Source organism: Streptomyces sp. NBC_01334 (assembly GCF_035983595.1).
Lineage (GTDB): Bacteria > Actinomycetota > Actinomycetes > Streptomycetales > Streptomycetaceae > Streptomyces > Streptomyces coriariae.
Genome location: NZ_CP130718.1, coordinates 114,514 through 570,902 on the forward strand (window position 1 = coordinate 114,514; position 456,389 = coordinate 570,902).

Genomic DNA, 456,389 nt, shown 5'->3' on the forward strand with positions numbered 1-456,389 from the left:
GCTGCAACAGCGTCGGCCATGCGCGGTACGGCCCTGCCCTGCAAAAGCTTCAGCACCTCCGCGACGGTGGTGGACTCACCGGCCCACAAGGGGAGTTCACGCAGCAGCAGGGCACTTTGCACCAGCAGCTCGGCAGCCGCCTCCTCGTCGAGCACGTCACGGTCGTGGACCGCCGTCAGGACCAGGCCGCCGGCGTTGTCGTGGTGGGCGAGCAGCCCGATGGGCAGCACCGAGCGGGCGGGTACGGTGCCCGAGAACTCGGCCCGTATCCCCTGCGCGGCGAGTTCGCCCTCCAGGTCTTCCACCGGATGCGGCGGGTCCTCGAAGACGATGACGGTGTCGGCGGGGTCGGTGCCCGTACCGTGCCGGCCCCGGGCACGGATCCGGTCGGCGGGGACCCATTCGTAGGCGGCCATGTCCAGGGCGTGGTCGCGCAGCCGCCGCATCAGGTCCGCGAGCGTGCCCGCCGGGTCCACCCCGACGGTTATGGGCAGCGCGTTGCGCAGCGGTCCCGGCATCCGGGCCACGCCGTCGAGCGGTATCGCGCGCCCCGGAGCGCTCACCGCGAAGCAGACCGGGGCCGGGCCGGTGGCGTCGGAGGCGCGGTGGATGAGTATCGCCCAGACGGCCTGCAGTGCGCTGCTCTCCGCGGTGCCCCACAGGCCGGCCCAGCGCGCGAGGCGGATGGTTTCTGCGGGGTCCAGGCGCAGCCGGGCGCGGCCGACGCCGGTCAGCCGTGTGGCCTTGCCGGCGGGGCGGCCCGGTCGGGACGCCGCGGTGTCGGGCGGCGCGGAGCGCGCCCGGAACACCCGTACGGGCTCCAGGTCCTGGGCCGCGATCCAGTCGGTGTAGTCGCGCAGGTCGGGGCGGCGCTCGCCACCGGGCAGGGTGCCTCCGGCGAGGTAGGCCCGGTAGAACTCGCGCAGCAGGATGTGTGCGCTCCAGGTGTCCAGGAGCGCCCGGTGGTAGGTGAGCACGATCCGGGTGGGTGAGGCGCCGTCGGGTGCGGTGTGCTCCGTCTCCAGCAGGGTCAGGCGCAGTGCTCCGGGGCAGCGCAGGTCGAAGCCGCGCAGCCGGTCGCGTTCCAGGAGGGGCGACCAGTCGTCGCCGCGGTGGATGCGGCGGGTGATGTCGGGAGTGACCCGGCTGTGCACCATGAGCTGCGGTTCGGGGCCGCCGGTGAACGCGGTGCGCAGCACCGCTTCGCAGTCGAAGACGGACTGCCAGGCGGCGGTGAAGCGTTCCGGGTCGAGCGGGCCGTGCCAGACCCAGACGAGCTGCTCGACGTGGCGGCCGGTGCCGGGCCGCGCGTCGCCGCCGGTGAACAGCGCCGACTGCTGGGGGGTGGGCGTGAAGAGGGACGGGATGGGGGCGGTGCAGGCGTCGGCCAGCTGCGTCAGCAGGTCCCGCAGCAGGTCCGTGAGGGCGGCCACGGAGGTGTCGGTGATGCCTTCGGTGAGGTCGTGGACCGGGTCGAGGCCGATGTGCAGCCTGCCGCCGGTGATCTGGGCGTGCGCCTCGATGGGGTGCACGGGCCGGGCCGGCCGGTGCTGTGCGCTGCCGCGCACGGGGCGGACGGAGCCCGGCAGCAGCTCGCCCGGAGCGTGCAGGTGCAGGCAGGCCTGGGCGGGCGCCAGTTCGCGCAGGGCATCGCGCAGCAGCGGGTCGGGGCTCCACTCCCGGCAGGCCCCGAAACCCGCGCCGCCCGTGGCGTGGCCTGCGGCGGCGGCCAGGGGGCCGGCCAGCGCGGCCAGTTGGCCGAGGGGGTCGAGGCCGGGTTCCAGGGTGAGGTGGACCGGGTGCAGGTCGGTGAGCCGGCCCACGTGACGTTGTAGGCCCTGGTGGCCGGGCCTGGGGTCGCTGCGGACGTCGAGGCTGATGTCGTCGACGTCCTGCCAGCGGGCCAGGGCCAGGGCGAACACGCCGGTCAGGATCTGCCCGGCGGTCAACGCGAGCCGCTGGGCCAGGCCCTGGGTGATCCGCTCGGTCACGTCCTCGTCCAGAACGAAGCGCCGAGCGCAGTCCTGGGCGCGGTCCTGGGCGCAGTCCTGGGCGCGGTCGTGACCGCAGTCCTGGGCGGAGCCGGTGGGCCGGATCGTGCCGGGTGCGGTGTCCTGGGCGTCGGCGGAGACGGTGGCGGCCCTGTCGCCGGGCCGGGTCACCCGTGCGGAGGGGCGGGAGCTGAGCGCCCGGGACCTGCGCTCGGCGACAGCGGTCCAGTGGCGGACCTCGTCCGGGTCGCGGGCCAGCTCCCGCAGTCCGGTGACCCAGTCGGCCAGGCCGTCCGGGGCACGCCGCGGCCGCGCCGCGACTGCGGGCGCGGCCGTGCCGAGGGCGGCGGACAGGTCCTCGAGCAGGATCTGCCAGGACGCGGCGTCCACGGCGAGTTCATGGACCACCACGGCGAGCCGGTCGGCACGCGGCCCTGCCGGACGGCGGTCCCTGGCGAGCAGGGCCCGCAGCTGGACGCCCAGGTGGGCATCGAGAGTGCGGCCGACCGAGGCGACAGCCGCGGCGAAGCCGGCCTCGTCGCTGAACTCCCCCTCCACCAAAGGATCGTGACCGCCCGCGGCCACAGGCACCGGCACGGTCCTGGCGGCCCCGGCCTCGAACCCGTCCGCAGCCCCGGTCCCGGCCCCGTGTCCGTCCGCGGCCCCGGCTCCGATCTCGGTCCCGTGCCCGTCCGCAGCTCCGGTCCCGGCCCTGTCCGCAGTCCCGCCGGTGGTCGCGGCCTGCCCGGTCAGCCGGTCGCCCGCGGGGTCGAGGCGGGAGCGCAGCTGGGGGTGGGCGGCCAGGACCGCGTGCAGCGCCTCGCGTACCGCGGCCGCGTCCGGCGGAGCAGCCGGTTCGATGAACACCGCCTCGTAGCCGTGTCCGGCGGCGGGTGCGAGGACCGCGTACTGGGCGGGGGCGAGCGGGCGGTCGGCGGCGCGCGGCTCGGTGAGCAGGTCGGCGATGCGGCCCACCACGGACGCGGCGGCCGCCCCCTGCGTCGCCGTGAACCGGAGCGTGTGATGGTCGGGGCCGTGCCGCAGCAGCCGGTGCCGGGGCACGGTCCCGGCCGGCTCACCGGCGGTGAGCTCGCCCAGGACGTGTTCCAGGGCGGCGGGGTCGAGGGGCCCGCGCAGCTCGAGGTCCCACGGGGCCGCGTACGGGGCGGGCCCGGGGGCGACGACCACGGAGATCGCCTCGCGCGAGGAGCGGGAAACAGTCATGCCTGTCCGGGGGGTGCCGCTGGCGCCGGCGCGTTCCCCTCTCTCCTTTCTCTGGGCGCTGTACGGGCTGCGAGGTGGCGCTCGCCCGGTCCTGGTGGGGACCTGGGCGCCGTGCCGGTGGCCGGCCTGCCGGAGCCGGCCCTAGAGCGTGACGGACGGTGCGTGCCCGGCGGGATACGGGCAGCGGGTGGGGAGGCGGAGCGGGCGCAGCGCGGGGTGTGCCGGGGCCGTGGCGTACGGGTGGTGCTGCATGGCGCCTCCTGGTCCGCGGGAGTCCACAACGGTCGGGTTGACCAGGCTAGTTGCGGTAGGCACCCGAAGTCCGTTTTCCCGAGCGGGTGTGCAGCGGTGCCCGAGCGGTGCCCGAGCCCGCGCGATGGCCGCGTGGGCGCGGCCAGGGCGCAGGGCGCGGCAGCCGGTGTCCCGCCCCCGCCGCGCCCCCGCCGCGCACCCGCGCATCGGCTCACCGGCGCATCCGCCTGGCCTGCGGGCGGGGGCGGTGCGGTGGCCGTGCGGGCGGGGGCGGTGTCACAGCATGCGCACGGCGCTTTCCGCGTGCCGCTTGGCATGGGCGAGCAGGGCCCGGCTGTCCCGGCCGAGTTCCTCGCGCACATGCCGGCGCGCCTGTCCCAGGCCCGCGTGCTCGCCCAGCACGGCGGTGATGTTCTCCTCGCGCAGCACGACGCTGTGCTGGGCGATGACGGTCACCCCGGACTCGTCGGGGACGACGGACCATTCGCCGGTGTGCGCCTCCAGCAGGGTGTGGGGCGCGGTCTGCTTGTGGACGATGCGTCCCGCGTGCGGGAAGCAGATCCGTACCGAGTCCGAGGTGTGCGAGCCGTACTCGGTCAGGGTCTGCATGCTCAGGCGCTGCACGCCGGGCGCGTCCTCGGTGAGGTCGGCCCGGGTGACGTGCGGTACCAGGTCGGGCCAGTCCCCGGCCCGGTAGAGGAAGTCGTAGACCAGCTCGGCCGGGCCGTTGACGCGCACCGAGTCCTCGAAGGACAGGACCAGGTCGTCCAGGCGCGTCCACCGTTCGGCGAAGCTCTTGAGCTCGGCGAGCTGAGTGCGGCTGCTCGCGTCGGCGACCCGCCATGCCCACGCCCCGACTTCGGGCAGGTCGCCGGCGACGCTGAAGTCGTACAGCAGCTCGAGCTCGGTGCGGTGCGGGCCCCGCGAGCGTGCGTGGAAGGTGCCGCACATCGAGTTCAGCGGGGCCGCGGGCAGTTCCTGGCGGAACTCGATGCGGCGCTGCACCGGGTCAAGGTGGCGCCAGGAGGTCCACGACTTCAGCTGCCCGTCCAGGAGGGACCACATCCGCAGGCGCTCTCGTTCGCCGTCGCTCTCCAGGCGCTCCACATGGACGCTCGGGGAGAAGCAGAGCGGCAGTTTCGCCGCATCGGCCAGTACGGCGTAGACCACGCCGGCGGGCGCGGCCACGTGCACCGTGTGCGTCGCTCTGTCGACACGCTCACCAGACATCCGAACACCTCTCTTCACATTGCGCCGACGGGGACGGGGACGGAACACGTACAGGTTTCAGACGGCCGGACGAGAACCGCTGGATCATGAGCGGACCGGCGTCCGGCCGAAGCGCCGCCCACGGTCGCCGCCGGCCGGCGTGCGGCACGCGGGGGGCGAGGCGGTGTGCGCCCGCGCGGGCGGGCGGGCGGGTCACGCGGATCAGCCGACGGGCGCGGGCTGCTGGGCCAGGCGGCGGGTGACGCGGCAGACGCGGCCCAGGAGCCGGGGCAGTTCGCGGCCGCCGCACACGAAGAAGTGACGGCCGGGGACGGTGCGGGTCCAGGCGGGCCCCGCGGTCCACTGCCGCCAGCCGTCGGCGACCGTGGGCGGCGCCAGCGGGTTGTCCTGCGAGGCGACGACGAGGAGCGGGGTGGTCACAGGGCCCGCGCAGGAGGGCCTGCGGGCCGCCTCGTCCAGGGCCCGGGTGAGCTCCAGTTCGGCGCGCAGCACCGGCAGCATGGCCCGCAGGAGGATCCCCTCGTCGCTGCTGGGCGGCACGGCGCCCTGGCCGCCCAGCACGTGCAGCAGTTCGGCGTCCGTCGCCCCGCGCACGTCGGGCAGCCCGGCGTACACCTGCGGCGGCGAGTGGGCGCCGACGGCGAGGAGCGCGGGGCCGGGCAGGCCGGCCTCGTGCAGGGCGCGGGTGACGGCCAGGGCGACCATCGCGCCCAGACCGTGCCCGTACAGGACGTAGGGGCCGGGGGGCGCATCGGTGAACAGGGGCAGCACGTCGGCGAGGAGCGCCTCATGGGTGCTCACCCGGGGTTCGGAGCGCCGCCGGTCGCCGCCGGGCAGGGAGACCGGGACCACCTCGACCCCGGGTCCGGCGCTCGCCGCCCAGCGCTCGAAGAGCGACTCGCCCCCGATGGAGTGCGCGAAACAGTGGAGCCGCACTGGCTGTTCGTCCGACATGGCACCCTCCTGTACCTGTGCCCCTGGCCGCACGGGGTGGGATCCAACAGTGGCCGCACCGCCTCAAGTGCTGCTTGAAAGCGGGCTGAGACCGGCCCGCGGGGGGACGGGGCGGCAGGGCCTGGGGGTGTCGCACCCCCTCTTTTCTCGGGGGCGCCTTGAGGAACGGTGGATTCCGCCTCGAGCGGTCTTGTGCCGCACGGCGGGCCGGCCGGCGCGGGCGGCCGCCGCGCACGCCAACTCCGCCCGCTGTACGGGGTGTTCGGGCGGGCGGGGCCAGGTCCGCCGCGGCGGCCTGCACGGCCGCCGCGGCGACGCAGGTCACCGTGATCCCGGCTTCATTGCAGGGCGCGAAGTGGGTAGTCTCAGACCCGGACACATAAGTTACCGCTTAGTAGATTCGCTTTCGCAGGTTCGTAGCTTCGCTCTCGCAGGTTCGAGGAGCCCGCCCATGCAACTCGCCGCGATCATCGTTTCGCTGGCACTCATCACCGTCGGCACCGCGCTGTTCGCCCGCGCCGTCGGCGAGTTATTCCGCTACGTCAGGCTGGGCCAGCCGGTGCCCGCCGGAACCCGGACGGACAACCCCTACGCGCGCAGCGTGACGGTGGTGAAGGAGTTCCTCGGCCACACGCGGATGAACCGGTGGGGCGTCATCGGGGTGGCGCACTGGTGCGTGGCCATCGGCTTCTACACCCTGCTCGTGACGCTGGTGAACGCCACCGGCCAGCTGTTCCGGGCGGACTGGGTGCTTCCCGTCCTCGGGCACTGGCTGCCCTACGAGCTCTTCGTCGAGGTGATCGGCACACTCACGGTGGCCGGCATCGCCGTGCTCATCGTGATCCGGCAGCTGAACCTGCCCTCGCGCCCCGGCCGCAAGTCCCGCTTCGCCGGCTCCAAGTCCGGTCAGGCGTACTTCATCGAGTCCGTCATCATCACCATCGGCCTCGCGATCATGACCTTGCGCGGCCTGGAGGGCGCCCTCGCGGGCGTCGAGCACTGGGAACCGGCGTACCTGGTCTCCTATGTGCTGGTCGCCGCCTTCTCGGGGCTGGACGACGCCACGCTGGAGAACCTGGTCTACCTGGTCGCGATGATCAAAATCAGTGTCTCGTTCATCTGGATGATCGTCATCTCGCTGAACACGAACATGGGTGTGGCCTGGCACCGTTTCCTGGCGTTCCCGAACATCTGGTTCAAGCGCAACGCCGGCGGCGCCACCGCGCTGGGCGCCCTGCTGCCGATGACGTCGGGCGGCAAACCGATCGACTTCGCCGACCCCGGCGACGACGACGTCTTCGGCGTCTCCCAGGTCGAGCAGTTCTCCTGGAAGGGCCTGCTGGACTTCTCCACCTGCACCGAGTGCGGCCGCTGCCAGTCCCAGTGCCCCGCCTGGAACACCGGCAAGCCCCTCTCCCCCAAGCTCCTGATCATGTCGCTGCGCGACCACGCCCACGCCAAGGCCCCCTACCTCCTCGCCGGCGGCGGCAAGACCATGGAGGGCGAGGAGAAGGCATCGGCCGAGCAGCTGGCGGGCGTGCCCGCCGCCGCGCTCGCCGAGGCCGAACGCCCGCTGATCGGCACCGCCGAAGAAGGCGGTGTCATCGACCCGGACGTGCTGTGGTCGTGCACCACCTGCGGCGCCTGCGTCGAGCAGTGCCCCGTCGACATCGAGCACGTCGACCACATCGTCGACATGCGCCGCTACCAGGTGATGATCGAGTCCGCGTTCCCGTCCGAGGCGGGCACCATGCTCAAGAACCTGGAGAAGAAGGGCAACCCCTGGGGCCTGGCGAAGAAGCAGCGCCTGGAGTGGCTCAAGGAGGTCGACTTCGACATCCCCGTCGTCGGCCGCGACATCGAGGACCTCTCCGAGGTCGAGTACCTGTACTGGGTCGGCTGCGCCGGCGCCCTCGAGGACCGCGCGAAGAAGACCACCAAGGCCTTCGCCGAACTCCTGCACATCGCGGGCGTCAAGTTCGCGATCATGGGCGGCGACGAGAAGTGCACCGGCGACTCCGCCCGCCGCCTCGGCAACGAGCCCCTCTTCCAGGAACTCGGCATGGACAACGTCATGTCCCTCAACGCCGCGTTCGGCGAGGAGACGGACGACGACGGCAACGTCACGGCCGAGTCGAAGAAGCCGAAGTCGGCGAAGAAGATCGTCGCGACCTGCCCGCACTGCCTCAACACCCTCGGCAACGAATACCCGCAGCTCGGCGGCGACTACGAGGTCATCCACCACACCCAGCTGCTCCAGCACCTCATCGACGAGGGCAAACTCATCCCCGTCACCCCGGTCGAGGGCCTCATCACCTACCACGACCCCTGCTACCTGGGCCGCCACAACAAGATCTACACGCCCCCGCGCGAGATCATCGCGAGCGTCCCCGGCCTGCGCAACGAGGAGATGCACCGCCACAAGGAACGCGGCTTCTGCTGCGGCGCCGGCGGCGCACGGATGTGGATGGAGGAACGGATCGGCAAGCGCATCAACAACGAGCGCGTCGACGAAGCCCTCTCCCTCAACCCCGACATCGTCTCCACCGCCTGCCCGTTCTGCCTCGTCATGCTCACCGACTCCGTCAACGGCAAGAAGAACGAAGGCAAGGCCAAGGAGACCGTCCAGGTCGTCGACGTCTCCCAACTCCTCCTGGAGTCGGTCAAGACCCCGGTGGATCCGGCGGGTCCGCCCCGGACCGACGAGACGGCGGCACAGCCCGAGCACGTCCGGTAGCCGTCCGGCGCCGCCGGACACCGCCGGACGCTGCCGCCGGGACGACGCGCGGCAGCGCCACTCACCGCTCTCACCGCTCCCCCGGCGGCCGGGACCGGGCCCGGTAGCGGCTGAACGCCTCACGAGCGTCCGCGACGCACGTCCCGTGAGGCCTCAGGCCGCCCGGCTCGTCCTGTGCCGGCCGGGCGTGCCGGGCGATCTCCGCGGGGTCCGGGCGCACGGGACGGCGCACCACCACCCCGGGCACAGCGAGCCGGCAGGAACTGACCACGCCCGCAAACGGGAACGTGAGCACCAGCCACGGGTGTTGCTGGACGCCGCGTTCCTCCGACAGCTCCCGCGCGCCCGCACCCCCTCCTCCCCCGTACGGCTCGCCGGCCTCCGCGGCCCCGCCCGGCACCTCATCCCGCTCGTCGACGCGGTCGACCCGCTCACTCGTGGCACCCGCCCCGGCAGGACGCACCGTCAACCCGACGCCGGGCGCCCCGGCCGGCCGGCGGCCTGTCCCTTGGGACCGTTGTGCGGCCGCCGGTCCCCGCGTCTGGCCGGAATCAGCGCGTCCGGGTCGGCCCGGCTCTTTTCATGAATCATGGACCAGAGGGTGATTGATTCCCCGGGACGGTGCCGGGGAAATCACTCACGGCCGGGTACGGGAACACGGTGTCCGCACCGTCCGGGAAACCCCGCGGCGGTCGCACCGGCAAACCCGCCGCCGATGACCATGGCGTCGAAAAGCCAGGAAACCCGAAGACGGACCGGACGCCACGAGAGGCCTTATCCGGTTCCGTTTCTGCCGTACTCGCGAGTCGCGTGAAGATTCTTTCCGTTCCCGCAAAGCGTATGCGCAGAAAAGAATGCGGGTACCGGCGGGAATGGTGTCATCGCCCACATGGCCCGGCAAGACATCCGCAATGACCTTCAGGGATTTCTGCCGGATTCCCGGCTCCCGCTCCACGAAAGGCGTCGCAAAGGAGCGGTAATGACACGGCACGTCAGCCTGCGGGCCGAGCCGGGCCGGCGGGCCGGAGAGGCGGCGGGCCGGAGAGCCTGCGGGCCGGCGGGCCGGCGGGCCGGCGGGCCGGCGGGCCGGCGGTTGATCCGGCGGGCCGAAAGGCGGCGGGAGGCCGGGAGTCGACCGCTGGGCCGGAGAGGCGGCGGGCCCGCAGACGGCGCGCCGCACCGGTGCGTGGCGCAGGACCGCGTCGGGCCGGTGGCAGGGGCGGCGGCCGGGAGCCTTCGTCTCGCACCGCGCGAGCACCCGCCCGGCGCGGCCGCCGGCCGGCAGTCCGCGGTCCGCGGTCCGGGTCCGGGGTCCGGGGAGGGTGGTCTTCCCCGTCTGTCGTCACCTTGCCCGCCCGCGCCGCGGGCCGGCGCTCCCGTCCGCTGCCGGCCCGCCGCGTGCGCGCGGGGCGGGCCGGCCCCGTGAACGCACGCGGCGGGCCGTGCTGTCCGGCTCACCGGCCGGCATGCTCAGTCACAGCACCGAAGCGCTTCGGGAGCGAAGGTTTCCGCACAGCTTCTGAGTACGACTCGAGCCCCCGCTCCGGCCGGTCTCAGGCGGCATAGAGATCGAAGGTCGAGGTGCGCCGCAGTCCGGCGGCGACATCCAGCTGCGGGTCGACGGCCAGCATGGCCTGGTGCAGCCGCTGTACCTGCGGCGAGGGCTCGACGCCCAGCTCCTCGATCAGGCGGATGCGCAGCTTGCGGAAGATGGACAGGGCCGACGCCTGCCGCCCCGACCGGTACATCGCCACCATGGCCTGCGAGTGCAGTCCTTCGTGCTGCGGGTAGCGCGCCGTCAGCTCGGCCAGTTCGGCGATGAGTTCGGAGTGCCGGCCGAGCCGCAGATCGGCGTCGATGCGCCGCTCGACGGTGCCCAGGCGGCTCTCCTCCAGGCGCATGACCTCGATCCCGAGGATCGGCCCGACCCGTACGTCGACCAGCGCGGGGCCGCGCCACAGGTCCAGCGCCTGCCGGAAACGGTCGGCCGATCTCTCGTCGTCGCCTGCCTCGAAAGCCGCCCGTCCTTCCGTGACCATGCTTTCGTACTCGTGCACATCGACACTCTCGGGCGGTATCTGCAGCAGATAGCCGCCGTGCCGGGTGGCGAGCACCTCCTTGGCCGCGCCGGGGGCGTCGGGCCCCATCGCGGTGCCCAGACGCCGGCGCAGCTGGAGGATGTAGGTCTGCAAAGTGGTGAGTGCGCTCTGCGGCGGCTCCGTTCCCCAGATTTCCTCCATGAGCATGGGGACCGGCATCACCCGTCCGGGATAGAGGGCGAGCAGAGAAAGAATCTGCCGCGGCTTACCGGCCGTCGGGACAATCGACCCCCCGTTGACCTCGGCACTCAACGGACCCAGAACCTGAATCTTCACTGCGTTCCTCCGTACCTCGTCGAGTTCCTCTCGTGGCTGAATCTCATCGCCGTAAGCACACTAGCGGGAATCACGCCACGCCCGGCTTTCCTCGACCGGAGTTCGAGAGCGTTTCAACTCGATACCGGGGCCCTTAAATCGATCCACTCGAGAAGGGATGAACGGCTGCTGGAGCGGCTCAAGAATGAACGAACGGCGGCTGGAGCGAAGTGCGTCCGGCGTAACACAGAAGACTCTTTCCGGTCACCGTCGAAGCGAATTCCGTTTGTGGAGGAAAACGGAATTCACGGTACCGGCCGGCGGGTGAGCGGCTCCGGGAGGACAACACGCAGGACGGCATGCGCGGTGCGTGCGGCACGGCGGCCGCGCGGCCGCGTACGCCGCCGCGGACAGGCCCGTGTCCCGCGCGCGGCCGGGGCGGTCGCCGGCTCCGGTCAGAGGGCGCGACGGGTGGAGCGGGACCGTTCCGGGCGGGCTGCGGGAGAGCCGCGAAGCCGCTGACCCGCCGTCAATGCGCCCAGGGCGGCGCAGCGGCGGGGATGCGCCTGCCGAGACGCTCCGCGCGGCCGTCGTCCACGTCCTGGCGGAGCGGATGCGCCTGGCGCCGGCTGCCGCTTCGCTTCGCTTCGGGTGCCGGAGCCGGCGGGCCGCGCCGGTTCCTGATCCGGTCCGGGGGCCGCCGGTGGCCCGGGGCCGCCTGCACGAAGCCGTGCCGCACCGCCTCGACGGCATCGGCGGTGCCGAGGACCCGCGTCGCCCCGGCACCGCCGATGCCGGGGCCGGAAGAAGAAGAGGGGTGGGCACCCAGGCCGGAGCCTTGTGGGCCGGGGCAGACCGCCGGGCTGCCGGGGGTGCGCATCGCTCCGGGCGCGGACGGACCGCCCCTCCTCGCCGGGATCCCGGCCGGCACTCCCCCGCGGCAGCCAGGGGCGAAGGACCCTGACCGGGGGTCACCGGACGAGCCGCGGCCCCCGAGCGGGCGGTGCGTCACGTCCCGGCGTCTTCACGCGGACAGGCCTGCGGCCGCGCCGCCCGGCGCGGACGGCCCCGAACGGGCGGGAGCGCCGCGGCGGCCGGGACAGCTCCGGCGGGCGAGACGGCCGAGCGGGCCCCGGAGGGGGAAGCGGGCGGGGGGAAGCGGGCCGGGGTGCGCACCGCCCGTGAAGGCGTCGGATGCGGTGCACGCTCAAGGGGTGGTGGTGCCGGGCCGTCGAGCGGGCGGTGTCCTGGCTGCGGGCCGGCGGCGCGGGTGAGCGGGAGGGCGCCGGCGGTGAGCAGGACCGCCTTGGATCATCCGCACCCAGGCGGTGCCTTTCGTGCCGCCGGTCGTCACATGGCCGGTCGTCAGCAGGCCGGCCGGTGCGACGGTGCGCGCCGGCCCCCGTATGTACGGCCGCGTGTGCCCGGGTCCTCGCCGCGGGCGGTCCCCGTGATCCACTGCCCGTCCCGGCGATCGCCTGGCCGTCCCGGCGAATGGTCTGGCCGTCCCGGCGAATGGGCTGGCCGTTCCCGGAGTTGCCGCCGTGCGCTGCCGCTGCGGGCGGTGGGTGCGCCTCACCGCGCGGGACACGGTCCGGGGGCGGCGTGGCGGGCTGTCCGGGTGGGGGTCTTTCGTGCCTGCCGCTTTCCAGGGCTCCGGCGGGCCGGGTGTCAGCGGGCGGCGCGGGAGCCCTGGAAGGCGGTGCGGTGGCTCAACTGGTGGGGACGAGGCGTTCCTTGGCGGTGCCGGCGGCCACCGGCGCGGGCTCGGGGCTGGCCGTGAGGATGGAGCGCTGCATGCGCTGCAGCCCCGCGGACGGCTCCAGGCCGAGGTCGCGTACGAGTGTGGCGCGCAGCCGCTGGTAGACCTCCAGGGCCTCGCCCCGCCGTCCCGAGCGGTACAGGGCGAGCATGAACTGGCCGTGCAGGCTCTCGTGGGTGCGGTAGCGGTTGACCAGGACGGTCAGCTCGGCCAGCAGTTCGCGGTGGCGTCCCAGCCGCAGGTCGGCCTCGATGCGCTGGTCGAGTGCGCACAGCCGGTTCTCCTCCAGTCGCTTGATCTCCATGTCCAGCTGCTCGCCGGTCTGGACGTCCGCGAAGGCGGTGCCGGTCCACAGGGCGAGTGCCTCGCGCAGCTGCCGTGCGGCGCCGGGGAAGTCACCGGCGTCCATGGCCCGGTATCCCATGCCCGACAGGCGCTCGAAGGTGCGGACGTCGCTCGCGCCGCCGCCGCTCGCCAGCAGGTAGCCGCTGGGCATGGTGACCAGTACTTCCTTGGCGGTGCGCCGCGCGCACGTGCCGTCGGCGGCCTGCGGCCCGCCGTGCCCGTCCCTGTCCAGGGCCACGGCGATGAGTTCGCGCAGCTGCAGGACGTAGGTCTGCAGGGTGGTGCGGGCGCTGCGCGGCGGGGTGGTGCCCCAGAGCTCCTCGATCAGGTCGGAGACGGACACCACCCGGTCGGCGTGCAGCGCCAGCAGGGCCAGGACCTGGCGGGGCTTGGGGGCCGTCGGCGTGATGGAGACCCCGTTCTCCTGTACGGCCAATGCGCCGAGTATCTCGATGTCCACTCGATCTCCCCTGTTTTATGCCCGAGTGCTCCGGTCGGTGGGTGGCCGTCGACGGGTGTCTGTGCGGCCGTCGACAGGTGCCAGTCCGGCGCCTTGCCAAGGCTAAGAACAGCACGCACGGTCTGTCAATATCAAACCGCACATCCTGTATTTTCTTCTCCCGGTCGAAGCGCATACAGTCCCAGACTGGGTCAAATACCCCGCCCGGGGCGGAACTTACGGGTCCGGGAGGCCCGTTCCGGGGCCGCGCCGGAGCCCCCGGGGAGAGGAAACAGGGATCCGCACTCCCGCGGCGGGCCGCTGGACAGACCGCTTGGTCTGTTATCGGTCGGGGCTGACCTGCGCGGACCGCTCCTGCGCGGGCCGCTCGCGCGGGGGGAGCACGGCCGGGCGCTGCGAGCCGGCGCACACCAGGGCGTCCAGGTCGCGGTGGTCGGCCAGCCGCGGCAGCAGCACCTCCCAGAAGCCGGTGATGGTCTGCCGCGACAGCCAGGAGGCGTCCTGGCCGCCGAGCACCCCGAAGCCCGCGGTGGCGGCGATGATGACGCGGGCGCCGTCCGCGCCGGAGACGCCTTGGGCCAGGGCGCCGCTGTGCTCGGCCCGGCGCAGTACGTCCTCCACCCAGTGCTGCCACTGGGTGCGCGGGGAGGGTTCTCCCCGGCGTGCGGTGTCGCCGGCGAGTTCGAAGCCGCCGCGCACGACGGTGTCGCGGGCGAGGCTGCCCATCAGCTCGTGGGTGGCGTCCACCACCGACTGCAGGCTGGAGCCGCCCTGGCGGGCCTGCGCCGCCTCGGTGATGCGGCGCACGGCCTCGGCGGCCTCGGCCTCGACGGCTTCGGCGAGCATGTGCTTGTTGGCGAAGTGGAAGTGCAGCGCGCCGTTGCTGACCCCGGCGCGCCGGCTGATGGTGGACAGCGACGCGGTGACGAATCCCTCCTCGGCGAACACCGTGGCCGCGGCCTGGATCAGTGCCTGCCGGGTGCGGGCCGCTCGCTGCTGTTTGACCATGTGCGCTTCTCCTGAGAAACGGGAGGCCGAAGGGCCGGCACCGCACCGGCGTCGGCGGCTCCCACGAACGTCGTGCTATTGCGGGGGGTTGCCGTGCTTGCGCGAGGGAAGGTCGGCGTGTTTGCTGCGCAGCATGGCCAGGGAGCGGATGAGGACCCCGCGGGTCGCGGCGGGGTCGATGACGTCGTCGACCAGGCCGCGTTCGGCCGCGTAGTAGGGGTGCATGAGCTCGGAGCGGTACTCCTTGACCATCTTCTGGCGCATGGCCTCGGGGTCCTCGGCCTCGGCGATCTGGCGGCGGAAGATGACGTTGGCGGCGCCTTCGGCGCCCATCACGGCGATCTCGTTCGTCGGCCAGGCCAGCGTCAGGTCGGCGCCGATGGACTGGGAGTCCATGACGATGTAGGCGCCGCCGTAGGCCTTGCGCAGGATCAGCGAGATCCGCGGCACGGTGGCGTTGCAGTAGGCGTAGAGCAGCTTCGCACCGTGCCGGATGATGCCGCCGTGCTCCTGGTCGACGCCGGGCAGGAAGCCGGGGACGTCCAGCAGGGTGATGATCGGGATGTTGAAGGCGTCGCACATCTGCACGAAGCGTGCGGCCTTCTCCGAGGCCCCGATGTCCAGGACACCGGCAAGGCTCTGGGGCTGGTTGGCGACGATGGCGACGGGCCGGCCGTCCAGGCGGGCCAGGGCGCAGATGATGTTGCGGGCCCAGCGCTCGTGGACCAGGAGGTACTCGCCGTCGTCGACGATCTCCCCGATGACCTCGCTCATGTCGTAGGGCCGGTTGCCGTCCGCGGGGACCAGGTCGAGGAGGCGCTCGGCGCGCCGGTCGGCCGGGTCGGCGCAGGGCTCCGCGGGCGGGGCCTCCCGGTTGTTCTGCGGGAGCAGGGACAGCAGGTAGCGCACCTCGGCGAGGCAGGTCTCCTCGTCGTCGTAGGCGAAGTGGCACACGCCGGAGGTCTCGGCGTGCACGTCGGCGCCGCCCAGGCCGTTCTGGGTGATCTCCTCGCCGGTGACGGCCCGCACGACGTCGGGGCCGGTGATGAACATCTGTGAGGTGTCGCGGACCATGAAGACGAAGTCGGTCAGGGCGGGGCTGTAGGCGGCGCCGCCCGCGCAGGGGCCCAGGATGACGGAGATCTGCGGGATGACGCCGGAGGCGCGGGTGTTGCGCTGGAAGATGCCGCCGTAGCCGGCGAGCGCGGAGACGCCCTCCTGGATACGGGCGCCGGCGCCGTCGTTGAGCGAGACCAGCGGGGCTCCGGTAGCGATGGCCATGTCCATGATCTTGTGGATCTTCGCGGCGTGGGCCTCGCCCAGCGCGCCGCCGAAGATGCGGAAGTCGTGCGCGTACACGAAGACGGTACGTCCGTCGACCGTGCCCCAGCCGGTGATCACACCGTCCGTGTACGGCTTCTTCACCTCGAGCCCGAAACCGGTCGCCCGGTGCCGGCGCAGCTGCTCGACCTCCTGGAAGGAGCCCGGGTCCAGGAGCAGTTCGATCCGCTCGCGGGCGGTCAGCTTGCCCTTGGCGTGCTGGGCCGCGGTCGCCCGCTCACCGGGCCCGGCCAGCGCCTGCTCACGGATGCTGTGCAGTTCCGCCACGCGCCCGCGTATATCGGTGGGCCCCGGTTCGATCGGTGCCAGGGCAGTCGTCATCGCCATGTCAGGTGCCTTCCTGGGGCAAGGCCGAGGAGGTCCCGCCCCGGGTCCGTCGAGCATCTTAACAAACCGCCTGAGCGGTTTCTGTCGGTGGGAGGGAATCCGCCAGGGATTCCCCCGCCCGTCAGCGCCAGCTGTCGGGTGCCGTGTAGGCGCCCGGTCCGCGCGACCAGCGCATCCGGGCGGCCGGCGCCTGGCCGGCCGTCTGCCGTGCGTCTGCCTGCAGGGCGAGCAGCACCGCGACCACGGCGGCCAGTTCCGCCTCGTCGGGCCGGCCTCGCTCCACCCTGATCAGGGCTTCTTCCGTCCCCATCCGAGCGGTCCCCCTTTCTCGGGCCTGCAGACACCGTCGGTCAGGCCACTCAAGAACGGCTTTGAGATCGCTCGAGATGCGGGACAGGGGGCGTCCTGCGCGCAGCGGTCCGCGGCCGGGCCCGCGCACCGCGGTGACCCCGCAGGACCCGGGGGTCACGGGCGGTCACCGCGGCCGCCGGGTGATCATCCATACATTTGGGAATACATCACTCCATTTTTCACGGGACTGGAGTGCCGCGTTCCTTCTAGAAATTAAACCGGGTGGTATGTATCTTCGCTGTCCTGAGGGATCTGCCACTCATATTCAAGCCAAGGCACTCAGGGGGACCCATGTCTGCGAGCACGTTCCGTCTGAACGGCGCGGTATCCGGCGCGGTACGCAACCAGAACGGCCCAACGCCCCTGGCAGGAACCGGCGCCCTCCTCTTCCGGTCCCTGACCACCACCGTCCCGAAGGAACTCGTCCACCGCGCGAGCGTCGCCGAGGTCATGCTGACCGACTGGGCGCGCGTGGACGACGAGCGCTTCACCGTCTCCGCCCAGTGGCCGCGCGGGCACAGCTTCTTCGCCGCCGTGGACGGCTGCCACGACCCGCTGATCGCAGCCGAAACGATCCGGCAGGCCGGATCGCTCCTGGCCCACGCGGAGTTCGGCGTCCCCCTCGACCACCACTTCCTCATGTGGGACCTCGCGATCGCCGTCGAGCCCGCGCACCTGTGCGTCGGCAACGCGCCCGCCTCGGTCGAACTGGAGATCTCCTGCAGCGACATCAAGCGCCGCCGCGGCGAACTGGCCGGCCTCCACTACGACGCGGTGATCCGCCGCGGCGGCCACATCGCCGCCACCGGAGGCGCCACCTTCACCTGCACCTCCGCCAAGGTCTACGAACGCCTGCGCGGCGAGCGCGCCGCCAGCATGCAGCGCCCGCTGCCGCTGACCGCCCCGGCCGCGCCCCAGAACGTCGGCCGCGTCTCCCCCATGGACGTCGTGCTGTCCCCCATCGGACAGCCCGACCGCTGGCAGCTGCGGGCCGACACCGCCCACCCCATCCTCTTCGACCACCCCGTCGACCACGTGCCCGGAATGGTGCTGCTGGAAGCCGCCCGCCAGGCCACCGCGGCCGTCCTGGGCCACAGCACGCTCCCGCTCGACATCACCAGCGAATTCACCAAGTACGCGGAACTGGACGCCCCCTGCCTCATCGAGGCCCGCCGCCTGACCCGCACCCCCGCCCAGCGCGGACCCGCCGTCCTCGTCACCGCCCACCAGCACGGAACACCCGTCTTCCGCTCCACCGTGACAGCAGCACCGCTCACGATTTGAACCACCGGACCCCGGCCCGGCCCGCAGGACACAGACCGTAGGCCACGGGGGGCGTAGGCCACGGGGGGCGTAGGCCACGGGGGGCGTAGGCCACGGGGCGCGGGGCCGTAGGGCGCGGAGGCGCAAGGCCCACGCCGCAGGACGCGGGACGCGGGACGCGGGACACGGGGCGCGGGGCGCGGGCCCCGACCGCAGGGCGCGGGCCGCAGGACGCGGGGCCCCGACCACTAGGACACGGACCGCAGGACGCGGGGCCCGACCACAAGAACACGGACCGCAGGACGCGGGCTGCAGGACGCGGGGCCCCGACCGCAGGGCGCGGGCCGGCGGGCGGCGCGGCCCTGACGCCGTGCCGCGGCCGTCCCCGCCCGCTGCGCCCGCCAGGCCCGCCCGCCGGGCGCAGCGGGCGGGGGCAAGCAGGCGGGGCAGCGGGCGGGGGCCCTGTGGTGGCCGGCCCGTACCCGGGCCGGCCACCGACCGGCCCTCACCGCATCCGCGGCCGTCCCCCGCCCCCGCTCTGCCGGTGCCCGCCCCGAGAGGGACAGCCGCGTCGGCCCATGACCGTGACGGCGGCGCCGCTCACGGCCATGAGACCCCCGGCCGCAAGAGCGCCGGCCGGCGCGGCCCTGCCACCGCGCCGGACCCCCACCCGCTGCGCGCCGCCTCCCCCGCACGCTGCGCGCCGCCCTCCCCCGCACGGGCGCGCAGCGGGCACCGGCGGCCGGCCCTGCGCCGGCCCGCCCCCTGCATGCTCACGCTGCTCGACGAGTTCGAACGCCAGGGTGTCCGGCCGGCCGCGACGGGGCCGCGCCGCAGCGGGGATCGCCCGGCAGGCGGCAAGAAGGCCGTACCGCCCCTCGAGGCCGAAGACCACAACGGGCGGCAGTCCCGACCACGTTCACCGCCTCCGTCTGCACCTGCGCCTCCGCCTGCGTCCGCGCCTCCGCCTGGGTCTGCGTCCGCGCCTCCGCCTGGGTCTGCGTCTGCGTCTGCGTCCGCGCCTGCACCTGCGCCTCCGCCTGGGTCTGCGTCCGCGCCTGCGTCTGCGCCGAGGACGGCGTCACCTGGACCGCCCTCGCCGAGGGCCCGGTCCCGGCTTCGGTGACGCATGGGCAGCTGCTCCACCATCATGACGAGCGCCACGCCCGCGAGTTCTCTCCCCCGGTGCGGTCCTTCCTCGCCCGCCTGCCCGGCGCGGACCCGGCGACCGTCGCCCTCTGCGCCGTCGTCCTCGTGTTCCGGGGCGCGGGGCGCGCGGCGGGGGGCGCGCGGCGGGGGGCGCGCGGCGGGGGGCCGGCCCTACGGGGCCGCGTCCGTCCCGCCCGCCCCGGCTCCCGATGCCCGGGGCCCGGCCTCCGGCGTCCGCGGGCCGGCCGCAGCGGTGACCGCGCCGAAGGACGCGACATGCGCTGCGGCCCACTGCCGGAAGGTCCGCGCCGGACGGCCCGTCAGCCTGCTGACGGTGTCCTGCACCCCCGCCTTGGCACCCGCCTTCAGCCGCTGCGCACTGTCCAGCAGCGCCTCGACCACCGCCGGCGGGAAACGCCCGGCCAGAGCGGCGCGCGCCTGCCCGGGGCTCAGCTCCTCGAACCGCAGCTCCACACCCAGCAGAGCACCGAGCTGCCGCGTCTGCTCGACGGCACTGAGCGCCTGCGGCCCCGTCAGGGTGTAGGCGCGCCCGGCATGCCCCTCCTCGGTCAGCACCCGCACCGCCGCCCGCGCCACGTCCGCCGGATCCACACAGGCATGAGCCGCCTCCCCGTACAGGGCACGCACCACACCCTCACCGCGCACCGAGCCCGCCCAGGACAGGGAATTGGACATGAACGCCCGCGGACGCAGCAGGGTCCACTCCATACCCGAAGCCCGCAGCAGCTCCTCACTCTCACGCTGCCACCGGGTGATCAGGTCACCGGCCCCCTCGTCCAGGACGGCCGCCGCCGACAGTTTCACCACCCGCCGCACACCCGCCGCCCGCGCCGCGGCCACGAACACCTCATCGTCAGCGCCCGCGACCCGGGCCGTGACCAGGAACGCCGTACGCACCCCCCGCAGAGCCCGCGCCAGCGAACCCGGATCCCCGTAGTCCCCGGCCACCCTCTCCACCCCCGCCGCCACCCCCCTCACCTTCGCCGGATCCCTGGCCATGACCCGCACCCCCGCCCCGGCCGGCAGCCGCCCCACCACTTCCCGCCCCACCGTCCCCGTGGCCCCCGTCACCAAAATCACCGCACACCCCTCCCCGCCCGCCCCCGCCGTCCCACGACCCGCCCACCCCTGCCCTGACGCCGGCACGACCTGCTCACCACTGCTCCGACACCCTTCCGCCCCGGCAGATCCGGGACAACTCATTGAACGTCGTACAGCCGCAAGGGGTGCGTGAACCCCAACCGCCTGTAAGATACAAACTGGGCGGTTTTTTTAATGGGTCTCCGGGCTCATCGAAACAGAAGGAGACCGAACGTGGTGAAGCAGGACAGGGCGATCCGGACCCGGCAGACCATCCTCGCGGCAGCAGCCAAGGTCTTCGAGGAACACGGCTACCAGGCCGCGACGATCAGCGAGATCCTCACCACCGCCGGGGTGACCAAGGGCGCGCTCTACTTCCACTTCCCCTCCAAGGAACACCTCGCCGAGGGAGTCCTGCACGAACAGGACCAGCTGCTGCCCATCCCCGACCGCGCCTGCAAGATCCAGCAGTTCGTCGACACGGTCATGCTGCACGCCCACCGCCTGCAGACCGACGCCATGGTCCGCGCCGGCGTACGCCTCTCCCTCGACCAGCAGGCACTCGGCCTCGACCGCAGCGGACCCTTCCTGCGCTGGTCGCAGATCTCCCGCGACCTCCTCGAAAAAGCCCAGGCCCAGAGCGAACTCCTCCCCCACGTCAACGCGGTCGAGACCGCCGACGTCATGGTCGGATCCTTCGCCGGCGTCCAGGCCATGTCCCAGGCCGTCTGCGACCACCAGGACCTCCCCCAGCGGGTCAACGCCCTCCTGCGCCACGTCCTGCCCAGCGTCGTGATGCCCTCCGTCCTGGCCTCCGTCGACCTCACCGGCGCCCGCGGCGCCGCCGTCGACGCCGAACTGCGCGCCGCCCGCCCCGCCCAGCAGCCCCCCGCCGCCCAGCCCGCCCCCGTCAGCTGACCGCACCAGCAGACGCACCCCCCGCACCAGCCGGCACACCCCCCGCCCCGGCCGGCCCCCGCCGGCCTCCTCACCCGGGCCCGCCCCCTCACCCCGGGCCGGCCCCCGCCTGCCGGCCACACCGGCCGGCACACCCCCGCCCGCCCCGGCGCACCGCAGCACCCTCCCAGCACACCGGCCGGGCCCTCCCGGCCGGACACCCACACGGCACAGCCGTCCGGCCGCACCAGCAGCGCCGCACCCCCGCCCCCGGCGCCACCCGGCCCGCCCCCCGTCACCGGGCCGCACCCGCCGGCACACCCCCCGGCCACCCGCACCGGCACACCCGAAGACACCCCCAGCACACCGCCCGGGCCCCCCTCACCCCACCACACCGGCCGGCACACCCCCCACCTTCACCGGCGCACCGAAATACTCCTCCAGCGCACCGGCCGGCCCCTCCCGGCCGGACGCCCAGGCGATATAACCGTCCGGACGCACCAGCAGCGCATCACACTCCAGCCCCGCCACCGCCTCGCACTGCACCACCCGCACCAGCCCCGCCCACCCCCGCGCCTCCTCCCCGAACCCGCCGCCCGCACCCCGCTCACCGAACAGCAGCAGCACCGGCCCGCCCCCGCCCAGCAACGCGATCACATCCGTACGCCCCTCACGCGTCACCAGCGCCACATTGGGCAAGAACCTGCCCTCCCAGAACACCGGATGCCGCCCCCGCGCCGGCAGCACCGTGTCCTGCGCACTCACCATCGACGCCAGCAGCCCCGCCTCCCCGCCCCCCGCCAGCAACTCACCGAACAACGCCCGCAACGGCTCCAGCTCCGGCCCGGGCCGCATCAGCGCCAACTGCGCCCGCGTATGGTCGATCACCCGCTGCGCAGCCGGCCGCCGCTCCTGGTCATACGTGTCCAGCAGCCCCGCACCCGCCCACCCCCGCACCGCGAACGCCAGCTTCCACCCCAGATCCACCGCATCCAGCAACCCCGTGCTCAACCCCTGCCCCCCGATGGGGAAATGCACATGCGCCGCATCCCCCACCAGAAAAACCCGCCCCCGGCGATAACAACCGGCCAGCCGCGAAAAATCACTGAACCGGCTCAGCCACCGCCCCTCCCCCATCGCCACCTCACGCCCCACGATCCACGACACCTCACGCCGCAACTCCTCCAACGTCGGCGCCACCCGCCACCCCACACACGGCCCCGCACAATTCACCGTCCGCAACCGCACCCACCCCCCCGCCACCTCCTTCACCACAACCCACCCCCGCTCCGTCCGATGCCACCCCGCCACCAAAGACCCCCCCACCCCCAACCGCACATCACCCGCCAACGCCGACACCGTCGCCGGATACACCCCCGACTCAAAACCCCCCTGCTCCCGCACCACACTGCGCGCCCCGTCCGCCCCCACCACAAACAACCCCCGACACACCACCGACCCGAACGCACCCCGCGCCGTCACCACCACCCCACCACGCCACTGCCGCACCCCCACCACCCGACACCCCCGCAACACCCGCACCCCCAACCCCCGCGCCCGCCCCTCAAAATGAGCCTCCAACACCTCCTGCCCACACTTCAACACCGGCTCCGGCTCCACACCCGGCGCCGAAACAACCAACCCCGGAATCCCCGCAAAATGAAACACCACCCCACCACCCACACCCACACCAAAACCACCACCCGCACCCGAAACACCAGCCAGACCCGAACCAAAACCTGAGCCACCACCCGAACCCACACCCACACCCGAAACACCACCCGAACCACGACCAACACCCGAACCAACACGAGGACCCGAACCACGACCCACGCCACAGACACCGCCAGACCCAGCACCACAACCCGGGCCAGCACCACAACCCCGGCCAGGACCACAACCCGGACCAGAAACACCACTCACCCCAGGACCACACCCCCCGCCAAAAGCACCGCCCCCCTCAGAGCCCCGGCCCGAACCCGAGCCCGAACCCGAGCCCGAACCCGAGCCCGAACCAGGACCCGAACCAGGACCCGAACCAGGACCCGAACCAGGACCCGAACCGGGACCCGAACCGGGACCGGAGCCGGGGAAACGACGGCCCCCCGCACCCACCAGCCCACCCAGATGACCACGCCGCACCAGACACTGCACCGCACGCGCATGCACCGTCGTCGCCCTCGGCCGCCCCGACACCACCACCTCCGACTCCACCACCACCACCCGCACCCCCCACCCCGCCAACTCACACGCCACCACCAACCCCACCGGCCCACCCCCCACCACCACCACATCCGCCTCCACCACACCCGACACACCCGACACACCCGCAGTACCCGACACACCCGCAGTACCCGACATCACCGGCTCCCCCCGCCAACAACCCAACACGGACAACACCAACAAAAGCCCCGGCCCCCACACAGACCCGGACCCTCCCCTACCAGAACAACTCCCACCCCCCACAAGCCAGTTGACACACCCAACCCGGCCACACACCAGCCGACCAGAAATATACCGGTTATGCGGTTCTTCGCAAGAGACACACAACCCCACCACCAACCAAACACCACCAACCCACCACCCACACCCCCCACCAAACCCACCCCCACCCCCACCCCCACCACCACCGGCAGAAACCTCGACCGCAAAGACAGAAGCACCAGCCGCCCTTCGCAACCGCCGTGCAAGCCGAGGCGATATGCGCGCAGCAGCCGAACCAATCGCGCAACAGCCATTCACGACAGGCCGTGCCCCACCGGGCCCCTGAGCCCGGCAGGCACAGCAGCCGCACACCCCCACCCCGACCCGCCACACACCCATCACACGGGCACCACCCCCGCTCCGGCCGGCAACCAGGTCAGCGCAGGAAGCGGCGTTCCACACCCCCCTTTGGGCGCCGGCCCCCAGCCCCTTCCCGCCGTCCCGGACACCGCCGCTGCGCGGGCGGGAACTGCCGCGGAGCGAGCCGCCGTCCAGCCACCGCCTGCCGTCGCCGAAATCCTGGAGCCGGCCGCCCAGAGGCGCCCCCTCGGTCCAGGACCGGAGCGACCCGCCTGACATCACTGCAGCCCGAAATCGACGTAGTCGATGTCCGTGAACTCGACCGTGAGATCTCCGGCGCGGCGGCCGACGTCTTTGAAGTACACCTCCTGCAGTCCTTCCGCGGCGATCCGCTCCAGCTCGCTCTCGAACGCGCCCAGTTCGCGGGCAGAGAAGAGCCGGCCCGCGTACTCGGCAGGCGGGGACTGGGTGAGACGGCGCACGCGTCCGTCATCGGTGGTGCCGGGCGCGGCGGTGAATACGGAACGTGGCATCCTTCGGCCGTGCGACTTACTGATCGAACAGGCGGCATCGTTCTGCGGGCGCTCCGTTACCAGTTTCCAGTGGCCAGTGGTGACCGCTGGGACGACAACTGGCTCGTCATTGGGGCCGAAGTCACCACTCCGGCGGCCAACTGGTCGTTCACGGACTCGTGTCTACTGGTTGACGAAGCGCGCGAGTTGTCCGCATGGCTGCGTGCTGTCGCAGCCGGGAGGCGGCCGGACGCGAACCCGGACCCGGAAGGGCACCTCGTCCCGGACCTTTCGTTCCTCGAACCGGTCCTCGCCTTCAGCCAGGTTGGGTGGCACGACGGCACGGGAGTACTGCGGGTTCACCTCTCGCTTGAGGCCGCGCCTCCGCAGCGGCACGATGAGGACCTGGATCTCCATCAATACGTAATCGAGGTCGCGACAGACCGGGCCGAGTTGATGCGGGCAGCGGAGGAATGGGACGAGCGCCTTGCGCAGTTTCCCCTGCGCTGAGGCTGCAAGCTCATCCTGTGCGTCGAGGTTGGTTCCGTTCTTGTGGGGAGTGGGGCGGCTGTAGGACTGGCCTGTGGCGAGGACCCGGCCGACGTCGTGACGAGTGGCCGGGTGGCGGTTCTTCGACCCTGCCGGACGGCCGGGTCCGGGGCCGGACGGTTTCGGTGCACCGGCTGGTGAGCCGGTCTTCGCGTGCAGGTTTCTGAACCCTCTGCGGACACGAGCCGGGTGAGTTCGTTCGGTTCGGTCGGCTTTCCCAGGGTCGCCGGAGGTCGGTGGTGAGACGACGGGCGAGCCGGAGTTGGGTGTGGGCGGCGACTGGGGCGGGCTGGACTAGGGTCTGTCGTTTGGATCACCGTGGCGGAGGGAGCCGAGAAGGCAGCCGATGGGCCAGCGGTTGATCAGGGTGTGGGCTGCCGTGGAACAATCCGTGGGGGGGAACGCGCGAGGGGGGTCGTGATGCGGCGGGGACATCGGGCGTTGCTTTGTGCGCTCATGGTGATTTTTGCGTCCACTGCGTCTGGGTGCTTCGCTCGTTACGAGGCGTGTCCCGGGGAGGGCGGCCGACCCGATGAGCTGGGGGTTGACAACCTCGTGGGCACCTATCGGAACCCGTTGGGAAGTTCTGTGACCCTGCGGGGCGATGGTTCCTTCACGACGGTGGCGTGGCCTGCTGGCCTCGACGAGGCAACTGGACCCGTGGACCGGAGACGAGGCAGTGGACGGTGGGAACTCAGCGACGGCAGTCGCAATGATTTCGACGTTGCGCTCTCCTTCTACGAGATCAACGACTATGAGGTCGGCCCGGGCAGTTACGGATCCGGTTTCGACATCAGCGGCACCCGTGAGGATCTGCGGCTGTATGCGTGGGTCGGTGACCCTGATGACTGCGCCAACATGAGCACTTTCAGTAGTGAGCCGCCCGCTTGATCCTGCTGATCAGTCAGTTCCCAGTCGGGTTCAGAGTCTGGAAAGGTTGGCGGTGATACTCGCCCACGATCAACCAGCTCTTTTGTGGTCAGGCGTGTCCACCAGCAAAGCGTCTGGGGTAGCCGTGCTTGGCCGTGGTTCACCGGGCGGACCAGAGGAAGATGCCCGCGATGTGGAGTCCGGCCAGGTAGATGGTGGCTGTCTTCTCGTAGCGGGTTGCGATGGCGCGCCATTGCTTCAGGCGGTTGATGCACCGCTCGGTGGAGTCCACCGAGACGGCCCAGTTCAGGTCATCGTCCGCGTCTGCTTGGGCCACCAAAGCGGTGAAGACCCGCTCCAGGTGCCGTCGACGGCCCACATCCGCAGCCGGTTGTAGACACCTCCCCAGTTGCCGTATTTCTCCGGCAGGTGGACCCACTGGGTGCCGGTCTGGAACTTGAAGGCGATCGCATCAATCACTTCGCGGTGGTCACGCCACCGGCCACCCCGTTTCGGCGTCCGGTCCGGGAGTAACAGCTCGATTCGCGCCCACTGCGCATCAGCCAACGGCGCACCCGGACCAAACGATCAGATGATCCAAACGAAGCGCCCTAGTTCCCGACCGCTCCCGCACGACCGGGACCGGCCCCGATCCTTCGATCGGGGCCGGTCCCGGTGCGTCAACCGGCGACGGCGGTCAGGGTGCCGGGCACGTAGGATCCACCCTGGTTGTTGAGGATCACGCCGAGCCGGTTGGTCGCGTTGATCATGGCGACGAGGGAGACGAGAGCGATGGCCTGCTCCTCGTCGTAGTGCTTGCGCACCCGGGCCCAGGTCTCGTCAGTGACCCCTGCATATCCGTCGATGATGCGGGTGCCCTCCTCGGTGAGGGCCAGCGCGGCCCGCTCGGCGTCGGTGAACACGGTGGAGTGCCGCCAGGTGGCGACGAGGCTGAGCCGGGCCGCGTCCTCGCCGGCCGCGGCGGCGTCCTTGCTGTGGATGTCGACACAGAAGCCGCAGCCGTTGATCTGGCTGGCTCGCAGCTGCACCAACTCCTGGGTGGATTTGGGCAGCGGCGACTCCTGGATGACCTGGCTGACGGCGTAGATCCGCTTGCCGACCTTCGTGCCGAGCTCGGTGTCGAACAGGTTCATACGGGTTTCCATCGGGGCTTCCTCACTCATGGAATCGTGTGACTGATGCCCATGAGGCGCCGGTCGCCGCGCTCCTGTGACACGGGGCGGATGTGACGTGGGCCACGGGGCGCGGCTGTCACGGAACCGGGGTCAGCGGCGTCCCGTGTACGACACGCACCACAGGTAGCGAGACAGAAGTCGGGAACTGACGATGGTGGACAGGGATGCCGGTACCGATGCGGGGGCGGCCACGACCATGGCCACGGCCACGGATAGCTTCATTGCCCATCGCAATCTGCTGTTCACGGTGGCCTACGAGATGCTGGGCTCGGCGGCCGACGCCGAGGACGTCCTCCAGGAGACGTGGCTGCGCTGGTCGGGCGTCGAGCACACCACAGTCCGCGACCCGCGCGCCTTCCTGGTCCGCATCACCACCCGCCAGTCCCTGACCCGCCTTCGCGCACTCCGCCGCCGCAAGGAGTCCTACGTCGGCCCGTGGCTGCCCGAGCCGCTGCTCATCGCGCCCGACGTGGCCGAGGACGTCGAGCTCGCGGACAGCGTCTCCATGGCGATGCTCCTCGTACTGGAGACCCTCGCGCCGACCGAGCGTGCCGTGTTCGTGCTGCGGGACGTCTTCGACCTGGACTACGACGAGATCGCGCAGGCAGTCGACAAGACCCCGCCCGCCGTCCGCCAGATCGCGCACCGCGCCCGCGCCCACGTCGCCGCGCGCCGCCCTCGCGAGACGGTCTCCCCGTCCCAGACCCGCGACGCGCTCGCCGCCTTCCAACAGGCGGTGGAAACAGGCGACTTGACCGGACTCCTCAACATGATCGCCCCGGACGTCGTCCTCCTGACGGATGGCGGCGGAGTCGTCCGGGCCGCCGTGGAACCGGTGGTGGGCGTGGCCGACGTGACCGAGGTCCTGGCCAGGCTCAGCGGCGCCCGGCTGCAACCGACCCTGGTCAACGGCCACCCGGCCCTGATCATCCGCCGCGACGGCCGGATCGACACAATCGTGGCCCTCCGTCTGGACGCCGGCCTCATCACCGGCCTTTACGCCGTTCGCAATCCCGAGAAGCTGTCACGCATGAACCGCAAGACGGCGATAGGCCGCTGACGCCGGGACCGCCGCCTGGGCCAGCGCCGCAACGGGCGTGTCACCGCGGGAACCGGAGGTCCGGTCCGTCGGTTCGCGCAGGGGAACAGCTGTCCCGTAAGTGATCTTGATGTGCGATGGTCTTGGACTGTGGCTGGTGTAATCACGGCGTCAGAGCCGTCTTGGATAGCCCCGTTCACCGGGCTGAGCCCACGCGCCTTCGGCAAGTTGGTGACTCAACTGCGCCGCGAGGGCGCCGGCGCGCCGGACCGTGGCCGGCCTTGGAAGCTCCCGCTTCAGGCCCGGGTGCTGTTGGTGGCCGCGTACTGGCGCACCAACCTGGCGCTGAGGCAACTGGCGCCCCTGTTCGGGGTGTCGAAGTCGGCGGCCGACCGGGTCATCGACCACCTCGGACCGAAGCTCGCGCTCCCGCCGCGGCGCCGCTTCCGCAAGGACGCCGTGCTGATCGTGGACGGCACCCTGGTGCCGACCCGCGATCACACCGTGGCTGAGCAGTCGAAGAACTATCGGCACTCGACCAACCATCAGGTGGTCGTCGACGCCGACACCCGGCCGATGGTCGTGCTCGGGGCCGGCCACTGCCGGGCAACCGCAATGACTGCCGGGCCTGGGTCGAGTCCGGCGCGAAGGACGCCGTCGGAAAGACCGTAACGAACGCCGACGGCGGCTACCGCGGAACGGGACTGGTCATCCCTCACCGCCGTCGCAGCGCGGACGAAGAACTCCCCGACGGGAACCAGGCGCACAACAAGAGCCACAGGCAGGTCCGGGCCCGCGTTGAGCACGTCCTTGCCGCATGAAGACCTGGAAGATCTTGCGCGACTGAACGGGCCGTCGGCCAGGAGCTGGGTCAGTCCCAGATGTCGGGCCTGGGTGATGTCGGCGCAGCTGCCCGGCCGGACCGGGCTGCAGAACAGCACGCGCCCGTCCGCGCTTGTGAGGACCATGGTCTTCACCGCGTTCTGCTTGGTCTTGCCGGAGACGAACGTGTCCCGGTCTTTGCGGCCTGCGGCCGGGCGCCGCACTCGGATCTCCGTGCCGTCGATGATCCCGGTCCGACCATCGCCGCCCAGGTACTCGACGACCTCGGCGAGAGTACGCAGCCGGACATCCGGTGTGACGGTACATCCCCGCTGCGCGAGCAGGGGCCGCACCTCGCCGATGGCGCGGGTGACGGTGGAGCGGTCCACGCCGAACCAGCAGGCCAGCACGTCATGAGTGGTGCCATGTCGCAGACTCACTAACGTGGCCAGCAGCCGGTCGACGAAGACGAACCTGTGCTTCGCCCCAGCCCCTACGGCCCGCCGCCGCTGCCGAGCCGTCAGGCGTGCTTGATGCTGTTCGTGCCACAACGGCCCTACCTCGGCGACGAGTTCCGGGATCACTCTCGACGACAGCCCGGCAACCCGATACTCCGACATGACGGGCTCCCGCGCCCCAGCCCCCATCATGACCAGTTCAACGACCTACCGGGCATCGAGCCACGGCCTATCGTGCACGAGGTCGTTAGCCCCGTAACACCAACCCCTGGACCAGCAGGACCGACTCTCACCAACACCGACGCGAAGCCTAGAGATCGCAGCCGCCTCGATGGAGCGTGAGCGGAGTCAAATCCGGCGCAGCGTCAGCCGAGGCGGCCGGAGGCCGCGCAGCGAGGGCGAGAGCGCAGCGGACGCCTGGTGCCCCCGCCGCGTGCGGGCGGCATCCGGCGGCGCGCCCCGCCCTCGAGGGGCCTTTCTGCTGCGCCCTGTGGCGCGCTGCTGCGCCCGGCGGTCGCCGGGGTGCCCGAGGAACGCGCGAGGCGGCCGGCGAAGGCCCCCGCGCCGGTCGGCATTCCCGGGCGCGGACCGGCATTGTCGTGGTGTCCCCGGCCCGCGCCCGGGGACACCACCCGGGCTTTCTCCTCCGTATCCCAGGTCACATCAGCCATTACTGGGCCCGGCCCGGCCATGTTGCGGCAGACGGCTGCCCGCCGGTCGTAACGGGTGCCGACACTGGGAAGGCGACTGAGGGCCACATACGCGGTAGCGCACGGCAGACGGGGGGCCGATGGCGTTCACGGAGTTCGACACGGCGGAGTTACCGGCGGAGTACCGGTTCGACTGGTGGCGCGAGGTGGTCGCCCGGGGGGTGGCGCCGACCCGGATCACCACCGACCACGCCGCAGACTTCGCGGGCAGCGCGGGGTTGCTGGACCTGGGGCGGCTCCAGTTCACCACGATGTCCTTCCCCGGGCTCCGGTCGGAGCGGACCGCCGGGCTCATACGCCGCGCCGACCCGGAGACGTACGAGCTGGCGCTGATCCTGGCCGGAGCGATGCGGGTGGGCCAGGGGCGCAACGAGACCCGGCTGTTCGCGGGCGACTTCGCGATGTGGACGTCGTCGCGCCCCTACAGCGGCCAGGCCGAGAGCGGGCCCGCGATCGGGGACTCGCGGGCGATCATCCTGCACCTGCCGCGCGCGCTGGTGCCGCTGCCCGCGGCGAAGGTCGACCGGCTGCTCGCCGTCGGCATCCCGGCCAGGTCAGGGACGGGCCGGGTACTGGCCCAGTTCCTCGGCTCCGTGGTCCAGGAGGCGCCCGTGCTGGACGCGACCGAACGGGAGCGGCTCGGCGGGACGAGCCTCGACCTGGCGACGGGGTTCCTCGCCCACCACCTCGACGCCCAGGAGTACCTGCCGCCGGAGGCGCGGCACGAGATGCTGCTGGCCCGGGTCGACAGGTTCGTCCTGGACAACCTGTCGGACACCCGGCTCACCCCCCGTGCCATCGCCGCGCAGCACCACATCTCCGTACGGCTCCTGCACCAGCTCTTCCGTGGCCGTGACGACACCGTGGCGGCCACCATCCGCCGCCTGCGGCTCGAACGCTGCCGCGCGGACCTCGCCGACCCCCGGCTGCGTGCTCTGCCCGTGCAGGACATCGGCGCGCGGTGGGGCCTGGTCAACGCCGCCACGTTCAGCCGTCTGTTCCGCACCACCTACGGGGTGACGCCCGGTGAGTACCAGCGCGCGGAACTCGGCCGGCCCGCGTGATGCGGACTGCGCCGCCTGTAAAAGAACGCTGCGCTTCCTGCTAATGACTCGATCCGTCGCACACACCAAGGTTGTGGTCAACGTGGAACGCGACCTCAACCAGGGAGCAACACAGTGACGGTGCAAGGAAAAGCGAGATTCAGCGCGGCCGGAAGGATCGTCGTCGCGTTGATGGCGACGTTCTTCGCATTCGTGGCCACGACCGGTGTGGCCGACGCTTCCGCCGACCGTGACCGGCCTGACTTCTCGGCGCAGGCACGAGGGCTGGGACTGACCAGTTCCCAGGCCGAGACCCTCCAGGCCAGGGCCGATGGATATCTGGCGAAAACGGGCGGCACCCAGGTCGCCGTCAACAAGATCGAGTTGCAGGCCGGAGCAGTCCTGCTCCTCGTCCTGCCCGGGGAGAAGTACGCGCGCGATCTCGCCGGGAAACCCGGTGCACGGACCGCCGCCACCTACTGCCCGTACGACTGGATGTGCGCGTACGAGGGGACGAACTACACGGGCGACCAGATCGATATGTACTACTGCAATCTTTACTATGGCATTCCTTGGTCCGGCGACGGTTCCTGGCACAACAACCAGTCGGCGGGGACACGGGCGGAGTTCTTCGACACCAACGGCAATCTCGGCTGGACCTCGCCCGGCGCAGAGAGCTGGGACGCTGTGGCCCCCTGGGGGTGGGTCGGCTCGATCAGCCCCTGCTAGATGAATGAGTCCAAGGAATGGCCTGCGGACATAGGGCGAGGGCATCCAATGTCAGTGTGTGAAGACAGACCTGGACACCCTCGCGACAGCACTCTGTTCCCGGATCGACGACGAGTTGGAGGCTTCGCCATGGTTGGCCCCGTGGCGTCCCACCATCGGGATCATGCCCAGGCTCAGTGACGCCGAACTGGTCACGCTCGCGGTGATGTCAGCGTTGCTCGGTTACACCTCCGAGCGCGCTGGCTTCGCCGTGTTGACCGGGACTTCGGCCGCCGGTGCTGTCACGTTGTTGGGCGTGTGCCTGGTCGAAGGCATGCCGCGGCGTGGTCGAGTCGGTGTCGGGTGCTGGTTCTGGCCGCACTCGATGCCCGTCTCGGCGGCTATCGCGACGGCGAACGCAGCCTCGCCTACCAACTGGCCGGCTCCACCGGTTCCGGTGACTTGGTCATCGCCGACCGCGGCTTCTGGTCGGTTGAGTTCGCCCACAACTTCACCGCGACGGGCGCAGACCTGCTGGTCAGGCTCCAGCCCAACCACCTCGGCCCCGGCGGCCCCACCGGTCCCGCACACCGGAAGGTGTCCGGCAGGAGCTGTGGGCCTACCTCGCCCGTCCACCACGCGATCCGCCGGTTCGCCCACACTGCGGCCCTCGTCGGTCCCGCCGTCGACCCAGACCGCGTCTCCTACCTCGAGTGCGTCCGAATCATCCACCGAAGCGTTCCATCCCAGCCCGGATCCACCACGGCCAAGCTCACCCGCTTTATCACCGAGGCCGGGCAGGAGGCACGCAGCCGCTTGCTCCCGACCCGCCGGAGCCGGAACTGACTGCCCACGAGCGATCAAGAAGCCCAACCGGTGGCCCGTGCTGCGGACCCGCGCCAAACGAGGGTCGGTCGAACCGGGCCGCTGGGCCCTCAACCAGACCAAGAAGCCCAAGAGCACTCGACGGGCGGGCAGACCCGTACTCAAGCCCTCCCCAACCCCGTCACACGCCAGAACGCCGGAAGGGCAACCTCGCTGCCGAGGTCAGCGAGGACAGGCGTGCCCCTCCGCCCGGTGCCCCATCCACACCGCCACGTCGCAGACCCGCAGCGCACTCACCGTCTCCGGCACCCCCGCGATCTGGCGCAGCTCCAGCAGTTGGCGGTGCAAAGCAGCGTCGTCGTCACGCAGCGCGGTGTGGAGGGCGAGCCAGAATGACGGCGGCCGGCCGACGGCGCAGCGGACGACGCGGTCGTAGACGGGGAGCAGCTGCGGGCGCTTGCGGGCCAGGAGCTTGCCCGCGATCACCCATCCGACATCGGGCTGGTCGCGCAGGAGATGCCAGGCCTGGTCCGCCGGCGAGCCGTCGGCCACGACATCAGCGTCGGCGTCGACCATGTTGATGTCCCTGGGTATGGCGTGCAGCAGGCCGGACAGCCGCACGCCGAGAGGGCCCTCCAGAATGTCCAGCGCGACAGGCGCCGGAACGGTGACCGACAGGGTCTGCACCGCGACCAGGTCCTCCGCCGTGAACCGGTCGGTGACCTCCGGCCGGTCTCCCCCACCCGCCAGATGCTCGAACCGACTGCCGGTGAACGGCACCCCGCCGGGCGGCATGCCTATGCCGAAGTAGCGCCGCAGGTCACCGACAACACGCTCTGCACTCAGCAGCACGCGCAACCGCTGCCCCAACGGCGACAACGACGTTCCAGTGGAAGAGATCACACAGATCCATCTTCTATAAGGCGAGCAGTGCCCTGCATCGCCCACCGCCCATCTCCGGCCGGAGGAGCGTGGCAGCTCTGCACCTGGTGCAGGGCGTGGAGCCCAGCTCGCTCAGCGGAACGGACCGTCGGTCGCGAAGGCGTGGGCTGCAAAGCGCTTGCCCATTCGACGGTATGCGACGGCGGTGGGGTGAAGGCCGTCGGCCAGGTCATCCACCTCGTCCGGGCCGAGCAGCTCGCGTCCGTCGAGATAGTGGAGGTGGGGATCGGACACCTGTCGTGCCGCAGCGATCCGGGCCAGCTCGGCACGGACCACCGCCAGCGACAATGCCCCGCCGACCACATCGGCCGGGTCGCCCAGGGCAGCGAGCCTCCCGTCCGGGCCGGTCGCGGTCGGACCGGGGGCCTCCTCCAGGGCCGGACAGCTCACCGGAGAGATCAACAGCAGCGGGGTGTCCGAGTGCCCATCCCGGATCGTGTCCAGGAATCCGTGTACCGCCGGGCCGAATGTCCGCAGCCGGAAGGCGGACAGGCTCACGATGTTGATGCCCACCTTGAGGCTGATCAGGTCGGCGGGCGTATCGCGGATCGTCCGGGCGACATAGGGATCCAACAGCGCGTTGCCCGCCTGGCTGAGGTTGATCACCTCCACCCCTCCGAGCACAGCTGCCACCACCGGCCAGGTCCCGGTCGGGCCGTCAGCCTCGATGCAGTGGCTGATGGAACTGCCGTGGTGCACCCAGCGGCGCCGCCCGTCCGGCAGCGGTGCCAGCACGTCGCCGTCAGCGCGCAGTGCCACCAGTTCCGTCGGGGTCTGCTGTGGCAGCCACAACTCGACGTCCTTCATGCCGGCCGGCAGCCCGGCGAACCGTACGGTCCCTGCCTCGCCCGGGAGAAGTCGCTGTACGGCCCCGGGGCCCGCCATCCGCAGCACGTTGCCCACCGGCGCCTGCTGACGCCTGGCCAAGGCGCCGTCCACCAGCAACTCCATCATCCCGGTCGGGCGAGGGTGGGGGTCGGAGTCGAGCTGACCGGTGGAGGTGAGTACCTCGAACTCCAATACGCGCGCAACGGTGCGGAACACCAGCCGCACTCCCGAGGGCATCACGGTCACCCCGTAGACCGACGGGTCCTGGTACTGCTCCTTGGTCCACGCGGGCAACCGGCGCGGCATCACCCCTGCCTGTGTGGTCTCCAGGTCCAGCGCGCCCCGCAACTCCACCGGCCCGCCCACCAGCGGAACCGCCCGCAGCGCCACCGTCACCGCTCCCGTCCCAGGTCAATGTGGTCCGGAGATGACATCAACCCGGTGCCTTCGTGGCTCATCGACGCCCGCCGAACTCCCAGTCGTGGACCTCGATGTCCGCGTACCGGTCCGCAGTCAGGACGGCTCGTGCCGTGTCCGGATCCGGGGCTCTGAGCAGCACCGCCGTACCCAGCCAGGTGTCGCCGTCGTCGGACAGCAGCGGCCCGTACGCAACCAGCTCGTCCCGGTCGAGCGGCAGCGCAAGGTCGGCGGCCGGGCCCTCGCCGAGACCGAGCACCAGGTACCGGTTGCCACCGGTCGGGCCGCCGGGGAAATCCCACATGGTGCGCCCCAGCACGTTGCGCCACCGGCGCAGCAGCACGTCCCGGTACGCGCCGGCCTGGTAGTTGGGCTCGTCGAAGGCGAACGCGCGGGCGGCCGCGGGATCGGGCAGGTCGACGATGTGCACGCTGCCGGTGGGTGTTTCGCCATCATCGGCGAAGGCCGGGCCGCGAGCGATCAGCTCCTTCGCGTACCGGTCCATGTAGGACCAGTGCTCCTCCAGTAACTCCTCGCGTAACGCGAGGGAGCCGGGCCGATCACGGTGGTAGCAGAAGAACTCCATGACCACAGACCCTTCCCCATCAAGGGCACCATCTCAAATGGCTTTTGGCGACGATGACCCCGCGCTCCAAACGAGAGGCAGCGTTGGCGGGGAAGACAAAGTCCGGGCGCATCCCGTGCATACAGCTGGACTACCGGGACCATCGCGACCGGCTCCGCCCCTACGGGCGCGTCGAGCGGCTTGTAGTGGTCCGGTTCGGCGCGCATCGGCCAGAGCTCGTCGGCCGGCCACAGCAACGGCCCGCCGACGGAACTGTCCCCCGGGCCCGGCTGCCCGGCCCGGGGCAGAGGAGGGTGACCGCGCGCGCCGTACCGATCAGCTCGGGAAAGACGGCCTCGACATCGAAGGGAAGCGGAGCCGGCGGCCGGGGCCAGGGCGGTGCGGGTGTGGGCGGTCAACTGCGCCCACGCGCGGAAATTGCCGTGCGCGGCGTGCTGGTCGGCGAAGGTGATGTCGTCGGGATCGGCGTCGGCCCGCACCGGGTGGAACAGGGGAATGGCCTCGAGGACCTCGCTGGGGGTGAGGCGGGTGAAGTGCTGCCAGATGAAGATGCGGGAGGAGAGCATCGGTTCGCGGCGCAACACGGTGTGACAGCCCTCCCCGCCGACGAAGATGATCGCAAGCTGAGTGGCTGGTTCGTCCCACAGATAACGGAAGTACTCGAACGCCCCCCCGTTAACTGTTTCTAACAAAGCCGTTGGACGTGGCGGTGGGTGATCAGGCAGACGGCGAGTCCGAGGAAGGGTTCGTGGATGTCGTCGCGTCGTTCCCAGCGGATGCGCAGGCGGCGGAAGCCGTGGAGCCAGCGATCGTACGCTCGACGACCTAGCGGAAGATGCCCAGGCCGGTGCCGTGTGGTTGGCCTCGCTTCGCGATCACGGGGCGGATCCCGCGCTGCCAGAGCAGGCGCCGGTACTTGTCGTGGTCGTAGCCGCGGTCGGCCAGCAGCGCGTCGGGCCGTCGGCGCGGTCTGACGACCCGGCCCGCGACGGCCGGGATCTTGTCGAGCAGAGGCAGGAGCTGGGTGACGTCGTTGCGGTTCCCGCCGGTCAGCGACACCGCGAGCGGGACGCCCTGCCCGTCGACGATGAGGTGGTGCTTGCCGCCCGGACGTGCGCGGTCGACCGGGCTGGGTCCGCTTCTGGGCCCCGCCGGGCTGCGCGGACGTGCGAGGAGTCGATCACCGCCCTCGACCAGTCCAGCTGGTTCTTCGACCGCAGCTTCTCCAGCAACAGCACATGCAGCCGGTCCCAGACGCCGGCCTCGTTCCAGGCCGCCAGGCGCCGCCAGCACGTCATCCCCGAGCCGAAGCCCAGCTCCTGGGCAGGTACTCCCATTGGATCCCGGTGTGCAGGACGAACAGAATCCCGCACAGAGCCTGGCGGTCCGGCACCCGAGGTCTGCCCTCGACCAGCTTCGGACGCGGCTCGGGCAGCAACGGCTCTATGAGTGACCAGAGTTCATCCGACATGATCCACGGTCGCGACTGGCGTTTTCCCACGACCAGAGCAACGAGCACACAAGCCAACAGTCACATGATCAACAGCTTTTGTTAGAGCCAGTAGGACGCCACGCCAATCGCAGGAGCTACGCCGTGATGACATCCCGAGCAGACACCGGCCGGCCCGTTCCCCTCGCTCCCGGGCGGCTGCCGCTGCTGGGGCACGCCCCTCACCTCGCCCGCAGGCCGCTGTCCTTCCTGCGTGCAGATCACCTGTGGGCTTGATCCGCTTTGCCGGACATTCGAGATCAGGGGTTCCGCCCCCGGAAGGATGCCAAGTACCAGACGCACGGTGGCCGCGGCGCTCACGGTCTGGGCCGCACGGAGCCTGCGGCGCATACCGGGGTCGCCGCCGCTGACCTCTCCCGGCCAACTCCGGTGCACCGCGCAGGAATGGTCTTGCAGATCAGGTTTCGTGTGGAGTTTTCGTGGCGAAATACTTCAACCATGGGCTTATCACCGATTGCCGGTCATCCTGCTGTCGCTGTCTTCCGAGAGCCCCGAGGCGGGCGGCCCGTCCCGGTGCTGGGCCCACGGGTGGAAGCTGAGGCGAAGCGGGCCGCGCGCGTGCTGGCCGCGGTGTCGACCCACGCCGGACCTGTCGAGCGCACCCTCGCGCTGCGGCAGGCTGCCACGGTCGCCGGTGAGTTGGCGGCCGCGCTGTCGGATCTGGCTCCGGCCTTGGTCGGTGAGGGACTGCCGGCCGAGTCGACCAGTCAGTCATTCTTCCGGGTCCGTGAGGGGGAGCTGTCGGATCAACAGGCTGCCCTGCACGGTGTCCTGGTCATCAACCGCGGTCTGGAAGATCTGTGTGATGCTCCGCTGTCGGGTTCCGACCTGGCGCTGGAGGTGACCGGGATGCGGCAGTCGGTGCTCGATCTCACCGGCGCAGCGCCGGGCACAGACCCTGATTCTGTCTCGCCGGCTGCCGTCCCCGAGGCCGGTGCGGGATCGTCGTTGGAGAGTATGTGGAGTGCTCGCTGGCTCATCGGTCACCAGGTCCATGTCCTGTTCAACATTTGCGCTGCGGTCGCCGTGGCCGACGCCACCCGCTCGCTGCGGCTCGGCGACGGCGATGCCGCACTGCTGCGGCTGGCAGATGCGACGGTGTATGTGCGGGGCTTCCCAGCGGCCATGACCCACGCCAGTACGATCCCCGCCGACTACTACATGGCAGCGATACGCCGCACCATGGCGCCTCCGTCGGTGGACGTCCCGTTGAGCGGGCGCCAACATCGCGGATACAAGCTGTTCCGGGCGGCGATGAAGGACCTGCTGTCCGTGGTTCCCGACACCTACGAGCACTTGGCAGCCCGCGCCCCGGAGCTGGCCGAGGCACGGGGTGCTCTCCTGGAAGCCGACATCGTGGATGCAGAACGGCACGTCACCCTCGCGTACTCGATGGTGCATCTGCGTCGTTCCATCGCTCAGAAACGCGAAGGACCCGACAACGCCGTCGCCGAACTACGGCTCATGCGCCATCGCCGTGCGGCCCAGTACGCCTCGCTGATCCGATTCGGGGACCACTACATCGCCGACGCCGTGGCCGGCCTGCGCCACTCGTGAGTCCGCGCTTCCGCCGCCCACGCCCCAGGCAGGAGACCCCGATGCCCGAGACGACGCCCGACACCACCCAAAACACCGTCCTCGCCACAGACCGGGAACTGGATCCGGCCGATGCCGCCGCGTGCGAGCGGCTGGCCCGCACCCTGTGCACCCGCGGGCACGACCAGGTCGACAGCCCCGAGTAGGGTGGCCCAGGCCCGGGACGCCTGGGAGGAGCTTCCGCTACGGCTGCGCCTCGAGGTGCGCCGGTTTCGAAGGCATTCCGGCCCGAACGGCACCTTGGTGATCGGCGGCCTACCGGTCGATCAGGCGGCCCTGCCCACAACACCGACCGTACCCGGCTCGGTCCAGCGCCAGGCCACCATCTCGGCGGCGGTGCTCACCATGGTGGCCTGCGGGCTCGGCGAGCCTCTCGCCTACCTGGGGGAGAAGACCGGCGCCCTCGTGCAGGACGTCGTGCCCGTGCCCGGGCAGGAGACCTTCCACGGCAACGCCGGATCGGCGCCGCTGTCATTCCACACCGAGAACGGCTTCCACCCCCACCCACCCGACTATGTGATCTTCCTGTGCCTGCGTGCCGACCACGACCAGATCGCCGGCATGCGCATCGCCGGCATCCGCCAGACACTACCGCTCCTCACCCCAGCCAACCGCCAGGCCCTGTTCGCATCGGAGTTCATCACCACGCCACCACCCTCCTTCAGCCCCGACGCTGCCCCGACCGAGTCCGACGTCAAGCCCCGACCGGTGCTGTGGGGAGCAGCCGAGGACCCCGACATACGTATGGCTCAACTCGTCACACGCCCGCTCACCCCTCAGGCCGCAGCGGCGCTGACCGAATTCGGCCGCGCCTGCGAGGCGACCGCCCGCACTCTGCGCCTGACACCCGGCGACCTGGTCGTCATCGACAACCGCGTCACCGTCCACGGCCGCACCGCCTTCCACCCTCGATACGATGGAGCAGACCGCTGGCTGCAACGCACGTACGTCACCGCCGACCTGCGTCGCTCCCGCGACCACCGCCCTCACGACGGCCACATTCTCGCCCGCTGATCAGCGATATCCTCACCGTCGCCGGGTCGCCGAGGAGAACGACCCTCCGCCCGCACACACCAACAGGACCGCCATGAGAGGACGCTGGCATCCTCCTGTGACTCAGCGGACTCCCAAGTCCTCAGGGGGTCGTTCGATGGCGTGGGAGCGGAGTTGCTGAGCGAGGCCGCCGTCGAAGAGGTGGGTTGCGCCGTTCGCGAAGTCGAAGACCGGTGTCGCCAGCACCGCGACGGCGTGGACCACCTCGGCGAGGGTCGCGCAGCGCTGTAGGGCGACGTCGCGGACGAGGGCGTCGAGGTTTACCCCGTCGGCAGAGGTGTTCGAGGAGTCGTCGATGGGGCCGATCGCGATGGCGGCCCGCGTCGACATGTGGAGCGGGCCGTACTCCAGGGCGAAACTGCGGGTGAGGCTTTCGGCGGCGGCTTTGGCCGCGTCGTAGCCGGCCTTGTAGCGGCGTGCCCCTGGTGCCGCCGACCGAACCAGGACCAGCATGGCGCCCGGCGCGCGGTGGGCTGACACGGTTTCCGCGACCCTACGCAGGACCGCGTAGGTGGTCACCAGGTTGTCCTCGATCGCCGCGCGGAGGGCCGGGGGTCACGGTGCCGTACGGGTCATGAATCCTCCGCCGTGTGATGGCAGTGCACTCGACGTGTTCGTGATGAATGTTCACAGGTGAGGAGGCAGGCAGCGCCCCGGATCCGAGAAGTGGCCGGATCCCGCCGTCGCTTCTCGACTGCGCTGCCCCAATCCATGCGCCGCTGCAGCCAGTCCGGAGAGCCGACAGGTACGCCGTCCACCTCGACAGTTCGCCGATCGGCCCATGTGCCGGTCTGGGCGGGCGCGGATGGTATGGGAGGGTTTGGCTCAGGGTAGGGCGGAACCATGCCCAACATCCCCCCGGCCGGAGTGGCGCTGCGAAGGTTGCTGAGGGTCGTCTACCAGACGGCGGAGCTGGCGACAGAGGTGGCGTCCACCCTTCGGAGCCGCCCGAACGACACCCCGACCCGCACCGCGCCGACACCTCTCGGCGTCGATGCACTGGCGTTCGGGCCTGCGGAGTTCGAGGCCGTGGCCCTCCATCTGGAGCCGCTCGACCAGCTGATCGCGTCCGTCTCCCCGAGTGCCGACGGGATGCGGTGGCGCTACCTGGACGAAGCCGTCCTGTTCCGCTGCGAGAGGCAAGTACCCACGCCGTTCGACGAGTTCACCACAGGCCTCGACATCAGTCAGGTTATCGGTCTGACCAGCGGCTACCTTGCCGGCTGTACGGATGTCCAGGCACGTGATGAGGCCGGAAGGCCGATTCGCCAGCTCGAGCGGAGCATCAACCGGGCTCAGCCCGCCTACCTCGCGCTGTGCGGCGCCGACGTACTCGACGTCTGCAAGCTGGAGACCATCGACTACGGCCCGGACGAGCAGCTGCTGCGCTGGCGGCAGGTCCACAGCGAGAACGCCTCCGCGCTTCAGGACGACGGCTCGGTGTCCATCGCCCGGACCGCGGGCGGCACCAGAGTAACCATCTGCGCCTATCAGCAGTTCGCCCTCCCACCGTTGTGGCGGGCGATCACCCCCACGCTGTGGCCCGCGGTCCGGCGCGCTCTGGTGGAGGACGCCTACCGCAGGTCCTTCCACACCACCCTGAATACCATCGCGGCACACGGGCAGGGCAGCACGGGGCCGGTCGCGGAGACGGCCGGCGCCGACTCCTCGCTCCGGGACGCCGTCGCCCGGGTGGCCGAGCCGTTGAACCTGTTGGCCGGGTTGGCCCCGTGGAAGCCGACGCAGCCCGAGTACACCGACAGTTCCGGCTTCCGTCACTTCAGGCCCGAGAGGCAGCCCCGTTGACCCCGCTTGCCACCCAGCCGCACGAGTACCCGTACGCGTTCCACATCGCCCTCGACGGCAACGGCCTCAACGGCCTGGAAGGCCGGGCGGGCGTCTGCGTCTTCCGCTACGACCCCGCCACCGGCCGGTACGCGTACAAGATCGAGTACTACGACGGCATCGCCGGCGGTCATGCCGTCAGCGTCAGCCCGGACCACGCGCTCGGGTTCCTCGGCAACACCGGCCAGCACCTGCTCTTCTACGACACCACGGCCCTCGCCGAGACCGACCGCCTGTCCACCCTGCGGATCGAGCCCACCGACTCGTCCGTCAAAGGCACCACGCACATCGCCTGGCTGGGAAACCGGGACATCGCCGGTGCGATCGGCGAGCACCTGTGGCGGTTCGACATCGACCAGCTCGGCCGTCCCGAGCGCCTGGGCCCGCACGGCCTGAAGCTGCCCCACGCCATGAAGACCACGGCCTCCGGCCGATACCTCGTCTACGGCGGCATGGACCACCCCGGCCGCGGCGAGGCCCGCGAGGTCGGCATCTTCGACCTGCACACGGGCACGGCCCGCCGCGTCGACCTACCGACCACCTGCTGGCATGTGGCCGTTCATCCCCGCGAGGACCGCTTCTACGCCCTCTCCTTCCGTGTCCTTCCCCAGGAAGGACACGACTGGCACGAGTGGGCCATGGCCTACCTCAAGGAGTACGTCTTCGAGATCGACGCGGAAGACGGACGGGTCCTGCGCCACTGGACGGCGCCGCGTGAGACCCCGGCGCACATCAACTCGGACGTCTGCGTCTCCGATCGCGAACTGATCTACTGCAACGGCGGCAGCGGCACCATCGTCATGATCGACCTGGACGATTTCTCCACCCACCGGATCATCGACGAGCGCCCCGGCCTGCCCGAGCAACTGCTCGCCGGCCGTCAGGCACTGCACCAGGTGACCGATGCCTTCACCCGCGGCTCGCCGGCCGTGAGCAGCAGGCACTTCCTCGCAGCGCTGCGGGTCTCGCGCGGAACGCTGCTCGATTCGGTGTACGCCTGTCAGCTCTCCGCCGACCAGAGTCTGCTGTTCACCGCCAACCGGGGACTCAATACCGTCACCGTCTACGACTATCCGGCCAACACTGTCCGGCAGCGGGTGCGCATGCCGCAGCTGCAGCAGTATGTCGACGGCCTCCCTTGGAGACACGATCCGCGTCTTGGCTTCCACCACAGCACGCTGATCTCTCCTGCGTGAACGCGCATTCATGTCTGGAAGTGCGTTCCGGCCGGCCGATGGCAAGCCTGTCCTCAACGGCGCCGTTGATGCGGCGACACCTCGATGTACGCGGTCGTGCACAACATCTGTGCGTACGCCGGGCGCTGAGCGTCCATCCGCAGCGGCCGCGGTCCAAGAGGGGAACGCACAGATAGTCGGTGACGGGCGAACTCGCTCGTGCCGCAGGTCAGGACGCGGCCAACGGCGGCGTCGTAGACCGGGAAGTGAGAGGCGAGCAGGTCTCGTTGGGCATGACTGGGGCCACGGTGGCCACGCGCGGCACGCGTCCGCCCTCGACGATGTCGACCGCGCACAGGGGCGCGAGCGTGGGTGCGCAAGAGGTGGCAGGGAATCTGATGCCGGTCATCGATGCGTGGCATGAGCAAGGCCGATCGCCCCGCTCGCTCGATGGCGGATGCAGTCAACGCGTCAGACGGAAGTGAACGATGGTGGCGTCATCGGTTGACTTGATGTCGGGGTAGTGGAACCGCAGCCTGTCTTGCAGTTCGGCGAGATCACGAAACCCGTCGGCGATAGCGTCCGCCTCGGTCAACTCAGCAACGCTCTTGGAAGTGATCTGGGTGACCACACCGGACAGCACTACCTCGTCATCCAACTCGAACACCATGTTCACCGGGCCCGTCTCCACTGGGTCGCGGAACCGCACCGTGGTCGTCTTCCGCCCAGTGCGTACAGCCTCGAGATAGGTGCGATGGAAATGCAGGGCCTGCATCGCGGCCGAGCACAGCGCTCCGTCGGACGCTGCGGACTGCTCCCCCCAGACATATGCATGAGGCAGGAGATCGGTGATCGCGACACTGCGAATGCCACCAGCTGCCGGCACGAGGACGCGGATACCTGGGTGGTAGTCCAGCAGGACCTGCCGGTCCCGGCCACACGGCGCGAGCACGCCGCGCCCCGTGTCACCGACGGCAACAATCGCCGTTAGGTCACGTGCTCCCGCAGCACGCGCATGCCCGAGCGCCACCAACTCCGCGCAAGGTCCGCCAGTGAAGTGATAGAGGTTGATACCACCGAACATCCGGCCCTGTGCGTCTCGCACGGCTGCTCCGACGGTGTGCACCTCACCATCACCGTTGGTCTCAACGACGCGCTGGGCGAACTCGACCAGCTCCAGATCTTCTTCCGTCGGCAGATTCATCGTGCTGTCCATCCAACAGACACTACTCATACACGTCCCCAAGCAATGTAACTCGGTGAACGTTCGCGGTCAGAGCACCAGTCGGTGGTGCGGTCGGGCTCATGGTCGGGTGTGACCACCAGGCCGACGCCCTGTACACAGCACCCCGGCGATGGAGAACGGTTCAGGCACCACTCCACTGGTGCGCGCGGCCGCCGCGCCACTCGATCCACCGGTCGGCGTCGGCCCGCGTCTTGGCCGCGTAGGCGCGTACTGCGTCGGCGGCCGCGGGCTCCAGCTGCTGACGGGCGGCGCCGGCGTAGTTCGGCTGTTCGCTCACCAGGGCCTCCACTGGCATGCCAGGTCGTCTTGAACACCACGGTATCGCCGGGCGGGCTCGGCGGGGACTGCTCCAGCGGAAGTCGCCCTCGCAAGACGCTCGGTCGGGCAACGCCAGCTGATCGTCTGCACGAGCTGACGGCTTCTCCGTCGTATTACTTGGGGTCCGCGCTCTCCCAGGGGTAGACGAAGAGGCCAGGCCGGGCGCCCCATGCATGGAGCACAGTGATCAGTTCGGACTCGTCCGTGGCGTCAGCGGACCCGATGAGGACTGCTCCGATGTCGTAGTCGAAGCCGTCGATGCGATCGCGGTCGTACTCCCAGTGCCCAAGGCGGAAGCTGCGTTCAGCGTCGCTGCGCACCCATCCATCGCCCTGTGCTTGGACGTCGGGCTCGCTCCTGTTGGGGCGGACGTCCACAAATGCCCGGCGGCCCGGCCTCGACGCTGGGACTGCCGTCGGCGCGGCATGCGAGATCCCGAACTCGTCGTCGGTGACGGCGCGATGGGCCTCTGGCGGGCCCTCGCGGAGGTGTTTCCGCAGGCCAGGCATCAAAGATGTTGGGTTCACAACACCCGCAACGTGATCAACGCCCTGCCGAAGTCGGCCCAGCCCGGCGCGAAGAAGGCCCTCCAGGAGATCTACAACGCCGAGGACCGCGACCACGCGGAGAAGGCCGTCCGTGACTTCGAGGGCGTCTACGGCGCGAAGTGGCCGAAGGCGGCTAAGAAGATCATCGGCGAGGTTGACGAACTCCTCGCGTTCTACGACTTCCCTGCTGAGCACTGGGTGCATCTGCGCACGACAAATCCGATCGAGAGCACTTTCAGCACCGTGAAACTCCGGACCAAGGTCACCCGCGGGGCCGGCAGCGCGGTCGCGGCCCTGGCCATGGTGTTCAAGCTGGCCGAGGCCGCCCAGGCCCGCTGGCGCGCGATCACCGCACCCCACCTCGTCGCTCTTGTCCGCAACGGCGCCCGCTTCAAGAACGGTCACCTCGTCGAACGCCCTGAGGCCACCGCAGCCTGATCACCCTTCACGCACGACAAGCACGGGATCATGAGGCAGGCTGCCGGAATGAGATCTCGAACCAGTGGTATGTGGTGGGGAACTGCGATCGAGGCGCCGGACCCCAGCGGCCTGGCGAAGTTTTACGCCGAACTCCTCGGTTGGCACATCGGGCACGAGGAGCCGGGCACGGCCATCGTCGCCGCCTCCCCGCAAGGGCCATTCTTCGTGTTCCAGCAGGCGGACGCCTATCGGGCTCCGGTGTGGCCTCCGATCGAGGGCGAACAGCGCCCGATGATGCACTTCGACTTCCAGGTCGGCGATCTGGATTCGGCGGTCGCCGAGGCGGTGGTCCTGGGCGCCACGTTGGCGGAGATCCAGCCGCAGGAGAGCGTCCGGGTGCTCTTCGACCCGGCGGGACACCCCTTCTGCCTGTGCCTGGACGAGGGATGACCGGCTGGATCGCACGTCACTCGATCCACAACTCTTGACAATGACTCCCTGTACGGGTGTCTCAGACCCAAGGTGTCTCAGGCGGCGCACCTCCGTAGACGAGACGCGTTCGCCGCCGATGGTTCGGGGAGCCGAGGAAGGAGATAGGGTCGTGCGGCCGTTGTCTGGTCCCAACGATGTGTAGGCAGTCCCCGCTCCTCTGTAGGCGAGTGCGCCCGCGTTCCAGTTTTCTGTAGGCAGGTTTCGAGTCCGTCGGCCTTGTGTCGGTGGCTGAGGGCTCCTACGGTTGGGCCGTCAGTCGGCGGCATTCCGGAGGCCTGGAGTCCTGCCCCAGCTATGTGTAGGGAGTCCCACGCTTTTGTGGGTGAGTGGCCCGCGTTCCGGTGAGGTGTAGGCGGGATCTGCATCTGATGGCACGAATTATGCTGAGGCCCCGCCTCATCAGCTCAGGGAGCTTCGTGCCGCCGTCCTTCGCTCATCAGATAACCAAGTACAACCCCGCCGACCGTGACGAGCGCGGGCACTACACGGGTGCTGAGGACACGGTGAGCGACCACGGGCCGGTCGAGGCGGCCTACTTGCAAGCGATCGCCGCCTTCGCATGGGAAGCGGGCATCGACACACTGGAGATCCGTGAACCCGCGGTCACCGGCTTCGTCAACTTCGGCCTGGAAGAACCGATTGACGGCCATGGCCTCGCCGGCCTGTTCCCGCCGGACCTGACCGGCTACTACGACGGCGCCGAAGTTTCACTGTCTGTAGCGTTGGATCTGGTGCGGACGATGCTTCGCAACGAGGGTGCTTGGTGCCGGTTGGAGCGAGAGGACACGTTCACCATCCACGTCGGATGGGACCAGTACGTGTATGTCAGCAGCGACCGACCCTGCGACGCAGCGGTCGCCCAGACACGTGAACTCGGCCTGTTTGCACAACCGATCAGCGCCTCCCCCTACGCGGCTGATCTTGAGGAACCTGAAGTGACCGAGGCTGCCGACGAGGACTTCTGGGAACGAGTCCGCGTCGAACTCGCGTCGCAACAGACGCTGCTCCTGGAAGAGGCCTACGTCCGTAACGCGGCCCGTTGGCACCGCCTCACCGCGAGCAATCTCGACCCGGTACGCGCTGGGCTCGGTCCTCGCGCGCTCCTGACGATCTGGCCGGACCTCAACCCTGATGTTGACGAGGTCCTTGCTGCGCTGCCCGCGGACGCCTCCATGGACTTCGTCTGGGAGGCACCAAACGGAACGATCCGCCACGTCACCGTCGACGAAACCGATCACCAGCAGCTCGCCTCCCTGGTCGCGGGCGCGAAAGCAGCCTGCTCCTTGCCCCTGATTCTCGACGAGCGCCACCCGCTGTTCCATGCTGCCTTGCCGGATAGCGACGGCGTGCTGCGTGCCAGGTGGTGACTAGGCCACCGCTGGCGCCGTGAGCGACTCATCGTCCTGCCTACGGCCGAGTGGGACATTGGCCGCTCTCGTGTCCCGCTCAACTCTAGGCACCGCAGGTCAAGGTCCTCGCCCTGCCCACACTTATCGGGTGTCGGCGTACACGTCGAAGTACCCAGGTAGGTAACGGCAAAAGTACTCACTGCATCGCCCGCGACGCCTGTCCCTGGCCCTGCCTTCGTGGCTGAGGTGGCGGTTCCGGCTGTCCTACGACTCTGGTGGGACCGCCGGACCGGGCAGGTCGAGAACGCGAGCGAGAGCAGTTGTGACGGGAGCACAGTAGTCAGGCAAGTGCCCGGATGCCCAGTCGGCTGCCAGCGCGAGGAAGTCAGCCAAGTCGCGCTCGGCGCCAGCGAGTAGGTGGTGGAGCTCGGTGATGGGCAGTGTGATCACCGGACTGTCGCGCTGCTCTGCGTTGACAGTGAGTCTGACGATGCCGCCGAAGCGCTCCGCAAGCGGTGACACGGGATCGTGGCCGAATCCAAGCGGGTTGCCGTCGTCGGCGAACCGATGCCAGTCGCGCCAGCTCTCCAGCCCGTCACAGCAGCCAGGCAGGAAGGTGACGCTCGTGGAGGTGTCGATGACTCGCAGACCGCCCGGCGCGACGATGTCGTCCTCAAGCGTGAGCAGTCCGCGCAAGTAAGAGCCGAGAGCGTTGGCTGGCCGTGGTATGTGATCGTCATCCGAGTCGACCTCGTTGTAGTCGGCGATGCGCATCACGACCGCCCCTACTTCGGCGGGTGAGAGCTCACCGCTGAGGCGCAGGAAGCTGAACGGCTCGAAGTCAGCGACAGGCCAAAGATCGAAGCCGTCAGGTGCGTGCATCTCCAGGACGGGCTGCATCGTGATCACTCTGGGAAGTGTTCCGTACCCGCCGCCCGTATCGCCTCCCGATTACGCCGAGCTTCCTCGTCGCGGCCGACCGGGCTGAGCACCTTCGGCTTAACTGCCCTGCGCAAAAAGAGGTGTACGCCGACATCTGGGACAGGACAGCCGTCGGCGCGGCGCAGATAACCTGCGCGAATGGAGCGGATGCAGCGGGTCGCCGGCGCGGTCGTCGGCTCAGCGGTGGGTGACGCTCTGGGCGCCCCCTTCGAGTTCGGCCCCCAGGGAGCTTTCTCCGCGCGGTTTCCCGCGCCTGGTGCCGGCGGCGAGATGTGCGGAGGCGGTGGCTGGGACCCCGGCGAGGCCACTGACGACGCACAGATGGCCGTCCTGGTCGCGGAGTCGCTGCTGGAGCGGGGCGGACTGGATCTGCCGGACGTCTTCGCCCGCTTCCAGCAGTGGGCAGCATCGGAACCGAAGGACATCGGCTTGCAGACCGAAGACGTCCTGACCAACGGCATGCCCTGGGACCTCGCCGCCGCGATCCACTTCCAGGTCAACCGACGAGCAGCGGGAAACGGCTCCTTGATGCGGGCATCGACCTCCGCGGTCCACTTCGCGGCCGCCGGCCAAGAAGCCACCACGGACGCGGCCCGCCGCATCGCTGCCCTCACCCACGGGGACCGCGCGGCCTGGGAAGGCACCGCGATCTTCCACGAACTCATCCGCGTCACACTCGAGGACACCGACCCCCTCACCGCGCTCCCGGACATCCTGGCGCTCGTCCACCCCGACCACCGCGGCCGCTACGCCACCGTCCTCGCGCCCGACTGGCACCCCGATCAGGCGACCGAGTTCAACGGTGCCGTCTGGCCCTGCCTGGGCTCCGCCGTCTGGGCCCTGCGCACCACGACCGGCTTCGAAGACGCGATACGCGCGGCGATCGACCTCGGCGGTGACACGGACACCGTCGCCGCGGTGACCGGCAGCCTCGCGGGGGCGTACCACGGGCTGGACGCAAATCTACTCAACCTTGCACACCGCCTCGGAGGCTGAACCGGGTGCTGTTCCGCACTCTCCACGAACTCCTGCCCTCAGCCGCAGTCACTTGACCAGTGGCTCCGCAAGGAGGACGACTCGATCTGCTTCGACATCGAATCCGAGCACCGGATGACCATGGGCACCCTCCGGGTGCATCAGCACCGGCTTACCCAACCGCCGCCCGATCTCCCGCAAGAAGCCGCAGAACAGTTCAAGTCGCTCCTGCCCCTGCAACTCGCGCAGATCAACGTCGAAATCGATCTCCTCGTCTGAGTAGAAGCGGAAGATCGCCAGCACATCAGCTCTCAGCCAGACACGCAGGCTCGGGCACTCAGTATCCGCTGGTTGAGACAGTGCAGCCTCCGCCCGGGGCAGGGGAAGCACCCTCTCTCCTTCGGAGTATTGGCACTTCCAGCCCTTCTCCACGACGAGATCCAGTACCTCCTGCCAGTTATTCCTCGAGGCGTCAGGGACACTCACGTCCGGTAGCGATCCCATCAGGTCCGGATCGAAGAAGCACTTCACGTCATCCCACAGGAGATCAGCCACACCGTCATACTGCCCGGCACCCGGCCTCAAGCCAGCCCTATTTTCCCTGATCAAGGGCATAGAAGCCCTCGCAGGAAGTAGAGGCGCGGCAGTCATTCCGGTGGCAGCATTCGAGGCGTCACGGGGAGGGAGGCCACGGAGCCGCCGCGGTGGAGGGCTTCGCGCAGGGTGGCATTCTCCGCTTCGAGTTCGGCGTTACGCGGGCTCAGAGCCTGGATGTGGTTGGCGTAGGCGGCGATGGCTACGCGCGCCTCCCGTTGCTCGACCGCGTGTTGCGAACGCAGCGTCCGGTCGGCCTTCTTGAGGCGGGCGATGTCCGCCGTCAGGGTGTCCGTCTGCGGGCGGGGCGCGTCCGGTGTCCGGAGCAGTCCGGTGATGATCTTCGCCAGGGGTGAGCGGTAGTGGGTGGCGCGCGAGATGCCGGCTTCCGTGCACAGCGTGGAGACAGACAGAGCGCCGCTGGTGTGTTCGGGGCTGCCGGTCACGATCCGCTCGAAGGCGTGCACGACAGCCTGGTCGGTGCCCGGCCGCACGGGAATGCCGGCGTGTTCCACAGATCGCGATCACGGCACTGCCCCCGTATTCGCTGAGACTCGCCAGATGAGCGCGCCCTCGCCTCCTAGACGAGTGGGTCCGAATCCCGCCTGAGCCGCGGTGCGTGTGCGTCGTCACGATCGTTCAGTTTACGGAACGTTCTGTTTGTGGAACGCTAGTCGCGTCACGACAATGCATCACCGGCGCGGTAGGGGCGGAAAGCTATGGAACTGGCCCAGGAGGTGGGCGAGCGGCTGCGCCGTCTGCGCCAGGACGGCGGCCTGTCGCTGTCGGAACTGGCCCGCCGCTCCGGCGTCGGCAAGGGCACGCTCTCGGAACTGGAGACCGGCCAGCGCAATCCGACCCTGGAGACTCTATACGCGCTGACCACGGCCCTCGAGGCGCCGCTGAGCACGGTCGTCGGCCCCGCCCCGGTGCAGGGCGCGGCGGTGCACGCGGTGCTGACGGACCGCGTGCAGGACGTGGCTGCGGTGTCGGAGGTGTATCGCATCCGCATTCAGAGCGGCGCGGTGCAGCGCTCGGCCGCTCATGTGCCGGGCACGGAGGAGCACTTGCTGGTCTTCAGCGGCACGGCGCGGGTTGGTCCCGCCTCCGCCCCGTTCGAGGTGGGCCCGGGCGGCCACGCCCGGTGGGCGGCGGATGTACCGCACCAGTACGAGGCGGTGGGGAGGGATGTGGAGGGGCTGTTGGTGGTGCGCTACCCGGTGGAATGAGACGCCTACGCCGCACCGCCCTGCGCCAGGCCACGACCACCGCCGATCGGCCGTGGGATCCCCCGCTGCGGCAGGAGGCAGACAGTATTCAGCCGGTTGGCCCGGGTCTGATGGTCGCTCTGACAAGGGCAGGAACAGCCGGGCCTGCCGGTGCCACTGGGTGGGATTTCATGCAAAGCCAGCTACGTCATCGAGAGACGGGATGATCCCAGTACATGCCTGTACGTATAGCGCGCCCAGACGAACTACCTGCCCTCGTCCAGCACTCCGACCAGCCCGAGCGCAATGCCGGGACGGCCGCCTACCTCACCGACCTACTTGCCAAGAAGTGCACCCGGCCGGAGTGGTGCCTGGTCGCGGAGGACGAGGCCGGTCGGCTCACCGCGGCCACCGCGCTATGGACTTTCCCCGGGAACGACGTCCCGATGGCCCTGGTGCTCCTTGAGACACCGTGGGACGAACCCGGCCTGGCCACCGGCCAGGCGCTGCTGGCCGAGGCCGTCGCCCTGGCCGACTCGCTCGGCGCCACGGAGCTGGAGCACGTCACCGACTCGCCGACGCAGCCGCCGCAGTACCAGGCGGAGCCGGAACGGCGCGCCGAGCTTCTCCGTCTGGCGGGCTTCGAGCGGGCCCGTGACGGTCGCCGCTTCCGCCGCCGCTCCGGGGTAGAACTCACTTCGCATGATGACCGATTGACCTGGCGTTCCCTGCCCAGTCTGGGACGTGAGCCGTTCATCGCTCTCCTCGCCGAGGCGCTGCCGACCAGCGCCGACGCCCAACTCGCCGCCAAGGTCGCCCGGCATGGCGCTCGGCGTGCCGCGGAGAGCCTCTTCGCGGACATGGAGGAGTTCTTGTACGAGCCCTCGTGGTGGGAACTCGGCTACGCTCCGGACGGCAGGCCGGCTGCACTCAGCCTCCCCGCCCGAAACCCCTCGACCGCGGTGATCGGCCTGGTGGCTGTGTCTCCCGCCTGCCGCGGCAACGGCTACGCGACGGCGGTGGTGGCCCGTGGCACGCGGCTGCTGGTCGAAGCGGGCGCCGAGGAGATCCGCGGCGACTGCGACGCGGCCAACACCGCCATGATCTTGGCTTTCGAACGGGCAGGCTACGAGAACTTCGCCGACCGCCAGGAGTTCACCCGCCGGTTGTGAGCGCGGGCCGCTCCCGCGCCATAACGAATGCTGAGCGGCCCCTCCCCACCTCGGTTGGTGAGGCTAGTGCGGTAACCGCGTAGGTTCGCCGGGCCGGTGTCGTGGCGGTTGGATGTGCCGCGACATTGGTTTCGAAAGGAGCGGCCATGCCGCACACGACACAACAGCCCGCATCCGAGCCGGTTGGCAAGCCTGACTATCTGACCGATAGGCAGTGGGCTGGCCTCACCCTCCGCGTCCTCATGGGCGTTGTTGAGGGCTGCGAGAGGGCCGAGCTCAAGGGCGCGTGGGCCTCGGATTTGGGGGTCGCTGCGGTGAAGGGGTTGCGAGCGCGACTGGACGAGTTGGTGGAGGAGGGCGCGTCGGATGGATGAGCTGGTGCGGTGGCTGGAAGTCAGCTCGAACGGACAGGCTCGGCCACCCCGCCTCCAGCCGTTGAACCGGACGTCGCCCCGTAACCGCCACAAGCACCAACCCGGTGAACCTCCGCGGTCAGAGCACTAGCCGGTCAGGCGGCAGATCTGCCAGCCACGGCCGTCACGGACCAGCGCCCCGCGCTCCTCCAGGTGATAGGCCACCGACGCCGGGCTGCGCAGCCCGATCTCCCGCGCCAGCTGCCGCACGAACAGTGCCTCACCGCGGTCCTGGATGGAATGGCGGATCGCGCGCAGGATCTCCTCCTCCCGCGCCGTCAGATGCTGCGGCCGCCGGCTCACCGCTGCCGCTCCAGCGCACGGCCCCGGCACCGCAACTCCTCCCGGCCGGCCCGTCCCTGCGTCCAGTACGGGTGCCACCACAGACGTACGGACAGCCGGAGCAGACAGCGACGCAGCGCCGTGACATTGCGGGCCCGGGGAGCGGTAGGTGGCGTTCCAGGCCTGCTGTGCCCGCACCAGATCAGCATCAGCGCCTTCCGCTGCTCGGGCGCGTTCGGGGTCGTGGCCTTCATCGATGGTCCCCAGTGCTGCGGCAGCCGACACCCGAACCTCACAGGGCAGACCGTCGTATGCGGCAAGCCGGTGGGCGACGGTATGGCGGCCCTGTTGTTTTTCCTCATGCACTCCGTCAGAGACGAGAGGAGGACGGCGGCCTCGTGCAGCGCGATGCCCAACAGGACCGCGTCCGCAGTCCCTTCTGCGTGTCGGGTGCGGGCGGAGGGGCGGGTTACTTGCCGATGGCGTCGAGCGCGGCGACCGCGTCGACGGGCAGGACCAGGCCGGCGGCGGCGATGTTGTCCTGCAGGTGCGCCAACGAGGAGGTACCCGGGATGAGGACCATGGAGGGCGAGCGCTGCATCAGCCACGCCAGGGCGACCTGCTGCACGGAGGCCCCCAGGCGCTCGGCGACGGTGGCGAGTTCCTGTGACTGCAGAGGGCTGAAGCCGCCGAGGGGGAAGAACGCAGCGTAGGCGATGTTCTCGGCGGCGCAGCGGTCCACCAGGGCGTCGTCGGCGCGGTTGGCCAGGTTGTAGAGATTCTGCACGGTGACGACGGGGGCGATGGCCTGTGCCTCGGTGAGTTGCATGTCGGACACGCCGCTCAGGCCGAGGTGGCGGATCAGTCCCTGTTCGCGCAGTTCGGCCAGGGCGCCGAACTGCTCGGCGAGCGGATCGGTGGAGCCGGCTTCGAGTGCGGCGGTGCGCAGGTTGACCACGTCCAGGGTTTCCAGGCCGAGGTGGCGGAGGTTGTCGTGGACCTGTGCCTTGAGGTCGGCGGGGGCGAGGGAGGGGATCCAGGCGCCCTTGTCGTCGCGGCGGGCTCCGACCTTGGTGACGATGTGCAGGTCGTCCGGGTAGGGGTGCAGGGCTTCCTTGATGAGTTCGTTGACGACGGCGGGGCCGTAGAAGTCGCTGGTGTCGATGTGGGTGAGGCCTGCGTCGACGGCCGCGCGCAGTACGGCGATGGCCTGGTCCTTGTCCTTCGGCGGGCCGAAGACGCCGGGGCCTGCCAGTTGCATCGCGCCGTATCCCATGCGGGTGATGGTGAGGTTCTCTGCTGGGGCGAGGGTCTGGAGGGTGGCGGGGATGGTCACGGGTTTGTCCTTCCGGAGTGCCGTCCAGCCGTATGTATCTAACTGGATAGATACAAGGTAGTCCCGGCGACGAAGTAAGTCAAAAGTTAGTTACATCGCCTAGAATGGCCGCATGGACACGAACGAAGCCGTTTCGCGCTCCCCCAGGCCGAGGAACTCCGCCGCGACCAAGGAACTACTGCTGACAGCGGCCACCGCAGAGTTCGCGGAGTTCGGTCTGGCCGGCGCCCGGATCGACCGGATCGCGGAGCGAGCCGGCGCCAACAAGCGCCTGCTCTACGTCTACTTCGGAGACAAGGACCAGCTGTTCGAGGCCGCCCTGCATCAGCAGATCGGCAAGCTGGCCCAGGAAACGCCGTTGGTAGACGGCGACCTGGTCGCCTACGCCGCGGCACGGTTCGACTTCATGCTCGCCCACCCCGAGACCGCACGCCTGGCGGCCTGGCTCCGCTTCGAGCGCCACGGCCACTCCACCCAGACCGAGATCGACAGCTACCGCAGCAAGGTCGACGCCATCGCCGCCGCCCAGCGCGAGGGCCGCGTCAACGACAGCATTCCCGCCGTCGACCTGTTCGCGATGGTGTTGCGCCTCACCGAAAGCTGGCTGGACGCGCCCCCGGCCCTGGCCGCCGTCACTGGAACCGACCCCCGCTCCGCCCACCGGCTCGCCGAGCACCGTGCCGCCCTCCTGGAAGCAACACGCCGCATCACCGCTCCCCGCACCGGTGATCGACCAGACGACGCGGACGCGTGACGAAGGGCGGGCGGTCGCAGCAGCGGAGATCCATCTCGCCATAGCCCCAGCCGCGGCCGTCGCGCACCAGGACGCCGCGCTCCTCAAGGCTCTTCCAGTCGTAGACAACGCAGATAGGCCTGTTCAGCCCGACCTCCCGCGCCAGCTCCCGCACCGACAGCGCCTCACCCCGGCCCGGATCGAATGCCGGATACGGGCGAGGATCTCCTCCTCCCGTCCCGTCAGATACTCCGGACGCCGGTTCACCGCCAGCGCCCCAGCGCACCACCCCGACTCCGCAGTTCCACGCGCGCCGCCGAGGCCGCCGCCACAGGCGCGGCACTGGGCTCCTCTGAGCTATTGACCAGGCGCTCCGTGCAGTAACGCGCCTGTCGGCTGCTCCGCCCCCAGCCACAGCCCCCCGCCGACCCTGGCGGGGGGCATCTTTTTGTCCGGCTACCCCGATGCTCATCCCGTACAGCGGCTGATACGACGACGAGGAGCCGGAGCACGAGCCCGTCGACGTCTCCTTCGGGAGCGGCCGGGACCGCGCCTCTGATCTGGGAGGCGACAAGCAGGTACTCGAGGAACGCGGCCAGGACGAACCGCGGGTGTGCCGGCCGATCCCCGGGCCGGGTCGGGTCACCGACTCGCTTCAAGAGGCCAGACAAGCGACTCGCTAGACCCGGAGTAGAGCGTCACACCCGCCCCAATAACCAAAGTGAGGCCGCTTCAAGAGCTCCAGCTATCGAATGCGGGCCGCAGCTCTAATCGACTGTCCCTCAACACCCCCTCGCCGCCTCGCCAGGGGGCTTTTTCGTGGCTGGTCCTGTCCAGAGCCAGGCGAGGCCCGCGAAGAGGTGGAGGCCCCTTGCGGCGCTAACCCGCCGATCCCCCACCGTCAGCCCCGCCCCGCCCTGTCCGGGACGGGAGGCCCTTTTTCCGGCGACAACGACTTCTACGGCACCCCGTACAGACACCAACCACCCATAGGAGGACCCAATGTCCAACGACCCGCAGCGTGACCGCCACACCGTCGCTCTCGCCCTCATGGGCACGACGCTCGCCGGATTCATCGCCGTGGCGTACCCCGTCCTGATCCCGGCCATGGGCGTCGCGCTCGCCGCCTTCATGGCCGTGGCGCTCTTCCTGAAGCTGTGAAGGTCACAGAGCTCGTACAGCCCCTGTTGCGCTCACCGCGTTCGTGCGCTGCGGGTGATCGATCCGGAGGGCGCGTACTGGCGGCGCGGCATCGAGGCGGCGGCCCGGTGGCGGCGCGAGACCGGCAGCGCGGAGCTGCGGGTGCCGTACACGTACGTGACGCCGGAGGACTGGCCCGCGGTTGGCGGGCATCCCCCTGCGAGTCTTCATCGCCGGTACTACGTGGCCGGGACGCTGGAAGCCTCCCGCGTGAGCGAGATGGACAACCTCGGCATGGTGTGGTCGGTCCAGGCGTCGGCGTGGGACGCCGGCCTCGCCGTAGCCCGCTCGTACGCCGACGAGCACGGTCACCTCCTGCCCGCTGCCTCCGTGGTCTGGGACGACTTCCCCCTCGGAGTGTGGGCCAAGAACCAACGGGCAGCGGCCCGAAAGGCGGCGGAGAACGCCGAACGGCGCGAGGCAGGACGGTTGGAGTAGAACCCGCAGCCGAGGACGAGCCAGCGGCAGGCGCGCCCCGCTCGCAAGACGCACGGTGGGCCGCGAGCATGGCCGCCGTCCGCCAGTTCCACGCCCGCGAAGGCCACCTCCGGCCAGCACGCAAACACATCGAAGCCGTCGACGGCGAGCCGTTCAAACTCGGAGCGTTCCTCGAGAACACCCGCCGCCGAGCCGCAAACTCAGCCCCGAACGACGCACACAACTCGCCGGCCTCGGACTCGACTGGGGGGCGCGGAAGCGTAGCCCAGGCAGCGGTCCGACGCCGAGAGACCGGAGAGTTCAGACGATCTATCGCTCTGCCTTGCTCTCGGTGTCAGCCGTAGCCCGTCGCTTCTTCCCGCTCCGAACGGCGGCGGTTGTGGCAGCTGCCACAGCCGCCGTGATGAGCTGGGCAGGAAGTTCCGTGAGCAATCCGTGGAAAGCGAGATCAACGGCGCGCTGAAGGGCGATCATTGGCTGGGCTCCTGAGTGGCTAAGGCCAAATGGCCAGGAAGTTTGTTTGACGCCTTCACGCTCCTGGGGCGGACGGGGCTTGGTCTACTTGTTCGGGCCCCGGTCTGGACAAGCCCGGACAAGGACAGGTTGTTCGCTGAACAGGGGAACCGTGTGGCCAGTGGGGGGAGACGGACTCGTCCGTGGGGGCGCTTAAGGGGACCGTCCGATGAGGCCAACGCTGTCGCTCGGCTGTTGCGACAATGGCTGGATCGAGCGGACATGCGCATGGACGACGTTTTGGAGCGACTGACGCCTGACCACTTCGCTGACGGACGCGTTCCTAGTCGATCGACAATGTCTGATCGTTTGGCGGGTATCGGGTTGCAGCGAGATTTTGTCGAGGCCGTGGCCGATGTCTGCTCGCGAAGCGTTACTGACAGGGATCGGCTGCTCGAGCAGGCAGAGGCTGCCAGACAGGGCGTGGTCAGGGCAGCAAGCAGCGTAGGGGCTACGAGTCCCGCTGTTGAAGCGGAAATTATGATCATGCAGCAGAGGTCGATTGCCGTTTCCGACAAGCTGGTGCGCGCGATGGAGCGTGCGGCACAGCTGGAACGCGAGCGCAACGACGCCAACCAGATGGTGCTGGTGCTGCTGGCCATGGTGGACAAGCTTCACCGCGACATCGACGTGCTGGCCCGGGAACGGGATCGTCCGCATACTTTCCGGCCCAAGCACAGCGAATCAGAGCTGGTGCATGAGCGTCTGGCCCGGAGTGAGGAGCAGCGAGTCACGGCGGAGACGGAACTGAAGCGCGCTCGTGCAGAGCGTCAGAAAGCTGATCAACTAGCCGAAGAGGCAGCCGAGCAAGTACGTCTGCTAACGGAGGAACTCGAGCGCCTCCGCGGTGAGGTTCCTATCTCAGACGCGGACGGCTCTGCCCAGTTGCCGGCTGCCATGACATCCGACTTGCAGGACGCCATGAACGACGCAGCCGACGATATTGACCTAGCGCTCGTCAAAGCCGCCCGTCACCTCGACGACAGCGCCGACCGTCTCGACCAGCTGGCCAGCGAACTTCACCTGGACAACCAGTTGGACAACCCCCCTGCCTCGGACGATACGCCGGACTACCTCTCGGACAACTTTCTGAGGTATCTCACTGACGACGTCGCGCTGACACCGGAGCAGGTCGTGGCCGCCGTGCAGTCGCTGCCGGACGACGGCAGAGACCAGACCGACGTGGACGACCTTCTGCTTCGGGCTAGTGAAGGGTTGGCCACTGCGGAGTCAATTCAGACGGCAGCCCTCTTAGAGGCGGGCGGATTGGCCGGTCCTGCAACCCAAATTATCCTATATGCGGTAATACGCATGCCGGCTAACGACATGCCCACGTTGGTCGGCGGACTGCGTGACCTCGACCGTGGTGCTGATCTCTACCAAAGTCTGAAACTGCTGGCGCGGTCCTGGCCAGCGGCGACAATCGTCGACGCTGTGGGGTTTCTGCGCGATGCGGAGCTGCACTCCGCCGCGTACCAGTTCCTCAGCGCTGTAGGGCGAGACTGTCCCCCGGCGCAAGTGCAGAAGATTCTGTCAGCGATGGGCAAGCGGGATGTTCGATGGATCCTGGATGCAGCCTGCCGCGACCGCTCCCTCGACGAGCTGCCGCCGCTGGCAGAAGCACTCCGGCCCATTCGGCGTCCCGACGCCGAAACCATCGAGCGCGCACATCGCCAACGCAAAAGATCCGAAACTGACTCAGACGCTGCCCTTGATCCACACCCACGACCAGCACGTCTGCTGGACGGTGAAGGTGAAGATGGGCCCGCTGAAGGCCAGAACGTGAGCCTTGTGCGCCCTTACGGGATCGCCGGCGGAGACGCGGCACAGCCTCGCTACGCCCTTCCGCTCAGCACTATCGTCCGTACAACAGCCAACGACTCACAACTCAGAAAACTCCTGCCTGAGCAGCAACGCATCTGCTACCTCTGCCGCGAGCCGCACGACATCAACCAAGTCGCCGAGCGACTCTCCCATCCCATTGGGGTCGCCAGGATGCTGGTAGCAGATCTCGTAGAAGATGGGTTTCTGGCCGTTCAGCCCAATGGAGCGAGCGCACGGCTCAGCCGTGGCGACAGCATCGCCCTGCCTGCAAAGGTATCCGAGGGCACGCTCGTCATTGGCCTGGGTTGGGAAGCCCCCGGCGGCAACGGTCTCGGATTCGACCTCGATGCGTCAGCGATTGGAGCGAAGAACGGCAAAGTCTACTCAGACCTACACTTTGTCTTCTTCAACAATCTGCGGACACCCGAAGGCTCGATCAGCCATACCGGCGAAGATGCAGGAGTAGAGGGCGACCAAGAGACGATCCTCGTTCATTTCGCCGAAATGCCGGCCGACATCGACAAGATTGTCTTCGCTCTCTCCATCTATGAGGGTAAAGGACGAAACCAAAATATCGGTCAGGTTCGCAATGCATACATCCGCATCGCCTCTTACGGATGGGAGATCGCTCGCTACGAATTCTCCGAAGAGACGGCCACCGAGACGGCCATGGTTTTCGGAGAGCTCTATCGCTACCAAGGAGAGTGGAAATTCCGCGCCGTGGGTCAAGGCTACGCGTCAGGCTTGCCAGGTATCGCAATCGACTTCGGCGTCAACGTCTGACCATCAAGGAATGCACGGCGGCAGCGGAACGGAAGCGGGAGGACACGCACGACGAACTGTTTCTCAGGGCTTCTTGCTGCTGGTGCTGTTGTGCCAGGGCGTTGTCGTACTCGTCCTGGTCAACCGCTCGGGCCGCCTCGACTGCGCGAAGTTGGACCTGCAGTTGCTGAACACGGAACTGCCGCTCGTGCAGCATGTCGGCGGCCATCTGTTCGCGAGCCTGGGATTGTCTGGCGTCCTCGTCGGCCTGCTCCAGGAGTATGTGGAGTTGCTGGGCCTTGCCCTTGGCTGCTCCGGAGGACGTGACGGCTTTGCGGTGCAGGCGGGCAGGTGGGTCGCCGCCTCCTGTGTCACTGTCTCCGCGCGTCCCTGAGCTGCGTGCGACAACAGGCCCTCGATGAAGGACCACGGCGGGGTATGCAATCCGTTGAGGTAGCGGGAGACGGTCGACACGTCACAGTGGCAGCGCAGTGCGTAGCGGCGCATCGAGAGTTCTAACGAGCCGAACAGCATCCGCAGCTCCTCCGCGAGCTCACGGGCCTCGTCCGGTAGATCGTCAGGAAGCCGTTGCCATCCGATACCGCCCATGCCGCCCCCTCAAATGCCCCGCGGCACGTCCTTGAGGCCGCACCCCTGTCAGGCAATTCCAGTACGCCGGGGATCCTCACGCAGCGCTTTAGGCAAAATCACCCCACCCCGCCACTGCTTCCAACAAGGTTCGCGCCCTAACGACCTCGTGCACGGTTGGCTGTGGTCGGGCGCGCATGAGTGTTGCTGAAGCTCTTCGGGAGCCAGCGGGATGGCCCGGAGAGTGCTCTGGGGCTATCTACCGGCTTTTCGAAGCTGGGGCGCGGAGGCGGCTGCCGACGCGCAACACACCTCCAACCGCCCCGATCCCCCGACCGCGCACCCACCCACCCGTCCCTTCCACCGGCTGGCGGGGGGGTAACCCCACCTTCAAGCAGGTGGTTGGCGGTATCCCGGTCCGGACCTTGATCGAAAATACTGGGTCCAGATCAGGTCGTCCCCCACCAGTGACGGGATTTTTTCTTGTACGAGCACGGATACGCAGCCAACGGGTCACGTACGTCCACGAGGGGTGGCCGCAGCCGGGGGGAGCACAGGCTGCGGGTCGCTGTCGTCGGGGCGGTCGCCACGGTCGTGATGAGCGCCGGTCTCACCCTGCCGGCGTCGGCTGTCGGCAGGGCGGACGCTTCCGCGACACGAGGCGGGCACGCGGCCACCCGGGCGGCCCTGGACTCGGTCGTCCAGGACGGGGCGCCCGGGGGCATCGTGCTCGTCGAGCAGGGGCGCGACATCTGGGCGGGAGTTGCGGGCACTGCGGATCTGGCAACCGGCCGCAAGCCGCAGGCCGATGACCGCTTCCGGGTCGGTTCGATCACCAAGACGTTCGTGGCCACGTCGATGCTCCAGTTGGAGGAGGAGGGGAAGCTGAGCCTGGACGACACGGTGGACCATTGGCTGCCGGGCCTGGTGCAGGGCAACGGGCACGACGGCGGCGAGATCACGCTACGGCAGATCCTCAACCACACCAGCGGCATCTACAGCTACACCGATGACGAGGAATTCAAGCGCAAGGAGTTCGGCACCGACTTCTTCAAGTACCGCTACGCCACCTGGACGCCCTCCCAGATCGTCCGACTCGCCATGGCACACCGGCCGGCCTTTGCCCCCGGCGACGACTGGAGCTATTCCGACACCAACTACGTCATCGCCTCCATGGTGATCCAGAAGGCTACCGGCCACTCCTACGCCTACGAGATCGAGCAGCGCATCCTGCGCCCCCTGCACCTGGATTCCACCAGTCTGCCGGGCACCCGCGCCCGCGTCCCCGGACCCAGCGGACGCGCCTACTCGAAGCTGACCGGGGAGCTTGCCGGGCCGGGAGAGCCGAACAGCGCGATCTACGACGTCACCGAACTCAACCCCTCATTCGCGGGCGCCGCAGGAGAGATGATCTCCAGCAATCAAGACCTCAACCGGTTCTACCGGGCCCTGTTCTCCGGTCGGCTCCTGGAGGAGCCTCAACTGAAGGAGATGATGACGACCGTCTCGATCAAGAACATGCCCACCTTCTCCTACGGCCTGGGACTGATGAGGATGACGTTGTCGTGCGGTACCGAGATATGGGGGCACAACGGCGGCATTCAGGGCTCCATCTCGCAGACCATGGCGACGGCAGACGGAGATCACGTGCTGTCGCTGAACTTCAACGGCGACTGGAACATCCACGAACAGCGTCTCGTCGACGCCGAATTCTGCGGTGTCTGAACTTGACTCGGGGATCTTGAAGGCGTCGAGGTCAGATGCCAAGGCGTCGCCAGGAGGTGGGCCGAGGGATCTCGTGCTGGTCGATGTCCCTCTGAAAGGCAGTCGGATGACGGTGCGGGGCTCCCCAGTAGCCGATCTTGAGGTGCGCGCGTCGGACGGGATGCCCAGCTGGGCTTCGGTGCAGGCCGGATGACCTTGTTACGTAGAGTCATGGCATTGCCTGATCCTCAGTTCAGCACTCCGCGTGTGCTGGGCGTGGACGACTTCACGATCCGTCGTGGCCAGACCTACTCCACGGTCTTGACCAGCGTCGAAGACCATCGCGTGGTCGATGTGCTCGCGACCCGTGAAGCCGAGCCGCTGGCCGGCTGGCTGATCCGCCACCCCGGCGTGGAGATCATCTGCCGGGACCGGCGGGCGCCTACCCCGAGGGTGCCCGGCGCGGTTGCAGGTCGCCGACCGGTTCCACCTGTGGCAGGGCCTCGGCCAAGCCGTGGACAGCTCGTCCGTTGAGCTGCCTTTTGATCTTCTTTACGCGGTTGACGGCGCCCTCGATGCTGCCGGAGCTCCAGTGGAGAGTGAGTCCGGCTGTCACGTGATCCTGCTGCAGTACCCCCGCAACACAAGGACGGCACCCAAGCTCAACCCTCCCGCTATCCGTCCGCCTTGAAGATGGTCATCGGCAACCTCCTGACCAGGGCGGACGGTGCTCGTCGAGCACGATCTACCCTCCTTTAATCGCTCGGGCTCCGAGCAAATGCCGTGCAAGGATCTCACCCATGATGACCAAGCCCACTCTGGCGGAACACCGCTCCCCGTGGGTCGTGTTCACCTCCCCGGCCGACCCATGGCTGGCGTCGGAAACGGCCGCGCTCGTGCAGCGAAACGGTCTGGTCCTGCGGCTGGACGGCCGGGAAAATGCGGGATCTGACGTCCGTCTTCCGCACCTTCGCCCGGGAGCTGTCGCTCCTCGGCTACTTCGGCCACAACTGGGACGCACTCGTCGACTGCCTCCACGACTGGCACGGTCCCGGCCACGGGAACCAGGACCTCGCGATTCTGATCGAGCACGCGGATGACCTGCTGAAGACGGACTTCCTCGGGCTGTTTGTATCGGTTCTCGCCCAGGCAGCCTGGAACTCCAACCTGCGCCTGGACGGCGACGGCGAGCTTGATGAATGGCGGCAGCGCATAGCCCAGCACTTCGTCTTCCTCCTGGACCACACCGCACCCGTTGCCTTCACGGAGAAGGTGGCCGGGGCATGGACGTGGCGGTGGCGCTCGCGGACGGCCGGCCCGCTCTCATTCGCAGACAAAGAGATCCTCAGCGGCATGACCATCAAGGCCATCAAACTGCTCCGAGACCACCTCGGCTGCTCGATCCACGAGGCCCTGGGCATCCTCCAGTCCCGCTCTGAGCACCTGCACGGCGAACATTCGCACGGCTGAATGACGGGCCGCGCCAGCCAAGCAACTGGATTCGCTGAGTAGACGCCTCGATTGGACGAGATAGGACACCATCGTCCTCGAACACCGCGATGACTCTCCGCGACGACTCCCCAAGATCTGTGCCAGAACCGAGTTATGAAGTCAGTTGTTCACGGGTGCGGGAGGCACCTGCGCGGTGTCCTGTTCGATGTTCACGGCAGGTGACAGCACCCGGTCCGAGAAGTTCTGTCCGGCCTATTGGAGGCTCCATCGGTGCGGGTGTCCGGGCTCGGTGGGGCAGGCGAAGATGTTCAGCAGGCCGTCTCGGCCGATCGTGAGCTGCGTGGGGCACCGGTCCCGTAGGCGCTCGGCGAGGGCCCATTCCTCTTGGGGCATCCAGCTGCCGTTGGCGCCGCTCCACTCCCAGCTGTCGAGGGTCAACAGCAGGATCATCGGTGCGGCGCAGGCTTCGCAGTTCATCGGGTGGGGGTCGGTCGTGTGCCAGGAGGGGAATCCACCCACGCGGCAGCCCTGGGGAATCGACAGGTCATGGTGGTAGGTGACCGGCTCGTCGTCCAGGCCGCGTCGTTCCGCTCTGCGCTCCTCCGCGTCCTCCCAGGAGTCGATCTTTCGCCACAGCCTGGCCGGCAGTGAGTCGGCGTACGGGTAGGTGACGACCTGTTCCGGGTGCAGCACGCATGGCTCGGCGACCGCGCCCTTGAAGCCGACCAGCGCCGGCTGCGGCGGAGTGTCCAGCGGCACGGCGACCTGGTCGGAGTGGCGCCAGCGCACGTGCGGGGCCAAGCCGTAGCGGCTGGGACCATGGGCCTCGAACGGACACCAGAAGACCTGGAGCAGGTCACATGTGTCCGGGCCGGGCGGGAGATCTGGCACGTCCCGCCGGTACAGCTGGACCAGGCCGATCAGCGGCATCGGATCGGTGTCGGCGATCTCCCGCTCGCGGTGCCTGCGACCGAGCTCCTCGAGAAGGACCCGTTCCTCGTCGGTGGGCCGGCCACGGGCCCAGACATCCGCGAGCACCTGGCGCTCACGCCGAATGTCCGCGATGCGGTACCCGCTACTGCGCTTGTGCGGCTCGGTGCAGACCGGCCACGGTTCGTCGGCCGGCCACAGCAAAGGGCCGCCGACCGAGCTGACCGACGCGTCCGGACGTCCCGGCCGCGGGTGCAACCGGGTCGTCGTACCGCGCAACGCGCCCAGCTTCGGGAAGAGCGCCTCGACGTTCACCGGGCGGGGCGGCGTAGTTCGACTCATGGATGGAGACGTTAAGGCACCCCACCGGTCACGCTTACAGGTGCCCGTGTTGTCCGAACCCGTGAGTATTTCGATTCGGGAGAGTCGGCCAGGTGCCTCCCGATCCGGTGAATAAATGCTGTCCGATCTCGCGAGCAGAGCCAGCCTCTACTGGTAGGCCTGGTTCAGCGCCCAGATCGCCCAGCAGATCACGGCCAGCGACAGCACAACCGCCGTCGTGCCGAGTGCGACTCCCGCCCGCGCCCGGGAGGGAGTCGCCTCCTCCTGGCACCGCGCCCTGTGCAGCGCGACAAGGCCGCAGACGACCGCACCGATCCCCGCGGGCACGATGAAGTACACGGGAAAGAAGCGGACCCCGTTCGGGACCCAGGCAGGCAGAAACGGGCACATCAACATGGCGACGGCGGCAGTGCCCAGCACAAACGATGTCGTGCCCCTGTGCTTACGTGCCGTCAGCTGTTCGCTCGACCCGACTGTCTGCTCAACGGAACTCATGCTCCGGATGCTAGGCAGCGGGCACCGTGCTCCGCTTGGGCGCGAGTACCTAGATCGTTCTGAGTAGTCCGCAGTCGACGATGCTCGGTCAGCATCTGGCGCACCGACATGCGGAGGGCGGGGTTGAGGCTCTGTTCCATGTGGCCGACCGCCCGCAGCATCGCCGGCGTCGGCGTCGGTCGGGGCGTGATCGCGGGCGGCTACCCGATCCAGACGACATCCAGGACGGACAGGCGCCGGGTGAGGCGGTTGATCACGTAGACGACGGACAGCTGTCCGATGGAGGCGGCGCGGACGTCCTCGCCTTCGGGGTCCCCGGCGTTCCACTGGGGCCAGCCCCACGGGGAACGCACGGCGATGTCCAGGATGTCGCGGACCATCTCCTTGGCGGGCGCGGGAAGCTCGGTGAGCACCTTTGCGGCCTGCGGGGACAGGCGCACCGTCCACGGCTGACCGTTCACCGGCGGGTGCCGAGGACGTCGTCCAGGTCCACGAAGCCGGACTCGTCGCGGCCGGAGTCCATGTAGGCGTCGACGGCCGGGGCCGCGGCGACCCGCAGCTGCCAGGTCCGCACGACGTCGTGCAGCGGGGTGAGGCTGTAGCTGTGGCGGGAGTCCTCCAGGGCCTTGGCCCAGTCCCGCTCGAAGGCCGGCACCCAGGTGTCGGCGCGGCGGTCGGCGCGCAGCTGTACGAGCAGCTGGGCGGCGGCGTCCGGGGCCGGCGGGGCGGGGGCTTGTTCGGGCTGCGCGCTCATCGGCACCTCCTGGCAGGTCCTCCCGCCACGGTACGCGCGACGCGAAGCCGCGGAAGCGGGGATGGGCAGATCGCTTTCCGTCGGCGTCATCAGTAGTCCAGGTCGAGGTAGTCGATGTCGTTGATCTCGACGTCGCTGAGGCCCTGTGCGCGCGTGCCGCCGTCCTGGAAGTAGATGTCCTTGAAGCCTTCGGCGATGATCGCGCGCATCTCCTGGTCGCCGGCTCCCTGGTCGCGGGCGTCGAAGAGGCGCTGTGCGTAGGGCGGGGGGAGGTGGACGGTGAGGCGGCGGAAGCGGCCGTCGTCGGTCGTGCCGACGGGTGCGGTGTAGCCGAAGCGGGCCTGTGTCTCCACTGTGACGCCGGTGGCGGTGGCTGCCTGCCGGCGGCGGCGCTTGCGGACCCGGGGCTGCCAGCGTTGCCGCACCGCCTCGTCGACCTTCGACGTAATGTCCGGGGGCGGGTGCTTGCGGGCGCCGCGCCGGTAGCGGTTGAGGCCACAGGGGAACGGACCGAAGCCGCGCGGGAGCATCTCGCCAGCTCGGAAACGGGTCTCGAACCTGAGCGCAGCGGATTCCGTTTCCAGCGCAGAGGCTCCGCCCCGATAGTCGGGGCGGAGCCTCTTTGGCCGTCAGCGAGCTGGTCGACCGGCTCGTCGCCGCCGGCCAGTGGAAGCCGAGCGACCCCGAAGTCCTGGTCGTGCTGGACGCCGGATACGACGCACCCCGCATCGCCCACCTGCTGACCGATCTGCCCGTCGAGATCCTCGGCAGACTCCGCTCCGACCGAGTCATGCGCCGGCCGACACCGCCGCGGGTCTACGACCCCAAGGGCGGCCGACCACCCAAGCACGGAGGCGAGTTCGTCTTCGGTGACCCCTCCACGTGGGGTATTGAGCAGGCCGTGACGGCCACCGACACCCGCCTTTACGGCAAGGCGACCGCGCAGGCATGGGACGCCTGCACCCGCGGCTCACCCGCCGGGCGGCCTGGATCGACTATGACGGTCCGCTACCCATCATCGAAGGCACCGTCATCCGCCTCACCGTGCAGAAGCTACCCAGCGGCGGGGTGAACAAGCCGGTCTGGCTGTGGTGGTCGGGCGCCGCCGCCACCAAGGCCGATGTCGACCGCTGCTGGCAGTCCTTCCTCCGCCGCTTCGACCTTGAGCACACTTTCCGCCTGTTCAAGCAGACACTTGGGTGGACCAAGCCCCGTCTCCGCAGCTCGGAGGCTGCCGACCGGTGGACGTGGCTGGTGATTGCCGCCTATGCCCAGCTCCGGCTCGCGCGGCCGCTGGCCACCGAACTCCGGCGGCCCTGGGAGAAACCGGCTCCGCCGAACAGGCTCACGCCCGCCCGGGTCCGCAGAGGGTTCAGGAACCTGTGCAGGAAGACCGGCTCCCCGGCGAGTGCACCGAAACTGTCTCGTCCGGGGCCTGGCCGGCCGCCGGGTTCGAAGAACCGCCGCCCAGCCACCCGTCATGACGTGGGCAGAGTCCTGGCCACCGGCGAGGCATACAGCCGCCCCGCCCACCACAAGAAGGGCACCAAACCCCGGCGCACCGAGGAGCGGCAAACTTGACGGCCTGGGCCATGTGCAGCGGGCACGAGGCCGAAGAATTTCACGGGGTACGTCGGTGGATCTCAGCTCAGTGATCATCGCTGTCGCAGGCGTCGCAGGAACCCTGGGAGGGTCGCTACTCACCCAGCGCGGCTCCGAACGAGCCAAGCGCCTGGAGATAGAGCTCGTTCGAGACCATGAGGAGGTCCGCGAGGCCCGTTCGCTGCGACGCACCTGCTATGTGGAACTCAACCGGGATGCTCGGCAGTTCACCACCGCACTCAACCGCCACCTGCACGTCATGAGGGAACGCGGCGTGGCGGAGGGCGACAGCGACGCACTCGAGGAAGCGAAGAACGCGCACCGCGATCGATACTCCGAAGCACAGATGATCGCCCCCGAACAGGTACTCAGGCGAGCGAGTGTCGTCAACCAAGCCCTGAACAAGGTCTACGGCCAGGTCAAGCGCCTCGAACGCGGTGCCCCCGAACCAGGCGAAACGATGGAGACCGCGGCCCAGGCGCAGTACGAGGTCTGGGAGATGCTCCGAACTATGAGAACCGCTATGCGCTACGACCTCGGTGTGTCGCATGAAGATTGAGAGCTAGCGCAGCTGATGGCGCTCAGCTCCGTGCGAGTTCTCTTGTCTGCCTCGACCAGCCACAACTGATCGAGGCAGAGGTTAAAACGCAAGCTAAGAGGGTGTTTCCTCCTAATGTTTAGTCCCTTTATGTCACGATTTGGTGGGTTCTAGGTGCCCCGCCATGTAGGGGTGGATTCGTGAGTGAGGCGACGAGTCATGAGGTTGATCATCGCGACGTAGATCATGGCTTCGGAGCGGTGGAGTTTGGCTTCGTAGGCGCGGGCGAGGCGGCGGTGATTCATCAGCCAACCGAGCGTGCGCTCGACGGTCCAACGGCGAGGCAGGACGGCAAATCCCCTGGTGGAGGGGGCGCGTCGGACGATGTGCATGTCGATGCCGAGGGTTGCGGCGTGCTCAACGAGGTGCCGGCGGTAGCCGCCGTCGACCCAGGTCTTGCGGACGGCGGGGTGCTTGGCGGCGACCTTCTCGATAGGGGCCTGGCCGGCGATCGAGTCCTGCACGCCGGCCGCGGTGACCAGAACCTCGAGGAGCAGGCCGACCGTGTCGATCACGATGCTCCGCTTGCGGCCCACGATCTTCTTGCCGGCGTCGATGCCCTGGCCGGCCGCGGGGACGTTGGTAGAGGTCTTGATGCTCTGGGAGTCAATGACGCACGCACTCGGTTCCTCCTCCCGGCCTTCCTTCCAGCGCACTTGACGCCTCAGCAGGCTGTTGAGCTGGTCGAATACGCCTTCCACCTGCCATCGGGCGAAGTAGGCGTAGACGGTGTTCCAGTGCGGGTAGTCGTGCGAGAGGTAGCGCCAGGGGATCCCGGTGCGGTTCACGTAGAGGACTGCGTCCAGGAGACTGCGCAGGTCATGGTTGGGCGGTCAGCCGATGTCCAGCCCGCGGCCGCGGCGTTCGGCCCGCCATGCGGTCAGGACTGGCTCGACCAACTCCCAGCGGGCATCGGACAGATCACTCGGATAGCGACGACGCTCAGCCATGATTCTGGAGTACAGGCCAGCTGCCGGCCTGGCCCAGGAGCGTGCACCAGGCGCGCGAGGCGAACGGTGTACGACGGCGCATCCCGGGATGAAACAGGAGGAGTGCGGGCGAGACCACGGGGTCATCACCCCTCAGGACCCGCCAGCACCTCCAGGATCACTGGCCTCATCACAGCCAGACCACATACCAGTTAAGAACGCACTAAAAGTGATGTAAACGCCCTCTAACTGATTGTTTCAGAATGAGCCGCTGGCTGACCGCCCACCGTCGTCCTCTGCCGTCGTAGCCGCGAGCGTCGCTTTGGCGCGCTTCTCAAGAGGCGGGCCTGTGCCCCTGTCGACCGCTACCGAGTTCCGGTGCACACGAGGGACGCACCCTAGTGTCGGCCAGTACCCCGCCTTCGGCGTTCCCGCAGACTCACCGCCCAGGCGGCCAGGACCAGGACGAGGCTCGAACCCGCGACGATCCGGTCCGCCGGGGTGCCGAACATCTGCTCCGACGCGGAGACAATCCCCGCCACTCCGGCGGCGAGAAGCAGCATCGGCAGCCAGCGCCACCAGGCTGGCAGCACGTCCATACGCCAGACAGACCAGCTCATCCAGGCAGTGACGAGCACGATGCACCAGGCCAAGCCACTCATTAGAGCTCCATCAACTGCAGGCACCCGAACTTCGTTTGATCGGCGCGAGGATCTTGCTCCCTGCGGGTGGGCGAAGGCAAGGGCTCACTGCCGGGAGATTCCGGAGCACTTCCTTCGGGGCGGTGTGTGCAGACTAGTGCTGTGACCGGGAACGTTCGCCGGGTTGGTGGTTGGGGCGGTTGGATGGGCGGTGACGTCGGTTCCGACCGCTGGAGGTGTGGTGGCTGAGCCTGTGCGGGTGCGCAGACTGACCGATCAGGAAGGGCAGAAGCTGCAGCAGATCGTGCGCCGGGGAAGTACCAACTCGGTGCGCTACCGGCGGGCGATGATGTTGCTGGCGTCCGCCGGCGGAAACCGCGTCCCGGTGATCGCACAGCTGGTCCAGGCCGACGAGGACACCGTCCGGGATGTGATCCACCGGTTCAACGAGATCGGCCTGGCCTGCCTGGACCCTCGATGGGCGGGAGGCCGTCCCCGCCTGCTCACCCCTGACGACGAGGACTCGTCGTCCAGATGGCCACCACCCGCCCCAGCAAGCTCGGTCAGCCCTTCACCCGCTGGTCGATCCGCAAACTCGCCGCCTACCTGCGCCGTGTGCACGGGCGTGTCATCCGCATCGGCCGGGAAGCCTTACGGTGCCTGCTGTCGCGCCGCGGCATCACCTTCCAGCGCACCAAGACCTGGAAGGAGTCCCCAGATCCCGACCGCGACGCCAAGCTCTTACCTGAGTGAGCCTTCCCGCATCGTTCCAGGTCAAGGTCTGGTTGCCCGAAGCGACGGTGTTGCGGGACCGTTACGAGCGCAAGGCTGAACACTTCCTGGCCTTCACCGCTATCGCCTGCACCCTCATTTGCCACCGCCGACTCGCCACATGAGACGACGTCTTCAACCCCTCGCCACGTGAGGCGCTGACTGACCGCGGCGACGCTCCTCGGAAGGCATCGAGTCCCATTCGGTGTTCGCGCCGTCGCGCCTCACCATGAACAACGGACGCGATCGCAGGACCTGCCCGACGAGTTGCCCCCGCATGACCACCCCGGGATCATCCGGTCCCGCATAGCCCTCGGGCGTGTAGCGAAAGTGCCCGTCCACTGCCTCGGCATGCGCGATTGCGTCGCCCTCCAGTTCCGACAGGTCCCTTCCGACCAGCGAGACTCCGTCGTACCCCACCTGGGGACCGTGGACGGCATCGGCTGCGATGCAGAACAACCCCACAGCCCGGCTCACGTAAGCCGTGACGGCCAGCGGAAAAGGGGCTGCCCCGCGACGGACCTCGATCTTCCAAGTCGGCGAGAAGATCGCGTGATCCCGTGCGCAATCGCTGACCTGCGTCTGGCCGAGAACCTGAGCCGCCTCGACCACTTCCTCGACGGCCATGCCGAACCGGAGTGGTCCGACGCCGACAGCCGGTGCATAGGACCACTCGTCCCGATCGGCGACTCCGGAATCGGCTTCGGTCCTGAACGTCATAGGCGCCCCCCCTGGAGTCAGCTGAAATCTTGCCGCCGCCCATCATGTCAATCACCGACCAGCGCCCCGCCGGGAACATCACCAACAGAGTCCCGGCATTGCCCCTAAGCGGACTCTGTACGGTCCCCTCTCGTCCCGCCATGACCGCCGGTCTCGTCGGCGTCGCCCTGCACCTGTGCGGGTGAGCGCTCCGGCGCCTGCGCGCTCTGTGCCGTGGCGAGCGGGACCAGATGCTGTGCGGCGCTGTCCAGCAGTCCGAGGTCGGCCTTGGTGTGCGCGATGGCGGCGTCGATCAGGACGGCGACCAGCGGCTCGTCGGCGTGGGCGCGGCGCTGCTGCGCCAGGCCCGCGAGCTCGGACAGGTACGTCTGCCGCTGCGAATCGATCAGCGTGGTCAGGGCCTGCGGGCCCAGCGCGACAGCGCCGAGGAGCTTCAGGAACAGCTCGTCGCGGAAGCCGCCGACGCGCACCCAGGCGGTGGTCGCCCACGAGCGCAGCTCGGCCTCGCCCGCCTCGGTGAGCGTGTAGAGGTTCTTGTCGGGCCGGTCGGTCTGCGTGACCTGCGAGCGCGAGACATAGCCGTCACGGACCAGCCGTTCGAGGATCTGGTAGAGGTGACCGATGTTCAGGCCACCCCACTGCGGACCGACGGCCTCCTCGAACCGGGCCTTGAGTTCGTATCCGTGATTCGGTCGCCGGGTCAGCAGTGCGAGCACGGCGTGGTGGAGCGGCATATACGTCCCTTCTACATTGTGACAACATACCCCTGAATTGCCACAATGTATGTGGCGCAATGTACGAGGGCGAGGCTGCATCAATGGCTGTGAGCGTGGCGTTGCGCGGGGTGAGCCGCCGGTATCCCGGGCTGACCGCTCTGGACGAGGTCGACCTGGAGGTCGCGGCCGGCGAGGTGGTGATGCTGACCGGGCCGTCCGGCGCCGGCAAATCCACCGTCCTGCATGTGACGGGCGGCATGGACCAGCCCGACGAGGGGCACGTCGAGATCGACGGCACACAGCTGGCGCCCCGGGACCTGGACCGTCACCGGCGGCGTATCGGCTTCGTCTTCCAGCGCTTCCACCTGCTGTCCGCGCTGACCGTGCTGGACAACGTGCTCGCCCCCGTCCTGCCGCGCAGAGTGGACTTCGACCGGCGTGCGCGCGGCATGGAACTGCTCGAAGCTGTCGGCCTGGACCAGCGGGCCGACGCCCTGCCCTCGCAGTTGTCGGGCGGCCAGCAGCAACGCGTCGCCGTCGCACGCGCGTTGATCAACCGGCCGGGACTGTTACTGGCCGACGAGCCCACGGGCAACCTGGACAGCGTCATCGGGCGGGAGATCATCGACCTGCTGATGTCGCTGCGCGAGCGCTACGGGATGACGATGCTGATCGCATCCCACGATGCGGAAGTCGCCGCCAACGGCGACCGGGTGGTGCGTCTGCAGGACGGCAGGATCACCTCGGACCAGCGGATCACACCGTCCGGCGACGTGCTGGACCGGCTGGGGGGCCTGCGCCCGTGATAGCGATGATCCTCGATCAGCTCCGGCGGCGGCGCGGGCGCGCGCTGGCCCTGGCCGCCGGAATCCTGGTGGCGGCGACCAGTTTCACCTTGCTGACCGCGACGGTGAGCACTAGCCAGGCGACCACCGTGGGCACGGTACGGAAGAACGCACGGTCCGCGTACGACGTCCTGGTACGCCCGCCCGACTCGCAGACGGACGTGGAGCGGCAGAGCGGTCTGGTCTCGCCGAACTTCCTGTCCGGCACGTTCGGTGGCATCACGATGGACCAGTACCGGCGCATCGACGGCATGGCCGGGGTCGACGTGGCCGCGCCGGTCGCCAACATCGGCTACCTCATGGTGGCGAGCACCGTCACCGTGGACGTGTCCCGCTTCTTGGACGGCGAGGCGTCCCGGCAGATCCTGCGCATCAGCCCGACGCTCACCTCCGGACTGGGCACCTACCGCACCTCCGACGAGTACGTCTACCTCACCCGCTCCCCTCTGACGTCGGCGTCGGAGTCGGACGGCCTCTTCGAGTCCGACACCCTGGAAACGGGTGAGGCCGACAAGAGCACCCAGCGGTATCGGATCAAGGGGAAGTACGACGTCTGCTTCTACCTCAACTGGGACAAGTCAGAGCAGACCGAGTTCAGCCTGAATCTGCCGTTGAAGCCGAACATCATCGCCGAGGACCTCAGGGACAAGTCGCCGTTCGACCCGGACCTGAGTTCGCGGATGAACTGCCAGTCCGGCCAGGACAAGGCCACCATCGACGTTCCGGTCAGCTACCCCGTGCTGCTGTCCGCCATCGACCCGGTGGCCGAGGACCGGCTGGTGGGCCTGGGCGACACCATCGCCTCGGGCCGGATGCTCACCGAGCAGGACAAGCCGTGGACGGTGTCGTCCGCCAAGAGCGTCCACGGACAGCACGACTCCTACATCCCGGCGCTGCTCAGCGACAACCCGCTGACCACCGGCACGCTCGACGCCACCGTAGAGCGGCTGGACGTCGGCGACCCGGCGGAGCTGCCCTCGAAACTGGGCAACCCGACAGCGAGCAGCTTCGTCCGAGGCCTGCGCGGCACCACGGTGGGCAGGACCCGCGTCGACCTGAGCCAGGGCTACCGGAAGGCACTGACCGAAAACTCGTTCGACACCGGGACCTACTGGACGGTCGGCCCGGTCACCTACCGCCGGACCTCCGACGGCGACCTCGCCGCGCAGCCGAAGCCGCCGCAGAAGCCCAGCCTGTGGATCACCAACTTCGACCAACAACCGTTCACCAACGTCCCCGAGGAGAACCACCAGGGCACCCAGTACCGGAAGGTGACCAGTCACGCCGCCACGAACTGCATCGGGCTGGGTACCTGCGACGGCGTGGACTCCGGACGCCTGCCCAATCCCTTCATCCACCTGGTCGGCCGCTACGACACCGGCGAACTGCCCGGCTTCTCACCCCTGTCCGACACCCCGTTGGAGACCTACCAGGCGCCGCAGGTCACCGGCGCGGACAGCGCGACCCGAGCGAAGCTCTACGGCAAGCCGCTGCAGCCCGACCGCAACCTGGGCGGCTACGTCAGCCCGCCGCCCACCATGCTGACGACGATGGACTCCATCACCGCGCTCACCAAGAGCCGCCGGGTCCCGAGCCTCCAGGACAAGGCGCCGGTCAGCGCGATCAGGATCCGGGTGGCCGGAGTGACCGGCGTCGACACCGCCTCCCGGGCTCGGGTCAACGCCGTGGCCGGGGCGATCCGGGCCGCCTACCCCCGGCTCCAGGTCGACGTTACCGTCGGCAGCTCGCCCGCGCCGCAGACGGTGACGCTGAGTGCCTCGGCACAGGTGACGGAGCGCTGGGTCGCCAAGGGCGTGGCACTGCGCATTCTCAAGGCGGTGGACACCAAGAGCGCGGTGCTCTTCGTGATGGTCCTCGTCGTGTGCGCGCTCTTCCTCGGCCAGGCTGCGCTGGCCTCGGTGCGCTCACGTCGCATCGAGATCGGCACGCTGCGCTGCCTGGGCTGGAGCGGTGGCGAAGTGCTCCGCCTGGTCCTCGGCGAACTGGCGGTGATCGGCCTCGCCGCCGGAGCCGCGGGCACGGTACTCGCATACGTGCTGGGCCGGGTGCTGGGCCAGTCCGAAGCCGGCTCCAAGTCACTCCTCGTGCTCCCGGTGGCGCTCCTCCTGGCCACGGCGGCGGGACTGATCCCCGCCTGGCTCGCCACCCGGCTGGGACCGATGGAAGCCGTCCGACCCCCGGTGACGGCGGCCCTCCGCGCACGCCCGGTGCGTTCGGTGGCCGGACTGGCCATGCTCAACCTGCTGCGGGTGCGGGGCCGCACGCTGCTGGGTGCGGCAGGACTGGCGCTGGGAGTGGCCGCCTTCACGGTGCTGCTCGCCCTGACGCTGGCCTTCCGGGGCGAGGTGGCCGGGTCGCTGCTCGGCAGCGCCGTGGTGGCGCAGGCACGCGAGGCCGACTACCTCAGCGTCGCCTTGTCCTTGCTGCTGGGCGCCGCCGGCGCCATCGACGTCCTGGTCATCTCGCAGCGCGAACGCGCCGCCGATCTCGCGGTGCTGCGGGCGACCGGCTGGACCAACCGCCAGCTGGCGAAGCTGACCCTCTACGAGGGAATCGGACTGGCTCTGCTGGGCGGCCTGTCCGGTGCGGTGGCCGGCCTGGCCGGGGTGCTGACCCTCGGCCGGGGCGTACTGCACGGACACCTGTTCACGGTCGTCGGCGCCGCGCTGCTGGCCACGCTCGCGGCGACCGCCCTGGTGGTGGCGGCTCTGACGGTGCCGATCCGGGGGCTGTCCCGGATCGCCCCCGCCCACCTGCTCGCCGCCGACTGAGCCGACCGCCGCCACCGCCGGCGGCTTCGCACAGCGGAAGACCCCGGCCGTGTTCACGGGCCGGGGTCTCAGCAGTCGACGGACGTCCGCGGTCGCGCCCCTCCCCCGTCAGCTTCGTCTCCGCTCACATCGCCGGATGCGGGGGCCTGAACTGTCAGCGGCCTCGGCTCCTCCGAGACCCCCGATGGGACTCGGAGTGCGGTCGCGTAGGGCCCCGTTCTGTGGCTCAGGGTTGCCGATCCGCCTGATAGTTCGCGCAATGGGTGGATTGACGACGGCACGGCGTCGGGACGGCGGCCGTCTGAGAGGATGCGGCCATGTCCGGCCAGTGGAGCGACGTGGTGGTGTTTCGGCTCTTCGAGGACGAGGACCCGCACGCGGGGCGGGACCTCGAGGCGTCGTCTGCCGCGGAGCCGCCCCCGAAGTCAGGTGCTGAAGACCTCCAGCCTGGGCGGGTTGCCTGCCGGGACTGCCGCGCTGCGTACGCCCCGGGCAACCCGGACGAGGTGAAGTTGCACACCGAGTCCGTGAACTGCGGGCAGTCGTGCCGGTGCGTCGGGCGTCCACGTTGCTACACGTGCCACGGCTCGCTCTGCTGCTGCGCCGCGCACTGAGCAGCGGCCACCGTCAGGGCCAACCAGTGTCGTACTGCTTGCCGGACCGCGCTGCCTCACCGTGCGGCGGGCGTCGGTCTAATTCTGCAGAGACCCGAACGTCTCACCGCCCTGGCCCGTCGGCCTCGACGAGGCGACGGGGGCGGCCCCACGGTTAGTCCGCCACTGGCAGCCCTGCAGAGGCAGCCTCACAGCCCCTATGAGCGGGGTCCTGGCTGTAGCTGTCCGACCAGGTGGAAGACATCCCGAGCCGCGTAGCGTTTGAGGTATCGGACGATTTCGCGCCGGGTGTTGCCCTCCTTGATCCGGCGCTCGTAATAGTCCGGAGTGCGCGGGTCGACCCGTCGGCGGGTGAACACGATGCGGTGGAGCGCGGCATTGGTCTGACGGTCGCCACCACGGTTGAGGCGACGGAACTGGGGTGTTGGCGGTGACGGGGCTGCTGAATCTGCGACCGCCCCGGGTGGTCGGCTGAGACGCGGGTGCTCGGCCGAGAGCTGAGCGGGACCGACCGCGCCCCGGTACGGCAGCAGGGGCCCGGACCGCGACGCGCGGTCCGGGCCCCTGCCCATGCGGTGCCGCCCTGCGGCGACGGTGCGTCAGCTCTGTGTGGTGTCGTCGCTCGTCTGCCCGGCTCCCTCGGCTGCGCCTGCCTTCTCGCGCATCTTGCGCACCAGCTCCGCCTTCTGGTCGGCTGCACCCTGGCGGTCGAGGTTGCGGTGCGGACCGTTGTGCTGCCGTTCGGCGCGGGACAGCTTCTTGCGCTGGCCGCCGCCCATGCCCACGGGGTTGTTGATGTTCTTGCTCACGGGTTCTCCCGGTAGTGGTGTGAAGTGATCTACGGATTCATCGGTGGGGGACGGGCGGCGACGTCGAAGGACGTCAGCAGGGGCCCATCACGCTCTCACTCGTAAATCGGCGTCTGGAAGAACATGACAAAGACGTTACCCGGTTCCTTCGGCCCCGCACACCAAGCCCTGGCCTCAGAAACCGGGTGCACGATGGAGGGGACTGGGTGCCAGGTCGCCAGCCAAACCTTCGAGCGCGGCGCCCGAGGCGAGGTGGACCTCCTCGACGTGGTCGCCACGGTCCAGGTCGAAGTCACCCGGCAAGCGAGGAAACGGGCAGCTTCGTCCTGTTCGCGGACGGCAGCGATCAACGACTCCATGCGCCGCAGCTCACGGGTTGACAAGGATCGTTGGGAATCAGTCACATGAGCCGAAGCTCAGTAATTGTCACCGGCGGAGCCGGATGAGTGAGCGAACGAAGCAGCCTCCACAGCTTTTCTGTCACTTCGCCAGTGACTGTGGTCGGGCGACGAGGCCGTGACAACTATCGTGCGTCGGCTCATCACTGTGCCGAAGCACGGTAGTTGGCACCAGGGAGGTCGACTGAGCTGCGGCCCTCCCAGCGTTGAGGCACTGTAGTCGTCACCGAAACGACACGCTGCTTGTCACCAACGACAGAACCGGCAGCGTTGTTGTCACCGGCCTCGCTGCTCCTTCGACGCGCTGGGATGAGTCCGGGTCAGGCCGTTCGTTCTCCTCCGGCGCTGGGCCGATCTGAGGCAGGGCTCCTGGCTGAGGCGATGTCGTCGCGAAGCAGGCTGTAGCGCACGACGTCCCGCCACTGCCCGTCCCGGAACACAGTGCTGCGCAGCACGCCCTCGCGGGTGAAGCCGGACTTCTCCAGTGCGCGCTGCTCAGCGATGTTCCCCATCTCGGTGTCCGCCTCGAGTCTGACCACCGGTGTGTGCGCGAACAGGTACCGCGTCAGCAGCCGCTGGGCCTGCGTGCCGAGACCCCGGCCCCGGGCTTCTGACAGCAGCTGGGCTCCGATGTTCCAGCAGTAGGAGCTCCTCGAGGTCACGACCTTCCGCCACGCCACGAAGCCGAGCCGGTCTGCGCCGGTTGCCACCATCAGCTGACCGCCCTCATCGCTCAGCAGGCCGTCCTGCGCCCAGCGCCGCCGCCAGCGCCCCGGATCTGACCAGCCCAGCCACTGGAAGGGCCCGGTCGCCTCCGGATCTGTCAAGAACCGCTCAAGCACCGGAAGATCATCCTCGGCCACTGGACGCAGTATCACGGCATCGTCGCTCATCGAGTCACTCTAGGACGTGCCGACGATCTTGGTGACACCAATCCTGCTGATGTGCCAACTATCGGGCTTCGGCACAATCACAGATGGGCAGATCACCTTCTGTCCGGCGTCATCAGTAGTCCAGGTCTACCAGGACGGCGTCGCCGCCCTTGATGTGACGGGCCGGGTTGAGGCCCTGCTCCATCAGGTCGACCGCCCACAGCATCGTCTGGACGCCCTCCAGCTTCGCCAGCCCCGGCGTGGGGCCGAGGCGGAACCCGCCGGGCTGCGGCTTGCCCGAGGCCGCATACGGCAGGAAGTCCAGCAGGCTCTCCCCCGGCGAGGGGTAGACGACGCAGTCGGACACCAAGGCGCGGGTGAACATGCACCGCAAGCTCTCCGACATGGCGGCGTTCGACTCGTTCGGCGAGAGGCCGATCACGGCGGTGACGTAGGCGTGGGCGGCCGACGGATATCCCGAAGCCTGTCGCGATCCGGGTGAGGGTCGTGGCGCCGTAGGTACACCGGAGCGACGAGCGCGCGCTGGTGCGGCGGGAGCTTGCACCGCCGGCCGCCCTCACGGGTGACGATGAGCATGGTGACCCACTCGACCAGGGCGTGAGGGAGGTCGAGTGCGGCAGGACAGGGACCCAACAGGGCTCCTGTGCCGATGGGTTGAGACGTCGAACACCTCCCCTAACGGCACGGGAGCCTTGTGCGTTGCGATCCTCACCTCGATCTCGCCAGCCTCACCCGATCAGTGGCCTCGTTGAAAACGCTCAATGAAGAGAACGACTTACCTGGGCTTCAGGGCTGGGCACCGGTCGCCGACAGCAGTTGAGGGGCATAGCAGTCACACGCCAGGACGGTCGCTGGTGCGGCTTTCCGGGCCGGCACCTCGATCAGTGCCGTCATGCTGCTGACTTCCCTCACACTGCGCCATTCACGGCTTCCGCCGCCGAGCAGCACGTCGGCGTCTGTGCCCTTCTCGAAGCGGACCGTGCCGCTCGCACCGACACCTGAGACGCGGTGTTCGCGGACGTACGTGCAGGCGACGAGGGAGCTTCCGGTGGACAGGCGAAACACGGGAAGATCCGCGCCGGTCGTTGTGTAGTTCATGGTGCGTTCGAGGGCCTCGTTCGCCCAGCCGTTTGATTCGAGGTTCGGGTGTCGCGCCAGATCGGAGTGGATTCGCTGGTCAGCCGTCGGCTTGTGAGGTCGATCATCGCGACGTGGGCCATGGCTTCGGATCGGTGGTCCTGGGGAGCGGGCCCGTCGGGTCGATGTGGGTGTCGATCCAGCGGACGACGCTCTCCATGAAGGAGTCGAGCCCGGGCGTCACCTGCGCGGCCGTCTCTCCGGAGGCGAGCCGGCGCAGGACCCCGGCGAGTGTGCCCAGCTCACCGCCGCCACGGGCCGCCAACGCATCCAGGGCCTGGGGAAGTTCGGCCGCCGCCCCCGCGTCGCCGTTCGCGGCGGCCACCACCTTGGAGAGGAGGTGCCGTATCGACTGGAGAACCCACAACCTGGGCGGGATGCCGACGTCGGTCATCGGCATGTCGAGCAACCGGAAGACGATCACATGGTGGAGGAGTTCGAGGTTGTCGTCGGGCACGTCGGCCCTGTTCTCGAGCGCGCCACGCATGATGCGGACCAGCGGGCTCCACTCCGGAAATTCTCGGAGGTCGTCCAACGCGAGGTGGGCCTGCCGGCGGGCGGTGTTGTCGCCGGCGATCGCGGCATCGACCGCTGACAGCACTGGGTCCCAGGCGGCGAGATGAGGGGCGAAGCGGAGATTGAGCCGACGCCAGGCACGCCGCAGGAGGTCATCCAGCGTTCGCTGCGGCAAGAGGGGGTCCTCTGTGGTGAAGAGGCCGGGAAGGCTCTGTTCGAGGGGGATGCCGATGTGCTCGTACGCGGCCCGGTGCACGTCCGGCCAGTCGAGGGGGCAGGCCAGGACATGTCCCCTGTACAGATTCTCGGCCAGCTGGTCCGCCACTGAATCGGAGGCGGAGACACCGCCGTGCACGCACTCGATGACGGCTCCGACCAGGTGATTGCACAACGCTTGCAAGGGCTCTTCGGTGGCGATGTGGAAGTTGCCCAGGTTGAGGTGACCGATGGTGAGACCATGGAGATCACCCGCTTCGGTGGAGTGGCGGAGGGCTTCTCGCTGCAGGCGGACAGCCACCTCGACGTGGCCCTGCAGGTGCTCGAGACCAGCCTGCGAACCCATGACCATCCCCAGCAGCCTCGGATCGTCCCCTTGTTCGGCTGCCCGGCGCACCCGCAGAAGCAGCTCTCGGGCGTCGTCGAAGCGGCGCAGCGCCATCAGTGGGGCGTGGCTGTGGAATTCGACGCGGACGGATTCGGCTCTGACCGCCATCCTCTGGCCCAGCAGGTCGAGGAGTTCGTTGTTGAGGTCGAGCGCCCGCTGCCATTCACGCAGGCCCAACGCGGCATGGAAGCCGGTCTCGAGGGCGGACTCGATCAATCGCCGCATCTCCCGGTCACGGGGGGAGCTGCCAGCCGTGGGCGTCAGGACCGACTGCCCGCGCAGGCGCGTCAGATCGCCCAGCACCCGGTGGAAGTCTCCCTGCTCGTAGGCTTCTTGCAGCTCATCCAGCCAGGTCTCGGACGCCGTCTGCGGCTGCGGAGTGCTCGGGGCCGGCTCTCCCGGGGTGCCGGCCGGGTTGTGGTCGTTTTCTGCCGGGGCGGGCGGGGCCCCTGACACCTGGGCGATCCACTGCCGGCAGAAGGAACGGACGGGAGCGGCGTCCGCTTCCTCGGCCGCCTGGCGCAGCCAAGGCAGCACGCTGCGTACCGTCTCCGGGGACGCGTCCCGGGAGAAGAGCACTTCGAGGAGCTGGTGGACCTGACTCCAGGTGCCTTGTCGCGCTGCGTACGGGACGGCGTGGCGAGCAGCCGCAGCCTCCATGATTGTCAGTTCGCGGTCCGGGTAGTTCAGGGCTTCCGCGCTCATCATGCGCATCCAGAGTTCGGCGAGGCATCCGGAGACGGTCCGTGCAAACTCCGGTTCGGCCATGGCGCGCACGGCCTCTGCCACGGTGGGATGAATGCGGATGCAGAGAACGCCCTCGTCCTCCTCGTGGACACCGATGACGAGACCGGGGTAGATCTCTACCGCGGCCTGACCCGTCATCGTGAAGGCGGTTCCGGGGCTGTCTGCGGAGCCCGGAACGGGCGGAACCTCGACCTCGAAAGTGTTCTGTTCCGTCGCGCGTTCGACGGTCAGCAGCGCCCGTGCCTCGAGACTGCGCACCAGGCTTTGCCAGGGTGGTGCGGTGCCCGGCCGGTCGAGGTGCTGCCACAGCTTCGGCCAGGCATCGCGGAGAACCCAAGGGATGCGGTCGTTCTCCTCCAGGTCGCACAGCAGAGCCCCCAGCAGCTGCTCGGGTTCCGGCAGTTGCCTGGTCGCCGTGCGGGTCCAGTGGGTGATGGCGAGGTGGTCGTCATTCAGTTCGGCGTGACGGAAGCCGCCGGGCGGGCCTGCGTCGAGGAGGACGTCGCGGGAAGCGTCCAGCAGCAGTCCTGGGTGGCCCCCACACGCTCGAAGGAGGCTGCGAATGGTCTCTCGGGACCCCGATCCCGCGCGGAAGAGCGCCGACATGTCCGGCAGCGACCTGGCCAGGAGCGCGGCTTCGCGGGTCGAAAGCGGCACGACAGGCAGACGCGTCACCCGGTCGTCCAGCCCGGGGACGGCACACGAAGTCGTCATGACCAGCCTGGACAGACCGGAGTGGCCGGTCACCGCGTCGACGAGCCTGCCCCATCGGTGGTCCCGCCACCGCCCCTGTTCGGTGAGCAGTGGGGTCCCATTGTCCAGTACGACGAGGACGCGGTTGTTGGTCAGGAAAATCGACAGCAGACGCAAGGACCTGGCGAGCAGGTCCGGGTCGTCCAGGGTGCGCGGGGCGTCGAAGTTGGCGATCGGTGTGAGGCCAGCATCCTCGAGCTGCTCCCGGAACTCGCGGGCGAAGCGTTGCAGGGCGGTGCCCACGTGCTCGTCGTCACGCACCTCGTGCCATACGACCGCCGCGAACCTGTCGGCGTGGGTGTGCGCGAGTTCGAGTGCGCAAGCGCTCTTGCCCACCCGCGGCATGCCGTGGAGCATCACTCCTGACGCACCGCTGCGGGGCGCGAGTGCCTTGCTCGCGGCGGTCAGCAGTCCGGCACGGCCCACGAACTCCGCCGGCGGAGAGGGCAGGAAGGCCTGCTGTCTGGAGCGGTCCGCGCCGAGTGGCGGACCGGTGAGGGCGGGGGCAGTCAGCCTCCGGTCCACGCCTTGACGCCCGAAGAGGATCGGCGTCATCTCCGCCAGTGTCGGCCTTCCGGACTGCTCATGCCATTCCGACAGGGCGAAGGCCAGTGCCTGCGGCGGTGATTGAGCGGCATCGCCGATCAGGCGGTTGTAGACGCGGTGGGACAGTTCGATCGCGAACCGGTCGTCGACCGGGTAGCGCATGCCGAGCACCCAGCAGCCCAGTTGTGCGGCCAGTGCCGCCGCCAGCGAGGGCGACGGTGATGTCCGGTCCGACCGGGACCCGGTGTTCCTGTGGACCGGTCGGAGTTCGTCCACGCACGCGGCGAAAGCGTCGGATTCCGAGGCGCCCGACGAGCACGAGGAGACCATGGCGAACTTCACCCGAGTGGCCAGGGGGCCGAGGAGAATCCGCAGGTCCTCGTTGGTGACCAGGTCCGGTGACCCGTCCTCCCGTTCCAGCAGGAGGCCGGTCGTCGTTCCATGGGCGGAGACATGGAGGATGTCCCAGCCCTGTCCGTCGTTGACGACGTCCCGCAACCGCCTTCGTGTCACGCCGTACTGAAGGATCCGCAGGTCGATCGCCTTCCTGTGCACGGCACTCACCTCCTGGAAGAGGTTCATCAGCGCGACCCTCTCCCGACGGAGGTTGAGCGGGCTCGCGGCGTCGGGAAGGCTGAACAGGCCGAGTACCCGCAGTGCCTGTCCGGCTTCCGCCCGCGGCCGCGCCGGTGTCTGGAGGTCGAGATCGACGACGAAGCGGATGTCTCGTGAGGCGAGGGTGCGACTGTCGGCGACGGCCAACTCCCATGGCCAGAGGGCAAGGTGACGTGTCTGCGCCGAGGTGATGAGCCGTACGGTGACCGGGACCGACTGGGCGATGAGCACCTGCCCCACGGCCCCCAGGCCGTACGCGTACGCCCAACGCCCGATCTGGGTCAGGATCTCGCTCTCACCGTCGGCAGAGATGTCCGGCACGCCCGACCACTGCAAATGGCCGTACAGATCCTGCAACGCATCGGACTCCCAGCAGGGTTCGGGTATGACCACCTGGTGATCGGCGAGGAACTCACCTTCCCGGCTGAGCACCCAGCTCCAGGACCTCGGCCCGTCGAAGTCTTCCACGCGGAGCTGCAACTCCAGCACCTGGCCGCCCCCTTGCCCCCGCACGTACGCGTAGCGAACAAGGGATCACTTTATGTGATCGACCGACGCCGCGGAGAGAACCCCGATGAAAGTCTTCCTGGTGCTGTGGACCCGCACCGTGACCCGAAGGTCAGCACGACCACGGCGGTCGCCGCCCCCGAGCAGGTGGCCCAGCGAGTCCGCGGCCAGCCGGTCCAGGTGTGCGCAGCGGGCCGAGCAGCACGGACACCACCAGCGACCCGGCCAGGCCGGCCGCCGCACCGGCAGCCCGGTCGCGGTGCCGCTCCTACCACCAGCGGGCCAGCACCATCACCACCGGCGCCTGGAGCGGGCCCGTGCCCTGGTCCAGCAGGGCCGGTGCGGCGTACGCCAGGCCGCACACGGCGGGCACAGCCCAGCGTCGGCCGGGCGCCCTCCGGCCAGGTCACGGGTTTCAGGTGCGCACCACGAAGTAGAGCCAGCCGCCCCACGTGCTCACGTTGCCGAGGTCCTTCGTGGAGCGCTCGTACTTGGAGCGGACGCGGAACTTCTGGTTGAGCGCGTTGGTGAGGCTGAGCTGTGCCTTCGCGCTGCTCGTCGACGACAGGGCGTAGCAGCCCGACGTGGTGAGCGTGTGCCAGGCGGCGCTGTAGTACCGCTGGACCTGGTAGCGCTCGCACTGGCCGGCTTTGTTGGGCGTCACGGTCGCGGTCACCGTGGGCTTCACCGTCTTGTGGAAGACGCGGTAGGTGATCCCGCTGTACGTGGTGCTCGTGTAGTAGCCGCCGAGCGCCGTCGCGATCTTCACGTAGCCGTTGACGGCGCGGGCGGCCGTCGCGGGGGCGTAGCGGTGGTCGCCCGCGAAGGACGCGGTGAAGGTGGTGTTGCGGGTGACCTTGTAGGTGGTCCTCAGGTTGCCGTAGGCGTCCACGGTGCCCGTCGTGACCAGGGTCTTCGCCCCGCCGTAGGGCGTGGCGTAGATCGACACCGTGCGGCCGTTGTATGTGGTGCCCAGGTGCGCGGTGACGGTGGCCGTCGCGCCGTACGCGTACGAGGGCGCGCTGCTGGTGACGGTCAGGGCGGTCGCCGCGCGGGACACCTGGACGGTGGCGATCGCGGTGGCCGCCCTGTGGGAGGAGTCACCGGGGTAAGTGACCGTGTAGGTGTTGGCGCCGCCGATGTCGGGGGTGTCCTTCACCGTGATGGTGCCGTCGGCGGCCACCGGCGTGGTCCAGGTCACCGGGGTGCTGTGGGCGGCGTCCTTGCGGGAGACGGTGACCGTCCGGCCGGCGGCGTACGGGCCGTCACCGAGCTTGCCGCCGAAGGACAGGGCCGCCCCTCGGACGGCGGTCGCCGGGGCGCCCAGCGTCAGCGCCGGGGCGTACGGGGCGACCACGAGGCTCATGCCGCTCTCGGACGGCTGGTGGGTGGCGTCCCCGGCGTACGTGAAGACGTACATGAACGGGCCGGCGCCGCCCGGGGCGTCGGTGACGGTGAACCGGAGGGTGGTCGGGTCCACGGGTACGGATCCCAGCGGCACGGTCTGCTGGGTGCTCTCGTCGCGCCGGGCCACCTGGACGGTGGTGCCCTGCGGGAAGGTGCCCAGGCCCAGCTGGGCCATGAGGCGGCCGGTGAGGACGACCGAGCCGGGGTTCGCCGAGGTGATGTCGGTGCCCACGACATCGGTCGGCAGCTTCGCCACGTTCACGATCAGTGAGGCCGCCGCGGGGCGGTGGGTGGCGTCACCGGCGTACGCCACCTGGTAGGTGTATGTGCCCTCGTCCTGCCGGAGGTCGGTGAACGTGAACGTGCCGTCCGCGCCGAGTGTGGTGTCGGGCAGGGCGGTGCCGTCGCGGGTGACCTTCAGCGCGGCGCCGGCCGGCAGGAGGCCGCGGGTGCTCAGCGAGCCACTGACCGTGTACCGCTCGGTCGGCACCGCGTACTGCGGGTGCCGCAGGGCGAGTTCGCTGTCCGTCAGCTTCGGGGCGCCCAGCACGTTCAGGCTGTAGGCGCCCGAGGAGTCCTTGGTGACGGCGTAGAGGGTCGTGCCGTCGGCGCCCCACTCCAGGCCGTCCGGGCTGACCGTGCCGGACGGCAAGGTGAGGTGGTTCTCGGCGAGGGTGTTCGTGCCGGCGTAGAGGTAGACGCCGGAAGTGCCGGCGACGGCGACCGTGCCGTCGGTGTCGACGACCACCGAGCCGGGCGCGGAACCGGAGCCGCCGGTGAAGTACGCGGCGGGGTCTGCGGCCGCGAGGTCCGTGCTGCGGTACGACCGCAGGGCGAGCTGCTGCGGGGCGGCCAGCAGCACCCGCGTGCCGTCGCCGGTGACGGCGAGCCCGGTTGCCGTGCCACCGGAGACCAGGGTGTCCGCCTTGACCGACGCCGTGCCCGAAGCGACGCCGAAGGTCGCCACGTGACTGAGGTTGCCCTGCGGTTCCTCGGCCGCGAGCACGCCGCCGCCGGTGGCGAGCAGTGGTGCGGTCGTCCACTGCGACAGGGCAGGCTGCGGGATCGCTGCCGGCGCGGGCGCGGACGGGTCGACCGAGCCGATGCCGCCTTTGCCGTCGGCCGTGTAGCCGTACCAGACGCGGCCGCCCGCCACCGCGACGGAGACCGGGGAGCTGCCCGCGCCGGTGGACCAGCGGGCGGTCTCGGTGAGCGTCGCGGTGTCGATCGCGGCGATCGCGCCGCCGTCCGCCAGCGCCGCGTACAGCGTGCCGCCGTCGGGCGACAGCGCCAGACCCGTGGCGCCCTGCTCCCCCGCAACGGTGGTGATCGGGGTGCCGGACAGATCGGTCACCACGATGCCGGTCGAGCCGACGCCCTGGCTGACGAAGACGTGCTGGTGGGCGGGGTCGACCACCAGGTGCGCGTAACCGGACAGCGGCAGCGCGGCCGTGTCGTCGGCGTACACCGCGGAGCCGGCCAGTCCTACGGTGGCGGTGGTCAGACCGGCCACGAGCGAGAGGGTCGCGACCAGGGAGACCTGTCTGAGGTGCATGAGGCTCCTGTGAGAAAAAGTGAACAAGCAGCGGGACGATAACCTGCCGACCCGGCACGCCCGGAAGCAGGGGCCCACTTCGGGCGGGCAGTCCGCGGCGGCTTCCGCCGGGGCGCCAGTGCCGCGGTGGCTTCCGCCGAGCCCCGACCCGCCGGTGCCGCCCCCGGCCAGGGCTCACGAACGGCCGTCGGGGCAGGCGCGACCGCTGACCCGGACGCCTTCGCTCTTGGACACCCCGTGTCACCGGGGCTCGCGTTCTCGTACCTGCCGACACCGGCACTTTCAGGAAGTCCGCATGCCCGCCGGACACCGGGCGAGATCAGGTCCCAGCTGCCGCTGCGGGACACAGTTGCAGGCTGCGTTGGGGCCGATCGACACACGCGTTCTCAAGCGCACTGTCAACGATCCGTTCGCTCCACAACACCTGCCCTGGTGGCAACGGCGCATCGAGGTTTGACTCCCGACGCAACACCGGGGCGAGGCCAGAGATCACTCCTACAGCCACCTGCCATGCGGGCACGGACAATTCGACGTCGTCACCTGTCCGGGGCGCCGGCACACCTGAGGTTGCCCGGCCAAACAACCAGGACCCACAGGCGTCTTCGGTGGACAGCCCCGTAGTCGACGACAGGCACCTGCACCGCGTCAGGAATTCTGGACGACGCCTATGAACCGCTCGACCTCGCTTCGCAGGTCCGGCGAGAGGTCGGAGAGGCCACCGACTATGAGGGTCAGCTGCCTTGCAGGATCCGGATAAGCGCTCCAGACCGCCGAGTTCCTGGTCAGGACTGCGCGCAGCAGGTCGCCCTCGCCCATGTGGCCTTCGGCCAGCGGGTTGTCACGAAGCACTTCCACCGCGAGCGGAAGAAGCACCGCCAGCCCGATGTCCTGCCGGATCAGCAGGCGCAGGTCCTCGACGGTCAGAGTCCCGACCGGCCGGCTCCGCAGGGCATGCACCCTCGAAATGAGTCGGGTGGCGTCAGATGGGGGCGCCTGCCAGCGGTCACGTTCAAGGTCCTCGAGGGACCGACTACGGTCGATGGATACGGTCACCAGGTGATTCTCGCGCAACCGCGGTCTCAGGTCGTCCGAGACCGGACACCCTGTTCTCCGGCCGGCCAACACCGGACACACGGAGCAGCTCCGAAGCGCTCCTGGATGCTGTTGCTCGCGCCGAAACCGGTTCAGCACCTTCCCAGACACCGTGACGGGCCAGTCTGGCTGCCCGGTCGGCAGGAGCCAGGGACTTGGTCAGCGACAGTCGTTGAGCCAGTCGCCCGGGATCAGGTCACGAACGCGGTCGAGGTCTGCCGCCGTCCGGCCGCGGGCCAGGATGGCCGCACCAGCTTCTTCGCGCAGAAGGACGTCCTGGCCCAGGAACCACCGGGAGCCGTGCTCCTCGCCGGTGGGATACGCGGGGAACGGCAACCGGACGGCGGTCTCCTCCAGTTGCTCGACGCTGTCGTCATCCGCGTCGAGGAAGTCACACCGCTCTTCATCCGCCTGCGCCTGCACAGACTCGGACAGAACGATCTCGACGAAGGAGAGGGACAAGTGCTCCAGCCAGGGCTCCCACCGCTCGGCGCTCTTGTCGGCCAGGTCAGGCCGTATGAACACGGCAGGATCGTCGTCCTGGAGGCTGTTCAGGAGAATTCCCCACGACGCGGCTCCCTGGTTCTCGTGCCGGAAGACCAGGGCTTCCCTGGCCTCATCCACGTACAGCTCAGCCGGGTCCAGCAGCACGTCGTGGTTACTGGTCAGATCTTGACGGCGACCGAACAGCAGATAGGCCTCGCGCAGCGCCGTCGGCAGCTGGACACCCAGCCTCTGCTCCGCCGCGAGCAGATCGGCCTCCGCCCACCCGTCACCGTCCTCCAGGCCGCCAACCCAGTGGGCAGCAAAGCCCTGAATGAAGTTCCACGCACCACTGCGGCCGTCGACGCCCCTGGCGAGAGACGCGGCAAGATCGAACCCTTGTGTCATGCCAGGACGATATCCGTGCCGCTCGTCAGCTCTTCACACCCCGACACACCGACCACGCGTTCTCGGAACTCGGTTCTGGCGCAGATCTTGGGGAACGGTCGCGGAGGGTTACCTCGATGTTCGATTCCGAGGAGACTGGCTCGCGTGAGACGGCGTACGCCTCGTCGGCTGACAGCCGGAAGCGACGCTCCCTCAGATGTATGCCGGTCGCTGCTGTGGTCGGCTGACCATGCTGCCGAAGGCCACCCTGAGTTCCGGTCAGCCGCAGGATCACTCGGAGCCCGTCGGCCGGCGAGCCGAGCGAAAGAAGGCAGCACACTCCCTGGTCCACGAGCTCCTGGCCCAACGCCACTCACGCCGGGTGGTCCCCGTCGTGTGACGCGGCGCTAGTCGTCGTCCGGCTCGGTCGGCAGGGTGGGCCGGGGGCCTTCGTCGGGCACAACCACCAGGCGTACAGCCATGTGCCGTGAGTCGGGTGGGTGGTCACCGGGCTCGGTCAGATACTTGCGCAGCAGCGTCTGGTACTCCTCGACGAACGTGGCGACCTGTTCCTTCGTCATCCGCAGCCCTGAGCGATGGATCTGGTTCCAGCCTGCGGAGGAGTCGTACCCGGCGTATGCGCTCACGACCAGGTTCAGGTCCTGGGTCATCTTGAGCGCGCCGATCTTCACCGCGGCCTCGCGTTCGTCAGCCGCCAACTCCAGGCCCGGTGGCGTGAAGATGTCCGTCATGAGCGACTTCCACCAGCGTTCCCGGCCTGCGGACCGTTCCTCGATCTCAGCAATCAGCTTGAGGTCGGCGAGTTTGCGCAGGTGGTAGCTGGTGGTGCCGGTGCTTTCGCCGAGCGCTTTGGCGACGCTCGTGGAGTTCGCTTCGCCGTGCTCTCCGAGGTAGCTCAGGATGTCTCGGCGCACCGGGTTGGACAGGGCCTTGTAGAAGGCTTTGAGGTCCGGGCCGGTGAGCACTCTCTTCTCGGGGCGCTCGACCATGCCGACCAGCGTACTGCAGAGACTCTCTGCAGTTGTCGCAGAGATTGTTTGCAGAATATCTCTGCAATCGCTACGTTGGTTCGAGAGGGCACCAGCGGGTGCCGAGACGCTGGGGGTTGAGATGCGGGAAGACCTGGTCGGGAGGGTGTTATTGGCCGCGGGGGTGGCGCTGGTGCCGTGGACGACGCTGCCGGACCCCTATCCTGCGCAGCATTGGCGGGTCGCCTGGGTCGGCTTCGATGCGTTGGAGATCGCCGGTCTGCTGACGTCGGCGGTGCTGGTGCGGCGTAGTGACCACCGGGCGCCGCTGGCATCGATCGCGACGGCCGTGTTGTTACTGGTCGACGCGTGGTTCGACGTCATGACGGCCGGGCGCGACGTGGTCTTCTCATTGACGCCGGCCTGCGCACTGGAGCTGCCCTTGGCGATATTGGGCGCCGTCGTCGCGCTCGGGCCGCCAAGGGTGGCTTCCGTTCAGGCAGCGGTGGTGCAACGGGTGGCCGTCCATGTCTGACTGGCTGGATGCCCGGCTGCGGGACGAGATCGACGACCAGGTCGCGGAAGCCTTCGACGCCTACCTGGCCGACCGGCTGGCCGAACCGGGTCCACTGCGCGCGTCACTGGCATTGGGGCGCAACGCCGGGGTAGTGCTGGGCACCGTCGGGTTGGGCGCCCTCGCCACAGCGGTGGCGTCGACCGGAGGCGCCGTCGTCTGCTGGATCTGGGGGGCGATCGCGGTGATCGATCTCGCCTGGTTGCTGACCGCGCGCCGTCGTTGACGGTCCGTGGACCAAGCTCTCGCGGCCCGCCGATCGCACTCGGCCCATTGGGTCCGGTCACCGAGCAAGCCAGAGCTGAGAGCGAAGATGTACGCCGACACACGGACGCTCCCCCGTCACAAGCCCACCAGCAGACGGTTGGGTCGTTGCCGGACGAGCCGTTCGAGACGGGCCGACTCTTCACCCTGCGGGTCGACCGCTAGAGCCGAAACAGCGTCCGCACCAACTGCTACTCGGTGCCAGTGCGGCTGATAGGCAAGATCATCCGCGCGATGTTGCACGCCTCTGAGCGACTGGTACGAGGAAATGTACGAGCGACAGCGCAAGGCGCACTCCTCACGACGCATCCGGGTCGAGCACGGTATCGCCCACCTGAAGGACTGGCGGATCCTGGCTCGTCACCTCAGCCGCCGCGATCACAGGAGTCACACGGTCCAGGCCGCCGCCGGCCTTCCCTCACATCAGCAGACCGCGGACCTGAACCCGGCACGTCGGATGTGGAACCAAGCCCCGCCGAAACCCTCGCCGTCTCACCGCACACCGTGCACGAGCTCGTTAGCCGGGGACAACTTGTCCGCGGTTAGAACTGCCCTTCATCCGGTTCCCGGTTCGCGTCAAGATTGTCCTGTCGAACAGAGGAGGTCGGACGATGGACCGGGCGTTGCTGGCGGATTTTCTCCGAGCGCGTCGTGAGGCGTTGCAGCCGGAGGATGTCGGGCTTCCCCGCGGGCAGCGGCGCCGCACCGGCGGGCTGCGGCGCGAGGAGGTGGCGGCGCTGGCCGGGATGTCGGCCGACTACTACAGCCGGATCGAGCAGCAGCGAGGCCCGGCGCCGTCGGAGCGGATGCTGGTCGCGCTCGCCCGGGCACTGCGTTTCAACCAGAGCGAGCGTGACCACCTCTTCATCCTGGGCGGGATCCCGGCGCCGCGGCGGATCCTGCGGGACGATTACATCGGTCCCACGATGATGCGGATCGTCGCCGGCCTCTCGGACGTGCCCGCCATCGTGCTGTCACGGCTCGGCGAGGCGTTGCTGCAGACTCGCCCGGCGGTCGCACTGCTCGGTGACTACACCCAGTACTCGGACATGTCCCGTTACCTGGTCTACCGCTGGTTCACCGGCGATCCGCGGGTCCGTGGCCTGTACCCCGTCGAGGACCATCCGATACGAGGCAGGGTCTTTGCCGCGGAGATCCGGGACGCGTACACGGCGGATCCCACAGGGAGGGCCGGCGAGATCGTCGCGGCGCTGCTGCAGGTCAGTTCCGAGTTCGCGAACATCTGGCGGTTGCACGAGGTGGGCGTGACCCATCATCACGACCTCAAGCGCTACCTGCACCCCGAGTTGGGGGAGCTGGAGCTGTACGCCGAGATGCTGTTGGATCCGGAGCAGTGTCAGACGCTGCTGGTGTTCACCGCCGTGCCCGGTTCCCCGAGCCACGGCAAGCTTCAGCTCCTGACCGCCCTCTAGCGGCTGTCGTCCCCTCACACACCTGAAGGCACTGTCTCGAAGCCGAGGCGTGCCCGGGTCTCACAATGCTTCAGATTTGAATCATCTTTCCTGTCACGAAAGGTCGCATCTGCCATGAAAGCAGTACGTTTCCATGAGTACGGCACTCCGGACGTCTTGCGTTACGAGGACGTGGAACAGCCGGTCCCCGCGGCCGGGGAGGTCCGGATCCGGGTGGCCGCGACGTCGTTCAACCCGGTCGACGGCAACATCCGCGCGGGCTTCATGCAGGGCCCCATCCCGGTGACCCTGCCGCACACCCCCGGCATCGACGTCGCGGGCACGGTCGACGCGCTGGGCGAGGACGCGGACAGGGTCCGGGCGGGTGACCAGGTTGTCGGCTTCCTGCCGATGGCCGGCGCCGGCGCGGCGGCGGAGTACGTACTCGCACCGGTCGGCCTGCTGACGGCGGCGCCTGCGAGCATCCCGCTGGCCGATGCGGGCGGGCTGCCACTGGTCGGGCTCACCGCCTGGCAGGCCCTCTTCGACCACGCCAAGCTCACTGCCGGCCAGCGGGTGCTGATCAACGGTGCGGGCGGTGCGGTCGGCGGCTACGCAGTCCAACTGGCCAAGCACGCCGGCGCACACGTGATCGCCACGGCCGGGCCGCGCAGCAGCGAACGCGTCAGGACCGCGGGTGCCGATGAGGTGTTCGGCCACGGAGTCCCCGAACTGTCCGCGCTGGTCGACGTCGTGCTCAACCTCGCGCCGGTCGATCCGATGCAATTGGCCGCGCTGACCTCCGTGGTCCGCGACGGAGGCATCGTGGTGAACACGACGGTGTGGATGCCCGCGCCTTCCGACGAGGAACGCGGCGTGCGCGGCGTCAACCTCTTCGTCAACAGCGACGCCGCGCAGCTGGCGAGGCTGGTGTCGCTGGTCGACTCCGGAGCGCTGCACGTCGACATCGCTCGACGGGTGCCGCTGGCCGAGCTGCCGGCGCTGCACACGGAGGCCGCGGAAGGCGCGCTCTCCGGCAAGGTCCTCGTCCTTCCCTCCGCCGCCTCTCTCACCTAGGCGACCTTCTCCGGCACGGCGATCGCGTCGCGTCTCGCTACAAGCGGTCGAGCCATCGCGGGGGGCTGCGGTCTGCCAGACCTGGCAGACCGCAGCCCCAGCAATTCATGCCGGCCACAGCCGAATCTTGCCGGGGCTCCGCCGCTCCTACGCAGCACACCAGCTCAGACCCATGAGCCAAACAGACAGGACAGCCATGTCACTCGGTTTCGACCCCGAGTTCGCCCAGGCTTTCGCCCCCATGGCCGAGGCCATGGCGCACGCCACACCCCCGGCGGTCGGCGACGTGCCCGCACGCCGCGCCATATGGGAGCCGATCATCTGGGCCGCCTCGGCGGCCCAGCCGATCCCGACCGACGTCACGACCGCCGAGCACCACGCAACCGCCGACGACGGCACACAGATCACCATGCGCTGGTACGCCAAGACCGGCGCCGCAGCGGGGCCGGCGGTGCTGTTCTTCCACGGCGGCGGCTACATCTTCGGCCACATCGACCTGTTCGACGGACCGGTCTCGCGCTACGTCTCCGCCAGCGGGGTGCCCATGCTGTCGGTCGAATACCGCCGGGCCCCCGAGCATCCGTTCCCCACGCCGCTCGAGGACGCCTACACCGCCCTGCGCTGGCTGCACGAACACGCCGACGAACTAGGCGTCGACCGGGGCCGGATCGCAGTGATGGGCGACAGCGCCGGGGGCGGCCTGGCGGCGGCTCTGTCGATCCTCACCCGGGAGGGCCGCGGTCCGGCAATCGCCCGGCAGATCCTGCTCATGCCGATGCTCGACGACCGCACCACCACGCCCGACCCACACATCGAGCCGTACCTGCTGTGGTCCTACGACGACAGCCGCACCGCGTGGCCGGCACTGCTCGGCGACGCGGCGGGCAGGCCGGACGTGCCCGCCACGGCAGCTCCCGCCCGGCTCGAGGACGCGACCGGGCTGCCCCCGGCCTACATCGAGGTCGGCCAGCTCGATGCCTTCCGCGACGAGGACCTCGCCTACGCGACCAAGCTCAGCCGGGCCGGCGTCCCTGTGGAGTTCCACCTGCACCCCGGTGTCCCGCACGAATTCGACTCCATCGCCTTCACCACCGACGTTGCTCGCCGCGCCATGGCCGACCGCGTCCGCGTCCTCGCCTCCCTCTGACCCTTACCGCTCATCTGACAGCTCTGAATAGCAGAAAGCGACATCCCGTGACTCTTTGGACCCCCTTCACCGTCGGGGCCATGGAACTGCCGCACCGGCTGGCCATGGCACCCATGACCCGCGACCGCTCCCTGGCGGACGGCGCACCCAGCGAGCTCAACGTCGAGTACTACCGGCAGCGGGCCTCGATGGCCCTGATCATCACCGAAGGCACCCAGCCCTCCGACGACGGCCAGGGCTACCTGCTGACCCCGGGCATCTACACCGATGCCCACATCGCCTGCTGGCGCAAGGTCACCGACGCCGTGCACGCCGAGGGCGGCCGCATCGTAGTCCAGCTCATGCACACCGGCCGTATCTCCCACCCGGACAACACCCCGCACCACCGCACGCCCGTCGCCCCTTCGGCCATACAGCCCAAGGGCGTCATGTTCACCACCGTCGGCCCCCGGGAGATGCCCGTCCCGCGGGCCCTCGCCGCCGACGAGATCACCGGTGTCGTCGACGAGTTCCGCCACGCGGCGGCGGCGGCCGTCGCTGCCGGGTTCGACGGCGTCGAGATCCACGGCGCCAACGGCTACCTCCTCCACCAGTTCCTCTCGGCCAATGCCAACAACCGCACCGACCAGTACGGCGGCTCCGTCACCAACCGCATCCGCTTCACCGCCGAAGTGACATCTGCGGTCGCCTCCGAGATCGGCGCCGACCGGACCGGCCTGCGCATCTCCCCCGGCAACCCCTACAACGACATCACCGAGCACGACACCCACGACGTCTACCCGGCACTGCTCGACACCGTCGGCCCGCTCGGCCTCGCCTACCTGCACGTCATCCAGGGGCCGGACGCAGAACTCCTCCAGCGGATGCGCCAGCAGTGGTCCACCGCACTGGTCGTCAACCGCGCCGGCACCCCGCTCGACACCCGCTTCGCCGATCTCGACTCCGGTCTGGCCGACGTCGTCACGGTCGGCGCCACAGCACTGGCCAACCCCGACCTGCCCCACCGCATCCGCACCGGTGCGCCCCTCAACGAGCCCGACCCGGCCACCTTCTACGGCGGCGACCACCGCGGCTACACCGACTACCCGGCCCTCACCACCACCGCTGCGAGCTGAACCATGACCACTCTCCTCATCAAGCCCGACGACAAGACCGTCACCATCACCGTCCAGCAGCGAACCCTCAGGACACCCCAGGACGCCTTCCGCATCCTGGCCCCCATCGACCTTCCCACCGTTTTCCGCCCGGTCTTCCCGTTTCCCGGGATCAGCGGGGTGACAAACCAGACCGAGGCCTGGGACCACGCGGGCCCCCGAAGGAACCCGCAGTTCGACGACGGCTCCCAGGCCGACGAAGAACTCACCGAATACACGCCCGGTTCCAGCTTCGCCTACCAGCTGACCGACTTCACCAACATCCTCTCCCTCCTCGCGGCCGGAGTTCGGGGCGAGTTCAACGTCAACCCCGACGGCGACGGCGCACTCATCCGCTGGACCTACGAGTTCAAGCCGCTGCCCGGCCGACGCTGGATCCTCGCCGGCCCCTTCGCCCCGCTCTGGCGCCGCTACATGGCCGCCGCCCTCGACCGGTGCGTCCACGTCATCGAAACGGAGAAGAGCAGCGAGCCGGTGCCACCCCGGGTCAGCTGACGGCCCGAAGCAGCACGACATCAGCATCCCCACCGGCGGCATCGCGGCCCCCCGCTACACCAGCAGCTTCCACGCGTTCAGCACCCAGCAGAGCAAGGGGGTCACGTGGGAGCAAGAGGGTCACCGGTGCTGACCTGAGCAGCCTGGCAGCGAAAGCCATCGACTGGCCTGGCGTGAGCGTCCAACGGGAAATCCCCAACGGCGTGGTGACCTCTGCTCCCGGCACATCAGCGACGTCTTCCACCGGCCCAGCTGACCACCCCCCATAGAGCCGCTCCCCCGGCCCCCGGCCCCGCGTCTGTGCGGGACCGGGGGCCGGTCCAAGACCCTGCCTTCACTTCCTCGGTGCCGGGCGCGTGCTGATTGTGCTGGCCCCGCCAGTGTCCCGCTAGCTGAGCGCCGTCCCGTAAATGATCTACGGCCAGCTGGTTGACCAGTGCTCGTCTGTCATCCGGTGAGCGCGAGGTCGTGCAGGCGGGCGACGCCAAGCATGGCGTGGTGGACGCCGTCGCCCTTGAGACGGCAGTCGCGGAGCATCTTTCAGCCCTACAGCGTCGGCGCCGACACCTACGGGCTCTTCCTCGGTAACGAGGTCTGTCCGTTGGCTTGCCCGGCCCACTGCGACCCGGCTGCTGTCTGGCCGTGAACCAGAACTGACCTCGGGACCGCTGGCGTACCCGGCGGACGAGCATGCCAGCCAACACCCGTAGATCATTTACGGGACGGCGCTCAGCGGGTCTGGCGGCTCCTCGTGAGAGCCTGGGTGGCATGGGAAAGCGTCGACCGATCGGGCCGTCATGAGGTTTGTGGCAGGGATCCAGGTCGGTGATCTGTGCTCGGGGACAGTCGTGGCGGTCAGCAGGTCTGAGGTATCAGTGGCCCTGGACGGTTCTGCCTCCTACCCGCTCGGGGCTGTGGGGGCGTTGGACGGTTCATGGCGCCGGCGTTTCGCCGATGTGGCGGCGGTCGGTCAGCGGATCACCGCCGAGGTGATCGCCGTAGACCTGCACGCGGGTCGGGTGTGGCTGTCGATGGCGGCTACCGAGCACCCGGAACTCTGGGCGTTCCTCAAGCGGCTTCGTCGTGGTGAGATCCTGACCGGCACGGTGGCGGCGATCGAGCGGTTCGGCGTGTTTGTGGCACTGGACGAGGGCCCTGACCATCCGGTCTTTCCCGGCGTCGGCTCCATCACGTATCCAGAGCTGTCCTGGCGGCGTTTCGAGGCGGCGTCGGAGGTGGTCGAGATCGGGCAGAGTGTGTCGTGCGAGTTCTTGCAGTTCGACACGACGAACGGAGAAGCCCGGCTGTCCTTGCGGGCGACGCAACCCGATCCCTTCCCGGCGTTCGCCGACCGCATCGCGGTGGGCCAGGCATTGCGTGGACGGGTGACCAGGCTGGTCCCGTTCGGCGTCTTCGTCCGGGTCGCGGATGGAGTCGAGGGCCTGGTGCGACTGTCCGAGCTCGGTTCGGTGCCCGTGGCGGCTCCGGAAGACGTCGCACAGATCGGTGACGAGTTCTCGGTCGTCGTCACGGACGTCGACCGGGAGCGACGCAGGCTGACCCTGTCTGGGCGGCGCGCCTGAGGGCCGCTTCGGAGTCACCGCCCCGTCCACGGGGACCATCGACTGGCAGGTCACCAGCGCGGGCGGCGGACAAGCGGGGCAGCGCACCGCAACCCGGCAGATCCAGATCCTGCTCCCTCTTGGCTCCGTACACGGGCGGGTTCTGGCTCCGGTTCTGTGGAGTAGTCACGGTGAGAGACAAGCCGCTGCCGAATCGGGTGCGCTCGGAGCTGGGGTGAGGTGAGCTCCAGAGCTCGGTTGTCCTGGCCGGCAGCCATGTGGTCGAGCCATCGTTCATACCAGGCGAGAAAGTCCCGGGCCGAGGAGACGTTCGGACCCCAGAAGCCCTCGGCATTGCCGATGAGCATGCGCCCGGCTAGAGGGCCGGTGATGCCTATGAGGACAAGATCGCTGCAGCCGCGTTCGATGACGTGCAGGAACAGGTCACCGCGGCGGGTGGGACGATAGGCTCGGCTGAATCCTCGCAAGCCGGTGCCGGCGTCTCTGGAGTTCATCGTGAAGAGCGTGCAGTCCTCCAACGGGATCAGTCCGTAGTACGGAGACGCACCACTGCCGCCCATGTTGGTGAGGAAGTCGCGATAGGGCTGCGGGAGTTCCACGTCATGCTCGGCCTGAAAAGCGTCTGCCTGACCTTTGGCGAGGCATGGACCAAGACGAAATTCGTGCCGCTCCTCCCCGAAGGAGTGGCTTCGCTCGGGCGCGTAGGGGATGCGTGCCAGCTTGCGTCGCAACCGCGGGAGGCGGGAGTCCATGCGAGTTCTTCTCTCGTGTCGCCCGCAATCTATCGCACGGCACCAGAGTTCGTCCTGTGAGCAGACCTCGCTTCTTCAGCAGCTGGAGGCCGGCCCGGCCGAACGTGTGACGCTTGAGCATCTTGATCCGATTGTTCTGGCCTTCGACGATGCCATAACTCCAGGACAGAGTGAGGCCGGTGAGGATCGTCATCGTCCTCTCCGGCCTCCACTCGGTCCGGGAGGAGTGACGGCTCCGCGGACCTCCCGGACGGGAGCGGCCTCAAGGCTGATGCCCGACAGCCAAGCACATCCCACGAGGCGGTCCGGGGACGCAGGCCTACGGCCCCTTCAGGTCGGCACGACGGGATGGCGCCGCCAATACGGCCTCCACAACCTCGCGGTGCACACACCACGCCGCCCCGTCCTCGCTGGCTGATCCAACGGCAGGCCTGCCAGCTGCGGCCGTCTCGGACCAGTGCCCCACGCTCCTCCATGTTCGCCAACGGCTGGGCCACCAATGCCGCGCTGCGCAGCCCGAGCTCCCGCGCCAGCTCCCGCACCGACAACGCCTGACCCCGGTCCCGGATCGAGTGGCGGCTGGCACGCAGGACCTCCTCCTCCCACGCCGTCAGCTTTCGCTGGGGACGCTCGGGTCGGCCGTATTGAGGTCCCGGGTCGTCTCTTGTGTCATCTGCGCCAGAAGAGGTGGTGCGTCACACCGCTCGGGCTCGGCACGACCTCCATGTGGAACCGGTCCAGCAGCTGATCGGGCGAGTCCCACAGGCGGAGCCCGGATCCGAGCTTCACCGGTGCGACGGCCACATGGAGGGTGTCGACAAGATCGGCGTCGAGGAACTCCCGGATGGTGCTGACGCCGCCGCCGAGCCGGACGTCCATACCCTGCGCGGCTTCCTGCGCCTGCGCGAGGACGGTGGCGGGGTCGCCGTCCACGAAATGGAAGGTGGTGTCGCCGAGTGTGAAGGACGGACGCTTGTGGTGGGTCAGGACGAACACCGGCGTGTGGAAGGGCGGCTCGTCCCCCCACCAACCGCGCCATTCGTGGTCGTGCCACGGGCCGCGCTGGGGTCCGAACTTGTTGCGGCCCATGATCTCGGCGCCGATATTGTGGCTGAAGTCCCGGGTGAAGTAGTCGTCCAGGCCCCGGCTTCCTCCGGGCTCGGCGCGATTGGGCCAGCTCGCCGTGGCGCCGGCCCAGGCGAAGAGCTTTCCCGGATCGATGTGGTGGCCGAAAGGCCGCTCCAGGCTCTGGTCCTCGCCGGCGGCGACACCATCGCTGGAGATCGTGAAGTTCTGCACTCGCAGCAGCTGATCCATGAGTTCCCTCCTCAGGTCCTGTCGCATCCTCATAGGGCGATGCGTCCTCCGTCAGGATGTCGAACGGGACGGGGCCGGATCGACAGCGGCACTCACTTTCTTCCACAGCGTGCCCCGCGCGACCGTTGCCGGGGGTCGCCGGCCCGCTGGTACCGCGCATGCGCCCAGTACGGCGATCCGGGAGGCAGTCGCTGCGGTGTCGAGGTCGACGGCAGGCCTGAACCACATCACCCGCATCCGGCAGGCCGCCGCCCCTCCCCCGCCGCCGGATCCCTCGGCACAGACACCACAGTCAGAGAGCCGCCCACTCCCCCTCCATGACGCCTGTTCTGTGACAGCAAGACAGCAAGACCTTGAGCGGCTGCCACCAGACTGAGCCCCCGATACACCGCCGTGCACGGGGGCTCAGGAGCGCGCCGCCTTCCCGTATCCCTCGTGCAGGCGGCCGCTCGGGCGGCCCTCGTCTCCGAGCCCCGCCCCCAGGTAATCCGGAACTGCTCAACGGCCGGATTGGTGATCCTCTCCAACCGCGCCACCAAGGAATCCGGCAGCCGCCCACCACTCGGTCGGCGGACCCTCGGTGATCCCCTTGCTGAGCGCTGCTGTCCCACTGCGACGGCGGGGCCCGCCGCGCCTCCCGGACCCCCACGGGAGACCCACTCGGCTGCCCGGGTGCAGCTGGTGCGGGCCACGGGCGCCCCTCGTAGGCTCGTGCAGGGTCTCGCCGCCGATGGCATGGATCTTCTGTATCTGCGGCTGAGCCACCGAGCACGAGGACTACATGTGAGCTCAGATCGCGACCGATGAGTTTCCCGCGCCGCGCCGGTCTGTACGCGTGAGACCGACTCACGGAAGGCTGGCGCCATGCGGAAACTGATCTACGGCATGAACCTGACCCTGGACGGCTACATCGCCGCTCCCGCCGACGACATCGGCTGGAGCGTGCCGAGCGACGAGCTCTTCCAGTTCTGGTCCGACCAGTTGCAGGCGACCGACCTGTCGCTGTACGGGCGCAAGCTGTGGCAGACGATGAGCTCCTACTGGCCGACCGGCGACCAGCAGCCCAACGCCACCCCGGCGGAGATCGAGTTCGCGCGCCGCTGGCGGGACATGTCGAAGGTGGTGTTCTCCTCGACGATCGACAAGGTCGACTGGAACAGCCGCCTGGTCACCGGCGACGCGGTCGCCGAGATCACCCGGCTCAAGGCCGAGGACGGCGGCCCGATGGACATCTGCGGCGCGACGCTCGCCGGGGCGGCCATGCGGGCCGGGCTGATTGACGAGTACGTGCTGGCCACCGCGCCGGTCCTGGTGGGCGGCGGCACGCCGTTCTTCACCGCGCTGGACAACTGGGTGAACCTGAACCTGGTGGAGACGCGGATGTTTCCCTGCGGCGTGATCCTGACCAGGTACGAGACGAGGCACTGAGCGCCCGCCCGGGAGTCACGGGCCATATGCTCCGCGGGTGCCCCCCGGGTGACCCGGACTACCGCCCGAGCCACCCAAACGGGTGAAGCCCCTGAGCTGCAAGGCTCATGGCAGTGGCTTTCGAGCGGCTCCAGCACAGGCTGACCGGCGAGGCGGCGCAGCGGTGGCGGCTGCCGCGCGATGGCCCGCGCACTTCGTGGTCTTCGGCGTTCTGCGGCTGGCCGGCTCCGACACCACGGCCTGGTCCTGCTGGCGACGCGGGACCGCCCTCGAGGAAACCTTCACCGACCTGCGGCTGCGAGCCTCTGGACGCTGACCCGTCCACGAGCGACCCCGGCACCACCCCTCGAGTGGCTGGACTGGCAGCCGTCGGCGTGGAAGGGCTGTGCTTCAAACGACTCACCGAGGTCCTACCTCCCCACCACCAGGACGTGGCGCGAGTACAAAGTCCGCGCCACACACGACGCCATCGTCGGCGCCGTCTCCGGACCGCTCAGTACACCGTCATCCCTCCTGCTCGGAGCCCGGGCCGGTGGTGGAAGTCAGCGCCGACATCGCCCGCGACAGTGTCAGCCGCTTCCGCCACCCCGTACGGCTGTTGCGCCTACGCGACGACGTGACACCTGAACGACCGCTGACAGGAACGGCGGCAGGTGGGTGCGTCAGCGAGCGTCAGCACCTTCACCGCCGCTCGGGCACCTTCGAGGTCCTGGCCCTCAACGATGGCCTTCAGCGCCGTGGCAGCCGACACCCGAACCTCACAAGGCCCGGACCAGAAGGCCAGTACGGCGGCCGCGTTGCAGGCCGGCGTGGTCCATGAGCGGGTAGGCGGCGGTGCCTAGGTCTTCGTCGGGTGCGGAGGCTTATGGCAGGCGGAGGGGTTTTGCTCCGGCGGCGAAGTCGAGTTGCAGGGTGAGTCCGTGGGCGGCGACCCGGTCCCGGCTGCGCAGCGTGGTGGCGAGTTCGGCCATGAGGCTCCGCGCGCCATGCGAGAAGATGATCTCTTGCTCGGGGTCTGCTTTCGATATTCGTTCCAGTAGTCAGGGTCTTGAGGGAACTCGCTGGGGGCGAGCGGCGAAGGAGAGGTGAAAGCCCAAGCCTTCGAAGCTTGTTCCCTTGAACGAGAGGAGCCCCGATGACCGTCGAGCCAGGCGTCCGCGCGGGGGCGGAGAGTGATGCCTCGGTGATTGCGCGGTCCCGGGATGAGCCCGAGGCATTCGCCGTGCTCTTCGACCGGTACGCGGATGCGGTACACCGTTATCTGGCCCGCAGGCTCGGTGGCGAGCCGGCCGAAGACCTCGTGGCAGAGACCTTCACCACCGCCTTCCAGCAGCGGCACCGGTACGACCCTTCGCGGGCCACGGGTGATGGCGCCCGGCCCTGGCTGTTCGGCATAGCGACCAACCTGGTCGGTCGGCACCGGCGGGCCGAGGCCCGCCGCTTCAAAGCTCTGGCCCGCATCCCGGCGACGGCCGATCACGAGGAGCCGCTGGCCGACCGTGCTGCGGCCCGGGTGGGGGCGCAAGCCGTGGGCCGCGAGCTGGCAGCGGCACTGGCTGCACTGTCCGCGCGGCACCGGGACGTGCTGCTGCTGGTGGCGTGGGGCGGCCTCGGCTACGAGGAGGTGGCCCAGGCCCTCGGTGTCCCCATCGGCACGGTGAGATCACGGCTGTACAGGGCCCGCGGCAAGCTGCGTGAAGCGTTGGGCGGATCCGATCCGACGACACTGCGAGAGGTACCCGGCCATGACTGACGAACTCGAACTCCTGCGAGACTGGGACGCGGACGCGGCCCCGCTCACCGAATCGGCCCGAGCCAGGGCCCGCCACCGACTGCTCAACACGATGGCGCGCGCGCAGCGGCACCCCGACGCTGCCCCCGGCCGCCGCCACGTACTGCGCATCGCGGCAGCCGGGGCGGTTGCTTTGGCGGTGACGGGAACAGCGGTTTTGATCACTGAGGGCGGCGCCGACGAGGGCGATCGCGCCGACCGCACCGACCGCGTATCGGGCACGGCGACCCCGCGGATGAGCAACGTCAGCGCCGTGACAGTACTGAACGGGGCGGCGGTGTACACGGGCAGGCACGAGAGGACCGTGGCTCCCCGCGACGACCAGTTCATCTACTCGAAGCGAATCATCAAGGAGACCGAGCGCAAGACCGGTGCGGTCAAGACCTACGAGGACGTGAACTGGGACTCGGTGGACGGCTCCAAGCGCTCCCTGACCATGGAACTCGGCCGGGTGATCTGGGAAGAGCCCATGAAGAAGGGCGAGAGTGTGTGGCCGCCTCGGGAATGGAGCAAGCTGAAGAAGCTGCCCACCGACCCGCGACAGCTCATCCCGCGCATCGGCCTCGGAACCTCCAGCATGCCGATCAGCGAGTTCACCGCACAAGAATGGTTCGACGCCTACTTCATGCTCGGTGAGCTCCTGAAGTGGCCGGTGCTGCCCCAGGGACTGCGCCCCGCCGCGTACAAAGCGCTGGCCCTGGTGCCAGGGGTCAAGGCGATTCCGGGGGTGAAGGACTCCGCCGGGCGCACGGGCGTGGGGATCTCCTACCCCGAGAGTCCGTTCGCCAAGGGCAAGTACCTCATCTTCGACCCGGAATCCTACGAGTTCCTGGGCTTCCGGGACGAGCGGACTTCGGCGTCCGGCGACAAGACGTACATCCAGGTATCGCACGTGGTGGACTGGGCGATCGTCGACCAACTGAGGCAGCGCCCTTAGCCTTGCCATTTCGTTCGGATGCGGCCGTTGTCGATACGGAAGCGCGAGAGTGCCTTCCTGCCCGGGACTCCAGGCAGGAAGGCACTTTCGCGGAGCGGCGTAGTCCCAAGGGCCATACCGCTTCCACCGACCTGGGATGGTCCGATCGCCAGCACGACCGGCCACCGGGCCGACCGTTACACCACCTGGTCCCCGCAGCAGCCGGTCGCCATCGCGACGCGGCACGCCCGGGCTTCGAGCCCGGCACCGGGTGGTCGTACTCCAACACCAACTACATCCTCGCCGGAATGATCATCGAGAAGGTCACGGGCCACGGCCCGGTGCAGCCGACGCCACAGGCCGGCCTCGGTCCATACCGTGAAGCGGCGACGCGCGGTGGCGGGCGACGTGCCGACCGTCGGCGGCCGATGCCGCCAGGCACCACCGCTGGTCAGCGCGTACACCACTGCCGTGAACACAGCCCGCTCGGCACACGGAACGGTCCCACCACCTTGCGGACGAGCAGCGAACGACGGCAGCAACATGGCGGCCGGCTCACAGAGTTCATCAGGAACCAGCCGCTTCGTCAGATCAGAACCTACGACCGGCAGCATGCCGCACGAACATCACGTCATGTGAGACACCCTCTAAGAACTTCTAACGAAATACCGACCGGGGCCAGTTCGCGACTCGTGCATGATGATCGGGCACGTTGAGGGTTCGGGAGGGCGCGTGGATGAGGGCGAGGGGGTGGACCTGATCTGCCTGATCGACGCGGACAGCAGCGTCCGGGTACGCATCCTGGGGCGGAACAGGCCCGGGGACACGCCGTACAACGACTACCTTGATGCCGAGCTCGTCATCATGAGCACCTTCGCCGGCGGGCGCCTTGGTCTGTGCTTGTCACCCGAAGCCATCGACGACTGGTCAACGGCCTTGGACGAGCTCTCCGACAGGCAGGGCATCTGCTGGACGGCCACGGGCGACACCGAGATCCGGATTGAGATCGACGGGCAATTCTCGGTGCTCCGTCCCATCGTCACTGTGGACGACAGTGGCGAGTCCGGGGTTTCGGTCCGTGTCGTCCTGGATCCGGGGGACGGCCGGGTTCGGCAGACGTGGCCGAACGAGGTGGTGACGACGCCTCGGTCAAGGAACTACTGGCAGTGAGTGCAGGCGTCGCCAGCAGATGAGTGCGCATCCGAGGGTGAGTAAGGCTTCGTGGATGTCGTCGCGTATCTCCCAGCGGATCCGTAAGCGGCGGAACCAGTGCAGGTGGGCGAAGGCGCGTTCCACGACCCAGCGTTGGGTGCCCAGACCGGAGCCGTGTTCGGTGCCACGGCGGGCGATCAGTGGCTTCACACCGAGGTCCCAGACCAAGCGGCGGTACTTGTCGTGGTCGTAGCCGCGGTCCGCGAGGACCACGTCCGGGCGGCGCCGGGGCCGGCCGCGCTTGCCCCGCACCGGCGGTACCGCTTGAAGCAGCGGGATCAGCTGGGTGACGTCGTTGCGGCTGCCGCCGGTCAGGGTGGCGGCGAGCGGGATCCCGGTGGCGTCGGTGATCAGGTGATGTTTGCTGCCGGTTCTGCCCCGGTCGACAGGGCTTCGTCCAGTCTTGGCTCCCCCTTTAACGCCCGGATGTGGGAGCCGTCGACGGCCACCCGGGAGAAGTCCAGGGCGTTCGCGCTGCGGAGTTTCGCAAAGAGAACCTCGTGCAGCCGGGACCACACGCCGGCCTCGGTCCACTCGGCCAGGCGCCGCCAGCAGGTCATGCCCGACCCGAAGCCGAGTTCCTGCGGCACATGTTCCCAGGAGATCTCGGTGTGCAGCACGAACAGGATGCTCGGAGTGATCCAACCACCTCGAAGATCATTTCGTTAGGAGTTCTAAGCCCTGACTGGCGCGGCCGCCCTGGCGGCCTGCTCGATCTTCGCGCAGTAGGCTGCACGAGCTTCCTCATCGATCTGCATCTCGTGTTCGGCGCGCACCCCGGTCCGGCCGTCGAGGCCCTCGCGCAGGATATCGGCGTGCCCGGTATGCCGGATGGACTCGCCGAGGACATGGACCATGACGGCGAACAGGTTCGTGTTGGGACAAGGCTCCGGCCACCACGGCACGTGGCCGGGGGCGTCGAGGGGAAGCTCGTTGATCGTCGCGTCCGAGTGTTCCCACGTGCGCCGGTAGAACCCGATGATGTGATCGCGGGTCTCGTCCTCGGTCGCCCACAGATCGCTGCCGTTGTAGTCCTGCCACCGGGGCAGCGGCTCCGGGGAAGGGCGGTCGAAGACCTCGCCGAAGTACCTGGCCTCGACGGTGGCCACGTGTTTGACCAGGCCGAGGAGGTTGGTCCCGGTCGCTGTCAAAGGCCGGCGAGCGTCGTACTCGGACAAGCCGTCGAGTTTCCAGAGCAGCGCCTTGCGGTCCCGCCGCAGTCTCCCGTGCAGGTTGCCTTTCGCGAATTCATCGATCATGCGGCATGAGCCTGCCATGGGCTGCTCGTGGCCTCAAGATCCCGTACGTGGTCCGCAACGACTGGCAGAGCCCGAGGCCTGGCCATGGCCGCCGCCCTGACCTGCTACAAGAAGTTCGCGAAACTTGCCACGTGAGACACCCTCTGAACCCCTGATCCCTACTGCGGCTGGTCCGGGGCGCCCTCCTGGTCCGAGTGCCGCTGCATGGCCTCGCCCAGCTCCTGGCCCACCGGCTCCAGCAGCGACTGCCCCAACGCCCAGCCGATCAGCGCCTCGGCGACCGTATGCAGATTGTTGTTGGTGTGCTGGGGGACCTCGCGCAGCACCTCGAACCCGGCGGGCCGGCGGAATCCGGTGGACCGCGACGAGGACACCGATTGCCTGGTCGACCACCGCGTGGGAGCCGACCGTCTGCGGCAGCCAACGACCTGGTGCGCGATCGGGGTCGGCCGTCCGTAGTGGAGGATGGCCCTATGCATGCTCTCTTCGACAGTCCCGGGCTCCGTCGCGTCTCGCTGGGCGAGTACCCCTTGTGGGACGAGGCTCTTGCGCTCCTCAACCGGGACCTGGCAGTGACTCTTCCTGAGCAGGGGCCCCTGCAACTGGTGGCCCAGCCTTCCTACGAGGCGGGCGAGCCGGAGTATGTCTACGTCGCGCTGGCCAATGGCGAGTGGCACGGCGGTCACTTGTACCCAAAGGTGGCCGAAGACCTTGCTCATGCCTTGGCGATCGTCGCCGACGCCGCGCAGGATACCGTCGCTGAGCGTCTGTGGCAGGCGTGGCCCCTGTGCGTCGAACACAACCTGGGCATGCATGCGCGCGAGGTGGACGGGCAGCTCTCCTGGTGGTGCGCCGGAGAGCGGCTGCGTCTCGGGCCGGCCCACATCCGTGCGGCCGTGGGCGCGCTAGACACCTCCTCAGCCGCCGGCATCACCGCAACCGCAAGCGATGGAGTGTAGATCGACGTCATGTTGCGCGGCAGTCGCAGCGGGTGCGCCGTGACGTAATGGGGGCCGTGCGGGTCGGGTGTTCATATGGCGCAATACCTTGGCCGCACGGCCTTGTCCCATCCCGTCTCCACCGGACTTCAGCACCGTCGACTCGGCGCGCTGATCGGCGAGTTGGCTCATGCGTGGATGGCATCCGAGGAGGGTCGACTGCACGCAGGGGTCGCGGCCGTCTGAGGGCAGTCGGAGCCGGCCCGAACCATCAGTCGGTGTTCACCGACCGGCTCATCGCCACCCTGATCGTCCTGCGGTTCCAGCTCGCTCATGCAGCTCTGGCTGTTCTCTACGGCGTGGACCGCTCAACGATCACCCGGGCCGTCCATGAGATCCGTCCACTGCCGGCTGCCCGGGGGTTCGCTGTGCCAGGACACCTGGACCTGCGGCTTCGCACCTTGGGCCGTTCCCCGACCAGGTCCAGGCCCCACCCCTGAAGCCGAAAAAGGGCGCCCCGCCCGAAACTCTCGCAGCGTGGGATGCCGCCCGCCACCAGCAGTCATCAGAACGAATCTGCGTCGAGCACGCCAACGCCGAACACAAGCAGTGGCGGACACTCCAGCGGTACCTCGGACGCCGCGAGTACTTCGACGACAGCTACTCGGCTGCGGCAGCCCTGGTCTCCGACCGCACCGCCGAGAGGTGATCACCCACCAGACAACCCGCCAGGCCAACACGCTCCGACCTCAATCGCGCACGACGTCGAAAGCGTTCTCCTGCTCCAGACGGGCCACCGCAGCGTTACGCGGGCCGTAGGGCAGTGGCCGCGGTACGCAGGAGAAGGTCGTCATCACCAGGCTCCATACAGAGGCGGACGTTTCCACTACGCCTGCCCCCGACCGCCACCGCACGACACCTCAAGGACGGTAGGAAGATCACAAAGAAGATCACAGAAGAGCGGGCTCTTCGCCGTCGAACCGGCGAAGACCCCGAGAGGCCGTCGTCCCAGCCCCTCCCCCACCGAGTCGCCCGCACCACCGCCCTCACACCCGTTTCCGCGCCATCGGCGGCCGTGCGCCCAGGGCCGCTCCGGGCGCGAGCGGCCCCGATTCGCACGAGTGTGCCCGGCCGAGTGAGCTGACCGCCCTCGCGTCGCTCCCACCCTCGCTGCGGGGTGACGTGAGAGAAGGCGCGATCGGTGTGAAACTGGGCAAGGAAGGGGTGATCGCCGTGTCGGAGCCACCAGACGCATCCGCCGGTCCCGGCACCGCCCTCGACGAGAACCAGCTGGAAGAGTTGATGCTCGAGGCGCAGACTGCCCTGCCAGTCGAACTGCCCGCCTTGGCGAACCGGTGCGCCTCGTCGCTCGGCCTGGACACCGCGTTGATCTACCTCGTCGACCTGCAACAACAGCTGCTCATCCCACTCGACGAGGCTTTGGAACCGCTGCCGGTGGATTGCTCGTCGGCAGGCTGGGCGTACCGCACGGTTTCCCCGCGGGTGGCCGAGGCCGACGACGGCTTGATCCTCTGGATGCCTCTGGTCGATGGTGCGGAGCGCCTGGGCGTGCTGGCGATTCGGACCGCCTCGCTCGACGGGGTGCGGATGCGCCGCAGCCGGATGCTGGCCCATCTGTTCGCCATGCTGATCACCTCCAAGCGCGCCTACAGCGACTGGCTCGCCGCCCGCACCCGCACTGCTTCCATGCAGTTGCCTGCCGAAATGCTGCGGGCCTTCCTGCCGCCCCGCACCATCGGCAGTAGCAGGTGCGTATCGACCGCGGTCCTGGAACCGGCGTACGACATTGCCGGCGACGCCTTCGACCACTCGGTGGCCAAGAACATCCTGCACACCATGATCCTCGACGCCATGGGGCACGATCTCACCGCCGGCCTGACCACCTCGGTCGCCATGGCGGCAGCGCGCAACGCCCGCCGGGCCGGCGCCGACCTGGCCAACGTTGTCAACTCCGTCGACCAGGCGCTCACCCAGTGGCTGCCCGACCACTTCAGCACCGGCGTCCTGTGTCGGCTCGACGCCGAAACCGGCAGGCTGCGCTGGGTCAATTGCGGTCACCCCCCACCGCTGCTGATCCGTGCCGAGCGGGTGCTCGCCCAGGCGCTGGACAGCCCCCCGCAACCGCCGATCGGCCTGGCCGGTCACCTGGCCCCGGGAGCCCGGCAAGTCCACGAGACGACCCTGGAACCGGGCGACTGCGTCCTGCTCTACACCGACGGTGTCGTGGAGGCGCGCGACGCGGACGGTGCGGAGTTCGGCCTCGACCGGTTCACCGACTTCATCATCCGCTCCTCCGCCGCCGGACAGCGCCCAGCCGAGGTGCTGCGGCTGCTCATCCACGCCATCCTCGACTACCAGCGCAACCAACTGCGGGACGATGCGACCATCCTGCTCTTCGAATGGCGCCCGCAGCACCAATGACGCACCTCACTGTGCTCGTGCTCCGTCTTTGCTCGTATCGGATACCCGGTCAGCAGCTTCTCCTCCTGGTGCAGGCAGGCGGCGGCTCCGCCGTCGCCTGCCGCCCTCGGGGGCTGCGGGTTCGGTCTCGGTGCCGGCGCCGACGATGTCGTTGATCGTGCGACAGGACCGGTCACCCACCGTTGCGACCTTGACGCAGGCGGCCTCCAGCCGCTCGTCGCCGTACTTCATTGCGCAGACGATCGCCCTTGGGCGCGGAACCGGCAGAGAACCTCTTCCTGTCCGGGTCCGTCTCCGCGGCGATCCTCCGCTCTGCCGCCATGGTGCCGGGCAGGACTCTCAGCGCCCCGGTCAGCCGGAGGCCGGCCGGCGCAAAATCCTGGCGGAGCTGGTCGCTGAGGACGCCCTGCTCAGGCCGGAGAGAGCCGCACCGGCTGCGAAACGACGCCGCAGGGCAACCCGGGTAGCGGGCTGGGCCTCAGAACGGGGGATCGTCGTGCCAGGGGCCGTCCGGCAGATTGGCTGGTTCGGGTGCTCGCTCCTCGGACCGATCAAGCCTCAAAGGCGCGGTCGGGTGCTCCATCGCTGCCACGGCTGCCCCGGGCCGCCGACAGAAACGCTTTAGCAAGGCAGGGAGGTAGCCCGACCTGCGAAGGAATATGCGTGCATATGGAGTTTGTGCGCCTCCTTTCAGCCACCCTTCTCACGTTGTGTAATTGCGTGCATGCGCACAGTGACTGCCTGGCTAGGCTCTTTGCAGCGGACCGTCAGGCCTCTCCTTCGGGATGACGCGTGGTTCCGCCTTCCCGTTTTGCCGTGATCAAAGGGCTGGAGCGCTGTGACAGCACGCGTGGAAGACGTTCGGACTCTTCTCGACCAGGCGGCGGGTGGGGCGGTCGAGATCCCGGCGTCCGTGTTCGCCGACCCCGACGCCGCAGCGCTCGTCTTCCCAGGCGGCACCGTGCGGATCGGCGGCGCGGTCTGCGATTCGCGGGCCCTGTGGGTCGGCGGGCAGGCCGCGATCACCGCGTCCTCGGCGCCGGTGGACATCGCTTTCACCGTCGACGGCGAGTGGGTGACCGGAACGGTGGCCGCGGTCGATCTCGGAGCGGGCCGCAGTCTGGTCCTGGTCGACGGAGCTCCGGAAGGGACGGCGCTGCCCGCCGGTGCCTGGGCGCTGACGGACGGCAAGGCGCTGCGACTGGCCCGGCGCGCGCCCGCGCCACCGACCGACCCCGAACGCCTGGACGGCCTGGGCCGCGCCTTGCCCGCCAGGCAGCACCGCGACGGCGCCACCCGCGACCTCACACCCCGCGCCCTGGTCACCGAGCACGGCATCCTCACCCCCCGTCCCGGGCCGCGCCGCCGCAAGGGCCTGCGCGTCCTCGACTCCCCGGCGGTGCGCGGCTGGTCCCCGATCGGCACCCCGGGCGGCGAGAACGGCCTGAGCGTCGACTACTACAACCCGCCGCTGCGCATCGCCGGCGCGCTGACCGCGCTCCCGGCCGCCCCGCCCTACAAGACGGTGGTCGGCGGGGTGCTGCTGGTGGACACCGGCGCGTTCAACGGCTCCGCGATGGGCGCCTACGTCATCCCCGACGGCAGCGGCGCCGATCCGTCGCTGTTCGCCTACGGCTCCCTCGGCAGCCAGACCGGTTTCGGGCCGCCGCTGTTCCAGGTGCGCGGCATCTCCGCCGGATTCGGCTGGAACAGCCGCGTACGGGTACCGGCGGCCGACGCGCTGGGCAGCTTCCCGTTCCTGGTCGCGCTCGACAACCCGGGCGAGATCGGCGCCGACGACGACGAGGTCGACCCGCTCAAGGTCCTCGGCGAGCTGATCGGCGGCTCCAACCCGTGGGTGCGCCCGCAGGAGGGCGACCTCTGGTTCGCCGCCGGCCTGGCCTTCGACTGCTTCGAGACCTTCCGCGGCCACGCCATGGCGCTGGTACAGACCGGCTCCGACCTGACGATCAGCCTGCTCGGCGTGGCCGGCATGCAGCTGCCCACCAAGAGCGACAAGAAGATCGCCCGGGTGGAGATCGGAATCGAGGCGACCCTGCGCCCGACGGCCGGGGAGCTGAGCATCGGCGCGGCGTTCACCGAGAAGACGTTCCTCATCGACCCGAACTGCAAGCTGCGCGGCGGCGTCGGCATGAAGTTCTGGTTCGGCGACCACGCCAACGCCGGTGACTTCGCGTTCATGCTCGGCGCGATCCCCGCGGGCCGGGAACTGCCCGCCCGCTACCCCAAGCAGCAGCCCGCCGGTCTGACCTGGGGCGTCGGCTCCACCGTCAACATCACCGGCAACGCCTACGCCGCGTTCACCCCCAAGTCCCTGATGGCCGGCGGCTCGCTGGACGTCGTCTTCCAGTCCGGCATGCTGCGCGCCTGGCTCACCGCCCGGGTGGACGCCCTGCTGGAGTGGAACCCCTTCTACTTCGACGTCGGCATGGGCATCCGGGTCGGGGTCTCCGCCACCATCAAGGTCTGGTTCGTCAAGATCAGGATCTCGATCGAGGTCGGCGTCAGCGTCCGGGTCTGGGGACCGGCGGTCGGTGGCGAGGCCACCGTCCACCTGTGGTTCATCTCCTTCACCATCGGCTTCGGCGCCGGTCGCCGCAACCAGGTGCCCGCGCTGGACTGGGGCGGCTTCCAGGGCATGCTCCCGCCGCCCGAGAACATGGTCCGCACCACCCCGGTCGCCGGATACACCGGCGAAGGCGCCCCGCCCACCCGAGGCGCGGTCAAACCGTGGCTGGTCAGCAACGGCGGCTTCACCTTCACCGCCGACACCCAGGCACCTGTCAGCAAGGTCTTCCTCGACCAGAACAGCACGACCCCGGTCTCCACCGACACCCCGGTGGACATCCTGCCCATGCACCTGCGGGACAAGGGCAGCGAGCTGCGGATCTGGCTCACCTACAACGGCGAGCCCGCCACCCTTACCTCCTGGGGCCGCGCGGCTCTGCGCGGAAACGTGCCCAACGGCCTGTGGGGCGAGCAGGCCGACGCACCGAACGACGGGATCATCCCCGACCGGATCCTCGGGATGCGGCTGACGTCCCCGCCGGTCGACCACGGCACCTCCACCGGGTTCCTCGACGAGAAGGCCATCTCCTTCGACCCGATCAACCCTGACGGAAACCTGCCCCTGACCACGGCTGAGTCCGCGACCGGCCCGAAGCCGACGCGGCCCGGCCGGGTGATCGCCGCGATCCAGGACGGCATCGACACCACCGCAACCCGCACCAACCGCACCGCCCTGGCCCAGGCCCTGACCGGTCTCGGCACGGACCTCGGGTCGCTCGACTCCAACCTCAGCGGCTATGCGAACGCGGCGGGCACCGCCTTCACCGCCGAGCCGATGCTGGTGGCCGCCGGCTGACCCGACCCGCTGCCCGGACCGCCCTCACCCTCGTCGTGCGGGCGGCCTGCGCCGCCGCGCGCCCACCCGCAGCGCCCGACCGACTCTCCGCCCGCCGCGTCCTGTCGAAAGGCACGCCCATGACCACCACCTCCGAACCCGCCCGGCCACGCACCAGCACACCGGCAGCCGAACACCGCACCCGGTTCTTCGACCACCGCATCCCCTCCCTGTACGCCGGCCGCTACCTCATCGACAACCGGCAGACCCTCAAGGACCTCGGCGGAGCGGACCGCGTCATCGACGCCACCCCGCAGCCCTTCGACGTCGTCCAGCCCCGCTTCAGCTTCGACCCGACCGGCATCAACGCGCAGTTCCCCGTACCCGACGCCGTCGGCACCTACAGCCAGACACTCACCCACATCAACCTCGACGCCCCCGGCCTGCCCTGGAACCGCCCCCTGGGCCCCGGCCAGCCGGGCGCCGTCCCGTGGATGGCCCTGCTGCTGTTCCGCGAGGACGAACTCCCCGGGGACCCGGACGCGGTGGGCCTGGTCGAGGCCGGCACCGTACGCGAACTCCTGAACGGTGCACACGGTGCGGGCAAGCCGCCCGCCCTGCCGCCGGAGAGCCTGCGCCCCGACGAGTACGACGAGCAGTGCGCCACGCTCCTGGTGCCCGCGGCGCTGTTCGACGCGGTCAAGCCGCTGCCCGCCGAAATGGGCTACCTCGCGCACCTGCGCGAGGGCGGACGCCCCGACGCCACCCTCGCCGGCGACGACCCGGAGCCGGACGAGGGCGAACTCAACGCCGTCCTGGTCGCCAACCGTTTCCCCGCTGCCACCGGCGGCCGACACGTCGCCCACCTGGTCTCCCTCGAAGGCCACGACCAGTACCTCACCACCCCCGCGCCGGCCGAAGGGGTGCGCCTGGTCTCCCTCACCTCCTGGTCCTTCACCACCGAACCCGACTCCGGCGTCGGCTTCGGTGACCTCGCCCAGCACCTGGCCACCACCGACGGCAAAGCGGCGCGCCCCGCCGACGAACTGCGTCTGCGCGTGCCCGTCCAGGCACCCGCCGATCCCAGCGCCCCGCAGGCCGAGGCGCTGGACCGCATGCGGGCCGGCGCCGTCGCCCTGCCCCAGCGCCTGGAGAGCGGCGAGCGCACCCTTGCCTTCTACCGCGGCCCCCTCACCGCCCAACCCGCACAGGAGCTTCCCGACCCCTGCGCCGGTCCCGAAGGCCGCCTGGACTCGGCCGGCGAGGCGCTGATCTACCTGGAGCGGTACGGCGTCTTCGACACCGCCTACGCCGCCGCGTTCACCACCGGGCGCACCCTGGCCCTGGCCGACGCCGAGTTCCGCACCGCCCTGCTGGAGTTCCGCTCCGCCGCCCGCTCCGCCGCCCGCCGCCTCGCCTCCCACCCCGACCTGGCCTCCCGCGCCGCGACCGCGCTGACCGCCCGCCAGCTCACCGCCCCCCTGGCCTACGAGGCGTTCGACCGCCTCCTGACCGCCAGTACCAGTGCCGGCGATGGCGCAGGCGGACGTGGCGGCAAGGCCCGTCTCATCCAGGCCCTCGACCAGGCCGGACCGCAGCTGCGCGCCGGCCGCCGCCGCACGGCCGGCCGAACCCGCCGCACCGCCGGCGACGTCCGTGCCGTCCTCGCCCAGCCCGGCGTAGCAGGCCTGCTCACCCAGGCAGCCGACGCCGAGTTCGCGAAGGTCACCGGCTGGCTGAACGCGCTGCGCCGCCTGGAGATGCTGGGCCTGTCGCACCTGGTCCCCGACAGCAGGGCGCTGCCGACGGAGAGCATCCGCTTCGCCTATGTGGACCCCGCCTGGGTGCGGGCGGCTGTGGACGGCGCACTGAGCGTGGGTGTGGGGCACGCGCTGGATGCCGACCTCAACGCCCTCGCGACCGGCGGCGGAGCGGTCCCGAAGTGCGCGGTGTTCCTGAACTCCAGCCTGGTCCCGAACTGGCCGAACACCATCGTCACCGCCTACGCCGGCGCCGACGTCGTCGAACCCGTGCGCGACGCGGTCTTCGGCACGGAGACCCGCCTGCTGCTGTTCCCGGAGGTGATCGACCGCTTCGAGCTGGCCGAGCCGCCGCGCGGCCTGTGCTTCGGCATCGGTGACGTCGGCACGATCGAGCTGCGAGCGATCGCCGGCGACCGGATCGGCCACCCCATGGGCGAGTTCCCGCAGCCGGCCGGCTTCGCCCGCTTCCTGCGCCCCGGCGGCCAGGACGTCCTCAACGTCGACGGCGCCGGCGACGCGCTGCTGCCCGCGCTGTCGCAGGCACACGGGGAACCGCGGATCTCCTCAGCCCAGTTCGCCCTGCAGATGATCAATGCCCCGCAGGCGCAGACATTCTCCCGGCCCTGAGCCCCGCCAAGCACCCGCGCTGACGAAAGGATCCCGGGCCATGTCCGTGGACAACACCCTCATCGTGCCGGTCGAGGTCGCGGCCCTGGCCGTCAACCGGACCACCCGCGACACCGGCACCCCGCACGTCTTCCACCGATGGATCACCAACTTCAAGAACATCGGCGAGGGCGTCCCCCCGGAGCCGGCCCCGTTCTCCAGCCCCGAGGAGTGGACCGGCCGCGAGGACCGCCTAGGCGTCTACCTCCAGTGGGAGCTGCCCGCCGCCCTCACCCGCGGCCGCCACGACGAGGAGGAAGGCGTCGGCGACTTCCCCCTGGTGCCCAACCGGTGGCTCGTGGTGCGCCACACCGACAGCACCCGCACGCTCAAGGCGTGGATCATCGAGAGCGACTACCTCGACGCGACGGACGGCTCCGTCTCCTTCCAGGACCCCGACAGCACCGAGCCGTCCGCCACGAAGATCGGCAAGTGCCACGAGCTCACCGGCCGCTGGCAGGAGTCGGCCGATCGGCGCGCGCCGTTCCTCACCGCGATCGGCCCCGGCCTGCTGACGTTCTCCGTCTTCCAGCCCTACAACACCAACGTCTTCTCCATGCACGACAGCCTCCTCGACGTGCCCGAGGGCGAACTGCCCGAGCAAGAGCGGCTCAGCTACCTCGTGGCCGGCTGGTACTCCGACCCGGCCAGTGACATCCTCGCCGGCACCGACGACCTCGCCGCCCTGCTGGAACGCCTGCAGTGGACACCGCCCGTCGGCTCCGGCAGCGGCATCCGCACCTCCGTCTACTCCGGCACAAGCCTCGGCGTGGACTGGAACCTCAACGGCTCCGTCCCCGACTCGCCCTGCCCGGCCCCGAGTGACGTCACCCCGATCGTGTCCAACAGCATCGCCGAAGCCGTCGCCGAACTCGGCGCCCAGGCCGACGGCCAGGACGGCCTCTCGGCCGACGAGGCCGACCTGTTCCGGGCCTTCCTCCTCGGCGGCATCGACGCCCTGGAGGAACGCGACCGGCCCGAGGCCGACATCCTCACCGACCGCCGCGCCCACGACACCGCCTTCGGGCCCGTGCCCGGCGGCTACCGGTGGTTCGTCGGCGAACGCGGCGAGGAGACCGGCCGCAGCGTCTCCGCCTCGGCCCGCGCGGCCGAAGCCGAGACCGTCGCCGACCTCAACCGGCGCCAGGCCGAGCACGACGCCACCGAGGCCGACCTCGACACGGCCCGCGAACGCCTCTACCACCTGTGGTGGCTCACCCGGCTGGAGCGCCAGTCCGACGGCTTCACCGCCCGCATCGACGACGAGCTCGACCCCGGCAACCCCGACGGCGCCGCGGGACACGTCGTCGCCCTCGCCCGCCGCCTAGCCGAGCAACGCGCCGAACTGCCCTGGGGCAAGACCGAGGCCGAGCTCGCAGCGCGCATCGACACCCTGCACCCGTCCTTCGGCGCCCGCGCCGCCCGCCGGCTCATCCGCGTGCCCGCCCAGGACTACGAGTACAGCGCCGACCCGGTCCTCACCCTGGAGGGCGCCAACCTCCACGCCCCCCTCGCCCGCGACACCGCCCTGCCCTGCCGCACGCCCGAACGCAGCGTCACGGCCGCCTCCGGCATCACCACCGCCGACGTCGCCGCCACCGCGGCCCAGATCGACCTCACCGGCCAGCAGCCGGCCTGCTTCCCCGCCCTGCTCGCCGAGTTCCTCATCCTCGACCGTGCCCTGCGCGGCGGCGCGATCCGGGACGTCACCGGCACCCTGCCCGAGTACGGCACCGCACCGTGGGCAATGCCCTGGCAGCCCCTGTACCTGCTGTGGAAGGCCGAGTACTTCCCCCTGCCGCTGCGCGACGGCGACACCGCCCACTGGGACTTCGTCGACGGCTCCCGCTACCAGTACAACGGCACCGCGGAAACCGGCACCCCCCTGATCGTCTCCGGCCGCCAGACCCTCGCCCCCTCCGCCGGCCACATCATCGACGGCACCCTGCAGACCTACGGCCGCCTGCGGGACCAGCTGCCCGCCAACGCCCTGCGGAGCGTCCGCTCCCAGGCCCGTGAGGCGAACTACCTCTCCCAGAGTCTCGACGGCTTCGGCGCCGCCATCGCCCAGCGCCAGCCCGCCGCCGGTCTCCAGCCCACCGGCGACCTCACCCAGCTCATCGGCAACGGCGACTACCCCCCACCCAACCCCGGCCCCCTCAAGGCCAGCGACTGGGACCCCGACCCCGTCTCCACCTTCCAGGACCTGCGCGCCGGCCAGCTCGCCTTCCTCGACCTCGCCGTTGTCGACCGCTTCGGGCGCTCCGTCAACCTCATCACCAACCCCGCGCACTTCCACCCCGAAATGCCCGACACCATGCGCGCCGCGCACCCCGTCAGCGAGTACGACAGCGACCGCTTGGTCGAACTAGGTCCCCGCCTCCTCCAGCCGGCCCGCATGCGCTTCGACTTCCTCGCCGCCACCAACGACGACGACACCGACCTCACCCCCGGCGCCAACCCTGTCTGCGCGTGGCTCCTGCACAACCGCCTCGACAAGTCCCTTGTCGTTCACGCCCCCGACGGCGCCGCGCTCGGCGAACTGCGCACCACCGTCAACCGTGACAGCGAGCGGGAGGTCACCTGGTCGGCCCTGCCCGGTTCCGACGTCGAGCGGTTCGAACAGCTGGAAGCCCTGGCCCCGCATGCCTACCGCCTCCTCGACGCGGTCAGGACCCGCGGCGAGCAGACCTTCGACGCCTTCCGCGCCACCGTCGACCGTGCCCTGCAAAGCATCGACCCCGACGGGCCCGCCGACCCCGGCCTCGGCTTCCTCCTCGGCCGCCCCCTCGCCCTGGTCCGCACCCGCCTCACCCTGGACCTGCGCGGCCCCCTGCGCACCGACGTCAGCTGGCAGAACCTGTTCGAGCCGTCCCCCTCCGAGCTTCCCGCCTACCCCTGGGCGATCCGCCTCGGCGAGGCCCAGCAGAGCGACGACGGCCTCGTCGGCTACGTCCTCGACGACGACTACGACCACTTCGAAACCGTCGTCGACCCGGCCGCCGGCGCCGACGACTACCTGCGGCCCATCGGCGAAACCCCCAGCCTCGAACTGGACTTCGGCACCCACAACACCGCGGTCGCCACCGTGCTGCTGGACCCGCGCACGGCGGTCCACGCCACCACCGACATCCTCGCCACCAAGCGCGTCTTCGTCCCCCAGGAGTTCACCGACCAGGCGATCAGCCGGATGACGGTCCACTTCCGCACCGGCCCGCTGCTGGCCGCCACCACCCGCCTGAGCGGCGAGGGCCAGGTGGAGGAAACCGTCCTCATGCCGACCCCGGCCGGCGTCCTCGGCACCTGGACCTGGACCGAACCCCGCGGCGACGACTGGCAGAACCTGCCGATCCTCAGCCAGGACCAGTACGACCTGCCGCTCGCCGAACCCGAGATCCGCTCCGGCTTCCTGTCCCTCGACAACGCCGTCGCCCACAGCCGCACCGGCCACTGACAACACCACTCCGGCGCCGCTCCACCAGAGCGGCGCCGCCCCGGATCCCGAAGGAGCGCTACATGAGCGTGGTCGTGCAGACCCAGAGCACGCAGACCACTGCGGCCGCCGACGAGCCGTTGTTGTCGTACACCGTCTCCACCACCCCCAGCCCGCTGAAGGCCTCCCCGGAGAACCCGCAGGTCCCCGAGGAGCCCGGCGAGATCGTCATCTCCGTGGCCCGGCAGAGCGGCACCCCGGCCGACGTCGAATGGATCAAGGTGAAGATCCCGGCCGGCACGATGGCCCCCGACCTCGCCACCGACCTCGCGAAGATCAGCCCCAGGATCAGCCTCGACGGCTGGACCGTACGCCTGGACGCGACCGCCAAGGAGTTCGTCTTCGAGCCTGCCGCCAGCCACGCGCCCATCGGCCCGGACACCGGCCTCACCCTCCAGCTGTCCGACATCCCCATGAGCCGCAAGGTCGGCACCGCACCGGTCACCGTCACCGAACGCTCCCGCACCGGAAGCAGCGCGTTCCAGAACCGGCCCACCGTCTTCAACCTCGGCAAGTTCCCCGCCGACTTCTACCTGCGCAACTTCCTGTGCGAACCCTCCATCATCCCCAACGGCGGCGACGTCCACCTCACCTGGGAACGCTCCGCCAACGCCACCTACGAACTCCTCTACGGCGACGTCAACCGCGACGTCACCAACCGCACCAGCCTCCCCCTCGGGGGCATCAAATCCGACACCACCTTCTACCTCCGCGCCACCACCGGCGACCCCACCAACCCCGTCATCCGCATCCTCTCCGCCCAGGTCACCGTCACCCGGCCCGACCTCGACGTCGGCAACCTCACCGTGCACGGCAGCCTGAACGCCCTCGGAAGCGCTACCCGGCTCTATCGCTACGGCTACGACGGCGCCGGGCATCAATTCTTTGACAAGACCGAGGTCGGATGGACAGCGCACGCCTCCGCAGGGTTCGCGATCGTCCACATCAGCGGCGCCACCGGCAGTGAATTCCGATTCCTGCTCAGCTCGGAAACGGTGCAGATGGCGGGTGACATGCAGAGGCCCGGCGGTGGCTACAGCGGACATTCGGCCACCCTCCCTGTGAAATACGGCGAGAAGTTCAGCTTCCGCATGCTCATGCAAGGAAGCCCCTCTCCCTACAGCACCGAGGTGTACTGGGTGCCACTCGGCCTGGCCACGACGCCACCCACACAGGACTACATCAAGCACGAATGAGCCTCAGCCGGCATGCGGGAAATGCTGATCCGCTGATCGGAAGGGTTGACGGAGTTTCAGGTTCGCTTGCCCAGCCGTCACCTGGCCGGCGTAATGCCTCTCCTCGCACTCGAAGGGGCTGAGGTACCGATAGCAGCGCTGCACGGGTGCCGAACTCGCCGCCGCGCAGAGCGGGGATCCCATGCTCCCGCCGGACGTCGCGCGAATGGGCGGGCCGGACACGAATCGATACGCGCCCTAGTCCTCCTGCCGTAGATCGCTGGTGCGACGTCCGACCGACCGCGCCTACGGGTGCGTGTCCGTGATCGCGATGACCTTGTCGAGGCGGTCCAGAGCAGCCTGCATGTCGTCGATCTTGGCCTGGATGCGGTCCCGCTCGGCGCGCAGCATGGCTCGTTGCTCGACGTCGGTGTGCCCGGCGTCCCAGCACGGAAGGAGTTCCGTGATCCTTCGGCTGGTCAGGCCAGCGGCGAACATCTGCTGGAAGAAACGGACCAGGGAGACGGCATCCTGCCGGTAGAGGCGCTGGCCGGATGGGCTGCGCTCCGCGATGAGCAGCCCCTGCTGCTCGTAGTAGCGCACGGCTCGTACCGAGACGCCGGCACCCCGCGCCACCTCGCCGATGCGGATCAGCCGCTCGGCCGCGGCCTCTGTGACGGTCATGGTGATTCCTCTCATCCCGGCCCTGATGACCAGCACTTGCCTCTGACGTTAACGTCAGGTTCTAGCGTACCGGGCATGGACATCAACAACTCAGTTGCCCTTGTCACCGGAGCCAACCGCGGCCTGGGCCGCGCCTTCGCCCAGCGCCTGCTCGAACGGGGCGCCCGCAAGGTCTACGCGACGGCTCGCCGACCCGAGACCGTGGACCTGCCCGGGGTCGACGTGCTGCCCCTCGACATCGCCGATCCCGCATCCGTGAGGGCCGCAGCCGAGGCCGCCGCGGACGTCTCGCTGCTCATCAACAACGCGGGGATCCAGACGGGGACCGACCTGGTGAACGGTTCGCTGGACGCGGTACGCCACGAGCTGGAGACCAACATGTTCGGCCACTTGGGAATGATCCGGGAGTTCGCGCCGGCGCTCGCCAGGAACGGCGGGGGCGCGATCGTCAACGTCCTCTCCGCCATGTCATGGTTCGGGGGCAAGGGCGCCAATGCCTACCACCTGGCCAAGGCCGCCGCCTGGGCCATGACCAACGGCGTCCGCCTGGAACTCGCCGAGCAGGGCACGCTCGTGACAGCGGTGCACCTCGGCCTGGCCGACACCGACATGGCCGCGGGCTGGCCCGTGGCCAAGATCGCGCCGTCGGACCTGGCCGACGCGGCGCTCGACGGTGTCGAGGCGGGCTCCGCCGAGGTCCTCGCCGACCAGTGGAGTCGGGACGTCAAGTCCCGGCTGGCGCTGACGCCGGAAGAGCTCAACGACGCGATGGACCGCGCCCTGGCGGCGCTAACGGTGGCATGAGGGGCCCCTCGGGCCGCACTGACTTCGGTCGGTTGCTTCTGAGCTCAGGCAATTAGTACTCCATCCGCAGTTGTGCATCTTCATGTTGTGGCCTCGCGTCCGCGGTAGTGGCAGTCGCGGGCGCGGGCCTGGTGTCGACGACGCCATAGGGACCAGTGCAGGCGATGGTCGCGTTGGTCGTTCGGGGATGCGGCGGGCCGGGCGAAGAGTCGCTGTATTTCGATGCAGGTGAGGGCGATGAGTCCGGTGGGGGCGGGGTGTTCGTAGTGCTCGCCTGCGCGGATGACGGCCAGGAAGGCGTGGGCGAGCATCGCGAGGGTCATCCAGCGCAGCCAGAGGGTGTGGCGGCGGACCTGGTGCTCATCCAGGCCGGCGAGGCCCTTGCCGGCCTGGAAGGTCTCCTCGATCTTCCAGCGGGTTCCGGCGACGCGGACCAGGGCGGGCAGCGCTCCTGGCCGTGGGCTGAAACAGCGGTAGTAGGCCACCTCGCCGGTGGTGCGGTTGGAGCGGATCAGTAGCTGGCAGGGCAGGTGCCCGCCGAGTGGGTGGGGATCAGGTCGACGGCGGCCCAGTCGTATGGGCGCGGGCCTTTTGCGCCGGCGCCCGCGGACAGTTGCTGCCAGCCGCGTCGGGGCACCTTGCGCATCAGCACGTCGACACGGAACTTGCCGCCAGGGGTGCGTACTTCGGTGCGGCAGGAGACGGCCATGACGTATCCCGTCCCGTGCGTGGCGATCACCGACGGCAGGGCCGGGTTGCCACCGTGGACCTCGTCGCCGGTGACCCAGCCGGCCGTGCCGCCGACCCAGAACCTCTCAAGCATCGCGGCGGCGAGCTGCGCTTTGGTGGCGAAACGCACCTCGTCGGGGTTCAGGCCCGCCCTGCGGCACCGCTCGGGATGGTCGGTCCATGCTCTGGGCAGGCACAACTCACGGTCAACGGCGGCGTGTCCACGCGGCGTGTATGGACAGGATAGACCGCGACCTGGGAGTCGATCTGATGGTGTTCGAGGTCCTGGAAGCCGCCGGCACCGAACTCACCGCATTCGAGGGCGTCGTGGTGAAAGGCGCCGAGCAGACCCACCACATGGGCAAACGCGCCTGGGTGAAGGTACGAGCACGCACCACGGCCGAAGCGGTGATCGGCGCAGCCACCCGGGCGACGACGTCACCGAGCACCCTGCTGCTGGGCCGATCCGACACCTCCGGCCGACTCCGGTTGATCGCCCGCACCACCCCGCTTCCCACCGCCGCCCGGCGCAACCTGGGAACCCGGCTGCGCCCCGCCGACGCCGACCACCCGTGGCACGGACGCCGCTTCAGCGCCGGCTGGGGCAGCCGCGGCGAGCTGGAGTTCGACCCCGTCCACCCCGAGGTCGTGGTGGAGTTCCTGGCGGACACCGCCGTCGACGACGACCGCTACCGGCCACCCCGTGCGCTTCCTGCGGATTCGGGACAATGTGCATCCGATGCGAGTGCCGAGGTTCGGAGAACCGGACTAACCGCCAGCGGGGTAGGGCCTGTCGGGCGGGCCATCCTGTCGCTGACAGTTCTGGTCGGAGGAGCCGTACCGGCCCGCGTCGCTGCCGCAGTTACGGCCCGGACGCTACCGATGGGTGGATTCAAGCAGCAGTTCGCTCAGGTCTGTCGGCATGGTGATCATGCAGTCGTGCCCGGTCGGCAGTTCCCGTATCCGTGCCGGAGAGCCGTTGGGCTGGATCGCGGGGACGGGCCGCCGCACGATGCCTTCCGGCTCTGCGCCGACGCAGTGGATGTGCGTGCGCGGAATGGAGTCCACGGCAGGGTTGTCCAGCCGGACCGGTTGCCGTAGGCAGCGCACTGGCTGGTCGGAGAGCGTCGCACGCAGCCATGCGACATCCGCCGGGTCGGTGACTCCGAACAGGCCGAGGGGCGCAGGCATCTCAGGCAGCGGCGGGATGCGCCAGCCGTTGTCGGACCTGGCGGCCAGGTCGATCAGGTTCTGGGTCATGGGCTGCACGTCGACGGCGGTCTCGCCGTGCTCCGGGACCATCGCGTCGAGGTACACCAGGTGCGCGATTCGTTCCGGTACCTCGTTGGCCACGGACGAGACGACCAGCCCCGCGTAGCTGTGCCCCACGAGCACCACCTCGGTCAGGTTCTCCTCGTGGATCAGCTTGACGACGTCTGCGACGTGCGTGTCGAGCCCCACCTCGGGACCGAGCAGGTGTGCCTTGTCGCCGTAGCCGGTCAGTGAGGGCGCGAACACGCGGTGTCCGGCCGATTCGAGCAGCGGGACCACCCGCTCCCAGCACTGGCCGCTGTGCCAGGCACCGTGCACCAGCAGAAAAGTTGACATAAAGGGAATTTCTTCCTCTTCGGAACATGGAGGCTCGGGAGCAATACGGTTCCTGTCTGTGCCTCGGTACTCTTCGGGAACCGAGATCATCGTGCTGCACCTGCCGCACTCCGATCAATAGGGCACATTTCGGTGCCCCGGTTCTCTGGAGGTAACCATGAGCGGCACAGTGGGCGGCGAGTCGCGGCCGCCACGTCCGGAGGACCCGTGCCAGGCCCGTGAAGTGCTCGGCATCGTCGGCGACAAGTGGTCGCTGCTGATCGTGCGCAACCTCAGCCAGGGGCCGCGCCGCTTCACCGAACTCAAGCGGGCCGTCGACGGGATCAGCCAGCGTATGCTCACCGTCACCCTGCGCGGCCTGGAACGCGATGGGATCCTCACACGAACCGTCCGCAACGTCATGCCCCCGCACGTCAGTTACGAACTCACTCCGATGGGCAGGACCCTCCGCGAAGCCACCGCACCCCTGTTGGAGTGGAGCATCACGCACTTGACGCACATCGACGCCGCCCGCGCCGCGTACGACGCCCGCCCCGACACCTCGCCCGCCTGACCCTCGCCCCGGCTGTTCTCGCCCATCGGCAGGTACGGCTCGATACGCCTCCCCTGGTCATCGCTGAACGGTCGGGGTCTGCTGGAGAGCGGCGTGCGGGGAAGGGGCCGGGTCTCGGTTTCCTGCTGGGCGGTCCTACGACGGCCGGTGTGGCAGTCCACGGCCAGACGGCCGCCCGCCGGGGCGAGGAGGAGGGCGAGTTCGTTCACGACTACTCCACCAGGAGCGGGGCCGCCGGGTCGCCCACGTGCAGGGTCTCCGCGGCGCTGGCCAGGAACATGCCGGGCCGGTAAGTGAGGCGGTCGTGGTCGACGGGCAGATCGAACAGGCCGCGCACCATCTGGACGCCGAGACCGGCGCCGACGAACCTCTGGAAACAGGCGCAGGCTCAGCGGGTCTGGCGGAGCAGCGCGAGCGCGTACAGGGCGTTGCTCTCCGGGCAGTGGTCCCGATGGATGCAGCGGGCGCACGTCGTGATGTGGATGTCGTGCACGCGTCGGGCCTCACGCTTCGCGCACGAGCGGCAGCCGCGCGGCTCCCACCGTTTCAGCACCCGGTCGATGACGCTCAGCCGCGGTCCCAGATCCATCGAGGCCGCGCCGCCGCACCACACGCAGCGCTTCCCGTCGATCCGCACGGAAGCCGGCCCGGCCGCCTTGGGTACGGGCAGCATCTCGGCCGCGTCGACGAAGTCGGAGTCCATGACTGGCCGGCGAGGGGGACGAGGTCGTACGCCTGACGGCAGGAGCAGCAGGCGAAGAGGCGGGCGCCGCTGGTACCCCGAACGGGGCGAGCCGTGTTGGAGTACACCTCGTGCCACGCGCACCAGGCGATACCGATCGTCTGAGGGATGGTGGGGGGATTCACGATCTGCGTCGACTCCCACCAGTCGGCCAAGCCCCCGGGCCGTATGCAGCGGCCGCGGTGACGGCGATCTGGACAGCGGACAGCTGTGGAGGTCTTCGGGCACCGCGTACCTGCTGCCCGTCAACATCAAGGCTCTGGTGCTGCGTTCGCTGGCAGGAGAGGGACCGCCCTGGCCCGGCAGGTCCTCTCGGCCGTCAATGAGATGACCCCGCCGCAGCGCGTCGCGACCGAAGAGGTGATCGGACAAGCCCTCGCCGAGTCCGACCATCCGCCCGACCTCAAGACACAGGTCGTCGGAGAACTCTGGCTTCGAGATCTCGAGCTCACCAAGCTGCACGGCGGCCCCGCAGGACATGCGGCTCCCATGCCCGATGACGCTTGAAGCGACCGAGGTGAGGAAGTTCCGGGCCAAAGTCCCACCGGTCCCGATCCTCAACAGATCAGGGTCCGCGCAGCGATTGCTGCGCGGACCCTGATCCTGTGCCCGCCCGGCACGAGAGCAGGTGCCTTCGTCCGGGTGGGCGGCAGAGCCTGCACGGGCAGCGGCCACCGGCCGCGGTGGGCGCTCCTCAGCCAGGTCTGCGAGGTCAGGCCAGGTTGATGTTCTCGGCCTGCGGACCCTTCTGGCCCTGGGTGACGTCGAACGTCACGGCCTGGCCCTCCTGCAGCTCACGAAAGCCGGTCGAGTTGATCGCGGAGTAGTGCGCGAAGACATCCGGGCCGCCGCCGTCCTGGGCGATGAAGCCAAAGCCCTTCTCCGCGTTGAACCACTTCACAGTTCCCGTTGCCATGTCTTATGCCTTCCAGTCGATGAACGCCTCCCACTTCATGTGGCAGGCGGAGGTGATCGCCCTGGTCCCTGCGGCACAGCACAGCAAAACACCCACACCAGAGGCGCGGGCAAGAGGGAATTCCGAACCACGACAGCTGACGCAGACGCTACACGCCCACACACCGTGTCACCAGAGGAAACGATCACGCCGCGCACCGAGACCGTGCGTGCGGTGCCCGCCGACGCTGACGGGCACGCCCACCTCATGCTGCTGCCGTTGGGGTCGCCGAGGCGGTGGCGCGGCGGTATTCGGCGTTGATGCGCTGGGCTTCCTCGAGTTGGTCTTCGAGGATGATGACGCGGCAGGCGGCCTCGATGGGGTGCCGTGGTCGACGAGTTCCCGGGCGCGAGCGGCCATCCGCAACTGATAGCGGGAGTAGCGGCGGTGGCCGCCTGCTGAGCGGAGCGGGGTGATGAGGCGTGCTTCGCCGATGGCGCGGAGGAAGCCGTGCGTGGTGCCGAGCATCTCGGCGGTCCGGCCCATGGTGTAGGCGGGATGGTCGTCGCCGGGACGGCCGAACGTGTCGTCCGCCGTCATTGCACCTCTCTGCGCTGACGGATTCCGCTCGCTCGGGCGAGTTCGCCGCCGTCTTCGACGCCCCTGCGAAGGAGGACGGGCCGCCCACGCACCTGTACTTCCATATCGCCCGGATCCTGCAGGGCACGGTGGGGATCCGGAGACGGGCCGGATGTACCGGGTTGCGATCGAGGACGTCAGCGCCTGGACCGTGGGTAACTTCAGGTATTCCGACCGCTGAGTGACAGCGACGGGAACCGGCTGTACGCAGTGTGGGCCCGACCGGCGTAACGGTCGGGCCCACACTGCTGGTCAGGCGTCGGCTCGCGCCTGCTTACCCGGTCAGGCCGTCACGGGGGCGCCGAGCATCGCGGAGGCGTGCTGCAGCGAGCCCAGGATGCCCGTAGGCGCGGCCTTGGGAAGGGCGCGGCAGGTGAAGCCGAGCTGCGTCATGGCCCGGAGGACTTCGGCGGCGCTGAAGTCACGGCGGTCCTGGCGGGTGATGACCTGGCCGACCTGTTTGACGGGATAGTGACGACGGCCGATGGTCACGGATTCGCCGGTGACCGATTCGGGCTTGATGCCCTTCATCGATTCCAGCACGCCGCCCTTGGTGAGCTCGAAGGGGAAGCGGGCGATGACGCAGCGCATGTGGCCTCACAGGGAGAAGAAGGGGAGAACGGTCCGACCAGGGGTGAGGCGTTTCAGCGGGAGAGGGCGAGGATGCCCAGGGCGCTGCCTTGCTCGTCGACCACCGGCAGGACACCGAGCCGACGGGTGCGCATCGCGTGCTCGGCTTCGGCCATCGTGGTCACGGGTGAGGTGAACGAACCGTGGTCGCCGAGGATGTCGCGCAGGCGGACACGGTCCGTGTAGTCCGAGCTGTCGCGGACGGCGGCGAGTTCGGTCTGGGTGACCAGGCCCGTGCACTGGCCGTCCAGGTCGCAGACGACCAGTCGGCCCGTGTGGGCGGCGGCCATGACGGCCAGCGCCACCTCGACGCTCATGTCGTCACAGACCTGCGGTCCGGCCGCGTCCATGACCTCCGCCACCGTCCTGTGTACGAGGTTGACGTCCGCCGGCAAGGGCTGCGTCTGAACCAACGTCAAAAGATGCCTCCTGCAGAGATGGGCGAGCTTCCTGATCACGAGGGTTCTAGGCCGCCGTGCCGAAGACGGACTGGCGTACGGGAGCGCGCCGGCTCGCCGAAGCGGGGCGGCGCCGGCCGCGCGAGGTGGAGCTGCGCTTGGGGCGCTCGACCACCGGTGCGGTGATGACGACCGGGATGCCGGACGGGGCCTGGGCACCGGTGATCCGACTCAGGGCCTCGTCACCCGAGCGGATCTGGGTGGTCTGCGGCCGGATCCCGGCGTCCGACATGAGCCGGACCATGCCACGTCGCTGGTTCGGTGTGACGAGGGTGACGACGCTGCCGGACTCCCCGGCGCGGGCGGTACGGCCGCCGCGGTGGAGGTAGTCCTTGTGGTCGGTCGGCGGATCGACGTTGACGACCAGGTCGAGGTTGTCCACGTGGATGCCGCGCGCCGCGACATTGGTCGCCACCAGCACGGTGACGTGCCCCGTCTTGAACTGCGCCAGTGTGCGGGTGCGCTGCGGCTGCGACTTGCCGCCGTGCAGCGCGGCGGCTCGTACCCCGCTGTTGAGCAGGTCCTGGGTCAGCCGGTCGACGGCGTGCTTGGTGTCCAGGAACATGATCACGCGGCCGTCGCGGGCGGCGATCTCGGTCGTGGCGGCGTGCTTGTCGGCGCCGTGGACGTGCAGGACGTGGTGCTCCATCGTCGTGACCGCGCCGGCCGACGGGTCTACGGAGTGCACGACGGGGTCGGTCAGATAGCGGCGCACCAGCAGGTCGACGTTACGGTCCAGGGTGGCGGAGAACAGCATCCGCTGCCCCTCGGGGCGCACCTGGTCGAGCAGCGCGGTGACCTGCGGCATGAAACCCATGTCAGCCATCTGGTCGGCCTCGTCCAACACCGTGATGCCCACGTGGCTCAGCCGGCAGTCGCCACGGTCGATGAGGTCCTTGAGCCGTCCGGGCGTCGCGACGACGACCTCGGCCCCGCCGCGCAGCGCGCCGGCCTGTCGGCCGATCGACATCCCGCCCACCACGGTGGCCAGCCGCAGCTTGACGGAACGGGCGTACGGCGTCAGCGCGTCGGTCACCTGCTGCGCCAGCTCACGCGTCGGTACGAGGATCAATCCCAGCGGCTGGCGGGGCTCAGCACGCTGTCCAGCGGTGCGGGCGAGCAGGGCGAGGCCGAAGGCGAGGGTCTTGCCGGAACCGGTGCGCCCGCGGCCCAGGACGTCACGTCCCGCCAGGGAGTTCGGCAGCGTCGCTCCCTGGATCGGGAACGGCGCGGTCACCCCCTGCTTGCCGAGTTCGGCCAGCAGCTGCTCGGGCATGTCGAGATCGGCGAACGCCTCGACGGCGGGCAGCGCGGGGGTGACCGTCCTGGGCAGCGCGAACTCGCCCTGCACTGCGGCGGGCCGACGGCCGTAACCGCCGGAACGGCGCGGTGCCTGCGAGCCGAAGCGGCTGGCGCCCTTTCCGGCGTCGGCACTGCTATTACGGGAGCGGGCGGAGCGGTCGGTCGTAAGCGTGCGGTTCATGCGGAACCTTCCTCGATGTGGCACATATCAAGGAATTCCCGCAGCGGTGAGCGGCATGGAGAATTACAAGTATGGACCGATGGCGAAATAGGGCAGACCCGACCGGCGGAAATCTCCGGGGTCGCAGATCCTTGAAGCGTGTGACGCGATGGGGACCTTGAGATCCGGGCGTCGATTGCGGCGCAGCTCTTCGGGATGCGCCTACCCCTGACGGAGGAACCGCGCGTCGCGCGACCGGGATTCCTCGCGTCGCCCCGCGGGTGAAACCGCTGCGGGAGATGCGTGCAGCTGGGGCCCGCACCCCGAAGGATGCGGGCCCCAGCTACAAGATGCGCGTCAGCGTCAGGCCGGAACGATGTTCTCGGCCGTCGGGCCCTTCTGGCCCTGGGCGATGTCGAAGTTCACCTTCTGGCCTTCGAGCAGCTCGCGGAAGCCCTGCGCGGCAATGTTCGAGTAGTGGGCGAACACGTCAGCGCCGCCACCGTCCTGCTCGATGAAGCCGAAGCCCTTTTCTGCGTTGAACCACTTCACGGTACCAGCAGCCATGTCATATCTCCTTTGGGGCAGTACATCGGAATCCGCACTGCGCGAACGCCGTGTCGCCGCGATGATTACCCCGCCCGGAAAATGACCGGAAATACAAAAGCGCTCCCACCGGCAGAAGCCGAGTGGGGGCACTTGAAGTTTTGGGAACCACAACTGCAACTGAGATCGACAGTAGCACGCCGGAACGGCCTGCGCACGTTACATAATGCGACTCAGTTTATCGCGGCAAAAACTCTCACTACACGGTCCGTCAAACTCTCACCTCACGGGAACAGATATTGATTCACTCGGCGTGCAGTATTTCGGGAAGGGCGGGCAGGCCCCCTCATGGACCAGGTCGCCGAGACCGTGCGGGAAGCGGGGTCTCCGAGGAGACGCTGCCGAACGCGAGCGACCGGCTCCGCGCCGGCGAGCTCCTGCGTGGTCGGCGGTGACGTGTTGGGCCAGTGAGGTTTTCCCACTGAAGATCACTTCCAGTGGCAGTTGAGAGCGAGGGCTTGAGACCGCCGTGGAGTTTCCGGGCGGACGGGTCGAGAATCTCCTTGAGATCCCCAAGGACCAGCTGGGCAAGGCGGTCGAAGCGCGCCTCGGCGATGCCCGGTTCGTCCTCGACGAGCGGATGGCCGGCCCAATATCCTGCGCGAAGTACGGACTGGAGGTTCCGGTCGGCGGCGGAGGCCCACCACTAATGATCACCGGAGTCACCAGGGAGCCCGCAGCGTGACCGGCACCACGGAGGCCCGGAGCGGGTCGGCTGCAGTCGACAATGCAGCACGAAGTGTCACGCGCCCGTTCTACGTATACGCGGTGCTCGCCAACACGCTGTTCCAGCGCGGCGTATTCGTCCTCTTCCTTCAGCAGCGAGGCTTCTCCGCCGGGCAAGTGGCCCTACTGCAGACACTGCTCTACCTGGTCAGCGGACTTGCGGAGTTGCCGACGGGAGTCATCGCCGACCGAATCGGCAGGCGTGCCAGCATCGTGATCGGCCAGCTGCTGACAGCTGGATGTCTGCTCGGCCAGGGGACGTTCTCCAACTACTGGGTGTTCCTGGCGCTGTTCATCGGGCAGGGCGTGGGCATGGCATGTGTGTCCGGCTCGGACACCGCCCTGCTGTACGACCTGCTCGTGCGTCGTGGTGCAACGGCCGACTACGTCAAGATCAAGTCCCGGTTCACCATGCTCGGGACGGTCACCTCGGGAGCCGCCATCGTCCTCGGCGGCCAACTGCAGCAGATCTCCTGGGGAGTCGTCTACGTCGGTTCGGCGGCGTGCCTCGTCCTGGCCGTGGTGGTGCTGATGTCTGGGGTGCCCGAGATCCGCGGCGCGGACGCGGTGGACGAGCAGGACGGAGCCGAGGAGCACGGCGACGCCACAGCATGGCGGGCGATGCTTCGGGTCGCCACGCCGGCGCTCGTGACGCTTGTCGTGGTGTCCGGATTGATGCATGCGACTTTGACGCCGTACATCATCTTTACGCAGAAGACCCTCTCCGATCAGGGAGCGGGCACCGCATTGGTCAGCGTGGTCATATCGGCGGGATTCTTCGCCGGCGGGCTCACTCCGCTGCTGTCGGACCGCGCGGACCGGCGCATCGGGTATCGGGGCATCGTCCCGGTGTCTCTCCTGACGCTCGCCGTGGCGCTCGGCCTGAGCGGCCTCGGCCTTGTCTGGGTCACCATCGCCGCGTTCCTGGTCCTGGTCGGGATTCCCGAGATCACCGCCGTGATCGTGGACAACGTGTTCAACGAGGCGGTGCCGTCGCGCCACCGGGCGAGCCTGCTGTCGATGATCGCATTCGTGGAGTCGGCGCTCATCGGCATCGGCTATCTCGTCCTCGGCGCGCTCATGGACGGGCTGGGCTCCGGTGTGGGCACGGCCACCTACGCCGCGGTCCCCCTGCTGGCATGTCTCCTGTGGCTCCCGGTGCTCTTCCGAGGATCACGGGTGACCACCGAGATCGAGAAGCCCGCCGGCCAAAAGGCATCCTGAGTTCGTCAACTGCGCAGCGCGCCGAAGGCCGCTCCAGAGGCAAAGCCAACTTCGCGGAAGAGTGGCCGCCGTCACTTGCGGCGCCCGGCCCCTGTGCTCGCCGAAGTCTGTTCCATGGGCGCTGGTCACACAGCTTCCGATGTGGAGAGGGCGGAACGCCGCTGCCTCCTCGAGGGCAGCCACCAGTTGGCGGGGCCCAGAGCCGCCATCACGGCCGGCACCAGCACACCTCGAACGACAACCGCGTCGACGAGGGCGGCCAGGGCAACGCCTGCTCCGATCATCTTGATGACGGAAACGGAGGAAGTCGCCATGGCCGACGTGGAGACGGCCACAGCAAGAGCGGCAGAGGTCATCAGCCGCCCGGTACGGGCGATGCCCTCCACCACCGCGGCTCCGTTGTCCGCATGCCGCTCGTACTCTTCACGGATCCGGCCCAGGAGGAACACCTCGTAGTCCACCGACAACGACAGTGCGATGGCGAGTGTGAACAGCAGCAGCGAGATGTCGAGTGACCCGGTGACCGTGAATCCGCCCAGCAGATCGCGAGCCATACCGTCCTGGAACACGAAGACGACGGCCCCCAGACTGGCACCGAGACTGACCACGGCAACGGCGAGTGCCTTCACGGGCGCCACCACGCTGCGGGTGTAGAAGGCCAGCAGCAGAGCAAGGCCCGCACTCAACAACGCCACCGACCAGGGCAGCGCCCGCTGCGCGGCAGCAACAGTGTCCCCGACCTCAGCGGCTCTTCCGCCGACCAACACCGGACCCGGTGCGGGAAGCGCCCGCACAGCCTTCACCAGAGCGGCGGCTTCACGGCTGTCGGCCCGCACGTGGGTGGCGACCAGGAAGACAGTGCCGGCCCTGGAAGAGGCCCCCACCTGGACCTCGCCCGCGTCGGCGACGCGCGCCAGAGACTGCTCATAGGCGCCGAGTTGCTGTGCGAGGGCGGGGCCGGACACCACCACGGTGACTACTTGCTCCGGCGCGCCGCGGAACTCGGCTCGGACGTGTTCACTGACCGAGGCGACTTGAGAAGAAGCGGGCATGATGCGGTAGTCCATGACGCTCAGCCGCGCGTGGGCGAAAGGCCATGCAAGCAGCGCCAGCGACACCGTCGCCACACCCCCGGCCAGCGCCCATCGCCGCGTGACCACCTGCGCGGTACGGCGCCAGAAGGGGCTGCCCTGGCCGAGCCTGACGCGCCGCCATCGGCGCAAGGGATCACCGCGCTCGCACAACGGCCCCAGCAGCACCAGGCAGGCGGGAGTCAGCAGCAGCGCAGCACCAGCCGACAGAACCGCGACGGCAACTCCTGCCAGAGCCAGAGCCCGCACCAACGGAACGGGCACCAGAGCCACCGCAGCAAGGCACACGGTGACGGCTGAAGCGGAAAAGGCCACCGAGCGGCCGCTGGTGCGCACGGCCTTGTCCAACGCCTGGGAGCGGGAAAGGCCGCCGGCGAGTTCCTCTCGATACCGTGCGAGAAGAAAGAGCGTGTAGTCGACGGCCAGACCGAACCCGATGGCCAGAGCCGCATTCACCGCGAAGGACGACATGTGGGTGACGTGGGTCAGTGCCCCTAGCAGCGGAACAGCGCAGCCGACCGCGACACCTGCCACCACCACCGGCATCAAGGCGCTGACGAACGAGCCGTAGGTGATCAGGAGGAGAACGAACACGACGGGCGCCGCCAGCAGTTCAGCACGCAGCAAGTCGTGCTCGATACGGCGGTCGATACGCTCGTTCGACCATGCCGGCCCGCTGGCCTGGACGGTGAACGCAGGCACCGCGGCTCGCGCTCGTTCCAGCAGCAGGTCAGCTGTCCGCTCCTGTTCTTTGTCGGCTCCCTCAAGCCTGGCCAGAACCAGCACAGCGGAACCGTCTGCGGAACGCAGCCACGGTTGGTCATCCGTGCCCCCCGACCACACCGCGCGCACACCCGCCTGGCGCGCCAACGCTCCGGACACCACCCGAGCAGCCCGCGTCACCGCATGCCCGGTCTTCTCTGCACCGGTGACGGTCAAGGCCAGATCAGCAGGCGGGACTCCGAGGCGCTCCGCTGCGTGCCTGGCCCGGAACGCCTGGGTGTCTTCGATCAGCGTGCCATCCCTGGCGAACGCAGCGACAGAGACCGGAATCAGCAGGGCGGCAAGCACCACAACTACCGCCGCACATGCCAGCGTCAGTCGGGCCCTGAGTACGGATACAGACGCCACTGGTACATCAACCCCTCGGGACTTCACGCAACCGGACACTAGGCAAACGTCAAAGTCCTTTAGAAGTAGCTGCGTCATCAGAGTTCGTTCTCAGCGACGTCATCCGACGGGAGACGTTGTCTTCCATGCCGTCTGCGCAGGCTGTGGTCCTAGCAAGAGATGCCGCCTGGAGGAGTTCGACTCCACTCAGCCACGTGCGGTTGCCGTCGTGTCGAATTGAGAGAGAGCGATCCACACGGCAGCAGGAAAGGGAGCGGGGCGGCTCACGAAGCGCGACGGAAGCCGTGGGCTGGCCGATGACGCCGTGGCCGACTTTGTCGCGGCCACGGTCGATGGCCTGCCGCTTCGGCCACGAGCCGGGCTCCACGGGCGCCGTCGAGGCTCATCTGCCGGGCGACACCTGGTCGGCGTAGACCCGGTGCTTCCCTATCAGCCGATGCGGCCAGACGGCCGTGCCTCAGGCTGGCGGCGTCCGTCAACCGGTAGGCGAAGGCGCGCGGATGGTGGTCGTGAGCGGACGACCCGGGAAGGTGGCGAGTCTGGGCTTCGTCCCAAGCCGGATCCGGCACCCAGCCAGGCCGCCCCGCCGCCTACTACCGCCTGTTGCGATGCGAATGATCGACGAAGGGACGAAACAACTGCCGAAGTGTGTGAGGGTCGGCCGTCCAGCCTGTGGGGCGGTCGCGGCAAAGGGCCAAGTCGGTGTTGCTTCGGTCGAAATACTGATGATTGTCGATGTAGGGCGTGTACGGGGCGAGGATGCGGTGCAGTCTGCGGTCGGGCGTGGTCAAGGCCTCAGGGTGGGGGGGCGATCTCGGGTCGGCCGGCTCCGCTGTTCGCGACCAGAGCCTCCAGCACGGCGAGCGATGCGAGCGGCGTCGCGTTGGTCAGGTGGTAGGTCCTTGGCGGGGCGCTCGCCTGATGGAGCTGGACAGCATCTCGGGCTACGTGGTCCACCGGAACGAGGTGCGCCAGGCCCGTGCCGTGGGCGAGGATTTTGGGCGTGGTAGCCGGGTGTCTGTGCAGGTGTCGGGAAATGATTCGCTGGGCGAGGAAGGGACCGTGGGCACGTCCTGGGTATCGGCGCGTGATGCTGTGGCCGACGACCGTTCCGGCCCGCAACGTCCGGACGGGGAGGTCGGTGAGTTCCGCCAGGAAATGCTCGGTGGCGATCCGACCCGCTTCGTAAGCGTTGCGCGGACTGGGGTGCCGGATTGGTTCCTCTCGGATCGGTCCTTGCTGCCTGCCGGCAACGTGGATGGTGCTGAAGTGGTTGAACACGGCGGCGCCAATATGGCGTGCAAGTCTGATCGCGCCTTCCGCGATGGCCACATCAGCCGTGGGTGATGTGTATGACGGCTGGGCCGTCCCTGCGTGCCAGAACGAGAACTGGGTGTCGCGGGGGAAGGCGGTGAGGGTTGCGGGCCGGCGGCCTGCGCGATCGTAGGGCAGTACACGGGTGCGACGTTGCGCGGCGACGAGGGTCTGGGTGGGCAGGAGACAGTCGAAGGCGGTGCGCTGCAGGGCGGCGTGCAGGCGTTCTCGGGGGTTCTCGCCGGGCTCTACCAAGCAGATCATTTCGTCATCGGTGTCGGCGGCGAATTGCAGCACGAGGGTTGATCCGATGGCGTCGGTGGCCCCTGTGACAACGTGGCAGATGCCCAAGACTTCCCTCGTGATGTAGACATGATCGCGCAGCTCTCGGCATTCTCGCCGTCGCGTGCCCGAGGATGCAGGTCGCGTCGTCCGCGGCGTTCGGGCACCTTTTTCGGGATGTCACCCGGTGCGCAGGAAGGCGCACGCAGGCGTCTTGTGACCAAGGCCGTTGCGGGCCGGGAAGCACGCGAAACAGCGCACGTCTCGAGCACCGTCCTCTCAGTGGCGGCCCGCCGACAGCCGAAGCGGGCCTTGAGGTCCTTGGTGTCCGTGTGCTCTAGCGGTGAGGGGCCCTCCTGCGGAACTTTCGCGGGTAGGGCCCCTTTCGCGCGGGCTCAGTGGGGGGCGGGGCTGAGGATGAGGTGGAGGCGCTGGGCGAGGCCGTTGACAGTGCCGGCTGCCATCAGTTCCATCAGGGGCAGCTCGCAGGCGAAGGTCTGCTCCATGAGGACTTTCAGCTCGGCCCCCATGAGGGAGTCCAGGCCGAGGTCGGTGAGGTTGGCGCTGGGGTTGATGCGGTCGGGGCTGGTCTGCAGGACGTGGGCTGCCACCTCGGTAAGGGTCGAGATGATCAGATTCAGTCGGGTCTCGTCGTTGTCCGCCGCTTTCAGCTGCTGGCGCAGGTCCTGGGCGCGGGCGCGGCTGGAGCGGTCGGCGCTGCCGGTCATCTGCGCGGTGAAGCGGGGCGCGGTCACTGCGGGCAGGAGATGGGTGAGGCGCTCCCAGTCCATGACGCCGATGACGGCCTGGCAGGTGGTGCGGTGCAGGTGGCGGTCTAGCGCGTCGAGGGCGGTGGCGGGAGTGATGAGGCCGATGCCGGAGCGGGCGATGGTGTCGGCGAGCTGGGTGCGCATGACGTAGCCGGTCTCGGAGATGCCGCCCCAGGCCAGAGCCAGCCCGGGCAGCCCCTGGTCGCGGCGGGAGCGCATCAGCGCTTCCAGATGGAGGTTGGCGGCCGCGTAGGGGGCCTGGTACATGTTGCCGATCAGCGCGGCGACGGAGGAGTAGACGATGAAGAAGTCCGTCTGCCGGTCGCGGGTGAGCCGATCGAGGATTTCCGCACCGCGCATTTTCGGTTCGAGGACCGCGGTGAACCGCTGGGCATCAAGGTCCTGCAGCGGGGCGTCGTCCAGGTGCATCGCGGCGTGGACGACGCCGCGCACCGGGTTGCCCTGGCGGTCGGCTTCCTCCAGGAGCTCTTGCACGGCTGCCGCATTGGTGATGTCCAGGGCGTGGGCGTGAGCGTCGACGCCGAGGCGGTGCAAGTCCTCGAGGAGGCCGGCTGCTTCGGGGGCGGTCGCGCCGCGGCGTGAGACGAGCGCGAGGTGGCGGGCTCCGCGGGCGGCGAGGTGGCGGGCCGTGGCGGCGCCCAGACCGCTGAGCCCTCCGGTGATCAGGTAGGTGGCCTGGGCGTCGAGGACCGGCGCGTTGTCGGGCTCTTCGACGGCAACGGGCATGCTGGGGTTGAACGTGATGACGACCTTGCCGAGGTGGCGGGAGTGCCGCAGGGCGGTGACGGCGTCGGCGATGCGGGGTGCGGGGTAGCTCTGGTGGGGCAGCGGGCCATAGGTGCCGTCCTGCACGCGGGAGGTGACGGTGCGGAATGCGTCTGCGGCCTGTGCGGGGGTGTCGGCGATCAGGCGGGTGATGTCGACGCCGAAGTAGGCGAGGTTGTTGCGGAAGGGGCGCAGCAGCAGGGGCGCGTTGGCGTAGATGTCGCGCTTGCCGAGTTCGATGAACCTGCCGCCGGGCGTCAGGCAGTCCAGGCTGCGGGCGATGGCTTCGCCGGCCAGGGAATTGAGGACGACGTCGACGCCCCGCCCTCCGGTCGCTTCTCGTACCTGTGCGGCGAAAGAAAGGTCGCGGGAGTTGAGCACGTGCTCGGCGCCGAGCATACGCAGCAGGTCGCGTTTGGCGGGGCTGCCGGCGGTGGCGATCACGCGGGCGCCGACGTGCCGGGCGTAGTTCAGGGCGGCCAGGCCGATGCCGCCTGCGCCGCCGTGGACCAGGAGGGTGTCGCCCTCCTGGAGGTGGGCGAGGGTCTCCAGGCTGTGCTGGACGGTGAGGTAGACGGCCGGAAGGGTGGCGGCCTGCTCGTAGGTCATGCCGTCGGGAATGTGGCCGCTCTGTTCGGTGCGCACGCGGATGTGGGAGGCGAGGGTGCCGTGCCCGAACGCGAAGACCCGGTCCCCCACCGCCGGTTGTTCCACGCCGGGACCGACGGCGATGACGTCGCCGGCGCATTCCAGTCCGAGGCGGGGGCCGGTTTCGGTAGCCGGTTCGGCGCCGGGCGGCAGCATGCCCTCAGCGAGCATGACGTCCCGGTAGTTGAGGGCTGCGGCTCGCACCTTGACCAGGACTTCGCCGGGTCCGGGCTGCCCGGGTTCCTCCGCGATCCATGCGAGCTGGTGCCCGCGGCCGGGACGTCGCAGATCGATGCGGTAGCTGTCGCCGACCGCGGCGGTGCGGGCAGGCGGAGTGAGGGGGCGCAAGCGCGGAGTGAAGCGTCCGTGCCGGTTCAAGACGATCTCGTCCTCTGCGCCACGGCGCAGCAGCTCGCCGGCGATGCGGGCGGCATCGGCATCGGGGTCGGCGCAGGTGTGCAGGCTGAGCCGGCGCACGGTCAGGGTTGAGTGTTCGTTCGCCAGGACACGGCCGATGCCCCACAGGGCGGCCGCGTGCGGGACGGCGGGTCCCCCCGGGCCGCCGTGCAGGCCGGTGGGAGCGGTGACCAGCCACAGGTGCGGCTCGTCGTGCTCGGAGGCGGCGGCGGCCGCGGCCGCGGCCGCGGCCGCGGTTCTGAGGATGCCCGCCATACGCGTCACTGTGGCCGTCGTCGAGCGGGCGGTGTCGGTGGAGGCGGCCAGGACGATGATGCGGCCGGCGGACTTCGTCTCCAGGGGCAGGGACCAGGTGTCCGCGTCGGCCTCGAGGAGAATGAGGTCGGCCGCGGGAAGTGTGCGGGTGAGGGCGGCTGCCAGGTCGCGGTCGCCGGCAGGGGCGACGACGAGCCAGGGGCCCGGGCTGTCCTCGAGGCCGGCCGGACCTCCGGCGGGGCTGGGGGCGTGGCCGGAGGCTCGCCGGGCAGGTGAGCGGCGGGCGAGGAGGACGGAGTAGTCGCCGGCCGCCTCTTCGTCGGTGCTGCCGGTGTTGGTGACCTGGTCGAAGCCGCACCCGGCGAGCAGCGGCGCCCATTTCTCGCGGGGCAGCAGGGGGCCGGAGCGCAGGTGGGTGTCTGTGTGGGACCAGTATTCGGGCAGCAGCCCGAAGCAGGGGCCCAGGATGTCCTCGTCGTGGCTTTCCACCGCCAGGAGCTGCCCGTGGTCGGCGAGCAGGCGGGACACACGGGTCAGGGTGGCGTTCAGGTCGGTGGTGGCGTGCAGGACGTTGGCGGCGACGACCAGGTCGAAGCCGCCGGGGGTGAAGCCCTGCTCTTCGGGATCCTGGTTGAGGTCCAGGGTGCGGTAGTCGAGGATGTCGCATCCGGCGAAGCGGGCCTGTGCGCGGGGGAAGAACGCAGCCGTGAGGTCGGTGTAGGTGTAGCGGGTGAGCTGGTGCGGCAGGACGGGCAGCAGGGCTGCGGTCAGGCTGCCGGTGCCGGCGCCCACTTCCAGGACACGCAGCGGCCGGTCGGCCGGCCAGTCCTGAAGGGCCTGCTGGAGAAGGATGCGGGCGTACTGGGTGTGGGCGCGCAGCTGAGGAGTGTCGGAGTAGAAGGCTTCCACCAGGTGGCGGTCGGCCTCGCCGAACAGCAGCTGGCGGGGGTCGGTGCGGCCAGTGAGGATGTCGGCCAGGTGCATGCCGCAGCGGTTGAAGACGGCCAGCGCGGTGATCCAGTTGGGGTGCTGCTCGGCGCACTGCCGCATGTGGGTGAGGGGGTCGACGGGTGCGCCGGTGAACTGCCAGCGCGTGCCGTCCTCTGCCGTGGTCTGTGGGTGCAGAAGTCCGGCCTTGGTGGCCAGGTGTGCCATCAGCTGGACGTAGGGGGCGTAGTGCGGGCGCAGTCCGGCGTCCAGGAGGTCGCTCAGGGCGAAGCTGGTCGTGTCCGGGAGGAGGCGCCTGAAGGCTTGGGCGCCCCAGTGCGCGCTGGCGTGCTTCGCGCGGGGGGCGAAGTGACGGTAGTTGTCGGCGAGTTCCGCTTCCAGGGCGGCCCGGGCGGCGGCGGTGGCTGCGGTGGTGTGGACGGGGTCGGACAGCGGTACGGAGCCAGCGGACCCGACGGCGCTGGCGATGGCGTCAGGTGCAGCGCGCAGGAGGGGGGTGAGTTCCTGCAGAGGGCTGCGAGGGGTGACGGCGCGCAGCCGGCAGCCGGTCATGGTGGCCGCGGTGGTGCCGTTGTCGTTCAGTACGGTGACGTCGACGACGGCGTCGGTGCCTGCCACGTGGCGCAGGGCCACGGTGATGTCACCGCTGGCGGTCGGCTGCTGCCACACGCGCAGGCTCTCCACGGCGGTGGGCAGGAACATGCCGCCGCCGGCCTGGGCCAGCAGGGGCGCGGCGGCCTGCAGCGCGCCGTCCATGATCACCGGGTGGGCGTGGAAGGCCTGCCAGGTGCTGGACGCGGCGTCGGGCAGCCGGTAGGAGGCCCGCACGCCGGTGGTGTGGACGCTCAAGCCGGTCAGGACCTGGAAGGCCGGACCGTAGTCCAGGCCGGCTCGGGCGGTGTGCGCGTAGTGCGCCGCCGAGTCGAGGGTGAAAGCGCCGGTGGCCGGCGCGGACTCTTGTGGCTGGGGGGCGGGGTCGATCAGGCGGCGTACGCAGGCGCGGGCGTGCAGGGTCCACTCGCTGGTGGGGTCGGTGCGTGAGGCGATCAGGACGATGCCGTCCTCGGCCGACACCGAGGTCTGCAGGGCCAAGGGGGTGGGGTTGTCGCTGCGGGGCAGCGTCAGGGGGCGGATGATGTCCAGGCCGCTCACTTCGCACGGTGCGGCCAGGGCCTGGCGCCCGGCGGCCAGGGCGGCCTCCAGGTAGGCGGTGGCGGGCATCACGACGGTGCCGTCGACCTGGTGGTCGGTCAGCCAGGGCAGCCTGGCGGTGCTGAGCTGCTGGTGCCAGGCCGGTTCGGCCACCGCCGCCCGTCGGCCCAGCAGCGGGTGGATGAGGGTCTTGTCCTGCGGGACGTGCACCCACCAGTCGGGTGAGCCGTTCCACTGCCGCTCCCGCTTCCACGGGTACAGGGGCAGGGACACGACGCGGCCCGGGCGGGGGAAGCAGCGGCTGCCCGGCCGGGCGCCGGCGGCGATGAGGGAGGTGGCGGTGCGCCGCACCGCGACGGGTCCGTCGCTGTCCCTGCGCAAGGTGGCATGAGCCGATGCGGTCGGGAGCAGGCGCCGCAGGTAGGTGGAGAGCACCGCGTGGGGGCCGATTTCGAGGAACTGGGTGCATCCGGTGTCGGCCAGCGCGGTGACGGCGTCGGCGAAGGCGACCGGTTCCCGCACGTTGCGCCACCAGTAGTCGGCGTCCAGCTGATTGCCGCCGAGGATGCTTCCGGTGACCGTCGAGGCGAGAGGCAGACGGCCCTGCCGGGGGCGCAGGGACTGCAAGGAGCGGAGGATCTGCTGCTGGATGGGGTCCATGTGCCGGGAATGGAAGGCGTAGTCGAGGTCCAGTTCCCGGAAGAACACCTCGCGCACCGACATCTGGCGGCCCAGCTCCGCCAGCGCGGTGGGGTCGCCGGCGATGGTGACGTCGCGGGGGGTGTTGATGCCGGCCAGCTCCAGGCGGCCTGCGAAGGCGGCCAGTTCCTTGCGCGCCTCCTGCGCGCCGAGCCCCACGGCGGCCATCCGGCCGCTGCCTGCCGTGGCGCCCTGGGCCCGGCTGCGGACCGCCACGACCTGGCATGCCTGGCGCAGATCCAGGCAGCCGGCCGCATACGCGGCCGCGATCTCTCCCACGCTGTGCCCGACGACCGCGTCCGGTTCCACGCCGTGCTCCTGCAGCAGGGCGACGAGGCCGGCCTGAACGGCGAACAGCAGCGGCTGGGCCACCTCGGTGCGCTCCAGACCGGCGGAGCCCTCTCGCAGCACCTCGCGAACCGACCATCCCAGAACCGGTTGCAGTTCGGTGTCCACGGCGTTCACCGCAGCGGCGAAGACGGGCTCCTGCTTCAGCAGGTCGGCGCCCATACCGGCCCACTGCGAGCCGTTCCCGCTGAACACGAACGCCAGGCTCCCGGCGCGCTCGGGAACAGTGACCACCACTCCGGGACCGTCGGCTTCTCCTTCGGCCAACGCCAGCAGCGCGTCGGCCGCCTCCTGCGGGTCGGCGGCCAGCACGCCCGCAGCGTGCTCGTGACGCCCCCGGCGCACGGTGGACGTGTAAGCGAGGTCGTAGAAGTCGTCCTCCGCGGTGAACTGCAGCTGCTGTGCGAGGTGTTCGGCGCCCGCGACGAGTGCCTCGGGGGTGCGGGCGGAGACCACGATCGGCAACCGGACCGGCCGGGCCGTGCCGTGAGTCTCGTTCGTGCACGGTGTGGTCGGGCCCTGGAGTTCATTCGTACGGCTGCGTGGGATGCCGACGGGCTCAGGGTCGGCCAGCACCAGGTGAGCATTGGCGCCGCCGAACCCGAAAGAGTTCACTCCCGCCAGCGCGACACCGGGGTGCTCCAGCGCCTCCAGGCGCGTGACGGGCCGCACGTTCAGCTCCGCGAAGTCGATGCGCGGGTTGAGGTCCTCGGCGTGCAGGGTGGCAGGCACCTGCCGGTGGCGGAGGACCAGCATGGCCTTGAACAGCCCGGCCATGCCCGAGGCGGCCTCCATGTGGCCCAGGTTGCTCTTGACCGAGCCGATCGGCAGAGCGTCGCGGCTACGCCCCAGGCCCAGCGCCCGGCCGATGGCCTGGGCCTCCAGCGGGTCCCCGGCCTGCGTGCCGGTGCCGTGGGCCTCCAGGTAGGCGACATCGTCCGGCACGAGCCCGGCTCCGTCGTATACCTCGCGCAGCAGGGCCTCCTGGGCTGTGCTGCTGGGCAGAGCCAGACCCGGGGTGCGGCCGTCGTTGTTGGCGCCGCTGGCCACGATCACCGCGTGAACGCGGTCGCCATCCGCACGGGCGTCCGCGAGACGCTTGAGCAGCACCAGCCCGCCGCCCTCGGCTCGCACGAAGCCGTCGGCCAGGGCGGAGAACGGGCGGCAGCGACCGGTGGGCGAGAGCATCGAAGCGTTGGAGAAGCCGGCGAAGAGCTGAGGATTGAGCAGCACGTTGATGCCGCCGGCCACCACGGCCCGCGACCGGCCCGCCCGCAGATGCTCGCAGGCCTGGTGCAGGGCGGTCAGCGCCGACGAGCAAGCCGTGTCCACCGCGACGCTCTGACCGTGCCAGTCGAAGTAGTGCGAGAGCCGGTTGGCGACGATCGCCCCCGCCATCCCGGACATGGTGTAGGCGTTGCCCGTCTCCATCCCGGCGGCCTGCAGCTCGCCGTAGTCGCGGCTGGAGCAGCCGACGAACACCGCGGTGTCCGACCCCTCCCATCGGGCCGCGTCCGTCCCGGCGTCGTCGAGCATCTCCACCGCCATCTCCAGCAGCAGCCGCTGCTGCGGATCCATCCGCGATGCCTCCCGGGGGGAGATGCCGGTGAAGAACGAACCGTCGAAGCCTGCGACATCGTCGAGGAAGCCGCCCGCTCCGGTGTAGGAGTGGCCCGGCCGACGCCGATCGGGGTCGACGAAGTCCGCGGACGGGAAACGGTCTGCGGGCACCTCGGTGACCATGTCGCGGCCCGCCGCGAGAACTGCCCAGAGATCGTCCAGGCGGTTGATACCACCGGGGAAGCGGCAGGCGGTGCCGACCACCGCGATCGCGTCATCGGCCAGCAGAGACAGGCGGAAAGACAAGGAAGGGCTCCGGTACGTGGAAGAGCGGCGACGGAAGAACGGTGCAGCCGGCGAGTGCAGGGCCCGCACCGGGGAGGAAGGCAGCGCAAGGACTGGTGCTGCGGGAGGTCTCAGGCAGTCCGGGACACGGCCAGCGGTGCGCCTTCGAAACTCAGGGCACGCCGCAGATATGCGGCGTCGACCGCGACGGGCTCAGGCAAACCCGGGGTGGCGGCCAGGGCGCGCGTGCGGTCGTAGGTGCGCCGGTGCCGGCAGTAGCTGAAGAATCCGGTCAGATGCTGGGCGATGAAGAGCTCCGCCGGAGTCGGATCGGGCACGTCCTGGACACACTCCACGCGCAGGATCGGATAGTGCGCCTCGATGACAGCGATGATGTCCCTGATCGGCGTGGGCTGCCCGTGCACGATATGGAAGGTATGCGCGCCCGGCCCTTCGTGCCGGAAGTCATGACCGATGCGAAGCATGGCCTGAGTGGCGTACTCGTCGGGGACGATGTTGAACGTCGCATCCGGCGAGACCCGCAGCCGCAACCGCAGCCGAAAAGACTCGGCCCGCTGCGCCGGAGCCGGGATACCCGGTGCACCGGCGCGCCCCACCACATCGATCATCTGCCCGAACACAGCCACCGGGTGACCAGCCGCGCCCTCCAGCACCGGCGCATCACTGGCGACGACGCTGGGCCGCAGCACGACGACCGGCCGGCGCGTGCGTTGCGCCCACGCCCGCACCAGCTGCTCGGCCTCGAACTTCGACGCGTCGTAATGCGTCTCGAAACCGTAGGCATCCGTCAGGTCGTCCTCCCGCACGATGCCGTCCGTACGGCCGCCGGCGACCACCATGGTGCTGATGTGTACAACGCGGCAGCCCGCGGCGGTCAGTTCCGCGAACCGCAGCACGTTCGCCGTGCCGTGGGTGTTCACCCGGAACAACCGCTCACGCTCACCCGCCAGCGCGATGTCACCGGCGCAATGCCATACCGCCGTAACGTCAGCGGCCAGCCGGGCATAGTCCGCTGCCGACATGCCAAGCCATTCCTGCGTCACATCACCAGCCACGCAGAGCAGCCGCCGGCGCGCCTCCTGCGACAGGGCCCCATGCGCGCCGACCGCCTCACGAATACGCCGGTGAGCAGAGGCAAGGCTCCCCCGCGCGAGGCACACCACCCGCTGCCCACGATCCGCGACAAGCGCATACGCGAGACGAGAACCAACAAACCCTGAAGCACCGGTGATCAATACAGTCACGACGCCACAATGCACCACAAGTCCCTTATGATCAAAACGCTGGGTAGTCACTCGAACGCCCTCAGTTCCATCAGGCGATCCAGAGCGGGACGTCACATGCATCGGCAGCCGCCCCACCGGCGAGGGCACGATCTCCTGGCACGACCCGACACCACAGACCGAGAACAGCTGATTCCATGGTGAAAACCAGGGGAAAACGACCTCTGAGAGCGTGTCCCACGTGGCCGTGATCTACGTGTGGCGTTGCGGTTGTCCCGTCTCGCCAGGCCCTCTCCCTGTCAGGCTTGATCTTGGTGGGTCGGCTGTCCTGGCACTTCACCACCGAGGGCGGCCGCTTGTTGATCTTTCCGATCATGCGAGCCCTCTTCCCAGGATCCTTCGACCCGGTCACTCAAGGGCACCAGGACGTACTCCGGCGCGCTGCCCTCCTGTTCGACGAGGTCGTCGTGTGCGTGATGTTCAATGCGAACAAGACCGGCCGCTTCCCCATCACGGAACGGCTGGACCGGCTCCGCGCGGCAGCAACTGACTTGAGCAACGTCACGGTCGACTCCCACACCGGCGGCCTGCTGGTCGACTACTGCCGCCGAGGCGGAATCGACGTCGTCATCCGCGGAGTCCGCAGCGCTGCCGACCTGGACTACGAAATCCCGATGGCCCGCATGAACCACGAACTGGCCGAAGTCGAAACGTTCTTCATCACTGCAGACCCCGCCCCGGCCCACGTCTCCTCCACCCTCGTCACCGCGATGAGCCAACAGGACCGCGTCCCCGAATGATGATGTGAGCGAGCGTCGCGGATGTGGTGGTGCTCGGGATGCCCGGGCGTGGCCGAGTCCCACGTCCGGGACGCCTCCAGATCCGCAAGCTCCAGTCCGAAGCCGGCCAGGTAGAGCTGGGCCTGGTCGACGGTGGCGTCGGTGTCCTTCGCCAGCCCGGGGCCGACCTCGATCAAGACCCGCCCGTCGATGCCGTCGGTACGCTGCCGGACCGGGGCAGACCTCGCAGCCGTCGCGTACGTCGTCTGTGGTCAGCGCATGGCCGACGGGACGCCGGCCCTCCGACTCCTGCGGCCCCTCCTGCTCCGGGACCACCTGCTCGCACCCGCACTCCCAGGTCCGGGCCCGGGCCCGGACCTTCGTCCAGGCGAAGCGCTCGACAATCCATGGCTTTCATCACAATTTACCCATTTAGGAGAAGAGATCTGCCTATAAGTAGGTTCACAGACAGTTGCGCTCCTTCGGCGATCAACACAGGGATGCACAGACCAGCGACAGGGAGAAGCGCTTGATCACGCTGTACAGACGACGCACCGGGCGGATGGCTACGGCCGGAGTGCTCGGGGGCGTACTCGCAGTCACGGCCCTGGGCGGCACAAGTATCGCTGCCACCGGTGGCAACGATTCCGGGAACCAACCGACATCGCAGGCGCCGGTGAACAAGGCGGGCACCCAGGAAGCCTCCGACGCCCGAATAGAGATCACGCCCGGGCAAGGCGCCTACAACGTCGGGATCAACGGTCCGGTCGATGTAGCCGCCAGTAAGGGCAAGCTCACCAAGGTGACCATGACCGCTGTCGCGACCGGCGCCGAGATCCCGGGCACCCTGTCCGCGGACGGCACCGCCTGGAAGCCGAACGGCCGACTGGAGCGTGCCACCGAGTACCAGATCGCCGCAGAGGCCGAGGACGCCAAGGGCCGCTCCGCCACCGGTAACGCCACGATCACCACGGTCTCCCCGGCCAACGACTTCATCGGGCACCTCTCCCCCATGGACGGCTCGACCGTCGGCGTGGGCATGCCGGTGTCGGTCGACTTCAACACGGCGATCAGTGACAAGGCCGCCGTGGAGTCGGAGATCCAGGTCAGCTCCAGCAGCGGCCAGCGGGTCGTCGGTCACTGGTTCAACGACCACCGCCTGGACTTCCGCCCCGAGAAGTACTGGAAGTCCGGCTCCACCGTCACCGTCTCGCTCAACCGCCACGGCCTCCAGAAGACGGTCACGTTCAAGATCGGCCGAAGCCAGATCAGCACCGTGGACGCGAAGACGAAACAGATGACCGTCGTCCGGGACGGCAAGACGATCAAGACCATCCCGATCTCGTCAGGCAGCCTCGAGCACCCGACGTACAACGGCCAGATGGTGATCTCCGAGAAGTTCAAGCACATCCACATGAACGGCGCGAGCGTCGGCCTCACGGAGAAGGACGGCAAGCCCTCGTACGACATCAAGGCCGTACCGCACGCCATGCGCCTGACCGACTCGGGCACGTTCATCCACGGCAACTACTGGGGTACCGACTCGGTCTTCGGCAAGGTCAACACCAGCCACGGCTGCGTAGGCCTGAAGGATGTCAGGGGCGGCGGCGACGGCAGCCGGCCCGCCGCGTGGTTCTTCGACCACTCGATGATCGGTGACGTCGTGATCGTCAAGAACTCCACGGACAAGACCACGTTGGCCCCGGACAACGGCCTCAGCGACTGGAACATGCCGTGGAGCGAGTGGGTCGCGGGCGGCCCGACCACCTGACCTCACGCCGCTCCACGTGGTGGGAGGCCGACGGTGGCAGCGCACGCTCGTCCTGCTGCTGTCACTCCGCGCCGACTGGACGATCTCGGTAGGCGGCTGCACCCACTCCACCACCGTGGGCAGGGACCGCGCTCCTGCCGATCGGCGTTTCGGCTCCCGAGAGGCGCAACTCTCCCTATCGTGGGCTATGAGCCCGGCTGCCTACCAACGCAACATCGAACCGGAGTTGCAGGTCTATCGGCATGCGACGTGGGCCTCGGCAACCGGGATCCGTGCGATCAAGGTCGGTGAACAGGCCTCTGCTGTGGGTGACTTCACGTGGCCTGCGTCCGGCGAAGGGCCGTTCAGGGCGCGGCCGAAGGAGCGGTGTCGGGGCGGGCGTCGAGGGGGCAGGTGTTCGACAGGGTAGTGGGGTCTGCGTCGGAGGGCAGGGGGACGGTGTGGGAGACGGGCGGGCGGTGTCCCGTCGTGACCCATTTCTCCAGGGCGGTGAAGGCCGTGCGGTGGCAGGGCGCGAGCGGGCGCAGGCGGTCGGGGTAGGCGTCGAAGAGGGCGTCCGTGTGAGTGCCGCCCTCGATGCGGTAGTAACGGTGCAGTTGACCACGGCCGGCCCGGCGCACCATGCGGGCGTAGACGTCGGAGTCTCGTGCGATCGGCAGCAGGACGTCCAGGGTGCCGTGGAGAGTGATCAGCGGCTTTCCGATCCGACCGGTCAGAGCGATCTTCCGCACGGCTCTCAGGACCTCGCGGGGCCGGGCGGCATAGTCGTAGTCGGCGTCGCAGGCGGGCGTGCCGGGCACGCAGAAGGGCGTGCCCGCCTCGGTCGGGCCGTCGAAGCCGGGGTCCAGTTCCTCGCGGTAGATGCGCTGGGTCAGGTCCCAGTAGGCCTTGTGGTGGTACGGCCAGAGGAACTCGGATCCGGCCGGGAAGCCGGCGGCGTGCAGGGCTCCGCGCGCCGCGTCGGCTTCCTCTCCCCCGGCGGCGTACACCGGATAGGCGAGGAGTGCCGCGGGCAGGAAGTGGAGCAAGGTGGGACCGTCGGAGCGCCACAGGGTGCCCTCCCAGTCGACTCCCCCGTCGTAGAGTTCGGGGTGGTTCTCCAGCTGCCAGCGCACGAGGTATCCGCCGTTGGACATGCCGGTCACGAGCGTGCGTGACGACGGGCGGTGGTAGTGACGGACGATGGTGGCCCGGGCGGCCAGGGTGAGCTGGGTGAGCCGGTCGTTCCATTCGGCGATGGCGTCGCCCGGGTTCCTCCCGTCCCGGTAGAAGCCGAGGCCGGTGTTGCCTTTGTCGGTGGCTGCGTAGGCATAGCCGCGGGACAGCACCCGGTCGGCGATGGCCCTGTCGTTGGCGTACTGCTCCCGGTTGCCCGGGGTGCCGGCGACCACCAGGCCGCCGTTCCACCGGTCGGGCAGGCGGATCACGAACTGGGCGTCGTGGTTCCAGCCGTGGTTGGTGTTGGTGGTGGAGGTGTCGGGGAAGTATCCGTCGATCTGAACGCCGGGGACCCCGCTGGGGGCGGACAGGTCCTTGGAGGTCAGCCCCGCCCAGTCGGCCGGGTCGGTGTGGCCCGAGGTGACCGTCCCGGCCGTGGTCAGCTCGTCCAGGCAGGCGGCCTCCTGGTGCTCGGCCCCTGGCACGCGCACCTGGGAGAGCTGCGAGCAGTGGCCGTCACCCGAACTCGCCGGTGTCGCCGCGGCGGGCACGGGGGTGAGCATGAGGGCGGCCAGGGCGAGGGCCGCCGGTCCACATCGTCGCCACGGGCGTGGCAGCGGACGGAGCGAGGGACGCATGAATGAGCCTCCGTGATCGCTTACTGGGATGTCCGAGAGGCTATGGCGCGGCTTCTCTGCGAGATATGGGGCTGCCGCCCACCGTCCAGCGCCTCGGCAAGGCTGCGCACACCACCCGGCGTACGGCGGATCGGGTTCATTTCCGGGAAGTTCGGGCCCGGAGGCTCCTCCCCATACACGACCCGCCGTGGCCGGGCCATGTCCCGCCGTCACACGGGTTCTCGCCACGCGTGGCTGCCCCACCCATGCCGACGTCGGCGCGCGAGCACCGATGATGCATGCCACGCCGCCTCACCGGGGCCTGTCGGCGCCGGCGACGCGAAGCGTCCCCCCCACATCAGGAGGCAGTCTTCATGGGACAGTCGCATCCTGCGTTCCGTTTCTCCCGGAGCCTGTTCAGAGACCTGCGTCGCTGGGTCACCGCCGCCGCTGCGGCTGTGGCCCTGACCGGCGCTCTGCTCACCGTGAGCCCTCCCGCATCCGCCGCGGGTCTGACCCAGGTCACCGGGTTCGGCACCAACCCCGGCAGCCTGTCGATGTTCACCCACGCGCCTGCGGCACTGCCGTCCGGCGCTCCGCTGGTCGTCGCCCTGCACGGCTGCACCCAGAGTGCGAACGACTACTACGCGCACTCCGGCTGGCCCAAGTTCGCCGACGCCTACGGTTTCGCACTGGTCTTCCCCCAGACGACCAGTGCCAACAACGCCAACTCCTGCTTCAACTGGTTCGAGCCGGGTGACAGCGGCCGCGGTCGGGGCGAGGCACTGTCGATCAAGCAGATGGTGGACAAAGCCGTCTCCCTGTACGGCGGCGACACCCGTCGGGTCTACGTCACCGGCCTGTCCGCGGGCGGCGCCATGACCGCGAACATGCTGGCCGCCTATCCCGACGTCTTCGCGGGCGGGGCCATCGCCTCCGGGCTGCCCGCAGGCTGTGCGAGCACCGTGTCCGCTGCCTACACCTGCATGTACAGCCCGCCGGACAAGAGCCCGGCCCAGTGGGGGGACCTGGTACGTGCCGCCGCTCCGGCCGGCACGACCTCCTGGCCTCGTGTGGCGATCTGGCAGGGCACCGCCGACACCACGGTGCAGCCCGCCAACGCGACGGAGTTGCGCGAGCAGTGGACGAACGTATGGGGCGTCGGCCAGACGCCCTCCCGTACGCAGAGCCTCGGTGGGGGCACCACGCTGAGCATGTACGACGACGCCTCGGGACGTCCCGCCGTCGAGGTCTACTCCGTCTCCGCAATGGCGCACGGTCTGGCTGTCGACCCGGGCAGCGGCGCCGAGCAGTGCGGCAGCAGCGGCGCCTACTACCTCGACACCATCTGCTCGAGTTACCACACCGCCCGCTTCTTCGGGCTGGACGGCGACGAGAACAGCGGCACGCTGCCCGCGCCCACCGCACTGACGGTCACGGGGACCACCGACACCACCGTCTCCCTGAGCTGGGAGGCGGTCGACGGCGCGGCCTCGTACACGGTCTACCGCGGCGGCACGAAGGTGGGCAGCTCCACGTCGACCTCCTACACCGACACCGGCCTGGCCACGGGCACGACGTACAGCTACGCGGTTGCTGCTGTGGACCCGGCCCACAACTACGACCACACGGTCGCCGGACGCGCCTACCAGAGCGGCGGCTACACCTATGCCAAGGGTTCCGGTCAGGCCATGGGGTTGTGGAACACGTTCACGATCCACACCCTCGAGCAGACGGCGCCCGGACACTACGTCATCGACGACGCTGGCTGTTCAGCCTGAGGCGGATCACGAGCCGACAGGGTCCTCGAGTACGCCACAGAGCTGCGGGACACGGCCGGCGCGGCGCGCCGAACGGAAAGCCGGCCGGAGCGTCGGTGCGGTAGCGAGCACCTCCGGGGCAGGGCCGGAGCCTGGGGAAACGTGACAGTCGTACGTGCCTTCGCTGGTCGAGGTGGGCGCCGATAGGCCCGGCGGGTGATCGATACGGTGGACAGTGCCGCCGCGGTGCGCGATCGCCGGACGGCACACGACCGTCACCTCCCGCTGCGTCCGACGGCGGCGGGAGAAGCCTCTTGAGCGGTGCCGTCAGACGCCGCCGTCGGTCTCGCACAGCACCGCGCCCAGAACCTCGTTGCCCCGGGTGCCGTAGCCCGGGAAGGTGAGCATGTCGCCGGGAAACGCCACACGGCAGGGGACATCGGTCCCGTCGCGGTACACGACCGTCACGGTGTAGGCGCTGGAACAGCCGTTGGTGACGAACGTATAGCGCCAGTCGGCAGTGAAGCCCACACAGTCGGGTGCGCCGCCCCGGCCCTCCGCACCCTCCGGAGACGCGGCATCGGTCGCCGCTGCAGGCGTTGCCAGGGACAGAACCACTGCGGAGGTCAAGAAAGTTGAACGCAAAAACCGCATCATCGCGCTGCTTCCCTTCACTTGATGAACGGATGCCTTCAGCGTACGAGGCCGCGAAAGGGCATGAAAGACTTTGCGGCATTTTTTGAAATCTTGCGGTTCCTCTTTCAATGACTGCGGCCTGACGTTTCAACGCCTGAAAGAGCAGGTCAGAAAGCGGAGTTGCCGATACGTCAGTCCATACCGTTACCCGCGGGGAGAGTGGCCGGCCGGCACGAACGCCGCTGCCCTCGAGAAGATGGCAGGACTTACTCCTGTCACCGTGCCCAGTGCCGCCGAAAGACGAACCCGTTCCCTCAACGAGCGAAGCGGCCGCGACAAGGCCGCGAAGAGGCCGAAAGGGATCGGTCCTCGGTGCGTCCGGACTCCGTCCCCCGCACATGGACGTGCCCGTGCCGGGCGACCGGCACGGGCACGTCGTGCGTCGTCCTGTCAGCGCTTGAAGACCGCCACCGAACGCCCCGGCACCTCGAAGACACCTGTGCTCTTGGCGTAGGCGGCCGTCCTGACCACTCGGTCGGCACCGCCTGCCTGCACCGGATGCAGCCGGTAGTCGCCTCCGGCCAGCCCCGGCACTCGTTGGGTCCGGCGCTCGGCGGTGGCGTTGAAGACGACGACCAGGTCGCCGAGTCGCATCGTGACCACCCCTGGTGTCTCGTCACGACCGGACAGTGGGAAGGACAACGCCTCCTGTACCTGCTCGGCCGTGGTCGGTGCGAACGACTTCTCCGTCGTCCGGATCCGCAGCAGGTCGCGATAGGCGGCGGAAGCGCCCTCGATGTCCGTGCACCCCGGTGCCGGTACCGACCTGAGCAACGGCCCCGCATACCGCCATGTGGCATCGTTGGCCGCCGCCACCGGCAGACCTCGGCCGAACCCGTTGCCGTCCCGGCAGTCCCAGTGGACGGAGTCGAACCAGTCCCCGCTGTTGAAGGAGTCCCGGTCCAGTGACTTCGAGCGCAGGAGGTCGGAGCCGGCCTGGGAGAGCGCGGGCCCCTGCGAGAGCGCCGCGGTCGCCATCGCGAGCACCTGCATCCGGGCGCGGTCGGACCCGGACGTGTCCGGCGGCAGCTTGTAGGTGAGCGCGTCGTACAGGGACTCGTTGTCGTGGGCGTCGGCATAGGCGAGGGCGTCGCCGGGCGCGTCCGCGTAGCCGGCCGGGGCGCCGTTGTAGTCGACCTCGGCGCCGGTGACCTCCTTGCCGTCGGTGTCCGTGAAGCCGTACGAGGCGAGGTTGCCGCTCAGCCCGACCTTGATCAGGTCCTGGTAGTGCAGCAGTCGGGCCTTCTGCTCGGCCGAAGTGCCGTTGTTCGTGGATGAGTTGGGGTCGGTGTAGAGCCCGGACGCGAAGCCCTGGACGCCCGGGTCCTCGTCGAACGGCCCGCCGCCGCGCACGGCGTCACGCGCCCGGTCGGAGAAGGTCGCGACGCCCGTGCCCGCCATGTTCTTCTGGGTGGCCTGGACGAACCGGGCGTCGTCGGCGACCTCGCCGAAGTTCCAGCCCTCGCCGTAGAGGATGATCTTCTTGCCGTCGACACCGTCCTCGGCGAGGGTCAGCGCGTCCAGCGCCTTGCGCACCGCCAGGATGTTGGCCTTGGGGTGGTGTCCCATGAGATCGAAGCGGAAGCCGTCGACCTTGTACTCCTTGGCCCAGTATCTGCGCGCGCTCGAGCGGAACGGCTGCGGGTTTGGCGAGCGTGGACCACCCTGCGGGCGCCAGGGACCTGTCGTCCAGATCGACGACGAGACTGCGGGCGGAGTCGGCCGTCAGCGCCACCGACGGTGGGCAGCAGGTAGGCGCTGTCGCCGCCGATGAGCCAGACGTCCTTGCCGCGCGTGGCGAAGTCCAGGGACCGGTCGCTGGAGATGTCCTTCTCGTCGCCGTTGTGGACGATGTAACTGAGGGACGTCGCTCCGTCGGCGAGGGACACCTCGAAGGTCACTCCGAAGGAGTCCCTGCCGACCGGCTGCAACGGCTCGGACCAGTCCGTGGGGTTCGACGCGCCGGTCCAGGTGTGCAGGCCCCAGCCGTCGTAGTCGCCGTCGGCGCGGTGGTGGTGGAGGACGGCCTTCTTCTGATCCTGTGGCGGGTACGCACCCTCGGGAGCCGTCACCGCCTGCCCGTCCCTGCCCTGCTCGATCCAGACCTCGCCGGTCTCAGCCGTCACGATCGTGCGCTGTGGGCCGTCGGCGGCGCCGTCCTTCTCGACGGTGTACGTCACGTCGGCAGCGCTGTCGTCCAGCTTGACCCAGGCGAACGCGCCGTAGGCGTCGCGGCCTGTGAAGTCCGCCGTGCCGGCGCAGGACTTGAGCCGCACCCCGTCGTATGCGCCGTCCGTCCGCTTGTAGTGCACTACGGCGTGGTCACGGTCCACCGCGCTCGGCTTGGGCGTCTGCGGCGGCGGTCCGGTGGTGGTCGTGGCGGTGGCGCTCGCTGTGCGTCCGGCGCTGTCGACGACGACCGCCTAGTAACGCAGAGCCGTCCCGGCCGGCACCGTGCCGGGCAGATGCTGGGGACCTTGTACGGGGCGTGGTCGGCCGAACCCAGCGTCTGCCAGGGTCCGTTGCCGACCTGCGCGGCGAACACCACCCGGTTCAACCGTCCGCCGTCCACGTCCGCGGCGATCTCCACATCACCGGCGGCACCCGCGGCCGGCGCCCGCACCGACACCGACGGCCCGACGGCCGGGGACGACAGCGGCTTCGCCGCCTTAAGCACCACAGCAGACAGCGGCGGCACCTCCACCCTCACCTTCCTGTCACCGCCGCTGACGGGCCGGGCCGGGCCGACGACCCGTACACCCCGCGGAAGGCCATCCCGGCCGAATACGTCGGCACGGCCACGGTTCGCGCCTGCTCCGCGTTGTTGACAGCGACGACGTACTCCACACGTTCCTTGTCGTCCGTGCGCGAGAAGGCGTACACGCCTCGCCCGTCGTCGGCGTACCGCTCCTCCTGCACCCCGTCGCACAGCGCCGGATTCCGCTTCGTCAGCTGCGACAGCGAAGCGATCGCCTTGTACAGGGGATGTGTGGGGTCGTACGCGTCCGATGCATGGGTGCGGTCCGTGCCGATCTCGTCGTCGTCCAGGTAGTCCGCCACCTTCGACGCGAACATCGTCTGCCGGGCGCCCTTGTCCCCGCCCGGTCCGGTGAAGCCCTGCTCGTCGCCCGCGTAGATCACCGGGTTGCCCCGGGACAGGAACAGCAAGTTCCGAAAGCGACTCGACCCGGCCGTCGGAGGCGATGGTGACGTCGAGCCGTTCTCCGGCGACGGTGAGCGCGCCGACCGGAAGTGGGACTGTCGGCCGGAGACGGAGTCGGCCGGCGGGGACGTCGGGGTCCAGTCCGGTCAGCGCGGTCATGAGGGCGATGGCTGATGCCGCCGACCAGGCTTGTGGCGGCAGGCGGCCGGGTAGGGGACGGGGCCGGTGGTGTCCGCACGTGGCCGAAGCCGCCGGAGGCCGACGACTGGCCGCCCCCTCCTCACCTCAGGAGCACGCCGGAGGTGCCGAAGACGAGGGGAGAAGTCTTCGAACAGGCCCTGGCGCTCGGCGACGACCACGTCATCAAGCCGACCGACACGGCAGCGGCAGCGGACGAACCCTGGCCGCGGCTTGGCGCTCCATCGAACCGAGCGAACGGCTAGGCCAGCGGGTTCAGGAATGTCAGCACGGAGGCGTCCTCTTCGATCAGCGGGACGAGGACGGCGTTGAAAGGGCCGCCGTACGGGGCGTTCAGGTGTGCCTGGAAGGCGGCCTCGTCCCGGTACACCTCGAAGATCCAGAAGGCGCGCGGGTCGGCTGCCTTGGTGTACACCTCGAAGGCGATGTTGCCCTCTTCCTCGCGCACCTTCAGGGCATAGTCCCCGATCAGACGGGCGACCTCGTCCTCAGCTCCCTCTCGGGCGGTGAACTCGGCGAGCAGGGTCTTCTTCACGATGTCGTTCTCCTTGTCAGCGGTGGACGTCAGTCTCATGGGTCACTTGTGGGCGGAGCCGAGGTGCCAGACGACGGCCTTGTCCAGTCTCGCCGAGCCGTTCTCGGCGAAGACCCGCACTCCCTGGCTGGCGGGGGCGGGGAAGATCTGGTCGGTGATCGCTGCCTCGCCGCTGCCGCCGAAGACCTCGACCGAGGACCGGTCGACGAGGATCCGAAGCTTCACCTTGCCGTTCCCGGCCTTCAGCGGAGCGGTCTGGATGCCGGGGAAGGTGCTGTGGAAGTCGACGGCGCCGGAGTGGGTGCGGTCGACGTACAGCTCCTGCGTCGTGGTGTCGTAGCCGATGACGGTCTCCTCGCCATCGGCTCCCGTGCGCACCTTCAGGCCGAACCGGTCGGCGTCCCCGAGGGAGAACGTCGCCTCGATGTCGAGCGCCTGGCCCTCGGCCGCGGGACCGATCAGCGTCTTCGAGGTGTTCTCGACGGTGATGCCGGACGCGGACACCGCGTGCGGCTGCCGCAGGGACGTCACGCTGTTCACGGGCTCGCTGGTCAGCCGGATGCTGCCGTCGACCGTACGCAGGGCCATCTCCCGGGGGATGCTCTGCGCACCGCGCCACGGTGACGTGGGGATGACCCCGCCGTAGTCCCAGTTGTTCATCCAGCCGATCATGTACCGCTTGTCGTCCGGCGCGTTCTCCCAGGACACCGCCGCGTAGTAGTCCTTGCCGTAGTCGGCCCAGTCGGCGCGCTGCACGACGGACTTCGCGGCCGTGTCGGCGGCGGTGAACCGATCGGCGAGGAGATGGCCCCAGCCGGCGGTGTTCATGTCGACGATCTGGATCTGCGCCTGCTTGCCGGCGTAGGGGCGCATGTCGAAGGAGGCCCAGTCCAGGGTCTCGCTGTTGGACCCGGTGGCGCTGCGGACGACCTGGCCGTCGACGATCAGGTTGACGGCCGTCTCCTGGGAGACGGGCTGGGCCCGGGTGTCGGAGAGCATGATGTGATCGACGTTCAGGTGGCCCCAGCCGCCGCTGTTGTCGTCGACGATCTTGATCCGCGCCTTCTTGCCGGCCAGGTCCTTGACGTCCCAGGAGGCCCGGTTGAGTGCCTCGCCGTCCTGTCCGGTGGTACTGCGGACGACCTGGCCGTCGACGAGGAGTTCGACGGCGGTGGGGTTGTCCGAGCCGACGGGGTGGTTGCCGCCGCCGACCAGGAAGTTCACGTAGTCCTTGTCGATGGTGAACTCGGGCGAGGTCAGGGTGCCGGTGGTGGAGTCGCCGTTCAGGTAGCTGTTGACCAGGCCGCTGCCCAGGAAGCCGGAGACCTCCTGCTGGTCGGGGAGGGTGCCGGCGGCCGGTGCGGTGCCGAAGGCGTCGCCGGTGGTCGTCCAGCCGCCGTAGGTGCCGCCCTCGAAGTCGGCGAGGACCGTGCCCGCGGGCGGCGGGCCCTGGTCCACGACCGTTCCGTCCACGTGCGGGTGCCGACCGCCACCGACCTTGAAGTTCAGGTACTTGCTGTCGACGGTGAAGGAGGGCGAGGTCAGCGTTCCGGTGGTGGCGTCACCCGAGTGGAAGCTGTTGGCGAGGCCCTTGCCGTCGAAGCCGTCGACCGTGCCCTGACCCTCCACCGCCCCGGCTGCCGGCGCCTGTCCGAAGGCGGTGCCCGTGGCCGTCCACGAACCGAAGTCGGCGCCCTCGAAGTCCTGCACCACCGTGCCGGTCGGCGGAGTGTAGGTGCCCTTGTCGTCGGCGGTGAACTGCTTGCCGTCGAAGTCGCCGACGAAGTACTGGGCGGCCGAACCTCCGGCGATGCCCCCGGGATTGATGTTGACGACCAGCACCCACTTGATCTTCTTCTTGTCCCCGTCGACCGCCAGGGGGAACAGGTCGGGGCACTCCCACACCCCTCCCGTCGCTCCGGACGGACCGAACTCACTCTGCAGCTTCCAGTCCTTGAGGTTCTTGGACGAGTAGAACCGCACCTTGTGCTCGGCGGACAGCGACACCGTCATCAGCCAGCTCTTCGTCGGCGCGTACCACTGGACCTTGGGGTCGCGGAAGTCCTTGGAGCCGATGTCGATGACGGGATTGCCCTGATACCTGGTCCAGGTGCGGCCGCGGTCGGTGCTGTAGGCGAGCGACTGCGACTGGATGCCCGTGTCCTTGCCGTAGCTGGTGTAGATCGCCACCATGGCCGGGTTCTTCTTCGTGCCGAACCCGGTGGTGTTGTCCCGGTCGACGACCGCGCTGCCGGAGAACACCATCTCCTGGTCGTCGTGCGACAGGGCGAGCGGCAGCTGCTTCCAGTGCACGAGGTCCTCGCTCACCGCGTGACCCCAGGACATGTCGCCCCAGGAGTTGCCGTTGGGGTTGTACTGGTAGAAGAGGTGGTACTCGCCCTTGTAGTACACGAGGCCGTTGGGGTCGTTCATCCAGTTCTTCTCCGGCGTGAAGTGGAACTGGGGCCGGTAGGTCTCGGAGTACGGCCGGTTGTCGGCGGCTACGGCCCGGGGAGCGAGCGGGGTGGCGGAAAGGGCGCAGACGGTCGCCACGGCCGCGATCGTCCGTGTGCGGGCATGCCGGGATACACGTCCGGAGTTCATGCTGCCTCCTGTGCTGTGGCCGTCCGGTGGGTGGGGCCTGCGGCTCTGGGGGGATCGACCGAGGAGTGACGCCCTGGTTCGGCCTCGTCGTCCACGCCGCCGAACCAGGGTGTCATCGTTGACTTGTGTCATCGATGACATCGAGTGGCCCGATGATGAGCGAGATACGGCCGACGCGTCAACGGTTCGGACGGAACCGCCCGGCACGGCCCGCCCGCTCGTCAGGCGCCACCGGCGGCCGTGAGCTGTGCCAGCTGGTCCTGCCACGGCGGATTGGGGCCGGCGACCGAGCAGGTCAGGGCCGCGACCCGGGTGCCGAACCGGCAGGCCTCCGCGACCTGGTCGAGTTCGAGATCGGTCAGTCGGCCACCGAGGAGTCCGCGGGCGCCGAGGTGGTGCAGCAGGCCGGCGGTGAAGGAGTCCCCCGCGCCGACCGTGTCGACGACCCGCGTGGCCACCGCGGGCACCCGCAGCCGTTCACCGTCGAGTGAGGCCAGGGCACCGTCGGCGCCGAGTGTGATCACGACGAGCCGTACGCCCGCAGCGTGCCAGATGTCGCACGCCTGCTCGGGCGGGGTGCCCGGCAGGAGGAGTTCCAGGTCGTCCTCGCTCAGGCGCAGGATGTCGGCGAGACCGCACCACTGCGCCAGCCGGGCACGATAGGCCTCGGGGCGCACCAGGAGCGGCCGGACGTTGGGATCGATGCTGATGGTGGCCCGCGGGGCCGCCACCGCCAGGAACTCCTCCACCACCGCTCCGCCGGGCTCACGGACCAACGCCAGCGACCCGGTGTGCACACACGCGGTTCCGGACAGATCCACCCTCGCCAGTTCGCCCGGAGTCCACTGCCAGTCGGCCGTGTTCTGCGCGTGGAACGAGAACGCGGCCTGCCCGGTGGCGTCCAGCTCCGCCACGGCCAACGTGCTGGACTCGGCGGCGGCGACGGCATACGACAGGTCCACACCGGACGCCTCCAGGTGGGCCCGGAACAGGCGGCCGAACACATCGCCGGACAGCCGTGCCAGGAAGCGGGCCGAGGTGCCCAGCCGGGCCAGGGCCACCGCCGTATTCGCAGGTCCGCCGCCCGGCAACACCCGCAGGGCGAGTTCGTTCGAGGCGTTTGGCGGTTCGGTGAAGGCGTCGGCGACGCACTCCCCCAGAACGGTGATCTGACGCGGGCTCATGGGCTGCTCTCCCTCGGAAAGGGCTCGGAAAGACCGGGCAAAGGGGCCGCGCGGCAACACGGGCACTGACCGGCTGCGCGGCGACGGCGGCTACGGACGTTGCCGATTCGTGACGGGTAGAAGGCATTGACGTTGCCGGGATGCGGAGTCCATCATCCTCGCCAGGCAGTGTCAACGATGACATAAGTCAACGCTGACACTCCCGGGCGGCATGCTCTTATCCCAACCCCGTGCCGCCCGCTATCCCACAGGAGTCGATCATGTCTCGCACCACTCGCCTGTCCTCCTCCCTCCTCAGAGTCGCCGCGGTCACGGGTGTCGCGGCGCTCACCCTGACGGCCTGCGGGTCCGGCTCCGGTTCGGACTCCTCGAGCTCCGGCTCGGGCGAGGTCAAGGTCGGTCTGATCACCAAGACCGACACCAACCCGTTCTTCGTGAAGATGAAGGAGGGCGCGGAGAAGGCCGCCAAGGAGAACGGTGCCCAACTGTCCACCGCGGCGGGCAAGTTCGACGGGGACAACGCCGGGCAGGTCACCGCCATCGAGAACATGGTCGCCGCCGGCGTGAAGGGCATCCTGATCACGCCGAGCGACTCCAAGGCGATCGTGCCCGCGATCGAGAAGGCCCGTGCCAAGGGTGTCCTGGTCATCGCACTGGACACCCCGACCGAGCCGGAGAGCGCGGTCGACGCCCTCTTCGCCACCGACAACCTCAAGGCCGGCCAGCTGATCGGCGAGTACGCCAAGGCCGCGATGAAGGGCAAGACGGCGAAGATAGCCGCCCTCGACCTGGCGCCGGGCGTCTCCGTCGGCGTCCAGCGGCACGACGGTTTCCTCAAGGGCTTCGGCGCCACCGACAAGGACGTCGTGTGTGCGCAGGACACCGGTGGCGACCAGGCCAAGGGCCAGACCGCGATGGAGAACTGTCTCCAGAAGTCGCCCGACATCAACGTGGTCTACACCATCAACGAGCCGGCGGCCCTGGGCGCGTACACCGCTCTGAAGGCCAAGGGGCGGGAGAAGGACGTCCTGATCGTCTCCGTCGACGGCGGCTGCACCGGCACCCAGGCGGTCAAGGACGGCAAGATCGCCGCGACTTCGCAGCAGTACCCGCTGAAGATGGCCGCCGAGGGCGTGAAGGCCGTCGTGACGTACGCCAAGGACGGCAAGAAGGCGTCCGGTTACACCGACACCGGCGTCACGCTGATCACCGACAAGGCGCAGGACGGTGTCACGTCGAAGGACACCGGCTACGGCCTGGAGAACTGCTGGGGCTGAGCCCCCTCAGGACCGTACGACACTGCCAATCGCCTCAGCGGGGCGGTCGTCCCGCCTCCCCGACCTGGGACGGCCGCCCCTCTTGTCCCGGCGGCGGGGGCTTCGGCCCTCCGTGCTCCGACCAGGACATCTGTTCTTCCGACAAGGACTTCGCATGACAGCGACGACATCGCCGTACTCGGAACTCAAAGCACCGACCACGGCCCGCAGGCTGCTCACGGCGCCGACCACCGGCCCCCTGGTCGCCCTCCTCCTGGCCTGCGCCTTCTTCTCCTTCTCGACCGACCAGTTCCTGACCGGCGGGAACTTCTCGCTGATCGTGCAACAGGTCATGGTCGTGGGCACCCTCGCCATCGGGCAGACCTTGATCATCCTCACGGCGGGCATCGACCTGTCGTGCGGGGCGGTGATGGCGTTCGGCAGCATCGTGATCGCCAAGACGGCGGCCGAGGGCTCCGTACCCCCGCTCGTCGCGATCGCGCTGGGCCTGGTCGTATGCGGCGGATTCGGGCTGCTCAACGGGCTGCTGGTGCAGAAGATCCCGCTGCCGCCGTTCATCGTGACCCTCGGCATGCTCAACGTGGCGTTCGCGCTGACCCACATCTACTCCGAGGAGCAGACGGTCACCAGCCTGCCCGGCTCGCTGACAGCCCTCGGAGAGACCTTCCCGCTGGGCCACACGGACATCACCTACGGCTCCCTGGTCACCATCGCCCTGTTCCTCCTCCTCGCCTACGCGCTGAGCAGCACCGGCTGGGGCCGGCACGTCTACGCCCTGGGCAACAGCGCCGAGGCCGCCCGGCTGAACGGCATCCGCACCTCCCGCCTCACCATCGGCATCTACACCGTGGCCGGCCTGCTGTACGGCATCGCCGCCCTGCTCCTCATCTCCCGCACCGGAGTCGGCGACCCGCAGGCCGGGCAGACCGACAACCTCGACAGCATCACCGCCGTGGTCCTCGGCGGCACCAGCCTCTTCGGCGGCCGCGGCTCCGTCCTGGGCACCTTCATCGGTGTGCTCATCGTCGGTGTGTTCCGCAACGGCCTCCAGCTGATGGGCGTGGCCTCCATCTACCAGACGCTGATCACCGGCGTCCTGGTGATCCTCGCGGTGACCGTCGACCAGATCTCCCGGAGGAAGGCACGATGACCGCCACCACCGCCCTCACGCCCGTTCTGCAGGCCCGCGGCCTGGTCAAGCGGTACGGCCAGGTCACCGCCATCGACGGTGCCGACTTCGATCTGCTCCCCGGCGAGGTCCTCGCCGTCATCGGCGACAACGGCGCCGGCAAGACCAGCCTCATCAAGGCCCTCACCGGCGCGGTGGTCCCCGACGCGGGCGAGATAAGGCTCAACGGCGAACCCATCACCTTCTCCGGCCCGCAGAGTGCCCGCGCCCACGGCATCGAGACGGTCTATCAGGACCTCGCCGTGGCCGCCTCCATGGACATCGCCTCGAACATGTTCCTCGGGCGCGAGCTGCGCCGCCCCGGCGTCCTCGGCAGCGTCTTCCGCATGCTCGACAAGAAGCGCATGCGCCAGGAGGCTGCCGAGCACATGGCCGACCTGAAGATCGGCCTGCGCTCGCTGACGCAGTCGGTGGAGACGCTCTCCGGCGGACAGCGGCAGGCCGTGGCGGTCGCCCGCTCCGTCGCCTGGGCCAGCAGCGTCGTCGTCATGGACGAACCCACCGCCGCCCTGGGCGTCAAGGAGTCCGGCCAGGTTCTCGACCTCATCCGCCGGGTCCGGGACAAGGGCATGCCGGTCGTTCTGATCAGCCACAACATGCCCCACGTCTTCGAGATCGCCGACCGGATCCACATCCACCGCCTCGGCCGGCGCGCCGCCGTGATCAAGCCCTCCGACTACTCCATGGCCGAGGTCGTCGCCATCATGACCGGCGCTCTCACCGTCGACGAGGCCGGAGATACTGTCGTAGCGGATTCGGAGGCCGCGAAGGCCGCCGGAGTCCAGGCCACCTGACAGCACAACCCAGCTCTCGCATCTTCCGGCCGAGGCCGCGGCCGGAACCGAGAGCCCTCAGGAGACGGTTCCTCCATGGCAGCCAACCGCCGCCCCACCCTGGCCGACGTCGCCCGCGAAGTCGGAGTCAGCGCCAAGACGGTCTCCCGAGTCCTCAACGAGGACGGACCCGCCTCCGCGCAGACCAGGGAACAGGTGCTGGCCGCAGTGGCCAAGCTCGGCTTCCAGCCGAACCTCATGGCCCGCAACATCCGCGTCGGCGGCCCGGACACCACCATCGGCCTGGTCATTCCCGACCTCGCCAACCCCTTCTTCGGAGCCGTCGCCCGCGCCATCGAGGACACCGTCCGCGAGCGCGGACTGACCCTGCTCATGGGCTCCTCCGCGGACGACCCCGAGCGCGAACGCGCTCTGACGGACAAGTTCCTCGCCCGCCGCGTCAGCATCCTGATCGTCGTCCCGTCCGTCGGCGCCGACCACTCCCACCTCAAGTCCCACCGTACGGCGGGACTGCCCGTGATCTTCCTCGACCGACCCGGCGTCGGCCTCACCACGGACAGCATCGTCAGCTCCAACCGGACCGGAGCCCACGACGGCGTCGCCCACCTCGTCGCCCACGGGCACCGGCGCATCGGCTTCGTCGGCGACCTGCCCCCGAAGTTGTACACCCGGCGCGAACGTCTGGCCGGCTACCGCTCGGCGCTGGAGGAAGCCGACATCCCCCACGACCGCTCGCTCGTCACCAACGCCCACGACCAGCAGGGCGCCGAGGCCGCGACCGCCCAGCTCCTCGGCCTGGCCGACCCCCCCACGGCCCTGTTCGCCGGCAACAACATCATGGCGCTGGGCATCGTCGCCGAACTGGCCCGCAGCAAGCGCAAGGACATCGCCTTCGTCGCCTTCGACGAGGTGGCGCTCGCCGAGGCACTCGAGCCGGCTCTGACGGTCGTCGCGCAGGACGCGGAAGAACTCGGCAGGGCAGCGGCGACCACCGCCCTGACCCGCCTGGACGGGGACCGCTCCCGAGCCCGAACCATCACTGTCCCCACCCGTCTGATCGTCCGAGGCTCGGGCGAGCTCCCTGCCCCAACGCTGTAGGGGGCCGGACCTGGAGTCGGCGCCGAACTGCACGGCCGGGCTCGCTGGACTGCCGCTCTTCGGCGGGGCGAGTCTGCCGGTGGCACCGCCTGAGCAGCGAACCGGTCGTAGCCCCTGGACAGTTTCCAGTACGGGCAGTTTTTTTCCCGCACGCACCCTGCGGAGGGCCGCGGATCCACGCTCACGCTCCAGGAGAGCGGTCCGCCTCCCGCCGATCCCACCCGCACGAGCACCAGCACCGCGACGTCGTCGCCCGATACCAACGCGGCCAGGAGGCCGAGGCACGCGAACACCGACGCGATCACCGCGTCCACCAGGCGGGCTGCGACCCTGCGGCCCACCCTCGATCAGGGGGTGGTGGCACCCTGCACGAGTGGGTGACACACCGGCTGGACGCCCTCAGGAAGGTCGTCCGGATGAACCCAGCGAGCCTCCAAGATCTCAAGTGGGTCGATACGCAACTCACCGCCGAGCAGGCGCGCTTCATAGGCAACTTCCAGACGGGTACGGTACCCGCTGTTCAGCAGCACCAGGCGACCCGCCTCCACGTCCAGGTTCGTTTCCTCTTTGACCTCCCGCACCACGGTCCGTCGGAAGTCCTCACCTTTGTGCGCGAAGCCGCTCGGCAGTCCCCACTGTCGCCCCGGGGGCCACATCCGATGGCGGAGCAACAAGACCCGCCCCTGCTCGTCACGCACGACACCGGTCACACCCACCACGAATTTCGCGTTCAGCAGCCACACCAACCGGGTCTGCACCGGACGCAAGGCACGCCACACGCGGAAAAGAAGTCGCCTCACGGAGCCTCCGGGAGAGTGCGGGGAATGGTCGCGATCGCTGCACCGCAGCGGACACTACCCCGGCACCCTGGGGCCCTGACCGACCAGGGCCCCAGGGCACTTACACGCTCTGCTCCGAAATCCCGATGGTGCCCGGGGTCGAACACCCGGTCCGGAGCAAGTCGGTCGCGCCGAGGGCGAATACGGTGTTCGACGAGGCCTGAGCCGTGAGCGCCTCCTGCCCGGCACTCGAGGCTGCCGGGCCACAATCCGCGCGATTCTCCAACGCGTTGACAGGGAGGGACAACGGGCGTTGACTGACAGGACGGTGTATGGCATCGGTTTCGGACTCTCCGGACCGGCCCACCGCTCTCAGTTCGCCGGGACCCCGCGGATCGCAGAGACCCATGCGAACCGGAGGTTCTGCCGTGCTCTTGTGGATAGTGCTTTTCGTGCTGGTCCTGGTCGTTTTCGGGTTCGGCTTCACCCTGCACGTCCTCTGGTACGTCGCCGTGGCCCTGTTGATCCTCTGGGTGATCGGTTTCCTTGTGCGGGGACGGTTCAGCGGACGAAGCGCCGGCCGGAGTCATCGCTGAAACCTGGTGAAGCGAGGCCGACAGCCCCCGTGCCGACAAGTCGCGCTGCGGGCCCATGACCGAGCTGTGAGGCCAAGGAGGCAAAAAATGGCGCATGGATACCTACGCACCAAGACGTTCCAGAGCGCGTTCGAGGAGTCGAAGGGCCGGCCACTGGAAATCGGCGGCAAGACGGTCCATCTCGCCTACGACGTTCCGGTCGAGTGGCCGTCCACGCGGGCGGCTCTCTCCTTCACGTCCTTCACCGACACTCCCGTTCAGGGAGTGTGCCTTGCGATGTCGGAAGGAGAACTGGAGATCAACGGCCTCCGCACCCCGACTGCATGTCTGTGGGCCGACGCAGTCCCGGCCGTCGTGGAGATCCGATTCCTTCAGTTCCCCAACTCGTCGACCGCGCTCCGCGTGTGGAACTGCTGGCGCGGCACGACCGACGCCACGCTCACCTGGACCCGGAATGCCGGCCTGGTCGTAGAGGCCGCAGACGACGACATGTACCGCTTCGCATGCAGTGACGGCATCGGGCCGGCCGACTTCACCGACCTCACGTTCGACCTGAGGATCGAGACCGCGATCCAGGGCACCAGGGACATCACGAGCCTCGCCGGAAGGGGATGACCGTGGAAGAGAACATCTTCGGCAAGGAGGTCCTCGTACCCGCCGGAATCATCGTCCGTGTCGACCCGCAGGAGAAGCAGGTCTTCGTCGACCGCACCGAGGAGCAGATCAAGAGCGCTCCTGCCGTCGACAAGGGGAAGCACATCGGCGGCCAGACCTACCACGACCAGCTCAGCAACCACCACGGACGTCCGACACAGTCCTGACCCACTCGGGAACCGGCCTCCTCAAAGGACGCCCCACAGTTCCCGGCCGGGCAACCGGCCGGGCAACCGGCCGGGCACCGCTTCGCAGCCGGCCTGTTCAGCGATGTCGGCGAATCCGGAGCCGCTTGGCCAGGGCTGATGCCGCGGACCAGAGCACTCGCCATCAGCCGCGGAACAGCCGGACAAGGCCCCGCGAGTGACGAGTGATCAGGACTGTCCTGCTCCCCCGACATGGTGGTCAGCGGCGCGAGCGGTGATGCCGGCATCGGCTCGCTGAAGGCGGCCGGTCCGCCCGCTGTGAAGTCATCTGTATCCGGCAACCTGCTCTGTGTGGATACGCCGCTGGACCTGCCCATCCGTGCCTCGTGGGGTGCGCTGACCTCGAACGGTATCCACAACCTGCTTTCAGGACTACGCTGTTGAGTGACACCCCAGTCCCCGGTATCGATGCTGTGTCCAGCTCCCGGGGAGGCCCACTGTGTTCGTTCTGCTTCTGATCCTGATCGTGTCCCTGTTCGGCCTCGGTTTCCTTCACCCCTTCTGGTGGCTGGCCGCCTCGTTGCTCGTCTTCGCCACTGTCCGCCACGGCCGCGATCGTGGCGGCGGTAGCGGTCCAGCGGAGTACCGGGACTACGAGGAGCGGCGGGATCGTCAGGAACGCTGGGACCGCCGCTACAGCCGCCAGAACCGGGCGCGTTGGGAGCGTGAGGACCGTCGGGACCGCGAACGCCGCAGGTGACCGTGAAGTGGACCGGCGACCGGGAGGGCTACTGGACCGCTTCCGCCGGACCGGACCCATTCAGCCTGTCGAGAAGAGGTACGCCATGCAACGCACAACCGTGCTCCAGGAGGACTGGTGGAAGCTGCGGGCGGAGGCCACGTGGGGGAACCCGGCGACGGGAGAGGACATCGAGGTCTTGCGCGCCCAGAACGATCAGCTGCGGCGCGCGCTGGCCGGCCGCGCGGTCATCGACCAGGCCCGCGGCATGGTCATGGTCCTGACCCCCTGCACCCGCGGGGCGGCCAGAGGTCTGCTGGTGAACGTCTCACGTCAGTGCGACAGCAAACTTCCCGAGGTGGCCGCGGCCCTGGTCGCCGCCTGGGAGGGCAAGCCGCTCCCGGACCGGATGGAGCGGGCGCTACGACGTACGCTGCGCGACTTTCACGCACAGGGCCGGCAGTGCAACATCCGGCGGCCGGCCAGGTCGTCCAGGTAAGGAGAAGTCATGATTCACGCAGCCGACGTCCGGGAATGGCGCGACCGCGATGTCGTCGACGCCGAGTCTCGCAAGATCGGTGTGCTCGAGGCGGTCTACGTGGACACCACCACCGATGAGCCGGCCATGGCCACGGTACGGACCGGACTGCCCACCCGGCACCGCCTGGTCTTCGTACCCCTCGACGATGTGATCGCCGGTCCGGACTACCTCAAGATCAGCTACGCCAAGGCATTGGTGACGCAGGCCCCTTCGATCGGCGTGGACGACGTCCTGCCCGCTGATCAGGAGGAAGCGATCTTCAAGCACTACGGGCTGGCCTACCAGTGCGGCACGGCCGGAGAACGGCAACTGGCACGCCGCTGATCGCCTCCATGCAGGATGACCGCCCTGCTGGAAAGCGAGTCGGACCTCGACGTGACCGCGGGGCGGGAGTGGCCCGGATGCCGTCCGGCTCGCCCTCGCGCTGGGGCCCGACGTCGTCCTGCGGATCCGAGGTCCGCCGGCGGCGGCCGGGACATCGGCGGCATCGAGGCGGTGCGCCGGCCGTCCGCCGGAGTGGCCTGCCTGGCCATGGTGATGCTGACCAGCCGTTCCGACCGCATCGACGTCGTGCGCGCAGGCAGGCCCGAGCGCGGCTGCCGGGCAAGTCGGCGTCGCCGGCTGAGCCGCAGCCGTCCCCGATGCCGCCCGCCGAGCCCGTCTCGGCTTCAGCCCGTAGCGCGGGACGGGCCATCTCGACCGCCGCCCTGCCGCTCTCGGACATGATCGGTACGGTGATACCCGGAACGGTGAGAGGGGCGGCGGGACCGTGAGCGAGCAAGCGGGGATCGGGTCGGCGAAGGAGGCCGCGGACCACGAGTTGATCCTGGCCTTCGGACGGCTTCAGGGGGCGGCCAACCGGCTGGAGTACATCCTCGGGCGCGCACTCGAGGAGGAGTGCGGTGTCAGCCATCTGATGTTCGAGGTGCTGCTGATCCTCGGGCGGGCCGGCGCGCCGGGCCTGTCGATGCGTGCCATCGCCCAGGAACAGGTCCTGACGACGGGCGGCGCCACCCGTCTGGTGGACCGCATGGAGGCCGCGGGTCTGGTCACGCGCGCGGATTCCCCCGACGACCGGCGCGCGAAGCTGGTGCGGCTCACCCCGCTGGGCGAGGAGACGACGGTTCGCGCCTCACGCGTGCACGTGGAGAACATCGAGCGGTATTTCATGGAGCCGCTTCCGGCGGAGGACCGTCGGCGGTTCACCGAAGACCTTCGCCTCCTCAGCCACTCGGCCCGGGACGTGTTGCCCCGCCTGCCTTGACCTGCGCCGAGGGCTCAGCACCGGCAAGACGCTGACCACCGGCCTGTGGCAGGCCGAGCACCGTGCCCTGCTCGGCGGCGTCCTGCTGTTCCTTGTCGTTCTGCAGCAGGACGAGGGCGTTGTCGGCGACCTTCCGGGCGAGTTCCCGGTGATCCCGCGATTCGATGACGTCCTTGCCGATGTTGGTGTAGGGCACCTTCTCCGGCGCGTCGAACTCACCCGTCCTCATGCGCAGGGTGAACAGGTGGACCAGGGCGCCGTCGATGACGCCCTCGCTGAGGACGCCGGCCTCGATGGCCGCGCGCAGGTTCGGTGCCGTGGCCTCCTCGCCGGTGCAGTTGATGTGGGTGCCGGACCGCAGCACGGTTCGATCGCGGCATCCGCGATCTTGCCGCTTCCCGAAGGTAAAGCGCTCTCACGTGGATGCTCTCGCGCATCGGGCGCAATCGGCGTGTTTGCACTGTGCAGTCACAACTTGGAGGGACATGGGAGCGTCGCTCGCGACACAGCGGAGAGGAGGGACGATCGCTGGATACCGGCCGTGATCTTCCCTGGAACGCGGAGCCTCGGTAGGTCCCTGATCAACAAGCTCCGGCCAGGTGCCGTGACAAGCGTGGCAGTCTCAGTGTCCTCGTCCTGCTCGACCTGGTCGGCTCCCGGCCGACGCCGCGCTAACCGGCCGCGGACCGGACGAGGCCGCGCCGTCCCGCAGCCGCCCCCGGCCCTGGCCCTGCTCCGCGAGCCGTGAGCGGGCAGGGCGCCGCAGGTCAGGACTGTGCACGGTGTTGCTGTTCGGGCTCCGCGGCCCCCGTCGGCTCCGGCACGGTCATGTCCAGCAGGAGCACGGCGTCGTGGTCGGGGGTTCCGGGTTCGGCGGTGTAGACGCCGAGGCGCTGCCCCGGGGTGTCCTCGAGGAAGTACCCGGTCCTCCAACGGCAGACTCCACGGTCGACCCCTGCGAACTGCGTCCGCCCCGCCGCGCCGCAGCATCGTCACCAACTTGCTGAAACAGCGCGGGCTCAGCCCGGTGAACGGAGTTATCCACGCCGGCTGCGTAGCCGTGATCACAGCAGTCACGGCTGGATCGTTCCAAACACCACCCCTCGCCGTTGGAAATTGTTGTGTGGGTCAAGGCGCCAGCGCGGTGGCCACCTGAGCCAAGCGATCGGCTGACAAGGCGAAGAGGTTGGTGGGGTTGCGGAAGGAGTACTCGCCATCGTTCACGGAGAATCCGTGCCCGGCTACCGTCCAGCGCGCGGGGCCGGGGGCCCCTTGATCCTCCAGGAGAACAGAGGCGAGGGTCTCGGGGTCTTCCACACTCGTGCGGGCGCGTAGCGCACCAGCCAGGCGGCCAACAGCGTCGTCGGGTACTGCATCGTCGCCGAACGCAGGCAGCAGGAGCAACAGACGGGAATGGGGATCGGTGGTGCTGCCGCCGGGCAGCATGTTGTCCGCAGCTGCTACGAGTTCAGGCCAGGACAGGCCCGGACCCATGAAGTGCCCGTCATCGCGGGCGAGGACCTCGGCCTGGACCCAGTCGGGGTGGTGGAGAAGGTAGTCGGTTCCGGTGTCGTCCGGGACAGTCCGGTAGACCACGTGAAGACGGTGATCAGCAGCGAGCGGAACCGTGAATGCCGGCCACTCGGCCCGCTCCCAGAGCTGCCGCTGGAAGTCGCCGGCCGCGTCATAGTCCGCGCCGAACAGCAGTTCCTCGGCCTCCTCGCTCTGGATACAGGAGTAGAGGTGCCCCAGCCAGAAGAGCGGCTCGTCCAAGAGCCCGACCTGGTACGTCAGGGGACCACCGTCGTAACCCGCTATCCAGGCAGGATGCAGATCTGCACTGTTCATCACGGAGGACATCATGCCGCCCTGGCTCCGCGTCCTCGAGGCCAGGCCCCTGGAATGGGACGTCAAACGACTCTCGGCGAGCCTAGTCATCTCGGGCCGGGCGAACGGCTTCGACGACGAGCGCGCCTGCACCGTCAGCTCTACGGTCCGTGCGCCACGTTCGCCGAGGCCTACGCCGACCAGAACGAACGCGACCACCAGGCGGCCCTGGCCGACGCCGTACGGACAGGCCGGCTACCCGCGGAGGAGCTGCCGACGGCCTGACCCGGGGCCTGGGCGTGATGCGTGCGCGGGGAGCGCCAACACTGCCTTGGCCATACCCGACGACCTCGACCGCTCACTCCACCGCAAGTTGCGCAGGATCCAGCTCCGGCCCCACTTGATCAACGGGTGGTGCCTCACCGCCACCGGCCTGGCTACTACCAACCCGCCGCCCCCATGAGGACCTCAGCAGGATGCGTCCCAGTAACACTTGGCGTCCGCCTTCAACCCGATCATCAGGCACCCGATGGTGAGAGGCGGTTGCGTGTTTCAGGGAGCGCCGCAGCTGGTGGCTCCGCCAGGGCAGGTGCCGCTGTCGTTGGACGTGAGACCCACGATCCCCAGCACCAGGACGATGAGAGCCAGGATGATCAAGGGCACGTTGTCTGCAGCACAACTGCCGTGCTCGCGCGGAGGTTTCGGAGTGCTGAGCTGTGGACCCGCCTTGTCGCGTGCGGGCTCGGCACCGGGCCCGTCGTGTCCCGCTGTCGCCATCGGGTCACCCACCGTCGTTGTCCCCCTTCATGATGACACGGCATCGGACCTCACCCGTCAACCCCCCCTTCCCGTGCGGGCTCTTCGAGGAGTTCGCATCGTTCGGGTCCTGTCTGTGCCTGGGCAGGTACAGGGCGCTCGGGCTCAGCGCAGGCAGGAAGGCCCCCGGGGGCGGGATTGTGTCGGCGTCCACCACCAGCGTCAGCTGCGCTTCCCGACCGCCAAAGCGCTCCGCAGCGTAGGTGTCCGGGCGAAATGCCTCCGCCCGCGGCGCGTCGAATCCCACCACTGGGGACGAGATCAAGCTCCGCCACGGGTCATGGCCACCGCCGCATCATCAACGACACCGCGGCACATCAGGTGCGACTGCTCGCGGCCTCCAGTCGCCGTCGAGCAGCCCTTGATCCAGCACGGCTCGCGTCAGGTTCTGGCCCAGCCAGGTATCTCAGCCCCCGACTCGACCCACGCCAGCATCTGCCCAATGAACGCATCGAACTCGCCCAGGGACTCAGGGCGGTGATCCGCCATCCACCCCACCTCGGCCTGATCGTCGATACCCGAGAATTGGCACCACCCTCGGCGTATCCGACGGTGTTGCCCCACCGACTTCCCACCTCGATGGTCACCTTCGCATCGGCGGTGGCCTTACGTCCCGGACGATCAACGGGCCCATCGGCAGGGCGCAGCCACAACTCCTCGGCTGAGCAGTTCGTTCCGAAGTCACCGCCCAGCTTGGACATCAAACGACCAACGGCAGAGCCGCTTCGCCCGGAGCCCATGGGTCGCTCCAGCCACACCGGGGCATCGAGTCGGCGCAACCACGTCATCAGTCCCGACTGACTGTCCCTCACCTACCCATTGTGGCGGGATGGACTCAACGGTGTCCAAGCGATTGCCGGGGCTGCCTGAGCCGGCAATGCAATTTCCATTGGGCTAAGGCTTGTCCCGCAAGTCCCGTGAGGTCTTTCGACGGCTCCCTCAGGGGTGGTACAGGACCTCGCGGCTACTCTGTAGACCTTCGTGCGGATGGCGATCTTTGGGGGCCCGGTGGGACGCAGCAGGATGCCTGTGAAGAACTTGGGCGCCAGCGAACTGTGTCTCTTCATCGAACCGTACGGCGAGGACTACTGGCTGGAGCCTGGAGAGGCTTTTACTGTCGGGCCGGAGGCCGAAGGGATCGACGTCTGGTTCGACACCTACGTCTCGACGGACTGCATCACCGTGTGGCTCTACGAGGACGGCGACCCCACCAAGGTCGTTCTGGACTACGTAGTCGTTGATGCCGACGGCGCCCGGCTGGATTGCGGACATCAGCGGCCTCTGCGGCGGGCTGTCCCTGATCCGGCCTGACCTGGTCTGTCTCTGCTTTGATCACCCGGTCAGGGCGAGGTTGTGCAGACGGGCGACGCCAAGCATGGCGTGGTGGACGCCGTCGCCTTTGAGTCGGCAGTCCCGAAGGATCTTCCAGGTCTTCATGCGGGCGAAGACATGCTCGACGCGGGCACGCACCTGTTTGTGGGAACGGTTGTGTTCCTCCTTCCAGGCCGGGAGGTCGGTCTGCCCACGCTCCCGACGGTGCGGGATGACGAGCCCGGTGCCGGGATAGCCGCCGTCGGCGATCGTGATGGTCCGACCGACGGCGGCTTCGGCACCAGATTCGGCCCATGCCTTGCAGTCGTTGCGGTTGCCGGGCAATGGCCGGCCGACCACGACGACCAGTCGAGTGTCCGCGTCGATGACGACCTGATGGTTGGTGGAGTACCGGTAGTTCTTCGACCGCTCCGCGATGGTGTGGTCGCGGGTGGGGACCAGGGTGCCGTCCACGATGAGCACGGTGTCCTTGGCGAACCGTTTGCGGGGCCGAAGAGCGAGCATCGGCCCAACGTGGGCGATGATCCGGTCCGCCGCCGACTTCGAGACCCCGAACAACGGGGCCAGCTGCCGCATCGTCAGGTTGGTGCGCCAGTACGCGGCGACCAGCAGCGTCCGTTCCTCCAACGCAAGGCTCCACGGCCGGCCCCTGCGGACCGCGTCCGCACCTGCGCGACGCAGTACCGTCACCAGCTTCCCGAACTGCCGCGGGCTCAGCCCGGAGAACGGGGCTATCCAGGACGGCTCCGACGCCGTGATCACACCAGTCACACCAAGATCATCTCAGCCTCCCTATCATCCGTTCCATAGAGATGAGCACCGGTGAAGGGGGCCGATAGAGATGACCGCAGCACGCATGGCAGCCGCCGTGCTGGCCACATGGGCCACGCTGATCTTGCTGCTACTCGCGCCGTCGCCCCTGCCAGAGCATTGGCGCTACTACATCTACTCTCCGGCGAGCGTGGGCCTGTGGATGCTGACCATGCTGGTTGCCCCTGTCGTGGTCTGCATCGTGAAATGGCCATGGATCAAGTCGGGCGGCAGGTGAACCTCGACCTGCATACGAGCCGCGGACTACCCCTTCACGCCTGATCGGCAATTATGGGACGGCCCTTAGTTCGACGATCAGTGCAACTGGGTAACCCGCCCTCATGCACACGCAGTTGCGCTCTCATCCGCAGCTTCTCCCCGGGATGTTCCGCCACCCGAGAGATCTACCGCCTCCTTCAGGGTCGACTCGGAGTGTCCGAGGCAGGATCCTGATGGGGAGGGAATGGCGAGCAGACCGTCTCCGTGTCGGCCGAACAGAGCTGCGAGACTGCCTTCCGCTGGATCCGAGGCGTTTTCGATTGGCCGCATCTTGCGGTTACGGCATACAGGCATCGGTCGCTACGGCGATCGCATCCACAGCGATCCTCTTGTTGCCCATCAGCTCCACGACCGCTGCAGTTCTGGCCGGCGGACTATCGGGGAAGAATTCGGCGTACACCGTGTTCACCATGGGAAAGAGCTCCGCATCCGTGAACAGTACGGTCGTTTTCACAATGTTACGTGATGAACCACCAGCCGAAGCAACCGCCTGCACCAGATTCCTGAATGCTTGTTTGCATTCCTTCTCGAACCCCCCCGGAGGGATCTCCCCGGTTTCCGGATCGACTCCCGCCTGGGCAGACACGAACACGAAACCTCCGGCCGTAACGCTGGGAGCATAGGGGCCCAGCGGGAGAGGGGGCAGGGGTTGGTCAGACGAAGCGCTTCGGTGGTCGAACTCTGCGAGCATCAGCGATCTTCCATTCGACTTGATCAATCCGTTGAGAGGAGGAGTTCAGGACGGTGTCGCCACCCGCAGCGGATCCGTCGAGCGCGGAGTCTACCGGCATGGCGACACTCACGGCCCAATTCACCAGAAAGTCAGGTCTCAGGCACGCCGAACGCGCCCGCGGGGACAATGGATCACCTCCTCGCCCGTTCACTGATCGAACAATAGGGGGTCAGTTTCATGCGCGGATGGTTAGCAGGGCAAGCAAGATCTGCCATCGAGCGCCCAATTCATTACCGAACTGATCACAGATCGGTCGCCCTGGAAATATCTCACCGGTTGAACCACGGCTTCGGCTTTGCTGTCGTAAGAGGGTTCACAGTGGATCCGCTCCGTCCCGAAGCGTCCGCCGAGGTCCCCCTGACCGTCTTGCGCCACCTCGGCCGCCCGCTGCATCAGGGGCCTACAGGATCAACCTCTCTGACGTGGCTTGTGCGAGACGAGGGCGTCAATCGATTCGACTCGGACGGCAACTTCCGCCAGGGCGTCTACACCTCCAAGTCGCGCGACGCGATCGACATTCACAATGATGGCGCGATGGAGCCATATGGGCATCAGATCTACATTTCTTCACTGCTGTGCGTAAAGGCCGCAAGTGCAGGCGGCCACAACGTACTGGTCAGCGCCCTCGCAGTGCTCGACATCATGCACCGGGAATATCCTGAACATGTCGATCGGCTCCGTCATCCGTTCCCCTTCGAGCGTGGGCACGTCACGCCCAAGGGAGGTGAGGCAGTTATCTTTGCACCTGTATTCGACCTCAGCCGTCCCGCGCTCAGAGTCCACTGGAACCGTCAGCGTATAGAAATGGCGGAAGAAATCACCGGTGTGCCGCTGTCACCGTCCGCCATGGAGGCTCTTGACGCGCTAGAAGAGGTCATTATGCGCCCTGAAGTTCAGCTTACTCACATCCTTCGGCCCGGCGAGTTACTTGTCATAAACGATGATCTGGTACTCCATGGCCGATCCGCATTTTCGGATAACGTCACCCGACGCTGCCTCGTTCGCATACTCTTCGCGCGTTCGTAGCCCGAAGCCCACGGAAATCTCGAGGAGATGGCTCCATCATGCTCACTGAAATCTTGGGCACGACAATCGGTGCCGTGGCGGGTGTTTTGGTCACTATGGTCATAACAACGTTCCGACCGCCTTCTGAAGCGATTCTCAAAGGGCGTCCACTGGCAGAGCTGGAAAATTATCCCGTTGCAGTAGGAACCGATGGCAAAATCCGGCTCGACATGGCCGAGATGATTGCGGCATGTAATTACTTGGTGAGCAACCGTGAGCCGCGTGCCGCCATCGATCTTCTCTACCTGGCCGAGCACAACAGGGACGTAATTTCTCCCCCGGCAGCACTGGCACTCGATCGGGTACGTCGAGTCTATCGGCGACGATATCGTCGCCTCGTCGAGCCTCAACAGCTCGGTGAGCAACGTGAACACATATTGCGTCAGTTCGGCAAGATAACGGATGCTCTCGGCGGTACTTTCAGCGGCTTACCGATCGAATTCGTCCTCCATGACACCCGGGACCCGCTCAATTCGATATACACGATCAAGAACTCGATCACCGGACGCCGAGAGGGAGATCCCGTCTCAGTATTCGGTGAAGATGTGGTCCGAGCATATGGGCGCCGCTGGTCAGGCCCGCAAGTCGCTTACAGACTGCGGCAGCCCACCACCGGACAAATCATCAAGGCGACCACCATTCCGCTCGAGGACAAGACCCTCGGACTGGTCGCCTTCCTGTGCGTCAACATCGACGTCGGGCGAATGTCGCCCGAGTCGAGCGAGCTACGGGACCTGGCGCAGCAAATGGTGGCTACACCGGCCGGCTGGGGGCCACAGGTGTTCGCTGTACCAGACTGACCCGAGCCACCTAACGACCTCGTGCACGGTCAGCCGTGCCACGAGGTCGTTGGTACTCCAGCTGTAGATCGTGATCTTCATGTCCGGCTGCGGCCGGTCGGCGGTAGTAGCTGGTTCGTGATCGTGCCTGGCGGCGGCGTCGCCAGTCGGACGGGCCGAAGCAAAATCCGACGGCCTCGACTTACCACCCGGCCTGTGGGGCCGCCCTCGGCCCTCAGACCAGGTGGTGGGTGGTCAGCTTCCCGCCTTTCGTCCCGGCGGCGAGGAGAGCGCTTCCGTCCGGCAGAGACGCCGCGGAGACATAAGACCCGATGAACGTTTGTTTGAACGATTCGCCGGACAGCAAGTCCCACTGGCGCACCATGTCCTGGTCTGCGGTGAACAGCCGTATCCGACCCGACACGGTCGCCGTCGCGATCCTCACGAATTCCCCCTCGGCCGGAATCGGCGGGCCTACCTCCTCCCCTGTCTCGGCGTCCCAGCGGCAGATGACCTCGCCCTCCTCCACCACGCCGACGATCACCGGTCGCCCGTCGTCGTTGTACGCCGTAGTCAGCCTGTCGATGTGAGGAGCGTTGATCTTTGCGCCGAACGACGACTCGCAGAGGTCGCCCTGCCAGCGCCGTACTCCTTCGTAGTCCCCCGTCACGATCAATGAGGGCCCGCCGCGCAACTTCGCGATGGTCACGGCGACCACATCTCCCACATGTTCCAGCGGAGGGGACAGGGGCGCGCCTGTGAGCGGGTCCCACATGTGCAGCCCGTTGACCCCTGTGCCGACCAGCCGAGCCCGCCCACCGCCCGTCACTTCTCCGGCGACCTGGAAGATTTGGTCGTCCCCGACCGTGTCGGCCAGAAGCCGCCCGCTCGCTCCGTCCCACAGGCAGAGGCCGTCCTCGTCCCCGGCCGCGACACGCACCTGCCCGTCCGGGAGCACGAGCGCTGTCAATTCGAACGTGTCGATGGAAGCGTTCTCGGGGACCTGGAAGTTGCCCGTCGGACGGCCGGACTCGGCATCCCACCGGGTCAGCCGCCCGGAAGAGGCGGCCACCAACTCCGTCCCACCCGCAGGTGAACGGTAAATCAACGGGGCTGCCGGACCGTCGAGACCCGCGATCTCGATCCCGGGTCCAACCATTTTCGAACGCATCGTTTCCTCCCCTGCCGGCACCCCATTCTTCATGTCTGGGCTGCGGCTTGTCGGCGGTAACGGCTGGTCTGTGATCGTGCCTGGTGACGGCGTCGCCAGTCGGACCAGCCGAGCCGGTGGGCGAGACCGTTTCATCGGCCGGACGGTGACGGCGAGGCACAGGTGCTGGATCTGTTGATGTCGCGGTCCGGGTGCTCCCACAAGTCGGTCTGCCGGCCCCACGGCGCCCTCACGACGACTTCACCGTAGGACTCGGGCAGGTCGTTGTCCTCGCTCTCCCGCGGGGAGGAGCGCCTTCCGAATCCGGTCGCGGACGCCACGGCCCGGGCAGTCGAAGAGCCGTCGGGACGGTTCGGTACCGGCCCGTCCACCAGGCGGGAGCTGGGTGGCAGGCCGTCCAGGCCGACCCCACCGGCACGGAGTTCGGCGACTGGGAGCCGGACGGATCCCAGCGGCAGGAAGGCGACATCACAGGACAGCACTCTGTACCGGCCGGAACCGCGTGGTCGACCCGTACCCCCGGCCCCGCTGGAAAGGTGAGAGTCGTTCCGGGGGCTACGTGAAGTTCGGGTTCGAGTGCTGGTGGTGTGACGCCGGCTGTGGCGTTCACGGGAAGCCCACCCGGGTTCCGGCAGGAGCTGTACTGGTTCCCGGCGGAATGGGAGTGCCGGAACTGCGGCACCGTCAACATCACCTCGGGCCGCCCTGGACACCCGCCGAATGACCCGGCCGGCTGCTCTGCCGACTACCGCCGAGTGAGGGCGATCCCGAGCCCAATGCACCACAGGGCCGAACAGTGCAGGCTGCCTCCGGCCATGGTCGGGCGGGCCGGAAGCTGCAAGGTGGCCACGGCGGCGCTGTTCCTCGCCTCGCGGGAGATCGGCTTCATCACCGGCATGGAACTCTCAGTGGACGGCGGCGCAGGCCAGGTCTGAGCGCCGGGATGACATGCCTTGACCAGCGGATTCGTGTGACTGAGAGTGGCCCTACTGATCAACTGGGGCGGGGAGCATGACACACGAACAATATGCCGACCACTGCGAGGAGCTCTTCGCGGCGGGCGGATTCACCAAGGTCCGGAAGCTGGCCGGATCCGGCTTGGAGGAACTCGGACCCGATCCGGTGCTCTACCGGTGGCTCGGCCTGGCACACGCGGCGGAGGACGAGGACGACCACGACGCCGAGGCGGAGAAGGCCTACGAGGCCGGACTCGCCCAGTGGCCCGACGATCTCGGCCTGCTCGTCTCCTACCTGGAGCTGTGCCTGCGGGCCGACGGATGGACGTACCCCGGGCGCAGCGCTCGAGCGGGCCTGATCAAGGATCGGATCGCCGTGCTGGCACCGACGGGGTCGCCCGAGGCTGCACGGGTGGAGGACGCGCTCGGCTGGGCCGGGCGGGGTTACTGGCAGGACGTACGGGAGAGGACGGCCTCCGCTCGGGCCGAGCGGGCGACCCTGACGTCCCACAGCGCCGATGTCGCCGAAGCGCTGAAGCAGGGCGGCCAGGTGCCCACGCATCCCGAGGACTTGCGGGCCGCAGAGGTGGCGGCCGCCCTGGAATTGCTGGCCGGCCCGTGGCGGGCTCCCCTGCGGCTCTTGGTCCGCTACCGGGTGGCCGCGTACGTCGCCACCTTCGTGCTGGTCCTCGCCACGAACAAGGCGCTGGTGCTGAGCGGGACCGTTTCCTACAGCCTGTGGGGCTGGATCTGGTATGCGCCCGTGCTGCTGGCCGACGCGAAACTCAAGCAGGCCCGACAGCTGGCCCGGCAGCGGGTGATCGACGCGATGGAGGCCCGACACGCCCAGACCGCCGCCTCGGGCTAGGTTCCGACGACGGACGCCGCAGCGGCGGGAGGCCTGAACCTCGGAACCTGGAGCACCGGGGCACTGGCCGACTGCCAGGGGCGGGGGGCCGGAGGCCCGGGAGGCGGGGGCGGGGTTCTGCGGCAGCGGTCTCGCCACCGCAGGGCGCGAAACGCGGTTATACGGTGGCGAAACAGGGCCAGCCGTCCGACCGAGGAGCCCGCATGACCAACAGTCCGAAAGTAGTCGCCGAAGCGGCCTTTCAGCACTACAGGTCGCAGGACCGCGACGCCGCCTTCGCTCTCTACGCCGACGGGTTCTCGTTCACCAGCCCGCAGGACGACCACATCGACAGGACAACGTTCTTCGAGCGGTGTTTCCCCACGGCCGACCGGATGACGGAGCAGCGCCTGCTCCACGTCGTCCCCGCAGGCGAGGAACTTGTCTTCCTCCATTACGAGTACGTGCTCACCACGGGCGCCAGGTACCGCAACATGGAGGCGATCACTGTCCGGGACGGGCTCATCCAGGACGTGCAGGTCTTCTTCGGCGGCAAAGTGTGACGAGCCCTCGCGGCTGATCCAGGTCGGTTGTGCCCGCTGCCGAGGGTGCCCTGTCTACTCGAAGGGAGGGGGGCGGGTGGATGCTCGGTGGGCGTCCCAGTCGGCGCGGCCGCCGACGCCCAGGACTCCGACGTCACCGGCCAGCTCCGTCGGCGACAGCCGGCGCAATTCACGTCGGGCGAGGTGGGTGACGATCGCCGGGAAGGCAGGCCTCAACGGCTGGCACCAGCGAAGCCACGGGGGTGCGTAGATGTGACGGGCGCGGCGGGTGATGCCGGTGGTCAGCCAGTCGGCCACCTGGTCGGGGGTGTGTACGCGCTGTGCGAAGCGGGGCTGATTGCGGCGCAGGGCCTGCAGGACGGGGTGGTCGCCGATGCCGGTGACCATGTCGGTTCCGGTCCAGTGGAGGTAGGCGATGCCGACCGTGATGCCGTCGGATTCCACCTCGCCCCGCAGAGCCAGCGCGAACGACTCCGCACCGGCCTTGGAAGCACAGTAGGCACTCATCATCGGGGCGGAGCCGAATGCGGCGGTGGAAGCGATCTGGAGGAAGTAGCCGCGGGTGTCGGCGAGATGGGGCAGGAACGCCCTGGCGGTGTTGGCGGATCCGGTGAGGTTGACGTCGACGACCCGCTGCCAGAGATCGGCCGGGGTGTGGACGAAGGGGCCGCCGGTGGCGATGCCGGCATTGGCCACGACCACGCTCGCCCGTCCCAGCTCCCCGCCGACCTGCCGGGCCGCCCGGTCCAAGGCCGCGGAATCGGTGACGTCGGCTTCGATGCAGACGCTCCGGGTGGGCAGGGAGGCGGCCGCCCGGCGGAGCGATTCCTCCTCGCGCCCGACCAGCGCCACGAGCATCCCGGCGCTGGAAAGGTGTCGCGCGAGGGCTTCACCGACCCCACGAGCGGCACCGGTGACGACCGCGACCCGCCCGCTCAGCGGCGTGCCGTGCATACCGTGGCGCCGACCGTCACCGGGAGTCTCGCGCATCGGTCCTCGTTCCCTCCATGCCACCGACCAGCCACCGACCCTCCACTTGCCCTCCGCTTGCCCTCCGCCGACGACAGTCCTACCGGTATACCCGGCCGAACCGACCGTACGGATTTTCTGACCCGTACAGCCTCATTCCTGCACAATGCGGCGATGGCCGCCATACGTGCGCGGCGGCGTGGGCCGAGTCCGCGTTCCTTCCGGGGCGGCCGAGCCCTCCGGCTGCGCGAGCCGCTCGCGCAGCCGGAGAGTGTCTGTCCTCCTCGAGCCGACGCCCCTCCTGTCAGGCCGTGTCGCAGAAGGGGCGAGCCAGGTCCCGCCTGATCGGCGCGAAGCCGGCGAAGCCGTCCGGCTGTCGGGTCGTCCGGCCGTCCGGGCCGTGCTTCGTGGGCGGTCGTCAGGCGGGGAGCAGTGCGTCTCCGTCGAGGATGTGCCGTTCGGCGGCGCCGGTCTGCGGAATCCGTTCCGGGGCCACAGCCGCGTAGGTGGCGACGTCGTGCCAGACGCCCTGGGCGTTGAACAGTTGGCGAAGCGTGGCCTCGGGGTGCAGACCCGCCGCGAGCATGACGTCGCGCATGCGGGCGTGATCCGCTCGGTGCCCTGCCCAGATGCGGTGCAGGCCGAGGCGGCCGAAACCGTACGCCATGAGGAGACGGCCCGCCTCGTGGCCATGACCGCCGACCGGGGCCCCCGGCAGCAGCACCAGGCTGGTCAGCATGGCGTTGCGCCCGTACTCCTCCACCAGCAGCCCCATGGTGCCGACCATGGCGTCCTCGCCCGGCGCGCACACCGCCATGGTGTGCTTGCGACGCGGCTGCACACAGGGCTGGGACAGGCATCGGGCGAAGGCGTGCTGACCCTCAGCCCGAGCTTGTCGAAGTCGGCGAGGCGGAACGATCCGCCTACGCCTTCCATGACGCAGGTGAGCGCCGCGCTGTTGCCCACGGACAGGCCGATCACGCCGATGCGGCAGCCGAGCAGCCGCTCCTGCTCGGCGCTGGTGATCTTGTCGCGGTTCCGGTCGGTGCGCACGCGCCGGAACTCCCGCTCCGGCAGCACGTGGACCAGCCGTCCCGACCAGGGGTGCCAGACCCAGGTGCCGAAGTGCCGCCGGTCGGCGCCTTCGCACACCTCATCGACCGCGGCGGCCAGTTGTCCATCGGTCAAGGGATCTCCGGGCCTGAGGCAGCGCACCAGTTCCACGAGCTGGTCGTCGATGAGGTCGTGCACCTCGCCTACGTCACCCGAAGCGAGCAGGTCGAGGAGGCCCACACGGTCGACTTCCTCCTGCGGTCGGTAGAGGACGGGCCGAACTGCCGTCGCATGGAGGGTTCGTGGCGTGAAATCCGACTGTGCACTGCATGGGGCTGGAATGTCAGCATTGATCGCGATCATGGAAGACAGCAGCCCGCGATCTTGGAAAAGCCCGTGCGCAGGGGGCACGCAAACTCGAATTCATGCACGGCCGTTCACCACCGCCATGCCGCCGTTCACCCCCAGAGCCCCCACTCGGACGACGGATCGGCGCCGGTCGCCCGAGCCTGAGTACTGCCGCCCGACGCACCACCACTTGACGAGTCGTCATGCACTCCGTAGCGTCGCGCGTGCTGTACACGCACGTGACCGTGATTCACATCCAAAGACGATTGCGCAGCGGGAAGGACGGCCCTGATGCAGCGCCGTGTTGTGGTGTCAGGAGGCGGTACCGGCATCGGACTGGCGACCGCGCGGAAGTTCGCCGCCGACGGGGACCGTGTCGTCCTGCTCGGCCGGCGCGCGGACGTGCTGCGCAAGGCCGCCGAGGAGTTGAACGACACCCACGGCGAGTCGACGGCCGACTGGTACGCGGTCGATCTCTCGGACCCCGAACAGGTAAGTGGGGCGGTCGAGTTCATCACCGAGGACGAGACGCCTCTCGGGGTTCTGGTCGCCAACGCCGGCGGCAACGTCGCTCCTTCGCACGACGGCTCGCTCGCCGCGATCGCCGACAGCTACCGCCGCAACTTCGAGGCCAACGTGCTGACCGCCGTTCTCCTCACCGAGGCTCTGCTCCCCCACATGCGCCGACCCGGGGGCCGCATCATCCAGCTGTCCTCGGTCGCCTCCTTGCGGGGCGCAGGCTCCTACGGCGGCTCGAAGGGCTGGATCAACAGCTACACGTACGACCTCGCCCAGCGGCTCGGCCCCGAAGGCATCACCGCGAACGCGGTCGCCCCCGGATTCGTCGCCGACACCGAGTTCTTCGGAGACCGCGCCACACCGGACTTCGTCGCCTCCCGGGTCGCCCAGTCCCTGACCGGTCGCGCCGGCCTGCCGTCGGAGATCGCCGCCGCCGTCCACTACCTGGCATCGCCCGAAGCCGCGTACGTGACGGGGCAACTGCTGCACATCAACGGGGGTGCGGCACTGGGGCGGTGAAGCGCCTCGGCCGTCGTACCACCAAGGCGTGTCATGAAGGTGGGCCGGTCTGGCGTGAGGGGACCGTGAACTCGGGCGGTGCCCTTCGGCACCGGCCCGAGCGATGCGGTCGCTACTCGGGCAGGGGCAGGTGCCCGATCACCTTCTGGCCGACGAACGCGGACATACGCAGGGCGTGGTAGGCGTAGTCGCGCATGGCCTTCTCGTATCCGGCGACGCCGTCGAGGAGCGGCTTGCCGTCGGCGGCGACGGCGAGCAGCTGATCACCCAGGGTGTGTGCGTCGCGCAGTGCGGTGTTGGCTCCGATGCCCAGCGCGGGACTCATGGCATGGACCGCGTCACCCATGACGGTGATGTTGGACGGTTCCCAGGCGTCGACGGGTACGCAGCTGCGGCACTTGAGGGCTTGCACGGTGGCGGTGTCCCACAGCCGGACGGTGTCGACCAGGGCCGGGTGCCAGCCGGCGACGCGCTGCAGGGCGTGTGCCTTGAGCTCGTCGGGGTCGGCGGTGAACAGTTCGTCGTCGGGGAGCATCAGGCCGGGCAGGGAGTTGAAGATGCTCAGCGCGTAATCGGCGGTGGCCTCGCGCCGGAAGCCCGGGTCCTGCTCGGCGATCAGCAGTGATGCGGGGTCGGTGCGCTCCAGCGGGCCGAGGGTCAACCCGGTGAAGTCGGCGTCGTAGGCCAGCGAGAAGGCATTGAACAGCTCTGCGGGCAGCTTGGCCTTCGCCTCGTCGTTGAGATGGATCTTCGCGGCGATGTGACGGGAGCCGAGATCGGCGACCTGGACCTGAGGCAGGCGCTGTGCGCGGACCGCCGAGTTGATGCCGTCCGCGGCGATGAGCACGTCGGCCTCGACCGTGGCACCGCCTTCCAGCAGGACAGTGATCGACGAGTCGAGGTGGGTGCGGTAGCCGGTGACCCTGGCACCGAAGTGCACGGCCTTCTCCAGGCCGAGGTAGAGGATGCGGCGCAGAGTCGAGCGGCACACCACCAGGTGCTCGGGGATGTCGGCGGGCACGCCGGTGCCCTCGGTGGCCGACCTGTCCCGGCCGGGGCGGAGGTTGAGCTGCTCGTCGAAGAGGAGCATGTCCTCGCTCGGCATGCCGCAGGTCGCCAGGAACAGCTCCCACAGGCGAGGCTCCAGCGCCGCGTGCAGCGCGGAGGTGCCGGTGGAGTTGATGTGGATCCGGTACCCGGCCTCGCGTGCCGCGATATCGGCGTCGCGTTCGTAGACGGCCACGTCCAGGCCGTGCCGGTTCAGGTAGTGGGCCAGCGTCAGCCCGGCGAGCCCGCCGCCGGCGATGACAATGCGCATTTTAGACACGGTACTCCCAGTGCAGAGTTCTTCTCTTACTCGGAGCACACCAGGACTCCCCCAAAGGGGAGGACGTTGACGCAGAACGGGAAACCGGTGGCCTGCGGTCCGGACTACCAACCGGAAAGCAATTTCGTGTGCCGTGAAAGCGTACACCGACGGTCGGCCACCAGGGACGGATCAACCGCACAATGTGCGGGAGTTCACTTTTCCGCACCATTGAAGAAAGCTTCGTCCAATTACTCCACAAAGCCTTGACGTATTGCGGGACACCTGGTCGGCCAAACATGACTTGCCCACCGAGAGAATACGTGCTCGCATTCCAATCGACCGCATGGCGTCGTGCATGGTCACCCTTGTCGGACTTCGGCGCGCTCGCACCGTGTGAGCCGAACTTCTTGCGGTCGCGGATCCGGAACCTCTCCTCAGGGAGGATGGCACCGGATGCCGCGTCCGCATGGGCGGGCCCGGTTCCGGCGGGAGCCGTACGCCCTGTCGGCACGGACCCCGTCCGGGCCTGATACGCGGTCGGCCAGGACACCGGACGTGGTGCGCCGCCGGCCTCCGGCGCCGGTTCGGACAACTGCGGCGAGCCGGCACGCTGCCCGACGGCGACGAGCGAGGAGCGGAGCCTCTGCTGCCACTCGACGGCCAGGTGCGCGGCTTGGTGGTCGATCCGCCGCCAGAGCGGCCGAGTCCGTGATCGTCGGGCTCGGCGAAGGCACAGCCAGGAAGTTCCTCCTGAAGGTCCCCCTTCACGCGGGGCGGCAGCCTGCCGCCAGTCCGCGCCGCTCACACCACGGTCCCAGCAGGCCCCCCAAACCGGCCTTTCAGGCCCCTGCCGTGCGCTCACGTCCCACCGAAGTCACGACGCGCCGCCACCCAGTGGGGGTGCGAACGCAAGCGAACGACGCGGCGGATCTATTGACGTCACTCGTCAACTCTCATAGTTTTCCATCGCCTTGGCAGTTTGAAACGATTCAGCTCACTGCCGACGCTCGCTGTGTGCTGCCGTCGAACCGGTCGTCGTCCACCCGCCACAGGCTGCGCCCGGACCGGGAGCCGCCGTCCGAGCCCACCGCTCAGCCCGGCCGTCCTGCTTCGCCTGACCCGCGTGAAGGAGTACTCCGTTGGCAAGCCAGACCACTCCCCCCGCCCCCGACTCGGCCCCGCACCCCGAACAACCCCCGTTCAGCCGACGCCACTTCCTCGGCACGGCATCGGCGCTGGCCGCGGGTGCCCTCGCGACGGGAGCCGCCGGCCGCGCACAGGCGGCCACCGGCACACCGCGCGCCGAGCCCGTCGAGCTGTCCGGGGCCCATTGGATCTGGTACCCGGAAGGGAGTCCCGGCACCGACGCCCCCACCGGACACCGCTACTTCCGTACCGCATTCACCGTCGCGGCGGGCGAGGTGACCGACGCACAGCTCGTCGTCACCGGCGACGACACCGTCGATGTGTGGCTCAACGGGAAGCCTCTGGCCGGCTCGCCCAGAGTCGCCCGGTCCTGGCGCAACGCGCTGTACGTGGATCTGCGGTCGGCCGTGACCCCGGGGAGCAACACCCTGGCGCTGGCAAGCCGGAACCAGGGTGGCTCGGCCGGGGTCATCGCACGGCTGCGCGTCGTGACCACTGGCGGCACGACCGATGTCGTCACCGACGGCCGCTGGGTCGCGGGCAAGGCCGTGTCCTCGGGATGGGAACAGCCCGGCTCCGGTGTCGAAGGCTGGCCGGCCGCCCGCGATCTCGGCGCCTACGGAACGGCACCCTGGTACGCCCAGGTCGCAGCCCCCGATCTCGCCGCGCCGTCACCGCTGAGCGTGGACGCCTGCACCGTGGAGCGTCGCGCCAGCCCGCTGGGCGTGGACGCGGCACACCCGCGCTTCGGCTGGGTCCTCGACTCGACGGAGCAGCAGCAGCGCCAGGGCGGCTACCGGATCCAGGTCTCCTCCACGGCCCGGGGCTCCGGCGACCTGTGGGACAGCGGCCGGGTCCCGTCCGACCGGCAGATCGACATCGTCTACGCAGGCAAGCCCCTGAAGAGCCTGACCCGCTACTTCTGGCGGATGCGCGTCTGGGACGTCCAGGGCCGGGCGACCTCGTGGAGCAAGCCGCGGTGGTTCGAGACCGGGCTGCTCGCGGCTGCGGACGAGTGGACCGCCTCGTTCATCGGGCGGCCGCCGGGTCCTGATCTGTCGGGGGCCACCTGGATCTGGTACCCGGAGGGCGATCCCGCGGCCGGGGTACCCGCCGCCACCCGCTTCTTCCGGCGCACCTTCGGCTTGACCGGCGTACCTGCCGTCGCGAGCCTGATCGTGACCGGGGACGACACCGCGGACGTCTGGGTCAACGGGGCTCCGGTGAGCACCTCGAGACGAGTGACCGACTCGTGGAAGAGCGCCGCACTGGTCGATGTCACCGCGCACCTTCGGAGCGGCGACAACACCATCGCGGTCGCGAGCCGGAACACGAGCCAGTCACCGGCCGCGGTCATCGCCAAACTCGTGCTGCCCGACGGCCCGACCGTGGTGACGGACGGATCGTGGAAGGCCCACCAGGACGCGCCCTCGGGCTGGGAAGACCCCGGATACGACGACGGGGACTGGCCCGCGGCACGCGCGGTCGCCTCGTACGGTGGCGGCCCATGGGGATCCGGCGTCCGGGTCGTCGGACCGGCCCCGCTCCTGCGCAAGAGCTTCACCGTGCGCGGGCGAGTCGCCTCGGCACGGCTGCTGACCACCGCACTCGGTCTGCACGAGACCCGGCTCAACGGTGCGAAGATCGGCGAAGACGTGCTGGCCCCCGGGTGGACCGACTACACCAGGCGCGTGCAGTACAAGGTGTTCGACGTCACCGCGCACGTCCGGCGGGGAGCGAACGTGCTCGGCGCATGGCTCGGCAACGGCTGGTTCTCCGGCAGTCTGGGCTTCGCCGGCAACCAGCGCTACGGCACCCAGCCGTTCTACGCGGCGCAGCTGCTCATTGCCTTCACCGACGGATCCAGGCAGCTGGTGACGACGGACGGCAGCTGGAAGACCGGCACCGGCGCCATCACGGCGGACGATCTGTACCACGGCGAAACCTACGACGCGCGTCTGCACACCGAAGGCTGGGACTCGGCCGGCTTCGACGACGGCGACTGGGCGACCGTCGCCGTCCACGACGGGCCCACTCCCCCACTGGTGGCCCAGGTCGACAACGGTGTCACCGTCCAGCACGAGTTCCGCTCCGTGTCGACCACCCAACCGCAGCCAGGGGTGTGGATCTTCGACATGGGGCAGAACTTCACCGGCTGGAACCGCATCGCCGTGCGCGGCGACGCCGGCACCACGGTCACCGTCCGGCACGGAGAGGTCCTCAACCCCGACGGCACGCTCTACACCACGAACCTGCGCGCCGCCCAGGCCACCGACTGTTTCACCCTCGCCGGCACCGGCAGCGTCGAGACGTACGAGCCCCGGTTCACCGTCCACGGCTACCGCTACGTCGAACTCAGCGGACTTCCTTCCGGTTTCCGGCCCGGCGACACCACCGTCATCGGCCGCGCGGTATGGACCGACGCCGGGCAGCCGGGCACGTTCAGCACCTCCGACGCGCTGGTCAACAAGCTGCAGCACAACATCGTGTGGGGCGAGCGCGGCAACATGCTCTCGATCCCGACCGACTGCCCCCAGCGGGACGAACGCCTCGGCTGGACAGGCGACATCGCCGCCTTCTGCGCGACCTCCGCGTTCAATCTCGACACGCACGCCCTCCTGACCAAATTCGTCGACGACCTGACGGACGCCCAGCAGGCCAACGGCGCCTTCACCGACGTCGCGCCCGCGGTCATCGCCGGTTCCGGCACTGCCGGATGGGGTGACGCGGGAACGATCATTCCCTACACGCTGTGGCAGCGCTTCGGCGACCTCACCGTCGTCGACCAGCACTTCACGGCCATGGCCAAGTGGGTCGACTATCTGCGCGAGACCTCCGGCAGCGACCTGATACGCAATCAGCAGACCTTCGGCGACTGGCTGAACGTCAACGACAACACGGCTCAGGACCTCATCTGCACGGCCTACTTCGCCTGGTCGGCACGTCTGGTGTCCCGTATGGCGGCCGCCACCGGCCGCAGCGCGGAGGCCACCGCCTACGGACAACTCGCCGACCAGGTGGCAGCGGCCTTCCGCACCCGATTCGTCACGGACGACGGCACCGTCCGTGGCAACACCCAGACCGGTTATGTGCTGGCGCTGGCCTTCGAGTTGCTGCCCTCCTCCCTGGCCCGGCCGGCCGCGGACAAGCTCGCCGCCAAGGTCGCGGCGACGGACGGACACCTCAGCGTCGGCTTCCTCGGCGTGGAGAACCTGCTGCCCGTACTGGCCGACCACGGCCATGTCGAGACCGCCTACCGGATCCTGCTGCAACGCGACTTCCCCGGCTGGGGCTACATGATCGACCAGGGCGCCACCACGATCTGGGAACGCTGGGACGGCATCCGCACCGACGGCTCGTTCAACGACCCGGGCATGAATTCCTTCAACCACTACGGTCTCGGCTCGGTCGGCGACTTCCTCTATCGCCAGGTCGGCGGACTCGCCCCCGCCGGCCCCGGCTACGCCTCGCTGCGCATCGCGCCGCGGCCGGGCGGCGGACTGACCTCCGCCGTCAGCACGTACGCCACTCCCTACGGCAGCGCGTCGAGCAGCTGGTCGGTCTCCGGCAGCCGGCTGACACTTCACGTCACCGTCCCCGTCAACACGTTCGCCACCGTCACGGTGCCCACCCCACGGCCGGAATCGGTCGCCGCCCCGGCCCAGGCCGTCCCGACAGGCCCGGCGAGCTACCACCTGCCGGCCGGGCACTACACCTTCACCGCGGCTGCCTGACCGCCGTCGGCATGCGGGGACGGAGGAGCAGCACCGTCCCCGCACATCCGGCGTGGAACGGGACCCGGACGCTGTCTGAGGTGCGTCGGCACATCGCATCCGGCCCCCGGTCCCGCCGCCCGCCACCCGCCACCCGCCGTAAGCAGACGCGTGCGGCTCTGTCCCGACCGCCTGGCGTGGCGCCCGGCGGGGTCCGGCCCCCGTAAGGGCGCGGAACCGTCAGAAGTCGTCCGCGCCGTTGCGGAGTTCGGGTGTCCAGTAGCCGGTAAGGGCCTTGGCGGGGTCGACGGCGACACCACCGCTGCCGGGCGCGGTGACGGCGATGACGGTCGAGTCGCCGTCGAGCACGACGGAGAACGCCGAGACGGGCTCGTTGTCCTCGTCGGTGCCGCCGTCCGACAGCTTCACCAGCGCGTAGGCCGGTTCGCCCGCCTGAAGGACGACCGGTGTGCCCGGCCTGCTCTTGGCCACGGCCGGGACGTCCTGCTTGTGGCTCTCCAGGAACTGGATGTGCGGAAAGCCCGTCAGCCGGCAGGAGTGGCCGGAGGTGTTCTTCGCCGTCAGGACGAGGTGGGTGTAGGGCGGGCCGTCCTGGGTGGCGGCGGTGATGCCGACGTCCCCGGCGGCGCAGACCGGGGTCGTGGCGGAGGCCGTGTCGGAGTCGCCTCCTCCGGCGGTGCCCGTGGATCCCCCGGCGGCGGAACCGTTCGATTCGGCCGAGTCTGCCGGGGCCGTGGTGCCGGTCGCCTGTCCCTGGGCCGCGTCGGCCGTCGCGGAGGCGGCCGTCTGCCCGGCGGAGCCGCCGTCCGTGCCGTTCTGACAACCGGTGAGGGCGAGCGCGAGGACGGTCGCGCCCGCGGTGGCGAACAGGGTGGAGCGGTGACGCAGTGAGTTCATGAGAATGGTTTCCTGTGAGTGGTGCGGGGCCGCGGCGAACTGCCGTCGGCCGATGTCGGGGCGCGGTGGTCGCGCGGTCGTCAGTTGCCCTTGCCCGGGCGGTAGTCGGACGGGAGGGTGTGAACGAACTCGCGGGGGTCGTCGTGCGCGGCCTCCAGCAACTCGGGGACGCTGTGGTAACCGAGTGCGTACAGGTTCCGGCCGGGGTCCCAGGTGTTGTAGGCGTACATCGCGTTGCGCTTGGTCTTCATGTGGGAGCCGGGGATGTTCAGCACGTACGCCGCGCCGTCCGCGCGCCGGGCACGCGGACGCGCGTAGGCGTAGACGTGGTGGAAACGCACGTCCGAGATCGTGCCGTCGTTCATCAGCCGGTAGGCCACGTCGCTGCACGCCTTGTGCGTCTCGGTGTGCTCCAGCCAGCCGGCGGAGAACTTGTGAGACGCGCCGGGATACCGCTCCGCGAGGGCTTCCACCTTCGCCGTGATCCGGTCCACGAGCCGGTCGTAGGCCGCGGTGCTGGAGAAGCCGTCGTCCGCGATCTTGAAGTTGATGACCTTGTCCACGCCGAGCGCCTTCGCGGAGGCCATGAACTCGGCGGTCCGGGCGGCGACGATCTTGTCGGTGCCGTCGGTGGGCCAGGAGAGGTGGTGGCTGCCCCCGGCGGCGCACGGATGCGGGTCGGCCCATGTGGTCAGCGGGCACGGGTCGGTGTTCATGAGGCGGGCCAGATCAGGATTCCTGCCGTCACTGACCAGCACCAGATAGACGGGCCGCCCCGCCGCCTTGTGCTCCAGGATCGACCCGGCCAGGCCGATCGCGTCGTCGTCCTGGTGCGGCGAGTAGAAGATGGCCGGCTTGGTGGCGGCAGAGGCCGCGGGAGCCCGCACGGACTGGTGGACGACGGCCGCGGCGGTCAACGCCCCCGCTGCCAGAACGCTCCGCCTGGATACGGCGAAGGTCGGCCCATCGATGCTGTTCATCAGAGGTTCCCCGTTTGACGGTCGGTGGTCCGCACGACAGCGGACCTCACGGACGAGAGGAGGTCAGCCCCTCGCCCGCACCCAGTCGATCACTCCCACGACATGCGGCCCAGGCGGTTTCACCGGCAGAACTGCCGTCGGCCATACTTCTGCCGGGGCTCGCATCCGGACGGGTCCGGTGATCGGGGACATCGACTGTGTGGAGTGGCGCACCCGCCACGGGGGACTTCGGGCAGCAGCTGCGCGCGCTGCGCACGCACGCCGGACTCAGCCAGGAGGCACTGGCCCATGCCGGCGGCGTGAGCGTGCGCGCGTTGGCGGACATGGAACGCGGGCGGACCCGTGGACCGCAGCGCCGCACCGTGCGGGCACTGGCCGAAGCGCTGGGACTGGACGATGCCGCCGCCGGGCGACTGGAACAGGCCGCCGCCCTGGGCCGTCCTCGGAAAGCCCCCGCGCCGGCCGCGCACACCGCCCTGGCGTTGCCGCGCGACCTCCACGACTTCACGGCCCGCGGGCCGGCCCTCGCGCGTCTCGAGGAACTGGCGGAACACGCCGACCCCGCCCGTGCGGTGGTGACCGTGGTCACGGGCCAGCCGGGCCTGGGCAAGACCGCGTTCGCGGTGCGCGCCGCGCACCGACTCGCACCGCGCTTCCCGGACGGGCAGTACGCCCTCGACCTGCACGGCATGGATCCCGAGCCGACCACACCGCGCGACGCACTCGCCCGGTTGCTGCGGGCGCTGGGAGTCTCACCCGCCGCGATCCCGGCCGACACGGACGACCGGTCCGGGCTGTGGCGGTCCATGGTCGGCGACCGGCGCGTCCTTCTGCTGCTGGACAACGCTGCCGACGAGTCCCAGATCCGCCCCCTGCTGCCCGGCGACGGCCCGTCGCTGACGATCGTCACCAGCAGGAGCTCCCTGGCAGGCCTGGAGTCGGTCCATCGCACCGATCTGGCCCTCCTGCGGCGCGAGGAAGCGGTCCAGCTCCTGACCCGCGTCATCGGCCCGGAACGGATCCAGGCGGAGACCCAGGCCGCCCGTGACCTGGCCGACCTGTGCGGACACCTGCCCCTGGCCGTCCGGATCGCCGGCCAGCGGCTCCACAGCAGACCGCACGAGCGCCTCGACAAGCTCGTCGCCCGGCTCGCCGCCGAAGGCCGTCGACTGGACGGTCTCCAGGCCGGGAACCTGCGGATCCGCGCCGCCTTCGCCCTGTCGTACCGACAACTGGACCCGGCGGCACGGACGTTCCTGCGACGCGCCTCGCTCGCCGCCGGTCCCGACTTCAGCCCCGAGACAGTGGCCCTCCTGGCCGACCTGCCGTACGCCGACGCGGCGGCCTGTGCCGAGGAGTTGACCGACGCCGGGCTGCTGCAGAGCGACCCCGCCGCCGAGCGCTACCGGTTCCACGACCTGCTCAAGCTGTACGCCGCCGAGCAGACGGAAGCCGAGGACGATCCGCAGCAGCGAGACGCGGCCCTGGACCGGGCGGCCCGGTGGATGCTGCGCCGGGCCACCGCCGCCGCCCTCCGCTTCGACGTCGAACACCACCAGGACGCCCCGCACGGCGACCCCGATCCCGCCGGAGCGCCCCTCGACCGGGAAGAGGCCCGGGCCTGGCTGGAGAACGAACGCCACGAATGGCTCGCCGCACTGCGCCGTGCCCACGACGCCGGGCACCACCGGCAGGTCCTGGACACGGCGGAGGCGATGCACTGGTTCTCGGACCTCAACCAGCACTGGGAACTGTGGGCGGAGGTGTTCCGGCGCTCCGCCGACGCGGCCCGCGCCCTGGGCGACACACGGCAGGAGGCCGTCCACCTCAACTACCTGGCCTGGGCCTACAACCTCTGTCTCCACGACCCGCACGCCGCCCTGACGACCGCCGACGCCGCGCTCGTCGCGGCCCGTGACAGCCAGGACGAACTCCAGGTGGGCTGGGCGCTCGGCTATGGCGCCGGGGCCCTGCATCGGATGGGCCGGGCGGACGAAGCGCACGCGCGCCTGCGCGAGGCCGCCCGCTGCCTCGGCGCGCAGTCCTCCCCGCAGGCCCGGCTGGCCGAGCTCACCGTCCTGAACACTCTCGGCGCCCACCTGCGCCAGGCCGGCCGGACGGGCGAGGCCCTGGACATCCACCGCCGCTGCGCGGACATCTGCGGCAGCGGGATCCCGGGCATGCCCGACGGGCTGATCGCGATGTACCACGCCGTCGCCCACCAGCAGATCGGCAACGACCTGGCGGCCATGGGTCGTTGGCCCGAGGCCGAACCTCCGCTCCGCCTCGCCCTCGCACACTTCGAGACCGCGCAGATGCCCGCCTGGGCCGAGCCGGCCCGCCTCGACCTGGGCCGCGCCCTCAGCGCCCTGCGTCATCCGGAGGCCCGTCGGACGCTGCTCGCCGCCCGGGACGCCCTCGCCGCGCTGAGGAGCCCGCTGCAGGGCGACGCCGCCTCCGCCTTGGCCCTCGACGAACTGACCACGGGCTCCTGACACACGTGGCTTCGCCCGAGGCCGCGTACCTGACGGGGGAACTGCTGTACATCAACGGCAGTGCGGCGCTGGGGCGGTGCAGCGCGGTCCGCCCCGCGCCGAGCGGGGCGTGGGTGCCGGGCTCCGCTCGGGGACGATCGCCTACGGCGTGCCGGGGAGCCTGACCGTGACGAGGAGACCTCCGGTGGGGACGGGGACGAGGTCGAGGGTCCCGTCGTGGGCGCGGACGATGCTGTGCACGATGGCCAGGCCGAGGCCGACGCCGGCGTGCTCGTCGGTACGTACGCGTTCCGTTCCGCGCCGGAAGGGTTCGGTGAGGGTCGGTACCAGTTCCGGTGGGAGCCGACGGCCCGTGTTCTCCACCCGCAGCACGCTCGTGTCGCCGTGCGCCTCGGTGTGGACCGTCACGGTGCCGTCGGCGGGGAGGTTGTGGACGACGGCGTTCTGGACGAGGTTCGTCACCATCCGCAGCAGGAGCTCCGCGGAGCCGCTGGTCCGGGCCGCCACGCCGGTGACGTCGAGGATGATCCGGCGCTGTTCGGCGAGGGGAAGCAGCGTTTCGGCGGCCCCTTCGGCGAGGAGGGAGAGGTCGACGCTCTCGCGGGTGAAGTTGCCGCGGTCGCCGCGGCTGAGCAGCAGGAGGGCCTCGGTGAGGTCGATCGCCCGCGTATTGACGGCGTGCAGGCGTTCGATGAGTTCGTCCCGGTCCCGCGTGGGGTCCTTGCGGGCGACGTCGAGGAGTGTCCGCGAGATCGCCAGCGGGGTGCGCAGTTCGTGGGAGGCGTTCGCGGCGAGCCTCTGCTGCTCGGCGACGTGGGACTCGAGTTGGTCGAGCATCGAGTCGAACGCGTCGGAGAGCTCACGGAACTCGTCCTGGCTGCCCTTCATGCGGATCCGGTGGGACAGCGACCCCTTCCCGGCCATCCGTGCCGCGTCGGTGATCTGTGTGAGCGGTGCGAGCATCCGGCCGGCGAGGATCCATCCCCCCAACAGGCCGAACACGAGGAGGAAGGCCAGCGCCGTGGCCGCGGCGGGGGCGAAGCCGCGCAGGAGGTCGGAGCGGTTGGGCCCGACGATGATCACGGCACCGAACTTGTCCTGGAGGGATCTGGGGTCGTCGGCCGGTAGCCAGCGCAGCACGAATACCCACATGACGGCCAGCAGGAGAGTGCCGGCGACGAAGAGGAATCCGGCATAGCTGAGGGTCAGCTTCAGCCTGGCGCTGTGCCCTGGGCGTCTATGCATCGGTGCCGCCGGGGCCGGTGGCGATTCTGCCGGGTGCGCTGTCCTCGCCGGGGGCGACGGTGTTCGTACCGACGTCGATCCGGTAGCCGACGCCGGGCACCGTGGCGATGATCCAGGGTTCGCCGAGCCGTTTGCGCAGTGCGGAGACGGTGATGCGCACGGCGTTGGTGAGGGGGTCGGCGTGCTCGTCCCAGGCCCGTTCCAGCAGCTCTTCGGCGCTGACGACCCCGCCCTCGGCGGCGACGAGGACTTCGAGGACGGCGAACTGCTTACGGGTGAGCGCGACGTAGCGTCCGTCGCGGAAGACCTCCCGGCGGAAGGGGTCGAGCCGCAGGCCCGCGAGCTCGCGGACCGGGGGCCGGGCATGCGCGCGTCTGCGGTCGAGCGCCCTCAGCCGCAGGACGAGCTCCCGCAGCTCGAACGGTTTGGTGAGGTAGTCGTCGGCGCCCAGCCCGAAGCCGGAGGCCTTGTCGTCGATCCGGTCGGCGGCGGTGAGCATGAGGATCGGGATGCCGCTGCCGGAGGCGACGATGCGCCGGGCGACCTCGTCGCCGGAGGGGCCGGGGATGTCGCGGTCGAGGACCGCGAGGTCGTAGGAGTTGACGCTGAGCAGTTCCAGGGCGGAGTCGCCGTCGCCGGCGATGTCGGCGGCGATCGCCTCCAGCCGCAGACCGTCACGGACGGCTTCGGCCAGGTAGGGCTCGTCCTCCACGATCAGTACGCGCATGTCCGAAGCCTAAGCAGCACCGCATATCGCCGACGTATGCGGACACGGGTGTACACCTGGCACGCCGCCCCTCAGCCTGCCGGCGCGGGGCGAGGCCGGTCCGACGGCGCTTCCGCCGTGGTGCGCCACCAGCGGCGCGACGCCAGCGCGGCCAGCACGGCGCCGACGGCGTTGACCAGTACGTCGTCCACGGAGGACACCCGGTCCAGCCGCAGGACGTACTGTGCGGTTTCGACCAGGGCCGAGCAGCCCGCCCCGAGGGCCAGGATCCGCGGCAGGGAGGCCAACGCCGCGAACCGCATCGGGGCGAAGAACCCCAGCGACGCGAAGACCAGCAGGTTGCCGACGATCCCGAGGGGCCCCATCGTGACCAGGTCCCGCAGCGGTACCAGGCTCACCCGGGCAGGGGCGGTGTCGGCCTCGCCGCCGGGCATCATGGTCAGCCACAGGAACGGCACCGTGCCGTGGACCATGCCCACCTCGGCCAGCGACATCCGCCACGCCGACGTGACGCCTGCTGCACGCCGACGGAGGGCCAGAGCCCACACCACCAGCACGGCCAACGGCAGCGCGACCAACGTCATGAGCACCACGCCGTTGAAGGTGTCGAAGCAGCCGTGCCACCGCCCGGCCATGCACATCGGAGCGGACATCATGAGCGGCCGCCGTACGACGAACGCGGCGCTCGCCGTGGCGAGGATCGCCAGGCAGAGCAGCACGATCGTGCGCGTACGGCGGGACGGTGCCGACAGGGATGCGTTGTGATTCACGCCCCCATTGGAGAGCGAGGGCCGTTGCGGTGGCGTATGCGGTTTTCGATACGCCCGCGATACGCGGAATCACCGGCAGCCGCACGACAGCGGAACCCCCGGCATCAAGGGACGGGCGCGAGTCGGCAGTGAGACGGTCCCGCCACTGGTGAGCGCGCCCGGGAACAGCGGCGGCCCACCGCGGCCGAGTCGGACACCTGGTTCCGGTGACTCGGCCGCGGTGGGCCTCCAGGGCTGAGGGCTACAGCGTCGAGCCGAAGCTCCAGTGCCCCGAACCGACCGCGTACACCGCCTCGGTGGCCGTGGCGCGCACCAGATGCGTGCCCTCGGGGGCGGTGGCACGGCCGTCACCGGTGGGGACGTGGATCTCCGCCGTGCTGCCGGCCGGTACCTCCACCGTCAGACGGAAGCGGCCGTCCGTGCGGGCCCAGTCGGTGCGGGCCAGACCGTAGGGGGTGCGGTACGAGCCGGACGCCGAAGTCAGGTCGCCCTCGACGGCCGGGTCGATGAGCAGTTCCGCGTAGCCCACCGATCCGGGCGTCTGTGCGATGCCGGCGACCCTGCTGGTGAACCAGGAGTCGATGGCTCCGAGCATGAAGTGGTTCTGCGACTGGCCCGGGCCGCCGTCCCAGGACTCGCCCAGCGTGGTGTTGCCGGCGGCCACCTGGTAGCCGTAGCTGGGGCTGGTGGTTTGGGTGGCGATGCGCTGGACGACGTCGTCGCGGCCGGCCTCGGACAGGACCCGGAAGGCGGCGGGCAGGGAGATCTCACCCAGCAGCAGGTGGAAGCCCGCGGTCTCGACGGCTCCGGTGAAGTGGGACAGCAGGCGGTCCTTCTGCCCTTCCGGGTAGGCGCCCATGTCGAGGGCGAGGGCTTCCGCCCCCTGGCCGCCGCCCGCGAAGGTGCCGGTCGCCGCGTCGTAGTACTTGGCCGCCAGGGCCCGGGCGGCGGTGTCGGCCTGCGTCCGGTGGTCCGCGGCCGCCGCGTCGTCGCCGAGGACGGTGGAGATCCGGGCGAGGGCGTCCACGACGCGCCAGTAGCCGTACGTCCCGGCCACGGCGCGCGGGAACGTGCGGTCCGGGGTGAACCAGTCGCCGAGGCCGTAGTCGAGGATGCCTTCGGCCACCTGGGTCTGGAGGAAGGCCGCGTACTGGCGCATGCGGGGGTAGTAGGTGCGCAGGGTGTCGGTGTCGCCGTAGGTGGTGTAGAGCTGCCAGGGCACCAGGACGAAGGCGCCGCCCCAGTTGGAGTCGTTGCGGTAGGCGCCCGGCAGGCTCGTGTACTCGGGAACGGTGCTGGGGATCAGGCCCTCGGCGGTCTGCGCGTCGGCCATGTCCCGGACGATCTTGCGCAGGTGGGCCTGCATGTCGTAGTTGGCGGCCAGTGCGGGGAAGACCAGCTGGTCCTGTTCGAGCCAGCCCAGCTTCTCCCGGCTCGGGCAGTCGGTGAGGACGCTCATCATGTTGCCCTCGACGGCCCGGCGGATCAGGCCGTGGATGCCGTTGATCAGCGGGTCGGAGCTGGTGAAGGTGCCGGCCGAGGCGTTGTCGGTGCGCAGCACCTTGCCGCGCACGGTGACCTTCGCCCCGTCGGGCAGGCCCCTCAACTCCAGGTAGCGGAAGCCGTGGTAGCCGAACGTCGGATGCCAGGTGGCGCCGCGCGTGTCGCGGGTGGTGTAGCTGTCCCACAGGGGGCCGCCGACGTTGCTGATGGACTGGAAGGCGTGGCCGTCCTTGAGGCTCTCGGCAGGGTAGACGCGGACCTCCGTGCCGGCGGGGGCGCTGACGGTGATCTCCGGCCAGCCGACGATGTTGCGGCCCAGATCGAAGACGCGGCTCCCCGCGGCTGCGTCGATCTCCTTGCCGGTGAGGGTCTGCACGACCCGGATCGGTTCGGTCTCCCGGGCGCTGAGCGCGGCGGGCGCGTCCGTGGTGCCCGGGGCGGCGACGGTGACCGCGCGGTCCCAGGACCGGTGGTCGCCCCGGGGCTCGTCCCAGTGCGGGAGCTCGCGGCGGGCGTCGTGGTCCTCGCCGCCGTACCAGTTGCTGGAGGTCGTGGGGCCGAGTGCGGTGCGCCAGTCGTCGCCGGTCTTCACGGTGCGGCGGCTGCCGTCGGCGAGGGTCATCTCCAGCTGCGCGATGAGCTTGGGGTCGCTGATGTTGCCGTGCAGCTTGCGGTAGCGGTCGGCGGTGCTGACGACGTTGGACATCCCGTTGCCCAGCGCCACGCCGAGGGTGTTGGCGCCCGCTCGCAGCCGGTCGGTGACGTCGTAGGTGGCGTACTGGACGCGCTCGCGGTAGTCGGTGTTGGCCGGCTCCACCACGGCGTCGCCCACCGGCTCACCGTTCAGGGTGGCGTCGTAGATGCCCAGACCGGCGATGTACAGGCGGGCGCTGCGCACACCGCGCGACAGCGTGAAGTCGTCGGCCAGCAGCGGCAGTCCGGCCGGAAGGTACGGCTTCGGTGGCTGTTGGCCGGAGACCGCGGAGAGCTGGTTGTACGGTCCGGTCGCGGTGTCGGCCGTGGACAGGGCGTAGTCGACGGGGAAGTTCGGGACGCGGCCGTCGGCGGTGAGGACGTCCGCGCGCGGATAGAGCGCAACCTGGTCGAAGGTCTTCGCCGACTTGAGGTCGAGGGTGAGGGTGACGGGGGTGGCCGAGGTGTCGGCGGAGGTGTGTGCCGCGCTGGAGTAGCCGGCGGCGGTCTGCAGGGCGCTGTTGGGCAGACCGTCCACCGCGAGGGCGGGCTCGTAGGTCTTGCGGACGGTGGTCGTCTCGGAGGCGGTGACCGCGGCGCCCTTGGCGAGCCCCGCCGTGGCGGTCCGCGAGTCCCGTACGTCGATCTCGCCGAGCTGGAGCCGCCAGGTGCGGGCGTCGACGCTCTCCTTGAGCGGCAGGCCGAGGCGGGTCACGTCGAGCCGGAGGTAACGGGCGGTGGTGCGGGGCAGTTCGACGACGACCGGCTCGATCTGCCGCTCGCTCAATCGCCAGTCGGGGTGGGTGATCCAGTCGGCGTCCCAGTCGGACGCCCGGGTCAGCCCGGTCTCGAAGACGGCGGTGTCGCTCCAGCCGGACTCGCGGCCGGCCCCCGACCAGAGCATGATGCGCCAGTGGACGCGGGTGCGGGAGCCGAGCGCGCGGCCCGCGTAGGTCGTCTTCGGCACGGCGGAGGAGACCTTCCCGGAATCCCACAGGTCGGCCCGGCCGGACCGCAGGCGCTCGGCCGAGGTGGCCGCCTGGATGCGGTAGGCGCTCTGCAGGACGCCCGCGGTGCGGGCCGTGGTCTGCCAGCTGAGCACCGGGGTCGTGTCGTCGATGCCGAGCGCCTCGTCGAGATGCTGGGTGCGCAGGTGCCCCGGGGTGAGGGTGCCGGCGGTCGTGGCATGGGCCGTGACGGTGCCGGAGACGGCGGTGACGAAGGCGGTCACCGCGGCGGGCAGCAGGAGGGCGAGGCGCCGCCGTCCGACGCGGGATCTGGATCTGGGCATGGAGGTCCTTCAGTGAGTGATTCTGCGGGGAGTCGTTCCTTCGGCCGGGGGCGCGCGTCAGACGCGTTCGAGCACCGCGGTCACGCGGCGCCGGAATCGCAGGCTCACCGGGCCGAGCAGCCCGGAGGGAAGCGGCTTGTTGCGCTCGTTGGAGAGGGTGTTGGAGACGCGTACGGCGAGGCGGTTGGCCCCGGGGACGAGCAGACCGGTGACGTCCGTGACGAACGGCGTCCACAGCAGCGGTTCGAGTTCCTTGCCGTTAACCGTCACCCCGGCCACGTCCCGCACGTCGCCGAGGTCGAGCAGGACGCGCCGGCCGTCGAGGACCGCGCTGTCCACGTCGATCCGCGTGGTGTAGGTGCCGCTGCCGGAGAACAGCGGGGCGGTGGTGGTCCAGCTGCCGAGCGGGCCGGTGACCGGGGTGTCGCCGGCGCGGTCCAGGGTGAGCGTCCAGTCGCCGGTGACGGGGACCGGGGTGAGCGGGTCGTCGACGCGGACCGTGCCCCGGTAGGTGCGGCCGGAGTCGGTACCGGTGAGCCGATGGGTGCCGGGCTCCGACACCTCGACCGTGGCCCGCAGTTCGCGGCCGTGCCGCTGGACGGAGAGGACGTCCAGGGAGGCGTCCGTGAGGTGGGGCGGGGCCGTGGCGTTGCGGCGCACGACGACGATCCGGGTCTCGTACGCCTGGAAGGACAGCGGTATGTGCAGGCCGCGCCTGCTCGTCCGGTGGACGGGCGCCGGCGTGGTCTCACCGGTCGCCGGGTCCCACAGCTCCGGCACGCCCTCGGCTGCCAGGACCGCGGTGGTCGCGACGGCCGTGGCGCTCTCGTTGTTGAACAGGAAGGCGGTGTCGTCTCCCCGGGTGACGCGCAGGGCCCGGATCGCCTCCCGGGCGGGTTCCAGGACGGCGACCGCCGCGCCGGCGTCCTGCGCGGCCGCGCCCAGGGCGGTCACGTCGGCGACGCGGACCGCGTGTCCCCGTCCGAGGGTGCGGCTGCCGGAGACGCCGTCGCCGAACAGGTCGTTCAGGGCGCGGGTCAGGGAGCGGTCGTTGCCGTCGGCCTCGTCGGCGGGCAGCGTGCCCACGGCGACGACGGTGCCCCCGGCCCGGACGAAGTCGCTCAGGGTGCGGACGGTGGTCGCGTCCAGGGTCGGGACGACCGGCAGCACGACGAGGTCGTAGCGGGCGCTTCCGACGGCAAGGCGGCCGGACCGCACGCGGGCGTGGGCCAGCAGGTCCGGATCGCCGGTGAGGGCGCCCTCGTGGAGGAGGTCGAAGTCGACCTGGACGCGCTCCAGCGCGTAGGCGGCGTCGGCGAGGGCGCCGTCGATCCGGCCCTGCCGGTCGGTGCCGGACCACTGTTCGGCGGCCCGCTGCGGCTGGAGGATCGCCGTACGGGCGGCGGACGTGCCACGGCCGGCCTCCATGACCCGGCCGATCCACTCGGCGAGCGGACGCATGGACCACCACCAGGGTGCGCGGGGGCCGAAGGGCGGCGGGAAGTAGACGACGGCCTCGTCGGTCCACAGGGCGTGCAGGACGGTGAGGTTGACCCCGCGGGCGGCCTGCGCCCCGACGGTCGCGTGCACGAAGCCGGGCGTGACCTGCCAGCCCATGTTGCCGAACATCTCCATCAGGGCCCGCTCCCGGCCCATCTGGTGGGCGACCGAGACCGGGTTGCGCGGCAGCATGGTCTGCTGTCCGGCCACGTACTCGGCGGTGATGATGTCGCCGCCGGGGACCTGGGCCCACTGGTTGACCTTGTGCAGGTCGCCGGTGGTGGGGATGCGCTTGGTGGGGGCGGCCTCGTCGTAGAGCGGGTTGGTGATCAGTGCGACGTTCCGCTCCTCGCACCAGCGGGCCTGGGCGCGGAAGTACTGGGCGAACCGGTTGGAGACGGCCTGCCAGTAGCGGCCGCGCGCGATCCGGCCGGTGCGGCCGAGGTCGTCGAAGGCGGCGGCGTAGGCCACGCCGGGCTCGACGTCCACCGCGCGCAGCGCCTTGTCGAGCGTCGGCGACCAGGGCAGCCGCTTGAAGTGGGCCTCGGCGGAGGCGAAGAACGGCTCGTCGTCCCAGAATCCGGGGACGACGGTGCCGAAGTACCTGCGGAAGCGGCGGTGGTACTCGCCGGGGACGATGTCGAGGAAGAGCCGTACGGGCTCGTCGTCGAGCAGGTCCACGTAACTGCGGCTGTAGCCCTGGGTGTCGTCGACCAGCGGAACGCCGCCGAACAGGTCGATCTGCCAACGCCCCTCGGGGACGCTCCAGTTGCCGTCCTTCGCGAGCCGTGCCGTCAGGTCGACCACGTCGGACGCGTCGGTGGAGCCGGCCGGGCGGGCCGCGGCGGCGACGGCCGTGACGCCGAGGGACGCCCGCTCGGGGAAGTCGCCCGCGGCGGCCGCGTCGTCGAACGTCGTCGAGTACAGCGTGGTGCCGTCTGCCGCGATGACGGCGAGGCTGTCCCACAGGCCGCGTTCGTCACCGATCGCACGCACACCGACGCTCCCCGAGGGGTGGCGCTCGTCGGTCACGGAGCCCTTGTCCCGGCCGTCGAGGGTGACCGAGACGGTGGCGCCGCGGACGGTGACGGCGAGGGTGTGGTACTTGGTCTTGTTGAAGCCGTCGGTCCGGGTGCTGCGCAGCAGTTGCACGGGGTCGGCGTCCCGGGTCAGTCGCTGCACGGTGACGACACCGGTCTGGTCGAAGGCGACCGCGTAGCCGTCCAGGGCGTCCGCGGAGGCCCGTACGACGAGCCCTGCGGCGGTGTGGTCCGCCTTGGCGCTCGCGGTGACGGTCAGGTCGCTCCACCGCTCCCCGCCGCGCAGCACGGTGGCCCCGTCGAGGACCGCGGCGTCGGCGACCAGGTGTCCGGCCTCCACGCCCACGCCGGTGCTGCGGCGCAGGTCGGCGCGGGCCGGGCCCTGGACCACCGTGGTGGACCGCCACAGGGCCTTGAGCCGGAGGTCCGGGCGGGGCTGGTAGGTGTGGGAGCCGACCGTGCCGCCCTTGACGATGTACTCGCCGGCCCGGCCGCTCGGGAAGTGGTCGTCGTTGAACAGCCAGACGCGCATTCCGGTGCGTTCCGCGGTGCGCAGCACGTGCTCGACGATGTCGAACCAGTCCTCGGTGAAGAAGACGGGCCGCATGGCATCGTTGTCGAAGGAGAACAGGATCACCTCGTACATGCCCTTGTCCCGCAGGTCGGCGAGCTGCCGGTCGACGAGTTCCGCGGTGACGGGGCCGTTCCAGTACCAGTAGACGGTGGGACGGCTGTCCTTGGGCGGGTCGGTGAAGCGCCTGGTGGTGAAGGCGGCGGGTGCGGCGGCGGGTGACGGATCCCGGGGCGCGGCGGAGGCGGGCGGTACGGCGAGGCCGAGACCGGGCAGGCCCGTGGCGACGGCGGTGCCGATGCTCGCGGCGGCGACGAATCCACGTCTGGACAGCGGGACTTCGGGGATCTGGCCGGGGGTGATGTCGGACATGCGTGAGCTCCTGCGAAGTTCGGCGCGCGGCCGTGACGGATCGGAAGAGGGAGGTTCGGGTGCGGATGCTGCGGGTGCGGAGGGGTGACGTGCTCAGCCGGTCGCCAGCCGCGCCACGTCCGACGCAGCGAGGGCCCGGTTGTGCACCCGGAGATCGCGTACCGCACCGTGCAGATACGGGTGGGTGCTGTTCTGCGAGCGCCCGAGACAGCTGCGGGTGGTCCTGCCGAGCAGCAGTGGGCTCGCGACCATGGCCGGGTTGCGGCCGGTCTCGGCGCCGTCCAGGTAGAGCACCGCGGTGCCGCCGCCCAGGGTGAGCGCGATGTGCACCCAACGGCCCAGGGGCAGAGGGCCCGTCGCGTCGACGAAGTCCTCCCGCTCCATGCCGGCGATCTTCAGCGCGGCTCGGGCGCGCCCTGCGCCGGTGGTGGCGGCCAGGAAGAGATAGGTGTCCTTGTGATAGCCGAAGTCGAAGACGCGGGCCGAGGCGGCGAGGGTGTCGACCCGGACCCGGACACTGATCGTCACCTCGTTCAGCCCGCTCAACAGGCCTGCGGGCAGGGCGACATGCCCGCCGCTGCCGTTGAGGGACACGGCCGGCCCGGTGCCGTCGTCCTCCCAGGTGGCGCCCGGGGACAGCATCGCGTCGGGGAAGCTGCCGGTGCGGTCGGTGGCGGCGCCCGTCCCCTCGCCGAACGGATAGTGGGCGATGTCCCGGGCGCGTCCCCGGCGCGGGGTCACCGCCCAGTAGACGTTGTAGCGCTGGTGGTGCACCTCGTGGAACGGCCGCAGTGCCACGGACCGGCCGTCCGCGAGCGCGGTGAACCGGGTGGAGGTGCCGGTGACGGGGCGCAGCGACTGCGGGCGGATCGTCGGGACCGTGGCGAGTTCGGTGTCGCCGTACTCGCCCGCCAGCACCAGAGGGCCGTACGACAGCGAGGTCACCTGGGGGTTGTCGGGCGCCGGGGTCCACACGGCCCGGCGCGGGAGGGTCAGCTCGACCGTGTCCCCGGCGCGCCAGGAGCGTTCCACCGTGGCGTAGGAACCGGGGCGGACCCGCGTGGTGAACGGGTGTCCGTTGACCTTCAGCGCGGCGGCGTGTCCGGTGTCGGCCACCCAGGCGGGGATCCGGATCCGCAGCGCGAAGCGCCCCCGCCCCGCGGTGACGGTGAGCCGTGTCCGCCCCTCCGACGGGTACCGCGTCTGCTGACGGATCGTCACTCCACCCTGTGACCAGCTGACTTCGGAGGGAATGAACAGATTGACGTAGAGCGACAACGAGCGGCCGTCACGGGAGCGGAAGTAGACCGAGTCGGCGAACTTGGTGTGGGTCTCCAGGCCGGTGCCGTGGTCGCAGGACAAGTTGTCGTAGTCGCCGCTGTAGCTGCCCGGGGCCGAGCCGAGTCCACCCTTGGGTTCGCGCCGGGAGCCGGCCCACAGACCCGTGTAGTAGGTGACGAACCCGTGCGCCGAGTCGGGGTCCTGCTCAGCCAGCATCTGGTTGTAGAGGGTCCACTCGTAGTGGTCCATGCAGTCCGCGCGGTCGGGGCGGTGCAGGAAGAGATGCCGCCCCAGCTTCAGCATGTTGTAGCTGTTGCAGTTCTCGCAGGTGACCTCGGAGAGCCTGCTGACGATCTCGTCGGGCTGCCCGAAGAGTTCCTGGTCGGAGTTGCCGCCGATGGCGTACGAGTGGTGGCGTACGACGGTCGTCCAGAAGGTGTCCGCGATGTCCAGGTAGCGGGACTCCCCCGTGGCCTCGTAGGACGGGACCGCGACGATCTTGGCGATCTCGGTGTTGGCGTGGCGTCCCGCGAGCTCGTCACGGCCGGCGGCGAGCGGAGCGTACAGCTCCTCGTGGTCGAACCGGCGGGCGGTGCGCAGGTGGGCGGGGTCGCCCGTCACCTGGTACAGCCGCGTCAGTACGTCGTTCATGCCGCCGAACTCGACCTTCAGCAGGTTCTGCATCCGCTCGTAGGACAGCGGCGCGGTGCGGGCATCGGCCCACGCGGCCGTCCCCCGCAGCACCTCCAGGGCTTGGCCGTTGCCGCTCAGCCGGTACTGGTCGAGCAGACCCGCCATGATCTTGTGCAGGGTGTAGTAGGGCGCCCAGGGCTTCCCGCCCGCCTCCAGCTGGTCGAAGACCGCCTCGGGGAACGCCGAAAGGTAGCCGGACGAGAAGCCGGCGGCCGGGGCCGCCCGTTGGCATTCGGCGAGCGCGGTGACCAGGTTCTTGCCCTTGTCCGCGTACGCGGAGTCACCGGTGGCGGCGTGCGCCTGGGCCAGGCCGCTGAGCAGATGGCCCATGGTGTGGCCGCGGAGCTGGACGTCGGGAGCCTCCCATCCGCCGCAGGGCTCGGCCGTGGAGGGCAGACCGACGGTCCTGCGGAAGGTGTGCAGAAGCCGGTCGGCGTCCACGAAGAGCAGATAGGCGCAGGTGCGCCGCATGTTGGCGAGGAAGGGGCTCTCCAGGAGCCGGACCTCGGACAGGCCGAAGGCGGCGAGGGAGGGTTCGGCACCGGCCCCTCCTGCGGTTTCGACCGGGCGGGGGACCGCTTCGGCGGCACGGGCCGCCGCGGTGGGGCCGACCGCCGTGACGGCCGCCGCGGTGAACAGCATCTGACGGCGGGACGGGCCGGCGGTGTCGCGTGGTGCGGGCAACGTGCGGGACTCCCTTCAGCAGGACGCGGAAGCACGAGACGGGCAGCCGCCACTCCGCACCGACGGGCGAAGCGCTGCGCTGCGCTTAATTGAATCGTTCTACTGTGCAGGCGCAGACGCTAAGCTCGACCATGACAAGCGTCAAGACTTCTCACAGGGATTGATCGAAGCCGCCTGAGGGGAGATAGCGAACTACCAGCTCAGAGTAGTGATTTGGCGATAGGCCGGAAGGTCTCCCCTTCGGGCCGCATCAGGGCCTGACCTTGAGGGAGCGAATTGAAACGTTCAATTGACCGGGATCGCGGGCGGGTTGAGGAGCGACATGCAGGCCCTGCCCGCGTCCGGGTCACCCGGCGTCGCGGGGGTGCGACGACATCGGCGTCGGGATCGGGATCGGCGTCGGGATCGGCGGAGGCCGACGGGCTCAGTCGCGGCGCACGCCGACGTCGCCGTTGACTGTCGTCAGCGTCATCGCCGGACCCTGGCGGTCGTCGCTCGTGGGCACTCCCACCGTGGCCCGGCCGTTGTCCGTACCGGTCGTGACCAGATACGCGGGGGCGCCGTGCGGAACGGTGACGGCGACCGAGCCGTTGGTGGTGGCGGCGGTGACACCCGACGGCGCGGTGGCGCACGCGAGGATCACGTCACCGTTGGTGGTCGCCGCGTGCAGCCGGCCCGCGTCGAGTGCCGTCGCGCGCACCGAGCCGTTGCGGGTGGTCAGCCGTACCGGTGCGTCGCCCTTCCCGGAACGTGTCACCGTCACGTCGCCGTTGACGGTCGTGACGTCCAGCGCCGCGTCGAGTCCCGCCACGTCCACACCCGCGTTGCGGGCACTGACCGTGACACTCACGCCGTCCGGGACCTTCACGTACGGCATGCGGGGACACGCTTCCTCGCCCCGCTCCCCCTCCCGATCCGCGCAGGACAGGTCCAGGGTCCAGGTGTCGTCGTCGTGCGACCATTCGCCGTCGGCGCGATCGTCCACGGTGACACGACGGCCGTCGGCGGGGCGCAGCACCAGCCCGTTCTCGGTGGTGATGACGAGGTGGGTCCCGGATCGCGCGAGGGCGGGCGGTCCCGCCGCGGCCGGTCCACCGGCTCCCCCGTGTTCCTGGTCGCCGCATGACACGGCGAAGGGGAGGACCGTCAGCACAACGGTCGCAAGCAGCACGCGCCTTGCCGGCTTCGCCTTCATGCCCGTCCGGGTGCCCCGAGTCGGCACCGTCATGACCGCGGCACACCGCGCGCCTCGCATGTCCGACCTGTCGGGTCGGCGCACATGACGGCAGAGTCACCGACACAGACTGTGCAACGTTTGTTCCCGCTGCTGGCGGAGGGGAAGAGCGCGGAGGCGGCGGCACTGTTCGCCGACTCGGTGTCGTTCTCCATCCCGCATCCGCCGGGCATTCCCTGGGTGCCGGAGGTCGACTCGGCTCAGGACATGCGGACGTTCTTCGAGCTGCTTCAGACGCATGTGCAGGCCAAGGAGTTCGACCTCCGCCAGATCATCGCCGAGGGCGACGACGTGGTGCTCGTCGGACGCATGGTCTCCGAGGTCAAGAAGACCGGCCGGGACATCGACACCGCGTTCGCCCTGCACACCACGGTCCAGGACGGGCTGATCACCCGCTACCACCTCTACGAGAACACCTACGCCGTCGCCAAGGCCTACTTCGACGACTGATCGCCCCGGGGGTCGCTCAGCTTGCTTCGAACCTCCCAGCCACCTCGAACGTGACGGCATCTCCTGACGGCGGTCACCCCGTCGCGGGAACCGCCACGCGTGGCGACCCACCGACCACAGCGCCCCGTCAGCCCGCTGCCGGGGCCACCGACTCATGGCCCCGGCAGCGGGTTCAACAGTGCGATGCGACGCCGCTCCCGTGGATCACGGGAACGAGGTCACCTTCGACGGCACGGTGTCCGTCCCCGAGGTCGGGGCCCCGGTGTCGTTGACGACATGGGCGTACTGGCCCTTGCCTCCCAGGGAGATCACCTGGAGGTTGTGCATCTTGACGCCCGCCTTGACCGGGACCTGGAAGCCGTGGCGCTGCACGATCGAGGGATCGGAGGTGTAGTTGCAGTAGCTGCCCAGACCCCACGCCTCGTGCACGGCCACCGTGTCGGCAACCTTGTAGGCCGCCCATCCGACGATGCCGTCGTGTGTGATGGCGGCGGCGTCGGGGGCGTCGTAGGCCTTCTCGTTCTGGAAGAAGATCGTGCGCCCCCTCTCGCCGTTCCATACGACGTCGTACTTGTTGAAGTGCTCCACGAACAGGCCGGTGGCCAGGACGTCGTCGCCGTTGACCCGCAGTCCGTAGTCGGCCCGGTTGGTCTCCCAGCCGACGCCCTCGCCGTGGTCGGCACGCCAGATCCAGGTGTGGTCGATGACGACGTCGTCGCTGTTGACCACGACGGAGTCGGTCGCCAGGCCGGGGCCCGCGCCGCCGATGCGGACGAATACGTCCTGCATGGTGGTCGGATTGGCGGAGTGGTCCGCGGCCGCTCCGGCCGGACCGATCTGCAGCAGGGTGGCGGACCGGGTGGCGCCGGCGTCGATGAGGAATCCGGCCAGCCGGACGCCGTCGACGTCCGCGACGTGCAGGGCGTCGACGCCCCCGTCGGGCACGATGGTCGCCAGACCCAGCCCGAGCACCACGGTGTCGGCTCGGGTGACGTTGATCGTCTGGTCGAGGTGGTAGACGCCGGGCGTGAACAGCAGGTTCAGGCCCTGGGCCAGGGCGGTGTTGATGGTGGCCGCCGTCGCGCCGGGCTTGACGACGTAGAACTGGCCGATTGGGAGCGAGGTGCCGGCGTTGGCGGGCCAGGACACGCCGCGCGCGTCGGTGCGCTTGGCGGGGACGAAGACCTTGTAGTCGTTGCCGTCGAGGTACAGGAACGGCTTCTCGCGGGAGATCGGGGTGGTGTCCAGCGTGGTGTAGGGGCCGGTGTCGAAGTTGGTCGCTGGGGCGCCCTGGACTCCGGTGAACGTCATGTTCCACACGCCGTTGGTCCAGCCGCCCACGGAGCTGTCACGGGTGTACCACTGCTGCTGGGAGTAGGGGCCGACCGTGCCGTCGATCTTGGAGTCGGCGATGTAGCCGCCGGAGGCCCATCCGTAGCCGTTGGGGGCGAGATTGAGGCCGCCCTTGACGTGAATGCGGCGGAACGGCGCGGCCTGGGCTACGGCCCAGCGGTCGGTGCCGTTCGACGGTGTGATCGCCAGGTTCTCCGCCGAACGCCAGAAGTTCTGCGTGGCGTTGCCGTTGAACCAGCCCGCGTCCACGGTGATGTCGCCGTTGATCTGGGTGTCGTCGGGGTTCAGTCCGAGGCCGGAGACGGAGGTGTAGAAGCCGAGTTGGGCGTTGATGCCGTTGTAGGTTCCCGGCTTGAGCAGGAACTGGTAGCGACCGGAGCCGAACTGCGCGGACTCCTGCTGGGCGAAGACCTGGTCGAACCTCTGCTGGAGGTTGGGTGTGGAGGGGTCGACGACGATCACGTTCGGGCCGAGGTCGCCGCCGCCCTGGACCGGGCCTCCGGTGCCGCCGGACGTGGTGTGCACGCCGAACTCCCAGAGCGAGTAGCCGTAGGCCGTCCCGCGGGCCGTCCCGAGAACGCGGACGTGGCGGCCCGTTCCGCTGACGTCGTAGGAGGCGCGGCCGCCGGTCGCGCCGGTGACGGTCTTGACGGTGTTCCAGTTCTGGCCGTCGGTGGAGGTCTGGATCTGGAAGTCCTTGCCGTACGCGGCTTCCCAGTTCAGGTCGATCCCGCAGATGTCCTGGGACGAGCCCAGGTCGACGCGCAGCCACTGCGGGTCCGAGGCCTGGCTGGACCAACGGGTGGAGTCGTTGCCGTCGAACGCGGCGGACGCGGGGGTACCGGCGTTCTCGGTCGAGGACGCGGACGCGGTCTTGCCCTGCGCCGAGTTGACGGTGGAGCAGTCACCGGGCTGAGGCGTTCCGCCGGTGGTGCCGAACACCTGGAACTCCCAGACGGAGTAGCCCCATTGTGTCGCCCGGTGGACGCCCTGCAGACGTACGTAACGGCCTTGGCCGGAGACCGCGAGTGTGTCGGTGCCGCCGTCTCCGCCGGTGACCGTACGCAGGTCCGTCCAGGTGCTGCCGTCGGACGAGGACTGGATCTTGTAGTCCTTGCCGTAGGCGGCCTCCCAGTCGACGACGACCTGGCTGATCGTGGCGCCGGTTCCGAGGTCGACCTGCAGCCACTGGTCGTCGGTGGCGGCCGAGGACCACCGGGTGCCGGTGTCGCCGTCGACCGCGTAGGGCGCGGGCGTGCCCGCGTTCTCGTTCGAGGATGCCGTTGCCGTTCTGCCCTGGGACAGGTTGGCGTCGGCGGCCACAGCCACCGGTGGCTGGATCGTGGGCAGGGTGATCAGCGCTGCCGTGGCGGCGAGCGCGACACCCAGGGATCTGAGTCTCATGAAGGTCCCTGCGGGTGCGTCGGGAAAAGGGCACGAGCGCGTCGGCAGCAGCCGCGGCGGTACGCCAAGGTCACTGCTGCGACGCTTAGTTCACGTCTTGATTTAACTGATGAGTTCTCAGTCTCGGCAAGCCTTCGAAAGTTGAAATCTTTCCGGACCTGCTTTCGCCGCATCCCTTGACATGTTGACGACATGCCTCCAAGGCGAGGCTTTCGCATAGCCTCCGTGCGCCGTCGACCCGACCGCCCGTCCAGGTCGAGGTGTCCGTGGCGGGGTGAGCTCGCGGCCGAGGGCGTCGCCCATCGCGTCTGCGTGACGGCAGAGACTGGCGACGGCGCCTGCGGCTGTCGTTGCGGAGCGGGCGCATAGGATCGCGGGCATGGCTCTGCGACCTGTTCAGGTGAACATCAAAGCTGTTGACGCCTCGGCGGTAGGCCGGTTCTGGGCGGAGGCGCTCGGCTGGAGCGCGTACAGCCCCGGTGTCACCACCTACGTCGGACCCGCCGGCGGCCTCGTCTGGCCCGACCCGGTCGCCGTCTGCATCGACGTCGTTCCCGTCCCGGAGCCCAAGACGACGACGAAGAACCGTGTGCACCTCGATCTCGCCACCACCTCCGCGGCCCATCAGGCGGAGTTGGTCGCGCGCCTCCAGGATCTCGGTGCGACGCCCGTCCACGTGGGCCAGGGCGACGTGCCGTGGACGGTCCTCGCCGACCCGGAGGGCAACGAGTTCTGCGTGCTGGAGCCCCGGGAGATCTACCGGGACACCGGGCCGATCGCCACCGTGGTGGTCGACTGCACGGATCCGCGGGCCATGGCCCGGTTCTGGGGCGAGGCGACGGACTGGACCCTGCACGACGTGACCGACGATCACGCGTCGTTGCGCTCCGCCAAGGGTGCCGGCCCGTATCTCGAGTTTCTCCGCACTCCCGACGTGAAGACGGTGCCGGACCGCCTCCATCTCGACCTGCTGCCGTACCCCGGTGACGACAAAGCAGCGGAGGTGGACCGGCTGCACGCCCTCGGCGCCACCGACCTCGACCTCGGCCAGGGCGACGTCCCGTGGACGTGCCTGACCGACCCGGAGGGCCACGAGTTCTGCGTCCTCGCCCCGTCCTGACGTGGAGCCTTGACGCCTTGACGGCACCCCGCCGTCGGCCACGCCCACCGTCAGCCGTGCCGGAAACGTGTCGCGGGCCGGGGTGGGCGCCGTTTCCCGGCGGGGGTGGTGGGCGCCACCGCCCGGAACCTCACCGGGCACCCTTCACGCGGGCGATGTCGCCCGTGCCGTTCGCGGCGACGTCGTACCGATCAGGTGGGCCGTGGTCCGGCTGCTCACCGCGGCCTGGAGGTCCGGGGGGATCGCAGGGATCGTTCGTGCCGATTCTGTCGGCTTCCGTCGCTGCCGCGCTCCCGCTTGTCGCACCCCCTATAAACGGCTACGGTGTAACCAAAAGGAATCGGCTACGACGTATCCGATTAATGGAAGACGGCGGGAGACACCTCGACGCCGTCCGGGAAGTGCTTCATCCCGTCGGATGCCACGTGCCTCCGGTGCGGACACATGGCCCGGTCCGCGGACCTCCGCAGCCCGGCGTGGGCGCCGCCCGCCCTTCCTGCAGAGAATCGATTGAGGTCGATCACCATGACAGAGATCCACGACATCGACGTCGACATCGACGTCCTCGTCGCCGGAGCCGGTCCGACCGGCTCGACCCTGGCGGCCGACCTGTTGCGGCGCGGCCTTCGCGTCCGGGTCGTCAACAAGGCGCCGCATGCCTTCGAGGGCTCCCGCGCCAAGGGGATCCAGCCCCGCACCCAGGAAGTGCTCGAGGACCTCGGCGTACTGAACGAGGCGCTGGCGGAGGGCGGCCCCTACCCCCTCGCGGGGCTCCACGTCGGGCCGGTCACCGCGCCGTGGAAGATGCAGCAGCGGAGCAGACCGACCCCGGACGTTCCCTACCCGAACATCCTGCTGCTGCCGCAGCACCGTACCGACGCCATCCTGCACCGCCTGCTCGACCGCCTCGGACTGGCCGTCGAGTACGGCGTCGCCCTGGAAGGCTTCGCACAGGATGCCGACGGCGTCACCTCGACGCTCTCCACCGGCGAGCTGGTGCGCAGCAAGTACCTCGTCGGCGCCGACGGCGGCGCGAGTGCCGTCCGGGCGGCCACCGGTCTCGGCTTCGTCGGGCACACCGACGACTCCGACAAGACCCTCATCATCGACTGCACGATCGACGGACTGTCCCGCGATCGGTGGCACATGTGGCCCAAGGCTTCCGCAGGAGCATGCCCACTGCCGCACTCCGACCAGTTCCAGGTGATGATCCGGCTGAAGCCGGGCGACACCCCGAACCTCGACCATGCCGCCCTGGCCGACCGGTTCCACGCACTCACCCGCCTCAAGCTCCGCGACATCACCTGGGTCTCGGTGTTCCGGCCCAACGTCCGACTCGTCGAGCACTACCGCCAGGGCCGGGTCTTCCTCGCGGGCGACGCCGCCCACGTGCACACCCCGGCCGGCGCGCAGGGCCTCAACACCGGTGTGCAGGACGCCTACAACCTGGGCTGGAAGCTCGCTCAGGCGATCGCCGGCGCGCCGGACAGCCTGCTCGACAGCTACGAGGCCGAACGGCTCCCGATCGCCGCGGGCGTCCTCGGCAAGTCCAGCGAGCTCTACCAGAGCCTCAGCCTCGACAAGCACAGCGTCGCCGGTCTTAAGCGCGGAGACGAAGAGCGGCAGCTCGGGCTCACCTACCAGGGCGGGCCTGGCCGACGGAGGGTGCCGAACTGCGCCGCTTCGCGGTCCGCAGCGGGCGCGGAATCGACAGCGACTGCATCACCGACGACACCGGCCGGCTGACCGGCATCTACGGTGTCGGCGGCGACGCGCTGATCCTCGTCCGGCCCGACGGATACATCGGCAGCGTCATCACGACCGACTGGGCGTCCTCCTTCGCCACAGCGGCCGAGGCGTTCACCCCGAGGTGACCAGGACCGTCGCCCACGACGCCCACGACGCCGACCCCGACGAGCGAAGACAACACCGGCACACCTCACGCTGCCGCAGTTCGCCTCACAGCCCCCTGGCGTACCGCCGGGCGCCAGGCCGATCAGGAGGGGTTTCAGGAATGTCAGCACCGCAGGAGGCCATCGACGGCCACTCGGCCCCGGTCGTGAACCTGACGTTCGTCGGCAGCCGCGCGGAGACGGAGGAGGCCATGTCGAGGCTCCCGGTCGAATCGCAGGCGGCGTTGCGCCAGTTCTCACTGGCGCGCATGACCGGCTACGGCGTCGATCACGCGGATGCCGTCGAGCTGCGTGCCCGTGTGGTCGAGGGGCAGGACTGGCGCTCGGCCGCGACGGAGCTGGCGGACACCTGTTCGCGCCGCGTCGAGGACGCCAAGGGGCCCGGCGGAAGAGCCACGCGGATCGCGTACCTGCGCCGTGCGTCCGCCCTGCTGCGCATGAGCCAGATGATGATGCTGTCGGACACAGCCGAACGCCGGTCGATCTTCGCGCGGGCCGCGCAACTGTACGCGCGGGCCGCTGGACCGAGCGGTGACCGCGAGCGCGTCACGATCGACACCGACTGCGGTCCCCTGGCGGGCTGGCTCGTCCTCGCGGACGGCACCGCGGTCGGATCCGCCGTCGTCATCGGGGGTGTCGAGGGCTGGGCCATGGATTTCGACAGCGTCGGCGAGGCCCTCGCGGCGCGCGGCGTCGACGCGCTGCTGCTCGACGGTCCGGGGCAGGGCGAGACGAGGCTCACGCACGAGCACTACCTCACCGGCCGGTGGCGCGACGCGTACGGACGAGCCGTCGGCTTCCTAGACGAGCGCTCGCCGGGCCGCCCGATCGGCTTCGTCGGCAACAGCATGGGCGGCAGTGTCGCCATGGCCGTCGCGGCGCAGGACACCCGGATCCGGGCGTGTGTCGACAACGGAGGCATCCACGCTCCATGGCTCGTGCCGCCGACGATGGGGACCTTCTTCTCGAAGATGGTCGCCGCCTGCGGAACCGAGGACGCGGCCCGCGCGGTGGACGTCTGGAAGACCGTCACCCCGCTCGCCGACGGGCCCAACGCCGGCTATCCGCTGCTGGTCGTGCAGGGCGGCGAGGACCCCATGGTCTCGATGGACCTCGCGCGGATCCTTCTCCGCGGCGCACCCACGGACGACAAACGGATGGTCGTCTTCTCCGACGGCAACCACTGCGTCTACAACCACAAGCACGACCGTGACGCGCTCATCGCCGACTGGACGGCGGCGCGCCTGAGCGGCCTGCCGAGCCCCGGCATCTCGAACTGAGAGGTAGTCCCGTGCAGATCATCGACGCACAGATCCATCTCTGGGCCGGCGACAGTGCGCCCCCGCACCACTGGCGCGCGCCGTACACCGTCGAAGCCGCCTTGCGCGACATGGACCTGACAGGCGTGGACCGGGCGATCAACTGTCCCGCGACCTGGGACGCCGCCTCGAACGACTACGCGGTGGAGGCGGCCGAACAGCACCCCGACCGGTTCGCGACCCTCGGCTGGTTCCCCCTCGACCAGGACGCCGACGAGTCCCTCGTCGACACCTGGCTGGACAGGCCCGGCATGCTGGGCCTGCGCTTCCTGCTGGCAGGGCCGGAGCTCGAGAGCCGCCTCGCGTCCGGCGGACTCGACTGGCTGTGGGCGGCAGCCGACCGGCGCGGAATCGCCGTAGGGCTGTGGGTGATGCCCCCGTACCTGTCCTGCGTTGGCGACATCGCCGCGCGGTACCCGAACATGCGCCTGATGGTCGACCACCTCGCGACCAACCCCTTCGAGAAGCTGCCCGACGCGGCCGCACACCTCGACGCCCTCCTCGCCCTCGCGCGCCACCCCAACATCGGGGTCAAGGCGACGGGCGTGCCGGGTCTGGCGACGGACGCCCATCCGTTCGCAAGCACCCACGGTCTTCTGCGGCAGGTCTACGACGCGTACGGCGCCGAGCGGATGTTCTGGGGCACCGACATCACGCGTCTGCGCTGCTCATGGCGCGAGGCGGTGACCATGTTCACCGAGGAACTGCCCTGGCTGCGAGGCCGCGACCTGGAACTGGTCATGGGTCGCGCCGTGGCCGAATGGATCGGCTGGCACTGAGCGGCGAGGCGGTCGACGGCCCGTCATGTCACCGTCGTCCCGATCCCAGTGGCCTACGACTTCGTCAGCCTCGGACTTCTTCGGCCTCGCTCCTGCGACAGATCGAGTCCGGCCCTTTCCAGCCCGTCGAGCAGCAGGTCCAGCCCGAACCGGAACTCGTCCTGCAGCGGCACGGAGGTCAACTCGTCGGCCGCGGCCGTCGTGGCCGGAAACGCGGCTGGGTCGAGCGAGTGGTAGTAGCCCCGCAGTTGCACCTGGTCCTCGGGGCGTGGCGTCCCTGGGCCGTGCTGCTGGATGGCGAAACCGATCACGTAGTGGCCGATCGCCGTAAAGGCACGGGCGGCCAGGTCGACCGGGAACCCGTGACTCAGGAACAGTGCGATGAGCCGTTCCCTGCCCCGCAGACCGTTGGGGCCGACGGGGACCTGGGCCGCCAGCAGGGACACCGCGTTGGGGTGCCGACGCAGGGTGCCGTAGAGAGTGTCCGCCGCAACCGCCACTGCTTCCCGCCAGGGCAGGCCGTCCAGCTTCTCGGGCGGGACCTGGACTTCGCCCAGGATTCTGTCGGCGACGAGCGCGAGGAGTTCGTCCTTGCCGTTGAAATGCCGGTAGAGCGTCGCCGTGCCCGAGTTCAGCGCATCGGCGAGCATACGCAGGGTCAGCGCCTGGATCCCGACTTCGTCGATGAGCCTCAGGGCCGTCTCCACGATCAGCCCGGCGTCCATCGGAGGACGCCCTCGCCGGTACTCAGGGGCAGGCGTACGGCTCGCCCACCAGGCAGGGCTTCCCGGAACCGGCTGGGCCTCCGACGACATGAAGCGGTCACCTCTCGGCCAGATCAACTGGGGACACGGGTCCGCCACAGGAGTTTCGGCCTTAGCGTATCCGTTCTCGACGACAGCACGACGGAACCCCGGTCTGATCCGAAAGGGCCGACGCCCCCGGCCTACTTGGCTTTCATGCGTGCGGTCAGGCGTGACAGCAGGGGCAGCGCCGCCGCAAGTGTCTCTCGCTCGTCGGAGTTCAGGACGTCGTTGATCGCGGCGCCGAGCCAGTCTGCCCGGCGTCGGCGCTCCTCCGCCAGGCGGTCACGTCCCGCGGGCGTGAGGTGGAGCAAGAGCTTGCGGCCGTCAGTGGGGTGAGCCTCGGCACGGACGAACCCCTGCGCGAGGAGTTCCTTGACCGCTTTGGCGGCCGACTGGTGACTGACTCCCCGCTGTTCAGCGACGTCGGCGGTGGTCATCGGGCCGCTGCGGTCCAGATATCCCAGGACGGCGGCCTCACCGGGGGGCATGGTGTCGGCGGTGCGCACGGTGCGCACGAGCTGTCCGATGGTCAGGCGAAGATCTTCGGCCAGCCGGTTGTCGTCCATGGCGCCAGCCTACTCACATGCACCAACCAGGGTGTACAGCTTGGGTGCGTTGTTTCACCGAGAACGAGCCGCCCTCGACGATCACTATCTACAGCTCAGGTGTACAGTTTAATTGCAGGAAATCGTTCGTACCGGAAGGACCCGCGGTGAAGCTCACCAAGCACGCCCACGCCTGCGTCACGCTCGAGAAGGACGACACTCGGCTGGTCATCGACCCCGGCGCCTTCACCCCGGACGCGGCAGAGGCCGTCTCCCAGGCGCACGCCGTACTGATCACTCACGAACACTTCGATCACTTCGACGAGAAGCTCGTCGCCGCCGCGCTCGAAGCCCGGCCGGAGCTACAGGTCTACGGCACCACCGCCGTCGCGGCCGCCCTGGGCAGCCGGAACGGCCGCGTCCACGCCGTCGCCGCGGGCGACACCCTCACCGTCGGCTCCCTCACCGCCACCGTCCACGGCCACCGCCACGCGCTGATCCACGCCGACATCCCGTGCCCCGACAACGTCGGCTACCTCTTCGACGACGGAGCCCTCTACCACCCCGGCGACGCCTACTTCGCGCCCGACGCTCCCGTGCACACCCTGCTGCTGCCGACCAGCGGCCCGTGGACCAAGCTCGGCGAAGCCGCCGACTTCGTCCGCGCCGTCAAGCCCGAGCGCATCATCCAGATCCACGAACTCATGCTCAGCGACCTGGGCCAGCAGTCCACCGCCAACCTCCTGGGCGAGAACGGCCTGACCGGCACCCCGATCACCCGCCTCGAGCCCGGCACCACCGTGCAGCTGTGAGGCGCCGGGCTCCAGGGCGCGGGCATGCGTTCGTCGGCCTCGACATCGCCGGCGGAACTGTCAGGTGCTGCGGGCGCCCGCCCGGCTAGCGATCGACGGCTCGCATGCCTGCCTCGTCGTACCGTTCGCCCGCGGCCTCGGGCAGCTCCGCATCGATGCGGGCCAGATCCTCCTTGGTCAGCGCGATGTCCACCGCGCCGGCGTTCTGCTCCAGGTAGGTGCGGCGCTTGGTGCCCGGGATCGGCACCAGGTCCTCGCCCTGGGCCAGCACCCAGGCGATGGCCAGCTGGGCCGGGGTCACGTCCTTCTCGGCGGCGATCTCCTTCACCTTTGCCGCCAGCCGCAGGTTCGCCGCCAGGTTGGCGTCCTGGAAGCGCGGGTTCTCCCGGCGCCAGTCGTTCGCGTCCAGCTCGTCAGGCGAGCTGAACCGCCCGGCGAGGAAACCGCGGCCGAGCGGCGAGTACGGCACGAAGCCGATGCCCAGCTCACGGCAGGCGGGCAGCACCTCGGCCTCCACGTCCCGTGACCACAGCGAGTACTCGCTCTGCACCGCGGTGATCGGGTGCACGGCGTGGGCGCGCCGGATGGTCTCCGCGCTCGCCTCGCTCAGGCCGATGTGCCGCACCTTGCCCTCGGCGACCAGTTCGCCCAAGGCGCCGACCGTCTCCTCGATGGGTACGTTCGGGTCGACCCGGTGCTGGTAGTACAGATCGATGTGGCTGGTCCCCAGCCGCTCCAGGGAGCCGTGGACCGAGCTGCGGACGTGTTCGGCCGAGCCGTCCTGCGGGCCGACCGTGCTGATGTCGCCGGGTACGGCGTTGTCCATCCGGTAGTTGAACTTCGTCGCGATCACGTACTCCTCGCGATGCCCCCGGATCGCCTCACCGAGGAGCGACTCGTTGGTGAGCGGGCCGTACACCTGCGCGGTGTCGAGGAAGTTCACCCCGAGGTCGAGGGCGTGCCGGACGGTCGCGATCCCCTCCGCCTGATCGGTGGATCCGTAGAAGGCGGACATCCCCATGCATCCCAGGCCGATGGCCGATACCTGGAGGTCCCGCAGACTGCGCTTCTGCATGCCGTGTCCCAGCCTTTCTCTGCACACTCGTTCGTCGTTCGGACCGCACGGAGCCCACCATCCATCTAGCGACGGATTCAGCCGCCCGGCATCCCGTGAGAGGCCCCGGGCGGGACGGGCTTCGCGCTCCGTGATGTCTGCGACGCTACGACCTGGAGCGCGCTCCAACGCAAGCCGACGGTCGAGGCAGATCAGCAGTACGCCAGTACGCCGACGCGCGTGTGTTCTGGCCCGGCTCGGCGCCGAGGGGCGCGGAGCGGGCGACAGGAGGGGCGACCCGCCTGGGCCTGCGCCGCACAGAGTTCCTCGTGCGGCGCAGGCCCTGGCGGCGGATCAGGTGATGCGCAGCCTGATCGTGCGGGATTCCGGGCGGAGGGCGTACTCGGGCCACACGTCCGGGCCGCACGCGCGCGAGCCGAGCCCGTGTTGGGCGGCGTCGACGATCAGGTGGCTTGTCGTCGAACTCGGCAGTTCGAACGGATGTGCCGCTCGGGCGATCTCCTGGGGGGTGTGCCGGCTGAGGGTGAAGCCGGGGCGGCGACCGCGTGTGTCGGGGAGCGCCTCGATGCGCAGCACTTCGGTGTCGGCGCTCCTCAGCGTCAACCGGCGCAGTGCGGAGCGGTGTCCGGTTTCCTGGGGACGCGCGTAGTCGACCGCCAGGTCGCGGACCGTGGCGGAGAAGCGTCCCGTGCGTGCCGCACGCAGACTGTCGGGGTAGGACTCGAGCGGGCCGAGGCCGAACCACTCGGCGCCGTCGACGGGAGCGTCACCGTCGGGCAGGTCGAAACGGATCCCGATCCTCGGCCACACCGTGTGCCACCCGCGCGACGGCTCGATCTCCACCCGCAGTTCCACCTCGTCGCCCTCCAGCGACCAGACGGACTCGACCATCACCCACGATCCGGAGTTCGCCGCGGAGACCTTGTCGACCGTGCGCAGGGCCCCGGTGGTGCGCTCCACCGACACCCGGCGCGTGGTCAGCCGGTCGAGGCCGTCACGCCGCCACAGCTCGGCATTGGACACCCCGGCGATGTTCGCGTCGCTCTCCGCGACGTCGCCCCACGCGCCTTCGTCGTTGTCGGTCGGCGCACGGAACAGTTCCAGCCGCGGGCCGGTCACCTCGCGGCCGCCGAGGCGCGTGAGGGATCCGTCGACGAACTCGGCGCGGCCCAGCGTCAGCGTTCCGTCGCCGGGCTTCCAACCGGGCCGGGCGCGCACAGCCCGCACGGGGCGGTGCGGTGAGCGGTCCAGTTGGGCGGTCGCGACCACGTGCCCTTCGCCCGCCCACCCGGTTCCGGCCGCCAGCACCGCCTCGACGGTGAGCCAGGTCTCGGCGTCCGGCGCCACCGGGATCCTCGGCAGCGAAACCCGGCCCGAGTCGCCCGCCACGACGGCCGGGACGTCCAGGTACCCGGAGTCGACGGACGTGCCGTCATGCTCGACACGCCAGCGGAAGCGCAGGTCGGAGGTGTCCGCGGTGTGCCGCAGATTGGCGATCGTCACCTTGTCGCCCTCGAAGGTGAAGCGGATCGGCTGGACGACGGCCTTGAACTCGTGAAGGCTCGGGGTCGGGACGTCGTCGCTCAACAGCATGCCGTCCATGACGAAGTTCCCGTCGTGCACGACCTCTCCGAAGTCGCCGCCGTACGCGTAGTACGGCGTCCCGTCCGGAGTGGTGGTCGAGATGCCGTGGTCGCGCCACTCCCAGACGAAGCCGCCGTGCAGCCGCGGGTACCGGTGGACCAGCGCCTCGTACTGGTCGAACGCCCCCGGCCCGTTGCCCATGGCGTGCGCGTACTCGCACAGCAGGAACGGTTTGGTGCGCTGCCGGGCGCCCTGTGCGGGGGTGCAGCGAAGCAGCGGGAAGCGGGATCCGTCGGTGCCGATCTGCTCGGTCTCCGGCACCGAGGCGTACATGCGCGAGTAGACGTCGGTGTACTCGCCGGTGTAGTCGCCCTCGTAGTGCACGGGACGTTCGGCGTCGCGGGCGTGGACCCACGCCGACATGGCGGCGAGATTGCTGCCGGTGCCCGCCTCGTTGCCGAGCGACCAGATCACGATGCTGGGGTGGTTCTTGTCGCGTTCGACGGTGCGCTCGATGCGGTCGAGGTAGGCCGCGCGCCAGGTCGGGTCGTCGCTGGGATTCCCGACCCAGTCCACCTTGTCGAAGCCGTGCGTCTCGAGGTCGCATTCGAGGACGACCCAGAATCCGAGTTCGTCGGCGAGGTCGAGCAGCCGCGGGTGCGGCGGGTAGTGGCTGGTGCGGATCGCGTTCACGTTGAACCGCTTCATGCGGGCGAGGTCCTCGCGGGCGTGCTCCTCGTCGAAGACGCGGCCGCGCAGCGGATGGGTCTCGTGGCGGTTCACGCCGTGGAACACGACGCGGCGGCCGTTGACGAGGAACCGGTCGCCGCGGATCTCGACCGTGCGGAAGCCCGCCCGCAGGGTGACGGTCTCGGCGGCCGTCGACACGGTCACGTCGTACAGGCGCGGCCGCTCGGCCGACCAGGGTTCCACGTCGGCGATGTCGAAGGGGGTCACCTCGGCCGGGTCGGACCAGGTGCGCTCGATGCCGAGTTCGGGGATGCGCAGGGTGACCGGGTAGGCCGTCGGCTCGGCGGTGATCTCCGCGTCGACCCGGCCGTGCCCGTCGGCGAACCCGGTCCGCAGCCAGACGTCCTCCAGGCCGCCGGCCGGCCGGGCGATCAGGGTGACGTCGCGGAAGATGCCGGGCAGCCACCACTGGTCCTGGTCCTCGACGTAGCTGGCCGCCGACCACTGGTGCACCCGTACGGCGACGACGTTGTCGCCCGGGCGGACCGCGGACGTCACGTCGAATTCGTGGGCGAGCCGGCTGCCGGCGGCGCTGCCGATCTCCGCCCCGTTCACCCAGACCCGGAAGAGCGACTCGACACCGTCGAAGCGCAGCACGACACGCTCGGCGTCCGCCCAGTCGGCGGGCAGGTCGAAGTGGCGGCGGTGGTCACCGGTGGGGTTCTCGTCCGGGACGTGCGGTGGGTCGATCGGGAACGGGAACTGGACGTTCGTGTAGATCGGACGGCCGTGGGCCCCGTCGCCCTCGAGCACCCAGTGGGAGGGCACGGGCAGGTCTTCCCAGCTCTGGTCGTCGAAGTCCTCGGCCGCGAAGTCCTCCGCCACGGACGCCGTCGGCGACAGTCGGAATCGCCAGGGTCCGTTCAGCGAGCGGGCGGGCGCGTCCGAGTGCAGCCACGAGCGCGCCGGGCGGAGCGCGCCACGACCCGGTGCGGTGTCCGAAACATGGGGGGAGAACTCGGAGAGCAAGAGGTCACGGCTCCTTCTGGGTGACGAACGGGATCCGGGGGCCGGCAGAGATCGCCGACCGGCTTGCGACTGGCCTGCCGTGCGGCTTCTCTCTTCCCTCGTGAACGCTCCCGTGAACGTTCACGGGAGCGTTCACGGGACTGCCTTCAGAATTCCTGCGGATGATTCTCGAAGTGTGGGTGGAATGTTCGGAAGTCTGCGCTCGGGCGCGGAGGCATGTCAAGACATTCGGGGCGGACGGCCGTCCGTGACGTCAGCCCGATCCGCTCAGGTGCAGCTCCGCGTGGACGACCAGGTCGTCGGTCTCCGACGTGCCCGGCCCCGACAGCAGTCGCGCGAGCTGCTCGATGGCGAGTGCTCCGAGCTTTCGCGTGTCGAGGGCGACGCTGGACAGCGGGGGTTCGACGAGTGCTCCGAGCTGGAGGCCGTCGAAGCCGATCACCGCCAGATCCCGCGGGACGCCGCGGCCGAGCCTGCGTGCCTCACGGAGTGCGCCGACCGCGATGATGTCGTTGAAGGTGAAGACCGCGGTGACCTCGGGACGAGCGGCGAGCAGGGTTCTGAGCGCCGCCCCTCCCCCGTCGGCCGTCTGGTCGGCATCGACCACCGGGCCGGCGTCGAGCCCGTGCTCCCGCGCCGCCGCCGTGAACCAGTCGTGCCGGATGCTGGGCTCGGCGCGGGTCCGGTGGTCCAGCATGCCGATGCGGGTGTGCCCCTGCGCGACCAGGTGCGCGACCGCGGCACGCACGCCCTGCTCGCCGTCGATCCGGATCGAGCTGAACCGCGTGCTGCGGCCCTCACGGCCGATGAGCACCACCGGCATGCCCCGGGTGTACGACTCCAGCTCGCTCTCGGAACAGCTGAAGTAGCCGATGACCGCGTCCACCTGCGAGGTGATCACCTGGAGTGTGCCGCGTTCCTCGTCCGCCCGGTCCCCCGTGGCGTACACGACCACGTGCCAGCCGCGGGATCTGGCCGCCTCCAGGGCGCCGGCGGCGACCTCGGTGAAGAAGGGGTTGAGCAGGTCGGGGATGACCAGCCCGATGGTCATGGTGTCCTGGCGGACCAGCCCCCGGGCGAATCGGCTCGGGCGGTAGCCGAGCGCGCGCGCCGCGTCGAGCACGCGCTGCTTGGTGTCGCCGTCGATCTCGCCCTTGTCGTTGAGCGCCCGAGACACGGTCTGCCGGGACACTCCGGCGGACCTGGCGACGTCGTTGATCGTGATCTTCCGGGGCTCGGCCCCCGGTGTCGACACCATCGCCCACCTCCTACTTCTCCGCTCGCGAACGCCGGTGCGTGCGCAGAGCCTGAGTATGCACGGGCCGAAGGGCCCGGCGAAGCCGGGTCTGCTCGCGGTGCGGGTGCCGCCTCTGCCGGGCTCCGGGAGGTCCCACACGATCAACCCATGTCTCCCGGTGCGCCGTTACTCCCACGCACCGTCATCGGTGATCTCTTCCGTCCCTGCATCGGTCACCGCCCGACGGGCGGCTGACAGCGGCCCTAGATTCGGCGCCGGATCCGCTGTTCACCACGGTCCGGGACCCCGGGCCCGCAGAGGGGGAGACTGCTCATGACACTCATCGACAGGACGCTCGGACGGCTGTCACGCCGGGCGGGCGTCGTCGCGGCCGCCGTCGTCACCGCCGCCGCGTCGGCGCTGGTGGCCGCTCCGCCGGCCTCGGCGGCGACCTACCAGTACGACTGCCGTCGGCTGCTCGGCTCGGGCTCCTACAGCAATCCCGTCTCCCTCGGGAACGTGACCGGGCGGACCGTCGTCGCGGTCAACTGCCCGCCGCTCACGTCCGGCGCCGGCTACGCCAACCGGTACTTCAGCTTCACCCTCACCCGGCCCGCGCGCGTGCCGTCGTACGCGGGCGCCTCCTTCGCCCTGGAGGCGACCCGGCGGTCCGCCGTCAACCCCTCGCTGAGCAGGGGGGCTTACACGATCATGCACACCTCGGCGGGCGTGTGGACGTACAACCGCGCCGGTGCGGCCAACGGGCGCTACCTGCCCCTGGGTCCACTGCCGGGCGGCGGGGTGCTGCCGGCCGGCACCTACCGCCTCAACCTCCAGAAGCTGGACTCGCCGCTGAGGTCGCTCAGCACCCCGTGGTTCAACGTGGTGGTGGCCGTCTCCTGAGCCGTCGCCGTCTCCTGGCGGGTGCGTCGGCTGCTGTGGCCGCGGTCAGACGCGCGGGCACGCCGAAGCACCCGCCACGGACAGCCTCAGCCGGCAGATGGCGGCGAACCGGGCCGACACGTCCAGGTTCCACAGCCGTATGGTCCCGTCGTTGCTGCTGCTGGCCACCGTCCGCCCGTCCGGGGCGAACACGGTGCCCCACACCGCGTTCGTGTGCCCGGTCAGCGTGGCCCACGGCCGCCGCGCCGCCACGTCCCACAGCCGCACCGTACGGTCACCGCCGCTGCTCACCAGCAAGCGGCCGTCGGGAGAGAACGCGATGCCGCGCACCGAGCCGGTGTGGCCCCGCAACACCGCAGTGGGACGGTGGCGGCGGACATCCCACAGGCGTACGGTCCCGTCGTTGCCGCCGCTCGCCAGCGCCCGGCCGTCCGGGGCGAACGCCACTCCCCGCACCGCACCCGTGTGCCCGGTGAGCGCGGCCTGCGGCCTGCGGCCCGCCACGTCCCACAGCCGTACGGTCAGATCGTCACCCGCGCTCGCGAGGGTACGGCCGTCGGGGCTGAAGGTGACATCGTTGACGAAGTCCGTGTGGCCGGTGAGCGTGGCCAGGGGGCGGCGGGTGGCCACGTCCCACAGCCGCACCGTACGGTCGGCACCCGCCGATGCCAGCAGGGCGCCGTGCGGGGCGAACGCCACCGAGAACACGTCTCCGTGATGCCCGGTGAGCGTGTCGAGGAGGCGGTGGGTGACGACGTCCCACAGCCGGACCGTGCCGTCGGAACCGCCCGAGGCCAGCGTCCGCCCGTCGGGGGCGAACGCCACCGAGAACACGGCCGAGCGATGCCCCCGCAGTGTCGCGACGGACCGGTGCCGCGCCACGTCCCACAGCCGCACCGTGTGATCGGTGTCGGCGGTCGCCAGCAGATTCCCGTCGGGGCTGTAGGCGGACTGCCAGATCTCGGTGTACGGGCGGGCCGTCAGCACCGGGCCGCCGAGGTCCCACAGCACCACCGACTGGTCGAACCCGGCGGTGGCGAGCATGGTCCCGTCGGCGTTCACAGCCACGCCCATCGTGTAGTCGGTGTGGCCGGTGAGCGTCAGCGTCTGCATCCCGCTGTGCACGTCCCACAGACGGGTCGTGCCGTCGCCTCCCGCGCTGACGACCGTGGCGCCGTCCGGAGTGTAGGCGACCGCGTTGACGTCGTCGCTGTGCCCGCTCAGGACCGAGGTCGTCCGCTTCCGTGCCAGGTCCCACAGCCGTACGGTCCGGTCCGCTCCCCCGCTGGCCAGGCTCCGTCCGTCCGGAGCGAAGGCCACGCCGTACACCTCGTCGCTGTGCCCTTCCAGCACGCCCGACGGCCGGTCGCGCACCGTGTCCCACAGCCGGACGGTCCGGTCGGCGCCGGCCGACGCGAGCGTCCGGCCGTCCGGGGTGTACGCCAGCGCGTCGACCTGCCCGACGTGACCGGTGAAGGAAGCGACGCGGCGCCCCCGGTCCGTGTCCCACACCTGGACCGTGCCGTCGCCCGCGGCGACGGCCAGCCTGCGGCCCCGGGGGTCGAAGGCCACGGCCCGGGCGCCCGCGGTGCCGGCCGGCAACACCGCCTTCGTACGATGGTCGGCCGTGCCCCACAGCTGCACCGGCGCGTCCGTGGCCCCGGCCGCGAGCGTACGTCCGTCGGGGCTGAAGGCGACCGACCGTACCCGCCCGGACATCTTGAACGTGGCGGTCGTACGACGGTCCGCGAGCCGTCGCAGGGTCACCGTGCCGTCCGAACTGGCCGTCGCGAGCGTGCCCCCGTCGGGCGCGAACGCCACCGAGTTGACCGGCCCGCGGTGCCCACCGAGCCGGGCCGAGAAGGGCTGCGCCTGCGTGCTCAGGAGGGCGCCGCGCGCCTCGGGCGTCTCCTGGGAACGGTAGGCCTCCCCGGCGAGCCGCATCGAAGCCTCGGGCTGACCGGCGGCCAGGGAGGCGGACTGCGCGGCGAGTGCCCGGGAACGGGCGACCCGCTCCTCCTGCAGCGCGTCCGAGCGCTGCTGGTACGCCAGCGCTCCGACGACCACCGCGAGGGCCAGCAACACGACCAGCGTGGCCAGCGTGCCCTGCCGGCGCCGAACCTGCCGCCGGGCCTGCCGCTGCCGATCGGCCTCCTCGGCCAGGCTCGCGCGCAGGAACGCCTCCTCCTGCGCACTGAGCCGGCTCCGGCCGTCCAGTTCCTCGGCCCACGCCCGGACGGTGTCCAGCCGGGTGCCACGGTAGAGGGCGGACGGATCGCCGCCCTCGCGCTCCCACTCGTCGGCGGCGTGCGCGAGTTGCTGATGGATCAGCAGTCCGTGCCGGTCGGCGTCGATCCAGCCGCGCAGCCGGGGCCAGGCGTGCAGCAGGGCCTCGTGGGCGATCTCGACCGTGTCGCGATCGGCGGTGATCAGGCGGGCGCGCACAAAGGCGTCCAGGGCGGCCGTGGCGCCGTCCGTGTCGGCAAGCCGCTCCATCAGCGCGGCCCGGCTCATCCGGCACCGGGCCGGTCCGGTGCCCTCGGCCACATGGACCAGGCGCACCAGAATCCTGCGGATCGTCTGCTGCTCGGCCGGGTACAGGCCCGCGAACACGTCCTCGGCGGTCCGTGCGACCGCCCCTCGGATCCCACCGGTGCGCTCGTACCCCGCGACGGTGAGCGTGGCGCCCTCGCGCCGCTGCCAGGTGGTCAGCAGCGCGTGGGAGATCAGCGGCAGCGCACCGGAGGGAGTGATGTCCGGCAGGGCGCGCCCGACGTCCGATCCGTCGCCGGTCGGCCCTCCCGGTTCGCTGCCGGGCAGCCCTGCCGGTTCGTCGCGCAGGCCGGCGTCGCGCAGCAACAGGGGGACGAGCCCCGGCTCCAGGGTGAGTCCGGCGAGCTCGGCGGGGCGGGTGATCGCCTCCCGCAGCCCGGCGACGGACATCGGGGACAGTACGAACAGTCCGTCGGTGAACACCGTCGCCAGCTCGGGGAGTTCGACACACCTGCCGGACAGGTCGGCCCGTACGCCCAGGACCACCACGGCCGGATCCCCACCGGATCCGGCCGCCGGATCCGACGGGCGGCGGGACGTCGACACGGCGCACAGCACCCGGACGAAAGCACGTCGCTCGTCCTCGTCGGAGCAGAGCGTGAACAGCTCCTCGAACTGGTCGACGAGGAGCACCGGACGCACCGGCGGTGGCCGCCTGCCCCCGTCGGCGCAGGCGCTGTCGTCCACCGTGCGCCGCACCGCCTCCAACAGGATCTCGGGCCGGTCCCGCAACTGCCGCACGGTGACGCCGAGATCGCCGTCCAGCGCCTTCGCGAAGCCGGTCAGCAACTCCTCCAGCGGATGCGCGGCGGGCGTGAACGCCACCACCGGCCACCGCTCGGCGCCCGGCATGGGGAAGCCGCCGGGGTTTCGGAAGGCCGGTACGAGACCGGCGTTGAACAAGGACGACTTGCCGGCGCCCGAAGGGGCGACGACCATCAGAGGCCCGCTGCCGATCCGTTCGAAGACCCTCTCGACCAGGGCGGCCGTGGCCCGCTCGCGGCCGAAGAACCATCCCGCGTCCTGGGCGGTGAACGCCGACAGCCCCCGGTAGGGACGGACAGCGTCGAACTCCGTCCGCCCGGGCCCGACACCGTCGACCCGCCCGGCCTGCGCGTCGCCCGCGTTCTGCGCGTTCTCGGGATTCGCCGGGTTCGCCAGGTTCGCCGTTCCCTCGGATTTCGCCGTATTGGCGGTTTCCTCTGCGTTCTCGGGGCTCTTCGTCAGCAGCCGCAGCAGCCCGCCCTCGGCCCGCAGGATCTGGTCGCAGCGCCGCGCGACATCGACGGTGGCTCGCTTCGCGCCCGTCTCGATCTTGCTGAGGTAGCCCTTGCTGTAGTGCGTCTCCCGGGCCATGTCGGCCAGCGAGAGCCCGCGCTGTCGGCGAAGTCGTCTCAACTGGGCGGGAAAGTCCGGAACGGTTCCGTCGGGCGGTGGCGGTTCACATCGGTCGCCGGTGTGCTGCTGCTCCCCCACCACATCCCCCGGGTGTCGCGCATGAGCCGTGAAACGGCCGACATCCAGAGTACTGCGGCAATATGACGGCCGATCAAGGATTTCACCGGCGTGGCGCGAGGACATGGCGAAACACGGACGTCCGGAATCGCGGACGCGATTCCGGACGTTCCCCCGTGCGAAAGGCCTTACGGCCGGTTCAGCTTGATCGAGTTGACCGGCGTGAGGTCGGCCCACACACCCCTCGGAGGATTCCCGATGGTGTAGTTGCAGTTCGTGCCGCCGTAGTTCAGGCAGAGTTCCGCCGAGGCGCCACCGGTCTGGTTGTTGAGGACCCAGTGCCAGCCGACCTGATTGCTCAGGTTGTGGGCGCCGTAGCTCCAGTAGATGTTGCTCGGGCTCTGGGCGGGATCCTGGTTCTGCGGGTAGATACAGACGGCACCGGACGGGCACCCGGCCCAGTCGGCGGCCGGCTTGGCCTCGGCCGTGCCGGTCAACGCCACCATCGCCGTGGCAGCGGTGGCCAGTGCTACGGCCCCACTGAACAACTTGCGCATGTTTCCCCCTTGCGGTCGTCCTGCCTGGTCGCAGGTCGTGCTCGGTCTCTCGGCATCAGACTGGCCGCCGGGGTCCCGGGAGGTCGACGGGTTTCCTGTTTCCCGTCATCACGGCAAGCCGGGAAACCGGCCGCGAGCAGCGCGGTCACCAGGGAGGAGGCAACCCCGGAAAGCGCAGTCACCGTCGACGGCCACGTCGGGCGGAAATCGAATATCACTCGACAACGGCCCGCGATGACCGGCCCGTCACGATCTGGTGCTTCCGAAAGACAGGTCGGCGGGTCGCGGCCCGAAGACCCGCGAGCGGGACAAGGCCCACCCTTCTCAACGGCGTTCAGAAACGTTCACCGGCGAATTGAGTCGGCCGATCGGGATGACGACCCGAACCTCGAGAGTTCGGATGCCCATGAGGACAATCCGGTACGGGACACCGCCCGTGTCGGCGGATGCAGCGGGCGGTGGCGGACGGGCTCGAGGCCGATCTCCCGGGTTCGGCAGCAGGTCGGTCGGGGCAGAGCCCGGCATCCACTGCCGCCCCGGACCCGGATCATGGCACTCGTCGGCGCGAGGGTCCCGCCGACGGCCCGACCCCGAGTGCCCCGACATCGGGGGCATGTTCACCGAAGTGGCGCCGCAGGTTCCGTCGGATGAACCGGTCTCCGCTGCGCAGCAGGTAGGCGCGGCCCGCCGCAGTGCGGCCGACGACGTGGTAGCGCAGGAGGTTGACGGCCAGCAGGGGCGGCACCGCCCACGGCAGGACTACAGGCAGGTCCAGGTCCCGCACGCCGCGGCGGCCGAGGAAGTACCGCAGCATGCTCAGCAGCCGCGCCCTGGCGTAGGCGCGGCGCACACGGGCGAAGTGGGCGAAGTGCAAGGCGGTCTGGGCCTCCACGAGCGCGTTGGCGAGAGCCGGGCCGACCGGGCCGCCGTAGCTCTGGGTGAGCAGCAGGTGGTAGTTGAAACGATGTTGGAGCCGTTCGTGATCGCAGAGCCAATCCTCGTTCACGCCCAGCAGATGGCCGACGTACTTCCACAGGTGCATCAGCGCGCGGGACTCGGCACGGGTGACGCGTACGCCGAGCAGTCGTACGCCGAGCAGCTGGACGGCGTTGAACAGGCCGAGGGTCGCGGCCAGATCGGACTGGTTGACCGGCAGCCCCCAGCGCTCGGTGTCCCACTGCCCGCCGCGCTCCGCCTGATGGTTGACCAGCGCGTGCATGAGACGGACGTGCACGGTGAGGCGAAAGCCCGGACCGGAGCGGCGCATCGCGTCGTGGCCGGTCACCGCGGTGGCCCAATGCTGGGTCTCGGCGATCCTGCGCAGGGCCGAACCGCCGGTGAGGCCACCGGTCTCGACCAGCAGACGAGGCGGTCCGTCGAAACGGTAGGAGCCGATCAACGCCAACTGGAGCATCACGTCGGCGGCGTTGCGGCCGAACCTGCGGGCCACCCGGCCGCCCTCGTCGACCAGATCGAAGTCGACCCAGTCCGGCACCGGATCCACCGCGGCGAAGAAGTCCCGCAGAGCCGCGGGAGGGTTCTCCATCGTGTCGATCCCGTCGGCGAGCGCAGTCCGGAACTGTCTCGTGGTCACCCGGTCCGGATGCGCTGCGTCGGTGATCCGCAGGGCGCCCGCCAGGGCCGCTCCGAGTTCGTCGCGCGTCGTCAGCCGCTCGCCGATGGTCGCCAACAACGCCGGATCGAGCTTGCCTCGGCGTCCCAGCAACAGACGCAGCGGTCTGCCCAGACGACGGTTGAGGCCCTCGGTCGCACGAAAGCGTCGCGGATACGGAGAGGGGGGCGTCGTCACGTCACTCGGCCCGACGGGGGTATCACGCTGCTGCGGCTCGTGTGCGACCATGAGTCGATGCTGACTGCCTGTCGTACTCGCGTTCAATTCGTCTACTGACACCCATGTCATCGCCTCGCCGAAACGCGCGTGGCAGCACGGCCGCTCGCGTTTCACCGCGCAGGAGGCCGAGCCAGGAGCGGTCCCGGGCGATGGTGGAACGCATCCTGGACGCGGGTCGGCAGGCCCTGGCCGAGTACGGCTACGAGGGCGCGTCGACCAGTCGGATCGCGACGACCGCGGGGATCAGCCCCGGCTCGCTGTACCAGTACTTCCCCCACAAGGACGCCATCGTCTCGGCGGTTCTGGAGCGCTACAGCGACACACTCGTCTCCAGCGTCACCACCAGGATGTCCGGCCACTTCGAGCAGCCGGCGCCCGTGATCGTCCGGGCTACGCTGGCAGCGCTGTTGGACGGACTCGACGTCGAGCCGCCTCTTCTTCGCGCCGCGGTCGAGCACGGTCCGCGGCTTGACGACGGCCGCGCCCTGAGGGCCTTCGAACAGCGCATCGGCGAGCTGGTCCGCGCCTATCTGACGACACAGCGCGGGGGCCTGCGCCCGGACACGCCTCTCGACGCGGCGGTGTGGATGCTGGTGCGCACCGTCGAGCACCTGACCGTTCGTTACCTGCTCGACCGGCCTCCCATACCGAGGGAACAGTTCCTCGAGGAACTCACCCGGCTCGCTCTCAACTACCTCAGGCCGGAGCCGTGACGCCACCCTTGGCGGGAAAGCATCTCGAACAGCCGCACGGCCGTCCACCACCGTCGCGCCACTGTTCGTCTCCGAAAACACGCGCAACATAAGACAAACTATCTGACAAGATGTTTATTGATGAGATACCACTAATCCGCACTGATAATGGCATTTCCCGGTACCTTCACGATGAATGCGCCTGCCGTTTCGCCCGACGGACATGTCGGGGCCCGGCATGGCCTGCGTACAGGGGAGGAATCATGTCCATTCAGTGGCAGGACAACGGCTACACCTTCTACGGCAAGGAATCCCTTCCGCTCACGGCGCGCATGCAGGACCCGGGCTCCATGGAGTGCTGGGCCTTCTGTCTCGGCGCGGTGGCCGGGCTGCCCTGGAGCACGGTGGCCACCCACACCGCTCTCGGCGATCTCACCCACGGTCAGAACACCGCCAACACCAACCTGCTGGTGGAGCGCCTCAACCGGCTGCCCGGCGGACCGACGCTGCGCCTGCCCGCGCGCTGGTACTCGCCCGACTGGGACGGCAACAAGCTCCGCCAGATGTTCCCCGCGGCCGTCGCCATCGACCACCACTTCGTGGTCGCCCTGGCCATCGGGAAAGCGCCCGGCCAGCCCGACGCGGTCCGCTACTGGGACCCCGCGGACGCCCAGATCCACACCGTGACCGTCGACCAGTTCAGGCAGAACTTCAACCCCGAGTTCAGCGTCACCCGGGTCTGACCGTCCGCGCCGGACCGGATGCGCCATCACTGCATCCGGTCGCCGGCGCCCCGGTTGCTGCCGGGGCGCCGGACCGGATGCGTCAGCGGTCGTCCTGTACCGCCATTTCCCCGAGCAGGGACCAGTCGTTCTGCGGGACGGTCACGTTCACGATCCTGGGGGTCTCGGCGAGGTACGACGGCAGCTCGGCGCAGGCCGCGGCGAAGTGCTCGGAGGAGACGTGGGCCGACCCGGCCTCGTCGTCGCGGAACGCCTCGGTCAGCACGTACTCGGCAGGGTCGTCGACGCTGCGCGACCAGTCGAACCACAGACACCCGGGCTCGTCGCGCGTCGCGAAGGTGAAGCCTCGGGTGATGTCGGGCCAGTCATCCGCGTGCTGGGGAAGGACACGGAACCGGGCGGTGATGAAGATCATGAGCTTTCCTGGTGTGTCGTGGACGGCCCTCGGAGGTGGCGGCACCCCTCGCCGGGCGGTCGGCGGCCTCGTCAGGAACTGACCATGCCACGTCCGCGCACCCGGCCCTCGCCGACGAGCCGGTGTGCGCGTCGCGCTCGACGGCGGCGGGCTTCGCGTCGGCGGAGGCGTCGCCTTCCCGGCGCGAAGCCGGCGTGCCGCTGAGCGTCGGCGGTGTGCTCGTCCGAGGGCCCGGGCGCAAGACCTAGAGGTGCCGAGTGAGCCTCATGCCTTGTGCTGCATGGCCCGGCGTGCGGGATTGCCCTGTTCGGCGGCCTTGGGATCCTTCTCGTCGGCCTTGGCTCGCACACCGTCCGCGATGCGCTTGCCGATGGACTCGTCGATGTTCGACCAGTACGCGAAGGCACGCTCGAGGACGGGCTCGGTGACACCGTTGAGGAGATGTCCTACGACGTTGTCGACCAGGCGGTCGCGGGCGTCGTCGTCGAGGACCTCGCGCACCATGGTGCCGGGCTGGCCCCAGTCGTCGTCCTCCGGGTGGGAGACATAGGCGCTACGGGTGATCTCGCCGTCGGCCTCCCAGCTGGGCGGGCTGCCGTAGTGGGCGGTATCGGCCTCTGGACCGCCCTTGGAGTTCGGCGCGTAGACCGGATCGGTCGTCTTGCGGTAGGCCATCGCCCCGTCCTTCGAGTACGTGTGGACGTCGACGACGGGTGCGTTCACGGGAAGCTGCTGGTAGTTGGCACCGATGCGGTAGCGGTGCGCGTCCGCGTACGAGAACAGCCGGGCCAGGAGCATCCGGTCCGGGCTCGGTCCGATGCCGGGGACCAGGTTGTTGGGCTGGAAGGCCGCCTGCTCGATCTCGGCGTGGTTGTCGGTGGGATTGCGGTCGAGCGTCATGCGGCCGACCGGGATGAGCGGGTAGTCGCCGTGCGGCCACACCTTGGTGAGGTCGAAGGGGTTGAATCGATACCCCGCCGCGTCCCCGTACGGCATCACCTGCACGTGCAGCGTCCAGCTGGGGAAGTCACCGTCCCGGATGTGCTCGAAGAGATCACGCGTGTGGTAGTCCGTGTCCACCGCGGCCATCTGGTCGGCCTCGTGCTGGGTGAAGCACTCGATGCCCTGATCGGTCTTGAAGTGGTACTTCACCCAGAACCGCTCGCCCTCGGCGTTGATCCACATATAGGTGTGGGAGGTGTAGCCGTTCATGTGGCGCCAGGTCCGCGGGATGCCGCGGTCTCCCATCAGCCAGGTGACCTGGTGGGCGGACTCCGGGGAAAGGGTCCAGAAGTCCCACTGCATGTCGTGGTCGCGCAGGTTGTTGTCGGCGCGGCGCTTCTGCGAGCGGATGAAGTGCTGGAACTTCATCGGGTCCTTCACGAAGAACACCGGCGTGTTGTTGCCGACCATGTCGTAGTTGCCTTCGCTGGTGTAGAACTTCACCGCGAAGCCGCGCGGGTCACGCCAGGTGTCCGGGCTGCCGCGCTCGCCGGCCACGGTCGAGAAGCGGGTCACCAGTTCGGTACGGGTACCCGGCTGGAACACGGCTGCCTTGGTGTACGCGCTGACGTCGTGGGTCACCTCGAAGCGGCCGAAGGCCCCGCTTCCCTTGGCATGCGGCTGGCGCTCGGGGATCCGCTCCCGGTTGAACTGCGCCATCTGCTCGATCAGATAGGCGTCCTGCAACAGGATCGGTCCCCCGGGTCCCACGGTGAGCGAGTGTTCGTCACTCTCCACCGGGGCGCCCGAGTCGGTCGTGGTGGCGGGTCGGATCTCCGTCATGCGTCTGCCTTTCGTCTCGCGGCTGCGACGAGCGGGCTGGTCCGGCGCTGACGCCCGGACGTCCGCCCAGCGCAGTAGGCGGGGCACTCCCTGCCCCGGCTCGGGCCGCACGGACACGCTCGAATCGTCCTCGGCGGATCCTGGTGGCGGCTTTCGCTCTCCGTGAGCCGCGTGACCCGCAGCGGCCGCCGTAAACGTCCCCGCCGCGAGGAGAGCGGCCGGGGTGCTGTTCCCGGGAGGGTCCGGAACGTGAAGCGATCACTACCAGATCAGGCACCAGTAATGGCCGTACGTGCCGATACCGATGCGGCCGGTCTGCGGCACCAGCCTCGGGTCGGGGTCACCCAGGGCCGACATGGAGCACGCCGGGTCACCCACCGTCCCTGAGGTGGCCATGCGCTGAGCAGCTGCCTGAGCCACAGAAGACGTGTACCAAATCGTCGCTGCCGCCGGGCTGCTCTCGGGCGTCGGCGTCTGCGTGAGTACCGGGGTCGAAGGCGGTGCGGACGCGGTCGGCACCGACCTCGATGCGGACACAGTCGGCGCGGACGGCACAGACACTGTCGATGTCGGTGTCGGCGCTGTCGTCGACGTCGGTCGCGGCTGTGCCAACGAAGTGAGCGATGGCCGTGGTGACCGTGCAGGCGCCTCGGAACGTGCCGGCGCCGATGTCTTCATCGGCACGGCCGAAGGCCGCGAGGGGGAAGGGGTGCGGCCGACTGTCCCGTGGTCGCTGGGGCGGGTGGGGTGCCCGGCCGTCGCCGTGGAGGGAGCGGCCCGGGTTTCCGTGGGGCTGGGGCGCGCCGTACTGGGGGTTTCCGTGGGGCTGGGGCGCGCCGTACTGGAGGTTTCCGGCTCGGCCGTCAGGGACGGCAGTGGGTCGAGCGTGGGCAAGGACAGGGCACTCGAGACCGACGGCGCCGGCCGAGGCGTACCGCCGTCCGACGCCGTCAGCCCCCAGATCCCCAGGCCACCCGCCACAAGGACGGCTGCCCCACCCACGATCCACGGCGCCCTGCGTGGCGGACTTCGGTGGCGGCTCATGCATCCCACTGTCAGCCAGCCCGCAGGCGTTCTCAAGCGGTGGAGCCCCGCGCCGACGGCCCGACGTGCCTTCCTCGGCGGCCGTGCGGGCACGTGATGCCGGAGCACGGCCCGTCCCCTGGCACCCTCCCATGCTCCCGTTCCCCGGCCTCCTGCTGGAGGACGAGCCGCGCCGGACATCCGACGGACGGCCCTCCCGCCGGCCGGTCCGAATCTGCGCCCGCGCCGGGTGGCACTGCCGCGCCTCGAGCCATCAGGCCCCTGTCACCCGGAGGTCGGGGCGCCGTCGGCCACGTCGGTGGCGCGCAAGAGGCGCAGGAACGCCTTCACGCCCGCGATGATGTCCTGGTTGTCGGTGAGACGGTTCACCGTGGATTCGAACTCCCGCCCCAGCGCGGCGATCCTGCGGTCCACCTCCTCGGCCCGCTCGTACGTGCTCATGGCCAGTGCGTCCACCGTGCGGCGCAGTTCGGCGAGGGCCTTGTACTGTTCCTCCGCCTTCTCCTCCAGGGCCCGCGTCCCGGCCTCCGCGCGGTCCACCCGGGCCCGCACCTCGACGACGTCGTCCCGCGGGTACGTGACGTCCTTCAGGAGCGTGCCCAGACGCCGCCGGAGCTGGCCGAAGTACGCGCCGGCCGGCCGGAAGAAGGTGCTCAGCAGGAAGAACGCCGCGAACCAGTAGCCCGTGAACTCACCCGTCGCCCAGGTCACGGAGAGGACGACCGCCACCGTCAGGACATGGCCCGCGACCGCCGTCCGGAGCATCGTGCGGGCGATCCGCGCGGCCTCGGCATCCCTGGCCTGGGAGACCTCCATGCCCTTCTCACGGCTCACAGCGATCTCGGCGAGCACCGCGTGCGCACGGAAGTAGAGGTTCCAGGGCAGTGTGAGAAGGAGCATCAGCCACACAAGGCTCAGCACGCCCGCACCGACGGCGAACACCACCGCGGGCGGTGCACCTGCCACGTATGCGAAGACCAACGCCGCAGCCGCCGCGACCACGGCTGCCACCGCTCCCAGGAACCTGCCCATGCCCTGCCTCCCCGTTCGTACGTTCCCCACAACCAGCCCATCGTCGCCGCCCCGATGCGGGCAGGCATGAGTAGGCGTACTCAGTGCAGGGTGCGGCGCGGCCGGTGCGGCCTTCGTCGGCCGGCAGCGGCTACGAAGCGTTTGCCGCCTCGGCGATGTCCGGGCCGACTCTCCTGCTTCTGCTGATGCCGACGCCGGTGCCGATGTCGACGTGCGACAGACCGGAGGCGGAAGCTGACCGCCCACAACCTGCCGGGGCGTCCGCGCCGACGGTACGACCTCGACCTGCTCGACCGGTCGGGTACCGCATGCGGTACCAATGGCGGTACCTTGAATCCATGCCTGCACTCAATGTGGAATTCAGTGAAGAAGAGATGGCACGGCTGCGCGAGCGGGCCGCTCTGACGGGCCGGAGTCTGAAGCAGCACGTACACGATGTGACGGTGGAGGAAGCCGACCGGATCTCTTTCGTCGAAGGCGCGGTCGCCGAAGCTGCCCGCATCCTGCCCGGCATCGCCGCCCGCTTCCCTGAGGGACAGCGGTGAGCCCGATCATCCGTGTCGACGTCGGCTGGGTCCTGCAGATCCAGTCGGCGATCTCCCCGCTCAACGTGCCCATCGCGGACTGGGGCACTTTGGCGATCATGGCCGACCGGCACAAGTTCGAGCGGGAGCGCGGCGTCCTCTACTACGAGGAGATCGGTTCCCGGGCCGCGACCTTCCTGCACACCGCGCTGCTGCTGCGCCCCTTCACGGACTACAACCTGGTGATCGGCTGGGCCTGCACCAGCCAGTACATGCACGTCTCCGGTCAGCCCCTCCGGGCCAAGGACGACGAACTGTACGAGCTCGCTCGAGCGGTCCGCGCGCAGGAAGCCGATCTACGCACCATCGCGCAGCGCCTGGAGTCCTGGCGTACCGGGTGAGGCGCCGGCAACGAACGACATGGAGGGGCTCCTCGGCCTCGGTGCGAAGAGCACGGCCGGGGTCCTGCGCTGCGGCCCGGATCGTACGGTCACCGCGTTGACACCCGTCCGCGCCGGACGTTGACTGGCAGCACGGCACAGGGCCAGGCCACGACGAAACAGGTGATGCGATCCGCCCGCCCGCATCACCCAGACCTCGCGGGGACCACCTACCGGACACCAGCGAGGCGGCCATGGCCATTGCCCGGCCATCACAGACACGGCGCAGACGATGAAGGACGGGACCATCGAAGGCTTGGGCCGGTTCACCCCCGAACAGCGACTTCGACCGCAGCCGCAGCCGCAGCCGCAGCCGCAGCCGGGCAGGATCAACCTGGTCGCCGGAAGTCTGAAGCAGGCCGTCGAGAAGACCAAGAGCGCCTTCGGGCGGAACGGAAGCGGCATCTGATGATGTACGACCAAACACGCGCCCAGCAGCCCGCGGGGCAAACCGGGAACCCCGCCGAGCGTCGCGCCCCGGGCCCGGAGCCGCTGCTCCCGTTGGGCGATCGGGACAAGATCGCCCTGCGCCTCGGGCGCGCCCTCAACACCTTCACCGAGACCCCGCGCCAGGCACTGGAGGAGGCCGAGGGCGCCTACGACGAAGCCGCGGCCCAACTCGTGGACGCACTCGCGGAACGTCGGCGTGCCCTGCGTGCCGGCTGGGAGGACCAGGACTCCACAACCCCGTCCGACGAACTCCGGCACGCGCTGAGGCAGTACCGGGAGATCACCCGACGACTGCTCCAGCTCTAGCACCTGTCGGATGCGTCATGTGAGGTCGCTCCGTCCGTGCCCTTGAGCCGGGCGAGGGATGTGCGGTTCGGTGTGCGGGTCCTGGTCACGGTGGACCGGGACCCGCACGGCCTTGTTCACAAGGTCAGCTCGGCTGGTCCCCGGTGTAGCGGTAGATGCCGCCGGCTGAGTTGACGACCCAGACGGTGCCGTCGGCGGCAGCACCGACGTCGACCGCGGCACCGGGGATGCCGGTCCAGGGGTTGGCGTCGTGGCCGGTGTAGCGGTAGATCTGGTCGGAGGAGTTCACGCCCCAGACGTTGGTCCGGGAGCCGACGGAGATGCGCGACAGGCCTCCCGAGACCGGGACCCAGTCGGTGGAGCCCTGGTCCCCGGTGTAACGGAAGATCCCTCCCGCGGAGTTGACGTGCCACACCGTCCCGTCCGCGGCCACACCGATGTCCACCGCACGCCCCGGGATACCGACCCACGGGTTCGCGTCGTGCCCGGTGTACCGATAGATCTGGCCAAGCGAGTTGACGCCCCACACGTGGGTCCGCGACCCCACCGAGATGCGGGTTAACCCGCCGCTGACGCCGACCCAGTCGGTGGAGCCCTGGTCCCCGGTGTAACGGAAGATCCCTCCCGCGGAGTTGACGTGCCACACCGTCCCGTCCGCGGCCACACCGATGTCCACCGCACGCCCCGGGATACCGACCCACGGGTTCGCGTCGTGCCCGGTGTACCGATAGATCTGGCCCGAGGAGTTCACCCCCCACACATGGGTCCGCGACCCCACCGAGATCGTCGTCAGACCACCGGAGACCTGCTTCCAGTCAGCCATGCCTGTGCCCCTTTCACGTCGCACGTTGCATCCGGTACATGCGGTGCGACTAGGACACCCAAACAGCGCTATATGCCGATTGACCGCTTAAAACAACCAGAAATCGATGTTTGGTGCCGCCCCACCCTCCGGGAGCACGGCAACCGGAAAGTCCGTGCCGGCTCCCGAAAGGCCAGAAACGCTGTAACCCACATGGAGGCACCACGTCCCCACCGATCACGACACCCGCTCAGGGGAGGTCCGGTGGCACTCACCGCTCACCCCGTCGATCCCCTACCGCAAACACGACATATAGGTCTAGGATTCTCGGAACCTCTGCCGGATCCGCGGCACAGTCGTGCGCCGCGGCCATCGCTCGCCCTGCCCTCAGGCAGCCTTGAGAGGTGCACCATGACCGGCTCATGTTGCGAACACACGGCGACTTCCGACTGGCGCGATCACGCTGCGTGCGTCGGAGAGGATCCCGAGATCTTCTTCCCTCTCTCGGACCTCGCTGCCCCTGGCACAGAAGCCTCACTGGCCCGAGCGGTATGCCGCCGCTGCGCCGTGCTCATCGCCTGCCGCGACTGGGCGGTCGAGCACGGCGAAGACGACGGGATCTGGGGCGCCACAACGGCTGCCGAGCGCCGCAGCATACGACGAGCAGCGAGAGAGCCGACTCCCCCGCTCAGGCGCCACGACAACGGGTCGGGGCAGTCGTCGAGTCATTGAGCCTTTTCGGGCTTTCCGCTCCAGGCGGTGGTGGAGGGGTGGGCGTGCGCGGCCTGGAGCAGGCGTGCGGCGCCGCGGACCGCGGCGGTGTGCGGAGCGGGGACGGGCTGGACGGAAGCGTGCAGCCGGTCGGTGAGGCGGTAGGCGACGTCGGGCCGCAGCGCGCCCCCGCCGGCGAGGAGGGCGCCCCGCTGGAGGGCGTCGAGCGTCTGGGAGGTGTGGTCCTGCTCCAGCATGGCGGTCACCATGGCGGCGACGGCGTCGGTGATCTGCGTAGGTGGGGTGAGGCTGTCCAGGTCGCTGGTGCCCAGCGCGGTGTGGCGGGCGTCGGTCACCGCGCCGTCGGCGAGGAGCGTGACCTCGGTGAGGTGGGCGCCGAGGTCCACGACGAGCAGCGGACGGGTGAGGTCGGCGTCCGCGGCGATGGCCACGGCGCGCGCAGTGGGGACGGTCAGGACCGTGTGCGGGCGCAGGACCTCGACCGCGGTGCGCGCTTCGGCCCGGTAGGCGACCCCACCCAGTGCGGGCGTGGTCAGGATGAGCAGAGGGCGGCCGAAGCGGGGCAGTCGGTGGCCAAGCAGCCGGTGGAGCATCCGGGCGGTTCCGGGGGTGTCGACGATCGTGCCGCGCTGGATGGGGTACGTGGCGCCGGCGCCCGGGAAGGTGACCGTCCGCACGTCGAGGATCCTTCGCCGCCCGGACGTCCAGGCACGGGTGCGGGCGCTGCCCAGGTCGAGGGCGATGCCCGAGCACTGCCGGCACCAGGGCCACGAGCGGTGCTGGGCGGTCCCGGAGCCGGGCCCAGGTGGGGTGGTCAACGTCCGGCCTCCCTGACGTGTTGGCAGCGGGTGCAGTAGCGGGCCTGCGGCACGATCATCAGTCGTGCGCGGGCGATGGGCCTGCGGCACAGGTGGCAGGTGCCGAAGCTCCCCCGGTCCATCCGCGCGAGGGCGGCTTCGACGTCGGCGAGGACCATGCGGGCGGAGGCGGCGAGCTTGACGCGCACCTCGGTCTGGGAGGCGGACTGCCGGTCGAGAAGGGCGTCGGCGCGGGTCGTGGCGGCGGCTGAGAGCTGCTCCAACTGTTCCTGGCGGAACAGGCGTTGCTCGTGCAGGTTCTCGCGCAGTGCGGCGAAGTCCTCGATCGACAGAGCCGTGTTGCGGTCGTCGATGATCTGGTGGTTCACCCATTCACCCCCTGGGCAGGGCGGGAGACGGACGGCGGACAGTGGTCGTCAGACGGCGTGGCGCTGGCACGGGACGCAGAACGGCGTGTAGGGCAGGATCTCCAGACGCTCGACCGGGATGGGCTGGGAACAGTTCCGGCAGACGCCGTAGCTGCCGTCCCGGACACGTGCGAAGGCGGCCTCGACCTCGGTGAGCACGCGATGGACGGTGTCTTTCTGGGTGGACATCACCTGCTCCTCGCCGACCGGCGCGGCTTCGCCGATGGCCCGCAGCTGCGCAAGGCGGGAGGCACGTTCGTGTTCAAGGCGCTGGAGGGCCTCGTGCGCCGTCAGCCGCTCACGGCGGGTTCCGGTCTGGGGTGTGTCGAGCGACATGGCGGTTCCTTCTTTCAACGCGGAGGTGGGTCGCGCGGGGCAGGGAGTCGTCGGGGGCGATGGTCGGGAGGAGTCACCGGTGGCGGTTCGTGCCTCCACCGTGGCCGCAATGCCACGCAGAGACCATCGGGCGCGATACCCATCTATGGCCCGTCCCAGGGCCACACGACGTGGGCAGGCCAGGTCCGGGAAATGGGCATTGGCCCCCATCGACGGCGGGTCGCGGAGCGGGCAGCCTGGGAGCAGGCCGGTCACGACCAGTGGCCGCACCCCACGTTCGGGGTGCGCGCGGTGGCCGACAGCGGAGACACAGCCGTGTCTCGCAGAGAAAGGCGTCGTCCCGGTGTCCCTGTTCTGGCGGATCTTCGCGCTCAACGCTGTCGTGCTGGGAAGCGCCACCGCGTTGCTGCTGTGGGCTCCGGTGACCGTCTCGGTGCCGGTGGTGCTGACCGAGGCGGTCATCCTCGTGGTCGGCCTGGCCGTGATGCTGGTCGCCAACGGGGCCCTGCTGCGGATCGGCCTGGCCCCGCTCGACCGCCTCACCCGGCTGATGACCACCGTCGATCTGTTGCGCCCCGGCCAGCGCCTGCCGGAAGGACGACGCGGCGAGACCGCCGAACTGATCCGCACCTTCAACGCCATGCTCGAGCGCCTGGAGCATGAACGGGCGTCCAGCAGCGCCCGTGTCCTGCTCGCACAGGAAGCGGAGCGCCGCCGCATCGCCCAGGAACTGCACGACGAGGTGGGCCAGAGCATGACCGCGATCCTGCTCGCGCTGGAGCGGGCCGCTGACGAGGCGGACGAGCCCCTGCGCGGTGAACTGCGGCAGGTGCAGGAGATCACCCGGGGAAGCCTGGACGAGGTGCGCCGTCTGGCGCGTCGGCTGCGGCCGGGCGTGCTGGAGGACCTCGGTCTGATCAGTGCGCTGACCTCGCTGACCACGGAGTTCTCCACCCACGTGGGGCTGCGCGTGGTCCGCCGCTTCGACACCGGCCTGCCCGCGCTGGACCAGCCGACGGAACTGGTGCTGTACCGCGTCGCTCAGGAAGCCCTGACCAACGCGGCCCGTCATGCCGAGGCCGGTCAGGCAGAGGTGAGCTTGCGCCGCACCGCCGAGGCAGTGGTGCTGGCCGTCGTCGACGACGGCCGCGGAACCGGTGTCGCCCGCGAAGGGGCCGGAATTCGCGGAATGCGCGAGCGGGCCCTGCTGATCGGGGCCACGCTGGACGTCACCTCCCAGCCGCAGGCCGGTACGCAGGTCCGGTTGACCGTGCCCCTCGTCAGGAAGCAGCCATGACCACGCCCGACTCCTCCGTGATCCGTATCCTCCTCGCCGACGACCACGCGCTCGTACGTCGCGGTGTGCGACTCATCCTCGACCGGGAACCGGACCTCGAGGTCGTCGCCGAGGCCGGGGACGGCGCGGAGGCCATCGAGCTGGCCCGCGTCCACGAGGTCGACCTGGCGGTGCTGGACATCGCCATGCCCCGGATGACGGGTTTGCAGGCCACTCGCGAACTCGTTGCGCTCAAGCCGGAACTGCGCGTGCTGATGCTGACGATGCATGACAACGAGCAGTACTTCTTCCAGGCGCTGAAGGCCGGGGCCAGCGGATATGTGCTGAAGTCCGTGGCCGACCGGGACCTGGTGGCCGCCTGCCGGGCCGCCATGCGCGACGAGCCGTTCCTGTATCCCGGCGCGGTCACCGCACTCATCCGCAACTACCTCGACCGTGTCCGCCACGGCGAGGAGCCGCCCGACCAGGTGCTGACCGCGCGCGAGGAGGAGGTCCTCAAGCTCGTGGCCGAGGGCCACTCCTCCAAGGAGATCGCAGAAATGCTCTTCATCAGCATCAAGACCGTCCACCGGCACCGAGCGAACCTGCTGCACAAGCTCGGCATGCGTGACCGGCTGGAACTCACGCGCTACGCGATCCGCGCCGGCCTCATCCAAGCCTGACCCTGCCGACTTCCCCCCGGGCTCGGCCTGCCCACGCCCCGGCCGGGAACCTCAAGGAACCCAACTCCCCCCGGCATACCGCCACCACACGCGAAGAGGACGGCCAGGCCATGGCACGCTGCACGCACGCCGTCCGGCGCACAGGTGGCCCGAGCCCGGCGTCGGCGATGGCCGTCCTGTTCAGCGTTCTCATCGCTCTGCTCGGCGCGCCGTCACTCGTCGGTCAACCCCTTCATGCACTGGGCGGCACGGCATCTGCTGCCCGGGCCACGTCGGCACACAGCAGGCCCGCCGCGGACGACGCGGAGTCGTCCGTCTCCGCTGCGCCCCGGAGCCATCGGGAGGCTACCGGCGAGCTTCATGTTCCGCCGGTGGCCGACCCGCCTACGTCACGTGACACCGCCGTCGACCGGCTCCGGCCCTCGCGTGGCCCGCTGTCGGCGGCAGGCTCGCCTGCATCGGAGCAACCGGCACACCGTCACGGGGTGCGGGCGCCGCCCTCGCCCACCGGCACCTGACCTTCTCGGCGCCCAGCTCGCCTACCTCGCCGCACGCTTCCGCTGGCGGCTGGGCAGCTCCGCGGTCGCTGCCCTCGCGCACGACGTCGTCATCCTCATCGGTGTCTTCGCCTGGCTCGGCAAGCCCGTCGACGGCGTCTTCCTCGCCGCCCTGCTGACCGTCATCGGCTACTCCGTCAACGACTCCGTCGTCGCTTCGACCGGATCAGGGAACTCGGCCGTCGCAAGGGCAAGGAGCCCTTCGCCCGCAACGCCAACCGAGCGCTCCTGCAGACCCTCCCCGGACCGTCAACACCGGCATGGGCGCCGCATTCATCCTCACCGCACTGGCCGTCCTCGGCGGCGACACCCTGACCGACTTCGCCCTCGCCCTCCTCATCGGCCTCGCAGTGGGCACCTACTCCTCGATGTTCACTGCCACACCGCTGGCCATCGAACTGCACCGGCGCACAGAGGCCGCGCTCACCGCATCCCCGAGGCATCGGCAGCGCCCGCCGCCGAGGTCGAGGACAGCCCGGTCCTCAGTGGTGGAAGGTGGTCGGGGATGTCGCTCATCGCTTCGGGCGAAGCCAGGCAAGGTCACGACTCCATCGTCGACGGCACCTCGATGCCGAGCCGCGGCCGCAGCATCGCCGCATGTGTCAGCCGTTGTCAGCGGGAGAGCCACACGGGCGTCACTCCTGCGCGAAACGCCTCTTGAGCCAGGTGAGCAAGGCCGCGAACGCAGGGGTCATGGCGGCGTCCGACTGCTCGAGAACCGTCACCCGGTCGCCGTCGTCCACCGTGATCGTGTAGCTCATCGCATCCCTGGCGCGGCCCGCCTGGTCGCCCTGGGGCATCGAGGCGGCCGCCGCAAGCAGCTGGGCCAGTTCAGCCGCAGCGGTCTCGGGCAGGGCGTCTGTGTCCAGCACCTCGGGCGGGCGGCGGAGGTTGGTCGCTGCCGCCAGCCCGCCGTATGTCTCCAGAGACACCGTCACATGGTGCCCTTCAGCGCGGACACGTCCTTGGCCAGCCCCGTGAGCTTGTCGTTCAGTGCCCCGATCTGCCTGGCGAGGGCTGCCTGGCCGTCCTCCCGACTCGCGCCGCCGTTCCCGTTGACCGCAAGGCTCCGTACCCGGGCGACTCCGGTCGGGACGCCCGCGATCGGGACTTCCACCTCCTGCCACGCCGACAGCACGGCCGACTGCTCGGGGCTGCCGGCGCCGAACAGTTCCCCGGCCTTCTGGAAGGTGGTACCCGCGAAAACCTGGAACTCGTCCTCGGCGCTGGACGCCTTGAGCGACTCGTACCAGATGGTTCCGGCAGCCTCCCATGCGAATCCGCCGATGCGCACAGCCGTCAGGAAGAACGCCTTGTTCGGAATGCCTGAATTGAAGTGCACTCCGCCGAAATCCCCTCGCTTGGTGTCGGGCAGGTGGATGAACCTGCTCATACGGTCGGGCTGGGGGTCCTTTCCGAACTTCGGATTGTTGTACGCGTGCCCTGGGTCCTTCATCGACCGCAGGGCGTCGCCACGGATTCCCGGGGTCCACACGTCGGCCCCGATCAGCCAGTCCGCCTCCTCGGCGGTCTGCTTCAGCGACCACTGCTTGACCAGCGACCCGAAGACGTCCGACATCGACTCGTTCAGGGCCCCGGACTGATTGTGGTACTCGAATTCCGAGGTGTGATCGGTCACTCCGTGCGTCAACTCGTGGGAGATCACTTCGAGGGATCCTGTGAGGTTGCTGAACTCCTTTCCGTCCCCGTCTCCGAAGAGCATCTGCCGTCCGTCCCAGAACGCGTTGTTGACCTGGAATCCGAAGTGGACGTATCCGTCCAGGCGCATTCCACGGCCGTCGATCGAATTACGCCGGAACACCTCGTTGTAGAAATCGCGCGTAAGGCCGAGTGCGTCGAACGCCAGGTTGACGGACGGGTCCGCGGACTCCGGGCCGTCCTCCGGCCTGGCCAGAACAGCGTTGCCGAGGAATTCCTCCTGCTCGCAGTCGAAGACGGTGCGCCGACCATTACCGGGGGCGGCCGCGCCGGCGAAGGACGCCCGGACCCCGCGTTCACCCCGCAGACGAGCAGTGACCAACAGCGTGTCCAAGGCGGCCTGGCGTACCTCACCGTCCTCGCTGTCCAGGAGCTTGTCGAGAATGTACGGGGGGATGATGCAGTTGATTGGGCGAGCCTTGCTCATGGGACACCTCCTGGGCGAGAAGACCGACGGTTGAGCATTCATCGTCTCGACCGGCTGCTCGAGTGTTCTCAGAACACCGCTCCCCGCGTTCAACGACCAACACAAGGACAGCGTTTCGAAATTCAACATGACAGTCGCAGAAACGAACCAGCTATTGCCCGCTGGTGTGGCAGCAGCGGGAGAAGCGTTGGCACCGACCATCCCCGTTTCCAGCGGCGCAGTCACGCTGATATCACCAGTCTCCTGCTGGCCGTGGTATTGAGCAAACGCAACACGAGCAGCGAGATCCGCCCACAGACGGCGAGAAATGAGGAGCGTTCACAACACCTCACACAATGAGGCGGATCGGTACTGCTGCTCTGTCCGCACCGGGATCCCGTGGGAGTACCCGCCGCAGGCGCTCGGCTTCGGCTCGGGCATGACGCGCCGACGGCGGCCGCGGGGTCGGAAGCCGGAACCAGGCCGGGGCCCTGCAGCGACCGCACGAGGGCTCACCGGCCGAACCGAACGCCGCCTCCCAGCCGGACAGGTCCCGCTGGGTGGTCGGTTCCGCCCACGTCAGGGCGCCGGCCGTAGCGGACGACATAACAAATTGGCCAGGGCGCAACTGCCGACGGCTGAAACTCGTCCCTTCCTCCCGAGCCCGCCGAGGCTCACGGAGATCTAGAACAAGCAAGATGGGGGACGAACCATGAACCACACGCCGAGGAAGAGCCGTCGCAGACCGGGCGCCGTCCGAGCGGTCGTGCTGGGCGTATGCGCCGCGAGCGCGCTGGGCCTCACAGGGTGCTCCGGGGACGGCGGCACGGCGGGCGCCGGCAGCGACGTGAAACCGAGCGCGACGGCGGCGATCGGCACCGGCGCCACGACGGGTGCGGACGCCGACACGACGGGCAAGAAGCCCGGCACAGAGGCTTCCACGGGCGCAGGCGGCGGGGTCAAGTCCCCGAGTGTCGTGCCGATTGCCTCCAAGCCCCCGGCCGCCACGGCGACGGGGTCGGGGTCGGGGTCGGCGGGCGCCGACAGCGATGCCGGCGACTGTGACCACAAGATGCCCATCTCCCCCGACGAGGTCGCGGTCTACCGCTACACGCCGGAAGGGGGATCTCTGAGCTTGATCGTCAAGCACGGCAACTGGGGATGCGGTACGCCCGACTCGGACGGCGCCCCGTTCGAGACGGTCGGCAAAGAGATCTACATCCCGATGGATCAGGCCGCATACGTCACCGTGACCAACCCCATCGTGGAGAGCACCGAGAACCAGCCCATCGGCGTGCAGGAGTTCCTCGACTGGCTCGAGGCACACCCGAACTCCGGGCTGGTCTTCACCTACCACCTCGACAGCAGCGGGGCCATCGACCGCCTCGACGAGGTCTTCACCCCCTGACAGGCGTTCGTCAGGACTGTCTCGAGGGCTTGAGGGCTCGAGGGCTCGGGGGTGTGGCCCGCCCGGTACGCCTGACGCACCGGTTGGGCCTCAACTGCCCTCATTGCCGAACGGGTTGTCCTGCGCACTACCCTTCGCTCGTCCACCCCTGTTGACTTGTCCGCCCGTCGGACGACCGCCTCGGAGGCCGCGTGCTGATTCTGCTGGTGTTCGTGCTCGGCTGGGTCGTGTTGCTCACGGGGGGCGTCGGCCTGTCGACATTGCAGGGGCCGCCTCGGGCGGCCCTGCGGTGGTGGGTCCTCTACGTGTGTTTACTCGGCGCGGCCATTGCCGCACTGGTCCTGGCGTGGCGAGGCCTGGACGCGCACTGCGGGGCGCACCCGTCGAGCCGGCAATGTCCGCCTTACCCCTTCGGGGAATGACGCGCACTCCCCCGGTACAGGGTGTGTGCCGTCGCGCTGTCGGTGGCCACGACGTCGACGACGACCGACCCGGTCTCCATCGCTCGTAGTTCGGTACGCTGCCGCAGTGATCCTTCCGACGGTCGATGAGGTGCGCGCGCTGCACGAGCGGTACGCGCCATCGCGCGAGGCTCTGGACCTCGTCTTCACCCACTGCGAAATCGTCAGCGGCATCGCCGAACAGCTTGTGGCACAGACAGACATCCCCGTCGACGCCGACCTCGTCCGTGTCGGCGCCCTGCTCCACGACATCGGCGTCTACCGGCTGTACGACCAGGCCGGTCGGATCGATCACCGCAACTACGTCCGCCATGGCGTCCTCGGCTACGAGATCCTCCACGAGGAGGGATTCCCGGAGCGCCTGCGCCGCTTCTGCTCCTGCCACACGGGAGTTGGCCTTACCCGGCACGACGTCCGCAATCAGGGGCTCGGCATACCCGAGGCCGACTATCTGGCCGAGACCGTCGAAGAGCAACTGGTCATGTACGCAGACAAGTTCCACAGCAAGACGACTCCCCCTACGTTCCTCACCGCCGACACCTATGCCACACGCGTGGAGAAGTTCGGCGTGGACAAGGTCCACGCATTCGGCCTGCTGCGCGCCCGGTTCGGCGAACCCGACCTGACCTCGGTCAGGGGGCGATACGGCCACGCGCAGGTTTGAGGCCGGCGGCGGCCCCGCGACAGCGACCCCGCGGGCGCTCACGAACGACAGACCCTGGGGCCTGTCCGGCGGAACTTGCCGGACAGGCCCCAGGTCCCGAAGAGGGATCAGCGCTTGAGCGTGAAGGTGAAGTCGCCGGAGAGCTTGCCGCTCAGCCGGACCGTCGAAACGAGTCTCCCCTCCGTGATCAGCCTCTCGACCTCGGCTCGCGACAGACCGCAGCCTTCAGCGATCAGTCGCACCGGCCGGACGGGGATCCGTGCCGCGAAGCGGACCGATACGTCGATCACCTCGCGGTCCAGGTGATCCGATCCGCCGGTGTCGAGACGCCAGGCGTCGTCCCAGTCGAGGGCGATGCGATTACGGCGCCGCACGGCCGGGTCCTGGAGCAACTCAGCTGCCAGGCCGGGGTCGTTGTCATGCAGCCGGTCCAGCAGCCCAGAACGTACGGAGCGCACGTTGATCCGCTCCAGGACCGTGAGCTTTGCCGTGTCCCCGCAGACGGTACAGAGCACGAGGAGCCAGGCATCGAGGAGCTTGTGGTTTGCGTTGACGCGAAATTTGCCGTCTGCCCGGAAGCGATCGGACGCGCACGCGTGGCAACGGCGGAGAACGGTCGGCAGGCAGGTGGGCGTGACCACCCAGCTATTGAGCACAGAAGTACACCGGTTTCAGTGAGAAGTCCGCAGCAAGATGCAGCGCGGCGCACATGCGCGACGCGCGACGAATCAGCACTCGGGAGGTCTCACACGGTGTACAACGGCACGTCCTTCCCCGGACGACTTGGTTCGGCAGCACGGTAATGGCGCACAGCGGCGCTGCTCCACTGGTTTTCGAACAGCGCCCAACCGCCGGGTCCTGTCCGGCGGTTCACGGACGAAGCCGGTTGCCGGTCGGCCTTGTCGAGTACTCCGGTTGGTGTGTCGACGTCGCCGTCGGCTCCGACGAAAGCCTTTGCGCGGGCCGCCGTCCGGATGATGGGGTGGCGCGGTGACCGACCGCAGCAGGACCGGGGCTGTCCGACCGTCGACCCTGGCTTGGGTGGGCCGGCATCTGGACGCCGGTGAACGGATCGTCAGAACCGAGGCTTTGCACGGTGGCATCACCGCTGAGATGCGGCGGCTGACCGTCGGGACGCGAGACGGAGACACCCGCGATCTGGTGCTGCGGACCTTCGTCGACCCGTTCTTCGTGGAGAACGCCGAGGACCTGCTGAACCGCGAGGCCCGCGCCCTCGCCCTGCTCGCGGGGACCGACGTGCCGGCTCCCGATCCGGTCGCGGTCGATCCGACCGCCGCGCGGTGCGAATATCCGTCGCTCCTGATGACACATCTGGCGGGCCGGACGGTCCTGGACGACGAGGGGCTGGAGGCGCGCGTCCCCCTGCTGGCCCGTCAGCTCGTGGCGATCCACGCGTTGCGACCCGCCGAGCGGCCCCAGGTGTACGAGGCATGGACGACGGCCGACGCCGTCGTCCCTCCGGAAGCTGCCGACGCGGCGGCATGGGCCGCGGCGATCGACGTGATCCGCCGGCCTGCGCCGCCCTATGAGGGGCGGTTCCTGCACCGGGACTTCCACCCCGGCAATGTGCTGTTCGACGTGGTGCCCCGAAGCCTGGCGGGTCCCCGGATCACCGGGGTCGTCGACTGGGTGCAGACCTCCTGGGGCCCGGCGGACCTCGATGTGGCGCACTGCTCCACCGATCTCACGCTGCTGCACGGCCCGGTGTGGGGTCTGCGGTTCGCCGAGGCGTACGAGGAGGCCGGCGGGGTGCCGGCCGCGGCTGCGAGCGAGCGGCTGTACTGGCGGCTGCTGGACGGGCTGGCGTTCGCGGCGGGCCTGCAATGGGTGGCGCGGCCGTGGCGGGAGGCCGGGAGGACGGAGCTGACGACGCGGGCCGTGGAAGAGAGGCTGGATGCCTACGTCACCGCTCTCATGGACACGCTGGGCTGAGCCGAGACGGTTCGGGGCGCGCGCACGGTGGCGCGCTCCGGGACCGGCTTCGACGTCCGGCAGCCGCGCCGGTCACGCAGGCAGCCGGCCGAAAACGGTCCGGCGAGGCGCTCCTGGTGCCAGGTTTCTCGTTGCGTTTCCAGGCATGACCAGGGACCCGCGTGTGCCGGGTCCTGGTGCGCGTCCACCGCCGTGCCAGGGCTGCCCGGGCACCCCTGCGGGTCTGCCACAGGTCCCCCCTCTCGGCACGCTCGAGTACTTCACCGGCGCCCGCCCCGTCCCCCGCGCCCGTCACCGAGGGCAGGAATGCCCCATGAGCGAGGCGACAGCGGGTAGGCGGATTTATGCGACAACAACAACCTGTGACGAACGACGAGGAAACGACCCACGGAAAGAGTTCTATGGTCACCGCGCTTGAGAACCGGGCATCGGATGAACAGGAACCCGCGGCGCCCCTGCGCTACAGCGCCGCCTGGGACACTGAGGACGTGTCGATCGCTGAAGCCCGAGCAGCCGTACGTACCCTGCTGGCCGACGCCGGCCACGACCCTGACCACCCGACGAGCCAGGACGCCCAGCTCGTCGTGAGTGAGCTGGTCGCCAATGCGCTGCGCCACGCACCCGGTCCGGGCGACCTGGCGCTGGAGGTGACGCCCGATGCCTCCCTGCTGCGCATCACCGTGCGTGACAGCTCCCCGCGCCCGCTCGAACTGCGCGCGCACGACGCCCGCCGCGTCGGCGGGCACGGCCTGTATCTGGTCACCCGGCTGTGCGACCAGCTGCACACCATCGCCCTGGAGACGGGCAAGCAGATCGTCGCCCATCTCCGCCTGCACAAGCCCGCCGGCCAGAGCATGCCCGCTTGAGCAGGCGTAGGCCGCGGCCGGCGGTGTGCCCGTCTCGCTCACGGCGCCGCTTCAGTGAGAGGTGAGCATGCCTTCGCGCAGCCGGGCGAGGGTGCGCGACAGCAGTCGGGAGACATGCATCTGCGAGACGCCCAGGTGTTCCCCGATCTGGGCCTGGGTGAGTTCCTCCACGAACCGCATGTGGATGATCTGCCGGTCCCGCTCGCCGAGCTCGGCGAGCAGCGGGGCCAGGGCGTGGAAGTCCTCCACCAGCTCCAGAGCCTGGTCCTCGGCGCCGATGAAGTCCTGCAGCGCCGCTTCGCCGTCCTCGCTGCCGCTGATGGCGGCGTCCAGGGAGGAGGAGTTGTAGCCGTTCGCGGCGAGGCGGGCCTCGCACACCTCTTCCTCGGGAAGGCTCATCAGCTCCGACAGCTCCTGCACCGTCGGGGTGCGGCCCAGACGGCTGCGCAGCTCCTCCGTGGCGCGCGCGAGCTGGACCCGGGCTTCCTGGAGCCGGCGAGGCACGTGCACGGCCCAGGTGGTGTCGCGGAAGAACCGCTTGATCTCACCCACGATGTAGGGGATGGCGAAGGAGGTGAACTCCGCCTCCCGGGAGAGGTCGAAGCGGTCGATCGCCTTGATCAGGCCGATCATGCCGACCTGGACGATGTCCTCCATCTCCTCCGGCCCCCGGCTGCGGAACCGGCCGGCCGCGAAGCGGACGAGGGACATGTTCATCTCGATCAGCGTGTTGCGCGCATACTGGTGCTCCGGCGTGCCTTCCTCCAGCACCGCAAGCCGGTCGAAGAACAGCCGGGACAGCTCGCGGGCGTCCCTCGGCGCGACGCGAGAGGGATCTGCGACCTCCGGCAACTCGCGCGACTGCGTGTCCGTGGCCGTCGCCCTCTTGAGTTCCATGACCTGCCCCTCCCGGTATCGAAGCCCGATCGCCACCGCCGGCTGGACGCAACCGGCACCGCCGCGCGGATACCCCCTCATTGTGCACCTATGCCGGCGCTCACCCGGAGGGTGGGATTCATCGGTACGGGGCAGTCGGAACAAGCGGGTACGTCGAACGGACGTACTGCCCGCCAGCTGAGGAGATCAGGGCATGGCAGGACCGGAGCACACGCAGAGCCACGTGAGACGGCTCCTGCCGTCGCCTGCCGCCGCGCTCGCCGAGGTGCTGGAAGCCATCGGGGCCGGGGCCTACGTCGTCGACGAGGAGGGTCGCATCCTCGCCGTCAACTCCCGCACCGAAAGATTCCTGGACCGGCCCGCCGGAGATCTCCTCGGCCATGACGCGCACGACCTGCTGCACCGGGACGCCCACGGCCAGCCCTTGCCGAGGACTGCCTGCCGTATGCGGCAGGCCTTCCACGCCGGGTGCACCGCTCAGGCCGAGGAGGACTACTTCGCGCACGCAGACGGCACCGTGCGGCCCGTCTCGTGGCTGATCACCCCGTTCGGTCTCGGGGAGTGTGAACGGGGCACGCTCGTCCTCTTCCATGGCCGGCAACCGCGCGAGACCGACGCGCGGCCGGAGCCGGCGGCCACCCTGCTGCCGGAACTCGAACGGCTCGCGCTGCTGGCCGCGACCACCACCCAGCTGACCTCCACCCTCGATGTCGACGAGGCGCTGCGGCGGCTGGTGACTCTGGTGGTGCCCCGGCTGGCGGACTGGGCCATCATTGACCTGATCACCGAACGTGACGAGGTGTGGCGAACTGTCGTCGCCGAGGCGGACGGCGATGCCCTGGTGCGGCACGAAGAACTTCAGGGACCCATGCCGCCGGTCCCCGAGGAATCCCCGATGCCCTTGTCCAGGGCCCTGCGCGGAGTCGCCTCGACGCTGGCCGGTCCGCAGACCTACCAGGGGCCGCCGGATTCCGGCATCGCGGTCGAACAGCGCCGCCTGTTCGACGCCACCGGAGTGCACTCCGCCGCCATCGCACCCATCCGCAGCACCCGCGCCGTCCTCGGTGCCCTGACCCTGGGCCGTGCCAGGCAGCCGGGGGACTTCAAGACCGCCGACCTTCCCCTGATCGAGGACATCGCCCGCCGCGCCGGCCTCGCTCTGGACAACGCGCGCCTCTACCAGCGCCAGCGCAAGGTCGCCGAGACCATGCAGAACCATCTGCTGCCGCAGATGCCGCGCGTGTCCGGGTTGCAGATGGCGGTCCGCTACCTGCCCGCGCCCGACGCCTCGCAGGTGGGGGGCGACTGGTACGACGCCTTCTCGCTGTCCGACGGCGCCACCGCGCTGGCCGTCGGCGATGTCGTCGGACACGACCTGGAGGCCGCGGCCGGCATGGCGCAGGTGCGCAACATGCTCCGCGCCTACGCCTGGGCACTGCCGGAGCCCCCCAGCCGGATCGTCGAACGCCTCGACGAGGCGGTCATGCACATCACCGACGTCACCATGGCCACCATGATCCTCGCCCGGGTCGAAGAGGCCGACGAGGGCCGGTGGAGACTGTCCTGGAGCAACGCCGGCCACCCTCCGCCCCTGCTGATCAGCCATGACGGGCTGGCCGACTACCTCACCGGCGGCCACGGCATCCTGCTGGGCACCGGAGCCGGCGAGCCCCGCACCGACGGCACCGCCTTGCTGCCGCCGGGATCAACCCTCCTGCTGTACACCGACGGCCTGATCGAGGAACCCGGCCACACCCTCGACGAGGGCCTGCACCGACTGCGCCGGCACGCGGCCGCCCTCGCCCACCGCTCTCTGGACTCCTTCACGGACCAACTGCTGCGCCGGGTCCGCCCGGCCGCCAACGACGACGACGTCGCCCTGCTCGCCTTGCGGGCGCCCACCCGGACATGACCCGCACGCTCCGGTGGCGGCTGACCGCTGAGCCCCGGGCCGCCGCCCGCCCCGGCTGTGACCGGAGGGTGCCGCTGCCTCGAACCCCGGCGGCCCATGCGCCGGAGCCATGGCGACGGGGGAAGCCGTCGTGCGCCGTACCCGTCACCTCACACGGGGTGCCGCAGCTCATCGCTGCGGGGCGGGTCTGGTCTCGTCCGGTCGGCGGCGATTGCCGTGCCAGTCCAGTATCAGGACCGTGGCGTCGTCCTTGAGGTTGCCGCGGCAGGCGTCGAGCACAGCTGCGGTCAGGCTCCGGACGGCTTCACGCGGGTGCAGCGCGCGGGTGTCGTGGATGACCGAAGGCAGGTCGACGGCCGCGGCACCGCGGTCCTGCATGCCGTCGGTCAGCAGGACCAGGCGGTCTCCGGGCAGCAGTTGCAGTTCCTGTACGCGGTAGGCGGTGGGCGCCGCCACTCCGAAGGGCAGGTTGACGGCCAGCCTGACCTCTTCGACGATGCCGTCGCGCAGCCGCAGCGGCCGGGGGTGGCCTGCGTTGACCAGTTCGCACAGGCCTGTTTCGAGGTCGACGCACAGCAGCTGTCCCGTGGCCAGGCCACGGTTGTGGCTGAGCATGGCCTGGTGGGCGTGGCGGGCCTGCTTGAGGGCGTCGCAGCCGCTGCGGCGGGCCCGGCGGAGCGCGCCGACCAGCAGGGTGGCCAGCAGGGCCGAGTTCGTGTCGTGGCCCATGGCGTCGGTGATGGACAGGTGCAGGGTGTCGCGGTCCAGGGTGTAGTCGTAGGTGTCGCCACCGATGTCGTCGGCCGGGACCAGCCCGGCGGCGAGGGTGAACTCGTCCGCCTCGCAGCAGGGCGCCGAGGGAAGCAGCTGGTGCTGGATCTCCGCGGCCAGGCTGGTCTCGGTGGTGCGCCGGCCCAGGTGGTAGAGATCGGTGAAGCGGCGGTCCGTGACGATGATGTAGGCCAGCGCGTGTGCCGCTTCGCGGACCTGCCGCAGCACCGTGTCGTCGGCGGACTGGAGGGTGAGCTCCAGGACGCCGATGCAGTCGCCCCGGTTGGTGACCGGCGTGATGACGCGCCGCCCGCCCTGCCCGTCCGGCTCCACATGCTGACGCTGGCTGCGCAGAACGACGTCGTACACGCTGCCCTGCAGGTCGATCGGCTCGGCATCGTCCGCGACCTCACCGCCGGCCGCGACGAGCCGTACCAGTCGCTGACCGATGAGGTCCACGAACAGGAAGGACACACGCTCCGCGCCGAACCGCTTCTGCAGATCGTGCGCCACGACGTCGACTGACTCACCGGGCGGAGCCGCCTCCGCAGCGGACAGCAGTTCGCCCAGTTCCAGATCTCCACCCTCCACGACAACCTCCTATCGGCTGTCGCATCTTCTTCCCCGACTCTCCGCAACATCACCTGGTGTTCTCATCTTGCCTGGTCAGGACGGCGGGTCAGGGCGGAAAACCCGCTGCCGGACGCTCCGTTCTCCCACCGTCGCCCCGAAGGAGGCCAGTTCGTGACTGCCCCGAGCCGGCTGCCCCGGGACGGCTCGGATCCCGCCGGACGCCTTATCTCGGGGGGCCGACGAACGAGATGTCAGCGGGCCGGGCTCCTGTGGGCGCCGAGGCTCAACACCCGCCTGCCGCCCTGGTGTCGGCTGCCGTCGGCAGAGCGCCGGCCGGGGTGGGCCGGCCTCCTCCACTGCGCGGCCGGGAAAGTGACTCGAGCCGGCGGAATCGGGAGGATGCCCGGTTGCGCGGGGCGGACGGCACGTCGTACCGAACTCGACCGGACGGACCGGTCACTGCCCAGCGCCCGGGTCAAGACGGGTGAGTCTGGCCGCCGGCCCCGGGTGCCCCGGCGCGCAGTCCGTCCATGACGAGGTCGAGAAGCCGGGCGGCGCGCGGGCGCCAGTCGTCCGTGGGTGCCAGCTGCCACAGGCCGCCGATGGCGAGGACCAGGTCGTCGGGGGTCATGCCCGGCCGGATGGCGCCCACCGCGTCGTTGGCGCGCAGGAGGAGTTCGGCCGCGTCGGTGACGGGGGTGTGCGTCGGCTTCTCGGGGCCGCCCGGCGTGCTGGTGGCGAGGCGGATCGCGTCGGCGAGGCCGGCCTTGGTCATGGCGAACTCGGCCAGTCGGTCCATCCAGGCGCGCAGGGCCTGCTCCGGCGGCAGCTGTTCGAGCAGCTGGGCCGCGCTGTCGGCGACCTGGCGTATCTCGTGGCGGTAGATCTCCAGGACCAGGGCCTCGCGGTGCGGGAAGTTGCGGTAGAAGGTGCCCTGTCCGACGCCCGCCTTCTTGGCGATCGCGCTGAGCGGGGCGTCGGGGCACAGCGTCAGCTCGGTCAGGGCGACCTCGAGGATGCGCTCACGGTTGCGTTGTGCGTCCGAGCGCAGGGGCGCGTCCTTCTTGTGCTGCACTCGACTCTCCTCGGGGGTGCGCGGCCGAACCCCACCCTTGCTAAGCGGACAACTGTCCGTTACGTTTGCCGGTAGCGGACGATTGTCCGGTTGGGTTCAACCATAGCCCCGGCCGGGTCCGCGCGGGAGTACGCGGCCACCGTCAGCGCCGCCCCGTGCGCCCATCCCCGCCCCCACGAACGACGCACCTCGGCAGTCGCCAGGCACCGGCGGCCGCCGCCTCAGGTTCCGGAAGCGCGAAAGAAGCTCTCATGGCCTTACCGACGTCCAGCGTCATCACCCTGCACATCAACGGCGAGCGGCACACGCTGCCCGTCGACCACCGCACCACCCTGCTCGACGCACTCCGCGAGCGACTCGACCTCACGGGCACCAAGAAGGGCTGCGACCAGGGGCAGTGCGGAGCCTGCACCGTTCTGGTCGACGGCCGCAGGACCGTGGCCTGCCTCCAGTTCGCGGTCGCGGCCGAGGGGCGTGAGGTCACCACCATCGAGGGCGTCGCGGACGGCGACCGGCTGCACCCGGTACAGCAGGCCTTCCTCGATCTCGACGGCTACCAGTGCGGTTACTGCACGCCGGGACAGATCTGTTCGGCGATCGGTGTGCTCGCGGAACACGCCGCCGGATGGCCGAGCGCCGCCTCGGCCGACGTACGGCCCGAGGCCGGACCACCACCCCTGACCTCGGACGAGATCCGTGAGCGGATGAGCGGCAACCTGTGCCGCTGCGCCGCCTACCCCTCGATCGTCGAGGCCGTCACCAGGGCCGCGGAATCCGGGACCGGGGCGCGCACCGATGCCGGACCTGAACCGAAGGAGCCTGCCGCATGAGGGAGTTCGGCTATCGGAAGGCCTCCGACGTGGCGGGCGCCGTCGCGCTGCTCGACTCCGATCCGGACGCGCGCTATCTCGCCGGCGGCACCAACCTGGTCGACCTGATGAAGACCGGCGTCGAACGTCCGGGACGACTGGTCGACGTTCGCGGCCTGCCGCTGGACCGCGTCGAGCCGACCCCGGCCGGCGGCCTGCGCATCGGCGCGACCGTCACCAACAGCGACCTCGCCGCCCATCCCCTGGTCCGCACCCGCTACCCCGTGCTGGCGCAGGCGGTACTCGCCGGCGCCTCCGGCCAGCTGCGCAACATGGCCACCGTCGGCGGCAATCTGCTCCAGCGCACCCGCTGCGCCTACTTCGCCGACACCACCGGCCCCTGCAACAAGCGGGATCCCGGCAGCGGCTGTCCGGCCGTCAGGGGCGAGAACCGCAATCACGCCGTCCTCGGCGCTTCCGCGCACTGCGTGGCCGTGCACCCGTCGGACATGGCCGTCGCGCTGGCCGCCCTCGACGGCATGGTGCACTACGAGACCGCCCAGGGACCGGGCGAACTGCCGCTGGGCTGGTTCTATCTCCCGGTCGCCGACACCCCGCACCGCGAGACGGCCCTGCCGCCCGGCGCGCTCATCACCGGCGTCACCCTGCCACCGGCTCCGGTCGCCGCCCGTTCCCGCTACCGGAAGGTGCGCGAGCGCGCGTCCTACGCGTTCGCCGTCGGCTCGGTCGCCGCCGCGCTCGACGTCCGCGACGGTGTCGTGCGCGAGGTGCGCCTGGCGTTCGGCGCGGTCGCCTCCCGGCCCTGGCGGGCCCGCGCAGCCGAGCGGATCCTGACCGGGGCACCCGCCGACGCCGAGTCGTTCGCGGCCGCCGCGGACGCCGAACTGGCGGCGGCCCGGCCCCTGTCGCACAACGGATTCAAGGTGACCCTGATGCGCAACCTGACCGTGGCCGTGCTGAGCGAACTCGCCGAGGAGGCCGCGCGATGACGACGACCGAGGCGCCCCTCGCCCGCGTCCGTGCCGTGGGCACCGGTCACGTCCGCGTGGAGGGGCGGGACAAGGTCACCGGTGCGGCCCGGTACGCGGGCGAGATCCCCTTCGCCCAACTCACCTACGGATGGCTGGTGTTGTCCACCGTGGCCCGCGGCCGGATCCGGGAGGTCGAGGCGGACGCCGTCCTGGCGATGCCCGGCGTCCTCGCCGTGCTGGACCATCGCAACGCCCCGCCACTGAAGACCGACTACATCGGCCTGTTGGGCACCGCCCCGGACCCGACGTGCGCGGTCTTCCAGAACGACCGGGTGCCTCACCTGGGCTGGCCGGTGGCGCTGGTGGTCGCCGAGACGTCCGAGCAGGCGCGCGAGGCCGCCGAGGCCCTTGTCGTCCACTACGAACAGACCCCGCACGACGTCGGGTTCACCGACGACCACCCCGACGCCCACCCGTCCGACGGCCATATGCCCGCCGTGACGGACAAGGGTGACCTGGAGGCCGAACTCGCCGCGTCCGCGGTCGTCGTGGACGGCACCTACACCACTCCGGAAGAACACCATCACCCCATGGAGCCCCACGCGGCCACCGCCCGCTGGGAGGCCGACCGGCTCGAGGTGGTGGATTCCAACCAGGGCGCCACCTGGGTCGTCGCGGAACTCGCGAACCTCTTCGCACTCGATCCCGCGTCGGTGCGGGTGCGTTCGGAGCACGTCGGCGGCGGCTTCGGCAGCAAGGGCGTGCGTGCCCACCAGGTCGCCGCCGTGATGGCGTCCAGGATGGTCGGGCGTCCGGTGCGGGTCGTCCTGACCCGACGTCAGATGTTCACGCTGGCCGGCCACCGCAGCCCCACGATCCAGCGGGTCAGGCTCGGGGCGGACACCGACGGGCGTCTGCTCGCCCTGGACCACCGGTCGCTCAGCCGCACCTCCACCGTGCACGAGTTCGTCGAGCCGAGCGCCGGCGTGGCCCGGGTGATGTACGACGCCGACGCGCACCACACGGAGAACCGGGTGGTACCGCTCGACGTCCCGAGCCCCACCTGGATGCGCGCCCCGGGCGAGGCGCCCGGGTCCTTCGCGCTGGAGGCCGCGCTCGACGAACTCGCCCACGAGTGCGGCATCGACCCGATCGAGCTCCGGCTGCGCAACGAACCGGACCGGGGCCCGGTCTCCGGTCTCCCGTTCGCCGGCCGCAATCTGCGCGCCTGCTTCGAGGAAGGCGCCCGTCGCTTCGGCTGGGACCGGCGCGACCCGCGGCCCGGGGTGCGGCGCGAGGGGCGCTGGCTGCTCGGCACCGGCACCGCGGCGGCTTCCTTCGGCGCCGGCGCCGCCCCGTCCACGGCCTCGATCACCGCCGAGGCGGACGGCCGCTTCACCGTACGGATCGCGGCAGCGGACATCGGCACCGGCGCCCGGACCGCCCTCACCCTGGTCGCCGCGGACGCGCTGGACGTCCCGCCGGACCGCGTACAAGTGCGCCTCGGGGACAGCGCGTTCGGGTTCGCGATGATCGCGGGCGGTTCCATGGGCACCCGGTCCTGGTCATGGGCCGTCATGGCCGCCGCCGGCGAACTGCGCGACCGGCTCGTGCCGGGCGCCGCGATCCCGGCCGAGGGCATCACCGTGCGCTCCGACACGACCGCGGCGATCGCCGCCCTCGCGCAGAAGGAACGGCACTCGTTCGGCGCGCAGTTCGCCGAGGTCGCCGTCGACACCGACACGGGCGAGGTCCGGGTGCGGCACATGCTCGGCGTGTTCGCGGCGGGGCGCATCGTCAACCCCCTCACCGCGCGTGGCCAGTTCACCGGCGGCATGATCTGGGGCATCTCCATGGCCCTGCACGAGGAAGCCGCGCGCGACGCGGCCTCCGGCGGTCCCGTCGGAGCGGATCTCGCGGGCTACCACGTGGCGACGCACGCCGACGTCTCGCGGGTCGAGGCGCACTGGGTGGCCGACGACGACCCGGACGACCCGGTCGGCATCAAGGGCATCGGTGAGATCGGCATCGTCGGCGCGGCCGCCGCCGTCGCCAACGCCGTGTGGCACGCGACCGGCGTACGCCACCGCAGCCTGCCCATCCGCCCCGACCGGGTCCTGAGCGGCGGCCTCGATGCTTGACCTCGCGCCGCAGTTGGGCGACTGGCTGGCCGAGGGCCGCAAGGCCGCCGTCGCGACCGTCGTGTCCGTCGGGGGCAGCGCCCCGCGGGGTCCGGGCGCCGCCCTCGCCGTCGACGGGGAGGGCACCGTCATCGGGTCGGTGTCCGGCGGCTGCGTGGAGGCGTCGGTCTACGACCTGTGCGCCCGGGCGCTGGAGACCGGCGACAGCGTCGTCGAACGCTTCGGCTACAGCGACGAGGACGCCTTCGCCGTGGGACTCACGTGCGGCGGCGTCCTCGACGTCCTGGTCACCCCGGTCACGGCGGACGGTCCGGTCGGTGCGCTGCTGCGCTGCGCCCTGGACACTTCGGCACGGGGCGAACCCGTCGCGCTCGTCAGGGTCGTCCGCGGGCCCGGGGCGCTTCTCGGCGCCGCGCTGCTCGTGCACGCCGACGGCTCCCGCGAGGGCGGGCTCGGCGGTCACGAGGACCTCGACCGCGCCGCCACGGCACAGGCCCTGGCCGCGCTCGACACGGGCCGCACCGCCACGGTCGAGCTGTCGCAGGACGGATCACACTGCCCCGGCGGCCTCACCCTGCTCGTCGAGACGAGCGTGCCGCCGCCCCGGATGATCGTGTTCGGTGCCGTCGACTTCGCGGCGGCACTGGTCCGGGCCGGCAAGTTCCTCGGTTATCACGTCACCGTGTGCGACGCCCGGCCCGTCTTCACCACCCCGGAGCGTTTCCCCGAGGCCGACGAGGTCGTCGTGGACTGGCCGCACCGCTATCTGCGGGGCACCCGGACGGACGGGCGCACCGTGGTGTGCGTGCTCACCCACGACGCCAAGTTCGACGTCCCGCTGCTGGAGGTCGCGCTGCGGTTGCCGGTGTCGTTCGTCGGCGCGATGGGTTCCCACCGCACCCACGCCGACCGGGACCGGCGGCTGCGCGACATCGGCCTCCAGGAGCACGAGTTGGCGCGATTGAGGTCGCCCATCGGCCTGGACCTCGGGGGGCGTACGCCGGAGGAGACCGCCCTGTCCATCACGGCGGAGATCGTCGCCGCCCGGCGGGGCGGGACGGGCCTGCCGTTGACCGGCTCGGACAGGCCTATCCACCACCGCCACTCCGCCTGAGGCCCGACGGCACGGCCTGCGCGGCACGCGAGCGGCCCGCCCCGGACACGACTCCGAGGGCGGGCCGCTGTGTTGTCGGGCCCCAGCGCTTGCGGCGACGTGTCGGACCGCGGGACGGACGACGGCTACCGCGGAACCTCACCGAAGATCATGCGATGCCCGCGGGCTGTGTCCATGTACTCGCGCACCCGGTGGATCAGACCGTCCCGGAGCTCGAAGACGAAGCAGTAGTCGTTGGCGTAGTGACCGCCGCCCGCCAGCGTCGCCGTCATGGTCTCCTCGACGACCACCCGCTCGCCCACGGCGTGGAACCCGCGGAAGGTGACGGTGACATCCCGCACGAACAAGCGGGGGAAGTCCTCGGCGAGGAAGCGCACGATCGCCTTCCTGCCGACCAGATGGCTGGGACCCTCCAGCGCGACGGCAGTAGCGTTCCCCGGAGGCGCCAGCCACTCGGCGTCCTCGGTGAACACCGCGGAGATCCGGTCGGCGTCATGGCTCGCGAAGGCCTTCCAGGCGTCTTCCACGATGGCACGGTTCTGTCGGGACATCCCGCGACCCTAGGCAACCGAAGACGAAGGGGCTGGCGGTTCTCCGACATCACCCCTGGGAACCCCTGGTTCCCCAGGTTCCTCAAGTGGTGGGCGCCGACGCCGGGCCGCTCATTGCGACCGCCGAACGGTCGGCCGCTCCCTTCCCCAGGCGGCCAGCGGCCGGAGTGCGTCGTTGAGGCGCGTGCCGTCCTCGGTCAGCGAGTACTCGACGCGGGGCGGCACCTCGTCGTAGGAGACGCGGTGCACGACACCGTCCGCTTCCATCTCGCGCAGGTGGGAGGCCAGCACCTTCTCGGTGATCCCCGGAAGCAGTCGACGCAGCTCGCCGAAGCGGCGGCAGGGGTGCTCGTGGAGCGCCCAGAGGAGCAGGACCTTCCACTTGCCGCCTATCACCTCCATCGCGGTGTCGATCCCGCAGGCGTGTCCGTCCGGTGCGCCCGGCCGGTTCAGCGTCGTCATGCCCCACCCCTCTGACGTGCTCGCTCACCCCAGGGTAACCACCCACTCCCAAGTACGTACTTGATCACGCCAGGGCCGGCGACCAGCCTGATCGGCATGACACAGAACACTGTTGAGAAGAGCGCCGTCACACTGCTGGGTCTCGGCGCGATGGGTGCCGCGCTGGCCCGTACCTGGCTCGCCGCCGGTCACCCGCTCACCGTCTGGAACCGCAACCCGCACCGCTCCGCGGCGCTCTCCGCCGAGGGTGCGAGGGTCGCGGGCAGCGCCGCCGAGGCGATCGCGGCGAGCACCCTGGTCGTCGTCTGTCTGCTGGACGACGCCTCCGTCGACGAGGTGTTGGCCGGCGCCGACCTGGCCGACAGGGACCTGGTCAACCTGACCACCGGCACCCCTGCGCAGGCCCGCGCCCGCGCCGAGTGGGCCCGCGAGTGCGGCGCCCGTTACCTGGACGGCGGGATCATGGCCGTCCCGCCGATGATCGGTGTCCGGGAAGCCGGAGGCTACGTCTTCTACAGCGGCTCGCGGGAGCTGTTCGAGCGGCACCAGGAGACGTTGGCAGTCCCGGCCGGCACCACCTACGTCGGCGAGGACGCGGGCTTCGCGGCCCTGCACGACGTGGCCCTGCTCAGCGCCATGTACGGGATGTTCGCCGGGTCCGCGCACGCCTTCGCCCTGATCCGCAAGGAGGACATCGATCCGGCGTCGCTCGCCCCACTGCTCGCCGACTGGCTCGTCGCGATGGCTCCGGCGGTTCACCGGACCGCAGACCGTCTGCGGAGCGGCGACTACACCGAAGATGTCGCCTCCCCGCTCGCCATGCAGGTGGCCGGCACGCCGACCTTGCTGAGCACCGCCGAGCAGCAGGGCGTCAGCCCGGAACTGCTCAGCCCCTACTTCGACCTGATGCGCCGCCGCCTGGGCGAGGGCAGCGGCGAGGAGGACCTGACGGGCGTGATCGACCTGCTGGTGCGCTGATCGGCAGCATGCAGCCACAGCGGCGACCCTGCCGGTGACCGGCTGGTGACCGTTCCTCGAGCACCGGCCCAGCGTCGCTCCGTCCCCGACGAACCCAGGGACTCGCGGGCACTCGCGAGGACCACGGAGCTACGCGGACACCGCGATCACGTGCTTGCCCACGGCGCCGCCGCGCTCGAATGCCGCGTGCGCCGCGGCGATGTCCGCGAGCGGGTACACGCTGTCGACCACCGGGCGCAGCGCACCCGAGGTGACATGGTCGGTCAGATCGCGCAGCACGGCACTGTCGGGATTGGCGCTGAAGGTGCGGATGCGGCGGGAGCCGTGCACGCTCGACGCGGCGATCGCGGCCAGGGCGCCGGCCGACAGTCCGACGGTGACCATCCGGCCGCCCTTGGCCAACCGGTTTCGGTAGCAGTGCAGTTCCGAGCCGACGGTGTCGACGATGACGTCGAACGGTCCGATCCGGTCCGAGGTGGTGGAACCGCGGTCGAGGACTTCGTCGGCACCGAGGCCGGTGAGCAGTTGGGCATGGCGGTCGCGGGCCAGCGCGGTGACGTGGCCGCCCATCGCGTGAGCCAGCTGCACGGCGGCTGTGCCGACACCCCCCGCCGCGCCCCGTACGAGGACCCGTTCGCCGCCCGCGAGGCGCACGCTGTCGCGCAGTGCGATCAGCGCCGTGACACCCGCCACGACGAGGGAGGCCGCGTCGACCGGCGAGAGGCCCGCGGGGGCGGGCGCGATCCGGTCGGCGGGGACCACGACGTACTCGGCCGCCCCCGCGGTGGTGTGCCGCTGCCGGGGATGCACCATGCCCCACACCCGGTCCCCGGCCCGGTGGCTCTCGACGTCGGCGCCGGTCTCGACGACGACGCCCGCGAAGTCCAGCCCCGCGCCGATCGGGAAGCGGCGCCCCGACACCATCTTCAACTCCCCGGCGCGGACGATCACGTCGTGTCCGTTCACGCTGGACGCCTCGACCGACACCAGCACCTCGCCGGCGCCGGGGACGGGGCGGTCGACATCGTTGACGCGCAGGACGTCCGGTGCGCCGTAACCCGTGATCTGAGCGGCCTTCATGTCGCTGTTCCTTCCGTGGTCGTCCGGTGTGGAACCGATACTGGTCCCCACCCGCGCCATCACGGTCGTACGCCCTTTCCTGGGACCGGCAGACCCACCCTTGCCGCCGGTGTCCGAGGCATACTGGCGCCGTGACCGACGACCCCCTCGCGCCGACGGACGAGCCCCGCCGTGAACTCGCCGCGTTCCTGCGGACCCGCCGGACCCGGCTGCGGCCGGAGGACGTCGGCCTCGAACCCGGCCCGAGGCGGCGGGTGGCCGGGCTGCGGCGGGAGGAACTGGCCCTGCTGGCGGGGGTGAGTTCGGACTACTACCAGCGGATGGAGCAGGGACGCGACGTGCGGCCCTCCGAACAGGTCCTGGACGCCCTCGCGCGCGCTCTGAACTTCTCCGCCGAGGAGTCTCGGCACCTGCACAGCCTCGCCGCCGCCGCGCGCACCCCGGCACGCGCCCCGCGCCGGTACGAACCGGAGCAGGTACCGGACACCACACAGCGGTTGCTGCGCACGATGCCCTCGCCCGCACTGGTCGTGGGCCGCTACCTGGACGTACTGGCCTGGAGCCCGCTGGCCGGCGCGCTGCTGGGCGAGTTCACCCGACTCCCGGTGGCGGAGCGGAACTTGCTGTCGCTCCTGCTGCACCCGGAAGCCGACCAGACCTGCCCGGAGCGGGCCGCCACCGTCGCCGAGCTGACCGCGATGCTGCGCGCCCAGGTCGCCGCCGATCCGGGGCACCCGCGCGCCGCCGACCTGGTCGGCGAACTCGCGGTGCGCAGCGACGAGTTCGCGACGCTGTGGGCCCGCCACGACGTGGGGGAGACGACGCGCGGCCGGATGCGCGTGAACCACCCTCTGGTCGGCGAGCTGAACCTGGACTGGGACGCCTACCCGCTGCCGGGCGCTCCCGGCCCGATGCTGATCGTGTACACCGCCGTCGAGGGCGGCCCCGACGCCGAGCGGCTCCAACTGCTCGCCGGCCTGCTCGACGCCCGCTGACCCGAGGCACGTCGGGCGGCCGTCACGTGCGGCCTGCGATGTGGCTCAGCCGTGCAGCGAGCGGTACGCCGCGGCCGCGCCGGGGTGCAGTGCGATGCCGCCCGTACCGATCAGGCTGCCGACGTCGAGGAACTGGGTCCCGACGGCGTTGCCGGGCACGAGGGCACTCGCTCGCAGGGCCAGCAGGCGGGTCAGCGCGTCGGCGACGCCGCGGGGCAGATCGGGGCGGCACACCAGCAGGTTGGACACTCCGATGGTGCCGACCCCGCCCGCCGACCGGTAGGCGCCCTGCGGCAAGGACACCTCCTCCAGCCCCGACCCGGCCAGGCCGTCGCGGCCGCCCAGCCGGGGCAGCAGTCCGGCCAGCGGCAGGAACCGCAGGCCGACGCGGTCGTCGAGGTCGGACAGGGTGGGCAACGGTACGCCGCCCGCGACGAGCAGCGCGTCGACCGAGCCCCTCCGCACCGCGTCGGCCGCGTCGGCCAGCGGGAGATGGCGTACGGGCGCGTCGGTGCCGGGGGAAAGCCCCGCGGCGTGCAGGATCCGTTCGCCGAGCACGGCCGCGCCCGATCCGGTCGCGCCGAGCGAGACGGTGTGTCCCGCCAGGTCGGACACCGCGCGTACGGGCGAGTCGGATCGGACGACGAACTGGAGGTAGGTCTCGTACACCCGGCCGAGCGCGCGCAGGGGCACGGGGTGCGGGAAGAGGTCGGTGCCCTGGGCCGCCAGCGCGGTGTCGGTGAGGACGAGTGCGACGTCGGCGCGGTGGTCGCGGAGCAGTTCGATGTTGGTGACGCTGCCCGCGGTGGTACGGACGCGGCAGGTCAGACGGGGGTACGCCGCTTCGAGCTCGGTGGCGAGGAGGCGGCCGAAAGCCGCGTAGAAGGCTGTGGGCTCGCCGGTCGCGATGCGCAGGACACCGCTCGGTCCGGGCAGCTGCCGGGAGGCGTCGGCCGTGAGCGCGCCGCCGAGGACGGCGACGGCGGCCGTGCCGAGGGCGGCATGGAGAAGGGCGCGGCGGTCGACGGGACGGGTCATGGGGCACCTCCGTCGCCCGGCGCGCGCGGTACGACCGCCCTGGCCCGCAGCCCCTGCGGTCGCGCGGGTGCCAGCTCCAGTCGGCCGCCCCGCCCCGCCAGCAGCTGCTCGGCGATGGCCAGGCCCAGTCCCGTACCCGCGGTGCCGCCGTGTCGTTGCCGGCCCGAACGCCAGAACCGCGTGGTGGCCAGCGCGAGCTCCTCCGCGCCCAGGCCTGGACCGTCGTCGGACACCGTGAGGACCGCGAGCGGGCCTTCGGTGGTGCAGCGCAGCGAGATCTCGGCGCCCGGGCCCGCGTACTTGATGGCGTTGTCCACGAGGATGTCGGTGATCTGGGCGAGCTCGCGGTCCGTACAGGCGGCCGTGACCCGGCCCGGAGCGGCCCGGAGCGTGAGGCGGGCTCCGGCGCGCCGGGCGACCGGCTCCCACAGTCGGTGCTGGGCGGCCAGCACCGCCGCGAGGTCGCAGTGGGCGTCCGAGCCGTCGGTCACCGTCAGCTCCCCGGCCCGGTGCTCCGCGGCGGCGAGGGCGAGCATGTCGTCGAGGAGGGTCTCCAGGCGGTCGAGCTCGGTGGTGACCCCGGTGTAGGTGCGGCTCGCCGACGCGGGCAGGTGCGTGTGCAGGGCGTCGACACGGAGCCGCAGCGCCGCCATGGGGTTGCGCATCTGGTGGGACGTGTCGGCGACGAGCCTGCGCTGCTGCTCCAGGGCCGCCGTGACCGTACGGGCCATGCGGTTGAAGCCGATCGCGAGCTGGCGCAGTTCGGGCGGTCCGCCGGCCCGGGTCTGTTCGGGCGGGAGTCCTGCGGCGAGCTGGCCGACGGCACGGTCGAGGCGGCGCAGCGGGCTGACCACCCACCTCGTCGCGGCCCGGGCGAGGACCGTGCAGGCGACGGCGACCAGAGCGGCGCCCGCGAGGACGGCGGCCCACCGCCGGGTGATGTCCTCCGCCGCGGTCCCGACCGAGGCCCGCAGCACGACGGCTCCGGAGACCCGGGTCCCGGTGCCCGCGGGCTCGGCGAACATCCGCGATCCCCGCGACCAGGGACGCAGCGCCCCCGTGGGATGCGCGGTCTGGTTGCGCAGCGCCGCGTCGAGCAGCCGCGCGACGTCGGGGTCGGCGGCCCGCATGCCGCCGGTCTGGACGACGGGGTTGCGGCGCGTGTCGGTGACGACGAGTGGTTCGCCGTACAGCTGTGTGTAGCGTCGCGCCTCGGCGGCGACGGCCGAGGTGTCGCCGGTCGACGCGGCCTGGTCCATGAGGGAGGCGAAGCGGTCGAGGTCGGCGCTGCGGGCGAGAACCAGCTGCTGGGTGCGGTCGGACGCGGTGAACAGCAGCAGCGGTACGGCGAACGCGGCCACCGCGATCACGACGAACAGCAGGAGTGCGGCCTGGACCCGGGTGCGCACGCGTGGTTCCCCTCAGTCCTCGAGGTCCCCGAAGCGGTAGCCGAAGCCCCGGATCGTGGTGAGCAGCTCGGGGCGGCGCAGCTTGGCACGCAGCTGGGTGAGGTGGACGTCGAGGGAGCGGGACACGGCGTGGCGGGCGTCGCCCCACACCTCGTCCAGGAGCTGCTCGCGGCTGACAGCCGTGCCCGCACGCCCGGCCAGCACGGCGAGGATGTCGAACTCCTTGGTGGTCAGTTCGATCTCCGCCCCGGCGACCCGGACCCGGCGCGCGTCGAGATCCACCTCGACGTCGCCCGCACGCGCCGTCCGTACGGAGGGGGCACTCTTCGCCGCGTTTCGCCTGGTGACGGCGTCGATCCGGGCGAGCAGCTCGGCGAGTCGGACCGGCTTGACGAGGTAGTCGTCGGCTCCGAGCCGCAGTCCGCGCACCACCGAGCGCTCGTCTCCGCGGGCAGTGAGCACCACGACCGACATGTCGCTCACCGCGCGCAGGGCGCGCAACACGTCCAGGCCGTCGGTGTCGGGCAGGCCCAGATCGAGAAGCAGCAGGTCGGAGCTGCGGTGGTAGGTCAGTACCTCCCTGCCGTACCGGACCCGCCGGGTGACATGGCCATGGTCATACAGCACCTCCACGAGCGCCGCGGCCACACCGTCGTCGTCCTCGGCCAGCAGGATCTGCACCCCGACCACCTCCTTTCGGCCACTCCCGGCCACTGCCCCCAGCCGAATGTAGACCACACCGACCGTGCACCCGCCGGAGTGTTAAGGGGAGGTTAGTTCTGTGTTCGGTCCTCTCGTCCGCCGGTGCGGGACGGAGCCAGGCTGCACGACACCCAGCAGCCTGAGAAGGACGCCGCAATGATCATCGACTGTCACGGTCACTACACGACCGCCCCGCCGGCCCTGGGGGCATGGCGCACCCGGCAGATCACCTCCCTCACCGACCCGTCGGCGGCCGCCCCGGCCCGCGCGGACCTGCGTATCGACGACGACGAGCTGCGCGAGACCATCGAGCCGAACCAGTTGCGACTGATGGACGAACGCGGCATCGACGTGACGGTCTTCTCCCCCCGCGCGTCGTTCATGGCGCACCACGTCGGGGACTTCGAGACCTCCGCCGCCTGGACGGCCCTGTGCAACGAACTCTGCTTCCGGGTCAGCCGGTTGTATCCCGAACGCTTCGTGCCCGCCGCGATGCTCCCGCAGTCTCCCGGCGTCGACCCGGCGACCTGCCTCCCGGAGCTCACCCGCTGCGTGGAGGAGTACGGCGCCGTCGCACTCAACCTGAACCCCGACCCCTCGGGCGGTCACTGGACCGCGCCTCCGCTCACCGACCGCTCGTGGTACCCCGTCTACGAGAAGATGGTCGAGTACGACATCCCGGCGATGGTCCACGTCAGCACGAGCGTCAACCCCGCCTTCCACACCACCGGCGCGCACTACCTGAACGCCGACACCACCGCGTTCATGCAGCTCGTCCAGGGTGACCTGTTCGCCGACTTCCCGACCCTGCGCTTCGTCATCCCCCACGGCGGCGGCGCCGTCCCCTACCACTGGGGCCGCTTCCGGGGCCTGGCGATGGCGCTCGGGAAGCCTCCGCTGGAGGAACACGTCCTGGGCAACGTCTTCTTCGACACCTGCGTCTACCACCAGCCCGGGTCCGATCTCCTCTACGACGTCATCCCGGCCCGCAACATCCTCTTCGCCTCGGAGATGATCGGTGCCGTCCGCGACATCGACCCGTGCACCGGCCACCACTTCGACGACACCCGTCGCTACGCGGAGGCGGCCGAGCTGCCCGCGGACGACCTCGCGGCGATCCAGGAGCACAACGCCCGCGCCGTGTACCCGCGCCTGGACGCGCTGCTGAAGCGCCAGGGGCGGTGAGGCACATGAGCACCCCCTCCCCCAAGACCCCCGGCTGGCTGGACTGGTACCGGAACCCGTCCGCACCGGCCCTCCGGCTGCCGCCGGGGACCGTCGACGCGCACTGTCACGTCTTCGGCCCGCAGGCCGACTTCCCCTTCGCGCCGGAGCGGAAGTACACGCCCTGCGACGGCGGCAAGGAGGAGTTGTTCGCACTCCGCGACCACCTGGGCGTCGACCGCAACGTCATCGTCCAGGCCACCTGCCACGGCGCGGACAACAGCGCCATGGTCGACGCCGTCCGGGCCGCGGGCGGCAGGGCGCGCGGCATCGCGACGGTCCGCCCCGACATCAGCGAGGGCGAGTTGCTGGCACTCGACGCGGCGGGCGTGCGCGGAGTGCGGTTCAACTTCGTACGGCGTCTGGTCGACACGTCGCCCGAGGACGACCTGCACACGATCGCCAAGAAGGTCGCCCCGCTGGGCTGGCACGTCGTCCTCTACTTCGAGAGTGTCGACCTTCCCGAACTGGAGGGCTTCTTCGGGTCGTTGCCCGTCCAGCTGGTCGTGGACCACATGGGACGACCGGACGTGACCCAGCCCGTGGACGGGCCGCAGTTCACCCGCTTCCTGCGCTTCGTCGACGACAACGACGTCTGGGTGAAGGTGAGTTGTCCCGAACGCCTCAGCGTGACGGGGCCCGCCGCCCTGGACGGCGAACGGCACGCCTACACCGACGTCGTCCCCTTCGGCCGCCGCGTCGTCGAGGAGTTCCCCGACCGGGTGCTGTGGGGCACCGACTGGCCGCACCCCAACCTCAACGGCCACATGCCCGACGACGGACTCCTCGTCGATCACGTGTCGCAGGTGGCGGTCACCGCGGAGCAACGGCACAAGCTCCTCGTCGCCAACCCGATGGGCCTCTACTGGCCCGGCGAGCACGTCTGACGTCCCCGAACTCCCCTGTATTCCAAGTGCATTCCCACCCACTTCGACAAGGGCCGCTCATGCAACACTCCAACGCGCTGAACCGGCTGGACAGGCTTCCGGTCTCCCGGTTCCACAAAGTCACCCTGCTCGCCGTCGCCTTCGCCTACTTCTTCGAGTTCGCGGACATCAACAGCTTCGCCACCACCGCGCCGAAACTGATCAAGCTGTGGGGCCTGACGGTCGACCAGGTCGCCTACGTCACCTCGCTCTCGTTCGTCGGGATGTTCCTCGGGGCGATCGTCGCCGGCTCCATCGCCGACCGGTGGGGCCGCAAACGGGCACTGCTGTGGACGACGCTGTTCTTCGGCATCTCCTCGTTCGCGGCGGTCTTCTCCTGGGACCTCGTGTCCCTCGGCGTGTTCCGCGTCCTGACCTCGGCGGGGCTGTCCGCGATGACGGTCGTGGGGGTCGTCTACGTCAACGAGATGTACCCGTCGGCGATCCGCGGCAAGTACCAGGCGTACGCCATCGTCATCGGCATCTGCGGAACGCCCGTCACCAACCTCATCGCCAGCGCCGTCGTCCCGCTCAACGACTGGTCGTGGCGGCTGGTCTACCTCTGGGGCTCGCTGGGCATCCTGCTCGTGCTGTTCACCCGGCATCTCAAGGAGTCGCCACGCTGGCTGGAGAGCAGGGGAGAACACGCCAAGGCGGACGCGGTCCTCCGGGAGATCGAGGAGAGCGTCACGGCGGAGAAGGGCCCCCTTCCCGAGCCCGCGCCCCCGGTCGACGAGACACCGTCGGCGAAGGCACCCCTGCGGCTGCTCCTCCAGAAGAAGTACCTGTTCCCGACGCTGCTGCTCACGGTGCTGTGGACGACGCAGACCATCGGCTTCTTCGGCTACTCCAGCTGGGCGCCCACCCTGCTGGCCAAGGAGGGCTTCAGCGTCGAGAAGTCCGTCTTCTACGTGGCCCTGACCACGGTCGGCGCACCGCTCGGCTGCTATCTGGCCTCCCTGGTCACCGACCGCTTCGAGCGCAAGTGGTGCCTGGTCGCCTTCGGCACGGTGATCGCAGCGTGCGGTCTGCTGTACGGGCTCACCTTCAACCCGGTCCTCATCATCGTGTTCGGATTCCTGGTGAACCTCTTCGAGCGCGGCTACACCGCCCTCGCCTACGCCTACTCCCCCGAGCTCTTCGACACCCGCAGCCGCTCCCTGGGAACGAGCGTCTCCTACGGCCTGGGCCGGCTGTCGAACGCCGCCGGTCCGCTGATCGTCGCGGCGCTCTACAACGGCCACGGCTACCAGAGCGTCTTCTGCTTCATCGCCGGCACCTGGCTGCTCGGCGCGATCGCCCTGGCCGCCTTCGGCACCCGCACGCGCTCGGCCCGCCTCGCCCAGGCGGAGCGGCAACGCATGAGCCTCCCCGCCTGAGGCGGCCCGGTCCACCGGAGGATCCGCTGATGGACAGCCCCGCCGTCGGTCCGTGTACGAGACCAGGGCGGGGCAGGGCCGCGCCGCGCGGCCTCGAAGCACCGGTCAGGTCTGCTTCTCCATCCTGATGGCCTGGCGGAGTTCCTCGCTCGCCGCTCCCGGTTCCCGCCGCTGGATCTCCAGCAAGGCGGCGGCGATGGCGTCGAGCTTGCGCTGGATGGCGTGCTCGGCTCGCCGTTCGGAGTTCTTGAGCAGTGCCAGGAGCAGCAGCGAGACGGCGGACATCGTCTCGCCCACCAACAACAGCCACGACGTGGGCAGCTTCAGTGCGTGCGCGGTGATCGCGGCGGCGACCAGAACGAGGCACACGCCGAAGAAGGCGGGGGAGCTGGTGAAGTTCGAGGCGTGTTCGGCCAGGCGCGTGAACCGCCCCGGCCGGTCGCCGTCCCGGTGCGCGGGGTGCTGTGGTGCCATCAGGTCACCGGCGGTCTTCACGGGGCCGGCCGGTCGGCAGGAGCCCCCAGAGCCCAGCCGGAGACATCGCCCAGTCGGCCACGCCACAGCGGAGCGGTGGCGGTCCCGGGCACGGACAGGAACGTGACGTCGACGAGATGGATGAAGTCGTGCAGCCCGTCCCCCGTTCCCGGCTCCGACTCGGCCTCCTTCAGGGCGGACCGGACGGTGTGCGCCAGGTGTGCCATGTGGTCGGCCGCGTCTTCCGCTCCGGTGGCCGTCGACACCACGTGCTCCCATCGGTCGGCCCACGTGCGGGACCCGACCAGGTTCCCCGCGACGATTCCACCGGGCGTGGTCAGGCAGATCTTGAGGGCCGCCTCGGGCTGCGCGTCGACCAGCCGCAGCAGGATCTCCAGGTGTGCGTCGATCGGCGGGAGCGCGGCACTGCTTTCGCTCACCACAGGTCCTCTCTGGTGCATGCCCGGGGCCTCGGTGGGCTTCCGCACCACGGGCGTCGGGCCACGGGCATCGGGCCACGGATGTCGGGCGTCGGTTCAGTGGGTGGTGAGCATGCCCGCGCGCAGGCGCTTCAGGGTGCCGGAGAGCAGGCGCGACACGTGCATCTGCGAGCAGCCGAGCCGTTCGCCGATCTGCGCCTGGGTCAGCTCCTCGACGAACCGCCAGTGGAGGATGTGCCGTTCACGCTCGTCGAGCTGGGCGAGCAGCGGTGCCAGCGTGTGGAAGTCCTCCACCAGTTCCATGGCCGCGTCGTCGGACCCGATGAAGTCAGCCAGAGCCGTCTCGCCGTCGGGACCGCCGCCGATGGTGGCGTCCAGGGAGGCGGAGTTGTAGCCGTTGGACGCGACCCGGGCCTCGATGACCTCCTCCTCGGTCAGGTCCATCAGCTCCGCCAGCTCCTTGACCGTGGGGGTCCGGCCCATACGGCTCTGGAGCTCCTCGGTGGCCTTCGCCAGCTGCACGCGCGCCTCCTGCAGGCGGCGCGGCACGTGCACGGACCAGGAGGTGTCCCGGAAGAAGCGCTTGATCTCACCGACGATGTACGGGATGGCGAAGGAGGTGAACTCCACCTCACGGGATATCTCGAACCGGTCTATGGCCTTGATCAGCCCGATGACGCCGACCTGGACGATGTCCTCCATCCCGTCCGCGCCGCCCCGGTTGCGGAACCGGCCGGCCGCGAAGCGGACCAGGGACATGTTCATCTCGATCAGGGTGTTGCGCGCGTACTGGTACTCGGGCGTGCCCTCCTCGAGCACCGCCAGCTTCGCGAAGAACAGCTTCGACAGGCTGCGGGCGTCCTTGGGCGCCATCTTGCCCGGTTCGGGGACCACGGGCAGTGCCGCTGTCGTCTGCTCCTCGGCCGCTTGCGCGATCGTCGTCGTCATCTGAGATCTCCCCACCCTGCCGGTGCCCTGCGTTCAAGCTGATGTCGCCGCGTCTACCCCCTCACCCGCAGACCATGCACATGCCCGGCGGAAGTGCCTGGGCGAGCGGGCAGAAGCGTGTCGTCCGGCCGGGGCCGGGGCGTAGCCGGCCGGCACCTCGCAGACATGGGCGCCGGAACGCCCCTGTTCACCGGGGGCGTCCCGCGCACGCTGGTACAGCGGAGCGTGACCTCGACATCGACCGCGACACACCTGACGTACGACATCCTTTGTGGCGCCACCCTCTGTCGACTAGGTCTCGCGCCTGCGCAGGGACCGTGCCCCCTGACGCCGCTGTCCCTCGTCACGGGCTTGCTGATAGGCGCTGAAGATCGTCTCCGCTGCGCCGGACAGTGCGCCCTTGGTGGTGCCGCGGGCGCCGGACTCGGTGATCTTCTCCGTGAGCTCCATGAGCCCGGCCGGCTTGCGTGGTCCCGACTCCAGGTCGAGACGGTTGCACGCCTCGGCGAAGCGCAGGTAGGTGTCGACGCTGGCGACGACGATCCGTATGTCGATCTTGAGGATCTCGATGCCGACCACGGAGACGCGCACGAAGGCGTCGATCACCAGCCCTCGGTCGAGAATGAGTTCGAGGACGTCGTAGAGGCCACTGGAGCCGCCCCCGCCGCCCTGCTGCGTCGCCACGGTCATGACCGGCCAACCCCCTTGCCCTGGATTCTCTGCGTGGTTGCGTCGGCGCTGTTCCTCGGGTGCGGTGCGGACTACCTGTCCGAGTAGCCGCACATCCCGTGACCAAACGCACGTACGAGTCCTCGGTGAGCCGGCCTGACGGCGACCGCTCAGGTACCCGCGGGGGCGACGACGCCGGGCCGGCCGTGGGAACAGCTCCCTGCCACGGCCGCCCTGGGGATCCGCATCCGGCGCAGAAGATCGCGAGTGAGGCGGGTGTCGAGTGTGGTGCGCCAGGTGACGTCGGGGTGCCGGGAGCGCAGGTGCGACAGCGCCCTGGTGCCCAGCCCGCAGTCGCGGAACGGTTCGTCCAGGATGACTCCGGTGATCACACCCTCGGCGCACTCGTCGCACGCTCGATAGGTGACCCGTCCGACCACCTTGCGGATGTGCACCAGGAGCAGACACTCCTCACCCGCGCCGCCCTCCAGGGAGGACGACGGCAGCAACTCGACGTCGCGATAGGCCAGCAGCCTGCGGTGCCACCGGCCCCCTCGCCGTCCGGTGCGCCGGTGCCTTCCCTCGGCCCGCCGTGGTGAGGCGCCTTCCCGTGTTCCAGGTCGGCCGTGCGCGTCGCTCATGGCATACGTCTGGTTTCCCTGCATTCCATCGCGTGTGCCCGATACCGCGGACCTCATGTCACCACACCGTGAACGCATCGCGGTTGCCCGGCGGGACCTGGGACCGCGGTCGGAGCTCGGGCGTGGGTCCCCGATGGAGGATCCCGCGGACGCGCCTCAGATCCCGGCATGCCGCCGAATGCGCCTGACCGTGGGCGTGGCCGGCCCAGGGCCGCGGAGCCATTACGTGGGCGGCGCGGCGTCCTGGTGGAGGGCCTTGTTGACGCCGGTGACGACCACGGTGATCAGGCAGAGGGCGATGACGGTCTCGGCCCACAGGAAGGCGAACCAGTCCAGCACACAGCCGATCGGGGGTGTGCCGGGGGCGGTGTTGCGGAACGCGGCGAGGGCGAACAGGGTGGCGGCCATCCAGGCGAGGCCGGGCCAGACAAGGCCCTCACTGCCGCTCGTCAGGTACCAGGCCCCGATGAGCACGGACGCAGCCAGCGCCCACATCACCACCATCATGAACACCGCGAAGACGAGCAGGCTGCCCGATCGCGCCAGCCCCAGCGCCATCACGGCCTCCTGCCGGGAGGGCGCGGGTTGCGCGGAGATCGAGAAGAGCGTGTCGTTGTTGGAGAACAGCATCCGTACCGGCACCTGCTTGCCGCCCAGCTGCGCCCGGAACGCGATGTCCGTCGCGTAGGAGTCGAACGGGTAGTCACTGATCGATCCGCCTGTGAGCGCAACCTGCACGTCTCTCGTCGCGAGCCGCTCATGCGCCGCGAACTCCAGGTCGCCGAGGGTCGCCCCCGAGGTCTGGAGGCTGAGATCGGCCACCGGGGCCGCCCCGTCCGCCTCGCCGAGGGTCCCGCGCGGGATCACCCAGACCCGCAGTACCAGCTCTCTGCCGGCGGCGTCGACACGTTGGACGACGGCCTCCACGTCCACCCGGTCGGCGGCCGACGATCCGGCGATGTGCACCGTGTCGACCGCCTGCCGCTCGGTGAACTGCAGCCATGAGCCAACGGCCACCGCGACCACGATCAGGAACGCGATGAGGATGAGCACGGGCAGGATGGACCGCGCGGAACGTCGCGGGCGAGGCGAGTCGGCAGGTACCGGACGGCCCTGACGCATCACTTGGCCCGGATACCCAGCAGTTGGTTTGCCGCACGGAAGTTGTCGGGTGGTTCCGCGTTCCACACGACGGTGACGGCGGTGCTGCGGTCCGGGCTCACCTTGATGGTGCCGTGAAGTCCCTCCCGATCGCCGCGATGCACCAGGCTGTTGTCGGGGAGAAGGAGGACTCCGGTCCCGTAGCGCCCTTCCTCGCTGCCGCGCGGGCGCGGGACATCGCCCACACTCACCGCTCCGTCCGTGACGCCGGCGAGCAGTTCGGTTCCGCCGATGCGTCCAGTGCGGTAGTTGTCGGCCCGGCGGACTGTTTCTCCAGGGGTGGTCGGGACGGACCCGTCTCCGTACTGCCCGCTCGCGTTGGCATGCGGGTTCGCGACACCCGCCGGTACGACCACAGCCATGGTGCCCGCGGCGGTACACAACGACGCCATCCGACTCACGGACACCACCTGCTTTCGCCACCTGGAACGCGATCGGCTCAGTGCCGTCTCGCGCTTCGGAGGGTTGAGGTCCGCTGCCGGTGCGCCGCTGCCGGTGTGCCGTGATGCCGCGCCGGCCCACAGCCGCGGGGCCTCCCGGGCGACGCCGAGACAGTGCCGGCGGAACGCACGTGATCCACGCTACGGGGTGGTCCGAGGACGTGCATGCGGACGACGTGGCGGCAACGAAGCGCGCGCCGCCTGCCGCTGGGCCTCGGGCACACGGCTGAGTGATCACCGTCGGAGCGGGGGCGGCTCCGCCCTCGGCCGACCGGGTGACCGGGTGACCGGGGACAGCCCCCGGTCCGAGGTGGGGCTGCTCCAAGTGGAGGCGACGAGTGGTGGAAGCCCCAGCCCGAACGCAGGCTGGCGTACGCGTCCTGCCCGGCCGTGCGGCGGGGCGCAGCCATGCCAACCGTCCCCCGACCGGAGTGGCCAGGGACGTCAGAGAGACGAGATCACATGGCGGAACAGGACATCGGTCACGGGCCCCTGCCCTCCTTCTCCGGGGCCGGGACACCCGTACGGAGCCGGGCTCGGCACACCCGTCCGCGACTCAGCCGGAGGGGGCGCACGAACGCGGCGCTCCTCGCCGTATGTCTGGGTATCCTCGGTGCGGTCGGGACCGCGCCGAGCAGCGCCCAGTCGCCGCCTGACGGCGGGCCGCCGTCGGGGCATCCGGCGCGGTTCGTGCCGGGCCCCTGCCCACAGACGCCCGACCCGGTTCCCGGGCGGTGCGGCTTCCTGGAGGTCCCCGAGAACCGCGAGCGCCCCACCGGACGGACCGTCCGGCTGGCCGTCGCCATCATCCCGGCAGCGTCGAAGACGCCGGCCGCGGACCCCGTGGTGTTCATGGAAGGGGGTCCCGGCGGAGACGCGTTCGGAGCCATCCCCTTCCTGATCGACTCCGGCGTGAACCGCGACCGCGATCTGATCGTCGTGGCCCAGCGCGGCGCCCTCCACTCACAGCCGAACCTCGCCTGCCCGGAGATGGACCGGTTCAACGCGACCGCCGTCGGCCTGCCCTACGACGCGCCGTCCACCGGACGAGGGCTGGTACGCGCGGCGAAGAAGTGCCGGGACCGCCTGACGTCCGAGGGCAACGACCTCACCGCCTACAACACCACCGAGAACGCCGCGGACTTCGCCGCCCTCCGCAAGGCCCTGCGCATCAAGAAGTGGAACGTCTACGGCTACTCCTACGGCACCGACCTGGGCCTCACCTACCTGCGCCGACACCCCCAGGGCATCCGCTCGCTGGCGATCGACTCGGTCGTCCCGCCACAGATCGTGAGCCTGCCGTGGGCCTGGGACAGCGCCCAGGAGGGAATCAACGCGATCTTCGCGGCGTGTGAGGCCCAGCCCGCCTGCAAGTCCCGCTACCCGAACCTCTCCCGCACGCTCACGCAGCAGGTCCGGCGGCTGGAGGCCGACCCCCTGACGCTGACCGTGCCGCCGCCCGGTGGCGGAACCCCGGTGAAGGTCGTCCTCGACGGGGGCACGCTGGTGAACCTGCTGGTCGCCAACGGCCGACTGGTACCGTCCGTCGACGTCCCCGCGGCGCTCTACGAACTCGCCGCCGGCAACCCGGAGCGCCTCGCGCGGGCCCAGGCCGCCGGCGCGACGCCCGCCATCGGCGAGTTCGCCCACGGGCTGACGCACTCGGTGGCCTGCGCCGAGTGGGTCCCGGGCTTCTCGAAGCGCGACGTTCTGAAGGCGGGTCGCCGGGCCTTCCCCGGATGGCCGGACTCAGTGCTGGCCCACGCACCGCAGCTGCCCTTCGAGCACGACCTGTGCCGCGTCTGGAACGTCCCGGACCGCACCGCGGTCCAGCGGGTGGCCACCCACAGCAAGGTGCCCGCGCTCATCATCACCGGAACCTTCGACGCGAAGACCGGGGCGAGCTGGGGTCCGTTCACCGGCCGTACGCTGCCCCGCTCGACCGCCGTGGTGATTCCCGGAATCACCCACTGGGTGGTGCCGCAGAACCCCTGCGCCGCGTCGGTCCTGCTCTCCTTCCTGGCGCGGCCGACCGCGCCCGACACCGGCTGCGTGCCGGGAGTCGAACCCAAGCCGTTCACCATCGTCCCCTGACCGGAGTACGCACGATGTCCCCAGGTACGACCCTCTGCCGCCGCCCCGCGCGACGGCTCCCGGCAACGCTGGCCGGAGCCACGGTCGGCGCCCTCGTCGTCGGCCTCGCCGCGATGCCCGCACACGCCGAGTCCGGCACCGACGGCCCGATCGGCACGGTCGCCCGTACGGTGGGCGACGCCCGCTTCGAACCGGGCCCCTGCCCCAGGACGGCGGACCCGATCCCCGATCTCGCGCGCGCCCGCTGCGGCACCCTCACCGTGCCCGAGAAGCGTTCCCAGGCCAAGGGGCCCAAGGAGCCCGAGGGGTACGGGAGCCATGACGGACGCGAGATCACTCTCGCTGTCGCGATCATGCCCGCGGAGAGCAGCAGCCCCGCGCCCGACCCGATCGTGTGGCTCGCCGGCGGCCCCGGCGACGACGCGGTCTCCGAGATCCCGATGGCGCTCGCCGGCAACCTGAACCGCGACCGTGACGTGATCTTCATGTCCCAGCGCGGCACCTACTCGGCCGACCCGGAGCTCACCTGCCCGGACATCGACCGGTTCAACGCCCGCGCCCTCGGCCTCGTCTCCAACGCGCCGTCCACCGGGCGCCTGCACGTCGAGGCGACCCGGGCCTGCCGCGACCGCGTGGACGCCCAGGGCGCCGACCGCAGCACCTACAACGACATCGAGAGCTCGGCCGACTACGACGCCCTGCGCAAGACACTGGGTGTCAAGAAGTGGAACGTCTTCGGGATCTCCTACGGCACCCACCTGGCGCTCAACTACATGCGCCTGCACCCGAAGGGCATCCGCTCGGTCGGCATCGACGGCATCCTGCCGCCGTCCATCGCCGGCGGGGCCGTGACCTGGAAGGCCGCACGAGAGGGTTTCGACGGCCTGTTCAAGGCCTGCGAGGAGCAGCCCGCCTGCAACACCCGCTACCCGAATCTGAAGGCCACCTTCCTCCGCCTCGTCAGTGAGCTGGAGGCCGACCCGATCACCACCACCGTGACGGTCCCGGTCCACCCGGAGCCGGTGAAGGTCGTGCTGGACGGGGGCAACCTGGTCACCTGGCTCACCTCGGCCACCCACGTGGCGGCCGGGGTGCCGCGTTCCATCGACGAGCTGGCCCACGGCAACCCGCAGCGGATCGCCGAGCAGCTCGCGGGCGGCAAGTACAGCCCGCAGGCCATCGGAAGGGTCGCCCACGGGCTGGTCTACGGCGTCTTCTGCAGCCAGTGGACCCCGTACGAGAGCCGGGCCGACATCATCCGGGGCGGACGCCGCGCGTTCCCGACGTTCCCCCGATCGATGCTGGCCAACGCCCCGCAACTCGCCTGGCTCCACGACGACTGCCGTGCCTGGGACGTCCCCCCGGCGCCCCCGTCGGTCCGGGACGTGACCCACAGTGACATCCCGACCCTCGCCCTGTCCGGCGGGTTCGACGCCCAGACGGCGCCGAGCAACGGGGCGTACGTCGCCCGTACGCTGAGGCGCTCCACCGCCGTGACGGTCCCCTACGTCGCCCACGTGGTGTTCGCCGACTCGCGGTGCGCGCAGACGATCACCACGTCGTTCTTCGCCCGTCCGACCGCGCCGGACACCAGCTGCCTCGCGGGACTCCGGCCGCCGCAGTTCGAGATCGCACCGTAGGGCGCTTGCCGACGATAGCCGCCCATGGTGCCGCACCTCCGGGGCCCGCATCCACCACCATGGTGGGTGCGGGCCCCGGCGGTGTAGGCCCAGACGGCCTTGCCCGGGGCATCGGGACGAGTGCCCGGCGCCGGGCGAGATCCTCGACGAGGAAGATCCCGTGGCCGCCGGACTTGTCCGTGCGCGATGCGTTCGCTGAAGTGTCGAGCTTCCGCACGGAGTTGTACACGCGTCCTGCCCGTCGCTCAGTCGAGCGCCCTGAGCCCTTCGTGCCAGCGTGCGCGACGCTCCTCGTCGCTCTGCTCCCACCACGGGGTGCCACGCTCGCCCAGGGCGACCTTCGCCAGGTGCACGCGAGCGCGGGCCGCACGTTCGGCTGCCGCGTCCTGCGTTCGCCGGGCGGCCCCGACCGCACGCCGGGCCGCCATGAGGTGGGAGCGGAGCCGCGCGGCGTCCTCCTCGGGAATGAGCGGATCCGTCGCCCGCCAGCGTCGTCCGCCCACGACGATGAACCGTCCGTCGGGGGTGTGTTCCGGGTGCGCGTCAGGGGTCACGGCACGAGTGTGCCGTCGGGCGGCTGCGCGGCGGAGGAGCATCCCCGCGCCGTGGTGTGACGCGTCCCCCGTCCGGGTGGAACCACGGGGCGCGGGCACCGGGGCCTACTTCACGGACCCCGCCATGACCCCCTGTACGAAGTGCCGCTGGAAGGCGAAGAACACGGCCACCGGGACGATCAGGGACAGGAACGCGCCCGGCGCGAGCACGTCGATGTTGCTGCCGAACTGCCGTATCTGCGACTGGAGTTCCACCGTCAGCGGCTGGGACGAGCTGTCGGCGAACAGCAGCGCCACCAGCATGTCGTTCCACACCCACAGGAACTGGAAGATGGCCAGGCTCGCCAGCGCGGGCCGTCCCACCGGCAGCACGAGCCGGGTGAAGATGCGCCACTCGTTGCCCCCGTCCATGCGGGCCGCCTCCAGCATCTCCCGCGGTATCTCGGCGAAGTAGTTCCGCAGCAGGAAGATCGCGAACGGCAGTCCGTAGGAGACGTGGAAGAGGACGACGCCGGGAATCGTGCCGAACAGCCCCAGTTGGCCGAAGAGTTTGGCCACCGGCAGCAGGCCGATCTGCACGGGCACCACCAGGAGCGCGACCACGAGCAGGAAGAGGGCGTCCCGGCCGGGGAAGTCCAGCCAGGCGAAGGCGTACCCCGCCAGTGCGGCGATCGCCACCACCAGAAGCGTCGTCGGCACCGAGATCAGCACGGTGTTCCAGAACGCCTGTGTCATCCCGGCGTTGCCCAGCAACGACGTGTAGTTGTCGAAGGACAGCTGGCCCGGACTGGTGATCGCCGTCCACCAGCCGCCCTTGGCCGTGTCCTGCGCCGACCGCAGGGAAGACACGAGCAGTCCGGCGAGCGGCGTGAGCCAGAGCAGTCCGATGACCACGAGGACGGCCTGCACCAGGCTGTTGCCGAGCCCGCGCCGAAGCGCACTGAGGTTCATCGCTGACTCCCTCGGAAACGACGGACGTTGAAGACCATGGCGGGGATCACCAGCAGCAGGAGCAGCACGCCGAGGGCGCTGCCCAGTCCCTGGTCGTTGCCGCCGCCGAAGGACACCAGCCACATCTGGGTGGCCAGCACGGTGGCGTCCTCCTGCACCGGGCCGGGCGCGATGATGTAGACGAGGTCGAACACCTTCATCACGTTGATGACGAGGGTCACGAAGACCACCGTGAGCACGGGCGCCAGCAGCGGCACGGTGATCCGGCGGAACACCTGCCACTCGTTGGCGCCGTCCATCCGCGCGGCCTCGAGCGAGTCACGCGGCAGCGTGGACAGGCCCGCGCCGATCAGCACCATCGCGAAGCCGGTCCAGATCCACAGGTAGGCGCCGATGATCGCCGGGGTGACCAGTGCCGGGCCGAGCCAGGAGACGCCGTCGTAGGGCTGGGCGAAGTTCGAGCCGGGGAGGGTGACGGTGTACGCGCCTGTCCCCAGGCCGGGGAAGCGGAAGGAGCCGTCGGCCGCGGTGGTGGTGCTCGCGACGGTCTTGCCGGCGCGTACCGCCTCGACCTTCATCTTCGGCAGCCCGCTCTCCCGGCGGTCCACCGCACCCTGCTTCCCTCCCCCGCCGGGGGTGAAGTCCAGGTAGACGACCCCGCGCAGTTCGTCGGCACCCGCTGTGCGGGCGGCCGCCGTGTAGGCCGGTTCCGCGCCGGCCGGCAGCTCCTTGGGCGCGACGCCGACCAGGCCGAGGGCGACCGTGTCGCCGGGTGACACGGTCGTGCCGGTGCGGTACGAGCCGTCGGCGCCCCGGGTCAGGCCCTCGCCGTCACGGGCGCGGGCGGTCGGGTAGGAGGCGGTGTCCTGGAAGGCGTCGTGGACGCCGACGGCCGCCGCGTTCAGGACGCCCTTGTCGGGGTCCTCGTCGTAGGCGAGCCGGAAGATGATGCCCGCGGCGAGGAAGGAGACGGCCATGGGCATGAAGAGCAGCAGCTTGAAGGCCGTGGCCCAGCGGATCTTCTCGACGAGCACGGCGAGGATCAGGCCCAGGCCGGTCAGCAGGGTCGGCGCCACGACCACCCAGATCGCGGTGTTGCGTACGGCTTTGAGGGTGGCCGGGTCGCGGAACATCTCGGTGTAGTTGTCGCCGCCCACGAACCGGGTCCCGGAGGCGTCGAAGAAGCTGCGGCCGACCGAGAACAGCACGGGGTAGACGACGAGGGCGCCGAGCAGGAGCAGCGCGGGAAGGACGAAGAGCAGGGCGACGGTCCTGCCCCGCCGCCGGGCCCGCCGCTTGCGGGCGACGGTCGCGGCGGCGGGTGGTGCGGCCGTCTTCGTGAGTGTGGCGGTCATCGCCGGTCAGCCCTTGTAGGCCTTGGCCGCGGCGGTTTCCAGCTGCGCCGCGGTCGCCTTCGGGTCGGACGGGTCGCGCAGGAAGTCCTGGAGGATCTTCCACTCGCCGGCGCCCTTCGTCCCGCCGAACGCGGCCGGGGCCTGGTCGGACATGTCGAAGCGGACGGAGTCCCCGGCGGAGATGAGCGACTTGGCGGTGGTGCGGGTGACGTCGTCGCCGTAGGAGGCGAGGTCGAGCTTCTTGTTCGGGGAGAGGAAGCCGCCCGTCTCGGCCCATACGGCGGCGGCCTCCGGGGTGGCCAGGTACTCCAGGAGCGCCATGCCGGCCTTGGTGTTCTTGCCGTCCTTGAGGACGACGGCCGCGTCGCCGCCGCTGACCACGGGTGCCTCGCCCCCGCCGACGGGCGGGAACGCGAAGAAGTTCGCGTCCTCGCCGATCTTCCGGCCGAACTGGTCCTTGGCGACGCCTGCGACGAAGTCGCCCTCGTAGACCATGCCCGCCTCGGGCTCGGGCCCGAAGACCTTCTCGACGGAGCCCGGGAAGTCGGTGTTGAGCGCGCCCTTCTGGCCGCCCGCGAGGAGCTGCTTGTCCTGGAAGAGCTTGCCGAGCGTGGTGAGGGCGTCGACCACGCTCTGGTCGGTCCACTTCAGTTCGTGGGCGGCGAGGGCGTCGTACTTCTCGGGGCCCGCCTGGGAGAGGTAGACGTTCTCGAACCAGTCGGTGAGCGTCCAGCCGTCCTGGCCCGCGACGGAGAAGGCGGCGAGCCCCGAGTCGGAGACGGTCCGCCCGGCCTTCAGCATCTCGTCGTAGGTCTTCGGCGGCTGGACTCCGGCCTGGTCGAGGGCGGCGGGGCTGTACCAGACGGTCGACTTGTGGGCGGCCTTGAAGTAGAGGCCGTAGAGGGTGCCCTCGACGCTGCCGTAGTCCTTCCAGACCGGCGCGTAGTTGGCGGCGACGGACTTCTGGGTGGTCGCCGACAGCGGCTTGAGCCAGCCGTTGCCGGCGAACTGCTGGAGCACGCCGACCTGCGGGACCATCACGACGTCGGGGGCGTTGCCGCCTTCGATCTTGCTGCCGACGACGGTGGAGACGTTGTCGCCGGTGGACACGAACTGGGTCTTGGCGCCGGTCTTCTCGGTGAACGCGTCCAGCACCTTCTGGAAGTTCTTCTGCTCGGCACCGGACCAGACACCGGCCACGGTGACCGTCTGGCCGCCCAGTGCCTTGTCGCCGCCGCCCGCGGAGACGGGGTCGCCGCCTCCGCAGGCGGTCGCGCCGAGTGCCAGGACGAGGGCGGTGCAGCCGCTGAGCAGGGTGGTACGTCGTCGCATCATCGTTGATGTCCGTTCGTGGAAGGGGAGTTGACGGCGGATGGAGAGTGGTCGTGCTCAGGAGTCGGTGTCGTCACCGATCCACCAGGCGGCCGTGGAGCCGGGGAGCACCCCGGCCCGGCAGGGGCCGCTGGACAGCAGGGGGATGCCGGGAACGGGCGCCGGAGCGGGCGCCGTGCCGAAGTTGACGGCGCACACCAGGCCGTCGCCACGGGCGAAGGCGAGGACGCCGGGCTGGGTGTCCAGCCAGCGCAGCGTGCCCTCGCCCAGCTGGGGCAGGCCGGCGCGCAGCTGGAGGCCGTCGCGGTAGAGGTGCCAGAAGGAGCGGGTGTCGGCGAGGGCGCGATCGGTGGCGTACTCGGCGAAGTACTCGGGCTGCGGAAGCCAGGGTTTGCCGGCGTCGACGCCGGAGGTGAATCCGAACGGTGAGGCCTGACCCGACCACGGCAGCGGTACCCGGCAGCCGTCCCGGATGCGGGCCCGGCTGCCGGTACGGCGGAAGATCGGGTCGGTGAGCACGTCGTCGGGCAGGTCGACGACCTCGGGCAGGCCCAGCTCCTCGCCCTGGTAGATGTACGCGGCGCCGGGCAGCGCCAGCAACAGCAGGGCGGCGGCGCGGGCGCGGGCGGCACCGAGGCCGCTACCCTCCACGGCCGGCTCGCCGTAGCGGGTGACCGTGCGGACCTGGTCGTGGTTGTTGAGGACCCAGGTGACGGTGGACCCGGTTCCCGCGATGTCCTGCATGGCCTCGGTGATGACCTTGCGGAAGGCGTCGGCGTCCCAGGAGGCGCTGAGCAGGTCGAAGAAGAAGGCCTGGTGCAGTTCGTCGGGGCGGACGTACAGCGCGTGTTCGCGGGCGGTCGGAACCGAGACCTCGCCGACCAGGAGCCGTTCGCGGCCGTCGCGTGCCGTGTACTCCTCGCACACCGCCCGCCAGTGCCGCCACACGTCGTGTACCTCGGGCTGGTTCCAGGCGAGCGGGTTGACGGAGTCGCGGGTGCGGGCGTCGGCCTCGGGATCCGGCGAGTCGGGCAGCTCGGGGTGTTTGAAGAGGCCTGCGGCGACGTCGATGCGGAAGCCGTCGACGCCCCGGTCCAGCCAGAACCGCAGTGCGCGGTCGAAGTAGGTGCCGACCCCGGGGTCGCGCCAGTTCCAGTCGGGCTGTTCGGGCGTGAACATGTGCAGGTACCACTGGCCGGGGCGGCCGTCCGCCTCGGTCACCCGGCTCCAGGCGGGGCCGCCGAACATGGCGTGCCAGTTGTTGGGCGGCTCGGCGCCGTCCGCTCCCCGTCCGTCGGCGAAGTGGAAGCGGGCCCGGGCGGGACTGCCAGGCGCCGAGGCCAGGGCCTCGCGGAACCAGGGGTGCTCGCTGGAGCAGTGGTTGGGGACGATGTCGAGCAGGACCTTGACGCCCAGCCGCCGGGCGGCCGCGACCAGCCGGTCGAACTCGGCGAGGTCGCCGAAGAGCGGGTCGACGTCGCAGTAGTCGGCGACGTCGTAGCCGTGGTCGTGCTGCGGGGACGGGTAGAAGGGGCTCAGCCAGATCCCGTCGACACCCAGCTTCTTCAGGTACGGCAGCCCGGCGCGGACTCCGGCGAGATCGCCGACGCCGTCGCCGGTGCTGTCCAGGAAGCTGCGGACGTACACCTGGTAGATCACTGCCTCACGCCACCAGTGGTGCGTGTCGATGTGCTGGGAGCTCACCCGTTGGCCTGTCTGTGCGGGCTGGTTGTTATGCATGCATGTTATGTAGGCGTTTCACGGAGGTGTCAACGAACAGGCAGCAGCCATCTCGCGAGCGTGGGTGACATAAGCGGATCTACCTGGGCAAATTGCCCCCGGTTGATACGTCGGCGTTACCTAACATGTAACTAGGAGGGTCGGTCTCGACTGAGGGACGTCAGCCGCGGCGGGAGATGTCCGCCAGCTCCCGGGCCAGCCGACGTACCGCCGCCTCGGGCGTCGAGTGCCCGGACATCGCGTCGTGCACGACCGCCTGCACCACCATGCTGACCTGGTCGTAGCGCGGGCTCTTGGGCCGCGGCGCGGCCGTCAGGACGCTCGCGCGCAGGGTCGGCAGGTACGGGAACCGGCGCACCAGTTCCCGGTCCTCGTACAGCTCCGCGCGTACGGGCGGCAGCGCGCCCCGGGTGAGCACCTGCCGCTGGACGCCCTCGCTGGTGAGGTACGCGATCAGACGTGCGGCGGTGTCGGGGTGCTCGGCGTGTGTGTTGACGGCCAGGTTGGAGCCGCCGAGCACGCTGGTGCCCGGCCCGTCGCGCCCCGGCAGCGGTACGGCGCCGACCTTGCCGGCGAGCGCGGAGCCCGCGGCGGAGGCGCTGACGTACGCGTAGGGCCAGTTGCGCAGGAAGAGGAGGTGACCGTCCTGGAAGGCCTGCCGGGACTCCTCCTCCGTGTAGGTCAGGGCCTCCTTCGGCACCCAACCGTCACGGACGCCGCGGGCGAGGAACCCGATGCCCTCGCGGGCGGCCGAGTCGACGGTGACACGGTCGCCCTCATCACCCAGGATCGTGCCGCCCGCCGAGTACACGGCCTCGGCCGCGTTGACGGTGAGGCCCTCGTAGGGCAGGAACTGCCCCGCGTAACCGTCGAGTCCGTGCTGGGGCGCGATGGTCTTCGCGGCCCGCTCCAGTTCGGCCCAGGTGCGGGGCGGCGGGACGCCCTCCTCGGCGAGGACGTCCTTGCGGTAGAGCAGCAGCCCGGCGTTGGTGACGTACGGGACGGCGTACAGCCGGCCGTCGTACGTCGCCGTGTCCACGACCGGCCGCAGGAAGGTGCCCAACGGGAAACGGTCGCGCGGCAGCGGACGGATCCAGCCGGCGGCGGCGAATTCCGAGGTCCAGGCGACGTCGATGTTGAGGACGTCGAACCGGCTGCGGGTGCCGCCGCGCAGATCCGTGATCATCTGGGCGCGCGACTCGTCCGCCGAGTCCGGCAGTTCGACGAGGGTGACCTTCTCCCCGGGGTGAGCCCGGTTCCAGCCCTGGAGCAGTGGGCCGAGATAGCCGGTGAGGTCGCCGGCGGTGGCGAGGGTGAGCGGTCCGCGCCCCTCCGGCCCGCCGGCCGCTCGGGCGCCGGACGCGCCGTAACCGGCCAGGACGACGGCGAGAACGAGGAGGCCCCTACCGGCGGCACGTATCCACCGCATAGGTTCCTCCCAGTACACCGGCGCCGGGCACCCTCGCCCGGAGTCAGAGGCTATGTATACCCGTTAGGTATGGGCGATACTAGGGCCTGGAACACAATACGAGGCTGCGAGGAGGACAGCACGAGTGCGCCTGCCCCTCCTGGCCCTGCTGGCGCGCGGCCCGGCCCACGGCTACGAGCTCAAGCAGGACCTTGAGCGACTGTTGGGCGCCGCGTACCCTCAGCCGAACATCGGCCAGATCTACGTGACTCTGAGCCGCCTCGAGAAGACGGGGCTGATCGAGGGCGAGGAGGTCGAGCAGTCGAGTCGGCCCAACAAGAAGATCTACCACCTCACCGACGCCGGCCAGGAAGCGCTGCGCGTCTGGTACGAGGAGACGGCGGACGAGCCGCGGTTGCGGGACGAGTTCTTCATGAAGCTCGCGCTCGCCCCGCAGACCGGTCTCGCCGACCAGATCGCCCTGATCAACAAGCAACGACGCCACTACCTGAACACCATGCGCACCCTGTCGAAGCTGGTCACGGGCGAGAACCGCGACAACCGGACGGCCCGGCTGCTCATCGAGGGCGCCATGCTGCACCTGCAGGCCGACCTCGACTGGTTGGAACGCTGCCAGGAAGAACTGGAGGAGCCGGAATGAACGACACCCCCACTCCTGCGCTGCGGGCCGAGAACCTCGTGAAGACCCACCACGGCGAGGGCGCTCCCGCCCATGCCGTACGGGGGGTGGACCTGTGCGTACGGCAGGGTGAGTTCGTGGCCGTCACCGGTCCGTCCGGCGCCGGGAAGTCGACGCTGCTGCATCTGCTCGGCGGCCTGCAGCGGCCGGACAGCGGCAGCATCTGGCTGGACGGCGTGTGCACGGACGGCTACAGCGAGGCGCAGTGGGCCGTGGCGCGCCGGCGCCGGATCGGTGTCGTCTTCCAGTTCTTCAACCTGGTCTCCAACCTGTCCGTCGCCGACAACGTCGAACTGCCCGCGCTGCTGGCCGGGGTCTCCCCCAAGCGGGCCCGCGCGGAGCGCGAGGAGCTGCTGGCCGAGCTCGGCCTGACCGGCAAGGAGCGGAGCATGCCCGGTGAGCTGTCCGGCGGCGAACAGCAGCGGGTGGCGCTGGCCCGGGCCCTGGTGAACCATCCGCCGCTGCTGCTCGCGGACGAGCCCGCGGGCAGCCTGGACAGCAAGGGCACCCGCGAGGTGACCCGGCTGCTCTCCCGGTTCCACCAGCGCGGCCAGACCATCCTCCTGGTCACGCATGACGCGCGCATGGCGAGCACCGCGGACCGGGTGATCAGCTTCTTCGACGGGCGGATCGCCGACGACGCGACGCTCGACGGCACGCCCTCACCGCGCAAGGGGATATCCGCGGTGCTGGAACTGAAGGACTGACCCATGCGAGCCACGCTGCGCTGGGCGCACTCGGACCTGCGGACGCATCGCGGTGAGGCGCTGTTCCTGGTGCTCGCCACCGTCGGCGTCGTCACCTCCCTGCTGCTGGCGGCGGCGCTCTTCGGGTACGCGACGAACCCCTGGGAACGCGTCTTCACCCAGTCCCGTGGCGCACACGTGTCGATCCACACCGGCCCCTCGGCCGATACGGCCAGGCTCGCCGTGCTGGCCGGCGTCGAGTCCGTCGCCGGCCCCTACCCCACCGCTTCCACCACCGTCGCCTCCCGCGGTGCCCGCGCCCCGGTCGAGCTGCGCGGCACCACCGAGCGACCCGCGGTCGGGCGGCCCCTGCTCGTCTCCGGCCGCTGGCTCGACCCGGGGAGGCCCGACGGTGTGGTGCTGGAGAGCAGCCTCGCCCGGGCGCTGCTGGCCGAGCCCGGAGATGTGCTCACGCTGCCGGGCGGTGCCGCGACGTTGACCGTCCTCGGCGTCGCCGACAGCCCCGAGCCGCGCTATCGCCAGGGTGAGCAGCCGGGCCTGGCCTGGGCCCTGCCGTCCACCGTGCCGCGCACCGGCTCCGACCGGGGCCAGGTGATCGGGCTGCGCCTGACGGATCCCGGGGACACCGACTACGCCGTCCAGCGTGCCGTCACCGTGCTCGGCGCCGGTGCCGTGCGCGAGGTCGCCACCTGGCAGCAGGCGCGAGCGGAGGCGCAGGGCGACGACCGGCTGCTCGGCCAGATACTGGGCCTGTTCGGTCTCGGCGCGCTCGTCGCCGCCGGACTCGCCGTGCACGGGGCCATCGGCACCCGCATCCGGGGGCATCTGCGGGACATCTCGATCCTCAAGGCGATCGGTTTCACACCGGGCCAGGTCACGCGTGTTTTCCTGCTCCAGCATCTCGCCTACGCGCTGCTGGGCGCCGTGGCCGCGGCGGCGCTCACCCAGGCGCTGGGCAGCCGGCTGCCGGGGCGGCTGGGAGACGCGGTCGGGGTGTGGCAGGGGCTGCCGGGACACGCGGCGACCCTGGTCGTGGTGCCGGTGGGAGTGGTGCTGTTCATCGGCGCGACCACCGGGCTCGCGGCCTGGCGGGCGGGGCGGGTGCCGCCGGTTCCGGTGCCGCGGACCGCGGCTCCCGCCGGGGGACGGCTGTCGGGCGTGGCGCGTCGCGCGCTCGGCCTGCGGCTGCCGCCCGCGCTGGTCCTCGGCTGGCACAAGGCGTTCACGCGTCGCCCGCGTTCGCTGGCCACGATCGCCCGCCTCGCGCTGCCGCTGACGCTGATCGTGGTGGCGATGAGCGCGTGGACGACCATCGACCGCTTCCACCGCACGCCGGAGGAGATGGGGCTGGCGGCCGCGCTCACCGTCCGTGCCGACGACGGCCTGAGCGACGCCGCGACCCGGGCGCTGCTCGCGCAGCGTCCCGAGGTCGCCGCCGCCTATCCGGGTGTCGAGGTGGCGGCCCTGGTGCCGGGCCAGACGGCGACGATCGCCCTGCGCGGTCTCGGCACCCGTGCGGATCCGTACCCCTACACGCTGGCCGAGGGCCGTCCCGCGCACGGTTCCGACGAGGCGGTGGCCGGGCAGGGACTGCTGGACCTGCTGGACGTCCGGGTCGGCGACTGGGTGCGTATGACGGTGAGCGGCCGGCCCCAGATCCTGCACATCGTGGGCCGCAGCATCGAGCCGGAGAACGCCGGCCGGGTCATCTCCACGTCGCTCGACACTCTCCGGGAGAACGACGCGGAACTGCGGCCGACGCTGTACCAGGTCCGGCTGCGGGACGGCGCGGATCCGCACCGCGTCGCCGCCGAGCTGAGCGCCGCGGCCGGGCGTGGACAGCTGGACGTGCACACCGTGACGAACCCTGCCGACGGTCTGTCGCCCCTGCGCAGTGTCGTCGTCGGCCTGCTCGGCGTCCTGGCGCTCATCGGGCTCGTCGATCTGCTGACCAGCATCGGCGGTGCGCTGCGCGAGAGCGAACGGGATCTGCTCGCCTTCAAGGCGATCGGACTGTCGCCACGGCAGATCACCGCGATCACCGTCACGGCCACGGGGTGCACCGTAGGGGCCGCGGTCGCCGTCGCCATGGCGGTGGGCCTGCCCCTCTCCTCCTGGTTGATCGACGCCCAGGGCCGGTCGAGCGGCATCGGGGCCGGAATCGCTCAGGCTCCGTCCCCCGTCGCGCTGTCCGCGTTCGGCGGGGCCGCATTGCTGGGCGCCCTGGCCCTGGCGGCGTTGCCGGCGACCCGCGCTTCCCGGCGCCGGCTCGCGGACACGATGAGCGCGGTGGCGTAGCCCGGGGAAGAGGGGGCCGGACGCCTTTGAGGTCGCCCGGCATCGGGCATGACGGGTACCGGGGTGGCTGACGAACCGGGGGACGTATGCATACCAGAGTCGAGTACCGCAGGGGACGCGCGCACGCCAGGGCGGCGTACCTGATCGAGCGTGGGGTGTCCCGCCGGGTGTGGGTGGTGGGGGCCGGTGCGGCGTACTGGCTCTGTGCTCTGGCGGGAGTCTGGTACCTCATCCGGCAGGGGGTGACGCCCGGCAACGTCCTGGCTCTCCATCTGATCTGTTTCGCGTTCGAAGCGGTCTCGGTGCTGGGGGTCCTGTGGCCGGGAGCGGGGGCCGGGTCGGCGCAGCTCGTGGACGACCACCAGAGTGTGACGGTGTCCGCCGCCTGCTTCAGCGGGATCTTCCTCATACCCCCGGCCATGATCACCCTGGGCGCACTCGACCGGACCGGCGTCCCGATGGAGGCGGTGCTCGCTTCGACGACGGCGCTGATGCTGGCCTCGTTCGTCGGCCTCGTCGCCGTGACGGCCCTCGCGCCCTCGGTCCGCACGACCCACGACGGGCCCGGCCCGCCGGACGGCCCGGAGTGGTCCGACGCCGGGGACTTCGACGCGGGCGGCGACCAGGGCCTGCCCGGCGGAGCATGCTCGGGCGCGGTCCCACCGGACCGAGCAGGTGGCGGACGTGTCCCCGCGGTGGTCAGTGACGGCGGCGAGCGGTGACGATCCAGGCACGCGAGTCGAAGTACACGCCGCCGTCGGTGTTGTGGGCGTCGAGGGTGGTGCGTAGCCGCGCGCGTGCCTGCTCGGCCGCCGCGTCGTCGAGGTCCGCCAGGAGGTCCTTGACTTCCCACAGGCGGAGCACGGCATCGAAGGCGGTGGCGCTGTCCGGGCCGTAGTGGACGGGCTCGCGCACGTCGGTGAAGCCGACCTCCGCGAAGCCGGCCGCCGTCAGGATGTCTTCCGTGACGGCCGGGTCGGCGAGTGAGAACGGGTTCGGGCCGCGGGGTGTGGGTGATGCGGCGGTGAGGCTCCGGCGGATCGCGGTGGCCCACTCGTTGCGGTCGCGCTCCTGCCAGACCAGCAGCACCAGGCGCGCAGCGGGGCGCAGAGCCCGCCCGATGTTGGTGAACGCGGCGACCGGGTCGTCGAAGAACATCGTTCCGAACCTGCTGATACAGAGGTCGAAGCGCTCCGGTGGAAAGGGGTGGACCTGGGCGTCCGCCTCCCGGAAGGTGATGTTGGCCAGTCCCTGGTCGTCGCTGAGCCGGCGGGCCCGTTCGAGCATGGGCGCGGAGAGATCGACGCCCAGCGCGCTTCCGTCGACGGCGGCGCGGGCGGCTTCGCGCGTGGACTGGCCGGTGCCACAGCCGATGTCGAGCACACGGTCACGGGAGCCGACGCGGGCGGCGGCGCGGAAGAGTTCGTTGTGCAGGCGCAATTCCGCGTCGTAGTCGAACAGGTCGGACATCACCGTCACCGGGTCCTCTCGATACTGATGTCGGCCGGGCCGTCGCGCGGTACGCCTCGCGCCCGGTCCAGCGCCACTGTTCCCGGCGCGCGGCGCAGCGGTTCGACGCTACCGTGGTCGGCCGCCTCCTGTGTGCTGGAGCAGAGCCGGGACGAACACGTCCCACAGCGGCTTCGGCAGGTCGTGCCCGGCGCCTTCCAGGATCAGCAGCGTCGCGCCGGGAATCGCGTCGCGCAGCGCATGTCCGTGTGGGAGCGGGCACACCGGGTCGTGGTCGCCGTGCACCACCAGGGTCGGCGCCTTGACGGCGGCGAAATCGCGGGACGACCCGTCGAAGCCCATCGCGTAGTGGTTGACGAGGGTGGACGCGATGTTGCGGGTGCGGGCCACGTCCCGCTCGACCAGCGCGCGCGTGGCCGTCTCGTCGAAGTAGGGCGACCCGCCGGAGCACGCCTTGGCCGATGCGACGACGAAGTCCACCACCGCGCCGGAGTCGGCGGGGTCCGGGTCGGCGGGCATGCCGCTGGTGAGTTCGTCCGACGCCGGCGGGAGTCCGTCCTCGCCCGTGGAGGTGGAGACGAACGTCAGTGACTCCACCCGGTCGGGGTGGTCCACCCCGATGATGAGCCCGATTCCGCCGGACATGGACCGGCAGACGACGTGTGCGCGCTCGACGTGCAGGGCGTCCAGGATGCCGAGCGCGTCCCCGGCCAGGTCGGTGAACATGTAGCCCGGCCGCCCCGGCGGGTAGCTCGTGGATCTGCCGGTGTCCCGGTTGTCATAGCGGATCACGAACCGGTCGCCACGCGCGATCCGTTCGCACAGCTCGGTTTCCCACCACAGCATCGAGGCGGTCGCACCGTCGATGAGCAGGATCGCCGGGTCCGCGGGGTTTCCGAAGGTCTCGAAGCACAGCTCGACATCGTCGATCTCGACGAGCCGCTCGCCGTGCGAGGGGTGATCGGTCATGAACGCCACGCTAGAGCAAACGGTCCATCGCAAAAAGCGATGATTCGCGATCGAGTCGATCGCGTATGGCGATGTCATCGGCTACCTTGCGTTCATGTCGGATGTTGAACTGAGGCATCTCACCGCGATGGCCGCCGTGGCCGACGAGGGCTCGTTCGGGCGGGCGGCCGCGCGGCTCGGGTACACGCAGTCGACGGTGAGTCAGCAGATCGCGGCTCTGGAGAAGGCCGTCGGCGGTGCCGTGTTCGACCGGCCGGGCGGGCCGAGGCCGGTGCGGATCACCCCGCTCGGCGCGGTGGTACTGGCCCACGGGCGCGATCTGCTGGCGAAGGCCCAGGCGATGGCAGCAGCCGTCGACCGGTTCAAGGCCGGCGACGGCCGGATCGACATCGGCACCTTCCAGAGCGTGTCCAACGTGATCCTGCCGCTGGTCGTGCGCGGACTTCGGGACGAGCACCCCGACTGCGACATCAGGCTGTTCGAGGAGGAGACCGACCAGCCGCAAGTCCAGGAACTCGACCTGATGTTCTTCGACGGCCGCGTCGACGGCGACGTCGAACACCGCAAACTGCTCGACGATCCCTACCTGTTGGTGGCCCGCCGCGGCACCTTCCCCGAAGGTCCGGTGTGCCCGGCCCAGCTCGACGGCGCACCGATGGTGGCGTACCCGCCGATCTGCGACCAGGCCCGGCTGGAGCAGGCCCTCGCACGCCACGGTGTTCGGCCGCACATCGTGTGCCGCACCGCGGGCAACGAGACCGTGCTGTCGATGGTGCGCGCCGGCATGGGTTCGGCGGTCCTGCCGCGACTCACCGTCCACAGTGCCGACATCGGCTCCGACGCGTCGCTGCGCGTCCACGAACTCGAGCCGGAACTCCCGCCCCGCGAGATCTTCCTGCTGTGGCAGGCACATCGCACTCACTCCCCCCTCGCGGCACGGGCGATCGAGATCGCGGTGGAAGTCGCAGGCAGGATCGCCGAGCGCCTCTGACCCGATCAGGCGCGAGCGATCTCTTCGGAACGTCGCGGCCCGGCCCGGCCGTACCTCCGACGCCCTCCCCCATATCGCGTTGTGACTCCCGGGGCCCCGCCATAAGGTCACCGACATGTCTCTACGTCTTCGTATGCGTCAAGCACTGCCGGAAGCGATGCGCGCCCGGGACAAGGCCGCGGTGAGCGCCCTGCGCACGACACTCGCCGCGCTGGACAACGCCGAGGCTGTGCCCGTGGGCGAAGCCGGGCTCCGTGGCTCGGCGCTGGAGCAGTCACCGGTCGGAGCCGGCGCCACCGAGGCGGCACGGCGTGAACTGAGCGAGCAGGGTGTGCTGGCCGTGGTGCGCGCCGAAGCCGACGAACGCCTGGAAGCCGCAGCGCAGTTGACGGCGCCCGCGCACGCCGACCGAGCCGCGCTGCTCCGCGCGGAGGCCGCCGTGCTGCTCCGCTTCCTGGAGGCTCCCGAGCCCGCGTGACGCCCCCGTCCGACGTGGATCACCGCACCGTCCGGACAGCTTCGAAGGCTCCTGCTCGATGAAGAGCTCCCGCATGCCGCGAGGGGTGCCGCTCGGCACCGGCCCCGGTGCGTTCCGCGCACTTGCTACTGGCGAGTAAGCTGCGCGTCCCCGGAGATTGGAGTCGCCGTGGCCCGCAGGTTCACCGTGTCCGACAGCATCGTGACAGAGGTCCCGCCGGAGGCGGCCTACGAGGCGGTCAGCCGGCCCGCGCAGATGGGACGGTGGAGTCCGGAGAACCTCGGGGCCACCGTGCCGGCACCGGACACGTCAGCCCCGGTGGGGACCACGTTCGAGGGCCGGAACAAGCGGGGGGCGTTCCGCTGGGTCACGCGGTGCACGGTGACGGCGGCGGACTCCGGACGCCGCTTCGCCTTCCGGGTGCACGCGATCGGGCTGAACCGGCCGCGGCTGCGCGGTCCGATCGCCACCTGGGAGTACCGCTTCGATCCCGAAGGCACGGCCACCCGCGTCACGGAGACCTGGACGGACGACCGGCGGGCCTGGCCGTCCGCCGTCGCCCATGCCTTCGACCGGGTCGCCACCGGCGGCCGGACGTTCGCCGACTTCCAGGCGGACAACATCGCCAGGACGCTGCGCAACCTGAAGCGGGAGCTCGAAGCGGAGTCCCCTTCCTGATCCCGCCGACCGGGCCACAGATGCCTCCCTGGACGGCGCGGGAGGGGCCGGGCTCAGGCGCGCGCGGCGCGCCGGGCCGCGCGGGCCACGGGCAGGTAGCGCAGGCGCTCGGGCAGCAGCGGGACGACCGTACGCACGACGAGGCCCAGACCGCGCATCCTGCGCTCGTCCCGTGCCGTCCACGTCACCCCCAGACGGTCACGGACGACGGGCGGCAGCAGACCGGTCGTGACGAACACGTGGAGCCGGGCCAGCGGCGGGTGGAACAACGGCCAGAGCCCGCGCACCAGGGCGCCCGAGCCGTCGGGCGGGGGAACCGGCCGCCGCGGGTCGAGCAGTTCGCGGACGACCACCGTGTTCTCCAGCTCGTCCCGGACCATCCGCTCGAAGTACGGCCAGTACTCCTCGGGCGTGGTCGGCATGTCGCGGCGTCCGATGCCGAGGATGTCGCCGAGCCGGAGCAGCTCGTCGTACAGCCGGCGTTCCTCGCCCTCGTCGAGCGGACGGGACAGGTACCGGGCGGACGACAGGAAGGCCGGGTAGGCGGTGGCGTGCACCCAGGCGTAGTGGGCGGGGGTGAGGGCGTGGTACGGGCGGCCGCGGGTGTCGGTGCCGCTGATGCCCTTGTGCACCGTGCGCAGCCTGCGGCCCTCCTCGATCGCCCGCTCACCCCCGTAGATCCACAGCTGGAGGGATTCCAGGGAGCGGCGCGCCCGGCCCCAGGGGTCGGTGCGGAACACGGAGTGCTCGTCGACGCCGGCTCCGACCGCGGGGTGGGCGACCTGGAGCACGACGGCGGCCGGCAGGGAGAGCAGCAGACGTACGTCACCGGCGATGTCCCAGAGCATCGTTCCCGGGCCGAACGGGTCCGGTCCGAGGCGGGCGCCGGGGTCGCCTCGTCCGGGTCGGGCGGCGGCGGTCGTGGGGTGTTCGGGGCCGGCGTTCACGTCAGCACGCTCCCAGGGGCCGCCGGGTGGCGGGGTCGGTGCCGGGCCGATGGGTGGCCCAGTAGGCGATGGCGAGGGAGACGGCGATCCTCAACGGCGGGAGCACGAGGGCCATCAGGAGGCGCACGACGCGGGCGAAGCGGCGCAGGGCGCGTTCCTGCCGGGGGCTCCAGGTCAGGTGCAACCGCTCGCGCAGGACGGGGGGCAGGGTACCCACGGTGACCAGCAGGGCGTAATGCGCGGCGAGCCGGGCGAAGGGCGACCAGAGAGGACCGGGCAGTCGGCGGAACGGCTTGGCGGGGCGGGCGAGTTCGTCGAGGACGTCCTGGACCGACCGGTTGAACTCCAGCCGGTGGGTGACCATCTCGTCGTAGTAGTCGAGGAACGCAGGCCAGTCCGGCGGAAGGTGATGCTCCTTCAGGCCCCATACGCGGCCCACGTCCCGCATCCCGCGGTAGTACTCGTCCAGTTCGCCGTCCGACATTCCCTTGCCGAACAGGCGGAGCGCGTCCACGGGGCCCTTGACCAGGGTCGCGTGCACCCAGTGGTACGCCTCGGGGTTGAGGGCGTGGTAGCGGCGGCCGTGCGCGTCGGTGCCCTTCATCCCGGTGTGCACGTGGAGGAGGCGGCGCGCCTCGGCGGTGGCCGCCTCCTGACCGCCGTAGACGACCGTGGTGAGCGAGAGCAGGGTGCGGATCAGGCGCGGCCAGGGCTCGGCGCGGAAGTTGCTGTGGTCGGCGACGCCTGCCCCGACCACGGGGTGCGAGACCTGGAGAAGCAGCAGCTGGGGTGCCATCAGGGTGGCGCGGGCGTCGCCGAAGCAGCGCCAGACGCCCCCTCCCCTGCGCGGCGCGCGGATCTGCGCGGTTGTCTCAACTCCACCTGTATCCAACTGAGTTGATCGGCCTGACGTGTGCGGTACGCCGGTCATGACGCCTCCGTTCCTCCGTCGTGTCCGGAGTATTGACGCGCCCCGTGAAACAAGTCAATAGTTTTTGTATCTTCGACTCTCTCGACGGCACCCCGACGCGTGATCCCGGCATTAACCCCTACAGGTAAGGAAAACACCATGAGGGACAGATATGCACATACCGGATACGCGGACGAGGGTCGGACACACTGGCGGCGCAGCGCCCTGATGTTCGTCCCCTGCACCCTGGCGGTGGGCGCGCTGGGCATCGCGCTCGCGGAAGGCGCGATCGCCGCCTCGTTCGCCGTATCCGGCACGGCGTTCAAGGTGTCCGCCTCGGAGGTCACCGCGCGGGGTGTGTCGTCCTTCCCCTCCTCCATCGGCGGCTCGGCCGACGACGCCAAGCCGGTCCTGCTCGCGGCCGTCAAGGACGGCACCGTCTCCGACGTGTGCGTCTCCCTCAAACAGAAGCTGCCCCTCGTCGGAGAGATCTCCATGCTGGTGCACTCGGGCGCGGACAAGCCGCTCGCGGGCACCAACCTCGTGGTGAACGCCGACGCGCTCACCGGAGGCGGCGGGAAGGTCACCGGCGTGGAGGCCGGCCGGGACGCGTCCACCCTGACCGGCGCGCCGGGCGTGACCGGGCCGCAGGGCGTGTTCGGAGTGCAGGCGGACAGCGCCGTCGCCCATGACCTGCGAAGCACCGCCTACTCGGCCAACGGCGGCACGCTGACGCTGGAGAAGCTGGAGATCGAGTTCAGCCGTTCCGGCAAGCAGTGCTTCTGACGGCGACGAGAGACGGACTCGGGCAATGTTCGCTTTCGTTCTCGGCTTCATGTCGGAGCCGGCCCGGGAGACCGGGGACTGGCTCGACCGGATCCTGCCCGCGCCGCGGGCTCGCCGCGCACTGCGCGCCTGGCGCAGGAGACGTCCGTTCTGGGCCGCGGTGTGGGTGATCGCGGGCGGAATCGAGATGGTCGCCATCCCGCTCACCCCGCTGCCGCTGATGATCAGGGTCGGGGTCGGGGTCGGCGCGATGTCGGCCGTCGGTATCAGCGTGGTCCTCGTCGCGGGCGGGATCTTCTTCCTCTTCAAGCCCGACCAGCGCATGTTCGTCTCGGTCGTCACCGCCGTCGCGTCCCTGACCTCGATGGCGACGACGAATCTGGGCGGTTTCGGCGTCGGCATGCTGGCGGGCCTCATCGGCTCCTCCATGGCCTTCGGCTGGATGCCTGGCAACCGGCACCCCGAGCAGGACGCCGGAGAACCACAAGCTCCCGGAGGCGCCGCCTCCGCGCGGTCCGCGGGCGCGGCAGGCCGTGCGGAGCGGGCCGCCGAGGCCTTGGCCGCCGGGGACGGAGCGGGCGGCCGCCCACAAGCCGATGAGGGCCGAGCCCGGTACCGCGGACGCCGGGCCGGTGCACGGGGCGCGGTCCTCTTCGCCCTGACCACGGCGCTGGCGGCGGCGATGCTCCCGGGTGCCACCGGCGCCGCGGCGGCGTCCGGCACCGGCCTGTTCCCGCTGCCCTGGCCGACGAGCGGGTGGCCTTGGGAGTGGGGGCCGGGCGACACCTCTTCCACGTCGCCGTCCGCCACCCCGTCGGGGTCCCCGCAGGCCACTCCCTCCCCCACGGGATCCGCATCCCCCGGCGTCACCCCGGGCCCGAACGCGAGCCCGTCCGCGGGCCCGGACTCGCCGGGGGACGACACCGGCCGGGGGGAACGGTCCGGACGACGGATCCGGCACCGGGAAGGCCGCGGACCGGCCCGGGACCGTCCTGGGCCCCCAGGTCACCCTCCCGTGCCTGACCGGCGTCGACACCGGCGGCCTGCCCGACCCCGAGCCGGGCGAGATGCCCGAGGACCCCGACGACCTGACGGCCCTGCGCCCGCCCGTCGTCGTCGGGGACCAGCCGGGCCGTCCCCGGGCGACCTACCCGGTCAACACCGTCTACCCCCAGGTCGGCGCGGACAGCCTGACCGCCTACGGGGCCGTCATCCACGGCGCCACCTATCTCGCGACGGTCGGCGGCGGGCGGCTCAAGGTGCTGTGGGTGCACGCGGACCGGCTCGTCGCGGACGACTACACCTTCCGTCTGGAGACGCCCGGCCAGGTGCAGACGATCGACGTGGACCTCGACATCCCCCAGGTCGACATCTACGTCACCCAGCTCTCCGGCTCCCTCACCATCCCCGTCATCGACGTCGCCACCCCGCGCATCTGCATCGGCGCCGACGTCGTGCCGGCCAACCTGCCGATCGCCGTGCAGCTGCCCGAGCTGTCGGTCACCGCCGTGGAGGCCGGCCAGGTACTGGTCGACGCCGAGACGGTCGACTTCTCCGGCCTGAGCGCGCACAGCCACACCCGATAGCCCGATAGCCCGATAGGAGGCATCACCCATGGGCCGCTACAGCCGGCTCGACCGGATCCGCCGGATGGATCCCCGGCACGACCACGAGGAGATCTTCCGGTGGATCACCCGGTACGAGTTCCCCTGGGACTACATGCAGGGCGTGTCCGTCGCCTTCCTGCGCGACTACGGCGTGCCCCGCATATCCCAACTCCTCGACCGTACGCAGGAGTTCGAGCACGCGGGACAGAAACGGTACGACGACACGGTGCTGATCGCGTACGAGATGGTCCACCAGGGAATGGACTCCCCGCACGGGCGGGCCACCGCCCGGCACCTCAACCGCATCCACGGCCGCTACCGGATAGCGAACGAGGACTACCTGTACGTCCTGGCGACCACCGTGATCGGTCCGAAGCGGTGGATCGACCGGTACGGCTGGCGGCCGCTGTGCCGGCAGGAGACCGAGAGTCTGGCCCTGGTGGGCCGGCGCATGGGCGAGATGATGGGGATCACCGGGCTCCCCGCCGACTACGCCGGCTTCGAACAGCTCCACGACGCCTACGAGAACGAGATGTTCGCGTACGACCCCGCCAACCGGCGCGTCGCCGCGGCCACCCTGCGGATCATCACCGACCGGTACCCGCGGCCGCTGCGACCGCTCGTGGCCCGCCTCGCACTGGCCGTCCTGGACGAAGCGCTGCTGACCGCGCTCGGCTTCCGCCCACAGCCGCGCCCGGTGCGCACGGCGGCCCACCTCCTCCTGCGGGCCCGCGCTCTGCTGACTCGCTGCCTGCCCGCACGGCCCGGCTGGTGGCCGAGCCGACCGAAACCCCGCAGCTACCCCTTCGGCTGGACGCTCGACGACCTCGGCCCGCACTGGGCCCACCACAGGCCGCCGGCCCCGCTCGCCGACGAGAACCCACCGATGGAGCATCGTTGACACACACCACCGAGAACGCCGACCGGCCCGCCGGACACACGGAACCGGGCTCCACCGACACCGCCGGACAGCCGGATCCCGCCGGGCACACGGAGCCCGCTCCCACCGATACCCCCGGACCGACGGAACCCGGCTTCACCGCGGACGGCACGCGGGCAGGATCCGTCGAGCGGCCCACTCCCCCGCCGGACAGCTTCACCTCCCGCTCCCCCGTCACCGGAGAGACCCTCGCCGCGTACCCGGTCCACGGGCCGCTGGACGTCGACCGTACGGTGCGGCGGGCGCGGGAGGCCGGGGTCCGTTGGGCGGCCCTTTCCGTCGGCGAGCGACGCGGACATCTGCTGCGCTGGAAGCGGGAGTTGGCTTCGGGCCTGGACACCGTGGCGGGCACCGTCGCGGCGGAGACGGGCAAGCCCCGGCAGGACGCCGAACTGGAACTGCTGCTCACCCTGGAGCACCTGTCCTGGGCGGCCCGCAACGCCGGGCGCGTGCTGCGACGGCGCCGGGTGCGCTCCGGGGCGGTGGCGATGCACCAGGCGGCGACCGTGGTGCACCGTCCGCTCGGCGTCGTCGGGGTGATCGGCCCCTGGAACTACCCCGTGTACACGCCGATGGGATCCATCGGCTACGCCCTGGCGGCCGGCAACGCCGTGGTCTTCAAGCCCTCCGAGTACACGCCCGGTACAGGGGTGCTGCTCGCCGAGCTGTTCGACGTGGCCGTGCCCGAGTACGCCGGGCTGTTCAGCGTCGTCACCGGGGCCGCGGCGACCGGCGAGGCGCTGGCCCGCTCCGGGGTCGACAAGGTCGCCTTCACCGGCTCCCCGGGGACCGCGCGCAAGGTGATGGCGGTGTGCGCCGAGTCGCTCACGCCGTTCCTGGCGGAGTGCGGGGGCAAGGACGCGGTCATCGTGACGGCGGGCGCGGATCTGGATGCCGCGGCCGACGCGATCGTGTGGGGTGCGATGGGCAACGCCGGGCAGACCTGCGCGGGCGTCGAACGCGTCTACGCCGTACGGCAGGTGCACGCGGCGCTGTGCGAGAAGGTGGTGGAACGGGCCCGGAGCCTGCGGCCGGGCGCCGGTCCGGACGCGGCCTACGGACCGATGACGATGCCGGACCAGACGGCGGTGGTGCGGCGGCATGTCCACGATGCGCTGGCGGCGGGGGCGGGCGCGGCGCTCGGCGGCGCGGATTCGGTGCCGGCGTCCGGGACCTTCGTGGAGCCGGTGGTCCTGGTCGACGTACCGGAGGACTCGCCCGCCATGACCGAGGAGACCTTCGGGCCGACGGTCGCGGTGAACGCCGTGGCGGACGAGGAGGAGGCGGTTCGGCGCGCGAACGCTTCCCGCTACGCGCTGGGCGCCGCGGTGTTCGGCGGCAGCGGTCGCGCCGGTGCCGCGCTGGCCTCCCGGCTGCGCGCGGGCGCGGTCTCCGTCGACTCGGTGCTGGGCTTCGCCGCCGTCCCGGCCCTGCCGTTCGGCGGGTCCGGCGACTCCGGCTTCGGCCGGATCCACGGCGCGGACGGACTGCGGGCCTTCACCGCCCCGCAGTCGGTGACCGTCCGGCGCTTCGCACCGCCGGTCGATCTGACGTCGTTCGCGACCCCGGCCGCGACGAAGGCCAGGGCCGTCGCGCTCATGCGGTGGCTGCACTCCCGGCGTTGACCGCGCGCGCAGGGTCAGGCGTCGAGCAGGGGCGCGAGGTATCTGCGGGCGAAGGCGCGGGCCTGTTCCTCGTCGTCCAGTTCGATGCAGCCGGCCGGGTTGAGGAGGAAGGAGACCGCGACGCGCACCATCAGCTCGGCCACCGGCCGGGGGTCGGTCTCCGGGCGGCCCTCGGTGTGCTGGGCGCGCCGCAGGTGGGCGGTCAGGTAGTCGGTGGTGGCGGCGAGGGAGGCGCCGCCCTGGACGGTGAAGTAGGGCAGAACCACTTCGGGTTCGAGCTTCAGCAGTCCGCCGAAGAGCGGATGGGCCCTGGTGTGCCGCAGGGCGACCACGAAGCCCTCCACCACCCGGTCCTCCATCGTCGGCAGCGAGGCGACGGCGGAGTCCAGCTCCTGGAAGAAGCGGCTGCCCTCGCGCAGCAGGCACGCCTCGACCAGTCCGTCCTTGCTCTGGAAGCGGCGGTACACCGTGACGCGCGAGACGCCGGCCCGTTTGGCGACGTCCTCGACCGAGGAGCGGCGCAGGCCGAAGGTCGTGAACTGCTCCAGGGCGGCGTCGAGGATCTGCCGCGCCAGCTTTTCCTCTGTCTCCGGCCGGGCGATGGCCCGGGCCAGCAGAGAGTCGTTCGCAGATGTCTTCATGGTGCCTTTCACGGTACCCGCACTCCTCTCCCTAGATACAGTGAAACATCAAGCATACATTTGTATCTAACCGCTGTCCCACCACACCATTCCCCTGTCTTCGGAGGACCCATGGGCAGTCGCCTCACCCCGCAGCAGTCCGACTTCGCCGCCGCCGTGCGTGAATTCGCCCAGCGCGAGTGCGGAAGTCCCGTGCAGCGCGACGCACTCACCCAGGGCGGCCGGGAACCCCACAACCCCAAGATCTACGCCATGCTCGCCGACCTCGGCTGGCTCGGCGTATGCCTGCCCGAGGAGTACGGCGGCGAAGGCGGCGGCCTCGCCGACGCCTGTGTCTTCCTGGAGGAGACCGCCTACGGGCTGGTGCCCGCCGGCGGTTTCATCACCACCGTGATCACCGCCAAGGTCTACGAGCGCTTCGGCACCGAGGAGCAGCGCCGTACGGTGCTCGGCGGCGCCGCGCGGGGCCATGTGCTGGCCGTCGCCATGTCGGAGCCCGGCGCCGGTTCCGACGTGGCCGCCCTGCGCTGCCGTGCCGAGAGGCAGCCCGACGGGAGTTGGCTCGTCGAGGGTCAGAAGACCTGGATCTCGAACGCCCACGTCGCCGAGAGCATGTTGCTGGTGGCACGGACGGGTGGGGACCGGCACGAGGGCCTCACGATGTTCCACGTCCCCATGAACACGCCCGGGGTGGAGGTCCGGGGCATCGAGACCATGGGCGGCCGCGAGGTCAACGACGTGTTCCTCACCGGCGTACGGCTGCCCGCGGACGCGGTCGTCGGTGAAGTCGGCTCCGGCTGGCGCCAGTTGATGGCGGGGCTGAACCACGAGCGGCTCTTCCTGGCGGCCAACATGCTGGGCCTGGCCCGCCGCGCCTTCGACGACGCGGTCGCCTACGTACGCGGGCGCGAGCAGTTCGGCCGGCCTGTCGGCTCCTTCCAGGCGCTGCGCCACCGCGTGGCGGATCTCGCCACGGAGATCGAGTGTGCCCGGCTGCTGGTGCGTGAGGTGGCGTCGGACTGCGACGCCCGGCCGGACCGGCTCTTCCCGCGCGAGGCGTCGATGGCCAAGCTCAAGGCCACCGAGACGGCCAAGCGCGTCGCGCTGGAGTGCATGCAGATGATGGGCGGATACGGCTACGCCACCGAGTACGGCATGGAACGCCATCTGCGCGCCGCCGTCGTCTCCACCGTCTACGGGGGCACCAGCGAGATCCAGCGCGACATCATCGGCAAGAGCTACGGGCTCTGACTCCGCACCCGGCCCCGGACGCATCGAGGCCGACGGCCACCCCTGCCTTTCCCGGGCGGGGCGCGTCCTCACCGATGTGTCCCGGGCCAGGCTGCGTGTGGCTGCGTCCGGGCGGCGGCAAGTCCTGCGTCCGTCACGACGCATAAGGTTGCGCAGGCGGTCGATACCGACCGTGGAGCAGCGGTTGGCAGGCCGGGCCAGCCCCGTGCATCCCTTGATCGCACCCTTTGGTCACACGAAGGAGAGGCAAGTCCCATGCACGGAGTGCCGTTGACCGAACAGGTCGTCGAGGTCGTGCGCCGCGATCCTGGAGCAAGCGCGCTGCCGCATCTGCTGCCGTACGTGAACGTGCCCTGGGTGGAAGGCGGCGAGGCCAGACCGATGCCCGAGGAGGTACTCGCGAGGGCCGTGTTCCCGTCAGGGCGCCCGTTGCCACCGAGCCTGCGCTCCTGGCTGGCGTACGACACGAGCCTGCTGGAGCGGTACGGGTGGTTCACCCCGGACGGCGGGTTCGCGCCGCGGTCGGTCGACCAGGTGGTCGGGGACGAGATGGGCGACTTCTGGGCAGAGCCGTTCGCGTGGCTGTCCGGACGCTTCCCGGAGTGCTTCGTCCTGCCCGGCGGGTCGGACTCACGACGGATCCTGGCCGTCACCGAACCCGACGAGGAGGGCGAGTACCCGGTCCTCGCGCTCGACCTGGACGACATGCCCTACCTCGGCATCATGTACCCGGGCTTCGACGTCTACCTGGCCGACACCGCGGGCCTCCTGGAGCTGGGCGAGCGCCAGTCCTACACGGACCTGATCGACCACGCCACCTACGGGCCCCGGATGCGCCGCCACGCCGTGCAGTGCTTCGCGGGCGAGACCTGTGTGGAGTACCCGTTCGAGTTCGCGCCCGTGTACGAGCAGCTGCATCCGGGGCAGGGCCAGGTCGCGGGACGCGGTGGGGCCTCACGCTGACGCTGACCCCATTGCCCCGTTCCACCCGCTGCACGACGCCGCCAGTGTGGCTCGGCCTACGGACGGCACTGCGACGACTTCACGGTCACGTGCACGCCCGGGCCGCCCCTGATGTCGGTGTTGCTCGCTTGGACGGCGGCCAGGTGTTGTCCGTGGTCCTTCTCCTTCTCAGCGGCGATGGAGACCTCGCGGAGCATTTCGATCAGCCGACTGTCACACGGCGGCTGACGATCAAGAGAGGGGCATACAGCAGCCCCGAGGCTTCACGGTCCCGGGGCCTCGTGCTGTCGGCGCGCTCGCACCAGTCCTGGTAGGCGTCCTGCCGATTGCGTCCTTCGGCGGGGGACTCTCGCAGCTCGGTGACGGCAGCGCCCGGCTCGCCCTCCGGTCGCTGCCACGGATGGTCGGTCAGGCCTCCGTCGGGTCTTCGGGGATCGCGTGCACCTCAACCGGGTCCTTGCCGGGCTTCCCACCGGGGCCAGGACACGCCGACGCTCGTGCGGCGATCTCCAGGGCCCGGTCCTCGCTTTTGACGTCGACCACCCAGTACCCGGCCAGGATGTGCCCCGCCTGGGCCGGCCCGTCCGTCACCTGCGGCCGTCCGTCGCTTCCGGCCCGCACCGTCTTGACCAGGGACGGACCTCCGAGGCCTTGCCCGTCCACCCATTCCCCAGCGGACGTGAGGTCGTCGTTGAGAGAGTTCATGTGAGCGAACATGGCTTCCATGTCGTCCTTGGAGTACGACGACATGATGGTGTCCCACTGGGCGGCAGGCACGTTCATCTGGATCATGTACTTCATGTTCCTCACCTTTCCCGGGTGGCCTCTGCGCTTCTGAGGCTTACAAGGAGGTAGACAGCCGGGATCAGCAAAACTCATCGGTGCCCTCCGATGATGTCTTTCTCCTCTCACTCAAGGCGAAGCTCGCCTCGCCCGCCACCTCCGCAGGATGGGGCAGTCGGAAGACGCTGAGTGTCACGCTCGGGGAGCCCGAGCGGGCGGTGGAAGTCAGCGCCGAGGTCAGGCACCGCTGTCCCGACCGGCCAAGGCGATCGCCCACCACATCGCCGACTGGAAACCGCGCCCCTCCGGTCGGCGGCCGTGAAGGACGCTGCACGGCCGCCGACCGGAGCCCTGTACCGCCGCATCCCGCGAACAGCCTTGACCGAAACGGACGGAGCAGTGTTCCTGCAGAAGGCCCTCACTGTCGGGGCCGGGCCCGGAAGCATGACCGGCATGCACCCGAAAGCCGGCGAAGTCCTGCAAGTCGTGGACATCGGTCACGGTCTCTGTCTCGTCGCTCGGCCGGATGGCTGCAGCGCTCACTCCCCTTGGCCGTCGTCGTCATGTCCAGGTCCGCCCTCGGCGCGGGATCGGCCCCGCCCGGTCGTTGACGGCCGGTCACCTCACCGCGAGTGCCGCGGACCTCGCTGTCGCCCGGCCTAGCTGCCGTTGGCGGCCGGACCGTTCATGGCCGGGCCCAGGTCCACCGGGGTGGACGTGGCGTTCGCCGGCGGGGGCAGGACGACCAGCGGCTGGCCGACGGGCGGGACCGGCGGGGTCATGTCCGACTTGGGCAGCTTCGGTGGGGTGGTCTGGGTGAACAGCGTGGTGTCGAAGTCGACCAGACCGGTCTGCTCCATCACCGTGATGTGGTCCAGGACGGTGTCGTTGGCCTGGTCGGCCAGCGCGCGCACCAGCGTGTTCTTCGTCGTCGAGCGGACCTTCGCCACCGTGTTGAAGATCGAACCGTGCGTCATGCGCAGGATGTTGGCGAAGTCGACGTCGAACTGCTTGCCCTGGTCCGCCTTGAGCGTGTTGACGAACCCTTCCTGCTGCGGACTGGCCACGTTGGGCAGCGTCACGTTCAGCATCGGCGCGATCTTGAGGCAGGTGGTGTCCAGCGCCGCGTGCCCGTCGACCAGGTGCTGGCTGGCGGTGACAACTCCCTTGCTCTGCCCCTTCTGCAGCCCGATCAGCCCGACCGGATGCTCCCACAGACCGGCCGCCCGCACCGCCACGACGAAGGCCCGGTCGCCCTCGGTGAACGGCCCCCACTGGGTGTTGGCGATGATCCGGTCACCCGAGGTCGACACGGTGTCCAGCCCAAGCATCGACGGGTAGGCGAGAGCGCCCAGTGTCAGGGTCAGCGCGCCCCCAACGACGGCAGTGCCCACCATGTTCCGCGAAAGTTGCACCAGTCCTCCTGCCCATCAGGAAATCCGCTGACCTGCCCACCCGATGGGAGCGGACGAAGAGAACTACGCGCGCGACACCGTTCCGGCTCATCAGACCCAGCAACATCTTCATAGGCAGGGCACAGAAAGAGCTCTCAGGCCTCCAAAGGGAACAAACTGAAGCCGGAGGCTCGAACTCGACGAGGGTGCAAAGAATGAGGTCGGCCCCGACGGACTGGTCAAGGTCCTCATCCACGTATACGGGTGCCCTACGGCCGCGACCAGCTCACGCTGAGCGACCACGGCTGGGGAGGTCAGGACGTGGTGGGCACCGCTGCATCGAGGCCGCGGGAGGCGACGAGCTGCACGCTGCGGTCAGCCAGGCGGTAGCACAGCCCGGACGGCGGTCTGCCCGGCGGCGACTTTCTCGGCAAGCACCCGGGAGCGGTCCAGCAGCAGGTCGGCAGTGTGCCTTATGTGCTCGGCGTGATGATGAAGCGGTCGTCCCCTTCCCGGAAGGTGTCGTACAACCACATGACAGAAGGGCAGTCGGCGGCCGCCAGTGCCCGCACTTCCCCTGCGAGCATCTCGTCAGCCGTGGCGCCGACGCCCTCAGGGGAGCGAGTGATTTCCTTGATGGCCACCAGGCGGTTGATCTCGGGGGCGTAGGCCTTCCAGACCGTCCCGAAGCTTCCCACGCCGAGCCGCTGGAGCAGTCGGTATCTCCCCTTGCGGAGGCGACGGCCCGCAGGCACCGTCGGATTCTCCACGTGAAGCCAAAGACATGCGGTGGAAGAGGCATCGGCGGGCACTTGCGCGGGCCGTCTGTGCGCACCGGACCATCGACGCGTTGGGGTGCCGGCGGTAGTACGTGTACGCCCTGCCTACGGCGGCGCGCGCCTCCGGCTCCCTGCACCGGCACCCGGTTGCCGACGCCTCACGTCCCGGCCGAGCCGGACAGCGCGCCCAGGCGGTCACGGAGGTGGTGCAGGACCGAGCGTGCGGTGTCCGGGCCGTGTACGCCCTCTCGTGGCGCAGTGCCCCCGACAGGCGGGCGTCCTGCGTCATGGTGAGACTGAGCGCGAAGGTGGCCGCAGCCGTGTCGGACGCCTGGCGGGTGGCGTAGGTCAAACGGGAAGAGTCCTGGCTTATAGGCACGAGCTCGGTGCGCATCCCGTGCATCGGGATCGCGTCGTCGCGCTGCTGGTCCAAAGCCCAGCCGGTCACCCCGTGCAGGCGCAGCGCGGCGTGCCCGAGGGCGTACCGGAAGAAGCCGACGTCGCCGCTGCGGCCCAGCACGGCCTCGGCGAGCAGCCCGAACGGCAGGTCGACGGTGGCCGAGGCCTCGCGGAGGGCCTCGTGCGTCTGCCGAAGCAGCCGATGCCCGCCGCCCTGCGACACGTCCACCGGGATCTGCACCATGTTGGCGAACTCCCCTACAGTGGTGTGGTGTTCGGGCCGCAGTCGGCCGTGGAACGGCGTGGAGAGGATCACCCTTTCCCGGCCGAAGTGACGGCCGAGGGCACCGGCGAACGCCGCGGCCAGCAGGGAGTACAGGGAGACCCGGGCGGCCCCGGCGGCGTGCAGAAGTTGCCGGGTCTGCCCGGTGGAGAAGTCGAGGGGTTCCTCGTCGTAGCGGTGACGCAGCGGCGCGGGCCCGGCGGTACGGCCGGGCAGCAGGCCCCCGGCGCCGTACTCCCGTAACAGCGCGGCCCGGGCGGCCAGGCGGGCTGAGCGGTCGTCCAGGGCCGGGCGGGTGGACTCGGCGCGGATGAGGTCGAGGTAGGAGAAGGCGGGCCTGGACGACGTCGCGTCAGCCTCCGGCGACCTCTCCTGGTCGTCGGTTGGACGCCCTCTCCCGATGGGCCGTCAGCTGCCATCCTTGGTTTACGCCTTCGACGCCACCACCGGCGTCCGCGTCTGGGCCGCGCCCACAGGCGGCGACATCACCGCGGATCCCCTAGTCGTGGGAAACACCGTCTACGTCGGCGAACAGGTCGGATGGCTCCAAGCCATCAACCGCACCAACGGCACCCACCGATGGACCACACCCGCCAGCGACGCAGCCATTACACACCTCCACGCCACCCCCGAACACGTCACCACTCTCACCGACACCGCCACCAGAGCCGGAGCTGACCCCTTCGCTCAACAGCGCTGACACCACCCACCAGCCCACCGCCCTCGCCCCGCCCTCACCTGCTGGACAACCAGACCGGCTTCTGCGCCGTCTGGCAGGGCAAGACGCACAAGCACGGCCACGGCAGCAGCCCCCTTTCTGGGGGCGTTGCCTTGTACCGAGCATCGCCCCTGGGCGGACCCGCTCGCGCGCCCCCAGCAGATTCCCGCGCATGGAGGGGTGGAAGTTCTGGTGGGGTATCGCTCGTAGATCCAGTAGCCGTGCAGGTAGCGGTTCCGAAGGCGGAACCCTTCCTCTGCCGCATCCAGATCCTCAGTCAGTGACGTCTTGCATGAGACGGCCAGGGTGGACGCCTCCAGCTTCGTCCGGCACTGCTTCACGAGCTTCCCGCCGGTGGCCACGGCCATGTGGCTGTACGCCTTCTCCGCCTCGACGAGGTGTACATAGATCCCGTGCAGGATGTACTCGGCTTCCGCCGCCTGCCGGGCCACAAGTCATAGCCCTACATTGATGGTGAGCTCCTCCTGGTCCGCGCCGTCAAGGAGTTGGGGGATGGGCGGCTTGAAGCCGAGGGGGTGATCGCTGGTCTCGCTCATGCGGTCTCCGGGGTGCTCGAGGGTGCGGGGCCAATTTCTGACCGCTGCCTTGCACCATGGGTCGAGTACGAAGCAAGATCAAGTGCTTAGCGCTACTGGCTGTTCTGGTGGTCCCCAAGGCCGGTCTTGCGGCCCACGCGGTCTGGTCGGATGTGGGACGGGAAAGCCCAGCCTGTTCCATGGCCGGACAGTGAGTAGTCGGCCGAACAGGTCACCGAGGTCCGGGGAAACCTGGGTGATCCTTGAATTTCTCTGCTGCCCGGATCATAAAGTCCAGCTTCTCTCGGGCCGGTTCTTCGCGGTCGGCCAAGAGCATCGCCTCGGCGTACCCATAGGCGTAACCGATCATGATGTTTGCCGGGGGTGTCGACTCAGCTTGACGGTCACTCAGGAACTGAAACCGTTGGTCGAGTTCGCCCTTCAGGGGGCTGCTGTGCAGATCGCTCGTCGGGGGCGTCCGCAGCGGTGCCTGGCCGCCCTTGATCCGGTCGGCCGCTTCCTCCTCGTCCACGAAGACGGAGCCTTCCCCGATACAGTCGTCGCATTTGCCCCAGATGAGTTCGCCTTCGGTTCCGATGACTTGCAGGGAGCCGTCCCCATCGCACTCGCTGCACGTGAACTCGTACTCCCCTGCGACCAATGCCATCTGGGTGCCCCTCCCCGTGGATCGTGCTGCGACAACGGCGATATGACGCAGCTGCCGCTTCTCCGGGAGCGAGGACGGGAGGCCCCAGGCGAACTCGTCCACCCCGACGTGACTCGCGAGCTGCGGCGGGAGGTCTGCGAGGAGCAGAGCGCCCGCCCGACCACAGCGCCGGTACAGGCGGCGCTGGTCGAGGCCGGTGTTCCACCGTCCGGGGAAACTGGACTATGGCGGTTACTCAGCGCTACACGCCACATGGTGGTGGCTATACGAGAATAGGGCCATAACTGGCTGTCCCGTGGGTCCCAAGGCCGGTACCGGTTAGTGCGGGGTGTGGCAGTCCGGGTCGGTACAAGCGCCGGCCAGCGCGAGCGTGCGGTCCTGGGGCGGTGCGTCCAGCCACTCCGCGCACGTGGCCTGGAGCCGGGTGACGTCCGAGGCCAGGTCCGGCACCTCGGCCCGCAGGTCGTCGGCCCACTGCCGGGTGAGGGTCCGGCCGTTGACGTACAGCTCGCCGTCCCGGCCGCCGACGGCGAACAGCACGCCGTGCTGGGCGGGGATGACCATCGCGCCCACCGGTTCGGAGACCTTGCCCTGGCGCACCAGCACTGAGGTGGCGGCCTGGGCGTCAGCCAGAGCCTTCTCGTCCACCGAAGGCATCGTCGGCGGGAGGTGCCCGGGGGATCACGCCATCCTCGGGCGCCCCGTCCAGACAGCGGCCGGCAAGCTGATTGTTCTCGTAGAAGGTAACCATGCCAGCCAGCAACGGCATCTCCGCGCGCAGCCGTTCGGCCACAGCCGGGGTGAGCCGTTCACCGGATCCGCCGGCCATGAGCTCCTTCGCTGCAGGAACGGCGATTCCACTTCTGCCGCGGCAGGCCGGGAAACAGGTCATGGACGGGGTGGTCGAGTGCCCAGCGGCTGACGACTGTGTCGTGCCGGGTGGTGGCCATGACGTGGAAGACGTCGGCCTGCTCCAGCTCGAACCGCCAACCCTTGCTGAAGCCGTAAGCGGCGTCCGCCGTCACCCACCTGAACGGAATCCGGTCGGCGATCGCCCGGCGGACCATCGTCCTGGCCATGGCCACCTTCGTCTCAAAGGGGACCCTGTCGTCGATGCCGGACCGACGGCATCGGTCCCGGTCGTCCGTCCGTGACGTGGGCAGATACAGACGGCGGTCTATCAGCGTGCCCACGGTCGGAGGCGTAGGCGAGGAACACGCCGATCTGGCAGTTCTCGGTGCGTCCCGCGGAACCCGAATACTGCCGCTGCACGCCGGCCGAACGGACGCCCTTCTTCAACAAGCCAGTGTCATCGACGATCAGGGCGGCCTCCGGGTCTCCGAGATGTTCGACGACATAGTCACGTACGTCGTCCAGGACCTCGTCGGCGTCCCACTCGATCCGGTTCAGCAACCGGTGAATGCGATCGGTACCCGCGTGCCCGGCCTCCTCCGCCGGCGTCCAGCCGTTCTTGCGCTCCAGCGGAGCAACCAGCCCCCACCTGTAGGCCAGCGCCGACTGACGCGGCTCCTCCCGGTTGAACCGGTGCACGAACCGCTCATGCAGAGAACCCAGTTCACCCGCCCACAACCTGACACCAGCAAGGTCCCCACCCATAACCACACCAACGACCGAGGTGGCCAGCAGTCACGGCAAGCACCGTTGCAGAACCTCTCAATCACGCCCCTGATCCTGCGCCAGTCCTTGCGAGGCGGCGATCCGGGTGATGCCGGAGTTCGGCTCACCCGGATCGCGGGATCAGACCGGCACCGAGCTGATAACCCTTCAGCGAGGCTCCTGACCTGGCCAATCCAATTGGCCTGATATTGCAGCTGCGGGCCTCACGAACTCACCCGAACAGCCAGACCCTCATCTCACTTTTCGTCATCCCTTGGGGTCTTCCCGTAGTAGGGGCGGACGGTCCGGGCCAACTTCCGCTGAATCGACCGTAGTGTCCTGATGGTCGACTCGTCACCGATTCCCGTGGTCGTCGACCATTCGAAGCCAGAACCCGCAAGATCACTAACAAAGACGATCTCAACTGCCAAGAGTATGCGCGCCCAGTCCACTGGAGCAAGCTGTGAATCCTTGCCAAGTGCACCCCGCAGCTTGTGGCATTGGTCGATGAGTTCCTGCGCGCCCGCGAATCCCATTCCGACGGCGAGCTGATCGCTACACCGGGCCGGCCCACCCCATTCCAGGAGCGCTCGCCGCAGCAGTTCAATCTCGTCTTCCGCGAGCAGTTCGCTCGCCGCGACACCATGTTCTGACATCAGTTCAGTTCATCCCAATACTCGTCCAACGTGGTCGGGTCTCGACGGAAGACAGTTCCGCCGTCCGGATGCAGCGGATCATGGATCACGATAGTCGTGCCGTCCTTTCCGAGAAATACCTTCCGTCCACTTCCCAGATCCTTGGTACGCGACGGATTCCTCATTACATCCTTGGTGAGTTTTCCTAGGTCTTCAGTCGATAGGCCAGGAAAGTCTCCCGCATGCTTGCTGTTTGCGTGACCGTTGGCGATATCACCAGCGTCCTGGCGGCGTTCCGCATCAGTGCACCACGAACTGTTGTGAACGAGTACCGAAGTGTCGCCCGCCAGCACATAGTACGTGTGGAGGTCGTTGACGGTGAGGTTCCAGCGATTGGCGTCACCGGGTGTGGGATGCGTGGAAACGACGTAGGCATGGTGATCGGTGGAGGTGTTGAGTATGTCGCCGCGGTGGAGCTCGCCAGCGGGTACCCAAGTGCGGGTGGAGTCATCCCAGAAAGGGTGGCTGGCGGTGGTACGGAGGGTGGCTATTTCGCCGCCCTCATCACGAATCGTGAGATCGAGCAGGTCGTAGTCGTGATTGATCAAAACATGCTGGACCGTGCGGGATCCTACGCGTTTGCCTGATTCTGGGTCAGCCGCCTCGACCTTGTCACCGGGCTCGATCTTCCCAATGGGCTTGGTCTTACCTCCCTCCATGAGTACAGGCGTTTCGGGCGAAAAGCTGCAGCCCGATTTCACCACATTAGATGCGGCAGGTCCGATTTTAATGCCGGCGGAACCCAGAGCCTCGACGAACTCGTTCCCTAGCTCGACTGTCCGTTCCCAAATTCGGGCATCCTTCTCACATTCCGGATTCGCAATGCAGTATGTAGCGGCGATTTCTTTTGCCCCCGCTACGTCGTCCGGGTGCTCGAGATAATAGGCGTATGCGTGATTGCAGGCGAGGCGGCCATAGCAAACCGTTTCGGGTTGACCGAAGACATTTGTCTGGGGAGTCCAGTAACCGCCCGCAGTAGATGAGAGTTTGTTACTTCCGAACGCATAGTATTGGCTGCCTACGAGACTTGCGTCGTTCGACGACGGGGTTGTCGAGGCAACATACATCTGGTGAATAACGGTCTTGCTGTTGCTGGGGGTGCTGCCTGAGCCGATGTAGTCGTGCATCGCTGCGTCGGTGCTGGCTTTGTTGCCTGGCGTGGAGTTGAGGCAGGAGGGGCAGTTGCGTGTGGGGCAGTCGGGACCCGCGCAGAGTCCGGAGGGATCGCTCTTGGTGATGGGGTTGCTGGCGGCGTATGCGTAGCCGGCGAGTTGTTGGTCGTCGGTGGTTTCGAAGAGGGGGTCGAGGCTGGTGAAGCGGCCGAGGGTGGGGTCGTATTGGCGGGCGCCGAGTTGGGTGAGGCCGGTGTTGGTGTTGTCGGGGGCGTTGAGGAAGCCGCGATTGTCGATCCAGCTGACGGTGGTGCCGCGGGTGCCGCCGTAGGGGGTGAACTGGCGCCAGGTGGGGGTCTGCGCGGTGTTGTCGAGGTACAGGCCGCTGGTGCCGTGGGGGTCGCTGATCTGGAACTTGTAGTTGGTGCCGGTTCCGGTGCGGACGATGGTGCCGCCGCCGGGCAGGGGGAGGTAGCGGACGCCGGTGGTGGTGGTTCCGGTGAGGGTGAGCTGTTCGCCGGGCAGGTAGAGGGTGGTGCTGGTGGGGTCGGTCTGGAGCAGGACGTTGCCGTCGGCGTCGTAGATGTAGCCGGTGGTTCCGGTTTTGCCGCCGCTGACCTGGGTGAGTTGTCCGGCGTTGTTCCAGGTCAGGGTCTGGCTGCCGGAGGCGATGGTGTTGCGGGTGGTGGTGTTGCCGCTCTTGTCGTAGGTGTAGCTGGTGGTCGCGGTGCTGGCGCCGCTGGCCTGGGTGGAGGCCAGGGCGTGCGGCTGGACGGTGCCGTTGCCGTTGTAGTCGTAGGTGTAGCTGGTGGTGGCGTCGCTGCCGCCGGCGGTGGAGTGTTCGACCTGGTGCTGTCGCTGTCCGAGGACGTCGAAGTCCCAGCTGGTCCAGTACGCCGTGCCGCCGGTCAGCGGGTCGCCGACCTGGGCGTGGGCGCTCGTGGTGGGGACCGCGCCGCAGTCGTCGGTGGCGGTCCATGCCTGGGTGAGCCGGTCGAGTTCGTCGTACTGGTAGCACTGCGTCTCAGGGGCTGCTGTGGCGCCCATGCGGGTGGTGACCTGCTTGGTGGTGTTGCCAGTGAGGTCGTAGGTGTAGTTCTGCTCGTCGACCTTCGCCGGGGTGGCTGAGCGCGTCACCAGCTGGTCGGTGAGTGCCCCCGTGTGCGGGTCGTAGGTATTGGTGAGGTAGGCCAGGTTTGTGCCCATGCCCAGGGTTTCCTGGAGCACCTGGCCGTAGGCGGTGTAGGTGGTGTTCTGGGCGTAGCCGTAGGAGGTGGTGGACAGTCCGGCAGGCGTATCCAGGTCGGGGTGGTAGGTGTGAGTGGCGATTTCGTTGGGCAGGCCGCCGCCGAGGGGGTAGTTGTCGGTGTAGAGCAGGCCGGTGTCGGGGCTGTAGGTGTGGCGGAAGGTGTAGGTCTTGCCGCCTAGTGCGCCGTGCACGGCCGGGATGGTGATGGATTGGCCGAGTGATTCACCGAAGGCGTTGAAGGCCAGCTGCTGGGTGGTGTAGGTGTTGCCCGCGTTGTAGGAGGTAGCGGTGGTTCTTTGGCCGATCGGGTTGGTGACGCCGGAGACGGCGTTGTCGTTGTCGTAGGTCCAGGCTGCGGTCTGATTGCCGCTGGCACCGGGAGCTTGAGCAGCGGTCGTGGAGGCGTACTTGCCGGTCTGGCGGTTGAGGACGTCGTAGGTGTAGGAAACGCTCTTGCCGCGGGCGTCCGTCGTCTGGGTGAGGTTGCCAGCTGCGTCGTAGACCATGCTGGTGCTACCGGCATCCGGGTCGGTCTTGGATGCGGCGCGGCCGAGCAGGTCGAAGACGGTGGTCCAGGTGCTGCCCTTGGCGGTAACGGTGTTCTGCTTGTTGTGCCCGTCGTAGCCGTAGGTGATCGCGTTGAAGGTGCCGCCGCTGATGGAGAACAGGCCGGTGAAGGTGTTGAGCGGGGTGCTCAGCGTCGGCCGGGTGCTATAGGAGTCGACCTCGGACGGGCGGCCCAAAGGATCGGTGCGTGTGGTCTTGACCGTGCCGCCGGTCGGCGGGATGACCGTGGTGGCGTCCCCGCTATAGACGGTGGTGGTCTGCTCCTTGAGCACCGAGTACTGCTCGGAGCTACCGACGACCACACGGCCCAGACCGTCAAAGGTGAAGCGGTCCTGGCTCGGGATCTCGGAGTCCTGCGCCGAGGCCGGCGAAAGAGCCGGGAGACTGTCGGGGTCCCAGTAGGCGTTGTTCTGCTTCCACACCCAGCCGTGCGAGTCATAAAACGACTCGGCGATCATTCGGCCGCCCTGCGGAGTCGGTGCCTGAGTCTGCCGCGCCCGACCGAGCGAGTCGATGAGGGAGTAGGAGGTGACGTAGCCCAGGGAGTCGTTCAGCGTCTGGGTGGTGGTGCCCGACTGGCTGGTCTGGGAGACCGTGTAGGTGTACTTGGTGTCGGCGGCCGCGGTGGTGAGCCGGTTGTGCTGCCACACCTCGGTGGTGCGTCCGAGCGCGTCGTAGTGGACGGCGGTGGCGATCCCGTTGGGGTCGGTGGTGGTGAGGATGAGGCCGCGGGTGGGATCCGAGGCGGTCCTGGCGGTCTGGTTCTTGGCGTTGGTGATCGTCGTGCCGGTGGTCAGACCGACACTGTCCACGATGTAACCCGCGATGGTCTTGTTGCCGCCTGCGTCGTAGCTGTCAGCGGGCCGGCCGTAGGCGTCATAGGTGGCGCGGGTCTGGGTCTGCCAGGTGAACGCACCTCCGCTGTAGCCCGAGGCCTGCCGGGTCATGGTGATTTCGCCCTTGGTGGGCGCGGTGACCTGTGGGAAGGCAGTGGCGAAGGCGGTGTCGTCGTAGTGCGTCCTCGTTGCGGAGACCACTTGATCCGGGCGGGTGACGCTGGTGGGCGCGGTGAGGGTGTTGAGGGTCTTCGGCACGGTGGCCGGGGTGTTCTGGCTGAATCCGGCGCAGGCGACCGAGTCGGTCTCCTGCGCGGCTGTCAGTCCGACCAGGTTGGCGGTCGTGTTGGCCTTGGCGTAGGTGATCGCGGTGCACTGGTCGTAGGCGGCGACGGCGGGCACGGTATGGGTGTAGCTGTAGGTCAGCAGCCCAAAGTTGTCGTCCGTGACGGTGGCGTCGTAGGTGTTGTCGGTTTCCGTCACACGCCAGGTCGTGGTGCCACCGTTGGTGAGCGCCTGGCGGCTCCAGGTTTCCGCGGTGTTGGTGGCGTGGGCGGTCAGGGCTGGCATGCCGGTGCGGGCGCGGGTGGCTGTGGCGGCGGAGATCCAGTAGGAGGTGACGGTGGAGTTGTCCACGCTGCCGCCGACGCCCGTGTACGCGGTGGTCTCCAGGGCGTTGCCCGCCAGTTGGTTGCTGTCGGTGTGCACGCCGCCCTGGGAGTCGGTCACGGTCACCGAGCGGCGGCTGGACGAGGACAGCCAGTCGTCGTCCATGCCGCGGTAGTAGGAGGTGACCGACTTGGTCTGGGGGTCGTTGGAGCCGTCACCGCTGCGGGTTTCCACGCTTGCGTAGCCGCGGAACTGGCCCCAGGTGCGGTACTTGGCTTTGACGACTTCGTTGTCGTCGTGGTGCCAGGCGGCGCCGCCGTTGTAGAGGTAGTTCGTCTTCTTGGCCAGCGCGCCGCCGGTGCTGTCGGTTTCCAGGACCTGGGTGACGGCGTACTTCTGGAACCAGTCGGTGACAGGGTTGAGGTAGTCCTTGGGTGTCCAGGACACCGGGTAGCAGGACTTGGTGTTGGTCTTGGGATCCGCACTGGCCACGTAGCTGGCGGTGCAGGCGTCCGGCAGATCGTAGCTGACGGTGGTCAGACCGCCCAGCTCGTTGGTGATGCCGGAGATGCGGTAGCGGTACAGGCCGGGGAAGTTGGAGGTGTCGACCCGGTTTTTCAGGTCTACCCCGGCAAATTTGACATCCGGGAGTGTGATCGGGGCGCTGGAGCCTCCAGCGGTGGTGTCGTTGCCTTCGCGGGTAATCGAGGCCAACCAGAGTGTGGGTGAGGTGCCGTCGCCGGTGGCGGGCTCGCTCTGGTGCAGGGTGTAGGTGTCGATGGCCTGGTACTTGGCAGCTGCGACGCTGTACTGCTGGACCTTGATCGAGGCAAGGCGGACGGTGGAGAAGAACGAGGGTGAGTGCGCGGCGCAGGTTGCCCCCGAGGCGCACACGAAGTCGAAGGGTACGTCCGGGTACTGGCTGGCGGCGGTGCTCGCCGAGAGCGGGTCGCACGTGGTCAGGGTGCAGCGCGCGGCAGTGGTGAAGACAACCTGGTCGGGGACGGTGCCGTAGGCGCCGCCGTCGCGGAAGCCGTAGTCGATCCGGGACAGGTGGGAGTCCCGGACGTAGGAGACGTTGTGGGCGCCATTTTCCTCGCCGTAGTAGTTGGTGTCCTGCGCGTAGTAGTACGCCATCGCGTTGGCGTGGGTGTCGACGACGTAGTCCAGGTGCCACTTGTAGGCCATGGTGCACACCGAGGCGCTGAACCCGGACGAGCTGTAGCAGGGGTCGCCGGAGTGCGCGGAGTACACCGGGGCAGTGTCCACCGACTTGGTCGTGGCCTTGCCGGAGGCCCAGCCGGGCAGCTGATTGCGGCCGAAGTAGTACTGGGTGCCGGCCCGGTCGGTGACGATCCAGTAGTCGGTGTTGTAGGTACCGGACCCGTTGTTCGCGTTGGTGACGTGCTTGACGGTCGAGCCGTTGTCCTGGGCCAGCTTCCACGTTCCGTCGCTGTCGTTCTTCACCAGGGCGGTGGACGATCCGCCCAGTGCCAGGCTCAGGATCGGCCCGTCATAGCACTTGTCCCCGCTGGAGACCGGCGAGGCGCTGCCTTCAGGCGAGTCTGAACAGGAGGTGAAGCTCTGCTCGATGGAGGAGTCGGGTGTGGCCCAGCCGTCGCCCACCCAGGAGGACTGGGCCTGGGTGGAGGAGGTCTGTCCGTCGACCGAGCCCGAGTCGTAGGCCAAGCCCACTGAGGGCTTCAGCAATCCGGAAGAGGGCGCCAGGGTGATGGGGTAGTTGTAGGTGAACGAGCCCGACGAGTTGCCACCTGTCCACGACCCGGACGGTGCCAGGGCGGTCGCGTCGTAACTGCCGGCCGCGCCGTCTTGCGTGGTGCTGGATGCGGTCGCGGCCAGCACCATCAGCTCGCCGCTGCTGGCGGTGCCCGACGTCGGGGAGGCGCTGTACGAGGCCGGGACGGCAGCCGTGTCAGCGGATGCTGAAGCCTTTGAGGGGGGTGCCTGTGGCGGGGATCCCTGCAGGGTCAGGGTGGTGGTCAGTTCGTGGGCCGCGGGGTCCTGGTCGGTGGCAAGGGGGGTCTGGGTGCGGCAGGCGGCTCTCTGCGGGGTGGTCAGGGCGCAGGCGGGGAGTTTGACCAGGTGCATGCGGTCGGCGTAGTTGCCGCCGTAGGCCTGTGCGAAGGCGCTGTAGTCCAGGCCCAGTTGTACTTTCCCGCTGCCGCCGGTGGCCGGCTGGGCGGCGAGGACGACTCCGCTCACTCCGAGCTTGGTGGCGTCCTGGTGGGGCAGCACGCGCACCGAGACGCCGTTGGGTCCCTGGTAGGAGCCCTTGGCCGGGCTCACCGTGCGGGCCCATACAGGTGTTCCAGGGGCCGATGACTTCGCCCCTTGTTTCGCGCCGGTAGGCGGGGCGGCCAGCGTGGCGGTGCCGGTCAGTGCGGCGGGCCAGGTGGCCTTCGCCGGGCGGAAGGTCTGCTTGGTCTGGTCTTTGACCTTCAGTTTGCGCGGGATGAGTGTCGTGACGTCCTTCACCGACGGAGTCTGCTGCACCGCAGGTGCGCCGGCTCGGGCCTGGGTGTCAGCGGCTGCGGGGACCGCGGTCGGCGCGGCCAGCGCCACCACCATGGCGCCGACGATCCGCTGCCGAGCGCCGATACGACGCACGTTGTGTCTCAGCCAAGCTGTCCTGGACATGATCCATCCCCCCACTTGCCCCGTATGCAGGCACGACGGCGCTCCACACCTTGATCAAGATGCGGCTGCGCGGGCGACTATCGCAGAGCGGGGGAGCCACCGGACAGTGATCGATTCCGACAAATCTTCACAATCAGAAGCCAAGGAATTGTAAAGCTTGCTGCTCGTCTCGGACATGCCAGGCATCTCGCTATCAATCGGCTCTGCCACAGGCGCCCAAAAGCCTGTCCACTGGAGCGCCGATCGACATAACTGATCATGTTCGAACAGACCTGGGGGGTACCTGAAGGTGAGATCCACCCTGCGCAGAAGCGTGCTGAGTACGGCACTGGTTGCCGCGCTCAGCACGCTGTCGCTGTCTGGCGTGGCGACGTCCGCCCACGCCGATGCAATATCTGAGGCAACTTCGCCGAAGTTGCCGCTGGACGAGGCACGGGCCTCGAGAAAAGCGCAGTCCACCGGCAAGGCGGTGACTGTGGCAGCCGCCACCACGCCGACAGAGTCGAAAGTGGCTAATCCGGACGGCACCTTCACTCTGACCCAGTCGGTCGCACCGGTACGCAAGTACGTTTCCGGCTCCTGGAAGAAGCTGGATGCCACGCTGGTCCAGCGCTCCGGCGGCACTGTCACCCCGGCGCTCACTACCACGGGCCTGATCCTGTCCGGGGGCGGGGACGGTCCGCTTGCGGTGATGAAGGACCACAGCCGATCTCTCTCGCTGACGACGCCGGCCTCGCTCGGCCCGCTGCCCGCCCCGACTCTGGACGGTTCCAGCGCGACCTACCCCAATGTGCTGGACGGGGTCGACCTGAAGGTCACCGCCGATGCCCAGGGCGGCTTTTCCGAGGTCCTCGTCGTCAAGAACGCCGAAGCGGCCGCCGACCCGGCCCTGGACACACTGGTCTTTCCCACCCAAACCAAGAACGTGACGCTCGCCGTGGACAAGGCGGGCAACATCGCAGCCCGGGACACCACGCATCGCACGGTGTTCTCCGCGCCGGCCCCGACAATGTGGGACTCCGCCACGACCAAGGCGGCGAGCCCGAGCTCGCTGTCTGCCAGCAGGTCGACAGCCTCGGACACCGATGAGCCGGCCGCGGGTGCGCACATCGCGCCGGTCGCCGCCTCCTACGCCTCGGGGAACATCCGGCTTATCCCCGACGCGGGCCTGCTGTCTGCCTCCTCCACGGTATATCCCGTCTACATCGACCCCACCTACAGTGCCGCGGGCGGCACGGTGAGCAGCTGGACCTGGGTCAACTCCGCCGCCCCCAACACCAGCTTCTGGAAGGACACCAGCTCCACCGGCATGCACGTGGGCTACCAGGGCTGGCAGACCCCCTACCACGACTCACGGGCGTACGCGAAGTTCACGGTGGACAGTCGGCTCTTCGGAGCCACCGTCATCGACTCCCACTTCTACGCCACGGAAACCTACGCTCCCTCGTGCACCGCGACCGAGGTACAGCTGTGGCGGACCGGCCCGATCAGCTCCAGCACGACCTGGGCCAACAAGCCGGCCCGGACTACTCAGTGGGGCTCGAAAACCGTGGCCTACGGCTACGACCCTTCCTGCCCCGCGCAGTCCCTCGGCTTCGACATCACCTCCCACATGCAAGATGTCGCCGACGACGGCAGTTTGAGCAGCCTGACGCTGGGTCTGCAGGCCCCCGACGACGATCCGTCGAACAAGTACAGCTGGAAAAAGTTCGACCACGCCACCCTCTCGATGTCCACCACTTACGACCACCGGCCCAACAAGCCTTCGGTGCTGGTCACATCGCCGGCTACCACCTGCACGAGCACCGTCAAGACCATCGGCGATGGCGACGTGACCCTCTATGCGAAGGTCTCCGACCCCGACGGCGGCACGCTGTCCAACACCTTCAACATCACCAAGACGAGCGGTGGCGCGCAGATCGCCAAGCCCACCGTGTCCGCGGCATCGGGGAAGAACGCCGTCTATATCCTGAAGAAGTCTGTGCTGGAGGCCGCGGCGGGCGGCGCGCCGCTGGGCGTGACGTGGAACGTCACCTCCTCGGACGGCACCTACGCCTCCACCGTCTCGGCGACCTGCAAGTTCCAGTTCGATGCCAGCCGGCCCGGCGCTCCGACCATCGCCGACGCCTCCGCATACGAGTGCGGTGACGACGCCAGCCCGGCCTCCTACCAGGTCGGCGTCCCTGCCGGTTTCACCGTGGCGCCCAACGCCGCCGGCGGGACCACCGCCAGCTACCTCTACCAGCTCAACGGCACCACCCCGGTCTCCCTGGTCAGCACCGGATCCAGCACAGCCGTCAGCATCACCCCCACCAGGGGCACCAACGTGCTGACCGTCACGGCGGTCTCGGTCGGCGGCAACATCGGCGACACCGCAGACTGCATTCTCATCGCCGCCCCCGCGGCCACCGCCATCGACGGCGACCTGACCGGCGACGGCACCCCCGACCTCACCGCGGTAGGCGCGCAGGCAGGTTTGTCCAGCGGGCTGTGGCTGGCCCACGGCACGGCCGACGGACAGCTCACCACCAGCGCCACCAACTTGGGCGTCCAGGGCACCGGAGTCAATTCCGCAGGTTCACCGGCGGACTGGAACGGCACCCAGACCATCACCGGCCACTTCAACAGCGGAGCCGGCTTCAACGACGTCTTGGACTACAACCCCACGACGGGCCGCGGCGTCGTCGTGTTCGGTAGTGGTGACGGCTCAACACTGCACCCCACCAGCGGCGACAGCATCGCGGTCAACGGCACTGTCTTCACCGATGGCAGTGGCATTACCGGTGCCGTCGGCAACAAGGCCACCAGCATCGCCAGCGGGGGCAACCTGTACCACACCGTCAACGGGGAGGACCTTACCGGCTACCCTGACCTGCTCCTGATCGTGGGCGGACAGCTGTTGGACGAGCCCGGCAACCCCGCCCCCGGAGCCTTCGGCGGCGTTGACAACGCGGTACAGCTGAGCGGCACCAACCCCACCGGCACCGGCGACTGGACCGGCTGGAGCATCACCAGCAGCCTCATCGACGGGCTGCCCGCACTGTTCGCCCGCCACAACAGCACCGGCGCGCTGTACTACTACACCCCGCAACAACTAAAGGACCTCGCGGGCGGCAGCCAGGTGGCCCCGTTGCTGGTCGCCAGCAGCGGCTACAGCTCCGCAGCCCTGCCGGTCCTGCAGGCCGCCGACCTCAATGATGACGGCACCCCGGACCTGCGGACCGTCTCTTCCAACGGCGCGAGCACCGCGCGGATCTTCAACGCGGCCGCTGGGACCCTGACCGCGCAGACGGCGCAAACCCTGGTCGCCCCAGGCCACGCCTGGCCGCTCGGCGACGACACAGAGGGCAGCGCGGCCAGCGCCGCCGACACCTCCGCCGGGCTGAACCTCACCGGCAGTGGCGTCGGCGCCACCTGGGACACCGACGACGACGTCTTCTCCCCCAACCTGGCCCTGAACGGCACCACCACCGGCGCGATGACTTCGAACGCAGCGCTGTCACTGTCGAGTCCCCTCACCGTGTCGGCATGGGTCAAGCCGACAGCTGTGGGCGGGGTCATCGCCTCCCAGGACGGCGTGCACAACTCCGGGTTCCTCCTCTATCCCCAGTCCAACCGGGAATGGGCGTTCTGCCTGGCCACCGGGGACGCCACACGCGGCTACGACTGCACAGCCGGCGGCAGCGCCATCATCGGCCAGTGGACCCACCTGACCGCCACCTACGACCCGGCGACCAAGGCCACCACGCTGTACATGGACGACCGCCCGGTGGCCCGCGGCTCCCACACCGCCATCTCCGGCTTCACCGGCAAGTTCACCCTGGGCAACAGCCTCAACAACGACGCACGCGCCTCGTACTTCAAGGGCAACATCTCCGACGTACAGGTCTGGAACGGGGCCGTACTCACCGCCACCCAGGTCGGCACCATGGCCAACATCACCCTGGCCAAGGCCCCCTACAGCTTCGCCGACGTCGCCGACTACAACCGCGACGGCAACCCCGACCTGGTCGCCACCGATGCCACCGGCAGCCTGTGGCTCTACCCCGCCAACGGCAACGGCGGCTGGTCCAGCGCCGCCACATACATCGGCTCCGGCCTTTCCACCTACACCTTCGCCGGAATCGGCGACTTCAACAACGACACCTACCCCGACACCGTCGCCATGGCCCCCGGCGGCACCCTGCGCCTGTTCCCCGGCGACGTCGGGCAAGACCTGCTCACTCCGGTCAGCAACTTCCCCAGCGGCTGGAACGGCTATACCTTCGCCGGCGTCGCCGACTTCAACCGTGACGGCAAAGCCGACCTGATCGGCCGTCACCCCGACGGCAGCCTGAACCTGTTTCCCGGCACCGGCACGGGCGCCAACCTGGGAACGGCCGTACAGATCGGTACCGGCTGGAACCCCTACACCTTCGCCGGCGTCGCCGACCTCAACGCCGACACCTACCCCGACGTCATCGTCCGAGACGACGCCACCGGCATCCTGTGGCTCTACCCCGGCAACGGCAGCAACGGCTTCGGCGCCCGCAGCCAACTCGGCACCGGCTGGAACCCGTACACCTTCGCCGGCATCGGCGACTACAACAGCGACGGCAACCCCGACGTCATCGTCCGAGACGACACCACCCGCATCCTGTGGGTCTACCCCCGCACCGCCACCGCTTTCAGCACCCGCCAGCAGATCGGCAACGGCTGGTAGGCAAGTCCTCGATCTCTCCGGGGCCGCCGGCGCTGCACCCCAGCGCCCCCGCGGCGGCCCCGGAGCTCCCCGCGCCTTCGGTAATCCCCCCTTCTCTCATGGGAGTTGTACGTGTCAGATCAACGACGCACCGACGTCGGCCGCCGCCAGTTCATACGCCTCACCGGCGGCAGCGCGCTCGGCGCGCTCGCCGTAGGAGGCAGCGCAACGGCCGCGTCTGCCGACATCCTCGCCGCCCCCACGCCGAATCCGTCCCCTGGGATCCCCATGTCCCAGGTGCTCAGCCTGCCGCGCACCCCTGCACCGACAACCACGCTGGGTCCCGCGCCGGAGCAGATCACCAGCGGCACGATCACGCCCCCGAACAGACGGATCCCCTACACCGGTGGCACCGTCGACCCGCAGACGGCCGCGGACGACGTGCCCACCACGCTTCCGTTCGAGTTCGCCACCGCCGGCTACACCATCGTCGATGTGCCCGAGGAGCTGCGCCCGTGGCGCAACCGGCCGGTCGCCAAGGGCGACACCGGCGCCTACGTAGACGCCCAGGGCGTCCGCATGTTCTACAACGACCCCGACGTCTTCATCAACGGCGACGGCAAGCTCTACGACCAACCCGTCACGCAGATCCAGTACGGCCTGGGCTGCCTCGCCTCCTACCGCACCACCGGTGACACGTGGTTCCTCACCCGTGCCAAGGCTCACGCCCAGCGCCAGATCGACCGGCGGGTCGAGACCCGCGGCGCGTGGTACTTCCCCTACCCCTTCAACTACACCCACAACGAGCACGGCGGGCTCGTCTACACCGCTCCCTGGTACTCCGGCATGGCCCAGGGCGAGGCGATATCCCTGTTCATCCAGCTCGCCCAGCTCCCCGACGCCGACGTCACCGAGGAAGAACGCACCCAGTACCTGGCCGCGGCCGACGGCGCGTTCGCCTCACTGCTGCGCGCCGACGACGCCAAACCGTGGGTGGTCAACAAGGACAGCGCGGGCTATTTCTGGATCCAGGAATACCCCATCGACGCGCCGGGCACGTCGGACTACACCTTCAACGGCATGATCTTCGCCCTGTTCGGTGTGTGGGACTACTACCAGCACACCCACAACGAACTCGCGCTCAAGCTGTGGGACGGCGGCCTGACCACGATCGCCAACTACTACCCGCGGCTGCGCAACACCCGCTGGCTCTCCTTCTACTGCAACACCCACCGCATCGCCCCGCTCTCCTACCACCACCATCACCTCGACCTGTTCATGCAGCTGCAGTGGTTCTCCGGCCACTACTCCTTCGCCCGCGACATGGACCAGCTACTGGACGACTACCCCTACCCCGGCCTGGTCTCCACCGACCTGCCCAGCGGCGGCACCGTCGCCTTCGCCGCCGGCACCTACACCTTCTACCAGTACGCCACCACCGCCACCGGCGCCTACGACCCCGCCAAGGACGACGCCCAGACCGCCACCCAGCAGGTCACCTTCACCCGCGACACCTCCGCCCCCGCCACCATGCGGCGCCGCATCCACGGCCGCGGCGTCTACTACCGCATCAGCGCCGGCGCCTATGCCGGCTGGTGGGTCGGCGAAAACTACACCACCGCCTTCCTGCGCGGCCAGTGGTGGACCAAGACCTACCTCCCCGCCCGCACCCTCACCTTCCCCGCCAACACCCCCGTCGACGTCTACAAATACGGCACCGACGGCGCCGTCGGCACCACCAAGACAGTCCAGTGGGACCACACCTCCAACGCCCCCTTCGACCAGCGCGCCGTCATCAACGGCCGCAACATGCTCCGCATCAGCGCCGGCACACTCACCGGCTACTGGGTATGGCACAACAACGTCACCACCGACGGCCTCTGACAGCTGTCGAAACGCCAGTACCCGGCATCCGCCGGGTACTGGCGATACCCAAGCCACACACCCAGGTAGCCGGGCCTCTCACAGAGCTGCTCGAATGGTCGTGGACCTCTGACCTAACGGTCTTTTCGTCCGCCTTGCACCGGTCAGCCTCGCCCCACGCACGTCAGCGTTGCCGGGGCAGATGGGGCAATGTGCAGGCCGTAGAGGCTGTCGACCAGCCGACGGCACCAAGCTGCCGTCCCGGCGGGTGCCGAACGGAGAGCCTGAACTACTCCAGCTCTCGCCGCGCTGCTCCGCCGCCGCCACGATCTCCAAGTGCTGCCTTTGGCAGCCTTCGGCCAGCGCCGCACAGCTCAGGGAAGAAGGCCGAGCGGGTGTCGTGGCGCTCAAGCAGGTCTGCGGTATCGAACACAGCCAGCGGTGGCCGACCTCGACGGCACGCCGCACCTCCAGGCGGCCGCTGCTGACGGCGGCTTGGACGAGCCCGGCGTGCAGAACGGCGAGGCGCTGCAGACACCTCAGGGTCCTCACTCGTCAAGTTGTGGCCGAAAGCCCGCTGTGTAACCTGTCGATCTGCTCGAACGGGATAAGGGTGGGACGTGAAGACGTTGGTCGATGAGGCCGTCGCGGAGGCGCTTCGTGACGGTGACGGCGAGGCAATTCGCCTGTATGTCTCCGCCTGCACCGAACGCATGGCGCCACTGTTCGTGGGCCTGCGGGCGGGCGCGCCGGGGCGGGAAGCAGACTTGGACTTCTATGCGGAGTCCGTGCGCGATCTCTGGCATGCCGACCGGCCGCTCGCCGACGCCGCCGAGCGCGTGCGCGTGGTGGAGCGGTTCCCGGAGCTACAGCCGGACGAGGAGGGGATCACTGATGTCGCCGACACCTACGCCTTCTTCGCTGTCCTCTGCCTGCGGTATGCCCTGCTAGCCCACGGCTCGGGAAGCGCTGATGACGCGGTGTCCTGCGGCCATGCGGCGCTCACCTCGATGGGGATGCTGGACCAGAATGTGGTGGGTGCCAGCCTTCTCGCCGAGGAACAACGGCTCCAGTCCATCTCGCTGAGCGGTGACGCTTCAGGCCTGTGGAACGCGAGCGTCACGGCGGGGCGGGAGAGGTTCCGTGCTGTGCTGGGCCGCCTGCCCGGCTAGAGCGTGTCCGGTAGGTTGCAGTCTGGCTGCGTCGCAGCCCCTCGGCTGTACGGGTAGTACGCGTTGCACCCCTCAGCCCGTGGTAGTCGCTGCGTGTGCAGTCACGTAGGGGCCACGGAGAACCGTGGGTGGATCTATAGGTCAGTCAGTGGTGAATGCGGTGGAGATGCCATTCTTGATGTCTGTCGAGGATGTCTTTTGCCTGCAACAGGGCAGGATGGTCATGCTGACGGGCCGGATCGAGCGTGGGCGGGTACGCAAGGGTGACGAGGTGGAGATCGTCGGCCTGAGGGGCGGCGCGACCGCCCGTGTGGCGGACATCGACGCGAGTCACGTACGTATCGACGAGGCCGGTGCGGACAGGAATGTGGGGGTGCTGCTGCGGGGCATAGCAGCGGTTGCCGTTGAACGGGGCCACGTGCTTGCGGCACCCGGCTCGATCAGCGCCCACGCCCGCTTCGCTGCGGACATCATCCTGCTGTCCGAGGAACAGGGCGGCGCGGACGTAGTGTCCGGCGATCGCCTTCGCTTCCACACCCGCAGCGCCGCAGTGTGGGGCACTGTCACGCTTCACGGGGTGGATGTGGTGCGGCCCCTTCACGGGGCCGAAGTGACAGTCGCCCTCGAAGAACCCGTTGCCCTGGAGGAAGCCCAGCCTTTCGCATTCCGTCAGCGCGGGCGTGCCGCTGGCTCCGGCACCGTGACTCGACTCCCGCGCTGAGCTTCACAAACGAAGCCAGAGCCGGATCGCTGCAAGGGTGACCACGCTCGCCCGTCGACCGTGCCCGCCTCGGCTCCAAGCACCACCTGATCATCGACCGTCACGGGACCCCGCTCGCCGTCACGCACCGGCGGCAACCGGCACGACGTCACCCTGCCCCTGCCCCTGCCCCTGCCCCTGCCCCTGCTGGACGCCACCGCCGCCTGCTGTGGAAGCGCGGCATCAAACCCATGACCGCCCGACGCGGCGTCGCCCACTGCTCCGGAGTGGGCAGAGTGTGCTGGGTGGTCGAGCACGCCTTCGCCTGGCTGCACCAGTTCAAACGGCTCCCCACCCGCTACGAACGACGCGCAGATCTCCACCGGGGCCTGCTCGAACCGGCCTGCGGCCTCAGATGCCTTCGCCGTCTCCGAAACCTCACCCTGAGACGATCACTTGGCTACGCTGAACCACCCCGGCCGCACCTCGTTCAAAGGCGGTTGCAGCGACTGCACTGCGGACCACATCTCCTGCTCCGTGACGTCAAGAAGCTCCGGCAGACTCAGCCCATACCCGCGCAGCCGCCACAGGTCGAAGACTTCTCTTCCGTCGACTGCGAAGTCCACATCGACTTCAATGCCGTTGTCGCTGACGAAGCGGCACCCTGCCCCATGGACCTTGTAGAAGTAGCTGCCGATGTGACCACTGCGACTGATCCGGCGCGAACGGACCAGGCCGACGACGTCCACCAGCCGCTCAAGCGAGGGAATCGCCATCCTCATGGCCTCGTCAATCGCGTTCAGAGCCCGGACGTAACCGAGCACGAGGTCTCGCGCAGCCCCAACCCGTTCCATACGGCCTCATCCCCCTGGGCCCGTGACTGAAGGGATTGTCCCATGGGCCTCCAGCACCTGCGTAGGACGGCATTGCGAAACGATCAGTTAGGCAGGCAGCTGGTCCAGCACGTGAACCAGGACTCGGGCAGGGCATCGCGCACCCGCCTGACCTCGGCCAAGGTGGGCACCTCGGCCTCTACCGACACCTCGGACTAGGGCTGGGCGCCGAAGGCCACCATCTGGTAGGCGACACGCAACGCTGCAGCGCGATCGGGCGTGCGGAAGACGGGGCAAGCGACGTCGTTGGACACGGGCAGACTGTGCCACGAATTTCAGCGCTGTCCGGCGCCGGGAGCAGCTGCCCGTCGTGACACCGCCGCCACGGAACCTACAGCGCCCGGTGGGCCGAAATACCCTTTGAGAGTCTGAGCGTCGCCGAAAGCAATGCTGTCCATGGACGGCACCACACCCGGGGGTACAGGTCTGTGGTCCCGCGCTTCCTTCGCACGTTGCGCCGGACCGCACTCAGCGTCCGCACCCGCCGGTCTTCGTTCTGGGCTCTAGCGGCTCGCTGCGGTCCAGGCCACGGTTATGCTCCCCTGGTGCTGGCCCGGCGGACGTGGGCGTTGGTACTCGTGGAGCGGGCACTGCCGTCTACCGAATTCGAGAGTCCTCAATGAGGAGCTGATCGCGTCCAGGCCGCGGTTGGAGGAACAACTCCCCGTCAACGTGGTGAGAAACCCGATCACGCCCCTTGTTCTCTTCTCCCCATTCGCCACTACCGTGGCCACCGCCCTGGTGTCCATCGGCGGCTGACCAAAGGCGGGGCAGCGCTTCAGGCGCCTGGTGGGGTGGTCTCGTCATCGATGACGGGTGTGACTTGGGCAGTCCAGGAGCACGGTTCCCTGGGTGGATCCCAAGTCACTTCGACATCCGTTTCATGGAATTCGCGCCCGAGTCGCACCACCATGGCGGCCGCAGCGATCTGCGCGTCGTGGGGGTCGGTGTTGAGGGGCACGTCGAGGCGTCCGCACAGCATTCCGCCTTCCGAAGTGAGGACGCTGTGGCGCCAGCCCTCCGGCGCCGCCAGCAGAATGATGCCCGTCGGCATGCCGAAGGAAGGCCGCTTCTTCCCCTTCTTTGGTCTCACCATGGAGCTATCCAACATCGTCGGCTTCTTGGTGATGAGGTGGGGTGGAGGGTCAGGTGCTGCGGCGAGGTTCGGGAGACGAACTCGCCGCCGTGCTTGGGCGGCCGACCGCCCTTGGAGTCGTGGATTCGCGGCGGTGTCGGCTTGTGCATCACGCAGTCAGAACGAGGACGGCCGAGGATCTCGACCGGCAGCCCCGCCGGCAGGCGGGCTATTCGAGGGACGTCGTATCCGGCCTCCAGCACGACCAGGACCGTTCCCCCAGCTGCCACTGACCGGCGCCGACGAGCCGCTCGACGACCTCGCGGAGCTGCTCCGTGATCACCGCCGCGACGTCGGTGCCAGGCTCTCAACGAACCGCGTCCAGCAGCGCCGTCCCGGAGGTGGGGCCGCTCTCCCGTGCTGCCACGACCGAATACGGCCGGCCGGGCACCAGCTGTGCCGTCTGTGCAGCCGCGGCGATGAACGACGGGCCTCCCCTGTGTCAAGGTGCCGTACGGGGAAGACGGCGTCGGGCGGGTGCAGCGAATGGCTTTCGTTCATGGTCACGAAGCACGCCGTGGAGGTCGGTGCAAGGGTATGGAAACTGACGGCTCGTCAGATTACGCTCCCGCGTATGATTTCCACGGTGGTCTGGGGTACCGGCAACGTCGGCCGTGCGGCGATCCGTGCGGTCGAGGCGCATCCGGCGCTCGATCTCGCGGCCGTGCTCGTCCACAACCCCGAGAAGGTCGGGCGCGACGCGGGCGAACTCGGCGCTCTCGGTAGGGGCCTGGGCATCTCGGCGACCGACGACATCGACGCCGTGCTGAACGAGGGCCCCAGGGCGGTGGTGTACGCGGCGTCGGGCGACATCCGGCCCGACGAGGCGCTGGCCGACATCGGCGCCGCGATCCGGGCGGGTGCCGTGGTCGTCACTCCGGCGCTGTACCCGCTCTACGACCAGCGCAACGCCCCGCCCGAGTTCCGGGACCCGGTGCTCGCCGCGATAGCCGACGGCGGAGGGTCGTTGTTCGTGTCCGGCGTCGACCCGGGCTGGGGCAATGACGTACTGCCCCTGCTGATGAGCGGCCTGGGCACGGTCGTCGACGCCGTCCGCTGCCAGGAGATCTTCGACTACTCCACGTACGAGCAGGAGGAGTCGGTGAGGTATCTGGTCGGGATGGGCCAGCCGATGGACTACGAGCCGCTGATGCTCGCCCCGTCGATCCCGACCATGGTGTGGGGCGGGCAGATCCGACTGATGGCCAGGGCCCTCGGTGTCGAACTCGACGAGATCCGCGAGACCTTGCAGCGCCGCCCGCTCGACGCGACGGTGAGCACCCGGACCATGGGCGAGTTCGACGCAGGCACCCAGGGCGCCGTGCGGTTCGAGGTGCAGGGCTTCGTGAAGGGGGAACCCCGCCTCGTCATCGAGCACATCACCCGGATCCACCCGTCCTGCGCCCCGGATTGGCCGTCACCACCCAGCGGCGACGGGGCGCACCGAGTGATCATCGAGGGCCGTCCTCGCATCGAGGTCACCGTCGAGGCGACCGACGAGGGCGAGAACCGGTCGGCGGGCGGGAACGCCACCGCGGTCGGCCGACTGGTCGGCGCGATCGACTGGCTCGTGGACGCGGAGCCCGGACTGTACGACGCGCTCGACGTCCCGCTGCGGCCGGCGGTGGGAAGGCTCGGCGGGAAGTGACGCCGACGCCCCCTTCCGTATCCCTCCGACACCACGAGGACGCGCCTCCTGTCGCCGGCCGGGGCCGGGGGCGAACACGAAGGAGTCCCGGATGAACGTCGACATCCCCGAAGGCAAGAACCCGATCGAGTACGTGTGGGGCGACATGGTCCCCGGCATCGGGCTCGCCGCCGCGAACTTCTCGCTGTCCGTCTACGCCCATACGACCCTGGGACTGCGCGAGTTCGAGGCGGCGCGGCTCCGGATCGCGCAGATCAACGGCTGTCTCTTCTGCCTCGACTGGCGGACCGAGCGGGACGGGCAGAAGGTCGAGGAGGAGTTCGCCGACGCGGTGGCCGAGTGGCGTACGACCGACGCCTTCGACGAGCGCACCCGCCTGGCCGCCGAGTACGCGGAGAGGTACGCCCTGGATCACCACGGCCTCGACGATGAGTTCTGGGACCGGATGACCGCGCACTACAGCCAGACCGAGATCGTGGAACTGACCATGAGCCTCGGCTCGTGGCTGGCGTTCGGGCGGCTCAACCGTGTGCTGGGGCTCGACGCCATGTGTGTGCTGCCGGGGCACTGAGCCGGTCCGGGGCCGTCCGGCGAGTCCGGGCGGCCCTGGTTTCGTTCCTTGCTCAGTCCCCTGTCGTTCCTCGCTCGTTCCCCCTCTCCTCCCTCTCTCGGGACGGGGTCCGTTCAGTTCCGGACAGCACGTGCTCGGGTCACCGCTACAGGTCCGCGGCGATGATCGCTTCTATGTTTCGTTCGGCGAGTGCCGTGATGGTGACGAACGGATTGACGCTGGTGTTGCCCGGGACGAGGGCGCCGTCGATGACGTACAGGCCCGGATGTCCGTGCAGGCGGCCGTAGTTGTCCGTCGCCTTGTTGAGCACGGCGCCACCGAGGGGGTGGTACGTGAGGTGGTCGCCCCAGATCTTGTAGGCGCCGAAGAGGTCGGTGCGGTAGATCGTCCCCTCCTTGGCGTTGATCTTGTCGAAGATCGTCTTGGCCATGTCGATGGACGGCTGCTTCCAGGCGGTCTGCCAGTTGAGGTCGACCGTTCCCGCCGTCGCGTTCCACGAGAACTGGGCACGGTTGGGGTTCTTGGTGATCGACAGGTAGAACGAGGCGTAGGTCTCGATGCCGGTGGGCAGTGGGGCCACCTCGGCGAACGCGCCGCCCGCGGCCCAGTTGTCGATGCCGGAGCACGGGATGGACGACTGAAGGGCGCCGGTGGGGTCCCACAGGTGGTTGGCGCGGCCGCACATCACATTGCCGTTGTCGCCCCAGCCCTTGCCCACCTCGCTGTTGAGGCCCGGCAGCGCGCCGGTCGCCTTGAGCTTGACCAGGAGCTTGCTGGTGCCGACGCTGCCGGCCGCGAAGAACACCCGGTCCGCGGTGACGGTCTTGGTCGCGGTGGTGTTGCCGCTGGTGTCGAGTCGGTCGATGACGACCGTGTAGCCGCCTGCTGTTGCCGGGGCGACCGAAGTGACCTTGTGCAGGGGGGAGATGGAGACCCGTCCGGTCGCCTTCGCCTGGGCGAGGTAGGTCTTCTGCAGGGACTTCTTGCCATAGTTGTTGCCATAGAGGATCTCGCCCGCGAGCGCGGACTTGGGTACGGTCCCGGCGGCCTCCTGCTCCATGTAGTCCCAGTCGTACACGTCGGGCACGAAGACGAACGGGAAGCCCGAACGCTGGGCGTGCTTACGGCCGACCCGCGCGTACTGGTAGCAGGCGGCGGTCTCGAACCACGTCGGGTCGACCGTGGCGACGCCGAGACCCGCGTTGGCGCGCGGGTAGTAGACGGAGTACATCTCGTCGGCGTCGACCGACGGCAGGACGGCGCCGAAGTTCTCCCGCCTGGGAGTGACCGCCATGCCTCCGTTGACCAGTGAACCGCCACCGACGCCCCGGCCCTGGTAGACGATGATGCCGCCCATCTCCTCGGCGTCCAGCACTCCGGTGTAGCGCGGGACGTCCTTGTCGATGGGGAAGCCGAGGAAGTTGCTGAGCGGCTGTTTCGTCCTGGTGCGCAGCCAGAAGGACCGGTAGTCGGGACTCGTCGTGTTGGCGAAGATCTTGCCGTCCGACCCGGGAGTGTCCCAGGCCATGCCCATCTCGATCATGTGGACGTCGACACCCGCCTGGGCCAGGCGCAGAGCGGCCACGGAGCCGCCGTATCCGGTGCCGATCACGAGGACGGGAACGTGCGCGCCCGGTTCGATCACCGCGGTTGCGGCTGTGGTGGCGGCGTGGGCCGGGACTACCTGCCCGGCGAGCGCGGCCGACCCGAGAAGAGAACCGGTTCCAGTGATGAATCTTCGACGGGATACGCCTCGCAGGCGCCTCCCACGTGGGGAATCGTCGTTCATGCGCGGCTCCTCACTCTCCATAGAGTGAGACGGGTTCTACTGATACCCACATGAGAAGTCACGCCATACCCTGAGGTAACTTTCAAAAGATCACATATTGGGCATCTTATGGATCGACAGGTTCCAGATCAGCGCCCCCCGCGGCACCGCCGGCCCGTCCCCGGACACCGCCGCCCAGGGCCTGGCTCGTACCTGCTCGTGAACTGGGGTGAGCCATAAGCACTTCTGCCCGACTCGCGTGGCCGTCGCAGCGCACTGCTGTGCTCGTAGGACCCGGTGGGCGGATCGGCCGGCCGATGTAGCGCATCTCAGCTGCGGCTCCAGCGGGCATCGACCGCGCGATTCGCTGTCGGGCGGCTTCGAAACTGTCGTCAGCGTCGGCAGTGCCCCGCGCGAACCGTCGACCCCTCATGCTCCGCACAGGTCCGACGCAGGGCGTTGCCCGGCTCGTCAGCCGTTGGGGATCTTGTGGCTGTCGGCATCATCGGCCGAATGTCTCGGCCAGTCGCACCTTGTAGCCGTCCTCCTCCATGAGGACGACGGTGACGCCGAAGGGGTTCGGGTGGTCCAACTCCAGAGGAATGAAGGAGTACGAGACGGCGGCCTGGACAGGCGCCACCAGTTCGCCGCCGGGCTGGGGCGCGGGGGCCGGCAACCACTCGGGGACCACCGAGGCCGTGCCGTCGGGGCCGCGGGCCACGACGTTCTCGGTGTAGGGGAACTGGTGCAGCACGTGTCCACCGCGGCCGGCCTGGACCAGGTTCAGGCAGGGAACCGGGCCGGCGGCGGGCAGGCCGCAGGCGGTGGCAACGTCGGCGGTCTCCCAGGCGAGCACGATCTCGTCCGCGCCGGCCGCGGCCGCGATGGTGGACAGTTGCGCGATGCCGGTGAGGGCGTCCTCGCTCGTCGTGAACGGGCGTGCCCAGACCATTCCGACCAGTTCGCCGCCCACAAGCGGCATGATGACCGGCCGGGGCGCAGCGCCCTGTTCCAGGCCCGCGGTGCATGCGTTCTTCACCGAGTCGACCAGCGCGTCCCAGATCTGCCCGTCCATGAAGTCCCTTTCGACACCGGCCGTCTTCGTGACGTCCGACCTTGTCACGCAGACGCCCGACCCGCCAAAGCGCCGGTCCTTCAACCGCGATCGGGAGCCCGGGGACGCGTGCGGATCCGCTGCCGGAAGGTGTGAAGTGGGGCCCGCGCCGGACCGCGACGGTGGCTGCCGGTCGCGGACGCTCCCGGCAGGTCCGGCGACGGGAACACACGGCCTACGCCAACGTGTGCTCCCGTTCTGCAGTCGACCACCGGGCCGGGCCGCGATGGTGGGCCAAGGCCAGGACAGGGCCGTGCTGGAATGTCCCGCGCGCCGGGCAGGGCGGGTCAGCGCAGTCCGGCGAAGAGGTCGTTCTCGGGTACGGCCGCGCGCGTCACGGATGGAACCGCCACCGGCCTTCGGAAAGGACATCCACCTTGCCGTCCCTGACGCGAACGGCCGTCTCGTCGTCGATGAAGTAGATCGGGAAGTCCGCCCGCGCGGCGATGCGATCGGCCCAGGCGTCGTCCCGCTCGGGAAAATCCGGCGAGTACAGGTGGGGCTTGAGATACCAGTCGAAGAGGCCGAACGGCGGCTCCACGGTCGTCGCACCGAGCACGTGGAGGTCCGTCGTGTCCCCGATGACGTCGGCGGAGTGTCCGGTGAGATTACGGCTGAAGATCATTGATCCGGCGCTGACCCCCACATAGACCCGGTTCTCCAGCGCCTCCAGGAAGCCGTCGGCCAGGCCGTTGCCGGTGATGCTGCGCGCGAGGTGGTAGTGACTGCCGCCCTCGACATAGATGACGTCGGCGTGGAGCAGCCGGTCGAGCACCATCTGCCGGGGCAGGCCGTTCAGCTCCAGGACGTCGAACTCCCGCCAGCCGAGACCGTGCAGCCGGTTCATGTCCTCGACGACCCACCCGTGGTCGCCGGGCTCGGCGACCGACGCCGTGGGAACGAACACGACGTTCGCCGATTCGAACGGCTTTCCCAGCATGTCCCGCAGCGCATCCCGCAGTGTCTCGTTGCGCAGGCCACTCGCCGTCAGCAGAAGGTTCATCGGGCGAGCCAAGCACGGCTGACGGGTGCGCGCAACGAACCCAGGGCCGTGGGCGGGCGGGGGATGGTCAGTACAGAGACAGGCCGAAGACCGAGAGGACCTCCGCGACGGGCTGGTAGTAGGTGACGCCACCGGACGCGCAGTTGCCCGAGGAGCCCACCGCGAACCCGAGGGCGATCGACCCGGAGTAGGCCGGCGCCCCGGTGTCGCCCGGTTCCGAGCACGCGGTGGAGCGGAACAGACCGTGGACCGCGCCCTCGGCGTGGTTGATCGTGGCGTTGACCGCGGTCACCCTCCCGCAGTGGACGCCGCTGGTCCGTCCGACGTGGCAGACGGACTGCCCGATCGCCGGGTTCACGGCCCCGGTCACGTCCTGGTAGACGCCCCCGCCCAGCGCGATGTCACCGGGGAGGACCAGCGCGCTCGTGGTGTAGCGGACCACGCCGTAGTCGTCGATCGGGTAGGAGGCGCCCGCGGTGACGCCGACCGGCAGGGTGTGGGCCGCGTCCGCGTACCAGGTGGTGGTGTGGGTGCCGGAACAGTGGCCGACCATGACGGCGTAGCGATTGGTCCCGCTCACCGCGTTGAAGCCGACGACACACTGGGCGCCGGTGGCCGCGTACAGCAGGGTGCCCCCGCGGATCGTGGGCACCTGGACGGCGGTGGCGCCCGTACCGGTGCCGAACAGCAGGGCGACCACCGCCGTCACAACCGTGGTGAACATTGTCAGGCGGGTGTGCGGACGTCTCACGGCCCCTCCAGGGGAGTCGGTCGTCTCGAACCGGGCAGTGTCTCCATCGTGCGGGAGGCGGAGTCCGCGGCGACAGACGCGGTCCGGCCGTACCGCAATCCTCACCGGCCGTCCTCACCGCCGTCCGGTCCGATCCGACCGCTTTCGTCGAGCAGGAGCCGATCGGCACGGGGGCTCACCACCGGGACCGGGCCACCGAGGACAAGATGCCAAGGTCCCGGCGTTCGCAATGGAGCGTCGACCGCCCCGTGCCACACCGATCGGCTCCAGCCGCCGGGAGTTCCGGTCAGTTCGGACGGCGGCTCCGGAGCTCTTCCTCGAACTCCACGATGTCGGCGATCCGGGCATCGATGACCTCGCCGGTGTAACCGGGACTTGGGAAAGGGGCGTCCCGGCGGTCCTCCACGCGAGGGGCGAAGGGTGACAGCCGTCATCAGGACGGAGAGGCTCCGACACCCGGCCCCATAGCGAACTGACAGCGGTCGGCGACGAGCATCTGACAACTACGCACGCCAACTCACCCTGGAACTGGCCGAAGACCGCCTGCTCATCACCGGCCAGGTCTCGCCGGGTGGTCAAGGTCCGTTCCACACCGAATCCAGGCATCCGTGCCCTCACGCCGCTCCAACCTGCTGGACGGCCCCAAAACAAGGGTGCGCAGGCGACGTTGCGGGGAAGAATGGCCGCCATGACGTACGAAGGCTCCTCCATCGATCCGGCCAAGCCCAGCATCGCCCGCGTCTACGACTATCTGCTCGGCGGCAAGGACAACTACGCCGTGGACCGTGAGATCGGTGACGTGTTCAAGCGCGACCTGCCCGGTTCGGTGGCCATCGCCTTCGCCAATCGCGCGGCCCTGACCCGGGCGGTCAGGGAGATCGCGACGACCACCGGCATCCGGCAGTTCATCGACCTGGGCAGTGGCCTGCCGACCGCGGACAACGTCCACCAGGTCGCGCAGCGGCACGCTCCCGAGTCGCGGGTCGTCTACGTCGACATCGACCTCCAAGTGCTGGTCCACGGCCGCGCACTGCTGGAGAACAACGACCGGACCCGCGTCGTCGCGGTCGATGTGCGCAATCCCGAAGGCATCCGCACTCACCCCGACACCCTGGAGATCATCGACTTCACTCGTCCCGTCGCGGTCATCCTCAGCGCCGTCCTCCACCACGTCAACGATGACGAGGACCCGGCCGGTATCGTCCGCTACTGGCGCGACCACGTCCCCTCCGGAAGCTGTTTCTTCATCAGCCACTTCCGCTCCGGCAACAACCCGGAGACCGCGCAGGCCGAGAAGGTTCTCCAGCAGACGTTCGGCCGCGGCCGGTGGCGCACCGACGAGGAAATCGCCTCCCTGCTGGACGGTCTGGAGATCCTCGAGCCCGGGATCGTCCCCGCGTCCCTGTGGCGTCCCGACGAGACCGCCAACCCGTGGAACAGCGGCGAACGACGAGAGCTCACGGTCTGGGAACACCTCATCGCCGCCGGACTGGCCCGGAAAGCCTGGACCTGATCCTCGGATGGCGATCGTCGGGCGGTTGCGCCTCTGGTCTTCAGGTCGCCTGGGTGGCGAACCGCCTCGGCATCGACGCGGGCAAGTGAGCGTGGCTCCGCGGCCCCGGCCCCGCGGGGAAGGGGGCGGGCACCCGGTGGGTCGCACACGGCAGAGGCGGTTCGACGCGGGCGCGCCCTGTGCGCCGGTCGCCGCTTCGGGTGGCCCTCGGAGCGCGTGGGCGCAGGCCGAACACGAACGCCCCCGGTCGACGGGCGCGGCAATCCGGGCAATGGATGCTCAGCCGTCGTCACGCGGCTGGAGGTACACCTCATCGACAAAGCACCAGGCCCACTCGTCGCCGTCCTCGGTGGAGCGCATCAGCGGGTGTCCGCTGGACTCGAAGTGAGCAGTGGCATGGCCGTGGCGCGAGCTGTCGCAACAGCCCACGTGGCCGCAGGCGAGGCACACCCGCAGGGCGACCCAGTCGTGGCCGAGAGCTGCGCACTGCCGGCATGTGTCGCTCTGCGGTGCGTGCTCGGATTCAGGTGTTTCGATGTGTGCGCATCCACGACCCTCGGGCCGGCCACCATCCGGACGCAGGGTCCACCCGGCCATGAAGACTCCTCCTTCGCCGAATTTCGCTCACTGCTGCCGCTGCCAACACTTCGACCGCTCCCCGGCTGTCGGATGCGGGACGCTCAAGAAGGTGTGGGCGACGGGGCGACGACGTCGTGCGTGGCCCGGGTCCGACCGGGCGGGCCGGGTCGGTCCGCGCTCTGAGACCAGGAGGACGGATGCCGCAGGACGTACAGTTCGATCTCCCTTTTGCTCCTTCTCTGAGTGCGGGGCTCGAAGGGTCACGGTTACGCAATCTCGACTGGGTGCGGCACACGGGCCTGGTCCGGGAGGGCAGGTCGCTGGACTGGTACGCGTCGTGGGACATGCCGCGGCTCGCTGCCTACGGATTCCCCTACGCGCAGGGGCCGGCGCTTGATCTGTGTACGGACGCGATGGCGTTCTTCTTCGTGTTCGACGACCAGTTCGACGGTCCGCTCGGACCGGATCCCGCCCGCTCGGCGGCGGTGTGCCGGCAACTGATCGGCATCGTCCACGGCTGCGCTCCCGGGACGGATGCGTGCTCGGTGGCGTTCGCGGACATCCGGGCTCGCAGCACCGACGGCGCGCATCCGGCCTGGGCGGCACGTACGGCGCACGAGTGGGAGTACTACTTCGCCGCCCAGGCCCACGAAGCGATCAACCGGCTGCGCGGCACACCCGGCGACGTGGAGAGCTACCTCCAGGTCCGCCGGGGCGTCGCCGGGACCGATCTGCCCCTGTCGCTGGGCGAGCGGGCCGCAGGGCTGACCGTGCCTGCCGCCGCCTTCCACAGCCCGCAGCTGCGCATCATGCGCCAGGCCGCCGTCGACATCACCCTGATGTGCAACGACGTGTACTCCCTGGAGAAGGAGGAGGCGCGCGGCGACATGGACAACCTCGTCCTCGTCGTCGAGCAGGCCCGGCACTGCACCCGGGAGGAGGCCATCACCGCGGCCCGCCGGGAAGTGGAGGACCGCTGCCTGCGCTTTCAGGAACTGGCTCTCCAGGTGCCGGCCATGTGCCTGCAGTTGGGGCTCACCGCGCAAGAACGGGCCGCCGTGGACAGCTGTATCGCGGTGATGACCTCATGGATCAGCGGTTACCAAGCCTGGCAGACGCAGACCGCGCGCTACACCAGCGCTCCGCATGTACTCCCCAGCCAGAGCCCTGGATACTTCGACAGGGTGCTGCCGACGTAGTCCGGTACCCGTTGCCCGATGCCAGTGCGAACTCCGGCTGCAAGCAGGGCTGATGCATACGGTTCCCGACCGAGGCGGCGCTCTTCGACGCGATCGTCACCGCGTCCTGGCCAGGCGGGAGAGTCGGACGAGGAAGCCCCGCCGCCGGGCGACCCCCGGGCCGGCCTCGCCCTGATCGGCCGGCGCTGTGTGGCTCTCCCCGACCGCGCGGACATGGCCGACCTGTTCCGGATCGTCATCGCCGAGCTGTCGCGCTTCCTGGCAACTGGCCGAGTCGCAGTTCCACCGCGGAAAGATGTCCTACTTAGATCCGGTACGCGCTGTCTGGACGTGGAGCGTGGCGCCGGCACGGTCGTCCTGGACGATCCCGAGCCGGCAGCGGCCCAGTTCCTCGGCATGATCGCCGACTACGTGTTCCGGCCCCGGATGCCCCTGCCGCACCGGGCCCCGGACGATGCGGCCGTCCGGCATGTCGTGGACGAGGCCGTCCTGATGACGGCGGCCAGGTACGCCACGGCCTGAGAGGGTGTGCCTCCCCTCCGTGTACGTCTCTTCCTCCCCCTCCCCCCACCGTCCGGACTCCGGCATCGGCGGGTCCGGCTCAGCGGTCGGCGAGCGTCCGGATCTCGTCGGCGATCAGCTTGGGGTCTTCCTCGGCCATGAAGTGGCCGCAGGACACCGTGCGGTGCCGCAGATCGCCGGCCCAGGCGCCCCACAGGCCCTGGGCGTGGTAGCCGAGCGCGGCGCCCCAGTCCTGCTGGAGGACGGTCACCGGCATGGCCAGCCGGTTGCCCGCGTCGCGGTCGGCGGTGTCGTGATCCACGTCCACACCGGCCGAAGCCCGATAGTCGGCGACGATGGAGGGCACGGCCGCCGCGGACGCCGTGAGGTAGTGCGCGCGGACGTCGGCGGGGATCGCGTCCGGGCCGTCGGTCCAGGCGTCGAGGAAGTAGCCGAAGAAGGTGTCGGCGCTCGCCCGGATCATCTCCTCCGGCAGGCCGGGGGCCTGTGCCATCAGGTACAGGTGGAAGCCGACCGCCGCGGAGACCCCGTGCAGGGCGTCCCACATGTCGAGGGTCGGCAGGACGTCGAGGAAGAGGGCAGCGGAGACGGTGTCCGGGTGGTCCATCGCGGCGCGGAAGGCGACCAGGGCACCGCGGTCGTGGCCGGCCAGGACGAACCGGTCGTGTCCCAGTTCGGCGGCGAGGCGCACGACGTCCCGGGCCATGGTCCGCTTCGAGTAGACCTCGGGGCCGGTCTCGGCGGGCTTGTCACTGGCGCCGTAGCCGCGCAGGTCGGGACAGATGACGGTGTGGTCGGTGGCGAGGTCTGCGGCGACGTGCCGCCACATCAGATGGGTCTGCGGAAAGCCGTGCAGCAGGACGACCGGGGTGCCCGCGCCACCGACGGCGGCGTTCAGGGTGACGCCGTCGTCGACTTGCACGTGGTGCTGGGTCAAACCGGGGATGCTCAGGGGTGTCACAGCGACTCCTGTGGTTCGTGGCAGAGTGGACGTCCCGGACTTCGCGGTCCGGGTCGTCCGGGGACGTCACCCAGATTGCGGGCCCCGGATCAGCGATCGATGAGTGGATGCGCGCCACCCGCCGGGGACGGCGCCGCCCGCGAAAGGACCCTGCCGTGGGTGTGGAGTTCGGACTGCTGGGGCCGGTGGCAGCCTGGGACGCCGGCGGCTCGGTCCTCCCCCTCGGCGGGCCCCGCCACCGCGAGGTGCTCGGACGGTTGCTGATCGCCCGGGGTCGGGTGGTGCCGGTCGGCCGGCTCGTTGCGGACCTGTGGGAGGACGAGCCTCCGGCGGGTGCGGTGGGTGCGGTCCGCACCTTCGTCGCGGCGCTGCGCCGCGCCCTGGAACCCGGGCGCCCTCCCCGGCAGCCCTCCCACCTGCTGGTCACCGACGGCCCCGGCTACGCCCTGCGCGCCGGCCGCGAGACGGTGGACGCCTGGCGGTTCGAGGACACCGCCGCGCGAGCCGCTGAGGCAGCGCCCCACGCGGCTGTCGCCCTGTGGGACGAGGCGCTCGACCGCTGGCGTGGGCCGGTGCTGGCCGACTTCCCCGCCGCCGCGTGGGCTGCCGCCGAACAGGCCCGGCTGGAGGCGCTCCGCCTCGACGCGGTCGAGCGGCGCGCCGACGCCCTGCTGGCAACGGGTGCCGCCCGCGAGGCCGTCGCCGATCTGCGCGCCCATGTAGCCGCCCACCCCGGCCGGGAGGACGGTTGGGTCCTGCTGGCCACCGCGCTCAACCGTGCCGGACGGCGCGGTGAGGCTCTGGAGACCCTGAGCCGTGCCCGCTCCGCCCTGGCCGGAGCAAACGGTGCGTACGGTCCCGGGGGCGCCCTGGCCCGTGCCGAGGACCGCGTGCTCGGCAGCAGCTCCGGCTCCGCGACCGAACCGGCCGGGGTGGCCGACGGCATCTGGGACCGGGCGGCGGCCTCGTGGGACCGCTCGGTGCCCGCCCGGTCCCGGGCCCGGCTGTACGCCACCGCCGGCCTGCTGCGCGACCTCGCGGTCACCGGCGCCGACGGGCTGCAGGAGGCACGCCGGCACCGGCAGGACCTGGTCGCGGCAGCCGAGACGACCGGTGACACCGAACTGGCCGCCCGGATCATCGGCTCCTACGACGTCCCGGCGGTGTGGACCCGCGCCGACGACCCCGAGGGCGCCGGCGAGCTGTCCCGGGCCGCCGCCCGCGCCGCCGCCCGGCTCGGCCCCGGCGGCCCGGCCGCGCTGCGCGCCCGACTGCTGTCCGTCGTGGCGGTCGAGTCCCGGGGCGACGCCGCCGCCGACGCACCGCTTCCCCGGGCGTCCGACGCTCCCGCGACCGAACCGTGGCGCCGGCGCGCCGAACGCGCCGCCGAGGAGGCCGTCCGGCTCGCCCGTCGCCTGGGCGACCCCGCACTCCTGGCGTTCGCCTTCAACGGCGCCTTCATGCAGGCGTTCGCCTGCTGCGGGTCGGCTGCCCGCCGGGACGTCCTCGGCAGTGAACTGACCCGGCTGGCCGTCGACCACCAGCTGCCCGGTCACGAAGTCCTGGGCCGCATCGTGCGCCTCCAGGCACTCGCCGGCCTCGGTGACTTCGCGCAGGCGGACGTCGAGGCCGCCGAGATCGACCGGCTCGCGCACCGCAACGAACGGCCGCTGGCCGAGGTGTTCACGTCCTGGTACCGGGCCCTGCGCACCTGCGAGGCCGAAGGCTGGGCGGCGGCCCGTCCGCGGTACACGCAGGTCCTGGCAGAGACCGCTGACTGCGGCATGCCCGGCCTCACCCGGGGCGCGGCAGCGCTGGTCGCGCTGGTTCCGGTCATGCGGGGCGACGCCCTGCCCGACCCCGACGCCTTCGTCCGTCTGGACACCGGCCCCTACCGACCGTGGCTCGACCCTCTGCTGCTGGCCGCGTCCGGCGCCGTGGAACAGGCCCGGCAGGCGCTCAGCGCCGTACCCCGGCCTCCGCACGACCTCCTGCAGGAGGCGCTGTGGTGCGTACTCGCCCGCACCGCGGCAGCCGTCGGGCACCGGCCGGTTCTGCGCCGGGCCCGCGACGAACTCTCCGCCGCCGTCGGAGAGTGCGCGGGCGCCGGAAGCGGCCTGGTCTCGTTCGGGCCGATCGAGCACCACGTCAGGGAAGCCGAGAGAGCCCTCGGGGAGCCCCGCTGACAACCATGTGGTCCCGCAGCGACCAGCCACACCGACCCCTGCGGGACACCTGGCGTTCGAATGCCCCGACCGCGGGACAGAACGAACACACCTTCCCGGCGAACGTTCCCGGTCACGGCACTGGCGGTCAGTCGCCGTAGAGGCCGGTCAGTTCGGTGGCGTACTTGTCCCGGACGACCCGGCGGCGCAGTTTCAGCGACGGGGTCAGTTCGCCGGTCGCCGGTCCCCACTCCTGGGGCAACAGCCGGTACCGCTTGACCTGTTCGGTGCGGTTGAGGCGGCTGTTGGCGGCGGCCACGGCCCGGTCGACCCCCTCGAGGACGGCGGGGTGCGCGGCCAGCGCGGCGAGGTCCGCACCGTTCTCCAGGCCGTGCGAGGCGGCCCAGGCGGGCGCCGCCTCGGGGTCGAGCACCAGCAGGGCGACGAGGTAGGAGCGGTGGTCGCCGTGCACCATCGCCTGGCCGATCAACGGGTGTTCCTTCAGGGCGTTCTCCACGAGGGCCGGGGAGATGTTCTTGCCCGTCGAGGTGATGATCATCTCCTTCTTCCGGTCGGTGACCCAGACGAAGCCGTCCTCGTCGACCCGGCCGATGTCGCCGGTGTGCAGCCACCCCTCCTCGTCGAGCGCGGGGCCGACCGTGCCGTCCGGCCGCAGATAGCCGGCGAAGACGGAGGAGCCGCGCACCTGGAGCTCGCCGTCCGAGGCGGTGCGCACCCGCACGCTCGACACCGGGCGGCCCACCGAGCCCAGCCGGAATCCGGTGCGGGGGCTGTTGGCCGTCGCCACGCCCGCCGTCTCGGTCAGCCCCCACGCGTCCATGACGACGATGCCGAAGCCGGCCCAGAACCGCACCACGTCCAGCGGCATCGGCGCGGACGCGCTGGCGGCCCAGGCGACCCGGTCGAGGCCACCCGCGGCCAGCAGGGGCAGCAGCACCGTCTCGCGACACCGCGCGTACGCGTCCGCGAGCGCGGCGGGCGGCTCCTCGCCGCGCTCCAGGAAGCCGACGTGCTCGCGGGCCACGTCCGCGGCCTCCTCGACGGCCTTGCGCCGCTCCTCGGGCAGCAGGGTCAGGCCGGTGCGGACCGCGGCGGCCAGCTTCTCCCAGACCCTGGGCACACCGAAGAACTGCCGGGGCCGCAGCTCGCGCACCGCTTCGGCCACGGTGGCCGGATCGGCGCAGAGATGGACGTGCGAGGCGCGGTGGCAGGGCAGGTAGATGCCGAGCATCCGCTCCGCGACATGGGCGAACGGCAGGTAGCAGATGTGCTCGACGTGCGGCGGCAGATCCACCACCGCGTCGAGCGCGACGGCGTTGGCGAGCACCTGCTGATGGGTGAGGACCACGCCCTTGGGCTCACCGGTCGTCCCGGAGGTGTAGACGACGGTCAGCGCGTCCCCGGGGCGGGCCGTGTCCAGTGCCTTGCCGAAGCCCTCCGGGACCGGCTCGCGGGTGAGCGCCGCGTAGGGCAGGTGGTGGCCTTCCTCGCCGTCCTCCACCACCACGAGCCGTCCGAGCGGCGTGGCGTCGTCGTCGAGCAGCGGCGCCCACACCGCTGCCTGGGCGGCGCCTTCCACCACCGCCAGCGCCGCCCGGCAGTTGCGCGCGATGTGGGTGATCTGTTCGGGGGCGGCGGTGCCGTAGACACTGACCGGCACGGCGCCGAGGCGCACCAGCGCGAGGTCGGTCAGCCAGTGCTCGGGACGGTTGGCCATCATCAGCAGGACGTGGTCGCCGCGGCCCGCACCGAGCGCGGCGAGGCCGGCGGCGAGTTCCGTGGTGCGGTCCCGGACCTCCGCCCAGGTGAGCGTGGACCACGCGCCACCGTCCGGGGTCCGCCACGACAGGGCGGGCAGGCCCGGGTGGAGGCGGGCGTTGCGTTCCAGGAGCAGCGGCAGCGTGGACGGCGCCGCCGGTTCTCCTTGTGGGTCCCCGTCGGTGCGCGGGGCAGATGTCATGACGGCCTCCTGGCGTGCTGGACGGATCGGATCGGGTGGGGGTGGGGGGATCAGCGGTCGGTGAAGGTCTCGCCGCGCTCGGCCTTGCGGAGCAGCAGTTCGGGCGGGGCGAAGCGGTCTCCGTGCAGCTCGGCGAGTTCGCGTGCGCGGGTCACGAAGCCCGGCAGACCCCCGGGGTGGCCGTTGACGTACTGGAGCACGCCGCCCGTCCACGCCGGGAAGCCGATGCCGAGCAGCGAGCCGACGTTGGCGTCCGCGACGGAGACGAGCACGCCCTCCTCCAGGCAGCGCACGGAGTCGAGGGCCTCGACGAAGAGCATCCGCTGCTGGAGTGCTGCGAGGTCGGCCCCGCGCAGTGCCGGGTCGGTGAAGTGCTCCCGCAGTCCGGGCCAGAGCCTTGTACGGCGACCGTCCTCGTAGTCGTAGAAACCGGCTCCGCCGCTGCGGCCGGGGCGCCCGAACTCGTCGATCATGCGGTCGACGACGGCGTGCGCCGGATGGGGCCGCCAGTCTCTGCCCGCTTCCTGGGCCGCGCGCCGGGTCTCCTCGCGGATCCGGCGCGGCAGGGTGAGCGTGAGGTCGTCCAGCAGGGCGAGCACCCTGGCCGGATAGCCGGCCTGTGCGGCGGCCTGTTCGACGGTCGCCGGGTCGTGTCCCTCGCCGACCATCGCCACGCCCTCGTCGATGAAGTGGCCGATGACGCGGGAGGTGAAGAAGCCCCGGCTGTCGTTGACGACGATCGGGGTCTTGCCGATCTGCCGGACCAGATCGAAGGCGCGGGCGAGGGCCTCGTCCCCGGTCTGCTCGCCACGGACGATCTCCACCAGCCGCATCCGGTCGACGGGTGAGAAGAAGTGCAGTCCGACGAAGTCCTTCGGCCTGCCGACCGCACGGGCGAGGACGCCGATGGGCAGGGTGGAGGTGTTGGAGCACAGGAGGGCGTCGGCGGCGACGGCGCTCTCGGCCTCCCGGAACACCGTGCCCTTCAGCCCGGGGTCCTCGAACACCGCCTCGATCACCGCGTCGCAGCCCGCCAGGTCGCGGGCGTCGGCCGTGGCGGTGATGCAGGCCAGGAACGCGGCGCGTTCGGCTTCGGTCGTGCGGCCCTTGGCCACGGCCCGGTCCAGCAGGCGCGCGGAGCAGGCCTTGCCCCGCTCGGCGGCCTCGGCGGAGACGTCCTTCAGGACGACCTCGATGCCGGCCCTGGCACAGGAGTACGCGATGCCCGCGCCCATCGTCCCGGCGCCCAGGACGGCCACCCTGGTCACCGTGCGGGAGGCGATGTCCTGCGGACGGTCGGCGCCCGACGCGACCGTCCGGGCGTCGAAGAAGAAGCCCTGGATCATGTTCTTGGCGGTCTGCCCGGTCACCAGGTCGGTGAGGTACCGGGCCTCGATCACGAAGGCGGTGTCGATGTCGACCTGGGCTCCCTCCACCGCCGCGGCGAGGATGTTGCGCGGCGCCGGGTAGGGCGCTCCGCCCAGCTGTCTGCGGAGGGAGGCGGGGAAGGCGGGCAGCTGGGCGGCGAGCGCCGGGTGGGACGGGGTGCCGCCGGGGATGCGGTGGCCGGGCACGTCCCACGGCTGCACGGACCGCGGATGTGCGTCGACGAAGGCCCGGGCACGGGCGAGCAGTTCATCGGGGTCGGTGGCGATCTCGTCGACCAGACCGGCGGCGAGGGCGTCGGCCGGAGCGTACTGACGGCCCTCCAGCAGTACCTTGCGCAGCGCGTCGGCGATGCCGAACATCCGTACCGTGCGGGTCACCCCGCCGCCGCCGGGCAGCAGGCCGAAGGTCACCTCCGGCAGGCCCACGCGGGCGTCGGGCCGGTCCAGTACGACCCGGTGGTGGCAGGCGAGCGCGATCTCGTAACCGCCGCCCAGGGCCGCGCCGTCGACGGCGGCCACGACGGGCACGCCCAGTGTCTCGATCCGGCGCAGGGCACGCTTGACGCGCATGCCGGCCTCGAAGGACGCGCCGGCGGTCTCGGGGGTGACGGCGATCAGGTCCCGCAGGTCGCCGCCTGCGAAGAAGGTCTTCTTGGCCGAGGTCACGATGACGCCCTTGAGGCTGTCGCGAAGGTCCTCGAGCCGGTCGGCGGTGGCGTCGAGGGAGTCGATGAACGCCGCGTTCATGGTGTTGGCGGACTGATCGGGGTCGTCGAGGACGAGCGTGACCACGTGGTCGGCGTCCTCTTCCCAGCGGATGGTGCGGCTTTCGGCTTCGGGGGCCATGGGATGCGCTCTCCTACGGGTGTGCGTGCCTCACAGGGGCGGACGGGGGTCGCGCGGACGGCGCGGGGTGGCGTGGGCCGGACAGCGTCGCGGCTGCGCCGGGCCGGACAGGGGGGTGCCTTGCCGGGCTGACGGGGGCGGGAGCTTTGCCGTGTCGGATGAGGGCGGGGCCGATGCCGGGCGGAGCGGGACGGTCCTGCGCCTGGTCGGGCGGGGCAGTCCTGCGCAGGGGCGATGCGGGTGGCCTGCGCGAGGGCGGTCGGGGCAGGGCCTACGCGAGGGGGGATGAGGGGGGTCTGCGCCGGGCCGAGGGAGGTGGCCTGCGCCGGGCCGATGCGAGGCCGAGGGGCCGGGAGGGCAGGGCGTTCACAGTCGTTCGACGACGGTGGCGATACCCATGCCGCCGCCGACGCACAGGGTGGCGAGGCCGTAGCGCAGGTCGCGCCGCTCGAGTTCGTCCACGAGCGTGCCGAGGATCATGGCGCCGGTCGCGCCGAGCGGATGGCCCATGGCGATGGCGCCGCCGTTGACGTTGACCTTCTCGTGGTCCAGGCGGAGGTCCTTGACGAAGCGCAGCACCACCGCCGCGAACGCCTCGTTGATCTCGACCAGGTCGAGGTCGTCGACCGTCAGGCCGGCCCGGTCGAGTGCCTTGCGGGAAGCCGGGGCGGGCCCGGTCAGCATGATGGTCGGATCGGCTCCGGAGACGGCGGCGGACACGATCCGGGCTCGCGGGGTCAGTCCGTGCCGCCGGCCGGCTTCGGCGGAGCCGACGACGGTGAGCGCCGCTCCGTCCACGATGCCGGAGGAGTTGCCCGCGTGGTGGACGTGGTCGACGCGTTCGATCCAGTGGTACTTCTGGAGGGCGACCGCGTCGAATCCGCCGAGTTCGCCGGCGGCCGCGAAGGACGGCTGGAGCGCGGCGAGGGAGTCCGTGGTCGTGCCGGGCCTGAGGTGTTCGTCCCGGTCGAGGACCAGCAGTCCGTTGCGGTCCCGTACGGGGACGACGGAGCGGGCGAAGCGGCCTTCCTTCCATGCGCGGGCGGCCCGCTCCTGGGACTCGGCCGCGTAGGCGTCGACGTCCCGGCGGCCGAACCCCTCGAGCGTGGCGATCAGGTCGGCGCCGATGCCCTGCGGGACGAACCCGGTGTCGTGATTGGTCAGGGGGTCGATTGCCCAGGCGCCGCCGTCGCTGCCCATGGGTGTGCGGGACATGGACTCCACCCCACCAGCCAGCACCAGGTCCTCCCAGCCGGAACGCACCTTGGCGGCGGCGAGGTTGACGGCTTCCAGACCGGAGGCACAGAAGCGGTTCTCCTGGACGCCGGCGACGGTGTCGGGCAGCCCGGCGGCCATCGCGGCGGTCCTGGCGATGTCGGCGCCCTGGTCGCCGACCGGGCTGACGACGCCGAGGACGATGTCGTCGATGCCGGCCGGGTCCAGGCCGGGGAACCGGCGGCGCACCTCGTCGATCAGTCCGACGACCAGGTCGACGGGCTTGGTGCCGTGCAGCGCGCCGCCCGGCCTGCCTCGGCCGCGGGGGGTGCGGATCGCCTCGTACACATACGCTTCGCTGGTCGTCACGGGGAACCTTCCGGTCGGGGAGGAGCGGAGTCGACGGGGACGCGGGAGCGCCGGGTGCGAAGGAGAAGGCGGGCCGGTCAGGCCAGCAGCGCGCGGCCGATGATCTCCTTCATGATCTCGGTGGTCCCGCCGTAGATCGTCTGGACTCGGCTGTCGAGGAACGCCCGGGCAACCTGGTACTCCGTCATATATCCGTAGCCGCCGTGCAGTTGGAGGCAGCGGTCGACGACCCGCTTCTGGAGTTCGGTCGCCCACCACTTGGCCATCGAGGCGTGTACGGCGTCGAGGCGACCGGCGCCGTGCTCGGTGACGCAGCGGTCGACGAAGGTCCGGGTGACGGCGCACTCGGTGGCCATCTCGGCGATCTCGAAGCGGATGTGCTGGAGCCGGGCCAGGGGGCGGCCGAACGCCTCGCGCTGCCTCACATACGCGCGGGTGAGTTCCAGAACGTGTTCGGCCGCGGCAGCCGCGCCCACGGCGATGGCGAGCCGTTCCTGGGCGAGGTTGGCCATCAGAGCGGCGAAGGCCTGGTTCTGCCCGCCCAGCAGGTTCTCCTTGGGCACCCGCACGTCGTCGAAGAACAACTCGGCGGTGTCCTGGGCCTTCTGGCCGATCTTTTCGAGGTTGCGGCCCCGCTCGAAGCCCTTCGTGCCGCGCTCGACCACGAGCAGGCTCTGCCCGGAGCTGCCGCCCTCGGGGGTGGTGCGGGCCACGACGACGACCAGGTCGGCGAGGATGCCGTTGGAGATGAACGTCTTGGCGCCGTTGAGAAGGTAGTGGTCGCCCCGGTCGGTGGCGGTGGTGCGGATGCCCTGGAGGTCGGAGCCCGCTCCGGGTTCGGTCATGGCGATGGCTGTGACGGTCTCGCCGGAGGTGAATCCGGGCAGCCAGCGCCGCCTCTGTTCGTCGGTGGCGAGCCGGGTGAGATAGGGGCCGACGATGTCGTTGTGCAGGCTGAGCGCCACGCCGGACGCTCCCGCCCGCGCGAACTCCTCGATCAGGACGGCGCTGTAGCGGAAGTCGTCGGTTCCTCCGCCGCCGTACTCCTGCGGCACGGCGAGGCCCAGCAGGCCCTGGCGGCCCGCCGCGCGCCAGACGTCACGGCTGACGACTCCCTCGCGCTCCCAGCGGTCGTGGTGCGGCAGCACCTCCTTGGCGAGGAAGGTGCGGACGGTTTCGCGGAACGCCTCGTGCTCCGTCGTGTACAGGTCTCGTTCCATGGTCGCCTCCGGGTCGGGGAATCGTCGTTCAGAGCCAGTTCCTGACGAGCTCGACGAGGCGGGCCGGATCGCGCCCGACGGGGGTGACGTCGAGCATCGTGACGCCCGCCTCCCGGAACGCCTCGACCCGTTCGCGCACATAGCCCTCGGGGCCCGCCAGACAGACCAGTTCGCACAGTTCGGCGGGGACCGCGGCCTCCGCCTCGCGCCTGCGGCCCGCGAGGAAGTGCTCCTGGACGGCGGCGGCCTCGGCCTCGTAGCCGTAGGAACAGACCAGGTCGTAGTAGAAGTTGCGGCCCGGAGCACCCATTCCTCCGACGTACAGGGCGATGACGGGCCGCATCAGGTCGCGGACCCCCTCGGCGTCGTCCCCGACCGCCAGCAGCCCGCCGGCGACGACGGACAACGGGCCGAGTTCCGGGGCGCGCAGCGCCGCGCCCTCGGCGAGCGGGCCGCCCCAGACCTTCGCCGCGTGTTCGGGCACATAGAGGAACGGCAGCCATCCGTCGGCGAGTTCGGCGGTCATCCGGACGTTCGCGGGCCCGAGGGCGGCCACGTACACCGGGATGGTGTCGCGCACCGGGCGGGTCAGCAGCTTCAGCGGTTTGCCGAGCGTGCCGCCCTTCTCGGGCGGCAGGGGCAGGTCGGTGATGCCGTGGTGCTCGATGACCTCGCGCCGCCAGATGCGGCGGGCGAGCCCGATCGTCTCGCGGGTGCGGCCGAGCGGCCGGTCGTAGCGGCGGCCGTGCCATCCCTCCACCACCTGGGGGCCGGAGGCGCCGATGCCGAGCAGGGCGCGGCCACCGGTCAGGGCGTCGAGTCCGGCCGCGGTCTGGGCGATCAGCGCGGGGGTGCGGGAGTACACGTTGAGCACGGCGGAGCCGATGCGCAGGCGCTCGGTGCGGGCGGCCAGATATCCCATGATCGTCGGGGAGTCGAAGGCGTAGGCCTCGGCGACCCAGATCGCGTCGAGTCCGGCCGCCTCCAGCGCGGCCGCCTCGTCGGCGACGGCGCGGGGGTCGCCGGAGTACTGCAAAGGCGTGGAGAGTTCCATCAGCGTCCGTCCTCGGAGTGGGTGGCGGGCCGCGGGTCTCCGGTCAGTTCCGGGACGCGCCAGTCCCGGGCCACCTCGTCGTGGTGTGCTCCGGGGCGGGCCGGCGGCAGCCGCAGCGCGCCGGGTGTGGCGGAGAAGCGGGGTGCGAGGCCGGGCTGGACGATGCCGTGTTCCTCGGTGAAGGTGCCGCGGGCCCTGAGGTGCGGGTGGCGGGCGGCCTCCCGCAGGGAGAGCACCGGGGCGACGCAGGCGTCCGTGCCTTCGAAGACGGCGGTCCAGGCAGCACGCCCGTCGGATCCGAAGCGCGCCGCGAAGGCGGCCCGCAGTTCCGGCCACCGGCGCGGGTCGGCCCGGTCCGGCAGGTCCTGGGCGTCGAGGCCGAGGAGGCGGACGAACTCGGCGTAGAACGCGGGCTCCAGCGCGCCGACAGCCATCCAGCCGCCGTCGGCCGTCTCGTAGACGGTGTAGTACGGGCACCCGCCGTCCAGCAGGTTGTGGCCCCGGGCGTCCTGCCACGCCCCCGACGCGAGCATGCCCTGGACGAGGGCGGTGAGGTGGGCGGTGCCGTCGACGATGGCCGCGTCCACCACCTGCCCCTCCCCCGTCGTCCGGGCGGTCAGCAGGGCGGCGAGCACTCCGGCGACGAGGTAGAGCGAGCCGCCCGCGTAGTCGCCGAGCAGGTTGGCGGGGATCACGGGCGGGCCTTCAGGGTTGCCGATCATGCCGAGTGCGCCCACGGTGGCGATGTAGCCGATGTCGTGCCCGGCCCGGGGCGCCAGCGGACCGTCCTGACCCCAGCCCGTCATCCGGCCGTACACCAGGGCCGGGTTGACGGCCAGGCACTCCCGCGGGCCCACTCCCAGCCGCTCCGCCACTCCCGGCCGGAAGCCCTCGATCAGGATGTCGGCGCGCGCCGCCAACGCCCGTACGGCGCCGGGTCCGTCGTCCGACTTCAGGTCGACCAGGACGGATCGCTTGTTGCGGTTGGTGACGTCGAAGGCCGCGTCGACGCCGAGGACCGGCGTCCCCGGCCGGTCGACGCGGACGACGTCGGCGCCCAGATCGCCGAGCAGCATCGCGGCGAACGGCGCGGGCCCGATGCCCGCCAGCTCCACCACCCGTACACCGGTCAGCGGCCCGGCCCGGCGGCTCGCCGGTGCCGCCTGCCGCACGGTCCTCGCGTCCCGGTGCGTCGTGGTGTCCCTCATCGCGCTCATCAGCCCTCCGAACTCCGGTCTACTTAGCGCTCGATAAGAAGGTAGGGAGGAGAGGGCAGCCGGTCAATGGTCGTAACACCAGCTGTTCCGAAGGAAGTCGAGCCCCTGATTTCCTGTCATTTAGCTGGAAGAACGACGCGCCACAGAGAGGATCGACGACGAAACGCACCCAGGGCCTCAGAGTTACTGAGCGGACGTTAAGCAGCACGAGGGGCGCATTCAGGCGCCCGGGGACGTACGATGTCGCTCGTCGGCACCGCACCGGAGGAGCATCCTTGAGCACGCAGCCCCGCCAGGAGACCGCCGCCGCGCCCCACTGGCGCACCTACGCGCCGCTGGACCTCCACCCGATCCTGCTGCATGCCATGGAGGCCTTCAACGAGCACGGCTACCACGGCACTTCGGTACGGGACATCGCCGGCCGGGTCGGAGTCACCGTTCCCGCGCTCTACTACCACTACGCGAACAAGCAGGCACTGCTGGCCACCCTGCTGGAGACGTCCATCAAGGACGTGCTCGACCGCTGCCGGGCCGCCGCCGCGGAGGCCGGCGACGAGCCGCTCCCCCGCTTCCGCGCCATGGTCGAGTCCATCGTGCTCTACATGGCCAACCGCAAGGGACTGGCCTTCCTGGACACCGAGATACGCAGTCTCGAACCGGCGAACCGCGCCCGGTACGTGGCCCTGCGGGACTACCTCGAGCACATGCTGCTGGACACCGTGCGGGCGGGCATCGCCCAGGGGGTGTTCACCACGCCCATCCCGGCCGACGCGGTCCGGGCCGTCCTGATCATGTGCCAGGGGGTGGCCAACTGGTACCGGGCCGACGGCCCTCTCGGCGCGGCGGAGATCGCCGAGCGGCACGTCCTCCTCTGCCTCGGCACGGTGGGCTGCGCGCAGGCGGTCGAGCCGCGCCCGTTCTGACTTCCCGTCACGGCACCGTGATCACGGCCTTGCCGCGCGCATGCCCCCGTTCCAGATACCGCACGCCCTCGGCCGCGTCGGCCAGGGTGCAGGTCCGGCCGATCACCGGAGTGAGTCCGCCCGCCTCGATGAGCGCGGTGACGGCGAGCAGGTCCTCCCGGGCCGGTCCGGCCGGGGTCGACGGGAGGATCGGCCGGAGCTGTTGCCGGACGAACCCGTTGACCGCGATCACCCGGAGCATGGAACCCACCGCACCGAACACCCGGCCGGGCGAGCCGCCGCCGTTGGCCACGAGCGTGCCTGTCGGGGTCAGGGTCCGGCGCAGCCGGCTCAGCGGATGGTTGCCGACGTTGTCCAGGATCACGTCGTAGCGCTCACGTCCTTCCGTGAAGTCCTCCCGGGTGTGGTCGACGATGTGCGCGGCGCCGAGCGAGCGCACCAGATCGACGTTGGCGGTGCCGCACACCCCTGTGACCTCCGCGTCCAGGGCCACCGCGATCTGCACGGCGAACGTCCCGACACCGCCGGCGGCTCCGTTGACCAGCACCCGCTGTCCCGCCCGCACCCGGCCCACGGTCCGGATGCCACGCAGGGCGGTCACCGCCGCCATCGGCACCGCCGCGGCCTGCTCGAAGGTCAGGCCCGCAGGCTTGGGGACCAGGAGATCCGCGGTGGTGCGCGCGTACTCGGCGAAGGAGCCGTGACAGAAGCCCAGCACCTCGTCACCCGGCCGGAGCCCTCTCACGCCTGCGCCGACCGACTCGACCTGTCCGGCGACGTCGATGCCGGCCACCCGGCACTTCGGCCGCGTCAGCCCCACGCCCCCCATCAGCCGCGCCACGTAGGGATCGCCGCGCAGCATGTGCCAGTCGTAGGGGTTCAGCGCGGCGGCCCGTACCCGTACCGACACCTGGCCGGCCGAGACCTCGGGCCGGTCGGTGTCCACCAGTTCCAGGATGTCCGGCGGGCCGAACCTCTCCTGCACGATCGCCTTCATCGAGTCGCCCCCTCGTTTGCGGCATCGATGGCCGAGGAGCCCACAACAGATGCCTTCCGGCACGGCGGGTGTACGCCGTACACCTCTGTCAGGCACGGTAGGTGTACGGCGTACACCCGTCAAGGGGAAGGCAAGAGGAGGGAAGGACCGTCAGGTCGTGCCCAGGAGCCGTTCGAGGCCGTCCAGTGTCAGGTCCAGCGCGAACTCGAACTCGAACTGGTCGTCGCAGCCCGCGCCGACCACGGACTCCGGGTCATGGGCAACCGCCATGGCCAGTTCGGTGATGTGCGGGTAACGCGCGGCCATCTCCTCGGGCGGCATCGCGTCCGGGTCCGCCTCACCGCCGTCAGCGCTGTCTTCGAACAGCTCCTGGGAGAAGCCCAGCAGGCGGCTGCCCATGACGTGCATCGCGTGATGGACCAGGCGGATCGAGAAACCCCCGGACCGGAAGATCCCGATCATCGAGTCCAGGTACGCCATCACCGCGGGGGTCGGAGTGGCCCGCGCCTTCGTCCGCGACTCGATGACCGCGGGCGCCCACGGGTGGCGCAACAGCATGCGGCGGGCCGACAGCACCCGCCTGCGCACGGTCGTCTTCCAGTCGGTGCCGTCGGCCGGTGGGTCGATCTCGTCCATGAGGACGTCGATCATGCCGTCCAGCAACTCGTTCTTGTTGGCCACGTGCTTGTACAGCGCCATCGGCACGACGCCGAGCGCCTGGGCGATGTTGCGCATACTGAGCGCGTCGACTCCGCCTTCGTCGGCCAGCGCGACGGCGGCACTCAGCACCCGTCCCCTGCTCAGCGGCGGGCGGGACTGCGCGGCGACGACCGCCTTCGTCGTCATCTCCACCATCTCCTCTGCCGTTCGACGACGCCGTCAGGGCGCCGGGCGGGACAACAGCGTATGCGTGAAGGGGGTGACGGGGCGTTCGAGGCGCTCGCCGTCCACGGTGATGTCGACCGCCTCGTTGTAGAAGGCGAGCCGCTCACCGATGGCGGCCACGGCGGGCACCGGCGTGGGGTAGCTCCACACGATGTGGGACGGGACGTCCGCCTCGCCGGTCCAGGACCAGTACGTGGCGGTGCCCTTGTAGGGGCAGCCGGTGCGGTGGCCGGTCGGGGTGAACAGGTCGAGGCGGACGTCCTCGCGGGGGATGTAGTAGCGGGTGGGCAGGCCGGTCTCGAAGAGAAGGACCGGGCGGCGGGTGTCGGCGACGACCGTGCCGTCGATCTCGATCCGGACGTGCCGGCTGCTGGGCAGGGCGTCGACACGCTTGTGCGGGTCGCGGGGGTGGATGAAGATCTCCTCCTCTTCCTCGTACCAGTGGTCGAGTCCCCTGCCCGTGCGCCGGAACCACTCGAAGGCGAGATGACCGGCCAGGTCCTCCGCGGGGAAGGTCCAGGCCGCGTTCTCCAGCAGCTCGCCGGCCACTTCGAGGTCGTAGAAGACCCGCGAGCCCGTGTGCGTGCCGACCGGCGGGTTCTTCGCCGGCCGCAGCAGGTCCTCGCGGACCTCCTCGCGTGGGAAGGCGTACAGGGGCACCGGCACGCCGGGCTCCCACACGAGGACGGGATGCCGGCTGTCGACAACGGTGAGCTCGCCCTTGCGGCCCCGGACCCAGCGCGGGCTGGGCTCCCAGAGGAGACCTTCAGGGGTGGTGCGTACGGAGTCGGCGGTGCTGAGCCTGGTCATGTCCGTTTCCTCCCTCGAACGCTCCGCTCGTCCTCCGCGTTCCCCGAACGGGGACCGCTCTCACCCTCCGTCCAGTGCCTCCGGGTCGTCGGCGCCGCTGTAGGTGAACGACCGGAACAGCACCTCGCCCGCGGAGCAGGTGAGTCCGACCGTACGGCCCGTCATGCCCGCGGCGACCTCGGTCGAGAGGTACCGGCCGTCGATGCGGCCGAGTTCCCGGAATCCCTCCGTGCCGTGGAGGCCGGCCACGACCTCGTCGGGCCCCATGTCGGTGCCGAAGGGCGAGGCGGCGCTGTGCGGTACGACGCGCAGTTCGAGGGTCGTCCCGCCTGCGGCGGCCTCCGTGGCGACGGCTTCTCCCAGCACCGCGTGCGCCGCGCCGATCCGGGCGACGGCACGCACTCGGCCGTCCGCCACTTCGACGCGTACGGCGTGACGGGCGTCGATCCGCAGCTCCAGCCCTCCGGATCCGCCGGGTCCCCCGGCCTTCCCGTCGGTGACCACCGTTGCCCGCGCCCGCAGGTAGAGGTGTTCCTGGCGGCGGCCCACGAAGGCCGGGCCGGCCGTCGCGGTCAGTCGCAGGCCGTGGTCCGTCCCCTTCAGCACGTCGGCGGGGAACGCGCCGGGCGCCACCCAGGACGGCGGCAGGGGCTGCCCCGCTTCCCTCAGGTGCTCGGTGAGCTCCGGTGCGACGTCCGGTTGGATCGGTGCGGCCGTGCCGGGCCAGCCCTCACTCCAGCGCACCTCGCAGGCGAAGGTCTCCCGGCCGAGTACGTGCCACTCGGGGCTGCTGCCGCGCGGCCGCACACCCAGGTAGACCATCGCCCAGGTACCGTCGGGACGCCGCACGAGATCCGCGTGACCGGTGCTCTGGACGGGGGCGTCGCTGCCGCGCGCGGTGAGGATCGGATTGCCGGGGCACGCCTCGAAGGGGCCGGACGGTGAGGGCCCCCGGGCGATGGTGACGGCGTGACCGCGTTCGGTGCCGCCCTCGGCGATGAGCAGGTACCAGAACGCGCCGATGCGGTACAGGTGGGGACCCTCGGGGAACTTGCCGCCCGTCCCCTGCCACAGCCGCCGACGCTCGGTGAGCAGGGAGCCGGTCCGCGGATCCAGCACGGCCTGCACGATCCCCTCGCCGAAGCGGGTCCAGGTCAGCAGGCAGGCGTCGTCGTCCCAGGCGAGGTCGGGGTCGATGCCCAGCGCGTCGGGGATCCACACCGGGTCCGACCAGGGGCCGGCCGCGTCTTCGGCGGTGACCAGGAACATCCTCGGCTCGCCCACCAGAAGGGTGCTGATCATCCAGAAGCGGCCGTCGTGATGGCGAAGCGTCGGCGCCAGGATGCCTCCCGAGGCCGACACCCCCTCCAGCGGCAGCTGCGACGGCCTGTCGAGCGCGTGGCCGACGTGCTCCCAGGTGCGCAGGTCGGTCGACCGGTGGATCGGCACGCCCGGTGCGTATTCGAAGCTGGAGTTGGCGAGGTAGTACACGTCTCCCACCCGGCAGACGCTGGGGTCGGGATGGAATCCGGGGAGGACCGGGCGGACGGGCAGCTGCACGGCGTGACTTTCTGGTGGTCGGTCGCGGGCGGGGTGAGGGGCAGGGCGGGGGTGGGCGTCCGGCCCGCTCAGACGGCCACCGCGTCCACCGCGTCCTCGGTCTCGGGATCACGCAGCGGCGGGATGAACAGGGAGAGCGCCAGGGCCAGGAGCGTGACGAGGGCGCCGAGCCAGAAGACCCAGGCGTAACCGGCGTCCTGGTAGAAGGCGGTGCCGTCGACCACGGTGCTGTGGGCGCTGAGGAGGGCGTACGCACCGGCGGTGACGATGGCGCCGAACAGGCTGATCAGCATGTTGAGCATGCCGCTGCCCAGCCCCTGTTCGTCACGGGAGACGACGCCGACCACGAGCACCGGCGCTCCCGCCACCACGACACCGGCACCGATGTTGGCGACGCAGGACGTCAGGGAGAGTTCCAGCTCGTTGCCGTGGAAGAAGCCGACGAGCGCGTAGCCGACCGCCATCACCGTCAGGCCACCGATCCAGACCTTGCGCGGGTCCAGCCTGCGCAGGAAGCGGCTGACGAGGATGCCGGTCCCGAACATCACCAGGTTCCAGCTCACGCTGACCACGGCATTGTGCTGCGCCGTCCATCCCAGTCCGGCCGAGACACCGGGGATGTGCGGGAAGAGGGCGAGCAGAATGGCCAGTCCCGGCATCGTGAACGCGACGGTCTGGGCGAGGCCGCCGGCCGTGAGCGCCAGGGCCACGGGGCGTCGGCGCAGCACCGTCAGGTCGAGGATGGGGTGGTCGCTGGCCCGCTCGACGAACAGGAACGCGATCAGGGCGGCGGCGCCGGCACCGAGCCAGCCGAGCGTGCGGACGTCCGTCCAGCCCCAACTCTGGCCCTGGCCGACGGCGTAGATCACGGCTGTGAGACCGCCGCCGAGGACCAGTCCGCCCGTCCAGTCGAAGCCCGAGTCGAAGGCGTGCCGCGGCGTCTCCGGTACCACGAGGGCGACCAGCAGGAACGCGACGGCGGTGGCGGCGGCGAGGAACCACAGGGCGCCGCGGTAGCCCCAGTGGTCGACGAGCCGTCCCGCGAGGAAGGGGGTGCCGAGGGCGACCAGTCCGACGCTGCTGCCGATCATGCCGCTGGCCGACTTGACCAGCCGACGCGGGAAGATGTCGCGCACCGCGGCGAAGGAGAGCGCGCCGAACGGGCCGTAGAAGCCGGCGATCGCGCGGCCGACCAGCACCAGCCAGAAGTCTCCGGCCAGGGCGGCCAGCGCCTCGCCGCCGGCACCCAGCGCCATCATGGCGAGCATGACGCGCTTCCTGCCGTACAGGTCGCCCAGCTTGATGGCGAACGGTGTCAGCAGGGTGGTCACCAGGGTGAGCGTGAGACCGAACCACGCCACCTGGGTGGTGTGGAAGCTCTGCGCGACACTCGCGGTGGCGTTGGCGCCGAGGATGCCCCCGGCGGCCAGCAGCTGGGTGGGCCAGGCGAGCGCGATCAGCACCGCGACCAGGCGGAGGTTCCAGCCACCGCCGGTCTTGGCGGACGGCGCGATGTCGAGCGAGGGGCTTGGCGACGTCGGTGTCATGCCAGCCCTCCTTTCACGGAGGTGCCGAAGGGAGTGAGAGGAGCTGTGGGGGTGCGCGGAGGATCGAACCCGCCGTGACACGTCGCTCACCGGGAGGTGACGGCGTGGCAATCCGTCGTCGCGTGACGTCGATGATGACCCGAACACCTAGTGCTTACTAGGTGTTCGCAGAGTGACCCATGTCACACGCACCCGAGGCACTCCCCGCCCGCCACGGACGCCTCACAGCACCCCGGTACCGTTTCCTCCATGGCGACACCCAGGGGACCGCGCGGCGGCTACACGGCAGGCCGGGCACGACGCACCCAGATCCTCGAGGCGGCCCTGCTGCGCTTCGGGCAGGACGGCTACCGCAAGACCTCCCTCGCCCGGATCGCCCGTGACGCCGAGATCACCGACGCCGGACTGCTGCACCACTTCCGCGACAAGCAGCAGCTCCTGCTGGCCGTGGTCGAGCACTGGCACGACCGCATGGACACCCAGTGGCAGCGAGTGTCGGAGTCGGTGCGGGACGCGTTCCGCTGCCATGTGGAGGACACCGCGGAGACGCTCACCATGCCGGGCATGGTGGAGCTCGCCGTCGTGGTCTCCGCCGAGGCGACCGCACCGGACCATCCGGCCCACGACTTCTTCGCCCACTGGCAGGAGAAGGGCGTGAAGGAGCTCGCGGAGCGGCTGCGCGCCGGAAGCCACAACGGCGAACTCCTGCCCGACCTGGACCACGACGGCATCGCGCGCGAATGCGCCGCCGTCGACGCCGGACTGCGACAGCAGTGGCTCGCCTCCGGCCGCTCCTTCGACCTCATCCCGGTGATGCACGCCCACCTGGACCGCCTGATGCGCTCCATCTCCGCCGACGGGCAGGGGCTGTAGGGCCGCCCGGACAGGGCAACACGGGGCGAGCCCTCACGCACAGCACCCTCACACGCAGCGCACTCACCCACGGCGCCTTCACTCACAGCGAGGACCACCATCGGCGACCCCGCATCGGCGCCTGACATGTCATGCCCATGCCTGTTTATGCCATGTGATTCACGTCATACAGGCCAACACCTAGCATTCACTAGGTTTTGGCGCGCATGATCGAGCCTGCTCATCTCCGTCCCACGGGACCCCACCCACCCGACACCCATGCCCACGGCGCCGAGGACTCGACATGCCCCACCCCTGGACCGCCCGCGTCATCTCCCCCTCCCGACCGGCACAGCCGTCCGCCACCGCGGCCCGGCCGGCCGCTCTGCTGCGCGGCGAGTTCACCGTGCGGGCAGCGGTCGGAGCGGCCCGGCTCTCCGTCACCGCGCTCGGCGTGTACGAACTGGAACTCAACGGCGCCGTGGTGGGCGACCACGTCCTCGCCCCCGGCTGGACGAGCTACCGGCACCGGCATCGCTACCAGGTCTTCGACGTGACGGACCTGCTGCGCGAGGGGGCCAACGCCTGGGGGGCACACCTGGCGGACGGCTGGTACCGAGGGCTGCTCGGCTTCAACGGCGGCACCCGGAACATCTACGGCGAGGACACGGGCCTGCTCGCCGAGCTGCGGATCGAGTACGCCGACGGCACCGCCCACACCGTCACCACGGGCGGGGACTGGCGCTGGAGCGCCGGGCCCGTGACCGCGGCGGGTCTGTACGAGGGCGAGGAGTACGACGCGCGCCACGAGCAGGCCGGGTGGAGCGAGCCCGGCTTCGACGACTCGGCCTGGACGCCGGTGCGACTCCTGCCGTTCGACACCTCCGCGCTCTTCGAGGCCGACAGCCCGCCGGTGCGCCGTATCGAGTCAGTCGCCCCCGTGGCCGTCACCACCTCCCCCACCGGCCGCACCCTCGTCGACTTCGGCCAGAACCTGGTCGGACGGCTCCGTATCCGCGTCCGGGGCGAGGCGGGCCGAACCGTCACCCTGCGGCATGCGGAGGTCCTGGAGGACGGCGAGCTGTGCACCCGTCCGCTGCGGCACGCCACCGCCACCGACCGTTACACCCTGCGCGGCGACGCGGACGGCGAGGTGTGGGAACCCCGCTTCACCTTCCACGGCTTCCGATACGCCGAGATCGACGCCTGGCCCGGCGAGCCTGCCCCGGCCGACGTGAACGCCGTGGTCCTGCACAGCGACCTGCGCCCCACCGGTTGGTTCTCCTGCTCCGACGCCTCGCTGAACCGGCTGCACGAGAACGTGGTGTGGGGGATGCGCGGCAACTTCCTCGACGTCCCCACCGACTGTCCGCAGCGCGACGAACGGCTCGGCTGGACCGGTGACGTGCAGGTCTTCGCCCCCACCGCCGCCTTCCTCTACGACGTCCGCGCGTTCCTGCGCTCCTGGCTGTGCGATCTGGCCGCCGACCAGCGTGACGACGAGCGGGGCGTCCCCCCGGTGTTCAGCCCGGCCGTTCCGGTGATCACCCCCGTCCCGATCCCGCCGGGCAATCCGCCGATGGCCGGGTGGTGCGACGCGGCCGTGATCGTCCCCTGGGTGCTGTACGAGCGCTACGGCGACACCGAGGTGCTGCGCGCCCAGTACGCCTCGATGCGCGACTGGGTCGACGCAGTCGACCGCCTCGCCGGGGACGGCCGGATCTGGGGTGAGGGCTTCCAGTTCGGCGACTGGCTGGACCCGGCCGCACCCGCCGACGACCCCGGACGGTCGACGACCTCCTCCAGCCTGGTCGCCACCGCGTACTTCGCGCACTCGGCCCGGCTGCTGGCCCGTACCGCCCACGTGCTGGCGGAGAAGGACGACGCCGAGCACTACGGCGCCCTGGCCGACTCGGTACGCGAGGCCTTCCGGCACCGTTTCCATGCCGGGGGCGGGCAGCTGGTGGAGGAGACCCAGACCGCGTACGCCCTCGCCCTGTGCTTCCGACTGCTGGACGACGCCGAACGCGCCGAGGCCGGACTCCGGCTTGCGGACCTCGTGGCGTCGGGAGACCACCGCATCGGCACCGGGTTCCTCGGCACCCCGCTGGTGTGCGACGCGCTCACCGACACCGGGCACGTGGACACCGCCTTCGGGCTGCTGACGCAGCGCTCCGGCCCGTCCTGGCTGTACCAGGTGGACATGGGCGCCACGACCGTCTGGGAGCGCTGGGACAGCATGCTTCCCGACGGCAGCGTCAATCCCGGCGAGATGACCTCCTTCAACCACTACGCCCTCGGAGCGATCGCCGACTGGATGCACCGCACCGTCGCCGGTCTGGCGCCCGCCGAACCCGGTTACCGCCGGCTTCTGGTCCGTCCCCGCCCGGGCGGGGGCCTCACCTGGGCCCGCGCCGCGCACGAGACTCCGTACGGCCGGGCCGAGACCGCCTGGCGCGTCGAGGGCGACCTTCTTCTGCTGGACCTCCTCGTGCCGCCGGACACCTCCGCCCTGGTCGACCTGCCGGGCGCCGAACCCGTGACCGCAGGACCCGGACGGCACACCTTCCACACCCCGCTTCCGCAGCAACAGCCCCGGCTACAGCCACAGAAGTGACGTACGGCCGCAGCGGCACAGAGACCGTCGTACGCGCGGCCGCCCCCGCACGGCGCCTCGCCGCCGCTGCCCCGCCGGCCGCCGACCCCGGCCCCGCGCCGCCCCGTACTCCCCCACCCGCGAACCCCCACCCATGGAGCACGCAGTGACCCACCCGTACCAGGACCCCCGGAACAGCGTCACCGAGCGCGTGGCCGACCTGCTCGCGCGCATGACCGTCGAGGAGAAGGCCGGACTGCTCTTCCACCACGTCATCGGTATCGGCGACCGGCCCGCACCCGCCGGGCGCACCGCCGAGGAGATGATGTCCGAGAGCCTGATGTCCCACTTCAACCTGCTCGGAGCCGGCAGTCCGCGCCAGATGGCCGACCTGCACAACCATGTCCAGCAGCTGGCCGCCGACACCCGCCTCGGCATCCCGGTCACCCTCTCCACCGACCCCCGCCACGCCTTCACCGACAACCCGGGCACCGCGATGCTGGCCGGCCCGTTCTCCCAGTGGCCGGAGTCGCTGGGCCTCGCCGCCGTCGGCGACGCCGCACTCGTACGGCGGTACGCGGACACCGTCCGCCGCGAGTACCTGGCCGTCGGTCTGCGGGTCGCCCTGCACCCGCAGATCGACCTGGCGACCGAGCCCCGCTGGGCGCGCGGCTCGGGCACGTTCGGCGAGGACGCCGATCTGACGTCACGACTCGTCGCCGCCTACATCGAGGGACTGAGCGGACCGGGCGACGGCCTCGGCGCCGACAGCGTCGCCGCGATGGTCAAGCACTTCCCCGGCGGCGGACCGCAGAAGGACGGCGAGGACCCGCACTTCCCCTACGGCAAGGAGCAGATCTACCCCGGCGGCTTCTTCGACTACCACCTCAAGCCCTTCAGGGCCGCCATCGCCGCGGGCGCCACCCAGGTCATGCCGTACTACGGCATGCCCGTCGGCACCGAGCACGAGGAGGTCGGCTTCGGCTTCAACCGCGGCATCATCACCGGGCTGCTGCGCGAGAAGCTGGGCTTCGACGGCATCGTCTGCACCGACTGGGGCCTGGTCACCGACCAGTTGGTCATGGGCGAGCCGCACCTGGCGCGGGCCTGGGGCGTGGAGGACCTCTCCCCCGCCGAGCGGCTGCTGAGGATCCTGCAGGCGGGCGCCGACCAGGTCGGCGGCGAGTCCTGCCCCGAACTGATCGTGGACCTGGTGCGCACGGGCCGGCTCGAGGAGTCGCGACTCGACGCCTCCGTGGTCCGGCTGCTCGGCGAGAAGTTCCGCCTGGGCCTGTTCGACGACCGGCGCTACGTCGATCCCGACGCCGCCGAGGAGATCGTCGGCCACGCCGACTTCCACGCCGCCGGCGAGGTCGCCCAGCGCCGCTCGGCCACCCTGCTCAAGAGCGGGCCGCTGCCCCTGTCCGGCAGGCCCCGTCTCTACGTCGAGGGTGTCGATCCGACGACGGCCGCCGAGTACGCCGACCTCGTCGCCGACCCCGCCGAGGCCGACCTCGCGGTGCTGCGCCTGACCACGCCGTACGAACCCCGGCCCGGACTGTTCGAGTCCTTCTTCCACGCCGGCCGTCTCGACTTCCCCGAGGAGCGCCTCGAGGAGATCCTCCGCCTGCTCGACGCCGTACCCACCGTCGTGGCGATCCACCTGGAACGCCCGGCCGTCATCCCCGAGATCGCCGACCGCTCGGCGGCACTCCTCGCCGTGTACGGCACCGGTGACCGCGCCCTGCTCGACCTTCTGTTCGGCCGTGCCGCGCCGGAGGGCTCGCTGCCCTTCCAACTCCCCCGCTCCATGGCCGAGGTCGAGGCCGGACACCCCGACGTGCCCCAGGAGAGCACCGACCCGCTCTACCCCTTCGGCCACGGCCTGCGCTACACAGCCGGGGCGTGAGGCCTTCGCCATCCGCCGCCGACGGGATCCGGCACAGCGCTGAACAGATCCGCCGGGTTGCCGGGGCCCACAACGCCCCGGCACCGCGCGTGCCCGCCCGTGCCCGCCCCTTGTGTCCGGCTTGGACCTGGGGTTTCCGGGCACCCGGGACATGGACCCGGCTGGTCGGCCCAAGGAGAGAGAATGGCGAAGGACTCACCGTTGAAGGCTGTCGGATGGGCGCGCTCGCTCCCGGTGAGCAGCGGGGTGAAGGTCGCCAGGGAGTGGACGCGTGCGCATGTGGCCACGCTCGGCTGGTCGCGGACGGCACCGGATCTGGTGGACTCGATTCTGCTGGCGGTGTCCGAGCTGGTCACCAACGCCCACGTGCATGCCCGTAGCGCGGCGCAACTGATCCTCACCTGGGACGAGGAGTGCCTGCACGTCACCGTGCATGACGACTCGCCTCGGCTGCCCGAGCCGCGTGATCCGGGCACCAGCGCCCCCGGCGGGCGCGGTCTGCTGCTGGTCGACGCCCTCGCCGACAAATGGGAGGCCTATCCCTGCCCCCGCGGCAAGAGCGTCACCGCCTGTTTTCAAGCACCCCCGTCCGCGGCGCCCGGAGCGACCGGCTCGGGATGAGAGGCCCGGCCACCGAGAGGAGGCCCGCCCCATGACATCCGACGAGGGCGAGCGGCTCGAACGCGCCATCCTCGACCTCCTGGGACGGCGGCGGCCGGACGCGTCGGTCTGCCCGTCCGAGGTCGCCCGCTCGGTGCATCCCGGTTCGGGCGCCGGGTGGCGGCGGCTGATGGAGCCCACGCGTGCCGCGGCCCGACGGCTGTCCCGGGCGGGTCTGGTGGAGATCACTCAGGGCGGAGAGCCCGTCGACCCGACGACGGCCCGTGGTCCGATCAGGATCCGCCGGACACGCTGACGGGGTCCGCCAGAGGGCTGCGCGACGACGGGTGGCCGGAACTCCCGCTCAGGCCCTGCCGTTCCGCCAGACCCTGACCCGCCCCCATGCACATCGGCACGCCGGGCGGCAGGCAGGGGCGCCACCACCGTATCCCGAGCGACCTCGCTCCCCATGTCCCCACCTCCCTACGGCCGTCGGCGCTCCTTCCGTCCCCCGACCCTCCACCACCTCGCTCAAAACCGACCCGGGCCCCGCCCGAAACCCACTCGCCCCTCCCCTCGCACACCTCGCCGGACGCTCGCCGAACTCATCTGAAACATTTGCGCCGGTCCACCGCGTCTGTGAGGTGTAGGCCAACGGAAAGGCACCGAGGGGTGGGAATGAGAAGGTCCCGGACATCGTCCCGGACAGATGAGTTCATGGAGTTCGCCACCGGACGCGCCGGGCATCTGCTCCGCTCCGCATGCCTGCTCACCAGTGGAGACACTCACCTCGCCGAGGATCTGGTGCAGGAGACGCTCAGCCGGATGTACACCCTGTGGGGTCGGATGTCCCGGATCGACAACCCTGCGGCGTACGCCCAGACCGTTCTCGTCCGTACCTTCCTGACACACCGTCGGCGGTACTCCGCGGCCGAGCGCCCGCTGGCGGACCTGCCGGACGCCCCGGCGATCCGAAGCACGGACGACCCGGCTCTGCGGCTCGCGCTGCTCCAGGCCCTGCGGGAACTGCCGCCCAAGGACCGGGCGGTGGTGGTGCTGCGGTACTGGGAGGACCGCAGCGTGGAGGACACGGCAGACGCGATGAACGTGAGCTCCGCGGCCGTACGCACCCGCTCGACCCGGGCGCTGGCGAAACTCCGCGAACGGCTCGGGGGCAGCCTCGCCGAACTGATCACCCCGGCCTGACCACCCGGTCCGGCATCCTGCCGTTCGTTTCCCCACCGCTGCGAACATCCGGGCCGACGAGGGCCCGTCCCGTTCATCGCTCCGCACTCCCGTCCGCACCAACACAGGAACTGGTGGTTCCGTATGCCCTTCGAAGACGAACTCGGGAAGGTACTCCGCGACACGGCGGGCACCTTCACCGCCGACAGGCGGTCCCTGGCGGAAGGCAGCCTGATGCGCGGCCGCCGCAGGCTGGCCCGCCGCCGCGCCTCCGCCATGGCCGGGAGTGCGCTGGCCGTCGTTCTCGTGGCGACGGCCGGTGTCCAGCTGGGCGGCGGCCAGGACGATGACGGCAAGGTCGGCGGCCTGGCCTCCACTCCGCCACCGGAAGGTGGCTACGGACACTTCGCGGTCACCGCCGAGGACATGGAGAACATCCTCCGGAACGGCATGGACCGCTCCGGAATCGCCGTCCTGCACCCCAAGCTCCAGGCAACGGGAAGTTCCGGGGCGAGCCGACCCGCGACGGCCTCGATCGACTTCGGGGACGGCTTCAGCGCGGCGAGGGTCACGCTCTCGGTGCGCCGGGTGGAGCCGGCCGAGCAGGACCTGAGGGAGCTGATCACCTGCCCGCCCGAAGAGGATTCTCCGTACGAGGAGTGCACGACACAGCCCGACAACCGGGCCGTGAAGGGGTACACCGAGGCGGGCAAGGCGGGCGGGATCAAGAAATGGGCGGTCACGATGCTCTCGCCCAACGGGTACCTCATCGAGGTCGCCACCCACAACGTGGCGTCGACGATCAACGCTGACACGGAACCCGTGACCCGCGACCCCCGTATGAACCCCGGCAAGCTGCGCTACCTGGCCATGTTCGTCGACGGCTCGTTCACCCCCGCCGGGGAGCCCGGCTCCCTGGGGACGACCGATCCCGGCTCCCAGGCCGAGCCGGGCGACATCCTGCCCCTGCTCAAGGACCTGTTGCCCGAGCGCCTCCACGTGTCCTCGGAGGGTGGCACCGGAGCGGAGGGCCATGTCGTGGTCGTCGACTCCGAGAGCGGCAAGCGGACCTACATCGAAGCCACCCGGATCGCCGGCGACAAGGAAGTGTGGAACGAGACCCTGTCCGACGGCACCAAGGTGGGCACCCGGCAACTGCCCGGCCGGCAGCCGGGAGTCGTCCAGCTCCGGGTCGACGCACTCCGGGTGAACGGGCTGTGGATGTCCGTCTCCGCCTACAACGCTCCGAGTCCGACGTCCAAGAAGAGCGGCGCCGCCCCCTTGATCACGGCCGAAGAACTCAAGACCATCGCCACCAGCCGGTCCTGGCTGCTCGCCCGGTAGTGCCGGCACCGCGACGCGCACCCGTCGCGGTGACCAGGACGCGCGCGAGCGAGGGACCGTGACGGGGGATCGGCGGCTCGGCGGACGCTCATCTGCCGGGTTCACCCGCGCCAGGGGCCGGCACGACCCGAGGTGTCCCCTGCGTCCAGGCGAGCGTGATCCGCATGTCGCTGAACCTCCAGCCCGCCGAGGTCAGCACGGCGGTGCAGGCCGAGCGCAGGCCGCTCGTCCGGTGGGGCGGCTCGCCGTCCCGGTAGAAGTACACGAGCTGGTTCGCCGTGGCCTTCGCGCGGTCGCCGTCGACATCCACCAGCACGTCACCGTGCACGTGTTGGGTGTGCTCTCCCTCGACCTGGCTTCGCTTCAACAGGGCCGTCACTTCGTCGAGGCCGCGCAGCTCGCCGTTCGGCCCACGCACCACGATGTCGTCGTGGTAGACGGTGGCGACGTCGTCGTGTCGGCATTCGTCGAGCAGGTTGGCCAGGCGGGCGAAGAGTTCGGCGATCTCGACGCGATCGGCGGTCTGAGCGGCTGCGGACACCACATCTCCTTTGATGGCTCCCGAGGACCGTCGAGGGCCACTACGGGCTACTCCAGCATTGGTGGGACCAACACTATGGCAGAGTGTTGGCCCCACCAACACCTATAAGGTGGCCGTCATGGACGAGATCCCCGAGCGCTTGACCGTGAAGCCGAGCTGGCTGATCACCCAGCTGGCCGTGCACGCCCGCCGGCTCGTGTTCGGCGGTTTCACCGCCGCCGGGGCACGCGGATACCACTACCGCATCCTGGCGGCACTGCACGAGTTCGGGCCCGCGAGCCAGGCCGAGCTGGGCCGCCGGTGCCGCGTCGACCGCAGCGACGTCGTGGCGGCCGTCAACCAACTGGTCGAGCAGGGCTTCGTCGACCGGGCGCCGGACCCGGAGCACGGACGGCGCAACAAGGTGACCCTCACCCCGGGCGGTGTCGAGCAGCTGCACCGCATGGATCAAGTGCTGGATCAGGTACAGGACGACCTGCTCGCACCGCTGTCACCCGAGGACCGGCAGACGCTGACCCTTCTGCTCGGCCGAGTTCTCGCCCACCACGAATCACCGTGACGGCCCGCCGGCCGGTTCGGCGCGGCTCAGGGCGTCTTCGCCGCGGCCGTCTTCGTCGCGGCCGTCTTCGCGGTTCTGCTCCTGCCTGCGCCCGTGCTGCTCCGTCCGGGTTTGGCGGGCGCTCTCTTCCGACTGGTGGCCTCCTTGGTGGCCGTGGCCCCTTTGGTGGCCGTGGCCGCCCGCGGCGGTGCCGTCGGCCACTTGAACTCGAACTCCAGCTCGATCTCCCCGTCGCCGACCTCGACCTCGATCTCGGTGCGCAGGTCGTCGGGGATCCGCAGGCTCAGCGTCCCAGGACCGAACTCCAGTTCCACATCCCCGCCCTCCCGCAGCGCAGCCGCGAGGGCCGTGAGCTGGTCGGCCGCCTCCAGACGTGACAGCGAGCGCTTCTGCTCAAACTTGAGGTCCTTCATGAACGCCTCCGATCCGGCATGAACAACACATAACGCCAATTCTGGGGTCATGCACGGCATCGGACATCCGGTGCGACCGCACCCGCACGCAGGTCAGTCCACCGGGTGCCCCGGTTCGATGGTGAGGGCGTCCGCGAGCCTCAGCAGCGGACGGCCGTCGGGCGCACCCTGCGCACCGGACCTCACCGGGTCCAGGACGAAACCGACGTGGTCCCCTGCATCGATCCGCTGCTCGATCCTGCCGACGAACCACGCGGCCGCGTCCCGGAGGACTACGGCACCGCCGTGCCCCTCCGACCAGCGCGCCCGCGCGAACTTGTCCACCCGGTCGCCGGTCTCGCCCCCGAACAGGTCGGCCAGTGCGAACTGTTCGGGCGTCAGCAGATGCACGGCGAGGAACTCGGCGGCGCAGGCCACCCCATAGGTCCGGTTCACCTTCGACAGCCACACCACGAACCGCACCGGCCGCATGGAGCACTGGGAGGCGAAGCCCACGAGGCAGCCCGCCCGCTCGCCACCCGCCCCGGCCGTCACGACGCACATGTCGGGATTCAGCAGGTCGGTGAACACGTCGAAGTCCGTCATACCCCTATCCCTCCGCCGGCCGTCCGGGACGGTCATCACGCCGACCGCGCCGCCGCCCAGCCGTTCCGGTGGTCAGCTGTTCTTGCCCTGGCGGGGTGCGACGCCGCCCGCCGGGTTGGCGCGGCGCATGGCCTGATGGAGGGCGTCGTGCCCGGCCGGGTCGGGCAGGGGGCCCCGAGAGGGAGCCTCGAGGGACTGGATCATCAGGGCGACGACGCGACGCCAGGCGTCGGGGGCCGCGCCCTCGGTGGCGTTGACGACGCCGGCATTGGCCATGTGGATCAGAACCAGGTCCGAGGGGTCGAAGTCCTCGCGCAGGCGGCCCGTCGCCTTGGCACGGCCGATGAGTTCGACCATGCCCTCATATGCCTCGTTGCGGCGCCGCTCCAACCCCTTGGCAGTGGGAAAGGTCAAGGTCAGGAGGTCGGCGAAACCGTAGTCGGCGGCCTGCATCCCACACGCGGTCTGAAGGTAACCGACGAAGCCGTGCCAGGGGTCGGGGTCGTCGAGGGCCGTGGCGACCGCGTTGGCGTAGGCGTCCATCCGGTCATAGAAGACGGCGTCCACCAGTTCGCCCTTGCTCGGGAAGCGGCGGAACATGGTGGCGATCCCCACCCCCGCCTCGCGGGCCACGGAGGCCATGGAGGCGTTCAGACCGTCGCGGGCGAACACCTTGCGCGCGGCGGCGATGATGCGCTCCCGGTTGCGCTCGGCGTCGCTGCGCAGCGGTTGGGCGGCGGGGACGTCTGGGTGCTGAGCGCCAGGGGTCATGTCGACCACTCTAGCAATCGGATTGCCCTATCCATTTCTCGCGGTAACGTGTCTCCACAAAAACGGAAAGGGCTATCCGAATCCTTGCCGGAGAACCCATTCCGATGGACCGGCCGCCTCCCGGAACCGGCCCGCCGAGGCGTCCGACCCGGCGCTTTCCCCAAGGCCGCTCCGCTCTCGCCCGAGCCGTCCCAGGGCCCGCCCTCCTTCGCCGGTGCCGGATCGCGCCGCCGCGCTTCCTGCGGCGGCGCGATCCGAAGGAGGTTCCCGCCACGTCGGCGGCCTCCGACGTCCTCGAGACCACCGGTCCCACTCGACGCCGACGGTCCGCGGTCACCGCCACCACCACAGCAGGCCCTACGCGCAACTGCGGGCCAGGCCAGGACGGACGTGGCTGTGCTCGAAAGGCCACGGAGGTCTTCCCCGCAGGCTGCCCCGCAGTCCTTGAGACGGATTACCCGGCCGGTCCACGCTGATCGGTACGACGCCGACGAGACACCCCGGAACGGGGATGTGTCACGTGACCGGCACCTGAAGAGGAAACACACGGACAGACGGACATGGTGCGCAGAGCAGCAGAACAGGACCGGACGTCCGCCCATGCCGGACAGCAGCCTGCCCGGCGTTCGGCAGTACCCGCGGCACCCGGCGTGGCCGCCCGTGTCTGGGCCGACCTTTCCGGCCGAGGGCTCGCCACCCGAGCCGGCGCGGACACCATCGCCGCGCTGCAACAGAGCGCGGGCAACGCAGCGCTGAGCCGGACGGTGGGCGCCGTGGACAGCGCGCGCGGCAGCGGCCCCACCGGCTCCGCGCGCCACGTCGTCCAGCGGATCGGCACCGTTCCCGGCGGCAGTTACGCGACACACCGTGAGGAGGGCGACAGGGGCCCGCACTTCATGGAGCAGGAACAGGATGCCCGGGTGGTGGCCGGCAGCGGTGCCACCCTCGGCCCTCCTGGCGTACCGGAGCGCATCCGGTTCCCCGCCCGTGAGGTCAAACCGGCCGAAGCGGGGCTGCGCGTCGCGAACGACGGCACGCTCGCCGTGCTCGACAAGGACGAGCCGAAGGAGTTCTACGCCGTCCAGCAGGTCGTCGACAACGCCAACGCCTCCCTGGACGCTTCGGGCAGCATCGTGCGGCTCGCTCTCCAGGGCAGGAGCATCACCGTCGGCGGTCGGCGGCTCACCCGGGTACAGCCCGTGCTCGCGCAGCAGGCGCAGCAGTCGGCGAGCGAGGAGTTCGTCTCGCTGGTGCGCAGCACCTGCATCACGGTGGCCTGCAAACTGATGGGCTCCAGCCGGGACAAGACGAGCCGGGTGGTGCTGGGTGGCGGCGCCGGAGGCTTCGACATCACCCCCGGCTCCGACAGCGATCCACGCATCAGCAGCCTCGCCGGGCAGATCGCCTCCTCACCCGACGGCGGCCTGGACGTGCCCGGGGCGGTCGACGCGGCCGGGGCCAGGGACCGGGCGGCGCCGGACAACGGACGGGTGTACGGCGAGGCCGTCAGGAACGGCGGACGCGACGGGACCGCCGCCCGCCTGGGTGTCAATCAGCACGCGGCGCCCGGCGTCGGTGAGGGGTTCGCGATCTTCAGCATGGCCGCCGAGGACCAGCACGACCACTCCGTGCAGCCGCCCGCGGCCCGCGGCGACAACGTCTGGGGCTATCACTTCGCGGCTGTCGTCGCCTCCTCCCTGGACGGCAGCTGCCGGGTGACGCTGGAGAACTACGCCCGCAACGACTTCGACCGGGTCGCGCGTGAGGAGCTGTACGACACGCTCTACCAGCGGGCCAAGAAGTCCGGCGGCTGGTTCAGCACCGTCAGCGCGCTGCAGGAGACCGACGACCAGCAGGCGTTCAAGAAGAAGTTCGACGACGTGATGCGCAGGCTGTGCACGGATCCGGCCATCAAGGACATCCAAGGACTCCCGCGGCGCAGGCTCCAGGAGGACTTCGAGGATCACACCGGTCGTGCCTGGTTCTTCCGCGTCTACGGCGGCGGCCCGGGCGAGAGCTTCCACGAACAGCAGTCCGCCTCCGGCTACTTCAACAATCCGCTCACCGTGCGGGTCGCCAGACCCTGAGCGGCCCACGGGCCTACGGGCCTACGGGCCTACGGGCCTACGGGCCTACGGGCCTACGGGCCTACGGGGGCAGGGTGGACGGAGACCTGACGAACGACGCGGGCCGGTCGTCGTCGGGGGCGGCGGAACGCGCCGGAGTGAGGGACCGGCACGGTGACCGGATCCGACACGGACTCCCTGCGTGCGTCCTACGGTGTCCGAGTGAATGACGTGAGCCTCGACGCATACTGTTCCGAAATCAGCTCCCGGGCCGACGAGTTGCGCGCCGCCGTGCGGTGCGCCGAGGCAGGCCCGGCGGGCACTCCCGTTCCCACCTGTCCCGGTTGGTCCCTCACCCAGCTCGCCCGGCACGTCGGCGGCACCCACCGCTGGGCGGCGCGGATCGTCCGTACCCGGGCCACCGGGCCGGTCCCCCACGACCTGGTCGACGACGTCTTCTCCCCCGGCCCGGAGACCCCCGCCGCTCTGGACGCCTGGCTCGACGAGGGCGCCGCGGAGCTGACCGGCGCTCTGCTCGACGCCGGTCCCGACGCCCCCGTGTGGACGGTCGCCCCGAGCGGCACCGCGCGCTTCTGGGCCCGGAGGATGACCCACGAGACGACCCTGCACGCCGCCGACGCCGCCTTCGTCACGGACGCCTCCTTCGTCGTGCGCGAGGACCTGGCCCGGGACGCCCTGGACGAGTGGATGGGCTTCGGGTCACTGCCCCGGGTCCTGGAGGCCGCCGGGCCGGACGCCCCGCCGCTCACCGGCCCGGGCCGCACGCTGCACCTGCACGCGACCGACGTCCGTCAGGCCGAGTGGCTGGTGGACCTCACGGGTGAGCCGATCACCTGGAGCCACGCCCACCAGAAGGCCGCGGTGGCGGTACGCGCCCCGCTCACCGACCTCGTGCTGCTGCTGTACGGGCGCCGCACCCCGGCCGACCCGTCCGTCGAGGTGTACGGGGACGCCGCCCTGCTGACCCTGTGGCTGGAACGATCCGGCTTCTGGCTCCGCAAGTAGGCCCCCTCACTTCACCGGCTCACTTCACTGGCCTGCTTCACCGGGGGACTCGCCGGTGTCCCGGCCCCGGCCAGCCTCAGTGTCACCAGGGCCGCCGATCCCGCCAGGATGCCGAAGGTGAGGGCGGCCGGGATGCCGGTGCCGAGCTTCGAGAACAGGTACACGGGACCCCACACGTCGACGGTGTCGTCGATCGCCATGTGCAGCACCTGGCTCGCCAGCAGTCCCCACACCGTTGCGCAGACCGCGCCCACCACCGTCGCGGGGGCCGTGGTCCGGGTCAGCAGGCCGGGCAGCAGCCGCAGCGCCCACCACACCACGACCAGCATGAGCACGTCGACGGCTCGGTACAGCAGCCAGTCGCCGAGCGGTCCGGTCGCCGGGCCCGTCCACGCGCCGAGCAGCAGCCACTGACGCAGCAGGTCGCCGGGCTCGGAGAGCAGGCCTCCGCCGCCGAAGGACGTCTGGATCCAGGCCGCCACCGACTGGTACGAGAGGATCACCAGCGACAGCGCGACCACCGCGGTCCCGACACTCGCGGCCAGGCGGGCGGCGCGCGGCAGCACACTCTGCCGGGGCTGTGGCTCAGCGCCCTTGATGGTGACACGCGCGACGAGCACCGTGGCCAGGGCGGTCAACAGCCCCGCGAACACCGTGACCGGCCCGCTCGACGCGATCACGCCCGCCAGCTGGGGCAGGAACCGGTAGCTGCCGTGGCCCCGGGACGCGATCAGCCATGGCGCGGAGACCGTCACGGCCAGGGTCGCGGCCACGGGAGCCCAGGCCCACACCGCGAGCAGCGTGGCGGGTGTGCGGCCCTGCGTCGGCGGAATCCTGTGGACCAGGAGCAGCGCGCCGGCCAGGAAGAACACGAAGAGCGTCACGAACCTGATCTGCATGGCGGTGCCGTACAGATCGCTGTACCGGGTGTCTCCGGTCGAGGCCGTGTCTCCGCCCGCGGCGCCGTCCGACAGCGACCCCGTCGGCAGGTCGTACGACCAGGGTGCGAGCCATCGCCGGAGTTCGGTCACGGACTGGATGTCGAAGACGCTGGTGGTGCCGCGCAGTTGGAGTGCCTGCATGCTCGCCCCCGCCCACCACAGCAACAGCGTGATCAGCAGGCCTCCGACCAGTGCCGGTATCACCGCGCGCCGATATGTCATGGTGCCTTCCCCCGTCTTGATCCTCTGTCGGTGGTTGTGTCAACCAGCTGAAGAGTAGGGGGTGATGATCGGTTGCGGCATGTGCCTCGTGCCGCCGGTCTCGGCCCGTACGGCGGCTGATGCCCAGGTGGCCGCGGTTCGGCCGGCCGTACGCGCGGCCGGCGGCGGGCGGGCACGCAGTCGGCGGCAGCCGTGCATACGGAGGCCGCTCCCGGTCGGCGCGGGACCGGGGGCGGCCGGAGGGGGAATTCGGTCAGTGTCCGGCTGACAATTCGCCGCTGAGCTTTGCGTGGAGGTGAGCGCTGGGTTCGTTGAGGCCGGTGATCTCCACGGTCTTGCCGCGCTGGGCGTACCTGGTCTCGACGGTGTCCAGGGCGGCGACGGAGGAGGCGTCCCAGATGTGGGCGCCGGACAGGTCGATGACGACCCGGTCGGGGTCGGTGGCGTAGTCGAACCGGCCGACGAGGTCGTTGGAGGAGGCGAAGAACAGCTCGCCGGTCACCCGGTAGACGACGGTGGTGCGGTCGGGGTCCGTGACGGCGGTGACCTCGGCGATGTGGGCGACGCGCTTGGCGAAGACGGCCATGGCGGTGATCGAGCCGACGACGACGCCGATGGCGAGGTTGTGGGTGGCGACCACGCAGGCGACGGTGATCACCATGACGGCGATCTCCCCGGCGGGCATCCGCTTGAGCGTCTTCGGGGCGACGGAGTGCCAGTCGAACGTCGCGAACGACACCATGACCATCACGGCGACCAGGGCGGCCATGGGGATGTCGGAGACGATCGGTCCGAACACGATGCACCACACCATCAGGAACGCGCCGGCCAGGAACGTGGACAGGCGGGTACGGGCGCCCGACACCTTCACGTTGATCATCGTCTGGCCGATCATGGCGCAGCCGCCCATGCCGCCGAAGAAGCCGGTGACGATGTTGGCGATGCCCTGGCCGATGGACTCGCGGGTCTTGGAGGAGTGGGTTTCGGTGATGTCGTCGACGAGCTTGGCCGTCATCAGCGACTCCATCAGGCCGACCAGCGCCATCGCGAAGGCGTACGGCGCGATCGTCGTCAGCGTGTCCAGGGTGAACGGGACGTCCGGCAGGCCCGGCACCGGCAGCGAGGACGGCAGTTCGCCCTTGTCGCCCACCGTCGGCACGGCGATCCCGGCAGCCAGTGTGACGACGGTCAGGACGGCGATCGACACCAGCGGGGCCGGGACGACGCTGGTGACCTTCGGGAAGAACACCATCAGCGCCAACCCGGCCGCGATCAGCGGATACACCGGCCACGGCACGCCGCTCATCTCCGGCACCTGCGCCATGAAGATGAGGATGGCGAGGGAGTTGACGAAGCCGACCATCACCGAGCGGGGCACGAAGCGCATCAGCTTCGCCACCCCGAGCGCGCCCAGGATCACCTGGAAGACACCGGCCAGGATGACCGCGGCGACGAGGTAGCCGAGGCCGTGCTCGCGGTTGAGGGGCGCGATGACGAGGGCGACGGCACCGGTGGCGGCGGAGATCATCGCCCGTCGGCCGCCGACGACGGCGATGGTGACGGCCATGGTGAAGGAGGCGAACAGTCCGATCGCGGGGTCGACCCCGGCGATGACGGAGAAGGAGATCGCCTCGGGGATCAGCGCGAGTGCCACCACCAGGCCGCCCAGCACCTCGGTGCGCCAGACCTTCGGGTCACGTATCCAGTCGGGCTTGAGGCCGTTCAGCCGTGCGGCGGAGGACAGTACGGAAGAGGACAACGAAACAGCTACCTGTCGTGCTCGGGCACCTCCCTGGGGGCAGGGCGGGGCGCGTGGAGGACGGTGCGGAGGCCGGGCGGGCTCCGCGCTCGGCCCGCTGGAGGGCCGGAAGTCGAAAGCAGCGCCGACGGGCACGCGCGAGCGGGCGTCGGGCCTCTGATCGGGCAGGACTCTGATCAGGGGCGAAGGGTGACGGCCGAAGGGTCACGGCGGACAGGCGGCGGCTCCGGACACCATGGACTCGCGCACGCGCCTCTCCCGCAGGACTCTGAATTCTTCGCCGGGGGCGCCATCGGCCCCGACACGGCAGCGGCCGGACCTGGAGGCCCGCACCGCGCACGAGGGAGAACGGCTTCAGCCTGACCCTCACCGAGGGCAACTCTACCCTGACGTTAGAGTAGGGATCGGCGGGCCGGACTGGGACGCGGCCCTGCCGACGACGAGAAGGGCCGGCTCGAGGACGTGGACGCCAAGCGCATGCAGATCGGCGAGGTCGCCGCGGCGACCGAGTTGTCGCTACGCACCATCAGGCACTACGACGAGACCGGCCTCGTCGCCCCTTCGGCCCGCTCCCGGGGCGGCTTCCGTCTCTACACCGAAGCCGACGTCGCCCGCCTGATGGTCATCCGCCGCATGAAGCCGCTCGGCTTCACCCTGGACGAGATGCGCTCGCTGCTGGAGGCCACCGACCGTCTCGACGCCGACGAGGAGCCGCGGCCCGAAGAGCGGGAGGAGTTGCTGGAGCGGGTGCGTGGCTTCGAGGAGGCCGCGCAGCAGCGGGTGCTCACCCTGCGCACCCAGCTGGAGCGTGCCGAGGACTTCGCCGCGACGCTGCGCGGCCGGCTGCACGACGCCGGCGGTCGGGACGCCACCACCGCGAGCTGAACCGAGGTGACCGGCCCGCCTGGCCTTCGCCGCGGACGGCCGCTACGCCCGCCTCATCCAGGCCGATGCCTGGGCCCCCGACGCCCGCGCGGCCGCGGACCTCCTGGCTCAGGGCTGACCGGGCATCGGGCGCAGCAGCGGCAGCAGATCGACGACCTGCCCCATCTCGCCGATCAGGAATACACCTTCATCAGGCAGAACCGTACCGGCCTGGTCCGGCAGTCGCTGGCCGCCATGGAGGAACGCTGGCCGGCCATGCGGTCCTACACCCCGGCGCAGCGCGAACGGACCGCCGAGGACCTCGCCCACATCGTGGACTTCCTGGCCACCGCCCTCTACGTCGACGACGCCGCCCTGTTCACGACGTTCACGACCTGGACCGCGGACATCCTCACCGCCCGCCGGGTGCCCGCGGGCGGCCTGCGCCTGGGTCTGGACATCCTGGCCGATCAGCTGCGCGACTGCGGGCAGGGTGTCGGTCGCGGCATCGAGGAAGCCCAGGGGGCGGGGCATCTGCACCACCGGCCCACCCACGTCACCCGCCTTCTCGAAGTCACCGGCGTCACGGGCCACTTGACGCAGCACGCGCCAGGAGCGGGCTCTCCTGAGGCCGCGATCCCCTGAACGGCGAGCGGCCCGCACCCATCGATGGGTGCGGGCCGCTCTGTCAGTGGCCGGATCCGTGCCGGCCGCCCAGTTGGTCGCGGTGGCGCGGGTCGCCCAAATACCTGTCGGCGTCGAAGACGCGTGCCGACTTGGCCTGTGCCTTCGTCCGGGCCAGCTGCACGATGCGGGCGTCGTGGTCGATGCCCAGGACGTCGCCCGACGGGATCACCACGTCCTTGCCGAGGACCCACAGGCCGGTGTGCACCACCAGGAAGCGCGGGCCGAGGTCCCTGGAGTACTTGCTGACCTTGCCGACGTGACCGTCCGTGGCGTCGACCTGGTATCCGGTCAGGTCGTCGTCCGGGGTGTGGCCGGCGGTCGGCACGTGGTGTGCGCGGTATTGGCTCACGATGTCCTCCCTGTCGTCCTGTTCCTGCTAGTGCCCGCTCAGGCGGGTGACAGACGTGCGGGAAACATCACGGTGTGCGTCGCGGGGCTGTGCCGTCCACACCCGTTCCGCGTAGTCGACGAAGTTGCGCCCCATGATCTTCTCGATGCGGCCGGAGGAGTAGCCGCGCTGTTCCAGCAGCCGTATCAGCTCGCGGAACTGGTCCACGCCCCGCAGGTCGACCACGAAGGGGTAGGTGTCCGCCCGTTCGCCGGCCGCGGAGACCCCGGCCTCCTGGCGCTGCGCCACGTGCTCGGCCAGCCGGGCCCGGTAGGCGTCGAGGTCGTCGATCGCGGTGACGGGGCCGTCGGTGCCGATACCGACATGGTCCTCGCCGCAGACGTCCACGGCGTGCGCGATGTGCTCGACCACGCCGGCGGCGCGCGCGTGGCCGGTGGGGCTGAGGAACGGCATGAAGTAGATGCCGACGAAGCCACCGCGGGAGGCCACCAGACGCAGTTCCTCGTCGGTCTTGTTGCGGGGCAGGTCGGTCAGCGCGCGGCACCCTGTGTGATTGATCGACACGGGGACACGGGAGTGCGTGGCGGCGTCCAGACAGGTCCGTTCGCCGCTGTGCGACAGGTCGACCATGAGGTGGTGGTCGTTGAGGGCGTCGACCACCTCGCGTCCGAACGCGGTCAGCCCCGTGCCGGACGGTGCCATCGAACCGCCGCCGAGGTGGTTGGCCTGGTTGTAGGTCAACTGGACCACGCGCACACCGCGTTCGGCGAAGGTGGCGACCCGGGCGACGTCGTCCCCGACGGCCACCGCGTTCTGGAAGCCGTAGATGACGCCGACGCGTCCGTCGCGGGCGGCCGTGCGGATGTCCGCTACGCCGGTCACCTTCAGCAGGTCGTCCGGGTGACGGTCGATGATGCCGTCCCAGATGTCGATCTCGTGCAGGGTGTGCTCGTAGGGAGGCAGGTCACCCATCACATAGCCCAGGGTGATGTTGACGGCGGTCAGGCCGGAGGCTCTCGCGTCGGCCAGCGTCCGGGTGTCGACGGTGTACTGCTCGCTGGTCGGGTTGAGGTCTCCCGCCGCCTCCATCGACTGCGGGGCATTGGGGTTGTCGAGCTGTCCCAGCGCGTTGATGATCAGGGGCGTGCCGGTCAACGGGTCTCCCGGGATGGGGTGGTGGCGTAGGCGGCGCGCGGGAAGCGGCGGCCCCGCTTGACGGTGAGGGTGATGGTGCGCAGGTGGTCGATGTCGGCCAGCGGGTCTCGCGTGAACACCGCGAAGTCGGCCAGTTTGCCCGGCTCGACGCTGCCCGTCAGGTGTGCGGTGCCGGCGCTGCGGGCGCCGACCAGGGTCGCGGAGCGGAGCACGTCCGGGGCCGGGATGCCGCATCGCTTCACCAGGAAGGCGAGTTCCTCGTAGAGGGCGGGGAACGGCTCGCCGGGAGCGGTCTCGTAGTCGGTGCCGGTGGCCAGCGCCACGCCCGCACGGTGCGCCTGCGCCGTGAGCGCGATGGCCAACTCGGTCTGTCGGCGGGCGCGTTCGGCGCTTTCCGGGTCGTCGCCTGCGAGCTCCGCGCTCGCCCACATGCCGGCGGTCGCGTCCAGGACGACGTCCCGCTCCCGCATCCGGGCGAAGAGCGCGTCGAGCCGCGCGTCCTCGCCGGTGACCAGACTCTCGTGATCGACGGGAGGCTTGTCCTTGTAACTGGTCAGCGGCTCCCTGGCGGCCTCGTGGGCCAGCAGGGTCACGTGCGAGACGGTGTCCACGCCGGCCGCGACGACCTCGCCGGGCGTGGCGGGGAACACGGCCGCGTGTGCCCACACCGGGATGCCCTGCCGGTGCGCCTCGGCGGTGATGGCGGCGACGAGGCCCGCCTCCAGGTCGGCGTAGACCTTGATGGCCGACGCGTAGGTGCCGCGAGCCAGGGCCACTGCCAGGGGGAGGTCGGTCGTGTCGGTGACGGCCTGCATCCAGGGCACGTGTCCGGGGACGGCGCCCTGGGTCACCTGGTGGGTGCGGGGGTCGTCGAAGAAGCCCGGGCCTGCCATGAGGGCTGCGTAGTGGATGTCCGGGGCGGCGATCTCGCCCACCAGCGCGGCCCGCGCGAGGTCCCCGACCTGACGCAGGTCGTCCGCCATGTCCCGCACGGCCGTGACGCCGCTGTGGACGAGGCGGCGCAGGACCGCTTCGGCGGCCGGGCGATCGGGCGGAGTGGCGAGGTGCTGGTGCGCGTCGATCAGGCCGGGCGTGACGAAGTGACCGGTGAGGTCGACGACTTCGGCGCCGTCGGCGAGGGCGGCCGCCACGTCCGTCTCGGCCGCGACGGACCGGATCACGGAGCCGTCCACGACGAGCGACACGGCGGGCCGGGGCGCGCTGCCGGTCCCGTCGAACAGCGTGAGGCCGCGGTAGACCACCAACTCGCCGGCCCCGGGCGGCGCGAAGGGATTCGCCGCCCCGGAACCCGCGTCGGTCGCCCCGGGACTCCCGTTCGCCACCTCAGCACCCGCCTTCGCCGCCCCGGAACTCTCGTTCGTCAAGGTCACCACTCTCGATCTGTTACGCTCTGGGTAACAAGACTCTCGCTACTCGAAACAACCGGTACCCTACCCCCGAATCCCGGCGTCGGACACGCCTCGCCGGGACGGTCCGTCCGGTCACCGGGAAGGGTTTCGATGCCGCAGGCGACGCAAGCAACGCGAACGGCCGTGGACAAGGCGCTGGACCTGGTCGAGGCCGTCGCCCGCGCCCCCCGGCCGCCCCGGCTCACCGACCTCGCCGACGAGGTCGGGCTGCACCGGGCCACCGCCTACCGCGTCCTCGTGGACCTGGTCCGCCGCGGCTGGGTGCTGCGCGTCGACGACCGCTATCTGCCGGGCACCGCCGTCCTGCGCCTGTCGGCCCGGGCGGCGCACAACTCGCTGACCTCGCTGGCCCGCCCGGTGCTGGAGGACCTCTCCGCGCGCACCGGCATGATGGTCAACCTCCAGGTCCTCGAGACCGACGGCTCCCGGGTGGTGGACGTGATCCGCCCGGACCGGCTGGCGATGATCAGCACACTCCGGGACGAGGCGCTGCCCGTCCACCGGTTCGCCGGCCCCCTCGCCCTGGTGGCCGCCCTGCCCCCACAGGCACGCGGCCCCTACCTCGACGTGGCCCGCAAGGCCGGACATCCCCTGGACGGCGACGCGGGACTGCTCGCCGACCTCGAGCGGACCGAGGCCGACGGGTTCGCCGTCGAGCACGGCCGCAACGAGCAGTTCGTCGCCTCGCTGAGCCGCGCCGTCGTCCCGGTCCCCGGGGCACCGGTGTGCGCCGTCACCGTGGTCGGCCCGGATGCCGAGATCGACGAACCCCGGATGCGCCGCCTGCGGGAGGAACTCGCCTCCGCGGTGGACACCCTCTGTGGTCTGCTGTCCGGCCCGGGCACGGCGAGCGGCGCGTGAACGACGTCCTCGTCCTCGACCGGGCGGCCACCGCGGCGGCCCTGGACCCTCGCCGTCTGATGGCCGCCGTGTCCGACGCACTCGTCGCCGTGGCCCGGGGCACGGTGTCCGCGCCGCCCCGGATAGCGGCCTTCGCGCCCGGCGGCTTGTTGGGCGCCATGCCCGGATACGTGCCGGGTCTCGGTCTCGCGGCGAAACTCGTGTCGGTGTTCGCCGACCCCGCTCGCCCCGGGCGCAGCACCCACCGGGGCATCGTGACCCTCTTCGACCCCGAGGACGGCCGTCCCCTGGCCGTCATGGACGCCGAACCCGTGACGGCCTGGCGCACGGCGGCGGCCGCCACCCACAGCGCCTGGACCCTGGCCCGGTCCGGACCTGTCGTGGTCGTCGGCACCGGCGCCCAGGCCCGGGCCCAGGTCTCCCTCCTCGCCGCGCTCCGCCCGGCCGAACCCGTCACCGTCGCGGGCCGCGACCTCGAAGCGGCCCGCGCGCTGGCCGCCCTGCACCCGGCGGGCCGTGCGACGGACGGCATCGAGACCGCCGTACGCGAGGCGTCCACCGTGTACTGCTGCACCGGCGCGACCCGCCCCGTCCTGCGCCGCTCATGGCTCGCCCCGGGCACCCACGTGAGCTCGGTCGGCGGCTCCCACGGACCCGAACTCGACGACGACACCATCCGGGACGCCGCACTCTTCACGGAGTGGCGCGGCGCCGCCGCCACTCCCCCGCCCTCCGGCGCCCACGAGTTGCAGGGGCTGTCGAGGGACAGCGTCGTCGTCCTCCTCGGATCCGTCCTGTGCGGCGAGGCGCCCGGCCGGACCTCCCCGGACCAGCTCACCGTCTTCAAGTCCACCGGCCACGCCGCGCTGGACGTGGCCGCCGCACACGTCGTCCACCGCACGGCGACCGGCCGCCGTACGCACGAGCCGCCCCGCTAGCGCGTCGGTGCCGGGAGTCGCCGAATCCCCACGGAGCTCTCCCGGCGCCCGTTCGAACGATTCGACCCGCGCGGCCCGGCACGGCACCGCCGTGCCCCCTCATCACACCCGCCACTCCCGCAACATCCGAGGTCAGAGCCCCGCAGTGGCCCTCATCAGGGAGTTCACGGAAGTCTCTGCGCACGGTCCGACACCCGCATAGCGTGCGGTGACCCGAACACACGAACCCCTCCCCATGTTCGCGCGGGCCGCACCTCTTGGGGCCCACGACCCAGTAGGAGATCTTGGGATGTCCTCCGACAGCTCCGACTTATACCCGGCGCGGCACCGGCCCGGACGGCACGCCTCCCCCACCGCGATCCCGCGGTGGGCCGCCCCGCCGGACGGCACACACCCGCCGGTCGACACGCGTCTGCCGGCCGAGACGCGTCTGCCGGAACGCGCCCAGCAGTGGACCGGCAGGCACCGGGACCTCCGCCGGCTGCGCCGGGCCTGCCGCTGGCAGCGTCGCGTCGCCACGTTCGCCGCGCTCGGCTACTTCGCCGTCTTCCTCACCCTCACCGTCGAAGCCCCCTCCGTCATGACCCGCCTCGCGCCGGGCGGCCTTCCCACCGGACTCTGCCTCGCCCTGGTCCAACTGCCGGTCACCTGGCTGGCCGTGCTCCTCTACGAGTACACGGCGCGCCGGTACGTCGACCCGCTGGCCCGGCGCGTACACCGCCGACCCGACCCCGTCCCGCCCGAGGAGCCACGGTCGTGACGGACTTCGACGGCTCCGCGCAGTCCTGGTCCCTGGTGGCGTTCTCGAGTGTCGTGGCCCTGACGCTCATGCTGTGTGTGCTGACCGGTCCCGACCGCGACGACCTCGACGAGTTCTACACCGGCTACCGCTCCCTGTCGCCCCTGCGCAACGGCCTCGCCATCGCCGGCGACTACATCTCCGCCGCCACCGTGCTCACCATCGGCGGGGTCATCGCGCTGTGCGGCTACGACGGTGTCGTACTGGCCCTGAGCACCGTGCTGTCCCTGCTGCTCCTGATGGTCCTGCTGGCCGAACCCCTGCATCACACCGGCCGGTTCACCATGGCCGACGCGCTCGGAAGACGGCTGCCCGGTCGCGCGGTGCGCATCACCGCGTGTGTGGTCACCCTCGCCTCGCTGGTGCCGATGATGGTCGTACAACTGGCCGGGGTGGGCCAGTTGCTGGCGTACGTCCTCGGTTTCTCCGACAGTGCGATGCGGACCGGCTGCATCGTCGGGGCGGGCACCCTGATGATCAGCTACGCGGCCATCGGGGGCATGCGCGGCACCGCCCTGATCCAGATCCTCAAGACGGTGATCCTGCTCGGGTCCGGCCTGGTCGTCGCCGGACTCATCCTGCACACCTTCGGCTGGAGCCCCCGGAACCTGTTCCAGGCCGCCGCCCACGGCAGCGGCGCCGACGAGAACTTCCTGCGCTACGGCCTGCAGTTCGCCAACGGGCCGCACCGCGGCCTCGACATGGTGAGCACCCAGTGCGCCATCGTGCTGGGCGGCGCCTGCCTGCCGCACGTCACCATGCGGATGTACACCGCCGGCAGCGCTCCCCAGGTACGCCGCGCGATGTCCTGGGCGATCTCCACGGTCACCCTGTTCATCGCCGTGATCACCGTCATCGGCGTGGGCGCCACGGCCCTCATCGGACGCGCGGGCGTCGCCGGAGCCGACCCTCGCGGCAACACCGCCTACCTGCTCGGTTCGCGCGCCGCGTTCGGGATGCATCTCTCCCGCCCGGAGAGCCTGTTGTTCGCCACCGTCACGACGGCGATCTTCCTGACCCTGCTGGCCTCCGTGGCCAGCATGACGCTGGCCTGCGCCAACTCCCTGGCCCACGACATCGCCGCGGCCCGCCCGAACGTCTCACCGCTGCGCGAGATGGCCCTGGCGCGACTGGCCGCCCTGGCCGTGGGCCTCCCCGTCATCCTGCTCGCCGTCATCGCCCAGCACCGCAGCCTCCAGCCGCTCGCCACCGTCTCCTTCTGCCTCGGCGCGTCGGCCATCGCCCCCGCCCTCGTCTACAGCCTCTTCTGGCGGCGCTTCACCCGCGCCGGTCTGCTGTGCACGCTCATCGGCGGATCGGTCAGCGTTCTCGTCCTGATGACCGGCACCAACCTCGTCTCCGGCTCTCCCGGATCAGCGTTCCCGGAAGTCGACTTCAACTGGTTCCCCTTCACGACCACGGCTCTCGTCTCGGTACCCGTGGGCTTCCTCTGCGGCCTGCTCGGCACCGTCCTGTCCGGCAGGAAGGCGACCGCACGCGAACGGGAACGCTACGCCGCCATCGAAGCCGTCCTCCTCGCCGGACCCCCAAGCCCCAGGAGCCGCTGAACCCGTCCGGACGGAGCTGGACCGGAGTGACCCGGACCGGACGGGCCCGGACGAGAACGGACCGACGGCCTCGACACGGCCGACGCCCGGGACATGGGCCGCGGGGAGAGCATCGGGCCGAAGGACAGGCACGGCCGTGTCCCCGAGCCGAGCATGATCGTTACTCCTGTTGCCGAACGGCCACCGCCCGGTGAGCGCGTCGGCATCCACTCATGTGTGCCTCCGCCCGAGGCACGCACACCGTCAGCCGAGAGGAACAGCATTGGTGAGCGGCTGGATCACCGTCGGTCTCGGAACCGCCGCCGCGCTCTGCCCTCTGCCGGGCGCCGGCGGACCCGCGGTCGTCGTCGACACCACTCCCACCACCACGCACGTGGTGATGTGTTCCGCCGACGGCCGGGTCGAGATCGGGGCCCCCTCCCGGCATCGGCCCACCGCCCCTCCGTCGCCTCCGCCCGCACCACGGCCCCCGCGTACGCCGACCCCTTCGGCACCGGCGGAACAGCCGGCACCGGCGGCACACGCACCTCGCCCTGTCGGCGCCCCAGCAACTCCGCCCCGTTCGGCAGCCCCACTCCCCCGGCCGGTCAAGCGCGCGGTGCCCTCGCCGGGACCACTGCCCGAGGCCGACGCAGCCGACGACGCGCCCGCCCCGGCACCGGCTCCCGCCCCGGCGCCCCGCGCCGCACCCTTCCGCTGGGTGCCCCGCTTCCACTACGGCGGCGGCTCGGCACGTCCGGCACCCGCCGGCCTGTCCACCACGATGACCACCGTCGTGATCACCACCCCGGCCGTCCTGGCCGCCGCCGCGCTACGCCCGGGTTCCCGGCGCCGCAACGGCGGCTGACCCGTCCCCGGGCCACCCATCGCCTCGTCCACCCAGCTCACCCATCTGCTCATCTCTCAATCTCAACTGCTGCTCATCTGCTCATCCTGGAGTCCTGCTGTGCCGGAATGGCTGATCTACACCCTGGCCTGCGCGTTGGTCTGCGCCTTCGTGGTCGCCGCCACCGTGATGCGCCACCGCCGTGTGGCGGACGACGAGGACACCTCGCAGACGCCCGACGTGCTCGAGTACATGGTGATGATGGTCGGCGTCGTCTACGCCATCGTCCTGGGCCTGGCGATCGCCGGCGTCTGGGAGGCTCGCGGCGCCGCCGAGGACACAGTGCAGCGCGAGGCCCAGGCGCTGTACGAGATCAACCAGCGTCTCGACGTCTACCCCGCCGCCTTCCACACCCAGGTCCGGCAGCACATCGACGCCTACGCCCGGCACGCCGTGACCGCCGAGTGGCCGGCCATGGAGGACGACGGTCCGATCGACGCCACCGGGGGCCGGCTGCTGACCCGTATCCGCAGCGACATCGCGCACCACACGCCCACCGACGAACTCCAGGCCCAGGCCTACCAGCCGCTCCTCGACCAGGTCGCCGCCGCCGACGACGCGCGCCACCAGCGCCTCGACAGCGCCGGCAGCACCCTGCCCGGGGTGGTCTGGTTCGGCCTGATCGCCGGCGGGATCGTCACGCTCGGTCTGCTCTACGCCCTCCAGATCCGTCGCTCGGCCCGGGAGTTGATGCTGGCCACCGCGTTCAGCGCCCTGGTGGTCTTCCTGCTCTTCATGGTCTGGAGCTTCGACGCTCCCTTCGGACACTCCGGCACCGACTCGGCTCAGCCGTTGCAGGAGTTGTTCGCGGGCACGACCTGAGACGTCCGCCTGGATCATTCACCGGGCGGGCGACAGCCCTTGGGCAGGATCGACCTTGGTGAATGCTCGTCGGCTGTGCACGATCAACTCGCGCACCGCCGGGTTGTGCGTGCTCTTCCAGATCAGGGCGAGCACCGCTGGTGTCTCGATGTCTTCGATGACGCGTGCGGTGAGCCGGTCACGGTAGCTCGCGGCCATCGACTCGCTGAGGACCGCGACACCCAGTCCACGGGAAGCCAGATCGGCAATCGCATCCGCGGCGCCGGCTTGCAGTCCGATGGCGGGTTGCAGGTTCTGTGCGGCGCAGGCACGGTCGAGCACCGCGCGCAGGCCGGTGCCGGCGGGCATGCAGACGATCGGATGGGCGACCAGGTCGCGCAGGGTGACCCGGCGTTGTTTCGCCAAGGGGTGCCCCGCGGGAACAGCCGCGACGAGCCGCTCGCTGATGACCGTCAGCGAGTCCAGCCCCTCCGGGACGGCGCCTGCGGTGCCGACGAGGGCCAGATCGACGACGTCGGCGCGCACTCCCTCGACGAGCCTGTCGGAGTTGTCCTCCAGCAGTGAGATCTCCACACCCTGATGAAGGCGGTGAAACGCGGCGAGGGCGTCGAACAGCGGGGTGAGGGTGCAGCCGATGACCATGCCGACCGTGAGACGGCCCCGGATCAGACCGGTCACCTGCCCCACCACCTGGCCGACCGCCTCGGCTGCGGCAAGTGCAGCGCGGGCGTGTTCGAGCGCGGCACTTCCCGCGACGGTCAGGGTGACGGTACGCCCCGACCGGTCGAACAGCTCGGCACCGAGTTCACGTTCCAACTGGCGGATCTGGGCGCTGACGCCGGACTGGCTGATGTGGACCCGCCCGGCCGCCCGGGTGAAGTTCCGCTCTTCGGCGACCGCGACGAAGTATTCGAGCTGCCTCAGGTCCATGACTACAGATTCTAGCTTGCAGTACATCCATCTGTTGGACTTCTGATCGGCGGGCGACAAGGCTGGGGAGCATCGAAGCCGGACCACCGGAGGAACCGTGCAGGGGTACGAGAAGGCCGTGCGGCCCGAGGACATCACCCGCTTGTTCGTCGAACGATCCAACGCGGGTGACGCGGCCGGGGTCGCCGCGCTCTACGAAGAGGATGCGGTGATGGCCTACCCGCCCGGGGAGCTGACGGTGGGGCGGGACGCGATCCGTGCGCTGTGGGAGAAGGTGCTGGCCAACCGCCCCCGCTTCGAACCGGAACCGCCGCTGCCGACGCTGATCAGCGGCGACATCGCCCTCACCTCGACCCCGCCGAGGGACGGGGCCGGCGCCCGGGCACAGGTCGTCCGACGCCAGCCTGACGGGACCTGGCTGCGCGTGCTCGACCAGCCCGAGTTCGTCCCGCCCGCCCACTGAAGCTGCGCAGCGGCGGCACAGGGGGCCGACAGGCCGGGCCGCCTCGCTCCGTAGGCGCCCACGCGACCGGCTCGCGCTGCCCGGGAGGGCGGAGGGGCCCACCGGGGCGGGTGGCCGCAGAACCGCGGTCATGACTCGTCGCCGTCCTCGCCGCGCAGGAGGGCCAGTTGCCGCTGGACGGCGGCGGCGGTGACCCTGCGCTCGTCATCCGTGGCGAGCAGGTCGAGCAGGGCCCCTCGGAGCACCGCCGGCGTCAGAGTGCGGCGGACGACGCCGTCCTCGCCGTCTCGCTCCGACGGCGGCTGACAGGCGGCCTTCTTACGGAGGGATGAACGACGCTGCGGCCGCACACGCTGGTGATGCCGACGGACGAATCGCTCTGGCCGCAGCAGCCGACAGCTTCTCGCCGGTGATCGACAGGCGCGGCCCCGCATCACTGCCGGGCCATCTCCGCCAGCCACGGATGTCCGGGGTGCACACGGTCCAGCCACTCGCTGAGGCGATCCCGCCGCGCCCGGCCCAAAAGCGGCAACACCCCGTCGAAGTCCGCCTGGTCCTTGGGCCGGATCGCCTTCGCCTTGAACAGCAGCACCAACTCCGGCACCAGGTAGGGGATCCCGTCCGCCGTCCGCTCGATGATCGCGTCGTACGGCAGCCGCAGGCTCTCGTCCCGACGGCAGATCCACGTCGTGCCCTCGTGCGGCTCGCGAAAGACGTCGAACAGGAACTGGCCGCTCACCGGATCCCGGAGCCAGGTCTGGTACGTGGCCGCCAGCGCCTCAGCTCCCGCCCCCGCCCAGACCCGCCCCGAACCCACCGCGTCCCACGCGTACTCGGGGAAACGGTCCCGAATCTCAGGGAAGCCCGCCGCGGGCACCGCGATCTCCAGATCACCGTGCGGCCGCGACGGCGCCCCGCGAAAGAGATCCAGCGCCCACCCCGCGGCGATGCACCAGGGCGCACCCACCCCACCCAACCGCTCCGCCATCTGCTCCGGCGCCCAGGCATCCGCCCACCGGGCATGCAGTTCGTCCGCATCGAGCACAGCGCCGCCGGGCGGCAGGGGTTCGGTCATCGGCACAACCTACTTCCACGCGCCACCCGGATGCGGTCCCTGTCCGGGCACCGCACGCAGGCCCGGACGCGATACGGCTCACCCCGGACGCCGTGCGCAAAGCCGTTCGCAGTGAAGCCGAGGGAGCCGATCGCCGCCTCGTCCGGAACCGGATCGCTGATCGCCGGTCGGGAAAATTGACCCACGATCCTGACCCCAAAATGCACCCTGGCTCCGGTCGATCGACTCCCTAGAGTCGTAGTCATGACGAAGAAGAACGAGACCACGCAGCCCGCTCGGACCGCGACCGCCGCCCCGGTCCTCACCCGCGCCGCCGACGCCGAGACGACCCGTGACCCCAGCAGTGTCATGACACTCCTCGCGGACTCCAGCCACACCGGCGGGCGGCTCACCAGCTACCGGTCGTCGTTCGCCGAGGGCGCGGTCGGGGCACCCGCCCACCTGCACACCAAGGCGTCCGAGGCGTTCTTCGTGATCGACGGAGCGCTCCAGGTACTGGTGGGTGAGGAGATCATCGTCCTGGAGGCGGGCGACTTCCTCCTCGTGCCGCCGCACACCCCGCACGCCTTCGCCGCGGCGCCGGGCAGGACCGCCGACGTGTTGTTCGTCTTCACCCCGGGGGCCGACCGCTTCGACTACCTGCGGCTCCTCGGCCGGGTGATGCGCGGCGAGGCCGACCCGCAGGAGATCAAGGACTCCTCGGAGCGGTTCGACAACCACTACGTCGACAGCCCCGCGTGGCGCGAGGTACTCGCCGCACGCGGCTGAGGCCTGCCCGCAGCGGGCGAAGGCGCCCCGAAAGGGGCGCCAGGCCATGGCTGTCGGGCGGCGCCGCCGTGTGCCCTCCCGTTCGCAGCCGTGATCCACCTCGTGGGACGGCTCGGTGCGAGCGGTCAGCCGGGTCGGCGGCTACACCTCCGGGCGGGTGCCGCGTGCGGCGCCCGCCGACGCGGCCACCACGCACAGCACCGCGATCCACTGCGCCCAACGCAGCGACTCCCGGAGCACGATGAGGCCGATGAGGGCCGCCATCGCCGGCTCCAGGCTCATCAGGATGCCGAACACGCGCGGTGGGATCCTGCGGAGCGCTTCCAGGTCCAGCGAGTACGGGACCACCGACGACAGCAGTGCGACGCCGAGCCCCGCCACCAGGACCCACGGCTGAACCAGCGCCGTTCCGCTGTCGGCCACGCCGAACGGCACAGCCACCAGCGCCGCGACGGCCATTCCCAGGGCCAGACCATTGCCTTCGGTGGTGTGGCGACCGAGCGCCGCGCCGACCAGGACGTACAGGCCCCAGCACGTTCCCGCGGCGAGGGCGAACAGAAATCCGACGAGGTTCAGGTCGCCGCGTCCCTCCATCAACAGGACGACACCCCCTGCCGCGAGCGCGACCCAGAGAGCGTCCAGCCATCGCCTCGACCCGGCCAACGCCACCGTCAGCGGCCCGAGGAACTCGACCGTCACCGCGATGCCCAGCGGGATCCGGGCCAGCGCCAGGTAGAAGCACAGGTTCATCGAGCCGAGAATCACGCCGTAGCCGAGCACCACGGTCCACGCGCGACGACTCATGCGCAGCGACGGCCTCCACAACAGCATCAGCACCGCCGCCGCGAAGAAGAGTCGCAACGAGACCGTCCCGAAACTGCCGACCGCGCTGAACAGGTTCTTGGCCAGCGCCGAGCCCGCCTGAACGCTGACGATGCCGAGCAGCACCAGTACCGTCGGCGGAACGGTGCCGAAGGTGCGTCCGGCCGACGCGGTGAGGGAGGGCCGTGGCGACGGGCCGCGACCAGTGCTGTCGATGTTCATGGTGGCCACGCGTGGATTGTCGACGGTCGGGCGGCAAGCGGCACGTGAATTTCCGGGCGAACGGGCCCCGAACCCCTCCCCTCCACCTCTGCACGAAGCCGGTGCATCCGTGCGGCGCGGGACCGGAACCGCACCCGCACCCGCACCCGCATGCGGCGTTGAGCATGACATGATCAGCCGCATGACCGAATTCTCCGTAGGAAAGGGCGACAACCGCCCCGTCCGGTGAAGTGGTTGGACGAGGCCGTGGCCGCCGGCACCGCCACGACGCCCGCCCATCCTTCCCGTGGCGCGATATTCGACGCGGTACGCGCCGACCGCACCGGTCCCGTCGCCGTCCGGTTGCTTCGACTCGCCCACGCCGACGATCCGTTCGTACGCCGGAACGTCATGGACCTCCTCCACAGCCTCGCCCCGGACGGGCCCTGGCCCGGGGCCGCCGAGGTGGCGCTGGCCCGGCTCTGCGACGTCGACGAACAGGTGCGCCGTCGAGCCGCGCGACTCCTCGTCCGTGCGGGGCGCGAGGATGTCGCGCTCAACGCCCTCGACGAACTCACCGACCCCGTGGTGCGTACCGTCCTCGCCGACTCGCTCGGGGGCTCCGTAGCGCACCTGCGAGCCGACCCTCTGGCGTCCGTCCGATTCCTCACTCACCTGGAGACCCTGCGCGCCGCGCCGCGCCACCAGTGGCCCGCCCTGGACATGGCGCTCCTCGCGGATGCCCGGGAGGCCGCGCGACACCTGGAGGGAGTCGGGCGGCGCTGGGGGTCGGTGCTGTTCGGACTGGATCGCGAGCGCCACACGTACGTCCTCGCGGCGCGCCTCCTCGCCGCTTCCAGCACCTCGGACATCGGCGCCGGGCTCGCCCGCGAGGCGTGCCACGGCTGGAGGGCCGCCGCGGTCGAGCTGCTGCCCCTGCTCGTCCGTCACTGCGGGCGCGTGGTCAGCCCGGCCACGGCCGCGGCTCTGACCACGGCCTCGATCTCGGAGGCCGCCATGCGCACCCACGGCGCCCTGGCCGCCACGGTCCCCTTCACCCCGTATCCCAGAGTCCGTCGGTCCAGCGGCAGCCCGCCTCCGTCGTTCGGCAGCTCGTCCGCCGCGGCGCTGCTCGCGGCCAGGCCCGTGGGAATCGGCCGACTCGCGCACGCCCCCGAGATCTTCGGGGCCCTGCTGGACGCGGGCCCGCTGACCTTCCGGCAGGCCGCCCAGCTCTACAACCTCACCTTCCGGTGGCCGGGTCGGATGCAGGCGGGGTGCGCACCTCTGTGGCTCCGGCATGCGGGCCCGACCGCCCTCCCCCGGCTCCTCGCCCTCATGACCCCGCACCTGGGCGAGTACACGGTCGGTGAGTACTACCTGGAGGGTCTCGCGCGGATGGGCCGTCATGCTCTGCCGGCGCTGCCCGCCGTGACGGCGCTGATCGACCGACGCACCCGCATTCCCGTCAACGACTCGACACAGGATGCCGAGATGATGCTGGACGAGCGCCTGCTGGCTGCGGCGCTCGACGCCCGCCGTGCGATCGACGGGGACACCGCTCCGCGACCACCGGCCCAGCCCTCGGACCCCGGTGACACGCACCCCGCGGTCACCGATGTCGAGTGAGAACACCCGAGGTCGGCCGTCACAAGGCGGGACTCCGGTGGGGCAATTGACGTTGCCTGCGGGCACCGAGCCGACGATGCTGTGGTGGTGCCAGGACAGCGGAAGAGAAAACGGCAGCAGCAGGACGCGAGTCGGCGGGCCACCGCTCGCACCGCTTCCGGCACCGGCTACTGGACGGTGCTCCTCGAGACCCAGGACGCCTCCGAGTGGCGTTCGCACCTGCGCCGTCTGCGTTGCGCCGAGGAGCAGATCGACTGGTCGATGACCCGGGTCGACACACTCTGTGGGCGCCTGGTGCAGCCCACCACCTACCGGCTGAGCCTGTTCGTCCCGGGTCCGGAGCGCGCTTTGGACCGGGACCTCTCTGGTCGTTGATGTCGGGGCGGGTCGGAGCGAGCGCCGCGCGAAGCAACCCCGGTATCCCACAACGGCCCTGAGCGGACGGATGCGGGACTGCGCGGTCAGCGCACCAGGGGGAGGAAGACCGTGTCGACGATCTCCTCGAGGACGTGGTCGGGCACGGGGGCGAAGGTCGTGAGGATCTCCTGGCGCAGCAGGTCGAAGGGCAGGGACTTGATGCGTTCGGTGAGGAGTTCCCGTTTGGTCTCGCCGCGGTCGACGGCGCGGTCGAAGAGCACGTCGAGAGCCTCCTTGCGCCCGGTCGCGAGGGGGTCGCGCAGATCGGCGGGGCTGGTGCCGGTCTCCTGGTAGTAGCCGGCCAGTTGCACGCTCATCACGGTGATGAACTGGACACGGGTGGTGTTGATCTCCCGCATGAGGGTGAGGACGTCCTCCCGCAGGCTTCCCGTGTCGGGGCTGTCGAGTCGGTACTCCTTCAAGGTGTGGACGATGGCCGCCCGGACCAGTTCGTCGCGGTCGGACCAGCGGCGGTAGAGCACCGGGGGGCTGGTGCCAGCGCGCTGCACGACGGCGTCCATGGTGAACCCGGCGTAGCCGTTGTCCGTGAGTTCTTGCCAGGCCGCATCGAGGAGCGCCTTCTCCAGTGCCGCTCCGCGGCGTCGCTCGGGCATCCGCACCTCCTTTGGATAGACTTGCCTATCTTATTCTAGCACCCTACCCTGACAGCCGTAAGATAGACCTCTATATCTTAAGGTGGCTGTTCATGAGTACTGCCGACCGGACCGGCCCCACGTCCGCCGCGGTGGACCCCGACCGTATGGACCCCGCCGTGTGGCGCACCGCGTTCACCGTCATCGTGGGCGCCCTCGCCGTCGTCTTCGACACCACGATCGTCAGCGTCGCCCTCGACAGCCTGGCGAAGGAACTCGATGCACCGCTGTCCACGATCCAGTGGGTGAGTACCGGCTATCTGCTGGCCCTGTTCGTCACCATCCCGCTCGCCGGATGGGCCCAGTCACGACTCGGCGGCAGACGCCTGTGGATCGCGTCCCTGGGCGGGTTCCTGCTCGGCTCGATCCTGAGCGCGCTGGCGTGGAACGCCACCAGCCTCATCGCCTTCCGCGTCGTCCAGGGCATCGCGGGCGGCATCATGATGCCGCTCACGGCCACGCTGATCATGCAGGCCGCCAAGGGCCGCAACATCGGCAAGGTCATGGCCGTCATCACCGTGCCCACCGCGCTCGGCCCGATCCTCGGCCCGGTCCTGGGCGGCCTCATCCTGCATCTGGCCGACTGGCGTTGGCTGTTCTTCGTCAACATCCCCTTCTGTGTCGTCGGAGGCGGACTCGCCTGGCGCAACCTGCCCCACGACCGTCCTGCGCCCGGCCGCCCCCGCGCCCGCCTGGACGTCGTCGGCCTGCTCCTGCTCTCCCCCGGCGTCGCCGCCACCCTCTACGGCCTCTCCCGGGTCGAGGGCAGCGCGGGCTTCACCGGCGCCGACGTCCTCATCCCGGTGATCGGCGGACTCGCCCTGGTCGGCGGCTTCGTCGCCTGGGCGCTGCCGCGCGCCGGGGCGCTGGTCGATCTGCGGCTGTTCCGCCACCGCGCGGTGGCGTCCTCCTCCGCCCTGGTGTTCCTGGCCGGCATCTCCCTGTACGGGGCGATGATGCTGCTGCCCCTGTACTTCCAGCAGGTCCGCGGCGAGGACGCCCTAGGAGCGGGGCTGCTGCTCATCCCGCAGGGGGTCGGCGCACTCGTCGCACGCGGACTGGCAGGCAAGTACACCGACCGCTTCGGCCCCCGCCGGGTCGCCTTCACCGCGTTCGCCTTCGTCACCGCGGCCACGGTGCCGTTCGCCTTCGTCACCGCCGACACCGACGAGGTCCTGCTCATGGGCGCACTGTTCGTCCGCGGCATCGGCCTGGGCGCCGCCATGACCGCACCCTTCGGCGCCGCCTACGTGGGCCTGCGACACGAGGAGATCCCCGACGTCGGCATCATCACCCGCGTCGCCCAGCAGATCGGCGGCTCGGTGGGCATCGCCGTCCTCGCCGTCATCTTCCAGCACTCCGCCGGAGACGCCCACACCCCGGGCGACCTGGCCGACGGCTTCGACGCCGCCTTCTGGTGGTCGGTGGCCTTCACCGCCGTCGCCGTCCCGCTGTGCCTGTTCCTGCCCGGCCGCCCGAAGCCACCGGTTCCTGCCGACCATGCAGAAAAAGGCGCTGCCGCCGAGGCGAAGGAGCCGTCCGGTCGATCATCACCCGGCGCGTGACCGTCGTCGAGGCCCTCGGTTCCTGCACAGCGAAGGGGTCCGGCGATGCCGGACCCCTTCTTCTCGTAGCGGGGACAGGATTTGAACCTGCGACCTCTGGGTTATGAGCCCAGCGAGCTACCGAGCTGCTCCACCCCGCGTCGGTGATGCCACCCTACACGTGATCCACGGGGTGCTGCGTCGTACGGCCGTCTCAGCCGCGGACGATGTTCTCGGCCTGCGGCCCCTTCTGCCCCTGGGTCACGTCGAAGGTGACCGGCTCTCCCTCCACCAGCTCCCGGTACCCGTTGCCGGAGATGTTGGAGTAGTGGGCGAAAACGTCCGGTCCGCCGCCGTCCTGGGCGATGAACCCGAAGCCCTTTTCGGAGTTGAACCACTTCACGGTGCCGCTGGCCATGCTGCTAGTCCTTCGATCCTTGCCGGGAGGTCCCGGCTGCTGTGTGTGCGGGGCCGTCCACGACCGGAAGGCACCCGGCGTTCGTCCTACCCCGTCGACGGCACGGTTATCCGACTTATCTGCCGGACACGGCGCTGGAGTTGCCGGAGCCCGTGCGGCGCACTCTCCGCGCTTCTCACGCTCGTGGGCCGGTTGCCGCCGATGTCCCGATCGCTCTCCGTGCCCTGTCTGGCCCAAGCCCCCGCGCAGACGGCTCGCCGGGCTGGTCAACTGGCCGGAAGGCTCCGTACCTCATCGCAAGGGAACTCAGCATGGCCATCGTCGTGGTTCTCGAAATGCCGGGGATGACCCAGGCCCAGTACGAACTGAGCGCGGAGAAGGTGTCCGGCCGCCCCGGCCCGGTCAAGAGCCCCGCCGACTGGCCGGTGACCGGTCTGATCTCGCACACTTCCGCTCCCACCGACGACGGCTGGCTCGTCGTGGACGTGTGGGAGTCCGAGGAGGCGTTCCGGCAGTTCGGCGAGACCCTCGTCCCGATCCTGCGGGACCTCGGTCTCGCGGACGTACAACCGCGCACCTACCCGGTGTTCAACGTGGTCACCCGGTAGCACCGGTCCGGCCCGGCGTACGGGTTCCTCGGCCTCCGAACCCCGGGCGACCCCGCGCCGGTCGATGAGCGAGCGGCCGGGCACGCGGCGTCCGGCCCTCGGAAGCGAGGGTGCCGATGCCGAGCTGCAGGGTCAGGCAGGACAAGGTGTAGTGGCGGCCCTCGGGCCCGGTGAACGTCCGTAGTGGGTCGGTGGACACCTCGGCCTGGGCGGCGTCGATGATCTGGACGCTGCCCTTGGCAGCGGTGCGGGCGAAGGTGGCCCACTCGCACACGGAGATGCGGTCGATGCAGATCGCGCACCCGCCGCGCGCCCACACAGCCTCGGCGATCAGCTTCTGCAGCACGCTCTTGCCCGCGCCGAGATCGCCGACGACGCCCATCGAGGCGGAGGCGTCCACCTTGTCCGCCACGTTGATCATGACGGGGCGGGTGGTGCCGCTGTCCAGATCGATGCCGAGGAACATGCCGTTCGGGTCGCCGATCTCCGCGGCGGTGAAGGCCCCGCCCAGCGCCCAGTCTTCGCTGATCTGGTGCTGGGTGAACTCCCGCACCACACCGTGCCGTACCGTGCCGGGCAGGCCCGCCCCCTCGGGCGGCAGGTGAGGCGCCGCAACGCCAAGGCGTCTCGAATCCTGAGATCGACTTTCGGTGACCTGGGTCAGATAGTGCGCGAACCTCGATCTGGATCTCCGCCATGCACTGCTCCCCAGGTCAGTGGTCGCGGGGTCAGGCCACCGCGTTCAACAGGTCGGCCAGCACGTCGGGCCGTTCCAGGGCGATGAAGTGGCCGGTCTTGGGGACCTGCGTGAAGTCGGCGGCCGGCAGCAACTCCTTGTTGGCTTGCCGGTCCGAAGGACGGGACCAGTCCTTCTCGCCGTAGACGAGGTGGATGGGCGCCTTGACCTCGCGGTAGCGCGAGCGGGCGGCGATGAGGCTGGGCAGGCTCTGGTACACGGCCCGGGCGACGGTCGGGTAGCCGGAGCGGCTGCCCACCTGGAGGAGCTCGTCGATGTAGTCCTCCCGCAGCGCGTTCTTGTCGCCGAGCCCGCCCTGCAGGATCTTGCTGAGGGCGGGCCTGGGCTCCACCCCGGCGATCACCGGACCCACCCCTGGGGCGAGAACACCACTGATCACCACACGGGCGAGGAGGCTGGAGCGGGCGATGCCGCCGCGGAAGTCGTAGGTGTTGACCGCCACGACGCGCCGGACCCGCTCCGGGAGACCGGCCGCTGTGGTCAGGGCGAGCACCGCACCCATGGACTCCCCGACCAACGTCACGTCGTGGAGGTCGAGTTCGGTCAGGAGCCGCTCGACGCCCGCGCGCATGGCCGGCTCGTCGTACGACGCCCCGGGCACGATCTCCGAGTAGCCCATCCCCGGCAGGTCGAGGGCATACACGGTGTACTAGTCCGCGATCAGCGGGATGAGGTCGCGGAAGTGCTCGGCCTGCGTGCGCACGGTGTGCAGCAGGACCAGGGGGGCGCCGGTGCCCGCCCTGAGGTAACGCAGGGTTCCCTCGCGGCCGGCGAGCCCCGCGCGCCGGGCGAGGGTGTGGCTGGTGGTTCCCGGAATGCGGATCGTGGGACGTGACTCGTGGCTGGGCATCTCGCCGACTCCTCGGGGTGTAAAGGGGGTTACTTCGCCAGCTGGGCGTACAGGCCGGCCAGTTCGCCGGCCAGGCCGGCCTTGACCTGCCGCGAGATGTCGTCGGCGAGCACCTCGTACGCGCCCGTCTCGACGCCGTCGAGGGCGAGTGCGGCGACGTCACGCGGGTCGGACTTGGGCGCCTCGACGTCCGCCGCCAGGTCCGTGTCGACGTAGCCGACGTGAAGTCCGGTGACGGCGATGCCGCGCGGCTGCAGCTCCAGACGCAGGGAGTTGGTCTGCGACCACAGGGCGGCCTTGGATGCGCTGTACGAGCCGCCCAGGGCCAGCCAGGAGAGCACGGAGTGCACGTTGAGGAGGTGGCCGCCGCCGTTGCGCTCGATGAGGGGCACGAAGGCACGGGTGAGAAGCAGCGGACCGTAGAAGTTGGTCTCGAACTCCCGGCGTACGTCGTCGACCGGGGAATCGAGGAAAGACGCGCCGACCGAGGCACCGGCGTTGTTGATCAGCACGGTCACGTCCTGCGCCTGCGCGGCGGCGGCCGCCACGGAGGCCGGGTCGGTGACCTCCAGCGCCACCGGGACCGCGTCGGGGTGCGTCACCGTGCGCGGGTCGCGGGCCGTGGCGTAGACCTTGCCCGCACCGCGCGCATACAGCTCTTCCACCAGGGCCTTGCCAATGCCTCGGCTGCCGCCGGTGACGAAGACGTTGGCGCCCTTGAGTGCGGTCATGACTGCCTCCACAAAGTGAGAAACCGATCGGTTTCCATCAAGATAAACCGATCGGTTTCCATGCGCAAGCACAACAGACCCCCGGGTCTCACGGACATCCAGCGGCCCGGACCTCATCGCAGGGCTGAGCCCTGATCGCCCAGCGATCGATCACCAACGTCCGCAAGGAACCTGACCGACGGCCCGAAGGAGAGGCTCGCCGCTTCGGCTTGCGCACAGAAACCGATCGGTTTACGGTGTTGAAACTGATCGGTTTCGCGAACGGCGTCACCACGGGCATGCTGGTGGTCACGCTGGTCTTCATCGGGATGGCGGTACCCACGGCCGGTGCCACCACCCCCATCGAGGCGCTGCCCGGCTTCTACCGCTTCCTCGCGGAGTTCGAGCCGCTGCGGCAGATCACCGGCGGCATCCGCTCGATCCTCTACTACGACGCCCAGGGCGACGCTGGTCTGACCCGGGGCTGGGTCATGATGGCGGCCAGCCTCGTGGCCGCCGCACTGTTCGGCTTCGGCGTACTGGGGTGGTACGACCGCAAGGGACTGCACCGCATCCCGGCGGAGACGAAGCCCGAGAAGACCGCCGTCCCGGCGTGACGGCAGGTCACCCAAGACGGGCCCTCACTCGGAGCGGCCCCGGTGTGCGCGTCCCCCTGCCGGGGACGACAGGCGCGCACACCATCTTGGCTCGGCGACGGCTTTCCCTCAGGCCGTCGCCGAGCCTCTCCCCCGGGACCACCCCTGGAAACCGATCGGTTTTTATTTCGTCCGCTTCGGGTTACCCTCGCGGTATGACCACCGAAGTGAAGCTGAGCCCCAGGGAGCGGTTGCTGGAGGCGGCAGCCACGCTCACCTACCGAGACGGCGTCAGCATCGGCGTCGAGGCGCTGTGCAAGGCGGCGGGGGTGTCGAAGCGCTCCATGTACCAGTTGTTCGAGAGCAAGGACGAACTCCTGGCAGCAAGCCTGAAGGAGCGCACCTCCGCCTTTGTTGCGACTCTCCTGCCTGCGGCGGACGACGGCCGGTCACCCCGCGAGCGGATCCTGCACGTCTTCGCGCGGGTGGAATCCCAGGCCGGCGCCCCCGAGTTCCACGGCTGCCGGTACCTGGCCGTGCAGATCGAACTCAAGGACCAGAGTCACCCCGCGAGCCGGGTCGCCCATCAGGTCAAGGCGAACCTGACCGCCTTCTTCCGCGCCGAGGCCGAGCAGGGCGGGGCGGGCGATCCCGATCTGCTGGCCCGACAGCTCAGCCTGGTCTTCGACGGCGCCAGCGCCCGCGCGGGAATCCAGGCCGACAACCTGACCGGGCTCATCGCACCCACGGTGACCACCTTGCTCGACGCGGCAGGCGTACGCTGACGCATCGCCCGTCTAGGCGAAGTCCATCGACGGAGGGTCCGTTGACGCAATCGTGGACGGGTCTCTTCCGCACCACGACCGGAGGGGGCGGCTCGCCGCTGGAAGTGACCTCCCGGCGAGCGCCGACAAACGTACGGAGAGTTGTCGCCGGGCCTGGCGCGCGCCGCCCGTGGCCCGTCGCTGCGGATGGTCGTGCCTGGACGGGCTCCCACCAACCCCCGACTGCCGACCACGGACGGTGGCCAGTGCTCCCCTGAGACAGGTGCCGCTCGGCGACCAGGACGATCAAGGGTGAAAGGCATGCGGCGAGACATGCATCAAGCCGCCGCGAGAGCACAGCCGCCTTCCGGGCGAGGAGTGCATCGCCGACATCCGCGTACGGCACGAGCGCCTGGCCACGATCCAGCGGGCGGACGGAACACCGTCATCGATGCACACCCTTCCACGGCCCGAACCGTGGCGGCAGGTCGTGCCGGGGCGATCCGGTGTGGCACTTCCACGCGATCGCCTCGATCACCAGCCCCGCTGCGGGACCCGGTCCGGAAGCAACGGCTCGATGCGCATCCCGCCGGCAGCAACATTCCTGCGGTGAGTCGGGAACCTCCGGACGCCCGACGGCGTTCGTGTCACTGACGGCGGACGAGCCGAGCCGACGGTTCACAGCGCTCAAGTGCTGATTCCCTAAGACGACTTGACCGGGGGGCAAGAGGCGTGCAGCAGCACCGCGCACACCCCACGCGCCCCGCTGCCGTCGTGCTCTCCGCGCTGCTCGCGGTCCTGGCCCTCCTCCTGCCGGTGTCGGCCAAGTCGGCGTCGGCGTCCCGTCCGTCCTCGACGGGCACGGCCGCGGCGGCGACCGCGCAGGCGTCCGCGACCGCCGCCGCGCAGCGACCCGTCGCCGTGGCGCGCTCCGCGCTCGGCCACGCCGACGCCGTGCCGTACCCGTTCCACCCTTTCCTGGGCCCTGGCACCGGGAACGCGGCCCCGCACCGCGCTGTCGGCGGTCCCGCCGTGGCCGTGGCGGTCGCGGCCGCAGGAGCGAGCCGGGGCGCCCACGCGCATCGCCCGCGCGGCCCGCCGTCCCGACGGAGCACCGAAGTCCGTATCGACGCCTGACCGTTCGCCTCCGCGCCCGGGGCAGACGTCGACTCCGTCTGCCTGCCCATCGTGGAGAACTCATGTCCCGCGCGCCCATGTGGCGGGCGATCGTCGCCCTAGGTGTGATCGCCGCCTCGCTCTTCTTCGCTCTCACCCAGTCCGCCCGCCTCGGCCTCGACCTGCGCGGCGGCACCCAGATCGTCCTGGAGACCAAGGACTCACCCGTGGTCAGGGCCGATGCCGAATCGACCCAGCGGGCCCTGGAGGTGCTCCGCCAGCGGGTCGACGCGCTCGGCGTGTCCGAGCCGAGCCTGTACCGGTCCGGACAGCAGCGGATCTTCGTCGAGCTGCCCGGCGTACAGGACCCGCGCGAGGCCGCCGAAGTCATCGGCCGTACCGCTCAGTTGACCGTCCACCCCGTGCAGGGCGCGACGTACCAGCAGGATGCGAACCAGGGGAAGCCGGCCAGGGACGGCTCGCGCACCCTGGCCGACCCCGACCAGAAGGGGGCGTTCCTCAAGCTCGGGCCCACCGTCCTCACCGGCGAGGGAGTCAGGGACGCCGAGGCAGTGTTCGACCAGCAGAAGATGTCGGGCTGGATGGTCAACCTCGCCTTCCGCGGGCAGGCGGGCAAGGACTGGGCACGGGTCACCGGGGCGGCGGCCTGTGCCCCGCAGGGCGCCCCCGAGCGGCGCGTCGCCATCGTCCTGGACGGCAAGGTCCTCTCGGCGCCCGACGTCAACGCCGATGTGGCGTGCGAGGTCGGCATCTCCGGTGGCTCCACGCAGATCACCGGCGGCTTCGGCCGGGAAGAGGCCCGCGATCTGGCCGCGCTCGTCAAGGGCGGCGCGCTGCCGGTGCCCGTAGACGTCGTGGAGCAGCGCACCGTCGGCCCCACGCTCGGTGCCGACGCCATCGCCGCCAGCACCCAGGCCGCGATCATCGGGCTCGCCCTGACCGGGCTGTTCATCATCGTCGTCTACCGGCTGCTCGGTGCCCTGGCCACCATCGCGCTCGCGCTGTACGGGCTGATCTCCTACGCCGCGCTGATCGCCCTGGGCGCGACCCTGACACTGCCCGGACTCGCCGGTTTCGTCCTGGCGATCGGCATGGCGGTGGACGCGAACGTGCTGGTCTTCGAGCGTGCCCGCGAGGAGTATCTGGGAGTCCGCGCCCTGAAGTCGGCCTCGGCGCACCTGGACAAGCCGCTGAGCATCGGCTTCGGCAAGGCATGGAGCGCGGTCGTCGACTCGAATGTGACCACGCTGCTCGCGGCGGGGCTGCTCTTCTTCTTCGCCACCGGACCCGTCAAGGGCTTCGGCGTCACGCTCTCCATCGGTGTCCTCGTCTCGATGATCTCGGCGCTGGTGATCACCCGGGTCCTCGCCGACTTCGCGGTCCGGCGCCGCTTCGTGCGCAACCGGCCCGGCCTGACCGGGATCACCTCCACGGGCCGGGTGCGTGCCTGGCTCGCGCGCCGCGAACCCCGCCTGGTGCACCACCGGCGCCGCCGGCTCGGCGTCAGCGCGCTGCTGATCGTGGTTGCCGTCGCCGGAATCGGCCTGCGCGGCCTGGAGTTCGGGGTGGAGTTCACCGGCGGGCGCCTGGTGGAGTACAGCACCAGCAGGCCCGTGGACGTGGACGCAGCACGTACGGCGGTCACGGACGCCGGGTTCCCGCGCGCGGTGGTGCAGGAGTCGGGGGACGGGGACATCTCGGTACGCACCGGTGAGCTGAGCAACGACCAGCAGCACACGATCAGAACGGCGCTGGCGAAGGAGGGCGGCGAAGTCACCGTCGAGCGGGACGAGCTGATCGGCCCGAGCCTCGGCGACGAGCTGCGCCGGCACGCGCTCATCGCGCTCGGCATCGCCGTCGCGACCCAGCTGATCTACCTCAGCGTGCGGTTCCGGTGGACGTTCGCCGCCGCGGCGGTGTCGGCCATGGTGCACGACGTGCTGCTTGTGGTGGGCCTGTTCGCCTGGCTCGGCAGGCCCGTCGACAGCGTCTTCCTGGCGGCCCTGCTCACGGTCATCGGATACTCCGTCAATGACACCGTCGTCGTCTTCGACCGGGTGCGCGAGGCGCGCCGCCGCGATCCGGCGGCGGACCTGGGAACCACCGCGAACAAGGCCGTCATCCAGACCCTGCCGCGCACCGTGAACACCGGTATGGGCGCGCTGTTCATCCTGGCAGCCCTGGCCGTGCTCGGCGGTGACTCGCTCGCGGACTTCTCCGTGGCGCTGATCGCCGGCGTGGTCATCGGTATGGCATCGACGGTGTTCACCGCCGTGCCGATCGCCGTGCAGCTCGAGGGCAGCCGCCCGGCGCCGCCAGTGCGCCCCGAGCGCAGCGAGGACAGCGGGGCGCGCAGTCCGCTGGAGCGACGCGGGCGGGCGCGGGATTCAGGCGCTGTGGTGTGAGGGCGCGCGGAGGCTCGTGGGGAAGAAGCGGACAGCCGGGCGCATCCCCGCGATCCGGCTGTGAAAGGTGCAGCATGCTCCTCGTTCGACGCCCGTACCCGTCTATGGCGACAGCCCACGTTTCCTGAAAAGCGGCTCGGCAATTGCTTCCGCTGGCTGATCAGCCGGAGGCGGTCCGCCTGGATGAAGAACGGAGGGCCGGCACCGTGGTCCGGTCATTGCCGACGCCGCGGAGACCCGCTCCCGGAACTCCTCCGACTCTGGTCCCACCACCGGCCGGTCCCGCCCGAAACGGAAATCACCATGTTGCCGACTCCGCGACCGTTGGCACTGCGAATCACCCGTCCGTGTCGTCGTCACCGCTCCGCCCGGCCTCCGGTTCCCCGGTGAGCCGGGTCGCAAGGTGGTAGGCGACGGTGACGTCCTGGTATTCCTCACCGGGGATGACCGGGTCCGGTAGCCGGGTCCGGTCGCTGTGGCTCGTCGACTCTCGCTTCCCGGTGCCGGGGAAGCGAACGACTGTCTGGGGTTCCTGCGTGAAGCGGAGCCGTTCGGCGTGGACCGTCGACCGGAACAAGATGTCCCCCACCGGGCTCCCGGCCCCCGCCCCTCGCGTTCAGGGCGGCTCCTGCGGCTCCCTGGCGGTACGTAGGCGACTGGATCTTGGCGGCAGCTTCCCGTCCTCTCCGCGCACCCGGCGCGTGCGGGTGCCGCCTTGACTCCGGCCGGCCCGGCCCCGCTCTCCCTCCGCGCTCTTGCGCGCCGCACGCGGCTCGGCCGGCTCGGTCCCTTCAGCGGTGGCGTTCGCCGTCTCAGCAGCGTCCGCAACGGCGTGGCCGCCGCCCAGTACTGTGTCGCCTGCCGCTTCCGTCACACCCGCGGCCTGTCCGGCCACGCTCCCGGCGGTGCTGCCCACCGCCTCGCCGGCGCTTCCCACGGTCCGGCTCGTCTCACGGCCGACATCCTCCACCGCGCGCCCGGCACCACCGCCCACGTCCTGAACGGCCCTCCCCGCTCCCTGCCCGACATCCTGCGCCACGGAGCCGACGCCCCGGCCCACGTCCTGGACAGCAGCCCTGGCGCCCTGCCCCACGTCCTGAACGGCCCTCCCGGCTCCCTGACCGACATCCTGTACGGCGGCTCCGGCGCCCCAGCCGACCTCCTGGACGGCCCTTCCGGCACCCGTACCCAGCTCCCCCACTGCCTGACGGGCTCCGCCGCCGACATCCTGCACAGCGGACCCGACTCCACGCGCCAGCTCGTGCAGGATCTCCGGGTTGCGGTCGAGAGTGGTGAGCACTCGGTCGATGATCTTCGCGACGTGGTGGAGACGCACCTTGAGCTGGGCCTGTGCCTCGACACCCGAGATGCCCAGGTGCACCTGAATCTCTGCGCCCCATTTCTTGACGATCTCTGGAAGGAACGGGGGACATGATCGTCGGCTGCCGGGCAACGCGGGGGAGGTGACACGTATCGGACTGGTGGTCCTCGCTCTGTTCGCCGCGCTCGTGGCGGGCGCGGCCGCGGTGGGAAGTTCGCCGTGGTGGTGGTTCGCCGCCGTGCCGCTCCTCGTGCCGGGCCTGCTGGGCGCCTGGGACCTGACGCAGCGCCGGCACTCCGTGCTGCGCAACTATCCCGTCCTCGGGCACGCCCGCTTCCTCCTGGAGAGGATCCGTCCGGAACTGCAGCAGTACTTCATCGAGCGGAACTTCGACGGCCGTCCCTTCGACCGGGACACACGCACCATCGTCTACGAACGGGCGAAGGGAACCGACGCCGAGCAGCCGTACGGCACCGAGCGGGACGTCTACCGCCCCGGCCACGAGTTCCTGGTGCCGTCGATGGCGCCGTGTCCGGTGCCGGAGGCCGCACCGCGGGTGCGGATCGGCGGACCCGACTGCGGCCGTCCGTACGACATGGCGCTGCTGAACGTGTCGGCGATGAGTTTCGGCTCGCTCTCCGCGAACGCGATCCTCGCCCTCAACGGGGGTGCCGCGGCCGGGGGTTTCGCCCACGACACCGGCGAGGGCGGACTGTCGGAGTACCACCTGCGGCCGGGCGGTGACCTCGTCTGGGAGATCGGCACCGGCTACTTCGGCTGCCGGACCGACGACGGCGACTTCGACCCGGAGGAGTTCGCCGACAAAGCCGCGCACGAGCACGTGAAGTGCGTGTCGCTGAAGCTCTCGCAGGGCGCGAAGCCCGGCATCGGCGGAGTCCTGCCCGGAGCGAAGGTCGACGCCGAGATCGCCCGGGTGCGGGACGTGCCCCAAGGCCGGACGGTGATCTCACCGCCCTACCACCGGGTGTTCTCCACGCCGCGCGAACTCGTGCGCTTCATCGCCAGGATGCGGGAACTGTCCGGTGGGAAGCCGACCGGTTTCAAACTCTGCGTGGGGTCGCGCCGACAGTTCCTCGCCGTGTGCAAGGCGATGCTGGCGGAGGGCACCGCCCCGGACTTCATCGTGGTGGACGGGGCGGAGGGCGGCACCGGGGCCGCGCCCCTGGAGTTCGCCGACCACGTCGGCACCCCGCTCACCGAGGGGCTCCTGACCGTGCACAACGCCCTCGTCGGCACCGGTCTGCGCCACCGGGTCAGGATCGGCGCCAGTGGCAAGATCGCCACCGGTACCGACCTGGTCAAGCGCATGGTGCAGGGCGCCGACTACGGCAACGCCGCTCGGGCGATGATGTTCGCCGTCGGCTGCATCCAGGCGCAGCGGTGCCATACGAACACCTGCCCCACCGGTGTCACCACGCAAGACCCCCGGCGGGCCCGCGCGCTCCACGTCGGCGACAAGACGCTCCGGGTCCGGCGCCTGCAGGAGGCGACGGTGGCGAGCGCGTTGCAGATCATGGCGTCCATGGGCGTCTCCGATCCCGCGCAGTTGCGTCCCCATATGCTCCGCCGGCGCATCGACCCCCGCACCGAATGTTCCTTCGAGGAACTCTACGAGTGGCTGGCGCCCGGGCAGTTGCTCGCCGAGCCGCCCATCTCCTGGGCGGCCGACTGGAACGCCGCCGACCCCGACCGTTTCACCGTCTGATCCGGAGGATCCCGTGGCCCGAACTGTCGCGCGCGTCATCGTGGACGCGCTGAGCGAACTTGGCGTACGCCAGGTCTTCGGCGTCGTCGGCGACGCGCTGAACCCGCTGACCGACGCCATCCGCACCACCGAGGGCCTGGAGTGGGTGGGCTGTCGGCACGAGGAGGCCGCGGCCTTCGCCGCGAGCGCCCAGTCGCAGCTCAGCGGCACTCTGGGCGTGTGCATGGGCACCGTCGGCCCCGGCTCGGTGCACCTGCTCAACGGGCTGTACGACGCGGCCAAGAGCCGTACGCCGGTGCTGGCGATCGCCGGGCAGGTCCCGCTCGCCGAACTCGGCAGCGACTACTTCCAGGAGGTCGACAACGACGCGCTCTTCAGCGACGTCGCCGTCTTCCGGGCCACGATCACCTCGGGCGACCAGCTGCCGCAGATGCTGGAGACGGCGGTGCGCACGGCGCTGGGCCGCAAGGGCGTCGCCGTTCTGACCGTCCCCGGTGACCTGGGGGAACGGGAGCTGAGCGCGGACCGGCCGGCCCGGTTCTCGCTGAACGCCCCGGTGAGCCGACCGGACGAGTCCGCCGTCCGGCGGGCCGCCGAGCTGCTCGACCGGGCGCGGCGGGTCACGCTGCTCGTCGGACGAGGCGCCCGCGCCGCGCGCGAGGACGTACTGGCCCTGGCCGACCGGCTGGCCGCGCCGATGGTGCTCACGCTGAAGGCCAAGGAGGGATTCGAGGGCGACGCCAATCCCTTCCAGGTCGGCCAGACCGGGCTGATCGGCAACCCGGCGGCCGCGTCGGCCCTCCAGGACGCGGACACGCTCCTGCTGCTGGGCACCGACTTCCCCTACCGGGACTGGTATCCGGAGGGCCGGACCGTCATCCAGGTGGACACCGAGGCCGCACACATCGGGCGCCGGGTGCCCGTGGAGGTGGGGCTCGTCGGTGACACGGGAGCGACCGTCCGGGATCTCCTGGCCCAGCTCGCCGTCGCGCCCGCCGGGAGCGACGGCGCGCGCGACCGCTCGCACCTGGAGGGCGCCCGCAAACGCTTCGAGCGGTGGCGCGAGGGGCAGGCGCGGCTCGCCGACCCGGCGCACGACAAGAGTGTGGTGGGCCGCCTCCGCTCCGCGCTGGACAACCGCGCCGGTGACATCCGCCCGGAGGCGCTGGCCGCCGTGGTGGACCGCCTCGCCGACGACGACGCCGTCTTCACCTCCGACACGGGCATGGCCACCGTGTGGCTCTCGCGTTTCGTCGAGATGCGCGGCGAGCGGCAGCTGATCGGCTCCTACAACCTGGGCTCCATGGCCAACGCCATGCCCCAGGCTCTCGGCGCCCAGTGCCTGGACCGGGACCGCCAGGTGGTGGCCTTCTGCGGCGACGGCGGGCTGAGCATGCTCCTCGGCGACCTCATGACACTCAGGACGAGCCGGCTCCCCGTCAAGCTGGTCGTCTTCGACAACCGTCGCCTCGGCATGGTCAAACTCGAACAGGAACAGGCCGGGCTCCCGGAGTTCGGCACCGTGCTGGACAACCCCGACTTCGCGGCCGTCGCCACGGCCATGGGCATCACCGGCATCCGCGTGACCGACCCGGCCGAGCTGGAGGAGTCCGTCCGCCGGGCCTTCAGCACCCCCGGGCCCGTCCTGCTCGACGTGCTCACCAACCCGGACGAGATCGCCGTCCCGGCCAAGCCGACCGTCGCGCAGGGCTGGGGCTTCGCGGTGGCCAAGGTGAAGGAGGTCGTGCGCAGCCAGGGGGACACGGACGCGCACTGACCTCTCGGCCGGGCGCATCAGCTCCACGACCGTGCCCTGCCCCGGGGTGGTGTCCTCGCGACGCTCCGGGGTCGCACGGCACAGTGGGACGGCACCGATCCGATCCGGCAGTTCGGCCGAGCCGCCCCTGACGAAGGAGTTCACCATGGAGTACCCCGACCTGACGGCCCTGCCGGCGGAGCTGCGGGAAGCCGTGGCTGCGCGCGGTTCGCTCAACGTCTTCCGCATGATCATGCACTCGCCCCGACTCGCCCCCGAGCTCCTGGAGACGGCCGACGCGATCCTGCAGCGCAACTCGCTCCCGGACCGGTTGCGCGAGCTCGCCATCGTGCGGGTGGGCCGCGTCTACCAGGCCTCGTACGAGGTCCACCACCACGAGAACATCGGCCGCCTGGTCGGTCTGAGCCAGGACGTGCTCGGCGCTGCCGCCACCGGTTCCACGGAGGGGCTGTCGGACGAGGAGGCGTCGGTCCTGCGCTGCACGGACCGCCTGCTCGCCCGGCACACCCTCAGCGACGCCGAGCGTGCGGAGGTGCTGGAGTTCCTCACGGTGGGGCAGCTCTCCGACCTCGTCATCACGGTCGGCTTCTACCAGCTCGTCAGCAACTTCCTGAACACCTTCGGCGTGACGACCGAGGGCGAGACCAGCCCGTACTGAGCCGCCTCGGCACTCGGGAGTCCCCGGCCGGTCAGTCCTGCTCGCGTCCCCGTACGTACAGGTGCGGCAGGTTGACGACGATCGCCTCCTGGGTGCTGCGGGCGATGACCACCACGGCCTCCTCGGCCGGGTCCGGGTTCTCCTCGCGATGCGGCACGAACGGGGGGACGAAGATGTAGTCGCCGGGAGAGGTGCGCAGCCGTATCTCTTCCGGGGTGCCGCCGGAGTCGTCGAGGAAGACGAACTCGGGGTGTCCGCTCACCACATGGATGGCGGTCTCGGACTCGCCGTGGTGATGGTCCGAGGACGAGGTCGAAGGGGCGACGTGCGTCTGGCCCATCCACAGCTTCTCGGAGCCGACCGTCGTGCCGCTGACAGCTGCGAACCTGCGCATGCCTCCGGTCTGGGCGGTGTCGCCGTCGAGTTCGTCGGCGCGGATGTGGTGCAGCCGGGCGCGCAGGGACGTCACCGGGTGATCCGCACGGTCGCCGAGATGGGGGTGGAATCCTTCGCCGGGGGTGGTCAGCGGCTCGCTCATAGGTCGGACGCTAGATCCGCTCCGAAAAGGATGTCAAGAGGTGTCCATTGCGCTTCACCTGCGGCAATGTTCCCGCAACAGAGGTGGAGAAGGGAAGGAAGTCCTGGCTGCGGCCCGCTCTTCGGGCATCATGTGCGCATGCATATCTCCGCGAAGGCGGACTACGCCACGCGGGCCCTGTTGGAGCTCGCCCGCGAACCCGACCGCCCCCTGACGTGCGAGGCCATCGCCTCCTCGCAGCAGATCCCGTTCCGCTTCCTCAAGTCCGTGGTGGGCGAGCTGCGGAGGGCCGGTCTGGTGCGCAGCCAGCGCGGCTGCGAAGGCGGGTACTGGCTCGGCCGGCCCGCCGACGAGATCACCCTGCTCGACGTCTCGCATGCTGTGGACGGCGAGTTGATCACCCTGCGGGGCGAGCCGCTGGACGGGCTCGACTATCCCGGCCCCGCCTCCGGCCTGCCCGGGGTGTGGCGCCGAATCGAGGCGGACGCCGCCGCCGTCCTGGGCGGAACCACGCTGACCGCGCTGCTGCCCGAGGCAGTGGGCGGACAGCTGGACCGGAAGGGAGCCGCGTGACGAGCGAGGCAGGTCGTGCGCCGGTCGAGGTGGTGGAGTACACCGATCCGCTGTGCCCCTGGGCGTGGGGTTCGGAGCCCGTCTTCCGCGGGCTGCGCGCGGCCCTGGCCGGCCGGGTCCACTGGCGTCGCGTGTACTGCATCCTCTTCGACCACGACGACGACCCGGCCCCCGACGCGGCCGCCGAGACCGCCTGGTACTCCCGCTACGTCGAGGACATCAGCGGGCACACCCACGCGCCGAGGGCGTTCCGGCTCAGCCGGGTGGCGGCGAGTTCGTGGCCCGTCTCGCTGGTCGCCAAGGCCGCCGAACTCCAGGGGCCCGAGGTGGCCGAGCGGGTGCTGCGCCGGCTGCGCGAGAGCGTCTTCGTCCTGGGCGAGCCCGCGGACACGCCCGCGCTCGCGTTGTCGGCGGCGCGGGGTGTGCCGGGGCTGGACCACGAGCGGCTGGCGGCCGACGCGGCCTCGGCAGCCGTACTCGCCCGGGTGCGCGCCGACCACGCCGAGGCACGGCGGCCGGTCCGCGCGGTGCTGTCCGTGCCGGACGGGTCCTCCCCGCATCCCGGCGCCGCCAAGGAGACCCCCGACGGCGGGCACCGGTACGCGCTGCCCACGCTGCTCTTCCGTTCGCCCGTCGGCGCCCGTGCCGTGCCCGGCTGGCGGTCGTACGAGGAGTACACCGCCGCGGTCGACGCCCTGGAGCCGGGGCTGGCGGCGGCCCCCGCGCGACTGGATCCGACGGAGGCGCTCGCGCGCTACCGGAGCCTCACCGAGCCGGAGCGCGGACTGCTCACGCGAGGTTCATGGCCGCCTGCGGGCGCCGTCCGGGTGGAGACCGCAGGCGGCCCTCTGTGGCTGCATCCCGAGGAGGCCCGAACGCACCCGGCCGCCGGGCGCGGCTCTCCGCCCGCCACCTGACAGGGCTCTGATCAGCGCTCAGAGGCCGTCCCGCCGAATGAGACACCTTTTGGTGTCCATTGACAGGCCGTGACGGCTGACCCCAGGATGTGCAGCATGCTCACGACGCACCCCGGTGTGGTGTGCCGCTACGTGGACCTGCGGCGCACCTGTAGCGCTCTCTGTCGCTGACCGCCCGCCGCCCGCGGTCCACAGGCGCCTGACCGCACAAGCCGGCACCGGCCTCCCGCCGTTCGTCCGCGCAACGCCCGTCATCTCGCGCCGTCTCCTTCGCGACTCCTCGCCTGCCTTCCTCACACATCCCGGCACTCCCCCGCGACTTGGCCGACGCCGCCCTGAGCCCGGCATGCCCCTGCGCGCACCGCAGCACGCCGGCATGTCCGCTCCGGCGCGCACCGACGTCCGAAGCCGCGGCACACGCCCTCGTTCACGAGCCCGCAGCCCTGACACGGCCGGAGCCCTCGAAGAAAGAATTGAGATGTTCGGACGACTCACGCCGCGCCGCCCCAGACTCAACCTCCCCTCCTCACGCCGGGGCCGGCTGCGCGCCGCCGCCCTGGGGACCGCCCTCGCCACCGTGCTCGTCCCGGCCCTCAGCGCCTGCGGCGGCGAGAGCGCCTCGGCGAGCGGCAACGCCACTTTGAAGTGGACCTCCTCCTACTTCCCCACCCACTGGGACCCGGTGGTCGGCGGCAGCGGCGCCCAGTTCCGCGAACTCGCCCTGGTGTACGCCTCCTTGACCCGCACGGACGAGAGCGGCAAGGCCGTGCCCGACCTGGCCAAGAGCTGGGAGTACAACGCGAAGGGCGACCAGATCACCTTCCATCTGCGCCCGGGACTCAAGTTCAGCGACGGAGAGCCGGTCGACGCCGCCGCGGTGAAGGCGGCCATCGAACGCGCCAAGAACCAGAAGAACTCGGCGCTCTTCGGTGACCTGACCTCCATCAAGTCGGTGACGGCCGAGGGGCTCGACGCGGTCGTCCGGCTCAGCCAGGTCGACTACCAGATCCCCCAGCTGCTCGGGGAGCGCGTCCTGCAGATCACCAGCCCCAAGGCGGCCGAGTCTCCGGAGAAGCTGGACCAGAACCCGGTCGGCGCGGGCCCGTTCGTCGTCACGCAGATCGTGCCGGGCACCAAGGCGGTCCTGAAGAAGAACCCCGACTACTGGGACGCCGAGAACATCCACATCGACAACGTCGAACTGACCTCGGCCCCCGACGCGTCCACGGTGGTCTCCGGCCTGGAGACCGGCGTCTACAACTTCGCCGACATCAAACCCAGCCAGGCGGAGGCCGCCGAGAAGGCCGGCCTCGATGTCTTCGTCCAGCCCGGGTTCAACGCCTCCAACATCAGCCTCAACATCAACAAGGCACCGTTCGACGACGACAAGGTCGTCGACGCGGTCCGCCACGCGATCAACCGTCAGGAGTTCGTCGACAAGCTGACGTTCGGCTACGGCGAGGTGACCGACCAGCCCTTCCCCAAGGGATACGTGGCCTACGACCCCGAGTCGGCGGACGCCTACGCCTACGACCCCGCGAAGTCGAAGGAGCTTCTCGCCGAGGCGGGCCACAAGGCCGGTGACATCAAGCTGAACCTGGTCATCCCGGCGGACGACCCCCAGGCGGAGATCGTCCAGTCGCAGCTGGCGAAGGTCGGCATCACCGTCACCATCAAGATCGACAAGAACTGGTCGACGCCGTTCTTCGCCAAGGACCTGACGTTCTCGCTGTACGGCACCACCGGGCGGGACTCGGCGGTGCAGACCCTGACCGCGCACTTCGGCCCCAATGGCCCGCTGAACCTCAGCTCGCCCTACGAGCCCTCGGGCTTCGAGGCGGCCGTCGCCAAGGTCCGCCAGACCCCGCTGGACTCGCCCGACTACACGAAGGTCCTCCAGGCAGCGACCCGGGCCGGCCTCCAGAGCAAGGCCCTGGTGTTCACGTACTCCCAGCCGAACCTCATCGCGAAGAGCAAGTCCATCTCCGGCCTGCCGAAGAACCCGGCCCACATCGACTGGACCGGCGTGACCATCGGCGGCAGCTGACGCTCCGTCCACCACTGAGAGGGGGCACCCCATGACGACGACGGAGACTCGGGCCGCGCCCGACGGACGTCGCATGGCCGCCGCGGCCAGGACGCGGCACACACCGGGCCGCGTTCTGGCCACCCTCGCCCGGTCGATCGCGATCTTCGTGCCCGTCTTCCTGGTCGCGACGTTCGTGACGTTCGCGCTGCGCTCGCTCAGCGGGCTCAGCCCGGCGCGGATCCAACTGGGCGAGGAGGCGACACCCGAGGCGATCGCCAGGGTCGAGGCACAGTGGGGTCTCGACCGGCCCTTCCTGGTGCAGTACGGCGACTGGTTCGACGGCGTCCTGCACGGACAGCTCGGGACGAGCTGGACCAACGGCGCCGACATCTCCACCCTGATCGGCCTCGGGCTCGGCGTGAGCCTGTCGGTGGCGACCTTCGCGCTGCTGATCGGCGTGGTCGTGGGGTTCGCCCTCGGCACCGTCGCGGCCCTGCGCCGCACGACCTGGATCGACCGCGCCATCACCGGCTTCGTCACGGCGATCTCGGTGATGCCGGCCTTCGTCGTCGGGATCGTGCTGGTCGCGGTCCTCGCCGTCCAACTGAAGCTGTTCCCCTCCGCCGGGTACATCCCGGCGGAGCAGGGGCTGGGGCCGTGGCTCGCCCACATCACCCTGCCCGCCGTCGCGTTGAGCTTCGACGTCGTCGCCGACGTCGCCCGCCAACTGCGTTCCAGTCTTATCGCGGCCTACCGCGAGAACTACGTGACGGGCGCCGTCGTCAGAGGTCTCGGCCCACGCCGGGTCTTCTTCGGTCATGTGCTGCGCAACGGTCTCGGGCCGGCGCTCGCGACCCTCGGCCTGAAGTTCCCCTCCCTCGTCGGCGCCTCCGTCGTCACGGAGTGGATCTTCGGTCTCCAGGGGTTCGGACGGTTCGCCAACGACTCCGCTCAGGCCGGCGACGTACCGGCCGTGCAGGGGGTCCTCGTCGTGTCGATCGTCCTGGTCGTGGTGTTCAACCTGTTCGTCAACCTGGTGCTGGCGCGTGTGACGCCCGCATCGCAACGGGGGGTGTGACCGTGGTACGCCGTGTTCTGGCCCTGCCGTCCGGGCGGATCGCCGTCGTCGTTCTGGCCGTGATCGCCGTCCTCGCCGCGCTCGGTCCACTGCTGGCCCCCCAGGATCCGCTGGCGACCAGCGACCACACCCTCGCCGCCGCCTCCGGCGCGCACTGGCTGGGGACCGACTACCTGGGCCGGGACGTGCTGAGCCGGCTCCTCGACGGTTCCCGGGTCAGCGTGCTCGGCTCGCTGGAGGTCGCGCTGACCGCGCTGGTGGTCGGGGTGGTCCCCGGCATCCTGTCGGTGTACCTGGGCCGGGCCTTCGAATGGATCACCCTCCGGCTCGCCGACACCCTGGTCGCCCTGCCCTTCCTGCTGTTCGCCGTCGCGGTCGTCGCGCTGCTCGGCAACGGGATCACCCAGGCGATGCTCGTCACCGGGGTGCTGGTCTCCCCGCTGTTCTACCGGGTCTCCCGCGCCGCCACCCTGGCCGTGGCCCGCTCGCAGTACGTGGAGGCCGCGATCGTCTCCGGGGCCTCCCTCGGCTGGGTCGTGCGCCGCCACGTCTGGGTCAAGGTGCTGCCGCCCATCGCGGTCGCCCTCGCCCAGACCGTCGGCGTCGGCTTCGTGATCGTGTCGAGCCTGACCTTCCTCGGCATCGGCGTACAGCCGCCCGCACCCACCTGGGGCGGTCTGCTCGCCTCGGACCTCGGCTACCTGAGTCACCGCCCGTGGGCGCCGCTCACGCCGGCCCTGCTGATCGTGGTCACGGTCTGGGCCTGCAACCTCCTCGCCGACGCCGTCCGCGACGTCTCCGGCGAGGCGGGCCGCGCGCTGCTCAACAACCGCAGGGCCCGCGCCAACCGGCTCGACAAGCCCGACCCCGCTCCCGCCGGAGGTGCGTGATGAGCACGCTGTCCGAGAAGCTGCAAGCGCCCGCAGAGCACGCCGCGAAGCAGGTCCGGCCGTCGCCGTCCGTGCTGTCGGTACGCGAGGTGCGCATCAGCGACCAGGCCGCCGGACGGGAGATCGTCCACGGGGTGAGCTTCGACCTCACCCCGGGCCGGACGGTGGGCATCGTCGGCGAGTCCGGCAGCGGGAAGACACTCACCTGCCGGGCCGCCCTGGGCATCCTGCCCTCCCACTTCGAGGTCACCGGCGGTTCGATCGAGCTCGACGGCCACGACATCACCGGGTTCTCCCCCGCCGAGTGGACCTCCCTGCGGGGCTCGACGATCAGCGCGGTCTTCCAGGACCCGGCCTCCTACCTCAACCCCTCGATCCGCGTGGGCGCCCAGGTCGCCGAGGTGATCCGGGTCAAGAAGAAGGTCGGGCGGCGCGAGGCACGCCGGCAGACGGTCGAGCTGCTGCGCGCGGTGCATCTGCGGGACCCGGAGCTGGTGTACGGCCAGTACACCTACGAGCTGTCCGGCGGCATGCTCCAGCGGGTGCTCATCGCCGCGGCGATCGCCGCCGGCCCGCGCGTCCTGATCGCCGACGAGGCCACGACCGCGCTCGACGTCACCGTCCAGGCGGAGATCCTCGACCTGCTGGCCGACCTGCGCGAACGGACCGGCCTCGCCCTCGTCGTGGTCTCCCACGACCTGGCCGTCGTCGCCCAGCTGTGCGACGAGGTCCTCGTCCTGCGGCAGGGCGAGGTGGTCGAACAGGGCCCGACCCACGAGGTCCTCCACCACCCCCGCCACGAGTACACCCGGCTCCTGATCGCCGAGCACGAGCAGTACGGGCTGGACAGGTTCCTGGCCCCCGAGGAGGACGCGTGAGCACCGATCCGAACCGGGAGCCCACCGCCCCGGTCCTGGCCGTCGAAGGTCTGGAAGTGCACTACGGACCGCGCCGCCGGCGCCGCCGCGCCCTGCACGACGTCTCCCTGAGCATCGCCGCGGGCGAGACGGTCGGCGTCATCGGCGAGACCGGCTCGGGCAAGTCCACGCTCGCGCGGACCGTGCTCGGCCTGGTGCGCGCCTCGGCCGGCTCGATCGTCGTCGACGGCGAGGAGGTCAGCGCGTACGGTCCCCGCCAGTGGCGCGCGCTGCGCCGCCGGGGCGTCGTCCAGTACGTCTTCCAGGACCCCCTGCGCAGTCTCGACCCGGATCTCACCGTCGAGGACTCGCTCGCCGAGCCGCTCCTCGTGCAGGGCGTCCCCCGCACCGAGGCGGCCACCCGGGTGCGGGCCTTCCTCTCCCGGGTCCACCTCACCGAGGACCTCCTCGACCGGCTGCCCGGCGAGCTCTCCGGCGGGCAGCGCCAGCGCGTCGCGGTGGCGCGGGCCCTGGTCACCGAACCGCGTCTGGTGATCCTGGACGAGCCGGTCAGCGCCCTGGACTCGGCCAACCGGGTCCAGGTCCTCCAGATCCTCAAGGAGCTCCGCGCCGACGGGGTGGCCCTCGTCTTCATCTCCCACGACCTCGGCTCCGTGGCCGGCGTCGCCGACCGCATCGCGGTGCTGTACCAGGGCGAGTCGGTCGAGGTCGGCGCCGCAGCCGACGTCATCAACACACCGCGCCACCCCTACACCCGCCTGCTCGTCAGGTCCGCGCCCACCCTGCACAGCGCGCCGGCCGACCGGGCCGAACGCGAAGCGCTGCGCGCCCTGTTGCACGCCTGAGCCCACGACAGACAGGAACATCCATGTCCCGCACCATTCACCTCGCCCTCCACCCCTACGGCGTCGGCGGCCCGGGCCAGCACGGCCTGTGGAAGGACCCGCGCGTCGCGAAGAACTCCAGCATCGACATCGACTACTACATCCGGTTGGCGCAGGCGGCCGAACACGCCCTGTTCGACGCCCTGTTCATCGTGGACAGCCAGTTCATCAACGCGACCTACCCGGCGCACTACCTCAACCGCCTGGAGCCGCTGACCCTGCTGTCCGCGGTCGCCACCCACACCCGGCACATCGGCCTGGTCGGCACCGCGAGCTCGACGTACAACTCGCCGTTCAACCTCGCCCGCCGGTTCTCCTCGCTCGACCACATCAGCGGCGGCCGCGCGGGCTGGAACGTCGTCACCAGCTTCGACACCGGAACCTCCCGCAACTACGGGCTGGACGAACACCTCGACTACACCACCCGCTACGGCCGCGCCCTGGAGTTCGTCCAGGTCGCCCGCGGGCTGTGGGACTCCTACGAGGACGACGCCTTCCCCGCCGACGTCGAGCGGGGCGTCTTCCTGGACCCGGCCAAGCTGCACGAACTCGACCACGTGGGCGAGCACTTCAAGGTGGCCGGACCGCTCAACCTCTCCCGCTCCCCGCAGGGCCAGCCGGTGATCTTCCAGGCCGGGGTGTCCGAGGAGGGCCGCGATCTCGCCGCCCAGGTCGCCGAGGGCATCTACGCGCCCGGCGGCACCCTGGAGCAGGCGCGGGAGTACTACGCCGACATCAAGAAGCGCACCGCCTCCTACGGCCGCGACCCGGACCACATCAAGATCTTCATCCACGGCGGCCCGGTCGTCGCCGCCACCGACGAGGCGGCCCGCCGCCGCGAGCGGGAGATCTTCGAGGAGGACAACGACTTCGACCGCAACCTCGCCCTGCTGGGCCGTTCCTTCGGGGCGTACGACTTCAGCGCGCACGACCTGGACGCGCCCTTCCCGGATGTCGCGCACCTCGCCGAGAAGGGCGGCCGCACCGGCGCGTCGAAGCTCATCGAACGGGCCCGCACGGAGAACCTGACCCTGCGTCAAGTGGCCGAGTCGGTCAACCAGTTCCGACAGTCACCGTTCGTCGGGGATCCGCGCACGGTCGCCGACACCATCGAGCGGTGGTTCGACGCGGGAACCTTCGACGGCATCAACCTCGCCTTCCGCACCGAGGAGGAGCTGCACCTCTTCGTCGACGGTGTGGTGCCGATCCTGCAGAAGCGCGGCCTGTTCCGCACCGAGTACACGGCCGACACCCTGCGCGGCAACCTCGGACTGCCCGTCCCGGCCAACCGGCACGCCCGCGAGCCGCAGCTCGCGCGGGACTGAGGGCGCCGCCGTGAGCGAACTGTCGGTCACGGGAGGCCGTGACGTGCACACCGTCCGCTTCCCCGACGCCACTCCCCCGTCGACGGTCGACGTCCTGATCGTCGGCGCGGGCCCGGTGGGCCTGGCGGCGGCCGTCGAGCTGACCTCGCGCGGGGTGCGGGCCGCCGTGGTCGAGCGGGCCCGTACCGCCCCCCTGGTGCGGGCGGGCGCGATGGGCCACACCCCACGGGTGGTGGAGCATCTGCGCCGCTGGCGACTGCTCCAGCGCGTCCGCGACGCCTGGACCTACCCGCCCGAGTGGAACCAGGGCACCCGGCTGGTCACCTCGCTCGTCGGTCATGAACTCCTGCCCGCGCCCCGTCCGTCCTTCGGCGACCGGGGCGGCCGCCTCGGCCACTCCTCGGACGAGGCACTGCGCCGTCCGCAGACCGTGTTCCAGCAGGTGTTCCTGGACCACCTGGCGGAGCAGGGCATCGCCGTCGCCGGCGGCTGGGAGCTGACGGACCTGCGCCAGGACGCCGAAGGGGTCGTCACCGAGGTGGTGGACAGCGGCTCGGGCGAACGACGTGTCGTCCGGGCGGCCTACGTCCTGGGCACCGACGGCGGTGGCAGCACCACCCGCAGGCTGGCCGGTATCGACCGGGCAGGAGAGCACGCCACCGAAAAGCGGCTGCGCCTCGTCGTCCGCACCGGCGACATCTCCGACCGGACCGGGCCCGCCCCGAGCGCCACCAACATCGTCGTCAACGCGGGGGCGTCGGGCTTCCTCGCCGCCATCAGCTCCCGGGAGTGGCGGGTGTACGCCGGCCCGTATCCCCTCGACCACGAGCCCGCCGAGGACGAGCTGCTGGCGGTGGCCCGGGCCGCGTTCGGATTCGACGCCGACCTGGAGCTGGTGTCGGCGACGACGTTCTACCACGCCACCCGGATCGCCGAGACGTTCCGCCGTGGCCGGGTACTGCTGGCCGGCGACGCCGCCCATGTGCGCACGCCCGGCGGCAACCTGGGCGAAGGCATCGGCGACGTCGTCAACCTCGGCTGGAAGCTGGCGGCCGTCCTCGCCGGTCACGCCCCGCAGTCCCTGCTGGACTCCTACGACCAGGAGCGGCGCAGGCACAACCGGCGGGTCGCCGACCACTCCTTGGCCCGGTCGCGCCGTACCCAGGCCACCCTGGCGGAGATCCGCCGCGGCGGCATACCCGACGACGCCGATCTCGGCGCCGAGGCCGTGCGGCGGCGGTCCGAGATCGGTGAACGCCTGCGCCAGGACCGCTTCGGCTCCGACGGTGTCGCCTTCGACGAACGGTACGACGCCTCCGCGGTGGTCTGGTACGAACCCGGCCAGCTCGCCGCCGAACCGCCGTGGCGTGCCGACGTCTACGAGGACGACCCGCGCCCGGGCCACCGCGCGCCGGACGGCCCCGTCGACCCGAACGGCGGGACGCTCCACGACCGGCTCGGCACCTCCTTCGGTCTGCTCGTCCTCACCGAGGACCGGACGGTCGAGCGGGCCTTCGCCGTGGCGGCGGCCGCCCGTTCGCTGCCCTTCACCGTCGTCCACCTCTCCGACCCCTCGGCACGCGCCGTCTACGGCACCGCCAACGTCCTGATCCGCCCCGACCAGCACGTCGTGTGGCGCGGTGAACGACTGCCCGCGGGCGGTGCCGACGCGGTCCTCGACCGGGTGCTCGGCCTCGCTCCCACCCCGACGACGCCCGACGGCACCGGCGCGTTCCTTCCGGACGCCGTGGGCACCACAGCCTGACAACGAAAGGCCATCCCCCATGACGAGCGAGAGACCTCGCCTCCGGCTGGGCTTCCTCACCCATGTCCAGGGCCGCGACGACGACTTCGCCCGCACCTACCGCAACGCCCAGGAACTGTTCACCGTCGCCGACGAACTCGGCTTCGACATCGGCTGGGTCGCCCAGCACCACGTCCCGCTCGGCGGCGGTGGGCTGTCCTCCCCGTGGACCTTCCTCGCCCACGCGGCGGCGCGCACCACCCGCATCCGGCTCGGCACCGCGGTCACCGTCCTGCCACTGGAGAACCCGGTCCGCCTCGCCGAGGACATCGCCACCGTCGACACTCTCAGCGGCGGACGGGTCGAGATCGGTGTGGGCAGCGGGTCGAGCGACCTGGAGTACGCCGCCTTCGGCCGGGACGTCGCCCGCAAGCGCGAGCTGACCAGCCGGAACCTCGACGTCCTGCGCCAGGCCCTGGCCGGCCGCGAGGTGGGCGCGCCCGGATTCCGGATCCAGCCGGCGCCGGGCGAATTCTCCGACCGGGTATGGCAGGGCGTGTTCAGCGCGCAGGGCGCCGTGTACGCCGCGGAGCACGGTTCGAACCTGCTGCTCAACCGGGCGGCGTACGGCTTCGACGCTCCCACCGACGAGGTGCAGCGCCCCTGGGCCGACGCTTTCCTGGCCGCCTGGGACGGACCGCGCCGTCCGCGCGTCGGCCTCTCCCGTTTCGTGTTCCCCGCCAAGGACCGGCGCACCGCGCTGCGTCACATCGGTGACGACGTCCACCGTGCGGCACTGCGCATGGCGCGGCACGGCGCGTTCCCCGAGGGCCTGGACGCGGACGAGGCACTGCGTCGCTTCCACTGCTTCTACGGCCACCCCGACGAGATCGTCGCGGCGTTGCGGCAGGAGAGGGTCCTCCCCGTCACGACGGATCTGATCGCCCAGTTCAACCCAGCCGTCCCCGACCACGACGCGACCGTCCGCGCGCTCGAACTCATCGCGACCGAAGTGGCCCCCGCGCTGGGCTGGACGCCCGCGCGCCAGGCCGAACCCGCATCCGCATCCGCATCCGCATCCGCATCCGCATCCGCATCCGCAGGAGTGTGACATGACCCAGTACAGCGACTATCACGGCCCCGAGGGCCTGCGCATCCGCGGCACCGTCGTCGTCGTTCCCGGCCGGGGCGAGACCCGCGCGACCTACGCCCGCTTCGGCAGGCGGCTCGCCGCGGACGCCTACCGCGTGCGGGTGATCGACGGCCCGGACCTGGCCGCCGAGGACCCGGGGGCCTCGCTGGACGGCTTCGCCGCCCGGGTCGCCGACGCCGTCGAGGGCACCGTGTCCGAGGGCGAGGCGGTCCGGCCCGTCGTGCTCGCCGGAGCCGACTCGGGTGCCGTCGCGATCGCCGCGCTCCTCGGCCGGACGGGGGCACCGGCCGCCGTGCGACCCGACGCCCTCGTCCTCGCCGGCCTGCCCGGGCGGACCGCGGGCACCGGGGAGAGCTGGGACGACGAACTCGCCGTCCGCACCTCCTGCCCCGCCCACCGGGGCGTGCTCACCGAGGATCCCCAGGTGCGGCGGGGCGCGCTCGACGACGCCCTGCCGGACGCCCTGCTCACCGCCGTCCACGAGGGCGAGGTCGACGTCCCGGTGCTGCTCCTCGTCGGGGACGCCGATCCCCTCGCCGATCACGAGGCGCTGGCGCGCACGGCGAAGTCACTGCCCCACGCACGTCTTTCGGTCGTGCACGGCGCCCATCACGACGTCCTCAACGACCTCCAGCACCGTTCGGCGGCGGCCGAGGTCGTCTCGTTCCTCGAAACGCTCCGCAACGAGCTGCGCCCGCTGATCACCGTGCGGTCGAGCGCGTGGTGAGCAACCGCCTTACGAGTCCGCCTTGTTCACACGTCTGAACCTCATCCCCGGAAGGTCCCGCATGGCTGCCGTCCTGTCCGTCTCCGGAAGTCCCTCCCCCACCTCCCGCACCACCCGACTGCTGCGCCACCTGGACGACCGGCTACGGCGGCAGGGGCACGAGGTGACCCCGCTGGAGGTGCGCACCCTGCCCCCCGAGGCGCTGCTCGGCGCGGACTTCGGGCATCCGGCGATCGTCGCCGCCGCGGAGCTGTTCGCGCGGGCGGACGGGGTGGTGATCGGCACGCCCGTGTACAAGGCCGCCTACTCGGGCCTGTTGAAGTCGCTGCTCGACCTGCTCCCGCAGTACGCGCTGACCGGCAAGACCGTCCTGCCGCTGGCCACCGGCGGCAGCACGGCCCACGTGCTGGCGATCGACTACGCCCTGCGCCCGGTCCTCAGTTCCATGGGCGCGGCGCACATCGTGCCCGGCTGGTTCACGCTCGACCGGGACATCGCCGCGGAAGTCGGCGCGCCGCCCCTCGCGCCCGCTGCCGCGGTGGCCCTGGAGCAGGTCACGGACCAGTTCTCCGCCGCGCTGGGCGGCCGCACGGACAGGCTCGCCGCCACGGGCTGAGGCGCCGGCTCTCCGTGCCGCGGGCCCTTCTCCTGGGCACCCGGCCCGCTCCGTGGTGGATTCCGTGGTCAGCACGGAGGCGCTCCGTCGCCGGCCGGGAGAGGCTGTGACCCACAGCGACGGGCCCGGCAGGACCCGCCGGGCCGATCACGGTCCACGCCTTGACCACGGGAGCAACCATGACCAGCACCGACGGCAGCACGTACGAGGGATTCACGGCCGAGGAGCGGGCCGCGATGAAGGAGCACGCCGAGGGGCAGAAGAAGGCGGCGCGCCGCGGCTCTCCTGCGGAAAAGGCGGCGGAGGCGGAGCGGGACGTGCTCACGAAGATCGCCGAGATGCAGGACTCCGACCGGACGATGGCCGAGCTCGTCCATGCCGTCGTCACGGCCAACGCCCCGGCCCTCGCGCCGAAGCTCTGGTACGGGATGCCCGCCTACGCACTGGACGGCAAGGTCGTCTGCTTCTTCCAGAGCGCGGCGAAGTTCAAGTCGCGCTACGCGACACTCGGGTTCAACGACCCGGCGAAGCTGGACGAAGGCACGATGTGGGCGACCGCCTTCGCCCTGACCGAAGTGACGGCCGAGGCGGAGGCGCGGATCGCCGCACTGGTGAAGCAGGCGGTGAGCTGACGGCGCACCGGACGCATGGGGCGAGCGGCTACCGGACGGCCACGGGTGCGAGACCGAGGTCGGCCAGCACGGCCGTACCCGCGACGGCATGTTCGCCGCCCGCGAGCAGCAGCGTGCGCGCCGACTGGTAGGGGCAGCCGGCCGCCTCGAAAGCCGCGGCGGCGGCGAGCTGCCGCGCCGGGTCGCCGTCGAGCAGGGCTTGCGCGCGGTCCACCTGGGCGGTGGCGATCGGATTTCCGGCGACCACGGTCCGGGCGGCGTCGATCCGGGAGCGGGCGTCCGGGTGCCCGGCGAGCACCGCGGCTTCCGCCCGGAGCGCCACGTACCAGTGGAGCCAGACCCAGGACACCCACTTCCACACCTGGTCCGGCTCCGGCGCGACCCGCCGCGCCGCCGCGTCCGCGTCCCCGTGGTGGAGCAGCACCATGGCGTCGAAGACCGCACCGTAGCCGTGGCGGTGTTCCGGTGCGTTGCCCGCCCGGTCGACGATCGCGCGCCAGGTCTCCCGGCCGTCGTGGTCGCCGCGCAGGCCGTGCACCATGGCGACCGAAGCGGCGGCGGGGCCGAGCGAGAACGACCGCTGACGGCCGCTCTGCTCCCACGCGTCGAGGAACCGCGCACTGCCGGTGAGCACCTGGTCGGCATGGCCGGCGAACGCGTCCGCGACCAGCAGCCAGGACGTGGCATGGTGCCCCACCTCGGCCAGCAGCGGGTGGTCGGCGAGCTGTCTGCCCCACCGGCGGGCTTCCGGCAGCCGGCCCACGCCGACGGCGGTTCCGGCGGCCATGGCGAGGGCGTCCATGAGCTCGTGCGCACCGGCCGGGGTACGCGGCGCCGAGTCCAGGACGTCGATCCGGCGCCGGGCGGCGGCCGCGGCGGCGAAGGCCTCACCGGTCCAGCTCCGGGCCCCGGAGAGCGCGTCGAGGGCGGCCGACTCCGCCACCGGGTCGCCCGCGCACCGGGCGAGGTCGACAGCGCGTTCGGCACGTACGACGGTCTCCTCCACGGTGTTGTCCAGGTCGCCCTGGACGGCCCCGAACGCATCCGCGACCACCGCCGCCTCGGCGAGCGCGACAGCCGCCCGAGCGGCCGCGGCATCGCCGGCCAGCTCCTGCGCCGCCGCGAGCAGGGCGGTCACCTCTCCCCTGGTGGGAACCTGCGTGAACGTACTGGAGAAGCGGTACGCGTTGGTGGCGGCCGCCGCCAGGTCGCGGCCGGCACCGGCGGTGTTCCCGGCCCGTCGCGCGGCGTCCGCTGCGGCGCGGTGCAGCCGGAACATGTCGTCACCGAGCCTTCGGCACCCGGCCACCGCGGCGGCCTGCCGCAGTGCCGCGGCCCCGTCGGCGTCGTCGGAGAGCCCGGCCGCCTGCTCGTACCGCTGCTGGGACTCGCCGAGCAGGTTGCGGAAGAAGGCCAGCTCGGCCAGGGACAGGGCGAGGCGATGCGCGTCCGCGCGCCGATCCGGCCGGTCGGCCGCCCAGGTGAGGGCGGCCCGGAGGTCGTCCGCCACGGCTTCGAACCGGGCGCGCCAGTCCGTGCCCGACGCTCCGACGAGGACACGCGCGCCGGTCGAGCACCAGTCCAGGTGGCGGGATCGGACCTGTTCGAGCTCGTCGGCGTCGGTGAGCCGCTCCGTCCCGTACTGGCGGATGGTCTCCAGCGCGTGGTACCGGGTGCCCGTGGCCGACGAGGTCACGGCCAGGAGGCTCTGCTCGGCGAGTCTGCCGAGCCCGTCGACGACCGCGGCCGGATCCAGCGGAGCGAACCCGGCGACCTCGGCGGCCGCCTCGGCGGTGAACGGCGCCACGAACACCGACACCCGCCGCAGCAATGCCTGGCTCCGCGGCTCCAGCAGGTCATGGCTCCAGTCCAGCACCGCCCGCACCGACCGGTGCCGGTCGTCGGCGCGGGGTCCGCCGGTGAGGATCCGCAGCTGATCGGAGAGTCCTGCCGTGAGGCCGTCCAGTCCGAGGGTGGACCACCGCGCCGCCGCCAGCTCGATCGCCAGCGCCATGCCGCCGAGCCGTTCGCAGATGGTCACGACCTCCTCGTTCGATGACGGGCCAGGCGGCTGCCCGACCGCCGACGCCCGGTCCATGAACAGGGCCACGGCCTCCGACCGGTCACCGCCTGCCCTCGAAAGCGGCGGGACCTGGAAGACCCGCTCGAACGGCACCATCAGCCTGGCCCGGCTGGTCACGAGCACGCGCAGCCGCGGACAGGCCGCCAACAGCCGCTCCAGGAAAGGCGCCACCGCGTCGCTCACCCGCTCGCAGTTGTCCAGCACCAGCAGCGTCCGGCGGTCCGTCAGCGCGGCAAGCACCGCGTCGTCGATGCCGCGCCCCGGTTGCTCGCCCACCCCCACGGCCGCCGCGACGGCCGCGCCCACCCGACCCGGTTCGGTGACCGGGACCAGGTCGACGAACCACACCCCGTCGGCGAAGTCGTCGGCCACGTCCGCCGCCACCGCCAGCGCGAGGCGCGTCTTGCCCACCCCACCCGGGCCGACCACGGTCACCAGTTGGTGTGCTGTCACCGCCTCGGCCAACTGCCCACGCTCCTCCCCCCGGCCGACGAACGCCGTCAGCGGTGTCGGCAGGGCGGGTACCGGGCGCGACGGCTCGGTACGGGTGAACTCGGCCGCGTGCCGGGCGAGCGCCCGCCGGTCCGGCAGTCGGAGCTTGCGCAACAGCGAGGAGACATGCGACTCGACGGTGCGTACGGAGATGACCAACCGCGCGGCGATCTCCGCGTTGCTGAGGTGCTCCCCGAGCAGTGCGAGCACCTGGGCTTCCCGGGCGGATATCTCTGAACTGATCACCGCCTCATTATCCGTTCGTCCGTGGCGGATTCCGTGGTGGGCACGGAGGCGCCCCGCACCCGGGCCGGGGGAGTCTGTGACCACGGCGATCGGCCCGGCGGGCTTCCCGGGTCGACCGTGACCCACGACCGGACTTCTGCCGATCGTGACCACGACGGACTTCCGGAGGACCGATGGACACCGAACCCCGCCCCCACGCTCAGCGTCGTCACGACGCCGAACACCGGCTCACCCACGACGTCGATGTCTGGGTGGCCAGTGCGTCGGCCGACGGCGCACCGTACCTGGTACCGCTGTCCTTCGACTGGGACGGGGAGGCGCTGTTGCTGGCCACCCCGACGAACAGCCCCACCGGCAGGAACCTGGCCGCGACCCGTGTGGTTCGGCTGGCGCTCGGCCGCACCCGCGACGTGACCGTGATCGACGGCGAGGTCGAGGTCCTCGAGCTCGACGGGCTGCCGCGGGAGCGAGGCGACCGGTTCGCCGAACGCGCCGGTTTCGATCCGCGTGTATCGGCCACGTCGTATCGGTGGTTCCGGATCGTCCCGCGCCGTGTCCAGGCCTGGCGCGAGGAGAACGAGCTGTCCGACCGCGAACTGATGCGCGACGGGCGGTGGCTGATCTGACACTGCGGTGGACGCGCGATCGGCCGGGCTCCCCCAACTCGCCTGTCCCGCAAGGGATGAGATGGTGATATTGGGTGTGTATCAGGTCATGGGAGTTCACCTCATCACAGGTGCGGGTTCGGGTATCGGCGCGGCATTGGCGGAGCTGTTCGCCGCGCGGGGACAGGAGTTGTGGCTGCTGGCACGGGACGAGGGGCGGGCCGGAGAGCTGCGTGCCCGGTTCCCCCGCAGCCGGACCCTGGTGGCCGACCTGGCCGTGCCGGGAGCGATACGGACCCGGCTCGAGGCGCAGGCGCTGCCCGGGCGGCTGGACTCGCTGCTGCACGTGGCCGGGGTGGCGGAGTCGGGCCGGGTGGGCGAGTTGAGCGCGGAGGTCTGGCAGGACACCCTCGCCGTGAATCTGATCGCCCCGGCCGAGCTGACGGGCTTGCTGCTGCCCGCGCTGCGTGCGGGCCGGGGACACGTGGTCTTCGTGAACTCGGGTGCGGGGGTGCACGCGCCGCCGCGGCTGAGCGCCTACGCCGCGTCCAAGTTCGGCCTGAAAGCCCTGGCCGAGTCCCTGCGGGCGGAGGAGTACGCCCAGGGCGTGCGGGTGACCACCGTGTACCCAGGGGAGACGGACACGCCGATGCAGGTCCGGTTGCACGAGCAGTTCGGTCTCCCCTACGCGCCGCAGGCCCCTATGAGCCCGGCGTCCGTGGCGGCCGCCGTCGTCACGGCTCTGGATCTGCCGCGGGACGCGACGATGAGCGATCTGATGCTGCGTCCGGGCTGTTGAGTCGGGCCGCCGCGCGTCCGCCCGGAGCGGGGGCGTCCCCCGGGTTGCCGTCCCCTGGGTGGGCGTCACCGGGGTGGCCGTCCCCTGTTGCGCCGGTTCGCCAGTGGCCCATCAGGTCGGCGTGGAGCGGGACTTGGGCGAGCAGGGTCCGGTGCGTGCCGACCCGCGGTCGGCCTCCGTCCAGGAGCAGCACCCGGTCCGCGCGACGGGCCGAGGTCATGCGGTGCGCGATGATGACGACGGTTCCGGGGCGCCGGCGGAACGCCTCCTCCACCTGCCGCTCGGCCGCCGCGTCGAGGTGACCGGTGGCCTCGTCGAGGACGACCAGCAGGGCAGTGGAAAGGTAGGCCCGGGCCAGGGCCACGAGTTCACGTTCGCCGCAGGAGAGTCCGGCCGGATCGACCCGGCCGTCGGGTCCGCCCAGCCGAACCGCCAGGGCGCTCATCCCCAGTGCCTCCACCGCCTCGGCGAGGACACCGTCGGGGGTCTCGGGAGCGAGGTAGCAGAGGTTCTCGCGCAGGGTGCCCGCGAAGACGTAGGGGGTCTGCGGCAGCAGGACCCGGGCGTGTGCCAGGTCGTGCCGGGCGACCAAATCGAGGGGCACACCGCCGAGGAGGATCTCCCCGCGGTGCGGCGCCAGCATGCCGGTCAGCAGGTCCGCCAGTGTGGACTTCCCGATGCCGGAAGGACCGACGACGACGAGGTGGTCGCCGTCGGCGAGGGACAGGTCGAGCCCGTCGAGCACGGGTTCGGCCTCCGGGCCGTAGGCGAAGGCGATCCCCGACAGGGCGGCCGAGCCGTCCGCGGGCCGCAGGGCGGGGCGGGGGTCGGGGCGGGGTTCCGGGCGGCAGGCGGCGTCGGCGAGACGCTCGGCCGCCACGGCGAGGCGCAGCCAGGAGGCCCCGAGACCCTGTACCAGGAGCCGGATCGCCGGTTCCAGGGTGGCCAGGACAGAGGCGAGCACTCCCACGATCTCGCCGGCGGTCATGCCGCGGGCGAGCAGCCTCGGCGCGGCGAGGACGACGAGCAGGAGGGGGCTGTGCGCGCCCAGCGCCACGATCAGACGGCGCAGTGCGGACACAGCGGCGAGCGCCCTCGATGCGCGCAAGTGCCGGCGCACCGCGTCGAGGGCCTCACGTTGCGCGTGCTCGTGGGCTCCGCAGGCGACGATGTCCCGGAGTTCCGCGACGGTCTCGACCGCGCGGCCCGCCAGCGTCTCCTCGGCGTCGAACGCCGCGCGTTGTCTGCGGACGGTGGCGGGCGCCAGGACGGCGAAGAGTCCGAGGGCCACCAGGAGCGGGCCTGCGACCAAGGGGACGGCGGCCGGGGCGAGGACGGCGGTGCCGGTGACGACGGCGGAGACCGTCAGGACGAACCGCCACAGGAGCATGAGCTGGCCGGCGAGCGCGTCCCGTACGGCCTCGACCTGCCGGGTGAGCCGGGCGACTGCGACGGCGGCGCACTCGTCCCGCCCCGCGCCCGGCGTCACCGCCCGGTGCAGGGTGCCCGTGACGACGTCGCGGAACAGCCGGTCCCGCAGCGGCTCGACGATCTCGGCGAGCCAGGGGTAGGTCTGCCGGCTCGCCCAGGCACCGCCGAAGGTGCACAGGGCGAACAGTCCCAGTCCGAGGGCCGCCGTGCGGGGCCGGTCCATCAGGAAGCCCTGGTCGACGGCGAGGGCGAGGGCCTTGCCGGAGACGGGGGCGGGCGCGGCGGAGAGCAGTGTCCACCAGGTCAGCCGGAGGGCGGCGGCGCGGTTGTCCGCGAGGCTGCCGCGGATCAGGCGCAGGGCCGCGCTGTTGGCCGCGGTGAGGGAGCGGGAGGTCGGGCGGGGCGGGCGGGCGGCGTGTTCCGGCATGGGCTGTCCCATGGATGTCGTCCTTTCGTCTTCAGCCCTCCGCGTCCTCGGCGCCGCGGAACATGCTGCGGTAGGCGGGTACGCGCCACAGCTCGTGGTGCGGAGCGAGGGCCCGGACGCGCCCCTCGTGCAGCCAGGCCACGAGGTCCGCTCGGGCGGCCGTGGCCGTCCGGCGCGTCACGACCAGCCGGGTGCGGTGTGCGTGGGTGGCGTCCATGGCGCGCAGGACCGCGGCCTCGGTGGCGGAATCCAGGCTGGACGTCGCGTCGTCGAGGACGAGCAGCCGGCCGTCGCGGGCCAGGGCGCGTGCGAGTCCCAGGCGCTGGCGCTGTCCTCCGGAGAGGGGCGCGTCACGGACGGGGGTGAGACAGCCGGCGGGCAGACGGCGGATGAAGGCGTCGGCCCGGGCGGCTCGCGCTGCCGCGCGGACCCGGGCTTCCGGGACGGGATCCGCCGCGACGCGCAGCGCGTCGAGGATCGTGGCGCCGGTCAGCTCCGGGTCGCTGAAGGCGTAGGCGACGGCGGCGCGGGTTCGACCTGCCACCTGGAGGGATACCGGTCGAACCGCACACGCATGCCATCACCATTGGCCGATACACGAAGCGGGAGCGGAGCCGAGCCGCATCCGCTCCCCCGGTAGCGAGCGAAGTGGAGTGGACGGCACGAATCCGCATACCGGGACTGGTGCGTTCGTGCCCGGGCCACCCGGTGATGGAGGGAAACAACGTGACCGCAACCGAACGATCATCGGACGTCGTGGTGGTCGGAGCAGGTGTCGCCGGCCTCGCCTGCGCTCAGGACCTGCTGGCCGCCGGCGTCGGCGTGCGGATCCTGGAAGCCTCCGACGGGGTCGGCGGCCGGATGCGCTCCGACCGTGTGCACGGCTTCGTGATCGACCGTGGCTTCCAGGTCTTCAACCCGTCCTACCCACAGCTCCGGCGACGCCTGACCGGGGACGGGCTGGACCTACGCCCCTTCGACCGGGGCGTCCTCATCCACACCGCCGGCGGCAGGCGCCACCTGACCGACCCCCGTGCTCACCCGTCCACGCTCGTCGACCTCCTGTCAGGGCGCCTCGCGGGGCCGCGCGACCTGGCGGCGCTGGGCGCCCTCTCGGCCTCGGACGCGGTGGCCCCGCCGCACCGGCTGAAGCGGCGGCCGGATCGCAGCCCACGCAAGGCCCTTGCCGACGCGGGCTTCACCGACGCGTTCGTCGAGCGCTTCTTCCTGCCCTTCCTGTCCGGGGTGTTCCTGGAGGACCGGCTGGAGACGTCCGCCCGGGTCTTCCATCTCGTGTGGCGCAGCATGCTGCGCGGCACCCTGAGCCTGCCCGCCGCAGGCATCGGCGCCGTACCCCTCGCCTTGGCTGCGTCGCTGCCGAAGGGCACCGTGCGACCGGAGACGCCCGTCGAGCGTCTGACGGACGACGGCGTGGAGACCGCCGCCCGCGAAGTCGTCCCGGCGCGCGCCGTGGTGGTGGCCACGGGCCCGGGACCAGCCGGAACCCTGCTGCCCGACGTCACCTTGCCCGCGTACCGCGTGGTGACGACCTACTACCACGTCATGCCGGACCCGCCGCTGAACGAGCCCACCTTGCTGGTGGACACCCGGCGCCGCTTCCTCAACACCTGCGTGCTGAGCAACGTGGCAGCCTCCTACGCGCCCCCCGGCCGGGCGCTCGTGGCCACCTCGGTGCTCGGCTCGGACGCCGAAGGCCGCGAACGCGCGCTGCGCGAGGCGCTGAGCGAGGTCTACGCCACCGACGCCGACCGCTGGGACCTGCTGACCGTCCGTACGGTGCCCGACGCGTTGCCGGCGATGGCGCCCCCTCAGGAACTCAGCCGCACGACCCGGGTGGCCCGGGGCAGATACGTGTGCGGTGACCACCGGGCCACGGGCTCGGTCCAAGGGGCGATGGCCTCGGGTGCGCGCGCAGCCAGGGAGGTGCTGCGCGACCTCGGCAGGTAGCGCAGATCCGCCCCCTCGCCGTCACGGTCCTACGCAGGCGCCGCCCGGTCGTCGAGCAGGATGCCCAGCCGGCCGGCCACGGTGGTGAGGGTCGTCCCCAAGGGGAGCGCGACCCGGGTGAGGGCGTGCTGGTCGCCCCGGGTCGGGTCCCGGTTGACGATCAGCACGGGCTTCCCGGCCTGGCCCGCCTGACGGACGAACCGAAGTCCGGACATCACCGTCAGTGAGGAGCCCAGGACCAGCAGCGAGGCCGCCTCGCGGACCAGCGTGCGGCAGTGCTCCACGCGCGGCGGCGGAACGGTTTCGCCGAAGAACACCACGTCCGGTTTGAGGATGCCGCCGCAGACCGTGCAGGGCACCACCCGAAAGTCCCCGACCTGTTCGTCGGTGAGGTCGGCGTCACCGTCCGGATTGATCGCCGCCGCCACGGGCTCGAAGTCCGCATTGGCCTCCGCCAGCCTCCGGGCGAGCTCGCGACGCGGGCTGAAGGCACCGCAGGACAGGCAGACGACCCGGCCCAGGCTCCCGTGGAGTTCCACGACGTCCTCGCTGCCGGCGGCCTGGTGCAAGCCGTCGACGTTCTGGGTGATCAGGCCCGAGAGCAGACCGTGCCGCGCGAACGCGGCCACGGCCCGGTGCCCGGCATTGGGACGGGCGCGCCCGAAGGTGCGCCATCCGAGGTGGCTGCGCGCCCAGTACCGGCGTCGGGCCCGGGCATCGGAGGTGAAGTCCTGGTAGGTCATCGGGGTGTGCCGACTCAGGCTCCCGCCCTCACCCCGGTAGTCGGGGATGCCCGACTCCGTGGAGATACCCGCCCCGCTGAGCACCAGCACGCCGCCGGCCCTCAGCGCGTCGACGACCTGCTCCGGATCGGTCGTGCCCGGCGGCAGGTCCTCGGCGGGGGTCCAGCTCAGAGTGGGGCGCATGCGCATGCCGCCAGGGTACGGAACAGGCCGCCTTCGGTGTCCGTGTCCGTGACCGGCCACGTCCCCCGGCTCCCGCAGCCCGGCCCCGAGGTCCGGTTGCTTTCGCAGGACGCGAGATGGGTCACAACATGATCCCGTGAAATGCCCTCCGGAGCGGCGCTACGGTCCTGCCCACACCGCATTTACATGCAGCATGCAGCGAAGTGCGCACAGCCCGTGAGGGGGACATGTACGCCTATCGTCGCTCTTTGGCCTGCCGCCGGCGCCGTCGAGCAGACCCGTCCCTGCCCCCGACGAAAGTAGGCGAGCAAAGCTTTGCCGAGTGCCACAGTCGCCTCTCCCCCGACATCCCTCCCGACCGTCCCGAAGAACGCCATCGTCCCCGAGAACGCCACCGTCACGGACCCCGCGCTGGTGAAACGCGCGGTGAGGGCCGCCGCTCTGGGCAACGCGATGGAATGGTTCGACTTCGGCGTCTACAGCTACATCGCGGTCACCCTGGGCAAGGTCTTCTTCCCGTCCGGGAACCCGACCACCCAGCTGCTCTCCACCTTCGGCGCCTTCGCCGCCGCCTTCCTCGTCCGACCGATCGGCGGCATGGTCTTCGGACCGCTCGGCGACCGCGTCGGCCGTCAGAAGGTGCTGGCCGTCACCATGATCATGATGGCCGCGGGCACCTTTGCCATCGGCCTCATCCCGTCGTACGCGTCGATCGGCGTCGGAGCCCCGGTGCTCCTGCTGGCAGCCCGCCTGGTGCAGGGCTTCTCCACCGGCGGCGAGTACGCGGGCGCCTCCACCTTCATCGCCGAGTACGCGCCCGACAAGCGGCGCGGCTTCCTCGGCAGCTGGCTGGAGTTCGGCACGCTCGCCGGGTACATCGGCGGCGCGGGCCTGGTCACGGTGATGACCGCGCTGCTGTCCACGGAGGACCTGCTGAGCTGGGGCTGGCGGATCCCGTTCCTGATCGCGGGCCCGATGGGCATCGTCGGCCTCTATCTGCGGATACGGCTGGAGGAGACGCCGGCGTTCGCGGCCGAGATCGAGAAGGCCGAGTCGAACCGCCCGAAGGTGCCGCTGCGCCAGATGATCGTGGGCCAGTGGCGGGCGCTGCTGCTCTGCGTCGGCCTGGTGCTCGTCTTCAACGTCACCGACTACATGCTGCTGTCGTACATGCCGAGCTATCTGACCGGTGAGCTCCACTACGACGAGACGCACGGCCTGCTCGTCGTGCTCGGCGTGATGGCCGTGATGATGATCGTCCAGCCCTTCGCGGGGGCCATGACGGACCGGGTGGGCCGCCGACCGGTGATCGCCGCGGGCTGTGCGGGCTTCCTGCTGCTGTCCGTCCCCGCGCTGCTGCTGATCCGCCAGGGCAGCCTGCTCGCGGTCGCGCTCGGCATGGGCGCGCTGGGCCTGCTGCTGGTCTGCTTCACGGCGGCGATGCCGGCCGCCCTGCCGGCGCTGTTCCCGACGAAGGTCCGCTACGGATCGCTGTCGATCGGCTTCAACGTCTCCGTGTCGCTCTTCGGCGGCACCACCCCGCTGGTGGTGACGGCCCTGATCGGGGCGACCGGGAACATGATGATGCCCGCGTACTACATGATGGCCGCGGCCGTCATCGGCGGTGTGGCGGTGTGGTTCATGGCCGAGTCCGCGGGGCGCCCGCTGCCGGGCTCGGCACCCTCGCTGTAGGGCTGAGCCCTCCGGACCGCTCGCCCCGGACACCTGGCGCCGGTTGTCGGGGACGCGGCCTTGACAGTGCACCGGTCGTCGGGGCCTTGACGGTCCACCGGCCGTCGGGGCCTGACACTCCGTCGGCCGGATCGGGGAGGCGGCCGCGCGGACCATGCGTCACCACAGGCACCCGCACCGCGCCCGCGCCTCCTGCCCCGCCCTTCCCCGCCTCGAAGCCGGGCGTCGCTCCTCGTCCCACCAAGTATTCGCCATAGACGTTTGTTCGAAGGCAATCGGTGCACACGAGAAGCTGACACTGTCTTTACACGACGAAGCGGAGAGACACCATGGGCATCATCGCGTGGATCGTGATCGGCCTGCTCGCCGGCGCCATCGCCAAGGCCTTGATGCCGGGCAAGGACCCCGGCGGCATCATCATCACCATGCTCATCGGCATCGTCGGCGGTCTGCTCGGCGGCTGGCTCGGCAAGGTGATCTTCGGCGTCGACTCCATCGACGGGTTCTTCGACCTCTCCACCTGGATCGCCGCGATCGTCGGCTCCTTCATCCTGCTCGCCCTCTACCGCCTCGTCACCGGCAACCGGCGTTCGCACCGCCACGCGTGAACCGCCGACGTCGTAGACGGTAAGGCATCCGAACGGCTCCTACCCTTTCCTCGGGGTGGGAGCCGTCGGCGTTGATGCGCCTGTCGGCCGAACAACACCGTGCCCACCCGCGTCGCCATCGCCGACAAGACCCTGGAGGTGACGCGCAGAGGGGCCCGGCACCACGGTGGGCACGGCGGAGGACCTCGCCGGGAGGGTGTCGGCAAGGCACTGTGATCCGGCCGCGGTGAGAGGCGACAGTCCTTACCGGCCTTCGGGGGAACTTCGAGGCTCTGCCGCGCTCCGACGGTCGGCGCGTGGTACGGGCATGAGATGCCCACACCCCCCGATCAGCCCGCCGTGCCGCTCGAACGACCGAGCAGCGAGGAACCGCACGTACCGGGTCTGCTGCGGACCGCGGCCGCGTATGCGTGGCGGATCATCGCCGTCGGCGTCGTCGTCCACGTCGCCTTCTCCGTGCTCGGGCAGTTTCACCGGATCGCCGTCGCCGTCTTCCTGGGACTTGTCATCACCGCCGTACTCCGCCCCGCGGCCGGCCTCCTCGCGCGCTTCGTGCCACGGTCGCTCGCGGTCGCCGCCGCGCTCATCGGCGGCGTCGTCCTCGTCCTCGGCGCGCTGGCCCTGGTGGGTGAGACCGCGGCGGATCAGCGAAGTGGGCTGGAGAAGGAGTTCGTCACGGGAATCGACCGGATCGAACACCAGCTGGAGGAACCTCCCTTCCGCCTTCCCCCGGACGCGTTCGACGATCTCCAGTCCCGGATCGGCAAGCTCCTGTCGAGCCACCGTTCCACCCTCATCAGCACGGCGCTCAGCGGCGCGAGCCGACTGATCGAGGTGCTGACCGTGCTCGCCCTCGCCGTGTTCTGCGCGGTCTTCTTCACGTACTCCGGCGACCGGCAATGGCAGTGGGTCTGCGACCAGCTCCACGACGGGGCACGGCGGCAGGTCTCGGTCGCGGGCCGGGCCGCATGGCGGACTTTCACCGGTTACACGCACGGCATCCTGCTGGTGGCCGCGACCAACGCGGTCCTCGTGGGTATCGCGCTGTTCGCTCTGGGGGTGCCCCTGGCGGTGCCGTTGGCGCTGCTGGAGTTCCTGGCCGCGTTCATTCCTCTGATCGGCTCGCCGATCGCCCTGTCGATCGCGGCCGTCGTCGCGCTCGCGTCGAAGGGAGCGGTCATCGCCCTGGTGGTCGTGGCCCTGATCGTGGTCATCGGCCAGATCGAGGGCCACCTCCTGCATCCCATCGTGATGAGCTGGGCCGTCCGGTTGCACCCGGTGGTGGTCGCGCTGGCGGTCGTCGGCGGAGCGGTCGCGGCGGGGGTGATCGGCGCCGTGGTCGCCGTACCGCTGGTGGCCGTGGTGTGGTCCGTCCACCAGGCCCTGCGAACTCGTGCCGACGGCCCGCAATGAGGCGCAGACCGTGCCGACTGGACCACACACCTGCGGCTCACCCGCAGGTCGGCACCGCATCCAGGGCGCGGCGCGACGGTTCGTCGCCGCCGGCGAGCCGAGGCGTCAGTGGCTCCCGCGAGGGCTCGCCGGCCGGGATTCCGAGGTCATGCGACGAGACGGTCAGGAGCGGACGATACGGCGCACGTTGTCCACAGCGCCGCAGCCGGCCTTCAGCTGACGCCCCCTCTCCTCCAGGAACGCCTCGCCCAGCTCCTCCCGTCGCTCCATGGCGACATTCTCACGGGCACCGTTGAGGATCGTGCGCTCCTCCTCGTCGGTGTGGTGGGCGATGGCCTCCACGAGCTCTTCCAGCTTCTCGTCCCACTCCTCGGAGCCGACCTCGTCGACCTCCAGGAGCTCGAGGAGCGCCTTGTTGCCCTCCTCGTGCTCCTCCTCGCCGTGCTCGACCTCTTCGTCCTCGATCTTCTTGAAGCGCTTGAGGGCGGGGTACACCTTCGTCTCTTCCGCCAGCGCGTGCGCGATCAACAGGTCGGCGAACTCCCGCAGGGCGGCTGCCCGGTCGGCTTCGACGCTGCGCATCAGACGGAAGAGGTCCTCCATTCTGCGGTGATCCTGGAGAATGAGCGCAACGACGTCTCGCGTGTCGGGCGTGTCAGGCATGTCGGCCATGGGAACGGGCTTCACTTTCGTACGAGGAACCTGGGCACAACCGAGTACCCCGGTCGGCCGTCTTCATTGATCCGCGCGCCGACGCGTGCTCGGCGCCACTCCTCCGGCCGATCACACGAAGGCGCTCTGCCCGGTGATCGCCTTCCCGACGATCAGCGTGTTCATCTCCCTGGTGCCTTCGAACGAGTAGATGGCCTCCGCATCAGCGAAGAACCGTGCCACGTCGTACTCCAGGACGATGCCGTTGCCCCCGAAGATCTCCCGGGACCAGGCCACGACCTCGCGCATACGGGCGGTGACGTGGGCCTTGGCCAGGGACGAATGCTCGTCCCGGAACACCCCGGCGTCCTGCAGCCCGGCGAGCCGATGCAGCATGCCCCAGCTCGAGGTGATGTTGCCCAGGCTCTTCACCAGGAGGTCCTGCACGAGCTGGAAACCCGCGAGCGGACGGCCGAACTGCTGCCTCTGCGTGGCGTAGCGCAGGGCCAGCTCGTACGCGCCGATCATGACACCGAGGGCCTGCCAGGCGACCCCGCTGCGCGTGGCGCGCAGGACTTCCGCGACGTCACGGAAGGAGGACGCGTTCTGAAGCCGATCGCTTTCCGGCACCCGGACGTCGGTGAGGGTGACGTCCGCGTTCTCGACGATGCGCAACGACGTCTTGTGGGCGATCTTCTCCGCCGTGAAGCCGGGCGTGCCCTTGTCGACGACGAAGCCCTTGACCTGGTCGTCATCGACATCGCGGGCCCAGACGACGATGTGGTCGGCGAAGGTGGCGTTGCCGATCCAGCGCTTGGCGCCGTTGAGCACCCAGGTGCCGCCGTCCCGCCGGGCGGTGGTGTGCATGCCGGCCGCGATGTCGGAACCGTCGAGCGGCTCCGTGAGGGCGAACGCCCCGATGGTGTCCATCCTCGCCATGGCGGGCAGCCAGCGGTCGCGCTGGGCCTGGTCGCCGCCCGCGTGGATCGCGTACATGGCGAGTCCGTTGTGGACGCCGAAGAAGGTGGCGACCGAAGCGTCGACACGGCTCATCTCCATCGCCATCATCCCGGTCAGCAGATGGCTGGCCGCGGGGCCGTGGTCGCCATAGCCCTCGTACGACAGTCCGACCAGTCCACTCTCGCGGAAACGACTGATCAGCTCCATGGGGAAGGTGCCGTCGGCCCAGTGCTCGGCCACCAGCGGCTGGACCTCGTCACGCATGAACGACCTTGTCCTGAGCAGGACCTTGCGCTCCTCCTCCGTGAGAGCGGACTCGAAGTCGTAGAAGTCGGCCACGTGCTGCTGTTCCGTGAGTGAAGTCATGGGGCCCTTCTTCCACGGTTGTGCCGGGCAATGCGCGCTGCGGACGTCGTCGCCCGTCGGCGTTTCGATCTGCTCAACCCCGCCGACGAGGGCCCGGGGTCGCCGAGTCCGCATCCCTCCGGGCCCGGTCCCGGGCACGGTCGTAGGTCGACGCGCCCAACCCCACCAGCACGGTCGCCCCGAGGCCGTACAGCGGCAGCCACCGGGTGGTGGTCGATGCCATGCGGTCGGCGACGGCGTCACGGCTTTGGAGGTCCTGCGCCCGGGCCAGGGCTGCGCTGTCCCGGCCGGCCGGGTTTCCCAGCGCGGCTTCCGTCCCGAGGCTCTCGTACCTGCCCAGCTCCCGGCAGTCGCTGCGGGTGCGGTATGCGGTCAGAGCGCTAGGAATCTGCCAGCCACGCCAGCAAGCGGCCCCGCGACCAGCAGCGGCCAAGGGCCTCGGAGCGCGCGGCCGAGCGGTCGAAGACGACCAGGCCGATGATGCTGTGGCCAGAGGCGCGGCGGTCGCCGAGGGTCGGTACCGTCGGCGCGACTCCGACCCCCTCCGCTGACACCCACGCCACCGCCCGGCCGGCCGCCGCTTCGTCGAGGCGGTGCAGGAAGCGCAGCCGGCTCTCGACCCGGAAGCGCGACAGGGCCCACGTCGTGGTGACGACAGGAAGGACGTCCGCGGGCACCCGGGCGAAGGCGTCGGGCAGCACCTCGACGGGGTCGCCCCGCAGCAGCAGCGGAGGGGCTGTCGCCGCCAACGCCATCTCGGCTTCGAGCCTCGCTGCCCGCTCCAGCCGATCGGGCCAGAGGCAGGCGCGCAGCCATCGGGCGTCCTCCGCGTCCGTCACGTCGACCGGATCGAGGTCGACGCCGACTCGGGCCACGACCTCGGGCATCACCCGTGTCGGGAGGGGCCGGTCTCCCACGACCGACGACGACAGCTGGACGGGGGACGACGGATCGCCCAGCGCCTGTCCGTTGCCGTACGTGATACCGACGCGATCGACCTGGAGATTGAGCCCAGCCGAGCAGCCCACGTCGATCAGCCCCACCGCATGGGCGCCTACCCGGCGTGCCGCCTCGGCAATGGCCGGATACAGCACCGCGGAGCGTCCGGTCTCCTCGGTCCCGGTCGGTGTCTTCCGGCGCGCGGCGATCGCCACGACCGGGTCGGTCATGCGCAGCAGCGTGTCGATCGCCGCGTCGGCGGCAGCGTCGCCGTCCGCCGACGCGTAGGCCGCGGCCAGCGCCGGGGCGCGTCCGGCGAGGGCGAGGTCGTGCAGCGCGGCGAGGATCAGCATGGGGTGTCGCTTGCGTGCCGGTGCCGTCCGGATGGCGCGCAGCGCCTCGTCGGACTCGCTCAGGGCGACGGCGACGCGCTCGTACAGCGGTGATGTCCCGGCGGCGTCGACCTCGCCGAAGTGCCGGTACACCTGAGCGAGTGTCCGTGCCCTACCCACGGGGACAGCTCGCGCTTCCTGCGGTCGGTCCTGGCATCCGGATGATCCTCTCCAGTGCATGCCCCCTGGTCCGGGCACGGTCGCGGGCACCGTCACGCGTGGGACTGCTCGTCTCCCGTCACCGGGGCGGCGCCGTGGTGAGGAAGTCCAGGACGAGCGGGCTCGCGACGGCCCGGAACTCCTCGAAATAGGCGTGCCGCGCTCCGGGGATGATGTGCAGCCGGGCACCGGGAATGCGGTTCGCGAGCAGCGGCGCGTTGGCGGCGGGGTTGAGCAGGTCGTCGCTGCCGTGCACGACCAGAGTGGGTGCGCTGATGCCGGGCAGGAGGTCCCACGCGTCGTGCTGGTTGCTGGCCACCAGGTGACGACGTTGGGCGTACGGGGGCATGGCCGGATCGCCGAGCGTCTGATGGGGGCCGGGGTGTGTCGCCAGCCAGCCCGGGGTGTACATCAGGTCGAGCAAGGCCTGTCGGGCCGCGCCGGGTTGAGGCTGTACCAACGACCTGCGCACGTCGTTGTCGCGTTCGACGGCGTGCGGGCCGCCGGGTGACGTGCAGCCGAGTACCAGGGCGCGCACACGGTCCGGACGGCGGGCCGCGAGCTGCTGACCTACGCGTCCCCCCATGGACGTGCCGTAGACGTCGGCCCGGTCGATGCCGAGTTCGTCGAGCACCGCGATCACGTCCTGCGCGAAGACCTCGGTGCTGTAGGGGCTGTCGGGCTTGTCGCTCCGCCCCGTGCCGCGGTAGTCGACCGTGACGGTGCTGCGTTCGGCGTGGAAGTCGTCGCGTACCCCGTCCCACCAGTGGTGGTTGTTCGCCTGACCCGCCAGCAGAACGAGCGGCGCTCCCTCGCCCCGGACCTGGTAGGCGATACGGACCCCGTCAGACGTTGTCGTGTGCTGCATCGGCCCTTCTTCACTCGTCGTACATCTGCTGCGAGGACTGTATTACCGGAGATCATTATCGTGAACTAAGTCGCATACCCGGGGTTCAGCTTGCGGGCAGGGGTGGTGCGCATGTTCGGATGAGTCGATGCGCACCCCCCACCGCATAGATCCGGATCCGCATCCCCGTCCCTGCGACCGCTCCGAAGCGCCGCACAATCCCTACGAGGAGCTCGGCGCCCTCGACGACGGTCCCCTGGACGAGTTCCTGGGCGAGGGCACCGCCGAGCAATGGGCAGAGCGGGAGCCGGAACGGGAGCCGGAGTGGACCCCGCCCGTCCACCGCCGCGGCGGCCGGCGCCGGCGAGGCCGTTTCGCCGGTCTGCCGCTCGCGGCGAAGGCGGTGGTGAGTCTGGTCGTCCTCGCCGCCTTCGTCACCCTCGCCGACCGCTGGGCACTGCTGTACGCCGAACACCGGGCTGCGGACACCCTCAAGGACCAGTTGGACCTGGCCGCGGCGCCCGAGGTGGACATCGGCGGCTTCCCCTTCCTCACCCAACTCGCCGACAAGCGGCTGGACTCGGTACGGGTGACCGTGCCGGACGTGTCCGCCGACCGGGTGTCGCTGGCGAAGGTGTCGGCCACGGCCCATGACATCCGGCTGGACGCCGACGGGCTCACCTCCGTGCGCGGCGCCCACGTCCCCCGGCTCGACGGTGACGTCCTGCTGTCCTTCGCCGACCTCAACCGCGAACTCGGCGCGTCCCAGGTGATGTTCACCGGACACGGCCGTGACCGGGTCAGGGCCCGCGGCATCCTGCCGGTCGCCGGCCACGACCTACGACTGCGCGCCGAGGCCACGATCCAGCGACAGGGCGAGCGGGGCATCGGCACGCAGATCGGCGGCATACGCCTGGACATCGGCGACCTGGCCACCTACCGCCCCGGCACGCGCGCCTCTGACGGCCTGCACCTCACCCCGAAGGCCTCCGCCGACGTCGCCCGGGAGACCCGTAAGGCGAAGGCACTGCTGTCGGTCCCGGCCGTCGTGCAACGACTGGGGGTGCCCGAGGCGGCCGTGCGCGAGGCCCTGAGCGACGACGGCAAGCTCGCCGAACTGACCGGCTCCCCGCGCTTCGCCCGCCAGGCCCAGACGCTCAATCTCATCGATCTGGCCCTGGACAACCCCGAGGTGCTCCGCGGTCTGGGTCTCGACCCCGACCTCCTCAACGCCCTGTCCCAGCTCACCCGCCCGGCCCTCGCCGACCGGCTCTCCCTCGCCTTCGAACTGCCGGAGCCGAAGACGGGTGACATGCGGCTGCGGTACGTCCGCGTGGAGAAGGACGGCATCCGGGTGCGGCTCACGGGCTCGGGTCTGGCCCTGGGCAGCTCATGATCCGCGCTCCGAAACGGCCGTGAGCGCGGGGTGTCCATCTCTCCGCTCCACGCCGTCCAAGACGCAGGTGTGCAGGGCCGTTTCGCGGGCATGCGGGGTCTGGCAGCTGTGATGCCGGGGGGCGGCTCTGCCTGGGGAGGTCTGCGCCGCCCCCCTCCCCCTGCCGAACGTGGGAGGTCCGCGTGTCCGTCGTCCTTGCGTGAGCTGTGCGAATGAGGGCAGAAGCCACTATCGGCACAGCAAACACCTGGTGTCTCACTCTGCAGCCAGGTCACCTCACGCAAGACGAGTAAGGAACTTCAGTGGCTGACCTACTGACCGACGGGCAGCCCGACCCAGCGCGGTCCGGGCCGACCGACATCGCCGACATGCCCGCACAGGTCCGCCAGGACCTGACACGCAGGCTGAGGCGGAACAAGCGCCCCTTCCGCGACGAGGACGTCCAGGTCGTCGAACCACCGCTGCTCCGACGTGCGGTCAGCGCCTCGGCACTCGGGAACTGCATGGAATGGTTCGACTTCGGCGTCTACAGCTACCTCGCCGCCACCCTCGGCAAGGTCTTCTTCCCCGGAGCGTCACCCGCCGCCCAGGTGATCTCGTCCTTCGCCACCTTCGCGGCCGCGTTCGTCGTACGCCCGCTCGGCGGCCTCGTCTTCGGGCCGCTCGGGGACCGCCTCGGCCGGCAGAAGGTACTCGCCACCACCATGATCATGATGGCGGCCGGCACGTTCGCCATCGGTCTCATCCCCAGTTACGCCACGATCGGCATCGCCGCCCCGATCCTGTTGTTGCTCGCCCGCATGGTGCAGGGCTTCTCCACCGGCGGCGAGTACGGGGGCGCCACGACCTTCGTCGCCGAGTACTCACCCGACCGTCGTCGCGGCTTCCTCTCCAGCTGGCTCGACTTCGGCACCTTCGTCGGCTACGCGCTGGGCTCCGCCCTGGTCACCACGCTCAATCTCGCCCTCAGCGACGCTGAGATGCTCTCGTGGGGCTGGCGGATCCCGTTCCTCATCGCGGGCCCGCTCGGCGCGATCGGCCTCTACATGCGTCTCAAGCTCGAGGAGTCGCCCGCGTTCCAGCAGCAGCTCGACGAACACGAGGAGAGCCTCGCCAAGGAATCGGCGGGCACCGAGTTCAGGACCATCGTCAAGGACCACTGGCGAGCCCTGCTCATCTGCATGGGACTGGTACTGCTCTACAACGTCACCAACTACATGGTCACGGGGTTCCTGCCCACCTATCAGACGGAGACGCTCGGCCGCTCCAGCAGTTCGGCGGACGTCCTCGTGCTCGTCGGCATGGTGTGGATCGTGGTGCTGATCACCTTCCTCGGCCGGCTCAGCGACCACGTCGGCCGACGCCCCCTCTACGGCTTCGCGGCCGCGGGAATGATCCTGCTCGCCGTTCCCTCCTTCCTGTTGATCAAGATGGACGGAACCTGGCTGCCGGTCTGCGGTGTGCTGATCCTGTCCACCCTGCTGGCGTGCTTCGCCGCGCCGAGCGCCGCGACGCTGCCCGCGCTGTTCCCGACGGCCGTCCGCTACGCGGCCATGGGCATCGGCTTCAACTTCGCGGTGGCCGCGTTCGGCGGTACCACGCCCCTGGTCACGGAGGCGCTGGTGAGCCTCACCGGCAACGACATGGTGCCCGCGTACTACCTCATGGCCGCCGGTGCCATCGGGCTGTTCACGGTCCGCTTCCTGCCCGAGAGCGCCCAGGTGTCCCTCAACGGCTCCCAGCCGATGGTGGGATCGAAGAAGGAGCGCCGGGAACTGATCGTCACCTCGCAGGAGTTGTACCGGGTCGGCCGCGAGACGTCCGACCGCCGCTGACCCTTCATTCGACATCGCGCCCGGTCGGTCTCCTGCGCAGGAGACCGAGCGGGCGCAGTCCTCCACCGACAGAGCCGACGTGACCGCCGCGCACATGCCTCATCGGTCGCTGGTTTCGCGGCGTGCGGCCGTCAGCCGGCGACCGTGGCGAGGGCCGCCGCGTACTGGTCGTCGGTGACCGGCTCCAGCCAGGTGGTGCCGTCGCCTGTGCCGTCACCGACCACCAGGGCGAGGTGGGCCATGAGGGTGGTGTCGGTGGCGCCGTGCCAGTGCTCCTCGGCAGCCGGACACTGGACGGTCTCGCCGGCGCTGACGCGGACGACCTTGCCGTCACGGGTGCCCACCAGGCCGACACCGTCGGTGACGTGCAGGACCTGGCCCAGGGCGTGCGCGTGCCAGTTGGTGCGGGCTCCGGGGGTGAAGCGCACCAGAGCGGCGGCCAGGCGGGCCGGCTCGGCGGGAGTCGAGATCATGTTGAGGTAGACGTCGCCGGTGAAGCGCTCGGCCGGGGCCTTGAGGGTGGGGGTCTCGGTGATGTGTTCCATGGCTCGGGTCCTTGATCGAAGGGATTCGGGCGCGGCGGTGCCGGGACGGTGGCCACGCCACTCTGTCGTGCGGTTCAGGCGCTTCGCTCGTCCGCGATCTCCTTGAGCCGGGTGATCGCGGTCATGGCGTTGGGCCAGCCCGCGTAGAAGGCCAGGTGCGTGATCGCCTCGGACAGTTCCTCGACGCTCAGCCCGTTGTCCAGGGCCACACCCAGGTGGTAGCCGAGCTGCTCGGTGCGGTAGAGAGCGGCCAGCACGCTCACGGTCACCAGGCTGCGGTCGCGCGGTGACAACCCGGGACGCTCCCAGACATCACCGAACAGGACCTCGTCGGTGACCTCGGCAAGCTTCGGTGCGATCCCGGCCAGCTCCTGGGGTGCGGACTGCTTGGGCATACGAAGGACTCCTAGCTCGAAACCGGGTGAAACGGTCACATCCACTGTCCGGCCGGGACGGCCGTCGCGCAGCGGCCGGAACCCGTGTCCCAGCGGGTACCGGAGCCCCGACCACTGCCAGGACACGAGCAAACCTGAGCTCAAGGAGGTGGAGAAGGGTCTGCCGTTACCGGTACTGACAGGGCCCCCCACAGGGGTACCGCCCGGCCTAGCCTGGAGTGTGTGAGCACCGAGAGCGACATCCGCGCCTTCCTGGCCTCCCGCCGCGCCAAGATCACCCCGCAGCAGGCCGGCCTGCCCGCCTACGGCGGCAATCGGCGCGTACCGGGCCTGCGCCGCGAGGAAGTCGCCCTGCTCGCGGGCGTCAGCATCGACTACTACGTCCGCCTGGAGCGCGGCCACCTCGCCGGCGCCTCGGAGGAAGTCCTGGACGCCGTGGCGAACGCCCTCCAGCTGGACGACGCCGAGCGTGCGCATCTCTACGACCTGGCCCGCGCCGCCGCCAAGCGTCCTGCCCGTCGTGTCAGGCGGGCCCGCGGCCCGCTCCCGGACAGCGTCCTGCGCGTCCTGAACTCCATGACCGACTCCCCGGCCTTCATCCGCAACGGCCGCTTGGACATCCTCGCCGTCAACGCCCTCGGCCGCGCCCTGTACTCCCCGTTGTTCACCCAGGACGCCGTGCGGCCGGTCAACATCGCCCGCTTTCAGTTCCTCGATCCGGGCGGCCGCGCCTTCTTCCCTGACTGGGAGGGGTCCGTGAACACCACCGTCGCCCTGCTGCGCACCGAAGCCGGGCGGGCCCCGCACGACAGCGACCTGACCGGACTGGTCGGCGAACTCGTCACCCGCAGCGAGGAGTTCCGCACCGCCTGGGCCAAACACAACGTGCGCCTGCACCACACGGGCCGCAAGTCCTTCCGCCACCCCACCGTCGGCGAGATCACCCTCGACTTCGACGCCATGGAACTGCCCGCCCAGCCCGGCCTGACCCTCACCGCCTACAGCAGCGCCCCCGGCACACCCGACCACGACGCCCTGCGGCTCCTCGCCACCTGGGCGGCCACCGAACAACCTCACCTCACCGGCACCAACGAGGATCACTCGCGTCGGCGATAGCTCCGGCTGCCGAGCGCTCGCTGGCTCCACGAAACCCATCCGCACGCGGCCGACCGAGACACGGGACGGCGCGCGATCACGTCGGGCGGGACTCGCGCGGTGGGGTCATGACCCAGCGGATGGTCCGGGTCAGGGCCTGTCCGGTGGGGCGTACGGCGAGAGCCTCGACGACCGGCACCCGGGGGAGCCACAGCATGCCTCGGGCCCAGGGCGGGAGCAGCACGACGGCGTTCGCGGCCAGCCCGCCGTAGAAGGGCCGTACCGCAAGGGGCAGGGGCGGCCGGAACAGCAGGAAGCGGGCGGCGGCGCGGGCCTCGGACGTGGTCCGAAGTTCGTGCCGGTAGGCGGTCAGCCGCTCGCACAGCTCGCGTCGGTCGCGCGGCGGGTCGCTCACCCCCAGCGCCTCGGCGACCCGCGCGGTGTCGGCGACGTAGCCGTCGTACCCGGCGGCGTCCAGCGGGTGGGCGCCGAAGCGTTCGTGGGCGCGCAGGAAGCTGTCCGTCTCGGCTGCGTGCACCCAGCCGAGCAGGTGCGGGTCGGCCGCGTGGTACGGCACACCCTCGGCCGTGGTCCCACGGATCCCCTCATGGATGTGGCGGACGATGTCGACCGCCCGCTGAGCGTCCGCGGCCGTGCCGTAGGTCGTGACGGCCAGGAAGGTGCTGGTGCGCTGCAGTCGGCCCCAGGGGTCGCCGCGGTATCCGGAGTGCCCGGCCACCGCCGCCATGGCGAGCGGGTGCAGGGACTGCAACAGCAGCGCGCTCAGCCCACCGATGAACATCGAGGCGTCACCGTGGACCACGCGGATCGGGCGGTCCGGCTCGAACCAGCGTGGGCCTGGAGTCTGGTGGATGCGGGCACGCGTCGCCGGTCCGTCGGGCCCGGCGACGCGGCGGAACAGGGCGCGGCCCAGCCGCTCACGGACTACGGTCAGCACGGTCGGCCTCCCCTCTCCTGCTGTCCAGTGTCCGTTATGTCGCACGTATCCGGGCATGGCGGCGGGTTCGGCGAGGCACCCTCCTCACTCTCCGGGTCCGACGGGTCACGGTGCGGCGGAGTGCTGCGCAGCCATGCGTCGGCAGTGCGCTCGCGCCGCCTCGATGCCTGCCTGTTCGCCGCCGTCCCGTCCGACCGGGAGCAGCTCCCCTGCGGCGACGAGAGCGGACCAGTAGGCGGAGGGATCGCCGGTGGCCTTGACCTGGTTCCCCCCGGCCAGGGCAAGGTAGGACCGGGTCAGCTCTCCGGTCCGAAGCCACCGGTGCAGACTGTGGCCGAGCCCGCTGCGGACGGCGCCCATGGCACCGACCGCCCTGCCGAGCAGGTCGCGGATCTCCTCCTCGCGCGCGTCGGGTCGGCGGTCGACGACGAAGACGAACGACAGGTCGAGGAAAAGGGCCAGCGCCTCTTCCTCCTCCGGTCCGAGATCGGCGAAGAGGGGCTCCGCGTCACGCACCCGCCTCTCCGCCTCCGCGGGCGGGATGCCCAGGCCGACGCAGATGGAGACCACGGCGGCCCGAGGATCCACGCCCTGCCGCACCGACTCCTCGAACGCCTTCGCCTCCGACGACAGCTCCACCCGCGCCCCCTCTCCCCCGTGAACGTCCCCGCACCGCGTCGCGTGCCTGAATCTCGACGCTCGCCACCACCGGGAAGCGCCGAACCGTGCCGGATCTCCGCCGTGCCCGTTCCCTCGGACCGCCCGGCGCTAGCGTTGGGTCCCATGATCGTATGGCTCAATGGCACCCACGGCGCAGGCAAGACGACGACCAGTGCACTCGTGCAGCAACTGATTCCGGATTCAAGGGTGTTGGACGCCGAGAAGGTCGGTGAGACACTCATGGACATCACACCGGGGCTGCCCGGGCCGGGGACGGACAACTTCCAGCACTGGCCGCCGTGGCGGCCGCTCGTCGTCGAGACCGCCCGCCGCGTGCTCGACTACGCCGGCGGCACTCTGGTGATGCCCATGACTGTCCTGGTCGAGCAGTACTGGCGCGAGATCAGCACGGGTCTCGCCCAACACGCCATTCCGGTCAGGCACTTCGTCCTCCACGCCGACCAGGAGACCCTCCGTGGGCGCATCGAGGGGGACACTGTTCTCGGCCCCTCCCCGTTCCGCCTGAATTACCTCGAGCCCTACGCCGAAGCGGCCCGCACATGGCTGCACGGTGAGGCCGAGGTCGTCGACACCACACATCTCACGCCCGCTCAGGCCGCCTTGCAGATCGCGGAGGCCGTCAGGGGTTGAGGTCGCCTGCCCGGGCCGGGGTGCACCCGGCACCGACAGACGCGACGTCGACGGGGCCCGGCCGAGCGACTGACCGTCATTCAGTTCCGTACAACCCGCGAGGTGCCCTGAGGGTCATAGCTTCCAAGACGACGGCGGGACTCCTCGTCAACCAGGGGGCTGAACATGACCACTCGCGCGATCAGACACACCTCGCTCACGATCGGGACCGCCGTCGTACTGGCGGTCAGTGGCCTCGGTCTCTCCCCGGCGCCGGCAACGGCCGCGCCGGCCGCCGACGACGAGATAGTGATCCCGCTCGGCACCAGGGGCGACCTCAAGGCCTATGTCGAGACCCTCGCGCTGGGCGGTGGCAAGCTCAGCGTGCTGGGGACGGCCGACCCCGAGACCGCGCGCGGGCTGTGGGAGTTCGACCTCCCGGCCGTCGGCGCCCCCCAGCCGGGGCCCCGGCAGCTCGCGGCACCCCAGGTCTGGACGAACTACCCGTGCGAGGGCGTCGACCCCGCGGAGTACACCTGCAGCGGGTTCTACTCCAAGCTGTGGGCGCTCGGCGACGGCCGGGTCGGCTTCATGACGCCGTTCGGGGGCCAGGAAGCCCTGGGCGGCGGGGCGCCCAGGAGCGAGCTCGGGCTCGGCACGTTCGACTGGGAGTCACCCGACCATGTGGTGGCGGCCGGCGGTTCGTATGTCGCGGTCGACGACGAGGGCGTGCAGCGCATCGGCTCCTTCGCCCCGGGCGTGTCCTACCCGGGGCAGGTCCACACCCGCTCGGTGACCGCGGTATCCATCTGGGGCACGAAGATCTGGAAGCCGGGCAGCACCGTCGGCACGGTCAACTCGTACGACCTGGTCACCAAGGCAAGCACGGCGAACCTGGCGCTCGGCTCCGGCTGCGTCCCCGACGACCTGCAGGCGGTGGGGCGGTGGCTGTACTGGCGCTGCTCCGCGTCCGGCAAGGCCGGGGTGTGGGACAACAGCACCGGCAAGAACATCCCCGTCCCCGGTGCGCTGCCCGCCAAGGTCGGCGACGGCTATCTGGTCCAGCAGTCCGGGGACGGGCGGACGGTGACGCTGACCGACTTCCACCTCGGCGGGGGCCACCCTGCCGCCACCTCGCCGTTCTTCACGGCCCCCGAGGGGGCCTGGGTCGGCATGCTCACCGTCGACCGGTACGGCGGCCATGTGGCCTACGTCGACGGAGAGCAGCTGATCCACATCCGGCCGGTGACGGTGCCGCGGTCACGGATCAGCCTGTTCGACTGGCGCGCCGACTCCACGGTGGACCTGCGCCAGGCGAGCGACCGCCTGTGGGAGAGCACCTGGCGGTTCACCCGCCCGCCCGCGTCCTGGAAGCTCACCATCAAGGACGCGTACGGCGCCACCGTCCGCACCCTCACCGGCAGCTCCCACGAGGGCGCCGCCGTCCGCGCCTCCTGGGACGGCAAGGACGACGCGGGCGCGAAGGCGGTGAGCGGCCGCTACCACTGGACCATGACGGTGGACCCGGGCGACGGCGGCGCCGTCCGCACCCTCCCGACCGGGAGTTTCCTGCTTTCCGGTGGCCGGTCCGCCTTCCACGACGCCGACACCGACGGCTACGGCGAGCTGTACACGATGACCAGCGCCGGCCTGCTCGAAGCCCACCGGTTCGCCGACGGCAGGCTGACCGACTCCCGGGGCTGGTCGGGCTGGAGCCCCGGCACGCGCTTCGTCCCCGTCGGCGACATGACCGGCGACGGCTGCTCCGACATGCTCAGCAGGACCACCGACGGCAAGCTGTACCGGCACTCCGGCGGCTGCACCGGCGTCTTCCTGCCCGACGCCGAGCGCACGCTGGTCGGTTCCGGCTGGAACGGCTTCGACACCGTCGTCGCCGCCGACGACTTCACCGGTGACCACCACCCCGACCTGCTGGCCCGCCAGACCACGACCGGCTACCTCTACCTGTACAAGTCCAACGCCCACGGCACTCTGGACCCGGGTGTGCGTGTCGGTACCGGGTGGAAGGGCTACACCGTCGTCGGCGCCGCCGACGTGACCGGCGACGGCATCGGCGACCTCGTCGCGCGGGACGCCGGCGGCGAGCTGTGGCGTTACGACGGCAACGGCGCCGGCGGCTTCAAGCCGCGGACGCTGGTGTTCCGGGACTGGGGCGTCGACCGCAACGCGATCGTCGCGGTCGGCGATGTCACCGGCGACGGTTTCCCCGACCTGGTCTCCCGTACCACCGACGGCAGACTGCTGCGCAACAAGGGCTGGGGCGACGGCACTTTCAGCGCCACCTACACCCTCGCCTCCGGCTGGCAGAACCACGGCGCGCTGTTCTAGGGCAAGTCGGTGAACAGCGGCGGCATCTCGGCGTTCGACAGTTCGCAGGGGAACGGCGAGAACCAGACTTCCGGACCGACGTCCGCCGCGTGGCGCGCCGTGGTCTCGATCCGGTGGGGGTCACCGCCGGTGATGCGGACCGCGGTGCAGTGCAGGTCCTGCGCGATGACCCGCATGTCCCGTTCGGCGTCCCGGGGGTCGAAGGCGGGACGCGAGGTGTCGCCGTCGGGGAAGGTGCCGGTGTCGTAGTGGATGCCCTTGCCGCGCAGCATGTGGATGCCTCCGATGAGCGTCGCCGTGTTCCGCACGGCGCGATCGTCCAGGTTCCAGCCGCGTCAGAGTCAGGACCGGTCGGCCGCCGCCGGCCCGAGTTCGGCCAGCAGGACCCGTACCCGCTGTTCGATCTCGTCGCGGATGGGCCGGACGGCCTCGACGCCCTGGCCTGCGGGGTCGGCGAGCTGCCAGTCCAGGTACCGCTTGCCGGGGAAGACGGGGCAGGTGTCGCCGCAGCCCATCGTGATGACCACGTCCGAGGACTGCACGGCCTCGGTGGTGAGGATCTTCGGGGTCTGGGCGGAGATGTCGATGCCGACCTCCTGCATGGCCTCGACGACGGCCGGGTTGACCGTGTCGGCAGGTGCGGAGCCGGCCGAGCGGACCTCGACCCGGGCGCCTCCGAGGTGGGTGAGGAAGGCGGCGGCCATCTGGGACCGGCCGGCGTTGTGGACGCAGACGAACAGCACGGAAGGACGCGGAACGGCGGTGCTCATGGGATAGGTCCTTGCAGGTGAGAGCGGTATTCAGGAGGTGGCGAGCTCTGGCTCGCCGTGCGGGACGACGATGTCCGCCGCGCGAGCGGGACGTCCGTACACGACCGCCACCGCGCCCAGCCCGATCGCGGCGCCGACCAGCTGGGCCGCGATGAACGGGGCGAGGGAGGCGGGCGCGATCCCGGCGAAGGTGTCGGTGAAGGCGCGGCCGACGGTCACCGCGGGGTTCGCGAAGGAGGTCGAGGAGGTGAACCAGTAGGCGGCCCCGATGTAGGAGGCCACGGCGGCCGGAGCCAGGACGCTGCGGTCGATGCGCTCGAGGCCGAAGACGAGCAGGATCAGCCCGGCCGTGGCCACGACCTCGCCGAGCCACAGGTGCCCGGACGACCGGTCGTGGGTGGAGAACTTCACCAGTGGCTCGGCGAACATGGCGTCGGCCAGGACCGCCCCGCCGATCGCCCCGCCGACCTGCGCGGGAACGTACGCCGCGACCTCCCGCAGCGTGGGGCCGGTGTCACGGCGGCGTCCGGTGACGTACGCGGCGAGGGTCACGGCGGGGTTGAAGTGCGCGCCGGAGACCGGCCCGAGCAGGGTGATCAGCACGGCCAGGCCGAAAACGGTGGCGAGGGAGTTGGCGAGCAGCTGCACGCCGACGTCGTGCGACAGTTCGGTGGCCTGGATGCCCGAGCCGACCACGACCGCCACCAGCAGGCCCGTCCCGATGGCTTCCGCGGCGACCCGGCGGCCCAGCGGGGCGCTCACACCGATGCCTGGTGGGTCTGCGGCGTGGTCAGGAACCCGGCGAGCCGGTCCAGAACGCCGGGCAGCACCCAGTAGTACACCCACGTGCCGCGCCGCTCGCAGTCGATGAGGCCGGCCTGGCGCAGCAGCTTGAGGTGGTGCGAGATCGTCGGCTGGGACAGGTCGAACGCCGGGGTCAACTCGCAGACGCAGACCTCGCCGCCCTCCCCGCGCGAGGCGATCATCGACAGCAGCCGCAGCCGCACCGGGTCCCCCAGCGCCTTGAACACCTTGGCCAGCTCCGCGGCGCGCTCCTCGTCGAGGGGTGCGGCGGCGAGACCCTGGCAGCAGGCGGTGCCCTGGCCGATGACCTCAAGCTCTTGTTTCGACATTCCCCTATGTTGACGTTTTTCGATCCAAGGCGCAAGCTTGTATCAACAAACATCAATACAGGCCGTTCCGGGGCACCGCCATGCCCCTTCACCCAGGAGTGCCTCATGAGCAAAGAGACCACCGCCCTGCGCGAAACCGTCCGCCGGCGATACGCCGCGGCAGCCGTGAGCGTCACCGAGGGCGGCTCCGGCTGCTGCGGCCCCCAGCCGATCGAGGTCGACGAGAACTTCGGCTCCACCCTGTACGCCGCCGACGAGCGCGACGCCCTGCCGGCCGAGGCGGTGGCAGCCTCCCTCGGCTGCGGCAACCCCACCGCCGTCGCCGAGCTGCGCGAGGGCGAACGCGTCCTCGACCTCGGTTCCGGCGGCGGCATCGACGTCCTGCTCTCCGCCCGCCGCGTCGGCCCGGCCGGCAAGGCGTACGGGCTGGACATGACCGAGGAGATGCTCTCCCTGGCCCTGGCCAACGCGCGGAAGGCGGGCGCGACGAACGTGGAGTTCCTCAAGGGCACCATCGAGGCCATCCCGCTCCCGGCCGAGACCATCGACGTGGTGATCTCGAACTGTGTGATCAACCTGTCCGTCGACAAGCCGGCCGTGTTCGCCGAGACCTTCCGCGTACTCAAGCCCGGCGGCCGGATCGGCGTCTGCGATGTCGTCGCCGACGACGCCCTCACCCCCGGCCGGCGGGCCGAACGCGGTGACTACGTCGGATGCATCGCGGGCGCGCTCTCCTTCGCCGAGTACCGCGCCGGCCTGGAGGCAGCCGGGTTCACCGACGTCAGGATCACCCCGACCCACTCGGTCTCGGACGGCATGCACTCCGCGATCGTCCACGCCACCAAGCCGGTGACGGCTGAACTCCCCACCGGGACAGCGGAGTCGGCCGACGCGTGCTGCGGGGTCGACGCCTGCTGCACCCCGGCCGAGTCCGCTGTCGACACCGCGCTGACCGTCACCGAGGCCAAGGCCGACTCGGGATGCGCCTGCCGGAACGGTGAAGACGGCGCGACGTCGTCTCCTGCGGCACCCACCCAGGAATAGGCAGCGGGCCACCCTTCCACGAACGGCCCGGTACGCACCCTCGGATGGGCCGCCAGACGGTACTCGGCCGCCAGCCGACGCCCCTCCTCCACCGAGAGGATCTCGCGGTCGCGCCACCAGGGGGCGATGAGCAGGAGCCGTAGGAGTTCGGGCAGGCCGATCGCCACCAGCGCCGCGCCCCTTCAGTGTCCGTGCACAAGACTTCGATTTCAGTTGCATTCAGTGTCCGCGAAAACCGATCACGTTGATACCTGGCGACGAAGCGACGATATCGGTAGCTTCTGACTGCGCACACAGCGAAAGGACCGACGTGACCCACAGCCCCCTCCCACCCACCCTGCCGGACACCGACCGCACCCGTCACCGTCGCCTGCGGGAGCAGGGAAGCCTGGCCCGTGGCGCACTCGAAGCGATCCTGGACGCGGGCTTCATCTGCCACCTCGGGGTGGTCGTCGACGGGCACCCGATGGTCGTTCCCACCGTCTACGGGAACGACCGACGGGACCTCTACTTCCACGGATCGGTGGCCGGCCGAAGCCTGATCGCCTCGCCCCGGACAACGGTGTGCGTCACGGTGACGCACATCGACGGCCTCGTCCTCGCCCGGTCGGTGTTCGAACACGGCGTGAACTACCGCAGCGCGATGATCTACGGCGTGCCGCGACTGGTCACGGATGCGGAGGAGAAGCTCGAGGGGCTGCGCTGCCTGACCGAACAGGCCGCACCGGCACAGTGGGACTACGCGCGCCGACCGAACCGCAAGGAACTGGCGGCGACGGTCCTGCTCGCCCTCTCGCTCGAGGAAGCGTCGGTCAAGATACGCACGGGCGGCCCGGACGACGGGGACGGACCCGACGCCGCCCTGGGGATCTGGGCCGGTGTCCTCCCCCTCGTCTCGACCTGGGGCGAACCCGAGACCGACCCCCTGCTCCCGGCCGGCAGCGAGCCGCCCGACCACATCGGCTCCCGCAGCGGCGCTCGTCTCGGGTGATCAGCGGACGGCATGTCGCGCTCCGTCAGCAGGCGTCGTACTTCCAGGCGTCGCCCTCCAACGCCCACGGCTGCTTCGTCTGATCGAACTTGGGCAGGCCCTCCACCTTGTAGGTGGCCCGGCCGAGGTCCCCCGACACGTCGGCCTGCACGTCCGTCGCCACGTGGTCGGGCCCATAGTCCTTCTTCGCCTGTTGCACGACGCCGGCGTACGCCTCCTTGGTGATCTCCTTCGCGCAGCGCGCGGACAGCATGCCGTACGCGGTATCGGTGTCGGCGGCGAAGTAGGACGCGGTGTAGACGGCGACGGCAGCCTTGAGGTCGTCGCCTTCGTGGTCCGCCGGAACGCTGACCGTGGGCTCGGCGGCGGGTGTCCCGCTGTCGCTCGCGGCCGGGGTTTCGTCGGACGAGGAGCAGGCAGTGAGCGCGGCGAGGAGCAGGGCTGCCGTGGCGATGGTTGCGCTGGTGCGCATGGTGTCCCCCCTGGACGGTGGTGCCAAAAAGGGCATGGTGCCATGGCCAGGACAGGGGATGGCCGCGCGGGTGGGATTTCGGCGGGGCCCTGTGACAGGGCCGCCATGGGGATGTGACAGTCGGGCGTGTCAGCGGCTCCGCCCGCGCGGATTGCCTGCGTTCGGGACCCGCGTGCCGACGCGGGCAGCCGGCCGCCGCATCACGGTCGGTCGGTGACATGCCAGCGTTCGGCGTCCTCGGGGCCGGGCACCTCGGCCTTCAGCGCCTCGTAGACCGGCGGGACCGCCGCCGCGGCGAGGTGGGTGAGTTCGGGAAGCCCGGTGTGCTGGTAGCCGTCCTGGGTGTCGCCGATGATCTCCTTGACCACTTCGGGGTGACGGCCGTCCCAGCCGAAGATCGTGCGTCCGACGGACCCCGGCACGCCCGCGGAGCCGAGGAAGGCCGCGAAGACGTGCTCCACGTTCACGATCCGGTGACGTGCGGCCTGGGCGATGGCCTCGGCGGCCTTCAGCAGAGTCATGACCTGCTCGTCGGGCAGCACGAGGGCCGCCGCGGGGCGGCGCCTGAGAACCGCACGGCGCGCCTCCGCCGCGAGCACGTAGAGGTAGACGGGCGCCAACCCCGCCCACCGGCGCAGGGCGTGGGGCGTCTCGAAGCCGTACAGACCGAGCTGGACCAGCAGGTCCCAGCGGGTGAGGGTCCGCCGTCCCGCTCGGGCCGCGTTGCCGGCGGCGTCGTCGAGGAGTTCCGTCACGCTCTCGTGCACATAGCGCCGTCGCAGCGGTGGCAGGGACCGGGGGACGCCCAGTTCCCCGTAGGCGCCCATCGCCAGATGCCCGCCCCAGTGGATCGGGGCGCCGTCCCGGCCGGTCTTCCGCCAGCGTGCCAACTGCTCGCGCTGCACGGCGTGCAGAGCGTCGATCACGGGCTGCCGTCGGACGAGAGCCGACAGCAGGCGCCGGTCGATCACATCGCCCGCTCCGCCCGCGATCTCGGTTTCGGGCTCGCCCTCGGGCTCCGACACCGAGTCGATGACGGGGTAGCTGGTGACGACGAGGCGGTCGGCGCCGGCCCACAGCAGGGCGGGACCCAGGACGAGCCACTCGCCGGC

Annotated in this window: 394 protein-coding genes, 1 tRNA gene and 39 pseudogenes (2 of these 434 only partly in view); 212 read left to right on the forward strand and 222 right to left on the reverse strand. The window is 70.2% G+C overall.

The genetic code is table 11. The features are described 5' to 3' along the window. From OG736_RS00500 to OG736_RS00510, 3 genes are all read right to left on the reverse strand, one after another. Positions 1-3,215 carry the 5' portion of a condensation domain-containing protein gene (locus OG736_RS00500; RefSeq protein ID WP_327180569.1) on the reverse strand. The gene continues 388 nt to the left of window position 1, outside the view, so 3,215 of the gene's 3,603 nt are visible here — the first part of the coding sequence; the start codon lies at positions 3,213-3,215; its stop codon lies off the left edge, out of view. 528 nt (positions 3,216-3,743) lie between these two features. Continuing rightward, complete coding sequence (locus OG736_RS00505; RefSeq protein ID WP_327180570.1) at positions 3,744-4,697, reverse strand: aromatase/cyclase; 954 nt, start codon at positions 4,695-4,697, stop codon at positions 3,744-3,746. A gap of 201 nt (positions 4,698-4,898) precedes the next feature. Next, positions 4,899-5,651, reverse strand: a complete 753-nt coding sequence (locus OG736_RS00510) for a thioesterase II family protein (protein WP_327180571.1) — start codon at positions 5,649-5,651, stop codon at positions 4,899-4,901. A 451-nt stretch (positions 5,652-6,102) separates the two neighbouring features. On the opposite strand from OG736_RS00510, the gene OG736_RS00515 reads away from it, so the two are divergent. Then, positions 6,103-8,388: a (Fe-S)-binding protein gene (locus OG736_RS00515; protein ID WP_327180572.1), complete on the forward strand. Its 2,286-nt coding sequence runs from the start codon at positions 6,103-6,105 to the stop codon at positions 8,386-8,388. Between the two features lie 70 nt (positions 8,389-8,458). Here the strand turns inward: OG736_RS00515 and OG736_RS00520 are convergent, their stop codons facing one another. The 7 genes from OG736_RS00520 to OG736_RS00550 all read right to left on the reverse strand — a co-directional run bounded on the left by OG736_RS00520 (position 8,459) and on the right by OG736_RS00550 (position 16,295). Beyond that, positions 8,459-8,857, reverse strand: a complete 399-nt coding sequence (locus OG736_RS00520) for a hypothetical protein (RefSeq protein ID WP_327180573.1) — start codon at positions 8,855-8,857, stop codon at positions 8,459-8,461. 1,084 nt (positions 8,858-9,941) lie between these two features. Then, entirely contained in the window at positions 9,942-10,763 is an 822-nt protein-coding gene (locus tag OG736_RS00525) for an AfsR/SARP family transcriptional regulator (protein WP_327180574.1), read from the reverse strand. A gap of 508 nt (positions 10,764-11,271) precedes the next feature. After that, positions 11,272-11,622 (reverse strand): hypothetical protein, encoded by a 351-nt coding sequence (locus tag OG736_RS00530; protein WP_327180575.1) that lies wholly within the window; start codon positions 11,620-11,622, stop codon positions 11,272-11,274. 832 nt (positions 11,623-12,454) lie between these two features. Next, entirely contained in the window at positions 12,455-13,309 is an 855-nt protein-coding gene (locus OG736_RS00535) for an AfsR/SARP family transcriptional regulator (protein WP_327180576.1), read from the reverse strand. 321 nt (positions 13,310-13,630) lie between these two features. Next, positions 13,631-14,317: a ScbR family autoregulator-binding transcription factor gene (locus tag OG736_RS00540; protein ID WP_327180577.1), complete on the reverse strand. Its 687-nt coding sequence runs from the start codon at positions 14,315-14,317 to the stop codon at positions 13,631-13,633. 75 nt (positions 14,318-14,392) lie between these two features. Next, positions 14,393-15,979 (reverse strand): acyl-CoA carboxylase subunit beta, encoded by a 1,587-nt coding sequence (locus OG736_RS00545; protein ID WP_327187479.1) that lies wholly within the window; start codon positions 15,977-15,979, stop codon positions 14,393-14,395. Between the two features lie 127 nt (positions 15,980-16,106). After that, positions 16,107-16,295 carry an acyl-CoA carboxylase epsilon subunit gene (locus tag OG736_RS00550; RefSeq protein ID WP_327180578.1) on the reverse strand — a complete coding sequence of 63 codons (189 nt, stop codon included), beginning with the start codon at positions 16,293-16,295 and terminating at the stop codon, positions 16,107-16,109. Between the two features lie 332 nt (positions 16,296-16,627). Here OG736_RS00550 and OG736_RS00555 point away from each other — a divergent pair, with 332 nt between their 5' ends. Continuing rightward, positions 16,628-17,620 (forward strand): ScbA/BarX family gamma-butyrolactone biosynthesis protein, encoded by a 993-nt coding sequence (locus tag OG736_RS00555; RefSeq protein WP_327180579.1) that lies wholly within the window; start codon positions 16,628-16,630, stop codon positions 17,618-17,620. Between the two features lie 1,299 nt (positions 17,621-18,919). On the opposite strand, the gene OG736_RS00560 is transcribed toward OG736_RS00555, so the two are convergent. After that, positions 18,920-19,849, reverse strand: a complete 930-nt coding sequence (locus OG736_RS00560; RefSeq protein WP_327180580.1) for an NAD(P)H-binding protein — start codon at positions 19,847-19,849, stop codon at positions 18,920-18,922. A gap of 234 nt (positions 19,850-20,083) precedes the next feature. Between OG736_RS00560 and OG736_RS00565 the strand changes: the two genes are divergently transcribed. Next, the gene (locus OG736_RS00565; RefSeq protein WP_327180581.1) at positions 20,084-20,767 is read left to right on the forward strand and encodes a ScbR family autoregulator-binding transcription factor; all 684 of its coding nucleotides are present in this window, start codon (positions 20,084-20,086) and stop codon (positions 20,765-20,767) included. A gap of 360 nt (positions 20,768-21,127) precedes the next feature. Here the strand turns inward: OG736_RS00565 and OG736_RS00570 are convergent, their stop codons facing one another. Next, positions 21,128-23,809, reverse strand: a complete 2,682-nt coding sequence (locus tag OG736_RS00570) for an FAD-dependent monooxygenase (protein WP_327180582.1) — start codon at positions 23,807-23,809, stop codon at positions 21,128-21,130. Beyond that, positions 23,809-24,063 carry a telomere-protecting terminal protein Tpg gene (tpg, locus tag OG736_RS00575; protein ID WP_327180583.1) on the reverse strand — a complete coding sequence of 85 codons (255 nt, stop codon included), beginning with the start codon at positions 24,061-24,063 and terminating at the stop codon, positions 23,809-23,811. Before tpg (OG736_RS00575) ends, OG736_RS00570 begins: the two co-directional genes overlap by 1 nt. Positions 24,064-24,132: 69 nt before the next feature. On the opposite strand from tpg (OG736_RS00575), the gene OG736_RS00580 reads away from it, so the two are divergent. Continuing rightward, positions 24,133-24,552 carry a WapI family immunity protein gene (locus OG736_RS00580; protein WP_327180584.1) on the forward strand — a complete coding sequence of 140 codons (420 nt, stop codon included), beginning with the start codon at positions 24,133-24,135 and terminating at the stop codon, positions 24,550-24,552. Positions 24,553-24,562: 10 nt separating this feature from the next. Here the strand turns inward: OG736_RS00580 and OG736_RS00585 are convergent. Beyond that, positions 24,563-24,871 (reverse strand): annotated as a pseudogene (locus OG736_RS00585) (NF041680 family putative transposase); the annotation flags it as partial. Between the two features lie 308 nt (positions 24,872-25,179). Here OG736_RS00585 and OG736_RS00590 point away from each other — a divergent pair. Continuing rightward, positions 25,180-25,482 (forward strand): hypothetical protein, encoded by a 303-nt coding sequence (locus OG736_RS00590; protein ID WP_327180585.1) that lies wholly within the window; start codon positions 25,180-25,182, stop codon positions 25,480-25,482. A gap of 139 nt (positions 25,483-25,621) precedes the next feature. Here the strand turns inward: OG736_RS00590 and OG736_RS00595 are convergent, their stop codons facing one another. From OG736_RS00595 to OG736_RS00605, 3 genes are all read right to left on the reverse strand, one after another. After that, a complete protein-coding gene (locus OG736_RS00595; protein ID WP_442816986.1) occupies positions 25,622-25,798 on the reverse strand; it encodes a hypothetical protein in 177 nt (58 codons plus the stop codon). Continuing rightward, positions 25,768-26,028 carry a transposase gene (locus tag OG736_RS00600; protein WP_327180586.1) on the reverse strand — a complete coding sequence of 87 codons (261 nt, stop codon included), beginning with the start codon at positions 26,026-26,028 and terminating at the stop codon, positions 25,768-25,770. Before OG736_RS00600 ends, OG736_RS00595 begins: the two co-directional genes overlap by 31 nt. Before the next feature lie 113 nt (positions 26,029-26,141). Next, positions 26,142-26,627, reverse strand: a complete 486-nt coding sequence (locus OG736_RS00605) for a carboxymuconolactone decarboxylase family protein (protein WP_327180587.1) — start codon at positions 26,625-26,627, stop codon at positions 26,142-26,144. A gap of 181 nt (positions 26,628-26,808) precedes the next feature. On the opposite strand from OG736_RS00605, the gene OG736_RS00610 reads away from it, so the two are divergent. Next, positions 26,809-27,717: an RNA polymerase sigma-70 factor gene (locus OG736_RS00610; protein ID WP_327180588.1), complete on the forward strand. Its 909-nt coding sequence runs from the start codon at positions 26,809-26,811 to the stop codon at positions 27,715-27,717. 129 nt (positions 27,718-27,846) lie between these two features. Then, a pseudogene (locus OG736_RS00615) lies at positions 27,847-28,540 on the forward strand (transposase family protein); the annotation flags it as partial. Between the two features lie 25 nt (positions 28,541-28,565). On the opposite strand, the pseudogene OG736_RS00620 reads toward OG736_RS00615, so the two are convergent. Next, positions 28,566-29,168 (reverse strand): annotated as a pseudogene (locus OG736_RS00620) (transposase family protein); the annotation flags it as partial. Positions 29,169-29,766: 598 nt separating this feature from the next. Here OG736_RS00620 and OG736_RS00625 point away from each other — a divergent pair. The 4 genes and pseudogenes from OG736_RS00625 to OG736_RS00640 all read left to right on the forward strand — a co-directional run bounded on the left by OG736_RS00625 (position 29,767) and on the right by OG736_RS00640 (position 32,283). After that, positions 29,767-30,750, forward strand: coding sequence for an AraC-like ligand-binding domain-containing protein (locus OG736_RS00625; RefSeq protein WP_327180589.1), 984 nt, complete (start codon positions 29,767-29,769; stop codon positions 30,748-30,750). Between the two features lie 171 nt (positions 30,751-30,921). Continuing rightward, complete coding sequence (locus tag OG736_RS00630) at positions 30,922-31,458, forward strand: peptidase inhibitor family I36 protein (protein ID WP_327180590.1); 537 nt, start codon at positions 30,922-30,924, stop codon at positions 31,456-31,458. 58 nt (positions 31,459-31,516) lie between these two features. Then, positions 31,517-31,725, forward strand: a pseudogene (locus OG736_RS00635) (IS982 family transposase); the annotation flags it as partial. A gap of 75 nt (positions 31,726-31,800) precedes the next feature. Further along, positions 31,801-32,283, forward strand: coding sequence for a hypothetical protein (locus OG736_RS00640; protein ID WP_327187879.1), 483 nt, complete (start codon positions 31,801-31,803; stop codon positions 32,281-32,283). A 201-nt stretch (positions 32,284-32,484) separates the two neighbouring features. On the opposite strand, the gene OG736_RS00645 is transcribed toward OG736_RS00640, so the two are convergent. The 3 genes from OG736_RS00645 to OG736_RS00655 form a co-directional block, all read right to left on the reverse strand. Next, positions 32,485-33,165, reverse strand: coding sequence for a DUF6308 family protein (locus OG736_RS00645; RefSeq protein ID WP_327180591.1), 681 nt, complete (start codon positions 33,163-33,165; stop codon positions 32,485-32,487). A 111-nt stretch (positions 33,166-33,276) separates the two neighbouring features. Next, positions 33,277-34,428, reverse strand: a complete 1,152-nt coding sequence (locus tag OG736_RS00650) for an SGNH/GDSL hydrolase family protein (protein ID WP_327180592.1) — start codon at positions 34,426-34,428, stop codon at positions 33,277-33,279. Between the two features lie 58 nt (positions 34,429-34,486). Then, positions 34,487-35,035 (reverse strand): YciI family protein, encoded by a 549-nt coding sequence (locus tag OG736_RS00655; RefSeq protein ID WP_327180593.1) that lies wholly within the window; start codon positions 35,033-35,035, stop codon positions 34,487-34,489. A gap of 293 nt (positions 35,036-35,328) precedes the next feature. On the opposite strand from OG736_RS00655, the gene OG736_RS00660 reads away from it, so the two are divergent. Further along, a complete protein-coding gene (locus tag OG736_RS00660) occupies positions 35,329-35,724 on the forward strand; it encodes a hypothetical protein (protein ID WP_327180594.1) in 396 nt (131 codons plus the stop codon). Here the strand turns inward: OG736_RS00660 and OG736_RS00665 are convergent. Further along, positions 35,721-36,506: pseudogene (locus OG736_RS00665) on the reverse strand (IS5 family transposase). The gene OG736_RS00660 and the pseudogene OG736_RS00665 overlap by 4 nt on opposite strands. 126 nt (positions 36,507-36,632) lie before the next feature. On the opposite strand from OG736_RS00665, the gene OG736_RS00670 reads away from it, so the two are divergent. The 3 genes and pseudogenes from OG736_RS00670 (at position 36,633) to OG736_RS00680 (ending at position 39,155) form a co-directional block, all read left to right on the forward strand. After that, positions 36,633-36,761 carry a hypothetical protein gene (locus OG736_RS00670; RefSeq protein WP_327180595.1) on the forward strand — a complete coding sequence of 43 codons (129 nt, stop codon included), beginning with the start codon at positions 36,633-36,635 and terminating at the stop codon, positions 36,759-36,761. A gap of 312 nt (positions 36,762-37,073) precedes the next feature. Then, positions 37,074-38,102 (forward strand): 3-methyl-L-tyrosine peroxygenase-related protein, encoded by a 1,029-nt coding sequence (locus tag OG736_RS00675; protein WP_327180597.1) that lies wholly within the window; start codon positions 37,074-37,076, stop codon positions 38,100-38,102. Positions 38,103-38,143: 41 nt separating this feature from the next. Next, positions 38,144-39,155, forward strand: a pseudogene (locus tag OG736_RS00680) (TauD/TfdA family dioxygenase). A gap of 102 nt (positions 39,156-39,257) precedes the next feature. Here the strand turns inward: OG736_RS00680 and OG736_RS00685 are convergent. Further along, on the reverse strand, positions 39,258-39,728 hold the full coding sequence (locus OG736_RS00685; protein ID WP_327187480.1) for an SDR family oxidoreductase: 471 nt from the start codon (positions 39,726-39,728) through the stop codon (positions 39,258-39,260). Between the two features lie 309 nt (positions 39,729-40,037). On the opposite strand from OG736_RS00685, the gene OG736_RS00690 reads away from it, so the two are divergent. Both OG736_RS00690 and OG736_RS00695 read left to right on the forward strand, forming a co-directional pair. Further along, positions 40,038-41,000 carry a hypothetical protein gene (locus OG736_RS00690; RefSeq protein WP_327180598.1) on the forward strand — a complete coding sequence of 321 codons (963 nt, stop codon included), beginning with the start codon at positions 40,038-40,040 and terminating at the stop codon, positions 40,998-41,000. After that, on the forward strand, positions 40,997-42,235 hold the full coding sequence (locus tag OG736_RS00695; RefSeq protein ID WP_327180599.1) for a hypothetical protein: 1,239 nt from the start codon (positions 40,997-40,999) through the stop codon (positions 42,233-42,235). Before OG736_RS00690 ends, OG736_RS00695 begins: the two co-directional genes overlap by 4 nt. Before the next feature lie 442 nt (positions 42,236-42,677). Here OG736_RS00695 and OG736_RS00700 read toward each other — a convergent pair whose 3' ends face one another. The 3 genes from OG736_RS00700 to OG736_RS00710 form a co-directional block, all read right to left on the reverse strand. Continuing rightward, entirely contained in the window at positions 42,678-43,430 is a 753-nt protein-coding gene (locus OG736_RS00700) for an ASCH domain-containing protein (protein ID WP_327180600.1), read from the reverse strand. A gap of 151 nt (positions 43,431-43,581) precedes the next feature. Continuing rightward, a complete protein-coding gene (locus OG736_RS00705) occupies positions 43,582-43,737 on the reverse strand; it encodes a hypothetical protein (protein ID WP_327187880.1) in 156 nt (51 codons plus the stop codon). Between the two features lie 154 nt (positions 43,738-43,891). After that, positions 43,892-44,098 carry a hypothetical protein gene (locus OG736_RS00710; protein ID WP_327180601.1) on the reverse strand — a complete coding sequence of 69 codons (207 nt, stop codon included), beginning with the start codon at positions 44,096-44,098 and terminating at the stop codon, positions 43,892-43,894. Positions 44,099-44,188: 90 nt separating this feature from the next. Here OG736_RS00710 and OG736_RS00715 point away from each other — a divergent pair. The 3 genes and pseudogenes from OG736_RS00715 to OG736_RS00725 all read left to right on the forward strand — a co-directional run. Beyond that, positions 44,189-44,764: pseudogene (locus tag OG736_RS00715) on the forward strand (IS256 family transposase); the annotation flags it as partial. Between the two features lie 48 nt (positions 44,765-44,812). Continuing rightward, positions 44,813-45,196, forward strand: a complete 384-nt coding sequence (locus tag OG736_RS00720; RefSeq protein WP_327180602.1) for a VOC family protein — start codon at positions 44,813-44,815, stop codon at positions 45,194-45,196. Positions 45,197-45,654: 458 nt separating this feature from the next. After that, the gene (locus OG736_RS00725; RefSeq protein WP_327180603.1) at positions 45,655-46,605 is read left to right on the forward strand and encodes an RNA-binding protein; all 951 of its coding nucleotides are present in this window, start codon (positions 45,655-45,657) and stop codon (positions 46,603-46,605) included. Positions 46,606-46,851: 246 nt separating this feature from the next. Here OG736_RS00725 and OG736_RS00730 read toward each other — a convergent pair whose 3' ends face one another. Next, positions 46,852-47,487, reverse strand: a complete 636-nt coding sequence (locus OG736_RS00730; RefSeq protein ID WP_327187481.1) for a hypothetical protein — start codon at positions 47,485-47,487, stop codon at positions 46,852-46,854. Between the two features lie 180 nt (positions 47,488-47,667). Here OG736_RS00730 and OG736_RS00735 point away from each other — a divergent pair, with 180 nt between their 5' ends. After that, on the forward strand, positions 47,668-48,525 hold the full coding sequence (locus OG736_RS00735; RefSeq protein WP_327180604.1) for an ADP-ribosylglycohydrolase family protein: 858 nt from the start codon (positions 47,668-47,670) through the stop codon (positions 48,523-48,525). Positions 48,526-48,573: 48 nt separating this feature from the next. On the opposite strand, the gene OG736_RS00740 is transcribed toward OG736_RS00735, so the two are convergent. Beyond that, complete coding sequence (locus tag OG736_RS00740) at positions 48,574-49,059, reverse strand: hypothetical protein (RefSeq protein WP_327180605.1); 486 nt, start codon at positions 49,057-49,059, stop codon at positions 48,574-48,576. Positions 49,060-49,151: 92 nt separating this feature from the next. Next, positions 49,152-49,613, reverse strand: a complete 462-nt coding sequence (locus tag OG736_RS00745; RefSeq protein ID WP_327180606.1) for a hypothetical protein — start codon at positions 49,611-49,613, stop codon at positions 49,152-49,154. A gap of 204 nt (positions 49,614-49,817) precedes the next feature. Here OG736_RS00745 and OG736_RS00750 point away from each other — a divergent pair, with 204 nt between their 5' ends. From OG736_RS00750 to OG736_RS00760, 3 genes are all read left to right on the forward strand, one after another. Next, entirely contained in the window at positions 49,818-50,327 is a 510-nt protein-coding gene (locus OG736_RS00750) for a helix-turn-helix domain-containing protein (RefSeq protein ID WP_327180607.1), read from the forward strand. Positions 50,328-50,542: 215 nt separating this feature from the next. Beyond that, positions 50,543-51,478, forward strand: coding sequence for a GNAT family N-acetyltransferase (locus OG736_RS00755; RefSeq protein ID WP_327180608.1), 936 nt, complete (start codon positions 50,543-50,545; stop codon positions 51,476-51,478). A gap of 146 nt (positions 51,479-51,624) precedes the next feature. Beyond that, positions 51,625-51,852 carry a hypothetical protein gene (locus OG736_RS00760; protein ID WP_057603607.1) on the forward strand — a complete coding sequence of 76 codons (228 nt, stop codon included), beginning with the start codon at positions 51,625-51,627 and terminating at the stop codon, positions 51,850-51,852. Between the two features lie 126 nt (positions 51,853-51,978). Here the strand turns inward: OG736_RS00760 and OG736_RS00765 are convergent, their stop codons facing one another. The 3 genes from OG736_RS00765 to OG736_RS00775 form a co-directional block, all read right to left on the reverse strand. Then, positions 51,979-52,194, reverse strand: a complete 216-nt coding sequence (locus tag OG736_RS00765; protein WP_327180609.1) for a LexA family protein — start codon at positions 52,192-52,194, stop codon at positions 51,979-51,981. Beyond that, positions 52,191-52,427 carry a DUF8825 domain-containing protein gene (locus OG736_RS00770; protein ID WP_327180610.1) on the reverse strand — a complete coding sequence of 79 codons (237 nt, stop codon included), beginning with the start codon at positions 52,425-52,427 and terminating at the stop codon, positions 52,191-52,193. Before OG736_RS00770 ends, OG736_RS00765 begins: the two co-directional genes overlap by 4 nt. A 215-nt stretch (positions 52,428-52,642) precedes the next feature. Next, on the reverse strand, positions 52,643-53,509 hold the full coding sequence (locus OG736_RS00775; protein WP_327180611.1) for an oxidoreductase: 867 nt from the start codon (positions 53,507-53,509) through the stop codon (positions 52,643-52,645). A gap of 112 nt (positions 53,510-53,621) precedes the next feature. On the opposite strand from OG736_RS00775, the gene OG736_RS00780 reads away from it, so the two are divergent. From OG736_RS00780 to OG736_RS00805, 6 genes are all read left to right on the forward strand, one after another. Beyond that, positions 53,622-54,263, forward strand: coding sequence for a TetR/AcrR family transcriptional regulator (locus OG736_RS00780; RefSeq protein ID WP_327180612.1), 642 nt, complete (start codon positions 53,622-53,624; stop codon positions 54,261-54,263). A 981-nt stretch (positions 54,264-55,244) separates the two neighbouring features. Beyond that, entirely contained in the window at positions 55,245-55,403 is a 159-nt protein-coding gene (locus OG736_RS00785) for a hypothetical protein (RefSeq protein WP_327180613.1), read from the forward strand. 54 nt (positions 55,404-55,457) lie between these two features. Next, positions 55,458-55,880 carry a helicase associated domain-containing protein gene (locus tag OG736_RS00790; protein WP_327180614.1) on the forward strand — a complete coding sequence of 141 codons (423 nt, stop codon included), beginning with the start codon at positions 55,458-55,460 and terminating at the stop codon, positions 55,878-55,880. A gap of 68 nt (positions 55,881-55,948) precedes the next feature. Further along, positions 55,949-56,224: a helicase associated domain-containing protein gene (locus OG736_RS00795; RefSeq protein WP_327180615.1), complete on the forward strand. Its 276-nt coding sequence runs from the start codon at positions 55,949-55,951 to the stop codon at positions 56,222-56,224. 1,708 nt (positions 56,225-57,932) lie between these two features. After that, positions 57,933-59,000, forward strand: a complete 1,068-nt coding sequence (locus tag OG736_RS00800) for a TerD family protein (RefSeq protein WP_327187482.1) — start codon at positions 57,933-57,935, stop codon at positions 58,998-59,000. 10 nt (positions 59,001-59,010) lie between these two features. Further along, complete coding sequence (locus tag OG736_RS00805) at positions 59,011-59,373, forward strand: hypothetical protein (RefSeq protein WP_327180616.1); 363 nt, start codon at positions 59,011-59,013, stop codon at positions 59,371-59,373. A 44-nt stretch (positions 59,374-59,417) separates the two neighbouring features. Here OG736_RS00805 and OG736_RS47150 read toward each other — a convergent pair. Then, positions 59,418-59,588: pseudogene (locus OG736_RS47150) on the reverse strand (response regulator); the annotation flags it as partial. Between the two features lie 576 nt (positions 59,589-60,164). On the opposite strand from OG736_RS47150, the gene OG736_RS00810 reads away from it, so the two are divergent. Both OG736_RS00810 and OG736_RS47155 read left to right on the forward strand, forming a co-directional pair. Next, positions 60,165-61,292: a serine hydrolase domain-containing protein gene (locus OG736_RS00810; protein ID WP_327180617.1), complete on the forward strand. Its 1,128-nt coding sequence runs from the start codon at positions 60,165-60,167 to the stop codon at positions 61,290-61,292. Between the two features lie 210 nt (positions 61,293-61,502). Further along, positions 61,503-61,805 (forward strand): transposase, encoded by a 303-nt coding sequence (locus OG736_RS47155; RefSeq protein ID WP_442816987.1) that lies wholly within the window; start codon positions 61,503-61,505, stop codon positions 61,803-61,805. Here OG736_RS47155 and OG736_RS47160 read toward each other — a convergent pair. Further along, positions 61,714-61,902 (reverse strand): annotated as a pseudogene (locus OG736_RS47160) (hypothetical protein); the annotation flags it as partial. The gene OG736_RS47155 and the pseudogene OG736_RS47160 overlap by 92 nt on opposite strands. Before the next feature lie 308 nt (positions 61,903-62,210). Between OG736_RS47160 and OG736_RS00815 the strand changes: the two are divergent. Next, on the forward strand, positions 62,211-62,741 hold the full coding sequence (locus OG736_RS00815; protein WP_327180618.1) for a barstar family protein: 531 nt from the start codon (positions 62,211-62,213) through the stop codon (positions 62,739-62,741). A gap of 234 nt (positions 62,742-62,975) precedes the next feature. Here the strand turns inward: OG736_RS00815 and OG736_RS00820 are convergent, their stop codons facing one another. The 5 genes from OG736_RS00820 to tpg (OG736_RS00840) all read right to left on the reverse strand — a co-directional run bounded on the left by OG736_RS00820 (position 62,976) and on the right by tpg (OG736_RS00840) (position 65,774). Next, positions 62,976-63,995: a DUF1963 domain-containing protein gene (locus OG736_RS00820; protein ID WP_327180619.1), complete on the reverse strand. Its 1,020-nt coding sequence runs from the start codon at positions 63,993-63,995 to the stop codon at positions 62,976-62,978. A 147-nt stretch (positions 63,996-64,142) separates the two neighbouring features. Beyond that, the gene (locus OG736_RS00825; protein ID WP_327180620.1) at positions 64,143-64,490 is read right to left on the reverse strand and encodes a hypothetical protein; all 348 of its coding nucleotides are present in this window, start codon (positions 64,488-64,490) and stop codon (positions 64,143-64,145) included. 200 nt (positions 64,491-64,690) lie between these two features. Continuing rightward, complete coding sequence (locus OG736_RS00830) at positions 64,691-64,951, reverse strand: hypothetical protein (RefSeq protein WP_327180621.1); 261 nt, start codon at positions 64,949-64,951, stop codon at positions 64,691-64,693. Then, positions 64,948-65,244 (reverse strand): DUF6247 family protein, encoded by a 297-nt coding sequence (locus OG736_RS00835; RefSeq protein WP_327180622.1) that lies wholly within the window; start codon positions 65,242-65,244, stop codon positions 64,948-64,950. The genes OG736_RS00830 and OG736_RS00835 overlap by 4 nt, the downstream gene beginning before the upstream one ends. A gap of 89 nt (positions 65,245-65,333) precedes the next feature. After that, positions 65,334-65,774, reverse strand: coding sequence for a telomere-protecting terminal protein Tpg (gene tpg / locus OG736_RS00840; RefSeq protein ID WP_327180623.1), 441 nt, complete (start codon positions 65,772-65,774; stop codon positions 65,334-65,336). Positions 65,775-65,818: 44 nt separating this feature from the next. On the opposite strand from tpg (OG736_RS00840), the pseudogene OG736_RS00845 reads away from it, so the two are divergent. Both OG736_RS00845 and OG736_RS00850 read left to right on the forward strand, forming a co-directional pair. After that, positions 65,819-66,825 (forward strand): annotated as a pseudogene (locus tag OG736_RS00845) (transposase); the annotation flags it as partial. Between the two features lie 70 nt (positions 66,826-66,895). Beyond that, on the forward strand, positions 66,896-67,405 hold the full coding sequence (locus tag OG736_RS00850; RefSeq protein ID WP_327180624.1) for a hypothetical protein: 510 nt from the start codon (positions 66,896-66,898) through the stop codon (positions 67,403-67,405). A 149-nt stretch (positions 67,406-67,554) separates the two neighbouring features. On the opposite strand, the pseudogene OG736_RS00855 reads toward OG736_RS00850, so the two are convergent. Then, a pseudogene (locus tag OG736_RS00855) lies at positions 67,555-68,394 on the reverse strand (IS5 family transposase). A 377-nt stretch (positions 68,395-68,771) separates the two neighbouring features. Then, positions 68,772-68,993: a hypothetical protein gene (locus tag OG736_RS00860; RefSeq protein ID WP_327180625.1), complete on the reverse strand. Its 222-nt coding sequence runs from the start codon at positions 68,991-68,993 to the stop codon at positions 68,772-68,774. 262 nt (positions 68,994-69,255) lie between these two features. Here OG736_RS00860 and OG736_RS00865 point away from each other — a divergent pair. Together OG736_RS00865 and OG736_RS47165 are read left to right on the forward strand one after the other, a co-directional pair. Next, positions 69,256-69,755, forward strand: a pseudogene (locus OG736_RS00865) (helix-turn-helix domain-containing protein); the annotation flags it as partial. 62 nt (positions 69,756-69,817) lie between these two features. Beyond that, positions 69,818-69,910: pseudogene (locus OG736_RS47165) on the forward strand (IS5/IS1182 family transposase); the annotation flags it as partial. A 10-nt stretch (positions 69,911-69,920) separates the two neighbouring features. On the opposite strand, the gene OG736_RS00870 reads toward OG736_RS47165, so the two are convergent. Both OG736_RS00870 and OG736_RS00875 read right to left on the reverse strand, forming a co-directional pair. Further along, positions 69,921-70,505 carry a hypothetical protein gene (locus tag OG736_RS00870; protein WP_327180626.1) on the reverse strand — a complete coding sequence of 195 codons (585 nt, stop codon included), beginning with the start codon at positions 70,503-70,505 and terminating at the stop codon, positions 69,921-69,923. Between the two features lie 104 nt (positions 70,506-70,609). Next, positions 70,610-71,239 carry a PadR family transcriptional regulator gene (locus OG736_RS00875; RefSeq protein WP_327180627.1) on the reverse strand — a complete coding sequence of 210 codons (630 nt, stop codon included), beginning with the start codon at positions 71,237-71,239 and terminating at the stop codon, positions 70,610-70,612. Between the two features lie 83 nt (positions 71,240-71,322). On the opposite strand from OG736_RS00875, the gene OG736_RS00880 reads away from it, so the two are divergent. Together OG736_RS00880 and OG736_RS00885 are read left to right on the forward strand one after the other, a co-directional pair. Continuing rightward, positions 71,323-72,027, forward strand: a complete 705-nt coding sequence (locus OG736_RS00880) for an ABC transporter ATP-binding protein (RefSeq protein WP_327180628.1) — start codon at positions 71,323-71,325, stop codon at positions 72,025-72,027. Positions 72,028-72,032: 5 nt separating this feature from the next. After that, complete coding sequence (locus OG736_RS00885; protein ID WP_327180629.1) at positions 72,033-74,858, forward strand: ABC transporter permease; 2,826 nt, start codon at positions 72,033-72,035, stop codon at positions 74,856-74,858. Positions 74,859-76,071: 1,213 nt separating this feature from the next. Here the strand turns inward: OG736_RS00885 and OG736_RS00890 are convergent. The 10 genes and pseudogenes from OG736_RS00890 to OG736_RS00935 all read right to left on the reverse strand — a co-directional run bounded on the left by OG736_RS00890 (position 76,072) and on the right by OG736_RS00935 (position 88,931). Continuing rightward, positions 76,072-76,281, reverse strand: a complete 210-nt coding sequence (locus tag OG736_RS00890; protein WP_327180630.1) for a DUF6243 family protein — start codon at positions 76,279-76,281, stop codon at positions 76,072-76,074. Positions 76,282-76,999: 718 nt separating this feature from the next. Further along, entirely contained in the window at positions 77,000-77,572 is a 573-nt protein-coding gene (locus tag OG736_RS00895; RefSeq protein WP_327180631.1) for a GNAT family N-acetyltransferase, read from the reverse strand. 112 nt (positions 77,573-77,684) lie between these two features. Beyond that, positions 77,685-77,924 (reverse strand): annotated as a pseudogene (locus tag OG736_RS00900) (telomere-associated protein Tap); the annotation flags it as partial. Between the two features lie 57 nt (positions 77,925-77,981). Then, positions 77,982-78,205 (reverse strand): annotated as a pseudogene (locus tag OG736_RS00905) (helix-turn-helix domain-containing protein); the annotation flags it as partial. 153 nt (positions 78,206-78,358) lie between these two features. Beyond that, positions 78,359-78,670, reverse strand: a complete 312-nt coding sequence (locus tag OG736_RS00910) for a hypothetical protein (RefSeq protein ID WP_327180632.1) — start codon at positions 78,668-78,670, stop codon at positions 78,359-78,361. 103 nt (positions 78,671-78,773) lie between these two features. After that, complete coding sequence (locus tag OG736_RS00915) at positions 78,774-83,003, reverse strand: CHAT domain-containing protein (protein WP_327180633.1); 4,230 nt, start codon at positions 83,001-83,003, stop codon at positions 78,774-78,776. Between the two features lie 409 nt (positions 83,004-83,412). Then, the gene (locus OG736_RS00920; protein WP_327180634.1) at positions 83,413-85,959 is read right to left on the reverse strand and encodes a hypothetical protein; all 2,547 of its coding nucleotides are present in this window, start codon (positions 85,957-85,959) and stop codon (positions 83,413-83,415) included. Between the two features lie 645 nt (positions 85,960-86,604). Then, positions 86,605-87,012 carry a contact-dependent growth inhibition system immunity protein gene (locus OG736_RS00925; protein WP_327180635.1) on the reverse strand — a complete coding sequence of 136 codons (408 nt, stop codon included), beginning with the start codon at positions 87,010-87,012 and terminating at the stop codon, positions 86,605-86,607. 198 nt (positions 87,013-87,210) lie between these two features. Then, positions 87,211-87,942, reverse strand: coding sequence for an SMI1/KNR4 family protein (locus OG736_RS00930; RefSeq protein WP_327180636.1), 732 nt, complete (start codon positions 87,940-87,942; stop codon positions 87,211-87,213). A gap of 386 nt (positions 87,943-88,328) precedes the next feature. Next, the gene (locus tag OG736_RS00935) at positions 88,329-88,931 is read right to left on the reverse strand and encodes an ArsR/SmtB family transcription factor (protein ID WP_327180637.1); all 603 of its coding nucleotides are present in this window, start codon (positions 88,929-88,931) and stop codon (positions 88,329-88,331) included. Positions 88,932-89,052: 121 nt separating this feature from the next. Between OG736_RS00935 and OG736_RS00940 the strand changes: the two genes are divergently transcribed. The 7 genes from OG736_RS00940 to OG736_RS00970 all read left to right on the forward strand — a co-directional run bounded on the left by OG736_RS00940 (position 89,053) and on the right by OG736_RS00970 (position 95,033). Then, positions 89,053-89,445, forward strand: coding sequence for a hypothetical protein (locus OG736_RS00940; protein ID WP_327180638.1), 393 nt, complete (start codon positions 89,053-89,055; stop codon positions 89,443-89,445). Further along, a complete protein-coding gene (locus OG736_RS00945) occupies positions 89,438-89,710 on the forward strand; it encodes a hypothetical protein (RefSeq protein WP_327180639.1) in 273 nt (90 codons plus the stop codon). The genes OG736_RS00940 and OG736_RS00945 overlap by 8 nt, the downstream gene beginning before the upstream one ends. A gap of 649 nt (positions 89,711-90,359) precedes the next feature. Next, complete coding sequence (locus tag OG736_RS00950; RefSeq protein WP_327180640.1) at positions 90,360-91,181, forward strand: helix-turn-helix transcriptional regulator; 822 nt, start codon at positions 90,360-90,362, stop codon at positions 91,179-91,181. A gap of 114 nt (positions 91,182-91,295) precedes the next feature. Further along, a complete protein-coding gene (locus tag OG736_RS00955) occupies positions 91,296-92,237 on the forward strand; it encodes an NADP-dependent oxidoreductase (protein WP_327180641.1) in 942 nt (313 codons plus the stop codon). A gap of 196 nt (positions 92,238-92,433) precedes the next feature. Continuing rightward, a complete protein-coding gene (locus tag OG736_RS00960; RefSeq protein WP_327180642.1) occupies positions 92,434-93,384 on the forward strand; it encodes an alpha/beta hydrolase in 951 nt (316 codons plus the stop codon). A 47-nt stretch (positions 93,385-93,431) separates the two neighbouring features. Next, on the forward strand, positions 93,432-94,499 hold the full coding sequence (locus OG736_RS00965; RefSeq protein WP_327180643.1) for an alkene reductase: 1,068 nt from the start codon (positions 93,432-93,434) through the stop codon (positions 94,497-94,499). A gap of 3 nt (positions 94,500-94,502) precedes the next feature. Then, the gene (locus OG736_RS00970; RefSeq protein WP_327180644.1) at positions 94,503-95,033 is read left to right on the forward strand and encodes an SRPBCC family protein; all 531 of its coding nucleotides are present in this window, start codon (positions 94,503-94,505) and stop codon (positions 95,031-95,033) included. A gap of 447 nt (positions 95,034-95,480) precedes the next feature. Here the strand turns inward: OG736_RS00970 and OG736_RS00975 are convergent. Next, positions 95,481-95,573: pseudogene (locus OG736_RS00975) on the reverse strand (IS5/IS1182 family transposase); the annotation flags it as partial. A gap of 257 nt (positions 95,574-95,830) precedes the next feature. Between OG736_RS00975 and OG736_RS00980 the strand changes: the two are divergent. Beyond that, a complete protein-coding gene (locus tag OG736_RS00980; protein WP_327180645.1) occupies positions 95,831-96,616 on the forward strand; it encodes a S1 RNA-binding domain-containing protein in 786 nt (261 codons plus the stop codon). A 50-nt stretch (positions 96,617-96,666) separates the two neighbouring features. On the opposite strand, the gene OG736_RS00985 is transcribed toward OG736_RS00980, so the two are convergent. The 3 genes and pseudogenes from OG736_RS00985 to OG736_RS00990 all read right to left on the reverse strand — a co-directional run bounded on the left by OG736_RS00985 (position 96,667) and on the right by OG736_RS00990 (position 98,685). Further along, the gene (locus OG736_RS00985; RefSeq protein ID WP_442816988.1) at positions 96,667-97,368 is read right to left on the reverse strand and encodes an SMI1/KNR4 family protein; all 702 of its coding nucleotides are present in this window, start codon (positions 97,366-97,368) and stop codon (positions 96,667-96,669) included. Between the two features lie 458 nt (positions 97,369-97,826). After that, positions 97,827-97,982, reverse strand: a pseudogene (locus OG736_RS47170) (hypothetical protein); the annotation flags it as partial. Between the two features lie 55 nt (positions 97,983-98,037). Next, entirely contained in the window at positions 98,038-98,685 is a 648-nt protein-coding gene (locus OG736_RS00990; RefSeq protein ID WP_327180646.1) for a dihydrofolate reductase family protein, read from the reverse strand. A gap of 864 nt (positions 98,686-99,549) precedes the next feature. On the opposite strand from OG736_RS00990, the gene OG736_RS00995 reads away from it, so the two are divergent. The 4 genes and pseudogenes from OG736_RS00995 to OG736_RS47175 form a co-directional block, all read left to right on the forward strand. Next, positions 99,550-100,113, forward strand: a complete 564-nt coding sequence (locus OG736_RS00995) for a dihydrofolate reductase family protein (protein ID WP_327180647.1) — start codon at positions 99,550-99,552, stop codon at positions 100,111-100,113. Between the two features lie 1,135 nt (positions 100,114-101,248). After that, on the forward strand, positions 101,249-101,866 hold the full coding sequence (locus OG736_RS01000) for an RNA polymerase sigma factor (protein WP_327180648.1): 618 nt from the start codon (positions 101,249-101,251) through the stop codon (positions 101,864-101,866). Further along, positions 101,859-102,842, forward strand: coding sequence for a CU044_5270 family protein (locus OG736_RS01005; RefSeq protein WP_327180649.1), 984 nt, complete (start codon positions 101,859-101,861; stop codon positions 102,840-102,842). Before OG736_RS01000 ends, OG736_RS01005 begins: the two co-directional genes overlap by 8 nt. Positions 102,843-102,844: 2 nt before the next feature. After that, positions 102,845-103,108, forward strand: a pseudogene (locus OG736_RS47175) (hypothetical protein); the annotation flags it as partial. Here OG736_RS47175 and OG736_RS47180 read toward each other — a convergent pair. After that, the gene (locus OG736_RS47180; RefSeq protein ID WP_442816989.1) at positions 103,019-103,435 is read right to left on the reverse strand and encodes a transposase; all 417 of its coding nucleotides are present in this window, start codon (positions 103,433-103,435) and stop codon (positions 103,019-103,021) included. The pseudogene OG736_RS47175 and the gene OG736_RS47180 sit on opposite strands and share 90 nt — an antisense overlap. A 118-nt stretch (positions 103,436-103,553) precedes the next feature. On the opposite strand from OG736_RS47180, the gene OG736_RS01015 reads away from it, so the two are divergent. Then, a complete protein-coding gene (locus tag OG736_RS01015; protein WP_327180650.1) occupies positions 103,554-103,991 on the forward strand; it encodes a DUF5959 family protein in 438 nt (145 codons plus the stop codon). Here the strand turns inward: OG736_RS01015 and OG736_RS01020 are convergent. The 3 genes and pseudogenes from OG736_RS01020 to OG736_RS01030 form a co-directional block, all read right to left on the reverse strand. Further along, positions 103,971-104,781, reverse strand: a pseudogene (locus tag OG736_RS01020) (IS5 family transposase). The gene OG736_RS01015 and the pseudogene OG736_RS01020 overlap by 21 nt on opposite strands. After that, entirely contained in the window at positions 104,708-105,292 is a 585-nt protein-coding gene (locus OG736_RS01025; RefSeq protein WP_327180651.1) for a DinB family protein, read from the reverse strand. Before OG736_RS01025 ends, OG736_RS01020 begins: the two are co-directional and overlap by 74 nt. 158 nt (positions 105,293-105,450) lie before the next feature. Continuing rightward, positions 105,451-105,666, reverse strand: a complete 216-nt coding sequence (locus OG736_RS01030) for a hypothetical protein (RefSeq protein WP_327180652.1) — start codon at positions 105,664-105,666, stop codon at positions 105,451-105,453. A gap of 99 nt (positions 105,667-105,765) precedes the next feature. Between OG736_RS01030 and OG736_RS01035 the strand changes: the two genes are divergently transcribed. The 7 genes and pseudogenes from OG736_RS01035 to OG736_RS01065 all read left to right on the forward strand — a co-directional run bounded on the left by OG736_RS01035 (position 105,766) and on the right by OG736_RS01065 (position 119,154). Further along, positions 105,766-106,251: a hypothetical protein gene (locus OG736_RS01035; RefSeq protein WP_327180653.1), complete on the forward strand. Its 486-nt coding sequence runs from the start codon at positions 105,766-105,768 to the stop codon at positions 106,249-106,251. Positions 106,252-106,326: 75 nt separating this feature from the next. Then, positions 106,327-106,939 (forward strand): annotated as a pseudogene (locus OG736_RS01040) (transposase family protein). A gap of 494 nt (positions 106,940-107,433) precedes the next feature. Further along, on the forward strand, positions 107,434-108,672 hold the full coding sequence (locus OG736_RS01045) for a PP2C family protein-serine/threonine phosphatase (protein ID WP_327180654.1): 1,239 nt from the start codon (positions 107,434-107,436) through the stop codon (positions 108,670-108,672). 850 nt (positions 108,673-109,522) lie between these two features. Continuing rightward, positions 109,523-112,057, forward strand: coding sequence for a DUF6603 domain-containing protein (locus tag OG736_RS01050; protein WP_327180655.1), 2,535 nt, complete (start codon positions 109,523-109,525; stop codon positions 112,055-112,057). Between the two features lie 119 nt (positions 112,058-112,176). Further along, positions 112,177-114,426, forward strand: coding sequence for a hypothetical protein (locus OG736_RS01055; RefSeq protein ID WP_327180656.1), 2,250 nt, complete (start codon positions 112,177-112,179; stop codon positions 114,424-114,426). Between the two features lie 40 nt (positions 114,427-114,466). Continuing rightward, positions 114,467-117,919 (forward strand): hypothetical protein, encoded by a 3,453-nt coding sequence (locus OG736_RS01060; RefSeq protein ID WP_327180657.1) that lies wholly within the window; start codon positions 114,467-114,469, stop codon positions 117,917-117,919. Between the two features lie 62 nt (positions 117,920-117,981). Next, positions 117,982-119,154, forward strand: coding sequence for a hypothetical protein (locus tag OG736_RS01065; RefSeq protein ID WP_327180658.1), 1,173 nt, complete (start codon positions 117,982-117,984; stop codon positions 119,152-119,154). Between the two features lie 285 nt (positions 119,155-119,439). Here the strand turns inward: OG736_RS01065 and OG736_RS01070 are convergent, their stop codons facing one another. Beyond that, complete coding sequence (locus tag OG736_RS01070; RefSeq protein ID WP_327180659.1) at positions 119,440-119,817, reverse strand: MerR family transcriptional regulator; 378 nt, start codon at positions 119,815-119,817, stop codon at positions 119,440-119,442. A 75-nt stretch (positions 119,818-119,892) separates the two neighbouring features. On the opposite strand from OG736_RS01070, the gene OG736_RS01075 reads away from it, so the two are divergent. Further along, positions 119,893-120,621 carry an SDR family oxidoreductase gene (locus OG736_RS01075; RefSeq protein ID WP_327180660.1) on the forward strand — a complete coding sequence of 243 codons (729 nt, stop codon included), beginning with the start codon at positions 119,893-119,895 and terminating at the stop codon, positions 120,619-120,621. 80 nt (positions 120,622-120,701) lie between these two features. Here the strand turns inward: OG736_RS01075 and OG736_RS01080 are convergent. Both OG736_RS01080 and OG736_RS01085 read right to left on the reverse strand, forming a co-directional pair. Beyond that, positions 120,702-121,614 (reverse strand): annotated as a pseudogene (locus tag OG736_RS01080) (IS701 family transposase); the annotation flags it as partial. 612 nt (positions 121,615-122,226) lie between these two features. After that, a complete protein-coding gene (locus OG736_RS01085) occupies positions 122,227-122,958 on the reverse strand; it encodes an alpha/beta fold hydrolase (protein ID WP_327180661.1) in 732 nt (243 codons plus the stop codon). Positions 122,959-123,115: 157 nt separating this feature from the next. Between OG736_RS01085 and OG736_RS01090 the strand changes: the two genes are divergently transcribed. Continuing rightward, entirely contained in the window at positions 123,116-123,511 is a 396-nt protein-coding gene (locus tag OG736_RS01090) for a winged helix-turn-helix transcriptional regulator (RefSeq protein WP_327180662.1), read from the forward strand. 211 nt (positions 123,512-123,722) lie between these two features. Here the strand turns inward: OG736_RS01090 and OG736_RS01095 are convergent, their stop codons facing one another. Continuing rightward, positions 123,723-123,851, reverse strand: coding sequence for a hypothetical protein (locus tag OG736_RS01095; protein WP_327180663.1), 129 nt, complete (start codon positions 123,849-123,851; stop codon positions 123,723-123,725). Between the two features lie 48 nt (positions 123,852-123,899). Further along, a complete protein-coding gene (locus OG736_RS01100) occupies positions 123,900-124,214 on the reverse strand; it encodes a hypothetical protein (protein ID WP_327180664.1) in 315 nt (104 codons plus the stop codon). Positions 124,215-124,580: 366 nt separating this feature from the next. Here OG736_RS01100 and OG736_RS01105 point away from each other — a divergent pair, with 366 nt between their 5' ends. Next, complete coding sequence (locus OG736_RS01105) at positions 124,581-124,760, forward strand: hypothetical protein (RefSeq protein WP_327180665.1); 180 nt, start codon at positions 124,581-124,583, stop codon at positions 124,758-124,760. Positions 124,761-124,965: 205 nt separating this feature from the next. Here OG736_RS01105 and OG736_RS01110 read toward each other — a convergent pair whose 3' ends face one another. Together OG736_RS01110 and OG736_RS01115 are read right to left on the reverse strand one after the other, a co-directional pair. Next, the gene (locus OG736_RS01110; protein WP_030052720.1) at positions 124,966-125,169 is read right to left on the reverse strand and encodes a cold-shock protein; all 204 of its coding nucleotides are present in this window, start codon (positions 125,167-125,169) and stop codon (positions 124,966-124,968) included. A gap of 244 nt (positions 125,170-125,413) precedes the next feature. Next, a pseudogene (locus OG736_RS01115) lies at positions 125,414-125,748 on the reverse strand (MerR family transcriptional regulator). A 14-nt stretch (positions 125,749-125,762) separates the two neighbouring features. On the opposite strand from OG736_RS01115, the pseudogene OG736_RS01120 reads away from it, so the two are divergent. Further along, positions 125,763-125,968, forward strand: a pseudogene (locus OG736_RS01120) (hypothetical protein); the annotation flags it as partial. A 101-nt stretch (positions 125,969-126,069) separates the two neighbouring features. Here OG736_RS01120 and OG736_RS01125 read toward each other — a convergent pair. The 4 genes from OG736_RS01125 to OG736_RS01140 all read right to left on the reverse strand — a co-directional run bounded on the left by OG736_RS01125 (position 126,070) and on the right by OG736_RS01140 (position 128,904). Further along, on the reverse strand, positions 126,070-126,378 hold the full coding sequence (locus OG736_RS01125; RefSeq protein ID WP_327180667.1) for an SCO5918 family protein: 309 nt from the start codon (positions 126,376-126,378) through the stop codon (positions 126,070-126,072). Positions 126,379-126,431: 53 nt separating this feature from the next. After that, the gene (locus OG736_RS01130; protein ID WP_327180668.1) at positions 126,432-126,836 is read right to left on the reverse strand and encodes a CBS domain-containing protein; all 405 of its coding nucleotides are present in this window, start codon (positions 126,834-126,836) and stop codon (positions 126,432-126,434) included. A 46-nt stretch (positions 126,837-126,882) separates the two neighbouring features. Beyond that, the gene (locus OG736_RS01135; RefSeq protein ID WP_327180669.1) at positions 126,883-128,358 is read right to left on the reverse strand and encodes a DEAD/DEAH box helicase; all 1,476 of its coding nucleotides are present in this window, start codon (positions 128,356-128,358) and stop codon (positions 126,883-126,885) included. 342 nt (positions 128,359-128,700) lie between these two features. Then, entirely contained in the window at positions 128,701-128,904 is a 204-nt protein-coding gene (locus tag OG736_RS01140) for a cold-shock protein (RefSeq protein WP_003973099.1), read from the reverse strand. Positions 128,905-129,412: 508 nt separating this feature from the next. On the opposite strand from OG736_RS01140, the gene OG736_RS01145 reads away from it, so the two are divergent. Together OG736_RS01145 and OG736_RS01150 are read left to right on the forward strand one after the other, a co-directional pair. Next, on the forward strand, positions 129,413-129,628 hold the full coding sequence (locus OG736_RS01145) for a hypothetical protein (protein WP_327180670.1): 216 nt from the start codon (positions 129,413-129,415) through the stop codon (positions 129,626-129,628). After that, the gene (locus tag OG736_RS01150) at positions 129,625-130,893 is read left to right on the forward strand and encodes an MFS transporter (RefSeq protein WP_327180671.1); all 1,269 of its coding nucleotides are present in this window, start codon (positions 129,625-129,627) and stop codon (positions 130,891-130,893) included. The genes OG736_RS01145 and OG736_RS01150 overlap by 4 nt, the downstream gene beginning before the upstream one ends. A gap of 125 nt (positions 130,894-131,018) precedes the next feature. Here OG736_RS01150 and OG736_RS01155 read toward each other — a convergent pair whose 3' ends face one another. From OG736_RS01155 to OG736_RS01175, 4 genes are all read right to left on the reverse strand, one after another. Beyond that, complete coding sequence (locus tag OG736_RS01155) at positions 131,019-133,055, reverse strand: MMPL family transporter (protein WP_327180672.1); 2,037 nt, start codon at positions 133,053-133,055, stop codon at positions 131,019-131,021. A gap of 855 nt (positions 133,056-133,910) precedes the next feature. Then, complete coding sequence (locus OG736_RS47185; protein WP_442817149.1) at positions 133,911-134,726, reverse strand: SDR family oxidoreductase; 816 nt, start codon at positions 134,724-134,726, stop codon at positions 133,911-133,913. 380 nt (positions 134,727-135,106) lie between these two features. Then, complete coding sequence (locus tag OG736_RS01170; RefSeq protein WP_327180675.1) at positions 135,107-142,600, reverse strand: SDR family NAD(P)-dependent oxidoreductase; 7,494 nt, start codon at positions 142,598-142,600, stop codon at positions 135,107-135,109. Positions 142,601-142,710: 110 nt separating this feature from the next. Further along, complete coding sequence (locus OG736_RS01175) at positions 142,711-143,844, reverse strand: SDR family oxidoreductase (RefSeq protein ID WP_327180676.1); 1,134 nt, start codon at positions 143,842-143,844, stop codon at positions 142,711-142,713. A 353-nt stretch (positions 143,845-144,197) separates the two neighbouring features. Between OG736_RS01175 and coaD the strand changes: the two genes are divergently transcribed. Next, positions 144,198-144,623, forward strand: coding sequence for a pantetheine-phosphate adenylyltransferase (coaD, locus tag OG736_RS01180; RefSeq protein WP_327180677.1), 426 nt, complete (start codon positions 144,198-144,200; stop codon positions 144,621-144,623). Positions 144,624-144,640: 17 nt separating this feature from the next. Here coaD and OG736_RS47190 read toward each other — a convergent pair. After that, positions 144,641-144,742: pseudogene (locus OG736_RS47190) on the reverse strand (hypothetical protein); the annotation flags it as partial. A 422-nt stretch (positions 144,743-145,164) separates the two neighbouring features. Between OG736_RS47190 and OG736_RS01185 the strand changes: the two are divergent. Further along, complete coding sequence (locus tag OG736_RS01185) at positions 145,165-146,373, forward strand: L,D-transpeptidase (RefSeq protein WP_327187483.1); 1,209 nt, start codon at positions 145,165-145,167, stop codon at positions 146,371-146,373. Between the two features lie 344 nt (positions 146,374-146,717). Here OG736_RS01185 and OG736_RS01190 read toward each other — a convergent pair whose 3' ends face one another. Beyond that, entirely contained in the window at positions 146,718-148,169 is a 1,452-nt protein-coding gene (locus OG736_RS01190) for a tannase/feruloyl esterase family alpha/beta hydrolase (protein WP_327180678.1), read from the reverse strand. A 353-nt stretch (positions 148,170-148,522) separates the two neighbouring features. On the opposite strand from OG736_RS01190, the gene OG736_RS01195 reads away from it, so the two are divergent. After that, positions 148,523-149,929 (forward strand): extracellular catalytic domain type 1 short-chain-length polyhydroxyalkanoate depolymerase, encoded by a 1,407-nt coding sequence (locus OG736_RS01195; protein ID WP_327180679.1) that lies wholly within the window; start codon positions 148,523-148,525, stop codon positions 149,927-149,929. A 306-nt stretch (positions 149,930-150,235) separates the two neighbouring features. On the opposite strand, the gene OG736_RS01200 is transcribed toward OG736_RS01195, so the two are convergent. The 5 genes and pseudogenes from OG736_RS01200 to OG736_RS01220 all read right to left on the reverse strand — a co-directional run bounded on the left by OG736_RS01200 (position 150,236) and on the right by OG736_RS01220 (position 158,288). Further along, a complete protein-coding gene (locus OG736_RS01200; protein ID WP_327180680.1) occupies positions 150,236-150,673 on the reverse strand; it encodes an alpha-amylase inhibitor in 438 nt (145 codons plus the stop codon). A gap of 321 nt (positions 150,674-150,994) precedes the next feature. Further along, positions 150,995-153,772, reverse strand: a pseudogene (locus tag OG736_RS01205) (alpha-1,6-glucosidase domain-containing protein); the annotation flags it as partial. 434 nt (positions 153,773-154,206) lie between these two features. Beyond that, positions 154,207-154,500 (reverse strand): putative quinol monooxygenase, encoded by a 294-nt coding sequence (locus OG736_RS01210; protein WP_327187484.1) that lies wholly within the window; start codon positions 154,498-154,500, stop codon positions 154,207-154,209. Between the two features lie 42 nt (positions 154,501-154,542). Beyond that, on the reverse strand, positions 154,543-157,104 hold the full coding sequence (locus tag OG736_RS01215; RefSeq protein ID WP_327180681.1) for a GH32 C-terminal domain-containing protein: 2,562 nt from the start codon (positions 157,102-157,104) through the stop codon (positions 154,543-154,545). A 221-nt stretch (positions 157,105-157,325) separates the two neighbouring features. Next, positions 157,326-158,288, reverse strand: coding sequence for a carbohydrate kinase family protein (locus OG736_RS01220; protein ID WP_327180682.1), 963 nt, complete (start codon positions 158,286-158,288; stop codon positions 157,326-157,328). A 260-nt stretch (positions 158,289-158,548) separates the two neighbouring features. Here OG736_RS01220 and OG736_RS01225 point away from each other — a divergent pair, with 260 nt between their 5' ends. The 4 genes from OG736_RS01225 (at position 158,549) to OG736_RS01240 (ending at position 162,646) form a co-directional block, all read left to right on the forward strand. Then, positions 158,549-159,565, forward strand: coding sequence for a sugar ABC transporter substrate-binding protein (locus tag OG736_RS01225; RefSeq protein ID WP_327180683.1), 1,017 nt, complete (start codon positions 158,549-158,551; stop codon positions 159,563-159,565). Positions 159,566-159,719: 154 nt separating this feature from the next. Continuing rightward, the gene (locus OG736_RS01230) at positions 159,720-160,715 is read left to right on the forward strand and encodes an ABC transporter permease (RefSeq protein WP_327180684.1); all 996 of its coding nucleotides are present in this window, start codon (positions 159,720-159,722) and stop codon (positions 160,713-160,715) included. Beyond that, positions 160,712-161,548 (forward strand): ATP-binding cassette domain-containing protein, encoded by an 837-nt coding sequence (locus OG736_RS01235; RefSeq protein ID WP_327180685.1) that lies wholly within the window; start codon positions 160,712-160,714, stop codon positions 161,546-161,548. The genes OG736_RS01230 and OG736_RS01235 overlap by 4 nt, the downstream gene beginning before the upstream one ends. A gap of 75 nt (positions 161,549-161,623) precedes the next feature. Beyond that, positions 161,624-162,646, forward strand: a complete 1,023-nt coding sequence (locus tag OG736_RS01240) for a LacI family DNA-binding transcriptional regulator (protein ID WP_327180686.1) — start codon at positions 161,624-161,626, stop codon at positions 162,644-162,646. A 347-nt stretch (positions 162,647-162,993) separates the two neighbouring features. Here OG736_RS01240 and OG736_RS01245 read toward each other — a convergent pair whose 3' ends face one another. Further along, complete coding sequence (locus tag OG736_RS01245; RefSeq protein ID WP_327180687.1) at positions 162,994-163,446, reverse strand: NUDIX hydrolase; 453 nt, start codon at positions 163,444-163,446, stop codon at positions 162,994-162,996. 407 nt (positions 163,447-163,853) lie between these two features. Here OG736_RS01245 and OG736_RS01250 point away from each other — a divergent pair, with 407 nt between their 5' ends. The 8 genes from OG736_RS01250 to OG736_RS01285 all read left to right on the forward strand — a co-directional run bounded on the left by OG736_RS01250 (position 163,854) and on the right by OG736_RS01285 (position 167,365). Next, positions 163,854-164,021: a hydrophobic protein gene (locus OG736_RS01250; protein WP_327180688.1), complete on the forward strand. Its 168-nt coding sequence runs from the start codon at positions 163,854-163,856 to the stop codon at positions 164,019-164,021. 87 nt (positions 164,022-164,108) lie between these two features. Beyond that, positions 164,109-164,636, forward strand: coding sequence for a hypothetical protein (locus tag OG736_RS01255; RefSeq protein ID WP_327180689.1), 528 nt, complete (start codon positions 164,109-164,111; stop codon positions 164,634-164,636). Between the two features lie 2 nt (positions 164,637-164,638). After that, a complete protein-coding gene (locus OG736_RS01260) occupies positions 164,639-164,842 on the forward strand; it encodes a hypothetical protein (protein WP_327180690.1) in 204 nt (67 codons plus the stop codon). Positions 164,843-165,073: 231 nt separating this feature from the next. Continuing rightward, positions 165,074-165,265, forward strand: coding sequence for a hypothetical protein (locus OG736_RS01265; protein WP_327180691.1), 192 nt, complete (start codon positions 165,074-165,076; stop codon positions 165,263-165,265). Positions 165,266-165,320: 55 nt separating this feature from the next. Continuing rightward, a complete protein-coding gene (locus tag OG736_RS01270) occupies positions 165,321-165,581 on the forward strand; it encodes a hypothetical protein (protein WP_327180692.1) in 261 nt (86 codons plus the stop codon). A gap of 85 nt (positions 165,582-165,666) precedes the next feature. Then, positions 165,667-166,059: an ANTAR domain-containing protein gene (locus tag OG736_RS01275; RefSeq protein ID WP_327180693.1), complete on the forward strand. Its 393-nt coding sequence runs from the start codon at positions 165,667-165,669 to the stop codon at positions 166,057-166,059. 9 nt (positions 166,060-166,068) lie between these two features. Continuing rightward, on the forward strand, positions 166,069-166,425 hold the full coding sequence (locus OG736_RS01280; protein ID WP_327180694.1) for a PRC-barrel domain-containing protein: 357 nt from the start codon (positions 166,069-166,071) through the stop codon (positions 166,423-166,425). Positions 166,426-166,870: 445 nt separating this feature from the next. Next, complete coding sequence (locus OG736_RS01285; RefSeq protein ID WP_327180695.1) at positions 166,871-167,365, forward strand: MarR family winged helix-turn-helix transcriptional regulator; 495 nt, start codon at positions 166,871-166,873, stop codon at positions 167,363-167,365. Here the strand turns inward: OG736_RS01285 and OG736_RS01290 are convergent. The 4 genes and pseudogenes from OG736_RS01290 to OG736_RS01305 form a co-directional block, all read right to left on the reverse strand. Beyond that, the gene (locus tag OG736_RS01290; protein WP_327180696.1) at positions 167,325-167,729 is read right to left on the reverse strand and encodes a hypothetical protein; all 405 of its coding nucleotides are present in this window, start codon (positions 167,727-167,729) and stop codon (positions 167,325-167,327) included. The genes OG736_RS01285 and OG736_RS01290 overlap by 41 nt on opposite strands. A 403-nt stretch (positions 167,730-168,132) precedes the next feature. Then, a pseudogene (locus OG736_RS01295) lies at positions 168,133-168,279 on the reverse strand (transcriptional regulator); the annotation flags it as partial. A 1-nt stretch (position 168,280) separates the two neighbouring features. Further along, positions 168,281-168,442: pseudogene (locus OG736_RS01300) on the reverse strand (IS5/IS1182 family transposase); the annotation flags it as partial. A 51-nt stretch (positions 168,443-168,493) separates the two neighbouring features. Then, a complete protein-coding gene (locus OG736_RS01305; protein WP_327187485.1) occupies positions 168,494-169,213 on the reverse strand; it encodes a hypothetical protein in 720 nt (239 codons plus the stop codon). Positions 169,214-169,259: 46 nt separating this feature from the next. Here OG736_RS01305 and OG736_RS47195 point away from each other — a divergent pair. Then, positions 169,260-169,373: pseudogene (locus OG736_RS47195) on the forward strand (DUF2252 family protein); the annotation flags it as partial. 1,658 nt (positions 169,374-171,031) lie between these two features. After that, a complete protein-coding gene (locus OG736_RS01315) occupies positions 171,032-171,319 on the forward strand; it encodes a hypothetical protein (protein ID WP_256255096.1) in 288 nt (95 codons plus the stop codon). 21 nt (positions 171,320-171,340) lie between these two features. On the opposite strand, the gene OG736_RS01320 is transcribed toward OG736_RS01315, so the two are convergent. Beyond that, on the reverse strand, positions 171,341-172,111 hold the full coding sequence (locus OG736_RS01320) for a transposase (RefSeq protein ID WP_327180697.1): 771 nt from the start codon (positions 172,109-172,111) through the stop codon (positions 171,341-171,343). Between the two features lie 70 nt (positions 172,112-172,181). Between OG736_RS01320 and OG736_RS01325 the strand changes: the two genes are divergently transcribed. After that, positions 172,182-172,388, forward strand: coding sequence for a hypothetical protein (locus OG736_RS01325; protein WP_319063594.1), 207 nt, complete (start codon positions 172,182-172,184; stop codon positions 172,386-172,388). Positions 172,389-172,706: 318 nt separating this feature from the next. On the opposite strand, the gene OG736_RS01330 is transcribed toward OG736_RS01325, so the two are convergent. Next, positions 172,707-173,120, reverse strand: a complete 414-nt coding sequence (locus tag OG736_RS01330) for a RidA family protein (RefSeq protein ID WP_327180698.1) — start codon at positions 173,118-173,120, stop codon at positions 172,707-172,709. A gap of 219 nt (positions 173,121-173,339) precedes the next feature. Between OG736_RS01330 and OG736_RS01335 the strand changes: the two genes are divergently transcribed. Next, on the forward strand, positions 173,340-174,188 hold the full coding sequence (locus OG736_RS01335) for a TauD/TfdA family dioxygenase (protein WP_327180699.1): 849 nt from the start codon (positions 173,340-173,342) through the stop codon (positions 174,186-174,188). 38 nt (positions 174,189-174,226) lie between these two features. Then, positions 174,227-175,027 carry a PAS domain-containing protein gene (locus tag OG736_RS01340; RefSeq protein WP_327180700.1) on the forward strand — a complete coding sequence of 267 codons (801 nt, stop codon included), beginning with the start codon at positions 174,227-174,229 and terminating at the stop codon, positions 175,025-175,027. A gap of 214 nt (positions 175,028-175,241) precedes the next feature. Here the strand turns inward: OG736_RS01340 and OG736_RS01345 are convergent, their stop codons facing one another. Then, positions 175,242-176,210 carry a WD40 repeat domain-containing protein gene (locus tag OG736_RS01345; RefSeq protein WP_327180701.1) on the reverse strand — a complete coding sequence of 323 codons (969 nt, stop codon included), beginning with the start codon at positions 176,208-176,210 and terminating at the stop codon, positions 175,242-175,244. A gap of 743 nt (positions 176,211-176,953) precedes the next feature. Between OG736_RS01345 and OG736_RS01350 the strand changes: the two genes are divergently transcribed. The 3 genes from OG736_RS01350 to OG736_RS01360 all read left to right on the forward strand — a co-directional run bounded on the left by OG736_RS01350 (position 176,954) and on the right by OG736_RS01360 (position 178,543). Beyond that, positions 176,954-177,112, forward strand: a complete 159-nt coding sequence (locus OG736_RS01350; RefSeq protein WP_327180702.1) for a hypothetical protein — start codon at positions 176,954-176,956, stop codon at positions 177,110-177,112. A gap of 76 nt (positions 177,113-177,188) precedes the next feature. Continuing rightward, positions 177,189-178,001, forward strand: coding sequence for a hypothetical protein (locus OG736_RS01355; protein ID WP_327180703.1), 813 nt, complete (start codon positions 177,189-177,191; stop codon positions 177,999-178,001). Positions 178,002-178,204: 203 nt separating this feature from the next. Further along, positions 178,205-178,543: a nuclear transport factor 2 family protein gene (locus OG736_RS01360; protein ID WP_327180704.1), complete on the forward strand. Its 339-nt coding sequence runs from the start codon at positions 178,205-178,207 to the stop codon at positions 178,541-178,543. A 54-nt stretch (positions 178,544-178,597) separates the two neighbouring features. Here the strand turns inward: OG736_RS01360 and OG736_RS01365 are convergent, their stop codons facing one another. From OG736_RS01365 to OG736_RS01375, 3 genes are all read right to left on the reverse strand, one after another. Further along, complete coding sequence (locus OG736_RS01365) at positions 178,598-179,533, reverse strand: SDR family oxidoreductase (RefSeq protein ID WP_327180705.1); 936 nt, start codon at positions 179,531-179,533, stop codon at positions 178,598-178,600. A gap of 397 nt (positions 179,534-179,930) precedes the next feature. Beyond that, a complete protein-coding gene (locus OG736_RS01370; RefSeq protein WP_327180706.1) occupies positions 179,931-180,353 on the reverse strand; it encodes a GNAT family N-acetyltransferase in 423 nt (140 codons plus the stop codon). Continuing rightward, on the reverse strand, positions 180,245-180,928 hold the full coding sequence (locus OG736_RS01375) for a hypothetical protein (RefSeq protein WP_327180707.1): 684 nt from the start codon (positions 180,926-180,928) through the stop codon (positions 180,245-180,247). The genes OG736_RS01370 and OG736_RS01375 overlap by 109 nt, the downstream gene beginning before the upstream one ends. A 276-nt stretch (positions 180,929-181,204) precedes the next feature. Between OG736_RS01375 and OG736_RS01380 the strand changes: the two genes are divergently transcribed. Then, complete coding sequence (locus tag OG736_RS01380) at positions 181,205-181,951, forward strand: SDR family NAD(P)-dependent oxidoreductase (RefSeq protein WP_327180708.1); 747 nt, start codon at positions 181,205-181,207, stop codon at positions 181,949-181,951. A 112-nt stretch (positions 181,952-182,063) separates the two neighbouring features. Here OG736_RS01380 and OG736_RS01385 read toward each other — a convergent pair whose 3' ends face one another. Next, positions 182,064-183,269, reverse strand: a complete 1,206-nt coding sequence (locus OG736_RS01385; RefSeq protein WP_327180709.1) for an FAD-dependent oxidoreductase — start codon at positions 183,267-183,269, stop codon at positions 182,064-182,066. A gap of 1,130 nt (positions 183,270-184,399) precedes the next feature. Between OG736_RS01385 and OG736_RS01390 the strand changes: the two genes are divergently transcribed. After that, complete coding sequence (locus OG736_RS01390; protein WP_327180710.1) at positions 184,400-188,140, forward strand: family 78 glycoside hydrolase catalytic domain; 3,741 nt, start codon at positions 184,400-184,402, stop codon at positions 188,138-188,140. A gap of 219 nt (positions 188,141-188,359) precedes the next feature. Here the strand turns inward: OG736_RS01390 and OG736_RS01395 are convergent, their stop codons facing one another. Together OG736_RS01395 and OG736_RS01400 are read right to left on the reverse strand one after the other, a co-directional pair. After that, entirely contained in the window at positions 188,360-189,037 is a 678-nt protein-coding gene (locus OG736_RS01395) for a DUF4232 domain-containing protein (RefSeq protein WP_327180711.1), read from the reverse strand. An 80-nt stretch (positions 189,038-189,117) separates the two neighbouring features. After that, positions 189,118-190,017 (reverse strand): PIG-L deacetylase family protein, encoded by a 900-nt coding sequence (locus OG736_RS01400; RefSeq protein ID WP_327180712.1) that lies wholly within the window; start codon positions 190,015-190,017, stop codon positions 189,118-189,120. A gap of 197 nt (positions 190,018-190,214) precedes the next feature. Between OG736_RS01400 and OG736_RS01405 the strand changes: the two genes are divergently transcribed. Continuing rightward, the gene (locus OG736_RS01405; RefSeq protein ID WP_327180713.1) at positions 190,215-192,512 is read left to right on the forward strand and encodes an ATP-binding protein; all 2,298 of its coding nucleotides are present in this window, start codon (positions 190,215-190,217) and stop codon (positions 192,510-192,512) included. Positions 192,513-192,653: 141 nt separating this feature from the next. Here the strand turns inward: OG736_RS01405 and OG736_RS01410 are convergent, their stop codons facing one another. From OG736_RS01410 to OG736_RS01440, 7 genes are all read right to left on the reverse strand, one after another. Next, complete coding sequence (locus tag OG736_RS01410; RefSeq protein WP_327180714.1) at positions 192,654-193,757, reverse strand: sensor histidine kinase; 1,104 nt, start codon at positions 193,755-193,757, stop codon at positions 192,654-192,656. Continuing rightward, positions 193,750-194,484, reverse strand: coding sequence for a response regulator transcription factor (locus OG736_RS01415; RefSeq protein WP_327180715.1), 735 nt, complete (start codon positions 194,482-194,484; stop codon positions 193,750-193,752). Before OG736_RS01415 ends, OG736_RS01410 begins: the two co-directional genes overlap by 8 nt. A 71-nt stretch (positions 194,485-194,555) precedes the next feature. Continuing rightward, on the reverse strand, positions 194,556-195,254 hold the full coding sequence (locus OG736_RS01420; RefSeq protein ID WP_327180716.1) for a VanZ family protein: 699 nt from the start codon (positions 195,252-195,254) through the stop codon (positions 194,556-194,558). Between the two features lie 241 nt (positions 195,255-195,495). After that, complete coding sequence (locus OG736_RS01425) at positions 195,496-198,741, reverse strand: family 78 glycoside hydrolase catalytic domain (RefSeq protein ID WP_327180717.1); 3,246 nt, start codon at positions 198,739-198,741, stop codon at positions 195,496-195,498. A gap of 57 nt (positions 198,742-198,798) precedes the next feature. Beyond that, positions 198,799-202,224 (reverse strand): glycosyl hydrolase, encoded by a 3,426-nt coding sequence (locus OG736_RS01430; RefSeq protein WP_327180718.1) that lies wholly within the window; start codon positions 202,222-202,224, stop codon positions 198,799-198,801. A 93-nt stretch (positions 202,225-202,317) separates the two neighbouring features. After that, on the reverse strand, positions 202,318-204,882 hold the full coding sequence (locus OG736_RS01435) for a glycoside hydrolase family 127 protein (RefSeq protein ID WP_327180719.1): 2,565 nt from the start codon (positions 204,880-204,882) through the stop codon (positions 202,318-202,320). A 424-nt stretch (positions 204,883-205,306) separates the two neighbouring features. Beyond that, positions 205,307-206,110: a DUF4097 family beta strand repeat-containing protein gene (locus OG736_RS01440; RefSeq protein WP_327180720.1), complete on the reverse strand. Its 804-nt coding sequence runs from the start codon at positions 206,108-206,110 to the stop codon at positions 205,307-205,309. 78 nt (positions 206,111-206,188) lie between these two features. Between OG736_RS01440 and OG736_RS01445 the strand changes: the two genes are divergently transcribed. Continuing rightward, positions 206,189-206,566 (forward strand): nuclear transport factor 2 family protein, encoded by a 378-nt coding sequence (locus OG736_RS01445; protein WP_327180721.1) that lies wholly within the window; start codon positions 206,189-206,191, stop codon positions 206,564-206,566. Positions 206,567-206,770: 204 nt separating this feature from the next. Here OG736_RS01445 and OG736_RS01450 read toward each other — a convergent pair whose 3' ends face one another. Further along, the gene (locus tag OG736_RS01450; RefSeq protein WP_327180722.1) at positions 206,771-209,323 is read right to left on the reverse strand and encodes a pectate lyase-like domain-containing protein; all 2,553 of its coding nucleotides are present in this window, start codon (positions 209,321-209,323) and stop codon (positions 206,771-206,773) included. 379 nt (positions 209,324-209,702) lie between these two features. Here OG736_RS01450 and OG736_RS01455 point away from each other — a divergent pair, with 379 nt between their 5' ends. Continuing rightward, entirely contained in the window at positions 209,703-210,443 is a 741-nt protein-coding gene (locus OG736_RS01455) for a VOC family protein (RefSeq protein WP_327180723.1), read from the forward strand. A gap of 525 nt (positions 210,444-210,968) precedes the next feature. After that, positions 210,969-212,189, forward strand: coding sequence for an FAD-dependent monooxygenase (locus OG736_RS01460; protein WP_327180724.1), 1,221 nt, complete (start codon positions 210,969-210,971; stop codon positions 212,187-212,189). Between the two features lie 7 nt (positions 212,190-212,196). On the opposite strand, the gene OG736_RS01465 is transcribed toward OG736_RS01460, so the two are convergent. Further along, a complete protein-coding gene (locus OG736_RS01465) occupies positions 212,197-212,370 on the reverse strand; it encodes a hypothetical protein (protein ID WP_327180725.1) in 174 nt (57 codons plus the stop codon). Between the two features lie 87 nt (positions 212,371-212,457). Here OG736_RS01465 and OG736_RS01470 point away from each other — a divergent pair, with 87 nt between their 5' ends. Together OG736_RS01470 and OG736_RS01475 are read left to right on the forward strand one after the other, a co-directional pair. Beyond that, entirely contained in the window at positions 212,458-213,636 is a 1,179-nt protein-coding gene (locus tag OG736_RS01470; RefSeq protein WP_327180726.1) for an alpha/beta hydrolase, read from the forward strand. 11 nt (positions 213,637-213,647) lie between these two features. Next, a complete protein-coding gene (locus OG736_RS01475; RefSeq protein WP_327180727.1) occupies positions 213,648-214,454 on the forward strand; it encodes an amidohydrolase family protein in 807 nt (268 codons plus the stop codon). Between the two features lie 53 nt (positions 214,455-214,507). On the opposite strand, the gene OG736_RS01480 is transcribed toward OG736_RS01475, so the two are convergent. Continuing rightward, positions 214,508-215,179, reverse strand: a complete 672-nt coding sequence (locus OG736_RS01480; protein ID WP_327180728.1) for a TetR/AcrR family transcriptional regulator — start codon at positions 215,177-215,179, stop codon at positions 214,508-214,510. Between the two features lie 221 nt (positions 215,180-215,400). Next, positions 215,401-215,826: a MarR family winged helix-turn-helix transcriptional regulator gene (locus tag OG736_RS01485; protein WP_327180729.1), complete on the reverse strand. Its 426-nt coding sequence runs from the start codon at positions 215,824-215,826 to the stop codon at positions 215,401-215,403. A 146-nt stretch (positions 215,827-215,972) separates the two neighbouring features. On the opposite strand from OG736_RS01485, the gene OG736_RS01490 reads away from it, so the two are divergent. Continuing rightward, the gene (locus tag OG736_RS01490; RefSeq protein WP_327180730.1) at positions 215,973-216,617 is read left to right on the forward strand and encodes an MBL fold metallo-hydrolase; all 645 of its coding nucleotides are present in this window, start codon (positions 215,973-215,975) and stop codon (positions 216,615-216,617) included. Between the two features lie 85 nt (positions 216,618-216,702). Here OG736_RS01490 and OG736_RS01495 read toward each other — a convergent pair whose 3' ends face one another. The 3 genes from OG736_RS01495 to OG736_RS01505 form a co-directional block, all read right to left on the reverse strand. Then, the gene (locus OG736_RS01495; protein ID WP_327180731.1) at positions 216,703-217,692 is read right to left on the reverse strand and encodes an aldo/keto reductase; all 990 of its coding nucleotides are present in this window, start codon (positions 217,690-217,692) and stop codon (positions 216,703-216,705) included. Between the two features lie 333 nt (positions 217,693-218,025). Beyond that, positions 218,026-220,995, reverse strand: a complete 2,970-nt coding sequence (locus OG736_RS01500; RefSeq protein ID WP_327180732.1) for a glycoside hydrolase family 2 TIM barrel-domain containing protein — start codon at positions 220,993-220,995, stop codon at positions 218,026-218,028. A gap of 253 nt (positions 220,996-221,248) precedes the next feature. Next, entirely contained in the window at positions 221,249-222,253 is a 1,005-nt protein-coding gene (locus tag OG736_RS01505) for a LacI family DNA-binding transcriptional regulator (RefSeq protein WP_327180733.1), read from the reverse strand. A 312-nt stretch (positions 222,254-222,565) separates the two neighbouring features. Here OG736_RS01505 and OG736_RS01510 point away from each other — a divergent pair, with 312 nt between their 5' ends. Further along, complete coding sequence (locus tag OG736_RS01510; protein WP_327180734.1) at positions 222,566-223,135, forward strand: hypothetical protein; 570 nt, start codon at positions 222,566-222,568, stop codon at positions 223,133-223,135. Between the two features lie 45 nt (positions 223,136-223,180). Here the strand turns inward: OG736_RS01510 and OG736_RS01515 are convergent, their stop codons facing one another. The 3 genes from OG736_RS01515 to OG736_RS01525 all read right to left on the reverse strand — a co-directional run bounded on the left by OG736_RS01515 (position 223,181) and on the right by OG736_RS01525 (position 229,561). After that, positions 223,181-227,167 carry an nSTAND1 domain-containing NTPase gene (locus OG736_RS01515; RefSeq protein WP_442816990.1) on the reverse strand — a complete coding sequence of 1,329 codons (3,987 nt, stop codon included), beginning with the start codon at positions 227,165-227,167 and terminating at the stop codon, positions 223,181-223,183. A gap of 164 nt (positions 227,168-227,331) precedes the next feature. Then, positions 227,332-227,700: a hypothetical protein gene (locus OG736_RS01520; RefSeq protein WP_327180736.1), complete on the reverse strand. Its 369-nt coding sequence runs from the start codon at positions 227,698-227,700 to the stop codon at positions 227,332-227,334. A gap of 547 nt (positions 227,701-228,247) precedes the next feature. After that, on the reverse strand, positions 228,248-229,561 hold the full coding sequence (locus tag OG736_RS01525) for an oxygenase MpaB family protein (RefSeq protein WP_327180737.1): 1,314 nt from the start codon (positions 229,559-229,561) through the stop codon (positions 228,248-228,250). A gap of 140 nt (positions 229,562-229,701) precedes the next feature. Between OG736_RS01525 and OG736_RS01530 the strand changes: the two genes are divergently transcribed. Together OG736_RS01530 and OG736_RS01535 are read left to right on the forward strand one after the other, a co-directional pair. Next, entirely contained in the window at positions 229,702-230,265 is a 564-nt protein-coding gene (locus tag OG736_RS01530; protein WP_327180738.1) for a TetR/AcrR family transcriptional regulator, read from the forward strand. A gap of 242 nt (positions 230,266-230,507) precedes the next feature. Next, a complete protein-coding gene (locus tag OG736_RS01535) occupies positions 230,508-230,987 on the forward strand; it encodes a hypothetical protein (protein ID WP_327180739.1) in 480 nt (159 codons plus the stop codon). A gap of 82 nt (positions 230,988-231,069) precedes the next feature. Here the strand turns inward: OG736_RS01535 and OG736_RS01540 are convergent, their stop codons facing one another. From OG736_RS01540 to OG736_RS01555, 4 genes are all read right to left on the reverse strand, one after another. Next, a complete protein-coding gene (locus OG736_RS01540) occupies positions 231,070-231,402 on the reverse strand; it encodes a putative quinol monooxygenase (protein WP_327180740.1) in 333 nt (110 codons plus the stop codon). 264 nt (positions 231,403-231,666) lie between these two features. Next, the gene (locus OG736_RS01545; RefSeq protein ID WP_327180741.1) at positions 231,667-233,187 is read right to left on the reverse strand and encodes a catalase; all 1,521 of its coding nucleotides are present in this window, start codon (positions 233,185-233,187) and stop codon (positions 231,667-231,669) included. A gap of 261 nt (positions 233,188-233,448) precedes the next feature. Continuing rightward, positions 233,449-233,583, reverse strand: coding sequence for a hypothetical protein (locus tag OG736_RS01550; protein ID WP_327180742.1), 135 nt, complete (start codon positions 233,581-233,583; stop codon positions 233,449-233,451). A gap of 912 nt (positions 233,584-234,495) precedes the next feature. Beyond that, the gene (locus tag OG736_RS01555) at positions 234,496-235,263 is read right to left on the reverse strand and encodes a hypothetical protein (protein ID WP_327180743.1); all 768 of its coding nucleotides are present in this window, start codon (positions 235,261-235,263) and stop codon (positions 234,496-234,498) included. A 338-nt stretch (positions 235,264-235,601) separates the two neighbouring features. Here OG736_RS01555 and OG736_RS01560 point away from each other — a divergent pair, with 338 nt between their 5' ends. The 4 genes from OG736_RS01560 (at position 235,602) to OG736_RS01575 (ending at position 236,983) form a co-directional block, all read left to right on the forward strand. Continuing rightward, positions 235,602-235,808: a hypothetical protein gene (locus OG736_RS01560; protein ID WP_078615999.1), complete on the forward strand. Its 207-nt coding sequence runs from the start codon at positions 235,602-235,604 to the stop codon at positions 235,806-235,808. After that, a complete protein-coding gene (locus OG736_RS01565; protein WP_327180744.1) occupies positions 235,805-236,188 on the forward strand; it encodes a hypothetical protein in 384 nt (127 codons plus the stop codon). Before OG736_RS01560 ends, OG736_RS01565 begins: the two co-directional genes overlap by 4 nt. Before the next feature lie 271 nt (positions 236,189-236,459). Next, positions 236,460-236,636: a CsbD family protein gene (locus OG736_RS01570; protein WP_327180745.1), complete on the forward strand. Its 177-nt coding sequence runs from the start codon at positions 236,460-236,462 to the stop codon at positions 236,634-236,636. Further along, positions 236,636-236,983 carry a hypothetical protein gene (locus OG736_RS01575; RefSeq protein WP_327180746.1) on the forward strand — a complete coding sequence of 116 codons (348 nt, stop codon included), beginning with the start codon at positions 236,636-236,638 and terminating at the stop codon, positions 236,981-236,983. The genes OG736_RS01570 and OG736_RS01575 overlap by 1 nt, the downstream gene beginning before the upstream one ends. A 124-nt stretch (positions 236,984-237,107) precedes the next feature. Here OG736_RS01575 and OG736_RS01580 read toward each other — a convergent pair whose 3' ends face one another. Next, complete coding sequence (locus OG736_RS01580; RefSeq protein ID WP_327180747.1) at positions 237,108-237,806, reverse strand: tectonin domain-containing protein; 699 nt, start codon at positions 237,804-237,806, stop codon at positions 237,108-237,110. 390 nt (positions 237,807-238,196) lie between these two features. Between OG736_RS01580 and OG736_RS01585 the strand changes: the two genes are divergently transcribed. Next, positions 238,197-238,517, forward strand: coding sequence for a WhiB family transcriptional regulator (locus OG736_RS01585; protein WP_327180748.1), 321 nt, complete (start codon positions 238,197-238,199; stop codon positions 238,515-238,517). Here the strand turns inward: OG736_RS01585 and OG736_RS01590 are convergent. Genes OG736_RS01590 through OG736_RS01600 form a run of 3 tightly spaced genes read right to left on the reverse strand, consistent with a single transcriptional unit; the run spans position 238,511 to position 240,078 of the window. Next, positions 238,511-239,335, reverse strand: coding sequence for a hypothetical protein (locus OG736_RS01590; protein ID WP_327180749.1), 825 nt, complete (start codon positions 239,333-239,335; stop codon positions 238,511-238,513). The two genes, OG736_RS01585 and OG736_RS01590, sit on opposite strands and share 7 nt — an antisense overlap. Beyond that, on the reverse strand, positions 239,332-239,703 hold the full coding sequence (locus OG736_RS01595) for a TraR/DksA family transcriptional regulator (protein ID WP_327180750.1): 372 nt from the start codon (positions 239,701-239,703) through the stop codon (positions 239,332-239,334). Before OG736_RS01595 ends, OG736_RS01590 begins: the two co-directional genes overlap by 4 nt. 48 nt (positions 239,704-239,751) lie before the next feature. Beyond that, complete coding sequence (locus OG736_RS01600; protein WP_327180751.1) at positions 239,752-240,078, reverse strand: TraR/DksA family transcriptional regulator; 327 nt, start codon at positions 240,076-240,078, stop codon at positions 239,752-239,754. Positions 240,079-240,421: 343 nt separating this feature from the next. On the opposite strand from OG736_RS01600, the gene OG736_RS01605 reads away from it, so the two are divergent. The 3 genes and pseudogenes from OG736_RS01605 to secF form a co-directional block, all read left to right on the forward strand. Then, positions 240,422-241,375 carry a HAMP domain-containing sensor histidine kinase gene (locus OG736_RS01605; protein WP_327180752.1) on the forward strand — a complete coding sequence of 318 codons (954 nt, stop codon included), beginning with the start codon at positions 240,422-240,424 and terminating at the stop codon, positions 241,373-241,375. Continuing rightward, a complete protein-coding gene (locus tag OG736_RS01610) occupies positions 241,372-242,037 on the forward strand; it encodes a response regulator (protein WP_327180753.1) in 666 nt (221 codons plus the stop codon). The genes OG736_RS01605 and OG736_RS01610 overlap by 4 nt, the downstream gene beginning before the upstream one ends. A 522-nt stretch (positions 242,038-242,559) precedes the next feature. Further along, positions 242,560-243,004 (forward strand): annotated as a pseudogene (gene secF / locus OG736_RS01615) (protein translocase subunit SecF); the annotation flags it as partial. A gap of 225 nt (positions 243,005-243,229) precedes the next feature. Here the strand turns inward: secF and OG736_RS01620 are convergent. Both OG736_RS01620 and OG736_RS01625 read right to left on the reverse strand, forming a co-directional pair. Beyond that, a complete protein-coding gene (locus OG736_RS01620; protein ID WP_327180754.1) occupies positions 243,230-243,526 on the reverse strand; it encodes a protealysin inhibitor emfourin in 297 nt (98 codons plus the stop codon). Positions 243,527-243,528: 2 nt separating this feature from the next. Beyond that, positions 243,529-244,965 (reverse strand): M4 family metallopeptidase, encoded by a 1,437-nt coding sequence (locus OG736_RS01625; RefSeq protein ID WP_327180755.1) that lies wholly within the window; start codon positions 244,963-244,965, stop codon positions 243,529-243,531. A gap of 466 nt (positions 244,966-245,431) precedes the next feature. Here OG736_RS01625 and OG736_RS01635 point away from each other — a divergent pair, with 466 nt between their 5' ends. The 3 genes from OG736_RS01635 (at position 245,432) to OG736_RS01645 (ending at position 247,252) form a co-directional block, all read left to right on the forward strand. Continuing rightward, the gene (locus OG736_RS01635) at positions 245,432-246,127 is read left to right on the forward strand and encodes a hypothetical protein (protein WP_327180756.1); all 696 of its coding nucleotides are present in this window, start codon (positions 245,432-245,434) and stop codon (positions 246,125-246,127) included. Between the two features lie 191 nt (positions 246,128-246,318). Beyond that, positions 246,319-246,549: a hypothetical protein gene (locus OG736_RS01640; protein WP_327180758.1), complete on the forward strand. Its 231-nt coding sequence runs from the start codon at positions 246,319-246,321 to the stop codon at positions 246,547-246,549. Positions 246,550-246,655: 106 nt separating this feature from the next. Then, complete coding sequence (locus OG736_RS01645; protein ID WP_327180759.1) at positions 246,656-247,252, forward strand: HD domain-containing protein; 597 nt, start codon at positions 246,656-246,658, stop codon at positions 247,250-247,252. Positions 247,253-247,359: 107 nt separating this feature from the next. On the opposite strand, the gene OG736_RS01650 is transcribed toward OG736_RS01645, so the two are convergent. Continuing rightward, positions 247,360-247,908, reverse strand: a complete 549-nt coding sequence (locus tag OG736_RS01650) for a DUF1062 domain-containing protein (RefSeq protein ID WP_327180760.1) — start codon at positions 247,906-247,908, stop codon at positions 247,360-247,362. 385 nt (positions 247,909-248,293) lie between these two features. Between OG736_RS01650 and OG736_RS01655 the strand changes: the two genes are divergently transcribed. Together OG736_RS01655 and OG736_RS01660 are read left to right on the forward strand one after the other, a co-directional pair. Beyond that, a complete protein-coding gene (locus OG736_RS01655) occupies positions 248,294-249,205 on the forward strand; it encodes a phosphotransferase family protein (RefSeq protein WP_327180761.1) in 912 nt (303 codons plus the stop codon). Positions 249,206-249,693: 488 nt separating this feature from the next. Further along, positions 249,694-250,071 carry an ATP-binding protein gene (locus tag OG736_RS01660; protein ID WP_327180762.1) on the forward strand — a complete coding sequence of 126 codons (378 nt, stop codon included), beginning with the start codon at positions 249,694-249,696 and terminating at the stop codon, positions 250,069-250,071. A gap of 51 nt (positions 250,072-250,122) precedes the next feature. Here the strand turns inward: OG736_RS01660 and OG736_RS01665 are convergent, their stop codons facing one another. Next, positions 250,123-250,968: an RNA polymerase sigma factor SigF gene (locus OG736_RS01665; RefSeq protein WP_327180763.1), complete on the reverse strand. Its 846-nt coding sequence runs from the start codon at positions 250,966-250,968 to the stop codon at positions 250,123-250,125. A 193-nt stretch (positions 250,969-251,161) separates the two neighbouring features. Between OG736_RS01665 and OG736_RS01670 the strand changes: the two genes are divergently transcribed. Beyond that, positions 251,162-252,880, forward strand: a complete 1,719-nt coding sequence (locus tag OG736_RS01670) for a SpoIIE family protein phosphatase (protein WP_327180764.1) — start codon at positions 251,162-251,164, stop codon at positions 252,878-252,880. 168 nt (positions 252,881-253,048) lie between these two features. Here OG736_RS01670 and OG736_RS01675 read toward each other — a convergent pair whose 3' ends face one another. Further along, a complete protein-coding gene (locus tag OG736_RS01675) occupies positions 253,049-254,242 on the reverse strand; it encodes a PP2C family protein-serine/threonine phosphatase (RefSeq protein ID WP_327180765.1) in 1,194 nt (397 codons plus the stop codon). A gap of 457 nt (positions 254,243-254,699) precedes the next feature. Next, positions 254,700-255,299, reverse strand: coding sequence for a TetR/AcrR family transcriptional regulator (locus tag OG736_RS01680; RefSeq protein ID WP_327180766.1), 600 nt, complete (start codon positions 255,297-255,299; stop codon positions 254,700-254,702). A 251-nt stretch (positions 255,300-255,550) separates the two neighbouring features. Here OG736_RS01680 and OG736_RS01685 point away from each other — a divergent pair, with 251 nt between their 5' ends. From OG736_RS01685 to OG736_RS01700, 4 genes are read left to right on the forward strand one after another with little or no spacing between them, the layout of a single operon-like run. Continuing rightward, entirely contained in the window at positions 255,551-256,129 is a 579-nt protein-coding gene (locus OG736_RS01685; RefSeq protein WP_327180767.1) for a (2Fe-2S)-binding protein, read from the forward strand. Beyond that, complete coding sequence (locus tag OG736_RS01690) at positions 256,126-257,118, forward strand: FAD binding domain-containing protein (protein WP_327180768.1); 993 nt, start codon at positions 256,126-256,128, stop codon at positions 257,116-257,118. Before OG736_RS01685 ends, OG736_RS01690 begins: the two co-directional genes overlap by 4 nt. Continuing rightward, a complete protein-coding gene (locus OG736_RS01695; RefSeq protein WP_327180769.1) occupies positions 257,115-259,241 on the forward strand; it encodes a xanthine dehydrogenase family protein molybdopterin-binding subunit in 2,127 nt (708 codons plus the stop codon). The genes OG736_RS01690 and OG736_RS01695 overlap by 4 nt, the downstream gene beginning before the upstream one ends. Further along, complete coding sequence (locus OG736_RS01700) at positions 259,234-260,355, forward strand: XdhC family protein (protein ID WP_327180770.1); 1,122 nt, start codon at positions 259,234-259,236, stop codon at positions 260,353-260,355. The genes OG736_RS01695 and OG736_RS01700 overlap by 8 nt, the downstream gene beginning before the upstream one ends. A gap of 125 nt (positions 260,356-260,480) precedes the next feature. Here OG736_RS01700 and OG736_RS01705 read toward each other — a convergent pair whose 3' ends face one another. Together OG736_RS01705 and OG736_RS01710 are read right to left on the reverse strand one after the other, a co-directional pair. Further along, the gene (locus OG736_RS01705; RefSeq protein WP_327180771.1) at positions 260,481-260,906 is read right to left on the reverse strand and encodes a nuclear transport factor 2 family protein; all 426 of its coding nucleotides are present in this window, start codon (positions 260,904-260,906) and stop codon (positions 260,481-260,483) included. 111 nt (positions 260,907-261,017) lie between these two features. Then, a complete protein-coding gene (locus OG736_RS01710; protein WP_327180772.1) occupies positions 261,018-261,368 on the reverse strand; it encodes a winged helix-turn-helix transcriptional regulator in 351 nt (116 codons plus the stop codon). Positions 261,369-261,464: 96 nt separating this feature from the next. On the opposite strand from OG736_RS01710, the gene OG736_RS01715 reads away from it, so the two are divergent. Further along, positions 261,465-262,346 (forward strand): NAD(P)-dependent oxidoreductase, encoded by an 882-nt coding sequence (locus OG736_RS01715; protein WP_327180773.1) that lies wholly within the window; start codon positions 261,465-261,467, stop codon positions 262,344-262,346. Positions 262,347-262,475: 129 nt separating this feature from the next. Here the strand turns inward: OG736_RS01715 and OG736_RS01720 are convergent, their stop codons facing one another. Beyond that, entirely contained in the window at positions 262,476-263,426 is a 951-nt protein-coding gene (locus tag OG736_RS01720; RefSeq protein WP_327180774.1) for an NAD(P)-dependent alcohol dehydrogenase, read from the reverse strand. Positions 263,427-263,557: 131 nt separating this feature from the next. Between OG736_RS01720 and OG736_RS01725 the strand changes: the two genes are divergently transcribed. After that, entirely contained in the window at positions 263,558-264,421 is an 864-nt protein-coding gene (locus OG736_RS01725; protein WP_327180776.1) for a helix-turn-helix transcriptional regulator, read from the forward strand. A 45-nt stretch (positions 264,422-264,466) separates the two neighbouring features. On the opposite strand, the gene OG736_RS01730 is transcribed toward OG736_RS01725, so the two are convergent. The 3 genes from OG736_RS01730 to OG736_RS01740 are packed head-to-tail and all read right to left on the reverse strand — an operon-like array spanning position 264,467 to position 267,549. Continuing rightward, a complete protein-coding gene (locus OG736_RS01730; RefSeq protein WP_327180777.1) occupies positions 264,467-265,459 on the reverse strand; it encodes a TAXI family TRAP transporter solute-binding subunit in 993 nt (330 codons plus the stop codon). Further along, entirely contained in the window at positions 265,456-266,868 is a 1,413-nt protein-coding gene (locus OG736_RS01735) for a sensor histidine kinase (RefSeq protein WP_327180778.1), read from the reverse strand. Before OG736_RS01735 ends, OG736_RS01730 begins: the two co-directional genes overlap by 4 nt. A gap of 12 nt (positions 266,869-266,880) precedes the next feature. Beyond that, positions 266,881-267,549: a response regulator transcription factor gene (locus OG736_RS01740; RefSeq protein ID WP_327180779.1), complete on the reverse strand. Its 669-nt coding sequence runs from the start codon at positions 267,547-267,549 to the stop codon at positions 266,881-266,883. A gap of 177 nt (positions 267,550-267,726) precedes the next feature. Between OG736_RS01740 and OG736_RS01745 the strand changes: the two genes are divergently transcribed. From OG736_RS01745 to OG736_RS01755, 3 genes are read left to right on the forward strand one after another with little or no spacing between them, the layout of a single operon-like run. Beyond that, positions 267,727-268,755 (forward strand): amidohydrolase family protein, encoded by a 1,029-nt coding sequence (locus tag OG736_RS01745; RefSeq protein WP_327180780.1) that lies wholly within the window; start codon positions 267,727-267,729, stop codon positions 268,753-268,755. A gap of 5 nt (positions 268,756-268,760) precedes the next feature. Then, entirely contained in the window at positions 268,761-269,681 is a 921-nt protein-coding gene (locus OG736_RS01750; RefSeq protein WP_327180781.1) for an amidohydrolase family protein, read from the forward strand. A gap of 59 nt (positions 269,682-269,740) precedes the next feature. Then, positions 269,741-271,099 (forward strand): MFS transporter, encoded by a 1,359-nt coding sequence (locus OG736_RS01755; RefSeq protein WP_327180782.1) that lies wholly within the window; start codon positions 269,741-269,743, stop codon positions 271,097-271,099. A gap of 105 nt (positions 271,100-271,204) precedes the next feature. Here OG736_RS01755 and OG736_RS01760 read toward each other — a convergent pair whose 3' ends face one another. The 3 genes from OG736_RS01760 to OG736_RS01770 form a co-directional block, all read right to left on the reverse strand. Then, positions 271,205-271,573 carry a low affinity iron permease family protein gene (locus OG736_RS01760; RefSeq protein WP_314222861.1) on the reverse strand — a complete coding sequence of 123 codons (369 nt, stop codon included), beginning with the start codon at positions 271,571-271,573 and terminating at the stop codon, positions 271,205-271,207. A gap of 17 nt (positions 271,574-271,590) precedes the next feature. Then, on the reverse strand, positions 271,591-272,013 hold the full coding sequence (locus OG736_RS01765; RefSeq protein ID WP_327180783.1) for a GvpU-like protein: 423 nt from the start codon (positions 272,011-272,013) through the stop codon (positions 271,591-271,593). A gap of 96 nt (positions 272,014-272,109) precedes the next feature. Beyond that, the gene (locus OG736_RS01770) at positions 272,110-272,961 is read right to left on the reverse strand and encodes an RNA polymerase sigma factor SigF (protein ID WP_327180784.1); all 852 of its coding nucleotides are present in this window, start codon (positions 272,959-272,961) and stop codon (positions 272,110-272,112) included. Between the two features lie 147 nt (positions 272,962-273,108). On the opposite strand from OG736_RS01770, the pseudogene OG736_RS01775 reads away from it, so the two are divergent. Next, positions 273,109-273,231, forward strand: a pseudogene (locus OG736_RS01775) (dihydrofolate reductase family protein); the annotation flags it as partial. Positions 273,232-273,252: 21 nt separating this feature from the next. Here the strand turns inward: OG736_RS01775 and OG736_RS01780 are convergent. The 4 genes from OG736_RS01780 to OG736_RS01795 form a co-directional block, all read right to left on the reverse strand. Further along, on the reverse strand, positions 273,253-273,651 hold the full coding sequence (locus OG736_RS01780) for a gas vesicle structural protein GvpA (protein ID WP_327180785.1): 399 nt from the start codon (positions 273,649-273,651) through the stop codon (positions 273,253-273,255). Positions 273,652-273,800: 149 nt separating this feature from the next. Next, positions 273,801-274,271, reverse strand: coding sequence for a hypothetical protein (locus OG736_RS01785; RefSeq protein ID WP_327180786.1), 471 nt, complete (start codon positions 274,269-274,271; stop codon positions 273,801-273,803). A gap of 222 nt (positions 274,272-274,493) precedes the next feature. Continuing rightward, positions 274,494-275,330 (reverse strand): DUF4436 family protein, encoded by an 837-nt coding sequence (locus tag OG736_RS01790; protein ID WP_327187486.1) that lies wholly within the window; start codon positions 275,328-275,330, stop codon positions 274,494-274,496. A 62-nt stretch (positions 275,331-275,392) separates the two neighbouring features. Beyond that, positions 275,393-275,833, reverse strand: coding sequence for a hypothetical protein (locus tag OG736_RS01795; RefSeq protein WP_327180787.1), 441 nt, complete (start codon positions 275,831-275,833; stop codon positions 275,393-275,395). A 501-nt stretch (positions 275,834-276,334) separates the two neighbouring features. On the opposite strand from OG736_RS01795, the gene OG736_RS01800 reads away from it, so the two are divergent. Together OG736_RS01800 and OG736_RS01805 are read left to right on the forward strand one after the other, a co-directional pair. After that, a complete protein-coding gene (locus OG736_RS01800; RefSeq protein ID WP_327180788.1) occupies positions 276,335-277,966 on the forward strand; it encodes an alpha/beta hydrolase in 1,632 nt (543 codons plus the stop codon). 14 nt (positions 277,967-277,980) lie between these two features. Next, positions 277,981-279,606: an alpha/beta fold hydrolase gene (locus OG736_RS01805; RefSeq protein WP_327180789.1), complete on the forward strand. Its 1,626-nt coding sequence runs from the start codon at positions 277,981-277,983 to the stop codon at positions 279,604-279,606. 245 nt (positions 279,607-279,851) lie between these two features. Here the strand turns inward: OG736_RS01805 and OG736_RS01810 are convergent, their stop codons facing one another. From OG736_RS01810 to OG736_RS01835, 6 genes are all read right to left on the reverse strand, one after another. Further along, positions 279,852-280,202 (reverse strand): hypothetical protein, encoded by a 351-nt coding sequence (locus OG736_RS01810; protein WP_327180790.1) that lies wholly within the window; start codon positions 280,200-280,202, stop codon positions 279,852-279,854. Positions 280,203-280,265: 63 nt separating this feature from the next. Next, a complete protein-coding gene (locus tag OG736_RS01815) occupies positions 280,266-281,111 on the reverse strand; it encodes a carbohydrate ABC transporter permease (protein ID WP_327180791.1) in 846 nt (281 codons plus the stop codon). Next, positions 281,108-282,466, reverse strand: a complete 1,359-nt coding sequence (locus tag OG736_RS01820) for an ABC transporter permease subunit (RefSeq protein ID WP_327180792.1) — start codon at positions 282,464-282,466, stop codon at positions 281,108-281,110. Before OG736_RS01820 ends, OG736_RS01815 begins: the two co-directional genes overlap by 4 nt. Positions 282,467-282,472: 6 nt before the next feature. Then, positions 282,473-283,801: an ABC transporter substrate-binding protein gene (locus OG736_RS01825; RefSeq protein WP_327180793.1), complete on the reverse strand. Its 1,329-nt coding sequence runs from the start codon at positions 283,799-283,801 to the stop codon at positions 282,473-282,475. A gap of 54 nt (positions 283,802-283,855) precedes the next feature. After that, entirely contained in the window at positions 283,856-285,538 is a 1,683-nt protein-coding gene (locus OG736_RS01830; protein WP_327180794.1) for a glycoside hydrolase family 13 protein, read from the reverse strand. Positions 285,539-285,698: 160 nt separating this feature from the next. After that, a complete protein-coding gene (locus OG736_RS01835; RefSeq protein WP_327180795.1) occupies positions 285,699-286,967 on the reverse strand; it encodes an ABC transporter substrate-binding protein in 1,269 nt (422 codons plus the stop codon). 124 nt (positions 286,968-287,091) lie between these two features. Here OG736_RS01835 and OG736_RS01840 point away from each other — a divergent pair, with 124 nt between their 5' ends. The 4 genes from OG736_RS01840 (at position 287,092) to OG736_RS01855 (ending at position 291,373) form a co-directional block, all read left to right on the forward strand. Next, the gene (locus OG736_RS01840) at positions 287,092-287,607 is read left to right on the forward strand and encodes a PadR family transcriptional regulator (protein WP_310431145.1); all 516 of its coding nucleotides are present in this window, start codon (positions 287,092-287,094) and stop codon (positions 287,605-287,607) included. Continuing rightward, the gene (locus OG736_RS01845; protein WP_327180796.1) at positions 287,604-288,353 is read left to right on the forward strand and encodes an ABC transporter ATP-binding protein; all 750 of its coding nucleotides are present in this window, start codon (positions 287,604-287,606) and stop codon (positions 288,351-288,353) included. The genes OG736_RS01840 and OG736_RS01845 overlap by 4 nt, the downstream gene beginning before the upstream one ends. A gap of 3 nt (positions 288,354-288,356) precedes the next feature. Continuing rightward, positions 288,357-290,651 (forward strand): ABC transporter permease, encoded by a 2,295-nt coding sequence (locus OG736_RS01850; protein ID WP_327180797.1) that lies wholly within the window; start codon positions 288,357-288,359, stop codon positions 290,649-290,651. 86 nt (positions 290,652-290,737) lie between these two features. Continuing rightward, the gene (locus OG736_RS01855; RefSeq protein ID WP_327180798.1) at positions 290,738-291,373 is read left to right on the forward strand and encodes a hypothetical protein; all 636 of its coding nucleotides are present in this window, start codon (positions 290,738-290,740) and stop codon (positions 291,371-291,373) included. Here the strand turns inward: OG736_RS01855 and OG736_RS01860 are convergent. Further along, positions 291,351-292,121, reverse strand: coding sequence for a class I SAM-dependent methyltransferase (locus OG736_RS01860; protein ID WP_327180799.1), 771 nt, complete (start codon positions 292,119-292,121; stop codon positions 291,351-291,353). The two genes, OG736_RS01855 and OG736_RS01860, sit on opposite strands and share 23 nt — an antisense overlap. A gap of 108 nt (positions 292,122-292,229) precedes the next feature. Then, complete coding sequence (locus OG736_RS01865; protein ID WP_327180800.1) at positions 292,230-293,090, reverse strand: alpha/beta fold hydrolase; 861 nt, start codon at positions 293,088-293,090, stop codon at positions 292,230-292,232. A 94-nt stretch (positions 293,091-293,184) separates the two neighbouring features. Here OG736_RS01865 and OG736_RS01870 point away from each other — a divergent pair, with 94 nt between their 5' ends. The 3 genes from OG736_RS01870 (at position 293,185) to OG736_RS01880 (ending at position 295,237) form a co-directional block, all read left to right on the forward strand. Next, positions 293,185-294,081: a LysR family transcriptional regulator gene (locus OG736_RS01870; protein ID WP_327180801.1), complete on the forward strand. Its 897-nt coding sequence runs from the start codon at positions 293,185-293,187 to the stop codon at positions 294,079-294,081. Positions 294,082-294,238: 157 nt separating this feature from the next. Beyond that, complete coding sequence (locus OG736_RS01875; protein WP_327187487.1) at positions 294,239-294,559, forward strand: GatB/YqeY domain-containing protein; 321 nt, start codon at positions 294,239-294,241, stop codon at positions 294,557-294,559. Between the two features lie 168 nt (positions 294,560-294,727). Further along, entirely contained in the window at positions 294,728-295,237 is a 510-nt protein-coding gene (locus tag OG736_RS01880) for an SRPBCC family protein (protein WP_327180802.1), read from the forward strand. A gap of 53 nt (positions 295,238-295,290) precedes the next feature. On the opposite strand, the gene OG736_RS01885 is transcribed toward OG736_RS01880, so the two are convergent. Next, positions 295,291-296,184 carry an oxygenase MpaB family protein gene (locus tag OG736_RS01885; RefSeq protein ID WP_327180803.1) on the reverse strand — a complete coding sequence of 298 codons (894 nt, stop codon included), beginning with the start codon at positions 296,182-296,184 and terminating at the stop codon, positions 295,291-295,293. A 1-nt stretch (position 296,185) separates the two neighbouring features. Continuing rightward, positions 296,186-297,076: an oxygenase MpaB family protein gene (locus OG736_RS01890; RefSeq protein WP_327180804.1), complete on the reverse strand. Its 891-nt coding sequence runs from the start codon at positions 297,074-297,076 to the stop codon at positions 296,186-296,188. 177 nt (positions 297,077-297,253) lie between these two features. Here OG736_RS01890 and OG736_RS01895 point away from each other — a divergent pair, with 177 nt between their 5' ends. From OG736_RS01895 to OG736_RS01910, 5 genes and pseudogenes are all read left to right on the forward strand, one after another. Beyond that, complete coding sequence (locus tag OG736_RS01895) at positions 297,254-297,880, forward strand: DUF6230 family protein (RefSeq protein WP_327180805.1); 627 nt, start codon at positions 297,254-297,256, stop codon at positions 297,878-297,880. 49 nt (positions 297,881-297,929) lie between these two features. Continuing rightward, a pseudogene (locus OG736_RS47200) lies at positions 297,930-298,313 on the forward strand (DUF6114 domain-containing protein); the annotation flags it as partial. Between the two features lie 634 nt (positions 298,314-298,947). Next, positions 298,948-299,466, forward strand: coding sequence for a hypothetical protein (locus OG736_RS01900; protein ID WP_327180806.1), 519 nt, complete (start codon positions 298,948-298,950; stop codon positions 299,464-299,466). 28 nt (positions 299,467-299,494) lie between these two features. Beyond that, on the forward strand, positions 299,495-300,388 hold the full coding sequence (locus OG736_RS01905; protein ID WP_327180807.1) for an oxygenase MpaB family protein: 894 nt from the start codon (positions 299,495-299,497) through the stop codon (positions 300,386-300,388). Beyond that, positions 300,385-302,052 carry an aldehyde dehydrogenase family protein gene (locus OG736_RS01910; RefSeq protein ID WP_327180808.1) on the forward strand — a complete coding sequence of 556 codons (1,668 nt, stop codon included), beginning with the start codon at positions 300,385-300,387 and terminating at the stop codon, positions 302,050-302,052. The genes OG736_RS01905 and OG736_RS01910 overlap by 4 nt, the downstream gene beginning before the upstream one ends. A 14-nt stretch (positions 302,053-302,066) precedes the next feature. On the opposite strand, the gene OG736_RS01915 is transcribed toward OG736_RS01910, so the two are convergent. Then, on the reverse strand, positions 302,067-302,693 hold the full coding sequence (locus tag OG736_RS01915; protein ID WP_327180809.1) for a TetR/AcrR family transcriptional regulator: 627 nt from the start codon (positions 302,691-302,693) through the stop codon (positions 302,067-302,069). A gap of 111 nt (positions 302,694-302,804) precedes the next feature. Here OG736_RS01915 and OG736_RS01920 point away from each other — a divergent pair, with 111 nt between their 5' ends. After that, positions 302,805-303,944, forward strand: a complete 1,140-nt coding sequence (locus OG736_RS01920; RefSeq protein ID WP_327180810.1) for an acyl-CoA dehydrogenase family protein — start codon at positions 302,805-302,807, stop codon at positions 303,942-303,944. Between the two features lie 255 nt (positions 303,945-304,199). Beyond that, positions 304,200-304,907 carry a hypothetical protein gene (locus OG736_RS01925; protein WP_327180811.1) on the forward strand — a complete coding sequence of 236 codons (708 nt, stop codon included), beginning with the start codon at positions 304,200-304,202 and terminating at the stop codon, positions 304,905-304,907. A gap of 56 nt (positions 304,908-304,963) precedes the next feature. Here OG736_RS01925 and OG736_RS01930 read toward each other — a convergent pair whose 3' ends face one another. The 6 genes and pseudogenes from OG736_RS01930 to OG736_RS47205 all read right to left on the reverse strand — a co-directional run bounded on the left by OG736_RS01930 (position 304,964) and on the right by OG736_RS47205 (position 308,947). Beyond that, positions 304,964-305,104: a hypothetical protein gene (locus tag OG736_RS01930; protein WP_327180812.1), complete on the reverse strand. Its 141-nt coding sequence runs from the start codon at positions 305,102-305,104 to the stop codon at positions 304,964-304,966. Between the two features lie 211 nt (positions 305,105-305,315). Beyond that, positions 305,316-305,708, reverse strand: a complete 393-nt coding sequence (locus tag OG736_RS01935; protein WP_327180813.1) for a YciI family protein — start codon at positions 305,706-305,708, stop codon at positions 305,316-305,318. A gap of 641 nt (positions 305,709-306,349) precedes the next feature. Continuing rightward, complete coding sequence (locus OG736_RS01940; RefSeq protein WP_327187488.1) at positions 306,350-307,087, reverse strand: DUF4142 domain-containing protein; 738 nt, start codon at positions 307,085-307,087, stop codon at positions 306,350-306,352. 311 nt (positions 307,088-307,398) lie between these two features. Beyond that, positions 307,399-307,576 (reverse strand): annotated as a pseudogene (locus tag OG736_RS01945) (carbonic anhydrase); the annotation flags it as partial. Next, a complete protein-coding gene (locus OG736_RS01950) occupies positions 307,558-307,782 on the reverse strand; it encodes a protein kinase family protein (RefSeq protein ID WP_442817150.1) in 225 nt (74 codons plus the stop codon). The gene OG736_RS01950 and the pseudogene OG736_RS01945, both read right to left, overlap by 19 nt. Beyond that, entirely contained in the window at positions 307,697-308,947 is a 1,251-nt protein-coding gene (locus tag OG736_RS47205; protein WP_442817151.1) for a condensation domain-containing protein, read from the reverse strand. The genes OG736_RS01950 and OG736_RS47205 overlap by 86 nt, the downstream gene beginning before the upstream one ends. 19 nt (positions 308,948-308,966) lie before the next feature. Between OG736_RS47205 and OG736_RS01960 the strand changes: the two genes are divergently transcribed. After that, complete coding sequence (locus OG736_RS01960) at positions 308,967-309,245, forward strand: outer membrane protein assembly factor BamB family protein (protein ID WP_327180816.1); 279 nt, start codon at positions 308,967-308,969, stop codon at positions 309,243-309,245. 786 nt (positions 309,246-310,031) lie between these two features. Here OG736_RS01960 and OG736_RS01965 read toward each other — a convergent pair. The 4 genes and pseudogenes from OG736_RS01965 to OG736_RS01980 form a co-directional block, all read right to left on the reverse strand. Beyond that, positions 310,032-310,568: a hypothetical protein gene (locus OG736_RS01965; protein ID WP_327180817.1), complete on the reverse strand. Its 537-nt coding sequence runs from the start codon at positions 310,566-310,568 to the stop codon at positions 310,032-310,034. A 216-nt stretch (positions 310,569-310,784) separates the two neighbouring features. Continuing rightward, the gene (locus OG736_RS01970) at positions 310,785-311,114 is read right to left on the reverse strand and encodes a hypothetical protein (protein ID WP_327180818.1); all 330 of its coding nucleotides are present in this window, start codon (positions 311,112-311,114) and stop codon (positions 310,785-310,787) included. Continuing rightward, entirely contained in the window at positions 311,092-311,295 is a 204-nt protein-coding gene (locus OG736_RS01975) for a hypothetical protein (RefSeq protein WP_327180819.1), read from the reverse strand. Before OG736_RS01975 ends, OG736_RS01970 begins: the two co-directional genes overlap by 23 nt. Beyond that, a pseudogene (locus tag OG736_RS01980) lies at positions 311,282-312,083 on the reverse strand (IS701 family transposase); the annotation flags it as partial. The pseudogene OG736_RS01980 and the gene OG736_RS01975, both read right to left, overlap by 14 nt. A 494-nt stretch (positions 312,084-312,577) precedes the next feature. On the opposite strand from OG736_RS01980, the gene OG736_RS01985 reads away from it, so the two are divergent. Then, positions 312,578-312,736: a hypothetical protein gene (locus tag OG736_RS01985; protein WP_327180820.1), complete on the forward strand. Its 159-nt coding sequence runs from the start codon at positions 312,578-312,580 to the stop codon at positions 312,734-312,736. Positions 312,737-312,738: 2 nt separating this feature from the next. On the opposite strand, the gene OG736_RS01990 is transcribed toward OG736_RS01985, so the two are convergent. Then, the gene (locus OG736_RS01990; protein WP_327180821.1) at positions 312,739-319,779 is read right to left on the reverse strand and encodes a polymorphic toxin-type HINT domain-containing protein; all 7,041 of its coding nucleotides are present in this window, start codon (positions 319,777-319,779) and stop codon (positions 312,739-312,741) included. A 538-nt stretch (positions 319,780-320,317) separates the two neighbouring features. On the opposite strand from OG736_RS01990, the gene OG736_RS01995 reads away from it, so the two are divergent. The 5 genes and pseudogenes from OG736_RS01995 to OG736_RS02015 form a co-directional block, all read left to right on the forward strand. Continuing rightward, positions 320,318-324,511, forward strand: coding sequence for an FG-GAP-like repeat-containing protein (locus tag OG736_RS01995; protein ID WP_327180822.1), 4,194 nt, complete (start codon positions 320,318-320,320; stop codon positions 324,509-324,511). A gap of 111 nt (positions 324,512-324,622) precedes the next feature. Next, positions 324,623-326,374 carry a D-glucuronyl C5-epimerase family protein gene (locus OG736_RS02000; RefSeq protein WP_327180823.1) on the forward strand — a complete coding sequence of 584 codons (1,752 nt, stop codon included), beginning with the start codon at positions 324,623-324,625 and terminating at the stop codon, positions 326,372-326,374. 599 nt (positions 326,375-326,973) lie between these two features. Continuing rightward, positions 326,974-327,525, forward strand: coding sequence for a hypothetical protein (locus OG736_RS02005; RefSeq protein ID WP_327180824.1), 552 nt, complete (start codon positions 326,974-326,976; stop codon positions 327,523-327,525). Positions 327,526-327,703: 178 nt separating this feature from the next. After that, on the forward strand, positions 327,704-328,246 hold the full coding sequence (locus OG736_RS02010; RefSeq protein ID WP_327180825.1) for an EF-Tu C-terminal domain-related protein: 543 nt from the start codon (positions 327,704-327,706) through the stop codon (positions 328,244-328,246). A gap of 47 nt (positions 328,247-328,293) precedes the next feature. Then, positions 328,294-328,662 (forward strand): annotated as a pseudogene (locus OG736_RS02015) (IS5/IS1182 family transposase); the annotation flags it as partial. Between the two features lie 15 nt (positions 328,663-328,677). Here OG736_RS02015 and OG736_RS02020 read toward each other — a convergent pair. The 3 genes and pseudogenes from OG736_RS02020 to OG736_RS47210 form a co-directional block, all read right to left on the reverse strand. Continuing rightward, on the reverse strand, positions 328,678-329,079 hold the full coding sequence (locus OG736_RS02020; RefSeq protein WP_327180826.1) for a DUF6896 domain-containing protein: 402 nt from the start codon (positions 329,077-329,079) through the stop codon (positions 328,678-328,680). A gap of 817 nt (positions 329,080-329,896) precedes the next feature. Next, on the reverse strand, positions 329,897-330,229 hold the full coding sequence (locus tag OG736_RS02025; RefSeq protein ID WP_327180827.1) for a hypothetical protein: 333 nt from the start codon (positions 330,227-330,229) through the stop codon (positions 329,897-329,899). A gap of 59 nt (positions 330,230-330,288) precedes the next feature. Beyond that, a pseudogene (locus OG736_RS47210) lies at positions 330,289-330,650 on the reverse strand (transposase); the annotation flags it as partial. Between the two features lie 177 nt (positions 330,651-330,827). Between OG736_RS47210 and OG736_RS02030 the strand changes: the two are divergent. Together OG736_RS02030 and OG736_RS02035 are read left to right on the forward strand one after the other, a co-directional pair. Beyond that, positions 330,828-331,901, forward strand: a complete 1,074-nt coding sequence (locus OG736_RS02030) for an NAD(P)H-dependent amine dehydrogenase family protein (protein ID WP_327180828.1) — start codon at positions 330,828-330,830, stop codon at positions 331,899-331,901. Between the two features lie 91 nt (positions 331,902-331,992). Beyond that, a complete protein-coding gene (locus tag OG736_RS02035) occupies positions 331,993-332,472 on the forward strand; it encodes a carboxymuconolactone decarboxylase family protein (protein WP_314220776.1) in 480 nt (159 codons plus the stop codon). 145 nt (positions 332,473-332,617) lie between these two features. On the opposite strand, the gene OG736_RS02040 is transcribed toward OG736_RS02035, so the two are convergent. From OG736_RS02040 to OG736_RS02055, 4 genes are all read right to left on the reverse strand, one after another. Beyond that, positions 332,618-334,261: a GMC oxidoreductase gene (locus OG736_RS02040; protein ID WP_327180829.1), complete on the reverse strand. Its 1,644-nt coding sequence runs from the start codon at positions 334,259-334,261 to the stop codon at positions 332,618-332,620. 481 nt (positions 334,262-334,742) lie between these two features. Then, positions 334,743-335,363 (reverse strand): hypothetical protein, encoded by a 621-nt coding sequence (locus OG736_RS02045; protein ID WP_327180830.1) that lies wholly within the window; start codon positions 335,361-335,363, stop codon positions 334,743-334,745. Between the two features lie 325 nt (positions 335,364-335,688). Further along, complete coding sequence (locus OG736_RS02050; protein WP_327180831.1) at positions 335,689-336,357, reverse strand: peptidase E; 669 nt, start codon at positions 336,355-336,357, stop codon at positions 335,689-335,691. Positions 336,358-336,424: 67 nt separating this feature from the next. Then, a complete protein-coding gene (locus OG736_RS02055) occupies positions 336,425-337,081 on the reverse strand; it encodes a S1 family peptidase (protein WP_327180832.1) in 657 nt (218 codons plus the stop codon). A gap of 706 nt (positions 337,082-337,787) precedes the next feature. Between OG736_RS02055 and OG736_RS02060 the strand changes: the two genes are divergently transcribed. Beyond that, complete coding sequence (locus tag OG736_RS02060; RefSeq protein ID WP_327180833.1) at positions 337,788-338,621, forward strand: SAM-dependent methyltransferase; 834 nt, start codon at positions 337,788-337,790, stop codon at positions 338,619-338,621. A 279-nt stretch (positions 338,622-338,900) separates the two neighbouring features. Here the strand turns inward: OG736_RS02060 and OG736_RS02065 are convergent, their stop codons facing one another. Next, entirely contained in the window at positions 338,901-339,218 is a 318-nt protein-coding gene (locus tag OG736_RS02065) for a UBP-type zinc finger domain-containing protein (protein WP_327180834.1), read from the reverse strand. A gap of 266 nt (positions 339,219-339,484) precedes the next feature. Here OG736_RS02065 and OG736_RS02070 point away from each other — a divergent pair, with 266 nt between their 5' ends. Both OG736_RS02070 and OG736_RS02075 read left to right on the forward strand, forming a co-directional pair. Beyond that, positions 339,485-340,399: a terpene synthase family protein gene (locus OG736_RS02070; protein ID WP_327180835.1), complete on the forward strand. Its 915-nt coding sequence runs from the start codon at positions 339,485-339,487 to the stop codon at positions 340,397-340,399. A 213-nt stretch (positions 340,400-340,612) separates the two neighbouring features. Then, positions 340,613-340,921, forward strand: a complete 309-nt coding sequence (locus OG736_RS02075) for a TetR/AcrR family transcriptional regulator C-terminal domain-containing protein (protein ID WP_327180836.1) — start codon at positions 340,613-340,615, stop codon at positions 340,919-340,921. Between the two features lie 79 nt (positions 340,922-341,000). Here the strand turns inward: OG736_RS02075 and OG736_RS02080 are convergent, their stop codons facing one another. Next, the gene (locus OG736_RS02080; RefSeq protein ID WP_327180837.1) at positions 341,001-341,882 is read right to left on the reverse strand and encodes an alpha/beta fold hydrolase; all 882 of its coding nucleotides are present in this window, start codon (positions 341,880-341,882) and stop codon (positions 341,001-341,003) included. 155 nt (positions 341,883-342,037) lie between these two features. On the opposite strand from OG736_RS02080, the gene OG736_RS02085 reads away from it, so the two are divergent. Continuing rightward, a complete protein-coding gene (locus OG736_RS02085) occupies positions 342,038-344,068 on the forward strand; it encodes an AfsR/SARP family transcriptional regulator (RefSeq protein ID WP_327180838.1) in 2,031 nt (676 codons plus the stop codon). Positions 344,069-344,195: 127 nt separating this feature from the next. On the opposite strand, the gene OG736_RS02090 is transcribed toward OG736_RS02085, so the two are convergent. From OG736_RS02090 to OG736_RS02115, 6 genes are all read right to left on the reverse strand, one after another. Next, positions 344,196-346,028 carry an AMP-dependent synthetase/ligase gene (locus OG736_RS02090; protein WP_327180839.1) on the reverse strand — a complete coding sequence of 611 codons (1,833 nt, stop codon included), beginning with the start codon at positions 346,026-346,028 and terminating at the stop codon, positions 344,196-344,198. Between the two features lie 50 nt (positions 346,029-346,078). After that, positions 346,079-348,262, reverse strand: coding sequence for a 3-hydroxyacyl-CoA dehydrogenase NAD-binding domain-containing protein (locus OG736_RS02095; protein ID WP_327180840.1), 2,184 nt, complete (start codon positions 348,260-348,262; stop codon positions 346,079-346,081). Positions 348,263-348,628: 366 nt separating this feature from the next. Beyond that, on the reverse strand, positions 348,629-349,846 hold the full coding sequence (locus tag OG736_RS02100) for an acetyl-CoA C-acetyltransferase (protein WP_327180841.1): 1,218 nt from the start codon (positions 349,844-349,846) through the stop codon (positions 348,629-348,631). A gap of 77 nt (positions 349,847-349,923) precedes the next feature. Then, complete coding sequence (locus OG736_RS02105; RefSeq protein WP_327180842.1) at positions 349,924-351,066, reverse strand: acyl-CoA dehydrogenase family protein; 1,143 nt, start codon at positions 351,064-351,066, stop codon at positions 349,924-349,926. Between the two features lie 28 nt (positions 351,067-351,094). Continuing rightward, entirely contained in the window at positions 351,095-352,120 is a 1,026-nt protein-coding gene (locus tag OG736_RS02110; RefSeq protein WP_327180843.1) for an LLM class F420-dependent oxidoreductase, read from the reverse strand. Beyond that, complete coding sequence (locus tag OG736_RS02115; protein ID WP_442817152.1) at positions 352,120-353,328, reverse strand: CaiB/BaiF CoA transferase family protein; 1,209 nt, start codon at positions 353,326-353,328, stop codon at positions 352,120-352,122. The genes OG736_RS02110 and OG736_RS02115 overlap by 1 nt, the downstream gene beginning before the upstream one ends. A 284-nt stretch (positions 353,329-353,612) precedes the next feature. Between OG736_RS02115 and OG736_RS02120 the strand changes: the two genes are divergently transcribed. Next, a complete protein-coding gene (locus OG736_RS02120) occupies positions 353,613-354,260 on the forward strand; it encodes a TetR/AcrR family transcriptional regulator (RefSeq protein WP_327180844.1) in 648 nt (215 codons plus the stop codon). Between the two features lie 7 nt (positions 354,261-354,267). Here OG736_RS02120 and OG736_RS02125 read toward each other — a convergent pair whose 3' ends face one another. The 5 genes from OG736_RS02125 to OG736_RS02145 form a co-directional block, all read right to left on the reverse strand. Then, positions 354,268-355,257, reverse strand: a complete 990-nt coding sequence (locus tag OG736_RS02125) for an NAD(P)-dependent alcohol dehydrogenase (protein WP_327180845.1) — start codon at positions 355,255-355,257, stop codon at positions 354,268-354,270. Positions 355,258-355,407: 150 nt separating this feature from the next. Further along, positions 355,408-356,112: a TetR/AcrR family transcriptional regulator C-terminal domain-containing protein gene (locus tag OG736_RS02130; protein ID WP_327180846.1), complete on the reverse strand. Its 705-nt coding sequence runs from the start codon at positions 356,110-356,112 to the stop codon at positions 355,408-355,410. A gap of 24 nt (positions 356,113-356,136) precedes the next feature. Continuing rightward, the gene (locus OG736_RS02135; protein WP_327180847.1) at positions 356,137-356,952 is read right to left on the reverse strand and encodes a DUF427 domain-containing protein; all 816 of its coding nucleotides are present in this window, start codon (positions 356,950-356,952) and stop codon (positions 356,137-356,139) included. Between the two features lie 60 nt (positions 356,953-357,012). Then, a complete protein-coding gene (locus OG736_RS02140) occupies positions 357,013-358,512 on the reverse strand; it encodes a glycoside hydrolase family 43 protein (RefSeq protein ID WP_327180848.1) in 1,500 nt (499 codons plus the stop codon). A gap of 68 nt (positions 358,513-358,580) precedes the next feature. Continuing rightward, positions 358,581-360,059: an MFS transporter gene (locus tag OG736_RS02145; RefSeq protein WP_327180849.1), complete on the reverse strand. Its 1,479-nt coding sequence runs from the start codon at positions 360,057-360,059 to the stop codon at positions 358,581-358,583. 249 nt (positions 360,060-360,308) lie between these two features. On the opposite strand from OG736_RS02145, the gene OG736_RS02150 reads away from it, so the two are divergent. The 7 genes from OG736_RS02150 (at position 360,309) to OG736_RS02180 (ending at position 368,545) form a co-directional block, all read left to right on the forward strand. After that, positions 360,309-360,932, forward strand: a complete 624-nt coding sequence (locus OG736_RS02150; RefSeq protein ID WP_327180850.1) for a TetR/AcrR family transcriptional regulator — start codon at positions 360,309-360,311, stop codon at positions 360,930-360,932. A 283-nt stretch (positions 360,933-361,215) separates the two neighbouring features. Beyond that, entirely contained in the window at positions 361,216-363,528 is a 2,313-nt protein-coding gene (locus OG736_RS02155; protein WP_327180851.1) for a family 78 glycoside hydrolase catalytic domain, read from the forward strand. A gap of 133 nt (positions 363,529-363,661) precedes the next feature. Continuing rightward, positions 363,662-365,416 carry a glycoside hydrolase family 3 protein gene (locus OG736_RS02160; protein WP_327180852.1) on the forward strand — a complete coding sequence of 585 codons (1,755 nt, stop codon included), beginning with the start codon at positions 363,662-363,664 and terminating at the stop codon, positions 365,414-365,416. A 183-nt stretch (positions 365,417-365,599) separates the two neighbouring features. Beyond that, a complete protein-coding gene (locus OG736_RS02165) occupies positions 365,600-366,037 on the forward strand; it encodes an ATP-binding protein (protein ID WP_327180853.1) in 438 nt (145 codons plus the stop codon). Positions 366,038-366,068: 31 nt separating this feature from the next. After that, the gene (locus OG736_RS02170) at positions 366,069-366,332 is read left to right on the forward strand and encodes a DUF3253 domain-containing protein (RefSeq protein ID WP_327180854.1); all 264 of its coding nucleotides are present in this window, start codon (positions 366,069-366,071) and stop codon (positions 366,330-366,332) included. 362 nt (positions 366,333-366,694) lie between these two features. Then, a complete protein-coding gene (locus tag OG736_RS02175; RefSeq protein WP_327180855.1) occupies positions 366,695-367,222 on the forward strand; it encodes a SigE family RNA polymerase sigma factor in 528 nt (175 codons plus the stop codon). A gap of 123 nt (positions 367,223-367,345) precedes the next feature. Then, positions 367,346-368,545 (forward strand): hypothetical protein, encoded by a 1,200-nt coding sequence (locus OG736_RS02180; protein WP_327180856.1) that lies wholly within the window; start codon positions 367,346-367,348, stop codon positions 368,543-368,545. Positions 368,546-368,633: 88 nt separating this feature from the next. Here OG736_RS02180 and OG736_RS02185 read toward each other — a convergent pair whose 3' ends face one another. Beyond that, entirely contained in the window at positions 368,634-369,086 is a 453-nt protein-coding gene (locus tag OG736_RS02185) for a nuclear transport factor 2 family protein (protein WP_327180857.1), read from the reverse strand. A 118-nt stretch (positions 369,087-369,204) separates the two neighbouring features. On the opposite strand from OG736_RS02185, the gene OG736_RS02190 reads away from it, so the two are divergent. Further along, complete coding sequence (locus OG736_RS02190) at positions 369,205-369,645, forward strand: MarR family winged helix-turn-helix transcriptional regulator (protein ID WP_327180858.1); 441 nt, start codon at positions 369,205-369,207, stop codon at positions 369,643-369,645. 26 nt (positions 369,646-369,671) lie between these two features. On the opposite strand, the gene OG736_RS02195 is transcribed toward OG736_RS02190, so the two are convergent. The 3 genes from OG736_RS02195 to OG736_RS02205 all read right to left on the reverse strand — a co-directional run bounded on the left by OG736_RS02195 (position 369,672) and on the right by OG736_RS02205 (position 371,414). Further along, the gene (locus OG736_RS02195) at positions 369,672-370,058 is read right to left on the reverse strand and encodes an amphi-Trp domain-containing protein (protein ID WP_327180859.1); all 387 of its coding nucleotides are present in this window, start codon (positions 370,056-370,058) and stop codon (positions 369,672-369,674) included. 93 nt (positions 370,059-370,151) lie between these two features. After that, complete coding sequence (locus tag OG736_RS02200; protein WP_327180860.1) at positions 370,152-370,643, reverse strand: flavin reductase family protein; 492 nt, start codon at positions 370,641-370,643, stop codon at positions 370,152-370,154. 72 nt (positions 370,644-370,715) lie between these two features. Beyond that, positions 370,716-371,414, reverse strand: a complete 699-nt coding sequence (locus tag OG736_RS02205; RefSeq protein ID WP_327180861.1) for a TetR/AcrR family transcriptional regulator — start codon at positions 371,412-371,414, stop codon at positions 370,716-370,718. A gap of 560 nt (positions 371,415-371,974) precedes the next feature. Between OG736_RS02205 and OG736_RS02210 the strand changes: the two genes are divergently transcribed. Beyond that, entirely contained in the window at positions 371,975-373,501 is a 1,527-nt protein-coding gene (locus OG736_RS02210; RefSeq protein ID WP_327180862.1) for a hypothetical protein, read from the forward strand. Between the two features lie 201 nt (positions 373,502-373,702). Next, the gene (locus OG736_RS02215; protein ID WP_327180863.1) at positions 373,703-374,506 is read left to right on the forward strand and encodes a maleylpyruvate isomerase family mycothiol-dependent enzyme; all 804 of its coding nucleotides are present in this window, start codon (positions 373,703-373,705) and stop codon (positions 374,504-374,506) included. Positions 374,507-374,517: 11 nt separating this feature from the next. Here the strand turns inward: OG736_RS02215 and OG736_RS02220 are convergent, their stop codons facing one another. Then, complete coding sequence (locus OG736_RS02220) at positions 374,518-375,669, reverse strand: hypothetical protein (RefSeq protein ID WP_327180864.1); 1,152 nt, start codon at positions 375,667-375,669, stop codon at positions 374,518-374,520. A 253-nt stretch (positions 375,670-375,922) separates the two neighbouring features. Beyond that, a complete protein-coding gene (locus OG736_RS02225) occupies positions 375,923-377,413 on the reverse strand; it encodes a SulP family inorganic anion transporter (protein WP_327187490.1) in 1,491 nt (496 codons plus the stop codon). A 492-nt stretch (positions 377,414-377,905) separates the two neighbouring features. Between OG736_RS02225 and OG736_RS02230 the strand changes: the two genes are divergently transcribed. Continuing rightward, on the forward strand, positions 377,906-378,313 hold the full coding sequence (locus OG736_RS02230) for a MerR family transcriptional regulator (RefSeq protein ID WP_327187491.1): 408 nt from the start codon (positions 377,906-377,908) through the stop codon (positions 378,311-378,313). Between the two features lie 22 nt (positions 378,314-378,335). Further along, positions 378,336-378,775, forward strand: a pseudogene (locus OG736_RS02235) (cobalamin-binding protein); the annotation flags it as partial. A 205-nt stretch (positions 378,776-378,980) separates the two neighbouring features. Here the strand turns inward: OG736_RS02235 and OG736_RS02240 are convergent. The 3 genes from OG736_RS02240 to OG736_RS02250 are packed head-to-tail and all read right to left on the reverse strand — an operon-like array spanning position 378,981 to position 381,868. Next, positions 378,981-379,328, reverse strand: a complete 348-nt coding sequence (locus tag OG736_RS02240) for a PRC-barrel domain containing protein (RefSeq protein WP_327180865.1) — start codon at positions 379,326-379,328, stop codon at positions 378,981-378,983. A gap of 27 nt (positions 379,329-379,355) precedes the next feature. Further along, on the reverse strand, positions 379,356-380,483 hold the full coding sequence (locus OG736_RS02245; protein WP_327180866.1) for a dipeptidase: 1,128 nt from the start codon (positions 380,481-380,483) through the stop codon (positions 379,356-379,358). Next, on the reverse strand, positions 380,480-381,868 hold the full coding sequence (locus OG736_RS02250; RefSeq protein WP_327180867.1) for an amidohydrolase family protein: 1,389 nt from the start codon (positions 381,866-381,868) through the stop codon (positions 380,480-380,482). Before OG736_RS02250 ends, OG736_RS02245 begins: the two co-directional genes overlap by 4 nt. Positions 381,869-382,036: 168 nt before the next feature. Here OG736_RS02250 and OG736_RS02255 point away from each other — a divergent pair, with 168 nt between their 5' ends. From OG736_RS02255 to OG736_RS02280, 6 genes are all read left to right on the forward strand, one after another. Then, complete coding sequence (locus tag OG736_RS02255; RefSeq protein WP_327180868.1) at positions 382,037-382,774, forward strand: IclR family transcriptional regulator; 738 nt, start codon at positions 382,037-382,039, stop codon at positions 382,772-382,774. Next, a complete protein-coding gene (locus tag OG736_RS02260) occupies positions 382,771-383,712 on the forward strand; it encodes an ornithine cyclodeaminase family protein (RefSeq protein ID WP_327180869.1) in 942 nt (313 codons plus the stop codon). The genes OG736_RS02255 and OG736_RS02260 overlap by 4 nt, the downstream gene beginning before the upstream one ends. A gap of 289 nt (positions 383,713-384,001) precedes the next feature. Further along, complete coding sequence (locus OG736_RS02265; protein WP_327180870.1) at positions 384,002-384,472, forward strand: DUF485 domain-containing protein; 471 nt, start codon at positions 384,002-384,004, stop codon at positions 384,470-384,472. Continuing rightward, positions 384,469-386,079: a sodium/solute symporter gene (locus OG736_RS02270; protein WP_327180871.1), complete on the forward strand. Its 1,611-nt coding sequence runs from the start codon at positions 384,469-384,471 to the stop codon at positions 386,077-386,079. The genes OG736_RS02265 and OG736_RS02270 overlap by 4 nt, the downstream gene beginning before the upstream one ends. A gap of 598 nt (positions 386,080-386,677) precedes the next feature. After that, complete coding sequence (locus OG736_RS02275) at positions 386,678-386,926, forward strand: hypothetical protein (RefSeq protein ID WP_327180872.1); 249 nt, start codon at positions 386,678-386,680, stop codon at positions 386,924-386,926. A gap of 99 nt (positions 386,927-387,025) precedes the next feature. Beyond that, positions 387,026-387,787 (forward strand): bestrophin-like domain, encoded by a 762-nt coding sequence (locus OG736_RS02280; RefSeq protein WP_020127296.1) that lies wholly within the window; start codon positions 387,026-387,028, stop codon positions 387,785-387,787. A gap of 18 nt (positions 387,788-387,805) precedes the next feature. Here the strand turns inward: OG736_RS02280 and OG736_RS02285 are convergent, their stop codons facing one another. Next, positions 387,806-388,717 carry a LysR family transcriptional regulator gene (locus OG736_RS02285; protein WP_327180873.1) on the reverse strand — a complete coding sequence of 304 codons (912 nt, stop codon included), beginning with the start codon at positions 388,715-388,717 and terminating at the stop codon, positions 387,806-387,808. Positions 388,718-388,814: 97 nt separating this feature from the next. On the opposite strand from OG736_RS02285, the gene OG736_RS02290 reads away from it, so the two are divergent. Next, positions 388,815-389,180: a YybH family protein gene (locus OG736_RS02290; RefSeq protein ID WP_327180874.1), complete on the forward strand. Its 366-nt coding sequence runs from the start codon at positions 388,815-388,817 to the stop codon at positions 389,178-389,180. A gap of 128 nt (positions 389,181-389,308) precedes the next feature. Here OG736_RS02290 and OG736_RS02295 read toward each other — a convergent pair whose 3' ends face one another. After that, positions 389,309-389,530 carry a hypothetical protein gene (locus tag OG736_RS02295; RefSeq protein WP_442816991.1) on the reverse strand — a complete coding sequence of 74 codons (222 nt, stop codon included), beginning with the start codon at positions 389,528-389,530 and terminating at the stop codon, positions 389,309-389,311. 83 nt (positions 389,531-389,613) lie between these two features. Further along, positions 389,614-390,255 carry a nucleotidyltransferase domain-containing protein gene (locus OG736_RS02300; protein ID WP_327180875.1) on the reverse strand — a complete coding sequence of 214 codons (642 nt, stop codon included), beginning with the start codon at positions 390,253-390,255 and terminating at the stop codon, positions 389,614-389,616. A gap of 243 nt (positions 390,256-390,498) precedes the next feature. On the opposite strand from OG736_RS02300, the gene OG736_RS02305 reads away from it, so the two are divergent. Continuing rightward, entirely contained in the window at positions 390,499-391,023 is a 525-nt protein-coding gene (locus OG736_RS02305) for a cupin domain-containing protein (protein WP_327180876.1), read from the forward strand. A gap of 141 nt (positions 391,024-391,164) precedes the next feature. Here OG736_RS02305 and OG736_RS02310 read toward each other — a convergent pair whose 3' ends face one another. Beyond that, complete coding sequence (locus OG736_RS02310; protein WP_327187492.1) at positions 391,165-392,067, reverse strand: EamA family transporter; 903 nt, start codon at positions 392,065-392,067, stop codon at positions 391,165-391,167. A gap of 234 nt (positions 392,068-392,301) precedes the next feature. Here OG736_RS02310 and OG736_RS02315 point away from each other — a divergent pair, with 234 nt between their 5' ends. Then, the gene (locus tag OG736_RS02315; RefSeq protein WP_327180877.1) at positions 392,302-393,675 is read left to right on the forward strand and encodes a hypothetical protein; all 1,374 of its coding nucleotides are present in this window, start codon (positions 392,302-392,304) and stop codon (positions 393,673-393,675) included. A gap of 87 nt (positions 393,676-393,762) precedes the next feature. Beyond that, entirely contained in the window at positions 393,763-394,050 is a 288-nt protein-coding gene (locus OG736_RS02320; RefSeq protein ID WP_327180878.1) for a hypothetical protein, read from the forward strand. Positions 394,051-394,136: 86 nt separating this feature from the next. On the opposite strand, the gene OG736_RS02325 is transcribed toward OG736_RS02320, so the two are convergent. Next, entirely contained in the window at positions 394,137-394,706 is a 570-nt protein-coding gene (locus OG736_RS02325; RefSeq protein ID WP_327180879.1) for a TetR/AcrR family transcriptional regulator, read from the reverse strand. Positions 394,707-394,798: 92 nt separating this feature from the next. Between OG736_RS02325 and OG736_RS02330 the strand changes: the two genes are divergently transcribed. Then, a complete protein-coding gene (locus tag OG736_RS02330) occupies positions 394,799-396,310 on the forward strand; it encodes an MDR family MFS transporter (RefSeq protein WP_327180880.1) in 1,512 nt (503 codons plus the stop codon). 66 nt (positions 396,311-396,376) lie between these two features. Here OG736_RS02330 and OG736_RS02335 read toward each other — a convergent pair. Beyond that, positions 396,377-396,450 (reverse strand) — tRNA-Met (locus tag OG736_RS02335). Positions 396,451-396,503: 53 nt separating this feature from the next. Next, complete coding sequence (locus tag OG736_RS02340; RefSeq protein ID WP_009192932.1) at positions 396,504-396,707, reverse strand: cold-shock protein; 204 nt, start codon at positions 396,705-396,707, stop codon at positions 396,504-396,506. Between the two features lie 311 nt (positions 396,708-397,018). On the opposite strand from OG736_RS02340, the gene OG736_RS02345 reads away from it, so the two are divergent. After that, positions 397,019-397,315, forward strand: coding sequence for a hypothetical protein (locus tag OG736_RS02345; RefSeq protein WP_327180881.1), 297 nt, complete (start codon positions 397,019-397,021; stop codon positions 397,313-397,315). 94 nt (positions 397,316-397,409) lie between these two features. On the opposite strand, the pseudogene OG736_RS02350 reads toward OG736_RS02345, so the two are convergent. The 3 genes and pseudogenes from OG736_RS02350 to OG736_RS02360 all read right to left on the reverse strand — a co-directional run. Then, positions 397,410-397,898, reverse strand: a pseudogene (locus OG736_RS02350) (ATP-binding protein); the annotation flags it as partial. Positions 397,899-398,043: 145 nt separating this feature from the next. Further along, positions 398,044-398,922 (reverse strand): annotated as a pseudogene (locus OG736_RS02355) (alpha/beta fold hydrolase). A gap of 29 nt (positions 398,923-398,951) precedes the next feature. After that, positions 398,952-399,653 (reverse strand): SDR family oxidoreductase, encoded by a 702-nt coding sequence (locus OG736_RS02360; RefSeq protein WP_327180882.1) that lies wholly within the window; start codon positions 399,651-399,653, stop codon positions 398,952-398,954. A 269-nt stretch (positions 399,654-399,922) separates the two neighbouring features. Between OG736_RS02360 and OG736_RS02365 the strand changes: the two are divergent. The 4 genes and pseudogenes from OG736_RS02365 to secD all read left to right on the forward strand — a co-directional run. Continuing rightward, positions 399,923-400,249, forward strand: a pseudogene (locus tag OG736_RS02365) (DUF3533 domain-containing protein); the annotation flags it as partial. Between the two features lie 194 nt (positions 400,250-400,443). After that, positions 400,444-401,013: a TetR/AcrR family transcriptional regulator gene (locus tag OG736_RS02370; RefSeq protein WP_327180883.1), complete on the forward strand. Its 570-nt coding sequence runs from the start codon at positions 400,444-400,446 to the stop codon at positions 401,011-401,013. 711 nt (positions 401,014-401,724) lie between these two features. Continuing rightward, entirely contained in the window at positions 401,725-402,129 is a 405-nt protein-coding gene (locus OG736_RS02375; protein WP_327180884.1) for a hypothetical protein, read from the forward strand. Positions 402,130-402,191: 62 nt separating this feature from the next. After that, positions 402,192-404,534 (forward strand): protein translocase subunit SecD, encoded by a 2,343-nt coding sequence (gene secD / locus OG736_RS02380; RefSeq protein ID WP_327180885.1) that lies wholly within the window; start codon positions 402,192-402,194, stop codon positions 404,532-404,534. Between the two features lie 337 nt (positions 404,535-404,871). Here secD and OG736_RS02385 read toward each other — a convergent pair whose 3' ends face one another. Further along, positions 404,872-405,123, reverse strand: a complete 252-nt coding sequence (locus OG736_RS02385; protein ID WP_327180886.1) for a hypothetical protein — start codon at positions 405,121-405,123, stop codon at positions 404,872-404,874. Between the two features lie 126 nt (positions 405,124-405,249). Here OG736_RS02385 and OG736_RS02390 point away from each other — a divergent pair, with 126 nt between their 5' ends. The 4 genes from OG736_RS02390 (at position 405,250) to OG736_RS02405 (ending at position 410,016) form a co-directional block, all read left to right on the forward strand. Continuing rightward, on the forward strand, positions 405,250-405,969 hold the full coding sequence (locus tag OG736_RS02390) for a hypothetical protein (RefSeq protein WP_327180887.1): 720 nt from the start codon (positions 405,250-405,252) through the stop codon (positions 405,967-405,969). Positions 405,970-405,997: 28 nt separating this feature from the next. After that, positions 405,998-407,581, forward strand: coding sequence for an FMN-binding glutamate synthase family protein (locus OG736_RS02395; RefSeq protein ID WP_327180888.1), 1,584 nt, complete (start codon positions 405,998-406,000; stop codon positions 407,579-407,581). A 13-nt stretch (positions 407,582-407,594) separates the two neighbouring features. Beyond that, the gene (locus OG736_RS02400) at positions 407,595-409,358 is read left to right on the forward strand and encodes a thiamine pyrophosphate-dependent enzyme (RefSeq protein WP_327180889.1); all 1,764 of its coding nucleotides are present in this window, start codon (positions 407,595-407,597) and stop codon (positions 409,356-409,358) included. 145 nt (positions 409,359-409,503) lie between these two features. Next, positions 409,504-410,016, forward strand: a complete 513-nt coding sequence (locus OG736_RS02405) for a carboxymuconolactone decarboxylase family protein (protein WP_327180890.1) — start codon at positions 409,504-409,506, stop codon at positions 410,014-410,016. A gap of 31 nt (positions 410,017-410,047) precedes the next feature. Here the strand turns inward: OG736_RS02405 and OG736_RS02410 are convergent, their stop codons facing one another. Continuing rightward, complete coding sequence (locus OG736_RS02410) at positions 410,048-410,554, reverse strand: cupin domain-containing protein (protein WP_327180891.1); 507 nt, start codon at positions 410,552-410,554, stop codon at positions 410,048-410,050. A gap of 138 nt (positions 410,555-410,692) precedes the next feature. Between OG736_RS02410 and OG736_RS02415 the strand changes: the two genes are divergently transcribed. The 13 genes from OG736_RS02415 (at position 410,693) to OG736_RS02475 (ending at position 424,000) form a co-directional block, all read left to right on the forward strand. Continuing rightward, complete coding sequence (locus OG736_RS02415) at positions 410,693-411,127, forward strand: RrF2 family transcriptional regulator (protein WP_327180892.1); 435 nt, start codon at positions 410,693-410,695, stop codon at positions 411,125-411,127. Continuing rightward, positions 411,124-412,044, forward strand: coding sequence for a DsbA family oxidoreductase (locus OG736_RS02420; protein WP_327180893.1), 921 nt, complete (start codon positions 411,124-411,126; stop codon positions 412,042-412,044). The genes OG736_RS02415 and OG736_RS02420 overlap by 4 nt, the downstream gene beginning before the upstream one ends. A 478-nt stretch (positions 412,045-412,522) precedes the next feature. Then, a complete protein-coding gene (locus OG736_RS02425; RefSeq protein WP_327180894.1) occupies positions 412,523-414,091 on the forward strand; it encodes an ABC transporter substrate-binding protein in 1,569 nt (522 codons plus the stop codon). A gap of 31 nt (positions 414,092-414,122) precedes the next feature. Beyond that, complete coding sequence (locus OG736_RS02430) at positions 414,123-415,151, forward strand: ABC transporter permease (RefSeq protein ID WP_442816992.1); 1,029 nt, start codon at positions 414,123-414,125, stop codon at positions 415,149-415,151. A gap of 2 nt (positions 415,152-415,153) precedes the next feature. Beyond that, positions 415,154-416,041 (forward strand): ABC transporter permease, encoded by an 888-nt coding sequence (locus tag OG736_RS02435; RefSeq protein WP_327180895.1) that lies wholly within the window; start codon positions 415,154-415,156, stop codon positions 416,039-416,041. Then, on the forward strand, positions 416,041-416,919 hold the full coding sequence (locus tag OG736_RS02440) for an ABC transporter ATP-binding protein (RefSeq protein ID WP_327180896.1): 879 nt from the start codon (positions 416,041-416,043) through the stop codon (positions 416,917-416,919). The genes OG736_RS02435 and OG736_RS02440 overlap by 1 nt, the downstream gene beginning before the upstream one ends. Then, complete coding sequence (locus tag OG736_RS02445; protein ID WP_327180897.1) at positions 416,916-417,764, forward strand: ABC transporter ATP-binding protein; 849 nt, start codon at positions 416,916-416,918, stop codon at positions 417,762-417,764. The genes OG736_RS02440 and OG736_RS02445 overlap by 4 nt, the downstream gene beginning before the upstream one ends. Before the next feature lie 23 nt (positions 417,765-417,787). Further along, on the forward strand, positions 417,788-419,128 hold the full coding sequence (locus OG736_RS02450; RefSeq protein WP_327180898.1) for an LLM class flavin-dependent oxidoreductase: 1,341 nt from the start codon (positions 417,788-417,790) through the stop codon (positions 419,126-419,128). A 10-nt stretch (positions 419,129-419,138) separates the two neighbouring features. After that, entirely contained in the window at positions 419,139-420,893 is a 1,755-nt protein-coding gene (locus OG736_RS02455; RefSeq protein ID WP_327180899.1) for an FAD-dependent monooxygenase, read from the forward strand. Between the two features lie 19 nt (positions 420,894-420,912). Beyond that, positions 420,913-421,983 (forward strand): LLM class flavin-dependent oxidoreductase, encoded by a 1,071-nt coding sequence (locus OG736_RS02460; RefSeq protein ID WP_327180900.1) that lies wholly within the window; start codon positions 420,913-420,915, stop codon positions 421,981-421,983. Between the two features lies 1 nt (position 421,984). Further along, positions 421,985-422,752 (forward strand): alpha/beta hydrolase, encoded by a 768-nt coding sequence (locus OG736_RS02465; protein WP_327180901.1) that lies wholly within the window; start codon positions 421,985-421,987, stop codon positions 422,750-422,752. A 61-nt stretch (positions 422,753-422,813) separates the two neighbouring features. Continuing rightward, complete coding sequence (gene ssuE, locus OG736_RS02470; protein ID WP_327180902.1) at positions 422,814-423,368, forward strand: NADPH-dependent FMN reductase; 555 nt, start codon at positions 422,814-422,816, stop codon at positions 423,366-423,368. Between the two features lie 179 nt (positions 423,369-423,547). Continuing rightward, on the forward strand, positions 423,548-424,000 hold the full coding sequence (locus tag OG736_RS02475; protein ID WP_327180903.1) for an iron chaperone: 453 nt from the start codon (positions 423,548-423,550) through the stop codon (positions 423,998-424,000). Positions 424,001-424,028: 28 nt separating this feature from the next. On the opposite strand, the gene OG736_RS02480 is transcribed toward OG736_RS02475, so the two are convergent. Next, positions 424,029-426,821 (reverse strand): ATP-binding protein, encoded by a 2,793-nt coding sequence (locus tag OG736_RS02480; protein WP_327180904.1) that lies wholly within the window; start codon positions 426,819-426,821, stop codon positions 424,029-424,031. A 173-nt stretch (positions 426,822-426,994) separates the two neighbouring features. Between OG736_RS02480 and OG736_RS02485 the strand changes: the two genes are divergently transcribed. Together OG736_RS02485 and OG736_RS02490 are read left to right on the forward strand one after the other, a co-directional pair. Further along, on the forward strand, positions 426,995-427,447 hold the full coding sequence (locus OG736_RS02485; protein ID WP_327180905.1) for a pyridoxamine 5'-phosphate oxidase family protein: 453 nt from the start codon (positions 426,995-426,997) through the stop codon (positions 427,445-427,447). Between the two features lie 88 nt (positions 427,448-427,535). Then, entirely contained in the window at positions 427,536-428,225 is a 690-nt protein-coding gene (locus OG736_RS02490) for an SDR family oxidoreductase (RefSeq protein WP_327180906.1), read from the forward strand. Here the strand turns inward: OG736_RS02490 and OG736_RS02495 are convergent. Continuing rightward, positions 428,161-430,095 carry an ATP-binding cassette domain-containing protein gene (locus tag OG736_RS02495; RefSeq protein WP_327180907.1) on the reverse strand — a complete coding sequence of 645 codons (1,935 nt, stop codon included), beginning with the start codon at positions 430,093-430,095 and terminating at the stop codon, positions 428,161-428,163. The two genes, OG736_RS02490 and OG736_RS02495, sit on opposite strands and share 65 nt — an antisense overlap. 19 nt (positions 430,096-430,114) lie before the next feature. Beyond that, positions 430,115-430,627: an ATP-binding cassette domain-containing protein gene (locus OG736_RS02500; protein WP_327180908.1), complete on the reverse strand. Its 513-nt coding sequence runs from the start codon at positions 430,625-430,627 to the stop codon at positions 430,115-430,117. A 167-nt stretch (positions 430,628-430,794) separates the two neighbouring features. Here OG736_RS02500 and OG736_RS02505 point away from each other — a divergent pair, with 167 nt between their 5' ends. Then, a complete protein-coding gene (locus OG736_RS02505; RefSeq protein WP_327180909.1) occupies positions 430,795-432,051 on the forward strand; it encodes an NAD(P)/FAD-dependent oxidoreductase in 1,257 nt (418 codons plus the stop codon). A 29-nt stretch (positions 432,052-432,080) separates the two neighbouring features. Here the strand turns inward: OG736_RS02505 and OG736_RS02510 are convergent, their stop codons facing one another. Then, positions 432,081-432,983 (reverse strand): NAD-dependent protein deacetylase, encoded by a 903-nt coding sequence (locus OG736_RS02510; protein ID WP_327180910.1) that lies wholly within the window; start codon positions 432,981-432,983, stop codon positions 432,081-432,083. 309 nt (positions 432,984-433,292) lie between these two features. Between OG736_RS02510 and proP the strand changes: the two genes are divergently transcribed. The 3 genes from proP to OG736_RS02525 all read left to right on the forward strand — a co-directional run bounded on the left by proP (position 433,293) and on the right by OG736_RS02525 (position 436,690). Further along, positions 433,293-434,669, forward strand: a complete 1,377-nt coding sequence (proP, locus tag OG736_RS02515; RefSeq protein WP_327180911.1) for a glycine betaine/L-proline transporter ProP — start codon at positions 433,293-433,295, stop codon at positions 434,667-434,669. A 329-nt stretch (positions 434,670-434,998) separates the two neighbouring features. Then, entirely contained in the window at positions 434,999-435,277 is a 279-nt protein-coding gene (locus OG736_RS02520) for a GlsB/YeaQ/YmgE family stress response membrane protein (RefSeq protein WP_327180912.1), read from the forward strand. 312 nt (positions 435,278-435,589) lie between these two features. Then, entirely contained in the window at positions 435,590-436,690 is a 1,101-nt protein-coding gene (locus OG736_RS02525; protein WP_327180913.1) for an AI-2E family transporter, read from the forward strand. Between the two features lie 162 nt (positions 436,691-436,852). Here the strand turns inward: OG736_RS02525 and OG736_RS02530 are convergent, their stop codons facing one another. From OG736_RS02530 to OG736_RS02545, 4 genes are all read right to left on the reverse strand, one after another. Further along, the gene (locus OG736_RS02530; RefSeq protein ID WP_327180914.1) at positions 436,853-437,353 is read right to left on the reverse strand and encodes a hemerythrin domain-containing protein; all 501 of its coding nucleotides are present in this window, start codon (positions 437,351-437,353) and stop codon (positions 436,853-436,855) included. A 120-nt stretch (positions 437,354-437,473) separates the two neighbouring features. Next, on the reverse strand, positions 437,474-438,667 hold the full coding sequence (locus OG736_RS02535; RefSeq protein ID WP_327180915.1) for an acyl-CoA dehydrogenase family protein: 1,194 nt from the start codon (positions 438,665-438,667) through the stop codon (positions 437,474-437,476). Positions 438,668-439,047: 380 nt separating this feature from the next. After that, positions 439,048-440,091, reverse strand: a complete 1,044-nt coding sequence (locus tag OG736_RS02540; RefSeq protein ID WP_327180916.1) for a DUF2332 domain-containing protein — start codon at positions 440,089-440,091, stop codon at positions 439,048-439,050. Between the two features lie 145 nt (positions 440,092-440,236). Then, positions 440,237-441,025, reverse strand: coding sequence for an alpha/beta fold hydrolase (locus OG736_RS02545; RefSeq protein ID WP_327180917.1), 789 nt, complete (start codon positions 441,023-441,025; stop codon positions 440,237-440,239). A 127-nt stretch (positions 441,026-441,152) separates the two neighbouring features. Here OG736_RS02545 and OG736_RS02550 point away from each other — a divergent pair, with 127 nt between their 5' ends. Together OG736_RS02550 and OG736_RS02555 are read left to right on the forward strand one after the other, a co-directional pair. Then, a complete protein-coding gene (locus OG736_RS02550; protein ID WP_327180918.1) occupies positions 441,153-442,400 on the forward strand; it encodes an LmeA family phospholipid-binding protein in 1,248 nt (415 codons plus the stop codon). 368 nt (positions 442,401-442,768) lie between these two features. After that, positions 442,769-444,235 (forward strand): MFS transporter, encoded by a 1,467-nt coding sequence (locus OG736_RS02555; protein ID WP_327187494.1) that lies wholly within the window; start codon positions 442,769-442,771, stop codon positions 444,233-444,235. A 131-nt stretch (positions 444,236-444,366) separates the two neighbouring features. Here the strand turns inward: OG736_RS02555 and OG736_RS02560 are convergent, their stop codons facing one another. Further along, positions 444,367-444,780, reverse strand: coding sequence for a (R)-mandelonitrile lyase (locus OG736_RS02560; RefSeq protein WP_327180919.1), 414 nt, complete (start codon positions 444,778-444,780; stop codon positions 444,367-444,369). A 74-nt stretch (positions 444,781-444,854) separates the two neighbouring features. After that, positions 444,855-445,175, reverse strand: coding sequence for a carboxymuconolactone decarboxylase family protein (locus tag OG736_RS02565; protein WP_327180920.1), 321 nt, complete (start codon positions 445,173-445,175; stop codon positions 444,855-444,857). 222 nt (positions 445,176-445,397) lie between these two features. Between OG736_RS02565 and OG736_RS02570 the strand changes: the two genes are divergently transcribed. Further along, the gene (locus OG736_RS02570; RefSeq protein ID WP_327180921.1) at positions 445,398-446,291 is read left to right on the forward strand and encodes a helix-turn-helix transcriptional regulator; all 894 of its coding nucleotides are present in this window, start codon (positions 445,398-445,400) and stop codon (positions 446,289-446,291) included. A gap of 76 nt (positions 446,292-446,367) precedes the next feature. Here OG736_RS02570 and OG736_RS02575 read toward each other — a convergent pair whose 3' ends face one another. Both OG736_RS02575 and OG736_RS02580 read right to left on the reverse strand, forming a co-directional pair. Continuing rightward, entirely contained in the window at positions 446,368-447,228 is an 861-nt protein-coding gene (locus tag OG736_RS02575) for an oxygenase MpaB family protein (protein WP_327180922.1), read from the reverse strand. A 105-nt stretch (positions 447,229-447,333) separates the two neighbouring features. Continuing rightward, positions 447,334-447,867 carry a hypothetical protein gene (locus OG736_RS02580; protein ID WP_327180923.1) on the reverse strand — a complete coding sequence of 178 codons (534 nt, stop codon included), beginning with the start codon at positions 447,865-447,867 and terminating at the stop codon, positions 447,334-447,336. Positions 447,868-448,011: 144 nt separating this feature from the next. On the opposite strand from OG736_RS02580, the gene OG736_RS02585 reads away from it, so the two are divergent. Both OG736_RS02585 and OG736_RS02590 read left to right on the forward strand, forming a co-directional pair. Continuing rightward, the gene (locus tag OG736_RS02585; RefSeq protein ID WP_327180924.1) at positions 448,012-448,539 is read left to right on the forward strand and encodes an AAA family ATPase; all 528 of its coding nucleotides are present in this window, start codon (positions 448,012-448,014) and stop codon (positions 448,537-448,539) included. Between the two features lie 165 nt (positions 448,540-448,704). Beyond that, complete coding sequence (locus tag OG736_RS02590; protein ID WP_327180925.1) at positions 448,705-450,867, forward strand: FG-GAP-like repeat-containing protein; 2,163 nt, start codon at positions 448,705-448,707, stop codon at positions 450,865-450,867. On the opposite strand, the gene OG736_RS02595 is transcribed toward OG736_RS02590, so the two are convergent. Genes OG736_RS02595 through OG736_RS02610 form a run of 4 tightly spaced genes read right to left on the reverse strand, consistent with a single transcriptional unit; the run spans position 450,864 to position 452,770 of the window. After that, complete coding sequence (locus OG736_RS02595) at positions 450,864-451,175, reverse strand: hypothetical protein (protein WP_442816993.1); 312 nt, start codon at positions 451,173-451,175, stop codon at positions 450,864-450,866. The two genes, OG736_RS02590 and OG736_RS02595, sit on opposite strands and share 4 nt — an antisense overlap. Before the next feature lie 33 nt (positions 451,176-451,208). Further along, on the reverse strand, positions 451,209-451,637 hold the full coding sequence (locus OG736_RS02600) for an arsenate reductase ArsC (RefSeq protein WP_327180926.1): 429 nt from the start codon (positions 451,635-451,637) through the stop codon (positions 451,209-451,211). 30 nt (positions 451,638-451,667) lie between these two features. Further along, positions 451,668-452,399, reverse strand: coding sequence for an aquaporin (locus OG736_RS02605; protein WP_442816994.1), 732 nt, complete (start codon positions 452,397-452,399; stop codon positions 451,668-451,670). Then, positions 452,396-452,770 (reverse strand): ArsR/SmtB family transcription factor, encoded by a 375-nt coding sequence (locus OG736_RS02610; protein WP_327180927.1) that lies wholly within the window; start codon positions 452,768-452,770, stop codon positions 452,396-452,398. Before OG736_RS02610 ends, OG736_RS02605 begins: the two co-directional genes overlap by 4 nt. Before the next feature lie 105 nt (positions 452,771-452,875). Between OG736_RS02610 and arsM the strand changes: the two genes are divergently transcribed. Beyond that, entirely contained in the window at positions 452,876-453,814 is a 939-nt protein-coding gene (arsM, locus tag OG736_RS02615) for an arsenite methyltransferase (RefSeq protein ID WP_327180928.1), read from the forward strand. A gap of 310 nt (positions 453,815-454,124) precedes the next feature. Further along, a complete protein-coding gene (locus tag OG736_RS02620; protein WP_327180929.1) occupies positions 454,125-454,805 on the forward strand; it encodes a pyridoxamine 5'-phosphate oxidase family protein in 681 nt (226 codons plus the stop codon). 25 nt (positions 454,806-454,830) lie between these two features. Here OG736_RS02620 and OG736_RS02625 read toward each other — a convergent pair whose 3' ends face one another. Both OG736_RS02625 and OG736_RS02630 read right to left on the reverse strand, forming a co-directional pair. Continuing rightward, positions 454,831-455,277, reverse strand: coding sequence for a hypothetical protein (locus OG736_RS02625; RefSeq protein ID WP_327180930.1), 447 nt, complete (start codon positions 455,275-455,277; stop codon positions 454,831-454,833). A gap of 200 nt (positions 455,278-455,477) precedes the next feature. Further along, positions 455,478-456,389, reverse strand: partial view of a CHAT domain-containing protein gene (locus tag OG736_RS02630; protein WP_327180931.1) — the final stretch only. It continues 3,219 nt past the right edge of the window; 912 of the gene's 4,131 nt are visible here — the last part of the coding sequence; its start codon lies beyond the right edge, outside the window; it ends in the stop codon at positions 455,478-455,480.

What these genes read in the sequence shown, in the direction of transcription:
- OG736_RS00945 (WP_327180639.1), top strand. Translation starts at nt 89,438, where the DNA reads ATGTCTGACTGGCTGGATGCCCGGCTGCGGGACGAGATCGACGACCAG.
- OG736_RS01665 (WP_327180763.1), bottom strand. Translation starts at nt 250,968, where the DNA reads ATGGAACTCAAGAGGGCGACGGCCACGGACACGCAGTCGCGCGAGTTG.
- OG736_RS01325 (WP_319063594.1), top strand. Translation starts at nt 172,182, where the DNA reads ATGACCGCAGCACGCATGGCAGCCGCCGTGCTGGCCACATGGGCCACG.
- OG736_RS01125 (WP_327180667.1), bottom strand. Translation starts at nt 126,378, where the DNA reads ATGCGCTGCGTCATCGCCCGCTTCCCCTTCGAGCTCACCAAGGGCGGC.
- OG736_RS01930 (WP_327180812.1), bottom strand. Translation starts at nt 305,104, where the DNA reads ATGCTCCGCGAGGTCTCCATCGCCGCTGAGAAGGAGAAGGACCACGGA.
- OG736_RS01440 (WP_327180720.1), bottom strand. Translation starts at nt 206,110, where the DNA reads ATGACGGTGCCGACTCGGGGCACCCGGACGGGCATGAAGGCGAAGCCG.
- OG736_RS01850 (WP_327180797.1), top strand. Translation starts at nt 288,357, where the DNA reads ATGCGAGCCACGCTGCGCTGGGCGCACTCGGACCTGCGGACGCATCGC.
- OG736_RS02190 (WP_327180858.1), top strand. Translation starts at nt 369,205, where the DNA reads ATGGACGAGATCCCCGAGCGCTTGACCGTGAAGCCGAGCTGGCTGATC.
- OG736_RS02035 (WP_314220776.1), top strand. Translation starts at nt 331,993, where the DNA reads ATGAACGTCGACATCCCCGAAGGCAAGAACCCGATCGAGTACGTGTGG.
- OG736_RS00750 (WP_327180607.1), top strand. Translation starts at nt 49,818, where the DNA reads ATGGAACTGGCCCAGGAGGTGGGCGAGCGGCTGCGCCGTCTGCGCCAG.
- OG736_RS01540 (WP_327180740.1), bottom strand. Translation starts at nt 231,402, where the DNA reads ATGATCTTCATCACCGCCCGGTTCCGTGTCCTTCCCCAGCACGCGGAT.
- OG736_RS01915 (WP_327180809.1), bottom strand. Translation starts at nt 302,693, where the DNA reads ATGAAGACATCTGCGAACGACTCTCTGCTGGCCCGGGCCATCGCCCGG.
- OG736_RS01570 (WP_327180745.1), top strand. Translation starts at nt 236,460, where the DNA reads ATGAAGGACGGGACCATCGAAGGCTTGGGCCGGTTCACCCCCGAACAG.
- OG736_RS02565 (WP_327180920.1), bottom strand. Translation starts at nt 445,175, where the DNA reads ATGCCCAAGCAGTCCGCACCCCAGGAGCTGGCCGGGATCGCACCGAAG.
- coaD (WP_327180677.1), top strand. Translation starts at nt 144,198, where the DNA reads ATGCGAGCCCTCTTCCCAGGATCCTTCGACCCGGTCACTCAAGGGCAC.
- OG736_RS01875 (WP_327187487.1), top strand. Translation starts at nt 294,239, where the DNA reads ATGCGCGCCCGGGACAAGGCCGCGGTGAGCGCCCTGCGCACGACACTC.
- OG736_RS01610 (WP_327180753.1), top strand. Translation starts at nt 241,372, where the DNA reads ATGACCACGCCCGACTCCTCCGTGATCCGTATCCTCCTCGCCGACGAC.
- OG736_RS02165 (WP_327180853.1), top strand. Translation starts at nt 365,600, where the DNA reads ATGGCGAAGGACTCACCGTTGAAGGCTGTCGGATGGGCGCGCTCGCTC.
- OG736_RS02305 (WP_327180876.1), top strand. Translation starts at nt 390,499, where the DNA reads ATGACGAAGAAGAACGAGACCACGCAGCCCGCTCGGACCGCGACCGCC.
- OG736_RS02175 (WP_327180855.1), top strand. Translation starts at nt 366,695, where the DNA reads ATGAGAAGGTCCCGGACATCGTCCCGGACAGATGAGTTCATGGAGTTC.
- OG736_RS01845 (WP_327180796.1), top strand. Translation starts at nt 287,604, where the DNA reads ATGAACGACACCCCCACTCCTGCGCTGCGGGCCGAGAACCTCGTGAAG.
- OG736_RS01075 (WP_327180660.1), top strand. Translation starts at nt 119,893, where the DNA reads ATGGACATCAACAACTCAGTTGCCCTTGTCACCGGAGCCAACCGCGGC.
- OG736_RS02490 (WP_327180906.1), top strand. Translation starts at nt 427,536, where the DNA reads ATGGGAGTTCACCTCATCACAGGTGCGGGTTCGGGTATCGGCGCGGCA.
- OG736_RS01835 (WP_327180795.1), bottom strand. Translation starts at nt 286,967, where the DNA reads ATGCGGTGGATACGTGCCGCCGGTAGGGGCCTCCTCGTTCTCGCCGTC.
- OG736_RS00505 (WP_327180570.1), bottom strand. Translation starts at nt 4,697, where the DNA reads ATGTCTGGTGAGCGTGTCGACAGAGCGACGCACACGGTGCACGTGGCC.
- OG736_RS01360 (WP_327180704.1), top strand. Translation starts at nt 178,205, where the DNA reads ATGACCAACAGTCCGAAAGTAGTCGCCGAAGCGGCCTTTCAGCACTAC.
- OG736_RS01085 (WP_327180661.1), bottom strand. Translation starts at nt 122,958, where the DNA reads ATGTCAACTTTTCTGCTGGTGCACGGTGCCTGGCACAGCGGCCAGTGC.
- OG736_RS47180 (WP_442816989.1), bottom strand. Translation starts at nt 103,435, where the DNA reads ATGCTGCCGGTCGTAGGTTCTGATCTGACGAAGCGGCTGGTTCCTGAT.
- OG736_RS02090 (WP_327180839.1), bottom strand. Translation starts at nt 346,028, where the DNA reads ATGACATCTGCCCCGCGCACCGACGGGGACCCACAAGGAGAACCGGCG.
- OG736_RS02200 (WP_327180860.1), bottom strand. Translation starts at nt 370,643, where the DNA reads ATGACGGACTTCGACGTGTTCACCGACCTGCTGAATCCCGACATGTGC.
- OG736_RS02345 (WP_327180881.1), top strand. Translation starts at nt 397,019, where the DNA reads ATGGCCATCGTCGTGGTTCTCGAAATGCCGGGGATGACCCAGGCCCAG.
- OG736_RS00985 (WP_442816988.1), bottom strand. Translation starts at nt 97,368, where the DNA reads ATGGACTCCCGCCTCCCGCGGTTGCGACGCAAGCTGGCACGCATCCCC.
- OG736_RS00935 (WP_327180637.1), bottom strand. Translation starts at nt 88,931, where the DNA reads ATGGTCGAGCGCCCCGAGAAGAGAGTGCTCACCGGCCCGGACCTCAAA.
- OG736_RS01070 (WP_327180659.1), bottom strand. Translation starts at nt 119,817, where the DNA reads ATGACCGTCACAGAGGCCGCGGCCGAGCGGCTGATCCGCATCGGCGAG.
- OG736_RS01230 (WP_327180684.1), top strand. Translation starts at nt 159,720, where the DNA reads ATGACAGCGACGACATCGCCGTACTCGGAACTCAAAGCACCGACCACG.
- OG736_RS02370 (WP_327180883.1), top strand. Translation starts at nt 400,444, where the DNA reads ATGACCACCGAAGTGAAGCTGAGCCCCAGGGAGCGGTTGCTGGAGGCG.
- OG736_RS00990 (WP_327180646.1), bottom strand. Translation starts at nt 98,685, where the DNA reads ATGGATCAGCTGCTGCGAGTGCAGAACTTCACGATCTCCAGCGATGGT.
- OG736_RS01900 (WP_327180806.1), top strand. Translation starts at nt 298,948, where the DNA reads ATGCCCGAGGACCCCGACGACCTGACGGCCCTGCGCCCGCCCGTCGTC.
- OG736_RS01825 (WP_327180793.1), bottom strand. Translation starts at nt 283,801, where the DNA reads ATGATGCGACGACGTACCACCCTGCTCAGCGGCTGCACCGCCCTCGTC.
- OG736_RS01745 (WP_327180780.1), top strand. Translation starts at nt 267,727, where the DNA reads ATGATCATCGACTGTCACGGTCACTACACGACCGCCCCGCCGGCCCTG.
- OG736_RS00955 (WP_327180641.1), top strand. Translation starts at nt 91,296, where the DNA reads ATGAAAGCAGTACGTTTCCATGAGTACGGCACTCCGGACGTCTTGCGT.
- OG736_RS02440 (WP_327180896.1), top strand. Translation starts at nt 416,041, where the DNA reads ATGAGCACGCTGTCCGAGAAGCTGCAAGCGCCCGCAGAGCACGCCGCG.
- OG736_RS01335 (WP_327180699.1), top strand. Translation starts at nt 173,340, where the DNA reads ATGCGCGGATGGTTAGCAGGGCAAGCAAGATCTGCCATCGAGCGCCCA.
- OG736_RS01365 (WP_327180705.1), bottom strand. Translation starts at nt 179,533, where the DNA reads ATGCGCGAGACTCCCGGTGACGGTCGGCGCCACGGTATGCACGGCACG.
- OG736_RS01485 (WP_327180729.1), bottom strand. Translation starts at nt 215,826, where the DNA reads ATGGACGACAACCGGCTGGCCGAAGATCTTCGCCTGACCATCGGACAG.
- OG736_RS01545 (WP_327180741.1), bottom strand. Translation starts at nt 233,187, where the DNA reads ATGACGGAGATCCGACCCGCCACCACGACCGACTCGGGCGCCCCGGTG.
- secD (WP_327180885.1), top strand. Translation starts at nt 402,192, where the DNA reads ATGTCCCGCGCGCCCATGTGGCGGGCGATCGTCGCCCTAGGTGTGATC.
- OG736_RS00760 (WP_057603607.1), top strand. Translation starts at nt 51,625, where the DNA reads ATGCCGCACACGACACAACAGCCCGCATCCGAGCCGGTTGGCAAGCCT.
- OG736_RS00690 (WP_327180598.1), top strand. Translation starts at nt 40,038, where the DNA reads ATGCCCAACATCCCCCCGGCCGGAGTGGCGCTGCGAAGGTTGCTGAGG.
- OG736_RS01865 (WP_327180800.1), bottom strand. Translation starts at nt 293,090, where the DNA reads ATGACCGATCACCCCTCGCACGGCGAGCGGCTCGTCGAGATCGACGAT.
- OG736_RS02430 (WP_442816992.1), top strand. Translation starts at nt 414,123, where the DNA reads ATGACGACGACGGAGACTCGGGCCGCGCCCGACGGACGTCGCATGGCC.
- OG736_RS00670 (WP_327180595.1), top strand. Translation starts at nt 36,633, where the DNA reads ATGACATCCCGAGCAGACACCGGCCGGCCCGTTCCCCTCGCTCCCGGG.
- OG736_RS01060 (WP_327180657.1), top strand. Translation starts at nt 114,467, where the DNA reads ATGTCCGTGGACAACACCCTCATCGTGCCGGTCGAGGTCGCGGCCCTG.
- OG736_RS00940 (WP_327180638.1), top strand. Translation starts at nt 89,053, where the DNA reads ATGCGGGAAGACCTGGTCGGGAGGGTGTTATTGGCCGCGGGGGTGGCG.
- OG736_RS00860 (WP_327180625.1), bottom strand. Translation starts at nt 68,993, where the DNA reads ATGAGCTGGTCTGTCTGGCGTATGGACGTGCTGCCAGCCTGGTGGCGC.
- OG736_RS00920 (WP_327180634.1), bottom strand. Translation starts at nt 85,959, where the DNA reads ATGCACCTCAGACAGGTCTCCCTGGTCGCGACCCTCTCGCTCGTGGCC.
- OG736_RS01860 (WP_327180799.1), bottom strand. Translation starts at nt 292,121, where the DNA reads ATGTCCGACCTGTTCGACTACGACGCGGAATTGCGCCTGCACAACGAA.
- OG736_RS01805 (WP_327180789.1), top strand. Translation starts at nt 277,981, where the DNA reads ATGTCCCCAGGTACGACCCTCTGCCGCCGCCCCGCGCGACGGCTCCCG.
- OG736_RS01095 (WP_327180663.1), bottom strand. Translation starts at nt 123,851, where the DNA reads ATGGTGCGCGGCCTGTTCGATCTGCCCGTCGACCACGACCGCCTCACT.
- OG736_RS02010 (WP_327180825.1), top strand. Translation starts at nt 327,704, where the DNA reads ATGTCTGTCGAGGATGTCTTTTGCCTGCAACAGGGCAGGATGGTCATG.
- OG736_RS00930 (WP_327180636.1), bottom strand. Translation starts at nt 87,942, where the DNA reads ATGACACAAGGGTTCGATCTTGCCGCGTCTCTCGCCAGGGGCGTCGAC.
- OG736_RS00510 (WP_327180571.1), bottom strand. Translation starts at nt 5,651, where the DNA reads ATGTCGGACGAACAGCCAGTGCGGCTCCACTGTTTCGCGCACTCCATC.
- OG736_RS00875 (WP_327180627.1), bottom strand. Translation starts at nt 71,239, where the DNA reads ATGCCGCTCCACCACGCCGTGCTCGCACTGCTGACCCGGCGACCGAAT.
- OG736_RS02145 (WP_327180849.1), bottom strand. Translation starts at nt 360,059, where the DNA reads ATGACACCGACGTCGCCAAGCCCCTCGCTCGACATCGCGCCGTCCGCC.
- OG736_RS01830 (WP_327180794.1), bottom strand. Translation starts at nt 285,538, where the DNA reads ATGCATAACAACCAGCCCGCACAGACAGGCCAACGGGTGAGCTCCCAG.
- OG736_RS01375 (WP_327180707.1), bottom strand. Translation starts at nt 180,928, where the DNA reads ATGATCGCGATCAATGCTGACATTCCAGCCCCATGCAGTGCACAGTCG.
- OG736_RS02325 (WP_327180879.1), bottom strand. Translation starts at nt 394,706, where the DNA reads ATGCCCGAGCGACGCCGCGGAGCGGCACTGGAGAAGGCGCTCCTCGAT.
- OG736_RS02095 (WP_327180840.1), bottom strand. Translation starts at nt 348,262, where the DNA reads ATGGCCCCCGAAGCCGAAAGCCGCACCATCCGCTGGGAAGAGGACGCC.
- OG736_RS01355 (WP_327180703.1), top strand. Translation starts at nt 177,189, where the DNA reads ATGACACACGAACAATATGCCGACCACTGCGAGGAGCTCTTCGCGGCG.
- OG736_RS01810 (WP_327180790.1), bottom strand. Translation starts at nt 280,202, where the DNA reads ATGCTCCTCCGCCGCGCAGCCGCCCGACGGCACACTCGTGCCGTGACC.
- OG736_RS01400 (WP_327180712.1), bottom strand. Translation starts at nt 190,017, where the DNA reads ATGAACAGCATCGATGGGCCGACCTTCGCCGTATCCAGGCGGAGCGTT.
- OG736_RS02485 (WP_327180905.1), top strand. Translation starts at nt 426,995, where the DNA reads ATGGACACCGAACCCCGCCCCCACGCTCAGCGTCGTCACGACGCCGAA.
- OG736_RS00770 (WP_327180610.1), bottom strand. Translation starts at nt 52,427, where the DNA reads ATGAAGGCCACGACCCCGAACGCGCCCGAGCAGCGGAAGGCGCTGATG.
- OG736_RS02195 (WP_327180859.1), bottom strand. Translation starts at nt 370,058, where the DNA reads ATGAAGGACCTCAAGTTTGAGCAGAAGCGCTCGCTGTCACGTCTGGAG.
- ssuE (WP_327180902.1), top strand. Translation starts at nt 422,814, where the DNA reads ATGGCTGCCGTCCTGTCCGTCTCCGGAAGTCCCTCCCCCACCTCCCGC.
- OG736_RS01550 (WP_327180742.1), bottom strand. Translation starts at nt 233,583, where the DNA reads ATGGCCACCTCAGGGACGGTGGGTGACCCGGCGTGCTCCATGTCGGCC.
- OG736_RS01005 (WP_327180649.1), top strand. Translation starts at nt 101,859, where the DNA reads ATGACTGACGAACTCGAACTCCTGCGAGACTGGGACGCGGACGCGGCC.
- OG736_RS01755 (WP_327180782.1), top strand. Translation starts at nt 269,741, where the DNA reads ATGCAACACTCCAACGCGCTGAACCGGCTGGACAGGCTTCCGGTCTCC.
- OG736_RS02410 (WP_327180891.1), bottom strand. Translation starts at nt 410,554, where the DNA reads ATGAGCGAGCCGCTGACCACCCCCGGCGAAGGATTCCACCCCCATCTC.
- OG736_RS02450 (WP_327180898.1), top strand. Translation starts at nt 417,788, where the DNA reads ATGTCCCGCACCATTCACCTCGCCCTCCACCCCTACGGCGTCGGCGGC.
- OG736_RS01920 (WP_327180810.1), top strand. Translation starts at nt 302,805, where the DNA reads ATGGGCAGTCGCCTCACCCCGCAGCAGTCCGACTTCGCCGCCGCCGTG.
- OG736_RS02525 (WP_327180913.1), top strand. Translation starts at nt 435,590, where the DNA reads ATGCCCACACCCCCCGATCAGCCCGCCGTGCCGCTCGAACGACCGAGC.
- OG736_RS01905 (WP_327180807.1), top strand. Translation starts at nt 299,495, where the DNA reads ATGGGCCGCTACAGCCGGCTCGACCGGATCCGCCGGATGGATCCCCGG.
- OG736_RS01220 (WP_327180682.1), bottom strand. Translation starts at nt 158,288, where the DNA reads ATGAGCCCGCGTCAGATCACCGTTCTGGGGGAGTGCGTCGCCGACGCC.
- OG736_RS01505 (WP_327180733.1), bottom strand. Translation starts at nt 222,253, where the DNA reads ATGGTGTCGACACCGGGGGCCGAGCCCCGGAAGATCACGATCAACGAC.
- OG736_RS00785 (WP_327180613.1), top strand. Translation starts at nt 55,245, where the DNA reads ATGTCCAACGACCCGCAGCGTGACCGCCACACCGTCGCTCTCGCCCTC.
- OG736_RS01815 (WP_327180791.1), bottom strand. Translation starts at nt 281,111, where the DNA reads ATGAACCTCAGTGCGCTTCGGCGCGGGCTCGGCAACAGCCTGGTGCAG.
- OG736_RS01975 (WP_327180819.1), bottom strand. Translation starts at nt 311,295, where the DNA reads ATGGCCGGCGGATCCGGTGAACGGCTCACCCCGGCTGTGGCCGAACGG.
- OG736_RS01720 (WP_327180774.1), bottom strand. Translation starts at nt 263,426, where the DNA reads ATGAAGGCCGCTCAGATCACGGGTTACGGCGCACCGGACGTCCTGCGC.
- OG736_RS00630 (WP_327180590.1), top strand. Translation starts at nt 30,922, where the DNA reads ATGGCGACGTTCTTCGCATTCGTGGCCACGACCGGTGTGGCCGACGCT.
- OG736_RS01525 (WP_327180737.1), bottom strand. Translation starts at nt 229,561, where the DNA reads ATGGTCGCACACGAGCCGCAGCAGCGTGATACCCCCGTCGGGCCGAGT.
- OG736_RS00980 (WP_327180645.1), top strand. Translation starts at nt 95,831, where the DNA reads ATGAGGTTTGTGGCAGGGATCCAGGTCGGTGATCTGTGCTCGGGGACA.
- OG736_RS01510 (WP_327180734.1), top strand. Translation starts at nt 222,566, where the DNA reads ATGACACTCATCGACAGGACGCTCGGACGGCTGTCACGCCGGGCGGGC.
- OG736_RS02060 (WP_327180833.1), top strand. Translation starts at nt 337,788, where the DNA reads ATGGCCGCCATGACGTACGAAGGCTCCTCCATCGATCCGGCCAAGCCC.
- OG736_RS02360 (WP_327180882.1), bottom strand. Translation starts at nt 399,653, where the DNA reads ATGACCGCACTCAAGGGCGCCAACGTCTTCGTCACCGGCGGCAGCCGA.
- OG736_RS01520 (WP_327180736.1), bottom strand. Translation starts at nt 227,700, where the DNA reads ATGCGCAAGTTGTTCAGTGGGGCCGTAGCACTGGCCACCGCTGCCACG.
- OG736_RS02310 (WP_327187492.1), bottom strand. Translation starts at nt 392,067, where the DNA reads ATGAACATCGACAGCACTGGTCGCGGCCCGTCGCCACGGCCCTCCCTC.
- OG736_RS01690 (WP_327180768.1), top strand. Translation starts at nt 256,126, where the DNA reads ATGAGGGAGTTCGGCTATCGGAAGGCCTCCGACGTGGCGGGCGCCGTC.
- OG736_RS02180 (WP_327180856.1), top strand. Translation starts at nt 367,346, where the DNA reads ATGCCCTTCGAAGACGAACTCGGGAAGGTACTCCGCGACACGGCGGGC.
- OG736_RS00550 (WP_327180578.1), bottom strand. Translation starts at nt 16,295, where the DNA reads ATGGGGACGGAAGAAGCCCTGATCAGGGTGGAGCGAGGCCGGCCCGAC.
- OG736_RS02535 (WP_327180915.1), bottom strand. Translation starts at nt 438,667, where the DNA reads ATGACTTCACTCACGGAACAGCAGCACGTGGCCGACTTCTACGACTTC.
- OG736_RS00800 (WP_327187482.1), top strand. Translation starts at nt 57,933, where the DNA reads ATGGGCAAGCGGGATGTTCGATGGATCCTGGATGCAGCCTGCCGCGAC.
- OG736_RS01695 (WP_327180769.1), top strand. Translation starts at nt 257,115, where the DNA reads ATGACGACGACCGAGGCGCCCCTCGCCCGCGTCCGTGCCGTGGGCACC.
- OG736_RS02330 (WP_327180880.1), top strand. Translation starts at nt 394,799, where the DNA reads ATGAGTACTGCCGACCGGACCGGCCCCACGTCCGCCGCGGTGGACCCC.
- OG736_RS01090 (WP_327180662.1), top strand. Translation starts at nt 123,116, where the DNA reads ATGAGCGGCACAGTGGGCGGCGAGTCGCGGCCGCCACGTCCGGAGGAC.
- OG736_RS01635 (WP_327180756.1), top strand. Translation starts at nt 245,432, where the DNA reads ATGAACCACACGCCGAGGAAGAGCCGTCGCAGACCGGGCGCCGTCCGA.
- OG736_RS02560 (WP_327180919.1), bottom strand. Translation starts at nt 444,780, where the DNA reads ATGGAACACATCACCGAGACCCCCACCCTCAAGGCCCCGGCCGAGCGC.
- OG736_RS00570 (WP_327180582.1), bottom strand. Translation starts at nt 23,809, where the DNA reads ATGTCAGGCGGGTCGCTCCGGTCCTGGACCGAGGGGGCGCCTCTGGGC.
- OG736_RS02625 (WP_327180930.1), bottom strand. Translation starts at nt 455,277, where the DNA reads ATGCGCACCAGCGCAACCATCGCCACGGCAGCCCTGCTCCTCGCCGCG.
- OG736_RS01380 (WP_327180708.1), top strand. Translation starts at nt 181,205, where the DNA reads ATGCAGCGCCGTGTTGTGGTGTCAGGAGGCGGTACCGGCATCGGACTG.
- OG736_RS01895 (WP_327180805.1), top strand. Translation starts at nt 297,254, where the DNA reads ATGAGGGACAGATATGCACATACCGGATACGCGGACGAGGGTCGGACA.
- OG736_RS01265 (WP_327180691.1), top strand. Translation starts at nt 165,074, where the DNA reads ATGGTGGTCAGCGGCGCGAGCGGTGATGCCGGCATCGGCTCGCTGAAG.
- OG736_RS00735 (WP_327180604.1), top strand. Translation starts at nt 47,668, where the DNA reads ATGGAGCGGATGCAGCGGGTCGCCGGCGCGGTCGTCGGCTCAGCGGTG.
- OG736_RS01455 (WP_327180723.1), top strand. Translation starts at nt 209,703, where the DNA reads ATGGCTCTGCGACCTGTTCAGGTGAACATCAAAGCTGTTGACGCCTCG.
- OG736_RS02610 (WP_327180927.1), bottom strand. Translation starts at nt 452,770, where the DNA reads ATGTCGAAACAAGAGCTTGAGGTCATCGGCCAGGGCACCGCCTGCTGC.
- OG736_RS01395 (WP_327180711.1), bottom strand. Translation starts at nt 189,037, where the DNA reads ATGAACTCACTGCGTCACCGCTCCACCCTGTTCGCCACCGCGGGCGCG.
- OG736_RS02590 (WP_327180925.1), top strand. Translation starts at nt 448,705, where the DNA reads ATGACCACTCGCGCGATCAGACACACCTCGCTCACGATCGGGACCGCC.
- OG736_RS00885 (WP_327180629.1), top strand. Translation starts at nt 72,033, where the DNA reads ATGATCCTCGATCAGCTCCGGCGGCGGCGCGGGCGCGCGCTGGCCCTG.
- OG736_RS01330 (WP_327180698.1), bottom strand. Translation starts at nt 173,120, where the DNA reads ATGCTCGCAGAGTTCGACCACCGAAGCGCTTCGTCTGACCAACCCCTG.
- OG736_RS01215 (WP_327180681.1), bottom strand. Translation starts at nt 157,104, where the DNA reads ATGAACTCCGGACGTGTATCCCGGCATGCCCGCACACGGACGATCGCG.
- OG736_RS00870 (WP_327180626.1), bottom strand. Translation starts at nt 70,505, where the DNA reads ATGACGTTCAGGACCGAAGCCGATTCCGGAGTCGCCGATCGGGACGAG.
- OG736_RS01820 (WP_327180792.1), bottom strand. Translation starts at nt 282,466, where the DNA reads ATGACCGCCACACTCACGAAGACGGCCGCACCACCCGCCGCCGCGACC.
- OG736_RS01055 (WP_327180656.1), top strand. Translation starts at nt 112,177, where the DNA reads ATGACCACCACCTCCGAACCCGCCCGGCCACGCACCAGCACACCGGCA.
- OG736_RS01135 (WP_327180669.1), bottom strand. Translation starts at nt 128,358, where the DNA reads ATGAACCGCACGCTTACGACCGACCGCTCCGCCCGCTCCCGTAATAGC.
- OG736_RS02040 (WP_327180829.1), bottom strand. Translation starts at nt 334,261, where the DNA reads ATGAACGACGATTCCCCACGTGGGAGGCGCCTGCGAGGCGTATCCCGT.
- OG736_RS01035 (WP_327180653.1), top strand. Translation starts at nt 105,766, where the DNA reads ATGCATGCTCTCTTCGACAGTCCCGGGCTCCGTCGCGTCTCGCTGGGC.
- OG736_RS00610 (WP_327180588.1), top strand. Translation starts at nt 26,809, where the DNA reads ATGGTGGACAGGGATGCCGGTACCGATGCGGGGGCGGCCACGACCATG.
- OG736_RS00515 (WP_327180572.1), top strand. Translation starts at nt 6,103, where the DNA reads ATGCAACTCGCCGCGATCATCGTTTCGCTGGCACTCATCACCGTCGGC.
- OG736_RS02585 (WP_327180924.1), top strand. Translation starts at nt 448,012, where the DNA reads ATGATCGTATGGCTCAATGGCACCCACGGCGCAGGCAAGACGACGACC.
- OG736_RS02465 (WP_327180901.1), top strand. Translation starts at nt 421,985, where the DNA reads ATGACCCAGTACAGCGACTATCACGGCCCCGAGGGCCTGCGCATCCGC.
- OG736_RS02405 (WP_327180890.1), top strand. Translation starts at nt 409,504, where the DNA reads ATGGAGTACCCCGACCTGACGGCCCTGCCGGCGGAGCTGCGGGAAGCC.
- OG736_RS00605 (WP_327180587.1), bottom strand. Translation starts at nt 26,627, where the DNA reads ATGGAAACCCGTATGAACCTGTTCGACACCGAGCTCGGCACGAAGGTC.
- OG736_RS01350 (WP_327180702.1), top strand. Translation starts at nt 176,954, where the DNA reads ATGCACCACAGGGCCGAACAGTGCAGGCTGCCTCCGGCCATGGTCGGG.
- OG736_RS01585 (WP_327180748.1), top strand. Translation starts at nt 238,197, where the DNA reads ATGACCGGCTCATGTTGCGAACACACGGCGACTTCCGACTGGCGCGAT.
- OG736_RS01925 (WP_327180811.1), top strand. Translation starts at nt 304,200, where the DNA reads ATGCACGGAGTGCCGTTGACCGAACAGGTCGTCGAGGTCGTGCGCCGC.
- OG736_RS01535 (WP_327180739.1), top strand. Translation starts at nt 230,508, where the DNA reads ATGTCCATTCAGTGGCAGGACAACGGCTACACCTTCTACGGCAAGGAA.
- OG736_RS00995 (WP_327180647.1), top strand. Translation starts at nt 99,550, where the DNA reads ATGCGGAAACTGATCTACGGCATGAACCTGACCCTGGACGGCTACATC.
- OG736_RS02415 (WP_327180892.1), top strand. Translation starts at nt 410,693, where the DNA reads ATGCATATCTCCGCGAAGGCGGACTACGCCACGCGGGCCCTGTTGGAG.
- OG736_RS00820 (WP_327180619.1), bottom strand. Translation starts at nt 63,995, where the DNA reads ATGAGTCGAACTACGCCGCCCCGCCCGGTGAACGTCGAGGCGCTCTTC.
- OG736_RS01940 (WP_327187488.1), bottom strand. Translation starts at nt 307,087, where the DNA reads ATGGTGGGCACTGCCGTCGTTGGGGGCGCGCTGACCCTGACACTGGGC.
- OG736_RS01480 (WP_327180728.1), bottom strand. Translation starts at nt 215,179, where the DNA reads ATGGACGCCGGGCTGATCGTGGAGACGGCCCTGAGGCTCATCGACGAA.
- OG736_RS02025 (WP_327180827.1), bottom strand. Translation starts at nt 330,229, where the DNA reads ATGTTGGATAGCTCCATGGTGAGACCAAAGAAGGGGAAGAAGCGGCCT.
- OG736_RS47155 (WP_442816987.1), top strand. Translation starts at nt 61,503, where the DNA reads ATGGCATTGCCTGATCCTCAGTTCAGCACTCCGCGTGTGCTGGGCGTG.
- OG736_RS00835 (WP_327180622.1), bottom strand. Translation starts at nt 65,244, where the DNA reads ATGAGCGCGCAGCCCGAACAAGCCCCCGCCCCGCCGGCCCCGGACGCC.
- OG736_RS01190 (WP_327180678.1), bottom strand. Translation starts at nt 148,169, where the DNA reads ATGCGTCCCTCGCTCCGTCCGCTGCCACGCCCGTGGCGACGATGTGGA.
- OG736_RS02300 (WP_327180875.1), bottom strand. Translation starts at nt 390,255, where the DNA reads ATGACCGAACCCCTGCCGCCCGGCGGCGCTGTGCTCGATGCGGACGAA.
- OG736_RS01770 (WP_327180784.1), bottom strand. Translation starts at nt 272,961, where the DNA reads ATGACGACGACGATCGCGCAAGCGGCCGAGGAGCAGACGACAGCGGCA.
- tpg (WP_327180583.1), bottom strand. Translation starts at nt 24,063, where the DNA reads ATGCCACGTTCCGTATTCACCGCCGCGCCCGGCACCACCGATGACGGA.
- OG736_RS01255 (WP_327180689.1), top strand. Translation starts at nt 164,109, where the DNA reads ATGGCGCATGGATACCTACGCACCAAGACGTTCCAGAGCGCGTTCGAG.
- OG736_RS01555 (WP_327180743.1), bottom strand. Translation starts at nt 235,263, where the DNA reads ATGGGCAGGTTCCTGGGAGCGGTGGCAGCCGTGGTCGCGGCGGCTGCG.
- OG736_RS02055 (WP_327180832.1), bottom strand. Translation starts at nt 337,081, where the DNA reads ATGTTCACCACGGTTGTGACGGCGGTGGTCGCCCTGCTGTTCGGCACC.
- OG736_RS00700 (WP_327180600.1), bottom strand. Translation starts at nt 43,430, where the DNA reads ATGGACAGCACGATGAATCTGCCGACGGAAGAAGATCTGGAGCTGGTC.
- OG736_RS02230 (WP_327187491.1), top strand. Translation starts at nt 377,906, where the DNA reads ATGCAGATCGGCGAGGTCGCCGCGGCGACCGAGTTGTCGCTACGCACC.
- OG736_RS01600 (WP_327180751.1), bottom strand. Translation starts at nt 240,078, where the DNA reads ATGTCGCTCGACACACCCCAGACCGGAACCCGCCGTGAGCGGCTGACG.
- OG736_RS00530 (WP_327180575.1), bottom strand. Translation starts at nt 11,622, where the DNA reads ATGCGCACCCCCGGCAGCCCGGCGGTCTGCCCCGGCCCACAAGGCTCC.
- OG736_RS01340 (WP_327180700.1), top strand. Translation starts at nt 174,227, where the DNA reads ATGCTCACTGAAATCTTGGGCACGACAATCGGTGCCGTGGCGGGTGTT.
- OG736_RS01185 (WP_327187483.1), top strand. Translation starts at nt 145,165, where the DNA reads ATGGCTACGGCCGGAGTGCTCGGGGGCGTACTCGCAGTCACGGCCCTG.
- OG736_RS01025 (WP_327180651.1), bottom strand. Translation starts at nt 105,292, where the DNA reads ATGATCGATGAATTCGCGAAAGGCAACCTGCACGGGAGACTGCGGCGG.
- OG736_RS02205 (WP_327180861.1), bottom strand. Translation starts at nt 371,414, where the DNA reads ATGACCCCTGGCGCTCAGCACCCAGACGTCCCCGCCGCCCAACCGCTG.
- OG736_RS02030 (WP_327180828.1), top strand. Translation starts at nt 330,828, where the DNA reads ATGATTTCCACGGTGGTCTGGGGTACCGGCAACGTCGGCCGTGCGGCG.
- arsM (WP_327180928.1), top strand. Translation starts at nt 452,876, where the DNA reads ATGAGCAAAGAGACCACCGCCCTGCGCGAAACCGTCCGCCGGCGATAC.
- OG736_RS01110 (WP_030052720.1), bottom strand. Translation starts at nt 125,169, where the DNA reads ATGGCAACGGGAACTGTGAAGTGGTTCAACGCGGAGAAGGGCTTTGGC.
- OG736_RS02505 (WP_327180909.1), top strand. Translation starts at nt 430,795, where the DNA reads ATGGAGGGAAACAACGTGACCGCAACCGAACGATCATCGGACGTCGTG.
- OG736_RS00655 (WP_327180593.1), bottom strand. Translation starts at nt 35,035, where the DNA reads ATGGAGTTCTTCTGCTACCACCGTGATCGGCCCGGCTCCCTCGCGTTA.
- OG736_RS02065 (WP_327180834.1), bottom strand. Translation starts at nt 339,218, where the DNA reads ATGGCCGGGTGGACCCTGCGTCCGGATGGTGGCCGGCCCGAGGGTCGT.
- OG736_RS02475 (WP_327180903.1), top strand. Translation starts at nt 423,548, where the DNA reads ATGACCAGCACCGACGGCAGCACGTACGAGGGATTCACGGCCGAGGAG.
- OG736_RS01315 (WP_256255096.1), top strand. Translation starts at nt 171,032, where the DNA reads ATGCCTGTGAAGAACTTGGGCGCCAGCGAACTGTGTCTCTTCATCGAA.
- OG736_RS02130 (WP_327180846.1), bottom strand. Translation starts at nt 356,112, where the DNA reads ATGGTGGAGATGACGACGAAGGCGGTCGTCGCCGCGCAGTCCCGCCCG.
- OG736_RS01430 (WP_327180718.1), bottom strand. Translation starts at nt 202,224, where the DNA reads ATGTCCGACATCACCCCCGGCCAGATCCCCGAAGTCCCGCTGTCCAGA.
- OG736_RS01785 (WP_327180786.1), bottom strand. Translation starts at nt 274,271, where the DNA reads ATGAGCGACGCGCACGGCCGACCTGGAACACGGGAAGGCGCCTCACCA.
- OG736_RS02125 (WP_327180845.1), bottom strand. Translation starts at nt 355,257, where the DNA reads ATGAAGGCGATCGTGCAGGAGAGGTTCGGCCCGCCGGACATCCTGGAA.
- OG736_RS01105 (WP_327180665.1), top strand. Translation starts at nt 124,581, where the DNA reads ATGACCCCGCCGCAGCGCGTCGCGACCGAAGAGGTGATCGGACAAGCC.
- OG736_RS01240 (WP_327180686.1), top strand. Translation starts at nt 161,624, where the DNA reads ATGGCAGCCAACCGCCGCCCCACCCTGGCCGACGTCGCCCGCGAAGTC.
- OG736_RS02155 (WP_327180851.1), top strand. Translation starts at nt 361,216, where the DNA reads ATGCCCCACCCCTGGACCGCCCGCGTCATCTCCCCCTCCCGACCGGCA.
- OG736_RS01450 (WP_327180722.1), bottom strand. Translation starts at nt 209,323, where the DNA reads ATGAGACTCAGATCCCTGGGTGTCGCGCTCGCCGCCACGGCAGCGCTG.
- OG736_RS02495 (WP_327180907.1), bottom strand. Translation starts at nt 430,095, where the DNA reads ATGGGACAGCCCATGCCGGAACACGCCGCCCGCCCGCCCCGCCCGACC.
- OG736_RS01780 (WP_327180785.1), bottom strand. Translation starts at nt 273,651, where the DNA reads ATGACCGTGGCGACGCAGCAGGGCGGCGGGGGCGGCTCCAGTGGCCTC.
- OG736_RS02460 (WP_327180900.1), top strand. Translation starts at nt 420,913, where the DNA reads ATGACGAGCGAGAGACCTCGCCTCCGGCTGGGCTTCCTCACCCATGTC.
- OG736_RS01935 (WP_327180813.1), bottom strand. Translation starts at nt 305,708, where the DNA reads ATGAAGTACATGATCCAGATGAACGTGCCTGCCGCCCAGTGGGACACC.
- OG736_RS01670 (WP_327180764.1), top strand. Translation starts at nt 251,162, where the DNA reads ATGGCAGGACCGGAGCACACGCAGAGCCACGTGAGACGGCTCCTGCCG.
- OG736_RS00540 (WP_327180577.1), bottom strand. Translation starts at nt 14,317, where the DNA reads ATGGTCAAACAGCAGCGAGCGGCCCGCACCCGGCAGGCACTGATCCAG.
- OG736_RS00880 (WP_327180628.1), top strand. Translation starts at nt 71,323, where the DNA reads ATGGCTGTGAGCGTGGCGTTGCGCGGGGTGAGCCGCCGGTATCCCGGG.
- OG736_RS02220 (WP_327180864.1), bottom strand. Translation starts at nt 375,669, where the DNA reads ATGACATATCGGCGCGCGGTGATACCGGCACTGGTCGGAGGCCTGCTG.
- OG736_RS01235 (WP_327180685.1), top strand. Translation starts at nt 160,712, where the DNA reads ATGACCGCCACCACCGCCCTCACGCCCGTTCTGCAGGCCCGCGGCCTG.
- OG736_RS00810 (WP_327180617.1), top strand. Translation starts at nt 60,165, where the DNA reads ATGAGCGCCGGTCTCACCCTGCCGGCGTCGGCTGTCGGCAGGGCGGAC.
- OG736_RS02115 (WP_442817152.1), bottom strand. Translation starts at nt 353,328, where the DNA reads ATGAGGGACACCACGACGCACCGGGACGCGAGGACCGTGCGGCAGGCG.
- OG736_RS02135 (WP_327180847.1), bottom strand. Translation starts at nt 356,952, where the DNA reads ATGACCAGGCTCAGCACCGCCGACTCCGTACGCACCACCCCTGAAGGT.
- OG736_RS00795 (WP_327180615.1), top strand. Translation starts at nt 55,949, where the DNA reads ATGGCCGCCGTCCGCCAGTTCCACGCCCGCGAAGGCCACCTCCGGCCA.
- OG736_RS01580 (WP_327180747.1), bottom strand. Translation starts at nt 237,806, where the DNA reads ATGGCTGACTGGAAGCAGGTCTCCGGTGGTCTGACGACGATCTCGGTG.
- OG736_RS01700 (WP_327180770.1), top strand. Translation starts at nt 259,234, where the DNA reads ATGCTTGACCTCGCGCCGCAGTTGGGCGACTGGCTGGCCGAGGGCCGC.
- OG736_RS01410 (WP_327180714.1), bottom strand. Translation starts at nt 193,757, where the DNA reads ATGCATAGACGCCCAGGGCACAGCGCCAGGCTGAAGCTGACCCTCAGC.
- OG736_RS01470 (WP_327180726.1), top strand. Translation starts at nt 212,458, where the DNA reads ATGTCAGCACCGCAGGAGGCCATCGACGGCCACTCGGCCCCGGTCGTG.
- OG736_RS01560 (WP_078615999.1), top strand. Translation starts at nt 235,602, where the DNA reads ATGCCTGCACTCAATGTGGAATTCAGTGAAGAAGAGATGGCACGGCTG.
- OG736_RS00625 (WP_327180589.1), top strand. Translation starts at nt 29,767, where the DNA reads ATGGCGTTCACGGAGTTCGACACGGCGGAGTTACCGGCGGAGTACCGG.
- OG736_RS01710 (WP_327180772.1), bottom strand. Translation starts at nt 261,368, where the DNA reads ATGACGACGCTGAACCGGCCGGGCGCACCGGACGGACACGCCTGCGGG.
- OG736_RS01065 (WP_327180658.1), top strand. Translation starts at nt 117,982, where the DNA reads ATGAGCGTGGTCGTGCAGACCCAGAGCACGCAGACCACTGCGGCCGCC.
- OG736_RS01870 (WP_327180801.1), top strand. Translation starts at nt 293,185, where the DNA reads ATGTCGGATGTTGAACTGAGGCATCTCACCGCGATGGCCGCCGTGGCC.
- OG736_RS02050 (WP_327180831.1), bottom strand. Translation starts at nt 336,357, where the DNA reads ATGAACCTTCTGCTGACGGCGAGTGGCCTGCGCAACGAGACACTGCGG.
- OG736_RS01195 (WP_327180679.1), top strand. Translation starts at nt 148,523, where the DNA reads ATGGGACAGTCGCATCCTGCGTTCCGTTTCTCCCGGAGCCTGTTCAGA.
- OG736_RS01140 (WP_003973099.1), bottom strand. Translation starts at nt 128,904, where the DNA reads ATGGCTGCTGGTACCGTGAAGTGGTTCAACGCAGAAAAGGGCTTCGGC.
- OG736_RS02555 (WP_327187494.1), top strand. Translation starts at nt 442,769, where the DNA reads ATGCCCGCACAGGTCCGCCAGGACCTGACACGCAGGCTGAGGCGGAAC.
- OG736_RS01530 (WP_327180738.1), top strand. Translation starts at nt 229,702, where the DNA reads ATGGTGGAACGCATCCTGGACGCGGGTCGGCAGGCCCTGGCCGAGTAC.
- OG736_RS02530 (WP_327180914.1), bottom strand. Translation starts at nt 437,353, where the DNA reads ATGCCTGACACGCCCGACACGCGAGACGTCGTTGCGCTCATTCTCCAG.
- OG736_RS01345 (WP_327180701.1), bottom strand. Translation starts at nt 176,210, where the DNA reads ATGAAGAATGGGGTGCCGGCAGGGGAGGAAACGATGCGTTCGAAAATG.
- OG736_RS01495 (WP_327180731.1), bottom strand. Translation starts at nt 217,692, where the DNA reads ATGCAGAAGCGCAGTCTGCGGGACCTCCAGGTATCGGCCATCGGCCTG.
- OG736_RS00555 (WP_327180579.1), top strand. Translation starts at nt 16,628, where the DNA reads ATGTCTGCGAGCACGTTCCGTCTGAACGGCGCGGTATCCGGCGCGGTA.
- OG736_RS02160 (WP_327180852.1), top strand. Translation starts at nt 363,662, where the DNA reads ATGGAGCACGCAGTGACCCACCCGTACCAGGACCCCCGGAACAGCGTC.
- OG736_RS02265 (WP_327180870.1), top strand. Translation starts at nt 384,002, where the DNA reads ATGTCCTCCGACAGCTCCGACTTATACCCGGCGCGGCACCGGCCCGGA.
- OG736_RS02425 (WP_327180894.1), top strand. Translation starts at nt 412,523, where the DNA reads ATGTTCGGACGACTCACGCCGCGCCGCCCCAGACTCAACCTCCCCTCC.
- OG736_RS00805 (WP_327180616.1), top strand. Translation starts at nt 59,011, where the DNA reads ATGCACGGCGGCAGCGGAACGGAAGCGGGAGGACACGCACGACGAACT.
- OG736_RS01460 (WP_327180724.1), top strand. Translation starts at nt 210,969, where the DNA reads ATGACAGAGATCCACGACATCGACGTCGACATCGACGTCCTCGTCGCC.
- OG736_RS01705 (WP_327180771.1), bottom strand. Translation starts at nt 260,906, where the DNA reads ATGTCCCGACAGAACCGTGCCATCGTGGAAGACGCCTGGAAGGCCTTC.
- OG736_RS00755 (WP_327180608.1), top strand. Translation starts at nt 50,543, where the DNA reads ATGCCTGTACGTATAGCGCGCCCAGACGAACTACCTGCCCTCGTCCAG.
- OG736_RS01000 (WP_327180648.1), top strand. Translation starts at nt 101,249, where the DNA reads ATGACCGTCGAGCCAGGCGTCCGCGCGGGGGCGGAGAGTGATGCCTCG.
- OG736_RS00780 (WP_327180612.1), top strand. Translation starts at nt 53,622, where the DNA reads ATGGACACGAACGAAGCCGTTTCGCGCTCCCCCAGGCCGAGGAACTCC.
- OG736_RS01800 (WP_327180788.1), top strand. Translation starts at nt 276,335, where the DNA reads ATGGCGGAACAGGACATCGGTCACGGGCCCCTGCCCTCCTTCTCCGGG.
- OG736_RS01760 (WP_314222861.1), bottom strand. Translation starts at nt 271,573, where the DNA reads ATGGCACCACAGCACCCCGCGCACCGGGACGGCGACCGGCCGGGGCGG.
- OG736_RS02020 (WP_327180826.1), bottom strand. Translation starts at nt 329,079, where the DNA reads ATGGAACGGGTTGGGGCTGCGCGAGACCTCGTGCTCGGTTACGTCCGG.
- OG736_RS02550 (WP_327180918.1), top strand. Translation starts at nt 441,153, where the DNA reads ATGCGCACCCCCCACCGCATAGATCCGGATCCGCATCCCCGTCCCTGC.
- OG736_RS01855 (WP_327180798.1), top strand. Translation starts at nt 290,738, where the DNA reads ATGCATACCAGAGTCGAGTACCGCAGGGGACGCGCGCACGCCAGGGCG.
- OG736_RS02545 (WP_327180917.1), bottom strand. Translation starts at nt 441,025, where the DNA reads ATGCAGCACACGACAACGTCTGACGGGGTCCGTATCGCCTACCAGGTC.
- OG736_RS02510 (WP_327180910.1), bottom strand. Translation starts at nt 432,983, where the DNA reads ATGCGCATGCGCCCCACTCTGAGCTGGACCCCCGCCGAGGACCTGCCG.
- OG736_RS02210 (WP_327180862.1), top strand. Translation starts at nt 371,975, where the DNA reads ATGGTGCGCAGAGCAGCAGAACAGGACCGGACGTCCGCCCATGCCGGA.
- OG736_RS01305 (WP_327187485.1), bottom strand. Translation starts at nt 169,213, where the DNA reads ATGAACAGTGCAGATCTGCATCCTGCCTGGATAGCGGGTTACGACGGT.
- OG736_RS02170 (WP_327180854.1), top strand. Translation starts at nt 366,069, where the DNA reads ATGACATCCGACGAGGGCGAGCGGCTCGAACGCGCCATCCTCGACCTC.
- OG736_RS00950 (WP_327180640.1), top strand. Translation starts at nt 90,360, where the DNA reads ATGGACCGGGCGTTGCTGGCGGATTTTCTCCGAGCGCGTCGTGAGGCG.
- tpg (WP_327180623.1), bottom strand. Translation starts at nt 65,774, where the DNA reads ATGCTCCCGCGCGGCTTCGGTCCGTTCCCCTGTGGCCTCAACCGCTAC.
- OG736_RS00825 (WP_327180620.1), bottom strand. Translation starts at nt 64,490, where the DNA reads ATGAGTTCCGTTGAGCAGACAGTCGGGTCGAGCGAACAGCTGACGGCA.
- OG736_RS02150 (WP_327180850.1), top strand. Translation starts at nt 360,309, where the DNA reads ATGGCGACACCCAGGGGACCGCGCGGCGGCTACACGGCAGGCCGGGCA.
- OG736_RS01280 (WP_327180694.1), top strand. Translation starts at nt 166,069, where the DNA reads ATGATTCACGCAGCCGACGTCCGGGAATGGCGCGACCGCGATGTCGTC.
- OG736_RS01415 (WP_327180715.1), bottom strand. Translation starts at nt 194,484, where the DNA reads ATGCGCGTACTGATCGTGGAGGACGAGCCCTACCTGGCCGAAGCCGTC.
- OG736_RS00720 (WP_327180602.1), top strand. Translation starts at nt 44,813, where the DNA reads ATGAGATCTCGAACCAGTGGTATGTGGTGGGGAACTGCGATCGAGGCG.
- OG736_RS02105 (WP_327180842.1), bottom strand. Translation starts at nt 351,066, where the DNA reads ATGGAACGAGACCTGTACACGACGGAGCACGAGGCGTTCCGCGAAACC.
- OG736_RS00960 (WP_327180642.1), top strand. Translation starts at nt 92,434, where the DNA reads ATGTCACTCGGTTTCGACCCCGAGTTCGCCCAGGCTTTCGCCCCCATG.
- OG736_RS00895 (WP_327180631.1), bottom strand. Translation starts at nt 77,572, where the DNA reads ATGAGCGACGATGCCGTGATACTGCGTCCAGTGGCCGAGGATGATCTT.
- OG736_RS01385 (WP_327180709.1), bottom strand. Translation starts at nt 183,269, where the DNA reads ATGCGCATTGTCATCGCCGGCGGCGGGCTCGCCGGGCTGACGCTGGCC.
- OG736_RS00815 (WP_327180618.1), top strand. Translation starts at nt 62,211, where the DNA reads ATGCGGGATCTGACGTCCGTCTTCCGCACCTTCGCCCGGGAGCTGTCG.
- OG736_RS01730 (WP_327180777.1), bottom strand. Translation starts at nt 265,459, where the DNA reads ATGACCCGTCCCGTCGACCGCCGCGCCCTTCTCCATGCCGCCCTCGGC.
- OG736_RS01225 (WP_327180683.1), top strand. Translation starts at nt 158,549, where the DNA reads ATGTCTCGCACCACTCGCCTGTCCTCCTCCCTCCTCAGAGTCGCCGCG.
- OG736_RS01575 (WP_327180746.1), top strand. Translation starts at nt 236,636, where the DNA reads ATGATGTACGACCAAACACGCGCCCAGCAGCCCGCGGGGCAAACCGGG.
- OG736_RS00910 (WP_327180632.1), bottom strand. Translation starts at nt 78,670, where the DNA reads ATGAACTACACAACGACCGGCGCGGATCTTCCCGTGTTTCGCCTGTCC.
- OG736_RS02075 (WP_327180836.1), top strand. Translation starts at nt 340,613, where the DNA reads ATGGCCGACCTGTTCCGGATCGTCATCGCCGAGCTGTCGCGCTTCCTG.
- OG736_RS02520 (WP_327180912.1), top strand. Translation starts at nt 434,999, where the DNA reads ATGGGCATCATCGCGTGGATCGTGATCGGCCTGCTCGCCGGCGCCATC.
- OG736_RS01425 (WP_327180717.1), bottom strand. Translation starts at nt 198,741, where the DNA reads ATGCCCAGATCCAGATCCCGCGTCGGACGGCGGCGCCTCGCCCTCCTG.
- OG736_RS02600 (WP_327180926.1), bottom strand. Translation starts at nt 451,637, where the DNA reads ATGAGCACCGCCGTTCCGCGTCCTTCCGTGCTGTTCGTCTGCGTCCAC.
- OG736_RS01750 (WP_327180781.1), top strand. Translation starts at nt 268,761, where the DNA reads ATGAGCACCCCCTCCCCCAAGACCCCCGGCTGGCTGGACTGGTACCGG.
- OG736_RS01685 (WP_327180767.1), top strand. Translation starts at nt 255,551, where the DNA reads ATGGCCTTACCGACGTCCAGCGTCATCACCCTGCACATCAACGGCGAG.
- OG736_RS02340 (WP_009192932.1), bottom strand. Translation starts at nt 396,707, where the DNA reads ATGGCCAGCGGCACCGTGAAGTGGTTCAACTCCGAAAAGGGCTTCGGG.
- OG736_RS01275 (WP_327180693.1), top strand. Translation starts at nt 165,667, where the DNA reads ATGCAACGCACAACCGTGCTCCAGGAGGACTGGTGGAAGCTGCGGGCG.
- OG736_RS01100 (WP_327180664.1), bottom strand. Translation starts at nt 124,214, where the DNA reads ATGGACTCCGACTTCGTCGACGCGGCCGAGATGCTGCCCGTACCCAAG.
- OG736_RS00545 (WP_327187479.1), bottom strand. Translation starts at nt 15,979, where the DNA reads ATGACGACTGCCCTGGCACCGATCGAACCGGGGCCCACCGATATACGC.
- OG736_RS00970 (WP_327180644.1), top strand. Translation starts at nt 94,503, where the DNA reads ATGACCACTCTCCTCATCAAGCCCGACGACAAGACCGTCACCATCACC.
- OG736_RS02110 (WP_327180843.1), bottom strand. Translation starts at nt 352,120, where the DNA reads ATGGAACTCTCCACGCCTTTGCAGTACTCCGGCGACCCCCGCGCCGTC.
- OG736_RS02285 (WP_327180873.1), bottom strand. Translation starts at nt 388,717, where the DNA reads ATGGACCTGAGGCAGCTCGAATACTTCGTCGCGGTCGCCGAAGAGCGG.
- OG736_RS01715 (WP_327180773.1), top strand. Translation starts at nt 261,465, where the DNA reads ATGACACAGAACACTGTTGAGAAGAGCGCCGTCACACTGCTGGGTCTC.
- OG736_RS00730 (WP_327187481.1), bottom strand. Translation starts at nt 47,487, where the DNA reads ATGCAGCCCGTCCTGGAGATGCACGCACCTGACGGCTTCGATCTTTGG.